Origin of the sequence: Lentzea sp. NBC_00516 (assembly GCF_036346835.1) — a bacterium.
Classification (GTDB): domain Bacteria; phylum Actinomycetota; class Actinomycetes; order Mycobacteriales; family Pseudonocardiaceae; genus Lentzea; species Lentzea sokolovensis.
The window spans coordinates 1,784,665-2,233,327 of the sequence record NZ_CP107840.1 but is presented as its reverse complement, the minus strand read 5'-3'; the positions used below and the strand labels follow the sequence as shown (position 1 = coordinate 2,233,327).

Annotated in this window: 462 protein-coding genes, 1 tRNA gene and 6 pseudogenes (2 of these 469 running past the window's edge); 252 read left to right on the top strand and 217 right to left on the bottom strand. The window is 68.6% G+C overall.

Annotation, left to right across the window (positions count from 1 at the left end; translation table 11 throughout):
* Together OG205_RS10165 and OG205_RS10160 are read left to right on the top strand one after the other, a co-directional pair.
* On the top strand, positions 1-788 hold the 3' portion of the coding sequence (locus tag OG205_RS10165; RefSeq protein ID WP_330275943.1) for a cellulase family glycosylhydrolase. 877 nt of this gene lie to the left of the window's left edge; only the last 788 of its 1,665 coding nucleotides appear in the window; its start codon lies off the left edge, out of view; the stop codon is at positions 786-788.
* 533 nt (positions 789-1,321) lie between these two features.
* A complete protein-coding gene (locus OG205_RS10160) occupies positions 1,322-2,125 on the top strand; it encodes a helix-turn-helix domain-containing protein (protein WP_330275942.1) in 804 nt (267 codons plus the stop codon).
* Here OG205_RS10160 and OG205_RS46750 read toward each other — a convergent pair.
* The gene (locus OG205_RS46750; protein ID WP_442916813.1) at positions 2,038-2,253 is read right to left on the bottom strand and encodes a hypothetical protein; all 216 of its coding nucleotides are present in this window, start codon (positions 2,251-2,253) and stop codon (positions 2,038-2,040) included. The genes OG205_RS10160 and OG205_RS46750 overlap by 88 nt on opposite strands.
* A 232-nt stretch (positions 2,254-2,485) precedes the next feature.
* Positions 2,486-3,343, bottom strand: a complete 858-nt coding sequence (locus OG205_RS10155; protein ID WP_330275941.1) for an NAD-dependent epimerase/dehydratase family protein — start codon at positions 3,341-3,343, stop codon at positions 2,486-2,488.
* A 121-nt stretch (positions 3,344-3,464) separates the two neighbouring features.
* Between OG205_RS10155 and OG205_RS10150 the strand changes: the two genes are divergently transcribed.
* From OG205_RS10150 to OG205_RS10120, 7 genes are all read left to right on the top strand, one after another.
* Complete coding sequence (locus OG205_RS10150; protein WP_330275940.1) at positions 3,465-4,355, top strand: LysR family transcriptional regulator; 891 nt, start codon at positions 3,465-3,467, stop codon at positions 4,353-4,355.
* Between the two features lie 207 nt (positions 4,356-4,562).
* Positions 4,563-5,435 carry an integrase core domain-containing protein gene (locus OG205_RS10145; protein ID WP_330275939.1) on the top strand — a complete coding sequence of 291 codons (873 nt, stop codon included), beginning with the start codon at positions 4,563-4,565 and terminating at the stop codon, positions 5,433-5,435.
* A 187-nt stretch (positions 5,436-5,622) separates the two neighbouring features.
* Positions 5,623-5,931 (top strand): hypothetical protein, encoded by a 309-nt coding sequence (locus tag OG205_RS10140; protein WP_330275938.1) that lies wholly within the window; start codon positions 5,623-5,625, stop codon positions 5,929-5,931.
* Between the two features lie 5 nt (positions 5,932-5,936).
* Positions 5,937-6,866: a WXG100 family type VII secretion target gene (locus OG205_RS10135; RefSeq protein ID WP_330275937.1), complete on the top strand. Its 930-nt coding sequence runs from the start codon at positions 5,937-5,939 to the stop codon at positions 6,864-6,866.
* Complete coding sequence (locus tag OG205_RS10130; RefSeq protein WP_330275936.1) at positions 6,863-7,114, top strand: hypothetical protein; 252 nt, start codon at positions 6,863-6,865, stop codon at positions 7,112-7,114. Before OG205_RS10135 ends, OG205_RS10130 begins: the two co-directional genes overlap by 4 nt.
* Before the next feature lie 193 nt (positions 7,115-7,307).
* The gene (locus OG205_RS10125; protein WP_330275935.1) at positions 7,308-8,378 is read left to right on the top strand and encodes an integrase core domain-containing protein; all 1,071 of its coding nucleotides are present in this window, start codon (positions 7,308-7,310) and stop codon (positions 8,376-8,378) included.
* A 43-nt stretch (positions 8,379-8,421) separates the two neighbouring features.
* Positions 8,422-9,153: a hypothetical protein gene (locus OG205_RS10120; RefSeq protein ID WP_330275934.1), complete on the top strand. Its 732-nt coding sequence runs from the start codon at positions 8,422-8,424 to the stop codon at positions 9,151-9,153.
* A gap of 48 nt (positions 9,154-9,201) precedes the next feature.
* Here OG205_RS10120 and OG205_RS10115 read toward each other — a convergent pair whose 3' ends face one another.
* Together OG205_RS10115 and OG205_RS46745 are read right to left on the bottom strand one after the other, a co-directional pair.
* The gene (locus OG205_RS10115; protein ID WP_330275933.1) at positions 9,202-9,612 is read right to left on the bottom strand and encodes a hypothetical protein; all 411 of its coding nucleotides are present in this window, start codon (positions 9,610-9,612) and stop codon (positions 9,202-9,204) included.
* Positions 9,613-9,638: 26 nt separating this feature from the next.
* Positions 9,639-10,088: pseudogene (locus OG205_RS46745) on the bottom strand (FAD-dependent monooxygenase); the annotation flags it as partial.
* A gap of 104 nt (positions 10,089-10,192) precedes the next feature.
* On the opposite strand from OG205_RS46745, the gene OG205_RS10110 reads away from it, so the two are divergent.
* Complete coding sequence (locus OG205_RS10110) at positions 10,193-10,609, top strand: SPW repeat domain-containing protein (protein WP_330275932.1); 417 nt, start codon at positions 10,193-10,195, stop codon at positions 10,607-10,609.
* 6 nt (positions 10,610-10,615) lie between these two features.
* Here OG205_RS10110 and OG205_RS10105 read toward each other — a convergent pair whose 3' ends face one another.
* From OG205_RS10105 to OG205_RS10090, 4 genes are all read right to left on the bottom strand, one after another.
* Positions 10,616-11,098 carry a MarR family winged helix-turn-helix transcriptional regulator gene (locus OG205_RS10105; RefSeq protein WP_330275931.1) on the bottom strand — a complete coding sequence of 161 codons (483 nt, stop codon included), beginning with the start codon at positions 11,096-11,098 and terminating at the stop codon, positions 10,616-10,618.
* Between the two features lie 32 nt (positions 11,099-11,130).
* Positions 11,131-11,580, bottom strand: coding sequence for an SRPBCC family protein (locus OG205_RS10100; protein WP_330275930.1), 450 nt, complete (start codon positions 11,578-11,580; stop codon positions 11,131-11,133).
* 261 nt (positions 11,581-11,841) lie between these two features.
* Positions 11,842-13,206, bottom strand: a complete 1,365-nt coding sequence (locus tag OG205_RS10095) for a sensor histidine kinase (RefSeq protein WP_330275929.1) — start codon at positions 13,204-13,206, stop codon at positions 11,842-11,844.
* Complete coding sequence (locus tag OG205_RS10090) at positions 13,206-13,889, bottom strand: response regulator transcription factor (protein WP_330275928.1); 684 nt, start codon at positions 13,887-13,889, stop codon at positions 13,206-13,208. The genes OG205_RS10095 and OG205_RS10090 overlap by 1 nt, the downstream gene beginning before the upstream one ends.
* A 546-nt stretch (positions 13,890-14,435) precedes the next feature.
* Here OG205_RS10090 and OG205_RS10085 point away from each other — a divergent pair.
* Positions 14,436-15,230 carry a DUF4142 domain-containing protein gene (locus OG205_RS10085; protein ID WP_330275927.1) on the top strand — a complete coding sequence of 265 codons (795 nt, stop codon included), beginning with the start codon at positions 14,436-14,438 and terminating at the stop codon, positions 15,228-15,230.
* A 169-nt stretch (positions 15,231-15,399) separates the two neighbouring features.
* On the top strand, positions 15,400-16,014 hold the full coding sequence (locus tag OG205_RS10080) for an NAD(P)-binding protein (RefSeq protein ID WP_330275926.1): 615 nt from the start codon (positions 15,400-15,402) through the stop codon (positions 16,012-16,014).
* A 23-nt stretch (positions 16,015-16,037) separates the two neighbouring features.
* On the opposite strand, the gene OG205_RS10075 is transcribed toward OG205_RS10080, so the two are convergent.
* Both OG205_RS10075 and OG205_RS10070 read right to left on the bottom strand, forming a co-directional pair.
* Positions 16,038-16,322, bottom strand: a complete 285-nt coding sequence (locus OG205_RS10075; protein ID WP_330275925.1) for a DUF202 domain-containing protein — start codon at positions 16,320-16,322, stop codon at positions 16,038-16,040.
* On the bottom strand, positions 16,319-16,657 hold the full coding sequence (locus tag OG205_RS10070; RefSeq protein ID WP_330275924.1) for a YidH family protein: 339 nt from the start codon (positions 16,655-16,657) through the stop codon (positions 16,319-16,321). The genes OG205_RS10075 and OG205_RS10070 overlap by 4 nt, the downstream gene beginning before the upstream one ends.
* Positions 16,658-16,770: 113 nt before the next feature.
* Here OG205_RS10070 and OG205_RS10065 point away from each other — a divergent pair, with 113 nt between their 5' ends.
* From OG205_RS10065 to OG205_RS10055, 3 genes are all read left to right on the top strand, one after another.
* Complete coding sequence (locus tag OG205_RS10065) at positions 16,771-16,950, top strand: hypothetical protein (RefSeq protein ID WP_330275923.1); 180 nt, start codon at positions 16,771-16,773, stop codon at positions 16,948-16,950.
* Between the two features lie 201 nt (positions 16,951-17,151).
* A complete protein-coding gene (locus OG205_RS10060; protein WP_330275922.1) occupies positions 17,152-17,772 on the top strand; it encodes an NAD(P)-binding protein in 621 nt (206 codons plus the stop codon).
* An 88-nt stretch (positions 17,773-17,860) separates the two neighbouring features.
* Entirely contained in the window at positions 17,861-18,199 is a 339-nt protein-coding gene (locus tag OG205_RS10055) for a DUF1330 domain-containing protein (protein WP_330275921.1), read from the top strand.
* A 392-nt stretch (positions 18,200-18,591) separates the two neighbouring features.
* On the opposite strand, the gene OG205_RS10050 is transcribed toward OG205_RS10055, so the two are convergent.
* Positions 18,592-20,421, bottom strand: a complete 1,830-nt coding sequence (locus OG205_RS10050; RefSeq protein WP_330275920.1) for a DUF1996 domain-containing protein — start codon at positions 20,419-20,421, stop codon at positions 18,592-18,594.
* Positions 20,422-20,657: 236 nt separating this feature from the next.
* On the opposite strand from OG205_RS10050, the gene OG205_RS10045 reads away from it, so the two are divergent.
* From OG205_RS10045 to OG205_RS10035, 3 genes are read left to right on the top strand one after another with little or no spacing between them, the layout of a single operon-like run.
* On the top strand, positions 20,658-21,515 hold the full coding sequence (locus OG205_RS10045; protein WP_330275919.1) for an SAM-dependent methyltransferase: 858 nt from the start codon (positions 20,658-20,660) through the stop codon (positions 21,513-21,515).
* Positions 21,512-22,420 (top strand): ABC transporter ATP-binding protein, encoded by a 909-nt coding sequence (locus OG205_RS10040; protein WP_330275918.1) that lies wholly within the window; start codon positions 21,512-21,514, stop codon positions 22,418-22,420. The genes OG205_RS10045 and OG205_RS10040 overlap by 4 nt, the downstream gene beginning before the upstream one ends.
* Positions 22,417-23,196 carry an ABC transporter permease gene (locus OG205_RS10035; protein WP_330275917.1) on the top strand — a complete coding sequence of 260 codons (780 nt, stop codon included), beginning with the start codon at positions 22,417-22,419 and terminating at the stop codon, positions 23,194-23,196. The genes OG205_RS10040 and OG205_RS10035 overlap by 4 nt, the downstream gene beginning before the upstream one ends.
* Here OG205_RS10035 and OG205_RS10030 read toward each other — a convergent pair.
* Genes OG205_RS10030 through OG205_RS10020 form a run of 3 tightly spaced genes read right to left on the bottom strand, consistent with a single transcriptional unit; the run spans position 23,184 to position 25,499 of the window.
* Complete coding sequence (locus OG205_RS10030) at positions 23,184-23,666, bottom strand: DUF6653 family protein (protein WP_330275916.1); 483 nt, start codon at positions 23,664-23,666, stop codon at positions 23,184-23,186. The genes OG205_RS10035 and OG205_RS10030 overlap by 13 nt on opposite strands.
* On the bottom strand, positions 23,653-24,894 hold the full coding sequence (locus OG205_RS10025; RefSeq protein ID WP_330275915.1) for a glycosyltransferase: 1,242 nt from the start codon (positions 24,892-24,894) through the stop codon (positions 23,653-23,655). The genes OG205_RS10030 and OG205_RS10025 overlap by 14 nt, the downstream gene beginning before the upstream one ends.
* Positions 24,891-25,499: a TetR/AcrR family transcriptional regulator gene (locus OG205_RS10020; RefSeq protein ID WP_319973812.1), complete on the bottom strand. Its 609-nt coding sequence runs from the start codon at positions 25,497-25,499 to the stop codon at positions 24,891-24,893. Before OG205_RS10020 ends, OG205_RS10025 begins: the two co-directional genes overlap by 4 nt.
* 160 nt (positions 25,500-25,659) lie before the next feature.
* On the opposite strand from OG205_RS10020, the gene OG205_RS10015 reads away from it, so the two are divergent.
* The 4 genes from OG205_RS10015 to OG205_RS10000 are packed head-to-tail and all read left to right on the top strand — an operon-like array spanning position 25,660 to position 28,022.
* On the top strand, positions 25,660-26,868 hold the full coding sequence (locus OG205_RS10015) for a cation:proton antiporter (RefSeq protein WP_319973811.1): 1,209 nt from the start codon (positions 25,660-25,662) through the stop codon (positions 26,866-26,868).
* Complete coding sequence (locus OG205_RS10010; protein WP_330275914.1) at positions 26,865-27,116, top strand: hypothetical protein; 252 nt, start codon at positions 26,865-26,867, stop codon at positions 27,114-27,116. Before OG205_RS10015 ends, OG205_RS10010 begins: the two co-directional genes overlap by 4 nt.
* On the top strand, positions 27,106-27,570 hold the full coding sequence (locus tag OG205_RS10005; protein ID WP_330275913.1) for a hypothetical protein: 465 nt from the start codon (positions 27,106-27,108) through the stop codon (positions 27,568-27,570). Before OG205_RS10010 ends, OG205_RS10005 begins: the two co-directional genes overlap by 11 nt.
* Complete coding sequence (locus tag OG205_RS10000; protein ID WP_330275912.1) at positions 27,537-28,022, top strand: hypothetical protein; 486 nt, start codon at positions 27,537-27,539, stop codon at positions 28,020-28,022. Before OG205_RS10005 ends, OG205_RS10000 begins: the two co-directional genes overlap by 34 nt.
* A 19-nt stretch (positions 28,023-28,041) precedes the next feature.
* Here OG205_RS10000 and OG205_RS09995 read toward each other — a convergent pair whose 3' ends face one another.
* A complete protein-coding gene (locus OG205_RS09995; protein ID WP_319973808.1) occupies positions 28,042-28,437 on the bottom strand; it encodes a DUF5313 domain-containing protein in 396 nt (131 codons plus the stop codon).
* Positions 28,434-28,826 (bottom strand): response regulator, encoded by a 393-nt coding sequence (locus tag OG205_RS09990; protein ID WP_319973807.1) that lies wholly within the window; start codon positions 28,824-28,826, stop codon positions 28,434-28,436. The genes OG205_RS09995 and OG205_RS09990 overlap by 4 nt, the downstream gene beginning before the upstream one ends.
* Positions 28,827-28,932: 106 nt before the next feature.
* Here OG205_RS09990 and OG205_RS09985 point away from each other — a divergent pair, with 106 nt between their 5' ends.
* From OG205_RS09985 to OG205_RS09940, 10 genes are all read left to right on the top strand, one after another.
* On the top strand, positions 28,933-29,283 hold the full coding sequence (locus tag OG205_RS09985) for an ArsR/SmtB family transcription factor (protein ID WP_319973806.1): 351 nt from the start codon (positions 28,933-28,935) through the stop codon (positions 29,281-29,283).
* Positions 29,284-29,368: 85 nt separating this feature from the next.
* Positions 29,369-29,854: an NADH-quinone oxidoreductase subunit B family protein gene (locus tag OG205_RS09980; protein ID WP_319973805.1), complete on the top strand. Its 486-nt coding sequence runs from the start codon at positions 29,369-29,371 to the stop codon at positions 29,852-29,854.
* Positions 29,851-31,848, top strand: coding sequence for a proton-conducting transporter transmembrane domain-containing protein (locus OG205_RS09975; protein ID WP_330275911.1), 1,998 nt, complete (start codon positions 29,851-29,853; stop codon positions 31,846-31,848). Before OG205_RS09980 ends, OG205_RS09975 begins: the two co-directional genes overlap by 4 nt.
* Positions 31,845-32,792 (top strand): respiratory chain complex I subunit 1 family protein, encoded by a 948-nt coding sequence (locus tag OG205_RS09970; RefSeq protein WP_319973803.1) that lies wholly within the window; start codon positions 31,845-31,847, stop codon positions 32,790-32,792. Before OG205_RS09975 ends, OG205_RS09970 begins: the two co-directional genes overlap by 4 nt.
* 12 nt (positions 32,793-32,804) lie before the next feature.
* Complete coding sequence (locus OG205_RS09965; protein WP_319973802.1) at positions 32,805-33,467, top strand: hypothetical protein; 663 nt, start codon at positions 32,805-32,807, stop codon at positions 33,465-33,467.
* Positions 33,467-34,924, top strand: coding sequence for a proton-conducting transporter transmembrane domain-containing protein (locus OG205_RS09960; protein ID WP_319973801.1), 1,458 nt, complete (start codon positions 33,467-33,469; stop codon positions 34,922-34,924). The genes OG205_RS09965 and OG205_RS09960 overlap by 1 nt, the downstream gene beginning before the upstream one ends.
* Positions 34,921-36,390: a hydrogenase large subunit gene (locus OG205_RS09955; protein WP_319973800.1), complete on the top strand. Its 1,470-nt coding sequence runs from the start codon at positions 34,921-34,923 to the stop codon at positions 36,388-36,390. The genes OG205_RS09960 and OG205_RS09955 overlap by 4 nt, the downstream gene beginning before the upstream one ends.
* 105 nt (positions 36,391-36,495) lie before the next feature.
* Entirely contained in the window at positions 36,496-36,702 is a 207-nt protein-coding gene (locus tag OG205_RS09950; protein WP_319973799.1) for a hypothetical protein, read from the top strand.
* A gap of 2 nt (positions 36,703-36,704) precedes the next feature.
* Entirely contained in the window at positions 36,705-37,463 is a 759-nt protein-coding gene (locus tag OG205_RS09945) for a hypothetical protein (RefSeq protein WP_319973798.1), read from the top strand.
* A complete protein-coding gene (locus tag OG205_RS09940; RefSeq protein WP_319973797.1) occupies positions 37,460-39,274 on the top strand; it encodes a phosphoenolpyruvate carboxykinase (GTP) in 1,815 nt (604 codons plus the stop codon). Before OG205_RS09945 ends, OG205_RS09940 begins: the two co-directional genes overlap by 4 nt.
* Positions 39,275-39,388: 114 nt before the next feature.
* Here the strand turns inward: OG205_RS09940 and OG205_RS09935 are convergent, their stop codons facing one another.
* The gene (locus OG205_RS09935; protein WP_319973796.1) at positions 39,389-40,051 is read right to left on the bottom strand and encodes a CBS domain-containing protein; all 663 of its coding nucleotides are present in this window, start codon (positions 40,049-40,051) and stop codon (positions 39,389-39,391) included.
* 155 nt (positions 40,052-40,206) lie between these two features.
* Here OG205_RS09935 and OG205_RS09930 point away from each other — a divergent pair, with 155 nt between their 5' ends.
* The 5 genes and pseudogenes from OG205_RS09930 (at position 40,207) to OG205_RS09910 (ending at position 45,343) form a co-directional block, all read left to right on the top strand.
* Entirely contained in the window at positions 40,207-40,572 is a 366-nt protein-coding gene (locus tag OG205_RS09930) for an ArsR/SmtB family transcription factor (RefSeq protein ID WP_319973795.1), read from the top strand.
* A 357-nt stretch (positions 40,573-40,929) separates the two neighbouring features.
* Positions 40,930-41,194: pseudogene (locus OG205_RS09925) on the top strand (glutamate decarboxylase); the annotation flags it as partial.
* A 156-nt stretch (positions 41,195-41,350) separates the two neighbouring features.
* Positions 41,351-44,137 (top strand): AfsR/SARP family transcriptional regulator, encoded by a 2,787-nt coding sequence (locus OG205_RS09920; RefSeq protein WP_319973794.1) that lies wholly within the window; start codon positions 41,351-41,353, stop codon positions 44,135-44,137.
* A 111-nt stretch (positions 44,138-44,248) separates the two neighbouring features.
* A complete protein-coding gene (locus OG205_RS09915) occupies positions 44,249-44,764 on the top strand; it encodes a DUF3455 domain-containing protein (protein WP_319973793.1) in 516 nt (171 codons plus the stop codon).
* Between the two features lie 93 nt (positions 44,765-44,857).
* Positions 44,858-45,343 carry an RICIN domain-containing protein gene (locus tag OG205_RS09910; protein WP_330275910.1) on the top strand — a complete coding sequence of 162 codons (486 nt, stop codon included), beginning with the start codon at positions 44,858-44,860 and terminating at the stop codon, positions 45,341-45,343.
* A 179-nt stretch (positions 45,344-45,522) separates the two neighbouring features.
* Here the strand turns inward: OG205_RS09910 and OG205_RS09905 are convergent, their stop codons facing one another.
* Both OG205_RS09905 and OG205_RS09900 read right to left on the bottom strand, forming a co-directional pair.
* Complete coding sequence (locus tag OG205_RS09905; protein WP_330275909.1) at positions 45,523-45,894, bottom strand: hypothetical protein; 372 nt, start codon at positions 45,892-45,894, stop codon at positions 45,523-45,525.
* 4 nt (positions 45,895-45,898) lie between these two features.
* On the bottom strand, positions 45,899-46,066 hold the full coding sequence (locus OG205_RS09900; RefSeq protein ID WP_406601733.1) for an alcohol dehydrogenase catalytic domain-containing protein: 168 nt from the start codon (positions 46,064-46,066) through the stop codon (positions 45,899-45,901).
* Between the two features lie 15 nt (positions 46,067-46,081).
* On the opposite strand from OG205_RS09900, the gene OG205_RS09895 reads away from it, so the two are divergent.
* Positions 46,082-46,330 carry a hypothetical protein gene (locus tag OG205_RS09895; protein ID WP_330275908.1) on the top strand — a complete coding sequence of 83 codons (249 nt, stop codon included), beginning with the start codon at positions 46,082-46,084 and terminating at the stop codon, positions 46,328-46,330.
* Positions 46,331-46,480: 150 nt separating this feature from the next.
* Here OG205_RS09895 and OG205_RS09890 read toward each other — a convergent pair whose 3' ends face one another.
* Complete coding sequence (locus OG205_RS09890) at positions 46,481-46,759, bottom strand: hypothetical protein (protein ID WP_319973789.1); 279 nt, start codon at positions 46,757-46,759, stop codon at positions 46,481-46,483.
* 441 nt (positions 46,760-47,200) lie between these two features.
* Between OG205_RS09890 and ctaD the strand changes: the two are divergent.
* A pseudogene (gene ctaD / locus OG205_RS09885) lies at positions 47,201-48,914 on the top strand (aa3-type cytochrome oxidase subunit I).
* Between the two features lie 16 nt (positions 48,915-48,930).
* Here ctaD and OG205_RS09880 read toward each other — a convergent pair.
* The 9 genes from OG205_RS09880 to OG205_RS09840 all read right to left on the bottom strand — a co-directional run bounded on the left by OG205_RS09880 (position 48,931) and on the right by OG205_RS09840 (position 60,537).
* Complete coding sequence (locus tag OG205_RS09880; RefSeq protein ID WP_330275907.1) at positions 48,931-50,154, bottom strand: wax ester/triacylglycerol synthase domain-containing protein; 1,224 nt, start codon at positions 50,152-50,154, stop codon at positions 48,931-48,933.
* Positions 50,154-50,774, bottom strand: a complete 621-nt coding sequence (locus OG205_RS09875) for an SRPBCC family protein (protein WP_330275906.1) — start codon at positions 50,772-50,774, stop codon at positions 50,154-50,156. The genes OG205_RS09880 and OG205_RS09875 overlap by 1 nt, the downstream gene beginning before the upstream one ends.
* A gap of 81 nt (positions 50,775-50,855) precedes the next feature.
* A complete protein-coding gene (locus OG205_RS09870) occupies positions 50,856-51,059 on the bottom strand; it encodes an ABC transporter permease (RefSeq protein ID WP_319973786.1) in 204 nt (67 codons plus the stop codon).
* A 412-nt stretch (positions 51,060-51,471) separates the two neighbouring features.
* Positions 51,472-52,635 carry a globin domain-containing protein gene (locus OG205_RS09865; RefSeq protein WP_319973785.1) on the bottom strand — a complete coding sequence of 388 codons (1,164 nt, stop codon included), beginning with the start codon at positions 52,633-52,635 and terminating at the stop codon, positions 51,472-51,474.
* A 187-nt stretch (positions 52,636-52,822) separates the two neighbouring features.
* The gene (gene narI, locus OG205_RS09860; RefSeq protein WP_319973784.1) at positions 52,823-53,539 is read right to left on the bottom strand and encodes a respiratory nitrate reductase subunit gamma; all 717 of its coding nucleotides are present in this window, start codon (positions 53,537-53,539) and stop codon (positions 52,823-52,825) included.
* The gene (gene narJ / locus OG205_RS09855) at positions 53,536-54,099 is read right to left on the bottom strand and encodes a nitrate reductase molybdenum cofactor assembly chaperone (protein WP_319973844.1); all 564 of its coding nucleotides are present in this window, start codon (positions 54,097-54,099) and stop codon (positions 53,536-53,538) included. Before narJ ends, narI begins: the two co-directional genes overlap by 4 nt.
* A 32-nt stretch (positions 54,100-54,131) precedes the next feature.
* A complete protein-coding gene (gene narH / locus OG205_RS09850; RefSeq protein ID WP_319973783.1) occupies positions 54,132-55,748 on the bottom strand; it encodes a nitrate reductase subunit beta in 1,617 nt (538 codons plus the stop codon).
* The gene (locus OG205_RS09845; protein WP_319973782.1) at positions 55,748-59,326 is read right to left on the bottom strand and encodes a nitrate reductase subunit alpha; all 3,579 of its coding nucleotides are present in this window, start codon (positions 59,324-59,326) and stop codon (positions 55,748-55,750) included. The genes narH and OG205_RS09845 overlap by 1 nt, the downstream gene beginning before the upstream one ends.
* The gene (locus OG205_RS09840) at positions 59,326-60,537 is read right to left on the bottom strand and encodes an MFS transporter (RefSeq protein ID WP_319973781.1); all 1,212 of its coding nucleotides are present in this window, start codon (positions 60,535-60,537) and stop codon (positions 59,326-59,328) included. The genes OG205_RS09845 and OG205_RS09840 overlap by 1 nt, the downstream gene beginning before the upstream one ends.
* 651 nt (positions 60,538-61,188) lie before the next feature.
* Between OG205_RS09840 and OG205_RS09835 the strand changes: the two genes are divergently transcribed.
* The 5 genes from OG205_RS09835 (at position 61,189) to OG205_RS09815 (ending at position 65,177) form a co-directional block, all read left to right on the top strand.
* A complete protein-coding gene (locus OG205_RS09835; RefSeq protein WP_319973780.1) occupies positions 61,189-62,094 on the top strand; it encodes a universal stress protein in 906 nt (301 codons plus the stop codon).
* A gap of 76 nt (positions 62,095-62,170) precedes the next feature.
* Positions 62,171-62,731 carry a CBS domain-containing protein gene (locus tag OG205_RS09830; RefSeq protein ID WP_319973779.1) on the top strand — a complete coding sequence of 187 codons (561 nt, stop codon included), beginning with the start codon at positions 62,171-62,173 and terminating at the stop codon, positions 62,729-62,731.
* A gap of 73 nt (positions 62,732-62,804) precedes the next feature.
* Entirely contained in the window at positions 62,805-63,239 is a 435-nt protein-coding gene (locus OG205_RS09825; protein WP_319973778.1) for a universal stress protein, read from the top strand.
* Positions 63,240-63,283: 44 nt separating this feature from the next.
* Entirely contained in the window at positions 63,284-63,781 is a 498-nt protein-coding gene (locus OG205_RS09820; RefSeq protein WP_319973843.1) for a universal stress protein, read from the top strand.
* Positions 63,782-63,791: 10 nt separating this feature from the next.
* Positions 63,792-65,177 carry a DUF4389 domain-containing protein gene (locus OG205_RS09815; protein ID WP_319973777.1) on the top strand — a complete coding sequence of 462 codons (1,386 nt, stop codon included), beginning with the start codon at positions 63,792-63,794 and terminating at the stop codon, positions 65,175-65,177.
* On the opposite strand, the gene OG205_RS09810 is transcribed toward OG205_RS09815, so the two are convergent.
* The gene (locus OG205_RS09810; protein ID WP_319973776.1) at positions 65,138-65,608 is read right to left on the bottom strand and encodes a GyrI-like domain-containing protein; all 471 of its coding nucleotides are present in this window, start codon (positions 65,606-65,608) and stop codon (positions 65,138-65,140) included. The two genes, OG205_RS09815 and OG205_RS09810, sit on opposite strands and share 40 nt — an antisense overlap.
* Positions 65,609-65,959: 351 nt before the next feature.
* Between OG205_RS09810 and OG205_RS09805 the strand changes: the two genes are divergently transcribed.
* Positions 65,960-66,169 carry a CBS domain-containing protein gene (locus OG205_RS09805; RefSeq protein WP_319973775.1) on the top strand — a complete coding sequence of 70 codons (210 nt, stop codon included), beginning with the start codon at positions 65,960-65,962 and terminating at the stop codon, positions 66,167-66,169.
* Positions 66,170-66,179: 10 nt separating this feature from the next.
* Here the strand turns inward: OG205_RS09805 and OG205_RS09800 are convergent, their stop codons facing one another.
* Together OG205_RS09800 and OG205_RS09795 are read right to left on the bottom strand one after the other, a co-directional pair.
* The gene (locus tag OG205_RS09800; RefSeq protein ID WP_319973774.1) at positions 66,180-66,893 is read right to left on the bottom strand and encodes a calcium-binding protein; all 714 of its coding nucleotides are present in this window, start codon (positions 66,891-66,893) and stop codon (positions 66,180-66,182) included.
* 71 nt (positions 66,894-66,964) lie between these two features.
* Positions 66,965-67,138, bottom strand: a complete 174-nt coding sequence (locus OG205_RS09795; RefSeq protein WP_319973773.1) for a hypothetical protein — start codon at positions 67,136-67,138, stop codon at positions 66,965-66,967.
* A gap of 164 nt (positions 67,139-67,302) precedes the next feature.
* Between OG205_RS09795 and OG205_RS09790 the strand changes: the two genes are divergently transcribed.
* Positions 67,303-67,545 carry a hypothetical protein gene (locus tag OG205_RS09790; protein ID WP_330275905.1) on the top strand — a complete coding sequence of 81 codons (243 nt, stop codon included), beginning with the start codon at positions 67,303-67,305 and terminating at the stop codon, positions 67,543-67,545.
* Positions 67,546-67,708: 163 nt separating this feature from the next.
* Here the strand turns inward: OG205_RS09790 and OG205_RS09785 are convergent, their stop codons facing one another.
* Positions 67,709-68,827 (bottom strand): carboxylate-amine ligase, encoded by a 1,119-nt coding sequence (locus OG205_RS09785; RefSeq protein WP_319973772.1) that lies wholly within the window; start codon positions 68,825-68,827, stop codon positions 67,709-67,711.
* Positions 68,828-68,885: 58 nt separating this feature from the next.
* Complete coding sequence (locus tag OG205_RS09780; RefSeq protein WP_319973771.1) at positions 68,886-70,037, bottom strand: site-2 protease family protein; 1,152 nt, start codon at positions 70,035-70,037, stop codon at positions 68,886-68,888.
* A 162-nt stretch (positions 70,038-70,199) separates the two neighbouring features.
* Between OG205_RS09780 and OG205_RS09775 the strand changes: the two genes are divergently transcribed.
* Positions 70,200-70,451: a hypothetical protein gene (locus OG205_RS09775; RefSeq protein ID WP_319973770.1), complete on the top strand. Its 252-nt coding sequence runs from the start codon at positions 70,200-70,202 to the stop codon at positions 70,449-70,451.
* Between the two features lie 309 nt (positions 70,452-70,760).
* Here OG205_RS09775 and OG205_RS09770 read toward each other — a convergent pair whose 3' ends face one another.
* Complete coding sequence (locus tag OG205_RS09770) at positions 70,761-70,922, bottom strand: hypothetical protein (protein ID WP_319973769.1); 162 nt, start codon at positions 70,920-70,922, stop codon at positions 70,761-70,763.
* A gap of 15 nt (positions 70,923-70,937) precedes the next feature.
* Here OG205_RS09770 and OG205_RS09765 point away from each other — a divergent pair, with 15 nt between their 5' ends.
* Both OG205_RS09765 and OG205_RS09760 read left to right on the top strand, forming a co-directional pair.
* On the top strand, positions 70,938-71,180 hold the full coding sequence (locus OG205_RS09765; protein ID WP_319973768.1) for a Gmad2 immunoglobulin-like domain-containing protein: 243 nt from the start codon (positions 70,938-70,940) through the stop codon (positions 71,178-71,180).
* Positions 71,181-71,300: 120 nt separating this feature from the next.
* Positions 71,301-72,320 (top strand): Vgb family protein, encoded by a 1,020-nt coding sequence (locus tag OG205_RS09760; RefSeq protein WP_319973767.1) that lies wholly within the window; start codon positions 71,301-71,303, stop codon positions 72,318-72,320.
* Positions 72,321-72,597: 277 nt separating this feature from the next.
* Here the strand turns inward: OG205_RS09760 and OG205_RS09755 are convergent, their stop codons facing one another.
* Together OG205_RS09755 and OG205_RS09750 are read right to left on the bottom strand one after the other, a co-directional pair.
* Positions 72,598-73,188, bottom strand: coding sequence for a hypothetical protein (locus OG205_RS09755; protein WP_319973766.1), 591 nt, complete (start codon positions 73,186-73,188; stop codon positions 72,598-72,600).
* 171 nt (positions 73,189-73,359) lie between these two features.
* Entirely contained in the window at positions 73,360-74,052 is a 693-nt protein-coding gene (locus OG205_RS09750) for a universal stress protein (RefSeq protein WP_319973765.1), read from the bottom strand.
* A 153-nt stretch (positions 74,053-74,205) separates the two neighbouring features.
* Here OG205_RS09750 and OG205_RS09745 point away from each other — a divergent pair, with 153 nt between their 5' ends.
* Positions 74,206-75,579, top strand: coding sequence for an MBL fold metallo-hydrolase RNA specificity domain-containing protein (locus OG205_RS09745; RefSeq protein WP_330275903.1), 1,374 nt, complete (start codon positions 74,206-74,208; stop codon positions 75,577-75,579).
* A 67-nt stretch (positions 75,580-75,646) separates the two neighbouring features.
* On the opposite strand, the gene OG205_RS09740 is transcribed toward OG205_RS09745, so the two are convergent.
* Both OG205_RS09740 and OG205_RS09735 read right to left on the bottom strand, forming a co-directional pair.
* Entirely contained in the window at positions 75,647-75,952 is a 306-nt protein-coding gene (locus OG205_RS09740; protein ID WP_319973763.1) for a hypothetical protein, read from the bottom strand.
* Between the two features lie 162 nt (positions 75,953-76,114).
* On the bottom strand, positions 76,115-77,281 hold the full coding sequence (locus tag OG205_RS09735) for a hypothetical protein (protein ID WP_319973762.1): 1,167 nt from the start codon (positions 77,279-77,281) through the stop codon (positions 76,115-76,117).
* Positions 77,282-77,574: 293 nt separating this feature from the next.
* Between OG205_RS09735 and OG205_RS09730 the strand changes: the two genes are divergently transcribed.
* Positions 77,575-78,447, top strand: a complete 873-nt coding sequence (locus tag OG205_RS09730; RefSeq protein ID WP_319973761.1) for a slipin family protein — start codon at positions 77,575-77,577, stop codon at positions 78,445-78,447.
* 96 nt (positions 78,448-78,543) lie between these two features.
* On the opposite strand, the gene OG205_RS09725 is transcribed toward OG205_RS09730, so the two are convergent.
* Positions 78,544-80,253, bottom strand: a complete 1,710-nt coding sequence (locus OG205_RS09725) for a GAF domain-containing protein (RefSeq protein WP_319973760.1) — start codon at positions 80,251-80,253, stop codon at positions 78,544-78,546.
* 212 nt (positions 80,254-80,465) lie between these two features.
* Positions 80,466-81,074: a hypothetical protein gene (locus tag OG205_RS09720; protein ID WP_330275902.1), complete on the bottom strand. Its 609-nt coding sequence runs from the start codon at positions 81,072-81,074 to the stop codon at positions 80,466-80,468.
* Between the two features lie 108 nt (positions 81,075-81,182).
* Here OG205_RS09720 and OG205_RS09715 point away from each other — a divergent pair, with 108 nt between their 5' ends.
* Positions 81,183-82,319 (top strand): lycopene cyclase family protein, encoded by a 1,137-nt coding sequence (locus OG205_RS09715; RefSeq protein WP_330275901.1) that lies wholly within the window; start codon positions 81,183-81,185, stop codon positions 82,317-82,319.
* Here OG205_RS09715 and OG205_RS09710 read toward each other — a convergent pair.
* The 3 genes from OG205_RS09710 to OG205_RS09700 all read right to left on the bottom strand — a co-directional run bounded on the left by OG205_RS09710 (position 82,267) and on the right by OG205_RS09700 (position 84,677).
* A complete protein-coding gene (locus OG205_RS09710; RefSeq protein WP_330275900.1) occupies positions 82,267-82,848 on the bottom strand; it encodes a hypothetical protein in 582 nt (193 codons plus the stop codon). The two genes, OG205_RS09715 and OG205_RS09710, sit on opposite strands and share 53 nt — an antisense overlap.
* Complete coding sequence (locus OG205_RS09705) at positions 82,796-83,488, bottom strand: universal stress protein (RefSeq protein WP_330275899.1); 693 nt, start codon at positions 83,486-83,488, stop codon at positions 82,796-82,798. Before OG205_RS09705 ends, OG205_RS09710 begins: the two co-directional genes overlap by 53 nt.
* Positions 83,489-83,678: 190 nt before the next feature.
* Positions 83,679-84,677, bottom strand: a complete 999-nt coding sequence (locus OG205_RS09700; RefSeq protein ID WP_330275898.1) for an Acg family FMN-binding oxidoreductase — start codon at positions 84,675-84,677, stop codon at positions 83,679-83,681.
* A 141-nt stretch (positions 84,678-84,818) separates the two neighbouring features.
* Here OG205_RS09700 and OG205_RS09695 point away from each other — a divergent pair, with 141 nt between their 5' ends.
* On the top strand, positions 84,819-86,492 hold the full coding sequence (locus OG205_RS09695) for a sensor histidine kinase (RefSeq protein ID WP_330275897.1): 1,674 nt from the start codon (positions 84,819-84,821) through the stop codon (positions 86,490-86,492).
* Here the strand turns inward: OG205_RS09695 and OG205_RS09690 are convergent.
* From OG205_RS09690 to OG205_RS09680, 3 genes are all read right to left on the bottom strand, one after another.
* Entirely contained in the window at positions 86,489-87,145 is a 657-nt protein-coding gene (locus OG205_RS09690; protein ID WP_330275896.1) for a response regulator transcription factor, read from the bottom strand. The genes OG205_RS09695 and OG205_RS09690 overlap by 4 nt on opposite strands.
* A 78-nt stretch (positions 87,146-87,223) precedes the next feature.
* Positions 87,224-87,454: an SHOCT domain-containing protein gene (locus tag OG205_RS09685; RefSeq protein ID WP_319973752.1), complete on the bottom strand. Its 231-nt coding sequence runs from the start codon at positions 87,452-87,454 to the stop codon at positions 87,224-87,226.
* Between the two features lie 10 nt (positions 87,455-87,464).
* A complete protein-coding gene (locus OG205_RS09680; RefSeq protein WP_319973751.1) occupies positions 87,465-87,734 on the bottom strand; it encodes a DUF1876 domain-containing protein in 270 nt (89 codons plus the stop codon).
* 124 nt (positions 87,735-87,858) lie between these two features.
* Here OG205_RS09680 and OG205_RS09675 point away from each other — a divergent pair, with 124 nt between their 5' ends.
* The 3 genes from OG205_RS09675 to OG205_RS09665 are packed head-to-tail and all read left to right on the top strand — an operon-like array spanning position 87,859 to position 90,019.
* A complete protein-coding gene (locus OG205_RS09675; protein WP_319973750.1) occupies positions 87,859-88,551 on the top strand; it encodes a hypothetical protein in 693 nt (230 codons plus the stop codon).
* Between the two features lie 26 nt (positions 88,552-88,577).
* Positions 88,578-89,144, top strand: coding sequence for a CBS domain-containing protein (locus OG205_RS09670; protein ID WP_319973749.1), 567 nt, complete (start codon positions 88,578-88,580; stop codon positions 89,142-89,144).
* On the top strand, positions 89,144-90,019 hold the full coding sequence (locus tag OG205_RS09665; protein WP_319973748.1) for a universal stress protein: 876 nt from the start codon (positions 89,144-89,146) through the stop codon (positions 90,017-90,019). Before OG205_RS09670 ends, OG205_RS09665 begins: the two co-directional genes overlap by 1 nt.
* On the opposite strand, the gene OG205_RS09660 is transcribed toward OG205_RS09665, so the two are convergent.
* Entirely contained in the window at positions 90,016-91,695 is a 1,680-nt protein-coding gene (locus OG205_RS09660; protein ID WP_319973747.1) for a TIGR04141 family sporadically distributed protein, read from the bottom strand. The two genes, OG205_RS09665 and OG205_RS09660, sit on opposite strands and share 4 nt — an antisense overlap.
* 803 nt (positions 91,696-92,498) lie before the next feature.
* A complete protein-coding gene (locus OG205_RS09655) occupies positions 92,499-92,945 on the bottom strand; it encodes a universal stress protein (protein ID WP_319973746.1) in 447 nt (148 codons plus the stop codon).
* A gap of 144 nt (positions 92,946-93,089) precedes the next feature.
* Here OG205_RS09655 and OG205_RS09650 point away from each other — a divergent pair, with 144 nt between their 5' ends.
* From OG205_RS09650 to OG205_RS09615, 8 genes are all read left to right on the top strand, one after another.
* A complete protein-coding gene (locus tag OG205_RS09650) occupies positions 93,090-93,305 on the top strand; it encodes a DUF1918 domain-containing protein (protein ID WP_319973745.1) in 216 nt (71 codons plus the stop codon).
* 4 nt (positions 93,306-93,309) lie between these two features.
* Positions 93,310-94,521, top strand: a complete 1,212-nt coding sequence (locus OG205_RS09645; protein ID WP_319973744.1) for an MgtC/SapB family protein — start codon at positions 93,310-93,312, stop codon at positions 94,519-94,521.
* Between the two features lie 77 nt (positions 94,522-94,598).
* A complete protein-coding gene (locus OG205_RS09640) occupies positions 94,599-95,102 on the top strand; it encodes a universal stress protein (RefSeq protein ID WP_319973743.1) in 504 nt (167 codons plus the stop codon).
* Complete coding sequence (locus OG205_RS09635; protein WP_330275895.1) at positions 95,099-97,678, top strand: bifunctional acetate--CoA ligase family protein/GNAT family N-acetyltransferase; 2,580 nt, start codon at positions 95,099-95,101, stop codon at positions 97,676-97,678. Before OG205_RS09640 ends, OG205_RS09635 begins: the two co-directional genes overlap by 4 nt.
* Positions 97,679-97,702: 24 nt before the next feature.
* On the top strand, positions 97,703-98,158 hold the full coding sequence (locus OG205_RS09630; protein ID WP_319973741.1) for a universal stress protein: 456 nt from the start codon (positions 97,703-97,705) through the stop codon (positions 98,156-98,158).
* Positions 98,159-98,368: 210 nt separating this feature from the next.
* The gene (locus OG205_RS09625) at positions 98,369-99,256 is read left to right on the top strand and encodes an ABC transporter ATP-binding protein (RefSeq protein ID WP_330275894.1); all 888 of its coding nucleotides are present in this window, start codon (positions 98,369-98,371) and stop codon (positions 99,254-99,256) included.
* The gene (locus OG205_RS09620; RefSeq protein ID WP_330275893.1) at positions 99,253-100,839 is read left to right on the top strand and encodes an ABC transporter permease; all 1,587 of its coding nucleotides are present in this window, start codon (positions 99,253-99,255) and stop codon (positions 100,837-100,839) included. The genes OG205_RS09625 and OG205_RS09620 overlap by 4 nt, the downstream gene beginning before the upstream one ends.
* Before the next feature lie 219 nt (positions 100,840-101,058).
* Positions 101,059-101,361: an HPF/RaiA family ribosome-associated protein gene (locus tag OG205_RS09615; RefSeq protein WP_330275892.1), complete on the top strand. Its 303-nt coding sequence runs from the start codon at positions 101,059-101,061 to the stop codon at positions 101,359-101,361.
* A gap of 5 nt (positions 101,362-101,366) precedes the next feature.
* Here OG205_RS09615 and OG205_RS09610 read toward each other — a convergent pair whose 3' ends face one another.
* Positions 101,367-101,861, bottom strand: coding sequence for a flavodoxin domain-containing protein (locus OG205_RS09610; RefSeq protein WP_319973737.1), 495 nt, complete (start codon positions 101,859-101,861; stop codon positions 101,367-101,369).
* Positions 101,862-101,982: 121 nt separating this feature from the next.
* Between OG205_RS09610 and OG205_RS09605 the strand changes: the two are divergent.
* Positions 101,983-102,639: pseudogene (locus tag OG205_RS09605) on the top strand (DUF4389 domain-containing protein); the annotation flags it as partial.
* Positions 102,640-102,767: 128 nt separating this feature from the next.
* On the opposite strand, the gene pflA reads toward OG205_RS09605, so the two are convergent.
* Both pflA and pflB read right to left on the bottom strand, forming a co-directional pair.
* The gene (gene pflA, locus OG205_RS09600; RefSeq protein WP_319973736.1) at positions 102,768-103,499 is read right to left on the bottom strand and encodes a pyruvate formate-lyase-activating protein; all 732 of its coding nucleotides are present in this window, start codon (positions 103,497-103,499) and stop codon (positions 102,768-102,770) included.
* Positions 103,496-105,745 (bottom strand): formate C-acetyltransferase, encoded by a 2,250-nt coding sequence (gene pflB / locus OG205_RS09595; RefSeq protein ID WP_330275891.1) that lies wholly within the window; start codon positions 105,743-105,745, stop codon positions 103,496-103,498. Before pflB ends, pflA begins: the two co-directional genes overlap by 4 nt.
* Before the next feature lie 257 nt (positions 105,746-106,002).
* On the opposite strand from pflB, the gene OG205_RS09590 reads away from it, so the two are divergent.
* The 4 genes from OG205_RS09590 (at position 106,003) to OG205_RS09575 (ending at position 109,157) form a co-directional block, all read left to right on the top strand.
* Positions 106,003-107,394: an MBL fold metallo-hydrolase gene (locus tag OG205_RS09590; RefSeq protein WP_330275890.1), complete on the top strand. Its 1,392-nt coding sequence runs from the start codon at positions 106,003-106,005 to the stop codon at positions 107,392-107,394.
* A complete protein-coding gene (locus OG205_RS09585; RefSeq protein ID WP_330275889.1) occupies positions 107,391-107,966 on the top strand; it encodes a rhodanese-like domain-containing protein in 576 nt (191 codons plus the stop codon). The genes OG205_RS09590 and OG205_RS09585 overlap by 4 nt, the downstream gene beginning before the upstream one ends.
* A 5-nt stretch (positions 107,967-107,971) precedes the next feature.
* Positions 107,972-108,820, top strand: coding sequence for a sulfite exporter TauE/SafE family protein (locus tag OG205_RS09580; RefSeq protein ID WP_330275888.1), 849 nt, complete (start codon positions 107,972-107,974; stop codon positions 108,818-108,820).
* A 73-nt stretch (positions 108,821-108,893) separates the two neighbouring features.
* The gene (locus OG205_RS09575; protein ID WP_319973731.1) at positions 108,894-109,157 is read left to right on the top strand and encodes a metal-sensitive transcriptional regulator; all 264 of its coding nucleotides are present in this window, start codon (positions 108,894-108,896) and stop codon (positions 109,155-109,157) included.
* Here OG205_RS09575 and OG205_RS09570 read toward each other — a convergent pair.
* Positions 109,124-110,854, bottom strand: coding sequence for an aminotransferase class V-fold PLP-dependent enzyme (locus tag OG205_RS09570; protein ID WP_330275887.1), 1,731 nt, complete (start codon positions 110,852-110,854; stop codon positions 109,124-109,126). The two genes, OG205_RS09575 and OG205_RS09570, sit on opposite strands and share 34 nt — an antisense overlap.
* Before the next feature lie 108 nt (positions 110,855-110,962).
* Here OG205_RS09570 and sqr point away from each other — a divergent pair, with 108 nt between their 5' ends.
* From sqr to OG205_RS09550, 4 genes are all read left to right on the top strand, one after another.
* Positions 110,963-112,201 (top strand): type III sulfide quinone reductase, selenoprotein subtype, encoded by a 1,239-nt coding sequence (sqr, locus tag OG205_RS09565; protein WP_330275886.1) that lies wholly within the window; start codon positions 110,963-110,965, stop codon positions 112,199-112,201.
* A 10-nt stretch (positions 112,202-112,211) separates the two neighbouring features.
* Positions 112,212-112,529, top strand: coding sequence for a TusE/DsrC/DsvC family sulfur relay protein (locus tag OG205_RS09560; protein ID WP_330275885.1), 318 nt, complete (start codon positions 112,212-112,214; stop codon positions 112,527-112,529).
* A 19-nt stretch (positions 112,530-112,548) separates the two neighbouring features.
* Positions 112,549-113,016: a DsrE/DsrF/DrsH-like family protein gene (locus OG205_RS09555; RefSeq protein ID WP_319973727.1), complete on the top strand. Its 468-nt coding sequence runs from the start codon at positions 112,549-112,551 to the stop codon at positions 113,014-113,016.
* Between the two features lie 77 nt (positions 113,017-113,093).
* Positions 113,094-114,392 (top strand): wax ester/triacylglycerol synthase family O-acyltransferase, encoded by a 1,299-nt coding sequence (locus tag OG205_RS09550; RefSeq protein ID WP_330275884.1) that lies wholly within the window; start codon positions 113,094-113,096, stop codon positions 114,390-114,392.
* A 3-nt stretch (positions 114,393-114,395) separates the two neighbouring features.
* Here OG205_RS09550 and OG205_RS09545 read toward each other — a convergent pair whose 3' ends face one another.
* From OG205_RS09545 to OG205_RS09530, 4 genes are read right to left on the bottom strand one after another with little or no spacing between them, the layout of a single operon-like run.
* Positions 114,396-115,493 (bottom strand): ABC transporter permease, encoded by a 1,098-nt coding sequence (locus OG205_RS09545; RefSeq protein WP_330275883.1) that lies wholly within the window; start codon positions 115,491-115,493, stop codon positions 114,396-114,398.
* On the bottom strand, positions 115,490-116,659 hold the full coding sequence (locus tag OG205_RS09540; RefSeq protein WP_330275882.1) for an ABC transporter permease: 1,170 nt from the start codon (positions 116,657-116,659) through the stop codon (positions 115,490-115,492). The genes OG205_RS09545 and OG205_RS09540 overlap by 4 nt, the downstream gene beginning before the upstream one ends.
* Before the next feature lie 2 nt (positions 116,660-116,661).
* Complete coding sequence (locus OG205_RS09535; RefSeq protein WP_330275881.1) at positions 116,662-117,585, bottom strand: ABC transporter ATP-binding protein; 924 nt, start codon at positions 117,583-117,585, stop codon at positions 116,662-116,664.
* On the bottom strand, positions 117,542-118,006 hold the full coding sequence (locus OG205_RS09530; protein ID WP_330275880.1) for a universal stress protein: 465 nt from the start codon (positions 118,004-118,006) through the stop codon (positions 117,542-117,544). The genes OG205_RS09535 and OG205_RS09530 overlap by 44 nt, the downstream gene beginning before the upstream one ends.
* A gap of 333 nt (positions 118,007-118,339) precedes the next feature.
* On the opposite strand from OG205_RS09530, the gene OG205_RS09525 reads away from it, so the two are divergent.
* Together OG205_RS09525 and OG205_RS09520 are read left to right on the top strand one after the other, a co-directional pair.
* A complete protein-coding gene (locus OG205_RS09525; protein ID WP_330275879.1) occupies positions 118,340-118,933 on the top strand; it encodes an Rv1733c family protein in 594 nt (197 codons plus the stop codon).
* Positions 118,934-118,964: 31 nt separating this feature from the next.
* A complete protein-coding gene (locus tag OG205_RS09520) occupies positions 118,965-119,501 on the top strand; it encodes a flavodoxin domain-containing protein (RefSeq protein WP_330275878.1) in 537 nt (178 codons plus the stop codon).
* Between the two features lie 57 nt (positions 119,502-119,558).
* Here the strand turns inward: OG205_RS09520 and OG205_RS09515 are convergent, their stop codons facing one another.
* Entirely contained in the window at positions 119,559-120,026 is a 468-nt protein-coding gene (locus tag OG205_RS09515) for a Crp/Fnr family transcriptional regulator (protein WP_330275877.1), read from the bottom strand.
* A gap of 18 nt (positions 120,027-120,044) precedes the next feature.
* On the bottom strand, positions 120,045-120,470 hold the full coding sequence (locus tag OG205_RS09510; RefSeq protein WP_330275876.1) for a hypothetical protein: 426 nt from the start codon (positions 120,468-120,470) through the stop codon (positions 120,045-120,047).
* A gap of 132 nt (positions 120,471-120,602) precedes the next feature.
* Between OG205_RS09510 and OG205_RS09505 the strand changes: the two genes are divergently transcribed.
* From OG205_RS09505 to OG205_RS09480, 6 genes are all read left to right on the top strand, one after another.
* Positions 120,603-123,182, top strand: coding sequence for a cation-translocating P-type ATPase (locus tag OG205_RS09505; protein WP_330275875.1), 2,580 nt, complete (start codon positions 120,603-120,605; stop codon positions 123,180-123,182).
* 25 nt (positions 123,183-123,207) lie between these two features.
* Entirely contained in the window at positions 123,208-123,348 is a 141-nt protein-coding gene (locus OG205_RS09500) for a hypothetical protein (RefSeq protein ID WP_330275874.1), read from the top strand.
* 98 nt (positions 123,349-123,446) lie between these two features.
* Positions 123,447-123,950 carry a universal stress protein gene (locus OG205_RS09495; protein WP_330275873.1) on the top strand — a complete coding sequence of 168 codons (504 nt, stop codon included), beginning with the start codon at positions 123,447-123,449 and terminating at the stop codon, positions 123,948-123,950.
* A complete protein-coding gene (locus OG205_RS09490) occupies positions 123,947-126,208 on the top strand; it encodes a heavy metal translocating P-type ATPase (protein WP_330275872.1) in 2,262 nt (753 codons plus the stop codon). Before OG205_RS09495 ends, OG205_RS09490 begins: the two co-directional genes overlap by 4 nt.
* Before the next feature lie 199 nt (positions 126,209-126,407).
* Positions 126,408-127,001, top strand: coding sequence for an Rv1733c family protein (locus OG205_RS09485; RefSeq protein ID WP_330275871.1), 594 nt, complete (start codon positions 126,408-126,410; stop codon positions 126,999-127,001).
* Positions 127,002-127,006: 5 nt separating this feature from the next.
* Positions 127,007-127,909, top strand: coding sequence for a universal stress protein (locus OG205_RS09480; protein ID WP_319973878.1), 903 nt, complete (start codon positions 127,007-127,009; stop codon positions 127,907-127,909).
* A gap of 51 nt (positions 127,910-127,960) precedes the next feature.
* Here OG205_RS09480 and OG205_RS09475 read toward each other — a convergent pair whose 3' ends face one another.
* The 4 genes from OG205_RS09475 to OG205_RS09460 are packed head-to-tail and all read right to left on the bottom strand — an operon-like array spanning position 127,961 to position 132,834.
* Positions 127,961-128,515, bottom strand: coding sequence for a DoxX family membrane protein (locus tag OG205_RS09475; protein WP_319973877.1), 555 nt, complete (start codon positions 128,513-128,515; stop codon positions 127,961-127,963).
* A gap of 43 nt (positions 128,516-128,558) precedes the next feature.
* Positions 128,559-129,569: a type I glyceraldehyde-3-phosphate dehydrogenase gene (gap, locus tag OG205_RS09470; RefSeq protein ID WP_330275870.1), complete on the bottom strand. Its 1,011-nt coding sequence runs from the start codon at positions 129,567-129,569 to the stop codon at positions 128,559-128,561.
* A gap of 26 nt (positions 129,570-129,595) precedes the next feature.
* Complete coding sequence (ppsA, locus tag OG205_RS09465) at positions 129,596-131,842, bottom strand: phosphoenolpyruvate synthase (RefSeq protein ID WP_330275869.1); 2,247 nt, start codon at positions 131,840-131,842, stop codon at positions 129,596-129,598.
* Positions 131,839-132,834, bottom strand: coding sequence for an Acg family FMN-binding oxidoreductase (locus OG205_RS09460; protein ID WP_330275868.1), 996 nt, complete (start codon positions 132,832-132,834; stop codon positions 131,839-131,841). The genes ppsA and OG205_RS09460 overlap by 4 nt, the downstream gene beginning before the upstream one ends.
* A 189-nt stretch (positions 132,835-133,023) precedes the next feature.
* Between OG205_RS09460 and OG205_RS09455 the strand changes: the two genes are divergently transcribed.
* From OG205_RS09455 to OG205_RS09445, 3 genes are read left to right on the top strand one after another with little or no spacing between them, the layout of a single operon-like run.
* Positions 133,024-133,710 (top strand): CBS domain-containing protein, encoded by a 687-nt coding sequence (locus OG205_RS09455; RefSeq protein ID WP_330275867.1) that lies wholly within the window; start codon positions 133,024-133,026, stop codon positions 133,708-133,710.
* A gap of 10 nt (positions 133,711-133,720) precedes the next feature.
* A complete protein-coding gene (locus OG205_RS09450) occupies positions 133,721-134,329 on the top strand; it encodes a CBS domain-containing protein (protein WP_330275866.1) in 609 nt (202 codons plus the stop codon).
* Positions 134,330-134,331: 2 nt separating this feature from the next.
* Positions 134,332-134,547, top strand: coding sequence for a PLDc N-terminal domain-containing protein (locus OG205_RS09445; protein WP_319973871.1), 216 nt, complete (start codon positions 134,332-134,334; stop codon positions 134,545-134,547).
* A 50-nt stretch (positions 134,548-134,597) separates the two neighbouring features.
* Here the strand turns inward: OG205_RS09445 and OG205_RS09440 are convergent, their stop codons facing one another.
* On the bottom strand, positions 134,598-135,635 hold the full coding sequence (locus OG205_RS09440; protein WP_319973870.1) for a zinc-dependent alcohol dehydrogenase family protein: 1,038 nt from the start codon (positions 135,633-135,635) through the stop codon (positions 134,598-134,600).
* Positions 135,636-135,823: 188 nt separating this feature from the next.
* Here OG205_RS09440 and OG205_RS09435 point away from each other — a divergent pair, with 188 nt between their 5' ends.
* The 4 genes from OG205_RS09435 to OG205_RS09420 are packed head-to-tail and all read left to right on the top strand — an operon-like array spanning position 135,824 to position 140,338.
* Entirely contained in the window at positions 135,824-137,197 is a 1,374-nt protein-coding gene (locus tag OG205_RS09435; protein ID WP_319973869.1) for an amino acid permease, read from the top strand.
* The gene (locus OG205_RS09430) at positions 137,194-138,438 is read left to right on the top strand and encodes an arginine deiminase (protein WP_319973868.1); all 1,245 of its coding nucleotides are present in this window, start codon (positions 137,194-137,196) and stop codon (positions 138,436-138,438) included. Before OG205_RS09435 ends, OG205_RS09430 begins: the two co-directional genes overlap by 4 nt.
* A gap of 11 nt (positions 138,439-138,449) precedes the next feature.
* Positions 138,450-139,442 carry an ornithine carbamoyltransferase gene (gene argF, locus OG205_RS09425; protein WP_319973867.1) on the top strand — a complete coding sequence of 331 codons (993 nt, stop codon included), beginning with the start codon at positions 138,450-138,452 and terminating at the stop codon, positions 139,440-139,442.
* Entirely contained in the window at positions 139,442-140,338 is an 897-nt protein-coding gene (locus OG205_RS09420) for a carbamate kinase (RefSeq protein ID WP_330275865.1), read from the top strand. Before argF ends, OG205_RS09420 begins: the two co-directional genes overlap by 1 nt.
* Before the next feature lie 336 nt (positions 140,339-140,674).
* On the opposite strand, the gene OG205_RS09415 is transcribed toward OG205_RS09420, so the two are convergent.
* Positions 140,675-140,947, bottom strand: a complete 273-nt coding sequence (locus tag OG205_RS09415; RefSeq protein WP_319973865.1) for a hypothetical protein — start codon at positions 140,945-140,947, stop codon at positions 140,675-140,677.
* A 1,163-nt stretch (positions 140,948-142,110) separates the two neighbouring features.
* Here OG205_RS09415 and OG205_RS09410 point away from each other — a divergent pair.
* From OG205_RS09410 to OG205_RS09400, 3 genes are read left to right on the top strand one after another with little or no spacing between them, the layout of a single operon-like run.
* Positions 142,111-144,216, top strand: coding sequence for a hypothetical protein (locus OG205_RS09410; protein ID WP_330275864.1), 2,106 nt, complete (start codon positions 142,111-142,113; stop codon positions 144,214-144,216).
* Positions 144,206-145,126 (top strand): hypothetical protein, encoded by a 921-nt coding sequence (locus OG205_RS09405; protein ID WP_330275863.1) that lies wholly within the window; start codon positions 144,206-144,208, stop codon positions 145,124-145,126. Before OG205_RS09410 ends, OG205_RS09405 begins: the two co-directional genes overlap by 11 nt.
* 18 nt (positions 145,127-145,144) lie before the next feature.
* Positions 145,145-150,634 (top strand): DEAD/DEAH box helicase, encoded by a 5,490-nt coding sequence (locus tag OG205_RS09400; RefSeq protein ID WP_330275862.1) that lies wholly within the window; start codon positions 145,145-145,147, stop codon positions 150,632-150,634.
* 725 nt (positions 150,635-151,359) lie between these two features.
* Here the strand turns inward: OG205_RS09400 and OG205_RS09395 are convergent.
* Both OG205_RS09395 and OG205_RS09390 read right to left on the bottom strand, forming a co-directional pair.
* Complete coding sequence (locus OG205_RS09395; protein ID WP_330275861.1) at positions 151,360-152,415, bottom strand: UDP-glucuronic acid decarboxylase family protein; 1,056 nt, start codon at positions 152,413-152,415, stop codon at positions 151,360-151,362.
* A gap of 352 nt (positions 152,416-152,767) precedes the next feature.
* Positions 152,768-153,280, bottom strand: coding sequence for a sulfotransferase (locus OG205_RS09390; protein ID WP_330275860.1), 513 nt, complete (start codon positions 153,278-153,280; stop codon positions 152,768-152,770).
* Positions 153,281-154,012: 732 nt separating this feature from the next.
* On the opposite strand from OG205_RS09390, the gene OG205_RS09385 reads away from it, so the two are divergent.
* From OG205_RS09385 to OG205_RS46735, 4 genes are all read left to right on the top strand, one after another.
* Positions 154,013-155,053, top strand: coding sequence for a glycosyltransferase family 4 protein (locus tag OG205_RS09385; protein ID WP_330275859.1), 1,041 nt, complete (start codon positions 154,013-154,015; stop codon positions 155,051-155,053).
* The gene (locus OG205_RS09380) at positions 155,050-156,126 is read left to right on the top strand and encodes a glycosyltransferase family 2 protein (RefSeq protein WP_330275858.1); all 1,077 of its coding nucleotides are present in this window, start codon (positions 155,050-155,052) and stop codon (positions 156,124-156,126) included. Before OG205_RS09385 ends, OG205_RS09380 begins: the two co-directional genes overlap by 4 nt.
* 8 nt (positions 156,127-156,134) lie before the next feature.
* The gene (locus tag OG205_RS46740; RefSeq protein WP_442916774.1) at positions 156,135-157,088 is read left to right on the top strand and encodes a Gfo/Idh/MocA family protein; all 954 of its coding nucleotides are present in this window, start codon (positions 156,135-156,137) and stop codon (positions 157,086-157,088) included.
* Positions 157,089-157,186: 98 nt separating this feature from the next.
* Complete coding sequence (locus OG205_RS46735) at positions 157,187-158,173, top strand: zinc-binding dehydrogenase (protein ID WP_442916812.1); 987 nt, start codon at positions 157,187-157,189, stop codon at positions 158,171-158,173.
* Here the strand turns inward: OG205_RS46735 and OG205_RS09375 are convergent.
* Complete coding sequence (locus OG205_RS09375) at positions 158,170-159,258, bottom strand: glycosyltransferase family 4 protein (RefSeq protein WP_330275857.1); 1,089 nt, start codon at positions 159,256-159,258, stop codon at positions 158,170-158,172. The genes OG205_RS46735 and OG205_RS09375 overlap by 4 nt on opposite strands.
* A 938-nt stretch (positions 159,259-160,196) precedes the next feature.
* Entirely contained in the window at positions 160,197-160,322 is a 126-nt protein-coding gene (locus OG205_RS09370; RefSeq protein ID WP_330275856.1) for a hypothetical protein, read from the bottom strand.
* 344 nt (positions 160,323-160,666) lie between these two features.
* On the opposite strand from OG205_RS09370, the gene OG205_RS09365 reads away from it, so the two are divergent.
* Together OG205_RS09365 and OG205_RS09360 are read left to right on the top strand one after the other, a co-directional pair.
* Positions 160,667-161,446, top strand: coding sequence for a class I SAM-dependent methyltransferase (locus OG205_RS09365; RefSeq protein WP_330275855.1), 780 nt, complete (start codon positions 160,667-160,669; stop codon positions 161,444-161,446).
* 417 nt (positions 161,447-161,863) lie between these two features.
* Entirely contained in the window at positions 161,864-163,543 is a 1,680-nt protein-coding gene (locus OG205_RS09360; RefSeq protein ID WP_330275854.1) for a carbamoyltransferase family protein, read from the top strand.
* Between the two features lie 45 nt (positions 163,544-163,588).
* Here the strand turns inward: OG205_RS09360 and OG205_RS46730 are convergent, their stop codons facing one another.
* The 3 genes from OG205_RS46730 to OG205_RS09350 form a co-directional block, all read right to left on the bottom strand.
* A complete protein-coding gene (locus OG205_RS46730; RefSeq protein ID WP_442916811.1) occupies positions 163,589-163,831 on the bottom strand; it encodes a hypothetical protein in 243 nt (80 codons plus the stop codon).
* Between the two features lie 324 nt (positions 163,832-164,155).
* A complete protein-coding gene (locus OG205_RS09355) occupies positions 164,156-165,259 on the bottom strand; it encodes a tetratricopeptide repeat protein (RefSeq protein ID WP_330275853.1) in 1,104 nt (367 codons plus the stop codon).
* Positions 165,260-165,787: 528 nt separating this feature from the next.
* Complete coding sequence (locus OG205_RS09350) at positions 165,788-166,189, bottom strand: hypothetical protein (RefSeq protein ID WP_330275852.1); 402 nt, start codon at positions 166,187-166,189, stop codon at positions 165,788-165,790.
* Between the two features lie 1,036 nt (positions 166,190-167,225).
* Between OG205_RS09350 and OG205_RS09345 the strand changes: the two genes are divergently transcribed.
* The 4 genes from OG205_RS09345 to OG205_RS09330 all read left to right on the top strand — a co-directional run bounded on the left by OG205_RS09345 (position 167,226) and on the right by OG205_RS09330 (position 176,120).
* Complete coding sequence (locus OG205_RS09345; protein ID WP_330275851.1) at positions 167,226-170,129, top strand: tetratricopeptide repeat protein; 2,904 nt, start codon at positions 167,226-167,228, stop codon at positions 170,127-170,129.
* Positions 170,130-170,979: 850 nt separating this feature from the next.
* Positions 170,980-171,450, top strand: coding sequence for a hypothetical protein (locus OG205_RS09340; protein WP_330275850.1), 471 nt, complete (start codon positions 170,980-170,982; stop codon positions 171,448-171,450).
* Positions 171,451-171,947: 497 nt separating this feature from the next.
* Positions 171,948-175,451 (top strand): hypothetical protein, encoded by a 3,504-nt coding sequence (locus OG205_RS09335; RefSeq protein ID WP_330275849.1) that lies wholly within the window; start codon positions 171,948-171,950, stop codon positions 175,449-175,451.
* Between the two features lie 219 nt (positions 175,452-175,670).
* Positions 175,671-176,120, top strand: coding sequence for an AbiV family abortive infection protein (locus OG205_RS09330; protein ID WP_330275848.1), 450 nt, complete (start codon positions 175,671-175,673; stop codon positions 176,118-176,120).
* Here OG205_RS09330 and OG205_RS09325 read toward each other — a convergent pair whose 3' ends face one another.
* The gene (locus tag OG205_RS09325) at positions 176,121-176,480 is read right to left on the bottom strand and encodes a hypothetical protein (protein ID WP_330275847.1); all 360 of its coding nucleotides are present in this window, start codon (positions 176,478-176,480) and stop codon (positions 176,121-176,123) included.
* Positions 176,477-177,241 carry a TIGR02391 family protein gene (locus tag OG205_RS09320; protein WP_330275846.1) on the bottom strand — a complete coding sequence of 255 codons (765 nt, stop codon included), beginning with the start codon at positions 177,239-177,241 and terminating at the stop codon, positions 176,477-176,479. The genes OG205_RS09325 and OG205_RS09320 overlap by 4 nt, the downstream gene beginning before the upstream one ends.
* Before the next feature lie 107 nt (positions 177,242-177,348).
* On the opposite strand from OG205_RS09320, the gene OG205_RS09315 reads away from it, so the two are divergent.
* A complete protein-coding gene (locus tag OG205_RS09315) occupies positions 177,349-178,032 on the top strand; it encodes a DUF6884 domain-containing protein (protein WP_330275845.1) in 684 nt (227 codons plus the stop codon).
* Here the strand turns inward: OG205_RS09315 and OG205_RS09310 are convergent.
* From OG205_RS09310 to OG205_RS09295, 4 genes are all read right to left on the bottom strand, one after another.
* Positions 177,924-178,550, bottom strand: coding sequence for a GIY-YIG nuclease family protein (locus tag OG205_RS09310; RefSeq protein WP_330278136.1), 627 nt, complete (start codon positions 178,548-178,550; stop codon positions 177,924-177,926). The genes OG205_RS09315 and OG205_RS09310 overlap by 109 nt on opposite strands.
* 61 nt (positions 178,551-178,611) lie before the next feature.
* Positions 178,612-180,036, bottom strand: a complete 1,425-nt coding sequence (locus tag OG205_RS09305) for an EVE domain-containing protein (protein WP_330275844.1) — start codon at positions 180,034-180,036, stop codon at positions 178,612-178,614.
* A gap of 43 nt (positions 180,037-180,079) precedes the next feature.
* Positions 180,080-181,951, bottom strand: coding sequence for a DNA/RNA helicase domain-containing protein (locus OG205_RS09300; RefSeq protein WP_330275843.1), 1,872 nt, complete (start codon positions 181,949-181,951; stop codon positions 180,080-180,082).
* A 295-nt stretch (positions 181,952-182,246) separates the two neighbouring features.
* Positions 182,247-182,329 (bottom strand) — tRNA-Leu (locus tag OG205_RS09295).
* Positions 182,330-182,477: 148 nt separating this feature from the next.
* On the opposite strand from OG205_RS09295, the gene OG205_RS09290 reads away from it, so the two are divergent.
* A complete protein-coding gene (locus OG205_RS09290; RefSeq protein WP_442916773.1) occupies positions 182,478-183,404 on the top strand; it encodes a squalene cyclase in 927 nt (308 codons plus the stop codon).
* Here OG205_RS09290 and OG205_RS09285 read toward each other — a convergent pair.
* The 5 genes from OG205_RS09285 to OG205_RS09265 form a co-directional block, all read right to left on the bottom strand.
* A complete protein-coding gene (locus tag OG205_RS09285) occupies positions 183,401-184,006 on the bottom strand; it encodes a response regulator transcription factor (protein ID WP_330275842.1) in 606 nt (201 codons plus the stop codon). The genes OG205_RS09290 and OG205_RS09285 overlap by 4 nt on opposite strands.
* A complete protein-coding gene (locus tag OG205_RS09280; RefSeq protein WP_330275841.1) occupies positions 184,003-185,145 on the bottom strand; it encodes a sensor histidine kinase in 1,143 nt (380 codons plus the stop codon). The genes OG205_RS09285 and OG205_RS09280 overlap by 4 nt, the downstream gene beginning before the upstream one ends.
* The gene (locus tag OG205_RS09275; RefSeq protein ID WP_330275840.1) at positions 185,142-185,849 is read right to left on the bottom strand and encodes an ABC transporter permease; all 708 of its coding nucleotides are present in this window, start codon (positions 185,847-185,849) and stop codon (positions 185,142-185,144) included. The genes OG205_RS09280 and OG205_RS09275 overlap by 4 nt, the downstream gene beginning before the upstream one ends.
* A complete protein-coding gene (locus tag OG205_RS09270; RefSeq protein WP_330275839.1) occupies positions 185,846-186,730 on the bottom strand; it encodes an ABC transporter ATP-binding protein in 885 nt (294 codons plus the stop codon). Before OG205_RS09270 ends, OG205_RS09275 begins: the two co-directional genes overlap by 4 nt.
* A gap of 68 nt (positions 186,731-186,798) precedes the next feature.
* Positions 186,799-187,674, bottom strand: coding sequence for a LysR family transcriptional regulator (locus OG205_RS09265; RefSeq protein WP_330275838.1), 876 nt, complete (start codon positions 187,672-187,674; stop codon positions 186,799-186,801).
* Between the two features lie 135 nt (positions 187,675-187,809).
* On the opposite strand from OG205_RS09265, the gene OG205_RS09260 reads away from it, so the two are divergent.
* The 9 genes from OG205_RS09260 (at position 187,810) to OG205_RS09220 (ending at position 196,074) form a co-directional block, all read left to right on the top strand.
* On the top strand, positions 187,810-188,376 hold the full coding sequence (locus OG205_RS09260) for a TetR/AcrR family transcriptional regulator (protein ID WP_330275837.1): 567 nt from the start codon (positions 187,810-187,812) through the stop codon (positions 188,374-188,376).
* The gene (locus OG205_RS09255) at positions 188,373-189,041 is read left to right on the top strand and encodes a GAP family protein (protein ID WP_330275836.1); all 669 of its coding nucleotides are present in this window, start codon (positions 188,373-188,375) and stop codon (positions 189,039-189,041) included. The genes OG205_RS09260 and OG205_RS09255 overlap by 4 nt, the downstream gene beginning before the upstream one ends.
* Before the next feature lie 58 nt (positions 189,042-189,099).
* Positions 189,100-190,257, top strand: a complete 1,158-nt coding sequence (locus OG205_RS09250) for a PucR family transcriptional regulator (protein ID WP_330275835.1) — start codon at positions 189,100-189,102, stop codon at positions 190,255-190,257.
* A 143-nt stretch (positions 190,258-190,400) separates the two neighbouring features.
* The gene (locus tag OG205_RS09245; protein WP_330275834.1) at positions 190,401-190,994 is read left to right on the top strand and encodes a DUF6801 domain-containing protein; all 594 of its coding nucleotides are present in this window, start codon (positions 190,401-190,403) and stop codon (positions 190,992-190,994) included.
* A 26-nt stretch (positions 190,995-191,020) separates the two neighbouring features.
* On the top strand, positions 191,021-191,911 hold the full coding sequence (locus OG205_RS09240) for a glutaminase (RefSeq protein WP_330275833.1): 891 nt from the start codon (positions 191,021-191,023) through the stop codon (positions 191,909-191,911).
* Positions 191,912-191,930: 19 nt separating this feature from the next.
* A complete protein-coding gene (locus tag OG205_RS09235) occupies positions 191,931-193,256 on the top strand; it encodes a M20/M25/M40 family metallo-hydrolase (RefSeq protein WP_330275832.1) in 1,326 nt (441 codons plus the stop codon).
* Positions 193,257-193,267: 11 nt separating this feature from the next.
* Positions 193,268-194,056: an SDR family NAD(P)-dependent oxidoreductase gene (locus OG205_RS09230; RefSeq protein ID WP_330275831.1), complete on the top strand. Its 789-nt coding sequence runs from the start codon at positions 193,268-193,270 to the stop codon at positions 194,054-194,056.
* Positions 194,057-194,119: 63 nt separating this feature from the next.
* The gene (locus tag OG205_RS09225; RefSeq protein WP_330275830.1) at positions 194,120-194,953 is read left to right on the top strand and encodes an alpha/beta fold hydrolase; all 834 of its coding nucleotides are present in this window, start codon (positions 194,120-194,122) and stop codon (positions 194,951-194,953) included.
* An 11-nt stretch (positions 194,954-194,964) separates the two neighbouring features.
* Positions 194,965-196,074, top strand: coding sequence for a hypothetical protein (locus tag OG205_RS09220; RefSeq protein WP_330275829.1), 1,110 nt, complete (start codon positions 194,965-194,967; stop codon positions 196,072-196,074).
* Here the strand turns inward: OG205_RS09220 and OG205_RS09215 are convergent.
* The 3 genes from OG205_RS09215 to OG205_RS09205 all read right to left on the bottom strand — a co-directional run bounded on the left by OG205_RS09215 (position 196,055) and on the right by OG205_RS09205 (position 201,094).
* Positions 196,055-196,516 carry a hypothetical protein gene (locus OG205_RS09215; RefSeq protein WP_330275828.1) on the bottom strand — a complete coding sequence of 154 codons (462 nt, stop codon included), beginning with the start codon at positions 196,514-196,516 and terminating at the stop codon, positions 196,055-196,057. The genes OG205_RS09220 and OG205_RS09215 overlap by 20 nt on opposite strands.
* A 170-nt stretch (positions 196,517-196,686) precedes the next feature.
* Positions 196,687-200,325, bottom strand: coding sequence for an nSTAND1 domain-containing NTPase (locus OG205_RS09210; RefSeq protein WP_330275827.1), 3,639 nt, complete (start codon positions 200,323-200,325; stop codon positions 196,687-196,689).
* Between the two features lie 46 nt (positions 200,326-200,371).
* Positions 200,372-201,094, bottom strand: a complete 723-nt coding sequence (locus OG205_RS09205; RefSeq protein ID WP_330275826.1) for an MmyB family transcriptional regulator — start codon at positions 201,092-201,094, stop codon at positions 200,372-200,374.
* Between the two features lie 69 nt (positions 201,095-201,163).
* Between OG205_RS09205 and OG205_RS09200 the strand changes: the two genes are divergently transcribed.
* Positions 201,164-202,096 (top strand): aldo/keto reductase, encoded by a 933-nt coding sequence (locus OG205_RS09200; RefSeq protein ID WP_330275825.1) that lies wholly within the window; start codon positions 201,164-201,166, stop codon positions 202,094-202,096.
* Here the strand turns inward: OG205_RS09200 and OG205_RS09195 are convergent.
* From OG205_RS09195 to OG205_RS09185, 3 genes are all read right to left on the bottom strand, one after another.
* A complete protein-coding gene (locus OG205_RS09195) occupies positions 202,089-202,301 on the bottom strand; it encodes a DUF5703 family protein (RefSeq protein ID WP_330275824.1) in 213 nt (70 codons plus the stop codon). The two genes, OG205_RS09200 and OG205_RS09195, sit on opposite strands and share 8 nt — an antisense overlap.
* Positions 202,298-202,954, bottom strand: a complete 657-nt coding sequence (locus OG205_RS09190; protein ID WP_319980463.1) for a YncE family protein — start codon at positions 202,952-202,954, stop codon at positions 202,298-202,300. The genes OG205_RS09195 and OG205_RS09190 overlap by 4 nt, the downstream gene beginning before the upstream one ends.
* A 201-nt stretch (positions 202,955-203,155) precedes the next feature.
* Positions 203,156-204,121 carry an aldo/keto reductase gene (locus OG205_RS09185; protein WP_330275823.1) on the bottom strand — a complete coding sequence of 322 codons (966 nt, stop codon included), beginning with the start codon at positions 204,119-204,121 and terminating at the stop codon, positions 203,156-203,158.
* Between the two features lie 72 nt (positions 204,122-204,193).
* On the opposite strand from OG205_RS09185, the gene OG205_RS09180 reads away from it, so the two are divergent.
* From OG205_RS09180 to OG205_RS09170, 3 genes are read left to right on the top strand one after another with little or no spacing between them, the layout of a single operon-like run.
* Positions 204,194-205,243, top strand: a complete 1,050-nt coding sequence (locus OG205_RS09180; protein ID WP_330275822.1) for an LLM class F420-dependent oxidoreductase — start codon at positions 204,194-204,196, stop codon at positions 205,241-205,243.
* Positions 205,240-206,067 (top strand): undecaprenyl-diphosphate phosphatase, encoded by an 828-nt coding sequence (locus OG205_RS09175; protein ID WP_319980466.1) that lies wholly within the window; start codon positions 205,240-205,242, stop codon positions 206,065-206,067. The genes OG205_RS09180 and OG205_RS09175 overlap by 4 nt, the downstream gene beginning before the upstream one ends.
* A gap of 10 nt (positions 206,068-206,077) precedes the next feature.
* Complete coding sequence (locus OG205_RS09170) at positions 206,078-206,770, top strand: histidine phosphatase family protein (protein ID WP_330275821.1); 693 nt, start codon at positions 206,078-206,080, stop codon at positions 206,768-206,770.
* On the opposite strand, the gene OG205_RS09165 is transcribed toward OG205_RS09170, so the two are convergent.
* The gene (locus OG205_RS09165; protein WP_330278134.1) at positions 206,742-207,908 is read right to left on the bottom strand and encodes an RNA polymerase sigma factor; all 1,167 of its coding nucleotides are present in this window, start codon (positions 207,906-207,908) and stop codon (positions 206,742-206,744) included. The genes OG205_RS09170 and OG205_RS09165 overlap by 29 nt on opposite strands.
* Before the next feature lie 8 nt (positions 207,909-207,916).
* On the bottom strand, positions 207,917-208,291 hold the full coding sequence (locus OG205_RS09160) for a YciI family protein (protein WP_330275820.1): 375 nt from the start codon (positions 208,289-208,291) through the stop codon (positions 207,917-207,919).
* 115 nt (positions 208,292-208,406) lie between these two features.
* Between OG205_RS09160 and OG205_RS09155 the strand changes: the two genes are divergently transcribed.
* Positions 208,407-208,856, top strand: a complete 450-nt coding sequence (locus tag OG205_RS09155) for a YybH family protein (RefSeq protein WP_330275819.1) — start codon at positions 208,407-208,409, stop codon at positions 208,854-208,856.
* Between the two features lie 73 nt (positions 208,857-208,929).
* On the opposite strand, the gene OG205_RS09150 is transcribed toward OG205_RS09155, so the two are convergent.
* From OG205_RS09150 to OG205_RS09135, 4 genes are all read right to left on the bottom strand, one after another.
* Positions 208,930-210,447: a M4 family metallopeptidase gene (locus OG205_RS09150; RefSeq protein WP_330275818.1), complete on the bottom strand. Its 1,518-nt coding sequence runs from the start codon at positions 210,445-210,447 to the stop codon at positions 208,930-208,932.
* A 365-nt stretch (positions 210,448-210,812) separates the two neighbouring features.
* Entirely contained in the window at positions 210,813-211,931 is a 1,119-nt protein-coding gene (locus tag OG205_RS09145) for a site-specific integrase (protein ID WP_330275817.1), read from the bottom strand.
* Positions 211,928-212,974 carry a threonine aldolase family protein gene (locus OG205_RS09140; RefSeq protein WP_330275816.1) on the bottom strand — a complete coding sequence of 349 codons (1,047 nt, stop codon included), beginning with the start codon at positions 212,972-212,974 and terminating at the stop codon, positions 211,928-211,930. The genes OG205_RS09145 and OG205_RS09140 overlap by 4 nt, the downstream gene beginning before the upstream one ends.
* 52 nt (positions 212,975-213,026) lie before the next feature.
* Positions 213,027-213,398 carry a DUF4180 domain-containing protein gene (locus OG205_RS09135; protein ID WP_330275815.1) on the bottom strand — a complete coding sequence of 124 codons (372 nt, stop codon included), beginning with the start codon at positions 213,396-213,398 and terminating at the stop codon, positions 213,027-213,029.
* Between the two features lie 220 nt (positions 213,399-213,618).
* On the opposite strand from OG205_RS09135, the gene OG205_RS09130 reads away from it, so the two are divergent.
* Entirely contained in the window at positions 213,619-214,326 is a 708-nt protein-coding gene (locus OG205_RS09130) for an alpha/beta hydrolase (RefSeq protein WP_330275814.1), read from the top strand.
* A 42-nt stretch (positions 214,327-214,368) separates the two neighbouring features.
* Positions 214,369-215,397, top strand: a complete 1,029-nt coding sequence (gene add, locus OG205_RS09125) for an adenosine deaminase (protein ID WP_330275813.1) — start codon at positions 214,369-214,371, stop codon at positions 215,395-215,397.
* On the opposite strand, the gene OG205_RS09120 is transcribed toward add, so the two are convergent.
* The 3 genes from OG205_RS09120 to OG205_RS09110 all read right to left on the bottom strand — a co-directional run bounded on the left by OG205_RS09120 (position 215,313) and on the right by OG205_RS09110 (position 216,929).
* The gene (locus OG205_RS09120) at positions 215,313-215,651 is read right to left on the bottom strand and encodes a hypothetical protein (protein WP_330275812.1); all 339 of its coding nucleotides are present in this window, start codon (positions 215,649-215,651) and stop codon (positions 215,313-215,315) included. The genes add and OG205_RS09120 overlap by 85 nt on opposite strands.
* Positions 215,651-216,205, bottom strand: coding sequence for a DUF4240 domain-containing protein (locus OG205_RS09115; RefSeq protein ID WP_330275811.1), 555 nt, complete (start codon positions 216,203-216,205; stop codon positions 215,651-215,653). Before OG205_RS09115 ends, OG205_RS09120 begins: the two co-directional genes overlap by 1 nt.
* Positions 216,206-216,353: 148 nt before the next feature.
* On the bottom strand, positions 216,354-216,929 hold the full coding sequence (locus OG205_RS09110; protein ID WP_330275810.1) for a DUF4240 domain-containing protein: 576 nt from the start codon (positions 216,927-216,929) through the stop codon (positions 216,354-216,356).
* 75 nt (positions 216,930-217,004) lie between these two features.
* Between OG205_RS09110 and hrpA the strand changes: the two genes are divergently transcribed.
* Positions 217,005-220,871, top strand: coding sequence for an ATP-dependent RNA helicase HrpA (gene hrpA / locus OG205_RS09105; protein WP_330275809.1), 3,867 nt, complete (start codon positions 217,005-217,007; stop codon positions 220,869-220,871).
* Positions 220,872-220,889: 18 nt separating this feature from the next.
* Positions 220,890-221,414, top strand: a complete 525-nt coding sequence (locus OG205_RS09100; RefSeq protein WP_330275808.1) for a hypothetical protein — start codon at positions 220,890-220,892, stop codon at positions 221,412-221,414.
* On the opposite strand, the gene OG205_RS09095 is transcribed toward OG205_RS09100, so the two are convergent.
* A complete protein-coding gene (locus OG205_RS09095; protein WP_330275807.1) occupies positions 221,388-221,720 on the bottom strand; it encodes a winged helix-turn-helix transcriptional regulator in 333 nt (110 codons plus the stop codon). The two genes, OG205_RS09100 and OG205_RS09095, sit on opposite strands and share 27 nt — an antisense overlap.
* A gap of 39 nt (positions 221,721-221,759) precedes the next feature.
* Here OG205_RS09095 and OG205_RS09090 point away from each other — a divergent pair, with 39 nt between their 5' ends.
* Positions 221,760-222,101, top strand: a complete 342-nt coding sequence (locus tag OG205_RS09090; protein ID WP_330275806.1) for a YybH family protein — start codon at positions 221,760-221,762, stop codon at positions 222,099-222,101.
* Here the strand turns inward: OG205_RS09090 and OG205_RS09085 are convergent.
* From OG205_RS09085 to OG205_RS09075, 3 genes are read right to left on the bottom strand one after another with little or no spacing between them, the layout of a single operon-like run.
* A complete protein-coding gene (locus OG205_RS09085; protein ID WP_330275805.1) occupies positions 222,098-222,865 on the bottom strand; it encodes an ATP-binding cassette domain-containing protein in 768 nt (255 codons plus the stop codon). The two genes, OG205_RS09090 and OG205_RS09085, sit on opposite strands and share 4 nt — an antisense overlap.
* Entirely contained in the window at positions 222,862-223,863 is a 1,002-nt protein-coding gene (locus tag OG205_RS09080) for an ABC transporter permease (RefSeq protein WP_330275804.1), read from the bottom strand. The genes OG205_RS09085 and OG205_RS09080 overlap by 4 nt, the downstream gene beginning before the upstream one ends.
* 3 nt (positions 223,864-223,866) lie before the next feature.
* Positions 223,867-224,877 carry a sugar ABC transporter substrate-binding protein gene (locus OG205_RS09075; protein ID WP_330275803.1) on the bottom strand — a complete coding sequence of 337 codons (1,011 nt, stop codon included), beginning with the start codon at positions 224,875-224,877 and terminating at the stop codon, positions 223,867-223,869.
* Between the two features lie 136 nt (positions 224,878-225,013).
* On the opposite strand from OG205_RS09075, the gene OG205_RS09070 reads away from it, so the two are divergent.
* The gene (locus OG205_RS09070) at positions 225,014-226,045 is read left to right on the top strand and encodes a LacI family DNA-binding transcriptional regulator (RefSeq protein ID WP_330275802.1); all 1,032 of its coding nucleotides are present in this window, start codon (positions 225,014-225,016) and stop codon (positions 226,043-226,045) included.
* Here the strand turns inward: OG205_RS09070 and OG205_RS09065 are convergent.
* The 9 genes from OG205_RS09065 to OG205_RS09025 form a co-directional block, all read right to left on the bottom strand.
* Positions 226,038-226,805 (bottom strand): alpha/beta hydrolase, encoded by a 768-nt coding sequence (locus OG205_RS09065; protein WP_330275801.1) that lies wholly within the window; start codon positions 226,803-226,805, stop codon positions 226,038-226,040. The two genes, OG205_RS09070 and OG205_RS09065, sit on opposite strands and share 8 nt — an antisense overlap.
* Before the next feature lie 17 nt (positions 226,806-226,822).
* Positions 226,823-227,251 carry a hypothetical protein gene (locus OG205_RS09060; protein ID WP_330275800.1) on the bottom strand — a complete coding sequence of 143 codons (429 nt, stop codon included), beginning with the start codon at positions 227,249-227,251 and terminating at the stop codon, positions 226,823-226,825.
* Positions 227,251-227,676, bottom strand: a complete 426-nt coding sequence (locus OG205_RS09055) for a hypothetical protein (protein WP_330275799.1) — start codon at positions 227,674-227,676, stop codon at positions 227,251-227,253. The genes OG205_RS09060 and OG205_RS09055 overlap by 1 nt, the downstream gene beginning before the upstream one ends.
* Before the next feature lie 38 nt (positions 227,677-227,714).
* Complete coding sequence (locus OG205_RS09050) at positions 227,715-227,966, bottom strand: hypothetical protein (protein ID WP_330275798.1); 252 nt, start codon at positions 227,964-227,966, stop codon at positions 227,715-227,717.
* A gap of 75 nt (positions 227,967-228,041) precedes the next feature.
* Positions 228,042-229,010 (bottom strand): PP2C family serine/threonine-protein phosphatase, encoded by a 969-nt coding sequence (locus tag OG205_RS09045; RefSeq protein WP_330275797.1) that lies wholly within the window; start codon positions 229,008-229,010, stop codon positions 228,042-228,044.
* Positions 229,010-231,142 carry a serine/threonine-protein kinase gene (locus OG205_RS09040; RefSeq protein WP_330275796.1) on the bottom strand — a complete coding sequence of 711 codons (2,133 nt, stop codon included), beginning with the start codon at positions 231,140-231,142 and terminating at the stop codon, positions 229,010-229,012. Before OG205_RS09040 ends, OG205_RS09045 begins: the two co-directional genes overlap by 1 nt.
* Before the next feature lie 9 nt (positions 231,143-231,151).
* Entirely contained in the window at positions 231,152-232,108 is a 957-nt protein-coding gene (locus OG205_RS09035; RefSeq protein ID WP_330275795.1) for a glutamate ABC transporter substrate-binding protein, read from the bottom strand.
* A complete protein-coding gene (locus tag OG205_RS09030) occupies positions 232,105-233,346 on the bottom strand; it encodes a hypothetical protein (RefSeq protein WP_330275794.1) in 1,242 nt (413 codons plus the stop codon). The genes OG205_RS09035 and OG205_RS09030 overlap by 4 nt, the downstream gene beginning before the upstream one ends.
* A gap of 106 nt (positions 233,347-233,452) precedes the next feature.
* Positions 233,453-234,208 (bottom strand): TetR/AcrR family transcriptional regulator, encoded by a 756-nt coding sequence (locus OG205_RS09025; RefSeq protein WP_330275793.1) that lies wholly within the window; start codon positions 234,206-234,208, stop codon positions 233,453-233,455.
* Between the two features lie 41 nt (positions 234,209-234,249).
* Here OG205_RS09025 and OG205_RS09020 point away from each other — a divergent pair, with 41 nt between their 5' ends.
* The 5 genes from OG205_RS09020 to OG205_RS09000 are packed head-to-tail and all read left to right on the top strand — an operon-like array spanning position 234,250 to position 239,226.
* The gene (locus OG205_RS09020; protein WP_330275792.1) at positions 234,250-236,571 is read left to right on the top strand and encodes a DEAD/DEAH box helicase; all 2,322 of its coding nucleotides are present in this window, start codon (positions 234,250-234,252) and stop codon (positions 236,569-236,571) included.
* Entirely contained in the window at positions 236,568-237,326 is a 759-nt protein-coding gene (locus OG205_RS09015; protein WP_330275791.1) for an SWIM zinc finger family protein, read from the top strand. Before OG205_RS09020 ends, OG205_RS09015 begins: the two co-directional genes overlap by 4 nt.
* Positions 237,323-237,862, top strand: a complete 540-nt coding sequence (locus OG205_RS09010) for a sugar O-acetyltransferase (RefSeq protein ID WP_330275790.1) — start codon at positions 237,323-237,325, stop codon at positions 237,860-237,862. Before OG205_RS09015 ends, OG205_RS09010 begins: the two co-directional genes overlap by 4 nt.
* Positions 237,852-238,469 (top strand): DUF2238 domain-containing protein, encoded by a 618-nt coding sequence (locus OG205_RS09005; protein ID WP_330275789.1) that lies wholly within the window; start codon positions 237,852-237,854, stop codon positions 238,467-238,469. Before OG205_RS09010 ends, OG205_RS09005 begins: the two co-directional genes overlap by 11 nt.
* Positions 238,459-239,226, top strand: coding sequence for a DUF3626 domain-containing protein (locus tag OG205_RS09000; RefSeq protein WP_442916772.1), 768 nt, complete (start codon positions 238,459-238,461; stop codon positions 239,224-239,226). Before OG205_RS09005 ends, OG205_RS09000 begins: the two co-directional genes overlap by 11 nt.
* On the opposite strand, the gene OG205_RS08995 is transcribed toward OG205_RS09000, so the two are convergent.
* Entirely contained in the window at positions 239,214-240,182 is a 969-nt protein-coding gene (locus OG205_RS08995; RefSeq protein WP_330275788.1) for a helix-turn-helix transcriptional regulator, read from the bottom strand. The genes OG205_RS09000 and OG205_RS08995 overlap by 13 nt on opposite strands.
* Before the next feature lie 48 nt (positions 240,183-240,230).
* Here OG205_RS08995 and OG205_RS08990 point away from each other — a divergent pair, with 48 nt between their 5' ends.
* Both OG205_RS08990 and OG205_RS08985 read left to right on the top strand, forming a co-directional pair.
* On the top strand, positions 240,231-240,707 hold the full coding sequence (locus OG205_RS08990) for a hypothetical protein (RefSeq protein WP_330275787.1): 477 nt from the start codon (positions 240,231-240,233) through the stop codon (positions 240,705-240,707).
* Between the two features lie 65 nt (positions 240,708-240,772).
* Positions 240,773-241,276, top strand: a complete 504-nt coding sequence (locus tag OG205_RS08985; protein ID WP_330275786.1) for a DUF2087 domain-containing protein — start codon at positions 240,773-240,775, stop codon at positions 241,274-241,276.
* Here OG205_RS08985 and OG205_RS08980 read toward each other — a convergent pair.
* Together OG205_RS08980 and OG205_RS08975 are read right to left on the bottom strand one after the other, a co-directional pair.
* Positions 241,258-241,989, bottom strand: coding sequence for an SDR family oxidoreductase (locus OG205_RS08980; RefSeq protein ID WP_330275785.1), 732 nt, complete (start codon positions 241,987-241,989; stop codon positions 241,258-241,260). The genes OG205_RS08985 and OG205_RS08980 overlap by 19 nt on opposite strands.
* 494 nt (positions 241,990-242,483) lie before the next feature.
* Entirely contained in the window at positions 242,484-242,777 is a 294-nt protein-coding gene (locus tag OG205_RS08975) for a hypothetical protein (RefSeq protein WP_330275784.1), read from the bottom strand.
* Between the two features lie 84 nt (positions 242,778-242,861).
* Here OG205_RS08975 and OG205_RS08970 point away from each other — a divergent pair, with 84 nt between their 5' ends.
* From OG205_RS08970 to OG205_RS08930, 9 genes and pseudogenes are all read left to right on the top strand, one after another.
* Complete coding sequence (locus OG205_RS08970; protein WP_330275783.1) at positions 242,862-243,440, top strand: RNA polymerase sigma factor; 579 nt, start codon at positions 242,862-242,864, stop codon at positions 243,438-243,440.
* The gene (locus OG205_RS08965) at positions 243,437-244,693 is read left to right on the top strand and encodes a hypothetical protein (RefSeq protein ID WP_330275782.1); all 1,257 of its coding nucleotides are present in this window, start codon (positions 243,437-243,439) and stop codon (positions 244,691-244,693) included. Before OG205_RS08970 ends, OG205_RS08965 begins: the two co-directional genes overlap by 4 nt.
* A gap of 85 nt (positions 244,694-244,778) precedes the next feature.
* Positions 244,779-244,997, top strand: a pseudogene (locus OG205_RS08960) (MFS transporter); the annotation flags it as partial.
* Between the two features lie 96 nt (positions 244,998-245,093).
* The gene (locus tag OG205_RS08955; RefSeq protein ID WP_330275781.1) at positions 245,094-246,251 is read left to right on the top strand and encodes an RNA-guided endonuclease InsQ/TnpB family protein; all 1,158 of its coding nucleotides are present in this window, start codon (positions 245,094-245,096) and stop codon (positions 246,249-246,251) included.
* A 125-nt stretch (positions 246,252-246,376) separates the two neighbouring features.
* A complete protein-coding gene (locus OG205_RS08950) occupies positions 246,377-247,753 on the top strand; it encodes an MFS transporter (protein WP_330278132.1) in 1,377 nt (458 codons plus the stop codon).
* On the top strand, positions 247,735-248,244 hold the full coding sequence (locus OG205_RS08945; RefSeq protein ID WP_330275780.1) for a GNAT family N-acetyltransferase: 510 nt from the start codon (positions 247,735-247,737) through the stop codon (positions 248,242-248,244). The genes OG205_RS08950 and OG205_RS08945 overlap by 19 nt, the downstream gene beginning before the upstream one ends.
* Positions 248,222-248,998: an arylamine N-acetyltransferase family protein gene (locus OG205_RS08940; RefSeq protein ID WP_330275779.1), complete on the top strand. Its 777-nt coding sequence runs from the start codon at positions 248,222-248,224 to the stop codon at positions 248,996-248,998. Before OG205_RS08945 ends, OG205_RS08940 begins: the two co-directional genes overlap by 23 nt.
* Positions 248,999-249,035: 37 nt before the next feature.
* Positions 249,036-249,545, top strand: coding sequence for a general stress protein (locus OG205_RS08935; RefSeq protein WP_330275778.1), 510 nt, complete (start codon positions 249,036-249,038; stop codon positions 249,543-249,545).
* Between the two features lie 87 nt (positions 249,546-249,632).
* Positions 249,633-249,788, top strand: a complete 156-nt coding sequence (locus OG205_RS08930) for a hypothetical protein (protein WP_330275777.1) — start codon at positions 249,633-249,635, stop codon at positions 249,786-249,788.
* Between the two features lie 154 nt (positions 249,789-249,942).
* Here OG205_RS08930 and OG205_RS08925 read toward each other — a convergent pair whose 3' ends face one another.
* Complete coding sequence (locus OG205_RS08925) at positions 249,943-250,509, bottom strand: TetR/AcrR family transcriptional regulator (protein WP_330275776.1); 567 nt, start codon at positions 250,507-250,509, stop codon at positions 249,943-249,945.
* 81 nt (positions 250,510-250,590) lie between these two features.
* Between OG205_RS08925 and OG205_RS08920 the strand changes: the two genes are divergently transcribed.
* From OG205_RS08920 to OG205_RS08890, 7 genes are all read left to right on the top strand, one after another.
* Positions 250,591-251,487 carry an alpha/beta fold hydrolase gene (locus tag OG205_RS08920; protein WP_330275775.1) on the top strand — a complete coding sequence of 299 codons (897 nt, stop codon included), beginning with the start codon at positions 250,591-250,593 and terminating at the stop codon, positions 251,485-251,487.
* Between the two features lie 37 nt (positions 251,488-251,524).
* Positions 251,525-252,112: a GDSL-type esterase/lipase family protein gene (locus tag OG205_RS08915; protein WP_330275774.1), complete on the top strand. Its 588-nt coding sequence runs from the start codon at positions 251,525-251,527 to the stop codon at positions 252,110-252,112.
* A gap of 66 nt (positions 252,113-252,178) precedes the next feature.
* Positions 252,179-252,934, top strand: coding sequence for a TetR/AcrR family transcriptional regulator (locus tag OG205_RS08910; RefSeq protein ID WP_330275773.1), 756 nt, complete (start codon positions 252,179-252,181; stop codon positions 252,932-252,934).
* The gene (locus OG205_RS08905; RefSeq protein ID WP_330275772.1) at positions 252,931-253,767 is read left to right on the top strand and encodes an NAD(P)H-binding protein; all 837 of its coding nucleotides are present in this window, start codon (positions 252,931-252,933) and stop codon (positions 253,765-253,767) included. Before OG205_RS08910 ends, OG205_RS08905 begins: the two co-directional genes overlap by 4 nt.
* A gap of 63 nt (positions 253,768-253,830) precedes the next feature.
* Positions 253,831-254,061 (top strand): hypothetical protein, encoded by a 231-nt coding sequence (locus OG205_RS08900; protein ID WP_330275771.1) that lies wholly within the window; start codon positions 253,831-253,833, stop codon positions 254,059-254,061.
* Positions 254,062-254,068: 7 nt separating this feature from the next.
* On the top strand, positions 254,069-255,313 hold the full coding sequence (locus OG205_RS08895; protein ID WP_330275770.1) for an RNA polymerase sigma factor: 1,245 nt from the start codon (positions 254,069-254,071) through the stop codon (positions 255,311-255,313).
* A gap of 2 nt (positions 255,314-255,315) precedes the next feature.
* A complete protein-coding gene (locus OG205_RS08890; RefSeq protein WP_330275769.1) occupies positions 255,316-256,074 on the top strand; it encodes a GNAT family N-acetyltransferase in 759 nt (252 codons plus the stop codon).
* Between the two features lie 7 nt (positions 256,075-256,081).
* Here the strand turns inward: OG205_RS08890 and OG205_RS08885 are convergent, their stop codons facing one another.
* Positions 256,082-256,672, bottom strand: coding sequence for a LysE family translocator (locus OG205_RS08885; protein WP_330275768.1), 591 nt, complete (start codon positions 256,670-256,672; stop codon positions 256,082-256,084).
* Positions 256,673-256,796: 124 nt separating this feature from the next.
* Between OG205_RS08885 and OG205_RS08880 the strand changes: the two genes are divergently transcribed.
* Entirely contained in the window at positions 256,797-257,219 is a 423-nt protein-coding gene (locus OG205_RS08880; RefSeq protein ID WP_330275767.1) for a VOC family protein, read from the top strand.
* Here OG205_RS08880 and OG205_RS08875 read toward each other — a convergent pair.
* Positions 257,212-257,982, bottom strand: coding sequence for an AraC family transcriptional regulator (locus tag OG205_RS08875; RefSeq protein WP_330275766.1), 771 nt, complete (start codon positions 257,980-257,982; stop codon positions 257,212-257,214). The two genes, OG205_RS08880 and OG205_RS08875, sit on opposite strands and share 8 nt — an antisense overlap.
* Before the next feature lie 66 nt (positions 257,983-258,048).
* On the opposite strand from OG205_RS08875, the gene OG205_RS08870 reads away from it, so the two are divergent.
* From OG205_RS08870 to OG205_RS08860, 3 genes are all read left to right on the top strand, one after another.
* Complete coding sequence (locus tag OG205_RS08870) at positions 258,049-258,603, top strand: TIGR03086 family metal-binding protein (protein ID WP_330275765.1); 555 nt, start codon at positions 258,049-258,051, stop codon at positions 258,601-258,603.
* An 8-nt stretch (positions 258,604-258,611) separates the two neighbouring features.
* A complete protein-coding gene (locus tag OG205_RS08865) occupies positions 258,612-259,304 on the top strand; it encodes an aspartate/glutamate racemase family protein (RefSeq protein ID WP_330275764.1) in 693 nt (230 codons plus the stop codon).
* A 95-nt stretch (positions 259,305-259,399) separates the two neighbouring features.
* The gene (locus OG205_RS08860) at positions 259,400-262,555 is read left to right on the top strand and encodes a S8 family serine peptidase (protein ID WP_330275763.1); all 3,156 of its coding nucleotides are present in this window, start codon (positions 259,400-259,402) and stop codon (positions 262,553-262,555) included.
* Here OG205_RS08860 and OG205_RS08855 read toward each other — a convergent pair.
* The gene (locus OG205_RS08855) at positions 262,530-264,737 is read right to left on the bottom strand and encodes an NACHT domain-containing protein (RefSeq protein WP_330275762.1); all 2,208 of its coding nucleotides are present in this window, start codon (positions 264,735-264,737) and stop codon (positions 262,530-262,532) included. The two genes, OG205_RS08860 and OG205_RS08855, sit on opposite strands and share 26 nt — an antisense overlap.
* 165 nt (positions 264,738-264,902) lie before the next feature.
* Here OG205_RS08855 and OG205_RS08850 point away from each other — a divergent pair, with 165 nt between their 5' ends.
* Entirely contained in the window at positions 264,903-265,706 is an 804-nt protein-coding gene (locus OG205_RS08850) for a hypothetical protein (protein ID WP_330275761.1), read from the top strand.
* 56 nt (positions 265,707-265,762) lie between these two features.
* On the opposite strand, the gene OG205_RS08845 is transcribed toward OG205_RS08850, so the two are convergent.
* Genes OG205_RS08845 through OG205_RS08825 form a run of 5 tightly spaced genes read right to left on the bottom strand, consistent with a single transcriptional unit; the run spans position 265,763 to position 269,036 of the window.
* The gene (locus tag OG205_RS08845) at positions 265,763-266,173 is read right to left on the bottom strand and encodes a YciI family protein (protein WP_330278131.1); all 411 of its coding nucleotides are present in this window, start codon (positions 266,171-266,173) and stop codon (positions 265,763-265,765) included.
* Between the two features lie 5 nt (positions 266,174-266,178).
* Positions 266,179-266,577 (bottom strand): VOC family protein, encoded by a 399-nt coding sequence (locus OG205_RS08840; protein WP_319980523.1) that lies wholly within the window; start codon positions 266,575-266,577, stop codon positions 266,179-266,181.
* Positions 266,578-266,622: 45 nt separating this feature from the next.
* Positions 266,623-267,189 carry a TIGR03086 family metal-binding protein gene (locus OG205_RS08835; protein ID WP_330275760.1) on the bottom strand — a complete coding sequence of 189 codons (567 nt, stop codon included), beginning with the start codon at positions 267,187-267,189 and terminating at the stop codon, positions 266,623-266,625.
* 4 nt (positions 267,190-267,193) lie between these two features.
* Entirely contained in the window at positions 267,194-267,865 is a 672-nt protein-coding gene (locus tag OG205_RS08830; protein WP_330275759.1) for an RraA family protein, read from the bottom strand.
* 10 nt (positions 267,866-267,875) lie between these two features.
* Entirely contained in the window at positions 267,876-269,036 is a 1,161-nt protein-coding gene (locus tag OG205_RS08825) for an MFS transporter (protein ID WP_330275758.1), read from the bottom strand.
* A gap of 73 nt (positions 269,037-269,109) precedes the next feature.
* On the opposite strand from OG205_RS08825, the gene OG205_RS08820 reads away from it, so the two are divergent.
* From OG205_RS08820 to OG205_RS08810, 3 genes are read left to right on the top strand one after another with little or no spacing between them, the layout of a single operon-like run.
* The gene (locus OG205_RS08820; protein WP_330275757.1) at positions 269,110-269,847 is read left to right on the top strand and encodes a DeoR/GlpR family DNA-binding transcription regulator; all 738 of its coding nucleotides are present in this window, start codon (positions 269,110-269,112) and stop codon (positions 269,845-269,847) included.
* Positions 269,844-270,389 (top strand): HAD family hydrolase, encoded by a 546-nt coding sequence (locus OG205_RS08815; protein ID WP_330275756.1) that lies wholly within the window; start codon positions 269,844-269,846, stop codon positions 270,387-270,389. Before OG205_RS08820 ends, OG205_RS08815 begins: the two co-directional genes overlap by 4 nt.
* A 54-nt stretch (positions 270,390-270,443) precedes the next feature.
* A complete protein-coding gene (locus OG205_RS08810; protein WP_330275755.1) occupies positions 270,444-272,351 on the top strand; it encodes a PIG-L family deacetylase in 1,908 nt (635 codons plus the stop codon).
* Positions 272,352-272,440: 89 nt separating this feature from the next.
* Here the strand turns inward: OG205_RS08810 and OG205_RS08805 are convergent, their stop codons facing one another.
* Positions 272,441-273,562, bottom strand: coding sequence for an ABC transporter substrate-binding protein (locus OG205_RS08805; RefSeq protein WP_330275754.1), 1,122 nt, complete (start codon positions 273,560-273,562; stop codon positions 272,441-272,443).
* Between the two features lie 145 nt (positions 273,563-273,707).
* Here OG205_RS08805 and OG205_RS08800 point away from each other — a divergent pair, with 145 nt between their 5' ends.
* Complete coding sequence (locus OG205_RS08800; RefSeq protein ID WP_330275753.1) at positions 273,708-274,220, top strand: MarR family winged helix-turn-helix transcriptional regulator; 513 nt, start codon at positions 273,708-273,710, stop codon at positions 274,218-274,220.
* Positions 274,221-274,289: 69 nt separating this feature from the next.
* On the opposite strand, the gene OG205_RS08795 is transcribed toward OG205_RS08800, so the two are convergent.
* Positions 274,290-274,877, bottom strand: a complete 588-nt coding sequence (locus OG205_RS08795; protein ID WP_330275752.1) for a helix-turn-helix domain-containing protein — start codon at positions 274,875-274,877, stop codon at positions 274,290-274,292.
* Between the two features lie 100 nt (positions 274,878-274,977).
* Between OG205_RS08795 and OG205_RS08790 the strand changes: the two genes are divergently transcribed.
* Positions 274,978-275,715, top strand: a complete 738-nt coding sequence (locus tag OG205_RS08790; protein ID WP_330275751.1) for an SDR family NAD(P)-dependent oxidoreductase — start codon at positions 274,978-274,980, stop codon at positions 275,713-275,715.
* 15 nt (positions 275,716-275,730) lie between these two features.
* Here OG205_RS08790 and OG205_RS08785 read toward each other — a convergent pair whose 3' ends face one another.
* The 3 genes from OG205_RS08785 to OG205_RS08775 are packed head-to-tail and all read right to left on the bottom strand — an operon-like array spanning position 275,731 to position 277,286.
* A complete protein-coding gene (locus OG205_RS08785) occupies positions 275,731-276,267 on the bottom strand; it encodes a vitamin K epoxide reductase family protein (RefSeq protein ID WP_330275750.1) in 537 nt (178 codons plus the stop codon).
* A complete protein-coding gene (locus OG205_RS08780; protein ID WP_330275749.1) occupies positions 276,264-276,860 on the bottom strand; it encodes a DsbA family protein in 597 nt (198 codons plus the stop codon). Before OG205_RS08780 ends, OG205_RS08785 begins: the two co-directional genes overlap by 4 nt.
* Positions 276,861-276,914: 54 nt before the next feature.
* Positions 276,915-277,286, bottom strand: a complete 372-nt coding sequence (locus tag OG205_RS08775; RefSeq protein WP_330275748.1) for a hypothetical protein — start codon at positions 277,284-277,286, stop codon at positions 276,915-276,917.
* A 39-nt stretch (positions 277,287-277,325) separates the two neighbouring features.
* On the opposite strand from OG205_RS08775, the gene OG205_RS08770 reads away from it, so the two are divergent.
* The gene (locus OG205_RS08770; protein ID WP_330275747.1) at positions 277,326-278,477 is read left to right on the top strand and encodes a hypothetical protein; all 1,152 of its coding nucleotides are present in this window, start codon (positions 277,326-277,328) and stop codon (positions 278,475-278,477) included.
* Here OG205_RS08770 and OG205_RS08765 read toward each other — a convergent pair.
* Together OG205_RS08765 and OG205_RS08760 are read right to left on the bottom strand one after the other, a co-directional pair.
* The gene (locus OG205_RS08765; protein ID WP_330275746.1) at positions 278,474-279,892 is read right to left on the bottom strand and encodes a carboxylesterase/lipase family protein; all 1,419 of its coding nucleotides are present in this window, start codon (positions 279,890-279,892) and stop codon (positions 278,474-278,476) included. The two genes, OG205_RS08770 and OG205_RS08765, sit on opposite strands and share 4 nt — an antisense overlap.
* Before the next feature lie 68 nt (positions 279,893-279,960).
* The gene (locus tag OG205_RS08760; protein WP_330275745.1) at positions 279,961-280,527 is read right to left on the bottom strand and encodes a TetR/AcrR family transcriptional regulator; all 567 of its coding nucleotides are present in this window, start codon (positions 280,525-280,527) and stop codon (positions 279,961-279,963) included.
* A gap of 527 nt (positions 280,528-281,054) precedes the next feature.
* Between OG205_RS08760 and OG205_RS08755 the strand changes: the two genes are divergently transcribed.
* Together OG205_RS08755 and OG205_RS08750 are read left to right on the top strand one after the other, a co-directional pair.
* On the top strand, positions 281,055-281,381 hold the full coding sequence (locus OG205_RS08755) for a hypothetical protein (RefSeq protein WP_330275744.1): 327 nt from the start codon (positions 281,055-281,057) through the stop codon (positions 281,379-281,381).
* 41 nt (positions 281,382-281,422) lie between these two features.
* On the top strand, positions 281,423-281,755 hold the full coding sequence (locus OG205_RS08750) for a hypothetical protein (protein WP_330275743.1): 333 nt from the start codon (positions 281,423-281,425) through the stop codon (positions 281,753-281,755).
* Positions 281,756-281,794: 39 nt separating this feature from the next.
* Here the strand turns inward: OG205_RS08750 and OG205_RS08745 are convergent, their stop codons facing one another.
* Positions 281,795-282,829 (bottom strand): NAD(P)-dependent alcohol dehydrogenase, encoded by a 1,035-nt coding sequence (locus tag OG205_RS08745; RefSeq protein ID WP_330275742.1) that lies wholly within the window; start codon positions 282,827-282,829, stop codon positions 281,795-281,797.
* A 91-nt stretch (positions 282,830-282,920) separates the two neighbouring features.
* Between OG205_RS08745 and OG205_RS08740 the strand changes: the two genes are divergently transcribed.
* Both OG205_RS08740 and OG205_RS08735 read left to right on the top strand, forming a co-directional pair.
* The gene (locus OG205_RS08740) at positions 282,921-283,508 is read left to right on the top strand and encodes a TetR family transcriptional regulator (protein WP_330275741.1); all 588 of its coding nucleotides are present in this window, start codon (positions 282,921-282,923) and stop codon (positions 283,506-283,508) included.
* A 37-nt stretch (positions 283,509-283,545) separates the two neighbouring features.
* Complete coding sequence (locus OG205_RS08735) at positions 283,546-284,421, top strand: pentapeptide repeat-containing protein (RefSeq protein WP_330275740.1); 876 nt, start codon at positions 283,546-283,548, stop codon at positions 284,419-284,421.
* Here the strand turns inward: OG205_RS08735 and OG205_RS08730 are convergent.
* The gene (locus OG205_RS08730; protein WP_330275739.1) at positions 284,396-285,061 is read right to left on the bottom strand and encodes an HAD family hydrolase; all 666 of its coding nucleotides are present in this window, start codon (positions 285,059-285,061) and stop codon (positions 284,396-284,398) included. The genes OG205_RS08735 and OG205_RS08730 overlap by 26 nt on opposite strands.
* 112 nt (positions 285,062-285,173) lie before the next feature.
* Between OG205_RS08730 and OG205_RS08725 the strand changes: the two genes are divergently transcribed.
* A complete protein-coding gene (locus tag OG205_RS08725; RefSeq protein WP_330275738.1) occupies positions 285,174-286,064 on the top strand; it encodes a helix-turn-helix domain-containing protein in 891 nt (296 codons plus the stop codon).
* A 105-nt stretch (positions 286,065-286,169) separates the two neighbouring features.
* Here OG205_RS08725 and OG205_RS08720 read toward each other — a convergent pair whose 3' ends face one another.
* Genes OG205_RS08720 through OG205_RS08700 form a run of 5 tightly spaced genes read right to left on the bottom strand, consistent with a single transcriptional unit; the run spans position 286,170 to position 289,724 of the window.
* Positions 286,170-286,520, bottom strand: coding sequence for a hypothetical protein (locus OG205_RS08720; RefSeq protein WP_330275737.1), 351 nt, complete (start codon positions 286,518-286,520; stop codon positions 286,170-286,172).
* A complete protein-coding gene (locus OG205_RS08715; RefSeq protein ID WP_330275736.1) occupies positions 286,517-287,602 on the bottom strand; it encodes a hypothetical protein in 1,086 nt (361 codons plus the stop codon). The genes OG205_RS08720 and OG205_RS08715 overlap by 4 nt, the downstream gene beginning before the upstream one ends.
* A 57-nt stretch (positions 287,603-287,659) precedes the next feature.
* Complete coding sequence (locus OG205_RS08710) at positions 287,660-288,706, bottom strand: M4 family metallopeptidase (protein ID WP_330275735.1); 1,047 nt, start codon at positions 288,704-288,706, stop codon at positions 287,660-287,662.
* Between the two features lie 59 nt (positions 288,707-288,765).
* Entirely contained in the window at positions 288,766-289,173 is a 408-nt protein-coding gene (locus OG205_RS08705) for a hypothetical protein (RefSeq protein WP_330275734.1), read from the bottom strand.
* The gene (locus tag OG205_RS08700; RefSeq protein ID WP_330275733.1) at positions 289,170-289,724 is read right to left on the bottom strand and encodes an RNA polymerase sigma factor; all 555 of its coding nucleotides are present in this window, start codon (positions 289,722-289,724) and stop codon (positions 289,170-289,172) included. The genes OG205_RS08705 and OG205_RS08700 overlap by 4 nt, the downstream gene beginning before the upstream one ends.
* A gap of 134 nt (positions 289,725-289,858) precedes the next feature.
* On the opposite strand from OG205_RS08700, the gene OG205_RS08695 reads away from it, so the two are divergent.
* Positions 289,859-290,035, top strand: a complete 177-nt coding sequence (locus OG205_RS08695; RefSeq protein ID WP_177320742.1) for a hypothetical protein — start codon at positions 289,859-289,861, stop codon at positions 290,033-290,035.
* Between the two features lie 3 nt (positions 290,036-290,038).
* Here OG205_RS08695 and OG205_RS08690 read toward each other — a convergent pair whose 3' ends face one another.
* Positions 290,039-290,530, bottom strand: a complete 492-nt coding sequence (locus tag OG205_RS08690) for an FBP domain-containing protein (protein ID WP_330275732.1) — start codon at positions 290,528-290,530, stop codon at positions 290,039-290,041.
* Positions 290,531-290,597: 67 nt separating this feature from the next.
* On the opposite strand from OG205_RS08690, the gene OG205_RS08685 reads away from it, so the two are divergent.
* The 3 genes from OG205_RS08685 to OG205_RS08675 are packed head-to-tail and all read left to right on the top strand — an operon-like array spanning position 290,598 to position 292,879.
* On the top strand, positions 290,598-291,167 hold the full coding sequence (locus tag OG205_RS08685) for a TetR/AcrR family transcriptional regulator (protein ID WP_330275731.1): 570 nt from the start codon (positions 290,598-290,600) through the stop codon (positions 291,165-291,167).
* Positions 291,168-291,209: 42 nt separating this feature from the next.
* The gene (locus OG205_RS08680; RefSeq protein ID WP_330275730.1) at positions 291,210-292,139 is read left to right on the top strand and encodes a hypothetical protein; all 930 of its coding nucleotides are present in this window, start codon (positions 291,210-291,212) and stop codon (positions 292,137-292,139) included.
* Between the two features lie 5 nt (positions 292,140-292,144).
* Positions 292,145-292,879 carry a M15 family metallopeptidase gene (locus OG205_RS08675; protein ID WP_330275729.1) on the top strand — a complete coding sequence of 245 codons (735 nt, stop codon included), beginning with the start codon at positions 292,145-292,147 and terminating at the stop codon, positions 292,877-292,879.
* Here OG205_RS08675 and OG205_RS08670 read toward each other — a convergent pair.
* Both OG205_RS08670 and OG205_RS08665 read right to left on the bottom strand, forming a co-directional pair.
* The gene (locus OG205_RS08670; RefSeq protein WP_330275728.1) at positions 292,857-294,047 is read right to left on the bottom strand and encodes an epoxide hydrolase family protein; all 1,191 of its coding nucleotides are present in this window, start codon (positions 294,045-294,047) and stop codon (positions 292,857-292,859) included. The genes OG205_RS08675 and OG205_RS08670 overlap by 23 nt on opposite strands.
* 37 nt (positions 294,048-294,084) lie before the next feature.
* Positions 294,085-295,278 (bottom strand): FAD-dependent monooxygenase, encoded by a 1,194-nt coding sequence (locus OG205_RS08665; RefSeq protein WP_330275727.1) that lies wholly within the window; start codon positions 295,276-295,278, stop codon positions 294,085-294,087.
* 58 nt (positions 295,279-295,336) lie between these two features.
* On the opposite strand from OG205_RS08665, the gene OG205_RS08660 reads away from it, so the two are divergent.
* Positions 295,337-295,831 (top strand): MarR family winged helix-turn-helix transcriptional regulator, encoded by a 495-nt coding sequence (locus tag OG205_RS08660; protein ID WP_330275726.1) that lies wholly within the window; start codon positions 295,337-295,339, stop codon positions 295,829-295,831.
* A 7-nt stretch (positions 295,832-295,838) separates the two neighbouring features.
* Here OG205_RS08660 and OG205_RS08655 read toward each other — a convergent pair whose 3' ends face one another.
* The gene (locus tag OG205_RS08655) at positions 295,839-296,276 is read right to left on the bottom strand and encodes an Lrp/AsnC family transcriptional regulator (protein ID WP_330275725.1); all 438 of its coding nucleotides are present in this window, start codon (positions 296,274-296,276) and stop codon (positions 295,839-295,841) included.
* A gap of 103 nt (positions 296,277-296,379) precedes the next feature.
* Between OG205_RS08655 and OG205_RS08650 the strand changes: the two genes are divergently transcribed.
* A complete protein-coding gene (locus OG205_RS08650) occupies positions 296,380-297,633 on the top strand; it encodes an ArgE/DapE family deacylase (protein WP_330275724.1) in 1,254 nt (417 codons plus the stop codon).
* 1 nt (position 297,634) lies between these two features.
* Here OG205_RS08650 and OG205_RS08645 read toward each other — a convergent pair whose 3' ends face one another.
* Positions 297,635-298,087: a hypothetical protein gene (locus tag OG205_RS08645; RefSeq protein WP_330275723.1), complete on the bottom strand. Its 453-nt coding sequence runs from the start codon at positions 298,085-298,087 to the stop codon at positions 297,635-297,637.
* A gap of 215 nt (positions 298,088-298,302) precedes the next feature.
* Between OG205_RS08645 and OG205_RS08640 the strand changes: the two genes are divergently transcribed.
* Complete coding sequence (locus OG205_RS08640) at positions 298,303-299,466, top strand: hypothetical protein (RefSeq protein WP_330275722.1); 1,164 nt, start codon at positions 298,303-298,305, stop codon at positions 299,464-299,466.
* On the opposite strand, the gene def is transcribed toward OG205_RS08640, so the two are convergent.
* On the bottom strand, positions 299,406-299,990 hold the full coding sequence (def, locus tag OG205_RS08635) for a peptide deformylase (protein ID WP_330275721.1): 585 nt from the start codon (positions 299,988-299,990) through the stop codon (positions 299,406-299,408). The genes OG205_RS08640 and def overlap by 61 nt on opposite strands.
* Positions 299,991-300,037: 47 nt before the next feature.
* Between def and OG205_RS08630 the strand changes: the two genes are divergently transcribed.
* The 5 genes from OG205_RS08630 (at position 300,038) to OG205_RS08610 (ending at position 303,386) form a co-directional block, all read left to right on the top strand.
* Complete coding sequence (locus OG205_RS08630; RefSeq protein WP_330275720.1) at positions 300,038-300,442, top strand: winged helix-turn-helix domain-containing protein; 405 nt, start codon at positions 300,038-300,040, stop codon at positions 300,440-300,442.
* Between the two features lie 7 nt (positions 300,443-300,449).
* The gene (locus OG205_RS08625) at positions 300,450-301,238 is read left to right on the top strand and encodes a pentapeptide repeat-containing protein (RefSeq protein ID WP_330275719.1); all 789 of its coding nucleotides are present in this window, start codon (positions 300,450-300,452) and stop codon (positions 301,236-301,238) included.
* A gap of 41 nt (positions 301,239-301,279) precedes the next feature.
* Positions 301,280-301,690: a hypothetical protein gene (locus OG205_RS08620; RefSeq protein ID WP_330275718.1), complete on the top strand. Its 411-nt coding sequence runs from the start codon at positions 301,280-301,282 to the stop codon at positions 301,688-301,690.
* Between the two features lie 66 nt (positions 301,691-301,756).
* Positions 301,757-302,827, top strand: a complete 1,071-nt coding sequence (locus OG205_RS08615; protein WP_330275717.1) for an agmatine deiminase family protein — start codon at positions 301,757-301,759, stop codon at positions 302,825-302,827.
* A gap of 13 nt (positions 302,828-302,840) precedes the next feature.
* A complete protein-coding gene (locus tag OG205_RS08610; RefSeq protein ID WP_330275716.1) occupies positions 302,841-303,386 on the top strand; it encodes a TetR/AcrR family transcriptional regulator in 546 nt (181 codons plus the stop codon).
* Here the strand turns inward: OG205_RS08610 and OG205_RS08605 are convergent.
* Both OG205_RS08605 and OG205_RS08600 read right to left on the bottom strand, forming a co-directional pair.
* A complete protein-coding gene (locus OG205_RS08605) occupies positions 303,383-304,147 on the bottom strand; it encodes an alpha/beta fold hydrolase (RefSeq protein WP_330275715.1) in 765 nt (254 codons plus the stop codon). The genes OG205_RS08610 and OG205_RS08605 overlap by 4 nt on opposite strands.
* Before the next feature lie 82 nt (positions 304,148-304,229).
* A complete protein-coding gene (locus OG205_RS08600; RefSeq protein WP_330275714.1) occupies positions 304,230-304,679 on the bottom strand; it encodes a hypothetical protein in 450 nt (149 codons plus the stop codon).
* A gap of 176 nt (positions 304,680-304,855) precedes the next feature.
* Between OG205_RS08600 and OG205_RS08595 the strand changes: the two genes are divergently transcribed.
* Positions 304,856-305,755 (top strand): sulfite exporter TauE/SafE family protein, encoded by a 900-nt coding sequence (locus OG205_RS08595; protein ID WP_330275713.1) that lies wholly within the window; start codon positions 304,856-304,858, stop codon positions 305,753-305,755.
* On the opposite strand, the gene OG205_RS08590 is transcribed toward OG205_RS08595, so the two are convergent.
* Positions 305,752-306,282 carry a TetR/AcrR family transcriptional regulator gene (locus OG205_RS08590; RefSeq protein ID WP_330275712.1) on the bottom strand — a complete coding sequence of 177 codons (531 nt, stop codon included), beginning with the start codon at positions 306,280-306,282 and terminating at the stop codon, positions 305,752-305,754. The two genes, OG205_RS08595 and OG205_RS08590, sit on opposite strands and share 4 nt — an antisense overlap.
* A gap of 86 nt (positions 306,283-306,368) precedes the next feature.
* On the opposite strand from OG205_RS08590, the gene OG205_RS08585 reads away from it, so the two are divergent.
* Positions 306,369-307,574 carry an FAD-dependent monooxygenase gene (locus OG205_RS08585; RefSeq protein ID WP_330275711.1) on the top strand — a complete coding sequence of 402 codons (1,206 nt, stop codon included), beginning with the start codon at positions 306,369-306,371 and terminating at the stop codon, positions 307,572-307,574.
* 9 nt (positions 307,575-307,583) lie between these two features.
* On the opposite strand, the gene OG205_RS08580 is transcribed toward OG205_RS08585, so the two are convergent.
* The gene (locus OG205_RS08580) at positions 307,584-309,245 is read right to left on the bottom strand and encodes a M14 family metallopeptidase (protein ID WP_330275710.1); all 1,662 of its coding nucleotides are present in this window, start codon (positions 309,243-309,245) and stop codon (positions 307,584-307,586) included.
* A 104-nt stretch (positions 309,246-309,349) separates the two neighbouring features.
* On the opposite strand from OG205_RS08580, the gene OG205_RS08575 reads away from it, so the two are divergent.
* From OG205_RS08575 to OG205_RS08565, 3 genes are read left to right on the top strand one after another with little or no spacing between them, the layout of a single operon-like run.
* Positions 309,350-310,072: a class I SAM-dependent methyltransferase gene (locus tag OG205_RS08575; protein WP_330275709.1), complete on the top strand. Its 723-nt coding sequence runs from the start codon at positions 309,350-309,352 to the stop codon at positions 310,070-310,072.
* Complete coding sequence (locus OG205_RS08570) at positions 310,062-310,676, top strand: DinB family protein (protein ID WP_330275708.1); 615 nt, start codon at positions 310,062-310,064, stop codon at positions 310,674-310,676. Before OG205_RS08575 ends, OG205_RS08570 begins: the two co-directional genes overlap by 11 nt.
* Positions 310,677-310,681: 5 nt before the next feature.
* Complete coding sequence (locus OG205_RS08565) at positions 310,682-311,260, top strand: DinB family protein (RefSeq protein WP_330275707.1); 579 nt, start codon at positions 310,682-310,684, stop codon at positions 311,258-311,260.
* A 50-nt stretch (positions 311,261-311,310) separates the two neighbouring features.
* Here OG205_RS08565 and OG205_RS08560 read toward each other — a convergent pair whose 3' ends face one another.
* Positions 311,311-312,396 carry an epoxide hydrolase family protein gene (locus tag OG205_RS08560; protein ID WP_330275706.1) on the bottom strand — a complete coding sequence of 362 codons (1,086 nt, stop codon included), beginning with the start codon at positions 312,394-312,396 and terminating at the stop codon, positions 311,311-311,313.
* A 64-nt stretch (positions 312,397-312,460) separates the two neighbouring features.
* Between OG205_RS08560 and OG205_RS08555 the strand changes: the two genes are divergently transcribed.
* The 3 genes from OG205_RS08555 to OG205_RS08545 all read left to right on the top strand — a co-directional run bounded on the left by OG205_RS08555 (position 312,461) and on the right by OG205_RS08545 (position 314,519).
* Positions 312,461-313,387, top strand: coding sequence for a helix-turn-helix transcriptional regulator (locus tag OG205_RS08555; protein ID WP_330275705.1), 927 nt, complete (start codon positions 312,461-312,463; stop codon positions 313,385-313,387).
* On the top strand, positions 313,380-313,955 hold the full coding sequence (locus tag OG205_RS08550; RefSeq protein WP_330275704.1) for a pyridoxamine 5'-phosphate oxidase family protein: 576 nt from the start codon (positions 313,380-313,382) through the stop codon (positions 313,953-313,955). Before OG205_RS08555 ends, OG205_RS08550 begins: the two co-directional genes overlap by 8 nt.
* Before the next feature lie 63 nt (positions 313,956-314,018).
* On the top strand, positions 314,019-314,519 hold the full coding sequence (locus tag OG205_RS08545) for a pyridoxamine 5'-phosphate oxidase family protein (RefSeq protein ID WP_330278130.1): 501 nt from the start codon (positions 314,019-314,021) through the stop codon (positions 314,517-314,519).
* On the opposite strand, the gene OG205_RS08540 is transcribed toward OG205_RS08545, so the two are convergent.
* Entirely contained in the window at positions 314,496-315,782 is a 1,287-nt protein-coding gene (locus OG205_RS08540; RefSeq protein ID WP_330275703.1) for a M20/M25/M40 family metallo-hydrolase, read from the bottom strand. The two genes, OG205_RS08545 and OG205_RS08540, sit on opposite strands and share 24 nt — an antisense overlap.
* 70 nt (positions 315,783-315,852) lie before the next feature.
* On the opposite strand from OG205_RS08540, the gene OG205_RS08535 reads away from it, so the two are divergent.
* Positions 315,853-317,289, top strand: coding sequence for a hypothetical protein (locus OG205_RS08535; RefSeq protein ID WP_330275702.1), 1,437 nt, complete (start codon positions 315,853-315,855; stop codon positions 317,287-317,289).
* Here the strand turns inward: OG205_RS08535 and OG205_RS08530 are convergent, their stop codons facing one another.
* Positions 317,290-318,117 carry a M55 family metallopeptidase gene (locus OG205_RS08530; protein WP_330275701.1) on the bottom strand — a complete coding sequence of 276 codons (828 nt, stop codon included), beginning with the start codon at positions 318,115-318,117 and terminating at the stop codon, positions 317,290-317,292. It lies immediately after the preceding gene.
* A gap of 125 nt (positions 318,118-318,242) precedes the next feature.
* Here OG205_RS08530 and OG205_RS08525 point away from each other — a divergent pair, with 125 nt between their 5' ends.
* The 4 genes from OG205_RS08525 to OG205_RS08510 are packed head-to-tail and all read left to right on the top strand — an operon-like array spanning position 318,243 to position 323,232.
* The gene (locus tag OG205_RS08525; RefSeq protein WP_330275700.1) at positions 318,243-319,919 is read left to right on the top strand and encodes an ABC transporter substrate-binding protein; all 1,677 of its coding nucleotides are present in this window, start codon (positions 318,243-318,245) and stop codon (positions 319,917-319,919) included.
* Between the two features lie 45 nt (positions 319,920-319,964).
* Positions 319,965-320,870 carry an ABC transporter permease gene (locus tag OG205_RS08520; protein WP_442916810.1) on the top strand — a complete coding sequence of 302 codons (906 nt, stop codon included), beginning with the start codon at positions 319,965-319,967 and terminating at the stop codon, positions 320,868-320,870.
* Positions 320,867-321,703, top strand: a complete 837-nt coding sequence (locus OG205_RS08515) for an ABC transporter permease (protein ID WP_330275698.1) — start codon at positions 320,867-320,869, stop codon at positions 321,701-321,703. Before OG205_RS08520 ends, OG205_RS08515 begins: the two co-directional genes overlap by 4 nt.
* Complete coding sequence (locus OG205_RS08510; RefSeq protein ID WP_330275697.1) at positions 321,700-323,232, top strand: ABC transporter ATP-binding protein; 1,533 nt, start codon at positions 321,700-321,702, stop codon at positions 323,230-323,232. The genes OG205_RS08515 and OG205_RS08510 overlap by 4 nt, the downstream gene beginning before the upstream one ends.
* Positions 323,233-323,916: 684 nt before the next feature.
* On the opposite strand, the gene OG205_RS08505 is transcribed toward OG205_RS08510, so the two are convergent.
* Positions 323,917-326,640, bottom strand: a complete 2,724-nt coding sequence (locus tag OG205_RS08505) for a BTAD domain-containing putative transcriptional regulator (protein WP_330275696.1) — start codon at positions 326,638-326,640, stop codon at positions 323,917-323,919.
* Between the two features lie 158 nt (positions 326,641-326,798).
* Here OG205_RS08505 and OG205_RS08500 point away from each other — a divergent pair, with 158 nt between their 5' ends.
* Positions 326,799-328,919, top strand: a complete 2,121-nt coding sequence (locus OG205_RS08500) for a choice-of-anchor P family protein (RefSeq protein WP_330275695.1) — start codon at positions 326,799-326,801, stop codon at positions 328,917-328,919.
* Between the two features lie 32 nt (positions 328,920-328,951).
* Here OG205_RS08500 and OG205_RS08495 read toward each other — a convergent pair whose 3' ends face one another.
* Complete coding sequence (locus OG205_RS08495; protein WP_330275694.1) at positions 328,952-329,341, bottom strand: cupin domain-containing protein; 390 nt, start codon at positions 329,339-329,341, stop codon at positions 328,952-328,954.
* A gap of 53 nt (positions 329,342-329,394) precedes the next feature.
* Here OG205_RS08495 and OG205_RS08490 point away from each other — a divergent pair, with 53 nt between their 5' ends.
* Complete coding sequence (locus tag OG205_RS08490; protein ID WP_330275693.1) at positions 329,395-330,366, top strand: GlxA family transcriptional regulator; 972 nt, start codon at positions 329,395-329,397, stop codon at positions 330,364-330,366.
* On the opposite strand, the gene OG205_RS08485 is transcribed toward OG205_RS08490, so the two are convergent.
* From OG205_RS08485 to OG205_RS08465, 5 genes are all read right to left on the bottom strand, one after another.
* A complete protein-coding gene (locus OG205_RS08485) occupies positions 330,344-331,381 on the bottom strand; it encodes a GrpB family protein (protein ID WP_330275692.1) in 1,038 nt (345 codons plus the stop codon). The two genes, OG205_RS08490 and OG205_RS08485, sit on opposite strands and share 23 nt — an antisense overlap.
* Before the next feature lie 33 nt (positions 331,382-331,414).
* On the bottom strand, positions 331,415-332,290 hold the full coding sequence (gene ligD, locus OG205_RS08480) for a non-homologous end-joining DNA ligase (RefSeq protein ID WP_330275691.1): 876 nt from the start codon (positions 332,288-332,290) through the stop codon (positions 331,415-331,417).
* A complete protein-coding gene (gene ligD / locus OG205_RS08475; RefSeq protein ID WP_330275690.1) occupies positions 332,277-333,722 on the bottom strand; it encodes a non-homologous end-joining DNA ligase in 1,446 nt (481 codons plus the stop codon). Before ligD (OG205_RS08475) ends, ligD (OG205_RS08480) begins: the two co-directional genes overlap by 14 nt.
* On the bottom strand, positions 333,723-334,550 hold the full coding sequence (gene ku / locus OG205_RS08470) for a non-homologous end joining protein Ku (protein WP_330275689.1): 828 nt from the start codon (positions 334,548-334,550) through the stop codon (positions 333,723-333,725).
* 123 nt (positions 334,551-334,673) lie between these two features.
* Positions 334,674-335,651 carry a tyrosine-type recombinase/integrase gene (locus OG205_RS08465; protein WP_330278129.1) on the bottom strand — a complete coding sequence of 326 codons (978 nt, stop codon included), beginning with the start codon at positions 335,649-335,651 and terminating at the stop codon, positions 334,674-334,676.
* A gap of 388 nt (positions 335,652-336,039) precedes the next feature.
* Between OG205_RS08465 and OG205_RS08460 the strand changes: the two genes are divergently transcribed.
* From OG205_RS08460 to OG205_RS08445, 4 genes are read left to right on the top strand one after another with little or no spacing between them, the layout of a single operon-like run.
* Positions 336,040-336,702 carry a hypothetical protein gene (locus OG205_RS08460; RefSeq protein WP_330275688.1) on the top strand — a complete coding sequence of 221 codons (663 nt, stop codon included), beginning with the start codon at positions 336,040-336,042 and terminating at the stop codon, positions 336,700-336,702.
* Positions 336,699-337,193: a DinB family protein gene (locus OG205_RS08455; RefSeq protein WP_330275687.1), complete on the top strand. Its 495-nt coding sequence runs from the start codon at positions 336,699-336,701 to the stop codon at positions 337,191-337,193. Before OG205_RS08460 ends, OG205_RS08455 begins: the two co-directional genes overlap by 4 nt.
* A gap of 15 nt (positions 337,194-337,208) precedes the next feature.
* A complete protein-coding gene (locus OG205_RS08450) occupies positions 337,209-338,009 on the top strand; it encodes an LLM class flavin-dependent oxidoreductase (protein ID WP_330275686.1) in 801 nt (266 codons plus the stop codon).
* 37 nt (positions 338,010-338,046) lie between these two features.
* Positions 338,047-338,844, top strand: coding sequence for an LLM class flavin-dependent oxidoreductase (locus OG205_RS08445; RefSeq protein WP_330275685.1), 798 nt, complete (start codon positions 338,047-338,049; stop codon positions 338,842-338,844).
* On the opposite strand, the gene OG205_RS08440 is transcribed toward OG205_RS08445, so the two are convergent.
* Positions 338,833-339,393 carry a TetR/AcrR family transcriptional regulator gene (locus OG205_RS08440; RefSeq protein WP_330275684.1) on the bottom strand — a complete coding sequence of 187 codons (561 nt, stop codon included), beginning with the start codon at positions 339,391-339,393 and terminating at the stop codon, positions 338,833-338,835. The two genes, OG205_RS08445 and OG205_RS08440, sit on opposite strands and share 12 nt — an antisense overlap.
* A 9-nt stretch (positions 339,394-339,402) precedes the next feature.
* Positions 339,403-340,269 carry an SDR family NAD(P)-dependent oxidoreductase gene (locus tag OG205_RS08435; protein WP_330275683.1) on the bottom strand — a complete coding sequence of 289 codons (867 nt, stop codon included), beginning with the start codon at positions 340,267-340,269 and terminating at the stop codon, positions 339,403-339,405.
* 95 nt (positions 340,270-340,364) lie between these two features.
* Between OG205_RS08435 and OG205_RS08430 the strand changes: the two genes are divergently transcribed.
* Together OG205_RS08430 and OG205_RS08425 are read left to right on the top strand one after the other, a co-directional pair.
* On the top strand, positions 340,365-340,916 hold the full coding sequence (locus OG205_RS08430; RefSeq protein WP_330278128.1) for a cadmium resistance transporter: 552 nt from the start codon (positions 340,365-340,367) through the stop codon (positions 340,914-340,916).
* A gap of 29 nt (positions 340,917-340,945) precedes the next feature.
* Positions 340,946-343,852, top strand: a complete 2,907-nt coding sequence (locus tag OG205_RS08425; RefSeq protein WP_330275682.1) for an NACHT domain-containing protein — start codon at positions 340,946-340,948, stop codon at positions 343,850-343,852.
* On the opposite strand, the gene OG205_RS08420 is transcribed toward OG205_RS08425, so the two are convergent.
* Both OG205_RS08420 and OG205_RS08415 read right to left on the bottom strand, forming a co-directional pair.
* On the bottom strand, positions 343,800-344,066 hold the full coding sequence (locus tag OG205_RS08420; RefSeq protein WP_330275681.1) for a hypothetical protein: 267 nt from the start codon (positions 344,064-344,066) through the stop codon (positions 343,800-343,802). The two genes, OG205_RS08425 and OG205_RS08420, sit on opposite strands and share 53 nt — an antisense overlap.
* Positions 344,067-344,068: 2 nt before the next feature.
* The gene (locus tag OG205_RS08415; RefSeq protein WP_330275680.1) at positions 344,069-345,013 is read right to left on the bottom strand and encodes a helix-turn-helix transcriptional regulator; all 945 of its coding nucleotides are present in this window, start codon (positions 345,011-345,013) and stop codon (positions 344,069-344,071) included.
* A gap of 52 nt (positions 345,014-345,065) precedes the next feature.
* On the opposite strand from OG205_RS08415, the gene OG205_RS08410 reads away from it, so the two are divergent.
* From OG205_RS08410 to OG205_RS08400, 3 genes are read left to right on the top strand one after another with little or no spacing between them, the layout of a single operon-like run.
* A complete protein-coding gene (locus tag OG205_RS08410; RefSeq protein WP_330275679.1) occupies positions 345,066-346,151 on the top strand; it encodes an epoxide hydrolase family protein in 1,086 nt (361 codons plus the stop codon).
* A 2-nt stretch (positions 346,152-346,153) separates the two neighbouring features.
* Positions 346,154-346,903, top strand: a complete 750-nt coding sequence (locus tag OG205_RS08405; protein ID WP_330275678.1) for a ZIP family metal transporter — start codon at positions 346,154-346,156, stop codon at positions 346,901-346,903.
* 12 nt (positions 346,904-346,915) lie between these two features.
* Positions 346,916-347,098: a hypothetical protein gene (locus tag OG205_RS08400; protein ID WP_330278127.1), complete on the top strand. Its 183-nt coding sequence runs from the start codon at positions 346,916-346,918 to the stop codon at positions 347,096-347,098.
* Here OG205_RS08400 and OG205_RS08395 read toward each other — a convergent pair.
* The gene (locus OG205_RS08395) at positions 347,095-347,724 is read right to left on the bottom strand and encodes a class I SAM-dependent methyltransferase (protein WP_330275677.1); all 630 of its coding nucleotides are present in this window, start codon (positions 347,722-347,724) and stop codon (positions 347,095-347,097) included. The genes OG205_RS08400 and OG205_RS08395 overlap by 4 nt on opposite strands.
* Positions 347,725-347,786: 62 nt before the next feature.
* Complete coding sequence (locus OG205_RS08390) at positions 347,787-348,485, bottom strand: SDR family oxidoreductase (RefSeq protein WP_330275676.1); 699 nt, start codon at positions 348,483-348,485, stop codon at positions 347,787-347,789.
* Between the two features lie 49 nt (positions 348,486-348,534).
* On the opposite strand from OG205_RS08390, the gene OG205_RS08385 reads away from it, so the two are divergent.
* Together OG205_RS08385 and OG205_RS08380 are read left to right on the top strand one after the other, a co-directional pair.
* The gene (locus tag OG205_RS08385; protein WP_330275675.1) at positions 348,535-349,122 is read left to right on the top strand and encodes a PadR family transcriptional regulator; all 588 of its coding nucleotides are present in this window, start codon (positions 348,535-348,537) and stop codon (positions 349,120-349,122) included.
* Positions 349,119-349,448, top strand: coding sequence for a hypothetical protein (locus OG205_RS08380; RefSeq protein ID WP_330275674.1), 330 nt, complete (start codon positions 349,119-349,121; stop codon positions 349,446-349,448). The genes OG205_RS08385 and OG205_RS08380 overlap by 4 nt, the downstream gene beginning before the upstream one ends.
* A gap of 6 nt (positions 349,449-349,454) precedes the next feature.
* Here the strand turns inward: OG205_RS08380 and OG205_RS08375 are convergent, their stop codons facing one another.
* Positions 349,455-349,826 carry a DoxX family protein gene (locus OG205_RS08375; RefSeq protein WP_330275673.1) on the bottom strand — a complete coding sequence of 124 codons (372 nt, stop codon included), beginning with the start codon at positions 349,824-349,826 and terminating at the stop codon, positions 349,455-349,457.
* Positions 349,827-349,937: 111 nt separating this feature from the next.
* Between OG205_RS08375 and OG205_RS08370 the strand changes: the two genes are divergently transcribed.
* Genes OG205_RS08370 through OG205_RS08360 form a run of 3 tightly spaced genes read left to right on the top strand, consistent with a single transcriptional unit; the run spans position 349,938 to position 351,964 of the window.
* The gene (locus OG205_RS08370; RefSeq protein WP_330275672.1) at positions 349,938-350,801 is read left to right on the top strand and encodes a sucrase ferredoxin; all 864 of its coding nucleotides are present in this window, start codon (positions 349,938-349,940) and stop codon (positions 350,799-350,801) included.
* A 10-nt stretch (positions 350,802-350,811) separates the two neighbouring features.
* A complete protein-coding gene (locus OG205_RS08365) occupies positions 350,812-351,327 on the top strand; it encodes an ATP-binding protein (protein WP_330275671.1) in 516 nt (171 codons plus the stop codon).
* A 4-nt stretch (positions 351,328-351,331) separates the two neighbouring features.
* Positions 351,332-351,964, top strand: coding sequence for a hypothetical protein (locus OG205_RS08360; protein ID WP_330275670.1), 633 nt, complete (start codon positions 351,332-351,334; stop codon positions 351,962-351,964).
* On the opposite strand, the gene OG205_RS08355 is transcribed toward OG205_RS08360, so the two are convergent.
* Positions 351,918-352,532, bottom strand: coding sequence for a TetR/AcrR family transcriptional regulator (locus tag OG205_RS08355; protein ID WP_330275669.1), 615 nt, complete (start codon positions 352,530-352,532; stop codon positions 351,918-351,920). The two genes, OG205_RS08360 and OG205_RS08355, sit on opposite strands and share 47 nt — an antisense overlap.
* Entirely contained in the window at positions 352,519-352,725 is a 207-nt protein-coding gene (locus OG205_RS08350; protein WP_330275668.1) for a hypothetical protein, read from the bottom strand. Before OG205_RS08350 ends, OG205_RS08355 begins: the two co-directional genes overlap by 14 nt.
* Before the next feature lie 25 nt (positions 352,726-352,750).
* Here OG205_RS08350 and OG205_RS08345 point away from each other — a divergent pair, with 25 nt between their 5' ends.
* Positions 352,751-353,251: a CGNR zinc finger domain-containing protein gene (locus OG205_RS08345; RefSeq protein WP_330275667.1), complete on the top strand. Its 501-nt coding sequence runs from the start codon at positions 352,751-352,753 to the stop codon at positions 353,249-353,251.
* On the opposite strand, the gene OG205_RS08340 is transcribed toward OG205_RS08345, so the two are convergent.
* Positions 353,239-354,102 (bottom strand): pentapeptide repeat-containing protein, encoded by an 864-nt coding sequence (locus OG205_RS08340; RefSeq protein WP_330275666.1) that lies wholly within the window; start codon positions 354,100-354,102, stop codon positions 353,239-353,241. The genes OG205_RS08345 and OG205_RS08340 overlap by 13 nt on opposite strands.
* A 106-nt stretch (positions 354,103-354,208) precedes the next feature.
* Positions 354,209-354,721 carry a hypothetical protein gene (locus tag OG205_RS08335; protein ID WP_330275665.1) on the bottom strand — a complete coding sequence of 171 codons (513 nt, stop codon included), beginning with the start codon at positions 354,719-354,721 and terminating at the stop codon, positions 354,209-354,211.
* Between the two features lie 50 nt (positions 354,722-354,771).
* On the opposite strand from OG205_RS08335, the gene OG205_RS08330 reads away from it, so the two are divergent.
* Positions 354,772-356,196 carry an amidase gene (locus OG205_RS08330; RefSeq protein WP_330275664.1) on the top strand — a complete coding sequence of 475 codons (1,425 nt, stop codon included), beginning with the start codon at positions 354,772-354,774 and terminating at the stop codon, positions 356,194-356,196.
* 36 nt (positions 356,197-356,232) lie between these two features.
* Here OG205_RS08330 and OG205_RS08325 read toward each other — a convergent pair whose 3' ends face one another.
* The 5 genes from OG205_RS08325 to OG205_RS08305 form a co-directional block, all read right to left on the bottom strand.
* Positions 356,233-357,324, bottom strand: coding sequence for a hypothetical protein (locus OG205_RS08325; RefSeq protein WP_330275663.1), 1,092 nt, complete (start codon positions 357,322-357,324; stop codon positions 356,233-356,235).
* Between the two features lie 68 nt (positions 357,325-357,392).
* Positions 357,393-358,667 carry an RNA polymerase sigma factor gene (locus tag OG205_RS08320; protein WP_330275662.1) on the bottom strand — a complete coding sequence of 425 codons (1,275 nt, stop codon included), beginning with the start codon at positions 358,665-358,667 and terminating at the stop codon, positions 357,393-357,395.
* A 25-nt stretch (positions 358,668-358,692) separates the two neighbouring features.
* On the bottom strand, positions 358,693-359,115 hold the full coding sequence (locus tag OG205_RS08315; protein ID WP_330275661.1) for a YciI family protein: 423 nt from the start codon (positions 359,113-359,115) through the stop codon (positions 358,693-358,695).
* Between the two features lie 183 nt (positions 359,116-359,298).
* Entirely contained in the window at positions 359,299-360,507 is a 1,209-nt protein-coding gene (locus OG205_RS08310) for an SPFH domain-containing protein (protein ID WP_442916763.1), read from the bottom strand.
* Between the two features lie 26 nt (positions 360,508-360,533).
* The gene (locus OG205_RS08305) at positions 360,534-360,959 is read right to left on the bottom strand and encodes an NfeD family protein (protein ID WP_093603168.1); all 426 of its coding nucleotides are present in this window, start codon (positions 360,957-360,959) and stop codon (positions 360,534-360,536) included.
* Between the two features lie 110 nt (positions 360,960-361,069).
* On the opposite strand from OG205_RS08305, the gene OG205_RS08300 reads away from it, so the two are divergent.
* Positions 361,070-361,489, top strand: a complete 420-nt coding sequence (locus tag OG205_RS08300; protein ID WP_330275660.1) for a DUF3592 domain-containing protein — start codon at positions 361,070-361,072, stop codon at positions 361,487-361,489.
* Here the strand turns inward: OG205_RS08300 and OG205_RS08295 are convergent, their stop codons facing one another.
* The 4 genes from OG205_RS08295 to OG205_RS08280 all read right to left on the bottom strand — a co-directional run bounded on the left by OG205_RS08295 (position 361,490) and on the right by OG205_RS08280 (position 364,629).
* A complete protein-coding gene (locus OG205_RS08295; RefSeq protein ID WP_330275659.1) occupies positions 361,490-362,296 on the bottom strand; it encodes a DUF3097 domain-containing protein in 807 nt (268 codons plus the stop codon).
* Positions 362,297-362,307: 11 nt separating this feature from the next.
* Positions 362,308-362,958, bottom strand: a complete 651-nt coding sequence (locus OG205_RS08290; protein WP_330275658.1) for a fructosamine kinase family protein — start codon at positions 362,956-362,958, stop codon at positions 362,308-362,310.
* A gap of 56 nt (positions 362,959-363,014) precedes the next feature.
* Positions 363,015-363,443 carry a hypothetical protein gene (locus tag OG205_RS08285; protein ID WP_330275657.1) on the bottom strand — a complete coding sequence of 143 codons (429 nt, stop codon included), beginning with the start codon at positions 363,441-363,443 and terminating at the stop codon, positions 363,015-363,017.
* Between the two features lie 151 nt (positions 363,444-363,594).
* Positions 363,595-364,629 (bottom strand): S66 family peptidase, encoded by a 1,035-nt coding sequence (locus tag OG205_RS08280; protein WP_330275656.1) that lies wholly within the window; start codon positions 364,627-364,629, stop codon positions 363,595-363,597.
* Between the two features lie 80 nt (positions 364,630-364,709).
* Between OG205_RS08280 and OG205_RS08275 the strand changes: the two genes are divergently transcribed.
* Positions 364,710-367,160, top strand: a complete 2,451-nt coding sequence (locus OG205_RS08275; protein ID WP_330275655.1) for a KAP family P-loop NTPase fold protein — start codon at positions 364,710-364,712, stop codon at positions 367,158-367,160.
* Here OG205_RS08275 and OG205_RS08270 read toward each other — a convergent pair.
* Both OG205_RS08270 and OG205_RS08265 read right to left on the bottom strand, forming a co-directional pair.
* Positions 367,157-367,942 (bottom strand): SCO1664 family protein, encoded by a 786-nt coding sequence (locus OG205_RS08270; protein ID WP_330275654.1) that lies wholly within the window; start codon positions 367,940-367,942, stop codon positions 367,157-367,159. The two genes, OG205_RS08275 and OG205_RS08270, sit on opposite strands and share 4 nt — an antisense overlap.
* 1 nt (position 367,943) lies before the next feature.
* Complete coding sequence (locus OG205_RS08265; protein WP_330275653.1) at positions 367,944-368,510, bottom strand: DUF3090 domain-containing protein; 567 nt, start codon at positions 368,508-368,510, stop codon at positions 367,944-367,946.
* 78 nt (positions 368,511-368,588) lie between these two features.
* Between OG205_RS08265 and OG205_RS08260 the strand changes: the two genes are divergently transcribed.
* The 4 genes from OG205_RS08260 to OG205_RS08245 are packed head-to-tail and all read left to right on the top strand — an operon-like array spanning position 368,589 to position 372,457.
* Entirely contained in the window at positions 368,589-370,475 is a 1,887-nt protein-coding gene (locus OG205_RS08260; RefSeq protein ID WP_330275652.1) for a prolyl oligopeptidase family serine peptidase, read from the top strand.
* Positions 370,472-371,320, top strand: coding sequence for a S66 peptidase family protein (locus OG205_RS08255; RefSeq protein WP_330275651.1), 849 nt, complete (start codon positions 370,472-370,474; stop codon positions 371,318-371,320). The genes OG205_RS08260 and OG205_RS08255 overlap by 4 nt, the downstream gene beginning before the upstream one ends.
* 60 nt (positions 371,321-371,380) lie before the next feature.
* A complete protein-coding gene (locus OG205_RS08250) occupies positions 371,381-372,094 on the top strand; it encodes a poly-gamma-glutamate hydrolase family protein (RefSeq protein ID WP_319980630.1) in 714 nt (237 codons plus the stop codon).
* Positions 372,095-372,103: 9 nt separating this feature from the next.
* Entirely contained in the window at positions 372,104-372,457 is a 354-nt protein-coding gene (locus OG205_RS08245) for a VOC family protein (RefSeq protein ID WP_330275650.1), read from the top strand.
* Here the strand turns inward: OG205_RS08245 and OG205_RS08240 are convergent.
* Genes OG205_RS08240 through OG205_RS08225 form a run of 4 tightly spaced genes read right to left on the bottom strand, consistent with a single transcriptional unit; the run spans position 372,454 to position 375,833 of the window.
* The gene (locus OG205_RS08240; RefSeq protein ID WP_330275649.1) at positions 372,454-372,960 is read right to left on the bottom strand and encodes a GNAT family N-acetyltransferase; all 507 of its coding nucleotides are present in this window, start codon (positions 372,958-372,960) and stop codon (positions 372,454-372,456) included. The two genes, OG205_RS08245 and OG205_RS08240, sit on opposite strands and share 4 nt — an antisense overlap.
* Positions 372,961-372,964: 4 nt before the next feature.
* Positions 372,965-374,176 carry an acyl-CoA dehydrogenase family protein gene (locus OG205_RS08235; protein ID WP_330275648.1) on the bottom strand — a complete coding sequence of 404 codons (1,212 nt, stop codon included), beginning with the start codon at positions 374,174-374,176 and terminating at the stop codon, positions 372,965-372,967.
* A complete protein-coding gene (locus OG205_RS08230; protein ID WP_330275647.1) occupies positions 374,176-375,180 on the bottom strand; it encodes a phosphotransferase family protein in 1,005 nt (334 codons plus the stop codon). The genes OG205_RS08235 and OG205_RS08230 overlap by 1 nt, the downstream gene beginning before the upstream one ends.
* Positions 375,177-375,833: an HAD family hydrolase gene (locus OG205_RS08225; RefSeq protein ID WP_330275646.1), complete on the bottom strand. Its 657-nt coding sequence runs from the start codon at positions 375,831-375,833 to the stop codon at positions 375,177-375,179. The genes OG205_RS08230 and OG205_RS08225 overlap by 4 nt, the downstream gene beginning before the upstream one ends.
* A 138-nt stretch (positions 375,834-375,971) precedes the next feature.
* Here OG205_RS08225 and OG205_RS08215 point away from each other — a divergent pair.
* From OG205_RS08215 to OG205_RS08205, 3 genes and pseudogenes are all read left to right on the top strand, one after another.
* Positions 375,972-377,464 (top strand): annotated as a pseudogene (locus OG205_RS08215) (carboxylesterase/lipase family protein).
* Positions 377,440-378,954 carry a carboxylesterase/lipase family protein gene (locus OG205_RS08210; protein WP_330275644.1) on the top strand — a complete coding sequence of 505 codons (1,515 nt, stop codon included), beginning with the start codon at positions 377,440-377,442 and terminating at the stop codon, positions 378,952-378,954. The pseudogene OG205_RS08215 and the gene OG205_RS08210 overlap by 25 nt, the downstream one beginning before the upstream one ends.
* 3 nt (positions 378,955-378,957) lie before the next feature.
* Positions 378,958-380,166, top strand: a complete 1,209-nt coding sequence (locus OG205_RS08205; protein WP_330275643.1) for an MFS transporter — start codon at positions 378,958-378,960, stop codon at positions 380,164-380,166.
* Between the two features lie 53 nt (positions 380,167-380,219).
* Here the strand turns inward: OG205_RS08205 and OG205_RS08200 are convergent, their stop codons facing one another.
* Positions 380,220-380,375, bottom strand: coding sequence for a hypothetical protein (locus tag OG205_RS08200; protein WP_330275642.1), 156 nt, complete (start codon positions 380,373-380,375; stop codon positions 380,220-380,222).
* A 202-nt stretch (positions 380,376-380,577) separates the two neighbouring features.
* On the opposite strand from OG205_RS08200, the gene OG205_RS08195 reads away from it, so the two are divergent.
* Together OG205_RS08195 and OG205_RS08190 are read left to right on the top strand one after the other, a co-directional pair.
* Complete coding sequence (locus tag OG205_RS08195) at positions 380,578-381,783, top strand: GGDEF domain-containing protein (RefSeq protein ID WP_330275641.1); 1,206 nt, start codon at positions 380,578-380,580, stop codon at positions 381,781-381,783.
* A gap of 106 nt (positions 381,784-381,889) precedes the next feature.
* The gene (locus OG205_RS08190) at positions 381,890-382,702 is read left to right on the top strand and encodes a DUF6159 family protein (protein ID WP_330275640.1); all 813 of its coding nucleotides are present in this window, start codon (positions 381,890-381,892) and stop codon (positions 382,700-382,702) included.
* Positions 382,703-382,747: 45 nt separating this feature from the next.
* On the opposite strand, the gene OG205_RS08185 is transcribed toward OG205_RS08190, so the two are convergent.
* Positions 382,748-383,590: an alpha/beta fold hydrolase gene (locus OG205_RS08185; protein ID WP_330275639.1), complete on the bottom strand. Its 843-nt coding sequence runs from the start codon at positions 383,588-383,590 to the stop codon at positions 382,748-382,750.
* A 10-nt stretch (positions 383,591-383,600) separates the two neighbouring features.
* Here OG205_RS08185 and OG205_RS08180 point away from each other — a divergent pair, with 10 nt between their 5' ends.
* Positions 383,601-384,065, top strand: a complete 465-nt coding sequence (locus OG205_RS08180) for a PPOX class F420-dependent oxidoreductase (protein WP_330278125.1) — start codon at positions 383,601-383,603, stop codon at positions 384,063-384,065.
* Between the two features lie 19 nt (positions 384,066-384,084).
* A complete protein-coding gene (locus OG205_RS08175) occupies positions 384,085-384,474 on the top strand; it encodes a hypothetical protein (RefSeq protein ID WP_330275638.1) in 390 nt (129 codons plus the stop codon).
* Here the strand turns inward: OG205_RS08175 and OG205_RS08170 are convergent.
* From OG205_RS08170 to OG205_RS08160, 3 genes are all read right to left on the bottom strand, one after another.
* Positions 384,467-385,102 carry a VOC family protein gene (locus tag OG205_RS08170; protein WP_330275637.1) on the bottom strand — a complete coding sequence of 212 codons (636 nt, stop codon included), beginning with the start codon at positions 385,100-385,102 and terminating at the stop codon, positions 384,467-384,469. The genes OG205_RS08175 and OG205_RS08170 overlap by 8 nt on opposite strands.
* 51 nt (positions 385,103-385,153) lie before the next feature.
* A complete protein-coding gene (locus OG205_RS08165) occupies positions 385,154-387,154 on the bottom strand; it encodes a putative bifunctional diguanylate cyclase/phosphodiesterase (RefSeq protein WP_330275636.1) in 2,001 nt (666 codons plus the stop codon).
* 72 nt (positions 387,155-387,226) lie between these two features.
* Positions 387,227-387,568, bottom strand: a complete 342-nt coding sequence (locus tag OG205_RS08160; protein ID WP_030466128.1) for a hypothetical protein — start codon at positions 387,566-387,568, stop codon at positions 387,227-387,229.
* A 252-nt stretch (positions 387,569-387,820) separates the two neighbouring features.
* Here OG205_RS08160 and OG205_RS08155 point away from each other — a divergent pair, with 252 nt between their 5' ends.
* Together OG205_RS08155 and OG205_RS08150 are read left to right on the top strand one after the other, a co-directional pair.
* The gene (locus OG205_RS08155) at positions 387,821-388,582 is read left to right on the top strand and encodes a glycerophosphodiester phosphodiesterase (RefSeq protein ID WP_330275635.1); all 762 of its coding nucleotides are present in this window, start codon (positions 387,821-387,823) and stop codon (positions 388,580-388,582) included.
* Positions 388,583-388,636: 54 nt separating this feature from the next.
* Positions 388,637-390,049, top strand: a complete 1,413-nt coding sequence (locus OG205_RS08150; protein WP_330275634.1) for an MFS transporter — start codon at positions 388,637-388,639, stop codon at positions 390,047-390,049.
* Here OG205_RS08150 and OG205_RS08145 read toward each other — a convergent pair.
* Together OG205_RS08145 and OG205_RS08140 are read right to left on the bottom strand one after the other, a co-directional pair.
* On the bottom strand, positions 390,046-390,942 hold the full coding sequence (locus OG205_RS08145) for a hypothetical protein (protein ID WP_330275633.1): 897 nt from the start codon (positions 390,940-390,942) through the stop codon (positions 390,046-390,048). The two genes, OG205_RS08150 and OG205_RS08145, sit on opposite strands and share 4 nt — an antisense overlap.
* Positions 390,939-391,286: a PadR family transcriptional regulator gene (locus OG205_RS08140; protein WP_319980647.1), complete on the bottom strand. Its 348-nt coding sequence runs from the start codon at positions 391,284-391,286 to the stop codon at positions 390,939-390,941. Before OG205_RS08140 ends, OG205_RS08145 begins: the two co-directional genes overlap by 4 nt.
* A 486-nt stretch (positions 391,287-391,772) precedes the next feature.
* Here OG205_RS08140 and OG205_RS08135 point away from each other — a divergent pair, with 486 nt between their 5' ends.
* On the top strand, positions 391,773-392,528 hold the full coding sequence (locus tag OG205_RS08135) for a thymidine kinase (protein WP_330275632.1): 756 nt from the start codon (positions 391,773-391,775) through the stop codon (positions 392,526-392,528).
* A gap of 238 nt (positions 392,529-392,766) precedes the next feature.
* Positions 392,767-393,111 carry an RNA polymerase-binding protein RbpA gene (locus OG205_RS08130; RefSeq protein WP_065919117.1) on the top strand — a complete coding sequence of 115 codons (345 nt, stop codon included), beginning with the start codon at positions 392,767-392,769 and terminating at the stop codon, positions 393,109-393,111.
* A gap of 81 nt (positions 393,112-393,192) precedes the next feature.
* On the opposite strand, the gene OG205_RS08125 is transcribed toward OG205_RS08130, so the two are convergent.
* The gene (locus tag OG205_RS08125) at positions 393,193-393,834 is read right to left on the bottom strand and encodes a TVP38/TMEM64 family protein (RefSeq protein ID WP_330275631.1); all 642 of its coding nucleotides are present in this window, start codon (positions 393,832-393,834) and stop codon (positions 393,193-393,195) included.
* A 30-nt stretch (positions 393,835-393,864) separates the two neighbouring features.
* Here OG205_RS08125 and OG205_RS08120 point away from each other — a divergent pair, with 30 nt between their 5' ends.
* The 3 genes from OG205_RS08120 to OG205_RS08110 all read left to right on the top strand — a co-directional run bounded on the left by OG205_RS08120 (position 393,865) and on the right by OG205_RS08110 (position 395,915).
* Positions 393,865-394,689: an aldo/keto reductase gene (locus OG205_RS08120; protein WP_330275630.1), complete on the top strand. Its 825-nt coding sequence runs from the start codon at positions 393,865-393,867 to the stop codon at positions 394,687-394,689.
* 8 nt (positions 394,690-394,697) lie between these two features.
* Complete coding sequence (locus tag OG205_RS08115; protein WP_330275629.1) at positions 394,698-395,285, top strand: SMI1/KNR4 family protein; 588 nt, start codon at positions 394,698-394,700, stop codon at positions 395,283-395,285.
* Positions 395,286-395,492: 207 nt separating this feature from the next.
* Positions 395,493-395,915 (top strand): MgtC/SapB family protein, encoded by a 423-nt coding sequence (locus tag OG205_RS08110; RefSeq protein WP_093603224.1) that lies wholly within the window; start codon positions 395,493-395,495, stop codon positions 395,913-395,915.
* Here the strand turns inward: OG205_RS08110 and OG205_RS08105 are convergent.
* The 4 genes from OG205_RS08105 to OG205_RS08090 form a co-directional block, all read right to left on the bottom strand.
* A complete protein-coding gene (locus tag OG205_RS08105) occupies positions 395,912-396,220 on the bottom strand; it encodes a DUF1540 domain-containing protein (protein WP_330275628.1) in 309 nt (102 codons plus the stop codon). The genes OG205_RS08110 and OG205_RS08105 overlap by 4 nt on opposite strands.
* Before the next feature lie 79 nt (positions 396,221-396,299).
* Positions 396,300-396,932 carry a nucleotidyltransferase domain-containing protein gene (locus tag OG205_RS08100; RefSeq protein ID WP_330275627.1) on the bottom strand — a complete coding sequence of 211 codons (633 nt, stop codon included), beginning with the start codon at positions 396,930-396,932 and terminating at the stop codon, positions 396,300-396,302.
* Entirely contained in the window at positions 396,929-397,696 is a 768-nt protein-coding gene (locus OG205_RS08095; protein WP_330275626.1) for an amino acid ABC transporter ATP-binding protein, read from the bottom strand. The genes OG205_RS08100 and OG205_RS08095 overlap by 4 nt, the downstream gene beginning before the upstream one ends.
* Positions 397,693-399,162, bottom strand: coding sequence for an ABC transporter substrate-binding protein/permease (locus tag OG205_RS08090; protein WP_330275625.1), 1,470 nt, complete (start codon positions 399,160-399,162; stop codon positions 397,693-397,695). The genes OG205_RS08095 and OG205_RS08090 overlap by 4 nt, the downstream gene beginning before the upstream one ends.
* Before the next feature lie 67 nt (positions 399,163-399,229).
* Here OG205_RS08090 and OG205_RS08085 point away from each other — a divergent pair, with 67 nt between their 5' ends.
* Positions 399,230-400,009, top strand: a complete 780-nt coding sequence (locus OG205_RS08085) for an alpha/beta fold hydrolase (protein WP_330275624.1) — start codon at positions 399,230-399,232, stop codon at positions 400,007-400,009.
* Here OG205_RS08085 and OG205_RS08080 read toward each other — a convergent pair.
* Positions 399,993-400,745, bottom strand: a complete 753-nt coding sequence (locus OG205_RS08080) for a class I SAM-dependent methyltransferase (RefSeq protein WP_330275623.1) — start codon at positions 400,743-400,745, stop codon at positions 399,993-399,995. The genes OG205_RS08085 and OG205_RS08080 overlap by 17 nt on opposite strands.
* Positions 400,746-400,842: 97 nt before the next feature.
* Between OG205_RS08080 and OG205_RS08075 the strand changes: the two genes are divergently transcribed.
* Both OG205_RS08075 and OG205_RS08070 read left to right on the top strand, forming a co-directional pair.
* A complete protein-coding gene (locus OG205_RS08075; protein WP_330275622.1) occupies positions 400,843-401,427 on the top strand; it encodes an NADPH-dependent F420 reductase in 585 nt (194 codons plus the stop codon).
* Entirely contained in the window at positions 401,424-402,443 is a 1,020-nt protein-coding gene (locus OG205_RS08070; RefSeq protein WP_330275621.1) for an LLM class flavin-dependent oxidoreductase, read from the top strand. Before OG205_RS08075 ends, OG205_RS08070 begins: the two co-directional genes overlap by 4 nt.
* Positions 402,444-402,476: 33 nt before the next feature.
* On the opposite strand, the gene OG205_RS08065 is transcribed toward OG205_RS08070, so the two are convergent.
* From OG205_RS08065 to OG205_RS08050, 4 genes are read right to left on the bottom strand one after another with little or no spacing between them, the layout of a single operon-like run.
* Positions 402,477-403,013, bottom strand: coding sequence for a hypothetical protein (locus OG205_RS08065; RefSeq protein ID WP_330275620.1), 537 nt, complete (start codon positions 403,011-403,013; stop codon positions 402,477-402,479).
* 17 nt (positions 403,014-403,030) lie between these two features.
* Positions 403,031-404,200: an ABC transporter permease gene (locus OG205_RS08060; RefSeq protein WP_330275619.1), complete on the bottom strand. Its 1,170-nt coding sequence runs from the start codon at positions 404,198-404,200 to the stop codon at positions 403,031-403,033.
* The gene (locus OG205_RS08055; RefSeq protein ID WP_330275618.1) at positions 404,200-404,904 is read right to left on the bottom strand and encodes an ABC transporter ATP-binding protein; all 705 of its coding nucleotides are present in this window, start codon (positions 404,902-404,904) and stop codon (positions 404,200-404,202) included. Before OG205_RS08055 ends, OG205_RS08060 begins: the two co-directional genes overlap by 1 nt.
* Complete coding sequence (locus OG205_RS08050) at positions 404,901-405,935, bottom strand: peptidoglycan-binding protein (RefSeq protein WP_330275617.1); 1,035 nt, start codon at positions 405,933-405,935, stop codon at positions 404,901-404,903. The genes OG205_RS08055 and OG205_RS08050 overlap by 4 nt, the downstream gene beginning before the upstream one ends.
* A gap of 80 nt (positions 405,936-406,015) precedes the next feature.
* Here OG205_RS08050 and OG205_RS08045 point away from each other — a divergent pair, with 80 nt between their 5' ends.
* The 5 genes from OG205_RS08045 to OG205_RS08025 all read left to right on the top strand — a co-directional run bounded on the left by OG205_RS08045 (position 406,016) and on the right by OG205_RS08025 (position 411,298).
* Complete coding sequence (locus OG205_RS08045) at positions 406,016-406,711, top strand: response regulator transcription factor (RefSeq protein ID WP_330275616.1); 696 nt, start codon at positions 406,016-406,018, stop codon at positions 406,709-406,711.
* Positions 406,701-408,398 carry a sensor histidine kinase gene (locus tag OG205_RS08040; RefSeq protein WP_330275615.1) on the top strand — a complete coding sequence of 566 codons (1,698 nt, stop codon included), beginning with the start codon at positions 406,701-406,703 and terminating at the stop codon, positions 408,396-408,398. Before OG205_RS08045 ends, OG205_RS08040 begins: the two co-directional genes overlap by 11 nt.
* Positions 408,355-409,224: a glycoside hydrolase family 20 zincin-like fold domain-containing protein gene (locus OG205_RS08035; RefSeq protein ID WP_330275614.1), complete on the top strand. Its 870-nt coding sequence runs from the start codon at positions 408,355-408,357 to the stop codon at positions 409,222-409,224. The genes OG205_RS08040 and OG205_RS08035 overlap by 44 nt, the downstream gene beginning before the upstream one ends.
* Positions 409,225-409,370: 146 nt before the next feature.
* Positions 409,371-410,060 (top strand): response regulator transcription factor, encoded by a 690-nt coding sequence (locus OG205_RS08030; protein WP_330275613.1) that lies wholly within the window; start codon positions 409,371-409,373, stop codon positions 410,058-410,060.
* Positions 410,057-411,298: a sensor histidine kinase gene (locus tag OG205_RS08025; RefSeq protein ID WP_330275612.1), complete on the top strand. Its 1,242-nt coding sequence runs from the start codon at positions 410,057-410,059 to the stop codon at positions 411,296-411,298. Before OG205_RS08030 ends, OG205_RS08025 begins: the two co-directional genes overlap by 4 nt.
* Positions 411,299-411,525: 227 nt before the next feature.
* Here the strand turns inward: OG205_RS08025 and OG205_RS08020 are convergent, their stop codons facing one another.
* The gene (locus tag OG205_RS08020) at positions 411,526-413,022 is read right to left on the bottom strand and encodes an aromatic amino acid ammonia-lyase (RefSeq protein ID WP_330275611.1); all 1,497 of its coding nucleotides are present in this window, start codon (positions 413,020-413,022) and stop codon (positions 411,526-411,528) included.
* 63 nt (positions 413,023-413,085) lie between these two features.
* On the opposite strand from OG205_RS08020, the gene OG205_RS08015 reads away from it, so the two are divergent.
* The 6 genes from OG205_RS08015 to OG205_RS07990 are packed head-to-tail and all read left to right on the top strand — an operon-like array spanning position 413,086 to position 421,135.
* Positions 413,086-414,630 (top strand): NAD(P)-binding domain-containing protein, encoded by a 1,545-nt coding sequence (locus tag OG205_RS08015; RefSeq protein ID WP_330275610.1) that lies wholly within the window; start codon positions 413,086-413,088, stop codon positions 414,628-414,630.
* Entirely contained in the window at positions 414,617-415,996 is a 1,380-nt protein-coding gene (locus tag OG205_RS08010) for a class I adenylate-forming enzyme family protein (RefSeq protein ID WP_330275609.1), read from the top strand. The genes OG205_RS08015 and OG205_RS08010 overlap by 14 nt, the downstream gene beginning before the upstream one ends.
* Before the next feature lie 11 nt (positions 415,997-416,007).
* Positions 416,008-417,552: an NAD(P)-binding domain-containing protein gene (locus OG205_RS08005; RefSeq protein WP_330275608.1), complete on the top strand. Its 1,545-nt coding sequence runs from the start codon at positions 416,008-416,010 to the stop codon at positions 417,550-417,552.
* Entirely contained in the window at positions 417,549-418,556 is a 1,008-nt protein-coding gene (locus OG205_RS08000) for an alpha-hydroxy acid oxidase (protein WP_330275607.1), read from the top strand. The genes OG205_RS08005 and OG205_RS08000 overlap by 4 nt, the downstream gene beginning before the upstream one ends.
* Positions 418,550-419,845 (top strand): cytochrome P450, encoded by a 1,296-nt coding sequence (locus tag OG205_RS07995; protein ID WP_330275606.1) that lies wholly within the window; start codon positions 418,550-418,552, stop codon positions 419,843-419,845. Before OG205_RS08000 ends, OG205_RS07995 begins: the two co-directional genes overlap by 7 nt.
* Positions 419,846-419,860: 15 nt before the next feature.
* Positions 419,861-421,135 (top strand): cation:proton antiporter, encoded by a 1,275-nt coding sequence (locus OG205_RS07990; RefSeq protein WP_330275605.1) that lies wholly within the window; start codon positions 419,861-419,863, stop codon positions 421,133-421,135.
* Here OG205_RS07990 and OG205_RS07985 read toward each other — a convergent pair.
* The 3 genes from OG205_RS07985 to OG205_RS07975 form a co-directional block, all read right to left on the bottom strand.
* Positions 421,110-422,225 carry a glycosyltransferase gene (locus tag OG205_RS07985; RefSeq protein ID WP_330275604.1) on the bottom strand — a complete coding sequence of 372 codons (1,116 nt, stop codon included), beginning with the start codon at positions 422,223-422,225 and terminating at the stop codon, positions 421,110-421,112. The two genes, OG205_RS07990 and OG205_RS07985, sit on opposite strands and share 26 nt — an antisense overlap.
* Before the next feature lie 138 nt (positions 422,226-422,363).
* Positions 422,364-423,041, bottom strand: coding sequence for a hypothetical protein (locus tag OG205_RS07980; RefSeq protein ID WP_330275603.1), 678 nt, complete (start codon positions 423,039-423,041; stop codon positions 422,364-422,366).
* A gap of 55 nt (positions 423,042-423,096) precedes the next feature.
* Entirely contained in the window at positions 423,097-425,352 is a 2,256-nt protein-coding gene (locus tag OG205_RS07975; RefSeq protein WP_330275602.1) for a hypothetical protein, read from the bottom strand.
* A gap of 142 nt (positions 425,353-425,494) precedes the next feature.
* Here OG205_RS07975 and OG205_RS07970 point away from each other — a divergent pair, with 142 nt between their 5' ends.
* The 3 genes from OG205_RS07970 (at position 425,495) to OG205_RS07960 (ending at position 427,780) form a co-directional block, all read left to right on the top strand.
* The gene (locus OG205_RS07970) at positions 425,495-425,695 is read left to right on the top strand and encodes a hypothetical protein (protein ID WP_330275601.1); all 201 of its coding nucleotides are present in this window, start codon (positions 425,495-425,497) and stop codon (positions 425,693-425,695) included.
* A 100-nt stretch (positions 425,696-425,795) separates the two neighbouring features.
* Positions 425,796-426,698 (top strand): alpha/beta fold hydrolase, encoded by a 903-nt coding sequence (locus OG205_RS07965; RefSeq protein ID WP_330275600.1) that lies wholly within the window; start codon positions 425,796-425,798, stop codon positions 426,696-426,698.
* A 113-nt stretch (positions 426,699-426,811) separates the two neighbouring features.
* On the top strand, positions 426,812-427,780 hold the full coding sequence (locus tag OG205_RS07960) for an IS481 family transposase (protein ID WP_330275599.1): 969 nt from the start codon (positions 426,812-426,814) through the stop codon (positions 427,778-427,780).
* 18 nt (positions 427,781-427,798) lie between these two features.
* Here the strand turns inward: OG205_RS07960 and OG205_RS07955 are convergent, their stop codons facing one another.
* Positions 427,799-428,509 carry a YqjF family protein gene (locus OG205_RS07955; RefSeq protein ID WP_330275598.1) on the bottom strand — a complete coding sequence of 237 codons (711 nt, stop codon included), beginning with the start codon at positions 428,507-428,509 and terminating at the stop codon, positions 427,799-427,801.
* A gap of 46 nt (positions 428,510-428,555) precedes the next feature.
* Entirely contained in the window at positions 428,556-429,044 is a 489-nt protein-coding gene (locus OG205_RS07950) for a MarR family winged helix-turn-helix transcriptional regulator (protein WP_330275597.1), read from the bottom strand.
* A gap of 112 nt (positions 429,045-429,156) precedes the next feature.
* Here OG205_RS07950 and OG205_RS07945 point away from each other — a divergent pair, with 112 nt between their 5' ends.
* Both OG205_RS07945 and OG205_RS07940 read left to right on the top strand, forming a co-directional pair.
* Positions 429,157-430,377, top strand: coding sequence for an amidohydrolase family protein (locus tag OG205_RS07945; protein ID WP_330275596.1), 1,221 nt, complete (start codon positions 429,157-429,159; stop codon positions 430,375-430,377).
* Positions 430,378-430,428: 51 nt separating this feature from the next.
* A complete protein-coding gene (locus OG205_RS07940) occupies positions 430,429-431,838 on the top strand; it encodes a DUF2867 domain-containing protein (RefSeq protein WP_330275595.1) in 1,410 nt (469 codons plus the stop codon).
* Between the two features lies 1 nt (position 431,839).
* Here OG205_RS07940 and OG205_RS07935 read toward each other — a convergent pair whose 3' ends face one another.
* Positions 431,840-432,463: a maleylpyruvate isomerase family mycothiol-dependent enzyme gene (locus OG205_RS07935; RefSeq protein WP_330275594.1), complete on the bottom strand. Its 624-nt coding sequence runs from the start codon at positions 432,461-432,463 to the stop codon at positions 431,840-431,842.
* Positions 432,464-432,539: 76 nt separating this feature from the next.
* Between OG205_RS07935 and OG205_RS07930 the strand changes: the two genes are divergently transcribed.
* Together OG205_RS07930 and OG205_RS07925 are read left to right on the top strand one after the other, a co-directional pair.
* The gene (locus OG205_RS07930; RefSeq protein WP_330275593.1) at positions 432,540-433,058 is read left to right on the top strand and encodes a MarR family winged helix-turn-helix transcriptional regulator; all 519 of its coding nucleotides are present in this window, start codon (positions 432,540-432,542) and stop codon (positions 433,056-433,058) included.
* The gene (locus OG205_RS07925; RefSeq protein ID WP_330275592.1) at positions 433,030-434,166 is read left to right on the top strand and encodes an amidohydrolase family protein; all 1,137 of its coding nucleotides are present in this window, start codon (positions 433,030-433,032) and stop codon (positions 434,164-434,166) included. Before OG205_RS07930 ends, OG205_RS07925 begins: the two co-directional genes overlap by 29 nt.
* On the opposite strand, the gene OG205_RS07920 is transcribed toward OG205_RS07925, so the two are convergent.
* The 8 genes from OG205_RS07920 to OG205_RS07885 all read right to left on the bottom strand — a co-directional run bounded on the left by OG205_RS07920 (position 434,156) and on the right by OG205_RS07885 (position 440,489).
* Complete coding sequence (locus tag OG205_RS07920) at positions 434,156-435,142, bottom strand: NAD(P)-dependent alcohol dehydrogenase (protein WP_330275591.1); 987 nt, start codon at positions 435,140-435,142, stop codon at positions 434,156-434,158. The genes OG205_RS07925 and OG205_RS07920 overlap by 11 nt on opposite strands.
* Complete coding sequence (locus OG205_RS07915; RefSeq protein WP_330275590.1) at positions 435,139-435,813, bottom strand: DUF2306 domain-containing protein; 675 nt, start codon at positions 435,811-435,813, stop codon at positions 435,139-435,141. The genes OG205_RS07920 and OG205_RS07915 overlap by 4 nt, the downstream gene beginning before the upstream one ends.
* Before the next feature lie 95 nt (positions 435,814-435,908).
* Complete coding sequence (locus OG205_RS07910; protein ID WP_330275589.1) at positions 435,909-436,580, bottom strand: response regulator transcription factor; 672 nt, start codon at positions 436,578-436,580, stop codon at positions 435,909-435,911.
* Positions 436,577-437,704, bottom strand: coding sequence for a sensor histidine kinase (locus OG205_RS07905; RefSeq protein WP_330275588.1), 1,128 nt, complete (start codon positions 437,702-437,704; stop codon positions 436,577-436,579). The genes OG205_RS07910 and OG205_RS07905 overlap by 4 nt, the downstream gene beginning before the upstream one ends.
* 165 nt (positions 437,705-437,869) lie before the next feature.
* Positions 437,870-438,160: a DUF4342 domain-containing protein gene (locus OG205_RS07900; RefSeq protein ID WP_319974046.1), complete on the bottom strand. Its 291-nt coding sequence runs from the start codon at positions 438,158-438,160 to the stop codon at positions 437,870-437,872.
* A 213-nt stretch (positions 438,161-438,373) separates the two neighbouring features.
* Positions 438,374-438,814: a hypothetical protein gene (locus tag OG205_RS07895; RefSeq protein WP_330275587.1), complete on the bottom strand. Its 441-nt coding sequence runs from the start codon at positions 438,812-438,814 to the stop codon at positions 438,374-438,376.
* A gap of 34 nt (positions 438,815-438,848) precedes the next feature.
* Positions 438,849-439,826, bottom strand: coding sequence for an NADPH:quinone reductase (locus OG205_RS07890; RefSeq protein WP_330275586.1), 978 nt, complete (start codon positions 439,824-439,826; stop codon positions 438,849-438,851).
* A 39-nt stretch (positions 439,827-439,865) separates the two neighbouring features.
* Positions 439,866-440,489 (bottom strand): NADPH-dependent F420 reductase, encoded by a 624-nt coding sequence (locus OG205_RS07885; protein ID WP_330275585.1) that lies wholly within the window; start codon positions 440,487-440,489, stop codon positions 439,866-439,868.
* Positions 440,490-440,574: 85 nt separating this feature from the next.
* On the opposite strand from OG205_RS07885, the gene OG205_RS07880 reads away from it, so the two are divergent.
* The gene (locus OG205_RS07880) at positions 440,575-441,075 is read left to right on the top strand and encodes a MarR family winged helix-turn-helix transcriptional regulator (RefSeq protein ID WP_330275584.1); all 501 of its coding nucleotides are present in this window, start codon (positions 440,575-440,577) and stop codon (positions 441,073-441,075) included.
* Between the two features lies 1 nt (position 441,076).
* Here OG205_RS07880 and OG205_RS07875 read toward each other — a convergent pair whose 3' ends face one another.
* Positions 441,077-441,973 carry a LysR substrate-binding domain-containing protein gene (locus tag OG205_RS07875; RefSeq protein ID WP_330275583.1) on the bottom strand — a complete coding sequence of 299 codons (897 nt, stop codon included), beginning with the start codon at positions 441,971-441,973 and terminating at the stop codon, positions 441,077-441,079.
* Between the two features lie 78 nt (positions 441,974-442,051).
* Here OG205_RS07875 and OG205_RS07870 point away from each other — a divergent pair, with 78 nt between their 5' ends.
* From OG205_RS07870 to OG205_RS07855, 4 genes are read left to right on the top strand one after another with little or no spacing between them, the layout of a single operon-like run.
* Positions 442,052-443,266, top strand: coding sequence for an acetyl-CoA C-acetyltransferase (locus OG205_RS07870; RefSeq protein ID WP_330275582.1), 1,215 nt, complete (start codon positions 442,052-442,054; stop codon positions 443,264-443,266).
* Positions 443,266-444,030, top strand: a complete 765-nt coding sequence (gene pcaD, locus OG205_RS07865; protein ID WP_330275581.1) for a 3-oxoadipate enol-lactonase — start codon at positions 443,266-443,268, stop codon at positions 444,028-444,030. The genes OG205_RS07870 and pcaD overlap by 1 nt, the downstream gene beginning before the upstream one ends.
* Positions 444,027-444,803 carry a CoA transferase subunit A gene (locus tag OG205_RS07860; protein WP_330275580.1) on the top strand — a complete coding sequence of 259 codons (777 nt, stop codon included), beginning with the start codon at positions 444,027-444,029 and terminating at the stop codon, positions 444,801-444,803. Before pcaD ends, OG205_RS07860 begins: the two co-directional genes overlap by 4 nt.
* 1 nt (position 444,804) lies before the next feature.
* A complete protein-coding gene (locus OG205_RS07855; protein WP_330275579.1) occupies positions 444,805-445,461 on the top strand; it encodes a CoA transferase subunit B in 657 nt (218 codons plus the stop codon).
* Here OG205_RS07855 and OG205_RS07850 read toward each other — a convergent pair.
* Entirely contained in the window at positions 445,453-448,347 is a 2,895-nt protein-coding gene (locus OG205_RS07850; RefSeq protein ID WP_330275578.1) for an AfsR/SARP family transcriptional regulator, read from the bottom strand. The genes OG205_RS07855 and OG205_RS07850 overlap by 9 nt on opposite strands.
* Positions 448,348-448,468: 121 nt before the next feature.
* Between OG205_RS07850 and OG205_RS07845 the strand changes: the two genes are divergently transcribed.
* Positions 448,469-448,663: the 5' portion of a hypothetical protein gene (locus tag OG205_RS07845; RefSeq protein ID WP_330275577.1), read on the top strand. Its footprint extends 237 nt past the window's final position; only the first 195 of its 432 coding nucleotides appear in the window; its start codon is at positions 448,469-448,471; its stop codon lies beyond the right edge, outside the window.

Genomic DNA, 448,663 nt, shown 5'->3' with positions numbered 1-448,663 from the left:
TCAAGTCCTTCGGTGCCAACACGATCCGGGTCGTGATGCAGAGCGGGCAGCGGGCGGCCGCGACGCCGGCGTCCGAGGTCTCGCGGATCATCGGGCTGTGCAAGCAGAACAAGCTGATCTGCGTGCTCGAGGTGCACGACACCACCGGATACGGCGACGAGGGCGGCGCCGCGACCCTGGACCAGGCGGCGAACTACTGGGTCGGCATCGCGAACGTCCTGAAAGGCCAGGAGAACTACGTCATCATCAACCTCGGCAACGAGCCGTTCGGCAACAACGCCTCGGTGAGCTCGCGGTGGGCCAGTTCGACAACAGGCGCGATCAGGAAGCTTCGCGGCGCCGGGTTGCAGCACCTGTTGATGGCCGACGCGCCGATGTGGGGTCAGGACTGGCAGAACATCATGCGCACCAACGCCCGTTCGGTGTTGGACTCCGATCCGCAGCGCAACACGGTGTTCTCCATCCACATGTACGGCGTCTACAACACCGCGGCGAAGATCAACGCGTACTTCGACGCGTTCCGTTCGGCGGGACTGCCGTTGGTGGTGGGCGAGTTCGGGCACAACCACAGCGACGGTGACCCGGACGAGAACACGATCATGGCGCAGGCCCAGTCTCGCGGTCTCGGGTACATCGGGTGGTCGTGGAGCGGCAACGGTGGCGGCGTCGAGTACCTCGACCTGGTCTACTCGTTCAACCCGTCGCGGCTGACGCCGTGGGGACAGCGGTTCCTGAACGGTGCCAACGGGGTTCGGCAGACCTCGAAGCAGGCCACGATCTACGGCTGAGCCCCGCCTCGTCCACGGGACTGTGGTCCGGTTTCCGGGAGTGTTCCTGGAAACCGGACCTCCTGACCGGGGTGCGTCCGGCTGGGTCCGACGGGTGTTCACGTTCGGGATCCGAGTCAGCCGGGCTGAGAGCGCCACGCCGCGCGGTTGAGCTGGAGCGCTGTGCGTGCCGAGAAATACGGCCGTGCACGTCAGCAGGCGTCGACGTGTTAGCGATCATCATCCGGCATGATCGCGGCCGTGCTGGTCCGCTTCGCCTAGCTCGCCGTCTCTCACGCCTTTGCCGCGCTGTGGCTCTTGCGCATGACCGATCGTGAGAAGGATGTCGAGATCCTCGCGCTACGCCATCAACTCGCGGTCCTGCACCGGCAACTCGGCAATCAGCGCCCACGATTGCGGCCAGAGGACAGGGCGTTACGCGCAGTCCTGCTAGTGCCTTTGGCCCTCGCGACGTTGCGTCGGCTCCGGCTGCTCGTCAGCCCGGACACGGGCTGAGGTGGCATCGCGACCTGATCAAGCGCCGCCATGCCCGCTTGAGTGTGAACCAGACGCCCGGACGTCCGCGCACGGTCGCTTCGATCCGCCGTCTCGTCTTACGCCTGGCAACCGAGAACCCCTCGTGGGGATATCGACGCATCCACGGCGAACTCGCGCTTCTCGGAGTTGCGATCGCCGCATCGACGGTGTGGGAGATTGAAACGATCACGCTGACAGGCCAGCGCCAGTACATCCTTTCCGTCATCCACCACGTCAGCCGGCGTGCATGGACAGTCGGCACCACCGCCCACCCCACCCCTGCCTGGGTCACCCAGGCCATCCGCAACCTGCTCATGGATCTTGAGGACACCGGATATGCCGCGCGGATCAGGTTCCTCATCCGCGACCGCGATGCCAAATACCCCGCGTTGATCGACGATGTCATCGGTTCTGCGGGGATTGAGACGGTGCTAACCGGTGTCCGGATGCCCCGCATGAACTCCATCATGGAACGCCGGTCCGGCCGTGGCGAACACCTCCGCGAACCGGTCGAGGCACATCCGCCTCGTAGAGCTCCAGCCCTGAGCCATCACGACGCACGGCGCCGGTCCGCCGGCCCCTCCGGCGTCGTAGAACCAGCCTCGCAGCAACGCTCCTTCGGCATCGAGCTCGATGTAGTGCCCCATCATCGCTCTCCCGGTCCCGGACGTCGTGCCCCAGACGGGGGAGACGTGCACCTCGGCGGCGGCGTGGGTATCGAGCCACCGCTCGGTCAGCCCGAGCGCGGCGGGCAGGATGACCCGGTCTTCCCGCCCGCGTCCCCATTACCCACGACGCTCAGCGCGGCGTCGCCGGGCTGAGCGTCCCGCACGACGAACCCCGCCAGGCTCACGCAGGAGGCGAACCGGTGCGGCGCACACCGCATGAGTTGATGGGCCATGGCACCACCTTGCGAAAAGCCGAGCAGGCCGATCGACGGCGCCTCGATCGTCTCCAGCCACTAGAGCACATCCGGCGCCGCTGCGTTCGCCATCTGCGGCCGCGCGTCCCCGATCGGGTTCCCCGCGCAGGGAAACCAAGCACAAAGCGGCGCGATCAGCCGGTACGGATGCGTCTCGTCGTAGCTCCAGCCGTGCAGCATCACCAGCAGCGGCCGTGACTCCGTGGGTGTTCCGCTTCGGACTGCAGCACCGTCGCGCGGTCCAGTCCCGGTTTCCGGTTCATCCGGCGGCGAACTCGGTGAGCGGGTCGATGTGCACCGGCGTCCATCCCAGCTCGCGCTGCGCCTTGACAGGGGTGAGCTGCTGGTCGAGCGCGAAGGCGTCGGCGATGGGGCCCATCTGCTCGCGGGCCTGCTCGATGCTGAGGGAGACGGTCTTACCCTCGAGCCCGGCGCCGCGGGCGCAGGCTTCGGCGACCTCCTTGGCGGTCGGGTTGGCTCCGCTCACGCCGAGGTACACCGAGCCCGTCGGGGCCGACAGCGCCGCCACGTAGAGCCGGGCGAGGTCGTCGAGGTGGATCAGGGCCCAGTGGTTGCCGCCGTCGCCGATGTACGGGATCGCGCCGTTTTCCTTGCCCGGCTGGACGAAGAAGATGTCGATCAGGCGGTTGTCTCCGCCGTGGAGCAGACCGGGGCGCACGATGACCGGCCGTCCGCCGGCGGCGGCCCTGGCCAGCACCGCGTCTTCGACGGTCTTGCGCCAGGCCACGATCAACGGCGGGTTCCACGGCGCGCACTCGTCCTGCACGCCGTCGGTGTCGCCGTAGACCCAGCTGCCGCCGGTGTGCACGTACGTGCCGCCACCGACCCCGCCCTGCATCGCGGTGGCGGCCGCCAGGTCCTCCTCTCCGCTGGTGGCTTGGGCGAGGTGGATCACGGCTTCCGCCCGCGCCGCGGCGTGGGTGAGCACGTCGAGGTCGGTCAGGGCGCCCCGGACCGCGCTCGCACCGGCCGCGGCCACGGTCGCCTCGGCGCGGTCGCTGCGGGCGAGCGCCTCGACGGTGTGCCCGGCGCGCACCAGCTCGCCGATCGTCGCGCGGCCGATGTAACCCGAGCCACCGGTGACGAAGACCCTCATGACTGTCCCTTCCTTCGCGTTCTGTTCCTCCTCCACCGTGGCCCCGGCACCCAGGGGGCGTCCAAGACCCGTTCCGCGCGCTGTGATGCCGCATCGGCATCAGCGGCCTGCGATGATGGGAGTGATCGGACCGGAAGTGGTGAGCGACGTGGACTTCGACCTGCGCAGGCTGCGGTACTTCGTCGCCGTGGCCGAAGAACTGCACTTCGGGCGGGCCGCCGCACGGCTGCACATCGCCCAGCCCGCGCTGTCGCGCCAGATCCGCGCCCTCGAGGACGCGCTGAGGACGGCGCTGTTCGTCCGTGACCGCCGGACCACGGTCCTCACCGCGGCGGGCGAACAGCTCCTCGCCGACGCCCGCGACCTGCTGGCAGCGGCAGAAGCCGCGCACCGCCGGGTCACCGCCGCGGCCGAGGCGAAGCCGGTGCTCACCGTCGGTTTCATGCCGGGCATCGTGGTCACCCCGGCGGTGCGAGTGCTGGTCCGCCACAGGCCGGACGTCTGCGTCCGGCTGCTGCGCACGAGCTGGCACGACCAGGTGGAGGTCGTCCACGACGGCCGCGTGGACGTCAGCATCGTTCGGCTGCCGGTCGACCAGCGCGGGCTGACCGTGCGGCCGCTGTTCACCGAACCCCGCGTCGTGGTGGTGCCCGCCGGTCACCGGCTGGCCGGGAAGGAGTCCGTGTCGGTCACCGAACTCGCCGACGAGCACCTGCTGCAGGACCCCGCCGCCGTCCCGGAGTGGCGGGACATCGCCCTCGAACTGCGCAAGCGGGACCGCCCCGAAGTGCCGCACGTGAACAGCGTCGAAGAGAAGCTGGAACTCGTCGCCGCCGGAGCGGGGATCAGTATTCTCCCCCTGTCGACGGCGACGTACTACACCCGCCAGGACGTCATCGGCATCCCAGTCGAGGACATCGGACCGAACCAGGTGTGCCTGGCTTGGCTCGCGACACGCCGGTCACCCCTCATCGACGCCTTCGTCGACGCCGCGGCAAGCCTGGTGCCCTGATCTCGACAAGCACGCAAGTCGGCTTGCGCGAACGCACCGCCTGGTCCCCTTGGGCGCTGCCGACCCTCGGGCCCCGAACTCAGCTCACCCGACAAGTGACTGGACGCCGCCTCTCGCCACCGTGACTACTGTCGACGGCTCTGTGCGTGCCGAGAAGTACGTCCGTGCAGGTCATCGGTATCGGCAAGTTGCCGATCGTCGTCCGGCATGATCGCGGCCGTGCTGGTCCGCTTCGCCTACCTCGCCGTCTCCCACGCCTTCGCCGCGCTATGGCTCTTGCGCATGACCGACCGTGAGAAGGACGTCGAGATCCTCGCGCTACGCCACCAACTCGCGGTCCTGCACCGGCAACTCGGCGCTCAGCGCTCACGATCCGCCGTCTCGTCCTGCGCCTGGCAACCGAGAACCCCTCGTGGGGTTATCGACGCATCCACGGCGAACTCGCGCTGCTCGGTGTCGCGATCGCCGCATCGACGGTGTGGGAGATCCTCAAGACTGCCGGCATCGATCCGGCCCCCGCGCCGGACAACCGTTACCTGGGCTGACTTCCTGCGCTCGCAGGCGGAGGCGATCCTGGCGCTGGACTTCATTGAAACGGTCACGCTGACCGGCCAGCGCCAGTACATTCTCGCCGCCATCCACCACGCCAGCCGGCGTGTATGGATCGTCGGCACGACCGCGCATCCGACCCATGCCTGGGTCACTCAGGCAATCCGCAACTTGCTCATGGACCTCGAGGACACCGGATACATCGCGCGGATCAGGTTCCTTATTCGCGACCGCGACGGCAAGTACCCGGCAGTGATCGACGAGATCCTCGGCACCGCGGGGATCGCGACGATCCTGACCGGCGTCCGGGTGCCTCGCATGAACTCCATCGTCGAACGTTGGGTGAAGACGCTTCGCGCCGAATTGCTGGACCGGACACTGATCTGGAACCGCACCCACCTACGGCACGCGCTGCGCGAGTACGAGCGGTACTACAACGAGCACCGAACCCACCGATCACTCGCCGCGGCAGCACCCCTGCGAACCCGGCCCAGCCTCTTGAGCCAGGCCAGATCGAACACCTCAACGTAGATCGACAGGACCGTCTCGGCGGAGTCATCCACGAGTATCACTATGCCGCTTAACCTGCATGGATGAGGTTTTCGACACGCACAGGCTCAACGTAGACGTTCAGGCGTGCTCTCTCGAGAGTTTGCGAAAGTACCCCTTCGGCTGGAAAGCCCAGCGGGGTCGAGGCGGCCGCTGTCATGCTGCCCTGGTGAAGTACGACAAAGACGCCATCGCCGCGTTCGCCGAGGTGTTCGACGCGGCGCGCGAGCAGGTCGAGGAGATCCGCTCGTCGATGATGAAGCCGGAGCTGACCGAGGCCGAGTTCGGCGAGTCGTGGCACGCGGAGGGCACCGAGTTCGTCCGCCAGTTCGACCGGATCGAACTTGACCTCGGCGACCTGGCGGAGGTGCTCGAGCACATGCGCACCGCCATGACCGAGTCCGCCGAGACGATGGCCGGCACGGACAACGCCCAGCGCGTGCGGATGAACGCTGTGCATCGGCCGGAACAGGGGTGACGGTTATGGACATCGCGAAGCCAGATGCCGTCGACGAGATGAAGCGAGTGCTGCTCGACACCGCAGGCACGGGGGACAGCTCCGACGAGATCGGGAAGCCACTCGACCGCGGTGTCGAGACGTTGCTGCCGGGCTACGACGAAAAGCTGGAGCTCGACCTGCAGCCGAAGCCCGGCGAGAAGCGAGCCGAGATCTCAGGCGTGGGGTGGGGCAAGGTCGAACGCGAGGGAGCCCGGCTGTCGGGCCTGGCCGCGGGCCTCGCCGATATCGCGCGCTGCGTGAAGGACGGGGCCGCGAAGATCGAGGACGCCTGGGACGGCGAGGCTGCCGAAGCCTTCCAGGGGCGTGTCACGCAACTCCTGATCGCGCTGACGGCGTACAGCTCCTCCCTCCAGAATGCGGGCAAGGCGGTCGAGGAGACGATGCGCAAGACCCGCGAGCTCTACGGCGGAAACGGCTACCGTGAGTTCTCACAAGGGCTCTTGGCGTTCGAGGGCGTGCCGAAGCCGCACGAGATCCACCGCCTCGACGGGGAGAAGATCGACCACATCCCGTTGTGCGGCATTGCCTGCCACGGCGAGGAACCGGGGCAGGGCGAGGCCTACGACATGCCGATCGGCTGGGACCCGAGCGTGAACGGGCGCAGGACCGTGGCAAGGGCGTACGCCTCCAACCACATCGCCACCGAGAAGTGGTACCGCTGGTACGGCTGGGAGTGGACCGAGGGCGTCGACCACAAGCAGGACATCAACACCGTGCTGCGCGAATCGCAGAACCAGGTCAGTGGGATCCCGACGCTCATCGGCTTCTGGTACCAAGGTACCGACTCCGTGAAGCGGACGATGTCGGAGAACTACCAGGCGATGCTCGAATTGCTGAGCAAGCACTCCGAGGCACAGACGTTCCGCAAGCTGAAGCAGGACATGGGCGCATGATCGACGACGCCGACCTGCTCCGCTTCCGAGCCCACATCGCCGACACGACCCAGCACGGCACGCGGTCCTTCGCGGCACTGCGGGACCACGCCGCAGTGCTGTCCGGCCAGGCGCGAGCAGCCGAGGTCCGCGGCGAACAGCTCAGGGCACAACGACCCTCCGTTGGCCCGGCACCGAAGACACCGCCGGCCCGGCGCCCGGCAACCGACGATGATGGCTACGACGTCCGGCTCGAAGACAGCTGGTGAAGGCGGCCGAGCCTTGGAGCCATATAACCGGCGCGCTGCCGGACGTCTCGGTGCGATGCGCGTCTGGGGAGGCGCTGAGCGGTTATAGGTAGATCGTGAGTACCTTGCAGGCCTTGTGGGGTGTCAGAACTCTGCCGCCACGCGCTAAGCCGCGGTGATCAGGTTCTGTCGTCCTGCGGGCATGATCGTGGGCGTGGCGCTGCGACTGGTGTACTTCATCGTTGTTCGGCTCGGTGGCTGGCTGGGGCTGCTCGGCCGGTCCTCGGCGGTCAAGGACGTTGAGTTGCTGGTGTTACGACACGAAGTCGCGGTGTTGCGTCGAGGTCAGCGGCGTCCGCGGTTGGATTGGGCTGATCGTGCAGTTCTGGCCGCGTTGGTGCGGCAGCTACCGAGGTGGCTGCGACAGCACCGGTTGGTGTCTCCAGGCACGGTGTTGCGGTGGCATCGGCGCTTGGTTGCGAAGAAGTGGACCTACCCGAACCGGACTGGTCGACCGCAGGTTGATGAGACCGTCGTGGCGTTGATCGAGCGTATGGCGCGGGAGAACACGGGCTGGGGTTACCGCCGTATCCAAGGTGAACTGCTCAAGCTCGGCCATCGGACGGCCGCGTCGACTGTTCGTCGTGTGCTGAAGCGGCTTCGGATTCCGCCCTCGCCGACTCGGGATACCGACATGTCGTGGCGGCGGTTTCTGCGCGTGCAGGCGGCGAGCATGCTGGCGTGCGACTTCTTCCACGTCGACTGCGTCGTCACGTTGAAACGGGTGTACGTGTTCTTCGTGATGGAGGTCGGCACCCGCTACGTTCACATACTCGGGACCACCACCAACCCTGACGGTCTGTGGACCACGCAGCAAGCTCGCAACTTCCTCATGGCGCTGGACGACCGGGCCAACGAGTTTCGATTTCTGGTCCGTGACCGGGCCGGTCAGTTCACGGCGTCGTTCGACTCGGTTCTCGCTGACGCCGGTATCGACGTCGTGAAGATCCCACCGCGGTGTCCACAAGCCAACTGTTACGCGGAACGGTTCGTCGGCACAGTCAGACGAGAGCTCACCGACCGGCTGCTCGTCATCAACGAGCGTCACCTCAACTCAGTGCTGAACCGCTATGCGTCCCACTACAACCACCGGCGACCACACCGAGCGCGACACCACACTCCACCACGACCCGATCACCCGGCCGGAGACCCAGGCTGTAGATCTGTACGTCGTCGGCGAGTGCTCGGCGGCTTGATCAACGAGTACGAACCTGCAGCGGCTTGATCCGCAGGTCAGGTCGCTGAGCCATGTTTTGGCACCCCACACGTTGTTCGACGACTTGTTGCATAGGGTCTTCGCTGAACCGCTGACCGAGCACCTCCCACACCGGGTTCTTCCACTGTCCGTTGATCCGCCGCGTGAGCTGAACATCCTGCTGGACGAGGAGTACAGCCAGATTGCGGCGCTCTTGCAGCCTGGGCGGCGAGCGGGACATGACGCCCGTGCACGGATTCGCACGCTTCTGGCGATGGAGTCCCACGTCGACCCCGAGGCTCGGGTGTCCAAGAAGGACGTCGAACGCGTCGCACGGGGTATGAGGGACGGGGAGAGCAGGAGCAGGGTGTTCCCAAGACTCGACGAGATCGCGACGGCGATCGAAGGGGCCGGGGTCACGCTGAAGGTCCACTTCACTAAGAACCAATGGGCCGCTGTTCGCTATGTGTCCGATGAGGACGTTCCTGCGGCGGCGGTGCGCGAGGTCGATCTTCAGCGCACCTTTCACAGATCGGCTTCTGAGCTGGCTCATGCCCTCGGGCTCACGATGCCCAGGGCGCGCGCGTTGAAGGATCATCTGGGGATCGACGACGATCCGGCTTGCAAGAACGACTTCGTCTTCATGTCGCAGCGGCACACCTGCTACTCGGACAAGGCGTTCGCGCGCATGCGGGCGGCGATCCAAGAGCTCGACATGGAGGCGATCTGGAACGCTCACAAGTCGTCCGGCCACACGGCTGTCAGACCTCCTTGCCCGCTGGACGGTTGTAGCAGGGCAGCGTGACGAGGTGGTCGGTTCGCACCGGCCCAGGTCTGGTTCGGCACGCGATCATCAGAGGTTCAGGGCACGCCAGAAGACGTGGCCGTCGAGGCGCATGAGCACAACTCCGTGGTCGTCTATACCGTGAAGGACTAGCAGGTCCGGGTCGGCCGTGACGTACACGGTGATCGGCATCCTGGTCGCGCGCAGGTAGGTGAGGTTGTGTCGTGCCGCGGTGCCTGAGATCAGCAGGAACCCGTCGCCGACGTGGTTGAGGACCGACTTGTTCTGGTCGAGGGCGCTGTGTGGTGCGCGGTGGCCGGGACGCGCGCTCGGTACGTACTCGGTCACCGGATGGGTGTCCGGTGGTGGTGTCCGGTCCGTGACGACCGCGGCCGAGTTGTAGTGGTGGCCCAGGACCAGGCCTTCGCTGGGGCGGGCCCGTGGTTGAGCGCCGGAGTGGTGGGCCACGGTGGCTTCCAACAATCGAAGGTGGCTTTCTCGACGGTCGCGACCGCTACCGAGCGGCGTTCGGCTTCGTAGGTTGCCAGGAGGGTGGCGCTTACCCAGCCGTGGTGCACGGCGACGAGCTTCCAGGCCAGGTTATCGTCATCAGCGATGCCGCAGTTGAGCCCCAAACCGCCGCAGGGCGTGGTCACGTGGGCGGCGTCGCCGACCAGGAAGACCCGGCCGTCCTGGAACCGGTCCGCGACCCGCGCCGAGGCCCGCCACACCTGCCTGCTCAGCAGCCAGATCGGGAGGTTGGGTAGTCCTGTGGCGGTCTGGATGAGGAAGAGGTGAAGCCACCGGTCACCCGCACGCAGGAGTTCGGCCGGCGCTTCACCCAGTGGATGGCACCCTCGTCGCGGTGGCGCATCATGCTGCGCGACTGGATGTTCCGGCTTGTAGACCGTCCGGTGGGCGGCAGCACGGATCCTCGCCTCCGCGCTGCCGCCCACCGGCAACGTGCTCGATCGTCCGCGACCAGGCCACGCCCCGCTCTGGGTTGCTGGAACCGGTCGCTCCGCCGCCGACGGCGGACGTTGCGAGCTCCCTACGATGTTTGAACTTGGCCGGTACTTCGCTTGTCGAGGGCAAAGATCGTTGTGTGCGTGAAGAAAGACGTCGGCAAGCGGAAGCCAGAGCAGGAACCCTGACGTTCCTCGCGGGTGTGTGGCTGATCGCCGCTCCTCCGCTGCTCGATTTCCAGGCCTCACAACACCTTTTCCGGCCGTACTGGATCCCGCTGGGTCTGGCCGTGGTGATCATGCTGGCAGGAATGCTGCGTGCTCTGGCGATTTTGGACGTTCCTGGGTTGCGCACCGTGAACATCGGTCTCGCTGGGACGCTCGTCGTGGCGGCGTTCGCGGTGCGTGCCGACGTCAGCTCGGTGGTCCAGATCAACCAGGTGGTGGTCGGAGCCGCCGTTGCGCTGGTGTCGCTGGTGGTCGCCGTCGATGGGGGGAGGTGGCTGGGTTGACTCCGGTCAGATCCAGCCGAGATCAGCGGTGGTCACCGTGGGCTCGCCGCCTGCTTCGGTGAAGGCGGTCAGCGCATCGACGAGTCCTCGGCGTTCATCCTCGGGCATCCTCGCGACGATCTTCCCGATCGCCGCACGACGTCGTCGGGTCACGCCGCGCACGACCCTGCGGCCCTCGTTGGTCAGTTCGGTCACGATCTCACGGCGCGTTGCCGGGTTGGGCTGGCGTGCGACCATCCCGGTCGTCACGAGGCGTTCGACCATGCGGGTCACGGTGGACGGGTTGACGTCCAGCAGTTCGGCCAACGAGCTGAGCTTCATCGCTCCCCGGCTGTCCAGGACGACTAGCATCCGGAACTGCGGCAGGGTGAGGGTCTCCTCGAAGGCCGCGAGCGAGCGCGCGGACACGGCGACCAGCAGGCGCGAGGCTGTGAGCACGGCGTCGGTGAGCGCGTCGACGTCGTTCGCGCCGACCTTGGACCGGGTCATGCGACTGTTGTACCGCAACTTCGGTGCTGTGATCACAGCACCGGTTGGTGCACTGCCTGTTTTGTACGGCATTCGTCAGCTACGACGGTTTCGAGGGCGTCGAGCGCTGATTCGACCCAGGTGTCGACCGCGCTCCGTGACGCTCCGGGCGGGCCGGTCAGGCGCACGGAGACCGCGCTACGGCCTGCGGTCAGCCGGAGGACCTGGAGGGTGCCGTTGCAGCTCGTCGTGGTTTCGCTGCCCCAGGTGATGCGCAACCGTTCCCAGTCGATGGTGACCTGCCGCTCGACGTCGACATCAGCGTGCAGGCCCGGCAACCACAGGCGGATGAGGTTGGGGCCGGACAACTCGACCTCGATGGAGTCGGGTAGCCAGGTGGTCATGTTGTCGAGATCGGACAAGACGTCGAAAACTGCGTCCGCGTTGGCGGGCATGGAACGGCTTCGGCTCAAAACGGAGTCCTTCCGGCGGATTCCGTCCATCCTGTCCGACTTCTCGGCCGCTGCGTCTGACGAGTGGCTAACGATCGCCTGTCGCGCCGGGTGACGGAGTGAGCGCTGTCGAGGCGGCGGGCGTGCTCGGGGTGGTTGAAGTGGTCGTCGGCGTCGAATGGCGCCGCTGCGTCACCACCGGCGTAGGCGCCTCTTTGTGCGTGGTCGTGGTGCTCAGCGGTTCCGGCTCATCCTGTGTGGACACTCCACACGCGGCGGTCGAAAGGCATACAGCGGCCACCAAGAAGATTCTCATGCGAGGGCCTCCGGAAGCTTCACGACGAATCGCGCTCCACCGCCAGGGCGGTCCTCGACCCACACCTTGCCGTGATGGCGGCGGACGTGTTCGGCGACGAGCGCCAGACCGAGACCGCTGCCGGTGTCGGCACCCCGGCTGCCCGCCCGGGCACCACGGGTGAAGCGTTCGAACACCTGGCTCCTCATGTCACGAGGTACGCCGGGTCCCGCATCATCGACCTCGAGCCGGACGCTGCCGTCCTGGTGGAGCACGGTCAGCCGGACGGCGCCTCCGGCGTGCTGTTCGGCGTTTTCGATGAGGTTGCCGATGACACGGTCGAGCCTGCGCCGGTCGCCGAGCACCAGTGGCGTTGGTGGCTCGACGACGATCTCAACCTCCTGGCCCAGCCGCAGACCTGCGGCGCCGTGTACGAGGGCACCGACGTCGAGCGGCTCGAAGTCCGCCTTGTCGCCGTCCTGGTCGGCGCGGCTGATCTCCATCAGGTCGACCACCATGCGGGCGAACCTGTCTACCTCGGACGTGAGCAACCCGAGTGCCTTGCCGGCCGTGCCGGGCAACTCCGCCTGCCGCCGCCGGAGCACCGCGGCGGCGTTGACCATTGTTGTGAGGGGCGAGCGGAGTTCGTGGCTGACGTCGCCCGCGAACCGGGCATCGCGCAGCACGCGTTGCTCCAACGCGTCGGCGGTCGTGTTGAACGTACTGGCCAGCGGACCGAGGTCGGGGTCGCGCTGGCTGGGTAGTCGTGCTTTCAGATCGCCGCCGGCGATGCGTGACGCGGCAGCGGTCAGTTCGGTCAAGGGTCTCAGCGCGCGTCTGCTGGCCCAGGAACCCAGTCCCACGCCGATCATGCCGCTGAGCACTATTCCGGCGATCAGCAGGCCGCTGAGGAAGCGGAAGGTGCGGTCGAGTTGGACGAGCTGGAAGAGTTCGACGTAAACGCCCTGCCCGTCGGCCAGTGACTGGGCCACCGCGATCACCGGGATGCCGTCGGCACGGAGGCGTTGCCTGGCGGGCGTGCCGTCGCGTGCCATCACGATCAGGTCAGGAGGAACGACGGCGGGGTCGACCTGTCGTCCGCTCGTCAGCACCTCGTTCCCGTGGAAGAGCATGATCGTCGAGTCCGGATTTGTGGTGAGTCCGGTCAGCAGTTCGGTCAGCCCGTCGGAGTTGGTGCGAACCGCCTCCTCGACCAGGCGCAGGTTGACCTCCGCCTGACGGGTCGTGGCCTGCACGCGCTGCCGGAGCATGTAATCCGACGCGAGGTTCCACGTCGCGATGGCCAGCAGGCTGGTGACGAGCACGGAACCGAGACCGAGCGCGGCGGCCACCCGCCAGCGCAGGGAGAGGCGGGGCACCATCACCTCGGTGGGCCGATCTTGTAACCGGAACCGCGCACCGTCAGCACGAACACCGGATCTTCGGCGTTGTGCTCGACCTTCGTGCGCAGTCTGCGGATGTGCACGTCGAGCAACCGGGTGTCGCCGTAGTAGTCGTACCCCCACACCCGTTGCAACAGCTGTTCCCTGGTGACGATGCGCCCGCCGCCCCCGGCCAGTTCGGCGAGGAGGCGGAATTCGGTGCGTGTCAACCGGATCTCCTCACCGCCGCGTTTGACGACGCCTTCGTCCGGCCAGATCTCCAGGTCCTCGATGCGGTAGGACAGGTTCTCCCTCGTGCCGCCACGACGCCGCAACAGCGCTCGGATGCGTGCGGCCAGCTCGCTCGCCACCAGGGGCTTGGTCACGTAGTCGTCCGCGCCCGCTTCCAGCCCGGCGATGACGTCGGGCGTGTCGGTGCGCGCCGTCACGATGATGATCGGCAGATCGCCCTGGGCACGCAGTCTCCTGCAGACCTGCAGACCGTCCACTCCGGGCAGCATGAGGTCGAGCAGGACGACGTCGAAGGAACTGTTGTCGAGCCGGCTCAACGCGTCTTCGCCCGAGACGGCCTCGTCCACGGAGAAGCCCTCGTCCGCGAGGGCCAGACCGAGTGCCTGGCGGATGCGCTCGTCGTCGTCCACGAGCAGCACGGAGAAATCCATGTCCCGCTTTTCTTCGTAGGTTTCTGGTGCTGCTTCTACCACGTTGTCATGGTGACCGCATCGCGGCTGGGATGTATGCCTTCGAAAGGACTTCGTAAGGTTGCACAATGCACGCGTCAGGCATGCTTGTCGCCGCGGGGGATCGCCCGTAGTGGGCGCGTGCCCGCGCGCTTCCGGGGAAGGTCAGACGTCAGCCGACGAGAGACGGCCGGCGTCTGTCTCGGGATGATGAGAGGCCCTACCAGTCGTGACAGGCATGCCCACCACCGACGAAGGCATGACAGGGACAATCCTGGTGTGCGACGGGTGCGGGCGGTCGCGCCGCACCAGCGCCACAGGTCTGTTCGCGTGGGACTTGCTGTGGCTGCAGGCCGATCAGGCGGGGTGGACGGGCTCGGACAGGCCGCTGGGGCCTCACTACTGCACGATCTGCGTCGATAACGAGTAGATAACGTTTGCACAGTGCAATAATCTTGCCGGTCCGTTTCGTCCGTATCCCTTCGTGTCGGTACACACGATCGCCGCTCTACGCGGAGGGAGATCCACGTGCTCACACGTCTCGCCCAGGTGGTGACGGCGCTCGCGATCCTTTGTTCGCTCGCGGTTCCGCAGGCGTCCGCCCAACCCGAATTCGGGCCGGAGTACACGCAGACCCAGTTCGGCCCGATGGGACCCGCGGGCAGGGACATGCTCGTCAAGGTTCGACTGGCCGGATTGTGGGAGGGGCCCGCCGGCCGACTGGGACTGGAGAAGTCCGCCAACCCGCTCATCAAGGAGGCGGGCCGGCATCTGATCGGCGGCCACGCCGAGCTGGACGCCAAGGTTCTCGAGCTCGGACGCACGCTGAACGTTCCGCTGCCCAGCGAGTCCAACGCCGACCAGAAGGGCTGGATCGCGGAGATGACCAACGCCCCGGCCGGCAGTGCCGAGTTCGACCGGGTCTTCGCCAACCGCCTCCGCGCGGCACACGGTGGTGTCTACAAGTTCCTCGCGGTTGTTCGTACCGGCACCCGCAACACGTTGATCCGGGACTTCGCCAAGCGCTGCATGGAAGTGGTGCTCGACCACATCCAAGTTCTCGAAGCGAGCGGCATGGTCGATTTCAACGACACGGAAGCTATCCCCCTCGCCGCGCTCGCCGCCGCACCGGTCAGCCCCGCGCCCGTTCCCACCGTTCCCCAGGCGGTGCCCACCGTGCCCAGGACCCAGAACATCGCTCAGGAGAACGAAAGTGGCGGCTCCGACGCGATCCTCGGTGTCCTCGTGATGGTGGCCGTCGTAGGCGGGATCTACCTGTGGACAGGTGGACGTCCGCGCCGCTCGCGCTCGTCGCGACAATGAGTTCACATCGCAAGCGCCTCGCAAGGTTGCACAGTGCGGGTCTCCATCAGAATGGCGGGGCGGACGCCACCGATCGGGGCGGGCGTCCGCGCCAGGCCACCTCGGGGAGATCCGGGTGCCGGTCGGCAGGATCGGCCGGCACCCGCCCGCGCAAGATGGGGAACGTCGGATGCGCTCACATGCCGTGCTCATCGGCTACAGCGCTCGCGGCCGTGTCGTTCTGAGCACTCTGTTCGCCGGAGGTCACGCGACGGACTTCACCATCGTCGACGCCGACCCTGAACGCGTCGTGCAGGCCGGAGTGGACGGTGTGCGCGCCGTGACGGGTGAAGGCTGGCGTCTGGACGTGTTGTGGTCGGCAGGCGTGCACACGTCGGACCACGTCGTCGTCGCCGTGACCGACGACGCTTTGGCTTTGCGCATCACCTCGGTCGTGCGCAGCCTGAACGAGGCCGCCACGATCACCACCCTGGTCCACAGCACACAACTGCAGGAGCTCATCGAGTACCTCGGCGCCGATCACGTCCTGGTCGCGGACCGGGTCGGCGAGTGGGCGCTGGAGATGGACAGCATCGTGTGCGATCAGTTGTCGGAGCTGGAGTGGTCCGTGCTGGAGCGTCCGGTCATGCAGGACGAGGTCGGCAGCTCGCCGTTGGAGTGTGGCAACGACGTGCTGGCCGTTGTGCGGGACGGTCAGCGGATCTGGATCGAGAATCCTGAGGTCGGAGAGTTGCGATGCGACGACAAACTGGTCGTGCTGAGCAGCGGACCCGTCGATGACTGACAACTCTCCAACGTCTGCGGAACTCAGTGTCCCAACACGAGCGGCAGCGCAGAGACGCACGCGAGGCTCACCAGAGCGCTGATCATGAGCAGCCCGCGCGATTGCTTCACGCTCGACTGACTATGACGGCTGAGCATGACGAGAGATGCGGATACGGCCGCCGTGCACATCGCAGGAACGATCGCCGAACTCCAGCCGTGCCGCGCCGCCGTGTTCAGCAGGAGCAGTGAGCAGGCTGCGGCGGCCAGTGCGGTGCGGTTCCACGCCAGCGCGGTGCGTTCTGGTTGCAGACCGGTGTCGCGACTCATCCAACGACCACCAGCACCGCCGCGAACAACGCCATCAACATCACTCCGGCCGCGAGAGCGACGATCATCGAGTTGCGTGGCAGGGGAGCCCCAGCGCGCATCGCTTGCTGAACGCGCCGCCACCGGGGAAAGCTGACCACTGCGACGACGAAGGCCAGCCCGACGCATCCCAGTGCAAGGCCGGTCGTGGCGCCGGGTATCGCGAACGGGGGCACGAACTGCCGGACCGCCACGCCCGCGGCGAGCAGACCCAGCGCTGTGCGGATCCAGGCGAGAAACGTGCGCTCGTTGGCCAACGAGAACCGGTAGTCGGGTTCCTGCTCGAGTGGTTCCATCGCCGTTAAGCCTCCTCGTGCGAGAGGGTACTTCGTTGCCGAGGAGCAGCAGTTGCGGTGCTGCGTGTCGGCCCGCCTGAATGTCCTTGTAGGACGTTTGCCAGGCTGTGGTGATGCGCCGATTCCTCTTCGACTCCAGCGGTGTCCTCCGTCCAGCGGTTCTGGCCGGATTGTTCGTGGTCGTGCCTGTAGCGGTACTGGCGTTGGCCTCCTGGGGCGGATGGGCGGGATTGGCCATGATCGCCGCGATCTTCGCCGTAGGTCTGGTCCTCATTGTCCGCAGCGACCGTTGATCTACGCACAGCGGTCGGTCCAGTTTGCGATCGGCTGCCGTGCCCGCGCTCGCTGCGACATACGCGATCTCATCGAAAGGACCTCGCAAGGTTGCACAGTGCAGGTTTCCGCCACAATAGGGAGGCGGACGCGAACCGGTCGTGGTGAGCGTCCGCGCCAAACTGCTCCGGGAGCACGGCTTGTCCGCCATGGGAGATTTGGTGAGTTCGCGAACCGTGCTCATCGGTTACAGCGTCCGCGGTCGAGCCGTCGTCGCGGCTCTGCGTGCAAACGGCCACGCGAACGGCTTCACGGTGGCCGACTCGGATCCCGTGCGGGCCGAGCAGGCTGTGCTGGAAGGCGTGCCGGCGGTGGTCGGACCCTGCTGGCGTCTACGCACCTTGTGGTTGGCCGGCGCACACACAGCCGATCACGTCGTTGTCGCGGTTCCGGACGACGAGACGGCCGTGCGGATCACGTCCGCCGTGCGTTCGCTCAACGAGACAGCCACGATCATCACCGTCGTCCGCAGCTCTGAAGTTCGCGAGCTGGTCGAACATGCGGGCGCCGATCACGTTGTGGACATCCGTCAGGTCTACGAGTGGGCACCCGGCGCGGTGCCGCCACAGGACGGCGGCGGTGAGTCTCCTGATCTCGAGTGGACCTTGACCGAACGCGCGGTGACGCAGGACGAGGTCGGTCGTTCGCCACTCGTCTGCGGGCATCAGGTGCTCGCCGTGATGCGGCACGGTCAGCGAATCTGGGTAGAGGATTCGAAGGTGGGGGTGCTGCGTGATGACGACAGGCTGCTCGTCGTGAGTAGCAGGTCTGTCACCACGTGAGGTCGCAGTGACGGGTGGATCGACCGATGCGGGCGGCGGCGCGGCACGGCATGCTGTGCTCATGGCCGTTGATCCACGTGGTGCTGACTTGAAGCGACTGCTGGCCGAAGACCCGGGTGGGCCGGTGGTGATGCTGAACCTGCTGCGGTTCACCGAAGGCGGTGCCGAGTCCTACCAGGAGTATGCGCGTCAGCTGCGGGAGACGTTCCTGCCCCGCTACGGCGGCGAGATCCTCTACGCCGGAACCGGCTCCACCGTGCTGGTGGCCGAGGAAGGGCAGAACTGGGACGCGGTGATCATCGTGCGCTACCCGGACCGGACCGCGTTCAGTCGCATGGTGGCCGACCCCGACTACCAGGAAGTGACGCGGTTGCGCACGGAGGCGTTGACCGAGGCGGTGCTCCAGGCCACCACCCCCTGGAGCTGATCCGACTCTGTCCGCGAAGGCGGTCGTCAGGCGGTGCAGACATGACCGTGATCTTCGGTCCAAGAAGGTGACCTCAACTGGTGTCGAACGCGTGCACGTGATCAGGCAGAGCGACTCCGCGATGCTGCCCAAGGTGTGATGTGACAGGCCGAGTTCCAGGTGGTCCGCACCGGCGGTGCAGACGGGCGAGGTGCGCTGGAGCCAGTTGTCCGCCTCGTCCCACTGTTCCCGCGTGAAGCCAACTCGTCGAGCAGGTAACAAACTGCGGCGGCAGCAGAGCGGTCACCGATGTTCTCCCGCATCACCAGAGACTCCCGGAGACGCTCCTCAGCTTGCGCGAAGTCGCCGCGGTACAGAGCGACTTCGCGCAAGCGCCTGCAACGTGCTGGCGGTCAGCCGCAGCGCCGTCCTTCGTTGACGCACTTCACGATCTGAGCCATGGTCTGGTCGGAGTTGACGTTGGCGAAGTCGTTGTGGTCGGAGAACGGGTTGTGGTTCTCCTCGGGGAACGCGTCGAGCTGGTACTGGCCCTTCTCCTGCACGTCGCGCGAGATGTCGTAGGTGATGCTGATCCGCAGCTGCGGGATCGCCTTGAAGCCCTTGGGGCACGCGCCGGTCCGCTTGTCCGCGAACGCGACGTGGTCGCGGTGATTGGCGCTGTCGGCGTTCTTGCCGTCCCAGCAACCGGCGAAGTCGTGCATGCGCATGACCTTGCTGCCGTTCGGGCAGATCACGTACTTGTCCGACAGCCGGTCCTCGAACCCGCTGCAGGTCCACGTGGCGCGGGCGTTGGCGGGGCCGCGGCTGGTCGGCTTCGCGTCACCGACGATCATCTTCAGGAACTTCGGCATGGCGGCGACCTTGCTGGTCGCGTTGCCGCGGTACTCGATCTTCACCTGGGCCGGCCGCACGATCTTGCCGACGTTGCCGACGAGTTCCAGGTTCGGCCCGGCGGGAACAGCCAGGGCCGCGTCACCGCCGCCGTTGTTGTTGCCGCCGCCGTTGTTGCTGCCCGCGTTGTCGTTGCTGAGCTTGCAGGGCGCCAGGCCCTCCAGGCCCTGCGGCTTCTGGGCGTTGCGGCCGATCGCGATGGCCATCCGGTCGATCGTGGCGACCCGCTTGTCCTTCAGCGGCCCCAGAATGGCGTTGTTGATGAAGTTCGGGCCGCCCTGGCCCTTGGTGGTCACGATCCGCTGGTTGGCCTCCGCGATCTGCTTGTCCAGCAGCGCGAGGTTGCGGTCCACCTCGGCGATCGCCTGGTCCGGCACGGCACCCAGCGCGCCGCGCACCGAAGGGCACTTCACGGTCGGGGTCGCGTCGTCACCAGAGCCGCCCGGCTGGCCGGCGAACTTGCGCGGGGCCTGGCCGTGATCGCCGTGCTCACCGTGTCCCTCGGAGCCGCCCGGCTGGCCGCTGAACTTGCGCGGGGCCTGGCCGTTGCCACCGTGTCCGGCGCCGAAGAACAGCTCGCAGTCGGCGAGCGAGGTCAGGTTCGGCTTGGGGGCGTTGCGGCCGATCGAGATCGCCATGCGGTCCAGAGTGGCCACTCGCTTGTCGCGCAGCGGGCCGAGGATCGCGTTGTTCACGAAGTTCGGGTCATTGGGGTTCTCGTTGCGCGCCACCCGGTCGTTGGCTTCCTTGAGCTGCTTGTCCAGCAGCTCGAGGTTGCGGTCCACCTCGCCGCTCGCCTGCTGCGGCACGGCGGGTAGACGGTCCTTGACCGACGGGCAGGCGATGTGGGGTGCGCCCGCCTCCTTGACCTTGTCCGGGCTGGAGCCGGACGAGTTCACGTTGGCCTTCGGGTTGATTCGCACGACCGGCCAGAAGTAGGACGACTTGTCGCCGTTCTTGCAGGTGGTCTCCGAGTCCTCGAGGCTCTCGTCGGTCGACTCGGCGCTGATCGACAGGTTGCCGACGAAGTCGTGGACGTGCTGGGCACCGTGGGGCAGCCCCGGCTGGGCCACCGGGTTGTCGGCGCTGAACTTGCCCTTCTCGTTCGTGCCGCAGTCGACCGTGAACACACCGCTGGTGCCGCCCTGCTGCACCTTCGGGTTGACGACGTTGGAGGCGACTTTCTCGATGGGCACGAACGCGCCTAGTGGCGCCGGGTCGCCGTTCCTGGCGGCCAGTGCCGCGGTGGCGGTGCCTGCTGCCACCACGGCCACCGCCGACAACGTGGCGATCAGGCGGAACTTCCGCCTGTCGGTTACGCGGTGTGTCATACGTCCTCCTCGTAGGCGCCGTGTCTGACGGGGCATACGCAGGCGGAGGCGTCGTCGACTGGACGCGAGCCGCGACGTCAGCACTCCGTAAGAACCTTCGTTCGCGCAGACGGTGGAGGACTGAGTCCTGCTGGCGAGGTTCCCGATTTCGGTGGCCGCCAGGCTGTACAGTGCTCACAGGTGAGCCGGGAAGCCTGGTCGGCGTCGTTCAACGACGTCTAGGTGCAGGAGCTTCCATGGACACGGCAGTCGCAGGCACGGCAATCGGCCCGATGGTCATCGCCGCAGCGGACCAGTACGACGCTCATCCGGTCGTCCGAGACGATTTGGCAGCACGCATTCTTCCTGCTTCCGGGCGTCTGGTCGCGGCTGCGGCTCGCTGGCGCCCGGTGCGGAGCGCACTCATCGCGGCGACGGAGAAGAAAATCCCAGGCCTGTGGGCCAGCATGTTGTGCCGCAAGCGGTACATCGACGACCGTCTCGCTGCCACCGATGCCGACGCGGTGGTCGTCCTGGGCGCCGGGTTCGACACACGCGGGTGCCGGCTCCGTCACGAGCGAGTGTTCGAGGTCGACCTTCCGGCCAACATCGAGAGCAAGCGCGGCCGGTTGCGTGCGATCTTCGGTGAGGTGCCGCCGAACCTCAGCCTCGTTCCGATCGACTTCGAAAGTCAGCACCTCGACGAGGTGCTTGCCGAGCACGGCTACGACGCCGAACTGCGGACGCTCTTCATCTGGGAAGCGGTCACCCAGTACCTCACCGAAGAGGCAGTACGTGCGACGTTTGGGTTCCTCGTCCATGCGCCTGCAGGCAGCGAGCTGGTGTTCACGTTCGTGCGCAAGGACTTCCTCGACGGCACCGCGCTGTTCGGCGGCGAGGCCGCCTACCGCGAGTTCGTCGTGAAGCGCCGTGTGTGGAAGTTCGGGCTTCTTCCCGAGGAAGTCGCAGGGTTTCTCGCGCCCTACGGGTGGGCCGAGGTCGAACAGCTGGGTCCACCTGAGTTCACCGAGCGATACATCACACCGTCAGGGCGTTCGTTGCCTGTGTCGGAGATCGAGCGCACGGTGCGGTGCGTCAAGGTCGCAGACCAGTGACGCCGGTGATCGACGCTCGTGGCCTGACCAAGCGCTACGGCGATCTCGCGGCAGTGGACGACGTCTCCTTGCACATCAACGCAGGCGAGATCTACGCGTTGCTCGGGCTCAACGGGGCGGGCAAGACGACGACGATCCGCATGCTGCTCGGCATGGTGCGACCTACCGGCGGATCCGTTGCAGTGCTGGGATCGCAGGTGCGGCCGGGCGCGCACGCCGCGTGGTCGCGCGTGGGTTATCTGGTGGAGACGCCGGCGGCGTATCCGGAGCTCACGGTCAAGGAGAACCTCGCCGTGGCGGCCCGCCTGCGCGCACTGCGCGGGCACCATCACGTCGACGAGGTCGTGGAGCGCTTGAGGTTGACCGCGTACGCCGACCAGCGGGCGGGAACGTTGTCGCTGGGCAACGCACAACGGCTCGGCCTGGCCAAAGCCCTGCTGCACCGGCCGGAACTGCTGATCCTCGACGAGCCCGCGAACGGCCTCGACCCGGCCGGTGTCGCCGAGATCCGCGACCTGCTGCACGAGTTGAGCCAGGAGCACGGCGTGAGCGTGGTGCTGTCCAGCCACATCCTCACCGAGGTCGCGCGCCTGGCAACCCGCATCGGCGTCATCCACCGCGGCCGGCTCGTCCGCGAACTCGACGCGAGCGAACTCGACGCGCACGCGCGCCGACGGCTGAGCGTCTCGGCACGGGACCGAGCCGCTGCCGAACGAGCGCTGGTCGCGGCGGGTTTCAGTCCGATAAGGACGGAACGGGACGGCCTGACCCTGACCGACGGCCGCGCGCTCGAGCAGCCTGACATGGTCGCCACCATGCTGGTGCAGGCGGGTTGCCCGCCGACCCGGCTCGTCGTGGAACAGGACGATCTCGAGACGTTCTTCCTGCGGGTGGTGGAGTCGTGATCAACGTACTGGCGACCGAGATCCTCAAGGCCCGCCGATCCCGCGTCCCGTGGATCACCGCACTCGCGTTCACCGTCGCCGCGGCGGTGGGCGGGCTGTTCATGTTCATCCTGCAGGACCAGGACCGGGCTCGTTCACTCGGGCTGATCGGCACCAAGGCCGCGCTGGTCGGCCGGGATGCGGACTGGCCGACGTACCTGGGCTTCCTGGCGCAGACGACGGCCGTCGGCGGGATGCTGGTGTTCGGCATGGTGTCGGTGTGGTTGTTCGGCCGGGAGTTCAGCCAGAACACCGTGAAGGATCTGCTGGCTCTGCCGAGTGCGCGGACCACGATCGTGTTGGCGAAGTTCGTCGTGGCGGGCGCGTGGTGCCTTGCCCTGACCGTGCAATTGGTGGTGTTCGGTCTGGTGATCGGCATGGTGCTCGGCCTGCCGGGATGGTCTGCGGACCTCGTGATGTCCAGCGTGGCGACGATCGCTGTGACCGCGGTGATGACGGTGCTGCTCACGACGCCGGTCGCTCTCGCGTCCAGTGCCGGCCGCGGCTATCTGCCTGGTGTCGGGGTGTTGATGGCCGCGATCTTCAGCGCGCAGGTCGTTGCCGCCCTTGGTTATGGCCAGTACTTCCCCTGGTCGGTACCGGCGTTGTTCAGCGGGCTGGCCGGACCGGACGCCGGATCGCCAGGCTGGCTCGGCGTGGCCCTAGTGGTTCTCGTCGGAGCGGCGGGAGTGGTCGCGACGGCGCTGTGGTGGCGCAACGCCGATCAGGACCGGTGAGCCTGATGGCGCTCCCACAGCCAGCCGAAGCGGTCGATCCGCCACAGCTGTGCCACCACGACCAGTGTCGTGCCGAAGATCGTCGGCCACACCGAGAGTGCGACCAGACCCCACACGATCAGGCCGAAGCCGACGATGCCCAGCGTGACCAGCAGGCGCAGGACCTGTCGATGATCCGGTGGCACGAGGTCGCGGTCCTCCAGCCAGGCGCGTTCGCCGTAGATGCCGCGTGCGGCCCAGCTGCGTGGTTCACGCACTGGGGGAAATGCCCTCGGGTTGACGAAGAGCCAGACGATGACGGCCGCGACGGGTACGAGGCTCCACCAGCCGATCCAGGTGCGGCTCCAGATCGCCAGCAGCATCAGGGGAATCGCGGCGAACCGCGTCCACACACTCCACGGGTTGGCGTGCCTCTGCCATGCCTCGTCGGTCATGCGAAACGTCTTGGCGACGCGATCAGCCACGTCCATTGTGGATCCTCTCCAGCTCGTACACGGCGGCGTCGACGCCGTTCTCGGCTCGTATCTGCCCTCCGACCTCTTCCGCGCGCTTTCGCAGTGCCGGGGCTTGCGTGATCGCGTCGGCCAGCGTGTCGACGGCGAGTTTCTTGTACGGCACGGGTTCTGGTGCGACACCGACCGCGTGCATCCGCTGAGCCCAGTGCGGTTGATCCGCGACGAACGGGCACACGACCTGCGGCACGCCCGCTACGAGTGCTGCTGCGGTTGTGCCTCCGCCGCCGTGATGCACCACCGCGCGCATCTGGCTGAACAACCAGTCGTGCGGCACCTGGTCGATCACCAGGAGATCGTCCGACGAGCGCGCAGCGAGTCCGCCCCATCCGGTGGCGACGATCGCGCGCACTCCGGCCGCTCTCGCGGCCTCGGCGACGATGTCACCGGTGCGTTGAGCGTCGCGTCCCGCCATGCTGCCGAACCCGATGTAGACCGGTGCCTGGCCAGTGTTCAGAAAGGCTTGCAAGGCCGCGTCCGGCGACCAGCTCGCTTCCCTTGGCAGGTACCAGAAACCGGTGGTGTGCACCGAGCGCGGCCACTCGGGATCGACCGGCGTGACGAGAGCGCTGAACGCCTGCAGAACGTGCGCCTGACGGGGGCCCTGACCGCGTGGCAGACCGAGGTCGTTGGTACGCCACGTGTTGACGATGCCGGAGTAGGCACGCAGGGTCGCCGACACGGTCAGGTAGGTCGCCCGATTGAGGAACCGGGGCAGCCGGGGGAGCGGCACCATCGGGCACGGGAACTCCGACGTCGGCACCCAACCGGGTTGCAGCGCGGCGAGGACCGCGGGAACGCCGAGCATCTCGGCCGCGTGTTGTGCGGGCACGCTCGGCGTGTGAACCACGATGTCAGCACTACTGGATCGCGCGACCGCGCCGACATCGCGCAGCACGTCGGCCATCAACGGCTTGATGCGCTTGATGGTCGACAGAGCGGTGATCTTGCCGCGGATGCCGCGATACCCGCCCTCGATCGCCTCCGTCATCAGCGGATCTTCGAGCAACCTGTTGGGGCCGTTGTCCAAGGGCGCGAAGTCGACGTCCTGCGTCAGCACGCTGGAAGCGAACGATTCCGGTGCGGCCAGCAGCGCCTTGTGACCCGCCTTCTTGAGCGCCACCGCCAACGCGAGCAGCGGCTGTACGTCTCCGCGTGTGCCATGGGCGACCAGTAAGACCTTCACGGCCGCGTCCTCTCATTGATGTCGGTGAACGCCTTCAGCCAGCGGTCATCGGCGAACAGGCCGTGAGTCAACATCTCCAGACCGGCACGGGCTCCGCGCACCGCCGTGGCGGTCTCGGCGGGGTCGCCGCCCAGCAGACGACCCACCTGGTCGCCGAGCACCAGGGGTGCCAGCAACCACGACACGTAGGTGACCGCCCGTGCCCTGGCGTCTGCTGAAGCACGCACCCAGCCTTCCTCTTCGCCGGTCGCGAGCCACGCCTCGGTGCGTTCGACGATCTCGGCGAACAGAGCACCGGCCGCGGGCGTGTCGTCGAGCAACGCCCTCGCCAAGTAACGCCGAACCGGTGTTGCCGCCTGCAGAATCTCGTCCAAGGCCTCGACAGACGCCTCGCCGCCGCTGCGGATCGAGTCGAGGACGTAGTCGTCGCACGCCTGCCGCAGTCCTTCCTTGGAACCGAAGTGATGCACGACCAGCGCCGGTGAGACCCCGGCGTCCGCAGCCACCGCGCGGACCGAGGTGCCGGCAATGCCGTCGGTGCCGAACCGGGCCAGCGCCGCGTCGCGGATGCGAGCCCGCGCAGTCAGGTCAGAGGCTGAACGCATGTTCAAAACACTAAACACATGTTCAGTTCTTGTCGAGACCTTTCGGTTTGCTTTGAGCGGACCTTTGCGGCATCTTTGCGCGCGGTGCGCCGGGAAGTCTGGTCGGCAATGCCCATCACGAGACCGTGGTGGGTGTGGCTGACGTGGACGGGGTTCGTCGATGGCGCTGGTGCTCGCATTCGGTCTGGTCCTGCTGATCAGCGTCTCGCTGTCCGGTCTCGCCGCTCGCACGATCCTGTCGACCGCGTTGATGTTTCTAGTCGCCGGAGCGTTGATCGGGCAGGGTGGTCTCGGGCTCGTCGACATTCCGTCCAACAGCGCGTTCGTCACCGTTCTGGCTGATCTCGCACTGTTCACGGTTCTGTTCACCGACGGCCAGCGAGCGGGCCTGCCCGACCTGAAACAGGGGTGGCGGCTCTCGGGCAGGGCGCTGGGCCTGGCCATGCCGCTGACCATGGTCGGCATCGCCGTGCCGACGCACTTCCTCACCGGCCTGGACTGGACGACCTCGTTCCTGATCGGCGCGATCCTCTCGCCGACCGACCCGGTGTTCGCCTCCGCCATCGTCGGCCGCACCGACGTGCCGATGCGGTTGCGGCGCCTGCTCAACGTCGAGTCCGGGCTCAACGACGGTCTGGCCCTGCCGTTCGTGCTGATCTTCCTGGCCACCGCGGCTAATAGGGACACCGACTTCCTCACCATCGGCATCGAACTGGCCGCAGGACTCGCACTGGGCGTCGTGATCCCCGCGATCGTGGTGCTGGCGTGGCGGTTGCGGATCTTCACCGCCGAACCGCGGCTGCAGGCGCTCGGCCCTTTGGCGATCGCGGTGATGCTGTACGCGACCTGCCACCTCACCCACGCCAACCCCTACCTCGCAGCGTTCGCCGCTGGATCGACCATTGCGACGCTGGACCGTGTCGCGGCAGAACACTTCGAGCACTTCGGCGACCTGCTCTCCGAGATCACCAAGTTCGCCGCCCTGCTCGTCTTCGGCGCACTGATCACGCCCGAGCGCATCTCGCACCTGAGCGTGGGGGACTGGGCGGTCGCGATCATCGCGATCCTGCTCGTACGTCCGGCGGCGATGATGCTGTCGCTGCTGCGCACGCCGCTGCCCGCACGCGAACGGTCCGTGGCCGCGTGGTTCGGCCCCAAGGGTTTCGCGTCCGTGGTCTACGGGCTCCTCGTGCTGCAAGCAGGGATACCCGCCGGCGAGCACGTGTTCGACCTGGTCGCGATCACCATCGCATTGTCGATCGTCCTGCACTCGTCGACGGACGTGCCCGTGGCGAAGGCGTTGAGCGTCGAGCCACCGGACGGACTACCCACAGGGCAGCCTGAGAGGCCTGTTCGGGAGCAACCGTGATGGAGTCGCTGAACCCGACACTGATCTGGGCAGCGCTCGTGCTGCTGTCCTTCGCAGCGATCCCGCGCCGCTACTGGTACGTGCAGCTGCCTGCGGCCCTCGGTTGGGTGCTGGTGTGGTTCGACGGCGAGTTCACCGGCCATTGGACGGACTCGCTCGGACTTGCCGTGACCGGCGTCAGCATGTTGTGGCTGTGGTTCGTCAAACCACCTAAGGACACCAAGCAGCGAGATCGCAGTGAGTCTTGACGAAGCCGCAGAAGCGGCTCTGCGCGAACGCTGGTCACGCAGTCAGCGGCACATCACCGTGTTCTCCGTCGTCCTGCCGGCGCTGCAGTTGTTGCTGTGCACGATGATCGTTGTGACGGCCGGAGACGGAAGCATCTGGCCGACGGTGATTTCGTTGGCGCCCGTGGCCATCGCAGCGGTGGTGCTGCGCCTGTGGCTCCGGCACCAGGCACCTCTTGATCCTCAGCTGTGGCGGCCCGCGGCGTTCCTCGCGGTGGGAGTGCAACTGCTGTTCGTCGCGGTTCCCGCCTACGACATCGCCACGAGCCGGACCTCCGACGCACTGACAGGACCGGCCATCCTGTTCTTCCTCAGCTGGGCGGTCGCGGTCGCGACATGCGTGTCCGCTCACCGAGCCAGCCGCGCACTACTCACACCCTTGTGGCCGAGCTGGGATCGGCAGACCTGCGTCTGACACTCCCAGTGCGCGCCGCGGCCACCGGACCCGAACTCGTCTCGGCACGGATCGTCGTCGAGCGCGACCGTGTCGAGTGGACAGTTCGGCTGCACGTGCGCCGCAGCGACAGTCCCCGGATCGATGTGTCGGTTCCGTTCCGGGAACTCCTGCAGGTCACACCGGTGACCCCGCCCGTGGTTCCCGACGAGTTCGACCGTCGGCGGAGTTCGCTCAGGGTGTCCGCGATCGAAGCGTTCGCCAAGCAGCGGCGTGACGCCGGCCGCGTCGGCGATCGGAAGATCGCTGAGGAACTCATGGACGAGTTCGTCCGCAAGCACTTCATCCAGCCTGACCTGGACTCGAACGACATGTCGTACCTGGGTCCGCGACTCAGCCTCGTGACGGTGTTCAGCCGGGGTGGCCAGCAACAGCCGTCACGCGCGGACGGCGCAGCGTCGCCCAAGCAGTAGAGGTACTTCACCTGTTGGTTCAGGAGTTGCCGCGGTAAAGCCGTTCGTAGGCGGCTTTGGCGCGCGCGTCAGTCTCAGCATGTTTGGCTCGGCGGGTCTGCTCGCCGAGGCCGCGCGGAAAGCCTTGTTTGACGAGGCGTTGCTCGGTGGTGTGCCACATGTAGGTCATCGAGTAGAAGTAGCCGACGAACATGCCGAGCAGGATCGACAGGATTCGGATGTAGAGCGGTCCGGGTAGCAGGAGCAGCAGCAGGATCGGCGACATCTGGACGAAGCCGCGAACGAAGTGCCGTACCGCCCACGTGCGGCAGGTGACGTCGTGCAGCACCCACGGGTTGCATCGTTGTGGCAGTCGTCCGCCGACCGCGTACCACAGCCACTGGGCCGGATTGGGTCTGGTTCCACGCAGTGTCATCGGTCCGCGTTCTCCTCGGCCGCTCGGTGGATGGCCGCGATGATCCTGCGGTTCGGCACGCCCTTGATGACGTACTCGACCACGCCGAGTTCTGCGAGTTCGGACTCGGACGGGGCGTCGATGAAGCCGCACAACGCGACGAGCCTGATGGCCGGCACCCGTTGATGAATGCGGCGGATGGCGTGCAAGCCGTCGCCGGACAGGTGTACGTCCACCACGGCGACGTCCGGCAGGTGCTGTTCCGCCAGCCGGATCGCGTCGTCCGCTGTTCCCGCGACCGCGACGACATCGATGTCGTCGGCGCCCTGGAGAACGTCCCGCAGCGTGTCCCGGAAGAACGGGGAGGCGTCGGCGACGAGAACTCTCAGCTGGTCGGGAGTTCCGGTCACGGTGTGGTCCTGTCGGGTTGTGCGGCCTTCAACACTTGCTAAGGTTAGCAAGTGTTGAAGCATGCGACCAGCTGTCGGGCTTCGCATGAGCAAGGAGGGTGAGCGGATGAGCAAGCCGCTGTACCAGCTCAAGGCGGAGTTCTTCAAGACACTGGGGCATCCGGCACGGATCCGGGTGCTGGAGCTGCTCGGCAGGCGTGAGCACGCGGTCGCGGAGATGGTGCCGCAGGTGGGTGTCGAGCCCGCGAACCTCTCCCAGCAGCTGGCGGTGCTGCGCCGGGCCGGCCTGGTCACCACCCGCAAAGAGGGCGCGACCGTCTACTACTCGCTGACCAGCCCGCACGTGGCCGAGCTGCTGGTCGTGGCACGGCGGATCCTCTCGGCCGTGCTGTCCGGGAAGGTCGAACTGCTCGAGGACCTCCGCACCGCCAGCCTGCCGGTGCCGCGCGGCGGTTGAGCCGTGGTCACCCCGTGCCCCTCACCGGAGGCGGGGTGGCCACACCCTCCTACGAACTACCGACTCCACCGCGGGAGCAAACAGCGTGCTGAGTTTGTGGCGCAAGATCCGCCGGACCGGGCGAGTGGCCGAACCTGCGCCGCCGCTGCCCGTGGGCGACCGACCGGCGCAGGCGGCGGTGCTGGGCGGGTCGGTGCAGATCCGGCACGTCGACGCGGGATCGTGCAACGGCTGCGAGGTCGAGATCGGATCGGCGTTCGGGCCGGTCTACGACGGTGAGCGCTATGGGGCGCGGCTGGTCGCTTCGCCTCGGCACGCGGACGCGTTGCTGGTGACCGGTGTGGTGACGCGGAACATGGCCGAGCCGCTGCGGCGTACGTTCGACGCGGTCCCAGCGCCGAAGCTGGTGGTGGCGGTGGGGGACTGTGCACGCAACTGCGGAGTGTTCGCCGGTGCCTACGGGGTGGCCGGTGCGGTGCGCGACGTGGTGCCGGTCGACCTGGAGATCGCCGGGTGTCCGCCGCGGCCGGAGGCGATCATCGAGGGACTTCGGAAGCTGACCGGCCGATGAACCTCGCCGCGACAGGTGTGGCCGCGGTGGTGGCCATCGGGCTGTTGACCGCATTGGCTGGATTCGTCGTCCCGGCGCGGACGGTCGTGTTGGGCGCGGGAACGGCGTTGACGGGTGTGGTGGCGACGGTCGCGGGAGCCGCGGCGCTGGCCGGGGAGTCGTTTTCTGTTGTGCTGCCTGGGTTGTTGCCGCTGTCCGGAGTGTCGCTGGCGCTGGATCCGCTGGGTGGGTTGTTCGTGGCGGTGACCGGTGGTGTCGCGGTGGCCGCCGGGATCTATGGGATGTCCTATGCGGACACTGCGGATCTGCGGGCACGTGGTGTGCAGATGGCGCTGCCGCTGTTCGTGGTGGTGATGGTGCTGGTGCCCGCCGCGGCGAACGTGGGCACGTTGCTGGTGTGCTGGGAACTGATGGCGCTGGCGTCGCTGGTGCTGGTGGTCGCCGAGCACCGGCGTGGCCCGCAGGTGGCCTCGGCGGGCCGGTGGTACGCGGTGATGACGCATCTGGGCTTCATGTCCGTCCTGATTGGACTGATGGTGTTCGTCGCGCACACCGGCGACGACTCGTTCACCGCGCTGCGCGAAGCAGGTCCGCGCCTCTCTCCCGCCGTGGCGGCGGTCGTGTTCGTGGCGACGCTGGCGGGATTCGCGTCCAAGGCGGGGATCGTGCCGCTGCATGCCTGGCTGCCGCGCGCACATCCGGAAGCGCCGAGCCACGTGTCGGCGTTGATGTCGGCGGCGATGGTGAACCTCGGGGTGTACGGGCTGGTGCGGGTCGGGGTGGACCTGCTCGGCGGTGGTGTGGCGTGGTGGTGGCTGCTCGTGCTCGCACTGGGCACGGTGTCGGCCGTGTACGGGATCCTGCACGCAGCGATGAGCTCGGACCTGAAGCGGCTGCTGGGGCAGTCGACGACGGAGAACATGGGCCTGGTGCTGGTCGGAGTCGGCGCGGCCGGGTTGTTCGCCTCCTCCGGGGATCGTGTTCTGGCCGGGCTCGCCCTGACCGCCGCACTGGTGCACGTGGTCGGCCACGCGGCGTTCAAGACGTTGTTGTTCCTGGCGGCGGGGTCGGTTCTGCACGCCACCGGCAGCCGGGATCTCGATGCGCTGGGCGGGTTGCGGCCGACGATGCCGGTGACCACGGCCGCGTTCGGGCTGGGGGCGCTGGCGGCGTCGGCGTTGCCGCCGGGGACGGCGTTCGTGTCGGAGTGGCTGTTGCTGCAGTCGTTGGTACACGGGTTGCCCGCAGGCGGGGTGGCGGCGGCGATCGCCGTGCCGGTCGCGGTGGCGGCCGTGGCGCTGACCGCCGGGTTGGCGGTGGCCACCTTCGTGAAGGCGTTCGGGGTGGGATTCCTGGCGAAACCGCGCAGCGAGGCCGCGGCGAACGCGCACGAGAGCCCGGCCACCATGCTCGCCGGGATGGGCATTGCGGCGCTCGCTTGTCTGGTGGTCGCCATCTGGCCTGCAGGGATCCTGCCTGCCGTGCAGGCCGCGGCAGGCAGGGACGCGGTGTCTGGCGAGGTGACGCTGCGGCTGACCGGCGTTACCGGCGCGTTGTCGCCGCTGCTGCTCGCGCTCGGGCTCGTCGCAGCGATGATCGCGGTGGCCGGCGCGGTGCGGGTGGTGGCAGTGCGGAGGGCACGCCGGGAAGCCCGGCTGTGGGACTGCGGCGGGGGTCCCATGTCAGCGCGGATGGAGTACACGGCGACGTCGTTCGCCGAGCCGTTGCAGCGGGTGTTCGACGACGTGGTGCAGCCGGAGCTGGACGTGGACGTGACTCACCACGAGGAGTCCCGGTACCTGGTGCGAGCGGTGGAATACCGCAGGACGGTGCCGGACCGGATCGAGCGGCGCCTCTATCAGCCGGTGCTGGGCCTGATCGCCTTGTGGGGCCGGGCCGGACGCGGGCTGGCATCGGGCAGCGTGCATCGCTACCTCGGCTACGGCTTCTACACGGTCTGCGGCGTGCTGATCCTCTTGGCGACGAGCCGATGAGCGCGCTCGGGGTGGTCGGCGGGGTCGTGCAGCCGGTGCTGATCGTGGCTGGATCGCCGCTGCTGGTCGGGCTGATGCGGCAGGTACGGGCCAGGATGGAGGGCCGGGCGGGCGCCGGGGTCTGGCAGCCGTGGCGTGATCTGCGCAAGCTGCTGCGCAAGGAATCGATCACTCCGCGCGGCACGAGTGAGGTGTTCCGTCTCGCCCCGCTGGTGCTGGTGGCCACGACTGTGGTGGTCGCGATCGTGGCGCCGTTCGTGACGACCGACTCAGCGCTGGATCCGGCGGCGGATCTGTTCGCGGTGGTGGCGTTGCTGGCGCTGGGCGCGGTGGCGCTCGCGCTGGCGGGACTGGACACCGGCACGGCGTTCGGCGGGATGGGCGCCAGCCGGGAGATGACCATTCTCGCGCTGGTGGAGCCGACTCTGCTGGTGGCGATCTTCGCGTTGTCGGTGCGGGTCGGGTCGACCAACCTCGCGGCGATCGTGTCCTCGACCCTGCACGAACCGGCGCGGGTGATCTCCCCGGTGAGCCTGCTGGCCGCGGTCGCCCTGATCGTGGTGATCATCGCGGAGACCGGCAGGTTGCCGGTGGACAACCCGTCGACACACCTCGAACTCACGATGGTGCACGAGGCGATGGTGCTGGAGTACGCGGGCCCTGACCTCGCACTGGTGGAACTGGCATCGGCGATGCGGCTGTCGGTGTTCCTTGGGTTGCTGGCGAACCTGTTCGCACCGTGGGGAATCGCCACCACGGCCACTCCGCCGGCGCTGTTGATCGGCGTGCTGGCCCTGGTCGTCAAGGTCGGTGTGCTCGGCGTCCTGCTCGCGGCCGGCGAGGTGTTCGTCGCGAAGTTGCGGCTGTTCCGGGTGCCCGAGCTGCTGGCCGGGTCGTTCGTGCTGGCGCTGCTGGCCGTCGCGGCCTCGTTCTTCCTGGCCTGAAGGAGAATGCCGATGAGCGAGAGCCTGTACGTGTCGCTGCTGGATCTGGCGTGCGGTGCCTTGTTGTTGACGGCCGTGCTGGTGCTGTGGCTCCGCGAGCTCGCGGTGATCATCCGGGTGTTCGCGTTGCAGGGTGCCGCACTTGCCGTCCTCGTGGGTGTGTTGGCAGCCCACGAGAACTCCGTGGAGCTGTGGGCCGTGGCGGTGGGAGTGCTGGTGCTGCGCGCGGGACTGCTGCCTTACCTGTTGCGCCGGGCCCTGGCAGGTGCGGGGGAGTCGCAGCGGGAGACGAGCCCACTGGTGAACGTGGCGTCGTCGCTGTTGGCAGCCGCTGCGCTGACGCTGCTGGCCTACGCGGTGTCGCAGCCGTTGGTGGCGTTGGCGTCCTCGGCGGCGACGCAGGCGATCCCGGTCGGGCTGACCGTGGTGCTGATCGGGTTCTTCGTGCTGGTGACCCGGCGTCGCGCACTGTCGCAGCTGGTCGGCTTTCTGTTGATGGACAACGGGATCACCGCGGTCGGGTTCCTCACCACCACCGGGGTGGGCCTCGTGGTGGAGCTCGGGGTGTCGCTGGACGTGCTGCTGGCGGTGCTGGTCCTGCAGATTCTCACCGCCCGGATGCGGGAGACCTTCGGCGACACCGACCTCGACGAACTGCGGGAGTTGCGCGACTGATGACTGTGCTAGTTCCCGTGGGAGTGCCCGTGCTCGGCGCACTCACCTACCTCTTGTTCGGCTGGCGACGCGCCACCGCGTGGATCAGCGCGCTGAGCGCGAGCGTTGTGCTGACCGCCGCGATCCTCCTGGCGGTCGCGGTGACCCGATCCGGGCCGCTGACCGCGTTGGGCGGGCTGTTGCGAGTGGACGCGCTGTCGGCGTTCATGCTGCTGGTGATCGGCTCGGTCGGGCTGATCGCCACCGCCGCGACCCCGTCGTATCTGCGGGAGGAGATCACAGCAGAACGAGCCACCGGCCGTACCGCCGCACGACACAGCATGCTCGTGCAGCTGTTCCTCGCCACCATGGCGCTGGCGGTACTCGCCGCGAATCTCGGCGTGGTGTGGGTGGCGGTCGAGGCCACCACGATCGTCACCGCGTTCCTGGTCGGGCAGCGCCGCACCCGCGCCTCCGTGGAAGCGGCGTGGAAGTACGTGGTGATCTGCTCGGCCGGTATCGCGCTCGCGTTGCTGGGCACCATCGTGCTCAACTTCGCCGCCGCCCACGCTCCCGGCACCGCCGGGCTGGATCTCACCGCGCTCGCCACCTACGCACCAGGCCTCGATCCCGGTGTCACCCGCATCGCGATCATGTTGCTGGTGCTCGGGTTCGGCACCAAGGCCGGCCTGGCCCCGCTGCACGCGTGGCTGCCGGACGCGCACTCCCAAGCACCGGCGCCGGTGTCGGCACTGATGTCCGGGGTGCTGCTGTCAGTGGCGTTCTACGCGATCCTGCGCGTCAAGGTGATCAGCGATGGTGCGCTGGGCACCGGGTTCGCCCGCACGCTGCTCGCCGTGATGGCGCTGGCGTCACTGCTGCTGGCCGCGTCGCTGCTCATCGCCCAGCGGGACTACAAGCGAATGCTGGCCTACTCCAGCATCGAGCACCTCGGCCTGGTCGCGTTCGGCGCCGCGATCGGCAGTCCGCTCGCGCTGGCCGCCGCACTGCTGCACGTCCTCGGCCACGGGCTGGTCAAGTCGGTGCTGTTCCTCGGCGCCGGCCGCGTCCTGCAGATCACCGGCACCAGCCAGGTCGACGGAGTGCGCGGCTTGCTGGCACGCCACCCGGCGCTAGCGGTGACGTTCGGTCTCGGCGTGTTCGCGCTGATCGGCCTGCCTCCGTTCAGCTTGTTCGCCAGCGAACTCGGCATTGTCCGCGCCGGCTTCACCGCCGGTCTCGGCTTGCCGACCGCTGCCGCGCTGCTGCTGGTGCTGGTGGTCGCCGCCGCCCTGATCGTCCGTACCAGCCGAATGCTCCTCGGACCGCCTCTGTTCACTCCGGACACCGCGGCGGCCTCGCCGATCCCGATCGCGCTGGCGGGCGGGTTGCTCGCGTGTGCCGTGCTCGGTGTCGCCGCGGGACCGCTGCCGGTACTGCTGGACCTGGCCACTGACACCCTGGTGGTGACTCGATGATCACGACCCTCGCCCCTGCGGAATTGCCCGAGCACGCCAGTTCCCTGTTGGCACAGGGATACCGGCTCGCGCTGGTCGCCGGCCATGACGACATAGATCGCCTGCGCGCGGTGTACCTGTTCACCGCCGCCGCGCCGGATCGGCGGCTCGAACTGCACGTCCCGCTGGATCCTGACGCGCCTGAGGTGCCGAGCCTGGCACGGCTGTCGTTCGCTGCCGGACGGTTCGAACGCGAGATGCACGACCTGTTCGGCATCGTGCCTGCTGACCACCCGCTACCGCGACGGCTGGTGCGCCACTTCCACTGGCCTCAGGGCTGGTACCCGATGCTCACCGACGCGGGCGACCCGCCGGAGTTCGGAGACCTCGACGGCCCCTACCCGTTCCGGACCGTGGAGGGACCAGGCGTCTACGAGATCCCGGTCGGGCCGGTGCACGCCGGCATGATCGGACCGGGCCACTTCCGGTTCTCCGTGGTCGGCGAGACGATCCTCAACCTCAAGGCGCGGCTCTGGTTCGTCCACAGAGGACTCGAAAAGCTGTTCCACGGTCGCATCCCGGAGGACGGGATCGAACTGGCGGAACGGGTGAGCGGTGACACCAGCGTCGGCCACACGCTCGCCTTCTGCCTCGCCGTTGAGGACGCCCACCGTCTGCCCGTGCCCGAGGACGCGCAACGCATCCGCGCGATCCTGCTCGAGCTCGAACGGCTCTACAACCACATCACCGACATCGGCGCGTTGTGCAACGACGTCGCCTACAGCGTGCTCAACGCCCATGCCCAGCGCGTTCGCGAACGCCTGCTGCGCATCAACGACGCCGTCACCGGTCACCGGCTGCTGCGCGGGGCCATCCACGTCGGCGGTGCCACGATCACCGCACTTCCTGACCCGCGTGAGCTGGCCGCGATCGGCGTCGACGTCGGTGAGATCGTCGCGCTGGCACTGTCCAACACCGTCGTGGCCGACCGGTTCACCGGCACCGCCCTGCTGAGTCAGACCCAGGCCGCTGACCTCGGCGCGCTGGGCGTCGTGGCCCGCGCCAGCGGCCTGGCCATCGACGCCCGACATGATCACCCGTTCCTGTCCTCGGAGTTCCCCCGCGCGGTCCACACTCATACGAACGGTGACGTCCTGTCCCGGTTTCTGGTGCGGGCGGAGGAAGTCGTCGCCTCGATCGCCAGGATCACCAGCCTCATCGACATGCTGGGCGGTCGAACCGCCGCGACCGCACGGACTGCCAGGAGGACTGGCCGGTCCGGTGTCGGCATCGTCGAGGGATGGCGCGGCACGATCGTGCATCGCGTCGAGTTCGCCGGCGACGGGAGGCTGAGTCGGGTGAAGGTCGTGGACCCCAGCTTCTTCAACTGGCCCGCGCTCCCGGTCGCGCTGGCCGACACGATCGTTCCCGACTTCCCGTTGACCAACAAGAGCTTCAACCTCTCCTACGCCGGCAACGACCTGTAGGGCCACCCGATCGGGTGTGTGCGGACTCGCACGCTCCAACACTTGCAAACTTGTTTAAGTGCGCAGATCATTGAGTTCTTCGGTCGAGGAGAGATGTTGAGGACGATGAGCGAGTTCGAAGCGGCGCTGCGGACCAAGGTCGCCGAAGCTGGGGAGACCCTGCGGGAAGCCCGGCAGGCCGGCCACGACTACGAAATCCACCTGCACAGCGCCCGGATCCGCGACCTGCTCGACCGAGCTGCCCAGCACGGCGTCGACACCCACGACTGGATCGACTCGGCGCTGCTGGAGAACTCCGGGCTCGGGCACTGACCATGAGCGCGCCATCGAGCGACTGCGTGGTCGCAGTGGTCGGCGGAATCGCCGCGACCACGACGGTGCTCCGTCGCTACGCCGCGGTCGTCGAAGACGAGGCGGGACTGCCGACCCGAGTCATCGCCTCCGACTACGGACTGCACGACCTGCCGCCTGACACGGGCGCCGTGCTGCTGGTCCGGGCCACACCCGAGCGCGAGCAGAGGGCCCGCGACTCCCTCGTCGGTGTCCCGGTCCTCACCGACCAGGACACCATCGCGATCGCCCTGACCGCCGCGTTGCTCACCACGCTGACGCGCGCCGGCAAAGCGCCGGAGACCAGCCGGGTCGTCATCGCGGGTGCCGGCACCATGCCGCTGCTCAACCCGGTCCTGCTGGCCGCCGGAATCCGTGACATCACCACCTGGAACCCCGTCGACGCGCTCGCGTTCCCGTTGCGCCGCATCGCCGCCGACGCCGATGCGGTGATCAACCTGGTCGGCGGGGGCGGCCGCTTCGCCTGGCCACGGCACGCCGCACCCGCGGTGATCGTGCCGGACCCGGCGCGCGACCCGTTGCTGGCCCTTCCGGGGCTGCTGCGCGCGCTCAGCCGGCGTCCGCGCGCACGCCTGACCCCGGACGTCCAGCGCGCCTGTGCGATCGCGCTGTCCGCAGCCACCCCGCCCGGCGAACAGGTGCCCCGGCGTGCCGACGAGACCCTCACCCGCCAGATCGCCGAATTCGCGACAGACGCACTGCACCGAGGAGCCGCACGATGACCGCCCCCACCGTTCCCGGCCTGAACCCGGCGCCGACCACACACCAGCGGTTGCTGGCGTGGGTGTCCGAGGTCGCGGCGCTGACCACTCCCGACGAGGTGGTGTGGTGCGACGGCTCACCGCAGGAATGGCAGCGGCTGACCGACAAGCTGGTCGAGGCGGGAACCCTCGTTCGGCTGGACCGCAAGCCCAACTCGTTCTGGTGCGCCTCGGATCCCACCGATGTGGCCAGGGTGGAGGACCGCACCTACATCTGCTCGGCTGACGAAGCCGACTCGGGTCCCACCAACAACTGGATGGACCCGGTCGACATGAAGGTCATCATGACCGAGCACTACCGGGGCAGCATGGCCGGCCGCACCATGTACGTCATCCCGTTCTGCATGGGCCCGTTGTCCGCTGACAATCCCATGCTGGGCGCGGAGATCACCGACTCCGAGTACGTGGTCATCTCGATGCACATCATGACCCGCATGGGCAGCGCCGCCCTTGCACTGTTCGGCGACGACGCGGAGTTCGTTCGTTGCCTGCACTCCGTTGGCGCACCCCTCAAGCCCGGCCAGGCCGACGTGCCGTGGCCGTGTGACCGCACGAAGTACATCACCCAGTTCCCCGAGGAACGGATGATCTGGAGCTACGGCTCCGGCTACGGGGGCAACGCCCTGCTCGGCAAGAAGTGCTACTCGCTGCGCATCGCCAGCGTGATGGCGCGCGACGAGGGCTGGCTCGCCGAGCACATGCTGATCCTCAAACTCACCTCACCACAGGGCAAGGTCCACTTCATCGCCGCCGCGTTCCCTTCGGCGTGCGGCAAGACCAACCTCGCCATGCTGGATCCCGCACTTCCGGGCTGGGAAGTCGAAACCCTCGGTGACGACATCGCCTGGATGCGGTTCGGGGACGACGGCCGCCTCTACGCGGTCAACCCCGAGAACGGCTTCTTCGGCGTCGCGCCGGGCACCGGCTGGAACACCAACCCCAACGCCATGCTCACGCTGGCCCAAGGCAACTCCATCTACACCAACGTTGCGCTCACCGACGACGGCGACGTCTGGTGGGAGGGCTGCTCCGACACCTCGCCGGACTACCTCACCTCGTGGCGGCGAGAAGACTGGACGCCCGAGTCCACCGACCCGTCCTCACACCCCAACTCCCGCTACTGCACACCGATCGCCCAGTGCCCGATCGCCGCCCCCGAGTGGGACGACCCTGACGGCGTGCCGATCTCGGCGATCTTCTTCGGCGGCCGCCGCGCCACCACCGTCCCCCTGGTCGTCGAGTCGTTCGACTGGCAGCACGGCGTTTTCATGGGCGCCACGCTCTCCTCGGAGACCACCGCCGCCGCCACCGGCCAGGTCGGCGTGGTGCGCCGCGACCCCATGGCGATGCTGCCGTTCATTGGCTATCACGCCGGCGACTACTTCCAGCACTGGATCAACACAGGCAAGAACGCCGACACCACCAAGCTCCCGAAGATCTTCTACGTCAACTGGTTCCGCCGCGGCGACGACGGCCGGTTCCTCTGGCCGGGATTCAGCGAGAACGCCCGCATCCTCAAATGGGCCGTCGACCGCGTCGAAGGTCGCGCCACCGGGTTCCAGACCCCGATCGGCTGGGTTCCCGGCCCGAGGGCTCTCGAGCTCGACGGCCTAGACGTGCCGCGCGAGGACATCAAGCAGGCGCTGAACGTCGACGACGACGAGTGGCGCGCCGAACTCCCACTGATCGAGCAGTGGTTCGCCACCATCGGGGACAAGCTCCCCACCGCGTTGCAGGACGAACTCCAGGCGCTCAAGCACCGCCTTGGTTGATGCCGTCGCCGGCCGATGGCAACCTCACTCCGCGACCTCGCCATCGGCCGGCGACACCCACCCACTCGCCGGCGTGACCGTTCGGCAGCATCTCGTGGCGTCAGGAAGCGGTGCTCACAGGCCAGTGATCATCAGGTCGTCGACGTCGAAGCTCAGCCTGTTGCGTACCGTGATCACACCCGGAACGCCGCGCGCGATCCACTCGGCCCGCTCGGTCGCGCTGTGCAGACTGAGCGTCCCGTCGAGCGTCACCACCCCACCTGACACGTGCACCGTGACCCCGTGCACCCTCGTCGAGGCGGGCAGGTGTCGTTCCAGGTCCGCGCGAATCTCGTCATCGCCACGCAGGAACAGCCGCAGCGCGTCACGACCGGTGAGCACTCCCACGAGCGTGCCCGCACCGTTCACCACGCACAGCAAGCTCGCGTGTTCACCCGCGAGCAGCCGTAGCGCAGCACACAGACTCAAGCCCTCCGTTACGGTCGCCACCGGAGTGGTCATCAGGTCAGCCGCGACCGTCGCGGACGACTTGTGCCACCGCACCCGCCTGTGGGCGCCCGCCAGCACCGGCGGATTCTCCGCACCGCCGCGGAACTCCAGCTTGGCCGCCAGGTCCTCCTCGGACACCACGCCGACCGGGTGTCCGGCCGAGTCCACCACCGGGATTGCCGTCACCTCGTGGACGATCATCAGGCCGACGAGTTCCTTGAACGGGCTGTCCAGTGCGGCGGTGACGACTCTCCGGCACATCACGTCCGCCGTCTTCGGCTCACTCATGCGCGCCCTCCCACAGCCGTGCGAGGTGACCAGGGTTGCCTACTTGGTAAGATTAGCAACTGCTGAATCCCGTTGAAATGCATCCCGAGTCGCAGCGACAGGGATCCACCAGGGAGGATCAGCACCATGACGACGGTCGGCCGGAAGGGGCTTCGATGAGCAGGCCCCTCTATCAAGTCAAGGCGGAGTTCTTCAAGACACTCGGCCACCCGGCACGCATCCGGGTGCTCGAACTGCTCAGCGAGCGCGAGCACTCCGTCGCGGAGATGTTGCCTGAGGTCGGTATCGAAGCCGCCAACCTCTCCCAGCAGCTGGCGGTGCTGCGCCGCGCCGGACTCGTGACCACTCGCAAAGAAGGCTCCAACGTCTTCTACTCGCTGACCAGCCCTCATGTCGCGGAGTTGCTCGCCGTCGCCAGGCGCATCCTCACCGGAGTCATCACCGGCCAGATGGAGCTCCTCGAAGACCTTCGCACGCCGGCCGCCGCCTCGCCCCGCAGTCGAGCCCGCAAGCAGAGCTGAACCTGCCCCGCTGTTGCAGAGCAGTCCGGCGAGACGTCCCCGACTTCGATGCGGAGACCACGGAAATCCTCGACGCGCCAGAGGCGAAGCCGACGAGGATGCCGCCGTGGTCGCAAGCCTTGCTGAGCAGTTCGGTCACGGCCAGTTGGACGTCTTCCAGTACATCTTGCGACATGTCCGCATGCTCCTCCACTCGCAGAACGCAGCCGCCGAACGCGGGACGCGGCTGTCGCGAGTGGTGTCGTAAGCAGGCAGGGTGGGCTGGCGGGTTGCCAGTGGATGGTGTTGGTTTTCGCTCGCAGGCGAAGCAGGCGCCAGGGAGGATCAACAGTCGTCCTCGCGGAGTGCCAATGCACCAGCCGCGGCGACGAGCTGCCGGTGTTCGCTTTCACCGTCTTCGACGTCTCCCGGGCGCCTGCGCTAGCTGGGTTGGCAGGTGCCCGCGTACACCTTTCCCGCCAACCGCACCGATCTCGCTGTGCTGAGGATCGTGGTGCGCAACGGCTTCGCCCATGACCTCGCTGAACTGCTACTCGCCGACCTGGGCAGGCTGCTGGCCGAGCTGCAGGCTCAGCCAGGACCGCTGCACACCGGGGGCGACGCCACCGTATTCCACCACTGACCTGTCGAGTCAAGAGAATGCTTGCGCCGCCTATGTTTCAGGCAAAGCATCCGGTCGCGCCGGATGGGCGGCTACCCTCGCGCTAAGGGCCGTGACGGCACGGGGAGCATGCCGGACCGGCCTGGTCGCACGTCAGTGGTGAGGGGAGCGCACCACGTGAGGATTCGGCTGCTCGGACCGATCGACGTCGTGGTGGACGGGACCCCTCGTGCGGTGCGCGGGTTGCGCCGCAAGGCGGTGCTCGCTGTGCTTGCGCTGCAACACGGACACATCGTCAGCGTTGCACGGCTCGTCGACAGCGTGTGGAGTGACAACGGGCATCCACCGGTCGCGAACACGTTGCAGAGCCACGTGTCGCACCTGCGTCAGGTGCTGGGGAGCCGGACGTCGATCGTGGCGCGACCGCCCGGCTACCTGCTCGACGTCGGCTCTGGCGACACCGACGTCGAGGAAGCCGAACGCCTGATCCGGCAAGGAACGCGGTCGGACGACAGTGCCGTGGCCGCAGGGCAGTTGCGCGGCGCGTTGGCGTTGTGGCGCGGCTCGGCACTGGAGGACGTCGCCGGACTGGCCTGGCTGGAAGGGCAGGCCGAGCGCCTGAACCAGTTGCGGGCGCAGGCGGTCCGGGCCCTGCTCGAGGTCCGGCTGGACCTCGGAGAGCACGCGGAGCTGGTGCGTGACCTGGAGTTGCTGGCGGTGGAGCACCCGCTCGACGAGCAGATCCACGGCCAGCTCATGCTCGCGCTGTACCGCAGCGGCAGGCAGGCGGACGCTCTGGCCGTCTTCCGCCGCCTGCGGAGTGCTCTCGTCGGCAACCTCGGCGTCGACCCGACCCTGGCGCTGCGCGAGCTCGAGGCCCAGATGCTGCGGCACGATCCCGGCCTCAGCCCGCCGCCCGCGCCGGTGACGGTGAGCCGGCCACCGCTGCCGGTCCCGGCGCAGCTGCCGTTGGAGGTGAGAGGGTTCGCCGGTCGCGAGCCCGAGCTCGCGGGTCTCGACGCGCTGCTGGCCCAGGCGAACGGGCCGACCGTGCTCGTCGTTGTGCTGTCCGGATCCGCCGGGGTGGGGAAGACAGCGCTCGCCGTGCACTGGGCGCGTCGCGTGGCGAGTGAGTTTCCGGACGGGCAGCTGTACGTGAACCTGCGCGGCTACGACCCGAGTGGCTTGGTGACGAGCTCCGCCGACGCCGTTCGGGGGTTCCTGGAGGCGCTCGGCGTGCCGCCGCATCGGATACCGGTCGGCGCGGACGCGCAGGCTGCCCAGTTCCGGAGCCTGCTCGCCGGACGGCGGATGCTGGTCGTGCTGGACAACGCCCGCGACGCCGGGCAGATCCGGCCACTGCTGCCCGGCGCGCCCGGCTGCCTGGTCGTGGTTACCAGCCGCGATGAGCTGGCCGGCCTGGTCGGCATCGAGGGCGCGCACCCGATCACCCTCGGCCTGCTCACGAACGACGAGTCGCGGCAGCTGCTGGCGTTTCGCCTCGGCGCCGATCGGATCGCGGCCGAACCACGCGCGGCGGACGAGATCAGCGCCCGGTGCGCACGGCTGCCGCTCGCGCTCGTCGTCGTGGCCGCCCGCGCCGCCACGCACCCGCTGTTCAGCCTGCGGGCGCTGGCGGAAGAACTCGGCGACAGCCGCGAACGGCTCGACGCACTCGCCGGGGGTGACCTGGTCGCGGATGTGCGAGCGGTGTTCTCGTGGTCCTACCGCACGCTCACCCCCAAGGCGGCGCGGATGTTCCGGTTGCTCGGCCTGCACCGGGGACCGGACGTCTCGGCCGCCGCGGCGGCGAGTCTCGCCGGGCTCGCGGTGCGCGAGGCGCGGCACCTGCTGAGGGAGCTTGCTCGTGCGCACCTGATCGTCGAGCACCTGCCCGACCGGTACGCGTTCCACGACCTTCTGCGTGCCTACGCCGCCGAACTCGCGGAGCACACGGACTCCGCCGAGCAGCGCGACGCGGCGATCCGCCGCGTGCTGGACCACTACCTGCACACGGCGTACCGCGCGGCCGTGGTGCTGAACCCGCACCGCGACCCGATCAAGTTGCCCGCACCGGACCACGCCACGACCCCTGAAGCCTTCACCGATCACCACGTGGCCATCGAGTGGTTCAGCACCGAACACGCCGTCCTGATTGCCGCACTGCGTCAGGCCTTGCGGCACGGCCTCGATCACCACGCCTGGGCGCTGGCGTGGTCGATGCACACCTACTTCAACCGTCGCGGACGCTGGCACGACTGGGCCGTCGTGTGGCAGGTCGGGGTGGACGCGGCCACGAGACTGGCGGACCCACTCGCCCGTGCCCACGCCCACCGCGGCCTCAGCTGGGCCTACGACAAGCTGAGCCGCCACGAGCACGCCAGGGTCCATCTGCTGCACGCCCTCGAGCTGTGGGCCGAGGCAGGCGACCCCGTCGGCCAGGCCGACGTCCACCTGGACCTGGGCAGGGGACTCGCGATCGAGGGCCGGTTCGCCGATGCCATGCATCACGCCCGCCACGCGCTCGACCTGTACAAGGAGGCCGACCACCCCGACGGGCTGGCGCTCGCGCTCAACAACATGGGCATGGCGTCAGTTGAGCTCGGCGACTACGAGCGCGGACTCGAGTGCTGCCGCGAATCCCTTGCCCTGCACCAGGAAGCCGACAACCTCGACGGTGAAGCCGGCGCCTGGGACAGCCTTGGTTACGCCTACCACCACCTGGGCGACCACGCCGCCGCCATCGACGGCTATCAGCACGCGCTCGACCTGTACCGCGACCTCGGCGACCGCTTCGAGGTCGCCGCGACCCTCGCGAACCTCGGCGACAGCAGGCACTCCGCGGGTGACGAGGCCAGGGCGCGCGAGGCGTGGCGGGAAGCACTGTCGATCCTCGACGACCTCGATCACCCCGATGCCGACCGGCTGCGCGCGAAGCTCCGCGCCGACGGGTCGCGGGCCTGAGCAATCCTCCCCACCCGCGCTGCAACGGCGCTGACCCCGTCACGTCAGCCCCGTTGCAGCACTCGATGTCACGGTGCAGGTGACAGATCGAGTTGAAGGGGGAACAAGGACATGAAGCGCATCATCCGAATCGCGGCCGGGCTCGCCGTCGCGGCGATGACGGTCGTCGGCCTCGGAGCCGTCACCGCGTCAGCGGGAGCACCGGGGCAGGTACCTGACGGGATCAAGGTGCCCGCCAGCAACAGACAGATCGCTTTCCTGCACGCGCACGGCGTCCAGACCTACCAGTGCACCAACGGTGCGTGGGGCTTCCTGCAGCCCGACGCGATCCTGGAGAGCTACGGCAGGGCAGTGGTGCTCCACAGCAGGGGTCCTGTGTGGACGTCGGTCGAGGACGGCAGCTCGGTGACCGCCACGACGGTCGCCAGCTCGCCGGTGCCGCTCGCCGTCCCCCAGTTGCTGCTGAGGGCCACCAGCAACCGCGGCCCTGGCCTGCTCGGTGCGGTCACGTTCGTCCAGCGGCTGAACACCACCGGCGGCCTCTCGCCGACCGGTGCCTGCAAGGAGGGGTCGACCGCGTCGATCCCGTACACCGCCGACTACGCGTTCTGGGTCGCCACACCCTAGTCAGAGGGCACGCGCCACCATCCCGATTCCCAGAAAGGCAACGAGGACTTGAGAATCCACAGTTTGCTCGGCCTTGCCGCGACGCTCATGGCCATGGCTGTGAGCGGGCCCGGCGTCGCCCACGCCGGTTCCGGCCAGCCGCCGGCGGTGTCCATCGCGGCGGACGACTTCCACGAGCTCGTCAACACGGCCACCGACAAGTGCGTCGACGTCGTCAAGGGCTCCAAGGAGACCGGCGCGCGCGTTCACCAGTGGGACTGCGAGCGGGACCCCAGTCAGCTGTGGGCGTCGATCGACCTCGGCAACGGCTTCGTCCAGTTCGTCAACAAGAACAGCGGCAAGTGCCTGAGCCTCGTGTGGGGCACGCTGGTCGTCGACCAGCAGTCCTGCAACGCGACCGACCAGCGCCAGTGGTGGCAGTGGGCGCCCGCGGACGTGTTCGGCAACCTCGTGCTGGTGACTCCTCCCGCCGGAGGCAGCGCGTGCCTGGCCCTGCTGCCGTTCTCCCACAGGAACGGCACCAGGATCGGAATCGCCGACTGCGCGACCACCTCGTCGCAGATCTGGCACTCCGAGTAGTGCGGGCCTGAACCAATCGCGGGATGCGCTGGTGACCTCGTGGCACCAGCGCATCCCGCCGCCCTGACGCCTGGGCTATCCCTCGCGCCTGTGGGTTGACAGAACTCTGCACTCACCGACCGTCGTGTCCGGACTTGTTGTGGCCGTACGCATGTACGAAACGCACTCGAACAGGAAACTCAGCGTGTGGCCGTCCCCAGTGGACTCCTAGTGGGCCGGTCTACCTCGACCACATTGCGACCACACCCATCGATCTTGGGGTAACGCCGAGGGCGGGGAGCCGAAGGCGGCCACGGTCGCGACGCGCGAGGCGTCGCCGACGAGGGCGACGATGTCGGCGAGCGAGCCGGAGCCGGCGGTGTCCAGCGCGGCGTCGACGCCTCCGGGGCTGCTGCGGTGACCCGCTCGGCCAGGCCTTCGCCGTAGGTGACGGGTCTCGCGCCGAGTTCGCGGAGGAAGTCGTGGTTGGCCTTGCTCGCGGTGCCGATCACCGTGGCGCCACGGGCGGCGGCGATCTGCACGGCGGCGGCGCCCTGCCCCAGACCGAACACCTGGTCACCGGACTTGACACCGGTGACGCCCCTCGCCGATCTCGTCGACGACACCGGTCGCGTCGCTCCCGGTGATGGAGGGGAACGTCGTCGGCATGATCTCGGACATGTAGCCGGCCTGGATCTTCCAGTCGATCGGGTTCATGCTCGTGGCCTGGACTTTGATCCGGATCTCTCCAGGTCCGGCGTGCGGATCCGGGGCGTTCTCGACGGTGAGGACGTGCGGGTCGCCGAACTCGTGGAAATGAACTGCACGCTGCAGGATCTGAAGGACCGCGTGCTGGACGTGGCGGACTTCCTCGCCGCTGCGGACCGGGTGGCCGCGGTGGCTCCGCGCTCGACCCGCAGGTGGTCGCGAAGTTGCTCGGTGCCCTATGCCTCGCAGCTCGCGGACGCGTTTCCGTTCGCCGTGGGGCACAACCCTGAGCCGGCATGACCGGATCGCCAGTCCGAAGGTCTGTTCGCCGAGTGAGGTCCGTCCGATTCGGAAGGCGAATTCCCCGATCGACGTCATTGCGCACTCAACGCTATGGCCGTCGACGAAGGCCTGCACGACGGCGAGACGGAAGGATCAGCGCGGTGCGGCTCACCCTCGTCCTGGCGGCGTCTGTTCGAGCAGCGCGGCGACCTCACCGGGGTGTGCGGCCGGGCTCGTGGTCCTGATCCCGTTGCTCCACCCCAGGTCCTCACGCCAGCGCAGCACAGGACCGCGTCCGGTGACGACCTGGCCGCGCATCGGACGTGTCGGGGTGAGTTCCAGCACTACCTGGGCGACGTCGATGCCTTCGCGGGCAAGGGCGGCCACGACGTTGTCGAAGTACCGGGCGAGTGCAACGGGCGTGTGTCTATCGCGGGTCTGGTGCACCGCGAGCCTCCTGTGGGCCGTGGGAACCCACAGACCTTGCGTCGCTTGGAGCAGCCGTCCCAGGGCACAAAGTCCCGATGTTGCAGGGATCTCCGGACGACCTGACCGCTCGGATCCGGATGCGGTCGCCGAGTGATCCTGCGGGATCGCAGCACTGTGGAGGGTCTCGTGCTCGGTCGGCGGTCCGACCGTGTGGCTCTGTCTCGGCCAGCGGCCTGGCGACCACGGGCGGCAGACGGGGCCGCGACTCGTCGAAATCAACAGGGCGTTCTTCCTCCTTTCCGAACAACGTTGTGCCGTAGCGCCCTGGCGGCCGGAGACCATCAGTCCACGAATCGTCACCAGCGAAGGTTCCCGTCTGGCAGGACTTCGGGCTCTGAAGGTCCGCTGCCGCGCGAACGAGGTTGGACGAGCTTCTTCCGGACGACTCAGGAGAGATTCGTGACGGTACTGGTCCCCACCCCGGTCGAGGTTCATGCCGGCGCCTCGCCTGCTCGGCCGAAAGGCTCGTTGCTGCTGGCGTTGTTCCGCACCACGGACCACAAGCAGATCGGCGTCATGTACCTGGTCGCCACGTTCGCGTTCTTCATGGTCGGGGAGCCATGGCGATGCTGATCCGGGGCGAGCTGGCGCGACCGGGACTGCAGTTCCTGTCCGCCGAGCAGTACAACCAGCTGTTCACGATGCACGGCACGGTCATGCTGCTGCTCTACGCGACCCCGAGCGTGTTCGGGTTCGCCAACTTCGTCCTGCCGCTGCAGATCGGCTCGCCCGACGTCGCCTTCCCCAGGCTGAACGCGGTGTCGTTCTGGCTGTTCGTCTTCGGCGGCCTGCTGATGCTGGGTGGGTTCGTCACGCCCGGTGGTGCCGCTGACTTCGGCTGGTTCGCCTACGTGCCCCTGTCGGGCGTGGAGCATTCACCCGGTGCCGGCGCCAACCTGTGGATCGTCGGTGTCGCCGTGGGCGGCCTGGGCACGATCCTAGGCGCGGTCAACATGGTCACGACCGTGGTCTGCCTGCGCGGTCCCGGCATGACGATGTGGCGGATGCCGATCTTCACCTGGAACGTCCTGGTGAAGAGCATCCTGGTGCTCATCGTCTTTCCGATCCTGACGGCGGCCGGATTCGGGTTGCTGGCGGACCGCCTGCTGGCGGCGCACGTGTTCGACCCGGCCAACGGCGGCGTCGTGTTGTGGCAGCACATGTTCTGGTTCTTCGGCCATCCCGAGGTGTACATCCTGGCGTTGCCGTTCTTCGGGGTCGTCTCCGAGATCATCCCGGTGTTCTCCCGCAAGCCCGTCTTCGGCTACAAAGGACTGGTCTGGGCGACGCTGTCGATCGCCGCGCTGTCGCTCGCGGTGTGGGCGCACCACATGTACGCCACCGGGGCCGTGCTGCTGCCGTTCTTCGAGTTGCTGACGTTCCTCGTCGCCATCCCGACCGGCATCAAGTTCTTCAACTGGATCGGCACGATGTGGAAGCGACAACTCACCTTCGAGTCACCCATGCTGTTCTCCGTGGGCTTCCTGGTGACCTTCCTCTTCGGAGGGTTGAGCGGTGTCCTGCTCGCCGCGCCACCACTGGACTTCCACGTCTCGGACACGTACTTCGTGGTGGCCCACTTCCACTACGTCCTCTACGGGACGATCGTGTTCGCGACGTTCGCCGGCATCTACTTCTGGTTCCCGAAGATCACCGGCAGGATGATGGACGAAGGCCTGGCGAAGCTGCACTTCTGGACGACGTTCGTCGGATTCCACACCACGTTCCTGGTGCAGCACTGGCTCGGCAACCAGGGCATGCCCCGCCGCTACGCCGACTACCTGCAGACGGACGGCTTCACCACTCTCAACACGCTGTCCACCATCGGCGCCTACGTCTTGGGCGCCTCGACGCTGCCGTTCATCTGGAACGTCGTCCGCAGCTACCGGTACGGCGAGGCCGTCACCGTCGACGATCCGTGGGGTTTCGGCAACTCGCTCGAATGGGCCACTTCGTGCCCGCCTCCGCGGCACAACTTCACCGAACTGCCCCGCATCCGCTCAACAGGCCCGCCTTCGACCTGCACCATCCCCACATGGTCGAACGCAGCCGGCGCGAGGCGCACGTCGGCTTCACCGGCAGGGAACTGCCCGGTGATCACAACATCGGCTGAGCGGTGGCCGGGGCGTTCAGGCGAGCAGGTCGAGCTCGTTCTGCAGGGCCTCGGTGAGCACGAGCAGGTCGGGCACACGATCTGGATCGGCGACCACCATGATGGTGAACGCGTCCGCATAGGACAGGGCCGCGAACGCCACCGTCACGTTGCCGGTGGTGGCCGACAGCGGGATGAGGGCGACGACCTGCGCGCCGCCCAGACGCATCGGGTGATCGGGGCCGTGCACGTTGGTCACGACGGTGTGCACCATGCGTTGGTGGTTCATGAACCAGTCCGCCATCCCGAGGACTTTCAACGTCCGGAAAATGGGCGCGACTGACGTGACTGACCTCTTGTGTGACCGGGTGATGGCGGCGATTCGCGTCAGACGGGAAAGGGGGTCGCCGCCGGTCGGCAGGGCGACGGGCATGACACCGGTGCTGTTGCCGAGGTGAGTGGCGGTGGTCGAGCGGCGCGTCGACACGGGAATCGAGACGACCAGTTCGTCGAGGTGGTCACCGCGACCGTTCAGCACCGTGCCCAACGCGCCTGTGACGACGGTGAGCAGAGCATCGTTGACCGTTCCGCCGCAGCGGTGCGCGGCAGCGTGCAGCCTGGAGACGCTGGTCCGTGTCATGGTCTGCCGCCGCCGTGATCCGGTGGGGTGGTTCAGGGAGCAGCGCGAGCCGAGTGACGGCCACCCCAGCCCGGCGAACGAGTTGCGGCCAGGCAGCCTCAGCCGGGTGGTCCAGGCGTCTTTCGCGAGTTCCCGGCGCGAAGGCGCGGGAGCGGGAAAGGGCACGATCTCGGCCTGCGGTGCGCCGTCGACCAGGTTCGCCAGCACGGCCAAGCCACCGATGCCGTCGGACAACACGTGGTGGAACACCAGGACCAGTGCTGCCTTGTCCTCTGCCAGCCCGATGACCAGCGTCGCCGACCAGAGTGGCGATGACTGGGGCAACGGACGAGTCACCAACGAGGAGGCGATGTCCAGCAGCGCCGCATCGTCGCCGGGAGCCGGGCAGACCACCCGGTGCACGTGCCTGGAGATGTCGAACCCGGCGTCGTCGACCCAGAAGGGGCGACCACAGCCGAAGGGCGCCCGGACCAGACGCCGGCGCAGCCGCGGAACGGTCCGGACGCGGTCCGCGAGCAGGGCCTCGACACCGCCGGGGTCCCGTTCCAGCACCACCACGGCGCCGACCTGCATGCCGGAGGCCAGTGACACCAGGTCGTCGGAGCTCGTCCGGTCGATCATCAGAGGTACCATTCGGCCCGCTCTTTGATGCCGCGCAACATCTTCTGCTCCATCACCAGGCTTCCCGGCTCCATCACGAGCTGGTTGAACCACCGGACGAACGGTGAAGCGTCGGGGACGGCGATGCGGTTGCGGCTGATCAGCCTGGTGGCGCCGGGGATCTCCTGCAGCACGAACGCCCAGACCCACCGGCCGTCGTCGGAGCGCAGCACGAGCGCGTGATCGGGTTCGAGAACCTCCACCAGCAGCTTCGGGCCGCCTTCGCCGACCGGCAGGACGTCGCCGAGGTGCAGGTGCTGGAACTGCGGGAGGATCTCGTCGGCGCTGTGCATGTTCAGGCCGAACAGGTTCTCGAGCCAGTCGTAGGTGTAGGCGCCGCCGCGCCCGCTGCCCATCTGCACCAGCCATGGCCAGATGCGGCTGGGAGGTGTTTCGACGGTGATCGCGCGGGTGGTCAGCAGGTCGGGCCGGAGCAGCAGGTCGTCACCGGGCAACGTGGCCTGTGCCTCCTCGTCGGTCGCGCCCCAGGTCTGGCACCACTCGCGCCACAACAGCGGGTACGACGCCACCGCCGCTGCGGTGACGCCCGCTGCCAATCCAACGATTCTGGTCGTCCTCATGAGTCCTACGGTGCTTCAGCCTGTGCGGCTTGCTCAGGGTCGTAGGACCCGACCTGGCAAGGCCCTCGCTGGGGTCGAACTTCACGTCGTCACGGCGCGGCGCAGCCGCCACGTGCCCAACGCGAACAGAGCGACCGCGAATCCCAGCCGCACACCCAAGTGCGGCAGCACCGTGAGGAGGTCGCCGCCGCGCCGGGTCAATGCTGAGAACGCGTCGTTGGCCCAGCCATGCGGGGTGGCGAACGCGACCGTCCGCAGCGCTGGGCTGAAGGACTCGATCGGCACGATGCAGCCGCGAAGAAGGTGCCGGCGAGACCCAGCGGAATGACGAAAACGAGCACGTACGTCGCCCGGTCTCGCGCCCGTGAACGCAGGTCTCATGCGGCGATCAGCAGTGCGTAGCGCGGGATCACTTCCGCAGCGTTTTCCCGGTGAGGTGCCGGAAAACCGTCTCCAAATCGGGCTCGGTCACCTCGACGGACCACACCACGACAGTTTCTGCGGGACGTATTCGACGAGTCGTTTGGCGGCGATGGCACGTGTCGACATCGGCTGCCCGGCCACGTGTACATCACCCGCGGCGGCTGCGAGGGCTCCCGTCACCTTCTCCTCGGATGATTCCCGCCGAGCGCGCTCGCGTGATCGCCTGCGATACAGGGCCTTACGTCCCGCACCGGCAGGGGCCGACTTCTTCGGATCAGTTGTCGAGCATGCCGGGGCCGAACACCTCGTATCGGATGTCGTCGGCGTGCACGCCTCGCCGGAGAAGTCCCGCGCGCATGTCGCGCATGAACGTGATCGGTCCGCACAGGTATGCGATGGCGTTGGGCGGCAAGGGGATCGTGTTCACGTCGACGAGACCCGGCTGTCCGCCGTCGCCACCGTTCTCGTACCAGGTGAGCTGCTGGAAGCCGGCGAGGCGGGCGTACTCGGCGCGATGTGCGTGCCGGTCGGGCGAGGTCTCGGCGTGCACGGCGACGACCGGGCGGGCCGGCTGCGTGGCGGCGAGCTGGTCGAGCATCGACAACATCGGGGTGATCCCGATGCCCGCGCTGATCAGCACCACGGGCCGGTCGCCAGGCTCGAGCGTGACCTCACCTGCCGGTGGCCCGACGAGCACGGTGTCGTCGGCGTGCACGTTGTCGTGCAGGAAGTTCGACACCGCGCCGTCCGGGGCGCCGTCCGCGCCGCGGACTCGTCGCACGGTGATGCGGAGCTCGCCGCGGCCGGATGACTGTGACAGGGAGTACTGGCGAGGCTGTCGGTGCCCGTCCGGCAGGTCGACGGCGATCGACACGTACTGCCCCGGCTCGAACGCCGGAACCGGTCCGCCGTCGTCGGGCAGCAAGGTGAAGGACACCGTGTCGACTGCTTCCTCGTCGCGCTTCGCGATGCGCCAGGGACGCCACACCGTGGCAGGGCTGACTCCCGCCTGCTGGTACAGGCCCGCTTCGGCGGCGATCAGCGTGACGGCGAACAGCCAGTAGACCTCGTCCCAGGCAGCCGCGACCTCGGGGGTGACGGCGTCGCCGAGCACGGTGGCCACGGCGCCGATCAGGTGCTTGCCGACGATCGGGTACTGGTCGGATCGCACGCCGAGCGAGACGTGCTTGTGGGCGATGCGTTCCGCGATCGGGCCGAACGGCGTGCCGTCGAGCAGGTGCTGGGCGTAGGCGACCACCGCGGCGGCCAGCGCGATCTGTTGCTTGCCGCTGGCCTGGTTGCCGCGGTTGAACAGGTTCAGCAGTTCCGGGTGCGCGGCGAACATCGACGGGTAGAACTCGGCGGTGATCTCGGCGGCATGGTCGCGGACCACGGGCAAGGTCGCGCGGACCACGGCAGCCGAAGCAGCTGAAAGCACAGGGGTCTCCTCGATGATGGACTTACGCGGGAGGGCGGGCAGCGAGGCGGGAGCGCCTGACTGTTCGCGTTCCGATCACATCTCGAGCTTGCGCGATCAGCATCAGTTGAATGCAGTTAGGAACGTCGCTTCCCGGTCAGGACCTTCGTCCCGGGAGTCGCGGTCTGAAGGCTCCAGAGAGAAGCGGTCAGCTTCGTTCCCAGCCACGGCGAGGTGCGCGGCTGCCGAGTTCGGTGTCACGGCTGCGGTAGACGATGTAGGGCCTCGTGAGGTAGCCGAGTGGTGCTGAGAAGACGTGCACCAGCCGGCTGAACGGCCAGAACGCCACGAGCGTCCAAGCAGAGAGCGCGTGCAGCTGGAACCCGAGCGGCGCCACCTCCATCAACTCCGGCTTCGGCTGGAAGTAGAAGATCGACCGGAACCACGGTGAGACGGTCTCGCGGTAGTCGTGCGGGTGCTCGGTGAGGTTGCCGAGCACGGTGGTGCCGAGGCCGAGCACGATGGTGCCGATCAGCAGCACGTACATGATCTTGTCGTTGCGGGTGGTGGCGGAGAACACCGGGCCGACGGTGCGGCGCCGGTAGACCAGGATCGCCGCGCCCGCGAGCGTCATCGCGCCGGCGAGAACTCCAAGTACGACGGCGAGCGCGTGGTAGACGGTCTCGCTGACTCCCACAGCTTCGGTCCAGGACTTGGGGATGAGGACGCCGCCGACGTGTCCCAGCGCCACCAGCAGGATGCCGAAGTGGAACAGCGGGCTTCCCAGGCGCAGCAACCTGTTCTCGTAGAGCTGGGAGGAACGGGTGGTCCAGCCGAACTTGTCGTAGCGGTAGCGCCAGAAGTGGCCGACGACGAAGACTGCGATCGACACGTACGGGACGACGACCCAGAACAGAGTGGTCATCGGGCACCTCCGGGCAGGAACGGGGCGAGGCCGACCTCTTCCTCGGGCGGGCCAACGGCTGCGAGGCGGGCTACGGCGTCCTCGTCACGACCTACCAGCGGGGGCAGGGTCGCGGAGACGGACTCGAGCACGTAGGCCCAGGGTGACTTGGCTTCGCGCAGCCCGAGCCGGATCAGTTCGAGCCCCGCACGGTGTTCGATCATGAGCCGTTTGCCGGCTTCGGGGTCGCCCGTGGCGGCGAACTCGAGTACGACGGAAAGGTGGTCGGGGAGTTCGTCGTCGCCGATCAACAGTCCGGCTCGGCGATAGGCGTGTTTGAATCGCAGCAGTGCCATCCCGCGTTTGCGGGTGTCGCCGTAGGCGAAGTAGGTGAGGTATGGACTGAACTTCTTGCGGTGATCGAATGTTGTGACGTAGTCCGCCGTGAGTTCGATCAACGGCGTCGCGTCCAGGTGGTCGAGGAACGCGTGCAGGGGAGCGCCGACTCGTTCGGGCAGCGCGTCCGCGGCGTTGCGCAACAGCGGCCGACGATCGAGGAGTTGCTCGTCCGGGTAGCTCATCAGCAGGGACTGCGCCTGCCACGCGATGGCGTTCACGGCTGCCTCCTCGGCGGCACCGGGTTGCCGCGGCCGTCCCAGTTGAGCAGGTTGACTTTTCCCTCGCGTTGGCGGGCTTCGAGCATGCGGAAGTTCTCCACAGCGATCGGGGAGGCGCCTCCTGAGCTCTCGCCGAACGGGCCGGATCCGCCCATACCGGGTCCGCCGTCGTAGTCGAGACTGCACTCGGTGGCGAGTTCTTCCAGCCCGTGTGCCTGTTCGGCGTGCGCGGGCGGGATGACGTAGCGGTCCTCGTACTTGGCCAGCGCGAGGAGCCGGTACATGTCGTAGATCTGCTCGCCGGTCATGCCGACCTTGGCCGGGATCGCCTCCTGTGGCTCGCGGCCGAGGTTTATGTCGCGCATGTAGGACCGCATGGCGGCCAGCTTGTGCAGTGCGTCGTTGACCGGTTCGGGGTCGCCTGCGGTGAACAGGCGGGCGAGGTACTCGACCGGGATCCGCAACGCGTCGATGGCGGCGAACAGGTTGCCGTGGTCCTCGGCGTCGTACCCGGTGTCGCGTACGACGTCGACGACCGGTGAGAGGGGCGGGATGTACCAGACCATCGGCATGGTGCGGTATTCCGGATGCAGCGGCAGCGCGACCCGGTAGGTGCTGATCAACGCGTGTACGGGGGAGCGCTGGGCGGCTTCGACCCAGTCGTGGGGGATCCCGGCCTGTTCGGCCGCCCGCACGACTTGTGGGTCGTGCGGGTCGAGGAACACCTGCCGCTGTGCTTCGAGGAGCTCGTGTTCGTCCTCGACGGACGCGGCCTCCAGGACGCGGTCGGCGTCGTACAGGACGAGACCGATGTAGCGCAGGCGGCCGACGCAGGTTTCCGCGCACACCGTGGGTAGACCGACTTCCACGCGTGGGAAGCAGAAGGTGCATTTCTCGGCCTTGCCGGTGCGGTGGTTGAAGTAGACCTTCTTGTAGGGGCAGCCGGACACGCACATGCGCCAGCCGCGGCAGCGGTCCTGGTCGACCAGCACGATGCCGTCCTCGGCTCGCTTGTAGATCGCACCGGACGGGCAGGAGGCCGCGCACGACGGGTTGAGGCAGTGTTCGCAGATGCGGGGCAGGTAGAACATGAAGGTCTGTTCGAACTCGAAGCGGACCTTGTCCTCGATGCCCTTGATCAACGGGTCCTTCGTCGCGAGTTCCGGGGCGCCCGCGAGGTTGTCGTCCCAGTTGGCCGACCACTTGATCTTCGTGTGCTTTCCGCTGATCAGTGATCGGGGCCGTGCGACCGGCGTGTGCTCCTGCAGCGGGGCGTTGGTGAGGATCTCGTAGTCGTAGGTCCAGGGTTCGTAGTAGTCGTCGATGCTGGGCAGCTTGGGGTTGCTGAAGATGGTGAGCAGCTTGCGCAACCGCCCGCCGCCTTTGAGCACCAGCCGGCCCCGCCGGTTGCGGACCCAGCCACCGAGCCATTTCTCCTGGTCCTCATAGGTGCGCGGATACCCTTGTCCCGGGCGGGTTTCCACGTTGTTGAACCAGACGTACTCGACGCCGGATCGGTTGGTCCACGCCTGCTTGCAGGTGACCGAACACGTGTGGCAGCCGATGCACTTGTCGAGGTTCATCACCATCGCCATCTGTGCCATGACGCGCATCAGTAGGTCACCTCCTGGCTGCGGCGGCGGATCATGGTGACCTCGTCGCGCTGGTTGCCGGTCGGGCCGAGGTAGTTGAAGGCGAACGACAGCTGGGCGTAGCCGCCGATGAGGTGGCTGGGTTTGATCAGAAGCCGGGTCAGCGAGTTGTGGATGCCTCCGCGCTTGCCGGAGGTCTCGCTGCGCGGCACGTCGATCAGCCGATCCTGGGCGTGGTGCATGTACACGGTGCCTTCGGGCATCCGGTGCGACACGATCGCCCGCGCGACCACGACGCCGTTGCGGTTGACCGCCTCGATCCAGTCGTTGTCCGCGACACCGATCTTCGCCGCGTCCTCTTTGGACATCCAGATGGTCTGGCCGCCGCGGGACAGGCTGAGCATGAGCAGGTTGTCCTGGTACTCGGAGTGGATGGACCACTTCGAGTGCGGCGTCAGGTACCGCACGGTGATGCCCAGCTCGCCCTGCTCACCGATCGCCGGCTCGTCGAACAACGCGGTCATGTTCAACGGAGGCCGGTAGACCGGCAGGCATTCGCCCATCTCGCTCATCCAGTCGTGGTCCAGGAAGAAGTGCTGCCGTCCGGTGAGCGTGTGCCAGGGCTTGAGGCGCTCGACGTTGATGGTGAACGGCGAGTACCTGCGCCCACCGGTCTCCGAACCGGACCACTCCGGCGACGTGATCACCGGAACCGGAGCCGCCTGGGTGTCGGCGAAGGTGATCTGCTTGCCCTCGTGCTCGGCGGCCAGATCCGCGAGCTGTGTGCCGGTGCGTTTCTCCAACGTCCGGAACCCCTGTGTCGCAAGATGGCCGTTCGTGGTCCCGGACAACGCGAGGATCGCCTCGCAGGCATGGACGTCGCGGACCAGAGATGGCCGGCCGTCAGCCGGACCGCCGCGCACCGTGCCGTTCTTGTGCTTGAGGTACTCGACTTCGCGCTCGACCCGGTAGGTGATGCCCTTGGTCGTCGCGCCGAGCTCATCGGCGAGCGGGCCGAGCGCCCCCATCTTCGCCGCGATCGCGGTGTAGTCACGTTCGACTACCGTCAGACGAGGCATGGTGACGCCGGGGATCGGCTCGCACTCGCCGGCCTTCCAGTCCAGGACGCGGCCGTGCGGCGTGGCGAGCTCGTCCGGCGTGTCGTGCAGCAGGGGAGTTGCGACGACATCCTTGCGCACGCCAAGATGCTTTTCGGCGAGCCTGCTGAACACCTCCGCTATGGCCTGGAACGCGGCCCAGTCGGTCCGCGTTTGCCACGGCGGCGCGATCGCCGGGTTGAACGAGTGCACGAACGGATGCATGTCTGTGGTGTTGAGGTCGTGCTTCTCGTACCAGGTCGCGGCGGGCAGCACGACGTCCGAGAAGATCGTGGTGCTGGTCATCCGGAAGTCCAGTGACAGCAACAGGTCCAGCTTGCCGGTCGGGGCGCCGACATCTTCCTCGCGCAGCGACGAGTCAGTGCCCAGCAGGTGCTTGAGGAAGTACTCGTTGCCCTTGGCAGACGAGCCCAGCAGGTTGGCGCGCCAGACGCTGAGGATCCGCGGGAAGTTTTCGGGCGTGTCCGGTTCTTCGCACGCGAAGTTCAGCCGGCCCGCCTTGAGTTCGTCCACGACGTAGTCCGCCGCGGGCTTGCCGGACGACGTCGCGTCGTCGGCGAGGTCGAGCGGGTTGCGGTCGAACGTGGGGTAGGAGGGCATCCAGCCCATTCGCGCTGACTGCGTGATCAGCTCATGAGTGCTCTTGCCGCCCAGCGAGGCGAACTTGTCATAGCGGAACTGGTCGGTGTGCAGGTACCAGTACGCGGTCTGGATCATTTGCCGCGGTGGCCGCGACCAGTCGAGGCCGAACGCGAGCTGTGACCACCCGGTGATGGGGCGGCATTTCTCCTGGCCGACGTAGTGCGCCCAGCCGCCGCCGTTGACGCCCTGGCAGCCGGTGAGCGTGGTGAGCGCGAGGAAGGCGCGGTAGATGGTGTCGGAGTGGAACCAGTGGTTCGTCCCAGCCCCCATGATGATCATCGAGCGGCCGCGGGACTCCTCGGCGTTGCGCGCGAACTCCCGGCCGATCCTGGCCGCGGCCTGCGCCGGCACACCGGTGATGTTCTCCTGCCACGCGGGCGTGTATGGCTCATCCGCGTCGTCGTAACCGCTGGGCCACACGCCAGGCAGTCCGGACCGGTACACGCCGTACTGCGCGAGCATCAGGTCGAACACCGTGGTGACGAGCTGGCCGTTGACGCGCTGCACGGGCACGCCCCGGCGCATCGCGCCAGGTTCGTCGAAACGCGGGAGCTCGACGACCGCGGAGTCACCGCCTTCCATCGACAGCAACGGATCCGTGACACCGAGGTCGAGGTTCCAGTGTCCAGCACCCTGCTCGCCGAAGCGGAAGCCGAGCGAGCCGTTCGGAATCACGGGCGTGCCGGTGACCGAGTCCATCACCACGGTCTTGAATGCCGCGTTCTCACCGGCGAGCGCTCCGTAGAGGTCCTCGCCGGTCAGGAACTTCCCCGGCACGTAGGCGTCGCCTCGATGCTCCAGCCTCACCAGAAACGGCAGGTCGGTGTACTTCTTGACGTAGTCGGTGAAGTACGGCACTTGCCGGTCGACGAAGAACTCACGCAGGATCACATGACCCATCGACATCGCCAGCGCACCATCGGTGCCGGGCTTCGCGGCCAGCCACTCGTCGGCGAACTTCACGTTGTCGGCGTAGTCCGGCGACACCGCGACGACCTTCTGGCCGCGGTAGCGCGCCTCCGCCATCCAGTGCGCGTCCGGCGTGCGGGTCACCGGGACGTTCGAGCCCCACATGATCAGGTACCCGGCGTCCCACCAGTCCCCGGACTCCGGTACGTCGGTCTGGTCGCCGAACACCTGCGGGGAAGCCACGGGCAGGTCGGCGTACCAGTCGTAGAACGACAACATCGACCCACCGAGCAGCGACACGAACCGCGCGCCCGAGGCGTGCGAGACCATCGACATCGCCGGGATGGGAGAGAACCCGGCGACGCGGTCCGGCCCGTACTTCTTGATCGTGTGGACGTGGGCTGCGGCGATCATCTCGGTAGCCTCGTCCCACGACGCACGCACCAGTCCGCCCTTGCCGCGCGCGGCCTTGTAGCGCCGAGCCCGCTCCGGGTCTTCCACGATCTCACCCCAGGCCAGTACCGGGTCGCCAGTGCGGGCCTTGGCTTCGCGGTACATCTCCAGAAGCAGACCGCGGACGTACGGGTAGCGGATCCGTGTGGGCGAGTAGGTGTACCAGGAGAACGCCGCGCCGCGCGGACAGCCGCGAGGCTCGTACTCCGGTCGATCGGGGCCGACGGACGGGTAGTCGGTCTGCTGGGCCTCCCAGGTGATGATCCCGTCCTTGACGTAGACCTTCCACGAGCAGGAGCCGGTGCAGTTGACGCCGTGCGTCGAACGCACGACTTTGTCGTGGCTCCACCGGTCCCGGTAGAACTCGTCGGCCTGTCTCCCGCCGATCTGGTGCAGCGTGCGGAGGTCGTCGGAGACCTCGGCACGGGTGAAGAACCGGCGGGTGCGCACCAGCGCGTCGATCAGTTCGTTGTCCACTACCTGTCGCCCTTCTCCGCACGGCGAACCACGGTCAGCGTGAAGACTGCTGCCGCGGTGGCGACGAGCGCCAGAGCCGCAAGGCCCACCGCGTAAGACGAGAACGCGCCGTACAACGCGCCCATGACCAGCGGCGGAACGAATCCGCCCAAACCTCCGGCCGCACCGACCACACCGGTGACCGAACCAACCTTCGCAGCGGGGGTCAGCAACGCGACCAACGCGAACACCGCACCGCTGCCCGCTCCGAGAGCAGCGGCCATCGACAAGAACGCGGCCGTGCCGATAGGCATCAGCGAGGGAGTGAACGCCTGAGTGAGCGCGCCGAGTGCCACGACGGCGAGAGCGACGGTCAACACTCGCACCGGGCCCACCCGATCGGACAGCCAACCGCCGATGGGTCGCATCAGGACGGCCACGAGCACGAACCCCGCCATGCGGTTGGACGCGTCGTCCTGCACCAGCCCGTAGCCGGTCTTGAGGTAAGCGGGCAGGTACACCGAGAAGGCGACGTACCCACCGAACGCGACGGCGTACAGCGCGGACGCCTGCCAGGTCACCGGTAACCGGAGCGTCGCGGCGAGCCTGCGCCCGACCGACTCCACCGGCACCGGCCGCTGCGGAGCATCGCGCAGGATCAAAGCCGCAGCGGCGGCGTACACCGCGAGCACGACGGCGGTCACGATGAACGGCGTTGCGACGCCTCCTGACCTCACCAGAGGCACTGTGGTGAGCGCGCTGATCGCGGTGCCGCCCATGCCGGCGCCGAACACGCCGATCGCCAGCCCACGACGCTCCGGCGGGAACCACGCGTTCACGAACGGCACCCCGACCGCGAACGCGGTGCCGCCGAGTCCCAGGAAGAAGCCGCCGATCAGGAGCGCGGCCAGAGACGAGTGCCCGGCCAGTCCGAGGAACAGCACCGGGATGATCGTGATCGCAGAAACGAGCGGGAACATCACGCGACCGCCGAACCGGTCCGTCAGCGCGCCCACCGGAATGCGGCCCAGCGACCCGACGACCACCGGCACCGCCACCAGCAGCGCCTGCTGGAACGAGCTCAGCCCCAACTCGTCCTTGAACATCGGACCGAGCGGGCTGAGCAGAGCCCACGCCCAGAAATTCACCGCGAATCCGGCGGTGGCCATCGCCAGCATCACCAGGCGCTGTTTGGTCGCCGCTGGTCCTTCTGCCCGCATCGTCGTGGTCATCGTCGGTCCCGACTCGTCACTGGCACTCGGTGTCCCTCACCGGCACGTTCAGACTCCGACGCGGGCCATGCCACGTCACAGGGATCAAGGGCTGCCGAGCGGAGGGACCAAAGTCCCTGATCGCCAACACCCGAGTGGCGGAACACGATCCGACGGAGCGAGAGGTAGAACGGGTGGACGGCTAACGCAGCGTGTGGGTGGCAGGACGTCCGACACCGAGATGCCGCCTGCGATCGACTCTCGGGACTGTGTCGCTCCAGCCGAAGTCCCAGAGCCGGATACCCAGGTTCGCTACCGGTTTCACTGCCAGTCGCTGCCGCGCACTGCTTGGCAATGGTCCAGGCGCGGCGTGCGAATCGTGTGCGAGTGGCATGCCGACTTCCGGCTGGAGAGCACCGAAGGCGCCTGGAAACCGTGAAGGTGTTCCTCGTCGTGCTGAGGATCTATAAGTTCCCCACACGAGCTTTATCCGCGATCACGTCTTCCAGTCCTCTGTAGAACCTGTGCTGAAGGACATGCAACGGGACACCAGGACAGCCAAGGACTGCTGCGAGAAGCTTTGGCCGTCGTGCAGACAAGGGTCCAAAGGCTTGGACGGGGCGGGCACGTCCGCTCTGCTCAGCCCCTGCCGCAGAGCGAATCGTGGACGGCATGCGAGGAACTTCGGGCAGCGACGCCACGAAACCACCGTCCGCCCCCATCGTGGTAGGCGTCGACGGCTCGGATTCCGCACTTGCTGCGGTCAGCTGGGCCGCAGCCGAATGCGCGCGGCACCACCTGGCGCTGCGGCTGGTGCACGGCTTCATGCTGCCCATGAGTGGGTATTCGGAGATGCTGATCACCGGTACCGAGGCACGCCACGCGATCGAGCAGCAGGCCCGCGGCCGGCTGACCGAGGCAGCCGCGGCCGCCCGTGCGACGGCGCCGGACGTGGAGATCTCGACCGAGGTGTTGTGTTGCGGCGCGGCGGGTCTGCTCATCGAGGAGTCGAAGAAGGCGCGGCTCGTCGTGGTCGGCTCGCGCGGGCTCGGCACGGTCACCGGCCTGCTCGTCGGCTCGACGGCGGTCGCGCTCGCTGCCCACGGCCACAGTCCGGTGGTCGTGGTGCGTGGCACGGCGGTACCCGGCGGCCCCGTCGTGGTGGGCGTGGACGGTTCACCGACGAGCGAGGCCGCGCTGGCGTTCGCGTTCGAAGCGGCCTCGGTGCGCGGCGCGGTTCTGATCGCGCTCATGACCTCGCAGGACTTCACCGTCGACAGCGCCTACAACGTCTCGCGCATCGCGATCGACTGGGGCCAGGTCGAGGAGGACGAACGCAGGCTGCTCGCGCAACGGCTCGCCGGGTGGCAGGAGAAGCTCCCCGACATCGAGGTGCGCCGGGTGGTGCTGCGTGATCGGCCGGCGCGGGTCCTGATGCGCTACGGAGCCGAGGCGCAGTTGCTGGTCGTGGGCAGTCACGGACACGGCGGCTTCGCGGGCATGCTGATCGGTTCGACCAGTCAGGCTCTCGTGCACCACGCCCCGTGCCCGCTGGCGATCGTCCGCACACCGAAGTGACTCAGGACCAACGTCACTTCGCAGGCGTGGCCTACCGCACTGCCGAAGCACCACCGCGAGGCAGACGCTCAGCACTATGAACGCAGCAGATGTGATGTCCAGTCCGGCGGTGTCGGTGAACCCGGTCACCACGGTCCGCGCGGCGGGCGCGGTGCTGGGCGACCACGGGTTTGCCGCTCTGCCGGTGGTGGACGACGAGGGCAGGCTGGTGGGCGTCGTCTCCGGTGCCGACCTGTTGCTGGCCGGAATGTCACCGGAGACCGCCAATTCGCCGGTCGCGCGAGTGATGCGCAGATCCGTGATCAGCGCACCCGTCACAGCTTCGCCCGCGGAGTTGACCGCGACCATGTTGTCGCAGCGGCTGCGATGCCTGCCGATCGTGACGGACGGGCAGGTGCTCGTCGGTGTGGTGAGCCGCAGCGATCTGTTGCGCATTCTCACGCCGGCGGACGCTGTGCTGGCGGCGCGGGTGGAAACGGCCCTGCGGGCGTACAGCGGCCGCCCGCGCTGGACGGTTTCGGTGCTGGACGGGGAAGTGAGCGTGTCAGGACCGTTCTCCGACCAGGCGGAACGCAAGGTGGTCGAAGCCCTCGTGCGCACAGTGCCCGGAGTCAGAGGGACTCAGGTGGTCTGCTGAAGGACGAAGGTCCTGAGGCGGTCAGGCCTCCGGCCACTGACCACTACGTGCTCATCCCGTGACGCTGAAGTACATGAGCGACAACGAACCTCGTCCGATCGTGGTCGGCGTCGACGGGTCCGCGGCTGGTGCGGCAGCACTTCGATGGGCCGTCACGGAGGCGCGTCAACACGACTGTCCTGTCGACGCCATCTCCGTGTGGCACATGGACTACAGCCTGATGATGGCGCCTGAGGCGACCGCTGTCGGACTGGACGCAGCGAGCATCGAGGCAGCCAACCGGTCCGTGCTCGACGCGGCCACGGCGGACGTCGGTGATGTGAACCTGCGCCGGATTCTCATCGAGGGCGATGTGAAGAAGCTGCTCGTCGAGATGTCCCAGGACGCACGGATGCTGGTGGTGGGCAACCGCGGCCACGGCGCGATGGCCGAGCTGTTTCTGGGCTCGGTGAGCGCCTACTGCGTGCATCACGCGAGCTGTCCCGTCGTGGTGGTCAAGGCGTCCTAACGGACGTTGTCGCGGCCGACCCGTTCCCGACTCGAGGACACGCTCTGGCAACCACTGGAGATCGAGATCTGTGCAGACGAGGAGCCACCACGACCATCGGGAACGCACCGATCGTCGTCGGCGTGAACGGAACGCCCGCCTCCGACGAGGCCCTGCGCTGGGCGATGGACGAGGCGACCCTCCGGAACTGCCGGCTGCACGTGGGGCACGCGTGGATCTCCGAACCGCTGGTCGACTGGAACGAGACAAGCGCGCGGAACGAGCTGAGCCTGTCGGAAACGCTGGTGGACGCTGCGGTGCGGGCCGCGCTGATCGGCCGGGTGCAGCCGCCGGAGATCGAGCCGCGCAGCCTGCGCGGTGACGCGGCCGAGGTACTGGAGGAGGCGTCCAAGGACGCGGCACTGCTGGTGGTCGCCTCGCCCACCGGACATCGACTGCGCCAGGTCGTGTTGGGCTCGACCAGCATGCACTGCGTGCGGCACTCGTCGGTGCCGGTGGTCGTGATCCCGGTGAACGAGCACTCGGCGAGCAACGAGACGTAGGGAGGCAACGATGACTACTGCCGCCACCGGCTATCCGGTGCACGTGCATGCGCGGCTCGACCCTGGACTGAGCCGGTGGTTGTGGATCGTGAAGTGGTTCCTTGCTATACCGCACTACCTGGTGCTGGCGTTCCTGTGGCTCGGGTTCGGGGTGTTCAGCCTGGTGGCGTTCTTCGGGATCCTGTTCACCGCCCGCTATCCACGCGTGCTGTTCGACTTCAACGTCGGTGTGCTGCGCTGGTCGTGGCGCGTCGCCTGTTACATCTACGGGGCGCTGGCGACCGACCGCTATCCGCCGTTCAGCCTTGGAGCGGAGCCGGACTACCCGGCGACGCTCGACATCGCTTACCCCGAGCACCTCTCTCGCGGACTGGTGCTGGTGAAGTGGTGGTTGCTCGCGATCCCGCACTACCTGATCGTCGGGTTCTTCGTCGGCGGCGGTAGCTATGTCGCTTATCAGACGGGGCAGACCGTCTACAACTCCGGCGGCGGCCTGGTCGGGTTGGTGGCGTTGTTCGCGGGCGTGGCGTTGCTGTTCACCGGCCGGTATCCGAAGGGGCTGTTCGACTTCGTGCTCGGCACGGACCGCTGGGCGTTGCGCGTGGCCGCCTACGCCGGGCTGATGACAGACACCTATCCACCGTTCCGGTTCGACTCGGGCGGCGACGAGCCGGGCACAACGACGATCGACCATGCGCCGGCCCCGCTCACTCCCGGGCATCGTGGCTGGACGCCGGGACGTGTCATCGCGGTCGTGATCGGTGCACTGCTGATGATGACCGGTGGCGCGGTCGGAGGTACTGGTGGGTTCGGGCTCTGGGCCGACTCGACACAACGCGATGCCGCCGGATTTCTGAGCACCAGCGCGGAGTCGTTCCACGGTGGGGGGTACGCGCTCGAGTTCGGCACACTGGAGCTGCGCTGGACCGACGAGGACTGGGTGCTCGCGGACGGCTGGCTCGGAGAGGTCCGGTTGAAGGCGGACGACGACGTGTTCATCGGCATCGGCAGAACGAACGACGTCATGCGCTATCTGTCCGGTGTGGAGCACGATGAGGTGAGCACGGCCGAATCGCGGGCGACGTACTCGCATCGCGACGGCGGCTCACCGGCCGATCCCGGTGTGCAGACGTTCTGGGCCGCGTCCGGTACCGGCGAGGTGACCTGGCGAGCCGAGCAGGGCAGCTGGACCGCGGTGGTGCTCAACGCCGATCGTTCACCGGTGGTCGACACCAGGCTCGCAGCGCAGGCCGAGGTGCCCGTGCTGCGACCGCTGTCGATCGGCCTGATCATCGGTGGTGGGGTGATGTTGTTGCTGGGCCTGGTGTTGATGCTGGTGGCCGCGCTGACGGCTGGTCAGTCCCGGCGCAACGGCACGACGACCTCGGTGAGGTAGTCGTCGGCGCTGGTCGCCGAGTCCGGCCCCGTGAGATAGAGCTCGCGCGGCGGACCTGCCTGGTGGAGGCCGTGCTCGTGGATCCAGGCGAACACGGCCTCGTAGGCGGCGGGGATGGTGTCGTAGCGGCCGCGGTGGAACGTCTGCGCCACCGGTCCCGGGGGCAGAACGACGACGTCGACCGGGCCGCGCGCCTCCGGCATACCCGAGATCGGCAGGTACAGGTCGAGCTCGAACTCGCCGTCGGTGAGAGGACCGGGATAGGCGAGCTGCGGTGGTCCTGCCGGTGTGACCGAGGAGGCCGTCGCGAACTCGTAGAGCTCCTCGAGACCCCGGCCGACGGTGCCGGCGATCTCGGCCGCCGCGGTGCGCACCCGCTGGTGGCAGGTGACGGTGGAGGCCAGTTCGGTGAGTGTCACTTGGTAGGTCATGAACCTGAGGATCGATCGCCGACGGCGAGCGGGGCAGAGTCCAACGTCTCCAGCAGCCGGGCCACTTGACGGGTGCGGCGGAATTGATGGGCGAAACGCCTGTGGTGAATCCAACGGAGGTGGTCAGGATGCGTGCTTTCGACGTGATGTCGTCGCCTGCGGTGACTGCGTCGCCACAGGCGACGGTCAAGGAGGCGGCAGCGCTCGTCGCGGAGCATGGCTTCGCCGCTTGCCGGTCGTCGGCGAGAACGACGAGCTGGTCGGCCTGGTGTCAGGGGAAAACCTGCTGCGCGAGCAGCTGCGGGCGAGGAGTTCGGCTAAGCGGGTCGCGGACGCGATGACCCGCGCGTTGTGGCAGTGGATGCCGACATGCCGGTCGGGGAGGTTGCCCGGCTGTTACTCGGCCACCACTACCGGTCGCTGCCCGTCGTGATGGGCGGTGCGGCCACCGTGCTGGGAACCTTCCACGACCTCGGGGAAGAACTGACCGCGACCGCCCTGGCGGCATCCGTGCCAGGGGTGCGTTCCGTCGTGGTGCAGCCGTGCGCACCCTCGGCTTGACGCGTGCCTGTCAGAAGATGATCTCGCAGTTGGACAGTGATTCGAAGCGCGAATCGCAGCGGTCGGCCTGACCTGGGCCGCCGTCGCCGACGTCCAGACCGGCCGGGTCGGTGAGCGTGTCGTTGCCCGCGTCGCCGTTGACGATGTCGTTTCCGGCGCCACCGTCGAGATCGTCGACGCCCGCCCCACCGTTGAGGCGGTCGTTGCCGTTGTTCCCGTTCATCCGGTCCGCGCCGTTCTGGCCGTTCAGCGTGTCGGCGCCGTCGCCACCACTGACGGAGTCCGCGCCCGCTCCCGCGTTGACGGTGTCGTCGCCCGCACCGGCTTCGATGTTGTCGGCCGCCGCACCGCCGTTGAGAGCGTCGTTCCCGTCACCGCCGTCGAGACGGTCGGGACCCTCACCGCCGAGGAGCGTGTCACCACCCGCTTCGCCGTTGAGGGTGTCGGCGCCCGCTTCTCCAGCGGCCCAGTCGTTTCCGTTGCCGCCGAAGAACTCGTCGGCGCCCGCTCCGAGACAGGCCGTGTCGTTTCCGCCGAGACCGAACACGACGTCGTCGCCGCCGAGCGTGACGAACACGTCCGCACCGTTCGTGCCGAACAACACGTCGTCGCCGTTCGTCCCGACCTGCGTCGCGGCCAGTCCGTTGCAGGTCTGCGGTGGCTGAGCCGTCGCGATGCCAGTCGGACAGAGCACCAGACCCGCCGTCACTAGGAGAGCGGACATCACTGATCTTCGATTGTCATTCATGTCAGCAGTCTGTTGCCGCGAAGGGTGGTGGCCCAAGGGGCCAAAACTCATCGGGTCCGGCGCAACCACGTGCTGCCCAGACTGGTGGCGAGCAGCACCGCACCTGCCACGAGGAGCAGCACGCCACCGCCCACCGCGCCGTCGGTGAGGTCCCACACCACCTCGGGCACGTCCGCGGTCGTCGCGACCACTCCCGCCACGAGCAGAATCGTCGAGCTCACAACTAAGTAGGTGACGAAGCAGATGAACGCTAGGCAGGCGGTGGGCGCGTAGCAGACCGCGGCATCGCCGCTCAACGGTTGCTGCGCACCGAACAGAGCCGTCGCGGCGCCCAACGGGGAGCGCGAGCTGCTTCGGCCTCAGGACGTCCACAAGGGACAGGAACATGCCTGCCACCCCGAGCGCGAACAACGCGGCACCACCGAGGAGCGCATTGGTGGGATCCAGCTCACCGATCCACGCGAGGACCGCGCAGATCGCCGCGGTGCCCGCGGTGAAGGTGGCCGTCACTGCGGCGAGTGAGAAAAGCGTGCTCACCGCACGCCGGCGACGCTGTGCGACGGTTCGCACGCGGGACAAGCCGCCAGCCGCCACGACGGCGGTGACCGGAACCTCCATCACGACGTGACCCTTGTCGTTCTTGATGATCAGACGCCGGACGTTGCCCTCGTGGATGAGTTACCTGGCCTTGTCGACGACCACCTCGCCGCGCAGGCGGGTCTCCGCCTTGTGTTCGATGGAAATGGTTGTCCCCCTTCCACGACCACGATGTTCCTTGGCGCGTTCACGGATCAGTGGCCTTCGGTCCCGTGCGGAAGGGTCGTCGGCCACTGCCATCCCGATGATGTCACGCTGAGATGGTCGACGACGGCGCGAAGGTCACCGCCTTCCCGCAGCACGAGGCGTTGCCTTGTCGCACCGCCACCATGTCTTCTCAGCCAGGCCAGGCGATGCTCCACGAACCCGAGATCGCCGACGTCACGCAGCGCGTCGTGCACATGCGACACCAAGCGGTCGACCAGGTCCCATCCCGTGCATGCTCGGCCCGTCACCGCGTCGAGGCACCGGCCCTCCAGCCCGACCATGGCGGCTCGGGCACACGCGGCACGAATGATCGCGTCGGGAGGGCTTTCCCTTGGCGTGAAGACCAGTGCGGTGCCAACGAGTGCTCGGGTGAGCGCCGCCTGCAGCAGCGCCTCCTCGACGGTCGTCGCGACGTCTGCGACCCGTACTTCGACTGTGGGGACGTGTTGTGATGGGCGGACGTAGTAGTAGACCATTCCGGCATCGGCGATGACGCCGGCGTCGACCAGCCGCCCGACCAGGTCGTCGTAGTGGGCCGCGCTGTGGAACCGCGGAGGCACACCGCACACCGGCCAGCGCGACCAGACGGTCGTCCGCCAGCTTGCGTGCCCGGTGTCCCTGCCGTCGAAGAACGGTGAGTTCGCTCCGAGGGCGAGAAGCGCCGGAAGCCACGGCCGGATGTGGTTACTCACTTGGACCGCGTGGTCGGCATCTGGCACGCCGACGTGCACGTGACATCCGCATACACCCTGGTCCTCCGCGAGTGCGCCATATTCCGCTGCCATGAGCTGATAGCGCTGCTTGCCGGTCACGGGGGGAGGGCCTGGCCGACCCAGCGGAGGCGTGCCGGTCGTGATCAGCAGGGCGCCGTGGTCGCGGGCAGCGCCGGCCAGCACCCGGCGGCCCCGGTCGAGTTCCTGCCCCAGTGACGCCAGGTCGGTGCACACCGGTGAGGCGAACTCGGCCTGGGCGGTAGAGAACTCGCGATGAAAGTCCACATCGGACAGCGCGCGAACCATCGCGGCGCCGACGAACTGCGGGCGCCTGCTGACGGCGTCGACGACGAGGTACTCCTCCTCGACCCCCATCGAGAGCGCGGCGATCATGCGCTGGGCCGGGCGGACGAAGTGAGGAGGCGGCCTGCCTGGGCACGATAGCCGAACCTCATGCCGTCACCTCGTGACGGCTAATCGGTACACCCCAGGCCAGTTCGAGCGCCCAAGCCACGTCATCCGGGCCGATGACGCCGGCGAGGTGCCGTTCGCGCAGTACCAGCACGACATCACGGCCCTGCCCGGGCGATGTTCTGGCGAGCACGTCGAGCAGCGGCTCGTCGGGGGACGCGACCGGTACCCCGGCCAGCGCGCGGCACACGTCGCTGACTCTGGTGGTGAGAGGGTCACGTACCCGGACGAGTTCGGCGAGGCTGATGACTCCGGCGACTGCGCCGTCGAACGACACCACCGGGAACACCTGCCTGTGCGGACCGGAAGTGAGGCTGTGCAGGAACGTCCGCACAGTCCACCACCCCGGTGCGATCGGCGGATCCGGGGTCATGACGTCACGCGCGAGCACGCTGCCGAGACGGTGCCGCACCTCGTTCGCGGACTGCTCGGTGGTACTGCTGACCACGAGATACGCGCCGAGCAGCATCAGCCAGAGGCCGGACACCGCGCCGGCGAGCACCTGCGTCAGTCCGAACGCAGCCAGTGCGACACCGAACGCGCGGCCCGCGACGGCTGCCACTTTCGTGCCGCGGTGCTCGTCGCCGGTGCGCCACCACACCGCGGCCGCCAGCAGTCGGCCGCCGTCCAGGGGCGCGGCCGGCACCGAGTTGAACGCGGCCAGCACGCCGTTGGTGATCGCCAGCCACAGGACGGGGGAGACAACGAGCGCAGGCGCATCCCATGCGGCGAGAGCGGCTCCAGTGGCACCGGCGACCACCGCGAGGCCCGCGCTGGCAGCCGGACCTGCGACGGCGATCAGGAACTCCGCCCTCGGACTGCGAGGGGAGGACGAAAGTCGCGACACGCCGCCGAGCAACCACAGATCGATGCGTTCGACACCAACACCGAGCCGTTGCGCGACCAAGGCGTGCGCGAGCTCGTGGGCCAGCAGCGACAACATGAAAATCAGCGCCGCGAGCACGCCGACGATCCAGTTGACGACCGCCGAGTGGCCCGGAGCCGCCTGCGGCAGCACGGACACCACGACGACCTGGGCGATCACCAGCACCGCGACGACCGTCGACCAGTGGGCGCCGACTCCGACCCCACGTACGCGCCCGAGCGGAATTGAAGCCAATCCGGTGTTCATATGCCCAGCGTCCCGACCTGGCCCGCTACCGAAGCAGAGACCGAGGTCCGCCGTCTCTGCGGCAATGGTCCCGGATCACTGCCCACCTTGTGTTCTGCGTCACGTCCGTGGCGAAGAACAGGCTCACCTCAGTTGCCGGAAACGCACTGGAAGGGGAGCGAAATGACCACCAAGGGTTACACGGCGCGCCACAGGGCCATGCTGCAGGCCATCGCGGACGGACGCGGCGAGCTGGCGTGCGGACGCGCTCCGAGCCTGAGCGTCGACGGCCTGTGGTGCGACTTCACCGCCACGATCGAGCTGTTCACCGGTGGTCTGTTCCGCCCGGTCCGTGAAGCGGCTGCCGGTGCACTTGCACCGGCCGTGCTCACGACGTTCGGTGCCCAGGTCCTCCGCTCGCTTTTGGCGGTGTGACATCACGAGGCGAACGAGGATCCTGAAAGGTGCGATCGTAGTGGGGCTAGTCGTCACGCCGGCCATCTTGCGCGGTGGCACCAGGACGGAACCGGCCGCGACGGCGAAGAAGCTGCAGAGCGTCCAGGTCGAGAGTTCCAGCTTCGGCAGTGCCGCGCTGGGCGGAACTCGACACCACGCTGCGGCAGATCCCGACGGTCAAGTCCACTGTGTACTCGTTCGACGGTGACGTCGCGGCGTTCTTCGAGTGGCTGCAGCATCCTCCGCCGGCACAGGGCGAACCTGAAGGCGGTGTCGCCGAGTCACCTGCTATCCGCCGAGCCCGGACGACGTCTCGAAGCCGATCACCACGTTGCCGATGATCGTGTCGTTGCGGCATGCGGGAGGCCGCTGGTCGGTCACCGGCACCCGTGCTGCGGTCGTCCAGGTGGACGTGCCGAAGTGCGATGACGTGCTGCGGTCACCGGTCACCGGTCACCGGTCACCGTGAGCGGCAGGGCGCACGTGTTCGAGGGCAACGTCACTGTACGGGTGCTCGCCTACAAGGGCGTGGCGGAGATCGGCCGTGGGTTCGTCACCGGAGGCGGTGATGAGCTGTGCGCCTTCACCGGGCAGGTCACCTTTGCTCAGCCGACCGGTGGCAGCGGCTGGGTTCTGTTCCAGGAGAGGTCCGCTGCGAACGGGGGAGGTCGTGCTCACCGCGGCGGTACGGGTGGCGTTCGCGAGTGAGGTGCAGCCGTCGGCGACGGTGCAGGGCTGGCGGCGCGCCTCAACTGCACGAGGACAGGTCATTTGTGACGTACGGAGGGTCGTTCGGTTGTAGGTACCGGTCTTGCGGAAGGGAATGAAATGTTGGCACGAAAAGGTTCCAAGGCTCTATTCGCACTTGTCTTCGCCGGCTGTCTCGCAGTCGGGGTCGCCCCCGTCGTTCACGCGGATGGCGGCGATCCGGCGACGGCTGTCCAAAGATTTAGGGTCGGTGGCTTTCCGACCGAGATCGTCAATGCCCGCGACGGTCATATTTGGTTCACGGATCCGGCCAGCAACATGATCCGCCGCATCGAATCCCGGGGCCGAGTGCAGAGCTTCGTCGTGCCGACCCCGAATTCCTACCCGCACGGCATCACCGCGGGTCCGGACGGCCGAATCTGGTTCACGGAGTTCGTGGCAGGAAAGATCGGCTCAGTCGATGCTCGCGGACACTTCCGCGAGTACGCACTTCCCCAGTCGAACAGTTCACCGAGTGGGATCACTCTCGGCCCCGATCACAACCTGTGGTTCGCCGAGAGCGACGGAAACCGGATCGGCCGGATGGACCGGTTCGGCCGCCTTCTCGCCGAGTACCCGGTGCCGACACCGGGCAGCCATCCGAGTGGAATCACGACCGGCCCTGACCGCAATCTGTGGTTCACCGAACGGTCCGGCAACAACGCAGGTCGGATCACGACCGCGGGAGAGATCACCGAGTTCCCGACCCAGAACGCACCACCCGGATCGAACGTGTCGGGGCCAGCGGACATCGTCGCCGGACCGGACGGAAACCTCTGGGTCACGCTGCAGGATTCTCCTTGGGGCTCGATCATGCGAATCACACCGGCAGGGGACACCACCGAGTTCCCGGTTCGTAACCAGCCCGGTGCGCCCATGCCGACCGGTATCTGCGTTGGGCCGGACGGAGCGCTCTGGTTCGTCGAGCAGTACTACAACGTGCTCGGGCGCATCACGACCCGCGGCGAAGTCACGGAGTTTCCGTTCGTTGACCCCGGCACGCCGGGGTCCATCACCGCCGGACCCGGTAGAAGCCTGTGGTTCACGGACCACACGAGGGGCGAGATCGGCCGGGTGCGGATCGCACCGCGTGTGGGTTGACAGGCCCAACAGGGTCCGCGGGTGCCGAGCCCACTTGATCCTTCACGATCCGGCACGTTCCCAGGCGTAGACGCAGTGTGCAACTGGCAGGGCCACGGTCGACCGGGCAGCGGATGGCAGCCGTGGCCAGGGAGCTGATGCGGCGGGTCAGCCGGTCGTGCCATGCGGTCGAGGACCAGCACAGACGCGTTGGTGCGCTTCGCTGCGTGGACGGCTCACGCCAGGGCAGACTTCGCGGTGGGTGTCAGGCCCACCGGCTGTGATGCGGGACTGGCGTTCATGAGGTCGCCTTGGTTCGCGCGGTCTTGCGCCGCCGCTTCGACTTGCGACCACCTGCGCTGGTCACAGCATGCAGCAGGCCGATGCCGGCGACGAAGCCGAAGTCGTACCAGTTACCGATGTTGCGCACCTCGTAGATGTTCACGTTGTCGGTGAACAGCGAGATGAAGAACGTGACGGGGTAGATCAGCCCGTGCCACAGGCCTTTCCAGAACCCCGCGACCTGTGCAGAGTCCACATGGGACACGACGTTCGGACCGGCAGCGCACGACGTCACGACGAGCGCCACAGCCACGAGGAACAGCCACCGCGTCAAGGTCATCGCGACTGGGCCTTCGCCCTGATGATGTGCAGCACCACGAAGAGCGCGGCGATGGCGACGGTGCCCGCGGTGACGACCAGCCAGTTCACGTCGACCACTGGCTCCCACCGGTCCTTGCCATCGCTGATCACCGTACGCGCCGGCTGGCTCGGCGTTGAGGCCGAAGCCGCCGTCTTCACCTTCCTGGCCCTTTTCGCAAGGCTCGGCGTAGACCTTCCTCGCTTCGAGCGAGTTCTTGGTCCTGGCAATCAGTTCGTCGATCTTCATCTCTGCTCCTGGGGTGTTGTTCTCCTGTCAGCGTCGGACCGGTGTGAGATGGCGAGACAGTGACAGCAGGGCTCAGCCCTCGCCGAATCGGTCGGTGGAAGCAGGGTCGTGCACCGCCCTGCACGTCAGTCGGGATTGGCCTCCACCAGGACGTGCTCGGCGTGGCTGGACTCACACCGTGGTGCGAACTGGCCGGCGAGGAGCGGGAAGGGAAAGGACGCCTCGGTGTTCCACCTGAACGGGTCGATGCGCCACGAGTACGGGGCAAGGCGCGTGGTGGAGTGCGGCCCTGGTCACCGCACCACACGAGCGGGTCTCGCCGGGCCCGACGACGATCAGGTCGGTGTCGGTGCAACGGCTGATCGCCTCGTGCGGCTGTCTGCGCACGAGGACGGCGGTGTGCGGGAACCCGGCGAGCAACTCGGCAGAGCGCTCCAGGACCCAGCTGTGGTCCTCGTCCAAGTCTTCGCGCACCACGGACATCGGCGCGGCGTGCAGCACTCGTAGGGTGGCGCCTCGGCTCTGGGCGAAGACCACGGCACGAGCGAGGACACCCGCGTCGTCCGGGCCTCCACTGACCAGCGCGGTAACGCGTCCGTGCATTCCGTGCCGCGCGTCCGGCGTGCCGCGCACCACCACCGCGTCGCAATCCGCGGCGCACACGACGTACAGGACGTGGTTGCCGAGGCCGAGCGGAGAGCCGGTCCTGCCTTGATAACCGACCACCACGAGTTGGGCGTGGAAGGCGTCCTCCGGCCAATGCGTCTCAACCTCGGCTTCGACGAGCTTCGCGTGGGAGGCGGCCCACTGCACGGCCTCCGCGGTCCACGGGGAGCCGTCTGCGATCACCACGACAGGTTCCATACGTCCACGGTCGCCCTGTACGGCTGCGGTACCCAGAGCGAAGGGTGACCACCTGAGCGGGACGAAAGTCCTGCAACTACTGGGCCTCGTGCCGCTGTGCCCGCTGGTGACCGGAGAAGGACGGTGTGGTCTCCAGCACGAGGAGGCTGAACGATGAGCACGCTGACTTTCCTCGGTGGCACCGGCACGGTCACCGGAAGCAAGTTCCTGTTCGACACCGGCAGCTCGCAGGTGTTGGTGGACTGCGGTCTGTTCCAGGGGCTGGCACCGTTGCGGCGGCGGAACTGGCAGCGGCCTCCGCTCGATCTGGACCGGCTGGACGCGGTCGTGCTCACCCACGCGCACTTGGACCACTGCGGTTACTTGCCGGTGCTGGTGCGGCACGGATGGCGCGGGCCGGTGTTCACCACCGAGGGCACCGCGAACCTGGCCGGGATCGTGCTGACCGACAGCGCGCACCTGATGATGGAGGAGGCCAGTCAGGCCAACGAGTCGGGCTGGTCCAAACACCGGCCCGCCCTGCCGCTGTACGACACGGACGACGCGGAGCGCACCATCAGGCTGTTCCGTCCGATCGACTTCGAGGTGGCACGCTCCATCGCTGATGGCGTCGACCTCGAACTCGGCCGTGCCGGGCACATTCTCGGCTCGGCATGGGCGCACTTGACGCTCGGCGACCGCAGCGTCGTCGTGAGCGGTGATCTGGGCAGGCCGGCGCACCGGGTGCTGCTACCTCCCCAGCCGAGGCCCGCTTGCGACGCGTTGCTGATCGAGTCGGCCTACGGCGACCGCCCGCACGACGATGCCGCAGCCACCGCGCTGTTCGCCGATACCATCCGGCGCACGGCCGCGCGGGGCGGCAGCGTGCTGGTCCCCGCGTTCGCGGTGGATCGCACCGAGGTGATCCTGGTCGAACTGGCCAAGCTGGTGCGCGCGGGTGAGATTCCCGACCTCCCCGTGTTCGTCGACAGCCCGATGGCGCTGGCGTCACTGCGGGTCTACCGGCAGGCGGTCGCCAAGAGCTGGCCGGAAATCCGCCCCGAACTCGTGAACGGCGAGGACGCGTTCGACCCAGGTCACCTGGCGGAGCTCCACACGGCCTCCCAATCGATGCAGGCCAACGATCCCAGGAAGCCGTCGATCATCATCTCCGCGTCCGGCATGGCCACCGGCGGCCGGGTTCTGCACCACCTGAAGCACATGCTGCCCAACCAGAAGCACACGATCCTCATCGTCGGCTACGCGGCGGTGGGCACACGGGCTCGCTCGCTCGTCGACGGAGCCCGCGAGATCAAGATCCACGGCCGGTACGTACCGGTGAAGGCCGAGGTGCAGGTGCTCGACGCGTTCAGCGCCCATGCAGACGCCGGCGAACTGCTGGCGTGGGCGGCCACTGGACCTGCTCCGGCCACGACCTATGTCGTACACGGTGAACCGGAGAGTGCCACGACCCTGGCAGACCGGCTGAACGCCGAGCACGGGTGGACCGCCGTGGTGCCGAGGGACGGCGAGCGAGTCCTGGTGTGATCCTTATCAAGGAAGATCAAGGCAATGATCGGCTGCGCAGCCGCGCTGTGTCGGCCAGAGCTCGCAGTCAGCTCGGCGAAATCGCGGAGTGGTCGTCCGGTGGCGGCAAGGGCCGGAACCACTCGGTGCGGTGCTCCAGGTTGGCTTGGGCGACGTTGTTCCCGGTCGTCCTTTCGGCGGTGCCGGCTGTGACGACGTTGCCGCGTTCGGCGGCGGGCAGTTTGAACCAGCCAGAGCATCCGTTGACACAGGGGTGATTCATCTCGGTCAGGGCGAGCGCGCCATCCGGACCTGGCAGGGGTTGTTGCCAGGTCATCAAGCCGGTTCCGTCGCACAGATCGCAGGGATGTTCGCGCGCCACATGAGAGAGCATTCATCAAGGGTCGGCAGTGCCCGAATCACGTCACCGGAACGGGTGAAGGTTTGAACGGTTCCTGGTCCGTGTTGAGTAGGTAGGTGGGGCAACGTCTTACCGCGGTGCACGTTGACACGCTGCGGTTCGCCGAGCACCGGGATGTTCCGATTGCAAGGGTGGCTACGGACGCGGTGACCGCCACAACACGGCGTGCGAGATGCTGTCGTCGATGTTAGACACGCCAACGACAACGCCTGTTGCGTTGATCGCGTAGGCCGAACTCGAGTTGCCACCGAGGGTACCGAGATCGGTGATCCTTCCGTGCCGGTCCCATCGAACGGCATTGGTGCCGCTGTTCGTCGTCGCGGAGCCGATCACGATGCCCGCGTCGTTGATCGCTGTCGCTTGGCTGCTGGGCGGGTACGGCCCTGGGTTGCCGCCGAGGGTCTCGAGGTCGGTGATCTTGCCGTGCCGGTCCCACCGCACCGCGTGGCGGGCGGCGATCTCCGCATCCGCGGTGCCGGCGACCGTTCCGGCGTTGTTGATGCCGACCGCCATGCAGTTGCTTCGTTCTGACAGGGAATCGAGATCGGTTAGGTCGCCGTGCCGGTTCCAGCGCACGGCGTGGAACGTTCCGTCGGACAGACCCACGACGCCGGCCACCATGCCTGCTTCATTGATCCCTGCATTGGCACTGGCGAGGCCACCACCGTGCTCCACCTTGGTGATCCGGCCCTTGCGATCCCAGATCACAGGCTCGCCGCTGGACGAGTCACCGGCTGCCAGGCCCGCGTCGTTGATCGCATAGGCTCGGCTCTCGTAACCGAGATCAGTGATCTGGCCGCTGCTGTCCCAGCGAACGCCCTGCGAGTTGGAGCGAACGTTGACGGCCGAACGCCCGATGATCTCGCCTGCCTGGTTGATCTCGATGGCCATGCTACGAGCGTGACCGGGTAACGCTTCTAGATCACTGATGACCCCTTGGCTGTCCCAGCGCACCGCGTGGAGATCTCCGTTGGCCGCGTTGGCCTGGCCCACGACCACCCCCGCGTTGTTGACCGCGAAAGCCATGCTGCTGCCGCCGCCTGGAAGTGTGCCGAGGTCGACGATCCTTCCTGGCGGAAACCAGCGCACGGCGTGTGTGCGGCCATCCGCGGCATCTGACCAACCCACTGCGGCTCCGGCGTCGTTGATCGCGAACGCGGTGCTGTAACTGCCGCCTGGCAGCGTTCCGAGATCGACGATCGTCGGAGCCGCGTAGGCGGGTGTGGCCGTGGTGCCCAAGGCGGCGCATGCGGCAGCGCTGATCGCGAGCCAGGTCCGCCGCTTGTTTCCCAACCACGTCATCGGGACACACCTCCGTCATGAGTTGAACATTTTTGATCAGCGTCCGCCGTCCTCGGCTTCGTTCGCAGAGCCGAAGGTGTTCTGGACGAGAGGGCTGCCGACTCTGTTGAGCGGGAGGGAAATGCCCGGCAGAGCGAATCATCCAGACTGAGTCATGCCGCGGCCGGGCCGATCGGCGCAGAAGGGCGAGGACCTTCGGCTGCGGTGCCGCCGTTGCGGTGGGCGCATCGTGAGGAGGCGCGAGATCGACGTGTCGGTAGCCGTTCTCGTTCGATTCCGGATGGAGCGTCGTCATGAGCGTGTGGATCATTGTCACCGCTGCCCTGGTCCTGCTGTTGCTGGGCATGTCGGTGAAGGTCGTCAAGCAGTACGAGCAGGGCGTGTTGTTCCGGCTGGGGCGAGTGCGCGGGGCGATGAAACCGGGGCTGCGGCTGATCATTCCGGTGGTGGACGTGATGCGCCGGGTGTCGTTGCGGATCATCACGTTGCCGATCCAGTCGCAGGGGATCATCACGCGGGACAACGTCAGCGTCGACGTCTCGGCGGTGGCGTACTTCAGGGTCGTGGATTCGGTGAAGTCCGTTGTCGCGATCGAGAACGTGTACGCCGCGATCGACCAGATCGCCCAGACCACCCTGCGGAAGGTGGTCGGTCAGCACACCCTCGATCAGACCCTGTCGGAGACCGACCAGATCAACGTCGACATCCGCAAGATCCTCGACATCACCACGGTCGAATGGGGTGTCGAGGTGACTCTGGTGGAGCTGAAGGACATCCAGCTGCCCGACAGCATGAAGCGCGCGATGGCCAGGCAGGCCGAGGCCGAGAGGGAGAAGCGTGCCAAGATCATCAACGCGGAGGGCGAGTCGCTGGCCGCAGCCGCGCTCGGTGACGCGTCGGACACGATGATGGCCCACCCGCTCGCCTTGCAACTGCGCAACCTGCAGACCCTGGTCGAACTCGGAGTGGACAAGAACACCACCGTCGTGTTCCCCGCACCGCTGATGAGCACCATCGGTGAACTGGGCACGTTCCTGGCTCGCGAGACCGCCGCGGCCGCCTCGCCGACCGACGTCACGCTCACCGCGATCCCGACGCAGCCGAACGGTGGGCTGCAAGCACCGGAAGCGACGGCGAACGGCGAGCCGCTCATCGCTCCACGATAGGAGTCGGTTGAACGTGTCCTGCCTGTTTCATTCAGGCAGGACACGTTTCGGCTTGGCGTGGAAGAACCCCTTAATCCACAGTGGAGAGTTGTGCTGTCAGTGGCCTGCGCCAGTGCGGGCTTCAAGTGAGGCCGGGAGGTGAGTGGTCCAGGTCAGGCACGTATCGCCGTCAGGCGTGACGCTCTGCTTCAGGTTGCCGGTGGGATCGGGTGTCGAGGGACTCGCGCCGTCGTCGATGTTCTCGACGGTGATCACATCGCCGTTGATGCTGACGCGGAGCTCGGTGCGAGTGGCGTCGGCGTGACCGGCGACGGTCGCGAGCGCGAAACGGACAGCGGCGACCACCTCGTCCACGGAACCAGCGGGGATGGCGCGTCTGAGCTTGCCGGTGAAGGTGGTCGCCACGGGGAAACCGAGTGGGGGCGTGTACTCCTCGATGGTGTCGAGGATTCGTTGCTGGAGACTGGAACCATGCGAGTCGGGGGCGACGTCGACGTTGTAGACGGCGGCGCGGATGTGGCTGATCATGGCGTCGAGGATGCCGATGTACCCGTTGACGCGATCCCGGTAGGCGGGGTGTTTGTCGGCTGTGGCGAGGCCTTGCAGCCCTAGGCTGACCGCGAAGAGTTTCTGGATCACGTGCTCGTTCAGCGCGAGGCCGATGCGGTCGTGGTCCTCGGTGAGGTGCTGGATCTGCTGTTCGGCGTGCAAGCGGTCGAGTTCCATCGCCACGCCCGCATGGCCGGCGAATCCGGCGAGATGCTTCATGTCGGCGTCGGTGAACGACCGCTGCCCGGCCAGCCGACCCACGCTGAGAGTGCCCATGATCCTGTCGCCGGCCAGCACCGGCACCACGACGACGGATCCGATCGGGGAGGTCTGCTCGGTGCCGGCTGCGTCCGAGGGGGCTGGGATGAGCAGGGGAGTGCCGCACCGGGCGACCTGTTCGGCTACGGCGAGATCTGCGTCCATGCCCGTTCGACCATGCTGGCCGCCGCTGGTGGCGGTGATCTGCAACCGCCCTGTCTCGGTGACCAGTGCCAGGGTGGCGACGTCGGCGGACGCGGTCTGCTGGGCGGTCCGCAGGACCAGGTCCAGGGGGTTCTCGTCCTGCCGGGCGAACAGCCGCTGGGTGACCTCGGTCGAGGCGGTCAGCCAGCGGTGGCGTTGTTCGGACTCCTGGTAGAGCCGGGCGTTGTCGATCGCGACCCCCGCGGTCGCGGCGAGCGCGACGGCAAGCTGTTCGTCCTCGGCGCTGAACTGGCCGTTCGCGCTGCCGGTGAGGTAGAGGTTGCCGAAGACGCGATCGCGGATGCGGATCGGCACGCCCAGAAAGCTGTCCATGGCGGGGTGATCGGGCGGAAACCCGGCGGAGGCGGGATGCGCGGCGAGGTCGGTCAGCCGGACGGGAGCCGGCTCACTGATCAGCAGGCCCAGGATCCCTCGGCCGTGCGGCAGTTCCCCGATGCGCTCGACGATGTTCTCGTCCATGCCGACGTGGACGAACTCGTCGAGCATGCCGTTGGCGCCGATCACACCCAACGCGGCGTAGCGCGCATCGACCAGCTCTCGTGCCGAGGTCACGATGTGTTGCAGCACCGCCTGCAGACTGAGTTCGCTGGCGACGACCGCGTGCGCGTGCAGCAGGTGTCGCAGTCGACCCTGGGTCGCGAGTACGTCCTGCGCTCGCCCTGACACCTCGTCGAGCAGCTTTTCCAGCTCTGTGCGGGGGAGATCGGCGAACGGCAGACGGAACTCACCCTGCGGCAGGCGGTCCGAAGCGTCAGTGCCGGAGGTTTTCGGCATGGGTTCACGTCCCGTCAACCCTCACGCGCGTCAGCGGGGGCCAGGCCAACGTGACTACACCCGATGAGGCCGGGAGAGTGCCCGGCCACACCGCAAAGCTACTCCGAACATGCCGACGGCGATATGGCCGTTTTCGCGAAACCGGTTACCGTCGGTGTCCACGGAACGACGCGCTCAGCAGCACGGCGGTCACTTGCGACTTCGGGCTCACATCAGCCTCTCTTCACGAGGTGGACGAGCGCGGCACCGGTGATCGCGGCCATCGTGGCGGCCATCAGCAGGCCGGCGAACGCGCCGATGAGCGCGATGAGAGCGGGCGGTTGACCGGCTTGCCACAAGGGCGTGGCGACTGCGAAGAAGACGCCGAGGCCGACGCTCCAGGCCAGCGCGTTGGCCAACACCCAGATGTGTGATCGATGGACGTGGACGCGCAGGACGAACCACTGCGCGACGCCGATCGACAGCAGCACGCCCGTGCCCGCGACCGCGGCGAGAGGGAGCAGCACCACCAGTGGAAGCGAGTTGAGCCGTTCCCCGTTGTGCACCGCGATCATCGCGACGGCCCAGGCGAAACCGGCCGCGATGGCGGTGGCACCGATCCAGTCCCACGACTGAGGTGCGCGCAACACCCGGCGAAGCACGGCAGCCTGAGCCGCGCCGAGCACGGCGCCCTCGACGACTCCGGCGAGGACGAGCAGCTCCGCCGACGAGGTGAGTGCGCCGACTAGCGCCGGAGCCAGGAAGCCCGCGAACTCGCCTGCCGTCGTCCAGCGGAACCAGGACTGCCAGATGCCGCGCGTGGCCAGTTCGGTGGTGGTCATCCGTCAACGTTGCGCCTCGGATTGTTTTGAGCGCAGGGACGAACGTCCTCATCTGGATGGTGCGCAATGCCGTGTTCGACAGAGGCCTGCCAGGCCAGTGTGGTGGCCATGACGCGCATTGTGATCGCTGGTGGAGGGGTGAGCGGGCTCAGTCTCGCCGCGCAACTCGCGGTGACAGATCACCGGCATCCAGTGGTCGTGGTCGACGACGGCAGCCGTCCGCTCAGCGCCATGGCCTGGGCGTCCTGGAGCGACCGGCCAGGGCTGCTGGATGCCGCCGCGTCGCGGTGGTTCGACCGCGTCAGGGTGCATGTCGGCGGGCGGACGACGGTGTTGCCACTGGGGCACTACCGGTACCGGGTAGTCCGGGGAGACGACCTGCTGACCGTGGTCCGGAGATTCACCGATCCGTTGCCGCACTTCACCTTCCATCGTGGACACGTGGACCGCGTCGAGGACGGCGGTGTGATCGTCGACGGGCAGCACATGCGGGCGAGGTGGGTGTTCGACAGCGTGGTCGGAACCGCGGAGCCGGCACCTGAGGATGCGCGTTTGATCTTCCGGGGCTGGCACGTGCGCAGCGAACGCGCCGCGTTCGACGCGGAGACGCCGATGTTGTTCGACTTCCGCACATCACAGGTCAACGGCGCGAGTTTCGTCTACGTGCTGCCCGTCGACGCACATCACGCCTTGGTCGAGCACACCTCGTTCACGGTGCCAGGCGCGGAGCAAGACCCAGCAGCGCAAGAAGAAGCGCTCGCTGAGTATCTCGCCGAGGTCGTCGGAACCGGTGGCCATGAGATCGAGCGAGACGAGCAGGCCACCCTTCCACTGTGTTCCAGGCAGGTACCGCGAAGGCATGGTGGCGTGCTGACGATCGGCGCCGAGGCGGGGTTGCTCAAGGCTTCCACGGGCTACGCCTATCAGCGGATCCAGCGGGACAGCGAGGCGATCGCCGAGTCCCTGCGCCGCAACGGACATCCGTTCGATCTACCGGTGTCGCCCGCGCGGTTCCGGATGTTCGACGGCGTCTTGCTGGATGTGATCACGAAGGAACCCGCTCAGCTGGAGCGCGCCTTCGGCGCTCTGTTCCGCTTTCGCACCGCGGAGCCGGCGTTGCGCTTCCTCGACGAGGCGACGACGCCGGCACAGGAGTTGCGGTTGTTCGCCGGTATGCCCGCGACGACGTACCTCAGAGCCGCTCGGCGTCGTTCTTGGCCGTCCGCAGCACCGAACGTGCGATGAGGGCGATCGCGGGTGTGCTGATCCGCCAGTAGCGGCGGAAACTCAGCCACGCGCGCGGGTCGGTCAGCGTCACGCGGATCTCGGAGGAGAACAAGGTGCGGCGGTCGCCATAGGGGAGTGCGGTGAACGACCACACGACCTTGCCGTAGCCGGGTTCGGCGAAGTCCGGGAAGTCACGAGGCTCACACGGCATCCACTTCACCACCGGCCGCCAGAACTTGCCGACCGCGCCGAGAACGATCTCCTGACCGGGATTCTCGCCGAGGATCATCCAGTCGGTGCCGGCGTCCAGGTCGTTCCACGTCAGCCTGGTGGGGGTGCGGGCCGGACGCCCGCGCACCCGTTCGGGGGCATCGCGTACCCAGACTGCCAACGCCGCGAGGCCACCGCGTAGTTCGGTGAGATCGAGGCCGCGCAACGACTTCCAGGCGGTCGCAGGGTCGGCGTCGACGACGATCAGATCGGTGCGGCCGAACTCAGGCCTCGGTGCGAACCGATCGGCGAGGAGCGGGGATGGCGTCGTGACCATGAACTTCCTCCAGAACAGGCTGGTGTACGACCAGAACCGGGCACGGCGCGTGGTGCAACGCCGCCCTTGTCACGGCACCGTTCTCGTGTGACTCGCCGGAGCCGACGACGATCAGGTCGGTGTCGATGCAGTGGGCGATCGCTTCGTGCGGTTGCACGCGGACAAGTACCGCGCTGTGTGGCATCCCGCCGAGCGCTGCCGTTGCGCGAGCGAGCACGTCGGAGTGGTCCACCTCTGTCCCGGTACCGACCGGGGGCACCGGTGCGGCGTGCAGGACCCGCAGAGACGTGCCCAGTCGCCGGGCGAAGTCGACGGCGCGCTGCAGCACGTGGTCGTCACCGGTGCCGCCGCTCACCAGCACGGTGATGCGGCGGTGCTCGGCGCCGACGGCGGAAGGCGTGCCGCGCACGACGACCGTGTCGCAACGGGCCTTGGCCAGCAGCGGCAGCACGTGGTCTCCCAGACCGAGCGGCGAGTTCGAGTGGCCTCGGTAGCCGACGACCACGAGCTGCGCCCGGAAGTCGTCGTGCGGGCTGTGGATCTCCAGGCCGGTGTCGATGAGCTGAGCGTAGGTTGTGGCCCACCTCAGCGCGTCGGTGTCTCGTCCGGTGCCGTCTTCGATGACCACGACTGGTTCCATGCCTCGACGATCGCGTACCGCGGTCACGCGGGACAGGGCGGAGGGGAGTCGAGTCGCGCAGGACCAAAGTCCCGCGGCTCCAGGGCCCGCTGCCCGCTGCGGGGGTGCTCCTTCGGCAGCGCCGTCGCGGCGGCTGGAGCCCGAGCACGGTGGATCGCCGTGGACCCACTGGCGGCGAGCGCGTGCAGGTCTAGCGTTCGGCGTGTTCGTTCGGCTTCACCAGCAGTTCGGACAGCGGGCGTCGCGGTGTGGGCGGGACCGGTGTGCTGAACCCGAGCCGCAGCACCGTCTGGGGCACGAGCAGGCCACCCAGTGCACGCCGCAGGTCCTCGCGGACGGCGCGCACCTCCACCGGCTGGGACAGGAACGACGCGGACAGCCCGAGCGTGGTGGCCGTGAGCAGGACGCGCTGCATCGCCTGGCCGGCTTGCAGTTCGCCGAGCGAGCCCTCGTAGTGCGAGCAGAGGACCACGACGAGCGGGTCGGACTCGTAGTCCTTGCCGGGATGGCGTTCGCCGCCCTGGAAGTCGCGGAACGTCCATTCGTCCTGCGGTTCTGGGCGCGTGCCTGCTGACGTCGGTGGGATGCCGTCCACAGCGTCGGGCCGGTGACCGGTGAACGCCGCGAGCTCCGCCTGCACGCCCTCGTCGGACAGCTGGATCTGGTGTGCCTGCTGGACGAACTTCCTGAGCCGGGAGCGTTCTTCTGGCGTGGTGATGACGTGCAGCCACGAGCGTTCCAACTCGGCCGCTCTGACCAGTGCGTGGCGTTGCCCGGGGTCGACAGCGGCTTCGAGGAACGGCCGGCGGTTGGTGCGGCGGCGTGGCACCGCGTCGAGCAGGGCGCGGTTCTCCTGGTCGTTCTTGATCGTGCCGCCCCGGCGGATGATCGCGAGTGCTCCTGGCGCGTCCTGACCGGGCAGCATCGACACGAGCGGGCGCACGCCGAGACCCTGCAACGCAAGTCTCAGGTTGAACAGCGCCGCACCGCACGACAGACGCAGTTCGCGGTCATCCGGATCGGTGGCTGCCAGCCTGCGCTCGGGATCGGGGTGCAGCTCTATGCGATCGGGTCGTACGCGGAAACGCCAGGGCTGGGTGTTGTGCACGGACGGTGCGAGCGAAGCGGTCCTGAGCACCTGTTCGATTTGTTCATGCCCCAGTCCCAGTGCTGCGGTCACCTCGGCCATTGCCTTTCACCCCATCGTGTTGCTCACCAGAACGTGTTGTCGTTCCACCTTGTGAGCCGTGGCAGGGAGGTCCCACCGTCGAAGGTCCCGAACTCACCGGGATCACTTGGCGTTGCCCGGTGCGCGTGGAAGTCTTGATCCATGCCGGATCCCGTGGACAGACCGTCGCAGAGCCTCCTCGGTGGGCTGCGCCTGGACGACCTGCTCGACGAGATGCGCGAGCGGCTTGCCGAGATCGGCTCGACCAGGGACAAGATGCAGAGCCTGCTCGACGCGGTGCTCGCCGTCGGCGCGGGCCTGGAGCTGGACTCCACGCTGCAGCGCATCGTGCAGGCCGCGGTGGAGCTCGTGGGAGCCCGCTACGGCGCGCTGGGTGTGCTTGGTTCGCGGCACAACCTGTCGCAGTTCGTCCACGTCGGCATCGATCCCGAGACCCGAGCCCACATGGGACACCTGCCGGAGGGCAAGGGTCTGCTCGGGCTGCTCATCAAGGACCCCAGAACCATCCGGCTGCACGACCTGAGCGAGCACGTGGCGTCGGTCGGCTTCCCGGCCAATCATCCGCCGATGCACAGCTTCCTCGGTGCTCCGGTGCGGGTGCGCGACGAAGTGTTCGGCAACCTGTACATGACGGAGAAGATCGGCGGCGGCAATTTCACCGCCGACGACGAGGTCGTGCTGGAGGCGCTGGCCGCCGCGGCCGGTGTCGCGGTGGAGAACGCCCGCCTGTTCGAACGGTCGCGGATGCGTGAGCGGTGGCTCGAGGCGACCGCGGAGATCAACGCTCAGCTCCTCGGCGGGGCGTCGGCGGAGGACGCGGTCCAGCTCATCGTCCAGAGGTCCGTCGAACTCGCGTCGGCCACGTGGGCGTCAGTGCTGCTGGCCGGCGGAGGTGGACTCGTCAAGTTCGCTCAGGCGGGCGACCAGTCGGCTCCCCTGGAGTTCCCGGCTGACGCTCCGCTGCTCGTGCAGGTGCTGGAGACCGGCGCGCCGTCGATGATCGAAAGCGTCGACGGGCAGTTCGGGGAACTGTCCACGCAGGTGGGGCCTGCGGTCGCGCTCCCGCTGCGCGCGGGCACCACTGTGACAGGGGTGCTGCTGGCTACTCGAGACAAGGACTCCGCCCCGTTCGGCGCGGACCTGATGCCGCTGCTGGCCTCGTTCGCCGACCAGGCGGTGGTCGCGATCGAGTTCGCGGAGAACCAGAGCGCCAAGCGCCTGGTGGACGTGCTGGAGGACCGCGACCGGATCGCCCGCGACCTGCACGATCACGTGATCCAGCGGTTGTTCGCCACCGGCATGAGCCTGCAGGGCGCGCTGACGTGGGTGACTCACCCGGAGGCGCGTCGGCGGGTGACGAAGGCGGTGGACCAGCTCGACCAGACCGTGCTCGAGATCCGCACGTCGATCTTCGACCTGCAGGCGGACTCCGGTGACACCGGTCTGCGGCGCAGACTGCTCAACGTCGTCGCCGAGCTCACCGAGGACGGCGAACTGAGTCCGGCGGTGCGGATGTCGGGCACCATCGACAGCCTCGTGCCCGGCTACATCGGGGACCACGCCGAGGCGGTGGTGCGCGAGACCGTGAGCAACGCGCTGCGCCACGCACACGCCACGGAACTGACGCTCACCATCGAGGCGGGCGACACGTTGGTCATCTCGATGGTCGACAACGGCCTGGGCATGCCGCCTGATGTCGCCCGCAGCGGTCTGCGCAATCTCGAGCAGCGCGCGGTCGAGCTGAACGGCGCGCTCACCGTCGGCGAGGAGCCCGGTGGTGGTACGCGGGTGACGTGGCGGGTCCCGCTGGACTAGCCGGTTTCGTGGTCACGGGTGGGTTTGCGCAGCTGTGAGGCCAGTACGGCGGCCTGGGTGCGGCGTTCGAGGCCGAGTTTGGCGAGCAGGTGCGAGACGTAGTTCTTCACGGTCTTCTCCGCGAGGAACATCTTGTCCGCGATCTGCCGGTTCGTCAGGCCGTCGCCGATGTGGTCGAACACGGTCCGTTCCTGCTCGGTGAGCGCGCGCACGGGGTCGCCCTGCTCTCGTTCGCGGCGGATGCGGTTGAGCAGCGCGGCCGTCGATCGGGCGTCCAAAAGGGACTGTCCGGCCGCGACGGTCTTCACCGCCGCGGTGAGGTCGGTGCCGAGGATGCGCTTGAGCACGAACCCGGACGCGCCGGCCATGATCGCGTCGAACAGCGCCTCGTCGTCGGTGAACGACGTGAGCATCAGGCACTTGAGGTCCGGCATCCGGGACATCAGCTCGCGGCACAGCTCGATGCCGTTGCCGTCGGGCAGCCGCACGTCCAGCACCGCCACGTCCGGGTCCACGGCGGGCACCATCGTCAACGCCTCGGTGACGGAACCCGCCTCGCCCACGACCTCCAGGTCGGGCGAGGCGCTGAGCAGCTCCCTGATGCCGACGCGGACCACCTCGTGGTCGTCCACCAGGAAGACTCTCGCGACCACCGCGCCCACCTCTCGTCGATTTGCTCAGGTGAACCATCCTCCGGCCGGATGGCCTAGCGCAAGGTCCGAAGACTCTGATCAACGAGCGAGCATGGTCTTGCGGACGCGATCGAACTCCTCGGTGTCGATCTCACCCTTGGCCAGCCGCTCCTGCAGGATGCGCAGTGCGGAGCCGTCGTGGCGTGCCGCCTCGGCCCTGCGCAGCAGCACGATGGCGACCACGCCCAGCGTGCTCCAGAACACGATCATGCCCAGCGTCATCATCACGATGCCGCCCCAGCCCATCGACCCTCCGTAGTACGGGTACATGGCTTCCTCCTCACTCGGTCAGTTGTGCAGGCGTGTGCGTGACGCCTTCGAGGTCGCTCGCGGCCGCGTCGAGCAGTTGGTGCGCGAGGTCCGTCAGCGCACGTGACGCGGCGAGTTCGTCGCCGATCTCCGGGATGTCGGTGTCCTTCGGGTTGAGCCGCGCGTAGCCGACGCCGACGAGGTGCGTCGGGTCCGCGGTGTGCAGACGGGCTTCCGCACGGGTCTTGGCCTCGTGCTCGTCGATGTGGATCTCGATGGTCCACTTCTTGGCGGTGCTCATCGCGCCTCCTTCAGAGACTCCAGGTTGGTACGCCTCGCCCGCCCGGACGCAGAGTCCAAGGGCCCGAGCGTGGCGAGCACCTCCGCTCTGTCCGAGGCGGTGCCGTGGGCTGGATCGTCGGGGTATGAGGTGGAGCAACGCAGAGTCGGCGGAAATCGTGGATACAGCGCGGGAAGCGCCCGTCTACAGCCCTGGTCGCCCCTGGGTGCTGGAGCTGCACGGCCGTTCGGTCTACCTCTACGAGGTGGCGCACAAGTCGTCGCACGACCCGCTCGGCATGGACCGACTGCTCACCTGCGGCGCCGCACTCGAGCACGTCGTGCTCGCCGGCCGGATGCTCGGCTGGCACATGAAGGTCGTGTTCCCCTCCGACCACGCGAACCCGGACCTGATCGCGATCGTCAAGGCGGACCGCAGGCAACCACCGACGCAGAAGGAGATCGACTCTCATCGCGCCGTCCGCGCTGCCGCGGCCCACGGTGACGGCCTGGCCCGCGACCTGGTGGCGGCCAACCACTGGGCCGGCACCGAGTTGCATCCGGTCTCCGACCGCACGCTGGTCGTGGTCACGGTCGGCGACCGGCGTCAGGACCACGTGCGGGGTGGAGCGGCGTTGCAGGCGGCTGTGCTGGAGGGCCGTTCGGCCGGCGTGCGGGTTCGTCCGGTCGTGCACCTGTTGCACCGGCCCGAGTGGCGTGCGGGTCTGATCGAGAATCACGAGCTCGCGGGTTTCCCGCAGGCCCTGTTGCTGGTGGGTGCCAAGGACCCGGACGGTGCGGGACCTGTGGCCGCGTCCGCCGGTGTGACCAGCTCCTAGCTTCGAGTGAGGAAGGGAGGCGCGCCATGCGTGCTCGCGACATCATGACCAGTCCGGCCATCACGGTGAAGCCGGAGGTGCCCGTGCGCGGGGCCGCGGCTTTGCTCGTGTCGCACGGGTTCACCGCGTTGCCGGTGGTCGACGACGACAAGCGGCTCGTCGGCATCGTCACGGAGGCGGACCTGCTGCGCAACGGGTACGTCGACGAGTCCCGTGGCAGCAAGGTGGCCGAGGTGATGACCGCGCCCGCGTTCGCGCTGGACGTCGATGCTTGGGCCGAGGTGATCGCGCGGGTGATGCTCGACGAGCGAGTGCGGTGCGTTCCGATCCTGGACGGCTCGCAGGTCGCCGGTGTGGTGACACGGCGCGACCTCGTGCGCGTTCTCGCTCGAGCGGACACCACCGTGTCGGCCGAGGTGCAGCGCGTGCTCGACCTCTACGGCGGCGGTCGCAAGTGGACAGTCGTCGTTCGCGACGGCGAGGCCGTCATCGGCGCGGAGAAACCCGACGAGGACACCGAACGCGTGCTCACCGCCCTCGCCGGCTCGGTTGCCGGCGTGCTCCGTGTGCGTGTGCTGACAGGAGGAAAGTGATGAAGGGTCCTGCTGCCCCGGTCGTGGTCGGTGTCGACGGTTCTTCGTCGGCGCTGTTCGCGGTGAAGTGGGCCGCTGCCGAATGCGCCCGCCACCACGCGCCGCTGCGCCTGGTGCACGCGTACTCCCTGCCACTGCGCGGTTATCCGGAGATCATCTTGACAGGCCAGGAGATCCGGCGCGCGATTGAGGAACAGGCCGGGGGATGGCTGAGCGACGCCGCTGCGGTGGCCAGGGGCGTGGCGTCCGAGGTTGAGATCACGACTGAGCTGCGTTGCGACGGTGTGATCACCATGCTGATCGAGGAGTCGCGCAACGCGCGGTTGATGGTGCTCGGCTCCCAGGGTCTCGGCAACATCACGGGCCTGTTGGTTGGTTCTACTGCGATCGCCATGGCATCGCACGGCAAGTGCCCGCTGGTCGTCGTGCGCGGGACTGAGTTCCCCACCGGACCTGTCGTGGTCGGTGTCGACGGCTCGCCGACGAGCGAAGCCGCCCTCGCATTCGCCTTCGAGACCGCATCGATGCGCGATGCCCCGCTCACCGTGGTCATGTGCTGGCACGACTTCATGATCGAGAGCGCCTACACCGCCTCCCGGTTCACCGTGGACTGGGGCCAGGTGGAGGAGGCGGAGCAGCGACTGCTCGCCGAGCGACTTGCCGGGTTCCAGGACAAGTACCCGGATGTGCAGGTGCACCGGGTCGTAGTCCGGGACCGGCCGGTGCGGGCGTTGATGCGGTACGGCTCTGAGGCGCAGCTTCTGGTGGTGGGCAGCCACGGGCACGGCGGGTTCGCCGGGATGTTGCTCGGCTCGACGAGTCAGGCACTCGTCTACAACTCGCCGTGCCCGTTGGCCATCGTGCGCCCAGACTAGGCTGCGTTGCCCGCCGACCTCCCCTTCTGCTTCGGCACGAAGGGGATGTCGGCGAACTGCAGCTCCACGCCGAGGTTGCGCAGTTCCTGACTCAGCCGCAGCAAGCTCACCTGCGACAGCGAGAACAGCTCGTCCACGTGCCACTGCCGTCCGGCGATGGCGAGAACGACGACCTTCGGCCGGTCGGTGATCACCCGGTTCGGATCGATCACGCGGACCTTGTCCTGGAGCTGCTGCATGGCTTCCGGCTCGAACCGCTGAGCCCACGCCGAGGCCTGCGCCTGCGTGTACAGGTGGCTCGCGGCCGTGGCACGGGCTAGCCACTTGATGTGCACGATCTCGTCACCCGGCCCGATGACGTCGGCGAGCTCGAACCGTGGGTGCATGGGCGTGCGGGCGAAGTTGCTGTCCAGGCACAGATAACCGGGCTGCTTCGCCACCTCCTTCGCGGCGTAGTCGTGCTCGTCCGTCTGCTTCCCGGACGGCCGCCAGAGCGGGAACGAGAGCGCGCTCTTGTTCTGCAGCAGTTCGGCGACCTGGGCGCGGACGCGGTCGACCGCCTCCTTGCCGATCTCGTACCACTTGCCCTGGTGCAGGCAGTACGTCCTGCCGTTGACCGGTGTCTCGAAGGCGATCCACTTGATCATCGGGATCGACCGGGTGAGCGGATCCGTGCCCAATTCGTCCGCGCACGGTGTGAGTTCCGCGTCGCGCAGGCAGGTGACGCGTTCGCCCGTGTTGAGGTGCGCGAACGGTTCCACCAGTTCCTCGACCTCGAACGCGGGGTCGAGCACGCGCACGTCGATCCTGCCGATGCGACTGGTGACGTATGAGTTCGCCTGGCCGATCTCACCCAGCGCCGACGAGGGCCAGCACAGGCCCAGCGGCCCGTGCTGCGGGTCGCCGCCCAGCGCGGCGGCGAGCCGGGACTCCAGTTCGGACATCATCGCGTCGTTGTCGCTGACCGGGCGGACCTCGGCCATGCGCCGCAAGGGCGCACCGCTGACGTCCTCGTCGGCGATGGCGCAGATGATGCGCAGATCGGCGATGAAGTCCTCGGGCGACCGGCCCAGCTGGATGCTCAACGACCGACCCGCCCTGATCTGCCAGGACTTGCCGTCGGTGGCGGTCGCGTAGGTCAGGCCGGTCATGTCCGCCGGCCCCTCGATACCGCTGACCAGCTCGCCCGCGGGCTCGAGCGGGAACCCCGACAGCGCGCTGCCGGACGGAAAGCTGATCTCCATGCCGCGCGCCGACACGTCGAGCAGGTTGCTCCGCACGAGCTTGAGCTTCGCGGGATCGATGCGCCGGATGCCGAAGTCGAGACCGAAGTCGTCATCGAGCAGCAGGTCGTCGAGCAGGTGTCTGCCCGACGTGCCCCACGTGACCGCGCAGACCCACTTCTCGTCGATCTCGACGACGATGAGCGCGAACGGAGATGTGGAGGTCAGGTCGACGTCCAGGCTGGTGACCTGAGTGAAGTGCCTGACCCAGTGGGGATCTTCGTTCTCCCGCACGCCGGCGACGACGTAGGTGCGCGTGCCCGCGACCGTCAGTTCGCCGTCGACCTTCAGCTCGACGCCCTCGACCTTCTTCAGGTAGTCGTTGAGGCGCTGCTGGCTCGCGGGGAAGCGGTAGACCGTGGTCACCGCGGTGGGATTTGGCTGCCTTGCCAAGGGAAGAACGTCCAATCGTCCATGGACGACGAGCAGGTGGTGACAGCGGATGCATCGTCGTCGCGCCGAATCTGGCTGTGCGCCGGGGGAACGCACGCCGACGGACGCTCGTGCGGCAGGCCTGCAACGGTCCTCTGTGGACAACAGGAGACGTCGAACGTTTGAGCGGCAACGTCACCTGATCGTGATTAGGTCTGCGCACACGCGAAGCCCTAGACTCAGCGCGCGCTCCTCCGACTGTTTCTGGTTGTCAGGCCAGGGTCTTGCCGGTGGAACTTCACGCGGCCTCCTGCTCCAACAGGGGGTCGCGTTTGTGTGTCACGGGGCTGTGCGCCTCGTGACCCGATCAAGCATGACTGAGTCCAACGGATGCTCTTGACCATTGGATCGCCTCTGTCCGGTGAGCGGTTTGAAATGGGCGCCGAGCGGTCAGGCGATTGAGCGCGACGGTATGCCGGGACTATCGGTCCATTGTCGGTCGGAAAGAAAAGCGAACGCTTATACGGCTTGCTTCGACAACCTTGTCCGGGCTGGGGAATGGACAAGTAGTGGCCAATTTGAGTATGAAATTCGCGGCGAATGGACATAAAGTCACTCTGGGTGAGCAACTGGCTCCGGCTTGGAGTGTCCCCGGTCTCCGGATGGGCGACCGTTCACCGCAGGTGAGGGCAACCCTGCGATCCAGCTGATGTCGTTCGCATCGGCTCAGGCGTTACCGCATGTCATCCCAGCGCGCTCTGCTTGTGTTCGGCCTGAATGGTCCAGGCCAAACTGCGGCCGTCTGATCTCGTCTGGTCGGGCCTCTAGCTGCGCCTCTTCGACGGAATCACGACAACGGGGCAAGTCGCGTGGCGGACACAATCCGCGGTAACGCCAGTCGAAACGAATTCCGCCACTCTTCCGCGACCCCGATTTCCGATCACGATCAGTTCAGCGTGCTTGGACGCGGCGGCCAAGTGGTCCGCCGCGTCACCCACCACGACGGTTTCAGTGACGTCCGGGGCGTCGGGCATGGTCGCGCGGACGTGCTGCACGGCGTCGTGGAGTTCGCGGGCCGGATGCCGCTGCGGCATCTCGCCGTGCGGGTTGAAGCCCATCGACGTGGCCGGCACGAACGCGGGCTCCTGCTGGTGAACCAGCATCGCCTCCACTCGGGCCCCGCGGTGCGGTGCTTCTTCCAGCGCCCACCGCAAAGCCGCGCGCGACTCGGGGGAACCGTCGACGCCCACCAGGATCACAGGTGTCCTCATCGCTACCTCCATCACTCGTGACGAGCGTCGCGCGAGGAGCGGGCTGCCGGCAGGGACGAACGTCACGAGCCGGCCGAGACCATTCGCACTGCTCACCCCGGCTTCCCGGAGGAACGCTGGGGCACCGAGCGGAAGGGCGATGCCATGAAGGCGAAGGTGAACGACTGGCTGGTCGTGAAAGGCGCGGTCGTCGACCGCGGTGGGCGGCGTGGGCAGATCGTGGCGTTGCGGCACGAGGACGGCACACCGCCGTACGTGGTGCGGTGGCTGGACACCGGGCACGAGGGCCTGGTGTTTCCCGGGCCGGACGCGCACGTGATCACGGCTGAGGACGAGGCCGCCCGCCTGCGTGCCGGGTGACCAGGTGGACACCACCACCGCACTGATCCATCTCGCGACCGCGCTCGCCATCGGGCTGCTGCTGGGTGTGGAGCGTGAGCACGACAACGCGGAGGACTCGATCCGGCCCGCAGGCTCGCGGACGTTTCCACTGATCGCGCTGGCCGGAGCGGTGAGTGCCGCGTTGTCGCCGATGGCGATGGGCGTCGCGCTCGGAGCGGTGGCCGCGCTCGTGATCGCCTGGTATCTCCGCACCGCCGAACCCGGCGCGACGACGGAGATCGCCGCGGTGATCGCGTTCCTGCTGGGCGCGCTCGCGTGGCAACGACCTGAACTGGCGGTGCCCGCCGGTGTCGTCGTGGCGGTGCTTCTTGCCGCGAAACGGCCGCTGCACCGGTTCGCCCGCAAGGTGGTCAGCGACCAGGACGTGCGTGACGCGATGGTCCTGTTCGTGGTGGCGTTCGTCGTGCTTCCGTTGCTGCCCAACAGGCCGCTCGGGCCGTACGGGGTGCTGAACCCGGCGCGGGTGTGGTGGCTGGTCGTCGCGGTCACGGTGATCGGCTGGGCCGGTTACGTCGCCGCGCGGGCGTTCGGAGAGCGTTGGGGGCTGCTGGTCGCCGGGTTCGCCGGCGGTTTCGTGTCGGGCTCGGCGACCACGGCGGTGATGGGACGCAAGTACCGCGCTGTCGGTGCGGAGGTGTTTCCCGGCGCGGTGGCGGTGAACCTCGCGACTCTCGTGCAGATCGTCGCCGTCACCACCATCGCGAGCCCGCCGGTCGCTCTGAGGTTGCTGCCCGCTGTGGGCGCGGGTGCCGCTGTGCTCGCCATCGAGGTGGCCTGGTTGGTGTGGCGCACCAGACCGGGCCCGGCCGAGGAGGAGCTCGACGCGGGCAGGCCCATGTCGTTGCGGGCAGCGGTCGCACTCGCGGCGATCCTCGTGCTGTTCCTCGTCGCCACCCGCGCGGCCGCGGACTGGCTTGGTGGCGGGGGAGTGGTCGCGGCCGGCGCACTTGGTGGACTCGCGGATGCGCACGCCGCCGCGATCGCGGCAGCTTCTCTTGCCCCGCAGTCGATTCCGCTGCACATCGCCGTGCTGGCGGTTGGTGCCGCGCTGGCCACGAACACCGTCGTGAAGCTCATCGTGGCCGCGGTGACCGGCGGGCCGCGGTTCGCGCTGCGGCTCGGTGCGTGGCTGGCACCAGTCGTCGCCGTGGTGGCGCTTGGCATGGCCTGGTAGGGCGAGGACGAAAGTCCCACGCCGTGCGGGACCGCAGCCACTCACTGGTCACCGCGTGGTTGGCGAGGCTGAAGTGCATGAGCGAGAACGAGTCCCGGCCCATCGCGGTCGGCGTGGACGGGTCACCTGCTGCACGAGCCGCGCTGCGATGGGCGGTGGGTGAAGCACAACGGCGTGGTTGCCGGGTCGACGCGATCGCTGTGTGGCGGTCGGACAGCGGCATCGTCATCGGTGCGCTGACCGCCGAGGTGGGCATGCAGCTCACCCGCGAGGCGATTCAGGCAGGCCACGACGCCATGCTCGAAGAGGCTGTCAACGGGCTGGAAGGCGCGGAGATCCGCCGGGTGCTCGTCGAGGGCGACCCGAGGACCGTGCTCACGGAGGCGTCCCAGGAGGCCGACCTGCTCGTCGTCGGCAACCGGGGGCACGGGCTGATCGCCGAGGCGATCCTGGGCTCGGTCAGCGCGTACTGCGTGCGCCACGCGTCATGTCCGGTGGTCGTGATCCGCGAGGCGAAGGCCGAGCCGGAGCCTTCGTCGATCAAGCCGGTCGTGCCGCTCACTCCGGGACCACTGCTGTGAACAGCCGATCCCTGCTCATCGATGGCACGGTCGTCACCGTCCGCGAGCTGGGGCCCTCGGACGTGTCGGAGTTGCTGCGGTTGCACCACTCGCTGCCGATCGAGGACCAGTACCTGAGGTTCTTCAGCACGTCGCCACGGCAGCTCGAGGACTTCGTGCAGCGGATGGTGTCACCGGACGAGCCGCAGCACGTCGTGATCGGCGCGCTGCACGGCGATCGGTTGATCGGTGCGGCGAGCTACGTCGTGGTCGACGACCCGAGGAGTGCCGAGGTCGCGCTGGTCGTGTCCCACACCGAGCAGGCCTACGGTGTCGGCACCCTGCTGCTCGAACACCTGTCCTCGCTGGCCCGCAGACAAGGCGTGCACGTGTTCACCGCGGAAGTGCTCACGATGAACTTCCGGATGTTGCGAGTGTTCACGAGCATGGGATTCGTCTGGACGGTCACGCCTGATGGCGACGTCGTTCACGTCGAGCTCGGACTCGATCCCGGCGAGTACTACCTCGACGCCGTGGCGGAACGGGAGACAGCCGCCGATGTCGCGAGCCTGACCCACGTGCTGCGCCCTGGTTCGATCGCGGTCGTCGGCGCCGGCCGCTCGCCGGACTCGGTGGGCAACGCCCTGCTGCGCAACCTGGTGGCGGCGAACTTCACCGGCGACCTGTACGCGGTGAACCCGCATGCGAAGTCGGTCGCGAACGTCGACTGCTACGCGTCGGTGAGCGAACTGCCGGAAGTGCCCGAGCTCGCCGTGCTGTGCGTGCCGGCGAAGGCCGTTCCCACAGTCGCAGAGGAGTGCGGCCGTCGGGGTGTTCGCGCGCTGGTCGTCATCTCGTCAGGCGTGGACGCCGAAGAACTCATGAACGCCGTACGGGCCCATGACATGCGGCTGGTCGGCCCGAACTGTCTCGGCGTGTCGACGAGTTCGCCCGGTGTGCGAATGAACGCGACGTTCTCCGCCCACAGCACCCTCGCCGGCGACATCGGGCTGGTCACGCAGTCCGGCGGGATCGCGATCGGCGTGCAGGAGGAGCTGCGGCGGCTCGGTCTCGGGCTGTCGAACCTGGTCTCGACCGGCGACAAGCTCGACATCAGCAGCAACGACCTGCTGATGTGGTGGGAGCAGGACCCGCAGACCCGCATCGTGGTGCTGTACCTGGAGTCCTTCGGCAACCCGCACAAGTTCTCCCGCCTGGCCCGCCGAGTCGCCCGGCACAAGCCGGTGCTCGCGATCCGGTCCGCCACCAGCGAGGCCGGGCAACGCGCCGCCGCGTCGCACACCGCCTCGACCGCCACACCGTCGGTGACCAGGGACGCGTTGTTCCGTCAGGCCGGCGTGATCGCGGTCGACAGCGTCCCGGAACTGACCGACGCGGTGATGGCGCTGAGCTGGCAACCGGTCCCGAGCGGACGGTCGGTCGCTGTGCTGAGCAACGCGGGCGGCCTGGGCGTACTGGCCGCGGATGCCTGCGAGCGCGAAGGGCTGAAGATGGCGGAACTCTCCGCTGACACGGTCGAGGCGCTGCGGACGTTGGTGCCAGTGACCGCGAGCGTGCACAACCCGGTCGACACCACCGCCGTCGTGGACGAGGCGACGTTCGCTCGTTGCCTGGACGTGATCGCCGTCGACCCGGCGGTCGACGCGGTGATCACGGTGACGGTGCCGACCGCGCTCGGTGACCCGACAGCAGGTGTACACCGCCTCAACGGCAAGCCGATCCTCGCCGTGCGCACAGGTCAGACGGAACGGCTCGCGGACAATGTGCCCTGCTATGCCGAACCCGCGCGGGCCGCAGCGGCTCTGGCGCGGCTCGCTGAGCGTGCGGACTGGCTGGCGCGGCCGAGAGAGTTCCCCGAACTCGACCGAATCGATCTGCCTGCGGCGCAGGCGATCGTAGGCGGGAGAGAGGACGGTTGGCTCGCCCCGGACGAGGTGGTGAAGCTGCTCAAGGCGTTCGGACTGCCCGTGCTCGGCGGGACGCTGGCCACGAACGCCGAGCACGCCATCGCGGCACAACAGGCTTACGACAGTCCGGTGGCGCTCAAGGCGGTGGCCGACGATCTGCTGCACAAGAGCAAGGGCGGCGGCGTCGAGTTGGGGATCGCTGATGCAGGCGGGGTAGCGGCGGCCTTCCGCGCGTTCCAGCAGCGATTCGGAGACCGTTTGCGCGGCGTGTTCGTACAGCCGATGGCCTCTGGCGGCCGCGAGTTGCTGGTGGGTGTCGCGGCCGACGAGAAGTTCGGGCCGCTCGTGGTCACCGGGCTCGGCGGCGTGGACACCGACCTGGTCAACGACCGCGCGGCCGCGCTCGCCCCGTTGTCCACAGTGGACGCCGACGATCTGTTGCACGGCTTCCGCGCGGCAGGTTCCGCCCTGGCGGGTACGAACGAGCCGGCCGTGCGTGAAGTGTTGCTGCGCGTCGCGGAACTCGCCGCCTCCTTGCCAGAGGTCGTCGAACTCGACATCAACCCGCTGCTCGTCTCGGACACGGGCTGCGTGGTCGTGGACGCACGGGTGCGCGTCACCCCGGCCTCACACAACGATCCATTCCTGCGGCAGTTGCGGACCAGCTGACAACCGACACGAGGAGACAGGGCCATGAGCACGACAACGAAGCCGATCGTGGTGGGCATCGACGGGACACCGGCATCGAGCCGGGCTCTTCATTGGGCGTTGGACGAGGCTGTGGTGCGTGGTTGCCCGTTGCACGTCGTGAACGCCTGGGCCCACGAGGCGCTCGCCGACTGGACGGAGACGACCGCACAGCAGGCGCAGGCCGAGTCGGAGGCGCTCGTCGAGTACGCGGTGCAGACCGCTTCGGCGGGACGCGCGGAATTGCCTGTGATCGTCCGGGAGAGCAGGCGGGGCAATGCGGCCGAGGTGCTGGAGCGGGTGTCGGAGGGCGCCGCGATGCTCGTGGTCGCGTCGCACACAGGGCACCGGCTGCGTCAGATCGTGCTCGGCTCGACCAGCATGCACTGCGTCCGCCACGCGCACGCTCCGATCGTCGTGATCCCGGTCGACGACCGTGAGCACGCGGAGCCCGCCCGATGAAGGCGGCGTGGTGAGCGCCGACGAACCAGGCGTTCTTGGCCAGCTTGAGCAGCCGAGTCCACAACACCACGAGAGTCTTGCTTCATCATCACTCCCCGGCTCGGCGTCAGCTTCTGCCGAACAGCTTGGAGCGGACAGGGACCTTGGATCGCGCGCGGTGGTGTCGCAAGCCCCTCTACCGCGGCGCAACGCATGCCTAGCTTCAGAATCATGACTACAGCCATCGCCATGTCCGGCGTGTGCAAGGCGTTCGGCCGGACCACCGCATTGGACGGACTGGACCTGACCGTGCGCGCCGGGGAGGTGCATGGGCTGCTCGGGCCCAACGGCGCGGGCAAGACGACAGCTCTGCGGGTGTTGCTGGGCCTGCTTCGCACAGACGGCGGGGAGGTCGAGCTGCTCGGCGGGGATCCGTGGCGCGACCTGGCCACCCTGCACCGGCGGCTGGCCTACGTGCCGGGCGACGTCACCTTGTGGCCCAACCTGACCGGCGGCGAGGTCATCGACCTGCTCGGCAGGTTGCGGGGCGGGATCGACGTCGGGCGCAAGCGCGCGCTGATCGAACGGTTCGAGTTCGATCCCACGAAGAAGAGCCGCGCCTACTCGTCGGGCAACCGTCAGAAGGTCGCGTTGATCGCCGCGCTCGCTGGCGACGCCGAGTTGTTGTTGCTCGACGAACCGACCGCAGGCCTGGATCCCTTGATGCAGGCTGTGTTCGAGAACTGCGTCGAGGAGGTGCGCGCCGAGGGACGCACGGTGCTGCTGAGCAGCCATGTGCTCGCCGAGGTGGAGAAGGTCTGCGACCGGGTCAGCATCATCCGCAACGGCAAGCTCGTCGAGAGCGGGTCGCTGGTGGAGCTGAGGCACCTCACCCGGACGTCCATCGACGTCGATCTCGTGAGCCCGCCGAACGGCCTGGTGTCGATGCCGGGCGTGCACGAGCCGGAGGTCACCGGCACGCGCCTGCGCTGTCAGGTCGACGCCGAACAGCTCGATGCCGTGCTCCGCGCGTTCAGCGTGCTCGGTGTGCGCACGCTGGAGTGCCGGCCGCCGACGCTCGAGCAGCTGTTCCTGCGCCAGTACGAGGTGAAGCGATGAACGCGCTCACGGGCACCGGGGTGTTGGTGCGGCTTGCGTTGCGACGCGACCGCGTGCTGCTGCCAGTGTGGATCACGGCGTTCTTGATGATGGCCGTGACGTCGGCGGCTGCGACGAAGGACCTGTTCCCGACGGTCGCGTCGATCGTGCAGGCGGCGTCGCTGATGAACGGCACGCCGGCGCTGGTCGCGGTGTACGGCCGGATCTTCGACCCGACGTCGCTCGGCGCCTTGGCGATGCTCAAGGCGATGGGAAGCGGTTCGGTTCTCGTCGCGATCTTCTCGATCATCGTGGTGGTCCGGCACACGCGCGCCGAGGAGGACGCGGGCAGGCTCGAACTCGTGGGATCCGGCGTGGTCGGCCGGTGGGCGCCGCTGACGGCCGCGCTGTCGGTCGCGATCGGGGCGGACGTGGTGCTGGGGCTCGTGACCGGGATCGCCGTGGCGTTGGCCGGACTGCCTGTTGCGGGCTCGCTGGCGTTCGGACTGGCCTGGGTGTGCGTCGGGCTCGTGTTCGCGTGCGTTGCTGCCGTGACGGTGCAGTTGGTGGCGAGCAAGCGCGCGGCGACCGGACTCGCGCTGGCCGTGCTGGGCCTTGCCTTCCTGCTGCGCGCGGTGGGGGACGTGACCGGCCCGAGGTGGCTGTCCTGGCTCTCGCCGCTCGCCTGGGCGCAGCAGCTTCGGCCGTACGAGGGTGATCGGTGGTGGATCGCAGGGATCGCGCTGGCGCTCGCGGCGGTCGTCGCCGCGGTGGCGTATCTCTTGGTCGCGCGGCGCGACCACGGCGCGGGCATGTTGCCCGACCGGCTCGGGCCCGCCGGCGCCTCGCGGTGGCTGCGAGGTCCGTTCTCGTTGGCTTGGCGGCTGCAGCGAGGTTCCTTGATCGGCTGGACGATCGGGTTCGTGCTGTACGGCCTGCTGGTGGGCAGCGTGGCGGGCAGCATCGGAGACATGGTCGGCAGCGCCGAGTCCCAGGAGATGTTCCGTGCGCTCGGCGGTGTCGAGGGTCTGACGGACGCGGTGTTCGCTGCCATGTTCGGGTTGCTGGGCGTGGTCGCGGCCGGCTACGGAGTGCAGGCGGCGATGCGGCTGCACGCCGAGGAGTCCGACCACCGAGCGGATCCCGTGCTCGTGGCGGGTGTGAGCCGGGCCCGCTGGGTGATGAGCCACGTCAGCGTCGCGCTCACCGGAACCGCGCTCCTGCTGGTCGGTGCCGGGCTGGCCGCCGGTGTGGTGCACGCGGTGCGGACAGGTGACGCGACGCAGGTCGGCCGGGTCTTCGCCGGCGCGGTGGTGGAAGTGCCCGCCGCGTGGGTGCTGACCGGCGTGGCGGTCGTGTTGTTCGGTGCCGCGCGGGCACTCGCGGGGGCGGGGTGGGCTGTGCTGGCGGTGTTCCTGCTGCTCGGAGACCTCGGTCCGGTGCTGAAGCTCGACCAGTGGCTGATGGACCTCTCACCGTTCACGCACGTGCCACATCTGCCAGGTGGAACCTTCGCCGCGATGCCGATGGCCTGGCTTGCGGTGAGCACGCTCCTGCTCACCGGCGCAGGGCTGATGGCGCTGCGGCGCAGAGACGTCGGCTGAACATCGAACTGAAGGCCACGGCCAGCGACGGGTCGGGGTGCATCGTGTCCCGCTCCTCTGCTCGGGGTTATACCTCCACGGTGCTCAGCGGATCGATCACGAACCAGGGCCGTGCGCGTACCGGAACCGGGCCACAGGTCCCGCTTCGCCGCGCTCTTTCGGCCCTGCCCGGCTGTGATCACTTCGAGCGAGAGTGCGTGCAGACTTCCAGGAGGACAGATGAAGCACGCCGGAGCAACGGAAATCGCCAACGTCGTCATCGACGCCGACGACCAGACACCGCAGGACGCCAGGCAGTACGCGCACGACAAGATCGCGTCGCTCGGCCGGTTCGCACCTGAACAGACCGCCTACGCACATGTCCGGGTCTCGCACTCGAGCCCGCGCACGGTGGCCGTGCACGCGAACCTCGACGTGAACGGCACATCAGTGGTCGCGCAGGCCGAGGCGGGCACGGCGACCGAGGCGATCGACGGGGTCCGCGATCACCTGCACCGCCAGTTGCTCAAGATGCACAACTGACGCCGTCAGCGCGCCGCGACCAACCGCTCGGCGATCATGTTCGCCCAGAGGGCGATCTTGTCCCAGTCGCGGAAGTCACCGGCCATCTCGCCGCGCGCCATCTTCTTGGCGATGAAGCCGACCGCGGTCTCGGGGGTGAGCCTGCCACCGAACGTGACGGGCTCGTCCGCGCCGATGCGGGCGGCGAGTTCCCGCACCACCTTTGGCGCCCTCTGCGGGGTCAGTTCCGCGCCGAGCGGACCGCTGTGGAACAGCCACACCGGTCGCCTGGAGAGCAGCTCCTCGTTGCGCTTCAGCAGCTTCACAGCTTCCCGGTGCCACCGTCCGGCGTAGAGGGCGCTGCCCACCACTATCGCCTTGTAGGGCGCGACCGACTGGACCAATGCGGCCTCCTGGACGGTCACCTCGTGGGCGGCCGAGCGGATGCGCTCAGCGATCGCCTCGGCGATTTCCCTGGTGGAACCCATCTTGGTCGCGTACGCGACGAGAATCTCTTCCATACCAACACGATCTAGCCGGATGCTCGGTCTCGACAGGGCACTTGTGCTCATCGGCGCAGGGCCGCGGGGTACTGACGGTGCTCGCGTGCGCGCGTGAGGGTGGACGTTGAAGGAGGCAACGATGACTACCGCTACCGCCGGTTATCCGGTGCACGTGCATGCGCGGCTCGAACCAGATCTGAGTCGCTGGCTATGGCTGCTGAAGTGGTTCCTCGCGATCCCGCACTACGTGGTGCTCGCGTTCCTGTGGCTGGGGTTCGTGGTGGTGAGCGTGATCGCGTTCTTCGCGATCCTGTTCACCGGCCGCTATCCCCGCATCCTGTTCGACTTCAACCTCGGCGTGCTGCGCTGGACGTGGCGTGTCTCCTGCTACAGCTACGGTGCGCTGGCCACAGACCGGTATCCGCCGTTCAGCCTCGGCGCTGAACCGGACTACCCGGCGACGCTCGACATCGCCTACCCCGAGCACCTGTCGCGCGGGCTGGTGCTGGTGAAGTGGTGGCTGCTCGCCATCCCGCACTACCTGATCGTCGCCGTGTTCGTCGGCGGGGGCAGCTATGTCGTGCACGAGTCGGTGCGGAACTCCACCGGCGGGCTCATCGGCCTGATGGTGCTCGTGGCGGGGATCGCGCTGTTGTTCACCGGCCGCTATCCCAAGGGGCTCTTCGACTTCGTGCTGGGCATGAACCGCTGGGCTCTGCGTGTGGGTGCCTATGCGGCGTTGATGACCGACGACTACCCGCCGTTCCGCTTCGACGCGGGTGGCGATGAGCCGAGCGCGGAATCATGAGGGTTCCGGCGAGGAGCGAGATCATCGCCGAAGCGCTCGCGGACGTCGAGGCGTCGAGCCGTTGACCGAGCCGGGCACCGCGTCGTGCGGTGCCCGGCATGCGCCGCCGAGTCGTGTCAGTGAACGGGAGCACCGCAGTCGGCGAACTGCTCGCGGACTCGCTGCACCAGTTCGGCATCCGGCGTGGGGACGTCCGCCAACGGGAACGGGATGCCGAGTGCCGTGTACTTCGAGGCGCCGAGTTTGTGGAACGGCAGCACTTCCACGCGTTCGACCGCGTCCAGGGTGCTGACGAAGGACGCGACGCCCGCGACGTTGTCCTCGGCGTCGGTGTGGCCGGGCACGAGGACGAACCTGATCCACATCGGCTTGCGCATCGCGGACAGCCGGCGGGCGAACTGCAGTGTCGGTGTGACCTCGCCGCCGGTGACGTGCCGGTAGGTGGCCGGATCCCAGGACTTGATGTCCAGCAGGACCAGATCGGTGTCGGCGAGGAGTTCCTCGGACGCCCGCGCGCCGAGGAAACCGGACGTGTCGAGCGCGGTGTGCAGGCTGAGTTGCTTGGCGCGATGGAACACGGCGGCGGTGAAGGCGGGTTGCAGCAGCGGTTCTCCGCCGGTGATGGTCAGTCCGCCGCCGGCGACCTCGATGAACCGCCGGTACTTCGCGACCTCCGTCATGACCTCGTCGACGGTCATGCGGTGGCCGTCGCGCATGTGCCAGGTGTCCGGGTTCTCGCAGTACAGGCAGCGCAGCGGGCACCCGCTCAGGAAGAGCACGAAGCGGGTGCCCGGGCCGTCGACCGCGGTCGAGACGTCCCACGAGTGGACTGAGCCGGTGATGGTCACAGCGACTCGTGGAACGTGCGGTTGATGACGTCGCGCTGCTGCTCGGGCGTGAGCCGGACGAAGTTCACCGCGTAACCGGAGACGCGGATGGTCAGCTGCGGGTGGTCTTCCGGGTGTGCCATGGCGTCGAGCAGGGTCTCGCGGTTGAGCACGTTGGCGTTGAGGTGGAACCCGCCCGCGTCGGTGTAGGCGTCCAGGACACCCGCAAGGTTGGTCACCTGCTCGTCCTCGGTGCGCCCCAGACCCGTCGGGGTGATGCTCGCGGTCAACGAGATTCCGTCCTGTGCCTGGTCGTAGGGCAGTTTCGCCACCGACAACGCCGCGGCGACGAGCCCGTGTTTGTCTCGCCCGTTCATCGGGTTCGCGCCGGGTGCGAACGGTTCGCCCGCGCGGCGGCCGTCCGGGGTGTTGCCGGTGTGCTTGCCGTAGACGACGTTCGAGGTGATGGTGAGCACCGACTGGGAGTGCACGGCGCCGCGGTGCGCGGGATACTGCCGCACCTTGCGCATGAAGTCCTCCACCAGTTCGACGGCGATCGCGTCGGCGCGGTCGTCGTTGTTGCCGTACTTCGGGAAGTCACCCTCGACGACGTAGTCGACCGCGAGGCCGGTCTCGTCGCGGATCACGCGCACGCGGGCGTACCTGATCGCCGACAGGCTGTCCGCCACCACCGACAAACCGGCGATGCCGCAGCCCAGCAGCCGCTGGACCGGGTGGTTGTGCAGCGCCATCTCGATGCGCTCGTAGGCGTACTTGTCGTGCATGTAGTGGATGACGTTGAGCGCTTCGACGTAGGTCTTCGCGAGCCAGTCGGTCATCCGGTCGAACGCCGCCCGCACCTCCTCGTGGTCGAGGTACTCCGAAGTGATCGGCGGGAACTCCGGCGCCACCTGCACGCCGCTGACCTCGTCGCGACCGCCGTTGATCGCGTAGAGCAGCGCCTTGGCGAGGTTGACCCGTGCACCGAACAGCTGCATCTGCTCGCCGACCCGCATGGCCGACACGCAGCACGCGATCGCGGTGTCGTCGCTGAACCTCGGCCGGATCAGATCGTCGTTCTCGTACTGGATCGAGCTGGTGTCGATGGACACCTTGGCGCAGAAACGCTTGAACCCGTCCGGCAGACGCGGTGACCACAGCACGGTGAGGTTTGGTTCCGGCGCTGGGCCGAGGGTGTAGAGGGTCTGCAGGAACCGGAAGCTCGTCCGCGTGACCAGCGGCCGTCCGTCGTCGCCCATGCCGCCGATGGATTCCGTGACCCAGGTCGGATCACCGGAGAACAGCTGGTCGTACTCCGGGGTGCGCAGGAACCGCACGATCCGCAGCTTGATGACCAGGTCGTCGACGAGCTCCTGCGCCTCGCGTTCGGTCAGCCGGCCCTCGTCGAGGTCGCGCTGCAGGTACACGTCCAGGAAGGTGGACGTGCGGCCCAACGACATCGCGGCGCCGTTCTGCTCCTTCACCGCGGCGAGGTAGGCGAAGTACAGCCACTGCACAGCTTCACGGCCTGTGGTGGCCGGGCCGGAGATGTCGTAGCCGTAGGACGCGGCCATGACCCGCAGTTCGTTGAGCGCCCGGATCTGCTCAGCCAGTTCTTCCCGGTCCCTGATGATGTCCTCTGTGGACACCATCTCGTCCAGCACCGCGCGTTCGGCCTTCTTCGCCGCGATCAGGCGGTCGACGCCGTAGAGCGGCACTCGGCGGTAGTCGCCGATGATCCGGCCACGCCCGTAGGCGTCCGGCAAACCGGTGATGATCCCCGCCTTACGAGCACGCAGGATCTCTGCGGTGTAGGCGTCGAACACGCCGTCGTTGTGAGTCTTGCGGTACTTGGTGAAGATCTCCTTGACGTGCGGGTCGAGCTCGTAGCCGTAGGTCGCAAGACTGGTCTCAACGATCCGCAGGCCGCCGGTGGGCATGATGGCGCGCTTGAGCGGTGCGTCGGTCTGCAGCCCGACGACCAGCTCCTGGTCGCGGTCGATGTAGCCCGGCGCATGTGCCGTGATCGACGACGGGGTGTTGGGATCGACGTCGTAGATCCCGCGAGCACGCTCGTCGACGAACATCTCCGTCAACCGATGCCACAACGCGGTCGTGCGTGGCGTTGGGCCGGACAGGAACGACGAATCGTCCTCGTACGGCGTGTAGTTGGCCTGGATGAAGCCGCGTACGTCGATCTCATCGCACCACGGCCCTTCGTCGAACCCGCGCCAGGCGGTGGTCAGGCGCTCCGCAGTAGCGGTCATCGCGCTCCTCCTCATCGGGTCGTCGATTCAAGGCTTCTCGGATCAGAGGTTGCGATGCAGAGCCTGCGGTCCCCGGCATCCAGGACCGAAGGTCCCTGGTTCGCGGGCGCCGCGCAGGTTCCACCGGCATACCCCCGGGGGTAGTGGTCGGAGAGTGGGAGGGCGACGTATGGTGGAGGCACAGGTACCCCCGGGGGTATGTGTCACCGATGGGGATTCCATTGGTTCTCAGATGAATGCGGCAGAAACGGATGATCATGACGACAGAAGTTGAGGTCGTGGCCACCTCGTCGTTGGGCGACCGGAGCTACCTGGCACACGACGGGCGGGTGGCGGTGGCGATCGATCCACAGCGCGACATCGACCGGGTGCTGGCTCTGGCGGGCCGGCTCGGGGTGCGGATCACGCACGTCGTGGAGACCCATCTGCACAACGACTACGTGTCCGGCGGACTGGCGCTGGCGAAGCTGACCGGCGCGGTGTACGCGGTGGCGGCGGCGGATGACGTCAGGTTCGACCGGTTACCGGTAAGCGATGGGGATGAGATCGTGCTGTCCGACCAGATGCGGCTGACCGTGGTGGCCACGCCAGGGCACACGTTCCATCACGTGTCGTACGTGCTGCACGGTGCGGACGGGCCGGTGGGGGTGTTCACCGGTGGTTCGCTGTTGTTCGGTACTACCGGCCGGACGGACCTGCTCGGCAAGCAGCACGCCGACACGCTGGCGCACCACCAGCATGCCTCTGTGCGCCGGCTCGCCGACCTGTTGCCGGACGGAGCGCAGGTGTGGCCGACCCATGGGTTCGGGAGCTTCTGCTCGGCCACCCAGTCGGACGCGCCCTCGTCGACGGTCGGCAGGGAGAAGAGGGCGAATCCCGCGCTGCGCCTCGAAGCCGGAGACTTCGTCGCCCAGATGCTGGCAGGGCTGGACGCCTATCCCGCGTACTACGCCCACATGGGCGTGCGCAATGCGGAGGGGGCTGAGCTGGCCGACCTCACGCCGGTACGGATCGCGGATCCCGCGGAGCTGCGCGGCCGGATCGATGCCCAGGAGTGGGTGGTGGATCTGCGCTCGCGCAAGGCTTTCGCCCACCGGCATCTGACCGGCACCCTGAGCTTCGGCCTCGACGGACCGATGTCCACCTGGCTGGGCTGGATGGCACCGTGGGGTGCGCCCATCACGCTTCTGGGCGAGTCCGCCGAGCAGGTGGCCGAGGCACAACGCGAGCTGGCACGAATCGGGATCGACCGGCCCGCTGCCGCGGCGACCGGTGCCCCGGAGCAGTGGGCGGACGAGGAGAGCAGGTTGGACGAGCTTGCCGTGGCGACGTTCGCGGACCTCGCCGCGGCACGGGCCGGGCAGTTGCCGCACGGGTTGCCTCCCGCCGACGTGCTGCTGGACGTCCGGATGGGCGGTGAATGGCAGCGGGGTCACCTGGACGGTGCGCTGCACATCCCGTTGCCCGACCTGCCGGAGCGGGTGGGTGACGTGCCCGCCGGTGTTGTGTGGGTGCACTGCCAGTCCGGCTATCGGGCGTCCATCGCGGCGAGTGTTCTCGCCCGCGCGGGTCGCGCGGTGGTGCACCTCGATGACGACTTCGACACCGCGCGCAGCGCCGGCCTGGTCGTGGCGGGAGAGCAGCGGTGAGCGCTCCGGTGACGCTGGACGTCGCGGAACTCCGGCAGTTGGTCGCGTCTGGAACCGGCCCACGGCTCATCGACGTGCGCACGCCCGGTGAGTTCGAGGTCGCGCACATTCCAGGCGCCTACAACGTGCCGCTGGACCTGCTGCAGGAGCACCGCGACGAGCTGCGCCACCACCTGGACGAACAGGTGGTGCTGATCTGCCGGTCCGGGCAACGGGCTGGACAGGCCGAGCAGGCGCTGTCCGCCGCCGGGCTGCCCAACCTCCGCCTGCTGGCCGGAGGGATGACCGCGTGGCAGGCCGAGGGCGGCCCGGTGCGAAACGGGAAGCCGCGCTGGGACCTCGAACGCCAGGTCCGGCTGGTGGCGGGCGCGATCGTGCTCGCTGCGGTGCTGGTGGGGTGGTTCGCCCCGCCAGTCACGTGGCTCGCGGGCCTGGTCGGTGCCGGGCTGGTCGTGGCCGCGCTGAGCAACACCTGTGCGCTGGGCATGCTGCTCGCGAAGTTGCCTTACAACCGCGGTCCTCGCACGACCGTCGGGGCCGTGGTCTCCGCGCTGGGCGACGGGAGAGGGTGAGCGGGATGATCGTGCTCACGCTGCTCGCCGCGGTGCTCGTCGGGCTCGCTCTGGCGGTGCTCGGTGGCGGAGGCTCGATCCTGACCGTGCCGATCCTGGTCTATCTCGCCGGGCAGGATCCCAAGCAGGCGATCGCCATGTCGTTGTTCGTCGTGGGCGTGACCAGCGCGGTGGGCGCTGTGTCGCACGCAAGGGCAGGGCGGGTGCGCTGGCGCACAGGACTGGTGTTCGGCGCCGCGGGTATGGCCGGGGCGTACGGCGGCGGCCGGCTCGCGCAGTTCATCCCCGGCACGTGGCTGCTGATGGGCTTCGCGGTGATGATGATCGCGACCGCCGTGGCGATGATCCGCGGACGCCGCGACAGCGCACAGGCGAAGCCCCGCGGTGAACTGCCGGTCGGGCGCGTGGTCGCCGAGGGCGTCGTGGTCGGCGCGGTCACCGGTCTGGTCGGGGCGGGCGGCGGTTTCCTCGTGGTACCCGCGCTGGCGTTGCTGGGCGGACTGCCCATGGCGGTCGCGGTCGGCACGTCGCTCGTGGTGATCGCGATGAAGTCCTTCGCGGGACTCGCGGGCTACCTGGCGACCGTCCACATCGACTGGACGCTCGCCGCGCTGGTCACCGCGGCGGCGGTGGCGGGCAGCCTGGCAGGCGGCAGACTCGCGGGCCGCATCCCGGAGACGTTGTTGCGCAAGGGTTTTGGCTGGTTCGTCCTGGTGATGGGTGGCTTCGTGCTTGCTCAGCAGCTGCCCGTCATGTACGGGGTCGTCGCGGCCTGGCTCATCGCCGTGGGTGGTGGCGCGTGGCTGGCGCAGCGCAAGCGTCGTGAGATGAGAACGGGAAGCCGCCCCAGATAGGGACGCCCCCTCGCTGCACCGTCGGAGAGGCGCGTCGCACAGGTACCCTAGGGGGTACTGAAGGAGGTATGGGGTGGAGTTGAACGAAGAAGTCCTCTCCGACGTGGTCAAGCGGCTGCGGCGCGTACAGGGGCAGGTGGGCGGGCTCGTCCAGATGATCGAGTCCGGACGCGACTGCAAGGACGTGATCACGCAGCTGGCCGCGGCGTCGCGTGCCCTGGACCGGGCCGGCTTCAAGCTGATCGCGAGCGGGCTGGAGCAGTGCATCGCCGACGGCTCCGAGCAGTCGGTGGCAGACCGCGCTCAGCTGGAGAAGTTGTTCCTCGCACTGGCCTGACCCAGCAGGCAGACCGGAGGCAGGACGAACCAGCGCAATGCCTCGAAGTCCTCCGGCAGCCCGGTGGGACCGTCGTCGAGCAGGTCCGCGCGAGCGGCCAGCAGGCACCGGGCTTCGTCCAGTTGCGTGGCCAGGACGCCGTCGTCAGCGTGATCTGACGGTCCGGCTGGGGGAGCACCCGGAGTCGCGACAGAGCGCAGACCAGGCAGTCCCAGTGGAATGGTTGCGGTGGCGCGGTGCTGCCACAGCCCGGTGTGCGGGTCGAAGGCGTAGTCGGTCAGGAGCCGATGGCCGTACCTGGCAACCAGCCGCACTGCGTCGACGAGGTAGTCGCGGACAGCATCGGTGATGAAGTAGTTGAAGTTGAGCCGCACCCAGCCCGGCTTGACCCCGTCGCAGCCGAGGGCAACCTCGTGGTCGTAGCCGTGGGAGTGCGCGGTGTCGATGGCGAGCAGCCGGTGTCCGTACGGTCCGGCGCAGGAGCAGCCGCCGCGGGTCTGGATGCCGAACAGGTCGTTGAGCAGGGCGACCACGAAGTTGTGGTGCAGGAACAGTTCGCCGGCGCGGATGCGGAGTGACACGATGGACAGCCGTGCCGCGTCGTGGTTGCCGAGGATCTCTATGCCGGGTTCGTCCTCCCATTCGGTGAGGGCGTGCCGCCACAGGCGTTCCTCGCGTGCCTGGATCAGCCGGGTGCCGACGGCGTCCTTGAGTGCGAACACCAGCCCGGCGCGGATCGATTCGACGATCGCGGGCGTGCCGCCTTCCTCACGGGCGACCGGGTCGTCGAGGTAGCGGTGACCAAGGGGGTGGACGAACGCCACCGTGCCGCCACCTGGGACTGTGGGCACCGCGTTGGTGACCAGTTCCCGGCGGACCACGAGAACACCAGGGGTCTGCGGACCGCCCACGAACTTGTGCGGTGACAGGAAGATCGCGTCCTTGTGATCGCCGCGACCCGGTGCGCTCTCCCGTACGCGGATGGGCACGTACGGGGCGGCGGCCGCGTAGTCCCAGAAGGACAGTGCACCGTGTTCGTGCAGCAGCGCGGCGATGCTGTCGGTGTTGGTGAGCACGCCGGTGACGTTGGAGGCGGCGGAGAAGCTGCCGATTCTCAGCGGGCGGCCGGCGTACCGGACCAGTTGGTGGCGTAGCTCGGCGACGTCGATGTGACCGTGGGCGTCTTCGCCGATGACCACGACGTCCGCGATGGACTCGCGCCACGGCAGCTCGTTGGAGTGGTGCTCGTACGGGCCGACGAACACCACCGGGCGCTGGTTCGCGGGGATCTGATCCAGCAACGAGTACTTCTCGTTCAGTCCAGCCGGGAGTCGCAGTTCGAGGATGGCGACCAGCTTCGCGATCGCGGCGGTCGCACCGGATCCGCAGAAGATGACCAGATCGTCATCAGTACCGCCGACGGAGTCGCGGATGAGCTGACGAGCCTGTTCGCGCAACCTCGTCGTGTACCGCCCCGTGCCGGAGCTCTCGGTGTGGGTGTTGGCGTAGTGGGGGAGCGCGTGCGCGCGGACGAAGTCCTCGACGAAGTCCAGCGCCCTGCCGGACGCGGTGTAGTCCGCGTAGATGATCCTTCGGGGGCCGTAAGGTCCGTCGAGAACCTCGTCGTCGCCGATGAGGCCCTGCCGGATGCGGTTCAGCAGCGGTGAGGCCTCCGCGTCGAGAACGTTGCCCATCATCGATCCATCGTGGATCTGCCAGCCACAGCGGGACGCGGTCCATGGGCCCGTGTGGGCGAGGACCAAGGCCACTGGGGACCGGCCGTGCCGCGTCGAAGACTGGCGGGCATGACCAAGCGGATCGTGATCCTCGGCGGTGGCACCGGCGGCACCCTTGCCGCCAACAGGCTGCGTCGCGCCCTGGGCGCCGAGTGCGAGATCACCGTGGTCGACCGCGACGACGACCACGTCTACCAGCCGGGCCTGCTGTTCGTGCCGTTCGGGCTCGCCCACGCGGACGACCTCGTCCGGTCCCGGCGCCGCCAGTTGCACGACGGCGTCGCCTACCGCGACAGCGGAGTCCTCCACGTCGACGTGGAGGCCAACCAGGTCCACCTCGATGACGGCGGCGTGCTCGCATACGACGTCCTGATCATCGCGACCGGTGCCCGACTGGTGCCGGAGGAGACTGACGGCCTGACGGGTCCGGGCTGGATGACCAAGGTGTTCAGCTTCTACGACCTGGCGGGTGCGACCGCGCTGGCACGGGCGTTGCGGGACTTCGACGGCGGCCGGCTGGTCGTCAACGTCGTCGACCTGCCGATCAAGTGCCCGGTCGCCCCGCTCGAGTTCTGTTTCCTGGCGGACTGGTACTTCCAGGAACGCGGCATCCGCGACCGGGTCCGGCTGACCTACGTCACGCCGCTGGACGCGGCGTTCACCAAGCCCGTCGCCGCCCGTGCACTCGCCGGGATGCTGCAGGAGAAGGGCATCGAGCTGGTGACCGAGTTCAACACCGGCGAGGTCGACGGTGAGGCGGGGAAGCTGATCTCGTACGACGAGCGCGTGGTCGAGTTCGACCTGGCGGTCGTCGTGCCCGTGCACGGGGGAGCCGAATGCGTCGAACGTTCTCAGGGATTGGGCGACGCGCTCGGCTTCGTTCCCGCCGACGACCACACCCTGCAGTCCAAGGTGCGGGAGAACGTCTTCGTCATCGGCGACGCCGCAGCGGTCCCCACTTCGAAGGCGGGATCGGTCACCCACTTCGAGGGCGAGGTGCTGACCCGCAACGTGGCCCGGTTCCTCGCGGGTGAGGAGCTCGACGCGAGTTTCGACGGCCATACCAACTGCTTCATCGAGAGCGGGTTCGGCAAGGCCCTGCTGATCGACTTCAACTACGGCACAGAGCCGTTGCCCGGCCACTACCCGTCGGCGGTGGGACTGCCGCTGCTCAAGGAGTCGAGGCTCAACCACCTCGGCAAGCTGATGTTCGCCTGGCTGTACTGGCACAGCCTCCTGCCCGGCAGGGACCTGCCCGGCGTGTCCGCCGCGATGCCCCTCGCGGGCAAGCGCCTCGAAGCCCGGTGAGGGAGATCGAATGTCCACGAAGGTGTACGCGGGAACCGAGGTGTCGCTCAACGACGAGGGGTTCTTCCTCGACCCCGGCCAGTGGAGCGAGGACATGGCTTCCGACATCGCCCACGAGGTGGGCGTCGGCGCCCTGACCGATCGGCACTGGCAGGTCATCAGCTTCATGCGCGCGGAGTTCGCGGAGAAGGGCACTGGTCCCACTGTGCGCGCCCTCGGCAAGACCTCGGGCGTCAGCGTGAAGGAGCTCTACCAGCTGTTCCCGAAGGGACCGGCCAAGCTCGCAGCCCGTATCGCGGGCATCCCCAAGCCCCGCGGCTGCATCTGAATCGAAAGGACCGCCTGCGATGTCGGACAAGATCGAGAAGATCTCCATCATCATCTCCAAGGGCTCCCTGGAGGGGATCTACCCCGCGCTGATCATGGCCAACGGCGCACGTGCGGAAGGCATCGACGCCAACCTGTTCTTCACCTTCTTCGGACTCGACGCCGTGCACAAGGCACGTCACGAGCACATCAAGCTCGCCACCGTCGGCAACCCCGGCCTGCACCTGGCGACCTGGGCGGGCGGCCTGCCCGGCGTGTCCTCGGTGATGACGCGCTACCTGTCGCACAAGATGGAAGAGCTGGACATCCCGCCGATCCCCGAGTTCGTCGAGATGATCGCGGACACCGGTGCGGGCCTGTACGCGTGCCAGGCGTCCGTCGACCTGTTCGGCCTGTCCAAAGAGGACTTCATCGACCAGGTCCAGGACATCATCACGGTCGGCGAGTTCTACGAACTCGCGGCGGGCGGCCAGATCATCTTCACGTGATCGCAGGGCCGAAGGACTCGTGCGGAGCGGGACGCTGGACCGTGTGCGGCAGGCACTCCTGATGCTGCACTGGATGGATGGATGACCTCAGCCCGTTGGACGCCGCGTTCCTCGAAGTCGAGGACGCGGACCCGCACGCCTCGCTCGCCATCGCCTCGGTCGCGGTCGTCGAAGGACCAGCTCCGAGCCAGGACGAGTTCCTCGCACTGATGCGGACGAAGCTGCCGGTGCTGCCTCGCGCCCGGCAGAGGGTCGTGCGCACCCCGCTGGACCTCAGCACGCCCACGTGGCAGGACGACCCGTCGTTCGACCTCGCCTATCACGTGCGGCGCACCGCGCTGCCCGCACCGGGCGGCGACGCGGAACTGTGCGCGCTCATCGCGCGGATCATGGGCCAGCGCCTGGACCGGGACCGTCCGTTGTGGGAGTACTGGGTCGTCGAAGGTCTCGAAGGTGGCCGGTGGGCGGTGCTCGCCAAGGTGCACCACTGCATGGCTGACGGCGTGAGCGGCACGATGCTCTACGACGTTCTGTACGGCGAAGGTCCCGCACCGGAACTCGGGGGCGAGGAACGTGGCGTGAGCCTGTTGTCGTTGCTGGGCAATCTGGTGCGGGCACCGCTGGCCATCGCCGGTGGACTCGTGCAGCTCGCGTGGTCGCTGCTGCCGGTGCGTGACTCGTCGCTGGTCGGGCCACTGGGCGCGCCTCGGCTCTACCGAGTGGTGCGGGCTTCGTTGCCGGAGGTGAAGGAGGTGGCCCACGCGTTCGGCGTCACGGTGAACGACGTGGTGCTGGCCGTGGTTACCTGCGCCTACCGGGCGATGATGCTGAAGCGTGGCGAAGAACCTGCGCCGAACAGCGTCCGGACGATGGTGCCGGTGTCGGTGCGAGGCGATCGACGCCTGGACAACCAGGTCAGCCTGCGGCTGGTGTTCCTGCCGGTCGAGGCGGTCAGCGCGACCGAGGCACTGCACCTGGTGCATGGCCGGTTCACCGCGCTCAAGGAAGGGCACGAGGCGGAGAGCGGGCAGGCACTGACCGAACTCGCCCGCTACGAGCCGTTCGCGCCGCTCGCCTGGAGCATCCGGCTCGGCGCCTCGCTGCCGCAGCGCAGCATCGTCACGGTGACCACGAACGTGCCCGGACCGAGGAAACCGTTGCGGGTGCTCGGCCGGCGGATCGTCGAGATCCTCCCGTACGTCCCCATCGCCGTCCGGATCAGGACGGGGATCGCCGTGCTGTCCTACACCGACCGGCTGTCGTTCGGCATCACCGCCGACCGTGACAGCACCCCCGACGTGGACGTGCTCGTGTCCGCGTTGCAGGAGGCAATGGACGCCTTGGTCGCCGCGGCGCGGGAGCCGGTCTCCGGCTGAACGTCATGCTGTCACCGCGCGCCGGAGCCGCCAGGAACCGAGCGCGAACAGCACTGCCGCGAAACCCAGCAGCACGCCCAGGTGCGGCGCCACGGTGAGTAGATCGCCGCCGCGCCGGGTGAGCGCGGTGAACCCGTCGTTGGCCCAGCCGTGCGGAGTGGCGAACGCGACCGTGCGCAACGTGGAGCTGAAGAACTCGATCGGCACCATGCACCCGCCCAATGCGGCGAGGCCCAGCCCGAGCAGGATGCCGGCTCCGGTGGTCTGCTGCTGCGTGCGGCACATAGCGCCGAGCAGGAGTCCCGCACCGCCGGACACGAGTGCGAACGCGCACAGCAGCGCCGCCGCACCGAGTGGATCGCCCCAGCGCACACCGAACAGCAGCGCCGAGCCGACGACGACTATCAGCCCCTGCAGCAGGGCGATCGCCACTCGGCCGAGCGCCTCGCCGGCGATGATCACGCGTGCGGGTGTGGGGGTGGCGAGCATCCGCCGTGTGACGCCGAAGGCGCGAGTCTCGACCAGCGCCGCCGCCGTGGTGAGCGAGTTGAGGAACGTGAACACGATCAACTGGCTAGCCGCGCCGAGATCGAAGCCCGAGAAGCCTTCGGGGAACAGGGCTTCGCCTGCCGTGGTCGTGCGCACCTCGACCGGTTCCACCGAGGTCGAGTCCACAACGGACAGGGCGGCCGCGGTGTCGAGCCCGGTGTGCGAGGCGACGAACTCGCCCGCGGCGAGGCGGTTCGCCTCCTGGGTGAGCGCCGTGGTGACGAGCATCCGCAGCTGCTGACCGGTTCGATCAGGTCGTACGAGCAGCCTGGGTGTGTCCCCTGCGACGCGGATGAGTCCGGCGCTCGCCTCACCGTGTTCCACCGCGGCGCGCAGAGCTGACTCGTCGGAGAAGTCCCGGACCCGCAGCGCGGACTCCGCGCGCAACACACCGGCGTCACCCACCACGCCGAGCACCGGCGTGCCCGCACTGCCGAACGCCGCACCGATGATGAACACCAGCATCAAGGGCAGCGCCACGAGGAAGAACAGGCCGGTGCGATCGCGGAGAGCGCGACGAACGTTGATCCAGCCGATCGAGAGAACCTTCACGCCTGCACCACCTTTCGGAACAGCAGCAGCGCCGCCGTGCAGGTCACCGCGGCGAACGCGGCCATGGCGGCGACCGAGGGCAACACAGCGGCAACGTCACCACCCGCCAGATCGGCGAGCCCGCGCAGGAACCACCGGTGCGGCGCGGCCAGGCTGAGCACCTCCAGCACCCCGCCCGCCTGTGCCACCGGGAAGAACGCGCCGCCGAGTGAGCCGAGCACGATCGCGATGACCGCCTGCCAGCCGCCCGCCTGGTCCGGGGTCTTCGCGAGAGCGGCGACCACCGCCATCGCACCTGTGGCGGCGAGCACCCCGGAGAGCACGAGCATCGCGACCCCCAGGGGATTTCCCCATCGCGCGCCCATCAGCAGCGAACTGGCCACGACCAGCACGGTCATGCTCAGCACGCCGATGATGACGCTGGTCAGCAGCTTGCCCGCGAGGATCGACGACCGGCGCACCGGCGCGGCGAGCAGTCGCGCCATCGTGCCGGTGCGGCGCTCCTCCAGCAGGCCGGTCACGCCCAGCTGTACGGCGAAGAACAGGAAGAACACGGCCATTCCCGCGGCGTACTGGGTTTTCGCGTCGAGCTGTCTGCTGGTGGTGGTGTCCTCGGCCACCGTCACCCTGGGAAGTGCGGCGGCGGCCTCGGCGGCGAGTTCGGCGGGCGAGGTGGTCAGTCCGGAGTGGATGGTCGCGGCGACCGCCTGGCGCACCGCGGTGAGCCGGTCGGTGTAGGACTGGGCGAGCGACCGGGCCACCTGTGTGCCGGTCGGGGCGTCTACGTCGCCGACGACCTCGATCCGCGCGGCGCGGCCGGCGAGCACGTCCTCCGTCAACCCCGCCGGCAACAGGAACGCCGCCGTCGCCTCGCCCTTGTCCACCAGCGTGCGTGCCTCCTGCTCGGTGGCCGCGGGCCGGATCTCGATGGCACCGGAACTCGCGGCACCGCGCAGGACCTCGTCGGTGAAGGTCCTGGCGATGGCGCCGCGGTCGGAGTCCACGACGGCGTAGCGGAAGAGCTGGCTGTCGCCGCCGACGTTGCCGAGGATGAGCGTGAAGATGCCGGCGAGCCCCAGCGGCAGCACGAGCGCGAGCACGTAGGCGGTCCGGTCGCGGGCGCGTTCGCGCAGGTCGCGCGCGGCGATCAACAAGGCGTGGCGCATGGTCACTCCCGCAGTGCTTTGCCGGTGAGGTGCAGGAAGACGGTCTCCAGGTTGGGTTCGGCGACCTCGACCGACCGCACCACCACACCGTCGGCGGAGATCGCCGACAGCACCAGCGGCAGGGTTTCCCGCGCGTCGTCCACGACCAGTTCGAGCCCCTGTCCGTGCGCGGCCATGCCGTGCACGTTCCGGATCGAGCCGAGCACCGAGGCCGCGTGCGTGACGTCGCCGTCCAGCAACAACGAGATCCGGTCCCGTTCGCCGAGCCGTTCGACGAGCTCGCGGCGCGTGCCCTCGGCGATCAGGCGGCCGGAGTCGATGACTCCGACGCGGTCGCAGAGCCGCTCGGCCTCTTCCATGTAGTGCGTGGTGTAGAGGATCGCCATGCCTTCGGCGGCAAGCGCCCGGACGTTGTCCATGATCTGGTTGCGGCTCTGCGGGTCGACGCCCGCCGTGGGCTCGTCGAGCACCAGCAACTTCGGTTCGTGCAGCAGCCCGATCGCCACGTTGAGCCGTCGCTTCATCCCGCCCGAGTACTCCCGCGCCAGGTCTCCGGCGCGGTCCGCCAGGCCGACCACGTCGAGCACGTGGTCGACACGACTCCTCGGAGCTCCGTACAAGCTCGCGAAGAACCTCAGGTTCTCTCGCCCGGTGAGGTCCGGGTAGAGCGCGAGCTCCTGCGGCACGTACCCGACCAGGCGTTTGGCGGCGATGGCGTTCGTGGACATCGGTTCGCCTGCCACGAGCACCTCGCCCGCGTCGGGTGCGAGCACGCCGGTGATCATCGAGATCGTGGTGGTCTTGCCCGCGCCGTTCGGGCCGAGCAGACCGTACGTCTCACCTTCGGAGATGGTGAACGAGACGTCGTCCACCGCCAGCACATCACCGAACCGGCGTCTCAGGCCGGAGCATGAGAGGACCGTCATGGCGCGCTCCTTCCGCTGGAACGACCACGACGGGGCAGCGGGCGTGCCGCAGGCAGTAGCTCGTGACCGAGCTCATCACCAGCACGCCCGACCTGTGGTCGCCGTGCCCGCCGACCACCAGGAAGTCAGCGCCGGCGGCCCGTTCGACGAGCACCGGTCCGGGTGTGCCGAGCGGGATGTCCTGGTCGATGCGCACGCCGTTGCCGGCCGCGCCGAGGGCGTCCACAGCGGCACGGAGATTGCGCAGATGCCCTTCGGCGAACGGATCGGCTTCGTTGTCGGCCGAGGGCTTGAAGTGGCAGACCGACAGCGCGAGCACGGACGCGTTCGTGCGCTTGGCCTCCGCGACGGCCCAGGCGAGCGCGGCCTTCGCGGCGGGCGAACCGTCGACACCGACGACGATGCGGGACTCGGAGTTCATGAGGGGCTCCTCGCGTGGATTCGCCACTCAGCGTGCTCGCAGGCGCGGCCTTTGGCGCAGGGGCTTTCGTCCCGCCTGATCAGTGCACAACTTCTCGCGCCATCCAGGGAATCGCATGCGTCGAAGCCAGGGACGCCGACGCGCAGGTGTTCGACTGTGACATCTGCGTCCGGCGCGCCGACGCCGGTCTCAGCCTTCCCACCGAACCGTCGGCACGCCAGAGACTTCTGCCTCCTAAGCGGTGTCCGGTGACCAATGGTCGTGCCGGTGACGGGACCAAGGGCACTGGGGAGGGGCAACTCGCGCGCGCAGCCTTGACCACGGAGGTGGACCATGGACGCGACAATGCTGGCCCGAGCCGCCCGCCAGGCCTTTCCCGGCCGCAATCAGCTCGCCACCGCGGGCGACCGTCTCGAGGGCGCCGTACTCGTCGCGGCTGTGTGCGTCGCGCTGCTGGCAGTACCCGTCGCGGGTGCCGTCGGCTCGGAGGTCTATGCCTCCCAAATGGTCCAGTCGGTGAGCGAGCAGCGCACGCGGCAGCAGGTAGACGCAGTGCTGATCGAAGACGCGCCACCGGTGAACGGGTTCGTGGACCCGGACGGTCCCGTGGAGTCCGGACCCGTGCGGGCGACGTGGCGCGGGCCGGACGGAAAAGAGCGGCAGGGCACCGTCCAGGCCGCTCATGGCCGCAAGAGCGGTGGGGTCGTGCCGATCTGGGTGGACGGCGATGGAGCTCTGACGCGGTCACCGCTGACCACCGAAGGCGCGGCGATCGAGGCGATGGCGCTGGCAGTTCTGCTGTGGGCAGGGACGTCAGCCGCGATGGCGCTGTCTTACCTGATGGTGCGCTTCGTGCGCCAGCGGATGCGCATTCGCCGATGGGCGGCGGAGTGGGAACGGATCGCTGCTGACTGGACCGCACGCTGACAAGGCCGTTCGAGGACAGGGAGCAACTGTCATGAAGGTGCTGGTCGGATATGCGACGGCCGCGGGATCAACTGAAGGAATCGCGCGCTGGATCGCGGACAGGCTGAGTGGCCGGAGCTACGACGTCGTGACCCACGTGATGGAGGAAGGAATGAGCACGACTGGCTACGACGCTTACGTGCTCGGCAGCGCGGTGCACGACCAGGCGTGGCTACCGGCCGGCACGACATTCCTGCGGCACCAGCGGAAGTTGTTGAAGGGCAAGCCTGTGTGGTTGTTCAGTGTCGGCTTGCCCGGTGCGCTGCGAGGACCGCTGCGGCGCTGGGCCGGCATGGAGGCTGCGACGATCCTGGGGGAACTGGTGGACGACGTCACGCCTGTCGAGCACCAGCTGTTCACCGGTGTCGTGAGCAAAGGAGCGTTCGGCAGGTTCGGGGCGCTGGCGTTTCGCGCGGTGGGCGGCCGCTTCGGCGACTTTCGCGACCAGGCCGCGGTAGAGACGTGGGCCGATGGCATCGCGGACTCGCTCGACACCGTCAAGGCCTCCACCATCCACCGTCCATATTGAACACAGTGGTGCTGCTCGCCATGACGGCGAGCAGCACTACACGTTCTCGTCTGGTCCTCACAACGGGTTCCTGGACAGGTCGAGCATCCGGATCCTGGTGGCCTGCAAGCGGTTCAGCAGAGCGTCGATCAGGATCAGGGCCAGCTGGTAGCCGAACGACGGGTCTTCGTCCGCGAGGTCGCGCAGCGCCGCGGTGTCCACCACCACCGCCCGTGTGGGCGACACGACCGTCGCGCCGAAGTGCCACCGGTACGGCGGCACCAGCCACGACCATCCGACGAGCTCACCCGGCCCGATGCTCTGCACTCCGACCCGATCGCGCCCCGACCCCGGCGCGACGGCGTCCACCACGATGCATCCGGACACCACCACCCAGCACCGGTCGGCCAGTCCGCCCTCGTCGAACAGCCGGGTCTCCGGCGGGTAGGTCACGACCCGGCTCACGCCCGCGATCGCCGCGCGTTGGGTGTGCGACAGCGCCGCGAACAGCGGAACTGAATCGAGCTCGGTCATCGGCTTTGTCATCACCGCTCACCTCTGCTTCTACGTCGTCGAATACGGCTCGTGGTGCTCGATGGACTGCGACACCTCGGGTGGGTGGGTGTGGCCGCGACGCTGTTCGGTCAGTTCCTCGGCGAACTGTTCCTGTCGCTCCTCCCCGCGATAACGGGCGAGGAGGCTCATCGTGATCGCGTGTGCCACCGCCAGCAGGAGCAGCACGAGGCCGAGCTTGGTCACGAGCTTCTGCAACTCGCCGTCGACCGGCAGGTCGACCGTGGAGACCAGGGCGACGAGGCCGAGCACGATCAGGATGAACAACGTGGTGGTCAGCCAGCTCGCGGCCACGCTCATGCCGCGGTTCGCCGTGTTGCCGAGGTACTTGCGGCCGCTGATGGTGATGATCGCGGAGTCGACGACGACCAGCAGCGTGCTGATGAGGAGGAAGGCGATGTAGCTGTCGTTGTCCATACCGTCCAGCGTCGAGGCGGCACGACTGCGGGAACAGGGTCGTGTGCCCGGTCGGGGACGGTGCGCAACGGTCCCGGCCCGGCGGGACGTCGTGCCCTGTCTGCTGCTCGTCAACCGCGCTGGGATGCACTTATGACTGTTGCGACAACGGGACTTTCCTCGGCCGAAGCGGCGAGGCGACTGCATGACGACGGGCCGAACGAGTTGCCGCGGGCACGTCGGCGGCACCCGCTGTTGTTGCTGGTCGAGCAGCTGGTGCACTTCTTCGCGCTGATGTTGTGGGCAGCCGCGGTGCTGGCGTTCGTCGCGGGCATGCCGGCATTGGCTGTGGCGATCGCGGTGGTGGTCGTGCTCAACGGCGCCTTCGCGTTCGCGCAGGAATACCGGGCCGACCGCGCTGCCCAGCGCCTGCGCGACCTGATGCCGCTGCGCGCAACCGTGCGGCGGGACGGCCACCTTCGCCAGATCGACGCCTCCGAGCTGGTCGCCGGTGACGAGCTGCTGCTGGAACCCGGCGCACGGGTCTGTGCCGACGGCGAGGTGCTGACCGCGGCGGGGCTGGCCATCGACGAGTCGATGCTGACCGGTGAGAGCGTGCCGACGAGGCCTGTTGCCGGACAACAGGTCTACGCGGGCACCTACGTCACGGAGGGCGAGGCGGCGGTGCTGGTGACCGCGACCGGCGGGCACACGAAGCTCGCGGGCATCGCGGCGCTGACCCAGGAGGCCAAGCCGCCGCGCAGCCCCCTCGCGACCCAGCTGCACAAGGTCGTGGTGGTCGTCGCGGTACTCGCTGTCGTGATGGGCGCGGTCTTCTTCGGCGTCGCTGTCCTGCTCGGGCTCCCGCTCGCGGAAGGGTTCCTGTTTGCGATCGGCGTCACGGTGGCGCTCGTGCCGGAAGGGCTGCTGCCGACCGTCACGTTGTCGCTGGCCCGTGCGGCGCAGAACATGGCGGCTCGCAACGCGCTGGTGCGCAAGCTCGACGCGGTGGAGACGCTGGGAGCGACGACGTTCATCTGCACCGACAAGACCGGCACGTTGACCCGCAACGAGATGTCGGTCGTGCACGTGTGGACGCCCTGCGGCGAGGTGACCGTGCACGGCACCGGCTACGAGCCGACCGCCACCGTGAACGGAGTTCCGCAGGCGATCGAGCAGGTGCGTGATCTGGCCTCCAGCGCGAAACGCTGTTCGCCGGTCGCCCACGTGCTCCACCAGGACGACAGGTGGCTCCCGGTCGGCGACCCGATGGAGGTCGCCCTGCACGTGCTCGCCGCACGTGTGGGCGTGGACAACGCGGCGACGGATTCCGCGCGGTTCCCGTTCGACCCCAGGCGCCGCCGATCGTCCGTGGTGGACCCCGACGGCGTGCATGTGACCGGTGCGCCGGAAACGGTGTTGCCGTTGTGCGTGTCGGCGCAGGGTGCTGAGGACGCCATCGCGGCACTGGCTCAGCGCGGGTTGCGCGTGCTCGCGGTGGCGCGCAGGCCGGCGCGGCCAGGTGACGAGGAGTCCTGGCAGCACGCCGAACAGGGCCTCGAGCTCCTTGGCTTGGTCGGCCTGCAGGACCCGCCGCGCGATGACGTGGAGGAGGCGATCGCGTCGTGCCGGTCCGCAGGCATCCGCATCGCCATGATCACCGGTGACCACCCGGCCACCGCCCGAGCCATCGCCGAACAGGTGGGCCTGCTCGGTCCCGACCGGCTGGTGGTGGAAGGCTCGGCGCTGCCGGCCGACCCGGACGAGCTGGGCGCGTTGCTGGACCACGACGGCGTCGTGGTCGCCCGCGTCACGCCGGCTGACAAGCTGCGCATCGCGATGGCGCTGCAGCGCAGAGGACACGTGGTCGCGATGACCGGCGACGGCGTGAACGACGGTCCTGCGCTGCGCGCCGCCGACGTCGGAATCGCCATGGGTTCGTCGGGCACCGATGTGGCCCGTGAGGCGGCCGATCTAGTGCTGCTGGACGACCACTTCGGCACGATCGTCGCCGCGGTCGAGCAGGGCCGCGCCACGTTCGCGAACATCCGCCGCTTCCTCACCTACCACCTGACCGACAACGTCGCCGAGCTCACTCCCTTCGTGGTGTGGGCGTTGTCCGGCGGTTCGATCCCGCTGGCGATCACCGTGCTCCAGGTGCTGGCGCTGGACATCGGCACCGACCTGCTGCCCGCGCTCGCACTGGGCGCCGAGCCGCCGAACAAGAACACCATGCACGGCAAGCTGCGCACCGGCTCACTCGTCGACGGATCCCTGCTGCGCCGGGCTTTCGGCGTGCTCGGTCCCGCCGAGGCCCTGATGTCGATGCTCGCCTTCCTGGTCGTGCTGGTCGCCGGCGGCTGGCGGCTCGGAGAGGCACCAGCCGCCGCACTGCTCGCGACCGCTTCGGGCACCGCGTTCGCCGCCATCGTGCTCGGCCAGCTGGCGAACGCCTACGCGTGCCGCAGCGTGAGCCGACCCGTGTGGCGAACAGGCTTGCGCGGCAACAGGTTGCTGCTGTGGGCGGTCGCGTTCGAGCTCGCCGTGCTCGTGGTGTTCCTGTTCGTGCCACCGCTGCCGGAACTGCTCGGCGGGCACGGCCCGTCGGCGCTCGGCTGGGCACTCGCCGCCGCGACGGTGCCGGTCGTGGTGCTGGCCGATGCCGCCGTGAAGGCGATCCTCGCACGGCGGGTGAGCTCCGTGCAGCGGGCTCAGCGGCCCCTTACACAGTGAGGACGGATGCCACAGAGTGGCTGACATGACGAGTACGCCGATCTTCGATGCGCTCGCCGCCGAACTGCGGGCCGCGGGGACGAGCTCCGACGAGTCCTGCGCACCGCAGGACCAGGCGGCCGATCCCTCTGGCCAGGAAGCAGGGCTCAGCGGACGTCTGGAGTGAGTCACGCGGTGCGAGGCGGCGGGCGGGGACGAAAGTCCTGATCTGAGCGGGACTGCGGGCACTCACCGGTCGCGGAGCAGACCGCGAGGCTGAAGTACATGAGCGAGAGCGAGTCCCGGCCCGTCGTGGTCGGCGTGGACGGATCAGCCGCCGCGCAGGCGGCACTGCGATGGGCCGTGGAGGACGCGCGGCGGCGTGGATGCCGGGTGGACGCGATCTCGGCCTGGCACTCGGACCGAGGCATGGTGATCGGGCCGATGCCCGCGGAGGTGGGCATGCGGTTGTCGCCGGAGAACCTGCGCGCCGAGCAGCAAAGCATGCTCGACCAGGCGGTCGAGGAGTTCGACGGCGTGGAGATCCGCCGGATCCTCTTCGAGGGTGACCCTAGGACGGCGCTCGCCGAGGCGTCCACGTCCGCCGAACTGCTCGTCGTGGGCAACCGCGGACACGGGCCGATCATCGAGGCGATCCTCGGTTCGGTCAGTTCGCACTGCGTGCATCACGCCTCGTGCCCGGTCGTCGTGATCAGGGAGGCAAAGGCAGCACACGACGATCCCTTGCCCGAGCCGGCCGTACCGCTGACGCCCGGGCCACTGTTGTGAAACCGCGTTTCGACCATCTGTTCCTGATCGCGGTGGTGCTCGTCGCTGGCGCTGGCGGTGTCGTGTGGCTCCGGGATCCGCACACCGCGCGGATTCTGTGGGCCGTTGCCACGGCGACAGCTGTGGTTCCCGCTGTGCGGTGGGTGGTGGACGACCTACGGGCCAGAAGGTTCGGCGCCGACGTGCTCGCGGTGCTCGCCCTGGTCGGAACGCTCGCGGTGGGGGAGTACCTCGCGGGCGCGGTCGTCGCGGTGATGGTGGGCACCGGCCACGCCCTGGACGCCTACGCCCGTCGCCGGGCGCGGCGTGACCTGAGCGCGTTGCTCGACCGCGCGCCCAGGGAGACGCATCTGCGGGAGCACGACGGGCTGCGCCGGGTCGAAGTGGACGCGGTCGAACCCGGCGACCAGGTGGTGGTGCGGCCCGGTGAGGTGGTGCCGGTGGACGGGGTTCTGCTCGGGGACGCGACCTTCGACGAGTCCGCTCTCACCGGCGAACCGGAACCAGTGACGCGGCTGCGCGGCGAACGGGTGCGTAGCGGTGTCGTGGCGACAGGGGCTGTCGTCGACGTGAGAGCTACTGCGACAGCGCAGGAGAGCACCTACGCCGGGCTGGTGCGACTGGCCCAGGAAGCATCGGCCACGGGTGCGCCGATCGTCCGGGTCGCCGATCGGATCGCGGCGGTGTTCCTGCCTGTGGCCGTCGCGATGGCAGGCGCCGCCGCCGTGGTGACCGGCGAACTGACGAGAGCGGTCGCCGTGCTCGTGACCGCGACCCCCTGCCCACTACTTCTGGCGGTGCCCGTCGCGATCACCGCCGGGATGTCGCGTGCGGCCAGAGCCGGTGTTGTGCTGCGCGACGGCCAAGCGCTGGAGACGCTGGGCGGCGCGCAGATCGCGGTGCTCGACAAGACCGGCACCGTCACCGTTGGGCGACCAGCTGTGGTCGACGTGATTCCCGCACGTGGGTGGACGGCTCCAGGCGTGCTGGCCGTCGCTGCCTCGGTGGAACAACTTTCCACACACGCCCTGGCGTCGGCGGTGGTGGGGGCCGCACGGGCAGCGGGACTGCACTTGGAGCCGGCGCGCGAGGTGCATGAACAGCCTGGCCACGGAGCCTGGGGTCACGTCGAAGGTGTTCGGGTCTTCGTGGGCAGTCGCGATGAGGAGCTGACCGAGAACTGGGAACGGGCTGCCGCCGGGAAGGCACGGCTGGACGCGGCGACGACGGTGTGGGTGAAAGCCGACGAGAAGTTCGTCGGTGCGCTGCTGCTGCGCGACCCGGTGCGCCGGGAGGCGGCCAGAACCATGCGGCGGCTGCGCGCGGCGGGGCTCCGCCGGCTGGTCATGCTGACCGGGGACCGGCAGCAGGCCGCCGAGGAGGTCGCGGGACTGCTGGGACTGGACGAGGTGGTGGCGCAGTGCGCGCCTGAGGACAAGGTCGCGCGGGTCCGCGCCGAACAGACCGGCGGCATCACGGTGATGGTCGGAGACGGCATCAACGACGCACCGGCACTCGCCGCCGCCGACGTGGGTGTCGCCCTGGGGAACCGCGGTAGCGCGGCGGCGGCACAAGCGGCGGACGCGATCATTCTGGACGATCGGATCGACCGGCTCGCGGACGGCGTGGAGATCGCGGCACGGGCCAGGCGGATCGCCGTGCAGAGTGCGGCATCGGGCATGGGCCTCGCGCTGGTGGCGATGGGCTTCGCCGCATTCGGCTTGCTGCCTGCGGTAGGAGGCGCGGTGGTCCAGGAGGCCATCGACGTCGCGGTGATCCTCTACGCGTTGCGCGCGCTTCTTCCGTTGCGGCACGGAAGTATGCGGGCAGACACGACCAGGTTGCTGGAGCGGTTCGACGCTGAGCACGCCGAACTGAGTGACGCGCGAGAGGCGGTGCGTGTGGCCGCGGACGCACTGCGCTCCGGCATGACGACCGAGGCGGCGCACACGGTGCGGCGCGCTCACCAGCTTGTCACCGAGCGGTTGCTGCCGCACGAGCGCGCCGAGGAGACCGAGCTTTATCCGGCGTTGTCAGCGGAGTTCGGCGACCAGAACGCCACGGTGACGATGAGCCGCGGCCACGCCGAGATCGAACGGCTGGTGCGCCGACTGGGCAGGCATCTCGCCGAGCCCTCCGGCATGACCGGTGACCAGGTCGACGACCTGCGCGCCACCCTCTACGGACTGGACGCGGTGCTGCGCCTGCATTTCGCGCAGGAGGAAGAAGGCTACTTCGTGCTCGCCCAGCCACGCTGAGAAAGAACCGACATGGACGTGAAGTGGCGTGGTCACCGCGTCCGCCTGGTGTGGCTGTGTCCAGGCTGCTTTCGCGCAATCGTCGCGAACACGGCAGGGGGACTCCACTTCCGTTGAGTCCGCGGGCCCGTCGGCGACCGGACGAAGGACCCTGGGGTCCACCGCGCGGACCCGGAAATCTTGGGGGCGGAGGTGGACCATGACCGTCAAGCCGGTGTCCAGACTTGTTCATCACGTCTTTCCAGGTCGCAACCCACTCGCCACGGCGGGCGACCGCATCGAGGGGGCGGTGCTCGCGCTGGCGATCGCGGTGACGTTGCTCGCCATCCCGATCGCCGGTGCGGCGGCCTCTGAGAGCTATGCGACGCGCCGGGCGCAGATCCCGGTTCACCAGGCCGCCAGGCACGAGGTCGACGCTGTTCTGGTCGAAGACGCGCCGCCGACGATCGGATCCACCGAACGTGGCGGAGTGGTGGAGTCGACTCCCGTGCTCGCGCGGTGGCGGCTACCCGACGGCTCAGCCCGGCAAGGCGTGGTGCAGGCGCACTACGACGCGGAGGCCGGCGCCGTCGTACCGATCTGGATCGACCAGGACGGCGCCATGACCGAAGCCCCGACCACGGAGGAAGGCGCCGCTTTCAACGCGATTCTCCTCGCCCTCCTGTTGTGGAGCGCGGTCGCCGGCACGGCGGCTCTGCTGTACCTGGCGGCGAGGTTCACGCATCAGAGGATCCGCATGGGCCGCTGGGCGGACGAATGGGCGCGAATCGCTCCCGAGTGGACTGGGAGGTGAGCCGGATGACCGTCCCGATCGGACATTCGAACGTGGTGGTGGCCGGCGTGGACGGCTCCGAGTCCGCGCAGCGGGCGGTCCGCTGGGCCGCCCGCGAAGCTGCCAGGAGAGAGGCACAGCTGCGTTTGGTGCATGCGGAACTGCCGCTGCCCGCCGACGCACTGGACATGACGGGCATGGCGCGCAGCGCGTTGCACGACGAGGCGATGGGGTGGGTGCGCGAGGCCTTCGCGGCTGCGAAGGAGATCGCGCCCGGCATCGACATCCAGGTGCGCGTCGAGGTGAACACTCCGGCCTGGTTGCTCGAGCAGGAGTCACGGACCGCCGCACTCGTCGTGGTCGGATCACGCGGTCTCGGGGGTTTTACGGGACTGCTGCTCGGCTCGATCGCTCTCGCGTTGTCGTGCCACGCCATGTGCCCGGTGTTCGTGGTCAGGGGAGGAGAGTCGGATTCTGACGGTCCGGTGGTCGTGGGAGTGAACGGTGCCCCGGAGAACTGGCTGGTCCTGGACCGCGCGTTCGAGGAGGCCGAGGCCCGCGGCACCGCATTGGTGGCCGTGCACGCCTGGCACCCGCCGTTGGGGACCGAGGAGATCGCGGCCGCCGTCGGCATCGCGTGGCCGGAGCTCGACGCCGCTCGTGAGGCACGCGTGGAGCAGCGGCTGGCCTCCTGTGCGGGACGGCATCCCGGTGTGCGGGTCGAGCGGCACGTGGTGCACGGTTCCGCCGCCCACCGGCTCCTGGAGTTCGCCGCAGGCGCCTCTCTGCTCGTGGTGGGCTCGCGCGGCACGGGAGGGCTTCGGGGGATGGTGCTCGGCTCGACGAGCCAGGCGGTCATTCGGCACGCTCCGTGCCCCGTCCTGCTCGTGAGGCCTGGTCTGGCCGAGCAGATGGAAGAAACAGGATGAGCCGGAACGAAATGGGGCGCCGCGATCGCGGCGCCCCATTTCCCTGTCGTTTCAACGCAGCCAGGAGTTGTGCTGCACGAGTGGCAGACCCGACCACCAGCGGGCCAGACCCCAGGCGGTGCCGGAGGCCGTGGCCGCCAGTGCGATCAGCACCAACGCGTACACGACGTGGTAGTCGATGAGCGGGTTGGTCGACATCGTCGCCTCGCCTGCCGCGTTGTGCTGTGCGGGCGGCCATTCCGCGGCCCACATCAGCAGCATCATGACCGTGCCTGCGGCGGCGGCGATGCGCAGGCCGATGCCGAGCACCAGCGCGACGCCGATCGCCAGTAGTCCCAGCATGAAGAGCGTGTCGGCCCACCAGGTGCCGGCCATGGCGTGGAACGCCGACTGGAACGGGCCCACGTCGACCCGGCCCAGGAAGCCCTTGGTGGGCGAGCCTCCGCTGAACCACGCGTTCTTGCTCTGCGTGGCGTAACCGAGCCCGAAGGCCTTGTCGAAGAACGCCCACAGGAACAGCAGGCCCGTCGCGATGCGGAGCACCGCGAGTGAGATGGCACCCGCGTCCGCACGGGTGCGGGCAGGGGTGTGCACAGCAGCAGACATCGTTGCCTCCCAATAGTTTCTGATGAAGCGAAGCGGGTGAGGATCAGGGCAGCGCCCGCGCGATGCGGTCGGTGAGATCGAGCGTGCGGTTGGCGTAACCCCATTCGTTGTCGTACCAACCCATCACCTTCACGACGTGGCCCTGCGCTTTGGTGAGCGAGGCGTCGAAGACGCACGACGCCGGATCGCCGATGATGTCCCGCGACACGACAGGGTCCGTGGTATAGCGCAGGATTCCTTTCAGCTGCCGCTCGGCTGCCTCCGCGAACGCGCGGTTGACCTGGTCGGCCGTCGCCGGCTCGGCGAGCCGGACGGTGAGGTCGGTGAGGGAACCGTCCTCGACGGGCACGCGCACGGCGAGGCCGTCGAGCTTGCCGTCCAGCGAGGGAATCACCTGCCCGATGGCCTTGGCGGCTCCGGTGGACGTCGGGATGATGTTCACCGCCGCGGAGCGCGCTCGCCGCAGGTCCTTGTGCGGGCGGTCGAGCAGTGCCTGATCGCCGGTGTAGCTGTGGATCGTCGTCATCAGGCCCTCGACGATCCCGAACGCCTCGTTCAACACCGCGGCCATCGGTGCCGCGCAGTTGGTCGTGCACGATGCGTTCGAGATGACGTGATGCTTGCCCGGGTCGTACGTGTCGTCGTTGACACCCATGACGATGGTGGCGTCGACGTCCTTGCCCGGAGCGGTGATGAGCACCTTCCTGGCGCCGCGTTCGAGATGGATTCCCGCCGCCTCACGGGTGCGGAACCGGCCGGTCGCCTCGATGACGATGTCCACGCCCAGCAATCCCCAGTTGAGATCGCTGGGATCGGCGTGGCTCGACACGAGGATGCTGCGGTCGTCCACGGTGATCGTCTCGTGCTCCGTCGTGATGCTCCTGCGCCACGGCCCGTAGGTGGAGTCGAAGGCGAGCAGGTGCGCCAAGGTTTCCGCGTCGGTGACGTCGTTGACGGCCACGATCTCGAACGCGGCGTCCTGGCGGTCGAAGGCGGCACGCAGTACGTCGCGGCCGATGCGGCCGAAGCCGTTGATTCCTACCCGTACAGCCATGGTGGTTCTCCCTGATGAGTGCGGTGTCAGTGGGCGTGGCGCAGCAGCAGGCGTCGTTCGGCGGAGCCGATGGCGGCGCGGGCGGCAGGAACGGCGTCCGGGTTGACCGAGATGGAGGTGATGCCGAACTCGACGAGCTTCTCGGCGAACTCCGGTTTGTTGGACGGTGCCTGTCCGCACAGCGACGAGGTGATGCCAGCGTCGCGGGCGGCGCCGACGATGCGGCCGATCATGTCGAGCACGGCGGGGTCGGACTCGTCGAACAGGTCCGCGCACAGTTCGGAGTCGCGGTCGACGCCGAGCATCAGCTGCGTGAGGTCATTACTGCCGATGGAGACCCCGTCGATGCCGGACCGCGCGTACTCGGGGATCCAGTACGCCACCGAGGGAACCTCGGCCATGACCCACCGGTGCAGGCCGCGGTGGCGACCGAGTGGGCTGCGGTCAATCTGTTCCAGGCAGGCTTCGAGTTCCCACTTGGTGCGCACGAAGGGAATCATGAGATGCAGGTTTGGCGTCTGCTCTCGGACGCGTGCCAGAGCCTCGAGTTCGAGACCGAACAGCATCGGGTCGTCGACGTACCGGTAACAGCCGCGGTAACCGATCATCGGGTTGTGCTCGTGCTTCTCGAACTCGTCGCCACCCTTGAGTTCGCGGAACTCGTTGGTGCGGAAGTCCATCGTCCGGTAAACGACCGGACGCGGCGCGAACGCGTGAGTGATCTGCAGCAACGCGGACGCCATGGCGTTGAGGAAGTCTTCGGTGCCGTGCTGCGCGAGGAACCTGCGCGGGTGTTCCGCGCCGAGTGCTTCGGTGAGCATGAACTCCGCCCGCAACAGGCCCACACCGTCCACCGGCATGGCGGCCACTTCGGCGGCGTGCTCGGGGAGTGCCAGGTTGACGTACACGCGGGTGCCGAGTGCCTCGGTCGACGGTGCGGAAGGCGCGACGATGCGCTGCGCGGTGGTGATCGCCGCGGCACCAGCGCGCACCTCTCCAGCACTACCGTCGACAGTGACCTGCTGGCCTTCCTTCAACACCGTGGTGGCCGAACCGGTTCCCACGACGCACGGCACGCGCAGTTCGCGGGCCACGATGGCGGCGTGGCAGGTGATGCCGCCGCCGTCGGTGACGACCGCGGACGCCCGGCGCATCGTCGGCACCCAGTCGGGATTGGTCATCTCCGCGACCAGCACCTCGCCGTCACGCAACCGGCCACCCTCATCCGGGGAACGCAGCACGCGCACCCGGCCGGAGGAAATGCCCGGCGACGCACCCAATCCGGACACCAGGGGGCCGCTCGACGGTGTTTCCTGCGCGGGCAGAGTGGTGATGGGGCGGGACTGCACCAACCAGGTCTTGCCGTCGGCGATCGCCCACTCGGTGTCCTGCGGCTCGCCGTAGTGCCGTTGCACCCGCACGCCTAACTGCCCGATCGCGATTGCTTCGGACTCCGTCAACACCTGCGCGTGCGACTGCTCGGTGGTGAGGTCGATCCGCTCGTCGGCTCCGTCCGCGCCACGCACGATCTTGTGCGTCTTGCGGCCGACACGAGTGTCCACAAGGGAGACCGCGTCACCGTTGCGACGCAACACGTACGTGTCCGGCTCGACCGATCCGCTCACCACCACCTCGCCCAGCCCGAACGACGCTTCGACGACGAGCTTGTCCCGGTCACCGGTGGACGGATCGGCGGTGAACATGACACCGGAGCGTTCGGAGTTCACCATCCTCTGCACCACCACGGCGATCGCGGGTTCGCCGGTGATGCCCTGCTCGGCGCGGTAGGCGATCGACCGCGTGCCGAACAACGACACCCAGCAGTCCAGCAGCCGGTCCAGCACGCCGTGCGCGCCTCGGGTATTGGTGAACGTGCTGTTCATCCCCGCGAACGACGAACCGGCGGTGTCCTCGGAGGTGGCGGAGGACCGGACCGCCACGGACTCGTCCTGGCCGAGGCCGCGGTACGCCTGCAGCACCGCGTGCCGCACATCGTCGGAAACACCCGCCTTGCGCACCAGCTCCCGCATCCGCTCGGCCGACTCCTCCAGCGCCTGCGGTGTCGCAGAGCGGTCGAGCGCGATCGCGAGCTCTGTGGCGAGGTCGCTGCGAACCTGGCTCATCGAGGTGAGGAACGCCTCTGCGGTCACCACGAAGCCGTGGGGCACAGGCAGTCCCGCGCGGGTCAGTTCGCCGAGGTTGGCCCCTTTGCCGCCGGCGACGTCGGTGTCGTTCTTGCCGAGTGTGCTGAAGTCGCGGATGTACGTGGTCACGGCTGCTCCTGGTGGCTGAGAACATCGATGACGGGACGGCGGGGCGTTGCGGGCAGCGGGTCGGCGTTGAACGCCGCCCAGCCGACGCGGATGACGAGTTGCGGGCAGGTCGAGCCGCCGAGCACCTGGTCGCGGACCAGTTCCCTGGTCTCCACGACCTCCAGCGGCTGGCTGATCGGACAGGTCGCGAGGCCCGCCGCGGTGGCTTCCAGCAGCACCGCGCTCGTCGCCTCCCCGGCGCGCAGGCGCGACAGCTCGTCGTCCGACGAGGTGTTCAGCACCAGCAGCGACCCGGCGTCCTCACTGAGGAGCTTCTGACCGGACTGCAGGAGCTCGCCTGGCGCGAACTCACGCATGCGGAGGTCTCCGTACTGCCGCGACCCGGCCGGGATGTTCGCTGCGGGCACACCCGCGGAAGCACCGGGATAGACGCCACTCCACTCGCGGATCTCGGCCCGGTACTGCGGATCGGCCTCCTGTGCGGCGGCGGCCTTGCCGATCGCCATCAGCAGCTCGTCGCGTGCCCGGCCCGTGACGACCCGAGCGTCCACTCCCTCGTCACGCGCGCACGCCACGAGCTGATCAAGAATGCCGTCAGGCACTGACCACGACGAGAACGCCCGACGATCCGTGCGCCTGCGCGGAATCGCCGCCGCGTGAGCCACCTGCGACTCCGTGGGCTCGCGCGCTTCGAACTCGATCGCGGCGAGGTGGTCGGGCAGCCCGGGATTCGGTAGGCGGTGCACGACGGCGCGCCAGCCGAGTGCCGCGAGTCCCACGCGCAGGTGGTGCAGGGCCGCTCCGCAGCTGACCGTCAGGTCCGCGCCCAGCGGGTCCACCGCCGGCAGGTTGCGCGCTCGATCGGCGTACAGGTGCAAGCTGTGCTCACCGAGTTCCCAGCGCCACGGCTGGGAGTTGTGCACTGACGGCGCGCGACACGCGAGTGCCACCGCTGCCCTCAGCGTGTTCTCGTCCGGCCGACCGCGGTCCATCCGGCTCACCTCCAGGTAGAAGTCCCCAGGTCGAACCTCGCAGCCACGGCGACCGGACGTGAGGGGCCTAGGTCCCCGGCGTGCCGGGACAGCTGTCCTCGCCCGGTGGCGCCTTAGGGAGGTGTCCGGCGGAACGGCTCGCTAGAACGCTGGAGGGGACGAACCACGGATCACCGGAGGGTGTGTGTCATGCGTGAACCGACAGTTGCCTCGCTGATGACGCGTGAGGTGATCAGCGCCGACGTCGACAGCCCGTTCAAGGACCTCGTACGTCTGCTGGAGGACAACGGGATCAGTGCGGTACCTGTGCTCGACGGCGGCTATCCGGTCGGCGTCGTGTCGGAAGCCGACCTGTTGCCCAAGGAGGAATTCCGGGGCGGCACCGAGGAGGCTCCAGGCGTCTTCGCACGAAGCGCCGTGAAACACAGGTGGGAACAGGCGAGCGGACTGACCGCTCGCGACATCATGACCACGCCGGTGAAGAGCGTGGCTCCGGACCTCGCGGCCAGTGCGGCGGCACGGGAACTTGCCGCGGCCGGTGTGCGCAGGCTTTTCGTGATGGACGACGACGGCGCGCTCGTCGGCGTGCTGTCCCGGCGGGACCTGCTGAAGCTCTTCCTGCGCGAGGACGACGAACTGAAGACGGTCATCCGCGACGAGATCTTCGGCCGGATGCTGTGGGTGGACCCGTTCAGCGTCGAGGTCGAGGTGTCCGAAGGCGTGGTGACCATGCGGGGACAGCTCGAGCGCCAGAGCGAGGTCGAGATCGCCGGGCACCTTGTGCGCGCACTGCCGGGCGTGGTCGATGTACTCAACGAGTTGCGGCCGGAGTGGAACGACACCACGCACACCCGTCAGACCACGATCCTCGGCTGAAGGAGCACCCATGAGGACCCGAGATGTGATGACGACGGACGTCGTGGTGGTCAGCCCGAAGACGGCAGCGCGCGATGCGGCGAGGTTGCTCGCGGAACACGGCTTCACCGCGTTGCCGGTGGTCGACGACTCGGGTGAGCTCGTCGGCATCGTCAGCGAGACCGAACTGCTGAAGGACAGGCTGCCGCAGGACCCGCGGTCGCTGGTGCACGGGGAACCTGTGGAAGCCAGGAAGGCTCCCGCCGACCTGGTCAGCCAGGTGATGCGGGCACCCGCCACGGTCACCCCGAACACCGACCTCGCCGAAGTCGCCGATCTGATGCTCGAACGCGGCGTGCGCAGCGTGCCGGTCGTGTACGAAGGCCACCTCGCGGGCATCGTGACCCGCCGGGACCTGTTGCGGTCCATCAGCCGCGCGGACTGGATCATCGAAGCGGAGATCCGCCACCGGCTCGCGATCGTGGGTGACGCGCACCGGTGGACGGTCGAGGTCAGCGGCGGCAGAGCGTCCATTGTGGACGAGATGGACAACGACACCGACCGGCACGTGGCGGAGGTGCTCGCCCGCGCTGTCGCCGGCGTGACCGACGTGCGCGTCGCCGCGCCAGAACGGATCTGAACATGGCGAAGAAGAAGTGGAGCGACCTGACCGCGGCACAGCACAAAGGCCTGATAGCGGCAGGTGTCGTGCAGTTGCTGCTCGCCGGTGCGGCATGGACCGATCTGGCGATGCGGCCGGACGAGTTCGTCCGGGGCCGCAAACTCTGGTGGGCGCTCGCGATCCTGGTGAGCTTCGCCGGCCCGCTGACCTACTTCCGCTGGGGCAGGAAGATCTGACCACGCGAAAGCCGCCGGGGGATCCACCCCGGCGGCTTTCGCGTGTCCGGTCAGGCCTGCAGGACGACCTTCAACGCCCCGCTGTCACCCGCGTTCTCGAACACCTCGTACGCCTGCTTCATCTCGCCGAGCGCGAACCTGTGCGTGATGAACCGCTCGCCGTCGATCCGGCCGGCCGCGACCATCCGCAGCAGTGTCGGCGTGGAGACCGTGTCGACCAAGCCCGTGGTGATGGTGACGTTGCGGATCCACAGGTCCTCCAGGTGCAACGTCACGGGCTTGCCGTGCACGCCGACGTTCGCCACGTGCCCGCCCGGCCGCACCAGCTTCGTGCACAGTTCGAACGTCGCCGGCACCCCGACCGCCTCGATCGCGACATCGGCGCCGAGCCCGTTCGTGAGCTCCCGCACCACCCGCTCGGCTTCCTCGGCACTCGCCACCGTGACGTCGGCGCCGAACTGCTTCGCGGCGTCGAGCCGCGACTGCGCGAGATCCACCGCGACGATGTGACTGGGGCTGTAGAGCTGCGCGGTCAGGATCGCCGCCAGCCCGATCGGCCCGGCGCCGACGATGACCACGGTGTCCGCGGGCTTGACCTGCCCGTTGAGCACACCGACCTCGTACGCAGTGGGCAGGATGTCCGCGAGCACCACCGCGGCGGTGTCGCTGACCTCGGCGGGCAGCAGGTGCGTCGAGGTGTCGGCGAAAGGCACCCGCACGTACTCGGCCTGCACCCCGTCGACCGTGTGCCCGAGAATCCAGCCACCCCCGCCGAGGCACTGCCCGTAGCTGCCGGTGCGGCAGTACTGGCAACGCCCGCACGTGGTGATGCACGAGATCAGCACTCGGTCGCCGGCCTTCAGTCCGGTGACCGACGCACCGACCTCCTCGACAACGCCGACCGCTTCGTGACCGAGGATCCGCCCAGGCTCGACCTCGGGCACATCGCCTTTGAGGATGTGCAGATCGGTGCCGCAGATCGTGACCGCGGTGACGCGCACGATCGCGTCCGTCGGCTCGTTGACCTCGGGCTTGGGCACTTCTTCCCACGCGCGTCGACCAGGACCGTGGTACACCAGCGCCTTCATCGGGCCTCCTCTGTCGAGTCGTCCGTTCCAGGCTGCTCTGCGCGCTGGCCAGCGCGCAGAGACCGGGGTCCCGCACGACTGGGGACCTAGTGCCCGGTGCTCGCGAGACCTGGGGAGGTGGGGGATCTTCTTCGCCTGGCGCAGGCTTCTCAGTGCTGAACAGTCCACATCGGAGTGAGGAGTGCGCCGTGAGCACAGAGACCGCCGGACCGGAGGCCACCGCGCCTCCAGGACCGGGCAGCGACCAGCCGCGACCGTCCAGATTCGGCCTGCCCACCGCGACCGCGCTGGTGGTCGGATCCGTGATCGGCACCGGAGTGTTCGGTCTGCCCACGGCACTCGCGGCGTTCGGCCCGATCAGCCTCGTCGCGTTCGTGCTCGTCAGCATCGGGGCGCTGGCACTCGCGCTGACGTTCGGCGCGCTGTCGAAACGCATCAGCGGTTCCGGCGGCCCTTACGTCTACGCGCGCGACGCGTTCGGCGACTTCGCCGGCTTCCTCAACGCCTGGTGCTACTGGATCACCGCCTGGGCGGGAAACGCGGCGATCGTCGTCGCGCTGGTCGGATACGTCGAAGTGTTCGTCAACACCGACCACGAGGTGGTCTGGTCGATCGCGATCGCCTTGGCGGGCCTCTGGATTCCGGCACTCATCAACCTGTCCGGCCTGCGGAACATGGCCGTCACGCAGATCCTCTCCGTCGTGCTGAAGATCGTTCCGTTGCTGTTCATGGCGACCGTCGGCCTGGTCTTCGTGAAGTCCGCGAACTTCGGTCCATTCAACGCGAGCGGCACCTCGGTGTGGGGCGCCATCTCGGCCGCCGGCGCGATCGCGTTGTTCAGCTACATCGGCATCGAGACCGCCTCGGTCGCCGCCGGCCGGGTGCGTGATCCCGAGCGCAACGTCAGCCGCGCCACGGTGTTCGGCACGATCGGCTGCGCGGTCGTCTACATCCTCGGCACGCTCACCGTCTTCGGCACCGTGCCGAACGCGGCGCTGCGCGACACCAAGGCCCCGTTCACCGACGCCGCCAACGCCATCTTCGGCGGCCAGTGGGCCGGGCAGACCATCGCGATCGCCGCCGTCGTCTCCGGCCTCGGCTGCCTCATCGGCTGGACCCTCATCATCGGCGAGATGCCGATGGCCGCCGCGAAGGACAACCTGTTCCCCAAAGCGTTCCTGCGCACCCGCCGCGACATCCCGAGCTTCGGCATCATCAGTTCCACCGTGCTCGCCTCAGCCCTGGTGATCGTCAGCTACACCAACTTCGAGCAGGTCTTCACCACGCTCGTGCTGCTGTCGGTGTTCACCGCCGTCGTCCCGTACCTGTTCAGCGCCGCCGCACAGCTGTACTGGCTGCTGGTCCGCGGCCGCCGCGCCGAATGGCCGCACCTCGTGCGTGACTGCACGGTCTCGGTTCTGGCCCTGGTGTTCGCGTTCTGGGCGCTGGCCGGCAGTGGCTACCAGGCCGTGTACTACGGCGTCATCTGCCTGCTGCTGGGCGTGCCGCTCTACATCTGGCTCAAGGTCAGCCGTGACGAGTACGGCGAGGTGAGGTTGTGAACCTCGGCGTCGGATCGGAGGTCGGCACGCTCCGGCAGGTGATCGTGCATCGCCCAGGTCTCGAGCTGAGCAGGCTCACCCCGCGCAACTGCGACGAGCTGCTGTTCGACGACGTGCTGTGGGCCGCCAAGGCTCAGGAAGAACACGACGTCTTCGCCTCGGTGCTGCGCGGCCGCGGGATCGCCGTGCACCACACCGGCACGCTGCTCGCCGAGACACTGGCCCTGCCGGAAGCACGGGCTTTCGTCCTGGACCGCGTCTGCACGCCGGAGTTGCTCGGACCCACGCTGGCCGTGCCCGTCCGCGAGTTCGCGGAGAAGGTTGACGCCCCGCAACTCGCCGAACTGCTCGTCGGCGGTGTCACGCGCGCTGACCTGTCGCCGCTCAGCGTGCCGAGCCTGCGCTGGAACAGCCTCGGCCTGGACGACTTCGTCCTGCCACCGCTGCCCAACACGCTCTTCCCGCGCGACAGCTCCGCGTGGATCTACGGCGGTGTCACGATCAACCCGATGGCGAAGGCCGCCCGCCGCCGCGAATCCCTGCACTGCCAGGCCATCTACCGCTTCCACCCGCTGTTCGCCAACGCCACGTTCCCGATCTACTACGGCGCCGACGACGCCAACCACCAGCCCGCCACGTTGGAAGGCGGCGACATCCTCGTCCTGGGCCGCGGCACCGTGCTGATCGGCATGGGGGAGCGGACCACCCCGATGGGCGTGGAAATCCTGGCCCGCGAACTGTTCCGCACGGGCCAGGCGAGTTCCGTGATCGCCGTGCAGTTGCCCCGCTCGCACGCGCTCATGCACCTCGACACCGTCATGACGATGCTCGACCTGGACACGTTCATCCGCTATCCCGGCCTCGATCCCGAGTCCCTCAGAACGTGGGTCATCACCCCTGCCGACGCGGAAGAGGTCATCGAGCGCAGCTCGGCCGGCCTGCGCGTGCAGGAGCGGACTTCGCTGTTCGCCACGATCGCCGACCTGCTCGGCGTCGACCAGCTGCGCGTGCTGTGCGCGGACGAAGATGCCCGCGCTGCCGAACGTGAACAGTGGGACGACGCCAACAACTTCCTCGCACTCGCACCCGGCGTCGTCGTCGGCTACGAACGCAACACCGTCACCAACACCATGCTCGCCGACCACGGCATCGAGGTCATCTCCATCCCCGGCAACGAACTCGGCCGCGGCCGAGGCGGCGCCCGCTGCATGACCTGCCCGATCCAGCGCGACGGAATCTGAAAGGACATCTGATGCGCCACCCCGGCTCGTTGCTCAAGGAACTCGACCTCACCAAGGAGAAGTTCCTCGACCTCGTCTCCCATGCCCGCGGACTGAAGCGCGCCAAGGCATCCCACACCGAGCACCCGCTGCTGACGGGCAAGAACATCGCCCTCGTCTTCGAGAAGAGCTCGACCCGCACCCGCTGCGCGTTCGAAGTCGCCGCCCACGACCAGGGCGCCCACGTCACCTACCTCGACCCGACCGGCTCCCACATGGGCCGCGAGGAGTCCGTCTCGGACACCGCCAAAGTGCTGGGCCGCATGTTCGACGCCATCGAGTTCCGCGGTTTCGCCCAGGACACCGTCGAAACGCTCGCGGAGCATGCCGGCGTGCCCGTGTGGAACGGCCTGACCGACTCCTGGCATCCCACCCAGATGCTCGCCGACATCCTCACCATGACCGAGAACTTCGACGGCCAGATCGAGGACATCAGCTTCGCGTTCGTCGGCGACGGCCACAACAACGTCGCCCGCTCCCTGCTCATCACCGGCGCCCTGCTCGGCATGGACGTTCGCATCGCCGCCCCCTCCACGTTGCAGCCGCCCGCCGGCGTGATCGCCAAGGCCCAGGAACTGGCCGCGACGAGCGGCGCCCGCGTGCTCGTCACCGGCGACCCCGAACAGGCCGTGGCCGGCGTCGACTTCATCTACACCGACGTCTGGGTCAGCATGGGCGACTCACCCGAAGCCTGGGACGACCGCGTGCCTCTGCTGACGCCCTACCGCGTCACCGCCGAGCTGATGAAGGCCACCGGCAAGCCCACCACGAAGTTCCTGCACTGCCTGCCGTCCATCCACGACCGCACCACGATCGTTGGCCGCCGGGTCCACGACCAGTACGGCCTCGACGGCGCCGAAGTCACCGACGAGGTGTTCTCGTCTCCCGCTTCGGTCGTCTTCGACCAGGCCGAGAACCGCCTCCACACCATCAAGGCGGTCATCGTCGCCGGACTGGCCTCCTGATGCGCATCGTCGTCGCACTCGGAGGCAACGCCCTGCTCATGCGCGGCGAACACGCTGACGCCTCCGTCCAGCTCCACCACGTCGAAGCAGCGGCGCGAGCACTCGCGCCGCTGGCCGCCGAACACGAACTCGTGGTGTGCCACGGCAACGGCCCCCAGATCGGCCTACTCGCACTCGAAAGCGAAGCAGACCCGTCGTTGAGCCGCCCGTACCCGCTCGACACCCTCGGCGCCGAAACTCAGGGCATGATCGGCTACTGGCTTGCCCAGTCCCTGCGCAACGCCGGCGTGCGCAAACCGGTGCTCGCCGTCGTGACGCAGACGGTGGTCGATGCCTCCGACCCGGCGTTCGCCGCGCCGACCAAGTTCATCGGCCCGATCTACGACCGCGTCCAGGCCGCCCGGCTGTCCGAGCAGAACGGCTGGACCGTCGCGGCAGACGGCTCCCACTGGCGCCGCGTCGTGCCCTCGCCGGAGCCGCTCCGGCTGGTCGAACAGGACTCCATCGAGCAGCTCGTGAGGGGCGGGACCATCGTGGTCTGTGCTGGAGGGGGAGGAGCACCCGTGGTCGACGACGGTCGGCTGCACGGTGTCGAGGCGGTCGTCGACAAGGATCTCACCTCGGCCGAGCTCGCGATCGCGCTGAACGCCGACCGCCTGCTCCTGCTGACCGACGTACCCGCTGTGATGACCGACTTCGGCATGCCTGACGCCGTGCCGCTGCGGCGCTTGGAGTTGGCGGAGCTGGAGGAGCTGACGTTCCCCGCCGGATCGATGGGACCGAAGATAGAGGCCTGTCGCCGGTTCGTGAAGGCAACAGGGGCGGTGGCAGCCATCGGCGCACTCACAGAGGCGGGGGCGATCCTGGAGGGCTCAGCAGGCACGACGGTTTGCTGACTACTTCTCAGACCTAGCTATCACCGCTGGATGCGGCGTGCGGCCGTCATGAAGTATCGCCCGAACGGATGAACCAACCGTAATCCGTTAACGCGTTCGGAGGTGCCCTCGACGGATGTAGCACATCGTCCTAGCCGGCCGGCGGAGGTAGCCATGCGACTGAACCGAGATCAAGGAGCTGCTGACCGAGAGCTACCGCGAGCTCGCCCCGGCGAAGCTCGCGCGCCTCCTCCCGTGAGCAGCGGTCGAAGTCTCCCAGCTGCCAGGCACACCCTCGCCGCCGCAGCACCCTTGCGAGCCCGACTTCAACCCCTTGAGACTGAACGGATCGAACGCCTAGCGGTACTCAGCGGGACCGTCTCGGTGGAGTCCTTCATGAGTACCGGCATGCCGCTTGACCTGTGCGGACGTAATTTTCGGCACGCGCAGGGCGTCTGCCGGCAGCCGGAGGTAGCCCTCCTTGGTGAGCTTGAAGACGCCATGTGGGTCGGCGGTCACGACCAGGAGGCCGTCGTGTTCGCGGATGCTCAGACGGGTGGCTGCGTCCCACGCCAGTGCGGCCGTGATGTGACGGTCCGCGACTCGGCCGCGGTGGTCGACGGCGGCCATCCGGTACAGAACGTTCGTCTGCCGGGCCGGTCGTGACGCCGGGACGACGATAAGCGGGAGCGGCTGGCCAATGGCACGGGCTGACGCGCCCGGTGCATTCCCTGGTGCGGTGTCAGGGACGATGGGGCGGATGTACGAAAGCGTCATCGAACGCCACCCGCAGGTAGCACCGAAACGCAAAACAGGTGCTCAAGTGGACTTGAGCACCTGCCACGTAGACGTCGCAAATTTGCGACATTTTCGTGTCCGAGGACGAAGTCGCACACTATTCACCCACCTAACCCTTCCTGGCCCTGGGTAGGCCACCTGGCCCGTTCTGTGCAGGAGGCCCGTCCCGCGGTGATCACGCGGGACGGGCCTCCTGCGTTGTGCTTCTCGGCCGCGAGCTGCAGATATACGCGTCTTAAGGCGTGGGACAGCTCGATCCATACACGTCCCGGCGTGGAGTCGCGCGTCTTGGAGGCGGATGGACGAGGCGCGTTGCGGGACAGCTGACTCTGTTTGAGGGCTCGTTGGCGAACATGGCGGGCGTGCTCTGCTGGCAACACGAGACCGGACACTGCCCTACGGCTGCGCCGTTAGGGGATGCTGAGCCACCGGCGAGATCACCACACAGCTGAAGGACTTGGCAGTGTTGTGTGCCAACTGCCACCGCATGATCCACCGTGGCACTGACTGGCTCACTCCGTCCGAACTGCGCGACATCGTTCAAGCGCGGCGGGCAGTCACGTCGTAATGGGTGAACGGCAGGAAGCTGGTGGCCTCGCAGTAGGTGGGGTGCCGTTGCGGCAGCCGCTGCGGAGGTCACCTGTGGCATGGAGAGTGCGCGTTGTAACGCGCGAACAGTGATCGCCGAAAGTCAGCGCAAGAGGCTCGTAAGTGAATCCACACGCTCAATCGTGCACCGCGCATGGACGGGGGTTCGGTGTGCAGTTTGTGAGGTCGTGACTACAGACAGCGACCGTCAATCGTATTGCGTTGGATGAGTGTGCACACCCGTTCGGCGGTGGCGTTCGGAAGGTGTTAGCGCATACCACAGCGGTCACGAGCTGTTCTTACGGACAGCCGAGCCGCCGGCGCTGCAGCCGTGTCGGTCGGCTATCGGAGATTTTGAGCGCCGTGGCGGTAGCACGCGGAATTGGGCATGGGGAGGTCATCGCGAGGTGCTGTCGCTGGAGACGCCCGGCATCGGGGCACGAGTGAAGACGGCGGATTACGGGTTTTGGCAGCAGCTGCTCGCCGAGACGTTCCTTAGCCGCCCGATGGTGCCTGTTGTCTTATTCATCGATGACGACGAGCTTGCACGTATCGCGCCGGCCGAGCTGCATCCAGCCGCCTCGCTCGCCGCTGCCGTCGGTGAGCTGCTATTTCTCAGCGGTGGACGTAACACCTTCGGCCGTGTGCGCCATATGCAGAAGGTCTGGCAACAGGGTGATCAGACGCTGCCGCCGCCCACGCTTCCAGTTTTGGCGTTGAGTGTTCTTGCCGCGTCTCGGATGCACCGCGACTCCGAAGTAGCTGCGAACAACTTCTATACCCGCCTGGCTCAGGCCCTTGTCCCGCATGCTGATCAAGAGGTGACGGCGAACGTCCGGGCTGCGCTGAGAGAGGCAGGCGCGTTCGCCGATGTGGCCGACATGTGGCGGGTGCTCGACCGCTGGCTGAAGAGTCTCGGTGGTGCCCGCGGCGTCTCGACTATCCGCGATCACCCAGGCTTGACCCGCATTGGCTACCCGCTCTCGCAGGCGGTGCTGAGAAGTTCTGATCGTGCCCGGCTGACCAGGTTCTTCGCGAAGCTCGACGTGAGGACCGTTGGCGTACCTAGTGCCAGCGTTCTTCTGTCCTACCTGAAAATGTGGATGTCAGCACCACGTGGTCTCAGTCCGGCCTTCCAGCAGCTGGTCAGCGATCCGCTGCAAGTGGAACTGGTGGGTCAGCTGCTCGTCGGCCTCGCAGAAGACTGGGATGGGCGTGTCATCACCGCGGATGGTCTGCGCCGCCTGGACATGAAGGTTGCCCTAGACGTCAAACGCCAGCGGGTCAGTTGGGTGATCACGGCAGCAGACGGCGTAGACGAGGATGTGTTGCGGGGTGAGATCGCAGCCGAGCAGTGTGAAGTGGCGATCTTCCGGGACCCTTACAGCTCTCTGTACGCGCTGGACCGGGACCTGCCGGCAACTACTCAGGACCTGACGCGAGGGCTCCGCTTGGTGGGGCAGCAGTGTTCAGCGCGGTTCTCGCCTGCGGATGTCGTTGTCTTTGCTGAAGATCCTGACGCGGGTTGCTGGCTTTCCTGCCCTTCGATCAACCCACACGAGGAACACCTGATCGCTGCACGGGACGACGTCGTTGCCGCATTGGAGCGCGTGTTCGTTGAAGCTGCGGAACCTGGTTGGCGGCGTGTCGGCCGGGTAGGCGCAAGTCAGCTGTTGCCGGGCTGGAAGCTGTACAGGTCCGTGGTGTTCGCGGACGCGGGACGCCTAGATGCCGCGCTGAGCCGGACGCCAGTGCTGCGGATGAGCCCGGTGCGTCCAGACCTGGTCGTCCGGCCGCAGCTCACGAACGGATTGCGGCTAGCACGTCACGTCACGCGCTTTGCCTATCTAAGCGGCGGCGAACCCGACCTGCTTCTTCCTTCCGGGCAACAGGCCCGCACGGTGGAGGCCGCGCTCGACGGCGTGGCGCAGCAACCATCGTTCGTCGCGTCGGGCTTCCCGATTTCCTTGCGGCGCATAGGCCCGCTGACCGCAGGTAGACACGAGCTGCGTGTCGACGGAGAAGTACTGGTCTTCCACGTGATCGACGCAGAGCCCAGGGGCGGTGGACTCAATCGGGGCGAGCTCGGCTGGAACAGCAATGCCTTCCTTTGTGACGACGAGGATCGCGTCGAAATCTGCGGAGCCGACGTTCACGGACCTCCTGACAACGAGCCCGTACTCGCTCGCCGAGGTCAAGATGAGACCTGGCTGTTGCGCGAGGACGGCATCTGTTCGCAGATAGAAGAGCCAGAGCCTGCTGAGGTGCTGGCGCGGGTCTGCGGAGTCACGCCCTACTACTTCGAGGTGACCGCCACTCCGTCAGCGGCGTGGCTCGCGCAGCGACGTGGCAACGCCTGGCAGGTTCGGTTGCTGCAGCCGAACCTGCCCGCTTTCGGATACTTAGATGCCGTGTCCGCGTCGCTGTGGGCTCGTATATCTGGCCATGGACAGTCCACAGAACCGTTGTGGGCCAAGTATCTGCAGCAGTGGGAGCGTCACTGTGGACGCTGAGTTGATGTTGCGCTGGATGAGCGAAACAGGCGCGGGCAGCATCCGCGACCTCGGCGACAAGCTGCGGTGGCTGGCACGCACGTCGGATCTGAGCTTCCACTCGTTTGCTGGCGAGCAATGGCTGCGTGACGCGTCCATGCTGGCGCATGCCGAGGTGCGGTGGGACGCGGACCGTTGGGCCATCGCACCAACCGTGATCACCAGGCTTCCCGCTGCTGACGGCTCGGCAGTCGTGGTCGGCGCGAGACCAGCGAGTCTGCGTGAGAGGTTGGAGGACAGCAACGTCTCATTCCTTGCCTTCGCGGCTGAGCGCGTAGCTGACCATCTGCCCTCGCCGGAGACGTGGATCATCCAGTTCGACGATGTCGCGACGCTGCAGAAGATCGCGGAGGAGGCCGGAGCCGTATACGGAGGCTGTGCCGCCGTGCGGCTGTCCAACCGCCTGCCCGCGCTTGCGCTGGGCAGTCCCGCTGCGCCGCCGTCGGCGGTCGCAGCGGACCTGGACCAGCTGCAGCCGAACGGCCAATTTAGCTCTGTGGAACCGAATCCGACCCGTGACGGCCTGTACCGCATGCGCGTGAACAACCGGCGGGTACATCTGTACCGACGCGACGGCGACTGGTACCACTGCGATCGCTCGACGGGTATCTACTCGTATCTCGCACGGCGCGGAACGTCTGTGCTCCGGTGGCGTCGTGACAAAGGTCGCGGACGCGAGACAACCGGCACTCTCTTCGTGGACCGGAGAGCCCCTCTGCCCGTTTTGCACGCGCGAGCCGCCACGTTGTGCAGCGGATTTACGCCTCGGCTCAACCAGGCCGCGCAGACCTTCAGCTACGGCAACGTACCTCGCACAGTGGCAGGTCAGATTGCAGCATCGCTAAGCCAGAACCTCGAAGAGGTTAGATGAACGGGAAGCGAGCAGCGAGTGAGCTCTCCGCACGATGAACCTCAGCGCCACCTTGGCGCGCTGGCAACCTTCCAGCGCCTTCGGGATGCGTACTTGAGGTACTATGACACGCCCTTCGGGCTCGCCGACCGCCGACTGGAAAAGGAGCGGCGCGACCTGCTGAACCGCGATGGGGGCATCTACCGCCTTCCGCTGCTCGAACTACGGCAGGAGTACGTGACCGCGCAGCGGTCACTCGCAGAATCCGCCGTAGCCGCCGGAGCGCCACCCGAGCTCGCAGACTTCGCGAACGCAGGCCTCATCCCAGTGGGGCGCCCGCTCTATCAGCATCAGGAAGAGGCCCTCACCGCAGGCCTGACGCGTGGTCAGAACATGGTGATCACCGCCGGCACGGGGTCGGGCAAGACGGAGTCGTTCCTTCTGCCCCTGCTGGCGACGCTCTTGGAAGAGTCCAAGCAGTGGCAGGGCGGGCTGGCCGAACCCGCGAAGCCCTGGTGGCGCTCGGACACGACACCGTTCACCGAGCAGCGCAGCGGCGAAACCGGGCGTTCCGCAGCCGTTCGCGGCTTGATCCTCTATCCGATGAACGCGTTGGTCGACGACCAGCTCACCAGGTTGCGCAAAGCGCTCGACAGCGACACCGCGAGACAGTGGCTGGACGCGAACCGCCGCGGCCACCGGTTCTACTTCGGCCGCTACACCGGCGCGACGCCAGTGACCGGCAGTCCGGCCAACTCACTCGCAGTGAAAGACCTGCGTACCTACCTGCGCGAAACCGAAAAGCGTGGCATACAAGCGCGCGCGGAGTCCCGCGAGTCGGGGCGCGAGGAGATCCAGTACTTCGTGCCGCGCCTCGACGGCGCTGAAATGCGCTCGCGGTGGGACATGTCGGCAGCACCGCCCGACATCCTCATCACCAACTACTCAATGCTCAACGTCATGCTGCTGCGCGAGCGTGACGGGCACTTCTTCGAATCGACGCGCAAGTGGCTCGACGAGAGCGTGGACAACCGGTTCACGCTCGTCGTGGACGAGCTCCACATGTACCGCGGTACCGCTGGAACTGAAGTCGCCTACTTGATCCGCACGCTGAAGAGCCGCCTGGGACTAGACCAGCGGCCCGGACAGCTGCGTGTGCTGGCGGCGAGCGCCTCGTTGGATCCACATCGCGACAGGGCATACCTGCAGGAGTTCTTCGGCGTGGATGCCAGCACCTTCCGATTCATTGCTGGCGACACGGTGAGGCCCGCCGATGGGGCCGGCGGGACACCGGCGGACGCGGTGAAGATCGCAGCCGCGGCGCCCGGTCACGCCGCGCCGCTGGCACGCGAGCTCGGCGTTGTCGATGCCCTGCGCCGTGCGTTCTACGACCCGGCTGGCGAAACCGGTACGACCGCGGTCGCCAAACCTGCAGCGGCCCTGGCCAGGCGGCTGTTTCCCGACGGCCAGACGGACATCGCCGAGTCAGCTCTAGAGCGGATGCTCGACGAACTTGCACGAAACTCGGAACCTGGCGACCCGCGATTGCGAGCACATCTGTTCTTCCGCAACGTGCCTGGCATGTGGGCATGCACCGACTCGCGCTGCCCCGACGTACCTGGAGGTGCTTACCCAGATCGCACTGTAGGCAAGCTCTACCCCGAACCAGTCTCGCGCTGCAGCTGCAGTGCGAGAGTGCTCGAGCTGTTGTACTGCCAGAACTGCGGCGACGTATTGCTAGGCGGGTTTGCGCCCTCAGGAGCCACACAACGCTCCAGCGTGGACACCATGCTCTTGGCCGACATCCCCGAGCTGTCCAAACTGCCAGACCAGGTCAAGCTCGACCGCACCGCTGCGAACTACCTCGTCTACTGGCCTCGTGCCGCGGCCACACTGGCCCAGCTTGACGACATCAAGTGGACCGCCGACAAGAACGCAGTGAGCTACGCGTTCCGCCGCAGTGTCCTCGACCCGCACAAGGGTGAACTGCGCAACGATCCGGACGGGTTCACCGGCTGGAGTTTCCACGTTACCGCCAGCCGGAATAAGGCCGGCAGCGCCCGGATCAACCCGGAGGCGCTCAGCCCGTATCCCACCCGTTGTCCCTCGTGCGGAGACGATTGGGAGATCAAGTACGGTCCCGGGCCGCTCCCACTGACTGATCGGAGGCGCCAGCGCTCGCCCATCCGTGGGATGCGCACCGGTTTCGAAAAGATCAATCAGGTGCTCACGACTGAACTGGCTGCCGACCTCGTCGAGGACGAGCGCAAGGTCATCGTGTTCACCGACAGTCGCCAGGATGCAGCGAAGCTCTCAGCTGGCCTGGGACTGCGCCACTATCAGGACCTGCTGCGGCTGCTCCTCTACACACAGCTGCGCCAAGGCGCCACTTCCGCTGAAGATGTGGCCCTGGCGCGCGAACATGTTGTCAACGGCGTTCGCAGCGAAGCCTCGTTCCTGGCGTTGCGCCGCTTGCGTGAACGCGACAACGCTGCCTTCAACGCTCTGCGTGATGTCTGGGAGGGGGCACCAGGCACCACTCTGGAGCAGGAACGATCACTCGCCGCGCAGATGGCACGGCCGCTCACGCTCGCGGAGTTGTCCGGCGCCCTAGCCGGTGACCTGTTGTCGATGGGAATCAACCCCGGTGGTCCCCAAGCCAGCTTGCAAAAACGGGGGTGGGGCGCCACCTTAGTGCGGTGGACCAGTTTGTACGACTGGGAATCGAAGCCGCCGAGGCCTCGAGGAAACCTGAGTTCTGAGCAAGACGCCCTGCTGTCCTCGATTCAGGATTCCTTACAGACAGAGATGCTCCAAGGTCTGTTCTCGGGAAGCGGCAGGGACTTCGAGTCACTTGGACTGGGATGGTTGTCCGTCGACGACGACCAGGACCCTGCAGACTCGTCTCCAGACACGCCAACTGCATACACCAGAGCTGCGTTGCGAGTCCTGGCTGACCAGCGGCGCTTCAACGGGTTACGCGACGGAAGGCCCGAACCCACCACCAGGCTGCGTGACCTGTGGAAAGAGATCGAACACCGCGGCGGGCCAGCTATGGACGACATGCGCGACATGGTCATCGCCAGGTGGGGCGATGCAGTGCGCGACTACGTCATCGATCCCCGCAAGGTGACGCTGCGAGCAGCAACTGGACAAGCTTGGACGTGCACCTCTTGCCAGCGGCAACATCTCAACGTCGGGTGCGGCAGATGCACAAAATGTCATGCCCCTTTGCCGACAGAACCTTCCGCGTCGCAGACCGAAGACGACTACTACGCGTGGAAGGCCATCAGCGGGGACGGGCGCTTCAGGCTCAACTGCGCTGAGCTCACGGGACAGACCGATCGCATCGACGCACAGTCGCGGCAGTCACGATTCCAAGGGGTCTTTCTCGAACGGGACGAGTACGAGCTGCCCGATGCGGTTGACCTCCTCTCGGTCACCACCACGATGGAGGCAGGTGTTGATATCGGAGCGTTGTCGGCGGTGGTGCTAGGCAACATGCCCCCTACGAGGTTCAACTACCAGCAACGTGTCGGACGCGCTGGACGCCGGGACACACCGGTAGCCGTCGCACTGACCGTGTGTCGTGGCCGCAGTCATGACGAGTACTACTTCGACCGCCCGGAAGCGATCACGAACGAGCCGACGCCCAAGCCGTACCTGACGCTGGACCGGAACGAGATCTACACCCGGTCACTGCGCAGTGAGGTGCTGCGTCTTGCCATGGCGGACATCTCTGCCGACATCATCGGAAACGGTGAGGCGCTGGACTTCACGACGAATGTCCACGGCCAGTTCGGGCTGGTGTCCGATTGGCCCAGACTGCGTGTTGAGCTGGACAACTGGCTACGCAACAACATCGAGGTTGTGGAGCGTGCGGCAGCAGCGCTGGCAGGACACACCCCGTTCGCCGGCAGCTCTGCAGAAGTAGCACGCGCGTGTAGCGAGCGCCTTGTATCGGTCATCGATGAGGCTGTGGACGCGCCAGCTGGGCATCATGAACTGAGCCAGCGGCTCGCCGGCCACGGAGTGCTGCCGATGTTCGGATTCCCGTCCAGCGTCCGCTACCTGCATTTGCAACGCCCGAAGAAGGCGTACCCATGGCCACCGCCTGGCGTGATCGACCGTGACCTGGCCATGGCTGTGGGACAGTTCGCGCCCCCGAGCGAAGTCGTTCGCGACGGCGAAGTCCATCCAGTAGTCGGCATAACCGCATTCAAGCCCATACGCCCCACCCCGAAGCCGGAAGCCGAGCCACTGGGACCGCAGCGGCAGATCAGCGTCTGCCGCTCCTGTTCCTACCTCACGGAGGCGCCACCCAGCGCTGACGACCTGGTGGACGCGGCTGATTGCCCGCAATGCGGCGCACCACCCGGCACCTATAGCACGATGCCGCTGAGGGAGCCGCTCGGATTCCGCGCGGGCAAGGCTCGTGACTTCGACGGCAACTTCTCATGGTCGCCCAAGTCCATCTCGTCGCGCGCGCACACTAACCTCGCTGCCCTCACTCAGGTTCAGCAGAAGGCCGCGGTCGTCTACTCCGGACCTGGCCGCCGATTCGTGATCAATGACAACAGCGGCCAGCTGTTCGCCCTTAGCGCTGTCTCAGACGACAAGTTCGACTGGGGCGGGTACGTCTCGCTCGACGCGATCGAGAAGGGCCTGCTGCACCCGAACGCCGCTGGTGGCGATCCTTTCCACGTCGCCCTCGGCGCAGTGCAACCAACAGACTTCCTGTTCCTCGGGCCACAGCGTTCAACCTCGGACCACGGGATGAGGCTTGACCTGTCGGTCGGTCGGCGACAGCCTTCAGGCGCGCGAGACTTGGCCGACGGACGGCGTGGAGCGTGGTACTCCCTAGCGTTCTTGCTGCGAACCACGGCGGCAGCCCTCCTAGACGTGGAGCCGCGGGAGCTGAACGCCGGAATCTACGCTGGGAACATCAATGGCACGCCAGTCCCGTTCGCGTTCATCGCGGACACCCTGGAGAACGGCGCCGGCTTCAGCAGCCACCTTGGCAGCGAAGCGGTGCTACCCGATCTCCTGAGCCGCATCGACGTCTACCTGGAAGAACTGTCTGGGGCTGTCCACGCCACGGAGTGTGATTCTTCGTGCTACAGGTGTCTCCGCGACTACGGCAACATGGCCTACCATGCACTGCTCGACTGGAGGCTGGCGTCTGACCTGTTCGGCGTACTCATGGGCCGAGGTCTGCGCATTCGAGTCGCCGAGGAGTCCAAGGCGCTAGAACGATGGGCGAAGGCGTACAGCGCAACGATGCTCGAGGGCACGCCGGCAGCAGCGGCCCTGTACGACGATCCCTACGTTGGTAAGTGTGTGGTGATTGCTCGCCACCCGTTCGAAGCATCCGATCGCGGCCTCGTGGCGCCACGCCTTGCTGACACCCTTGCGGTTGCGAAGGCTCGGCATGCCGAGGCTGTGATCGTCTTCATCGACACGTTCACCCTTGATCGGGATCCTGGGCGAGTAGCCGAGATGTGCGAGGAGACAGTCAACACTCATTGACGGAAATGCTTTCAATGCAGACTCTCAGAATTGACGAGCAGAATCCTGATTGCCTATAGGAAAGAGGTCGACTGTTCGTCGGCCTCTTTCCTATGTCTTTCTCGATTTCCGAGGGCGAAGCCGCACACTATTCACCCACATAGCCCTTCCTTGCCTTGAGTAGTAGTCCTACCTGTCTCATTCCGGGCGTGAGGCCCGCCCTGCAGCCGTCACGCGGGATGGCTCCTAAGGCCGGGCACTCAGTTCACGTAGTAGGAATCCATGACCGGGATGCGGGACGGGCACCAACCAGGCCGTCCCGCAGTACTGTTAGACCTGCTGCGCACGTGCAGTTTTATTATCTACGAGGACGGAAAAAGTTCGCGCGCCAGCTCGATTATGTCCAGCGAATAACTCTGCGCGAACAAATACTCCGTTCGTAAACTAGGCGACAGTACCTTGCCGCTCTCGACCGCGCGCAAGCCCATGCGTGATACAAGCTGTGCACGCCGAGTCCGCTTGACTTGGCGGACCGCTCGCGCGCTTTGCTACGCACGAGGAGGAGTCGGCAAACGAAGATGATCTCAGCCGCCCTTCATTGGATTCTCGACAAATCTTAATGGCAATCAAGTCATCCGTTCCAGAACATCGGATGATCGTCATCGGAATAACGTGTGCGCCAACTGCGCTCTCGGTGCTGGAAGAGTCTCAGCAGAGGTGGACGCGGAGATCGCCATCTATCGCGACTACGGCTTCCAGGTGGGCGTGGCTGGTCCGCTGGACGGGCGCTGAGAAGCGTGAATATCGCCATTTCTTCCATTGCGACATTCGGCTATGTCTAGACGGCGGAACCAGTCAATTGTCCTATTTAGTCCATCGTTTAAGTTGACTATTGGCGTCCATCCTAGAAGTTCGCTGGCCAAAGATATGTCGGGCCGTCGGATCGCGGGGTCGTCGACCGGCCTTGAGATGAATCTGATGGTGGATTCGGAACTTGCAATAGTTCGGATCCTATTTGCGAGCTCAAGAATTGAAAGTTCCTCAGGATTTCCAAGGTTGACCGGCCCGCTTATGTCGGCGTCCACCATTCGGGTTACCGCGTTCACAAGATCATCGACGTAGCAGGCTGATCGTGTTTGGCTACCGTCTCCAGTTACAGTCAGTGGGCGCCCCTTCAAGGCTTGCCAGATGAATGTCGGAATAGCTCTGCCGTCGTTTACGCTCATCCCGGGTCCATATGTGTTAAAAATGCGAACGATGCCCGTGTTGACCTGGTAGGTGCGACGGTAGGCCATCGTTAGCGCTTCCGCGTATCGTTTTGCTTCATCGTATACGCTGCGGGGTCCGATTGGGTTGACGTTGCCCCAGTATTCTTCGTTTTGAGGATGAATTTGTGGGTCACCGTAGACCTCGGAGGTCGACGCGAGAATATATCGAGCCGTCTTTTCTCTTGCGAGGTCAAGTGTGTGCTGCGTGCCAATGGCGCCAGCCCTGAGTGTTTGAATAGGCAGGCGGAGATAGTCGATCGGTGACGCCGGCGAAGCAAAATTTAGAACCACGTCAACATCGTGAGAGATTTCGACTGAATCAGTAATGTCGCAACGCAACGTAGTGAACGGCCCTAGTTCGGTCAGGTGTGTGACGTTCTCCGGATTGCCGGTTAGGTAGTTGTCAACGCAAATCACCTCGAGGCCGTCCAGTAGCATACGCTCGCACAGGTGCGAGCCGAGGAAACCTGCGCCCCCGACTATTACTACGCGTTTACGTCTCAAAATATGCTCCTCGCTAGTCCTATATTCCATAGGTTGCACTTCTTAAGGACTGTATCGGACGGGTTGCAGGAACGACCTAAGAGATTAGGGATATGGTGGTACTCGGTGAGGTTTGGGTGAGTTGAAAGCTGGATGCTAGGCCTCGATCCCGTACCGGCCGTGATGCGGCCTGTGACGGCCGGGTAGGGCAGATATCTGGAAATCCGCCGGCGTGCAGAACTATCAGTCGCTCGCAGCCGTATGACAACTCGCGCGCTGTGGCAGAAGCCGGCAATCGGCCCGCAGACACCCATGTGTGATCGCTGTGTCGACCGAAAGCGAGCTTCCCGGCAGACTGTGGTGTGCACCTTCGGAGCATTGCCGCGCGTGCGCTTCCACGCTATTACCAGGGCTGCTCGACCCCAGGTGGTCGTGTGTTGGGGTCCCCCCATTGGGTTCTCTGTAGCTGATCGATGAGTTCGTCGTAGCCGACGATCACGTCAGACGGAGAGCGGGTCTCCTGACGCCGCAAGACCGATGCAAACTCGGAGTGTGGCGGCACTTCGAGAAACCGGCATATGCCAGTCAAGGTGTCCGCACTGCGATCGCATAGATCCTCGTAGGTCACCTCGTGGATGCGGCTGGAAAAAGCCACGCGAACATCGGCGATGAACGTTGTTACGGCGCTGAAGTAGCGGAGGCACTCGTCCAGTTCAAGGCGCACGACAGGTGCAGGTTGTGGTTCGCTGACGGTCATAACGACTTGCCACACACCTGTCGTTTCGGCCTGGCGCTTGGACCGCAGCGAGTGGAGCATCTTGGGCCGACGAAGGAGAACGATCTTCAAGTCGGGAATGCTTACGAGGTGTTCCCAAAGGCCTGGGTTGGCGAGAAACTGTTCGTCAAGGATCTTCACGCCGCGGGCGGCGGTAGAGCCCTTCGATCCCCGTCCGGGCGCCTCCCGTAAAGCCCAGTCGACTACGTCGCATGCCGTGCTCCCCATAGGCCGAGCGTCTGCAGGCCAACTTGTGTCGTCGGAATTAAGGATCTCGCCGTTGCTGACGATGTTAGGATGGTTATTGAGTAGCTCGACGAGATGCCATGAGCCGGACCGGGCAGTGGCTAGGACTGCGAAGGGCGTTGCTCTCACCATGATCTCCTTAACTGTGCCAGGACTTGAAGGTGGGTGATCACGACGTCGGCAGACTCTGGTGACAGCAGGGTCCAGGTGCGAGCTGCAGTGCGGCGTTACGGGAGCCATGCTGCCCTCTACCTCGTTGGCCTTGCCAGTGATCATCTCGACCCCCTGAACCTTGTCATCGACGGCACGATTCATCCAGTTCGTGTTCTAATTCCACCTCATCGCATAGAAGGTCTCAACAGCGACGCGGCGGTATTTGGATTCCGCAGTGCTGTTAGCGTCGATCCCTCTGCGACCGTAGTGCGAGCAAGCCTCATCGGTCCAGATCGTGGTGATCCTCTTGTGCACGACTTGGGATGGCTACACGTGCAGCAGGTCCCGCCTCGCGTTCTCGGTGTGCCGGAGTCAGCAGTCACCCGAAAGCCCGTCCTGCGAGGCGGTCGTCATATCATCCTTTTAGCGCCCCACGCGGAGGGGGCAGGTGGCGCCCAGTGGTGGCTTGGCGAAGTGTCGGACGCTCTCAAGCGGACCGACTGGGCTGATGTGGACGTTTTACCACCCGCACGTGCCGGCGATATCTCTCTTGGCCTGGCTGTTGCTCGGGACGACGAAGCATTCGAGGATGCAGTAGCCCGGAGTGTCGGTGAACTCGTTGTTCGGCGGCCCGATGTCGTTCTGGTCAATACTGTCGAGGGCCTAGCGACAGCCGAAGCGTCCCGGCGACTGGGAGTGCCGTTCTGCTGGGCCATCCATGAGAGTTATACGCCAGCCGTGCTATGGGCTTCGGTATTCGAGTTCGGTGCGCCATCAGCTCTGGCTATCGATGCGTTCGAGCGGTGTCTCGCGGCAGCGGATGCAGTTTTGTCCGTCTCCCAGGAGACTCAAGATCTGTTCGCGTTGCATGTCCATTCCTCTCGCAGCCGAGTGATCCCATTTCGGGCTTCCATGAGGGCTGAGTGGCGCAAGCCATCACATCGAGACCGGCGCTGGTGGCAGATCCCGGAGGATGCATTCCTCGTCGTGTCTGTCAGCACGCTTGAAGAACGCAAGAATCCTGGCCTGTTGGTCGCAGCCGCGGCGCGTGCTCGCCGTCTTGTACCCAACCTGCACCTTCTCCTTGCCGGCCCTGGAACTTCGACCTACGGTGCGTGGCTTGCGTCGCTTGCTGAGGATGAGAAGTTCTCAGACGCGTTCACCCATGTCCGCAGCGAGGTTGATGTCAGTGAGCTGCTTCCTTTGGCGGACCTGTACATTTCGGCATCCGACATCGAGTCTCGTCCGGTTGTTCTACTTGAGGCGATGGAAGCCGGCGTGCCTATCGTGGCCACTCGTGCCTGCGGCGTGGCCGAACTGGTTGATGACGGCATTAACGGATTGCTCTGTCCTCTAGGTGATCGCGGGGCACTGGCGGATGCGATCGTTACCCTTGCAGGTGCGCCGCATCGGCGGGCCGAACTTGCGCGCCGGGCTTCAATGATGGTTGATTCGCTTCCCGCCAACTGGGCAGACGCTGTGGTTGTCGCCATGGCTTCAGTAGTGCTGGCATGACTCGTCGTGAAGGCAAGCACTCGTGGCGAGCGCGGATCCGGCATCGCGTTCGCCAGTTTCAGTTATGGCTGCGGGTGGTCATTGTCGCGCTCCGCGTGCGAGCGGTGCGACATCGTCAGCCCGTCGATAGGCGATCAGGTGTCGGGGTTGGAGTTATCGTCCGAGACGGTGGGCCCTTCGTCGACGTCTTCCTGCGGCACTACCTGGCGCTGGGTGTAGATCGGATCACTGTCCTCGATAATGGGTCGCGCGACGACACTATTCAGCGGGCCTTGGACTTCGGGACGCGCGTCGAGGTCCTAAAATGTGGTTTGGCGTTCCCCCGCTGGGAGACCGCGATGAAATCCTATCTTGTCCGACGTGCTGGCACAGGACGCCGGTGGGCCCTCCTAGTCGATATTGACGAGATGTTCGACTTTCCGGGCAGTGACGTTGTGTCGCTCGCTGAACTGGTCGCCCACCTCAAATCCCTGGGGGTGTCCGGGATGGTGGCGCACCTTCTTGACGTATTCCCGCCCATTCTTGATCCGAAGGATAATTGTTTCGACCCCGCCGCACACGATCGTTTCGAGCTTGACCACGTGGTGTCGGCCAACTACACCGACTTCGCAACGCAACACGAAGTTCAGGTCGACACGTCGAATGCTGCGGGGATGGTATTCCAGCTCAATGGGTTCCGGCACCACCTCTTGGGATTCGAGCGCCCGCTGTGGATCACGAAGCATGCTCTCCTGCATCCGTGCGCTGGGGTGTGGCTGAGTCACCCCCATCTAGTCCAGGGCGCGATCCTCGCTCCTACCAGCGCGATCCTTGTTCACCACAGCCTCACGGGGAGCACGGTCGCGAAAGCTCGAGTTGCAGTGGCTGAGCGACGTTATGGATGGAGTGCGCAGGATGAGTACTCGCGCTACGCGTCCAAGCTTGAAGGTGACTGTCCAATCCGCCTTGCGGGTCCCCGAACGCTTCGGTACCACGGTCCCGATCAGTTGTTGGCGCTCGGCTTCCTGCAAGTTGGCCGCAGCCTTTCCGAGGTAATCGCAGAGCGGCGCAATGCGTCCGCTGGAACTCAGTAGGAAGTGTCATGCCCAATGTTGGGTTCATCGGAGCCGGGTTCATCGCTAGTCGACATGCCGCTGCGGTTACCGCTGCCGGCGCTCGGATCGTCGCCGTGCACGACGTAGACCATGCGAAGGCTTTTGCCTTCGCCGAGTGCAATCGAGCGATAGCGTCAAACTCTCTCTCAGACTTGCTTGCAACCGAGTCAATTGATGCTGTGTTCGTTTGTGTGCCGCCGGACGCCCATGGAGCGGTCGAGCAGGCGCTCGTTGATCGGCGTGTTCCGTTCTTCGTAGAGAAGCCGCTCCCTCCCAACCTTGACATGGCGAGGGCGATCTCCGCTTCCATTGACAGAGCAGGGCTAATGACGTCGGTGGGATACCATTGGCGCCACCTCGACCGGCTTGAGGACGTACGGTTGATGCTTGCAGAGAGTCCCGCCCACATGGCAGTTGCCCAGTGGCATGACGGCTTTCCCACAGTGCCATGGTGGGGATGCCAAGCGCGGTCCGGTGGTCAGGTTGTTGAACAAGCGACGCACCTGATTGACCTCTGTCGACTACTCCTCGGCGAAGTAGTTGGGATTAGAGCTTTGAGCTCGCGGTCCGTTCCTACCGCTGGCCGCGCCACTGGCGCAGACGTCGCCAGCTCTTCCGCCGCCCTGGTGGAGTTCGCTACGGGAAGTATTGCGGTCCTTGCCAGCTCCTGCACCTTACCGCGACGCCATACTGTCGCCCTCGAACTTATATGCGAGGGACGGGCCATTACCCTCACGGAAGATGTAATGACCGTCGTTGATGGAGCACGAACTGTGCGCCTGATGTGCGATCGCGATCCCTTCGCCGCCCAGGCCGAAACCTTTCTGCGGGCTCTCGAAGGTGGGCCTTCCGACTCTCTTGTGTCCTACACCGATGCCCTCCTGTCCCATGAGGTCGCGGTGGCGATAGCCGATACCGCGCGTGGCGCGCGAAAGTTGTGAGACTCGAGACTCACGCCCTCGTCGTGGAAGGGCCGGGCCGAGTTGGGCTGCGCACGGTTGAGGTGGACGTGCCCGACACTGCAGTCGTCGTGGAGACGATGCTCAGCGCCATCTCACTAGGGACTGAGCTAGCGATTGTCGCAGGGAAGCATCCTGCTCATATCAGAGGCTTCGACTGGCGTCGCGGGCTGTTTCGAGCCTCCGATCAGCGTGCCCTATACCCGATCACATCACTCGGTTACATGCAGACCGGCGTCGTTATCCAACCTGGATTGAGTCACCTTTCGGTCGGTACCCGGGTAGCGATGGCAGCGGGTCATCGAACTATTCATATCGCTGCCGATGCCTCTAGTTTGATACCGCTGCCCAACGATCTACCCGATGAGGCAGGGGTATTCGTCTCCACCCTAGGACCTGTGGCGGCCAACGCCCTGCTACATGCCGCCGTAGTTGAAGCAGGACGTGGGGTAGACAGCCTCAGAGCTGGAGTTGACCAAAGACAAGTTGTTGTCTTGGGAGGGGGAGCGGTAGGCCTTCTAGTTGCTGTGCTCGCTTTCGAGTGCGGCGCCGAATCTGTCCTTGTCGTCGAGCGGGACCCATGGCGACGCTCTGTCGCCGAGTCGCTTGGACTAGAGACCTTTGATGATTCACTGCACGACGCCGGGGTTCATTTCCGGTCGCGATGGGCGATCGGGCCTGAGATAGCCGGCGGGGCCGACGTAGCATTCCAGACCCGGCCTACCGCAGCGGGAGTGGCAGACGCACTACGGTCGGTTCGGCCCGGCGGCGTCGTGGTCGATCTGGCGTTCCATACGGCCCCAGCGACGGAACTGTTCCTTGGCGACGAGTTTCATCATGGTTCGCTGTGGCTAGTCGCCGCTCAGGTGGATCGGCTGCCACTTGGTACCGAAACCCTGTGGTCCCGCAGTCGCCTCTCCGATGAGACTATCCGCAAGCTTAGAGGCCGACCCGACGTTCCGGCCATGCTCGTAACAGATCGTGTGCCGTTCGCTGAAGCTCCAGAGTATTTTGGGCGGTTGGCGTCGAGCTCTCGACGCCAACTCACACCGGTATTGACATTCTAAATGCTGCGCTTTATGGCCGACCAAAGTCCGCTGATCATGCCCTCTGCGGTGTAGGCGGTGCTCACTCGACTGTGAGCGAGAAGTGCACGCCGTCGAGCTTCCTCGGGACGGGCCAGGACATCATCGATATGGGCAGCCTGAAGGTCGGGGCGCTTAGCAGGGTGGATCCACCCTTCACTGCCGTGCCGAACTAGCTCTGGGTTGCTGGCCGCGCTTGACGCAACAATTGGCCGTGCGGCGGCCATCGCCTCCAGTAGGGCGAAACTCGCACCTTCGGCCAGCGTGGGGTGTAGGACCACGTCAGCGCGCGCCATCAACTCGTCCACATCGTCACGCATGCCCAGAAACTTGACGCTGTCGCTGACGTTGAGTTCGTGAGCTAGGTCAGCCAGGCGTTCGCGGTCATACCCCTCGCCCACCAGCCATAAGGTGGCAGGACGAGTCATATAGGTCAAGGCCCGAATCGAGTCCTCCTGCGCTTTCCACCGGACGAGACGCCCGACTTGGAGAAGGATTGGCACCCCCGGCGAGGAGACACCCATTTGGAGGATCTGGCATGCCGGCGGTGTAGATGTTCCGTTTGGCACCAGTGAGACAAGATCGACCGGAACGAGAAACGATGACGCCAACGCTGATCGGTTCTGCGCTGAAACCGCTATCCACCGCTGATCGGTGCTGGTCAGAAGGCGATGAGCACGCCTTCGGTCGCTTGGTGGAAGGAGATCGGGCAAATGTGCCAACTGGAATACGACAGTGGTGGCGCAGAGTGCGGCCGCGGCATCGAGGAGGTCGAGCGGATCAGGGCCACCAGGCTCCGCGACCGGCAAGGGCAGCACTGCGACGATGTGGTCGGGCTGCAGCGACGCCAGTTCGAGGCGGAAGCGATTAATCGGGTCGGGCGTTCCCGACACGATGTCAAGTGAGTGCCGGCGTGTACTACCGAGCAGGTTCGTCATCGCCTCACTGATGACGGCTTGGTGGACCACGACCACGTCGGCGACCTGGCCCAATTGGCCAGCGATAGTAGCGACATAACGTTCACATCCGCCGACGCCCAGCGACGGCACTACGAGCACAATACGCACCAAGTGACCGTAGCAGGATGCTATTTTCCTGTGGGCGGAGACGTTCCGGCGATGCTGGATCCTTTCAAGCTGCACGCAGGAGGGGAAAGTTGAGGATGCGGAATGGTGTACATCGCGGCGTAGATGATTCGGTATGGATGGAACCTCTCGTTCTCGTTGAGCCGAACCTGGACCTCGACAACGGACACTGGGGCGATAGCGTCATGATGCTCGCGGCAGCAGCAGCAGCGAAGCGAGGCCGTAAGGTGGTCGTAGTCGGAGCGCGACCACCAAGCGAGACCGTCCATCGGTCCATGGCCAAGCTGGGTGTGTCGGTAGCTGATGCTGCGCGCGTTGGTCTCCTTTCCAAGGGACTTGGACGAATCGGGTCGTGGCTTGGAGTTCGCGAGGCGCGACGTCGAGAGCGAGGAGACTACGGTGGGGCTAGTGACATCTGGCTGCTGCGCGTCCTAATCGACGAAGTCGTCTCGCTGTGGGTAGCTCGGCGCGTGGCTCCAGCTGACGCTCGAGTCGTGCTACTCACGGGCAGCAGTTCGTACATAGGCTTGTCGGTCGCGCTGTCCCGTTGTAGGCATATCCGGGTTGTCCACGACGTGCAGAAGCCGGTTGGTCGGTTTGCCGCCAAGGTCGCCCTTCTCGGCTTCGGAGTAGCAAAAAGAGTTAGCCTTGTTTGCCCCACTGCAGGGGTGGCCGATGCTTTATCGGGACTATGGCGAGGCAGCATTCACGTTCGTCCGTTTGCCTTGCGAGATCGGCGGCTCTACATCAATCCGAAGGAACGAGCAGCAGGGAGGCGCCGACGGGGGATCGAAGCGGGCGATTTCGTCGTCGCTGTCGTGGGTGGCTGGTGGCCTGCGAAGGACGTGGCGACTATTCTCTCGGCGTTAACTTTGGTGGGCCCTGGGGTGCGTGCTATCGTGGCTGGCTACCCCATCGACTCAAGCCGCCTCCGGTCGGTCGCCCTTCATCTCCAGGGCCGTCTCGTCGTTGTCGAGCAGCCGCTGAGTCGGGATGACCTGCGTGGCATATATGCCGTCGCCGACGCCTGCGTCGTCAGTCGACACCCTGGAATTGTTAAGGAAAGCGGTCTATTCTTCGATGGTTTGCGGTACGGCGTACATATTGTCGTAAGCGACCACGACCCGTCAGTGAGTGCGCAGATAGAAGGATTCGACTACGTCAGTCTGTTTCGTGCTTGTGACTCTGCAGATTTGGCAAACACTATTGATCGTCTTCATCGCTGTGGTGTGGCCCGGCCTGGGCCAACGGCGGCTGAGGAGTTCGGGCTACTTTCGGCGGATGAGGCCCTCGATGAATATTCGTCATCGGTGCACTCAGCCGCATCGCGTCCCCATCGTAGGGCCAGATTATTGGGTGCGCGTCAGTCTGTAGTGAATGTAGTTTTAAAATGATCGCTGACTTGTATGACGACGCCTACGCCTCGTTCGCATGCTCGCCCACGGCGCGTCATTTATTCGGGCCAGTGCTGGACAGCGCGTTACCTGCTGGACTGGAGCCATATTCGTTCGTCACCAGTGAAATGCTTGCATTAGTACGAACAGCTTTGCGCGAGATCCATGTAGATATGCTCGTCGATCTGGGTTGCGGCCGCGGTGGTCCGGGTTTGTGGCTCGCTCGAGAGTTGAGCTGTGCTCTAGTTGGAGTTGATCGATCACGGGTCGCCGCCGTCGAGGCAAACTCTCGCCGCAGTCTCTTTCCCTCACCTGCTGGTCTTGGCTCCTTTGTCCAGGCCGACATGCAGGCACTTCCGATTCGCTCCGCTTCCGTCGACGCCGTTGTGTCGATAGACGCGCTTCAGACATCTGAGACAGCTGAGCTCACGATGGGTGAGATCTCCCGGATTCTGCGGCCAGGCGGACGATTCGTGGCGACGACCTGGCAGGCGGTCGACCTTACCGACCACCGTGTAGCTCCCCGTCTGCGCGTCGACTTTCAGCGATCGGCAACGGCCGTGGGATTTGATAAGGTGAGGATAAGAGAAGTGCAAACTGCTCACGAAGCTGAGATGGAACTTGCTCGCACTGCAGTTGCGTTGGACCCACGTCTCGTCGGTGAAGAGTTGATCCTTCAGCGGATCGTGAGTGAGGCAGTTGAGACGCTAACCCATGCAGGATTGACGCGACGGATCATTCTTGCGGCCAGTAAGCCGAAATGCTGTTCCAGATGATAACAGGTGGAGGAGGAAGCCTTTGTTGCGCTCAATTTAGTTCGGGTCGACGGCTAGATCAATCTTTGTTGATCTGTGAATCTGTGTCGCCATAATTGGTCGCCTCACTTCCAGGGAGCTATCGAGACCTATATTGACTTGTAATGCGTCTGCCAAGCAGATGTACACGTCAAGCCGCGCGCACCGCAGCGGTGGCACATTCGACCGCATCGAAGACAAACTGCCACCCTCGCCAAGTCTCGCAGATTTGACTCGGCGAGGAACTCGCTTCAATGGAGATGATTGCTAGATTGCCGAGCGGGTCGAACGCCGTCTGCTCATATCGTGCACAACGTCCGCGCCTTCGTGGCAGCCTGACATCGGCACAGCTAGAAGTCCCTAGCGGCAAGTCTCCGCAGTACGACGGGAGAGTCAAATATGTTGATCGTGGGAGTTAATACTGGTGAGCACGACGGTGCTGCAGCCGCAGTGCTTGACGGTCAGGTAGTCGCTTTTGCTGAGCAGGAGAGATTTTCACGCCGTAAGCACGCAGTTGGAGAACTGCCTCGAAACTCGTTCGATTACGTTCTGGCTGCTATAGGCGCCACCGTGGATGATGTTGATTGCTTCGTCGTACCCTGGGTGGACAATTCTGAGTATAGGCGTCTTATGCCTGGGCTGGACCCTGAGGTTACATTTTCGGCGCGTTTAGATGTCCCATTGGCGAACTGTCCTCGACTGGACGCGGTTCTAGCGGGTAGGTATCGACGTCGGCCGCGTGTCGCATGCGTTTCTCATCACCTGGCGCATGCGAGTAGCGCGTTCTATCCAAGTGGCCTAGATGAAGCGGCGGTGCTTGTTGTTGATGGTTGGGGAGATCGTGTGTCCGTGTCGATTGCTCATGGCGTCGAACGTCAGCTGAACCTGCTGCGACAGGCGCCGCTGGTGGATTCGCTAGGTTACTTCTATGCGGCTGCTTCGGATCATTTGGGCATGGGGGTATTTGGTGAAGGTAAAGCAATGGGGTTGGCCGCCTACGGTGAAGATGATCTCGGCTTTGATGAGATGTTTTCCTTTGATGAAGACATAGTTCGGCTTGTATCGCGTCCTTCTGGTGATGTTTGGGATCCAACCGACGTCTCGCCAGAGCGAGTATATGGACATTGGAGAGAAATCTTCAGCCGTTTTAGATTGGGCCCCTCGTGGGACCGTGGGGACGGTCTCCCTCCAGGGGTGAACTTCGCTGCGAGCGTTCAGGGAACCCTGGAGCGCTCTGTGCTTCGCCTTGCTGATATCGCTCTTAGGGTAAGTGAATCCCGTAATCTCTGTGTCGGGGGCGGTGTTGCTCTCAACTGTTCCGCCAATGGGAAGTTGAGTCGCTTCTCCGGGCTCGCGAATCTGTTCGTACAACCCATCGCGCACGATGCAGGGAACGCTATCGGATCGGCTTTGCATATTGCTGCCCTGTTGGGTGAGCCGAGGTGTGGGAAGATGCGAACTACTGCCTTAGGTCCGGAATTCTCGGATGCTGTATTGGCTGCGACCTTAAGAGAATATGGCTTTGTGCCGAGCGCTCTTGATGATCCAGCTGAAGTCGTTGCTTCTCTATTGGCTGCCGGTCGGATGGTGGGCTACTTCCAGGGGCGAATGGAGGGTGGTCCCCGAGCTTTGGGGCAAAGGAGCATACTTGGCTCGGCTGGCAGTGTTTCAGAACGAGACAAGATGAACCTTGTTAAACGTCGAGCGTTCTGGCGCCCTATCGCGCCAATGTTGCGAGAAGAGACTGCGGAGATAGTATTGGAGAATTTAAGGTGCGCTCCATTTATGGTGGTCGCTGACAAAGTTACAGCCTTCGCGGCTGAGTTTGTGCCAGCGGTGGTCCATGTCGATGGTACTGCTCGCCCTCAAATAGTTTCGGCCACGACACAACCTATGCTCTGGGCGATCTTAGATCGACTGGAGAAGCTTGGTGGTGGAGTTGCTGTGATGAACACAAGTTTTAATGATGAGCTAGAGCCAATCGTGTGTACACCTGCCGAAGCAATGCGTACTTTTATGGGTACATCAATGGATGCCTTGGCCATAGGGCCCTTTGTCGTCGAGAAGAGTCGAAGTTAGAGGGGGAGCGGGCAACGTTTAAGGTCTGTCGCTATTGATGTGATCTCAACGAGTTTCAGGTGAGTCGGCCGTGCTCGAAATGCGTGAGTACGAGTGCGGCTTTGACGATGTGGCCGATCTTGCAGGGCTGGTGGTGAAGTGCCGCAGGGCGCGCCAGCGCCCGGTGAGCAGAGCGAAGCCACGTTCGCCGAGGCAGCGCAGGCCGCGCAACAGCACGTTGTAGGTGCGGGTGTCCGGGTCGAGCATCTGGCCGTCGGCGGGCTGTTTGACTGGGGTGAATACACCGATGCCCGCACCGTCGTAGCCGTTGTCGGCCAGCCTGGTCAGGTCGAGTTAGGAGTAGGCCCAGTACAGGGCGCCGAGGACGTGTTCGCGGGGCTGCCGGGTAGCAGCGGGACGACTTGGTCGGCGGAGGCGGCGTTGTCCAGCACGATCAGCATCCGCCGACCTGCGACCATGCCGTGTGCTCACCCTGTTCACCGGCGAGGCCGGCGCCTGGACGACTCCGGCCGCCTCGGACATTCCGGGTGGCGAGAACCTACAGCTCGAGATCCCAGCCTTACTTCGGGTTGGGCACGGCAACCAGCCGCAGGCTCACCGATGTGAGCTGCTTTAACCAGAGTCAATTGACGGTTCGGCTTCCCAAGGTGGCCGGACAGCTTCAGACAGCTGGCCGAGGTCGTCGAGTCGACGTCGTACGCGCTCGGCGTCGATGTCACGGCCTTGTGCCCGGTACAGCTCCAGCGCCGCCTGCCACACCTGGCGGGCCTGGTCGTGTTGACCGAGGGCGGTGTGGGGGTGGCCGAGGTTGTCGAGGGTGTCCGCGACCGCGTAGGCGACGCCGAGGGCGCGGAACAGGGTGAGGGCCTGGTGGTAATGGTCGATGGCCTGCTGGTGGTCGCCGGTGCGGTGGGCGATGAATCCGAGGCTGTCGAGGGTGTTCGCCTCGCCGTCGGGGTTGTAGTGGTGCCGGTGCAGGGCGAGGGCGTCGTGGCAGTGGTCGCGGGCGGTGTCGAAGTCGCCCAGGCGCGCGGCGAACCAGCCGACCTGGTTGAACGCGATGGCTTCCCACACCGGATGGTCGAGGGTGCGGTAAAAGTCCAGGGCGTGTCGAGCGTGATCCAGGGCCTGCCGGTAGTCCCCCCGTTCTCCCCAGGTTGTCGCGAGTGACCGGTGGGTGTGTGCCTGTTCGGTGGGGTTGTGGTGACGTACGGCCAGAGCGAGCGCCCGGTCCAGGTGCCCCATGGCATCCTCGTGCAGGCCCAACAGGGAAAAGGCGTGTCCGAGGTATCGGTAGGTGCGGCTTCGGGCGATGGGGTCGGGCAGGTGGGCGGCGGCATCCACCGCGACCCACCACATGGCGAGCGCGTCGCGCCGGTGCCCCCGCCGGAAGTGGAAGGTGCCCAGTGCCTGGGCGAGGTGCCAGACGACGTGGTGGCGGCCGAGAGCGGCGGCGGTGCGCTGCGAGGCCAGAAGGGGCGCGTGCTCGGCTTGCAGCCAGGTCATCGCGGCCGGGGCGTCGGGCAGCGGATGCGGGTGGACACCGGGTGCGGGCGGGTCGGGTTGCAGGGGTTGGCGGGTGGGGTCCAGGAGGCGGTCGGCGGCGAAAGCGGTGTGCAGGTGGAAGTCCATCAGCCGTACCAGGGCCGCTCCCCGTACGTCGTCGGGCCGATCGTGCGCGGTGGTGGCGGCGTAGGCGCGGACCAGATCGTGCATCGCGTACCGGCCGCCTGGCCCGCCGTTCGACCAGGGAGGCTTCTTCCAGCACGGACAGGGCTTTGCGTGCGCGAGCACGGGGCAGGGCGGTGAGGACGGCCACCGCGGGCAGGGTGGTGTCGGAGCCGGGCGCAATGCCGAGCAGCCCGAACACGGTGCGCTGTTCGTCGGTGAGGCGATGCAGGGACCACGAGAGGACGGAGGGCAGGCTGGCGGCGTGGCGGGCGGTGATCGACAGGGCCAATGGGTAGCCCCCGCACAACGCGACCAGCTCGTCAACGGCGTCGGCCTCGGCCACGACACGGTCCGCCCCCAGACGTGCGGCCAGCAGGGCACGCGCCTCGTCCCGGGTTAGAACGTCCAGGGTCAGGTGACGTGCACCGTGCCGGTCGATCAGGAAGCGAGCCTGGTGTGACCGGTAACCAGAACGGTGCAGGTAGGGCTACCCGGCAGCAGCGGGACAACCTGCTCGGAGGTGGCGGCGTTGTCCAGCACGATCAGCATTCGTCGCTCGGCGACCAGGCTGCGCTACAGCGCGGCTTGTGCGTCCAGGTCGGTCGGGATGCGGCCGGGGTCGACCTCCAAGGCATCGAGGAACCCGCGCACTGCGGCCCCAGGTGCCATCGGCTCTTCCATCGGGCTGAAGCCGTGCAGATTCACGAACAGTTGCCTGTCGGGGAACCGGTCCAGGTGGGGGTGTGCCCACGCCAGAGCTAGCCAGGTCTTACCGATCCCGCCAGCCCCGCCGATCGCCGAGACCACCACCGTTGTGCCCGTGACGGGCAGGTTTGCGGAGCCGGTGCGTGTCGGCCCTGGTGCGGTCGGATCTCGCCCGCCTGGCATGGTGGCGGCCAGTGTCCGGTCCAGCCCTGCCAGTTCCGCCTCCCGGCCCGCGAACAGCGCCGGCGCGGCGGGTAGCTTCCGTGGCACCACCAGCGAAGGCGGCGGAGGCGGTGAGTGCAGATGCACGTCGCCATGCACCACCCCGGCCTGACTACTGCGCCCACGACACCGGAAACGGTGTTGTGCACACCAAAGCCGTCCCTGTCGGTGGGTTCGGTGTCGGTGTCGTTGGGCGGTTTCCGCTCGGGTGTCACGAACGAAGAACACCTCCCGGTCCGGTCAGTGACTGGTGGATCCCAGCGTTCCACCACGCCACCGCAACACCGGCCGGTGCCGACAGAATTCACCCGACCGCCAGAATCCTGCCCCGCAGACAGGCAGATCCACAGCGCACCATCCACAGCCCGTGTCGTGGCTGCGCATTGAAACCAACCTGAGGTAGTGCCACTGGAACTGAGACTGATCATGGTGGCATCGCCGTGAGGCACGAGGAGATCCGCAGGTCACACAAGATCGACATGCTAACCGCGGTGAGACCCTACACTTGTAGGGTCCCAAATTCGATGACACTATCCCAAAGACCTTGTCACTGATGGCACCAGTGACATCGAAAACGGGATTGATCATTTTTCCAAAACTGCTGAGCCGTTCGAGTGGCAGCGCGCGACGCGCCGTCGGTGATCAGGTCGTGGCTCTGTTTTGAGGTGTAGCCCTAACGTCGCAGGGCAGCTCACCTGCGGCAGGGGAGCATCATGAGGGCTGCGACGAACGGTCTGTACCGCACCGACCACCTGAGGTCGTGGGCGCTGCCGTGCTACACCTGTTGTGGCACCAGCACTTCCTGGTTGACCTCGCCCGGCCGCTGTGTCCGACGACGGTGCTGCCGGTCGCACCATGACCGGCGGCGTACGGATCGGCGTGGGCACCCGATTCCAGTACGACAGCGAGATGATCACCGCCGTCAAGCTGATCACCACACTGGCCTAGAACGAAGTCGTCCTGCAGAACTCGGCGGACACGCTGGCCGCGCGCATCGCGCTGCGGGAGCTGCTGACCTCGGACCGTGCCACGCTCGACCCGGACAACATCGGCGCCGACGACGAGCAGGCTTAGGCTGATGTTCGTGGATGTCGCGACAGGACGTGCAGACGACGCCGAGACGCTCGTGTTCATCAACTACCGCAGCAGTGACGCCGCCTCGTCCGCCGTGTTCCTGCACGCGGAACTGTCCGCCAAGTTCGGCGCAGAAGCGGTCTTCCTGGACTACGAGTCGATTCCCCTCGGCCGCGACTTCCCGACCGTGCTCAGGGATCGGGTTGCGCGCAGCGCGGTGCTGCTGGCGGTCGTCGGGGAACGGTGGCTGGCCGGCGAGATCGGCACGCGCCGGATCGACGATCCGGAGGACTGGGTGCGTAAGGAGATCCTGATCGCACTGGCACACGATGTACAGGTGGTTCCGGTGCTGTTCGGCGATGCCGAGCTCGACCCAGAGCTGCTTCCGGAGGAGCTTGCGGTACTGGCGGAACTCCAGGGGTTCGCCGTGCGACACCGACGGCAGCGGACGGACATCGCCCAGCTCGCGGACAGGCTGGCCCGCGATGTTCCGCGGCTGCGCGGCTGCACCGGACGCCAGGTGCGGACGGTGGCGGAGTTCCAGGAGCCCGTCACGCTGGGCGTGCACCCGGCGATGGAGTACGCCGACGGCGTGGTCCCGCCCTACGTTCCCCGCCAGGTGGATGAATTCGTGCGCGGCGCGTTGCGGGAACGCCGGCACGTGCTGCTGGTCGGGGACTCCACCGCGGGGAAGTCCCGCACCGCCTACGAGGCCATGCGGGCGGAGCTGCCCGACCACCGCCTTCTCGCGCCCGCCGATGCGAAAGAGCTGACCGCGGTGCTGGAGACCTTGGCGCGAACGCGGACGTCGCAGGTCCTGTGGCTGGACGATCTGCACCGCTACCTGGGCGCGGACAATTTCACTGCGCGGTCGATCGACGAGCTGTCGGACGCGGTGGTGGTGATCGCCACGATCGGGGCATCCCACCACACGCTGTACACCACGAACCTGGAACGCGAGGCGGTGCTGAACCCGGACCACTGGCGCGACCTGGTGTCGGCGATGAAGGTGCTGGAGCTGTTCACGAAGGTGCGGGTGGAACGCCGGTGGTCGCAGCAGGAGTTGCGGCTTGCCGCGGAGCTGGACGACCCGCGGCTGCGGCGGGCGGCGGGGCATGGCGACCGGTACGGCGTTGCCGAGTACATCGCCGCGGGGCCGCAACTGGTGCAGAAGTGGCGAGACGGGTGGTCACCGGGCCTCGCACCCAGAGGAGCCGCGATGGTCACGGCAGCGATCGATCTGTTCCGGGCGGGGATGACGGCGGCGGTGCCCGTGAACGTGCTCGTCGGTCTGCACGAGGTGTACCTCCAGGCGCGCGGCGGCGCACAGCTGCGGCCGGAGGAGATCGACGAGGCGCTGGTGTGGGCAACGACGCTGGAGTACGGCGCCACCAGCTTGCTGATCAAGGACGCCGGAGATCGGTATCGTCCCTTCGACTACCTGGTGGACGCAGTCGGCCGGGACGGCGACGCAAAGCCCATCCCTACGGAGGTGTGGGAGGCTGTCCTGGCTTGTGCGGACGACTCCAACCTGATGTCAGTCATCCTGCGGGCGTCGGCGCACAATCAGATGGACATCTCACTGCGTGGGCTCGCCCGGCTGGAAAACGGAGAAGGAAGCGGTGGGCTGCACAAGGTCCCGCTTGGGAAGGATGCCCGGCTCGCCCTGCGCCGCCTGATGGCGATCGGGCAGGAGCAGATATTCTATGTTGGCCTCGACGATGTCACCCTGGCTCTGCAGAGAGCGCGGCCTGGGACCGTCGAGTGGGATTACGCGATGTGGGGCCACCATCGGGAAGAAGGCGACCTCGATCAGGCTGAGGTGTTCCTGCGCCGTGCCGCCGAAGCAGGGCACCCGCCGGCAATCGCCGACCTCGGCGCCATGCTGATCAAGCAGTCGCGAGACGACGAGGCTCGGAGCTGGTTGGAAACGGCGGTCGCGGCGGGGATTCGCGAAGCCCGGCTCAACCTCGGGATCCTGCACCTCCAGGACGGTGATCCAGGCCCAGCCGCGGACCTAATGGAGCCTGTCGCGGACCTCGTCGTCGACGACCTCGCTACTGACCTCGCCCGCAATCTGGGGAACGGTGGCGACCACGAACGCGCTCGTCACTGGCTTCGGCGCGCTCACGACCACGGCAACACGCGTGCCACGCTGTACATGGGTGAGTCTCACCTCGCGACGGGTGACGTGACCGCTGCCGAGCACTGGCTGCGCCTGGCGTGGGAGCAGGGGAATGTCGCCGCCGCCCACTACCTGGGAGAGATCTACTTCCATCGTCGTGATTGGGACGAGGCAGAACCCTTCCTCCGCGTGGAGGCGGAAGCCGGGCGCGCCACCGCAGCCACCTTGCTGGGCACGTTGCACTACCAACGAGACGAGTTCGACGACGCCGCGCACTGGCTGCGGAAGGCCGTGTCCGCAGGTGATGACGCGGCCCGGTTGGCACTCGGGATAGTGCTGGTCGACAAGGGCGAATTGGACGAGGCGGAGTCTCTGCTGCTGGACAGCCTGAGCATGCACGAGGCCGAGGCGGCGTCCTACCTCGCCCAGATCCAGCACCGACGTGGCGACCCGGCCGAGGCGGAGCGGTGGGGGCGACGGTCGCTCACCGCCCGATACGACAGCGAGCCCGCACTGCTACTCAGCGCGATCCTGATCGGCCAGGGACGGCACGACGAGGCGATGGAGGTGCTGCTGCCCGGCCACGAAGCCGGCAATCCGGCGATGACGCACAACCTCGGCATCGCCAGCGTTCTCAAAGGAGACGTCGACGCCGCGATCCGGTTCTTCACCCAGGCCAAGCAGGCCGGTGTCGCCGAAGCCAGTGCCAACCTTATCGCGATCTTCCAGGGCATTGCGGAGGACGAGGCGCGCAAACAGCGGCGTCCCTGGTGGCGAAGACGTTCGTGAGAGGGTGACGCGCGGTTCAGCCCACCTGGCCCGTCCCCGCAGTTGACATGCGGGGGGCCTCTTAGGTCTGATCTGAGCCGTCCTACCAGCACGGACCGATCTTTGGGACGGGAGGACCGGGGCAGAGGTGCACGTTCCTTCTTGTCCCTGGAGACCACGAAGCAGCTGGTTCAAGCGGGGCTTGCAGGGACAGGACACTGCGGGTTGGGCAGCGTAGGCAGGTACGCCCTCGTTGTCCGCGGGTGACAGCGGTGTAAGCGGCACTGCATCGGATCGAGAACACTTAGTGCTGCAGGGCGCATCCCACGAGGAGCGGCGCTGGCACTCTGGTAAGACGACCAGATGGACGTTGCCGCAGGGTTCGTGACAGCCGCCGGCGTTGGTGATGCGCTCGATGAAGATTTGCATGCGCCCCCTCGGCTGCTGCCGTCCAGCGCCGTTTCGTCCGCGCTTATTGGTAAGCGTGACGACGTGGCCCAGCTAATCACCGGCAGGTTTGTGCCGGCTCGACATGAGGTTATTGCAGTAAGCAAGGCTCGTCATGGTGTCAGGCCGGTTGCCGTTTGGGATCTGCCGAGCGGGCTTCTGTACCGAATCTTGACTCAGCGTATCGCCCCTTTGCTACCAGTTCCTGAACGTACGAGGCAAGCGTGGAAAGATTTTGAACGAAGTCCTTTGAGTTCACCCACGAAATACGTGGTCGCCGCAGACATTGCATCGTGTTATCAGCTGATCGATCACGAACTGCTCGCGCAAGAACTCTTGGTGCAAACTGGCGACAGTGAGACCGTAAATCACGTATTAACGCTTTTGCGTCTAGTGAGCGGTGTGCGTGCCGAAAAGTACGTCCGTGCAGTTCGCAGGTCTTGGCGCGTGGCTGGCGGTCGTCGGGGATGACGGGCCGGACCAGGTCGCCGACGAACCCTCGCAGGAACGCCTGCGGGGTACCAGAACTCTGCACACATGCGTTGAGCTGCGTGGTCGGGCACCGCGTTCGGTCGGCATGATCGTGGGCGTGGTGCTGCGACTGCTGTACCTCGTCTTTGTCCGGCTGGGTGGTTGGCTGGTTCTGCTCGGCCGGTCGTCGGCGGCTAAGGACGTCGAGTTGTTGGTGTTGCGGCATGAGGTGGCGGTGTTGTGTCGAGGTCAGCGTCGTCCGCGGTTGGATTGGGCTGATCGTGCGGTGCTGGGCGCGTTGGTGCGGCAGTTGCCGGTGGCTGCGAGAGCATCGGTTGGTGTCTCCGGGCACGGTGTTGCGGTGGTATCGGCTGATCGTGAAGAAGTGGACTTACCCGAACCAGAGTGGTCGGCCGAGGGTTAGTGAGGCCGTGGTGGCGTTGATCGAGCGGATGTCGCGGGAGAACACGGGCTGGGGTTACCGCCGTATCCAAGGTGAGCTGCTCGAGCTCGGCCACCGGACGGCCGCGTCGACTGTTCGCCGGGTGCTGAAACGGCTTCGGATTCCGCCGTCGCCTACTGGGAACTCCGACACGTCGTGGCGGCGGTTCCTGCGTGCTCAGGCGGCGACTATGGTGGCGTGCGACTTCGTTCACGTCGACGCGTTGTCACGGACAGATCTCGAGCGACGACCCGGATGAGCGGCGCGACAAGAGTTGCTCGACAGGCAGCGGTGAAGCATCGACGACGCCATGAACGCTGGCCGCGCTACGGCTGTGCTGGACCAGGTGGGTGTGCTGTGACTCCAGGGCCAGCTAAGGGCTTAGGTCTGGGCTGGTTCTCGGACTGGCGCCCTCCGGTGGCGCACTGACCACGACGTCTCGTTATCAACGAAGCCGGTCTTCCGCCTACCCTTGTGGGGTGGATCTCATCGCCCGGATCGAACAAGCGCTGGATGACCCGCGGATGTCACCGGGCGAGTTCGAGCGCGTGGCATGTGCTCTGCTGCAGCCGCTTTATCCAGGGCTGTCCGCGGTCGAGGGCGGGCACGACTTCGGCAGGGATGGTGACATTTACTTCCCGCTTCCTGGTTCCGGCCCTGACGCTCGCGGCCGTCTGATGGTGACTACCGGAGATCCGGTGGACAACATGCGGGGTGGTCTTCGGCGACTGGTGGAGGAAGAGCAGCGGGTAGACCTCGTCGTGATGATCTGTTCCAGAGCTGTCAGCGCTCGAACCAGAAGATCGCTTGCAAAGCTGTGTCAGGAAAGGGATCTGCCTGATCCTCATGTCTTCGCACGTAGCTGGCTGGTCATCGCGTTGGTGAACAGTCCGCTGTGGAGGGAGCGGTTGACTGGCGTTGCTGGACGTCTTGAGTCGCTTCTAGACAGCCCGCTCGTGGGTAGCGCGTCTGAAGGGATCGGCTCGGCGGAGATTTTCGGACGTGATGCGGAGCGACAGCAGGCTCAGCAGTTCATAGACGACGCTGTGGACTTCGTGGTGACCGGGCAGCCGGGGGTGGGCAAGACTCGGCTTGTTCAAGAGTTGGCTCGTGAGGTGAAGTTCTTGATGTCCGCAGAGCAGGGGCAGGTGCTTGACGACTTGCTCTCGGCCCGGCCGGCTGCGGTCGTCGTGGACGATGCTCAAATGAGGTTGCCGGAGCTCGGGTTGTTGAGACGAGCGCGGCAACAGGAAGATCTGTCGTTCTCGATTGTGGCTACGACGTGGCCGGACAAGCTGCAGGAGGTTGCCGAGTATCTCCCCGGCGCGAGTGAGCTGATGGTGCCGCCGTTGGTCCGTGCTGATGTGGACGCACTGTTGCAGGCGGTTGGCGTCACGGGACATCGTGCTCGGTTGTCGATCCTGGATCAGGCGCGCGGACGCCCAGGATGGGCACTCGCCTTGTGTGACCTGTTGCTCAACGGTGACGGTTTCCAGGTGGCGACCGGCAGTGCGCTCGTTGCGAACGTGGAGCGATTCTTGCTCGCGTCCACGGGTTCCGAGACCTCGGTCGATGCGCTCGCCTGTGTCGCGGCGATCGGCCACGCGACGACGAAAGATGTGCAGCGACTGGCGCCACTGGTCGGTATCGCACCCGCCGATCTCAGCGGCTTGTTCTACCGGCTTGCGCACAACGGTTTGCTCAGCCAGGCCACTGGGGCGTGGAGCTTGCAGCCTTCCTTGCTCGGGCCGTTGATCGCGCGGTGGTTTTTCGTGAGTCCCGCACGCAGAGACATGTCCACCGTGGTCGACGTTTTCCCTGAGCGGACAACAAGGATTGACGACGGTGTGTTGCTCGCCGCGCAGACTGGCTCGGAGCCCGCGCAACGCGCGGCCGACGTGTGGGCCGCCGAGGTGATTTCACGTGGAACGCTGACTGCCGCGGTTCTCGACAATCTGGTGACCTATTCGACGCTGAGCGAACGCGCAGCGCGTGTCGCGATTCAAGCGGTTGCTCCTGCGATACAACGGAATCCGCACGACACGTCGCCATATTCGGTGGTGCATGCGGTCGTTCAGTGCTGGGCGTTGCCAGAAGCCGTGGCGATCCTCTTGGACTCGGCGATCGGAGATGGTCGCGCTCGCCATCAGACACCCGAGCACCCGCTGCGAGTTCTCGCTGAGACAGCGGCGAGGGTCGAACCTGATGTACCGCCAGACATCCGCCTGCGCGAGCGAATTCTCGACGCGACGCTCGACTGGCTCGTGCGGGGATCGACGCCAGAGCGATGGCTGGTGGCGGCGGAGGCGGTTGCTGGGGCTCTGTCGCCAACTCTGGAGGGGCTTTGGCCCTCGGTGAACACCGTGGACGGTTTCGTCATCGCACGTGCGGTGCCGCCGGCCGTCGTTCTGCGGCGGCTCGCTGTCTTGTGGGGACGAGTGCTAGAACCTTTCGGCCTCACACCGATCGGCACGGAGGAGCGATGTCCTGTCGAGGCTGCGCGATTACTGGTTGGTCTTGCCGGCGAATGGGTCTGGCTGGCACGCGAGATTGCCAGCTCAGGCCGTAAGTTGAGCCCCGAGCAGATCTCGGCCGCCTCTGAGGGGGCGCGCTTGATCATCGAGTCGCTCCGTGTCGTGTGTGAACGGCACCCCGGCCTCGGGCACATGGCGAACTCGTTCCTCGACGGGGCTGACCCGGTCGTGGCGTCGTCGTTCACCTTGGACGTGGATCTTCAAGGGTTCATCGGGATGAGCCGGCCGCCTAGCCTTGAACCTGAAGACCTTCAACGCCACCTGGATGGTCAAGCGGCGTCGTCCCGAGAGCTGGCGGAGAAGCTGGTCAACCTCGGAGTAGCCGCTGGGGTGGCGCGGTTCGCGCAACTGGCCGAGCAAGCGAAGCTCGCCGGTCATCTGTATGTCGGGCACGAGGTAGCCAGGTTGATGGCGCCGCAGTTGGTCGATCCGGGGGAGTGGTACCTGGCAGCTCGCGATGCCCAGCTGCAGGACCTGGCGTCGGTCGCCCTGACTGAGTCGTATTTGAGGGACTCCGCAAGGCTTCCCGCCAGCGTTGTGCGACAGGAACTGCGGAAGCCCGATCGACGGCCTTTGATGATCAGAAGCGCGTTGAGGAGCACTGTGCTGAACGACAGCGTCGCGCTGGTCATCGAGGACCTTCAAGGGCAGGACGCATTCCTGTTGGCCCATACTCTCGTACGGGACGAGGTCGACGACGTTCTGCACCGGCTGCTCGTGCACCCCGTGCCGGAGATCGCTGCCGCGGCCGCGCTCCAGTTCGACCTCGGCGAGGCAGGCAGGCCGACACTGCCGGACAGCTGGCGCGACGCATGGAACAAAGCCTTCGTCAACGCGCGCGGTGATTCTGACGATCACGCGTGGCCACTCGGCCGCATCCTCCGCCACCTGGTCACCCATGATCCAGACCTGGCTGAAGAGTGGTTCAAGGCCCGACTGAGCGAGCTTTCTGCAGGCCCTTACCCACAACGCCTCAGCCCACGTGACTGCGAAACCTATCTCGCCGGCCTGCCGGCCGCGCATCGCGGTCGGCTCGCTCGCCACTACCTCGCGCTTGGTCGTGTCTGGAACGGGCGACGACTGCTCGCCCATCTCGTGGGACGCGATGTCTCTCTGGCGGAGAGCCTGCTGGATGAAGGACTGATGTCGATCGACCATGTCCTCGGAGCCATCGGCGGTGGAGAGGGCGTCGTTGATCACCTCGGCCCGCTCGCGCTGCGACGTGGCGTTGCGCCCGCTCTGATCGCCGAAGCCGCCTGTCCCAGTCCCGATGACATCTGGGACGAGGTTCAAGAGGCCAACAGCAACCTGGACTACTACCGGAGCCTGGCGCAACGTGTTCCCGAGTTGGTCGATGTGTCCGCCGTCGGGATTGCTGAACAGCAGACGCGCCTGCGCGAAGCAGAAGAACGCCAGAACCGTGCGCGTCTTCGTGGTGAGCATTCGTGACTCCGAGGCAGTCTCCATGATCGCCTTGCTGACGCACCAGGGGCGAGCACGTCGAGGAGCAGGGGTTGACGGCGCAGTGCGCGCAACAGTTCGCGAGCCTGCCAGCCGCGGCGGCGGGGCCGGGGGAGTCGCTGGAGCTCAAGCCGACGCGTACGGATCGTCGGCACCACCGCACACCCCACCCACGCATGGGTAACTCAGGCCATCCGCAACCTGCTCATGGACCTCGAGAGCTGGCCACGTGCCTTCGCGCTGGCCGCTCTTGCGGCTGAGGAGGTCGGCAAGTACGGAACCTGTTGCCTGGCGATCAGTAGTCCGCCAGGCGATGAGGCCGCTTGGAAGACCTTCTGGAATGACCTTCGGAACCACCGGCCGAAGATCGCCAGCATGTCCGGCCCCCTGATGGACTCGATCGCTGTGTTCTACCCAGCTCAAGGCCCTGAAGGCCGCGATCACTGGGCGCAAGTGCGCGCCACACTCACCGATCGCGACAGCAGCCTGGCTAAGGCGATCGACCAGACCAAGATGGCGGCACTCTACGTCGATTTCGACGACGACATTGTGCGGGTGCCGAACGAGCTGGTGGACCGAATCCTGGCGCAGAACATGATCAATGCGGTCACTCGTGCTATCGCGTACCCGCCTCAACCTGCACCTGCCGGGGCGTGATCATCTAGCGGCGAGAAGTAGGTGATCTTCTTCCGCGTCGAGCCGTGCGTTCGGTACACGACTGGGGTCGTGGATCGTCTTAGCGAGGGTGCTCCAGTGGTTCTGATCGAGATAGATCGACGTTCGGCCGCCCAACGGCGCTTGGTCGTCTGGTCGAGGCAACTCGACTGAGATGTCGTGTCCTCGAATTGTCTTCAATTGCAGGTGGTGCACGGCGGGGAAGTAGATCGACGAGTCGATCATGCTCGTGGTGCAGAAGCCTGGCTTGCCGAGGCTGGCGGAAACGCTGGAGCCGTCCGCGAAAACGAGGGTCATCGTCCCGTCACGAGCGAGGCGCATGGCGACCGGCCACTGTGTCATGGCGACTCCACGGTCTGTGCCTTTTGGACGAGATGGGCTACATAGCTGAGCACCGCGAGCATCTCCAGTGCCTCGTGCGGGGCCGGGTCAGGCCAGCCTGGGTGGGACACGAGGTTGCGCACCGCCATGAAAGCACCACGGACGAGCGCCGCCGAGCCCTCATGCGCCGAACGCCAGGTCTTCGCGGTGGGATCGACGTCGCGGAACCGCAGTCGCGGAGATCCGGTCGTCGGATCGCCCGTCGAGAACAGGACGGCAAGGTTCTCACCCGAGACGGCCTGGCCGGCGATGGTCTGCAGGAGGCCTTCGAGCGCTGTTGCTGCGGTCTGCACTGCTGCGCGGTGGTGGCCGCCGTCCCACAGGGCGGCTGCAGCGCCCCAGACAGTCGGGTGAAGTTGCGACGCCGACAGTCGAGGGCCGACTGGGCCGACGACTTCCGCCAGCTCCTCCCGCTGGGTGAGGATGGCGATCGCTTCGACGATCGCGAGGCGGGCCTGGGTGAAGGGATGCCCGCCGTACGGACCCTCCTCATGCTCAACGACTTTGTCCGCGAGCTCAGATTTGTCCATCGCGCGAACGATTTCTTGTGCCAGCCACGTCCGGGTGCGGACCTGGTCGATAAGGCCGGCCACCTGACTGGCCAGTCCTTCGTTCTCCTGGTAGGGCGCTTGGTTGCCCCAGCGCCGGTCGTAGAGATCGCCCCAGCGGTCGATGAGTTCCAGGACCTCCACGAGTCTGTCGTGCGCGAGTTCGAGATTCACGTTGCTGACGATAACTGGCAGACCTGGCTCCTGATCAGCCATTTTGGATGGCCAGCCCGCCGTCACACACGAGCTCAGGGGCAGGTCCGATGTGTGGGGAAGAGGTTGTGGAAGAAGGTTTCACCATCGGCCGCGTTTCGGTGATGACAGCGGTTGCCACAGGGGAGGCTGGTACCGATGGCCTGTGCGTGGTCAGCGCGCGCCCATGGCCGTACCCTCCGAATCCGACTCGAAGAGGACTTGAGATCGGCGGATTCGTGGCGAGGATCGTCTTCGTTATCCCGTGTGGCGGTGCGAAACTGTTCCATCAGGCGCCCGCTCGTGAGCTATATACGGGCTCGATGTTCCGGTTCTGCCTTGCTGTAGCAGTCGAGGAGGCTGATCTCGCTGCCGCGGCCGGGCACGACGCCGCCGTGAGGATCTTGTCGGCCAAGCACGGCCTGCTTGAACTGGATACGCTCGTTGCCCCGTACGACGTCGTGATTAGCAGCCATTACGCAGTCGCGGCAACGGTGGTCGCAGAGCAGCTGATGGACGTGACGCAGACTGGGCGAGCCGAGATCTACACGTTCCTCCCACAGGCGTACCTGGCCCGGTTGTGCCAGGCAAGTGAGCTCGCGGGGCAGCGCGGCGGTCGGATCTCGGTCAACGACCTCTACTGGGGTTCGCGTGGAATTGGTGATCAGCGGCGTGTGCTGTCGGAGCTTCGCCGGTCCCGATCGTCGAGCGTGCCGCAACCTCTGTGGCGACGTCGGTCCACCCGTGACAGACCGGGCAATGGGGCAGGCTGAACGACTAGGCAATCGGCAGGTCGCGTGCTCGGCGTTTGTGTTCCGCGCGAAGGGCTGTGTGCGATGTTGGCGATGTTGAGTGGAAGTACCTCGTTGCTGATGAGCTCGTCTTCCAGCTTCCACGGTTCGTCGTCGAGTACATACGTCACGCGTGCGTGGGCCGCCATCCACTCGGACAGGAGAGCTTCGCCTGACTTGGTGAAAGTCAGCCGATCGCCGCGGCTGCCGACACGGCGGAGTTCGATCCCCAGCTGCCCGGCCAGATGGCATCCCAAGGTCAAGCGGAGCGTGGAGCCGTAGGCGTTGCCTCGGAAGTGGTACCTGACGCGTTGGCGGAGGTGCTGCCGGCTCGGAGGCCGGCCGTTCGACGGCGGGAGCTTCGGTGCGATTCCGACGTAGAGCAGCGTGCCGAACGCGCCGACAATGCAGCCCTGAGCGGGGACACCCGGTGGCAGTTCGTCGAAGTACCACGCGTAGGCCCCAGGCCTGGCTGGGATGGCTGAATCGCGCGCCAGCACCTCGTCCCTCGAGTGCACCTGGCCTGGACTCAGCAACGGTCTCGCGCGCTCGCGGTAGGCGTCATCGTTCAACTGGAGCTCCTTGAGCGGTCAGCGGCGCTCGGGTCGAGTGGAAGGTTCCGTCCTCGCAATAGATCAGCTCCATCCCCGTGGCCTTCAGAAGGTCGATCAGGCTCGGCGCTGGCCGGGCGGGAAGAAGAACCGCGAGACTCGCGTCGGGTCGCAGGTGGTGTTGGTAGTCGAGGAGTTGGCCGATGGCCATGCGGACGTCCTGCCTGCTGGTGGACGCCTTGGCCTCGATGATCATCGTCTGCCGGTCATCGAAGACGTCGCAGACGAGTTCCTCGCCCGTGGGCAGCCTGCCCACGAGACAGCGCAACTCCCGGCCCAGGAACTCGCTGTACTGCTTGATCAGCCTCGCCTCGGGGTAGGTGACGGTGCGCGGTCCGCCGTTGTTGCTCGACGTGGTGTCCTCGGGAACGTCACCGACCGGCCGGGAGGTCAGCACGGTCTCGGAGCGGCGCGGGCGGTTCGTCCGGCTGTGGGCCGCGCTCGCTTCGAGCACGTGCCATTCGGCCGGAGTGAGCGGGAACGGGTTGGCGCCGCCGGGCATCCGCAGGATCCTCGCCCGCGCGAAGTCCGGGTCGGACTGGAGGCGCTCCTTGGTGATCGGTGCGTCGAACAGGTAGCGGTCGAACCGCAGGTCGACAACGTCCGCCTCCGACGGCGGTTGCTCCTTCCAGTAGGAGTCGAAGTTGGTCGCGCGGTGGACCGCTGAAGTGATCTCGCCCAGTCCGTAGACGCCAGCAGCCGCGCCGGAGATCCAGAACGCGAAACGGTCGCCTGGCCGCAGGTCCTGGTGGTGAATGGCGACCGTCCACCGGTCGAGCTCCATCGTGTTGTCCTGCCACCAGGCCCAGACGTCCCACACGGCCGGATTGCACTGCAGGAGCCAATACCGCGGCGAGGCCTGTTCGGCGTGGAGGTCACCGAGGCGTGCGTGCCGGTCGGCGGGAATCAGCGTGATGCTGCGCAGCGGCGCGGACAGGCCCAGCGGCGTCAGCACGCTGTCGGCCGGGATCGGTGACTCGTACTCCTGGACGTCGCCCAGCGCGACGATGTGCTCCCAGGTCGCGCCTTCCTCGTCCGCGCCCCACACGGCCCTCGCGACGTCCGCGTTGCGGAACACGTGCAGGATGGTGGCTTCGGCGAAGAAACCCATGTCGGCGTAGAAGAGGATCCGGTCGCCCGCTCGCCGGTCCCGCAGTGCGACGGCCTTGGCATTGCCGGTCGATGCGGTGGGGGTGGAGCCCCACAGCCTGGCTGTCCCGTCTGGGAACAGCCGGCTCAGGGCCGGGAGGTCGTCGCCGAGCTCGGAGGCGATGTCGGCGATTCGCACCCCGCGGCGGACGGACCGCTCGAAGTTCTGCGGCCCGTTGTGCCGCGAGCCGCCGCGGGGCTGCAGGACGAGCTGGGCGTTGGTCATGATCACGAGGATAGGGACGGGCACCGACAATTTCCGGCGCGCGTCACCGGCCGAGCATTGCGCGCAGGTAGGCCTGGGTGTCGTCGTCGGTGGAGTACAGGCGGCACCCTCTGGCTCCGCGGCTGGCCAGGACCCAGTAGGTGTTCGCCGCGAGCTGGACGTACTCGTCAGGACTCACGTCCTTCATCGCAGGATCGTGGCTGTACTCCGGGCGAGCCACCCAGCGGTCGCCACGGCGAACGAAATCCGGTCCCATGATCACGCCGGCGTAGTCGTACTCGAGTCCCAGACACGTGTAGATGCAGCCGACCTGGTTCTCGCCGCCGGCATCTGTGGCCCAGTACTCCTTGCGCGGCGCGAGAACCATCGCGCCGTCGCGGTGCGTGTCGAACGCGTTCCACGGCCGGACCCAGCTGCGCTGCACGCCGGCCGGATCAGTCCAGCTGATCGATACGTCTGGAATCAGTGAGCGGCCGCGTGGTTTCTTCGTCCATGGCCAGCAGAAGCCTGCGGTGATCCGCGCGCTGTGGCCGCCGCGGGCGTGCTCGTCGGCCCAGCGCGCCAGCTCGCTTGGGTCGGCCGCGATGCCGAGGTCGTAGTCGGTGCCGTGCCACTGGGGATGCGTCTGGTCGAACAGCAGCTCTTCGAGCCAGCGGAGGTAGGGCTGCGAGCCGCCGCACCGGAACTGGCTGGTCAGGTCGAACGAGGTGAATCGCGTGCCCAGGTGGTGAGCCTGCTGCTTCAGTTCTTCGACGGTGAAGCCCTCACCGGGGTTGACGATCTGCCGTTCGTCGAGGAACAACACGACCACCGAGGTGCGGTCCAGCAGCCCTTCGACACACCGGTTTCCGCGCTTCATGCGCTGTGCCTCGTCGACAAGCAGAACTTCCCTCACCGTGGGCCGCTGCTTGCCCAGGTAGGTCTGCAGGTTGCCGAACAGGCCCTTGGCTGCGGGGTCAGCGGCTGCCCGTTCCAGTTGCCACCGCAAGGTTCCTGACGGCGTGAGGTAGCGGGCTTCGACCTCGCGGAACATTCTCGGGATGTCGGCGAGCAGCCGTGCGGCGATGACTGTCTTACCCGTACCCGACCCTCCCCGGACCACGATGAGATGCGATGTCTTGCGGTCGTCGCGCACAGCCTTGCCGATCCTGCCGAGCACGTGCAGCTGTGCGTCCTGCTGGGCCCCGACGAGAGTGAAGGACGGCTGGCCCGCCAGCATTGCCGCTAGCCGGTCGAACACGCGTCCTGAGGGTGAATGCGGCGCCGCCAGAAACCGCACGACCGCCTCGTCGCTCGGTGCGGCCAGGTCGTTCGACAGGAGTGCCTTCGCCAACGTTGTGGGGCTGGCGGTCTCCTCGACATCGGCTTGCCCGAGCAACGCCACATTGCGGCTGCCCTCGCTCGTACGTACCGCGTCGCGGAGTTGTTCGACGGTCGTGGGTGGTGCGTTGTGCAACAGGGCAACGGCACGGAACTCGAGACCGAGCGCCCTGTGGTCCAGCCAGTCAACGAAGTAGGCGACGTACCCGGCAGCCTGGCGGCACGGGTGCGTGTACTCACGTCCCCTGACGGTTACCAGCAGCGCGTCGGCCCACTCGCAGCTGTCCCACTGCTTCAGTTCGACGACGATTGCGGCAAGCCCGCCGTCCTCGCGCGCGCCCAGCAGCAGGGCGTCCACGCGTTGACCGGTCCTAGGCAACTCGTACTCGAGGAACAGGCGCAAGTCGCCGAGCCCAGCCCGAGTTAGCGCGCCGAGCAGCTCGGGCCAGCTGTTGCGCCAACTCGCCTTCTCCGACTCGCTGAGCTCCTCGGCTCTTGTACGCTCGAACTCCGCGACACAACCGTCGATGAAGCCATCAAGTGACTCCTGCATGGCGGTACGTGCGCCGCTGACCGTTCCCCCGAAGACGTACACGATCTAGAGCTACCAGATCACTACAGTTCAAGCTCCGGCGGGACGGCCGAAGGATCCTGTGCATGCGCGCCCAGTGAGCCGGCCGTCCGGGAGTCGGCTTCGGCCTGATTCATGGCTGGTTTGTAGTTGCTCTTCAGCGGGCTCAGATAGCGAGCTGACGCTGACCGAAATGATGTGGAACCCGCATTGCGTCGAGAGGTGTGCTCGATAGCGGGTCCACGCGCCCAGCGGTTGACGCCATGAATGAAAAAGCGGGTGAGGATTGAAGAATCCTCATCCGCTTGATCAACTCCGATGTCCGAGGGGGGACTTGAACCCCCACCCCCTTTCGGGGACTAGCACCTCAAGCTAGCGCGTCTGCCATTCCGCCACCCGGACGTATTTAGTTCTGCCTCGGCTCGCGCCGTGGTGTGTCCATAGGTTACATGATCGTCGGTGCACGCCAAAATCGGGGCTTGGTGGGTGTGTTTGTGCTGGTCGGGGCTTGATCGGTGGTGGTGTCGGTGAGTGGGGTTAGGGTCGGGGTGTGCGTGAAGTGACTGGGTGGTTGCTTGAGTCTGACCCTGCGTTGCGGTGGCAGGTTCAGCGGGATCTGGTGGGGGCGCTGGAGGAGGTTTGGCTTGCCACGCGGGCGCTTGTGGGGGTTGAGGGGTTTGGGGCTCGGTTGCTTGCCGCGCAGGGGAGCGATGGCATGTGGGCCGGTGGGGCCTTCTTTCCCGCTGGGTTCGACGGGAAGGAGGAAGGGCAGCCGTGGACGGCTACCACCTGGTCGTTGACCTCGTTGCGGGAGTGGGGGGTTGAGGCCGCTTTGCTTGAGGGGACCGCTGAGCTGCTTGCGGCTGGGTGTCGGTGGGACTACGAGGGGCTGCCCTACTGGGGTGGGGAGGTCGACTGCTGCATCAACTCGTGGACCTTGGCCAACGGGGTGTGGCTTGGGGTTGATGTTCGGGGGATTGCCGACTGGTTTGTCGAGCATCAGCTTGAGGACGGTGGGTGGAACTGCGAGTGGGTTGAGGGGTCCAAGCGGTCGTCGTTTCACTCGACGCTCAACTCGTTGAAAGGGTTGCTGGCCTACGAGGTGGCTACCGGAGGGACGGCGGAGACGAAGGCCGCTCGGGTGCGGGGTGAGGAGTATTTGCTTGCTCGGCGGCTTTGTCGGCGGTTGTCCACTCAGGAGGTTGTGGGGGAGTGGGTCGGGCGGTTCAGGTCGCCGTTTCGCTGGGGGTACAGCGTGTTGAACGCGATGGACTACTTCCGGGAGGCCGGGCGGAAGGATCCTCGGATGGCTGAGGCCGTCGAGATGATCAGGATGGCGCGGCAGGCGGACGGGACCTGGTTGCAGGGTGGGCGGCATCCTGGGCGGGTGTGGTTCGAGGTTGATGTTGACGAAGGTCAGCCGTCGAAGTGGCTCACGTTTTACGCGCTGCGGGTGCTGGAGTGGTGGGAGAACTAGATCCAGCCCTTTGCCCTGGCGAAGCGGGCTGCCTCGTGGCGGTTCGAGGCTGCGGTTTTGCCTACGGCTGAGGAGAGGTAGTTGCGGACCGTGCCTGGGGAGAGGGAGGCGCGGCGGGCTATTTCTTCGATCGGGGCGCCTTCGAGTGCTAGTTCCAGGACGTCTGCCTCGCGTGGAGTCAGTGGGCTGTCGCCGGCGCTGATTGCTTCGGCTGCCAGGGACGGGTCCACGTAGCGGCCTCCTGTGTGGACGGTTCTGACCACTGTGGCCAGGACGTCCGAGGAGACGGTTTTCGGGAGGAATCCCCTTACGCCTGCGGCCAGTGCGCGTTTGAGGTGGCCTGGGCGGCCGTGGCTGGTGACGATCATCGTGGAGCACGTGGGGAGTTCCAGGGCAAGGGACTGGGCTACCGAGACGCCGTCCAGGTCTGGCATTTGCAGATCGATCACGGCCACGTCTGGGCGGACCACTCGGGCGGTGGCCAGGGCTTCGGCGCCGGTGGCGGCCTGGGCGACCACTTCCAGGTCGTCCTCCAAGGACAGCAGGGCGGCCATGGCGCCGCGGATCAGGTGCTCGTCGTCGGCCAGGAGGATGCGGATCACGGGAGCTCCACTGTGAGGACGAAGCGGTTGGGGGCTTCCGGGGCCGCTGTCACGGTGCCGCCCAGGGCCGCTATGCGTTCGTGGAGGCCGGTGAGGCCGCTGCCGAAGCGGAACGTCGTCAGGGAGACGCCGTCATTTGACATGGTGAGGATCTTGCCGCGCAACGTGATCGTGCACGTGTGGGCCTCGCTGTGGCGCAGGACGTTGGTGACGCCCTCGCGGACTGCCCAGCCCAGGGCGCCGGCCGGTTCGCCGTCGAACGTCACGTCGCCGATCACGCGGCAGTCGATGCCCGCGGAGGCCAGGAGTGAGCGGGCTCCTGCCAGTTCCACGGAGAGGTCGGCGGTGCGGTAGCCGCTGACCACGGCGCGGAGTTCGTCCAGGGAGTCCTGGGCGATCTGGCGGACCTCGAGCATCTCGTCGATGGCCGGTTCGGTGCGGCCGCGACGTGCCAGCTGGGCCGCGAGGTCGGCTTTCAGGGCAACGGCGGAGAGATTGCGGCCCACGACGTCGTGCAGGTCGCGGGCGAAGCGGAGGCGTTCTTCCGCCACGGCCAGGTTCGCGCGGACTTCGCGGGAGCGGTCCAGTTCCCAGACGATGCGCAGCATCCACAGCGTCGAGCGGAACGCGGCCACCAGGAGCTGCAGCATGATGGTCATGAAGAACGCGTTGCCCGGCGGTGCGACGAGGTACATCCAGGCCCCGCCCGCCGCGGCCACCAGCACGAGGGTGCGCGGGCGGGCCACGGCGGACAGGGTCGTGATCATCAGGACCAGGAAGATGATCGCGATGCCGTCGCCGGGGCTGTCGGGCTTGCCGGGCAACGGATCCGGGTAGGTGAGTTCCGCCGTGGCCAGCGCGGTGCAGGTGGCGACGACGTAGATCGTCAGCAGGCGCCGCGGATAGCGGGACTTGCCGAGGTGGTGCTCGATGCCGAAGTGGACGAGCCGGACGCCCATGACCACGTGGGCCAGCACCGCCGTCACGAGCACGACGAGGGCGACGGTGCTGATCTCCGCGGTCAGGCTGATGATCAGCAACGGCGGCAGGAACACGTAGCTCAAGTAGAACGTGTAGCGCACGAAGAGGTCGAACCGCGCCGCGCTGCCACGGGACCGCCACCAGCCGAGCAAGTTCACCTCCGGGGATCCCACCTGAACCACCGCTGCACAGCGTAGGTCCCCAGGGCGATCCACACCGCCAGGACGATCACCGGCTTGAGCACGGGTCCGTCCGCCCAGCCGGCGCGCAGCAGTTCGAGCACCGGCGTCAGCGGCAGGTACCTGAGGACCGCGGCGAGGCCGTCGGGCAGGACTGAGAGCGGGAACATCAGGCCGGACCCGAACAGGCACGCCATCAGGATCGGCAGCGACGTCACCTGCGCCATCTCGACGGTCCGCGTGAACGCCGAGGACACCGCCGCCAGCAGCACGAAGACCGCGATGCCACCCGCCACGCCGAGCACGATGAACCACGGCCGCGACGGCAGCGGCACGCCCGTGATCACGCCGGCGACCACCGTGAACAGCACCATCTGCCCGAACGCCACCACGACGGACGGCAGGGACGCGCCGAGCAGGATCTCCGGATCGGTGAGCTCGCCGACGCGCAGGCGCTTCAGAACCAGCTCCTCGCGCCGGGCGACGAACGTGGTGACGAGGTTGTAGTACACCGCCATCAGCAGCGCGAACCCGACCAACCCGACGACCAGCGGAACGCCGTCCGCGTCCACCGAGATCAGCACCGGCACCAGCAGCAACGGCAGCAGCAGTGAGTTGAACAGCGCGGTCCGGTTGCGCCAGAACAACTTCAGCTCGGCCTGTCCCACAGCCACGGCCCTCATGCCGCCTCCTCCGCGATCGCCAGGAACGCCTCTTCGAGCGACGCCGACCGGGCGTCCAAACCGGACAGTTCCACGTTGTTCTGGTGAGCCCACGCCAGGAGCTCGTGCAGGGTCGACTGCAGTTCGTTCGTCCGCACGGTCACCCGGCCCGACGACTCCACCTCGGCCACGACAGGCAGCGGGACACCGGCCGGCGGCACGAACGAGATGCGGGACGGGTACGCGTCCACGACCTCGGACACCGTTCCCTGCGCCACGATCCGGCCGCGGTGCATGATCGCCAGCCGATCGGCCAACGCCTGCGCCTCCTCCAGATAATGCGTGGTCAGCAGCACGGTCACGCCCTCACGCAGCAGCGAGCGAATCAGCTCCCACGTGTTGCGCCGGCTCTCCGGGTCGAGTCCGGTGGTCGGCTCGTCGAGGAACAGCACCTCCGGCTTGCCCAGCAACGCGAGCGCCAGGTCCAGCCGCCGCCGTTCCCCGCCGGACAGCTGCTTCACCCGCACCGACGCCCGATGCGCCAGATCGACGAGCGACAACGCCTCGTCCACCGGCCGCGGCGACGTCAGGGTCCCCGCCCACATCTTCGCGGCCTCGGTCACCGTCAGGTCAGGCGGGAAACCGCCTTCCTGCAGCATCACGCCCATCCGCGGCCGCACGGCGGCGCGTTCGCTGAACGGGTCGTGGCCGAGCACGCGCACGGACCCCTCCGCCGGACGTGAGAGCCCTTCCACCACCTCCACGGTCGAGGTCTTTCCCGCGCCGTTCGTGCCGAGCAGGGCGAACATCTCGCCCCGCTCCACGTCAAAGGAAACGCCCCGCACAGCCTCGAACCCTCCGCTGTACCGGCGAGTCAGCCCCCGCACCTCGATCGCTGTCATGAACCAACGATCTCGGGAAACACAGGCAACCGGCAGTGCCGTCCCACATCAGTTCCCCATGACAGATGTCATGCGCGCAGCACTAGTGCGTCCACCACCACGGACGCCGGTTCGGACAGATTCAGCCACGCGACAACGATGCGCTGACGCTCTCTTGAGCGCACCCGTATGACCTGCACGCCGTGCGGGACCAACGCGGCCAACGGCTCGGGCAACGTCGTGATGCCCGCACCGGACGCCACGAGCTGAAGCTTCGCCAGCCAGTCCCGCGCGACATGGGCGACGGTCACCCTTTCGTCCAGCCCAGGCCAGACCCCGAAACCCGGCGGGCCCGCAATCCACGCCCACCCGCGCAGGTCGCCCACGTCGATGAAGTCCTTGTGTGCCAGCGGATGCGTCGACGGCACAGCCAGCAGCAACTCGCGTTCGTCCAGCACCTTGGTCCGCAACGCCGGCGTCTCGTCGTCCAGCGGAGGGAACGGCGGCTCGGACGCGAGCACCGCGACGTCGACCGTGCGGGCTCGCAAGGCGCGAACCAAGGACGCGGTGGTGCCGTCGCGCGTGGTCACCGTCAACGCCGGATGGCTTCGCCGCAACGACGCCAGCGCGGACGGGACCAGCATGCCGCCCGCGCTGGTGAACCACCCGAGCCGGACCGTGCCCGCGGTCGCCGGCAGCCCGGACAGCTCACGGCTGGCCGCGTCGAGCTGAGCGAGAACCAGCCCTGCGTGCCGCAGCAGCACGTGCCCGGTGTCGGTCAGGTGCACGCCGTCGCGCTGCCTGTCGAACAACGGCGCGCGCACGACCCGTTCCAGCGCGGCGATCTGCCGGGACACCGCCGACTGCGTGTAGCCCAGCGCGGCGGCCGCGGCGCTCAGCGAGCCCCGCTCGGCCACCTCCTGGAACACCCGCAACGCCACCAGCGGAACCGCAGTCAGGTCCATGAACCAGATGTATACGGACTACGGGTGGTATCGCCCCTGAATCTCGGTGATGACCGCGACGTCCGTGGTGTCCGGCAACGCCGTTGCGGGCGCCCAGGCTTGCCATGATCAGATCAAGGTCGTAATCTTACGGTCGTGCCAAAACACGCGGATCCCGTCGAACGGCGTCAGCAGGTGGTCGCCGCCCTCTACCGGGTGGTCGACGCCGAGGGGCTGGACGCGGCGAGCCTGCCCAGGATCGCCAGGGAGCTGAACGCCACCACCGGCCTGCTGCAGAAGTACTTCCGCAGCAAGGACGAGCTGCTGCTGTTCGCGCAGGACCAGCTCGTGGAGGAGCTCACCGCACGCGTGCAGGAGGTCCTGAACCAGGAGGGGAGCCTTCAAGACCGTCTGCACAACGCCCTGTGTGCCATCGGGCTCGTGGACGACGCGGCACGCGCACGGGTGTGGCTGGCGTTCGCGGCTCGTGCGGCGGCGAATCCTGTGCTGCTGCAACGGCACGTGGAGGGCGCGCAGGCGATCAGGGATCTGTGCTGGCACGTGCTGGAGGTCGCGGGCTTGGACGGCGGGGAGGCCGTCGGACTCGCGGCATTGGTCGACGGGGTGACGGCGCAAAGAGCGCTCGAACCGGACGTGATGACGGAGGAGGTGGCGCGGCAGGTGATCGCGCGCCAACTCGAACGATTGTGGGGGAGTACGTGACATTAGGACTGGTGGCGGCGCTGGCGGGACTGGCGCTGCTCGACTCGACGAGCATCGGGACGTTGTTCATCCCGATCTGGCTGATGCTCACGCCGGGGCGGCTGAAGCTGAGCAGGTTCGCCGTCTACCTCGGCACGATCACCGTCTTCTACTTCGCCGTCGGCATCGTGATCGTGCTCGGCGCCTCGCAGCTGGCAGGCCACCTCGACAACCAGGTCGCTCTCTGGATCCAGCTGGTGATCGGCGTGTTCCTGTTCGCGATCAGCTTCCGCTTCGACAGCAAGAAGAAGCCGAACACCGGCAAGTGGCGAAGCCGCCTCGACGCCAACGGGTCCGCGATGGCGCTCGCCGGTGTCGCGGTGCTGGCGGGCGTGGTCGAGCTCGCGACGATGCTGCCGTACCTCGGCGCGATCGGGATGATGAGCGCCGCCGACCTGCGACCTGCCCAGATCGGGCTGCTGCTCGCCGGATACTGCCTGGTCATGATCGTGCCGGCGCTCCTGCTGCTCGGCGGGCGGCTCGCGCTGCGGGCAAGGATCGACCCGTTCCTCACGAGGATCAGCGACTGGTTCGCCGCGAAAGGGGCGAGTGCCACGGGCTGGATTCTCGGCATCGCCGGGTTCCTGGTCGCGCGCGATGCCGTCGCCCGGCTGTTCCTCATGTGAACCATTTGGTCCAGTTGGCTGAACGACCCGGTTCCGTTTTCCTCCTACACTCGCCAGGATGACTGGGCCGGCCGATCCGAGAAGATCGGTCCCGCGCGAACTGGCGCCGTTGCTCCGAATGGAAGTGGCGCCCGTCGCGGTGGGCATTTTCGAGGCGATCGAGAAATCCATTCCGGAATACAGCAGGTTCCGGGAGAACGTGGTCGACGGAATCCGGCAGGCGCTGGTGAAGTTCGTCGACCGCATCGCCTCGCCGGATTCCGAGCCCGATCCGCACGACGACATCCACCGCAAGCTCGGCGCGTGGGAGTTCAAGTCCGGCCGCAGCCTCGACAGCCTCCAGGCCGCCTACCGGATCGGCGCGCGGGTGGCGTGGCGGCACATCTGCGGGTTCGCCGAACGGCGTGAGCTGTCGCTGCGCCTCATGTCGGTGCTGGGCGAGGCGATGATCGCCCACGTCGACGAGCTGGTCAGCCTGTCGGTCGAGGGGTACGCCGCCGCGCAGGCGAGTGCGGCGGGCACGCTGGAACGCAAGCGGCGCAAGCTGATGGAGCTGCTCGTCGGCGATCCCGCGACCAACTGGCAAGCCGTGCTCGACGCGGCGAGGGCGGCGTCCTGGCCGATGCCCGACCGGCTCGTGGCCGTCGCGCTGGAGCCGTCCGCCGCGCCCGCGGACGACCTGCCCGCCGACGTCCTGGTCAACTTCGAGGACGCCACGCCGTACCTGCTGGTACCGAACCCGGCCGCGGTGCCGCGCTGGTTGCGCGGAGCCTTGCCGGGGTGGCGGGCCGCGGTCGGCCTGCCGGTGACGCCGCAGGAGACGCGCAGGTCACTGGCCTGCGCCCGCCGGGTGCTCGCCCTCGCCCGCGAGAAGGTGCTGCCCGACAAGCCGGTGCTGGACTGCGCCGACCACATCGTCGAACTGACCGTGCTCGCGGACGAGTTCCTGGCCAGGCAGCTCGCGGAACGGGCGCTGGCGCCGCTGGCCCCGCTCACCGACCTGCAACGCACCAAGCTCGCCGAGACGCTGCTGGTGTGGCTGTCGGCACGGGGTGGCGCGCCGGAGGTCGCCGCACGGCTGAAGGTGCATCCGCAGACCGTTCGGTACCGCGTGAACCAATTGGACGAACTGTTCGGCGACCGAATGCACGACGCCGAGGAGAGGTTCACGCTCGAACTGGCCCTGCGCGCGCACTATTTGTTGCTGCGCGACTGACAAACAACGGGAAGTCATTTCGTACGCGGGTGACAAAAGACGATTTTCGCTTGCTTTGCGGAATCAAAGCTGGCTACTTTACTGGCGAGTAAAGCAACACCGCCTTTCTGCAGTTCAATGACGTACTCAGGAGGTCCCTGCAGATGAAGACCGGACTTTTCACGCGCGCCGCCGCCGTCGTTCTGGTCGCCGGAGCGCTGAGCGTGGCGACGGCCGGCACCAGTTCCGCCGCGACCGCCTCGCTGAACATCACCTACGTGTGCGAGTTCTCGATCACCGGCACCCATGACGTCCCGACCGTGGTCACGTCGCCCAACGTGCCGGACTCCGCCGCCGTCGGTGTGCCGACCGCGGTCGCCGACACGACGGTGTCCGCCACCGTGTCGGACGACATCCGCAACACCCTGTGGTGGATCGGAGGCCGGTCCGTCGACGGCACGATGACCACGAACGTAGTGGTGGACAACGCGGGCACGGTCCAGAACCTGACGGCGACGTCGACGATCCCGAGCACCCAGGTTCCCTCGTCGGGCACGTTCCAGGTCGTGGCCACGGGCACGCTGCCGTCGCTGACGCTCGCCAACGCCGGTACCACCACGATCTCCCTGGGCAACGCGACGCTCGCGCTGACGCCGCGTTACGCCAACGGCGACCCGACGTGGATCGGTACCGTCAACTCGCCTTGCACGGTCAAGGCCGGTCAGGCCACGAAGTTCCACGAGTTCACGGTGGCGTGACGCTCATCCCGTGATGGGATGAGCGCATGGAGCTGCAGCAGCTGGTGGACCGCATCGCATCCGAGGTCACGCCAGGTGGTGCCGTAGCCGACTACATCCCGGCACTGGCCAGGATCGACCCGCACGCCTTCGGCCTCGCCGTCGCCACACTGGACGGCGAGGTCTTCGGCGCGGGGGACTACGACCGGCCGTTCTCGATCCAGAGCATCTCCAAGGCGTTCATGCTCGCTCTGGCCCTCGCCGAGAACGACGACGTGTGGACCCGAGTCGGCCGCGAGCCGTCCGGGTCGCCGTTCAACTCGCTGGTCCAGCTGGAGACCGAGCAGGGCATCCCGCGCAACCCGTTCATCAACGCGGGCGCCGTCGTCGTCACCGACCACCTCGGCCTCGGCGCCGCCGACCGGCTGCTCGGCTTCCTTCGGCAGGAGAGCGGCAACCCGGCGATCGACGTGGACCCCGAGGTCGCCAAGTCCGAGCTGGACCACGGCGACCGCAACCGCGCCCTCGCGCACTTCATGGCCTCCTACGGCAACATGCGCAACCCCGTCGACACCGTGGTGCATGAGTACGTGCGGCAGTGCTCGATCGCGATGAGCTGCGCTGATCTTGCCCGCGCCACCCTCTTCCTCGCCCGCCACGGCGTCCGCAACGACGGCACCAGGCTCCTCGGCGTCAGCGGCGCGAAACGCGTCAACGCCGTCATGCTCACGTGCGGCACCTACGACGCCGCCGGCCAGTTCGCCTATCGCGTCGGCCTGCCCGGCAAGAGCGGCGTCGGCGGCGGGATCATCGCCGTGGTCCCCGGGAAATGCGCGATCTGCGTCTGGAGTCCAGCATTGGACGCGCGCGGCAACTCCGTGGCGGGTGTCGACGCGCTGGACCGTTTCACCACTCTCACAGGCTGGTCCGTGTTCTGACTGATGGTAGGAAGACGGGGTGAGCACAACGGGGAACGCACTGGCACTGGCGGAGGACGAGGTCGTCACCCTCGTCAGTGAGCTGATCAGGATCGACACCACGAACACGGGTGATCCCGCGACGGTCGTGGGGGAGCGCAAGGCCGCCGAGTGGGTGGCCGAGAAGCTGTCCGAGGTCGGATACGAGACGACCTACGTGGAGTCCGGGGCCAAAGGCCGCGGCAACGTCGTCGCGCGCCTGCAGGGCGCGGATCCCAGCCGTGGCGCGCTTCTGGTCCACGGACACCTCGACGTCGTGCCCGCCGACGCCTCCGAGTGGTCGGTGCACCCGTTCTCCGGGGCCGTGCAGGACGGGTACGTGTGGGGCCGCGGCGCCGTCGACATGAAGGACATGGTCGGCATGACGCTGGCCCTGGCCCGGCACTTCAAGCGCAACGACATCGTGCCGCCGCGCGACATCGTGTTCGCGTTCCTCGCCGACGAGGAGGCAGGCGGCCTGTTCGGCGCGAAGTGGCTGGTGGAGAACCGGCCCGAGCTGTTCGAGGGCGTTACGGAGGCGATCAGCGAGGTCGGCGGCTTCTCGATCACGCTCAAGGACGACGTCCGCGCGTACCTCGTCGAGACGGCCGAGAAGGGCATCCGCTGGCTCAAGCTGCGGGTCAAGGGCACCGCCGGGCACGGCAGCATGATCCACCGCGACAACGCGGTCGCGAAGCTCGCCGCCGCCGTCACCAAGCTCGACCAGCACCAGTGGCCGCTGATCATCCGCCCGTCCGTGCGCGAGTTCCTCGACGGCGTCACCGAGATCACCGGCCTCGAGTTCCCCGACGACGACATCGAGGGCTCGATCGGCAAGCTCGGCGCGCTGTCGCGGATGATCGGCGCGACGCTGCGCGACACCGCGAACCCGACCATGCTCTCCGCCGGCTACAAGGCGAACGTCATCCCGTCGACCGCCGAGGCCACTGTGGACTGCCGGATCCTGCCGGGCCGCGAGGAGGCGTTCGACCGCGAGCTCGCCGAACTGCTCGGCCCGGACGTGGAACGCGAGTGGGTCGGCCTGCCGCCGGTGGAGACGACGTTCGACGGCGCCCTGGTGGACGCGATGACGGCGTCGCTGCTCGCCGAGGACCCCGGCGCCCGCGTGCTGCCGTACATGCTCTCCGGTGGCACCGACGCCAAGTCGTTCCAGACCCTCGGCATCCGCAACTTCGGCTTCTCGCCGCTGAAGCTGCCCGCCGACCTCGACTTCTCCGGGCTCTTCCACGGCGTGGACGAGCGCGTGCCGGTGGACGCACTGAAGTTCGGCGTCCGGGTTCTCGACCGATTCCTGCGCAACAGCTGAGGAGTGGTGTCGTGTCCACTGTGGACTTGACCGGTAAGGTCGCGCTGGTCACCGGCGGAGCGCGAGGCATCGGCTCCGCCGTCGTGCACCGGCTCGCGAAGCTCGGCGCGCGGGTGGCGGTGCTCGACCTCGACGCCGCCGGCGCGCACCGGGTCGCGTCCGCGGTGGGCGGCATCGCCATAGTCGGTGACGTCTCCGATCCCGCGACCATGCCCGCGGTCGTGGAGCAGGTCGAGAAGGAGTTCGGCCGCCTCGACGTCGTGCTCCTCAACGCCGGGATCGGGGGCGGGCAGACCGGAGTGGACGACGCGCTGGACGTCGCCCGCTACCGCAAGCTGGTCGGCGTCAACGTCGACCACGTCGTGTACGGGCTCTGCGCCGCCGTCCCCGCGCTGCGGCGGCAGGGCGGCGGGAAGATCGTGATCACCGCGTCGCTGGCCGGGCTGACGGCGATGCCCGCCGATCCGCTGTACACGCTGACCAAGCACGCGGTCGTCGGGTACGTGCGGGCGGCGGGCAAAGCGTTGGCCGGGGACGACATCACGGTCTCCGCGCTGTGTCCCGGGTTCGTCGACACGTTGCTGCTGGGCGCGGCGAAGGAGGAGTTCAACTCCGTCGCGTTCCCGTTGCTGACGCCGTCCGACGTTGCCGAGGCGCTGCAGACCGTGCTGGCGCAGGGGGAGCCGGGGGAGGCCTGGATCATCCAGCCCGGCGGGAAGGTGACGGCCTACGACTTCCGCGGCGTGCCGGGCGTCGGCGGCGGGAAGATGCCACCCGAAGTGGTGCTGGGCCGCATTTAGGGCGTGTCCTGGAACCGGGTTGTCTCGTTAGGACGAACAGACGACACGGCGAAAGGACAGCGCATGGTGCGGCTGGAGGACGGGACCGAGCTCAACGTGATGCGCGCGGGGGATCCCGAGGCACCCGTGACGGTCGTGCTCGCGCACGGCTACGCGCTCGACCACCGCAGCTGGCACAAGGTGGTGGAGCTGCTGAGCCAGGACTTCCAGGTCATCGCCTACGACCACCGCGGCCACGGCAAGTCCGGCGGCGCGTCCAAGGAGACCGCCACGATCGACCAGCTCGGGGAGGACCTGGGCGAACTGATCGAACGCGCGGTGCCGCAGGGCCACGTCGTGATCGCCGGGCACTCGATGGGCGGCATGGCGGCGCTCGCGATGGCCGAACGGCGGCCGCGGCTGTTCCGGCAGCGGGTGCTGGGCAACGTGTTCGTGTCCACGGCGGCGAGCGGCATGTCCGAGACGACGCTCGCGTGGCCCAAGGCGGTCGGCAAGCTCGTGCGGGAGCTGGAACGGGCGTTCGGGCCGATCGTGCGCGCGGTGCGGGAGAAGATCGAGCCGACCAAGACCGCCGGGCTGCGGTGGTGGTTGTTCGGCGACCAGCCGGCGGCCGAGGACGTGGAACTGACCGCGGACATGGTGTGGGCGCACTGGCCTGAGACCGTCGCGTTGTTCCGGCCCGCCGTGGACCGCTACGACCGCGAGGCCGGGCTGATGGTGGCGAAGGAGAAGGCCGTGGTCGCCGTCGTGGGCGACGAGGACCGGCTGGTGCCCGAGTCGGACGCCGTGAAGTTCGGGGGAACGTCGGTCGTGCTGGCCGACGCCGGACATATGCTTCCGCTGGAACGACCGGCGGAGCTCGCGAACCTGATCCGCGAGGTGGCCGCGAAGGCATAGCTGGGGGGTTGGTGCTGCAGTACCTCGAACCGCGCACGGACGTGCCGGCGAAGGATGACTGGTCGACCGGTCTGATCCTGCAGGACCTGCGCTGGGGCGCCACGACGCTGGGCGGCATCGCCGTCGTGACGGGCGCCTTCGGCGTGGCGTGCCTGTTCCTGGCCACGACCCCCGGCAACGTCGGCGCGATGGTCGTGTTGTTCCTGGTCACGTTCCTGTTCGGGCTGGGCCCGCTGATGTACCGGTCGGAGACCAGGGCACTGCGGCGCGGCCTGCTGGAGCAGCCGTGGCGGCGGGTCCCGGCCACGGTCGCGGAGAGGCAGCACGACGACGTGCACGACCGCCTGCTGCTCGGGGACGGCACCGTGCTGCAGGGCTGGTTCCAGGACCTGCCGGACATGGTGCTGGAACGGCAGGAGGTCTTCGTCTGCGGGCCCGACGCGTCCGGCAGGGCGGTCGTCAGGGCCGCCGGGTTCGCCAAGATGGAGAACGCCAAGGCCGGCAAGAAGTCCGACGCCGAGACCCACCCGGCACGGGAACGCGTGGAACGGCCGTTGGGCAGGCCACTCGACGACGCGGCCACTTTGAAGGCCTACAAGGGCATGCGGTGGGGCGTTCGGTCATGGCTGTGGTCGGCCGTGCCCGCGGGACTCGGGGGAGTGCTGGTCCTGCTCAGCCTGTTCCCGCTCGCACCGGCCGGGCTGGTCGTCGGCGGCCTCATGACGGCGCTGGGGCTGCTGGGCGTCCCGACGGCGATCGAGATCAGCCGCTGGTACCGCGACGCCGTGAAGACCGTCGAGAACTCGGCGCAGTGGACACCCGTGGCGATCACGCTGTTCCCGTGGAAGCCCAACCAGAACGTCGCCGGCCTCGCGCAGATGCCGGGTGGACTCGCGCTGGTCCAGTTCGTGATCCCGGACCTGAACGTGGTGGCGAACATCGCCGACACGGGCGTCATGTGGATCGCCGGGACGCACGGGGACGTGATCGCGGTGGGCGTGCCGAGGGTGCCGGTGCTGACGTTCGCCGCGGTCCAGCCGGATCGGGACACTCCGAAGGAGGACCCGATCCCCTGGATCCAGCGGTTCCACCAACCTGACTTCAGCGGCCTGCCGCGCTAGACCTGCGCCTTCCCGGCGGACGGCCGAAGAGCCGGACGTGCTCGTCGACCAGCCAGTCCTTCAGCGGTGCCCACTCCGGGTGGTGGTTGAGCACCAGCAGGCGGTGCATCCACCAGTTCGGGTCGTCGTGGCGGGGGAACGCGGCGAGCCACGCGGCCCGCCCCTCCGCCGTCAGTCCCCACAGATGCGCCAGCTGGCCCTCGGCGTCCGAGTCGAGCCGGGCGGTGACCCGGCCGTCCTCGGTGTGCCATTCCGCGCGGAGTTCACGCAGAACGGCGAGGGCGCGCTCGTCACCTTCCTCGGCGGTGACGACCACTGTGTGCAGGCCCTGCGCCGCGGCTTGCGCGAGCAGGGCACGGGCGGACGTTTCGTCGTGCGGCAGTGCGCTGTGAGCGACCCCGACTTCGTGCGGCACGAGCTCCATGACCCAGAATCTGATCACATCCACAACCACTTCGGTGTATTTTATTGCTTCAGTGTTGACTGAAGGCTCACCTTCCCGCAGTTGGTCACCTCGGTTGCACAAACGTTGTTGTAAAGCTCAGACGCATCGACACCACACAACGTTTTCGCACTACAAATAGGGCGAGAGGGAAGGGTGAGCGGTGTTGTTCAGCAAAGAGGTCTCGGCTCGACGCCGGGGAAGTAGTGCTCCCAGTGCCGACTGGACAGGTGCGCCGTCGTAGTGGTGCACACGCGGGCCGCGGTGGCTTCGACGTCGATGTCCCAGACGCGGATCGTGCGATCGGTGCCGGTGGTCGTGAGCGTGCGGTTGTCCGGCGAGAAGGCCACGCCCCAGATCCGTTCCGTGTGACCGTGCAGCACTGCCCGCACCTGGGGGTTGCGGGGATCGCGCACGTCCCACACGCGGACCACGTCGTCGGTCGTCCCGGCCGCGACGAGAGTGCCGTCGGGGGAGAAGGCGAGGCGTTGCAGCGGCCCGCCGTCGTTGGGCAGGGAACTCAGCTTGCGCGGCTGTGCGGGATCGCTGATGTCGTACAGCACGCCACTGCTGCCCATGTTCGCGAACGCCATGACGGTGCCGTGGATGGCGACGGTCATGACCTCCTCACGGCCAGCCTGCCCGCCACGGCGGATCGGGTCGGGGTTCGTGTCGGTGCGCAGCACGGGGTAGGAGCGGGGCGTGGCGGGGTCGCTCACGTTCCAGAGCTGCAGTTCGCGGCTGCCGTTGGCGATGACGAGCGTGCGGTCGTCCTGGGAGAACTCGATCTCCCACACGGTGTCGGCCTTGAGAGCGGCGAAGCCACCGGTCTTCACCGGGTTCGCCGGGTCGGTGATGTTCCAGAGCCCGATCGCGCCGCTGTCCTCGGACACGGCGAGCGTTCTGCCGTCGTTGCTGAAGGCGGCGGAGACGAGCGGCCCTCCTCCGGCGACGACCTTGGTGATCTCCCGCGGCCTGGCGGGATCGCTGACGTCCCACAGGGCGCTGTCCGCGTAGGTGGAGCCGAACACGAGCTTGCCGCCGGGGTGGACGACGGCGGTGGCCGCCTCGGCGCCGGCGGTGAGCCTCGGCAGGGCCGAGACCTGCTCGACGTGCCGGTCCACCTGCCGCCACAGCTTGATGTCGCCGTCGGTCGAGACCGTCGTGAAGAACGAGCCGTCCTTGGCGTAGCTGAGCTTCCACACCGTCCACTTGTGCCGGGGGTAGCTCAGGTCGGCCACGTCGAGCACGCGGACCTCGGCATCGGTGGTGGCGGTGACCATCTGGGCGGAGTCGGAGCTGAACGCGACGGACCAGACGGTGTCGGTGTGACCTGCGAGTGTCGCTGCGGGGCGGATGTCACGCGGGTCGGTGACGTCGAAGATCCGCGTGGACTTGTCCCCGCCGCCGGTGGCGAGGAACCGGCCGTCGGGGGAGAAGGCCAGCGTGTGGATGGAGAACTGGTGCCCGGTGGCGGAGCCGAGCAGCACCGGCTCTCGCGGGTTCTTGACGTCCCACACCCGCACGTCGCCGCTGTCGGCGCCGGTGGCGAGCAGATCGCCGGAGGAGAAGGCGATGGCGTCCGAGGAGAAGCTGGTGGGCGCGGTGGGGATGCTGGCGAGCTGCTCGCCGGTCGCGAGGTCCCAGAGCTTGGCGGTGCCGTCCCAGGACGAGGACGCGATCGTCGTGCCGGTCCGGTTGAGCGAGATGCCGTGCACGTTGTCGTTGTGGGCTTGGATGGTGCGCACGAGTGTGGCGGTGCGGGAGATGTCCCAGACCCGGATGGTCTTGTCGCTGCCGCTGCTGACGAGCGTGGCGCCGTCCGGGGTGAACTGGACCGCCTGCACCTGGCCGTCGTGGCCGGTGATGCGCGCCTTCTCGACGGGCTTGCGCGGATCGGTGAGGTCGACCAGGCGGATGAGGCCGTCCCAGCCCGCGGTGGCCAGGGTGCGGCTGTCCGGGCTGAACGCCATGCCGTGGATCGCGTCGTCGCCGGCGTGCGTGCGACTGATCTCGGCCGGGTGGTGCCGGTCGGTCATGTCCCAGATGATCAGCTGCTTGTCGTCGGCGGTCGTGGCCATGAGCTTGGTGTCCGGGCTGAACAGCGCGAACGACGTCGCGTCGGTGTGGCCCCTGGCGATCGCGACCTGGGGTCCGGCGAACGTGCTGAGCAGGCTGTCGCGGGCCGTGGGCAGGCCGGTCAGCCGGTAGGCGGCGAGGCGCAGCTGGCTCGCCAGGCCGGGGTCGCGGTCCTGGAGGCCGTTGGCCTCGGCGATGGCCTTCTGTGCGAGCGCGATGGTGCGTTGCTCGGTGGTCTGTCGTTGGGCACGCACGGCGAACACGGTCGCGGTGGTGGCGACGAGCAGCAGTGCGGCGAGCAGGGCGACCGCGCGGCGCAGGGTGGTGGTGCGGCGTTTCTCGGTGGCGAGGCCGTGTTCGACCGCGGCTTTGCTGGCGTCGAGGAACGCCTGCTCCTCGGCGTTGAGGGCGCCGGGTTCGCGGTGCGACCAGTCGGAGGCCTGGGTGAGCGGCACGCCCCGGTAGAGCGAGCCGGGGTCGCGCTGGTGCGCCTCCCAGTCGGCGGCCGCGGCGGTGAGCCTGCGGTGCACGCGCAGGTCGTCGCGTGCTTCGGTGATCCAGTCGCGCAGGCGTGGCCAGCTGCGGATGACGGCTTCGTGGCTGATCTCGACGCTGTCGCCGTGGACGGTGAGGATGCGTGCTTCGGCGAGGTGTTCGACCACCTCGTCCGCTCCGAGCTCGGAGCGTTTGACGTGGCGTTTGGTGTCCTCGGTGCCTTCGCCGGGGGTGATCAGGCGCAGGAGGACCTGCCGGGCCTGGGCGCGTTGCTGCTCGTCGAGGCCCGTGTAGGCGTTCTCGGCGGTGTTGGCGATGGCGCGGGCGATGCCGCCGCTCTCGTGGTAGCTGGTGAGCGTGAGGGTGTTGCCGCGCTTGCGTTGCCACGTCTCGAGCAGCGCGTGGCTGACGTGGGGGAGGACGCCGGGTTCGCCGGTGGCGTCGGCGATGAGGCGGGCGACGAGTCCGGTCTCGAGCGCACAGCCGACCTCGACGGCGGGCTGGGTGATGGCCTTGCGCAGCTCGTCGGTGCTCATCGGGCCGACCAGGACCTGGGCGTCCTCGACGGCGTCGACGAGGGCCGGGTACCGGGCGCAGTGGCCGTAGAAGTCGGCGCGCAGGCCGATGACGGTCTGGCCGCGGCGTTCGGTGAGCGCGGCGATGAACTCGTCGTGGCAGGGGAGCGCGAAGATCTCCTCGAACTGGTCGACGACCAGCAGTCCGTCGGTCTCCGGGAGCGTCTCGCAGGTGCTCGGGGTGATCAGCTCGCCCGGCCTGCGGGCCAGTAGACCTGCTCTGAGCAGCGACGACTTGCCCGATCCGGACGCGCCGATGACCAGCACGGTGTCGTGGTGCTCGAGTTTGCCCAGCAGCTTGCCGACGAGCCGTTCCCGCCCGAAGAAGCGGTCGGCGTCGTGCTCGGTGAACGCCTTGAGGCCGACGTAGGGGGAGTCGGCCTCCGGCTGGATCGGCTCGGATTCGCCGATCTCACGCCAGCGCTGTTCCCACGTCTCCTCGTCGCCGCCGCAGGCCCGGACGAACGCGAGGGTGACGGCGAGGCTCGGCAGCCGCTGGCCGCGGGCGGCGTCGGCGAGGGTGCTGGCGGAGTAGTGGCTGAGCTTGCCGAGTTCGCGGTAGCCGGGGGAGCCGGCCTTCTCGCGGAGCTTGCGCAGGTCGAACGCGAACTGTTCGACGGGCCCGGCGAACGGGTCGAGCGGTTTCTCCGGGCGGGGCATGACGGTGATTCTTTCATTCGTCTTCGTCTCGTCATGCTCTATTACTTCAGTGTTGACTGAAGTAGATCATCAACCGGTGTTCGCCTTCGCCTGACAGGTACAGCGACTCGAACACCAGGAGGTGACGGCCCCAGCGTTCGGTGCCGGTGGCCGCTGGCAGGGACGACGCGGTGTCGTAGCGGTCGGTGAAGGCGGCGCCCGCGGTGATGGAGAGCTCGAACGCGAGCGCTGCCGCCGCGTGGTCGCCCAGGTCGGCGGCAGCGCGGAGGGCGGCGGCCCGGTCGTTCGCGACCTCGTCCCAGTCGGGGTAGTGGGCCTTCGACTCGGGACTGAAGGCGAAGCGGACGAGATTCTGCTCGTCGTTCAGGCCGGAGATCTCGCGGAATCGTGTGGTGCTCGCGAGGACGTCGCCGGCGGGGGACAGCACAGCGGCCGCGGTGGGCTCGAGGGCGTCGAGGGTGGCCCGCACGGTCGGCCGCAGCGGCGGTGGCGGGGGAGGGGAGCAGGTCGTGTCGGCCTTGATCAGCCGGTACAGGTGGACGCGCTCGTCGGCGGTCATGGCCAGCGCGTCGGCGAGGCCGGCCAGGACCTGGCCGGAGGGGGAGCGGTCGGTGCCGCGTTCGAGGCGGGTGAGGTACTCGACGCTGATGCGGGCGCGGTCGGCGAGTTCGCCGCGGCGCAGTCCTGGGGTGCGGCGGCGTTCGGTGCTCGGTGCAGTGGTGGCTTCGCGGCGGGCGCGCAGGAAGCGGCCCAGTGCGTTGTCGGCCATGACCGCTGAGCTTAGAGGGGCCCTGAGCCGGTCTCCCTGCGTTCACTGTCCGCGGTGATGCTGTGGATCATGCGATATCGACTGTTCGGCCGGACCGGCCTGCGCGTCTCGGAGTTGTTGCTGGGCACGATGACGTTGCGGTCCGAGGACGTGGCGCGGCGGGTGATTGACGTCTACGCCGACGCGGGTGGCAACTTCCTGGACACCGCTTCGGCCTATGGCGAGAGCGAGGAGGTGCTCGGCGCGGTGCTGGGGCGGCGGGACCGGTTCGTGGTGGCGACGAAGTACACGTTGTCTCGGGACGCGGAGGATCCGAACGCGGGCGGGAACCACCGCAAGAACCTGGTGCTGTCGCTGGAGCAGTCGTTGCGGCGGTTGCGCACGGACTACGTGGACGTGCTGTGGGTGCATCTGTGGGACCGGCACACGCCGGTCGAGGAGACGATGCGGGCGCTGGACGACGTGGTGCGGGCGGGGAAGGTGCTCTACGTCGGGGTGTCGGACGCGCCGGCGTGGTTCGTGGCGCGGGCGAACACGCTGGCGGAGTGGCGTGACTGGACGGCGTTCTCGGGGTTGCAGGTGCCGTACAACCTGCTGCGGCGCGATGTTGAGAGGGAGTTGCTGCCGATGGCCTCGGCGCTGGGGCTGAGCGTGGCGGCGTGGGCGCCGTTGGCGGCGGGGAAGTTGTCCGGCGGCACGCAACGTTCTGGGGTGCTGACCGAACGGGAACAGCGCGCGGCGTGGGCGGTGCGGTCCGTGGCGGAGGAGTTGGGTGCGACGCCGGCTCAGGTGGCGTTGGCGTGGCTGCGTGCGTCCGGGGCGCTGCCGCTGGTGGGCGCGCGGACTCCGGAGCAGGTGCTGGACTGCCTGGGCGAGGTGGTGCTGCCGCCGGAAGCGGTCGCGCGCCTGGAGGCGTCGGCCCCGTTCGAGCGGGGCTTTCCGGCGGACTTCCTCGCGGAGTGCGAGGCGGGTGCGTTCGGCTCTGCCGTCGTCGTCAGGTGATGAGTCCTGGCAGCAACGCGGGCTGGCGCTTGCGGCGCAGCCACATCTTGCGGGAGCCGTCGCTGTAGAGCAGCGTGCGGGACAGTTCCCAGCCGGCGAACTCGGCCTGGATGGCCAGCTGCGTGGTCGCGGTGCGGCGGGAGACGCCGGGCGGCAGACGCAGCGGCCGGTATTCCCAGTCTCCGTCGATCACCCCTTCGTTCATGGTGCGATCACCTGTATCCCTCCGTTGTCGCCGGACGTCACGGTGACGCGTCCGGATTCCTGGTCGACGCTGACGGTGTTGGGCTGGCGCACGGTGGGGAACCGGTACTTCTCGGATGGTTCTCCCGCGGCGACGTTGAGTCCTACGACCTCGTTGCGGTCGGTGAGCGTGATCCACGCGATGTCGCGCTTGCCGTCGTAGGCGATGCCGTACGGGGTGCCGGGCATGGGGTAGCGCTGGCGCATGATCAGCGGGTTGATCGAGAACGCGATGAACTCCCCGCCGCGGGTGTCGACCACGAGCAGCCGGCCGAAGCGGTCGGGGACGCCGTTGGTGGCGCCGTCGCCCGCCCGCAGGCCCGCGCCCCTGGTCTCGGCGCCCTTGTCGTCGGTGGTCATCTCGAACACGGCGCTGCGCAGCCTGTCGAGTTCGACGTCACGGCCGTTGACCTGGAACTTCAGCGTGGTGCCGGTCTCGGTGAACGTGCCGCCGGGCGTGATCTCGCCGGGCGGGGTGGCGTTCTGGGCGGGGGAGTGGGCCGGCTTGGCGGCTTCGAGGGTCTCCGCGACCTGCAGGGGATCCTGTGACCCTTCGCTCTGGCCGCACGCTGCCAGCGTGGCGGTGGTCAGGAGCAGAGCAGCGAGCCGGCGCAAGATCGGGTTCCCTTCGCGGAAGTCGTCCTCTCCAGCATCCCTGACGGGCGGTCATAGGTCACGCAAGGGGTGGGGTGAAACCCGTTCGGCCGCTCTGTTCGGTAGTTATCTCTATTATTTCAGTGTGGAACAAAACTAATGTCCATCGGTTCACCAGTCCCAGATCAGGTCCGAACCACGAACAAGCCTAGAAAGAACAGGTCAGGGCATGGGGCGTTCGGGGTAGCCGAGTTCGATGGCGCTGACGTCGTCCAGTGCGGCCCTGATCGCCGGCGGCAGGGTGAGCTGTTCGGCTTCGAGTGAGGCGATGAGCTGGTTCGTGTCGCGGGCGCCGACCACGGGGGAGATCACGCCGGGCCGGTCGCGGACCCAGGCCAGGGCAACGCACAGTGCGGAGGTGCCGAGGCCTTCGGCGGCGGTGGAGACGGCCTGCACGATCCGGGCGGCGCGTTCGTTGCGGTGTTGCTCGACGTAGCCCGCGAAGTGCGCGGACGCGCCGCGGGAGTCGGGCGGCGTGCCGTTGCGGTACTTGCCGGTGAGGACTCCGCGGCCGAGGGGTGCCCATGGCAGAAGGCCGAGTCCGTGGTGCCGGGCGGCGGGGGCGACTTCGCGTTCGATGCCGCGTTCGAGCAGGGAGTACTCGACCTGGGTGGAGATCAGCGGGAACGTGGTGGGTGTGAGGGCGGCGGTGGCGAGTTGCCAGCCGCTGTAGTTGGAGATGCCGGCGTAGCGGACCTTGCCGGAGGAGATGGCGTGGTCGAGGGCGGACAGTGATTCCTCGATGGGGACGCCGGCGTCCCAAGCGTGGAGTTGCCAGAGGTCGATGTGGTCGACGCCGATGCGGCGCAGGGAGCCGTCGAGGGCGGAGAGGAGTGCGCCGCGGGAGGCGCCTCCGCCGAAGGGGCCTTCGGTGCGGCGGGCGACGGCTTTGGTGGCGAGGACGAGTTCGTCGCGGGGGACGACTTCGTCGAGGAGGGTGCCGAGGAGGCGTTCGGCTTCGCCTTCTGAGTAGACGTCGGCGGTGTCGACGAGGGTGCCGCCGGCGTCGGCGAAGGCCATGAGCTGGGTGGCGGCCTCGTCCGCGTCGGTGTCGCGGCCCCACGTCATCGTGCCCAGTGCGGTCCTGGAGACGCGGAGGCCGCTGCGGCCGAGGTATCGCTGTTCCACGTTCGCGATGCTAAGGGGTGATCATCGGCTGAGCCTGGCAATCGGTGTTACTGACCGGTAGGGTCTCGCCGTGTGAAGCTCGGACTGAACCTCGGATACTGGGGCGCCGGCAACGACGCCGCGAACCTTGAGCTGGCCAAAGAGGCCGACCGACTCGGTTTTTCGGTGGTGTGGGCCGCGGAGGCCTACGGCTCCGACGCGCCGACGGTGCTCGCGTGGGTGGCCGCGCAGACCGAACGCATCGACGTCGGTAGCGCGATCTTCCAGATTCCGGCGCGGACGCCGGCGATGGCCGCGATGACCGGGGCCACTTTGGACACTTTGTCCGGTGGGCGGTTCCGGATGGGTCTTGGCGTGTCGGGTCCGCAGGTGTCGGAGGGTTGGCACGGTGTGCGGTTCGACAAGCCGTTGGCGCGCACGCGTGAGTACGTGGAGATCGTGAAGAAGGCGCTGTCTCGCGAGAAGCTGCGCTATGAGGGTGAGCACTACACCCTCCCGCTTCCTGATGGTCCCGGTAAGGCGCTGCAGCTGACCGTCCACCCGGTACGGGAGAAGATTCCGATCTATCTCGCGGCTGTCGGTCCGAAGAACCTGGAGCTGACGGGTGAGATCGCGGACGGGTGGCTGGCGATCTTCTTCTCGCCGGAGTACTCGGCGGAGTCGCTGGCGTCGGTGAAGGCGGGCCGGGAGAAGGCCGGGCTGACGATGGACGGCTTCGACGTCGTTCCGACCGTCCCCCTGATCGTCGGTGAGGACTGGAAGGCCTGTGCGGACCCGGTTCGCGCGTACACGGCGTTGTACGTGGGCGGTATGGGTTCGCGTAAGCAGAACTTCTACAACAACCTGATGGTGCGCATGGGTTTCCCGGCTGAGGCCGAGGAGATCCAGGAGAAGTACCTGGCTCGTGACTACGCGGGGGCGATGGCGGCGATTCCGCTGGAGTTCCTGGACGCGACGTCGTTGCTGGGCCCGAAGGAGCGCATAGCAGACAAGATGAAGGCTCTCGCTGCCGCGGGGGTCACCACGCTGTCCGTTTCGCCGATGCTGCAAGATCTGGAGCAGGGGATCGCGGGTCTTCGGACCGCGGCCGAGGCTTTGGATCTGGCAGGAGTGGGTAGTTGAGCTGGTTGCAGGCTCTGGTCCTCGGACTGGTCCAAGGACTGACGGAATTCCTGCCGATTTCCAGCAGTGCGCACCTGCGCATCACGTCGACGCTGTTCTTCGGCAACGACGCGGGCGCTTCGTTCACCGCGGTGATCCAGTTGGGTACCGAGGTGGCGGTGTTGATCTACTTCGCCAAGGACATCGGGCGCTTCATCAGCGCCTGGTTCCGCGGTCTTTTCTCCGCGGAGGCGCGCAAGGAGAAGGACTACCGGCTCGCCTGGTACGTGATCATCGGTTCCGTGCCGATCTCGGTTCTCGGTTACCTGCTCAAGGACGAGATCCGGACGTCGGCGCGGAACCTGTGGATCACGGCGACGATGCTGGTGGTGTTCGGTCTGCTGCTGGGGTTGGCGGATCACATGGCCAAGCAGCAGCGGGACGAGTTGCGGATGAAGGACGCGATCGGGATGGGGCTGGCGCAGGCGCTGGCGCTCATCCCGGGCGTTTCTCGTTCGGGTGGCACGTTGACGGCGGGTCTGTTCCTGGGGCTGACGCGGGAGGCGGCGGCGCGGTACTCGTTCCTGCTGGCGATTCCGGCGGTGTTCGGGGCGGGGTTGTTCTCCATTCCGGACGTTCTGGAGCGTTCGGGTGAGGGCGTGCAGGCGTCGGTTCCGCAGATGATCGTGGCGACGTTGATCGCGTTCGTGGTGGGGTACGCGACGATCGCGTGGTTGTTGAAGTACGTGTCGAAGCATTCGTACTCGGCTTTCGTCTGGTACCGGTTGATGCTGGGGCTCGTGCTGATGGGGCTGCTGTCGATGGGGTTGCTGCAGCCGATCTAAGGTGGGTGCCGTGGCCACGGTGATCCTGCTTCGACATGCTCGTTCGACCGCCAACGGTTCCGGTGTGCTCGCCGGGCGTTCGGTGGGTGTGGGTTTGGACGAGCGCGGGCAGGCTCAGGCCGTGGCGTTGGTCGGCCGGTTGAAGGACGTTCCGGTGAGTGCGGTCGTGTCGTCTCCTCTGCAGCGGTGCGAGGAGACGCTGGCGCCGTTGCTGGCGGACCGCTCTCTGGAGGCGGTCACGGAGCCGGATCTGTCCGAAGTGGATTACGGGGCGTGGACCGGTAAGGCGTTGAAGGATCTGCTGAACGAGCCGCTGTGGGCGGTGGTGCAGCAGCATCCGTCCGCCGCGGTGTTCCCCGAGGGTGAGGGGCTCGCGCACGTTCAGGCTCGCGCTGTCGCGGCTGTGCGTGCGCATGATGCGCGGATCACCGAGGAGCATGGTCCTGGTGCGGTGTGGGTGTTGTGCTCGCACGGTGACGTGATCAAGTCGATTCTCGCGGACGCTCTGGGCGTGCACCTGGACGGGTTCCAGCGGATCGTGGTGGATCCGTGTTCGATCTCGGTGGTGCAGTACACGACGACGCGGCCGTTCGTGTTGCGGTCCAACGACAACGGCGGGGACCTGAAGGGTGTGGTGCCGGTGGCGCCGCCGCAGGAGGAGCCGTCGTCGGACGCTACCGTGGGTGGCGGGACCGGGACCTGAGGTAGCGCTGTTCGGGTGCGCTCAGAGTCAGTTTGGCGGCCTTCTCGTACTCCTGCCGGGCCTGGTCGTGTTCTCCTTGCAGGTCAAGGAGATGCGCTTTGACGGCGTGGACGCGGTAGTGGTCGAGGTCCAGTGTGGACAGTTCGTCGAGTGCCTGCTGCGGGCCGTGGACCATGGCGGCGGCGACGATGCGGTTGAGTGAGACCATCGGGCCGGGTGCGGTGACGGTGAGCAGGTCGTACAACCCGAGGATCTCGTGCCAGTCGGTGTCGTCCGCGGTCTTGGCGTCGGCGTGGACGGCCGCGATGGCCGCCTGCAGCTGGTAGGGACCGATCTGCGCGGTCGTGAGCGCGGTGCTGATCAGCTGACTGCCTTCGGTGATGGCTGTGGTGTCCCACTTGGAGCGGTCCTGTTCCGCCAGCGGGATCAGGGTGCCGTGGGCGTTGGTGCGGGCGGGGCGGCGTGCGTCGGTGAGCAGCATCAGCGCGAGCAGGCCGGTGAGTTCGCCGTCGTCGGGCCTTCTGCGGTGGAGTTGCCTGGTCAGGCGGATGGCTTCGGCGGTGAGGTCGACGCGGACGAGGTCGTCGCCGGAGCTGGCGGTGGAGCCTTCGGTGAAGATCAGGTAGAGCACGTGCAGGACGGCGGTGAGGTCCTGGGGTGGCCGGAACTTCGCTCCCGACTGTTTGATCTTCTGCTTGGCGCGGCTGATGCGCTGCGCGACCGTCGCCTCCGGCACGAGGAACGCCCGCGCGATCTCCGCCGTCGTGAGACCACCGACCGCTCTCAGCGTCAATGCGATCTGGGAGGCCGTGGTGAGTGACTCGTGGCAGCACAGCGCGAGGAGCGTGAGCGTGTCGTCCTGGGCGGGCACCGGGTCCGGTGGTGCGGGCGTGAGGGCGACGACCTTGTCCTCGCGCTGACGGCGCGCGGTGTCGGAGCGGTACTGCTCGATCCACCGTCTCGAGGCCGCGGTGATGAGCCAGCCCTTGGGGTTGTCGGGGATGCCGTCGGCCGGCCATTGCTGGGCGGCGCCGAGCAATGCTTCCTGCACGGCGTCCTCGCAGACGTCGAACTGGCCGTGGCGGCGTACGAGGACGCCGAGGACCTGCGGCGCGAGTGTGCGCAGCAGGCCCTCCATCTCTCGGTTCACATGCCGTCCAGCATCGAGGGGTCCCAGACGGGCCGGATCTCGATGCCGTCGTTGTGGGCGTCGGGCAGGGTGACGGCGTGGGCGATGACCTGCTCGATGTCGTCCGCTTCGACGAGGTAGAAGCCGGCGAGGTATTCCTTGGCCTCGGCGAACGGTCCGTCGGTGACGACGACCTCGCCGTTTCGGATGCTCACGCCCTTGCCGGTCTCGGGTCCGGGGAGGCCTTCGCTGACGATGAGCTCACCGGAGGCGCGGAGTTTGTCGGACAGGTCGTAGTGGTCCTGGCCGAACTTCATCTGCTGCTCTTCGGTGAGCTTGTCCCACGCTGCCCGGGACTTGGGGTTGCTGTAGATCAGGATCAGGTACTTCACGTGCGGCCTCCCGGCTCGTGGCTGGCTGGCGGAAAAATCTTCTCACCGCCATGTCGAGACCGCGGGCTGTGTCTCGACACCGGTGTGTCAGCCACTTTCGACGGAGGAGTTCGAGATGACTCACACGCTGGTGCAGGACGAGGTAGCGATCCTCGCGGTGTTCACCGAGCACGAGGAGGGTATGCGGCTGCGTGATCCCGCGCGGATCGTGGCGCGGTACGCGGTGGACGCGGTGACGTGCACGTTGGCGCCGCCGTTGCGCAACACGGGTCTGGATGCTCGTGATCCGGAGGCGTTGGCGGGGTGGATGGCCGGGTTCAGCGGGCCGATCACGATCGAGCACCGGGATCTGGAGGTCGCGGTGGCCGGTGACGTGGCGTTCGTGCACGGGCTGGCGCGGATGGCGGCGGTGCCGGTCGGTTACCCGGAGGGGTTCTCGATGTGGATGCGCACGACCGTGGGGTTGCGGCGCCGCGACGGGCGGTGGCTGGTGACGCACGAGCACCAGTCGGTGCCGTTCCACATGGACGGGTCGTTCCTGGCGGCGACCGATCTGGAGCCCTGAGACGGGCCTTGCCGAGGCCCGGACCGTGCAGGGGGTCGGTCCGGACCTCGGCGCTTCTCGCGGGGTGGGTCTGCTACTTGACGTTCACCGCGGCCCAGGCCCGGTTGACCGCCGCGTACTCGGGCGACGAGGCGCCGTAGAGGTCGGCGGTGGCCGCGAGGGTGCCCGTGCGGGCGGCGGCGTACTTGGTGCTGGAGGTGAATTTGGTGGTCAGCGCGCGGTACCAGATCTTCTCGGCCTTGTCGCGGCCGATGCCGGTGACGGGCTGGCCGTCGGTGGTGGGGGAGTCGTAGGCGACGCCGTTGATGGTCTTCTGGCCGCTGCCCTCGGACAGCAGGTAGAAGAAGTGGTTGGCGATGCCCGAGGAGTAGTGCACGTCGACGTTGCCCGCGGTGGAGGACCAGTAGTCGAGGCTCTTGCCGTCCTTGGAGGGCTTGTCCATGTAGCGCAGCGGCTTGCCGTCACCGCGGATGTTGATCTTCTCGCCGATCAGGTAGTCGCCGGCGTCGGTGGTGTTGGCGGCGTAGAACTCCGTGGTGGAGCCGAAGATGTCGCTGGTGGCCTCGTTGAGGCCGCCGGACTCACCGGAGTAGACCAGGCCCGCGGTCGAGGCGGTGACGCCGTGCGACATCTCGTGGGCGGCGACGTCGATCGAGGTCAGCGGGTTGCGGTTCTGGGCGCCGTCGCCGTAGGTCATGCAGAAGCAGGAGTCCGACCAGAAGGCGTTGCTGTAGTTGTTGCCGTAGTGGACCTTGCTCAGCGCGCCCTGGCCGTTGTTCTTGATGCCGCTGCGGCCGTGGACGTTCTTGTAGTAGTCCCAGGTCTTCGCGGCGCCGAACGCGGCGTCGACGCCCGCGGTGGCCTTGTCGGTGTAGGTGCCGTTGCCCCACTTGTTGTCGGTGTCGGTGAACAGGGTGCCGGTGCCCGTGCCGTTGTTGAGGTTGTTGACGGCCTGGTTGCCGCGGGCCGGGTCCTTGAGCTGGAACGTGGAGCCGGACTGGGCGGTGTTGAGGGCGACGGTGCCGGTGTAGGTGGACTGGCCGGTGCCCTCGGCGTGGTGCACGCCGTCGTAGGTCAGCAGCGTCTGGCCGGTCTTGGCGTCGGTGAAGGTGTGCAGTTCGCTGGGCGTCTGGTCTTGTTTGACGCTGTGCGTGACCGTCTCCCACGCGAGCACGGGGGCGTGGTCCAGGGCGAACACGACCAGCGTGCCGCCGGCGGCCGCGGTGGCGGGCGCGGAGGTGTCGAGGCCTGCGAGGGCGGCCTCCGACGCCTTGGTCACGCCCGTGACCTGGCCGGACTTCTGGGCGACGACGAGGTCGCCGCCGATGACCTTCAGGCCGTTGAGAGTGCGGTCGAAGCGGAGGTGGTGCGTGCCGTCGGCGTCGCGCACGACGTCACGGGGCACGAGCTGCTCGCCGCCGGCCAGGCCGAGGGCGGAGGAGATCGTCCCCGCCTGCTCGGCCGCGGCGTGCAGAGCTTCCTGTTGTGTGAGGCTCGGCTGCGGTGCAGCGTTGGCTCCCAGCGTGCCCGTGGCGGCCAGGGCCGCTCCGGCCACCAGGGCGGTGGTGATGCCCAGGGTTTTGCGCTTCATGAACGCTCCTTGTTCCGGTGCAGGGAGTGATCGCTCCGGCGTTACAGGGGTGCCGGGTCGATCACCGTGGAACATCCCGGCCGTCGTCGATGACCGGGCGTGGTGATCGTATTGCTCTCAGTGCATACGACCAGCCGCTCCCAGAATGCGAGATCGGTTCATGAATTGAGCTGATTCGCTGGTCAGGACGCCGGGATTTGTCCGAATGGCGGGACAAAAGAGCAGCTCAAACGGCGTGGAAACACGACGGAAACTTCACGGCACGTCCATGCCGATGGAGTAGCGCGCTGCTCTGTTCGGTGCAGCCCTACCGGAGGGGATCTTGTTTACAGTTAACTACACACAGTGAGACCTGGGTCACAAATTCACAGGCCGAGGCGGGTCACGGCGTTGTCCTCAAGAGGGTTCGCCGTGCGGATGTAGCGGTGCACCGTCCGCGGATTGGTCCACCGGCCCTGCCGCATGATCTCCCGGTCACTCGCCCCGCCCAGCGCCGCCTGCGTCGCGAACCCGGCCCGCAGCGAATGCCCGCCGAACAACGCCGGATCCAGCCCCGCCCGCACCGCGTACCGCTTCACGAGCTCCGCCACCGCACGCCCCGACATCGCCTTCTCCGCGATGCCGCCGTGCCGGTTGATGATCGGGAACACCGCACCGCGGCGCCCGCTCGCCTGGTAGCCGTGGCAGCGGTGCAGCCCGGTTTCGGTGATCTCGCGGCCGTCGAGCACGTCGGCCCAGTCCGCGAACGCGCACACCGGGCACGTCGGGCGCCTGCTGCCGCGCGGCAGCACCACCGACTGCTGGTGCTTGCCCGTCTGGTCGGTCTTCGTCGTCCCCAGCCGGATCAGCAGCAACGGCTCGTGCGTGCGCGGATCCACGTCCACCGTGACGTCCTCGAACTCGATCGCCGCCAGCTCACTGCGCCGTAGCGCCCCCGCGAACCCCACCAGCAGCAGCAACGCGTCCCTCGCGCGCGCCGGCCCGTCCTGGGGCCGTTCTTCGAGCAGCGCTTCGAGCGTCTCGAGCAACACCGGCCGTTTACGCCGTGGCTGTGTTTTGCGGGTGCGCCGGATACCGCGCAGTGTCAGCCGCACGACGTCACTGCGCGTGGGACTGGGCAGCCCGTTGGCCGCGTGCACCGCCGCGATCGCCGCCGACTTGCGCTCCAGCGTCGACGCGCCGAACGCCGGTGATCCGTCCGGTTTCACCGTGTCCGCCGCGACCGCCAGGTAGACCGCCACGTCCAGCGGGTCCGCGGGCAACGCCTGACGGCCCTCCGCCTGACACCAGCCGGCCCACGCGATCCAGTCCGACCGGTAGGCGCGCACGGTGTTCGGTGACTGCGCGCTGCGCAGATAGCCGCTCAGCGAGGCCGCCTGCTCGTCGTCGAACCGTTCGCGCACCCTCACGAGCGCGTCGGCGTCGATCAGCACCGAGTGCGAGACCCTGACCAGCGCGTGCTGGACGGGTTCGGGCAGGCTCACACCCGCGATGGTAGTCCTCTGATCAACTCCGCGACCTCGCGCGGCGTGAAGTCCAGCCCACTGATTCCGACGCTCACCTCGAAGGCGCACCGGCGCGGGTCCGGATTCGACCGCGCGTACAGGAACAGCTTGATCCCCGTCTCCTCCAGCAGGTTCTGCGCCGCCCGTTGCGCGTCCTGGCGTGACATCGGCAGGTGGACGTGGAACAGGGGAGTGGCCGGCACGTCCGGGGTGGTGTGCGCGAACCCGTCGGCGTTGATCGCCTCGGCCACAGCCCGCGCGTGGTCGCGGAACTGCGCCATCCTTGGCAGGTTCTCGTCCATCCCCATCAACGCGATCGCCGCCAGCGGCCACGCGTCCGCGATCGCCCCGCCCATCCGCCGCCGCCACACCGCCGCGTGCTCGATCGTCTCGGCGTCCCCGGCCAGCACCGCGCCCCGCACGCCTTCAAGTCCTTTGTAGAGCGACACGTACACCGTGTCGAACAACGCGCCGATCTCCGCGAACGTGGCGTCGTACCCGGTCTGCGCCTCCCACAACCGCGCGCCGTCGCAGTGCGCGGCCGCACCGGTCCGCCTCACCCACGCCGTCTGCGCCGCCAGATCCCCGAACGCGGGCAGCACGCCGCCGATGTCACGTTGCGGCAGCTCGAACACCACTGCCGCGAGCGGTTCGTGCACCGCGTGCAGATCATCGAGACCGAACAGCTCGTTGCGGTCACCCACGGGGTGAAACCGCAAGCCGTGCAGCGCGTTGTAGCCCTGGTTCTCCCACACGTGCAGATGCGTCTGCGGATGACCCGCGAACGCCCGCCGGCCCGAACGTTCCGCGTGCACCCGCAGCGCCACCTGCTGCGCCATCGTCCCCGACGGGAAGAACAACGCCTGCGGCTTGCCCAGCAGCTCCGCGACCCGGTGCTCCAGCTCCCGCACCGGATCCTCCGGCAGCGTGTCCGCCGTGACGCGCTCGGCCAGGCGGCGCACGAGCTCGAACGGCGACTTGCGCGGACCACTGTGCTGCGACAGCGAACGACGGATCTCCATGACCCGACGGTACCTATTGCAAGTTAATGGCAGCAGACCCCGTTTGCTGTGATCAGGCCGCCGAGCTCAGGCGTACGTCCAGCTCGGCCTCGTCCGCCACGAACCACAACTGCCGGCCCCGATTCGACTCGTAGACGAAGTCCCGCAACGCCGTGCTCGCCGCCACCTGCTCGGTGATGTCCCCGACCACCACGACCTTGAACCCGTACTGCTGGAACTTCTGCACCACCGCACCCGCCACCCGTGTGCGCAACACGAGGAAGTCCGGTGACAACCGCGCCACCGGCAACACCAGCCACTGCACGTCCTGCCCCCACAACGTGCCGATCAGGTCCACAGCGGACTGTTCGTCGGTGATAGCGGGACCATCGGCGGCGCACATCAGCACCGTCGCGCCGTGGCGCGTCTGCACAACATCAGGCATGGCACCGGAACCTAGTCGCGGCCCACGTCCGATGTCGCGCCGAATATCGCGCGCGACCGGTGATCACCTCTTGCTAGGGTCACCGCACGCGATCGGCCCGAGGAGGTGAGTCCCATCAACGCGGTCACCCCAGATGGGCGTTCCCTCCCGGTTTCGGCCTGACGCCGTCCGCGCGTCGCCACGGGAACGCTCCAGCAGCCATCCCGAAAGGCCCGCAGCCATGCGCTTCATCTCCGAATCGACCTCCGCCGACGGCACCACCGAACGCGACTTCGTCCACGACGGCGTTCCCGGCGTGCTCTGGACCCCCGCCGGCACCCCCAGCGGCCTCGTGCTCAGCGCACACGGCGGCGGCCAGCACAAACGAGCCCCCGGCATCACCGCCCGCGCGGAACGGTGCGCCGCCGCCGGACTCGCCGTCGTCACCCTCGACGCACCAGGCCACGGCGACCGGCCCCGCACCACCGACGACGACCGGTTCGCCACCGCGATCCGCTCCCGCATCACCTCAGGACGCGACGCCGGCGCACTCGTCGCCGAGTACAACGCCCTGCAAGCGGCGCGGGCGATCCCGGAATGGCGATCCGTGCTCGACGCCCTGCCCGCCACCGGCGAGTCCGTCGGGTTCTGGGGCGTGTCCATGGGCGCCGCCATCGGCATCCCGCTCGTCGCCGCCGAACCCCGCATCCGCGCCGCCGTGTTCGGACTCATCGGCGCCACCGAACCCCTGACCGCAGCGGCGGCGACGATCACCGCGTCCGTGCGGTTCCTGCTGCAGTGGGACGACCAGCTCATCGCCCGCGACGCCGGCCTCGCGCTGTTCGACGCCTTCGCCACCCGCCAGAAGTCCCTGCACGCCAACCCCGGAGGCCACGGCGAGGTCCCCGAGCACGAACTCGCCGGCGCGGTCACGTTCCTCGCCGGATAAATCCCGGGCGCCCGCGGGTGGGTCTGGGTAGCGTCGCGCCACATGCGTGATCTCGCGACGTTGCCCAAGGCCCACCTGCACGTGCACCTGGAAAGCACCGTGCGCCCGGACACCCTCGCCGAACTCGCCGAGCACCACGGCGTCGACGTGCCCGCCGTGCAGGCCGGATCGTTCGACGGCTTCACGCAGTTCGCCGCGCACAACGGGGCAGTACGGGACTGCCTGCGGCGAGCCGAGGACTTCCACCGGATCGCGTACGAGTTCTGCGCCGAGGAAGCAGCGCAGGGGACCCGGTACGCCGAGGTCACGTTCACCGCGGCAGCGCACGGAGAACGGCTCGGTGATCCGGACATGCCGCTCGAAGCGGTGTTGTCCGGGCTCGCCGCAGGACAGGCCGTCCACGGCATCGAATGCCGTGTGATCGTGGACCACCCCAGAAAACGGTCAGTAGCGCGGTTTCAGGACTCGTTGCGGCTCGCGACCACGCACCCGCGGGTCGTCGCGATCGGGATGGCCGGAGCGGAAGACCACCCGCTCACCCCGTTCACGGCCGTGTTCCGCGCCGCTCGCGAAGCCGGGATCGGGCTCGTGCACCACGCCGGCGAGTGCTGCGGAGCACCCAGCGTCGCCGAAGCCGTCACCGTCGGGCTCGCCGACCGGATCGGCCACGGGTTCCGCGCACTCGACGACCCGGACGTCGTCGCGCTGCTGCGGGACCGTGCCATACCGCTCGAAGCCTGCCCGTCGTCCAACGTCGCACTGGGACTGGTCGGCTCGCTCTCCTCTCATCCGCTGCCACTGCTCATCGACGCCGGCCTGACCGTCACGCTCAGCACCGACATCCCCGCCTCCACCGGCACCACGCTCACCGACGAATACCGGGCGCTGCGCGAGCACCTCGGCTTCGACGACGACGCCCTCGCGCGCATCGCCACCAACGCCGTCGACGCCTCCTTCGCACCCGCCGGAACGAAGACCGCGCTGCGTCAGGACATCGCCGCCTGGCGGGCAGGCTCGAAACACACCAGCCCGTGGCGCGACGCCAGCAACGCCACCAGATCCAGCACCTGACGCTGCCCCGGCCACACCACGTGCACGATCACCGCGTCCACCCCCACCGTCAGCGCCTCGTCCCACGACACGGGGGAGGCGGGATCAGGCGAGGTCTTCCGCAACTCCCGCACGAACGCCGCCACAGAGGGCTCGAACGCGCCCAGCGGCGAGGACCGCAACTCCGCATACCGGGCCGCCGCCTCCGGGAAGGACGCCGGACCAGGAGCCCGCCACACCACCACGTCGACTGGCACCTCGACCGGCACGGCCATCACGCCACCTTCCCGAACAACGCACCCAACCGCGGAATCCGCGCGGAGATCTCCGCCGGATCAGCGAAATCCCACTGCTCACCTGCCGGATCCGGGGACACCAGCAACCCACGCGAGGCCACCACCGCCTCCAGATCACCGTCGAACGCCTCGGCCGCCACGTAGTCGAGACCCTCCCAGTCCGGCCAGTCCTCATCCGCCCACGCGTGCACGCCGCCACGCGACGCCAGCAACCGCACGTGCGGCAGATCGGCCAGCGCGTCCGGCGAGGCGGCCACCGCCTCGAACACCGCCCGCCCCTGACCCACCAGCCACGCCTGGAAGTAGAAGAACCCGTCGTCGGAACACAGCCCGCCGCAGATCACGTCCGCCGCGTGCCAGTGCGCCCACGTGTCCACCCGGCGACGCACCTCGTCGAGCCGCACCGCGAACTCCACCACCTCGCCCGCAGGCAGCCCGGCCAGCGCGGCCGTGAGCCGCTCCAGCCGATCATCCTGGTCCGAGGCCCCCACAGCGGAGGACTCCACCAGGCCCCAGAACGCGTTGAGGTCCATGCCCGAAACGCTAGCGAGAGGGTCTGACAATTTTTGAAGCCCCGCCATCCGCCCAGGTCAGAAGCCATGAAAGGCCATGCCGGCAGGGCGGAGCGGCCAGGGGGAGCGGCATCCCGGACGGCGTTGAGGGACCGGCGGGCTCCCAGGGCTATCGAGCCGCTTTCCCGAACAACGCCCACAGCCGCGGAATCCGGCGCGCGATGTCCGCCGGATCCTCCATCTCCACGTCCTCCCCGCCCGGCGACACGTCGAACGCCCGCGCCTGCCCGCGCGAGGCCAGCAGGTCGTCCAGGTCTCCGGCGTACACGGCCTCGAACGCCGCGTCCGGCACCCGGTACAGCGCCTCCCAGTCCGGCCAGTCCTCATCGGACCAGCCGTCCACGGATCCCAGCGCCGCCAGCCGCCGCACCTGCGCAACGTCGGCCAGCGCGTCCGCCGACGCTGCCACCGACGAGAACACCTCGCGGCCCTGGCCGATCAGCCACGCCTGGAAGTAGAAGAACGAGTCCATCCCGCACAGCCCGGAACAGATCAGTGTGGCCGCCTGCCAGTGCGCCCACGTGTCCACTCGGCGACGCACCTCGTCGAGCCGCACGGCGAAGTCGGCGATCTCACCCGCCGGCAGCAACGCCAGCCGCCCGGACAGCCACTCCCGCCGTTGTTCCAGGTCAGCGGTAGCGGCAACGGCGTGATCGACCAGCTTCCAGAAGCCCCCTGCGTCCATGCGGCAACGCTAGCGGCGGGGTCTGACAGTTATTGACGCGAGCGAATCGGAGCTCCCCACTATCCTTGACGCCAAATGGACACCCCGCACGCTGAACTGCACAAACGCCTGCCCGAGCTCATGCCGCGTGATCAACGCCGGCTCGCCAGGCGCCTCGACGGCGCACGCAAGGTCAAAGACCCGCTGGCGCGCCGCAAGATGACCGAGGAGATCGCCGCCCAGATAGACGAGGCCGCGCTCAAGGTCGCGCTGCGCCGGGAGTCCGTTCCCAAGCTCAGCTATCCGGCCGAACTGCCGGTCAGCCAGCACAAGGACGAGATCAAAGAGCTGATCGCGAACCACCAGGTCGTGATCGTCGCGGGCGAGACCGGGTCCGGTAAGACCACGCAGCTGCCCAAGATCTGCCTGGAACTGGGCCGCGGTGTCATCGGCCAGATCGGCCACACCCAGCCCAGAAGGATCGCCGCCCGCACCGTCGCCGAACGCGTCGCCGAGGAGCTCGGCACCAAGCTCGGCGACACCATCGGCTACAAGGTCCGCTTCACCGACCAGTCCGGCGACGACACGCTGGTCAAGCTCATGACCGACGGCATCCTGCTCGCCGAGATCCAGACCGACAGAACGCTGAGCAGGTACGACACGATCATCATCGACGAGGCCCACGAACGCAGCCTCAACGTCGACTTCCTGCTCGGCTACCTCAAGCAACTCCTGCCGCAGCGCCCCGACCTCAAGGTCGTCATCACCTCCGCGACCATCGACCCGCAACGCTTCAGCGCGCACTTCGAGAACGCCCCGGTCATCGAGGTCTCCGGCCGCACCTACCCCGTCGAGACCCGCTACCGGCCGCTGGAGGAGGACGACGACCAGACCCAGGGCATCCTCAACGCCGTCCGCGAACTGCAGGCAGAAGGCCCCGGCGACGTCCTGGTGTTCCTGTCCGGCGAACGCGAGATCCGCGACACCGCCGAAGCCCTCAAACAGGAAGACCTCCGCAACACCGAGATCCTCCCGCTCTACGCCCGCCTCTCAGTGGGCGAGCAGCACCGCGTGTTCCAACGCCACACCGGCCGCCGCGTCGTGCTCGCCACCAACGTCGCCGAGACCAGCCTCACCGTGCCCGGCATCAAGTACGTCGTCGACCCCGGCAACGCCCGCATCTCCCGCTACAGCCACCGCCTCAAGGTCCAGCGCCTGCCGATCGAACCCATCAGCCAGGCGTCGGCCAACCAGCGCAAGGGCCGCTGCGGCCGCGTCAGCGAAGGCATCTGCATCCGCCTGTACTCCGAAGAGGACTTCGAGGCACGCCCCGAGTTCACCGACGCGGAGATCCTGCGCACCAACCTCGCCAGCGTCATCCTGCAGATGACCAACATCGGCCTCGGCGACGTCGCCGCGTTCCCGTTCATCGACCCGCCCGACTCCCGCAACATCAACGACGGCATCGGCCTGCTGCAGGAACTCGGCGCCATCAACGCCGCCGAGAAGAAGCTCACCCCGACCGGCCGCAAACTCGCCGCCCTGCCCGTCGACCCGCGCCTGGGCCGCATGGTCCTCGAGGCCGACACCACCGGCTGCCTCAAAGAGGTCATGATCATCGCCGCGGCACTGTCCATCCAGGACCCGCGCGAACGACCCGCCGACCAGCAGGAAGCCGCCACCCAGCAGCACGCGAGGTTCGTCGACAAGGAATCCGACTTCACGACGTTCCTCAACCTGTGGGAGTACCTCAAGGAACAGCAGAAGGAACTGAGCGGCAACCAGTTCCGCAAGCGCTGCAAGGCCGAGTTCCTCAACTACCTGCGCGTGCGCGAGTGGCAGGACATCTACCTGCAGCTGCGGCAGGTCGCCAAGCAGATCGGCATGCACGTCAACGACCAGCCCGGCGACCCGCGCAACATCCACATCGCGCTGCTGTCCGGACTGCTCAGCCACATCGGTGTCAAGGACATCCTCAAAAAGCAGGCGCCAGGCGAGAAACGGCGTCCGCTCACGGAGTTCCTCGGCGCCCGCAACGCCAAGTTCGCGATCTTCCCCGGCTCCGCGCTGGCCAAGAAACCACCGCAGTGGGTGATGGCCGCCGAACTCGTCGAGACCAGCCGCCTGTGGGGCCGCATCGTCGCCAAGATCGAACCCGAATGGGCCGAACGTCTCGGCGAGCACGTGGTCAAACGCCAGTACTCCGAACCGCACTGGGAGACCAAACGGGGATCGGTCGTCGCGCTGGAGAAGGTCACGCTGTACGGGGTGCCGATCGTCGCCGGCCGCAAGGTCAGCTACGGCCGAATCGACCCCGAACTCTCCCGTGAGCTGTTCATCCGCCACGCTCTCGTGCAGGGGGAGTGGACCACGCACCACCGGTTCTTCCACACCAACCGCGCGATGCTCGAGGAAGTCGGCGAGCTGGAGAACCGCGCTCGGCGCCGCGACATCGTCGTGGACGAGGAGACGCTGTACGAGTTCTACGACAAGCGCGTCGCCCCGGAGGTCGTGTCCGCGCGGCACTTCGACTCGTGGTGGAAGAAGCAGAAGGACAAGAACCTGCTGACCTTCACCAAGGACATGCTGGTCAACGACCGTGCCGACGTCACCCCCGACGCCTACCCCGACCAGTGGCGCCAGGGCGAGCTCACGCTGCCGTTGAGCTACCACTTCGAGCCGGGAACCAAGAACGACGGCGTCACCGTCCAGCTTCCGCTGCCCGCGCTCACCGCCCTGGACGACGACGCGTTCTCCTGGCAGATCCCCGGCCTGCGCCACGACCTCGTCGTCGCGCTCATCCGGTCGCTGCCCAAGCCGATCCGCCGCAACTTCGTGCCCGTCCCCGACGTCGCCACCGCCGTCCTCGCGCGCATCAACCCCAAGGACACCAGCCTGCTCAGCGGCGTCGAACGGGAGCTGCGGGCGTTGACCGGCGTGACCGTGCAGCGCGAGGACTGGCAGTTCGACGCCGTCCCCGACCACCTCAAGCTCACCTTCCAGGTCGTCGACGACCAGAACCGCACCCTCGCCGAAGGCAAGGACATCGCGGCACTGAAGGAGAAACTGCGCGACGAGGTCCGCGAATCACTGAGCCAGGCCGTCGGCCACCTCGAACGCACCGGCCTGACCACGTGGGACTTCGACGCCCTGCCCCAGAGCATCGAGCAACGGCAGTCCGGCATCACCGTCACCGCCTACCCGTCGCTGCTCGACCAGGGCGAGACCGTCGCGATCAAGGTCCTCGACACCCCCGGCCGGCAGGCCTACGCCCACCGCCGCGGCGTGCGCAGACTCCTGCTGCTCGGCGTCAACTCGCCCGTCAAACACCTGCAGCGCCACCTCGACAACGCCGCCAAACTCGCGCTGACCCGCAACCCCCACGGCAGCGTCGCCGCGCTGCTGTCGGACTGCATCATGGCCGCCGTCGACCGGCTCATGGGCGACCCGGCCTGGAACGCCAAGTCCTATGCGGCGCAACTGAAGAAGGTCCAGGCCGCGCTCAACGACACCACCTGGGTCGTCGTGCAGGAGGTCCGCAAGGTCCTCGAAGCCGCCCACCAGGCCGAACTGGCACTGACCGGACTCAAGGGCGCCCCCGACTCCGCCGCGGACATCCGCGCACACCTCAACTCGCTGGTGTACAAGGGATTCGTCACCCACACCGGCTACGACCGGCTGCCCGACCTCGTCCGCTACCTCAAGGGCATCGCGCGGCGCATCGAGAAACTGCCCGAGAACCCGCGCCGCGACCTCGACTGGACCGGCAAGATCCACCAGGTCCACGCCGAGTACCGGGAACTGCGCGCGCAGACCCCCGCCGACGAACCCGCGCCCGAACTCGACGAGATCCGCTGGATGATCGAGGAACTGCGCCTGTCGTACTTCGCCCAGACCATCCCGACCCGGTACAGCGTCAGCGACAAGCGCATCTACAAGGCGCTCGACGCCGTGCCGTTGTAGACCTCGCTACCGTGGAACATGCACTTTCCTGGGGATTCCACGTGGCGGGTGTCCAGCGGCCGCGGTGACACGTTCACGCTGTACGTCCGCGACGCGCTCGGCATCAGCACACCCACCGCCGACTCCATTCCGCCGCTGACCCCACCCGTCCCGCGCCTGCCCGGCGTGACGCTGCCGGACACGTTCGGTGCGGCGTGGGACCGGTGGTGGGCGCAGTCGGTGTCCGCCGGCGCCGAGGACGTCCCCGGCCGCTGGCCCGTCGGCCTGCCGCAGCAACTGCGCCCCGCCTACGACGAGTGGGTGACCCACAAGGACTATGACGGCAGGACGAACCTCTCCGAGGTGCTTCAGGAGATCGTCGCGCAGCTCAGCGGAGAACTCGGCCACGTACCGGTCTTCGACCTCGAGATCGTCGAGGTCCCCGTCCAGGGTCAGTTCTGGCGGCGCCTGAGCACGAACTCGGTGATGGTCTCCGAGGAACTCATGGCCTCGCGCAACCTCATCGCGCCGCTGGAATCAGTGCTGCGCGAGCTCGCCCGCTAGCGCCTCACCCGTGCGGTACAGCTCCACCAGCAGTGGCCGCAGCAACAAACCGGCCGGCGTCAGCGCGTACGACGTCCGGACCGGGAAGCCGGGGGAGCGGGAACACGACACCAGACCCTGCGCCACCAACGAGTCCAGCCGCTCGGTCAGCACCTTCGCGCTCAGCGACGGCAACCCCGACCGCAACTGCGAGAACGATCGGGGCCCGTGCATCAGATCCCGCAGCACCAGCGTCGCCCACCGGCCGCTGATCGCCGCGAGCGCCACCTCCACCGGGCAGTCCGCGGACGGCCGGTCCCAGGTCACCGTTTGGTGACCCACAGAAGCGAACGCGACGCTGTCGGCATGTCCATCCACCCCGCCAGTGTCGCCCACGACTTCGCCGCCGCGTTCAACTCCCGCGACGCGGCCGCCGTCGACGCCGTCTACGAACCGGGCGGCCTGTTCGTCCCCGAACCCGGCCAGACCGTCACCGCGGCCGCGCGCCGGCAGGCCAACCAGCGGTTCCTCGACCTCGGCCTGCCCATCGACGTCCGGCCACGCCACGTCTACGAACACGACGGCATCGCGCTGCTCATCGTCGACTGGACCATCGGCGACGTGCACGGCACCGCCACCGACGTCGCTCGCCGCAGCGAGGACGGCCGGTGGCGGTACGTGATCGACAACCCCTTCGGCACTGCCTAGGCCTCGGGCGGCTCCATGGCCCCGGTCATGATCGCCACCGCGTCCGACATCGAGATGGACTTCGGATCCACCACCGCCTTGCGCCGGCCCAGGCGCTGGATGTGGATGCGGTCGGCCACCTCGAACACGTGCGGCATGTTGTGGCTGATCAGGATCACCGGCAGGCCCCGATCGCGGACCTGCAGGATCAGGTCCAGCACCGCACGGGACTCCCGCACGCCCAGCGCCGCCGTCGGCTCGTCCATGATCACGACACGGCTGCCGAACGCCGCCGCCCGTGCCACCGCCACGGCCTGACGCTGCCCGCCGGAGAGGGTCTCCACGGCCTGGCCGGGGTTCTGGATCGTCATGATCCCCAGCGCGTCGAGCTGACGGCGGGCCTCGTCGCGCATGCCGTTGCGGTCGAGCATCCGGAACACCGAGCCGAGCACGCCCTTGCGGCGCAGTTCACGGCCCAGGAACAGGTTCGCCGCGATGTCGAGCGACGGCGACACGGCCAGCGACTGGTGCACCGTCTCGATGCCGGCGTTGCGCGCGTCCAGAGGCGTGGAGAACGAGACGGGGGAGCCGTCGAGGAACACCTCGCCCTCGTCGGGCACCACCGCGCCGGACAGGGCCTTGATCAGCGACGACTTGCCCGCACCGTTGTCGCCGATCACCGCGAGGATCTCGCCCGGCAGCAGCTCCAGGTCCGAACCCGCCAGCGCCGTCACCCTGCCGTACCGCTTGACCAGGCCCGTTGCCTGCAGGATCGGGGTGGTCATGCCTTCACCTTCCTGATCCACTGGTCCAGCGACACCGCCACGATGATCAGCACACCGACCGCCATCGTCTGCCACAGCACGTCCACCCCGGCCAAAGCCAGGCCGTTGCGGAACACACCGACGATCAACGCTCCGATCAGCGACCCCACCACCGCGCCGCGGCCACCGAACAGCGACGTCCCGCCGATCACCACCGCGGTGATCGAGTCCAGGTTGTCGGTCTGACCCGCCTGCGGTGAAGCCGAGGCGATCCGGCCGATCAACGTCCACGCCGCCACCGCGTAGATCAGCCCCGCCGTCGCGTACACGGACAGCAGCACCCGAGCCGTGCGGATGCCTGAGAGGCGCGAGGCCTCCAGGTCGTCACCGGTCGAGTAGACGTGCCGGCCCCACGCGGTGTTCTTCAGCACGAACGCCATCGCCGCCACCAGCAGCACCAGCATGATCGAGCCGTAGGTGATGCGCGTGCCGCCCACGGTGAACGTCTGCCCGGTGAACAGCAGCAACGACGGCATGTCCGAGCCACGGATCGTGGCACTGCCCGAATACCAGAGGTTCAACGCGAAGAACACGTTCAACGTGCCCAGCGTGACGATGAACGGCGGCAGCTTCAGCCGCGTCACCAGCATGCCGTTGAGCAACCCGCACACCGTGCCCACCAGGAAACCGAGCAGCAACGCCGGCAACCCCGGCAGGCCGGTCTCCGACGCCACCTTCGCCATCACGATCGAGGTCAGCACCATGATCGCGCCGCACGACAGGTCGATCCCGGCGGTCAGGATCACGATCGTCTGCCCGACCGCGAGCGTGCCCACCACCGCGACCTGCTGCAGGATCAGCGAGATGTTGCCCGGCGTCAGGAACCGGTCCGAGAGCAACGCGAACACGATCACCGACACCAGCAGCACCACCGCCGGTCCGATCGTGGCCTGCGCGTGCAGCAGGTGCTGCACGCGCGTCAGCACGGAACGATCCCGTTCCTCCACCACCGCGGTCATCGCTTAGCCCCAGCAGTTCTGCAGGCCGAACGCCGAGTCCTTCGACTCCACGCCGTCCGCGGGCTGGTCGGTGATCAACGTGACGCCGGTGTCGGTGTTCTGCGGCTTCGAGCCGTCCTTCGCGAACTTCGACACCGCCTCCACGCCGAGCTGCGCCATCTTCAGCGGGTACTGCTGCGAGGTCGCCCCGATCACCCCGGACTTGACGTTGTTCACGCCAGGACAGCCGCCGTCGACCGACACGATCACGACGTCCTTCTCCTTGCCCGCCGCCTTCAACGCCTCAAAGGCACCGGCCGCGGCGGGCTCGTTGATCGTGTAGACCAGGTTGACGCCGGGGTCCTTCTGCAGCAGGTTCTCCATCGCCGTGCGGCCACCGGACGGGTCACCGTTGGTCACGTCGTGGCCCACGATCCGCGGATCGGACTCGTCACCGATGCGGGCCTTGTCCTTCACGTCGACGCCGAAGCCCTCCAGGAACCCCTGGTCGCGCTGCACGTCCACCGACACCTGGTTCGGGTTGAGGTCCAGCAACGCGATCTTGGCCTGCTTGCCCTCCTTCGCGAACTTCGACTTCGCCCACTGCCCGATCAGCAACCCGGCCTTGTAGTTGTCGGTCGCGAACGTCGCGTCCGCGGCACTGGCCGGCTCCAGCGGCGTGTCCAGCGCGATCACCAGCAGCCCCGCCGCCCGCGCCTTGTCCACCGACGGCACGATCGCCTTCGAGTCGCTCGGCGTGATCAGGATGCCCTTCGCGCCCGACGCGATCAGGTTCTCGATCGCGTCGACCTGCGTCTGGTTGTCGCCGTCCTGCTTGCCCGCGAACGACTGCACCGTCGCGCCCGCGGAGGAGGCCGCCTGCTGCGCGCCCTCCTTCATCTTCACGAAGAACGGGTTCGTGTCCGTCTTCGTCACCAGGCCCACCAGCGTCGTGCCGCTGGAGGACCCACCGCCTCCGCACGCGGTGAGCAAGGTGAGCAACGCCGCCGCGGTGACCCCGACAGTTCTACGCATGTCAACTCCTACGTCAACGTTGACGTAACCACCCGTCCGAGGTCTCTGAGATCGTGAACGGAAGAGCGGCTACGCGAGCTGTGCAAACGGGTATACCGTTGCGTCATCGTTGACGCAAGAGTCGTAGGACGTGGACATGGACCGAGCAGCCGACAGACGTGAACCCACGATGCGCGACGTCGCCGCGCTGGCGAAGGTCAGCACCAAGACCGTGTCCCGCGTGATCAACGGCCTGCCCGGCGCCGGCGCCGAGGTCGTCGACCGCGTCCGTGAGGCGGCGCGCAGCCTGGGCTATCGCCCGAACCTGACCGCGAGCAGCCTGCGCCGCTCCGACCGGCGCAGCGCCACGATCGGCGTGCTGTTCGAAGACCTGTCCAACCCCTTCGACGCCGCCCTGCTGCGTGCCGTCGAGGACCGCGCCCGCCACGCCGGGGTTCTCGTGCTCGCCGGCAGCAGCGAGGACGACCACACCCTGCAACGCGAACTGCTCGTGTCGCTGTCCACGCGCCGTGTCGACGGCGTCGTCGTCATGGCCGTGGGCGGGCATCAGGACGCCCTGCAGCAGGAACGCGACCGCGGCACCCCGATGGTGCTCGTGGACCGGCCTCCCACCTTCGGCGGCACCGACTGCGTCACCACCACCAACCGCGACAGCTCCCGCGACGCCGTGCTGCACCTGGCCGCCCTGGGCCACCGAGACATCGCGTTCCTCGGCGACCGCCGCACCCTGTGGACCAGCCAGGAGCGCTACACCGGCTACCTCGAAGGCCTCGCCCAGGCGGGTCTGACCCTGCGGGACGCGCTCGTGCGCACCGACCTGCACGGCGCCGACCTCGCCGAAGCCGCCACCGGCGCGCTGTTCGACCTCGATCGGCCGCCCACCGCGTTGTTCACCGCCCAGAACCTCGTCACCGTGGGCGCCATGCGGCTGCTGCGCGCCCGTGACCTGCACCGGCGCGTCGCGCTCATCGGGTTCGACGACTTCCCGCTCGCCGACATGCTCGACCCCGGCATCACCGTCGTGCGCCAGGACGTGCCCGGCATCGGCCGCAAGGCCGCCGAGCTCATCTTCGCCCGCATCGACGGCGACACCTCACCGCCCGTGCACGCCGTCGTCCCCGCCTCGCTCGTGCGCCGCGGGTCCGGCGAGATCGCGCCGGTCAGCTGACCGACAGCACCGCGTCGATCACCTGCGGGCCCGACACCAGCACCTCGTCGTTGTGGTCCGCGCCGTCGATCTCGACGAGCTTCGCGCGGGCCGCCGTCGCCACCTCACGGCTCTGCGCGGGCGGCACCACCGAGTCCTTCGTGCCCAGCAGCACCACGGTCGGAACGTCCACCCCGGACACCCGCTCCGTCACGGGGAACTTGTCCTGCAACAACGCCTTCACCGGCAGCCACGGGTAGTGGTGCGACCCCACCGCCGCGAGCGAGGTGAACGGCGAGCGCAGCACCATGCCCTTGGGCGCGCGGAACGTCGCGAGTTCCGCCGCCACGGCCGCGCCCAGCGACTCGCCGAAGTAGACGACCGGCCCGTCGATCAGGTCCAGCGCCGCCCGCGCGTCGAACGTCAGGCCCTCCTCCGTCGGCTTGCCGGGGTTGTCGCCGTAGCCGCGGTAGTCGAACAACAGCACCGACAACCCGCGCGCGGTCAGCTCCCGCGCCAGCGACACCCGCCCGGACCGGTTGCCCGCGTTGCCCGGGAACACGATCACCGTGGCGGTCGCGTCGGGCAGTTCGAAGTGCCAGCCGTCGAGCAGCAGACCGTCCGCCGTCACCAGACGGACGTCGTGCCCACCGGGCAGCACCTCCTCGGCCGCGGGCACCGGGCCGGGGGAGGGGAAGTACACGAGCTTGCGCTGGAAGGTGAAGACCACGGCGACGATGGTGACAACCACCGCCACCGCGATCAACACCGCCCTCCTCATAACCCCATGATGAACGCTCAGCAGCGCTTGTCGGTGAACTCCTGGTAGCCGTAGCTCGGGTCGCCGACCAGGTCGACGAACGTGCCCGACGCACGCGTGCACTGCGACAGCGTGTTCGTGCCCTTCGACCAGTTCTCCTGCTTGTTGCGCTGCCGCACCCCGCCGGCCGGGTTGGCGCCGTCCGGATAGATCGCCGTGAGGATCTCGAAGGACCGGCCCTTGCTGATGTACTGGTCCCACACGTACACGTACGCCCAGTTCTTCCCGCAGCCCTTGAACTGCTTCACCGAGGCCACGATCGAACTCGAGCTCGTACCGGTCTGGATGTAGGCCGTGCTCCCGATCTGCGTCACCGGACCACAGCCCGGCGCCGACTCCGCGTGCGCCATCCCCGGCGACAACACCGACAACGTCAGGGCCGCGGCCACCATCAGCGCGCGCTTCATCAGCACCTCTCCTCAGTCTTGGTGGTGTGCCAGTACGTCTCGCTGGACACGAAGTCGACCATCTGCCCGATCGCACGCGTGCACTGCGACAGGGTGTTCGTGCCCTCCGACCAGTTCTCCTGGCGGTTGCGCGGATACGTCCTGAGCCCGGCCTTCTGGCCGTCCGCCTCGACGTACACCTTCACCTGGAAGTCACCGACCCGGTCGACGAACGAGTCCCACACGTACACGTAGGCCCAGTTCTTGTTGCAGCCCTTGAACTGCTTCACCGACGCCCACGCCGACGAGGCGTTGCCACCGATGTAGGCGGTCTTGCCGATCTGCGTCACCGGACCGCAGCCCGGTGCGGACTCGGCGTGCGCCACCCCGGACGACAGCCCGGTCAGCGCCAGTGCGGCCACCGCCGCGACAGAAACGAATCTCACGCCCCGACGGTGCCCACCCCCGGTTAGTCAGCGGTAAATCACTCGAAGGTGTGGACTTCGGTCGACCACACCTGACGCACCGCCCGACCGATCAACCCGGCCAGATCCGGCGTCGTCGCCTCCAGCCGCCCACCCGCGACATCGGCGAACAACGACGCCACATCGCCCGCGAACGCCTCGGGTACACCCAGCGCGACCAGGCGTTTCGCGAACTCGTCCACAGGAAGGTCGACGTAGCGGATCTCCCGCCGGGCCACCGCCGACAGCCGTGCAGGCGTCGCGATCGGCACGCTTTACGGGCACTTCCCGAACCGACGGCACCGCGGGTCAGGCCGACCGGCTCGTCGACCTGACCGTGCGGGGCTTCAGTCCGCCGGAGCGAACGGCACCAGCACCACGGTGATGTTGTCGTGGCCGCCCGCGTCCAGGGCGACCTTCACGAACTCCTCGGGCCCGCACGGCAGCAGCGGCTGCAGGTCCTCGGGCTCCGGCCGGTAGTTGTGCAGGCCGTCCGAGCACAGCAGGAACACGCCCGGCGAGGTCGGCTTCAGCGTCACGACCTGCGGTTCCACCCGGCCCGCGTCCGCGCCGATCCACCGCGACAACACGTGCGCGCGACGGTCCGTGCGGGCCTGCTCCTCGGTCAGCACACCTTCCGCGACGAGCTGCGCGGCCCAGGTGTCGTCCGTGGTGAGCTGCTTGGAGCCCTCGTCGGACAGCCAGTAGGCGCGCGAGTCGCCGACCCAGCCGATCGTCACCGAGTTCTCCGTGACCAGCGCGGAGACGAACGTGCACGACGGCGCGACACCCCGGCCGCCCGCCTCCATCGGCTCCAGCTCGACCAGGTGCTCCACCGCGGAGCACGACGCGGCAACGGCATCGACCATGGCCTGCTCGGCGTCCGCGGTGTCGATCAGGGCGTTGAGCAGCACGTCCACCGCAGCGTCCGCAGCGGCCTGCGAGGCCTGCTCGGCGCGTTCGGAGGAGGCCACACCGTCGCAGACGACGGCGGCGACACCCTTGCCCGCGACGTGGCCGAACGCCATCGAGTCCTCGTTGCGCGCCCGCCGCTTGCCGCGGTCCGACACACCGGACACCGCGCCCAGCGCGTACTCGACCCGATCGCGCGCCGAGGGCTGGTGACGGCCGCACTGGGTGCAGTAGTCCTCGTCGTCGATGTCGGGCGACCCGCACAGGATGCACGAGGCCTGCGCGGGACCGGTCGGTCCGCCCAGCGGCGTGCGGCGGACCAGCAGGTTGCGTCCGCACGCCTCGCAGAACCGGTCCTCCGCCGCGACGGGCGCGAAGCACTCCGGGCACTTCAGGGTGTCCATCAAACCAACGTCCTAGGCCTTACCGCGTTCGCGCGGTCCACCAATGCGATCCGTTCCTCCGGCGTGGCCGCGAACCGGGCCAGCGTGCGATAGCGCGCCTCTAGACCCAGCCGAAGCTCGTGTTCGGAGAGTGCACAGTCCAGCACCTTGCCCTCGGCGGCCTGATTGCGGGTCACGTAGTCGTACGCCGCCTCCAGCACCTCGGCCGACAGCTGCGTGTGCGAATGGACGTCGATGTCCAAGGCGTGCAACCGTTCCCCGGCCGCGACCAGGTCCTCCGCGGCGCAGTCGCCGAGCTGCGCGCGCACCGCCGCGATCTGCGCCGCCAGATGTTGGGACGACGTGTCCGGCACCGACAACAGCACCTCGACCGCCCGTGCGCGGTCCCCGCACGCCAGCAGCACCCGCGCCAGCCCGAACGCCGCTGACACGTACGAGTGATCCGTGCGCCACACCAGCTCGTACCAGCCCGCCGCCGCCTTCAGCTCCCCGGTGGCCTCCGCGCACACGCCCAGCGCCAGCTTCGGGGCCGCCTCGCCCGGCACCGCCGAGCACACCGCGTCGAAGAACCCCAGCGCGTCGGAGGCCCGCCCGTCGGTGAGCGCCGCGAGGCCCCGGTACCAGTCCGGGCGCCAGTCCTCGGCCGGGTCGAGCTCCGGCTCGTCGAACATCGACGGCCCTGTGAGCGACTCCAGCTCCCGCATCGCCGCCTCGGTGTCACCGGACTCGATGAGCACTCGCACGATCCGCAGCCGCACCTCCACCGTGAACTCCGGCGCCTTGCGCAGCCCCTCCGGATCCGACGTCGTCGCCGTCGCCAGCCACGAGGCGGCCGCGTCGGAGGTGCTCACGCTCGGCGCCGGCAACGCCAGCGCCACCTCGGGCAGGTCGAGCGAGCCCTCCACGCCGAACCGGCGGCGTTCCGGCGTGAACTGCCGCGACAGGCCCGGCCTCGGCACGCCGTCCTCGATCGCCAGCACCTCGCGCAGCACGCCCGTGAGCTGCTCGGCCATGTCCTCGGCGGAGGAGAACCGCAGCTCGGGGTTCGGGTTCGTGGCGCGCAGCAGCAGCCGGTGGAACGACTCGAACCGGCCCAGCAGCGGCTCCTCGTCCACCGTCGGCAGCCGGTCCTTGCAGCGGCCGCGGAAGTCGAACGGGAAGCTCATCACCGCCAGCGCTCGCCCGACCGTGTAGATGTCGGAGAACACCGACGGGCCGATCGTGCCGATCTCGGGCGCCTGGTAGCCGATCGTGCCGTAGATGGGGGAGTGGTGGTCGTCGATGCGCCGCACCGCCCCGAGGTCGATCAGCTTGAGCTGCTCCTCGGTGTGGATCATGTTGTCCGGCTTGAAGTCGCAGTACAGCAGCCCCACGCCGTGCAGGTAGCCGACCGCGGGCAGGATCTCCAGGACGTAGGCGATGGCCTGCGCCAGGGGTAGCGCCTCGTCCCCGCGGCCCTCCCGGCGCCGGCGCGTGATCATGTCCTTGATGGACTCGCCGCCGACGTACTCCATCACGATGTACTCGACGCGCTTGTCGCTGTCGCGGCTCTCGTGCCGGATGAAGTTGTGGATCTTCACGATGTTCGGGTGCTCGACCTCGGCCAGGAACCGGCGTTCGGCCAGCGCCGCCGCCATCGCGTCCGCGTCACCGGAGTCGAGCAGGCCCTTGAGCACCACCCACCGGTCGCTCACCGCGTGGTCGAGCGCCAGGTACAGCCAGCCCAGGCCGCCGTGCGCCAGGCACCCCAGCACCTCGTACTGGTCGTGCAGCACCTCGCCGGGCGCGAGCTTGGGCGTGAACGAGTAGGCGTGCCCGCACTGCGGGCAGAACCCCTCCACCCGGCCCTGCTTGCCGTCCTTGCGCCGGCCGACCTTCTTGCCGCACTTCGAGCAGAACCGCTTCGCCTCCGGCACCTCCGGCTGCTCCAGCACGGCGGTCTTCGGATCCCGGTACGGCACCCGCGGCACCTCGACCAGCCCGGCACCCAGCCGGCCGCGGCTCATCGACCGCGCGCTGCCCCGCCGCGTGCGGCCGGAGTTCGACCGCGACACCTCCTGCGACGACGACCAGGGCGCGGTCCCCGGCGCCGTCGACGGCCCTGTCTCGGGCAGCTCAAGCTCGTCACTCATCCCGGCCCCCTAGTCCCGATAACGCGCGACGGGCGGCGTCGGTGCCGGACCCAGCGGCGTCAGCCACCGCCGGTAGATCCCGCCCCACGTGCCGTCGGCGCGCATCCGTTCCAGCACGCCGTTGACGAACCGGACCAGATCCTCCTGCCCCTTCGGCACGCCCACGCCGTACGACTCGTCGGTGAACCGCGACCCCACGACCTCGGTGTACGGGTCCTGCGCCGCCAGCCCCGCGAGGATCGTGTCATCGGTCGAGATCGCGTCGGCCTGCCCCTGCTGCAGCATCACCAGGCAGTCCGTCCAGTTCGGCACGCTCACCGTCGTCTTCACCCGGTTCACCACGTTGCCCAGCGACGTCGACCCCGACGCCACGCACACCCGCTTGTCCGCGAGGCCCTCCACGCCGGTGATGCCGGAGTTGCGGCGCACCAGCACCCGCTGTCCCGCCTGGTAGTAGACCTGCGAGAAGTCCACGTCCTTGAGCCGGTCGCAGGTGATCGTCATCGTGCGCACCACGACGTCGACCGCGCCGCTCTGCAGCATCGGGATCCGCTCGGCCGCCGTGACGACCTTGAACTGGACCTTCTTCTCGTCACCGAACACGGCCTTCGCGATCTGCCGCGCCACGTCGACGTCGAAGCCCTCGATCTCGCCGGTGAACGAGTTGCGGAACCCCATCAGGTACGAGTTCTGGTCCACCCCGGCGATCAACCGGCCGCGCTGCGCGATCTTCGCCATCGTCGAACCCGACGGCATCTGCCCGGCCGCGGGCAACGCGCCAGGTCGCAGGCTCGCCGTCGCGTCACACGACGGCGGCGGGTTCGCCGAACTGCTCGGCGCCGCGGAGACCGTGCTCGCGTTCGCCGGTTGCGGTGCCTCGGCGCTGCGCGGCACGACCTCGCTCGGCGGCGGACCCGCCGAACACGCTCCGAGCAGCATCAGCGCCGCCAACGCCAGTCGCCTCACCTGTACTCCTTGAGCCGCTGCCACAACCCCATCGCCGACCCCGCCGCGCCGATCAGCGCCAGCACCAGCACCCCGACCGCCGTGCCCGCCAATGACGCCCGCGCCACCGCCACCTCGTCGCTGAAGTCCTGCCGCGCCTCGCCGATCGCGCGCACCAGGGACTGGTCCAGCGAGTCGAAGTACGGGTTGCCGATCAACGCCACCGCGTCGCTGTACTGCCCGGCGTCGTCGGCCTCGCGGATGCGTTGATGGACCTGCTGCCACTGCCGGAACTGCCGCATCGCCTCGTCGACGGCCCCGGTGTTGCCCAGGCGCGCGGCCTGGTCGAGCAGCCCTTCGAGCCGTTCGGAGACCTCGACGAAGTTCTTCTCGTAGGTCTGACCCGCACCCCGTGCGACCAGCGTCAGCGTCTCCTCGCCGCGTGCGGTCAGGGTCGCGATCCGCGCCTGCGCCAGCACGTCGACCTTCTGCGAGGCCGCCCGCGAGTCGGACACGTTGTTCATGACCAGCACCGACACCGTCGTCACCCACAGCAGCGACACCACCGCCGCGCCCGTGGCCACCAGCAGGCCGACGTTGAGCAGCCGGTTCGTCCGGCGGGTCAGATACCGCTGGGTCAGCACGAGCGCGATCACGAACGCCAGCGCCACCCCGACCGAGCCCCAGGGGAAGTTCGCCTCGTCCTGCGCGCGCGACACCCGGTCCGTCTCCGCCCGGTACAGCTCCTGCGCCGCCGGCAGCAGTTGCGTGCGCATCAGCCCTGACGCCTCACGCAGATACGCCGCGCCTACGGGGAATCCCTGCCGGTTGTTCGTGCGCGCCGTCTCGATGAGTCCGGTGTAGACCGGCAGCTGCGCCGCGAGCGTCGCCGTCAGGTCGGGGGAGGAGGCCGTCGCCACCGACAGCGCCGCCTGTGCCTGCGCGATGTCCTTCTCGTAGCGTTCGCGCAGCTGGGAAGGCTCCAGCCCGCCAGACAGGAACGCGCTCGCCGCTGTCGCGTCCGCGTCCTGCAACGCCCGGTAGACCTCCTGTGCCGCGTGTGCGAGAGGCTCGGACCTGGTCGCCAGGTCCTCCAGCGCGCGCTCTTGGCGGTTCACGCTCCACGTCGACAGCCAGCCGCTCGCCAGGCTCGCCACCACCAGCACGACGACGATCAGGCTCAGGCGCCCCGGAGTCGACCGCGCCAGACCGGTGAAGCGGCGCACCAGCGCCTGCCGGGGCTGCGAGTCGATCACCACGAACGGGCCTCCCAGCGGTGAAGTTGATCGGCGTGGCGTAACTGTAGGCACCCAAGTGACACCGTGTGGGAATTAACGACGCATCCCGCAAGGTGTCACTCAGCAGTTACAGCCGACGCGACTCGATCAGCCGATTGACGCCGTCGAGGATCATCTCCAGACCGAACTCGAACGAGTGCTCCGGGCTGAACGCGCTCTGATGCACCTCGCCCACGGCGGCGCCCACGCGTGCCGCCACCGGGAAGCGGGCCGGGTCGAACACGGTCATCAGGACCGGCGCCGCCGCGTCCCACCACTGCTGATCGGTCAGGCCGGTCTCCTTCTCGGTCACCGCGGCCGCCGTCAGACCGCGCGCCGCGTTCTGCACGTGCCCGAGCACGAGGTTGAGCACCGAGTCCATCTCCACGTCCGACAGACCCACGCCCTCCAGGCCGCGCAGCTCGAAGTCGTACTTGGCCGCGACCTGCGGGCCCAGCACCGTGCGGGACGGCGCGACCTGCAACAACCACGGATGCCGCTGATAGAGCGCCAGGTTCTCCCGCGCCACGTACGCGAGGTGCTCCCGCCAGCCCTGGGCCGTCTCGCGCCCGGTCGCGGCCTGCACGGTGTCGACCATGACGTCGATCAGCTCGCCCTTGCCCGGCACGTAGGTGTAGAGCGACATCGTCCCCACGCCCAGCGACTCGGCGACGCGCCGCATCGACAGCGCCTTGAGCCCGTCCGCGTCGGCCAGCGCGATGCCCGCCTGCACGATCCGGTCCACGCTCAGGTCGGGCTTGCCCTTGCGCGACACGCGTTCCTGGGTGCGCCACAGCAACGCCAGCGTCCGCGCCGGGTCACCGCTGCCCGTGTGTTCGATCACGAACGCGACCCTACCGTACCGTATGGTGTACGGTACAGGGTATGTTCGTGCCTGCCGACCCGCCCAGATTCGGCCAGCTCCACGGAAGACCCCTGCTCGAAGCCCTACCGGACGTGCTGCACGACGACGGTTACTGGGGAGTGGCCGCCGCGACCGCGCTGGCCCTGGTCGCTCGCGGCCGGATCGTGCCCGGCGTGACGGCCGGGGGTCACGACACCTGGCGCGTCGGGCCGCTCGACCACGCCGACGAGCTCCACCTGCGTCAGCTCGCCGCGCACGGCGACTACGACGAACTCCGCGGGTTCCTCGACGCCGTCGCCGACACGCTGCCCCGCACCGGCGAGGGACCGTTCGCCGGCACCGAACCGCACGACGTCCCCGAGCTCAAGGCGTGGGCCGACGAACAGATCAAGATCTCCCTGCGCATCGAGACCACCGACGACCTGCGGTTCCGCGCGATCGTGCAGGTCCGCGCCATCACCGACCCCTACCCGCGGGACGTGCGCGGCTCCGGCCGCGAGCTCGACGCCATCAGGGCGATGGCCCGCGTCGACTGGCCGCCGCTGCAACGCCTGCTCGACCAGGCCGACCTCACCGACGGCGAGGTCACCGAACTCCTCGGCACCGACATCGAGGTCCACTGGCCCCGCGACCTCGCCACGACCCTGTCCGCCAGGGCCGTCATCGGCGACGCCGGCGGCCGGTTCCAGGCGGGCGACCTGCTCACGTTCGACTGGCGGCTCGCGCTCGGCGGCGAGGAACTGACCCAGGCCGAGATGGACCTCGTCGCCGAGGCGTCCCGGCCGATCGTGAAGCTGCGCGACCAGTGGGTGCTGGTCGACCCGAAGCTCAAGAAGAAGGCCCGCCAGCAACTCAAGCCGATCACCGCCGCTCAGGCCGTCACCGCCGCCCTCACCGGCGTGGCGATCATCGACGGGGAGCACGTCGAGGTCGCCCCGCACAGCCTCACCACGGCCATCGCGACGGTTCCGGAGTTCCCCCAGCCCGCGGCCCTGCAGGCGCAACTGCGCGACTACCAGTTGCACGGCCTGCGCTGGCTCGCCCACATGACCGGACTCGGACTGGGCGCGTGTCTCGCCGACGACATGGGCCTCGGCAAGACCATCACGCTCATCGCGCTGCACATTCACCGCGACCACGAACACCCGACGCTGGTCGTCTGCCCGGCGTCGTTGCTCGGCAACTGGGAACGCGAGATCCACCGCTTCGCTCCAGGGGTTTCCGTCACCCGCTACCACGGTCCACAGCGGACGCTAGCCACGCGCGGCGTCGTGCTCACCACCTACGGCACCATGCGCCTGGACGCCGAGGTGCTGCGCGAGCACGAGTGGGGCATGGTCGTCGCCGACGAGGCCCAGCACGTCAAGAACCCGCACTCCGGCACCGCCAAGGCACTGCGCTCGATCCCGGCCGCCACGCGCGTCGCGTTGTCCGGCACGCCCGTGGAGAACTCGCTGTCCGAACTCTGGGCCGTCCTGGACTGGACGACACCGGGACTGCTCGGCACGCACCGCGCGTTCCGCACCCGCTGGCCAGAACCCGACGACACCCTCGCCAAGGTCGTGCGGCCGTTCCTGCTGCGCCGCCGCAAGTCCGACCCCGGCGTCGCCCCCGAACTGCCCGCCAAGACCGAGACCGACCGGTACGTGTCGCTCAGCGTGGAGCAGGCGGCGCTGTACGAGGCGCTGACCAGGGAGACCCTCGACCAGATCGGCAACTCTGACGGCATGGCCCGGCGCGGTCTCGTGCTCAAGCTGCTGACGGGGCTCAAGCAGATCTGCAACCACCCGTCGCACTACCTCGGCCACGCCACGATGCAGGGCACCTCCGGCAAGCTCGACCTGCTCGACGAACTGCTGGACACGATCGTCGCTGAGGACGGCTCCGCGCTGATCTTCACCCAGTACGTCGGCATGGCCCGGCTGCTGGAGCAGCACATCAAGCAGCCGACCCTGTTCCTGCACGGCGGCACGCCCGTGCCCCAGCGCGAACAGATGGTCGACGACTTCCAGAACGGCCGCGCGCCCGTCTTCCTGCTGTCGTTGAAGGCCGCGGGCACCGGCCTCAACCTCACCCGCGCCGACCACGTCATCCACTTCGACCGCTGGTGGAACCCCGCCGTCGAGGACCAGGCCACCGACCGCGCCTACCGCATCGGCCAGACCCGGCCCGTCCAGGTGCACAAGCTCGTCACCGAAGGCACCGTGGAGGAACGCATCGCCGCGCTCCTGCAGGACAAACGCGACCTCGCCGACGCCGTCCTGCACGGGGGAGAGTCCGCGTTCACCGAACTCACCGACGCCGAACTCGCCGAACTCGTCCAGCTCAGGAGCGCCCAGTGACCGCCCGCGGATTCGCCGCGTTCCCCAAGGTGAAACGCCGCGTCGCCACCACGTGGTGGGGCAAGGCCTGGGTGAAGGCCCTCGAGGACACCGCGCTCAACACCACCCTGATCCGCCTCGGCCGCCGCTACGCCCACGCCGGCGTCGTCGGCCCCATCACCGTCAGCCCCGGCCGCCTGCACGCCCAAGTGCACGACGACGACACCGTCTACAGCACGACGGTCAGCGTCCCGGCGTTGTCCGAAGTCCAATGGGGACGGTTCCTCGACCGCGTCGCCGAACACTCCGGCCACATCGCCGCCCTGCTGGACAACGACATGCCCCGCGACCTCGTCCTCGCCGCCGAAGAGTCCGGTGTGGACCTGCTGCCCGGCATCGGCGACCTCGAACCCGACTGCGACTGCGACAGCTGGGAACTCACCTGCCGTCACGCCGCCGCGCTGGCGTTCCAGGTCGGCTGGCTGCTCGACGCCGACCCGTTCGTGCTCCTGCTGCTCAAGGGAAAACCGGAACAGGAACTCCTCGACGCACTCCGCGAGCGCGTCGCCGGTCCCGTCGGCACCAGAACACCTGTGGTGGTTTCCGCTGAAGTTGCAGGTCAGCTGCCCGCTCGTCCGTTGGTTCCCGCCACCACACCTGTGGTGCTCGCGGTCGAACCGCCACCCGGCTTCGAGGCCGCGGAACTCGTGGCACTGATGGAGATCGCCGCATCCAGGGCACGCGCGCTGCTGCGTTCGGGCACTCTCGAAGGGTGATCACCGAGAAGCAGAAGATGACGACCGGACTGCTGTACAAGGACTCCGACCCCGAACTGGTGGCGGAACGCCTTGCCGCGCAGCAGTTGGTGGACGAGTTCAACGCCACCCGCTCCGGTTCGGTCATCTCTCGGCTCTTCGGCTCCATCGGTGAGGGCTCGTGGGTCATGCCGCGGTTCCAGTGCGACTACGGCTACCAGATCCACATGGGCTCCAACAGCTTCCTCAACTACGACGCCATCCTCATGGACTGCGCCACCATCACCATCGGCGACGACGTCTCCATCGGCCCCCGCGCCCAGTTGCTGACCGCCCTGCACCCCATCGAGGACCACGAGGCCCGCCGCCGGCGCTTCGAGTCCGCCGCACCGATCACCATCGGCGACAACGTGTGGCTCGGCGGCGGCGTCATCGTCTGCGCCGGTGTCACGATCGGCGCGGACGCCGTCATCGGAGCCGGTAGCGTCGTCACGCGCGACATCCCGCCGCGCGTGCTCGCCGTCGGCAATCCCTGCAAGGTGATCCGTGAGCTATGACAAGCGCACCACCGAGCCGTTGGTCCTGCTCGGCCTGACCGTCGCCGCCCTGATCGCGTCGGGCATCGGCCCGTACGACCGCGCGACCTGGTACCTCGAAGTGGCACCCGTCGTGATCGGTGGCGGTGTGCTGATCGCGACCTACCGGCGCTTCCCGTTGACGCCGCTGCTGTACCGGCTGATCTTCCTGCACGCGCTGGTCCTGATCCTGGGCGGCCACTACACCTACGCGCGGGTGCCGGTCGGGTTCTGGGTGCAGGACCTGCTCGACCTGGCGCGCAACCACTACGACCGGTTCGCCCACTTCGTGCAGGGGTTCGTGCCGGCCGTGCTCGCGCGCGAGATCCTGCTGCGGAGGACTCCGCTCCGGCCTGGCGGATGGTTGTTCTTCCTCGTTGTGTGCGTGTGTCTGGCGTTCAGCGCTACCTATGAGTTGGGGGAGTGGCTGGCGGCGGTTCTGGGCGGGTCGGCGGCGGATGAGTTCCTCGGGACTCAGGGCGACGTGTGGGACACGCAGTGGGACATGTTCATGGCTCTACTGGGGGCTTTGACCGCGCAGTTGGCGTTGGGGCGGGTGCACGACCGGGAACTGGCTCGTGTCCGCTGAGCAGGCCATCGCGCACGTCGCCGCCCGCTCGTCCGGCGGATCGATGCCGCGCGACCTGCGCGTGACGCTCAACTTCCACCCAGGTCGCGGCGTCCTGGCGAAGCTCGCGCAGGAGGGCGTCTACCGCTCCCAGTTCGAGACCGGCACCAGCAACGGCGGCCTCACCGCCCACCCCGGCGGCGCCCGCTGGGACTGGGAGAGCCGCCTCTTCGGCGGCGCCTACGACCACGCGAACCCCGCCGACCGGCCCAAGTACGGCGCGCTCGACCACCGGAAATCGCCGTTCGGTGGCGCACCGCGGTTCGGCTCCGCCCACCTGCGCCTCAGGGAAGACGTGCTCGACCGCACGACGTTCTGCTACCCGGACAGCGTCTTCGACCCGGTCCACTTCGGAACCGCGCAACGCTTCGCCCTGATCGAACGCGCAGACGCCGACGACCGCGACACCCTCGACAACTACATCGAGGCCCACGTCCACGGCCCCGTCACGCTCGACGACGTCGAAGCACTCGTGCTGGACCCGACCTTCCCCGAAGTCGACCTGCCCTGCCCGGTCGAACGGCACCCCGGGTTCCGGCTGTCCACCCAGGACCTGGTGCGCCACGCGAACTACCGCACGCCCGAGTCCGTCGCACTAGGACTGGAAATCGCGCAGGACGGGTTCATCGACCCGCACGTCCTGGAAGCCGCCGAGGCGCCACCGCAGGTCGTGAAGCACCTGTGGCACCACCTCGCGAGGTTCGGTCACCCCAGGTAGATCGACGCCAACGCGCGCACCGCCGCCGTGACCTGCTCGCGCAGCTCCTCCGGCTCCAGCACCTCGACCTCGCCGCCCATCCGCAGCAACATCCCCGTCGCGTGCCCGAGGGACTCGATCGGGATCGTCACCCGGACGCCCTCGCCGTCGTCCACAGCGGACTCCTCGGCCGCCCGCGCCACCACCGGCAGCACGTTCGACGAGAACGACTCCCAGCCCCGCGCCGACAGCCTGATGACCGCCGAACCCGTGTACTGCCGCGATTGGAACTCCTCCAACGACGCCACCCAGTGCACCGCGAGATCGAACCCGGCCGGCCGCTCGAACGACTCGTCCAGCACGGCGGCCGCCTGGATCTGCGACACCCGGTACGTGGAGATCCGCGTGCTGCCCTGCGCGACCAGGTACCAGCGGCCCGCCTTCAGCACGAGACCCAACGGCCGCAGCACGCGCGTGACGTCCTCCGGCGCGCGCCACCGCCGATAACTGACCTCCAGCAGCCGCTCGCGCCACACCGCGTCCGCCACCAGCCCCAGGAACGGCGAACGCTCAGGGTCGTAGTACCAGGCAGGCGCGTCGAGGTGGAACCGCGTAGCCATGTGGGAGGCCCGGTCGCGCATCGACGACGGCAACGCCGCCATCAGCTTGAGCTGCGCCGCCGACACCGCGTCCCCGAGCCCCAGGTCCGCCGCCGCACCCGGCAGCCCGGCCAGGAACAGCGACTCCGCCTCCTGCGCGGTCAGCCCGGTCAGCCGCGTGCGGTAGCCGTCGAGCAACTGGTAGCCGCCGGACGGGCCCGCGTCGCCGTACAGCGGCACCCCGGCCGCGTGCAGCGACTCCACGTCGCGGTAGATCGTGCGGACCGACACCTCCAGCTCGTCGGCCAGCGCCTGCGCCGTCATCCGGCCCTTGGCCTGCAGAAGGAGCAGCACGGACACCAACCGGCTCGCACGCACGCGGATACACTGACACACCCTGTCAGGGTTAGCTCATACGTTCGACCTATGGCTTTCTACGAGAAGGAGCTGGCGGTCAGGGAACCGCTGGTCGTCGCGGGCAGGCACGTCAAGCGCTACGAGGTGGTCACTCCCGGACTGGAGATCACCGACGACATCCGCGCGGCCGCCTACGCGTTCCTGCCCAAGATCTACCCGGACTTCGATGACCCGACCCCGCCCGCCACGGTCACCGTCCTGCACCGCAGCTCCGCCGGCATGTACCTCAACGCCTACAACTGGGTCTGGGACAACGTCCTGCACTGCCGCACCGCCGTGTCCGGCGACCAGCCGTTCCTCGGCTCGACCGACCCGGACCTCACGCACTTCACGGTCATCCCGAAGGACCTCATCGGCTGCGTCTGGGAGCTTCCGCCGCTGGCCCACGAGCGCACCGCGTGGGTGCGGCACGTGCTGGAACCGGACACGCCCGACTTCGAGGGCTACCTCGCCGACGTGATGGCCGAGGGCCTGGTGGGCCGATGAGGCAGGACTGGCAGGGGGCGCCTTCCCGCTGAAAACGGGTGGACGGCGGCGTTAGGTTCGCAGGCATGACCACTCCGGAATCCGTTGTGCGCGCGTTGGCCGAACCCACGAGGCTGCGGGCGTTCGCCGCCGTCGTCCTCGGCGCGGGCACGCTGGCCGACATCGCCGCCGCCTCCGGACTGAAGGTCAAGGACGCCGGCACCGCGCTCATCAAGCTCCGCGAGGCCGGGCTGGTCGAAGGGGAACCGGCCCGGCCCGCCGATCTCAAACCGCTCGCGGCCACGCTCACCGAGGCGATGCCCGCGGACGGGCTCGCGCCGTTCGTCAGAGGCGACAAGCTCGTCTCGTTGCCCGTGGCCCACGAACGGCGCCGCAAGATCCTCGAGCACGTCGCCTCGCACGCCTTCACCGCGCGGACCTACTACGAGGAGAAGGAGATCAACGAGCGGCTGAAAGCCTGGTGCGACGGGGGAGAGCTCGACCACGTCACAATCCGCCGCTATCTGGTCGACTTCGGTCTGCTGGAACGCGGAGGCGGCATGTACCAGGCTCAACCCCTCCCAATGTAGGGCATCGCCGTCGCCATCACGGTCATGAACTGCACGTTGGCGTTGAGCGGCAACTGAGCCTGGTAGAGCACGGCATCGGCCACGTGCTGCACGTCGAACGTCGGCTCGGGCTTCACCTCGAAGTTCGCCTGCAGCACGCCGGCGCCCATCCGCTCGGTCATCTCCGTCGCGGCGTTGCCGATGTCGATCTGCCCGCACGCGATGCCACAAGCGCGGCCTTCCAGCGACAACGACTTGGTCAGCCCGGTCATCGCGTGCTTGGTCGCGTTGTAGGCCACCGCGTGCGGGCGTGGCACCGACGCCGAGATCGAGCCGTTGTTGATGATCCGGCCGCCGCCGTGGGTCTTCATCACCCTGAACGCCTCGCGGGCGCACAGGAAAGCGCCCGTCAGGTTCACGCCGACGACCTTCTCCCACGCACTCAACGAGAACTCCTCGATCGGCGTCGCGCGCACGTTCATCCCTGCGTTGTTGAACAGCACGTCCACGCGGCCGAAGCGCGCGACCACCGCCTGGAACAACGCGACGACCGAGTCCTCTTGCGACACATCGGTGGGCACGACGAGAGCGGAACCGGGAAAGCCCTCTCCGGTCTCGACCAACGCGTCCTCGCGCCTGCCTGCAAGGGCGACCTGGAATCCCGCCGCCAGCAGGGTTCGCGCCGCCGCGCGCCCCACCCCGGAACCCGCTCCCGTCACGACCGCGACTGCCATCGGTGATCTCCCCTCGATCCAGCGATTGCCCGAAGTGTCCCCTGTGGAGTACTTACAGGTGTGGAGTGTGAAGAGGACACCTGCCTGCTGTGCGCAGGGTCCGGAACGATGTCGTGGCAACAACCCGTTCCCGGTCCGGAAGGCCTTGTGCTGCACGAGATGTCGCACCCGTGCCCGCGCGGGTGCTCCGGCTGGTGGAGGCTTCCGCACGGGGAAAGCAGAGGCATCGTCGCAGGCAATGTCGCACGCGCCAACGAGATTCCGGCCGGACCGTCCACCCAGGCTTGATCACCGAGCGTGAACGGTGGGGGTCACCCATTATTGCCGGGAGGGTCCCTGCTTGGCGGCTGCCCCCACTCGGAGTAGAAGCGGACACTGTTCTTCTGTGAAGGAGTGCAGCCGTTGCCTTGGTTCTGGACTCAACGAGGACCGGACCGCCTGCCGGGTCTGCGGGGGACTGGGACAGGTCCCCGACAGATAGGTGTCGCTGAGCCCTATTTCTTCGTCATCAAGGTCGGGCCGAGGATCCGGCGGGCCAACCGCCGGGTCCGCGACTTGGACTGACGATCCTGCGCCGCGGTGGTCGCCGCCGGTGCGGGGGCCGGCGGAGCGACCGCCGCGGGAGCGGGTGTCACCGGAGCGGGCGTCACCGGGGAAACTCCGGGAATCGTCGCCGCGTCCTGCACGGGGATCGTGATCTTCGCGAACACCTGGGTCTCCGCCTCGACATTGCCGGGCTGCTTCTGCTCGATCGGCACGGCGAAGATCTTGCCATCGGTGTCATTCACGCCTCGAATGAGGGGCGGCTCCCCGGCGTCGAGTGACGCGCGTCACGCAGCACACTGGGCCGTGACGGCCCCAGGCGGAGTGTGATGACTGAGACGACCGAGCGTGCGAACGTCGGGCCGCCCGACACGCGCCTCTGGGAGCAGATCGCGAAAGGCGACCACGCCGCGTTCACCGAGCTCTTCGAACGCCACGCCGAAGCGGTCTGGAACTACGCCTACCGGCTGACGGCCTCCTGGTCGCAGGCCGAGGACCTGCTCTCCGCGACGTTCCTGACCGCGTGGCGCAAACGCGGCGACGCCCAGCTGGTGCGCGACTCTGCGCTGCCGTGGCTCTACACGGTGACCGCGAACCGGGCCCGCACCGAGTGGCGGGCCTCGCGCAGAGCCCTGCGGCTGGTCACGAAGCTGACGCCGCAGGACGAACGCGACCACGCCGACGACGTCGCCGCCCGCACCGACGCCCAACGCCGCCTCGCCGCCGTGGTGGCCGCGATCGCGAAGCTGCCGGCCTCCGAACGCGAGATCGCCCAGCTCTGCCTGCTGGGCGACATGTCCACCGCCGACGCCGCCGCGCTCCTCGGCATCACCGAGTCGAGCGTCCGCGCCCGCGTCTCCCGCACCCGCGCCCGGCTGCGCGACCTGACCCCCGAGGACACCCCGTGATCGACCAGCTGCCCGAACACCGCGCACTGCCCGACGACGTCCGCATGCGCGCCCGTCAGCGTCTCTCCGAAGGCATGCACCCCGCCGCCCGCAACGGCAGGCCGATCCTGATCGCCGCGGGCGTGAGCATGCTCGCCGCCGGCGCCGTCTTCGCCAGCCAGACACTGCTCGGCAGCTCAGCCGACGTCGCCGAACCGCCCGTGCAGCACAACGGCGAGTTCGTCGGCAAGGACCGCGGGATCGTCAACCACGTCGAACGCGACAAGGTCGACCCCGACGTGCTGGCCCGCTGCGCCGCGGCGGCCACGGCCCACACGCCCGCCTCCGAATGGACGCCGATGGCGACCAGCCACAAGAACGGCACGGTGCTCACCGCGTTCCGCACGGCGGCCGGCGTCTTCTTCTGCGCGAACACCGCGACCACGACGACGATCTCCGCGCCGAACCCCGCCGTGCCCGAGGGGCGGCGCCAGGTGGAGATCCTCTTCATCACGCCGACCGGCGCCATGGCGGGCATCGTCTCGGGCGACGTGAAGTTCCTGAGCCTGTCCCGGATCGCCGCCTCCGGCGAGAACAACACGCTGCCCGCCCTCGTGGACGGCCTGTTCCTCGCGCCCAGCGGCTTCCAGAGGGCGGAAACCGGCACGAAAGCACTGGTCAACGGCGAGGAGTTCGCCGTGCGGGGAGTTCCGAAGCCCACCGCGTCCGTCGTGGACCGCCCACTGCCGCCGGTGGCACGCGACACGGCGGAGGCCCAGCGGTTCGGCGCCTGCCTGAAGGACAGGGCGGTCCCGGACCCCGGCCAGTTCGCGCACGGCCTCACGGCCAAGGTCAGCGCCACCGACACGATGATCACCGGCCGGTTCGGCGACCTGCTGTTCTACTGCCGTGACGCCGACAACGACCCGTCGCCCGGCACGGTGTTCGACCTGGACGACCTGACCGAGTACCGCGGCCAGACCATCGCGGGGATGACGGCGTTCTACGACTTCAAGCCGTACAAGGTGAACGAACAGGGGGAGTACTACGACGGCGGCAGCACCAGCGCCGCGGCCATCGGCCTGGTCCTCGACCCTCGGGTCGCCTCGATCACCTACACGAGTCCCGGCGCGGCCGACGTGCCCGCGACGCTGGGCAACGGCACGTTCGTGCTGGCCGCGAAGCTGCTCGACCGCCATCCGGAGGCCCGCGTGGTCGTGCGCGACGCCGCCGGGAACGTACTCGAGACGATCACGCCGCAGAACCCGTCGTAGACAGGTTGGTTAGCATGGCGAAGTGACTGTGCAGGCGGCTCCGGCCGGGTACAAGTGGATCGCGCTGTCCAACACCACGCTGGGCATGCTCATCGCCACGATCAACTCCTCCATCGTGCTGATCGCGTTGCCCGACATCTTCAAGGGCATCGCGATCAACCCGCTCGACCCGGCCAACACCGGCTACCTGCTGTGGATGATCATGGGTTTCCTGGTCGTCACGGCGGTGCTGGTGGTCAGCTTCGGGCGGCTGGGGGACATGTACGGCCGGGCCCGCATGTACAACCTGGGGTTCGCGATCTTCATCTAATGGTTTGTCGGCGGAATCCCGGCCATTCACGGCCGGGAGGAAGTCGATGCTCCGACGCCGACCGAACACGCGTTCGATAGGGTCGTCTGTGTGAAGCTGGTGGTGCAGGTGAAGCTGCTGCCGACGCCCGTCCAGGCGGCGGCGCTGGCGGCGACCCTGCATGCCTGCAACGAGGCTGCGGACTACACATCGAGGGTGGCGTTCGAGCGGAACGTGAAGTCCCGTAACGAGTTGCAGAAGCTCTGCTACCACGACGTCAAGGATCGGTTCGGTCTGTCGGCACAGCCTGCGGTGCGGGTGGTGAAGAAAGTCGTCGATGCCTACGCCACCCTGCAGGCCGCGATCAGGGCTGGAAACCTCGGCGGAGAGAAGTCCCGGCGCCGCGTCAAGGCCGGGTCGAAGCCGATCTCGTTTCGCCGGTGGGCGGCGCAGCCGTTCGACGACCGCTGCCTGTCGTGGCAGCTGGACGCGCGAACGGTCAGCATCTGGACGGCCATGGGCAGGGTGAAGGACCTCCGGTTCGCCTGCTCGCCGGACCAGCTGATGACACTGCGTGCTCACCGTCAGGGCGAGTCGGACCTGCTGTTCCGCGACGGCATGTGGTTTCTGATCGCCACCTGCGAGGTGCCCGAGCCGGAGGTGTTCGAGCCCGCCGACTGGATCGGTGTCGACCGGGGTATCACCAACCTGGCCACCACCTCGGACCTGGACAACTTCCAGGGCCGCCGCCTGCAGCGGTACCGCCGCTGGCACGCCCGCAAACGCGCCGAGTTGCAGGCCAGGCGCACCAAGTCCGCCCACCGTCGCCTGAAGAAGCGAGCCCGCAAAGAGGCTCGGCACGCGACGCACGTCAACCACCGTATCGCCAAGGACATCGTGGCTGTTGCCGAACGCACTGGCCGTGGTATCGCCCTGGAGGAACTCCACGGCATCCGCGACCGGGTACGGCTGCACCGGCACCAGCGAGCCACCCAGTCCTCGTGGCCGTTCCACCAGCTCGAACAGCACATCACCTACAAAGCCCGCCGGTCCGGTGTGCCGGTGCTGCTGGTGGACGCCCGCTACACCTCGCAAATGTGCCCCAGGTGCAAGCACACGTCCCGTTCGAACCGGCCCACCAGGGACCGGTTCTCGTGTCGCCGGTGCGGTCTCGCTGGACCCGCCGACGTCGTCGCCGCCGTGAACATCCGTGATCGGGCACGGCGCGCGTGGGTACTTGTCAACGTGCCCTTACCCGCTGCCGCCTGAGCAGTTGCAGGTAGATGCGGCCCGCACACCACAACCAGTGGCGGACGAGGAACGCGACTCGGCTTGAAGAAACCGGGCGCAAGCTCGGCCCCTTCAGAGGCGAGAAGTTGACGTTCTCCTCGGTGATGCTCGCGATCACCTGGTTCGGCGGTGACGCCGCCGCGCTGTGGCTGATCGGCTGGCGGATCGTGCAGGGCGTCGGCGGGGCGTTCCTGATGGCGAACTCCTCGGCGATCCTGGCCGACGCCTTCCCGGTCACCCAGCGCGGCATGGCCCTGGGCATCAACGGCGTGGCGGCGATCGCGGGGTCGTTCCTCGGCCTCGTGGTCGGCGGCCTGCTGGCGCCGGTCAACTGGAACCTGATCTTCATCGTGTCCGTGCCGTTCGGCCTGTTCGGCACGGTCTGGGCGTACCTGAAGCTGCACGACACCGGCGAACGCCGTCACGCCGAGATGGACTGGTGGGGCAACATCACCTTCGGCGTCGGCCTGATCGTGCTGCTGGTCGGGATCACCTACGGCATCCAGCCGCACGGCACCTCCCAGACCGGCTGGACCAGCCCGTTCGTGCTGACCTGCCTCATCGGCGGGCTCGCGGTGCTGGCGGCGTTCGTCGTGATCGAGCACCGCGTGCCCAACCCGCTGTTCGACCTGCGCCTGTTCCGGCTGCCGTCCTTCACGTGGGGCAACATCGCGAACTTCGCCTCGGCGCTCGGACGCGGCGGGCTGCAGTTCATCCTGATCATCTGGCTGCAGGGCATCTGGCTGCCGCTGCACGGCTACTCCTACGAGGAGACGCCGCTGTGGGCCGGCATCTACATGCTGCCGATGACCGTCGGGTTCCTGCTCGCCGCGCCCACCGCCGGCATCCTGTCCGACCGCCTGGGCAGCAGGGCGCTCGCGTTCGCGGGCAACGTGCTCACCGCGGTGACGTTCGCGCTGCTCATCGCCCTGCCCGTCGACTTCCCGTACTGGGAGTTCGCGCTGATCCTGGTGTTCACCGGCATCGGCATGGGCATGTTCTCCTCGCCCAACCGCGCAGAGGTCATGAACTCGTTGCCCGCCAACGCCCGCGGCTCGGGCAGCGGCATGATGACCACCTTCCAGAACACCGCGATGGTGCTGTCGATCGGGTTCTTCTTCAGCCTGATCATCGTCGGGTTCTCCCAGTCCCTGCCCGGCGCGATGCGCACCGGCCTGGTCGAGCACGGCGTCGCTCCGGCCGCCGCGGCCCAGGTCGCGGCACTGCCCGCGGTGGCCGTGCTGTTCGCGGCGTTCCTCGGCTACAACCCCATCCAGCAGCTGCTCGGCGACCAGCTCGCGACGCTGCCGCCGGACCAGGCCGCGTTCCTCACCGGACGCGGGTTCTTCCCGAGCCTGATCTCCGGGCCGTTCGCCCAGGGCCTCGCGATCGCGTTCGGCTTCGCCATCGTGCTGTGCCTGCTGGCCGCGATCGCCTCGCTCAAGTGCGGCACGATCTCCTCGTGGAAACGCAACGACTGACGCTGCGCCCGCTCGCCGAGTCCGACGTGGACTCACTGCGCGCGCTGCACGCCGACCCCGAGGTCATGCGGTACCTCGATCCGGCCCCGGTCGAGCACTACCTCGGCGACAGCTTCCTCGCGGCCCGCGAGAAGGACAGCGGTCGGTTCGTCGGCTGGTTCGAGTTCAAGGGAACCGACGAGGTCGAGCTCGGCTACCGGCTGCACCGCGAGTTCTGGGGCCTCGGCTACGCCACCGAGGGCGGGAAGGCCCTGATCGAACGCGGGTTCGCCACGGGCGGAGTGCGGCGCGTCGTCGCCACCACGATGTTCGTCAACGCCGGATCGCGGCGCGTGATGGAGAAGTGCGGGCTGCGGCACGTCCGCACGTTCCACGTCGACTTCCCCGATCCGTTGCCCGGCGCGGAATACGGAGAGGTCGAGTACGCGCTGACAAAAGAAGAGTGGCAACGAGTTCAGGGGGAAGGCCATGTGGCAGACGGAATTGCTTGATTTGGACGCGTACTTCGCGCGCACGGGGACCTCGGCGTCGAGTTCGCTGACGGAGTTGCACGAAGCGCACGTGCGCGCCATTCCGTTCGAGAACATCGACGTGTTACTCGGCCATGTGCCGTCACTCGACCTCGGCGACATCCAGGACAAGATGGTCCGACGCCGCCGCGGCGGCTACTGCTTCGAACACCAGCTGCTGTTCACGGCCGTGCTGGAGCGTCTCGGGCACACCGTCGGCAGGCAGATGAGCCGCGTGAAGACCGGCCCGCGCACGCACTTCATGTCCATCGTCGACGACCAGCTCATCGACGTCGGGTTCGGCGCCGGAATGCTGCACCCGATGCCGCTGGTCGACGGCGCGATCGTGGACCAGGCCGGATGGCCGCACCGGCTGCGCCGCGAGGACAACCGCTGGGTGCTGGAGAAGCAGACGGCGGACGGCTGGGAGCGGCAGCACGCGTTCGAGACCGACGTCGAACAGCTGCCCGTCGACTACATGGCCTCCAACTACTACGTCGCCACGCACGAGCGGTCGCCGTTCAGCCGCCAGCTCGTCGTCATGCGTCTCGAACCGGGCCTGAGCCGCCGTCTGGTCGGAATGACGCTCACCGTCGAGCACGCCGGTGAGAAACCTGAGAATTCTCAGGTAGACGACCTCGGAAAAACACTGGAATCGCTGGACATCACGCTTACCGACAGGGAGCTGAGTCACATCAGCTCAACTCTGGGAACAACCGAGGGGCCGCGTTCGTAATACCAGGTGTAGGGATCGCAATTCGGAGGTGTTGGAAATGACCACCGCGACTCCGTTCGCCACGGGAGCAAATTCCACGGGCGTCAACGCACTGCCCACTCCGCCCACCGGCTGGCCCATTGGTTCCTACGGGACCTACGAAGAGGCCCAGCGGGCCGTGGACCACCTGGCGGACAACGACTTCCCGGTCGCGGACGTCACCATCGTCGGCGTCGAGCCGATGATCGTCGAACGCGTGACCGGCCGCCTGACCTGGGGCCGCGTCCTCGGCGCGGGCGCCGCGTCGGGTGCCTGGTTCGGTCTGTTCGTGGGTCTGCTGCTCGGTTTCTTCTCGACCGGCGGCGCCCTCGCCCCGATCATCGCGGGTCTCGTCTTCGGTACGGTCTTCGGCCTCGCGAGCGCGGCCGTGCGCTACAAGGCGACCGGCGGCCGTCGCGACTTCGCCTCGGTCACCCAGCTCGTAGGTGGCCGCTACGACGTGCTCAGCGCCCCGCGCAGCGCCGAACGCGGCAAGGAAATGCTCGCGACGCTGGCCTGGCGTTCCTGACCACCCGCCTGGCAGCCTGACATCCGTTCCCGCCACGAGGAAACGCCGTCCCGAAGATCGGGGCGGCGTTTCCGCTTTACTGGCGGCATGTCCACCCTGGGGGAGATCGTCGCGCGGCCCTCGGAAGTCGGGGTGTACTGGCTCTACCCGGTGATCGCGGCGGTCGTGTGCCGGCGCCGTCCGGGCTGCGCGTCGCCGAAGGCAGTGGCTACTGCGGTTCCGGCAACTGCTCGCGCGAGGTGACCGCGATCGGGGACCGCGCTCCTGACGTGATGCGCGAGCACCTGGAGTCGCGCGGGTTCCGGGTTCGGACGCCGGAGCGGCTGTGCCGGGCCACTGGGCTCGTGTTTACGCGCGAGGTGTACTCGGAGCCGAAGATCTCCTCCGACGCGGTCTCTCAGGGGACACGGGCGGCGGCCGCGGCGACGGTTGCCAGCTCTTCGTCCGAGAAGCCGGCGCGGCTCAGCACCGCCAGGGACTTGTTCGTCGCCAGCGTGCACAACGCCAGTTCCGCCGCCTCCTGCTCATCGGCTCCCGCTGCTAGCAACGCCTGCTCCAGCATCGCCCGCACACCGTCGATCATGGCGCGGACCACCGCCTGGCCCTCCGCGTCGAGGGCCGGGATCTGCGTTGCCGACACCGTGAGCAGGCAGCCGTCCGGGACCGCCGGGTCGGCGATGCGGTTCAGCGTGACCTGCAGGTAGGCGGCCACGACGGCGCTCGGGCTCGGGTGCGGGCCGGACAGCGCCTGGTCGTACAGCGGGTGGTAGGTCTGCGCGTACCGTTCGAGGCTTTTCCGGAAGAGGGCGCTCTTGTCGCCGAAGGTGCTGTAGAGCGAGCTCCTGCCCAGGCCGGTGCCCTCGGTGAGGCGGTCGATCGAGGCCTCCGAATAGCCCCAGCGCCAGAAGACGTGCATCGCGCGTCGTAGCGCCTCGTCCACGTCGAACTGCTTGCGGCCCACCATGGTTCATCAGCCTACACATCTTGCACCGATCGTTCCAATATGCGTAGGGTCGCCGCCATGACAAGTTGTACCGATCGTTCCATGTTGAGTTCGCTGCGGCTGCCCGACGGGTTCACCGACGTCTTCGTCAGCCAGTTCGTGCAGCTGGACGGACTGCGGCTGCACGCGGTCACCGGCGGGAACGGCCCGCCGCTGCTGCTGGTCGGCGGGTGGCCGCAGACCTGGTACGCCTGGAGGGAAGTGATGCCCGCGCTCGCCCGCGAGCACACCGTCGTCGCCGTCGACTCGCGCGGGGCCGGGCTCTCCGACAAACCCGACGACGGTTACGACGCCGGCACGCTGGCCGCCGATCTGGTCGCGCTGATGGCCGCGCTCGGGCACGACCGGTTCGACGTGGTCGGCCACGACATCGGCATGTGGACCGGATACGCCCTCGCCGCCGACCACCCCGAACGGGTGGGCAGGCTCGCCGTCGTCGACGCCGTCATCCCCGGTCTCACGCCGATTCCGTCGGTCTTCAGTCCAGCCGCGGTCAACCAGCGGCTCTGGCACTTCGGCTTCAACCGGCTCACCGGCCTCAACGAGGAGCTGGTCCGGGGGCGGGAGCATCTCTTCTTCGGCCACCAGTTCGCCACGAAGGCCGCCATGCCGATTCCCGCGTACGCCGTCGATGTCTACGTCGACGCGATCGTCGCGGATCCTCGCGGGCTGCGGGCGAGCTTCGCGTACTACCGGGCACTGGACGAGACGATCGCGCAGAACGAGCAGCGGAAGGAGACCCGGCTGACGCTGCCGGTGCTCGCCGTCGGCGGCGCGCGGTACAGCGGCGCGTTGGTCGCCGAGACGATGCGGCTGGCTGCCGACGACGTCACCGAGGTGGTCATCGACGACTGCGGCCATTACGTGGCCGAGGAGCAGCCGGAGCGGTTCACCGAGATCCTGCGGGACTTCCTCGCCAGCGGGCTGCCAGCGCGGTGAGCGGCGTCTGCCAGGGAGCCTCGTCAGGGTCTGCGGTGTGACGATCACTCTCAACCCCGCGAGCACCGTGATGTTCACCGGCGACTCGATCACCGGCCTCTGGCGCCAGGACGGCGACGACCGGGCCGCCTACCCGCTGCAGGTGGCGGGCCGGTGGGCCTTCGAGCACCCCGACCGGCCCCTGACCTGGCTGAACACCGGCTACCGCGGCGACACGACGGCCGACCTCGAAGCCCGCTGGCAGGCCAACGTGCTCGACGCACGCCCCGACGTCCTCTCGATCCTCGCCGCGACCTACCGCCGCCTGCTCACGCCCCTCGCCGACGCCGGCACGCGGCTGATCCTCATCGAGCCTTTCCTCCTGGCGGTCGACGGCGTGGTCGAGGCCGGTGGGATGCGGATCGGTGAGCAGGAGCGCAAGCAGTGGCGTGAAGACCTGGAGCCGAAGATCGGGGTCGTGCGCGCGCTCGCCCGCGAGTACGGCGCGGAGCTGCTGGAGGCCGACCGCATGTTCACCGAACTGTCCGCGCGCAGGCCGCCAGAGCACTGGGCTGAGGACGGCGTGCATCCGACAGCCGCAGGTCACAGCGCTCTCGCGGAGGCGTGGCTGGAGCTCGTCGCCTAAACCGGACCTATTTCCGTAGGGCGTACGGTATTGTTTCCGTATGGCCTACGGAAATGGGGTGGACGGATGGCCGCCGAACGCAGCGGCGGGGGAGACCCTGCCAGGACGCTCGCGCTGCTCTGGCGCACACCGGCGGAGCCGAAGCCGGTCGGCAGGAAGCCCAAGGTGAGCGTCGACCAGATCGTCACCGCGGCGATCGCGGTGGCCGACCGCGAGGGGCTCGGCGCGATGTCGATGGCTCGTGTGGCGCAGGAACTGGCCGTCGGCACGATGTCGCTCTACACGCACGTGCCCGGCAAGGGCGAGTTGATCGACCTCATGGCCGACGCGGTGTTGCAGGAGCGCGACCTCGCGGCCGAGGGCACGTGGCGTGAACGCGTCAAGCACTACGCCGACCGCACGCGTGCGGTCTACCAGGCACATCCGTGGATGCGGGACGTGTCGATGGTGCGGCCGCCGCTCGGGCCGGGACTGATGGACGGGCAGGAGTTCGTGCTGGCCGCGCTCGCCGACTCCGGACTGGAACCGAGGCAGGTCACCGTCGCGCACGTTGCGGTCGAGGGGTTCGTGCACGGCGCGGCGGCGTCCGAAGTGGACGATCAGCAGCTCGCCGCGGTGACCGGTGAGTCCGGTGACTCGTGGTGGGGCGCACGGCAGGTGTTCTGGGACGACTACTTCGACGTCGAGCGCTACCCGGCGATGACGGCGCTGTGGAACGCCGGCGCCTACGACACCGCGGGCACGCTCGCGGACAACATGCGCAGCTCGTTCGACTACGGGCTCGACAAACTGCTGGACGGCATCGAAGGGGGCATGCGATGACGACGCTGGTGACCGGCGCGACGGGCAACGTCGGGCGGTTGGTGGTGCGAGGGCTCACCGGTCCGGTGCGGGCGATCACCCGGGATCCGGCCAAGGCGGACTTCCCTGCCCACGTCGACGTGGTGAAGGCCGACCTCGACGACCCGGACAGCATTCCGTTCGACGGCGTGGAGAAGCTGTACCTGTTCGTGCACCCGCCGACCGCGCAGGCCGTGGTCGACCGCGCGGTGCGGGCAGGCGTGCGCAAGATCGTGACGCTGTCGTCGGGCGCGGTGACCTACGGCTACGACACCAGCCACCACCTGCCGGTCGAGCAGGCCGTGGAGGCGTCCGGCGTCGAGTGGACGCACCTGCGGCCCGGCGAGTTCGCGGCCAACAAGATCGACCTCTGGGGTCCGTCGATCCGTGCGGACGGCACGATCGTGCACCCCGAGCCGGACGGGTTCGGCCAGCCGATCCACGAGGCCGACATCGCCGACGCCGCGATCAGGGTGCTGCAGGAGGACGGTCACGCGGGCAGGGCCTACGACCTGTCCGGACCGCCGCAACTCACCCAGCGGGACATGGCCCGCGACATCGGCGCCGCGATCGGCCGGGAACTGACGTTCCAGGACGTCACCGCCGACGAGGCGCTCGCCTACTACGTGAGCGTCGGCTGGCCCGAGGAGATCGCCCGCTACATCCTCGGCCTCGGCGGCTACGAGGGTGGCGAGGCCGACGACTTCTCCGACTACGAGTTCGTCGTGTCGCCGGACTACGAGAAGCTCACCGGCAAGCCGTACCGGACGTTCGAGCAGTGGGCGCGCGATCACGCGGCCGACTTCCGGGGCTGATCATCGGGTCGATTCCGCACCTCCTCGTTCGACGTACCGGTAGACGGCGAACGAGGAGGCCCGGTGCGGTTCATGGTGTTCGTCAGGAGCCCGAGACCGTTGGCGGCACGGCACGGGGACGCGCTCGTGCGCGCGGGCGTCCTGCTCGACGCCGGAGACCTCGTGCCCGGCGCGTACGGGGTGTCGGGGTACTGGCTGATCGACGTCCGCGACCAGGAGGAAGCGGTCGAACGGATCCGGCGCATCTGCCTTCCGGCGTGCGTCGTGGAAATACGTCAGGTGGCTGTGGTCTGATGCCCCCATGGGGGCTACCTCGGTGCATCGCACCATCGACGCGGTCTGGCGAATGGAGTCGGCGAAGGTCATCGCCGCGCTGGCCCGGTACACCCGCGACGTCGGACTCGCCGAGGAGATGGCCCAGGACGCGCTGGTCGCGGCCCTGGAACAGTGGCCGGCGGAAGGCGTGCCGAAGAATCCCGGCGCCTGGCTGACCACGACGGCGAAGCGGCGTGCGATCGACCAGATCCGCCGGCGCGAGAACTTCAACCGCAAGGTCGAGGAGATCGGCCGCGACGTCCAGGAGGCCACGCCCGATGCCGGTGACGGCATCGAGGACGAGATCGGCGACGACCTCCTGAGCCTGATGTTCACCGCCTGCCACCCGGTCCTGGGCACCGAGGCGCGGGTCGCGCTCACGCTGAAGATGCTGGGCGGTCTCAAGACCGAGGAGATCGCCCGCGCGTTCCTGGTCAGCGACGCGACCGTCGCCCAGCGCATCGTGCGCGCCAAGAAGGCCCTGGCCGACGCCGGGGTGCCGTTCGAGGTGCCCGAAGGCCCCGAACTCGCCACCAGGCTCGCGTCGGTGCTCGAAGTCATCTACCTGATCTTCAACGAGGGCTACTCCGCCACCCAGGGCGACGACTGGCTGCGTCCCGAACTGTGCGCCGAAGCGCTCAGGCTCGGCCGCGTGCTCGCCGAACTCGCGCCGAAGGAGGCCGAGGTCCACGGCCTGGTGGCGCTGATGGAGATCCAGGCCTCCCGCTCCAAGGCCCGCACCGGCCCCGGCGGCGAACCCGTGCTGCTGCTCGAACAGGACCGCGGCCGCTGGGACTGGCTGCTCATCGGCCGCGGCCTCAAGGCCCTCGAACGCGCCGAAGCCCTCAACCAACCGCCCGGCCCCTACTACGTGCAGGCCGCTCTCGCCGCGTGTCACGGCCGTGCGCGCAAGGCCGAGGACACCGACTGGCAGCGCATCGCCACCCTCTACCAGGTGCTCGCGGGGATCTCGCCGTCCCCGATCGTCGAGCTCAACCGTGCGGTGGCGTTGTCGATGGCCTTCGGGCCCGCCGCCGGCCTCGCGCTGGTCGACGAGATCGCGGGCGAGAAGGCGTTGCAGGGCTACCACCTGCTGCCCAGCGTGCGCGGCGACTTCCTGGCGAAGCTCGGGCGCAACGCGGAGGCGAAGGTGGAGTTCGAGAAGGCCGCCTCGCTCACCCGCAACGAACGTGAGCGGACGTTCTTGCTCGAACGCGCCGCCGCCTGCTAGCCGTGTCGTCGGAGGTGAGCAGGGCGGTGCGCGCGTTGCATCGCCGCGCGGGGTGGGCCTGCGACGCCGCGTCGGAGGCCGGTGTGCCGGGCCGATTTCGCGTGTGGGAGCAGGCGGGGGCGATGGCCGTGCTGGCCACGGATCCCGCGCTGGGATTTCTCTCGACGGTGTCGGGCGAGACGGTGCCCGCCGCGATCGACCTGGTCGACGCAGCAGACTGGCGAGGCGTCAAGCCGACGCTGGTGGTGCCGGCTGAGCCGGCAGTGGCGGCGGAGAACGCGCTGGTGACGGCGGGGTTCGCACGCATGGCCGACCGTCTGGTGGCGGTCAACCGGCTGACCGTTCAGCCCAGCCCCGAGGAAGGTGCCGGCCTCGACGTGGTCGCAGCGCGTGCGGCCGACGCGTTCGTGGAGGTGCTGCTGGCCGGATACGAGGTCGGCGGGCCGGTCGCGGCGTTCATCCGGGCCGAACATCGGCTGCCGATGATGCGGCGGTTCCTGGCCGTGGCGGGAGGAACGCCGATCGCCGCTGCCGCCATGACGATCCACGGCGATGTCGCCGTGCTGGGAGGCGCCTCGACCTTGCCCGCGTGCCGGGGCCGGGGCGCGCAGTCGCTGTTGTTGCGCCACCGCCTCCGTGTGGCCGCCGAGGCGGGTTGCGTGCTGGCGGTGGCAACGGCTCGTCCCGAGTCGGTGAGCGCCGCGAATCTGCAGAGGGCGGGGTTCCGTCTGGAGCGACGCGCGGCGTGGGCGAGGTCCTGATTCGGCGTCAGCTGAGCGCCAGCTTCAGGCCCAGCGCCGCGAACGACGCCGCGAAGAACCGGCGCAGCCACACCATCACGCGCGGCCGGGCCAGCACCCGGTCGCGCATCGACGCCGCGAACACCCCGTAGACGGCGAAGACCACGAACGTCAGCGCCATAAACACCGCGCTCAGCGTCACCATCTGCCCGAAGCCGGTCGCGAACTGCGGCAGGAACGCCACGAAGAAGATCGTCAGCTTCGGGTTGAGCAGGTTGATCAGCACCGCCGACACCACGACCTTGCGCGCCGACGCCGGTGCCGCCTCGGTGTCCACGACGAGGTCGCTCTTGTCCCGCAACGTCGCCCACGCCAGGTAGACCAGGTACGCGACACCGAGGTACTTCACGATCTCGAACGCCAGCGCGCTCGCGTGCAGCAGCGCCGCCAGCCCGGTGACCGTGGCCAGCACGTGCGGCACGATCCCCAGCGTGCAGCCGAACGCGGCGACCACGCTCGCCTTGCGGCCGTGCGCGAGACCGGCGGACAGCGTGTACAGCACGCCGGTGCCGGGTGTGGCGACCGCGATCAACGTCGTGATCAGGAATGCGAGGCTCATGCCGGTGAACTCTGCCGTCAAAGCGGTCCAGGCAGGAGAGCCAAAAACTCGCCGTGAAGTTGGACCACTTTCGATGTCGAGGATCGGTCGTGGGCTCCGTCCCAGGGACATGAGCATCAAGAGCATGCACCACGTGGGAATGACCGTCACCGACCTCGCGGCCGCCGTCGCGTTCTTCGAGGCGCTCGGCATGGAGCTGGAGGGCAAGGCGCACATGGAGGGCGAGTTCGTCGACGGCGTCATCGGGCTCGACGGCTCCAACAGCGACATCGCCATGATGAAGACGCCGGACGACCAGTACCGGATCGAGTTCAGCCAGTTCCAGACCCCTGAGAGCATCGACGGCAGCTCGCACGCGCCGATCAACGCTCTCGGGCTGCGGCACATCGCCTTCGTCATCGACGACCTCGACGACACCCTCGCCCGCCTGAAGCCGCACGGCGCCGAGCTGGTCAGGAACGTCGAGACGTACGAGAACATGCTCCGGACCTGCTACGTCCGCGGCCCCGAGGGAATCCTCGTCGAGCTGTGCCAGTACTTCAATTGAGCGCCCGCGCGTACGCCGTAGGGGAGACACCCACGGTCTGCGTGAAGTCCCGGACGAGGTGGGCCTGGTCGCTGTACCCGAGGTCAGCGGCCAGGTGCGCCCATTCCACGTCCGACTCGGCGCGTTCCAGCGCCTCGTGGATGCGGTACCGCAGGATGACCCACTTCGGGCTCACCCCGACGTAGTCCGCGAACAGCCGTTGCATCGTGCGCACCGCGACACCGCAGTCCCGCGCGAAGTCCGAGACCCGCCGGATCTCGCGGTCGTCCCGGATCCTTTGCACCAGTTCCATCGCCAGCGTCGCCTGCGGATCGGGCACGGGCCCCATCGACAGCAGGAACGCGTCGAGCGCGGCCACCCGCTCGTCTTCGTCCTCCACGTCCAGCACCAGCGACGATGGAGCGTCGAGCCGCACGTGCCGCCCGGTCCACTCCGACACCGGCTCGGCGCGGAACGGCCGGAACCCTCCCGGCCGGAACTGCACGCCCGCCACCCGGATCCGCCCGTCCAGCACACGGCTGAACAGCCCCAGCCCCACGCCGGCGATCTCCGGCTGGGCGAAGCCGCGCTCGAAGACGACGTTCACCGACGGGTGCGGCACGACGTGCGAGGTGTACGGCGCGTCCAGCTGACCGTCGATCAGCCAGTAGTGCTCCAGGTACGGCTGCAACTCGACGCACGGCATGCGGCGGCGAAACCGCACGCGGGCGAAAAGCTCGCGCGCGTCGATGATCCCCCGTGTGTCCCGGCGTGGCCCCTGCACAGCCCAGATCCTAGGTTGGCGCGTTTCTTCAAGAACGGCGAGACGCACGAAAATAGGCTCGCGACCATGAAGCTCAGCGTTCTGCTCGACCGAGCCCGCGACCACGCACTGCCCGTCATCGCGAACATCACCGACGACGACCTGACCAAGCCCACCCCGTGCGCCGACTACGACGTCCGCGCCCTGCTCGACCACCTGCTGCACGTCGTCGTGGAGTTCCAGAAACTCGCCGCGAAGCAGGACGCCGACTTCAGCCACACGCCGTCCTACCCGGACTGGCGCGAGCAGTACCCCGCCGAGTCCGCGAAGCTCGTCGAGGCCTGGGGTCAGCCCGGCGCGACCGAGGGCATCGCCGGCAACATGCAGATGCCCGCGCAGACGGTCGGCGGCCTGGTCCTGCTCGACCTCACCGTCCACGTCTCCGACCTCGCCCAGGCCACCGGCCAGCGCTTCGAGCCCGACCCCGAGGTGTTCACCGAGGTCGAAGGCCTGGTGAAGCAGATGGGCCCGATGGCCATCGAGATGAACGTGTTCAAGGCACCCGTCGAGGCACCGGCGGACGCGTCGCCGTTCGAGCAGCTCCTGGCCACCACCGGCCGCGACCCGCGCTGGAGTGCTTGACTGGTCGCATGCTGACGATCGGGATGCTGGGCGGAATGAGCTGGGAAAGCAGCGCGGAGTACTACCGGCTCGCGAACGTACTCGTACGCGAACGGCTCGGCGGCCTGCACTCCGCGAAGATCGTGCTGCACTCGGTCGACTTCGCCGAGATCGAACGCATGCAGGCCGAGGGCCGCTGGGACGACGCGGGCAAGGCGCTCGCCGAAGCCGCCGCGCAGGTGCAGGCAGGCGGCGCCGACTTCCTGCTGATCTGCACCAACACCATGCACAAGGTGTTCGACCAGGTCCAGGCCGCCGTCGACATCCCGGTGGTCCACCTCGGCGACACGACGGCGCAGGCCATCGGGCAGGCCGGCTTCGGCACGGTCGGCCTGCTCGGCACCGGCTTCACCATGGACCAGCCGTTCTACCGCGAACGCCTGGAGTCGCACGGCCTGAAGGTCCTGGTGCCCTCGGCCGAGGACCAGGCGACCGTGCACCGGATCATCTACGACGAGTTGTGCCTCGGCATCGTCCGCGAGCAGTCCCGGCGCGCCTATCAAGACGTGATCGCACGGTTCGAAGGGGCGGAGGGCGTCATCCTCGGCTGCACCGAGATCGAACTGCTGCTCTCCCAGGCTGACGTGCCGATTCCGGTGTTCCCGACCACCCGCCTGCACGTCGAGGCGGCCGTCGAACGGGCAATCCAGGCAAATCTGTGAACATGTGATGCGGAACACCCAGCAACGCCGCAACCGTGCGGAGTGTCTTAGTCACTGAGGGCTATTCCCTCCTCGGTGAACTAAGGGGAGTTCGCTTGAAACGATCACATCTCGCTGCCGGGCTGACGGCTGTCGTGGTTGCCGCCACGGCAGCCGTTCCTGTTTCGGCGGCGCCACAGGAACAAGAGGTACGCGCCGACGGGCTGACCACCAAGGTCACCCTCATCACCGGTGACGAGGTCACCGTCTCCAACGGCAAGGTCCACGCCAGAGCGGCACAGGGCAGGGAGACCGTCGGGTTCCGCAGCTTCAAGGACCCGCGCGGCGACCTGCACGTCGTCCCGCTCGACGCCCAGCACAGACTCAACACGGGCGAACTGGACGCACGGCTGTTCGACGTCTCGCTGCTGGCCAGATCCGGCTACGACGACGCGTCCAGCAAGACGCTTCCGCTGATCGTGCAGGGGCAGGGGATCAGCGCGGCGAACGCCGAGTCGTTGCCGAGCATCGACGCTCGGGCGATCGAGGTCGGCAAGAACGGCTCGTTCTGGGCCGGTGTCCGGGCGGCGGGCACCGGCAGGATCTGGCTCGACGGCAAGGTCACCGCGTCACTGGATCGCAGCGCCGCGCAGGTCGGCGCACCCCAGGCGTGGGAGAAGGGCTTCACCGGCAAGGACGTCACCGTCGCGATCCTCGACACCGGCGTCGACGAGACCCACCCTGATCTCGCGGGCGCCGTCGTGGAGTCGAAGAACTTCAGCGACAGCGACAGCACCGACGACCGCCTCGGCCACGGCACGCACGTCGCGTCGACCGTCACGGGCGACGGCAAGTACAAGGGCATCGCGCCCGACGCGAAGCTCATCAACGGCAAGGTGCTCGGCGACTACGGCGGCGGCCGGGAGAGCGACATCATCGCCGGCATGGAGTGGGCCGCGGCCAAGGCCAAGGTCGTCAACATGAGCCTCGGCAGCTCGTGGCCCGACGAGGGCACCGACCCGATGTCGCTGGCGCTCAACCAGATCACCGCGCAGACCGGCGCGTTGTTCGTCGTCGCCGCCGGCAACTCCGGTGGCGCCATCGGCTCGCCGGGATCCGCCGACGCGGCCCTCACCGTCGGCGCCGTGAACCGCGACGACACGCTCGCCGAGTTCTCCTCGCGCGGCCCGCGCTGGGTGAACAACGCCGTGAAGCCCGACATCACCGCGCCGGGCGTCGACATCGTGGCCGCCAAGGCCAAGAACGGCCAGATCGGCACGCCCGTCGACGAAGGACACGTCTCGATGTCCGGCACGTCGATGGCCACCCCGCACGTGGCGGGTGCCGCGGCGATCCTCGCCTCGAAGAACCCGGCGTGGAAGGCGGAGGACATCAAGGCCGCGCTGATGAACAGCGCCAAGCCCAACCCGTCGCTGAGCATCTACGAGCAGGGCGCCGGACGTCTCGACGTCGGCCGTGCCGTGTCCGCCGGGGTCTCCACGAACCACGGCAGCTTCTCGCTGGGCACCGCGGTGTGGCCGCACGACGACGACAAGCCCATCACGCAGAAGCTGACCTACCGCAACAACGGCGCGTCCGACGTGACGGTCGATCTCAGCGTCGCCGAGGTGAAGCCCGCCGGAGCCGGCCTGTTCAGCGTCTCGCCGGCGAAGCTGACGATCCCCGCCGGTGGAACGGCCGACGCCACGGTCACCGCCGACACGAAGGCCGCCGTCGCGGACGGCGTCTACGGCGCGGTGGTCCTGTCCTCCGACGGCGTGCGGGTGCCGATCGGCGTGGTGAAGGAGGTCGAGAGCTACGACGTGAAGCTCACGTTCCTCGACCACAACGGCAAGCCGACACCGAGCTACGACTACCGGTTCGTCAGCCTCGACCAGCCGCAGGCGTACTTCCGCTTCGACCCGTCCGGCACGCTCGTGCAGCGCCTGCCCAAGGGCAAGTTCTTCCTCGACGGCACGATCAACACCCGTGACCCCGACCCGACCAAGGGCGGCCTGACCACCACGCTGACCGAACCGGCGCTGGAGGTCACCGGCAACACCGAGGTCGTGTTCGACGCACGGCAGGGCACCCAGCCGGTGATCGCGGTCGAGCAGAAGGACGCCAAGGCCGCGCAGGCGGGTCTCGGGTTCCTGATGCAGGCCAACTGGGGCGCGACCGGCGGCACCTGGTACCTCAACTCGTTCGACTCGATCCGCGTCCGCCCGTCGAAGACGTCGTGGCCGAAGTTCGAGTTCTACGCCGAGACCGTGCAGGCAAAGCCGGACGCCAACGGCAAGTTCGACGGCAGCCCGTACCAGTACCACGTGCGGATCAGCGAGAAGACCCGCGTGCCGGAGAACCTGCAGCGCTCCGTCAAGGACCGTGAACTGGCCAAGGTCGACTCCATCACGCACGCCCGTGTGCCGGGTTCGATCGGCCAGCGCGACAACGGTGCCTCCGGCCCGCTGCCGTTGCGGCTCAAGGAGTTCTACACGCCGGGCGTCGACTGGTCCGGCGGGCTGACCGAGTTCACGAAGCTCGGCGAGTGGCCCGCTCTCGGCTCGCAGTACTCGGTCGCACCGCGGGTGTTCAAGCTCGGCCGCACCACGACCGAGCACTGGAACAGCGCCGTCTACGGGCCCGGTGTACCGCACGCCCCGGGGACCGTGCGCTTCGCCGGACGCGTGGGCAACCTGCTGCGCCTCGACCTGCCCGTGCACGGCTCGCAGGGCATGTACGGGTACTCCTCGCCGACCACCGGCCGCACCACCATCACGCTGGACGGCAAGGTCATCTCCGACCAGCCGGAGGCCGGGTACGGCAACGTCCCGGACGCGCCGGCGGAGAAGAAGCGCTACACCGTCCACACCGAGGCGACCCGCGACTCGTTCTCGTCGAAGGTGACCGCGGACTGGTCGTTCTACTCCGAGTTCGTCGCCGGTGACATGTACAAGTCGGTGCCGCTGCTCGCGGTCCGGTTCGCGCCGCAGCTCGACGCGAACAACCGCGCCGGACGCGTCGTCACCGTGCCGATCACGGTGGAGCGCAACGGAACGGGCCCCGTCACGAACATCAAGGACCCCGCTGTGCAGGTGTCCTACGACGAGGGCAAGACCTGGAAGCCGGTGCCACTGCGCAAGACGCGCGCCGGCTGGCAGGTCACGCTGATCCACCCGCACGGCGCCAAGAACGTGTCGTTCAAGGCTCGGGCGGCGGACGCGGGCGGTGACGTCCAGCAGACGATCATCCGCGCGTACGACCTGAAGTGACCGCGTGAGGGGCCGGGTCCGCCCGGCCCCTCACCGGCTCGGCGAGGTGTCGCTGCAGCCGTTCGTGCCGGAACTCCCAGACAGGCCCGGACTGCCGCAGCACGCCTCGGTCGTAGGCGTCGTCGAGGAACGTGCGCAGCCGCCACGGCAGCCTGCCGGTGAGCGGGAGCCACAGCCTGGCGATGATCAGCCAGTGACCCCACGCGGACACGGTCACCAGGTAGACCAGTGAGCCGGTGATCCAGTTGATCGCGCCTACGCCGAGCGCGTAGTTCAGCGCCGTGTACCTGCCGGAGCCGGCGAAGTCGATGATCACGTCACCGAACACGTAGGAACCCAGCCCCGCCGTCAGCCCGAACACCAGGCCTCCCAGCACCATCTGGGTGAGCGCCGACTCGCGGTTGGCCTTGAGCGAGTCACCCGGGCTCGCCGCCGCGTCGGCGTCGGCGGGTGCCTCGAACCACGCCAGAGTGCCGATGGCGGCCGCGGCGGCGGTGCCGAAGACGACGGCGAACACCGCACCGAGCACGACGCCGGCGCGCAGGGTGGTCGTGCCGGACAGCGCGGTCAGCAAGCCGCCCGCGGCACCGAAACCAGATCCGCCGACGAACGCGGTGACCACCCTCGAACGCACCTGGGCGAGCGGGATCGCGCCGGCCCTGCCGAGCCTCGGCCGGAGGCGGGACGGACTCGGGGCGATCAGCCGGAAGTGCCGGATGAGGCCGTGCGCCACGCCGAGCACCGGACCGGCGACGGCACCGTTGAACAGGCCGCCGGAGAGCTGCCGGCGCAGGCCCTCCGGATAGGTCACGCCGTACAGCAACACGGTCAGCGGAGCGCCGACCACGATGTAGATCACCGTGATCGCCAACGTCGACACGAGTGCGACCACGACGGCTTGGGACCACAGCGACGTGCCGAGTCCCCACCACGCGATGCCGGGCTCGCCGTGCCGCGCGAGGTGCCCCAGCCAGCGCCGCACCTGGTCGAGACGCCAGCGCCCGCCCGGCTCGTCGTACCGGCTGGGCAGGTAGCTGCCGAGCAGGTGCTCCTCGACGTCGCTGATGGCGGGGAACTGGCCGGTGTCCAGCAGTTCCGCCGGGTCGCGGCCGGAGGTGTCGCGGTAGATCGACCTGGCGAGGGAGACCATCAGCGGTGTGCGCAGCGCGGCGGCGACGATGTCCGAGGTGTCCAGTTTCGCGAGCACCGGACGCCACCTCGCCGCGGCGAGGCCGGAGGGCGTGGCGCGCGGCAGGTATTCGGCCAGGTCCGCCGGGGTCAGCACGTCCAGCCGGATGACGGCGGCGCGGGTGAGGACGTCGGCGGTGACCGCGTTCTCGTACTCGGCGGGCCTGCTCGTCAGCACCAGCGGGAGATCCGTGCGGCTGAGCTGCTGCAACGCCAGGCCGCGCAGGCTCGCCGCCATCTCGTCGAAGCCGTCGAGCACCGGCAGGATCAGGTCGGTGCCGACGAGTTCGGCGGCCAGCGTCAGCGATCCGGTCGCGGTGGCCGCCAGGTCCGGGTAGTCGCGGACGAGCAGTTCGGACAGCCATGCGCGGAACTCGATCCGGCGGGGGTCCCACATGGCGATGCCGACGAGCACAGGCACGGGCCTGCCGGGTTCGCGGTCGCGCAGCAGGTCCAGCGTCAACCGGGTGGCCAGCACCGTCTTGCCCGAACCGGCGGCGCCCAGCACCACCAGCCTGCCGGTCGGCACACGCCGGTAGACCGCGGCGATCTCCCCGAACCCGCCGTCGAGCGGCTGGGCGTCGATGTTCTCCGCGTGGTCGCTCAGCTCACCGAACACGTGCTCCCAGCGCACCGGCAACGGAAAAGGATCGTGGACCTGTTCGTGTTCGTATTCCCGGCGCAATCGAATTCGCACGTGCGTCGCGAGTTCATCGGCTGCCTGGTCCTGCCGAGTCGACTGCATGGGCACGCGAACCTGTTCCGGTTTCTGTCCGGTCGCCAGCGCGAAGAACGCTTTCCGCTCGGCCTCGGACAACGGTAAGGCGTCTGCCAGCTGTTTCACGGTCGACGCCTGCGGATTGGCGCGCTCACCGCTCTCGTAACGGCGAATCGTGCGGACGGCGACTTCCGAACGACCGGCGAGTCCTTCCTGGGTCAGCAATGCGCGGACCCGGAACTCGCTCAACGCCTCTCCGAACGTGCGTGCCACCATCGGCCCCCTCTTTCTGATTTCCACTCCCCGCCGCGGACCTTATCGGCAGCGTCGGCACAGATGGCCGGTCCGCGGCATGGAGATGTCCGGTGCCCGATCGACACTGTGATCGGCATGGACGTATCCGCGCTGGCAGGCCGCGCAGTTGAGTTGGTCGCAAACGAGATGATCACCACAGAATCACCCGATGGGGCGAACCGTGAGGAGGTCGCCGGGCTGTGGCGACTGGTCGCGCACCGCCTCGGAGCGTCAGAGCTGGGCGGCACCCTGCTCGGGCGCCTGCGGGAACAGCCCGATGACCAGGGAAGACGTGCCATGGCCTCGTCCGCTTTGGCGCAGTCGGCCGCCGCGGACCCGGCCTTCCTGGCCACGCTGCACCAGGCCGTGCACGGCACCCCCGTGCCGCAGAGCACGATCAGCCACCAGGCCAACGTCAGCGTCGGCGGGGCCAACTCGGGCGACATCGCCGGCGGCAGCATCGACAAGTCCACCCACCGCAAGACCCGGATCAGCACCGGTGGCTGGATCGTGGCCGGACTGGTCGCGCTCACCGTCGGCGGCACCACCGTCGTGGCCGCGACGAGTGGGCAGACGGATCCGAGTGAAATCGGCATGGAAAGAACCGAAGAGGGAGTGCGCGAGGCCACGACCGGCTACATCGAGGCGTTCCTCGCCAAGGACGCTGATCGAACCTGCGCTTTCATCAAGAGCTCCAAGAGGAGAGGAACCCTCGCTGAAACCTGCGTCGAGTACCTCGACAACCGGGTGTTCAGCGCGATCTCGGCCGACTGGTTCGACAGGATGGACGAGGTCGCGGTGAGCGAAGTCGAGTTCTTCCGGAATCTCGCCAGGGCCGATGCTCATTTGAAGGTGGGCACGGAGAAGGTCACGCCCCCAGTTCATCTCGAATACGAGAGCGGCCGCTGGTTCATCGACGTCGACATCACCAGGCTGGGCGATCTCGACTGATTTGCCACGTCCTTGCGAGGGCTGGTGACGTGAACACGTCACCAGCCCTTCCGCCGCTACTTCTCGTACGGTGCCAGGGTTTCCGGGTCCACGTCGGGCGCGCTCATGATCGGGTGCACCTCGATCGGCTGGTTCAGGATCTTCCCGCCCGGACCGGGGCACGCCGAGGCCTTGCGGGCGATCTCCAGCAGCCGTTCCCGGCTGTCGACCTCGACCACCCAGTACCCGGCGATGACCTCCTTGGACTCGGCGAACGGCCCGTCGACCACGACCGGCCCGTCGTCTCCGCCGCGCACCACGAACGCCCGCGCCGGGCCGCTCAGTCCCTCGGACTGCAGCAGCTCACCGGACGCGCGCAGCTCGGCGTCCAGGTCGCGCATGTAGGCGATCATGCGGTGCATGTCCTCGTCGGACCAGGCGGCCAGGCCTTCCCAGTCCTCCTGGCTGCCGCCGTAGCTGACCAGCATGTACTTCACTTCCACTCCCCACCGGTAGCGCGAGCCTTGATCTCCTGCACGGCCCAGCTGTTGCCGTCCGGGTCGTCGAAGAAGATGAACGACCCTCCGTCCGCCTCGTTCATCCGCACGATCTCGCCGACCTCGACACCGCGTTCGACGAGCTGCGCACGGGCCTTCTCCAGGTCCGACACGACGAGCTGCACGCCCTTGAGCGTCCCCGGCTCGCCCTTGACGATGCCTTTGCCCATGACGATCGAGCAGCCGGAGCCGGGCGGGGTGAGCTGCAGGACCCGTGTGTCCTCGTTGAACGTCGTGTCGTGATCGACCTTGAATCCGAGCTGCTCGGAGTAGAACTGCTTCGACCGGTCGAGATCCGACACCGGTACGACGATCACTTCCAGGGTCCAGTCCATGTTCGTTCCTCTCAGCGGCTGCCCTACACGGACCCGTCGAAGTGCTCAGAGATTTTTCGACATGGGGTCCCGGCCCACATACCCGAGCAGCCTGTCCTGCAGCGGAGCGTCTGGCGGCACCTTCACCTCGGCGCCGTAGACCTCGATGCCGGGACCGAACGCGCCGGGTGTGCGGAAGCGTTCCATCAGGTCGGCGGGCACGGCCGTCGCGGTGGCCCAGAGCCGTTCCACGTCGGTCGCGGGGATGGTCTCGTCCTGGCCGGTGGCGCGGGCGAGGTCCCAGCCGTGCAACACCAGGTCGTCGCTCACGACCTGGTCGACGTGGTCTTCCAGCGTCATCGGGCCCGCGGGCGTGGAGACCTCGCTGCGCGCCCGGTCCGACTCCAGCGCTTCCTGGACCTGGCGGCGTGCCTCGCGGAAGTCCGTGAGCGGGTCCTCTGTGCGTGGGATCGGTTGGCCGAGCATCACGCCGTGCATGTCGATGACGTGGTCCACGACCTCAAGCGCGGTCCACTGTGCACACGGCGACTGGTTGCCCCACTGCTCCGAGCGCACGTTCGCGACCTTCGTCTCGAACGCCTCCGCACGAGCCCTGTATCTCTCCGCGATCATGGCCTCACTCCTCGACTGCGCCGCCGATCTCGCGCAGGTGTTCGCGGAACGTGCGTCCGCTCGCCAGGTACTCGCCGAACCGCAGCTGGCTGCGCAGGGACTCACCCTGCCGCACGCGGTCCGCCTGCGCTCGTTCGACGTCCCGGATGCCGCGTGCCTTCACGATGAGCGCCTCCGCGTCCGAGGCCGGCACGAACAGCACACCGTCGTCGTCACCGAACACGATGTCGTCGGACGTGACGGTCCACTGGTCGATCGCGGCCGTCGAGAGAGCCTCGGGCGCACGGTCACGCAGGCTCAACGGTCCCGTGGGGTTCGCGCCGAGGCTGAACACCGGCAGTCCGATCGTGCGAATGTCCTGCGTGTCGCGGTGCAGCCCCCAGATGACCACGCCCGCGAGCCCGGCCTGCTGCGCCTCGAGGGCGATCAGGTCGCCCACGCAGGCCTCGTCGGCGCGGCCGTCGTTGTCGACGACCAGCACGTCGCCGGGCTCGCTGCGCTCGATGGCCTCCAGGAAGATGTCGACGCTGCCCGCGTGCCGGGCGGGCAGCACGCGGCCGCAGGTCCTGGCGCCGGGGATGACCGGCGTCAGGGTGACGGTGCGGACCGGGATGTTCGCCCGGATGCAGGCGTCGGCCAGATGTGCGGTGGTGAGATCCAGTTCGGCAAGATCCATGGGCGCATTCTTACGCCGAGACCTTCTCCTCGGCGGAATCGGTGCGAAGAACGTTCGCTGAGACCGCTGCGACCAGGCACAACGCCACCGGCAGCAGGAACGCGATATTGAGCGGCACGATGTGGGTCAGCCAGCCGATCACCGCCGGTCCGGCGAGTACGCCGAGGTAGCCGAGCCCGGCCACGCGCGAGACGTTGGCGCCCGCCGCACCGGGTTCCGCGTGCCCGGCGGCGCTGAAGAGCTGCGGCACCGTGCCCGACAGGCCGATGCCGGCGACCGCCCAGCCCACCAGCGCGAGCCAGATCGACGGCGAGAGCGCCGCGGTCGCGATGCCCGCCGCGCCGATCACCGAACCCCAGCGCAGCACCGCCACGGGACCGACCTTCGCGGTGATCCGGTCCGCGAGCAGCCGTCCGACGGTCATCGTCGTGGCGAACGCGCCGTAGGCCAGGGCCGCGATCTGCGGCGGGGCGTCGAGGACGTCCTGCAGGTGCAGCACGCTCCAGTCGTTGGCCGCGCCCTCGCTCAGCATCACCAGAAGGGCGAGCACGGCCATGATCCAGATCCGGCGCGGCACCTTGCGCTTGCCGGTCTGCGCGGCGGCGTGCTGCTCCTCCTTCTCGTCGAGCAGCAGCCTCGCGGTCACCAGGCTGACGACGACGCCGAGCACGGCGGCGGCACCGAGGGTGGTGGCGGGGGAGAGTTCCCAGCTCAGCGTCCGTGCGCCGGTCAATGCGGCGGCGACACCGCCGAGGGACCACGTCGCGTGGAACGCCGACATGACGGGACGCTTGTAGTGCCGTTCCACCACCACGGCGTGCGCGTTCATGCTGACGTCGATCAGGCCGTTGCCGATGCCGAAGATGAGCAGTGCCGCACCGAGCGTCCACTGGTTGACGGCCACACCGGGCAGGAAGGCCGTGACGCTGCAGAACACACCCGCGGCGGGCACGACCAGCTTCACGCCCACACGGTCGGTGAACTTGCCACCGAGCCGCATGCCGATGAACGCGCCCAGACCGAGCAGGAGCAGCAACCGGCCGAGTTCGGCGTGGTTGATGCCCGTGCGGTCCTCGACCGTCGGGATGTGCACGAGCCACAGACCGAGCAGGAACCCGTTGAGCCCGAAGTACGTGAAGGTGGCCACCCGCGCGGCCCTGAGAGCGTTCACATGCACAAGCTAACGAACGGTTCGTCTGTTCGAAAGATTGAGTTTCGAACATCACTCGTGTTCAATCACGGCCGTGTCCCGACTGAAGCAGATCACCGAGGCGGTCCGCGACGCCGGCTCCCTCGGCGTGGCGGACCTGGCGACGATGACCGGCGCCTCCGAGATGACCATCCGCCGCGACCTGGAGGTCCTCGCAGCTCAGGGTGTTCTCGAACGCTATCGCGGCGGGGCCAGGAGCCTGTTGCTGCGTGGTGAGGAACCGCCGTTCGCGCTGCGCTCGGACGAGAACATGGACGCCAAGCGCCGCATCGCCGCCGCCGTGGCCGGTCTGATCGCGGACGGTGAGTCCGTCGTGCTGGACAGCGGCACGACCTGCCTCGAGGTGGCGCGCCTGCTGCACGACCGGCGCGTGACCGTCATGCCGTTGTCGCTGCACGCCGTGAACGCGCTGTCTTCGTCGTCGACGCTCACGCTGCTCGTGCCCGGCGGCCGACCGCGCCCCGGCGAACTCGCCCTGACCGGCCCGCTGACCTTGGCCTCGCTCCAAGCACTGCGCTTCGACACCGCCGTGATCGGCTGCTGCGGGCTGTCCGCGGCACACGGCATGACCGCTTTCGACCTGGAGGACGCCTCGGTGAAACGAGCCGCCATCACCTCGGCCCGGCGCGTGATCGCCGCCGTCGACGCCTCGAAACTGACCCGCACCGCCCTCGCCCACGTCGCCCCGGTGTCCGCACTGCACGCCGTGGTCACCGACGCGGACGGCGACGACGGCCTGACCGCCGCCGGCGTCACGGTGGTGACCGCATGATCATCCTGTTCGACATGTTCGGCGTGATCGCCCGCGACCAGTCGCCCGAGGTCATGGCCACGATGAGCACCGACGCGGACTTCTGGGACGCCTACTGGGCGCACCGGCCCGGCTACGACCGCGGCGACGTGACGGCGGAGGAGTACTGGGCGCTCGTCGGCCACCCGCCGCTCGTGGAGAAGGACGTCGCGAGCTGGAGCCGCGTCGACTACGAGATGGTCGCGCTGCTGCACGAACTGCACAACGCGGGTCAGCGCATCGCGTTGCTGTCCAACATCCCCGAGGACCACGCACAGAACTTCGAACGCACCTACGCGTGGCTGGACCTGTTCGAAGTGCGCGCGTTCTCGTGCCGCATCGGCCACGCCAAGCCGGAACGCGCGGCCTTCGAGTGGTGCCGTGACGCGCTGGGCGACGACGAGATCCTGTTCGTGGACGACCGGCTGGAGAACGTGCGGGCCGCCGAACTGACCGGGATGCGCGGACACCACTTCACCGGCATCGATGGACTGCGCGAATTGCTTCGCACGACGCACGTGTAACAAAGATTCATTGGCGACCGAAGTCCGGGCATCGGTACACCGGGAGGTCGTCCAATGCCCAAGATCAGCAGACGTACGGTTCTGAAGGCCAGTGGTGCCGCGGCCGCGTTGACGGCGGTCGGGGTCAACACCGGCACGGCGCACGCCGCCGCGCCAACGGGTGCGAGCTTCGTGAACATCATCGCGCACTCCGACGACGACCTGCTGTTCATCAACCCGGACATCCAGCCCGCCATCCTGTCGGGGTGTCCGGTGAGGACGGTCATCCTCACCGCCGACGAGTTCAACGGCACCGACGACCTCACCCGCGAGCAGCTGTCCGCGGAGTTGCACAAGGGCCAGCGCAACGCCTACGCGTCGCTGGCAGGGGTGGCGAGCCAGTGGACGCGCACCGCGCTGGTCGTCGCGGGCAAGACGGTCGAGGTCAACACCCTCGACGGCAAGCCGACCGTGCAGCTGATCTACCTGAACCTGCCCGACGGCGGCGACGACCTGCACGAGGACGCGACCAAGAACCTCTGGACCAACACCTCGTACAGCACCAGCACGATCGTCCCCACCGGCAGCCCCGCCAACCGCGTGCAGACCTACAAGCACGCCGACGTGGTGAACGTCCTGGTAGGACTCCTGCAGCAGTTCCAGGCGACGGTCGTGCGCTGCCAGGACCCGTTCCCCGACGACGTCCGCTACGCCAACGGCATGCCGGACCACCTCGACCACATCCACACGGCGAAGTTCGCGCAGAAGGCCGTGAAGTCCTACATGGGCCCGACCGGACGCCCGTACGCGCTGCTGGTCCGCTACCGCTGCTACAACACCCGCCAGGCTCCGGCGAACGTGCCGAGCGCGCTGCGCACCCCGAAGACCGCCGCGTACAACAAGTACAAGGCGCAGGACCCGTTGAGCGGCGACGTGTTCGACGTGAACCTGTCCCGCTCCTACGAACGCTGGCCCGTCGCACCACAGTGGTCCACGATGGACAGTGCGGGCACCGTCCACGCGTTCGTCGTCGCGGGCGACTCGCTGATGTGGTGGCGACAGCCCAACGGCGGCGCGTGGGTCGGCCCCACCACACTGTTGAACGGCTCGTTCGCGCCGGGCGTCGCGGTGGCCATGCGCGGCGACAACCGCCTGCAGCTCGCGGTCCTCGACCTGGACACGGCCGCGATCCGCACGTGCACGCAGACCGCGGCCGGCGCGCAGAGCTTCGGCGCCTGGACCTCGCTCGGCAACCCCAACAACTCCTCGCCCGCCTACCAGACACCGGTGCTGGCCGTGTCGAACGGCCTGCTGGAACTGTTCGTGGTCAACAGAACCGGCACGCTCGGCAACAAGTGGCAGGAAGGCACCGGCTTCAACAGCACGTGGGCCACCGCGACAGGCGGCAACAACAAGGCGATGTCCCAGCTCTCCGCCATCACCGCACCGGGCGGCCGCATGCACGTCTTCGGCGACGGCAACGGCCGGACGTTCCACTGGTACCAGAACGCCGGCGGCTCCACGATCTACCAGGCCCTGACGACCGGAGCGGAAAGCTCCGCCTCCGTCGGCGTCGCGCTGGACGCCAGCCGGGTCCGGGTCTTCAGCCGCCGCACCAACGACGGCTCCGTCGGCACGCTGCGCGAACAGACGCCCAACGGCACCTGGGAGACGACGCAGAAGAACATCGGCGGCATGGGCGGCCTCGGCCCGATCGCCGCCGTGACCTCCGGCGGCCGGACGCTCGCCTTCGCGCGCAACAACGACTACGGCCTGAGCGTCGTGCGTCAGGACTCGGCCGGGAACTTCACGCCGTGGACCGACCTCGGCGGTTACGTCGAAGTCGGCCCATCAGCCGTGGTGGACGCACAGGGACTCGTGCGCGTGTTCGTCCTCGGGGCCGACATGCGTCTGCATTACCGCGTGCAGACGGCGGTCGGCCCGGACGCGCCGTTCGGCGACTGGGTCGTGGCGGGCAGCTAGAGCCTGTCCTGCAAGCAGTTGATCAGGGCGCCTGGTGTTTCTGTGCGGTGGTGGGTCGCGGTGGCGTGACCTGCCCGAACGGTATGGGCTCACCGGCCGGGATGCAGGCCCAGCCATCCGGGGGACGGCGCACCCTGGACCTCGCCGACGTGCAAGGTCAGCTGCTGGCGGAAGCTCTCGACGAGACGGCGGTCGTTCATGAACCGCTCGAAGCCGTCGAAGTTGGCGTTGCGGTACTCCCAGATCGGGCGATAACCCCGGGGTGGCGCGACATCGGTGCGCACCGACCACATGTAGAAGCCGGCCTGGGTGGGCTTCGACAGCCACCAGTTCAGATACAGCTTGGCCGCCGCGGGGTGCCGGGCGCCGGTCAGGATGGCGGCGCGCTGGGCCCAGGCCATGAACGGGTCGTGCGCGGGCACGACGAAGCGGGTCTTGGTGTCAGCGCCGGGAACGAGCGCTCCGTCGGTGCCCAGTGCGACCGCCGCGGTGCCCGCCTCGACCCGGTCGGCGGGTTCCTGCGTGCCGCGCACCCAGGCCACGTCCTGCGCCACGAACCTGGCCAGCCAGTCCCAGCCGTACCTGTCGACGATGAGCTTGTACAGGTACAACACCGCGTCGTCATCGTTGGGGAAGGTCGAGACGATCCGGCCCTTCCACCTGGCGTCGAGCAGGCTCTCTGCGGTCAAGGGCGGGTTCGGTCCGGCTTCACCGACGTTGTAGATGGTCGAGAAGGCGTCGACGAAGATCCCGGTCCAGGCACCGTCGGAGTCCTTGAAAGCGGGGTGGATCCAGGAGAACCCGGCCGGTTTGTAGGGCAGCAGCGCGCCTGCGGCCTTCCAGCGGGGAAAGTCCTGGAGCGTCTGCAGCTGGACCACGTCGGGCACGAGGGTGCGGGTGGCCAGCTGGGTGTCGACGCGCGCGTCGTGGAACTTGCTGTAGTCCACGACCATCTTCACCGTGATGCCGGGAAACGTCTTCTCGAAGGCCGCCTTGTTGCCGTCCTGCTGGGTCGCGGTGTCGCCGCCCGCGTAGACGGTCAGGGTGCCGCCTTCGGCCTTCGCCTCCCGGTAGAGCTGCTCCAGGCTCTTGGACTCCTCAGGCACCGCGGCACCGGGCCGTGGCGCCGCCTGCCCGGTCGTGCCTCCCGTCAGCACTCCCGCGGCCGCGAGTGCGCCGCCTGCCAGTACCCGACGTCGGCCGATCGTCATGCCCACTCCTTCCAACAGGGTTCATTTCCACCGCCAAACTAGCTGACTGTGCAGCTATTTGTAGCTGTCAAGCAGCTGTCAAAACTCGCCTGTAGTGCATATATCCTGCTCAGCGGAGAGGAAAGATTGCTGTACAGTAAGGGTTATGGTGGACGACAGGGCGGGCTCTGCGGAGCACCTCGAGAACGAGGCGGTCGTGCTGTACGGCGACATCCTGCGGTTGACCGACTCGGTGGGTGGACGAGCCGAGCAGCTCATCCGGGAAGCCTCGGGACTCGGCGGATCCGAGTTCGACGTCCTGCTGCGACTGGCCCGCCATCCGGACGGCCGTACCACCAGCGCCCGTCTCGCCGAGGACCTGGTCTTCACCTCCGGCGGCCTGACCCGCCTGATCGCCCGCATGGAAGAGGTCGGGCTGCTCGCCAGGCATCCGCACCCCGGCGACCGTCGGGCCGTGCTGCTGGAACCGACCGCTCAGGGCCACGAGGCGTTGCGGCGAGCACTCGAGGCACACGTGCCTCAGATCACCGCGGCCCTGTTCGACCCGCTCACCACGGTCGAGCGCCTGATCCTGCGGGAACTGGTGACGAAGCTGCTGGCCCACTCTCCCCGCGGCCTGGTGCGGGACAACGCACATCCCAACGGAGAACACCAGTGAAGATCGGCGCCACCGAGGCGCTGCGCCGCGACCCACCACCGCACAGATCAGCTGCTTGCAGGACAGGGCCTAGTCACGCGGCAGGGTCCGGGCCCGCAGGTGGGCCCGCTCTCCCTGCCGGCCCAGCAGGCTCAGGAGCTCGACGGGGTGCTCGTCGGCGTTGCCGAACCAGTGAGGGGTCCGGGTGTCGAACTCCGCCGCCTCACCGGGCCCCAGGACCAGGTCGTTGTCGCCCAGGAGCAGCCGCAGGCGCCCGTCGAGCACGTAGATCCACTCGTAGCCCTCGTGACTGGACCGCTCAGGCTCGGGGGAGCGCGTCCTCGGCGAAAAGATCAGCTTGTAGGCCTGCGGGCTGCCCGCGCGCCGGGCGAGGGGCAGCATCGTCATGCCGTGCCGGGTGACGGGTGTGAGGCGCACGCGGGGGTCACCGGTCGGGGGCGCTCCGATCAGTTCGCCGATGTCCACGCGCAGCACGCGCGCGAGCGGGAGCAGCAGTTCCAGGGTAGGGCGGCGGTGGCCCGACTCCAGGCGGGAGAGCGTGCTCAGGGAGATACCCGACGTCTGCGCGAGCGTGGTCAGCGAGAGACCGCGCTGAGTGCGAAGCCCCTTCAGGCGGGGTCCGACTGCCGCCATCGTCGACGAGGTCTCGTCATCCATGCTCCCAACCTTGCCACCGCGGCAAGATTCTTCGCGGATCCGGGCGAACGGCCTGAAGCTGCTGTCAGGCCCACGGCACCACGGAGAAAGAAGCACGAACATGAGCAAGGACCTCGCCCGGCAGACCGCTCTGGTCACCGGCGCCACGGCGGGCATCGGCCGCGCCACCGCACTCGCGCTGGCCGGCCGCGGCGCCGACGTCATCGTGCACGGCCGCGACCGGGAACGTGCCGCCCGCGTCCTCGAGCAGATCGAAGCCCTCGGCGTCCGCGTCCGCTTCGAGCCCGCCGACCTGTCCGACCCCACCGAGGTGACCGCGCTGGCCGAACGCGCCGGAGACGTCGACGTCCTGGTCAACAACGCCGGCATCTTCCGCTTCGCCCGCACCGCCGACACCGACCAGGCCACCTTCGACGCACACGTCGCCGTCAACCTCCGCGCCCCCTATCTCCTCGTCCAGGCGCTCGCGCCCGGCATGGTCGAACGCGGCCGCGGAGCGATCGTCAACATCAGCAGCGGCGCCGCCACGACCCCCGGTGCGGGCAGCGGCGTGTACGGCGCCACCAAAGCGGCACTCGAATCCCTCACCCGAGTCTGGGCAGCCGAGTTCGGGCCCGCCGGTGTCCGGGTCAACGCCGTCGCCGCCGGCCCCACCCGCACCGAGGGCACGGCCGGCTTCGGCGAGGCGTTCGAGTCCGTCGGACAGTCCGTCGCGCTCAAACGCCTCGCCGACCCCGAGGAGATCGCCGCGGCTGTCGCCTTCATGGCTTCCCAGCAGGCCAGCTACGTCAACGGCACCGTTCTCAGCGCCGTGGGCGGGCTTCCCGCCCACGGCTGACGTTTCCGGTACTTCTCAGAACAGAGACGACCAGTAGAACCAGAACGCCTGCAACACTCCGGCCGCGATCACCAGGTACCACAGGATCAGCACGACGCTGTGGAACTGGAACGCAGGCCGGATGTTGCGGAGCGTCGTGTACCAGAAGATCGGGATCATCACCGCCCACACGACCATGCAGTACGGGCACAGCGCGCCGATCTCGTACAGCGACTGGAACATCAGCCAGTGCACGAACAGCACGCCGAACGTGACCCCGACCTGCAACCCGATCCACACCCACGACGGCAGCGACACCCCGGCGACCAGCAGCACGCCGAGCGTCGTCACCACCGCGAAGCCCGCGACGCCGATCAACGGATTGGGGAACCCGAACACCTCGGCCTGCGCGGTCTTCATGATCGAGCCGCAGCTCAGCACCGGGTTGATGCTGCACGTCGGCACGTAGAACGGGTCCTTGAGCAGCGCGATCTTCTCGATCGTGAGCACGAACGACGCGACGAGTCCTACGAACCCGCCGACCGCCAGCACCCAGGCGACGATCCGGTTCACGAACGCACCTTCTCGATCGCTGCCTTGAGGCCGTCGTAGGTGGGAGCGCCGGTGAACTTGGTGCCGTTGATGAAGAACGTCGGCGTGCCGGTCACGCCGGCCTTGCTGCCTTCGGTGCGCTGGGCGAGGACGCGGTCGCGCAGTGCCTGGTCGTCGAGCGCCTTCTCGAACGCGGCCGAGTCGAGCCCGAGCTGCTGGGCGAACCCGCTGAACACCGCGCGCTGCGACGTCTGCTGCCCGCCCCACTCCTGCTGCGAGTCGAACATCAGCCGGAACATGTCGTCCCGCTTGCCCTGCGCCCCCGCCGCCTCGACCGCGACGGCCGCGAGCTCGGCGTTGCGGTGACTGGGAATCGGGAAGTGCCGCACGTCGAACGTCACGCGGTCGCCGTACTCGGTCTTCAACCTCTCCACCCCGGGGTAGGCGGCCCGGCACGACGGGCACTCGAGGTCGAGGTACTCGACGACGGTCACCTTCCCGTCGGCGGACTGCGGCGCCGCGGTCGTGTCGTTGTGGCTGAAGAGGAGGAAACCGGCGACCACGACCGCCACGACGGCGACGATGATCAGGGACAGACGAGCGTTCTTGGACATGACGAAGAAACCTCCACGAAGGCGGGATGGACCGAACCGGCGAACGGGTTCGGTCTAGGCGCGCAGCACGCAGAGCTGCGCCAGCCGCACTTCCAGCCGACGTGAAGGGGGAGAAAGAACAGAAGGCAGGCGCACCAGCAGCACCCGGAACGAACCGGACCGCCGCGTCACGGCGAACCCGATCAGCACGGCGAGCGCCACCACCAGGCACGCGCCCGCGACGAGGATGCCCTCGATCAGCCCGCCGTCGTCGGCCTGGCCGGAGTGGACGACCGCGTGCGTGCTCGATGTGGAGCACTGCGCGGTCCAGGCGAACTCCGTCTCGCACGGGGTGCCTTGCATCATCGCGACCCCGGCCACCAGCGCCAGCACGGCGAGAACCCGCGCGAGATACGCGCGGGTTCGTGAGCTGGGGATGCCGGGCACGTGATCCAGAGTAGCGATTCCCGTCCTAGGCTCGTGCGCATGGGGGAGAAGTTGCACGAATCAGACAGACTGGTGATCGCCGGACAGCCACTGCCGGAGGAGCTGGCGCCGCGCGATCACGAGGCGGGTGAAGCGGTCGCGTCGCTCGTGCGGGACTACCTCACGTGGGGACCAGATCAGCAGGCCGAGATCCTCGCGCTCGTCAGGACGCTGCGGGAGTACACCCCGCGCACACCACCGCAGCTCGCGCCCAGCGTCCGGTTCTACGCTCAGACCGGCGAACCCGGCCCGGTGATCCTGCGCCTGCTGGGCAACAGGAACCTGACTCAAGCCACCCTCGCCAGGCTGCTTCCCGCGGTGACCGACGGTCGCAGGGACTGGCCGTCGTCGTCCTACAGCCAGGTGGGCATGGGCACCAGGGAACTCACCCCTGACCTGCTCGGCGACCTGGCCGCCCTGCTGGACTTCTCCGACGCCGACCTCGGGGAGCTCACCGGCATCGCCCCGGCCCCTCGCCCGGCCGACGTCGGCGACCTCGTCTGGGAGTGCCGGCGCCTCTCCAAGTTCGACATCGGACGCGTCCGCGAGTTCGCCGCCGACTGGCCGCGGCTCGTGACGCTGGGGGAGAACCTGCACGAGTCGGACAGGCTCGCGATCGCCTCCCGCCCGATGCCACACGAGCTGCTGCCGCTCGCACCTCATGCCAGCGGTTCGGTGGACACCCTGCTCAGACACTTCCTTCCGTTGTCGCCGGAGCAGCGGGCCGAGGTGCTCACTCTCGCGAAATCGCTGCCGTCGCAGGACCGCACCGAGAACGCCTCGATGCCGTTCCTCTACACCCTCTGTCTCAACAACGCGGGCCCGGGCGGCGTCGTGATGCGCCTGCTCGCGAACCGGAACTTGACACCCTCAGCAATAGCGAAGATGACCTACCGGGTGACGAACGGAGGCCGCTACTGGTCAGCGTCCACCTACATAGGCGTGAGCACAGGGCGCACCAAACTCACCCCTGAGCTGCTCGGCGAGCTGGCCGTCCTGCTGAACATCCCGGCCGTCGAACTGGAAGCCCTCACCGGCATCACTCCGGTGGGGACGCCGGACCCCGAGGTCGGTGACCTCGTCTGGGAGTGCCGGCGCCTCACCGGTGATCAGATCTGGCAGCTCCGCGAGTTCGCCGAATCGCTCGGCTAGCGCCAGAACGCCAGCCTGTGCTCGGCCGCGTAGTCGACCGGCCCGATCGCGCCCGGAGCCAGCGACTGCACGTACTGCCCCTCCGAGAACCGCGGCCACCCAGGCGTTCCGGTGCGGGCGAAGTCCGTCCACGCTTGGATCATGTGGTCGGACAAGCTGCGGTCCTTGGCGAAGTCCGCGTCGGGGAACAGGTAGTCGATGTCGGACGAGTGGTTCGCGCCGTGCAGTTCGGGTGGCATCGACGGGTCCGTGGCCGCGTTGCGGTCGGCGAACTCGAACGCGTAGACGGGCGCCTTCTTCGCGTACAGCGTGTTCTGGCGGAAGGTCGCCCGTGCCCACATGCGGTCCGTCAGCAGTGTCGCCCACGCCTGTTTCGGTGATGCGAACGCGCTGACCGGGTACTCGCGCTCGATCTCGGCCGCGCGGTCGGGGAACGCCTCCCGCACCAGCCGCGAGTAGTCCTCAGTGGACATCGGGTCCGGCCGGAACAGGCCGACGAAGCTGTTGTGCTCGTCGCGGGTCGCGCCGGCCAGGATCGGCACGTCGGCGAACTCGCCCGCTTCCAGCGACTCGCCCGGTAGCCGGGGGAGCAGCGTGCCGCCGTAGCCGACGGACTGGAAGATGTTCATGATCTGCGGGTAGTCCAGCAGCTTCTCCACCGGCAGCCGGCGCAGGCACTCGACGTCCGCGCAGCCCAGTTCGCCGCTGATCATCGCGCCGATCTCCTGGATCTCCGGTACCGGCCGCCACGCGAGCGACGGCAACGCCTCCAGGTCCGGGAACCAGGCGCCGCGAGGCACGTCCACGAGCGTGAACGAGCTGTGCATGATCGCCTTGTGGAAAAGCGGCTTCTGCCCGATGAGGTGCGCGCTCACGGCCGTTGCCCCGAACGAGACGCCGAACAGCGTCACGTTGCCCGGATCCCCGCCGAAGCCGGAGATGTTGCGTTGGACCCACTCCAACGCCGCGCGCTGGTCGAGCAGCCCGAACTCACCGGAGTGCTCGAGGCCCGGCAGGCCGAAGCCGCCGAACACGCCCATCCGGTAGTTGAACGTCACCACGACGACGTCCCCTTGCCGCGCAAGGCGTTCCGCGTCGAAGAAGTGCCCGGCCCCGATCGCGCCGTCGCCGTGCACCCACACCAGCACCGGCTTGCGGCCGGCCACCGAAGGCGTCGTGACGTTGGCGAACAGGCAGTCCTCGTCCGTGCTCTTCGTCTCGGAGTAGCTGGACCCGACCTGCGGGCACGGACTGCCGGGCTTGAACGCGTCCCGCACCCCGTTCCACGCCGCCGCGCGCACCGGCGGCTCCCAGCGAGCCGCGCGGGCGTACGGAACCCCCTGGAACCGCAGATGCCCGTCCCGCACCTCACCCCGAACCTGCCCGGTATCGGTGGTGACGACGTCCGACGGCATGGCCTCCCCCTTCCCACACGTGCTGAGCAGCAGTAATGCGGCAACTAGCAACGTCCCCCGACGCATGGCTAACCCCTTGTCGCTAGGTCGACGGCCGCGACCAACTCCTGTTCGCAGACGTCGAGATCGAGTGACCCGGACCGCTGCACGACGCTGTTGCGCAGCGCGAGGATGAACATGGCCATCACGTCCGGGGCGAACACGCGGAACTCGCCGGTCTCCTGCCCCTGTCGCAGTAGGTCGGCGAGCGCCACGTGATCGGAGTCGGCGATGCCCCCGTCCGTCACCGCCGCGTGGGCCTTGATCCGCAGGAACGCCACCATGTCCGCGCGGTGCTCGCGCAGGAACGCGATGTTGGCGACCAGGAACGCCCGCAGTTCCTCACGAGCGCTCGCCTGGTTCATCCGTGCGCTCACGAACCCTTGGAAGCGCTCCAAGATGTCCGCGAACACGACGTCCACGAGCTCCTGCTTGTTCTTGAAGTGGTACGAGATCAGGCCCGTGCTGCTCAGTCCGGCCCGCGCCGCGATCGCCTTGAACGACGTCTCCGCGTAATCCAGCTCCGCGATCGTGGCGATCGCCGCCGCCACGATCTGCGCCCGCCGGGCCTGCTCGGTCACGGACTTTGCTCGCATGAGCAAAACTTAGCACGCCTGAGCAAACCCAGTGGCGTAGCTTCCTGGGCTATTGCAACAGCTACGGCGAGAACGAGTCCTGTCGAGTGTCAGGTGGTCTGGTCAGTCTCAGTGTTCATGTCCTGACCTGCGCGAATTGCCCGATTGCGTCTCAGGGATGCTGCCGGTCCGCGACAGAAGAACCTATCGCCCTAATCGCACATATGTTCGATCACGTAGTGCGGCGGTTCCTCGATGAGTGGCCGTCCGATCGGACTCGCCGCGAGGGCGACGCTCGACTGATGCATCGCTTGATTGGTGGTGTTCGGATGCGGACGCCTCAGTAGGCTGGCCGAGCGAGAGGAAGATCGATTGATGATCAATTTGGGGGAGGGATCGGTGTGATCAGGACGATCGCGCGTTTCGGAGCTGTTCTGGGGGTCGTGGTAGCGCTGACGGCGGTGGCGGGAGGGGCGGCCTCGGCAGCCCCGTCGAAGTTCGCGGCCCTAGCGGTGCACGGTGGAGGCACGGGCGCTACGGGAGCATCCGTGACCGGGAATCTGAGCTGGACGTCGTCGTTGAAGACCGTCACGCTCTCGAACGTCAGGACGTTCTACAAAGCAGGCGAATGTGCCACCTTGCGGATCGGTGGCTACCAGGGATCCAACCTCGTGACAGAGGAGTTCGGGTTCCAGTTGAGGTGCGCTTCGACGTCCGGCGACGTCACTGAGACGTTCAGCCCGTTCGGCCTGACGTCGGGGCCGCCGGGAGGCGTTCAGTGGGTCAAGATCGAGATCACTGACGACAATCACGAGATCACCGGCTATGCCTACTGCTACCAGTCCAAGTCGACCTGTCAGACCGGCCAGCGCTGACACACCAGCATGCGAACACTCAGCGGGCGGCGCCTTGAGAGGTGCCGCCCGCTCGGGCTCAGAGGTCTGTTGCGGCCTCGGCGATCAGTTCTGTCGACAAGAACTCCCGCAAGAACATCCCCAGGAACAAGCGCAACAACGTCCGTGCGGACCGGCGCCGTGAGCACCTGGTGCTCGCCCAGGCCCAGCCCGACGACGTCGAGTCCGAGCTGAAGCGCCGACGCACCAAGAAGTCGTACTGGCGCAAGTGGAGCGACTCGCCGCTCGCCGAGATCGTTGCCCGCACGCTGCGGCGCCGGGCCCGCGCGGGCATCATCGACTCCGAACAGGCCGAGGCGAAGATCGCCAAGCTGCCTCGTGTCCGCCGTAGCTGACTCTGGAGCTCATCGAGCCTGCACCTGTCGTGGTCACCGTCAGTCGAGGTCGGACAGGTCCAGGACGAAGCGGTAGCGGACGTCGCCGCGTTCGAGCCGGTCGAGGGCCTCGGTCACACGGGCCGACGGGAGGGTCTCGACGTCGGCGACGATGCCGTGGGCGGCGCAGAACTCCAGCATGGCGGTGGTGGCGGGAAGCCCGCCGCTGCCACCGGAGCTCAGCTTCTTGCGGCCGATGAGCAGGTCCATCGTCTCCACGGTGACGGCGCCGAGGTAGCCGACCTGGCTCAGCGTCCCGTCCACGGCCACCATCCTGAGGTAGGGGGCGAGGTCGTGGGCCACGGGGATGGTGTCGATCAGCACGTCGAACCGGTCGCGGGACGCCGCCGCGCTGTCCGGGTCGGTGGAGACGACGACGTCACGGGCACCCAGCCGGATCGCGTCGCTCGCGCGGTCCGCGGACCGGCTCACGACCGACACCTCGGCGCCCAGTGCCGCGGCGAACTTGACCGCGAGGTGGCCAAGACCGCCCAGGCCGGCCACCGCGACGCGCGTCCCCGGACCGACACCCAGGGCGCGCAGCGGTTCCCACACGGTGATCCCGGCGCACAGCAGCGGCGCCGCGGCGGCCGGATCCAGCCCGGATGGCAGGGGATGGGCGAACCGGTCGCGGACGACGTACTCGCGGGAGAAGCCGCCCAACGTCGTCGTCCCGTCGTGGCGATCGGCGCCGCCGTAGGTGAGCGTGGGGAACTCACGGCAGAAGTTCTCCTGACCCGCCGTGCACATCGCGCACACGCCGCAGGAGTCGACGATGTTGCCGACGGCGACGGAATCGCCGACCTGGAACGCCGTCACGTCCGGACCGGTCTCGATCACCACGCCGGTGAACTCGTGACCCGGCACGAGCACGACCTCGCCGTTGTGCCCGCGCACGGCGTGCAGGTCTGTGTGGCAGACACCGCAGAAGTCCACCCGTACCGCGATGTCGTCGCGCCGCAGGTCACGCCGCGAGATCGGCACCTCGTGCAGCTTGCCGGGTCCGTCGGCCTGCCAGCCGGTGGTGCTGCGCATGACTCTCCTTAAACAGACTGTTCGGTCTATTTCAAGCTACCCCCAGAAGGTCGACAAAGTAAACCGACTGTTCTGTCGATACAGTTCGTTCATGTCCGACCAGCAGCTGACCGCCCGTGGCGCGGCCACGCGGCAACGCATCATCGACGTGGCCACCCGCGAGTTCGCCGAGCACGGCATCGCCGGAGCCCGCATCGAACGCGTCGTCGCCGCGGCGCGCACCAACAAGGCCCAGCTCTACGCCTACTTCGGCAACAAGGAAGGTCTGTTCGACGCGATCTTCTTCGGCTCGCTGGAGCGGATCGTCAACGTCGTGCCCATCGACGCCGCCGACCTGGCGGACTGGGCCGTGCGCCTCTACGACGAGTACCTCGAGCGCCCCGATCTCATCCGGCTCGCGACCTGGGCCCGCCTGGAACGACGCCCTGCCGGTTACCTGGTCGCCGACGCCGATCGCATGGACCAGAACAAGCTCCGCGCGATCACCGAGGCGCAGCAGGCAGGACTGATCCGGGACGGCGATCCGTTCGACCTGATGGCCATGGTCATCGCGATGTCGATGGCGTGGTCCCCGGTCAGCAACGTCTACGCGGCCACGAGCGACGAGCCCGCCGAGACCCACGACCGCCGCCGGGACCTCCTGCGGGACAGTGTCCGCCGCGCCGTCGCGCCGAACTAGGCCACGATCGGCGGCCGGCAGGCCAAAATCGACTTCCATGACCACCAGGCAGCAGCAGGCCCTGCGACCGCTTCGCCGATGGGTGATCGTGGTGTGTGGCGTGCTGGCCGTCGTCGTGACCGCCGCGGTGCTCGTCTGGCTGCTCGCCGAGGCGGGCAGTGACCCCGGCCGCCGCATCGAGGCGATCAAGACCGGCTTCACCGTCGGACTGGCCGGTGGCGGCAGCATCGTGCTGTTCCTGGCGGTGCGCCGGCAGTGGCACCAGGAGGTCGTCGCCGTCATCACCACACGCGACGCCGACGAACGGCGCCTCACCGACCTCTACGTCAAAGCCACCGAGCACCTCGGCTCACCGCTGGCCCAGGTCCGCATCGCCGGCCTCTACGCGCTGGAACGCCTCGCCCAGGAGAACCCGCACCAGCGCCAGGTCGTCACCGATGTCATCAGCGCCTACCTGCGCATGCCGTTCGCGGACGGCGACGACGACCTGGAGACCCAGCAGGAACTGCACGTCCGCCGCTCCGCGGGCACGATCCTCACGACCCACCTGCGCGAACCGGAGTTCTGGGGCGTCACGGTCGACCTCAGCCGCGCGGTGCTGGTCGACTTCAACGCCCGCGGCTGCGTGTTCACCGGCGGCCTGAACTGCGAGAAGGTCGTCTTCATCGGCGTCGCCCGCTTCACCGACGCCCGTTTCGCCGGTGTCGCCAGGTTCGTCGACGCCGACTTCCGCGACACCAGCCGGTTCACCGGCGTGACCTTCGAGGACGACGTCCTGTTCAGCGGAGTCCGCTCCCGCGACTCGCGCTGGTTCCTCGGCGCCAGGCTCACGAACCACAAGGCCGTGCTGGAGATCCCCGGATTCCACGTCGAACCCGACGGCACCATCAAGCCGGACGCACCAGCCCGATGAGGTGATCGACGGCCGCACCCAGGTCAGCGGGCCCGTCGACGGCGATGCCGGAGCCACCGAGCCGCTGCAACGGGGCGATGTCGATGTCCACCCGGTCCCCGACGCTCCACGTCTGCTCCGCCGGCACCCCGAGGCGGTCGAGCACCACCTGGAACGCGCCGGGATCGGGCTTGGGCGTGTCGCGCGAGTCCTCGGAGCTGAACACCTCCGTGAACCCCTCCGTCCCGATGCCGACCTTGCCCAGGATGGCCTCCATGGATCCCCTGGTGTTGTTGGTGAGCAACACGATCGGCACCACCTCGCGCAGCCTGCCGAGCTCCCGGACGACACCGTCGTCGCGGCGCAGTCCGTCCGCGATGGACAGATGCGTCTCGCGGTACTCCAGCCACTGCGCGACGTCGAACCCGTTGGCCCGCACGAACGACGTCGTCGACGTGCCGGACCAGTTCGTCCGCATCGCCTCCCGCAGTTCGGCCACCTTCGCCTCCGCGTGCGCCTCGGAAGCGCCCTGCAACTCCACGAACATCCGGCCGATCACGGCGAGCACCTGCTCCGCGTACGCCTCCTTCGGATACAGGGTTCCGTCGAGGTCGAACACGACGAGACGGGGTGCGGATCCGTTGCCGAGAACGTCGATCATGCGCCTACCCAACCACGCCCATGACTTTGGAAGATGTCCAAACAGCATGCTTTCAGGTTGACCTGCGGCGAATGGGTGGAGCCAAACGGAACGCCGCCTCTACCGTCCCTGCATGCCTTTGCGGAGATCAACGGTGCGCGGCCGCGAGTTCGGTGACGCGATCCGGGCGCTGCTGCGCGTTGCCAATCTGACGAACCGAGCTGCAGCTGAATTGCTGGGCTGGCAGGAAGCCAAGCTCTCCGACCTCGTCAACGGCAAGGGCGGCACAACCGAAATCGAACTGGCCCAACTGCTCGGCTTGTGCCGGACGCCGCCGACCGAGTTCGCCCATCTCATGGCGCTGTACCACGAGACCAACGAGAAGGACTGGCTGCAGCACAAGCCGTCCAACGCTCTCTGGAACCAGCGCACCCTCGGCGAGCAGGAGAAGCTCGCGGACGAGGTCATCTACCTGTCGCTGAACGTCATTCACGGCCAGTTGCAGATTCCCGAGTACATCCGGCACCTCGTCCCCGCTTCGGGAACTCCTGCTGATCAGACCGAGGCTGTGATCGAGCACCGGAAACAGCGCCAGGAAGTGCTGTCCTGGCATCCAAAGCTCACGTTCTTCATGCAGGAACACGCGCTGCGGCTGCCGGTCGGCGGCGACGAGGTCATGTCGCGCCAGTTGCATCACCTGCTGCGGCTGGCGGTGCGGCCGAGCATCACGTTGCGCATCATTCCCACCCCGATCGGTTGCCACCCCGGGATCACCGGCGACTTCTCCCTGCTGAAGTTCGAGAAGCCCGTCGAGAACATCGTCTTCCTTGAGAGCGTCGGGGTGAAGGTGATTCTCGAAGACAAGGCTACTGTCGGCCACTACGAGACGATTGCCACCTCGCTCGAGCGGCTGGCGCTGTCCGCGGAGGCAAGTCGTGAGCTGATCACTGACATCATCGACGAGACCTGTCTCCCGCTGCCCAGTTGCGCGGAGTTGTCCACAGATCGCCGAGCGGTCGGTTGACACCGCGTTTTCGCAGCTAAATTGCTTGTGCGGCGGGTCGGGTGGTCAGCCCCCTTGGGAGGGCGGGGCCCTGCCCACCGCGCGATTTCGCCGTCCGTCGCTTCGTCAGGACTCGTCCCACGGCGAGGTGACGGAGTCGTCCCACTCGTCCTCGAAGGCGGGTCGTGGTCGCACCGGCTCCGGCAGCACGGGCGGGTCGAGCAGGGTCGCCGCGACGGCGAGCGTCTGCTCGGCCTCGGCGAGTTCCGCGGGTGACACCGTCTGCAGGAGCTGGGGTGCCTCGGCGGCCGCGGTGGCGAACAGGTCGCGGTAGGCGAGGCTTCCCGCTGCCGCGCTCATGGTCATCCGGCCGGACAGCACCTCCTGCGCCATCTCGCTCACCGGCTGGCCCGGTGCCGACCGGACGAGGTGGCGCAGCATCGCCTCTCGCAGCCGTGGCCCGTCGACGTCGCTCACAGCGGTGATCCCGGGGAGAGCAGCATCCTGGGCGGTTTGACGTCGCGCAGGCGGCCGAACTCGACGGCGTGGACCAGGCCGACGATCCCCGCCGCGCGGTCCTTGGCCTTGCCCCACAGCGACATGGCCTCGGTGACGAGTTCGAGGATCTGGGTGGCGTAGTAGGCGATGAGCGCGATGGTGGCGCCGCGCTGGAAGCCTCGGCTGAGCCGCAACGACATGGTGGCGCCCAGCCACAGGCCGGCGGCTTCGGTCAGTGAGGCGGCCACGGCGGCGAGTGCCTCGTTGAACTTCTGCGCCGCCTGGACGCCGGCCTCGTAGTGCTCGGTGAGTTTCGCGCAGATCGGGACGAAGCCGCTGACGGAGCGGGCGAGTTCGGCGAGGTACTGCTGGGCCTCGTCGGAGGCGTTGCCGCGCCACACGGAATCGGTTTCGGCGCCCGCGCGGCCGATGTTGGCGCCGATCTGTTCGCAGGCCGCGCCCACCTGCTTCCACACCGTGACGCAGCGGTGATAGGCGACCCAGTCGCCGCTGAGCCAGCGCACCATCGCCTCGAACGGGTCACTGCCCGCCGCCGTGACGCAGACGCCGCGGAGTGCGGCGACCGGGCTGAAGAGGTCCGACGAGGGGTCGTACTTGAAGAGCGGTCCGTCGTCGGCGGGGCGGTCGGGTTGCTTGAAGTGGTCGGACGGTTCGGCGACGTCGCTGAACGGCGGGCCGCGCATGGCTTTCTCGTAGCGGCTGAAGTCCGGCCGGGACATGGACGGGTCAAGGCCGCGGAACAGCTTGTCCAGCCGTTCGCGCGCTGCCTCGTCCTCGCGCATGTAGGTGTCGACGGTCTGGGTGATGGCTTTCGCGACGTACCCGCTGCGCACCGAGATCGCCTCCATCGCGCCGCGCACGAGTGCGTAGGCGTGTTCGTGGGAGGCCATCGTGTCGAGCAGGACGCCTTCTTCGGGCAGCGTGAGGTTCGCGTACTTCTCTACGTGGCGTTGCCCTGCCGCACCGTCGTCACCGGCGCGCTGCAGTTGGTCGGCGAGTTTCCCCAGTGATGCCGGTGATTCCAGGAAGAATGCGGCCACTCACCCAGTGGACCAGTGCTGGACCGGCGCGGCGATCACGCAGGCGGCGTAACCGGTTCAGCGCACGCCGACGTCGTTCCACGCCTCCCGTACGACGTTCGCCACGTCGCTGCCGTACAACGCCTGCGCGCTCGCTGTGGTGGCCGCCGCGGCGTCGGTGAAGTCCGAGTTCACGCGGAGTTTCGTGGCGAGCGCGTCGTACCAGACCTTGCCCGCGCAGTCCCAGGCGTTGCCGCCGAGGCGAGTCGCCGTGAGGTGGAACGCCTTGTTGGGGATGCCGGAGTTGATGTGCACGCCGCCGTTGTCGTTGCGCGGGTTGCCGTCGTCGGGCAGGTCGACGTAGGAGCGCATGTGGGCGGGCTGGCGGTCGAGTTGGTGCGCGCGACCGGGGTCCTTCATGGACCGCAGTGCGACGCCCTGGAGCTGGGTGCCGAGGATGCCCGCGCCGATGAGCCAGTCGGCCTGGTCGGCGGAGTGTCCCAGCGCGTGCTGCTTGACCAGGGAACCGAAGACGTCGGCCATCGACTCGTTGAGGGCGCCGGGCTGCTTCCGGTAGCGCAGGCCGGCCGTGTACTGCACGACGCCGTGCGTGATCTCGTGGCCCACGACGGTGATGTCACGGGCGAGGGCGCCGGGCTGGAAGACCTTGCCGCTGCCGTCGCCGTAGACCATCTGGGTGCCGTCCCAGAAGGCGTTGTCGAAGTCGCGTCCGAAGTGGACGGAGGAGACGAGCTTGAGGCCGTTGCCGTCGACGCTGTGGCGGCCCAGGACGTCGCGGTAGAAGTCGTAGGTCCGGTCGGCGTTGTCGAACGCGTCGTTGACGGCGGCGTCGTTGATGAGGCCGTCGCCCTCCTTGCGGCGCAGGACGCCGGGCAGGGTGCGTTCGTCGCCGCCCTGGACGTCGTGCACGGCCTTGAACTCACCGGCCGGGCCGCGCAACTGGGCGGCGTTGAGGTCGAGGAACTGCACGGCCTCGGTGAGCGTGGCGCGCTGGGCGCGCAACGTGGCGGAGGCGAGCAGGGTTCTGATGGAGTCGCGGATGTCGACGTTGCTGGTCTCCGCGAGTTCGATCTGCAGGTGTGCGGGCAGGATGAAGCAGGTCATGGGCGTGTTCCCCTCTTTCCGTACTTGGGAGGAGGGAGCGCGTCGAGCGGAAATACAGATCAGCCGCGGGCCCACTGCGTGACGACCGCCGTGCCGTCGAGCGCCGTCACCCGGATGCGGACCAGGCCCGGCGGCACCTCGGTCACCATGAACCAGCCGTCGGTGATCGGCACCGCCCGGCGCGATCGGGGCGTCTCCACCACCGCCTCGCCCTCGGCGCCGGTGACGAACCCGCGCACCACGTCGTCGATGATCTCCAGGCTGACCGTGACCCGGTCGGACTCGAACGCGAGCGACAGCGGTCCGTCGCCGCGCACCAGTGCCTCGGACTCGACCAGCTCGGCGAGTTCGGCGTCCAGCGTCCGCAACGCCAGGGCGGCGCTGCCGTCGCGCAGCACGCCCGCGGGGACCGGATCGAACTCGTCGGCGGCGGCGCGCAGGACGTCGAGGAAGTCGTCGTCGTTCATGACCGGCCCTCCAGCAGCTCGTTGCCCCTGACCAGCACTTTCAAGCGTCCCAGGCAGCGCTGGCGGATCGGCCCGATGCTGCCGACCGGCATGTCCAGCGCCAGCGCGACCTCGGTGTACGCGGGTGGCGGCGAGGCCATCAACACCCGCAGCAGGCGGCGGCAGCGGTCAGGCAGTTGCTCGAAGACCTGCCAGAGCGCGGCGTTGCGTTCGCCAGCGAGCAGAGCGTGGTCGACGTCCGGCGCGGGGTCGGGGGAGTCGGCGATCTCCTCGGCGGGTTCGGGCAGGCGCCCGGCGCGCCGCAGCAACTGCAGGCACTCGTGCCTCGCGGTCGTGGACAGCCACCCGGCGAGTCGTTCGGGCTCGGCGATGCGGTCGAGGTGTTCGACGAGCTTGATCCACGTGCACTGCACGGCGTCCGCCGCGTCGGCGTCGTTGAGCCGGTAGGCGCGGGCGATCGACCACAGCAGGCCGCTGAACTGCCTGACCAGGGCGTCCCACGCCGTCTGGTCACCACGCCCGGCCGCGGCCAGCGACGCCGATATGTCCATGCGGACATGATGCTCCTCGAGGCCGCTCAGATTCGTCGTTCGAATCCGTTCGTCGTGTTTCGCGAAATTGCCGCCCGTGAGCGCCATCACAGGTGCATGCTGTGTCCACCAGCTCAACCCGAGGACTGATGAACATGACGAGTGCGACCGCGGGCTCCCGCCACAACTGGGACTCCGACCTGGAGCGCTACCGAACGAGGGCGGTCCAGGTGCTCGACACGCACCTGCCCGCCACGACCGGCTGCACCGAATGCGGCGACCCGTGGCCCTGTGCCCGCGCCTGCAGTGCGGAGCTCGTCCTCGAGCTCTGACACCTACGAGTTCACTCGATCGAGGAACGCGCGGACCCCGGACACCATCCGTTCGACCTGTTCGTCGACCGTGATCGACTCCTTGAACCGCGAGCCGGGCCCCGCGCTCTTCTTCCCGCGCAGGTACAGCGAACACCGCAGGTCGGCGCAGATGTAGACGCCGACCGTGTTGCCCATTTGCCCGGACTTGCCGGCCTTGCGCGCGGACATCAGCGACACGCCGTCACCGGAATGCGTGGTCAGGCACCACGAGCACATCGTCTTGCGCGCCCGCCCGGCCTGCTGCGCCCGCCGCAGCGCGATGCCCATGAGCCGCCCGTCCAGCTCGATCACCAGATACGAGCGGTCGGGCGCGGCCGGGTCGGTCCACCCCAGAAAGTCCAGGTCGTCCCACGGCCGCTCGCCCAGATCCCTGGGTACGTGCATGCGCTTCGCCTCGCCCTTGGTGGAATTGACGAAGGACGCGCGGATGTCATGTTCGGTCAGCGTCTTCATGACCAGGGACGCTAGGCTTACCTAGAGGTCCTAGGCAAATTATTAAGGACCCTAGGAAGGGTGACGGATGGCACATGCGGGGCTCACGGCCGACCGCCTCACGCAGGCGGCGGCAGACCTGGCGGACGAGGTCGGCTTCGAGAACGTGACGGTGTCCGCCCTGGCCCGCCACTTCGGCGTCAAAGACGCCTCGCTCTACTCGCACATCCGCAACGCCCAGGACCTGCGCGTCCGCCTGGCCGTCCTGGCACTGGCCGAACTCGCCGACCAGGTCGCCGAGTCGATCGCGGGCCGTTCGGGCAAGGACGCCCTGGTCGCGTTCGCCAACGCCTACCGCCGCTACGCCCACGAGCACCCCGGCCGCTACTCGGCGACGCAGATGGCGCTGGACCCGGACATCGCCGCGGACAGCGCGGCCGGCAAGCACTCCGAGATGACCCGCGCGATCCTGCGCGGCTACGACCTGTGGGAACCCGACCAGACCGACGCCATCCGGCTGCTGCACAGCACGTTCCACGGGTACGTGTCGCTGGAACGCGCCGGGGCGTTCCACAGCCATCCGCGCGGGGTCGAGGCGTCGTGGCTGCGCACGCTGGACGCGCTTGATTCGTTGCTCAGGGCGTGGCCGCTGGGCTAGCCTCACGCCCATGATCGACAGAATCGAGTCCCGCGTCCGCGCATGAGCGGATCCCTGTACGAGCACGCGCTCGCGTTGCACCGCGAATTCCCCGATGAACCGCTGCCCAGAGACGGGTACCCGTTCCCGGACGAGGACCGCCACCGCGCCACCTCCCGCCGCCTTCGCAAGCGTGGCTACAGCCAGCGCAAGATCGGCGTGGACGTCGCATCAGCGCTGGACGACCACTTCTCGGCGAAGAAGTCCTCGCCCGCCCGGCTCGCCAAGACGTTGGCAGGCCTGGACGTCCCGATTCACCGCAACGACCACATCGCCGCCGCGGCACTGCGCGCCAGACGATCCGAGGTACGGCGAACCGGCCGATGGCTCGTACGGCACAGCGACAACCGGCGCGCCGCCGCTGTCGGACTGGCCCTGCTCGCGGCCGACTACGACGAACGAGACAGCCCGCTGATCCAGACCATCGGGCTGCTCTCGAACCACTTCGGCCCACTCGCCGCCGACGCTCTGGCTCGCCGCCAGGGTGGCATCGAGGCGTTGACGTGGCTGGGCGACCGGATCTCCGGCTGGGGCCGGGTCTACGTCGTCGAGACGTTGTGCAAGAGCAGCCTTGCTCGTGAGTGGCTGCTTCGCCGCGCGTGCGACGGCGATTTCCTCAACGCCTACTTCGCGGCGCAGGTAGCCACCGCCTCCCACCTGCTCCTGGCCATCAGCGCGGACGACGCCGCCGAGGAGATCGTCGACCACACCGGGCAACTGCTGGGCATCCTGACCTGGTGCGAAGGGATGGGCTCCGACCTGTGGCACTACCCGCCCGCCGCGGCGCTGGTCGAGGCCTACACCCGGCAAGTCACTCGGCTACCTCCCACCGACGTCCGCCTGCACCACCGCACTCAGCTCGCCGAAGCCCTGCAGAAGGTTCCGTTGGCAGGTCTCGACACTTCAGCTGTGGTCAGCGCACTGCTTGGATGAACTCCATGCGAGCCCTGCTGCTCTCCCTGCTGCTGACCATCGCCGTCGCGACGCCCGCCCACGCCACCAGCGGGTTCGTCGTCCTGCGCGACGTCGACCCGACCATCCAGCACGACATCCGCTACTACACCGCGCACAACTTCGTCGGCACCCGAATCGACGGCTACCGCGCGCCCCTGTGCATCCTCACGAAGCAGGCCGCGAAGGCGTTGCGGACCGTGCAGCGCGGGATGCTCAAACAGGGCTACACGCTCAAGGTCTACGACTGCTACCGCCCGCAACGCGCCGTCGACCACTTCGTGCGGTGGGCCCGCGACCTCGCTGACCAGCGCATGAAGCCCGAGTTCTACCCGCGCGTCGACAAGACGCGGTTGTTCGAGGACGGCTACATCGCCGAGAAGTCAGGCCACAGCCGCGGGTCGACGCTCGACCTGACGATCGTGAAGCTTCCCCCGCGGCACCAGCGCCCGTACGTGCCCGGCGAGCGGCTCGTGGACTGCGCGTCACCGAACCGGTTCCCCGACAACACCGTCGACATGGCAACCGGGTACGACTGCTTCGACACGCTCTCGCACACCGACGACCCGCGCGTGACCGGGCAGGCGCGCGAGAACCGGCAGTTGCTGAAGTCGGCGATGGTCGGTGCCGGGTTCCGCAACCTGGCCGAGGAGTGGTGGCACTTCACGCTCAACGACGAACCGTTCCCCGACACCTACTTCAACTTCCCCGTAGCGCGCTGAACGTGCGGCGCAGGTCGCTCACCCACGCGTCCGGGTTCTCCCACGGGATGAAGTGGCCGCCACGCTCGTGGGCATTCACGTTGACGTGGTTGAAGTAGGCGGCCAGCGGTCCGGACTTGAACGCCTGGACGCGCTCGTCGGCGGTGTGGATGCCGGGCGGGTTCTCGTAGGTGACGAAGGTGAGGCCGGTCGGGGCCTGCACGACCGGCATGCGGTCGTGCGACGGCGTCCACGGGTAGCGGTTGGCGTTGGCGTAGTAGCGCATGGACGTGGCGATGGAGTTGTTCGCCCAGAAGATCGTGGCGTGGGTGAGCAGGTCGTCCTTGCTGAAGACCGACTCGACGTCGCCGCCGTTGTCGCTCCACGAGGTCCAGCGTTCCAGCAGCCAGGCGAGCAGTCCGGCGGGTGAGTCGCTCAGGCCGTGGGCGAGGGTGGCGCCGTCGAGCATGTGCGCGGTGAGGTGGGGCGCCCAACGGTGGTCGAGTTCGATGGTGCGGGCTCGGGCGGCCGGGTCGTCAGGCAGCGGGCGGTTGCGGGCGAAGTCCCAGGCGCGGTCGCCGGTGAAGAAGTCCAGGGGCAGGCCCGAGCCGATGTGGATGCCGTGCAGCGAGTCGGCGTACTTGTGGCCGAGCTGGCTGGAGATGATCCCGCCGATGTCGCAGCCGCCGGCCGCGTACTTCTCGTGGCCGAGGGTCTCAGTCATCAGGGTGTGCCAGAGGTCGGCGACCTTCCAGAAGTTGACGTCCGGGAAGCCGGTGAGCGGGCCGGGGAAACCGAAGCCCGGCAACGACGGCACGATGACGTCGAAGTCGTCGGCGAGCGGGTCGATCACCTTCGACCAGTGCCAGAACGTCCACGGCCAGCCGTGGGTCAGGATCAACGGGATCGGGCGCGCGCTGCGGCTGGGCTTGCGCATGAAGTGGATCGGGACGCCGGCGACCGTCACCTCGTAGTGCTCGTAGGTGTTGATGGCGGCCTCGGCCCTGCGCCAGTCGAAGCCGTCACGCCAGTGGTCGACCAGTTCGCGCAGGTAGCTCGCCGGGACGCCGTAGGACCAGTCCTCGTTGCCCTCGTCCAGCGGTGAACGGGTCAGTGCCAGGCGGGCGCGCAGGTCGTCGAGGACCTCGTCGGACACGTGGATCGGCGTGGGTTCCAGTGGGAAGAGCACGCTTCAACGATAGTGATCACACGTGTCCGGCCGAGTCCTAGGAGTGCGCCGCCCCGATGGGCGGAAGAGCCCTGGTCGTGTCGGCGACCTGGGTGAACTTCGCGGTCAGGGGGGACAGCAGCGACGAGGTCATGGCCTTGTCGGCCAGGCGGCGCAGGGCCAGCCCGAGCCGGGTGCGGGGGTAGGCGATCGGCACGATCCAGCGCGGGAGGTCCTGGACGTCGTCGACGAGCGGCCGCATCCACTTCTCGTAGGCCGCGAGCCCTTCCTCGAACCGGTCTCCCGAGGTCGACAGGCACGCTGCCAGGACGTATCCGCTCACGAGCGCGAGCGAGGCACCGCCGCCGCCCATCGGGGTCACGCACCAGGCAGCGTCGCCGGCGAGGCACACCCGCCCGCGGTGCCACACGGGCATGCGGATCTGGGTGAGGTGGTCGACGTAGACGTCGGCGGAGGTGTCGAACCCGTCGAGCACGCGACGGGCCTCCCAGCCCGCGCCGGCGAAGTGGTGCCGGAACTCGGCCAGTGCGTCCGCGCGATCGAGCCGGGTGACGTCGGCGGCCCTGGCGTGGGCGAGCATGGCACGGGTGGTGCCGTGGTTGTCGGGGCGCAGGTGGACCTGACGTCCACCCGTGGTGGTGTACCAGCGCCACCGGCTGTCGTCGGAGGCCGTGCGGGGGATCGTGCCGAAGACCATGGAGATGCCGAGGTCGCGGCGATCGACCAGGTCTCCGAAGAGCCGGTCGCGGGTGGCCGAGCGGACTCCCTCGGCGAGAACCAGCAGGTCAGCGCTCAGGACGCGGCCAGAGGCGGTGGTGACGGTGACCGCGTCGGTGTCGTCGGCGACCTCGGTGATGACGTCGCCGTAGGTGATCTCGACTCCTTCCGGCAGGTGCTCCAGGATCGTGCGGGCGAAGTCGCCGCGAAGGACCTCGAACTCGGCGGTGGCGCCGTCCGGGCCGTTCGAGGGCAGCTCGGCGAGCACGCGGCCGTCGGTGTCGACGAAGACCGTGCCCGTCTCGGTGGTGTTCTGCGCCTTCACGGCCTCGGCCAGCCCCATCCGGGCGAGGACCTCGCGTCCGACGCCGCGGACGTCGACGTTCTGCCCGCCGTCGCGGAACGCCTCGGCGCGTTCCAGCACGATCACCTGCCATCCCGTGCGCCGCAGCCAGAACGCGGCCGAGAGGCCCGCGATGCTCGCACCGGAGATCACCGCGTGTCGTGCAGCCATCCGAAACTCCCCTGTCAGTAGCTTTGCCACAAAGCTACTTTGGAGCTAAGGCGTGTGCATGATGGAGAGCGACCCACTGACCGCGGACTGGACGACGGCGCAGATCGCGGTGATGCACCGCCTGCGCGACTGGGTGATCGACTTCGGCGAGCTCAACCAGCACCTCGCCACCTGGATGCGACTGCCGGGAGCCGACGCCAACGCGCTGAGCCAGATCATCTGGGCGGCCGAGACGGGCACCCCGCTCTCCCCGGTGCAGCTGTCCCGGCAGATCGGCATGACGACGGGCGCGACCACCATCCTGCTGAACCGGCTCGAAGCCGCGGGCCACGTCCACCGCACGCGAGAGAGCACCGACCGCCGCCGCGTCACCCTGCGCCCCACGCCGGCTTCTCGGCAGCGCGCCCGCGAGTTCCTCGGCCTCGCCGGCACCGAGATCGCGAACGTCCTCCACACGACACCGGCGGCCGAACTCCGCACCGTCGCGACGTTCCTGGCGAGGATGTCCGCGGCCGCGGACGAGGCGAACCTGCGTCTTGGCCGGAGCGACTGAACGTTCGCTACAGCCGTGGCCGGGTCAGCAGTCGCGACAGCACGATCGCGCTCTCGGTCCGGTCCACCGGTGCGGTCGAGCGCACGCGCTGGATGGCCTGTTCCAAGTGCGGGATGTCCCTGGCGAGCATGTAGAGCATCGCGTCGGCGGCGCCGGAGACGGTGCACGCCTCGATGACCTCGGGAATGTCGTGCAGCGCCTTGGTCAGTTCGGCCGGGGTCGGGTTGCCCTTGCAGTAGACCTCCACGAACGCCTCGGTGTGCCAGGCCATCGCCTGCGGATCCACCAACGCGCTGAAGCCGCGGATCGCACCGGTGGCGACCAGGCGGTCGAGACGTCTCTTGGCGGCGGACGGCGACAGGCCGGCCTCCTTGCCGATCTCGGCGTAGGTGGCGCGGGCGTCGCGCAGCACGCACCGGATGATCGCTTCGTCGATGTCGTCCATGCGCAAAGAATTGACACAGAGCCCCGTTCTTTGCAAAGGATGTACCGCTGATCGCCGCTTCTGGCGATTGTTTGCGCAGGTGAGCGACCCTAACCTCCGGCCTGTGACCATCAACGATGTCGAGGCGGCCGCACTGGCGGCGGTGGACGAGGCGGCGATCGGCCGGCTCCTGCTGGACCTCCTCGCGGTGCCGAGCGTGACGGGCAGCGCCGCGGAGTCCGAGTTGCAGCACGTGCTGGCCGGGCACCTGGAACGGCTGGACCTGGACGTCGACCTGTGGCCGATGAACCTGCCCGAACTGCGCGCGCACGCCGACTTCCCCGGCGGCGAAGCACCGCGCACGGAGGCGTGGGGCCTGGTCGGCGGCACCCGGAAGAACGACGGTCCGACGCTGATCCTGCAGGGACACGTCGACGTCGTCCCGCCCGGCGACCTCGCTCAGTGGGACGGAGATCCGTTCCGCCCGCGGGTGGTCGGCGACGTCGTGCACGGTCGCGGCGCGTGCGACATGAAAGCGGGCGTGGTCGCCATCCTCGCCGCGATGTCCGCGATCCGGGCGACCCGGCTGCGCGGCCAGGTCGCCGTGCACTTCGTGGTCAGCGAGGAGGACGGCGGTCTCGGAGCGTTCGGCACGCTCCAGCGCGGTCACACCGGCGACGCGTGCATCATCACCGAACCGACCGGCGGCGCGCTGATGGTCGCCAACGGCGGCGCGCTCACGTTCCGCATCGAGGTGCCCGGCCAGGCCACGCACGGCAGCACCCGGTACGCCGGGGTCAGTGCCCTCGACGCCTACCTGCCGATCCACGCCGCACTCGCCCGGTTGGAGGCGCGCCGCAACGTCGACGTCGACCCGCTGATGTCGGCCTACCCGATCCCGTACCCGCTGTCGGTCGGCACGGTGCAGGCAGGCGACTGGGCGAGCAGCGTGCCGGACCTGCTGGTCGCCGAGGGGCGGCTGGGTGTGGCGCTGGGGGAGGACCCCGCCCAGGCCCGCGCCGAACTCGAGGCGTGCGTGGCCGAGGCTTGTGCCGATGACCCGTGGTTGCGGGCGCACCCCGCCGTGGTGACGTGGCCAGGTGGACAGTTCGCCAGCGGCCGGTTGCCGGTGGGACATCCCCTCGCCGGCCTGGTCGGTGCCGCGCACGCTGACGTCAGCGGGAATTCACGCCCTGCGGAAAAGGGAGCCCCGTACGGCAGCGATCTGCGGTTGTACGCGGGGGCGGGGGTGCCCACTTTGCAGTACGGGCCCGGTGACGTCCGGCTGGCCCACGGTCCCCAGGAGCAGGTTCCGATGAGTGAGGTCGTCACCGTCACCCGCGCCCTGGTTCTCGCGACCCTGCGCACCGCCGGCTGATCTATGCGGGCGAGATCCGCAGCACGGCCGAGGTGCCCACCACAGCGACGACCACCACGGACACCTTGTTGAACGTCATCTTCGCTCCGACGCGGACCGTCGCCACGTTGCCCTGACCTCCCTCGACCAGCGTGAGCCTGTTGGAGCAGGCGTCGAGAGGATCGCAGTCGGTCGAGAAGTTCGTAGCTGTCGGCGCGAACGCCATGGTCACGGAGGCGTTGCCGACCGACGCCAGGGAGAGTGCGGCTTCAGCGGTCTGCGGGAGCCCGATGGGACCGGGGGCGGAGACCTGCACCTCGCACGTGCCGTCCGCACACGTTGCCAGGTCGGTTCCGTCGGCGGCTGCGGGCAACGCGGTCGGTGACGGCGACTGGGCAGACGTGCTGGAGGCCGTCGTAGTGGCCGGGGCAGTGGTGGGAGTGGCCTGGTCTTGGGGCGATGAGCATGCGGTCATCGCGAGCAGGGTGACCCCACAAGCGGCACCTACCAGTTTTTTCACGGGTAGATCAGATCGCGAGGCGGACGGGACCGGTCCCGTCCGCGACCCAATCCATCCAGATCCTGACCGCCGATAACGTTCACTTATCGGCGGTCAGACTTTTCGAGCCTAATTGAGTAGCGTTGCGTTGGATAACGTAACTGCACACGTAATTCTGCTACGATATTGCCGTGGAGACGAGCTGTAACTTCCCCGGCTGCGACCGCCCCGTTTTCCGAGGTGGAGGACCCGGCAGGCCCTCGGAGTACTGCGACCTGCCGGAGCACACGCGCTGGAGGGCGTGGAGGGAGCGGCAGCGGCTGGCGGAAACCCCCGAGCAAAACCTGGAGGTCGTCACCGTGACGAATCTCCCCAGGGTCTCCGGTACCGCCAAGATCAGAGCTGAAGAGCTTCTCGACCGGTTCCGGGTGCTGTCGGAGCAGATGACGCAGACCCTCGGACGAGCCGTCGGCGAGCTGAACGCGATGGCGGACCCCAGCGTCGCCGAGAGTCAGATCCAGGCAGCCGAAGCCGAGGCCGCGCGACGGGTCGCGGAGGCGCAGTCCGAACTGGCCTCCGCCGAACGGCGCCGGCACGACGCCGAGAAGGCGCGCAAGGTGGCTGAGGAGACCACTGAGCAGGCGGTGCGGGCGGCGGAGGAAGCCGACGACGCCGTGGACACGGCGGTGACGGAACGGAACGAGGCACGGGAGGCCGCGCGGGCTGCCGGTGAGCGGGCCGAGGCCGAGATCGCCGAGGTCCGGGTGCAGGCGGCGGCGCTGATCGAGGAGATCAGGGGCGAGGCGGAGCAGGCCAAGGCAGATGCGGTGAAGCACGCCGAGCAGGCTCGGCGGCAGGCCGCCAAGGAGATCGAACAGGCTCGCGCCGAAGCCCAGGCCGACATCGCGCGGGTCCGTGCCGAGGCGCAGGCCGAGATCGACCGGGCTCGTGCGGAAGCGCAGACGGTGGCCGAGCGAGCCCAGGCCGAGGTGGCGGCAGCCGAGCAGGTTCGCAGTGATTCGGCGGCGCAGGTGGAGAAGGCGCGCGCCGAGGCCGCGGAGACGATCAGCCGGGCTGCCAAGGCTCGTGACCAGGCGGTGGTGCGCGCGGAACGGGCCGAGCAGGCCGCAGCGGATGCCCGTGCCGAGCTGGAGCGGTCACGCGCGGAGTTCGAGACGCGGTTCGCGCAGGTCAGGCAGGAGAGCGCTGACCAGGTCGCGGCGGTGCGGCAGACGCTCGCCGTGGTGGAGGACGCGCGCGCTCAGACGTTGACGCGGGCCGAACGGGCCGAGCGTCAGCTGGACGAGGCGGCGGAGGAGCTTCGGGCGGCGCGGCGGGCGAAGACCTCGTCCTGAGAGGCGGCCATCTCGCGGAGTGCGGACTTGCGTTCGCGCTGGGTGAGGCGGTCCAGGTAGAGCCTGCCGTGCAGGTGGTCGGTCTCGTGTTGCAGGCAGCGGGCGAAGTAGCCCCTGCCCTTGACGACGATCGGGTTGCCGTCCTGGTCCTGGCCGCGCACGACGGCGCGGTCGGGGCGGGCGACCACGCGGTACGGGCCCGGCACGGACAGGCAGCCTTCGGGTTCCTCGAGCAGCGTGCGCTGGTCGGCGGGGAGGTCGTCCAGCACGGGGTTGAGGATGTGGCCGATGTGGTGGGTGCCCCGTTCGTCGCGCATGTCCCACACGAACAGCTGCAGGTCGACGCCGACCTGGTTCGCGGCGATGGCGGCGCCCTCGGCGACGTGGTTGGTGGCGAACATGTCCTCGATCAGCCGGGTGAGCTCGGGTGTGCCGAACTCGGTGGCCTCGCGGCAGCGGCGGGTCAGGATCTCTTCGCCGACGACGGTGATGCGGCGCGGTGCGCCTCGGTGGAGCTCGGACATGCTTTGCAAAGTAGCAGTCTTTGCAAAGTTATCGGTAGGGTGCGTCCATGTCTCGACGGCCGCTTCCGGACCATCCCGTGCGCATCGCGTTGCTGGACCTGCTGGCCGAGCACGGCACGCTGACCTCCACCCAGGCCGCCGCGCGGCTCGGGCAGAGCTCGGGGTTGTGCTCGTTCCACCTGCGCCGGCTCGCCGAGCTGGGGTTGATCGAGGAGGCGCCGCACCAGGGTGGCAAGGCGCGTCCGTGGCAGCTGAGGTGGGAGACCGAGGACGAGCCGGCGCCGGAGGAGACGTTCAGCGCCCTCATCCACGTGACGCCGCAGGAGATGGCGGAGATCGGCGCGTCGATCCGGCGGCTGCTGTTCCGCTACCGCGACCGGGGCACGCGCCCGGCGGACGCGGTGGCCGTCACCGCGGAGGTCCGGCTGCTCAACGGCGACCCAGTAGGCTGACCCGGCGATGGAAGAACTGAAAGGCGACTGCGCCAACTGCTTCGGGTTGTGCTGCGTCGCGCTGCCGTTCGCGAAGTCGGCGGACTTCGCGGCCACCAAGGACGCGGGCACGCCGTGCCGGAACCTGCTGGCCGATCACCAGTGCGGCATCCACGACCAGTTGCGGCCCAAGGGGTACGCCGGCTGCACGGTCTACGACTGCTTCGGCGCGGGTCAGCGGGTGTCGCAGACGGTGTTCGACGGCGTCGACTGGCGCATCGCCGAACGAGAGAAGATGTTCGCGGTGTTCCCCGTGGTCCGGCAGCTGCACGAACTGCTCTGGTACCTCGCCGAGGCCGGCCGCCTCGACCCGCACGACGACCTGGCCGCCGCGTTCGCCGAGGTCGAACGGCACACCGTCGCCGCGCCGGACGCCATCCTGGCGCTCGATGTCGCGGAGATCCGGGCCAAGGTGAACGTCCTGCTGCTGCGCACCAGCGAACGGCTGCGGTCCAGTGCCAAGTCGTACCGGGGCGCGGACCTGATCGGCGCGCGACTGCGGAACAAGAACCTGAGCAGCGCGGACTTCCGCGGCACGTACCTGATCGGCGCTGATCTGACGAACTCCGACCTGTCGCGGGCGGACATGATCGGCGCCGACCTGCGGGGCGCGGACCTGTCGGGTGCGGACCTCAGCACGTGCCTGTTCCTGACCCAGCTGCAGGTCAACGCCGCGCGCGGCAACGCCAGGACGAAGCTGCCGGACGCGCTCACGAGGCCCGCGCACTGGACTGCGAAGCCCTCCCGGCGCCGCTGACTGTCAGGGCGGTGTCAGCGCCCGCTGCGAACGTGCCGTTCATGAAGAAGGCATTGCTGATCATCGCGGCCGCCGTCGCGGGCCTGCTCGCGCCCGGAGTCGCGCACGCCGAGACGCCACCGGGGTGTGCGTCGGCCCAGCAGATCGGGTCGACCGCGTACGTGAAGATGGGCGGGCAGACCGCCGCGTCGGTCAAGCAGTTCGCGGGCTGCGGCAAGAACTGGGGCTACGTCTTCGTGTGGGCCGACTGGGCCGCGAAGTACGACCTCTTCCACGTCACGGCCGCGGTCACGACCGACGACGGCACGAACCACGGCAAGGTGATCGGCCGGATCGACCAGCGCGAGGTGTGGTCCAAGGCCACCGCCACGATCGCCAGTTGCACCCGTGCGCTCGGCGTCGTCTCGCTCGGGGAGGACGGCTGGAGCGCCTACTCGAGCCGTCGTTGCTGACCTCGACAAGGAGCTGACCTGTCCGAACACTTTGACTGAAATTTCAGTCAGGGTTACCGTAAGGGTATGAACAGGCGCAACTTCGTGCAGTCGGCGGCAGCGGCCATCAGCGGTCTGTTCGCCGGCTGCACGAGCGAGTCCAGCGGTGCCAGTGACAGGTCGTGGGTGATGCCCGAGGAGGGGCAACCGCACCGGCGGACGTGGATGGCGTTCGCGGCCAGTGAGCGGATCTGGGGCCGGGATCTGCTGCCTCAGGTACGTCGTGACCAGGCCACGATCGCGACCACGATCGCCCGGTTCGAGCCGGTGTCGATGCTGGTGCGCGCCGAGGACCTCGATCTCGCCCGGTCACTGCTGCCGGGGGTCGAGCTGGTGGTCTCGGAGCTGGACGACCTGTGGATGCGCGACACCGGTCCGGTGTTCGTGCGCGACGGTGGCGCGGTCGACTTCAACTTCAACGGCTGGGGCGGCAAGCAGGAGCACCGTCGCGACGCGAAGGTCGCGGGGTTCGTCGCTGGTCAGGCCGGTGCGCAGCGGGTGCGCACGGATCTGGTGCTGGAGGGCGGCGCGCTCGAGGTCGACGGTGAGGGCACGGCGATCATCACCGAGAGCTGCGTGCTCAACGGCAACCGCAACCGGGGCTGGACGAAGAGCGACGTCGAGCAGGAACTCGCGCACCTGCTCGGGGTCAGGAAGGTGATCTGGCTGCCGGGCATCGCCGGGCAGGACATCACCGACGGCCACACGGACTTCTACGCGCGCTTCGCCGGTCCCGGCGTGGTGGTGGCGGGGCTGGACAACGACCCCGAGTCGTTCGACTACGACGTGACGCGCCGCCACCTGGAGATCCTGCGCGCCGCGACCGACGCCGCGGGCAGGCCGTTGCGGGTCGAGGTGCTGGAGGGGCCGGAGACGGTGCGGGTGCGCGATGAGGACTTCGCGGCCGGGTACGTCAACTTCTACGTCTGCAACGGCGCGGTGGTCGGGCCGGAGTTCGGCGACCAGCGGGCAGACGCCGCCGCGAAGGCGACGCTGGAGCGACTGTTCCCCGGACGTACGGTGGTGCAGATCAACATCGACGGCATCGCGTCGGGCGGTGGTGGCATCCACTGCACCACGCAGCAGGAACCCCGCTAGGAAGGACATCGTCTTGTCGGAGCGCAGGACCGGGATGCTCGAGGCCGCGGTGCGGGTGATCGCGCAGGACGGCGTGCGCGGGTTGCGCGTCGAGAAGCTCGCGGCCGAGGCCGGGGTGTCCACGGCGTTGATCTACTACCACTTCAAGGATCGCGCCGGGATTCTGCGGGCGGCGCTGGAACACGTGAACGACCGGGCGCGGTCCTACACCGGCGGCGCGGAGTCCGGCGATCCGCGCACCCAGGTCGAGCGGATGCTCCTGGACGAGTTGCAGGACGACGCGCACGTGCGGGAGACGAGCGTCGCGTGGGGTGAACTGCGGGCCAGCGCGGCGTTCCACGAGGAGCTGCGCGCGACGTTGCGCACGGCCACCGAGGCGTGGAACTCCGACGTCGAAACCCTGCTGCGCCAAGCGAATCCCGGTCTCGACGCGGCGGCGGCCGCCGAACGGCTGACCGCGCTCGTCGAGGGCCTGAGCGAGCGCTGGCACAGCGGCTCGCTGACCCTGGAGCGAGCGCGGGAACTGCTGTCTGGCGCGATCGCCCGTGAGCTGAGCTAGACCGACAGCCGTTGCTGGGCGACGGCGCGCGCGAAGCCCTCGACGTTGTCGATCATGATGTTGTGGCCGGTGTTCGGCACGGAGACGAGCTGGACACCGGACGCGGCGAGCTCGCGGCCGCCGCTGGGCGGTGCGTCCTCGGGGTGCAGGAAGACGCGCGGGATCTCCAGTTCCAGCAACAACTTGCGCATCGTCGGCGAGGTGCCGCGGACGAGGTCGACGGCGCTGCGGTAGAGGGCTTCGCGGCCGGCCATGCGCATGGTGGCGGCCCAGTGCGGGCCGACGTCGCGCAGCACGCGGTCGAAGCCGTGGGCCAGGAAGTCGGCCTCACCGTAGGCGGCGATGCCCCGGCTGCCGGGCGCGCCGAGCGACGGGGTGTGCGGGTCGATGTGGGGGTCGACGAGCACGAGGGAGCGCACCATCTCGGGGTGGCGCGCGGCGAGCACGATGGCGACGGCGCCGCCCATGCTGTGGCCGATGATCTCGCTGCGGCGCAGCCCGATCTTGGCCAGTGCCACCGCGAGGGCGTCGGCGTGGCCCTCCAGTGAGTAGGCGAAGCCGCTGGGCCGGTCGCTGATGCCGAACCCGAGCAGGTCCATCATCAGGCTGCGGCGCCCGGCCAGCAGCGGGTGCGCGACGGCTTCTGCGTAGTACGGAGCCGACGAGGCGCCCAGTCCGTGCAGGTAGACGCGTGCGGGCGAGGCGCCCGGCACTTCGACCCAGCGGATCCGGACCCCAGGTCTGATCTCGACGGCGCGCATGTCTCTCCCGGCGGTTAATCGGTGTCCGGACCCTACCCCGCGCTCAGCCGAGCCAAGAGCGGTTTCGAGAGTCCGTTCTCATCTAGTCAACGAGCCGCGCGGACACCACTGCGAGCAGCAGCGTCACGGCGGTGAAAACGAAGGTGTAGCCGAATCCTATGGCGGCGTGCAGGGGACGTGATCGCGCTCCCTCGCACAGCTGCAACTGCCAGTACCCCGCACCGAGGCCGAAGACCAGCCAGGGCAGGACGACCAACGCGGTCGCCGGCTCGCCCAGCAGGCCGCTGACCGCGAACGGCGTGGCGGCGGTGAGCAGGCCGGTGCCGATGGCCATCGCCCACGGTCGTTCGGTGGGGTCACCGGAGACGCGTCCGGCGGCGGCCGCGATCACGGCCGCGAGAACGAGGGCGCCGGTCGGGACGAGGAGCATCCAGGCGTCGTGCTCGCCGGTGATCGGGACGAGGGCGAGCGCGATCAGCAGTACGACAGCGATGGGTGTCAGCGGGAGCACCCATGCGCGGCGAAGGGCCATCGCGTGATGTTCGTCCACCTGAACGCTGGCCGACAGCGACCGAACGGCGTCTTTTAACCGCGTCGGGGCGAATTGGCAACCTCTTGGCCACCAAGGGTTCCGGCATGTGGGCACCGTTGGTCGATCTCGTTCTGGTCCGGATCATGGCTGTCACACCGACGGATTGGACGGCCGGCATGCGACAACTGATCCTCCTCGCGCTGGTGGGCCTCGGCGCGCAGCTCGTCGACGGCAGCCTCGGCATGGCGTACGGCGTGACCTCGACGACCCTGTTGCTCGCGATCGGCACCAACCCCGCCGCGGCGTCGGCGACGGTGCACCTGGCCGAGATCGGCACGACGCTGGCGTCCGGGTTCTCGCACTGGCGGTTCGGCAACGTGGACTGGAAGGTCGTCGCGAAGATCGGCATCCCGGGTGCCGTGGGCGCGTTCGCCGGTGCGACGTTCCTGTCGAGCCTGTCCACCGAGGTCGCCGCGCCGGTCATGTCGCTGGTGCTGCTGGCGCTGGGGCTGTACGTGCTGATCCGGTTCACGACGTTCGGCCTGCCGCGCACGAACCTGGGCAAGCCGCTGCGCAAGAGGTTCCTGGCCCCGCTGGGCCTGGTCGCCGGGTTCGTGGACTCGACCGGTGGCGGTGGCTGGGGACCGGTGGGCACGCCCGCGATCCTCGCGAGCGGCCGGTTGGAGCCGCGCAAGACGATCGGGTCGATCGACACCAGCGAGTTCCTCGTCGCGGTGGCCGCGAGCGTCGGTTTCTTCGTGGGCATCGGCAACGAGGGCGTCAACTTCACCTGGGTGCTCGCGCTGCTGGCCGGTGGCCTGATCGCCGCGCCGGTAGCGGCCTGGCTGGTGCGGCACATCCCGCCGCGCGTGCTGGGGTCGGCGGTCGGTGGCGTGATCATCCTGACCAACGTCCGCACGTTGCTGCGCAGCGACTGGATCGACGCGAGCGACGCGGTGAAGTGGCCGATCTACGGCCTGATCTACGTGGTGTGGGGCGCCGCGCTGGCGTACTCGATCCAGCAGTACCGCGCGAACCGCGACGAGGAACGCGAGGTCGTGGGCGAGAAGGTCTAGACGCCCAGGGCCGCGCGCGCGGCCGTGACGGTCGCCGCGCGCAGCTCGTCTACCGGGGTGTCGGGGAACTGCATGGTGCAGTCCTGCATGCCGCCGAACGCCAGCACCGCCCTGGTCTGCTGTTCCAGCGTCGCGTCCGGCCCGAACACGAGGCAGGTGAGGCGGGCGCGCCAGGACAGCACGACGTCGATCAGGCCCAGCTCCGCGAGCGTGGTCAGCTCGGTGAGCAGCAGCAGCATGTCCTTGCGGTGGCGGTGGTGGAAGTCGAAGAAGCCCTCCACCAGTTCCAGCGGCGCTACCTCGGCGCGTTCCTCCATGCGTGCGAGGAACCCCTCGCCGTCGTCGAGCAGCGGGGTGACGATGCTGCGGACCAGGTCTTCGCGTGAGGCGAAGTGGTAGTAGAGCGCGGGTTTGGTGATGCCGAGGCGGTCGGCGATCTCCTGCAGGCTGGTCTGCTGCACGCCCTGGGAGGCGAACAGCTCCCGTGCGGTCTGCAGGATCCGCTGCTTGGTGTCGGACTTGGCCACGCGCCGAATCTTACTTAACGATCGGTAAGTCGCGGGTGTAGGCTCGCGGCAGTGCACTTACTAACCGTTAAGTAAGGAGGTGTGACGTGCGAGTTCTCGTTTCCGGGGCCAGCGTCGCCGGTCCGGTGCTGGCCTACTGGCTCACGCGGTACGGGCACGAGGTGACGGTGGTCGAGCGGTCGCCGGTGCTGCGCAAGACCGGCGGGCACGCGGTGGACCTGTTCAAGCCGGCGATGGACATCTCCGAACGCATGGGCGTGCTGCCGCGCATAGAGGCGCTGGCGACCGGGACCACGCGGCTGACGTACCTGCGGGAAGGCACGCGCAAGCCGATCAGCGCCGACGTGACGAAGCTGTTCGCGGCCGCGTCGGACCGGCACGTCGAGGTCATGCGCGACGACCTGAGCGAGATCTACTACGACGCCACGCACGCCGACGTCGAGTACGTGTTCGGCGACTCGATCACGTCCATCGGTGACGAGGTGAGCTTCGAAACCGGTGCGCCGCAACGGTTCGACCTGGTCATCGGCGCGGACGGGCTGCACTCGAACGTGCGGCGCCTCGTGTTCGGTGAGGTCGACAAGACGTTCGTGGGTGCGTATCTGGCCGTGTTGTCCGTGCCGAAGGACCTGGGTGTGCCGGGTGAGATGGCCGGGCACATCGGACCTGGGCGCACGGCGGCGGTGTACGGCGCACGGCACCTGGACGACGCACGCGCGGTGTTCCTGTTCCGCTCGCCCGAGCTCTCCTACCACCACCGGGACGTGGCGCGGCAGAAGGAACTGCTGCGCGAGGCGTTCACCTCACTGCATCCCGAGGTCGACTCGTGGCTGGAACACCTGGACGGCGACGGGGCGTTCTACTTCGACTCGATCACCCAGCTGCGCGAGGACACGTGGTCACGCGGGCGGGTGACGCTGGTCGGCGACGCGGCCTACTGCCCCGGCCCGGCGATCGGCGGCAGCACGAGCCTCGCCGTACTGGGCGCGTACGTGCTGGCGGGCGAACTCTCAACAGGCTCGGACCACGAGGCGGCGTTCGCGCGGTACGAGCACGAGATGCGCGACATCGTGCACCGCAGCAGGGCGTTCGCGCTCGGTGTGGCGAACACGTTGATCCCGTCCACACGGCTGGGTGTGTCGGCGCTCGTGCGAGGCGCGCAGCTGCTGACGTCGCTGCCGTCGTGGGTGGTGCGGCCGCTGGCGAAGCTGAACTCGAAGGGCGTGCGGATGCACGACTCGATGCACGTGAAGGACTACGAGCGTCAGGGCGCCGGCGTACCGGCGCCCTGACTCACCGAACTAGAACTGCAGGCTCCACTTGTCGAGGAACCCGGTGTCCTGGTTGGCGTTGTCGTTGACCCGCAGCTGCCAGGTGCCGTTGGCGACCTCGCTGGAGGCGTTGACGGTGTAGGTGGTGTTGATGTTGTCCGTGCCGCCGCCCGCGCGGTTGTGCAGGACGTAGACGGTGCCGTCCGGCGCCACCAGGTCCACCTTCAGGTCGCCCTGGTAGGTGTGCTTGATGTCCACCGCGACCTTGAGGGTCGACGGCGCGTTGCCGGTCACCTCGGCCACCGTGATCGGGGAGTTGATCGTGGTGTTGTCCCTGATCTGGAAGTCCGCGGCGTTCTCGAAGAACTTGCCACCGGGGTCGGGCGGGGTGACGCCGCAGTACTGCGCTTCCTTGCCGATGGCCTCGTACGGGCAGTCGGCGCGTTCCAGCAGCTGCAGCACGGCCTCCTTGTTGCGGGAGGTCTGCGCCGGGATCACCTCGTCGGGCGGGTAGAAGCCGCCACCGCCGGCGCTGCCGGGGTACATCTCGAAGGTGTAGGCGAAGATGCCCTGCGTGCCCCACAGCCAGTCAGGGATCGACCCGTCGGTGATGTACAGGTCGCTGGACTGCTCGGGCGTGTAGTTGTTGCTGGCCGCCATGGACTGACCGATGGTGGCGAACGTGTCGCGCTGGTCCTGGGTCAGGCCGGGCGCGACGTCGTCGTAGGTCCAGCCCCACGGCCACAGGATGAGCTCGCTGTAGGTGTGGAAGTCGATGGACGCGCCGATCTGCTGCTTGCCACCGACGTTGCGGCCACGCACGAAGTCGGACACGACCTTGACCTCGGGCGCGGACGCCGCGCTCGGGCCGCGGTAGGTCTCGGAACCGGTGCTGCCGCTGGAACCGCCGCAGCAGCCCCACTTGTAGTCCCAGTTGCGGTTGAGGTCGGTGCCGACGTTGGCCGAACCGGCGTTGGGCTGCCGGTTCTTGCGCCACGACCGGTAGCTGCCGGTCGCGATGTCGTACTCGCCGCCGTCGGGGTTGACGTCCGGGATGATCCAGATCTCGCGGGTGTCCACGAGGCCCTTGATGCGCGCGTCGGACGCGTACTGGGTCGTGAACTGGTTGACCAGGTACAGCGCCATCTCGACGGTGAGGTGCTCACGGGCGTGCTGGTGGTGCGTGAACAGCACCTCCGGCTCGTTCTCGTCGACGCCGACGTTGTCGCTGATCTTGAGGGCGACGATGTCGCGGTTCTCGTAGGACTTGCCGATGACCTGCTTGCTGATCAGGTTCGGGTACGCCGCGACGGCGTTGTTGATCTCCGTCGTCATCTCGGCGTAGTTGTGGTAGTTCGAGTCCGCCGCGGGGAAGTCGAACGGCCCGACCGCCGCGTTCGCCTCCATCCGCTTGGGCAGCTCGGTGACCTCGAACCCCTGTGCCTTCAGGTTCTTCGCCTCGCGCGCGGTCGCGGTGATCACGACGATGCCGTGCTCCTCGACCGAGTCGATCGCGGCACCGGACTTGGCGAGCTTGCTGCGCTGCTCAGCGCTGCGAACGTTGCTGACCTGGTAGTTCGTCGACGTTTCCTCGGCACCGGGGGCCGCGCCGGTGGGCACGCCTCCCATGGCGAACACGACGCTCGCGGCGACGGTGACCCCGATCAGGGGTCTGAGATGGCTCTTTCGCATGCAGGGCAACCCTTTCGTACCACGGCAGGGACATGGCTCCGCAATGTGTAGTGCGTGTGAAGGCTCGCTGTCATCCCGCCATCCGTATGGCGTTACCTGGTGGGATGACGCGCTACGACGCAGTGGAGGCCGGCTCGTACCGGGTGGCACGCGAGATTTCGATCGAGGGGTTGTCGTCGTGGCGGGACGCGGTGGCACCGTATTTCGTGCCGGGACGCACGGTGCTGGACCTGGGGGCGGGGACGGGGTTGTTCGTGCGGGCGTTCACGGAGTGGTTCCCGGACGTGTCCGTGGTCGCGGTGGAGCCGTCCGCCGACATGCGCTCGGCGTCGGGTCTGCCGATGCTCACCGGGGACGCGTGCGCGATTCCGGTGCCGGACGCGTCGGTGGACGTGGTGTGGATGTCGACGGTCGTGCATCACGTCCGCGATCTGGCCGCGGCCGGGGAGGAGTTGCGGCGGGTGCTGCGTCCGGGCGGTGTGGTGGTGCTGCGCTCGCTGTTCCGGGAACGGCACGGCGGGATCGGCCTGTTCCGGTTCTTCCCCGAGGCGGTGCGGGCGCTGTCCGGGTTCCCGACGGTCACCGAGGTGGCGGACGGCATGGGGTTCGCGGTGCGGCGGCTGGAGGCGGTCCCGCAGGTGACGGCGGTGTCGTTGGCGGACAAGGCGTCGACGTTGCGGCAGGAGGCGGACACTTTGCTGCGGTCGCTGTCGGCCGAGGAGTTCGAACGAGGCCGGGAGCGGTTGCTGACCGCGGCCGCGGTCGAGACGGGGCCCGTCGTGGATCACCTGGATCTGCTGGTGCTCAGAACTGTCGGTGCCGTCTGAGACGCTGCTCGGTGTGGACGAGAAAGCACTGCTGCACCGGTATCTGACCGCGGCGCGCGACGCGTTGCTGTGGAAGCTCGACGGCCTTTCGGAGTACGACGCGCGGCGGCCGCTGACACCGACGGGCACGAACCTGCTGGGCCTGGTGAAGCACGCGGCCGGCGTGGAGCTCAACTACTTCGGGCGCGTGTTCGACCGGCCGTTCCCCGATCCACCGCTCTGGTCGACGGCGGAGGCCTTGCCGGCCTCGGACATGTTCGCCGACGCCGACGAGTCGCGGGAGTCGGTCGTCGCCTTCTACGGCCGGGTGCGGGAGTTCGCCGACGCGACGATCGCCGCGCTGCCGCTGGACGCGCCGGGCCGTGTGTCGTGGTGGTCGGAGGGGCGGCGCGAGGTGACGTTGCGGCAGGTCCTGGTGCAGGTGTCGATCGAGCTGCACCGGCACGCCGGGCACGCGGACGTGGTGCGGGAGCTGATCGACGGCGCGACGGGCATGCAGGACGGCAACACGAACATGCCGTCGGTGCCCGCCGGGTGGTGGGTGGAGCACCGTGCCAGGCTGGAGGAAATCGCCGCCACCGCGGACCGGGTTCTGCCAGGGTGACGGGCATGGCCTCTGATCCGAAAGCCGACCTGCACCGCTATCTGAAGGTCGCCCGCGAGGCGTTGCTGTGGAAGCTCGACGGCCTGTCGGAGTACGACGTGCGCCGCCCGTTGACGCCGACGGGCACGAACCTGCTGGGACTGGTCAAGCACCTGGCCGGGGTCGAGGCGGGCTACTTCGGCGACTGCCTGGGCCGGCCGTTCCCCGAGAAGCTGCCGTTCGACGTCGACGCCGATCCGAACTCGGACATGTTCGCCACCGCGGAGGAGTCCCGTGAGGACGTGCTGGGGTTGTTCGCGCGGGCGACTGCCTTCGCCGACACCAGCATCGAGGAGCTGCCGCTGGACGCGCCCGGTGTGGTGCCGTGGTGGCCGGAGGAGCGCAAGTACGTGACGCTGCACCTGCTGCTCGTCCACGAGATCGCCGAGGTGAACCGGCACGCCGGGCACGCGGACATCCTGCGCGAGGGACTCGACGGGGTCGCCGGGCTGCGCGCCAACAACTCGAACCTGCCGCAGCAGGACTGGCAGGCCCACTGGGACCGCGTGGAACTGGAAGCGCGCAAGGCCTCGGGCCAGGCGTGATCGTGTGCCGGGGACACACCCCCAGGAGCGTCCCCGGCACACTCGCGCGGTCAGTGGAATTCGGCCTGCTGGTAGGCGGAGAAGTACTTGCGGACGTCGGCCACGTAGAGGTCGGGCACCTCCGACGCCGGGAAGTGGCCGCCGCGGTCGTACTCGGTCCAGTGCTCGACCTCGTGGTCGGGGTCGAGCAGCGAGCGGATGCCGTTGTCGGCGCCGAAGGTCGCGAACCCTGTGGGCGCGGTCGCGGCCGCCCAGGTGCCGGGCGAGTTCATGGACTCGTAGACGAACTCGGCCGAGGTGGCGCCGGTGCCGGTGAACCAGTGGATCGACACGGCGGTGAGCAGGGCGTCGCGGTCCACCTCCGTGCTCCAGGCGTGGAACTTCTCGAAGATCCACGCCAGCAGGCCGGCCGGTGAGTCGGTCAGGGAGAAGCCGATCGTCCAGGGCTTGGTGGACATGAGCTGCAGGTAGCCCAGGCCGGTGGCGACGGCGTCGTTGAACCGTCCGGCGCGCACGAGTTCGACGCCGGTCAGGCCGTCGAGCGGCAGCGGGCCTCCGAACGGGTGTGAGCTGGGGCCGTTGACGTGCAGCGCGGCCACGGCCGGGGTCAGCCGGCTCATGGCGCCGGCGATGCCCGCGCCGACGTCGCCTGCCTGGATGCCGTAGCGGCTGTGGCCGAGGGTGTCCATGAGGGTGACGAACGCGGCGGCGGTGCGGGAGACGTCCCAGGCGCCGGTGACCGGGGTGGAGAAGCCGAAGCCGGGGATGGACGGCACGACGACGTGGTGGTCGCGGGCGAGTTCGGAGATCACGGCGGCGAAGTCGGCGAACGTCGAGGGCCAGCCGTGGATGAACAGCAACGGCAGGGCGTCCTCACGGGCGGCGCGGACGTGGACGAAGTGGATCGGCTGGCCGTCGATCTCGGTGACGAACTGCGGGAACGCGTTGAGGCGGGCTTCTGCGCCACGCCAGTCGAAGCCGTCGGCCCAGTAGGCGGCCAGGGACCGCAGTTCGGCGACGGGAACGCCCCTGGTCCAGCCGCCGGTGCCGGACTGGGCGGGCCAGCGCGTGGCGGTGAGGCGGTGGCGCAGGTCGGCGAGGTCGGCGTCGGGGATGTCCACGCGGAATGGGTTCATGGGATGCCACGCTAGGAACGATCGCGGAACGGTTCGTTCCGCGATCGCGGCGAGGATGGTGCTCATGCTGGAGACGTCGGCCCGGTTGCTGAAGCTGCTGTCGTTGTTGCAGGCCTCGCGCGACTGCACGGGCCCGGGGCTGGCGCAACGGCTCGGCGTGACGACACGGACCGTGCGCAACGACGTGGAGCGGCTGCGCAACCTGGGCTATCCGGTGCACGCGACGTCCGGTGTGGCGGGCGGGTACCGGTTGGGCGCGGGGGCGAAGCTGCCGCCGTTGCTGCTCGATGACGACGAGGCGGTGGCGGTCGCGCTGAGTCTGAGCACGCAGGAGTCCGAGACGGCCGACCGGGCGCTGCGCAAGCTGGAACAGGTGCTGCCGAGCAGGCTGCGACACCGGGTCAGCGCGTTGCAGGAGTACACGGTCGGCACGACCGCGGAGCTCGACCCCGAGGTGACGGTGCAGATCGTCAACGCCTGCCGGGCGCACGAGCGGCTGCGGTTCGACTACGTGAAGTTCGACGGCGAGCAGGACCGCCGCGAGGTGGAGCCGTACCGGCTCGTGCACATCCGCGGCCGCTGGTACCTGGTCGGATGGGACGTCGGCCGGCAGGACTGGCGCACGTTCCGGGCCGATCGCGTCCGGCCGCGGGTGCCGACCGGGCCGAGGTTCACCCCGCGCGATCTGCCGGATCTGGAGGCGCACCTGGCGAAGGGGCTGGCGACGGCGGCGTGGCGGTTCCGGGCCACGGTGACGGTGCACGCACCGGCCGCGGAGGTGGCGGCGAAGATCCCTGCGGCGCTGGTGGAGGCGACGGGCGAGTCGTCGTGCCGGTTGACTGCCGGGGCGGACACGGTCGAGATGCTGGCCGTGTACCTGGGCATGCTGGGGTGCGGGTTCTCCGTCGACGGGCCGCCGGAGCTCGTTCACCACCTGGGAAAGGTGGCTGACAGGTTCCGCGAGGCGATCGATACTGCTTCGCATGGGTAAGGAATACGAGCGGATCGAGCCGCGGCTGCAGGAGTTCATCGAGAGCCAGAAGGTGTTCTTCGTGGCCAGCGCCCCGTTGGCGGGTGACGGGCACATCAACCTCTCGCCCAAGGGCCGGCAGGGGACGTTGCGGATACTCGACGACCGCACGGTGGCCTACCTCGACTTCGGTGGCAGCCACGCCGAGACGGTCGCGCATCTGCGGGAGAACGGCCGGGTCACGCTGATGTGGTGTGCGTTCGAGGGGCCGCCGAACATCGTGCGCGTGCACGGCCGGGGTGAGCCGGTGTTCCGCGACGACCCGCGCTTCGCCGAGCTGGTGGCCGGGTTCGGAGAGGCGGACGGGCCGGCGCTGCGGGCGGTGATCGTGGTGACGGCGGAGCTGGTCAGCGACACCTGCGGGTTCGCGGTGCCGTTCATGGACTACCGCTCGGAGCGGGATCTGCACGCGGACTACTTCGGCCGCAAGAGCGACGAGGAGTTCCGCGAGTACACGAACAAGAAGCCCTACAACAACGCGAGCATCGACGGCCTGCCCGCCATGGAGCTGCCGCTGCCACCCCGTTAGAAGAAATCTTGGTCGGCGATGTCGAGAACGTCGTCGCGGCTCCGTCCCCTGGGCATGACGACGATGACGCAGAGCGAGATCACCGAGGTGCTGAACCGGCCGTACAGCAAGGAGCTGCTGCACCGCGACATGCTGCGGATGGCGTACGTGGCCAAGGACGGCACGCCGCGCGCGGTTCCGATCGCGCACACCTGGAACGGCGAGCACATCGTGCTGTGCACCTCGACGAACGCGCCGAAGCTGCACGCGCTGCGGGCGAACCCGACCGTGGCGCTGACGATCGACACCGAGGTGCACCCGCCGAAGATCCTGCTGATCCGCGGCACGGTCGAGCTGGACGAGGTCGAGGGCATCCCGCACGAGTACCTGCAGATGAACGGCAGCTACGACATGTCACCCGAGCAGCGGGTGGAGTGGGAGCGCGAGGTGCGGTCGCTCTACGACGGCATGGTGCGGATCGTGGTGACGCCGACGTGGGCGAAGCTGATCGACTTCGAGACGACCCTGCCCAGCGCGGTGCAGGAGCTCATCGAGCGGCGGTCAGCTCGACAGGAATCGGTCTAGGACGCGCACCCCGAACTCCAGGCCCGCGACGGGAACGCGTTCGTCGACTCCGTGCGCCATCGCGCGGTAGTCGAAGCCCACGGGCAGTTGCAGCGGCGAGAAGCCGTAGCAGTGGATGCCGAGCTGGCTGAACGCCTTGGCGTCGGTGCCGCCGCCCAGGCAGTACGGCACGACGGCCGCGGCGGGGTCCTCGCCGCGCAGGGCGTCGGCCATGGCGGTGAACCACGCCGTGTCGACGGGTGCCTCGACGGGCGGCTGGTCCTCGAGGACCTCGCGGGTCACGCCGGGCGAGAGCAGCGAGTCGATGGTGGCGGCGAGTTCGTCGACGGTGCCGGGCAGCGTGCGGACGTCGAGCTGCGCGGTGGCGGTGCCGGGGATGACGTTGACCTTGTACCCGGCCTGCAGCATCGTCGGGGTGGCCGAGCAGCGCACGGTGTTCTCGGCCAGTTTCGCGGCGGGGCCGAGGCGGGTGAGGGTGCCGTCGACGTCGTCCAGGTCGACCTCCACCCCCAGCGCCTTGCCGGCGCCCACGAGGAACGCCTCGACGGTCGGGGTGAGCCGCACGGGGTGTTCGAACGCCGCGATCCGCGCCAGTGACGTGACCAGCGCGGTCACCGCGTTCTGGTCGTTGCGCCGCGACCCGTGCCCGGCGCGGCCGGTGGCGGTGAGCTTCATGTGCGACGTGCCGCGCTCGGCGGTGCCGATCGGGTACAGCCGCACGCCGTCGACGTCGTAGGAGAACGCGCCGGACTCGCTGATCGCCGCCTCGACACCCGCGAAGTGGGCGGCGTGGTGCTCCACGAGCCAATGCGCCCCGTAGGCGCCCTGGGCCTCCTCGTCGGCCACGAACGCCAGCACCACGTCACGGCGCGGACGGCGCCCCTCTTCGTGCCAGCGGTGGATCACGGCGAGCGTCATGGCGGCCATGTCCTTCATGTCCACCGCGCCCCGGCCGTGCACGAACCCGTCGCGGATCTCCCCGGCGAACGGGTCGAAGCTCCACTCGGCGGGATCGGCGGGCACGACGTCGAGGTGCGACTGGACCAGCACGGCGGGCAGCGACGGGTCGGTGCCGTGGACGCGGGCGAGGACGTTGGTGCGCCGCGGGGCCGGTTCGAGCAGCGTCGGCCGCACGCCGCTGTCCTGCAGCAGCGCGGCGACGTGCTCGGCGGCCTCCCGCTCACCGGCGGAGTCACCGCCACCGCGGTTGGTGGTGTCGAAGCGGATCAGCTGTGCGCACACCTGCGCGACGTCCAGCGGCATGAAAGCCACGGTAACCGGACCCCTGACGTGGAATTGTTGCAGCCCTGTGCCGATCGATGGGGGAACTCCGGTGCACCTGCAGATGGCCCTGGAGGGGCTCGCGCTCAACCCGGCGCTGCCCGAGGGCATGATCCGCCGCCTGATCGCCCACCGCCGGGGACCGGACGAGGCCGGGAAGCGGCCGGACCTCACGGCCGAACTGATCGACGAGATGATCGCCGCGGACCGGCCGGGGCTGCTGCGCTCGCTGGCACTCAACGACGGCCTGCCCGACTCGGCCCGGCTCCGGCTGGCACGCCATCCCGACGCCTCCGTGCGGGCCGGGGTCGCGATGGGCTGCGATCAGGGTGCCTCGCGCGAGGTGTTCGAGCTACTGCTGGCCGCCCCCGAGCCGACGACCCGCGCGTACCTCGCCGAGAACGCCGCCGTGCCGGTCGACCTGCGGGCACGTCTCGCGACCGACCCGAGCGACGAGGTGAGGGTGGCGCTGGCCCGTTACTGGCCCGCCGCACCCGAGCACGTGCGGCGCACCTTGCTGACCGACCTGGAGGACGAGGTCCGCGAGGCGGCGTGCTCGGCCCACGACCCCCGCCTGCCTCACCCGGTGCCACCGCCCGACCTGATCCCCGCCCTGCTCGCCGATCCGGTCACCAGGGCAGGGGTGATCCGGCACCTCACCCTCGACGAACAGACGGCGCGCAGGCTCTCCCAGGACCCCGACGCGGACGTGCGGGTGGAGGTGGCCAAGCACCCGCGGTTGCCGTCCGCGCTGCACGACGCGCTCAGCACGGATCCGAACGCGTGGGTCAGGCTCGCGGTCTTCGGGCGGGAGGACACCCCCGGACCGCTGCGGTCGGCCATCCACGCACAACTTCTCGCCGGGCCCCACTCGCTGGGCTTCGCCGGCGAGGACGGAGCGCGGATCGAACGGATGCTGGTGCTCGGCGAGCTGCGGATGCTGCGCCTTCCCTGGGTGTGCGCCGACCCGTTGCCGCACGTCGACTCCCCGTACCCCTGCTTTCGGGTCTCGGCGGCCTCCAGCGGGCAGCCACTGCCTCCGGAGGTGGTCGCCCGGCTGCTCGCCGACGACGAGTACGACGTGCGCTCGACGATGGCCCGGCGCGCCCCGCATCTGGTGGACGTGGCGACGGCGGAGCGCATCGACCGCGAGTTCAGTCCCTCGACCGCGAAGTACACGCCGTGGCGGCCTGCGGACGAGCTGACGTTTCCCGCGGAGGTGTTGCGCCGGTTCGCCACCGACCCCGACCCGCGGATGCGGTGCCTGGCGCCGCGCGACCCGGATCTGCCCGCCGCGATCGCCGCGCGGCTGGCCGCCGATCCCGACGCCGAGGTGCGGCACGCGGTCGCCGGCCACCGCACCCTGCCGGTGGAGTCGCTGATCGCGCTGCTCGACGACACCGACGAGCGGACCGTGCACGCGGCGGCGGCCTCACCGCGGCTGCCCGAGGCGCGGATGGAACGGCTGCTCGCTCTCGCCGGCCTGTGATCAGCCGTAGACGTCCTCGATCGCCGCTCCCGCGATGTGGGTGACGACCTTGAACGCCTTCATCGCCTCGGTCATGGACGTGGCGTCGAACCCGACGCGGCGCACGCCGATCAGGTCCACGGTCGGCACGACGGCGGCGGCCTCGGCCAGGTGCGAGGCGTCGAACTCGACCTCGATGCGGTGCGGCGCCACGACAGCGTCCGAACGCCCGGCCGAAGCCATCGCGGCGGTGGCGGCTTCTGTGATCTGTGAAGAAGTCACGGCGGGTGGCAGGCACACGGCCGCGTAGCGCGACACGCACTCCTTGACCGCCACCGTCCACGCCCCGGCCGCGTAGGAGGTGGCGTCTTCACAGGTCAGGTCGTCACCGGTCACGAGCAGCACGGGAACGCCGTACTCGGCGGCCAGTGCGGCGTTGAGGCGTCCTTCGGAGGCGAGGACGCCGTCGAGCCACACGCCGGTGATGGAGTTCTCCATGTAGGTGTGGGCGAGCACGCCGCGTGAGCCCGCACCCGTGTGGTAGCCGAGAAAGACCACTCCGTCCACATCGGAGTCGATACCTTGCATCATCGACAGCGGCTTGTGCCGGCCGGTGAGCATCCGCGCCTGGTCGTGGAGGTCTTCGAGCAGGAGGTTGCGTTGCGAGGAATGCGCCTCGTTGACGATCACCTGCTGTGCCCCGCCCGCGACCAGGCCGCTGACGCAGGCGTTGACGTCTGCTGTGAACAGGCGCCGGAACCGTTGCCACTGCTCGGTACCGGGAGTGACGTCCCCGGTCCAGGTGACTCCGGTGGCGCCTTCCATGTCCGCCGAGATCATGATCCGCACATCTCGGTAAGTTAGCGGTGGGCTGCTGGGGAAGAGGGGTTTTCGTGCGGGTGAGGTTGTGCGCGTTGCTTGCGATAGCAACGACTGTGGGGCTTTCGGCACCTCCTGCGACAGCGCAGGCACCAGTGATCTTGAAGGTCGCGATCGTGCAGCAGATCGACTCGATGAACCCGTTCCTCGCGGTGTTCCAGTCGAGCACGGAGATCGGCCGGTTGATGTACGACTACCTGACCGCCTACACCGCGGCGGACCAGACGGTGACCGAGGGCCTGGCGAACAGGTGGGAGCCCTCGCCCGACAAGCTCACCTGGACCTTCACGGTCCCCGAGGGCAAGAAGTGGTCCGACGGCGAGCCGATCACCGCCCGCGACGTCGCGTTCACCTACAACCTGATGCTGACCGACTCGGTCGCCAGGACCGCGAACGGCAGCTTCGTCACCAACTTCCAGGACGTCACCGCGACCGATGACCGCACGGTCGTCATCCGGACGAAGACGCCGCAGGTGACGATGCTCGCGCTGGACGTCCCGATCGTGCCCAAGCACGTGTGGGAGAAGGTCTCCGGCATCAAGGACTACGCCAACGACCAGACGCCGGTCGTGGGTTCCGGCCCGTTCGTGCTCACCGAGCACGTGGCGGGGCAGTTCATCAAGCTCAAGGCCAACAAGAACTACTGGCGCGGCGCGGCGAAGTTCGACGAGCTGCACTTCGTGTACTTCCAGAACTCCGACGCCGCGGTGCAGGCGCTGGGCAAGGGCGAGGTCGACCTGGTCAACCGGATGGCGCCGGCCCAGTTCGACTCGCTCGAAGGCAAGGCGGGCGTGAGCCGCAACAAGGCGCAGGGCCGCCGCTTCACCGAGCTCATGATCAACCCCGGTGCGCAGACCCGCACCGGTGAGCCGATCGGCGACGGCAACCCGGCGCTCAAGGACGTGCGGGTGCGGCGGGCGATCGCACAGGCCCTGGACCTCGACGCCCTCGTTCAGCGCGTCAACCTCGGGTACGCGGAGAAGGGCTCGGGACTCGTGCCGCCGGTGTTCGGCAAGTGGCACTGGCAGCCCAGCGAACAGGAGCAGCGCAAGTTCGACCCGGCCGCGGCCAACGCGGCACTCGACGCCGCCGGTTTCGCGCGCAAGGCCGACGGCACCCGCTTCCCGCTCAGGCTGATCGGACGCGCGGGGCGGGCCTACGACGAGCAGGCGTCGGAGTACCTCAAGCGGTCGATGAGCGACATCGGCATCCCATTGGACGTGCGGCTGGTGTCGGACAACCAGCTCAACGAGGCCACCACCGCCGCCACCTACGACCTGGCGTTCTCCGGCTGGGCCACGAACATCGACCCGGACTTCGTCCTGAGCCTGCACACCTGCGCGCAACGGCCGGGCGCGGACGGCAAGGGCGGCACGACCGACACGTACTTCTGCGACGAGACCTACGACAAGCTCTACGCCCAGCAGCTCTCGGAGTTCGACGAGGGCAAGCGCGTCGAGATCGTGAAGCAGATGCAGGCCCGTTTCTACGACCAGGTGCCCGCGGTGGTGCTGGCGTACGAGAACGCGCTGGAGGGCTACCGCGCCGATCACTTCGCGAAGTTCACGACGCAGCCCGCGCAGGGCGGCGTGATCATGGCGCAGAACGGCATGTGGGGCTACTACGGCGCCGAACCCGCGCAGCGGGCCGTGCAGGCCCAGAGCAGCAGGTGGGTCGGGCTGGCGCTGGGCGGTGCGCTGATCGCCGTGCTGGTGGCGGTGGTGGTCGTGATGGCCCGGCGGCGCAACGCCACGGCAGGGGAGCGCGAGTAGGTGCGTCTGGCCGGTCGGTTCGGTGGTGCCGCGCTCAGCCTGGTGATGGTGGCGGTGCTGGGTTTCTTCCTGTTCCGGGTGGTGCCCGGCGACCCCGTGGTCTCGATGACGCGCGGCCGTCCGACCACGGCGGCGATGCAGGCCGAACTGCGCGCGCAGTTCGGCCTGGACCGTCCGTTGCACGAGCAGTTCTGGAACTACCTCACCTCGCTGCTGCACGGTGATCTGGGGACGTCGTTCACGTTCCGCCGGCCGGTCTCCGACGTGATCGGAGAGCGTCTGGGGCCGACGTTGCTGCTGGTCGGCACGGCGACGCTGATCGCGGTCGGGCTGGGGCTGTGGCTCGGGGTGCGGGCGGCGTGGCGTCGTGACTCGGGCTTCGACCGGGTCACGACGGGGGTGTCGCTGACGTTGTGGGCGGTGCCGACGTTCTGGCTCGGCATGCTGCTGATGATGGTGACGGGGGATCTGTTCCCGTCGCGGGGCATGCGTGACACCGACACGGCGCCGGACTTCGTGTCGCAGGCGCTCGACGTCGGCCATCACCTGGTGCTGCCGTCGATCACGCTGGTCGCGGTGGTGTGCGCGGAGTACATGCTGGTGATGCGGTCGTCGTTGCTGGAGGAGATGCACGCCCCCTACCTGACGACTGCCCGTGCGAAGGGCCTGCGGGACGACCTGGTACGGCGCCGTCATGCCGTGCCGAACGCGGTGCTGCCGGCGATCACTCTGGTGTTCCTGCGGTTCGGGCTGGTGGTGGCCGGGGCGATCACGACGGAGACGGTGTTCTCCTGGCCCGGTCTGGGGTTGTTGTTCTACGACGCGCTGACCGGTCCGGACTACCTGCTGCTGCAGGGGTTGCTGGTGGTGACGGCGGGCGCGGTCGTGGTGATGAACCTGCTCGCGGATCTGCTGCACGGGGTCCTGGATCCACGGGTGAGGGTCGTATGAGGAAAGCCGACTCGGGGTTCCTGGCCCAGCGCACCGGGGTGGCCGGTGCGGCGGTCCTGGCCGTGGCCGCGCTGATCGCCCTGCTCGCGCCGCTGCTGATCCCCGCAGACGCCCTCGACGTCACCCGCGTGACGGACGGCGCGTGGCAGCCGCCGGGCTCGGGGCACTGGCTGGGCACCGACCACACCGGACGCTCGGTGGCGTTGCTGATGGCGCAGGGCACGGGGACGTCGTTGTTCGTCGGGCTGACGGCGGCGGTGCTCTCCGTCGGCATCGGCACGCTCGCCGGCATCGTGAGCGGCCATTTCGGCGGTCTGCTGGCGGGGGCGTTGCTGCGGGTCACGGACTTCTTCCTGGTGCTGCCCGCGTTGGTGCTGGCGATCGCGTTGTCGACGGTGCTGCCGCGCGGCATCGGCACGATCATCCTGGCGATCGGGCTGACGAGCTGGCCGGCGACGGCACGGATGGTGCGGGCGCAGACGCTGACGATCGAGGCCCGTCCGTTCGTGGAACGTGCACGAGCGCTCGGCGGCGGCCACACGCATGTGATCGGACGGCACGTGCTGCCGTCGGTCGTGCCTTTGGTGCTGGTCAACGCGACGCTGGCGGTGGCGTCGGCGATCGTGGCGGAGTCGACGCTGGCGTTTCTGGGACTGGGTGATCCGACGCGGATCTCGTGGGGCGCGATGCTGCACCAGGCGCAGCTGCACGGGGCGGTGCCGCAGCGGGCGTGGTGGTTCCTGCTGCCGCCGGGTCTCGCGATCGTGGTGGTGGTGCTGGCGTTCACGCTCGTCGGGCGCGCCCTCGAAGCCGTCGTGACGCCGAAGAGGTGAACCCGTTGCTGGAGTTGAAGAACCTCACCGTCCACTACGGACCGAAATGCGTCGTCAACGACGTGAACCTCGCCCTGGCGCCCGGCCGGACGCTCGGGCTCGCGGGTGAGTCGGGGTCGGGCAAGTCGACGGTGGCGATGTCGGTGCTGCGGCTGCTGCCCAGGGCGGCGAACGTGACCGGCGAGATCCTGCTCGACGGCGACGACGTGGCGACGATGTCGTGGGGCCGGTTGCGGGCGGTGCGGTGGGCGGCGGCGTCGATCGTGTTCCAGGGCGCGATGCACTCGCTCAACCCCGTGCAGCGCGTCGGTGACCAGATCGCCGAACCGATGCGCCTGCACGGCGTCGACGGCAGCGCGCTCGATCTGCTGGAGCAGGTCGAGCTGCCGCGGGAGAAGGCGCGGGCGTATCCGCACGAGCTCTCGGGCGGGCAGAAGCAGCGGGTCATGATCGCGATGGCGCTGGCGTGCGGGCCGCGGCTGGTCGTCGCGGACGAGCCGACCACGGCGCTCGACGTCGTGGTGCAGGCCCAGGTGCTGGCGTTGATGACACGGCTGGTCCGCGAGCAGGACCTCGGGTTGCTGATGATCAGCCACGACCTGTCGGTGCTCGCGCAGACGTGCGACGACCTCGCGGTGATGCATCGCGGCGAGCTGGTCGAACGCGGCCGCACCCGTGAGGTGATCGCGAACCCGCGGCATCCGCACACCGCGGCGTTGACGGCGGCGTTCCCGGTGATCGGCGACCCGGCGCACCGCTGGGCCGAGCCCGCGCCGCCGCCGGAGCCGTTGCTGGAGGTGCGGGATCTGGTCGTGGACTACGGACGGACACGCGCGGTCGACGGGGTGGACCTGACGATCGGGCGGGGCGAGATCGTGGCGCTGGTCGGGCAGTCCGGATCAGGCAAAACGACACTGGCTCGTACCATAATGGGGCTGCGAAAGCCGTCCTCCGGTCGGGTGATCTTCGACGGCGCCGAGGTGGGTCGCGGTGGCAAGGCGCTCAAGGCCTTCCGCCGCCAGGTGCAGCTCGTGCTTCAAGATCCTTCCAGCGCCCTCAACCCCCGTCACAGGATCTTCGACGCGGTGGCGGAGGGACTGCGCGTGCACGGCATTCGCGGCGATGAGGAATCCCTGGTCACGGCCGCTGTGGAACGGGCTGAGCTGCGACCGGCGAGCCTGTATCTGGAGTCGCTCCCGCACGAGCTGTCCGGGGGTCAGCAGCAGCGGGTGGTGATCGCCGGGGCGCTGGTGCTGGAGCCCCGTCTGCTGGTGGCCGACGAGCCCGTCGCGTCCCTGGACGCCTCGGTGCGCGGGGAGATCGTGGCGCTGCTGCTCCGGTTGCGCCGGGAACTGGGCCTTGCTTCATTGATCATCACGCACGACCTAGGGCTGGCGTGGCAGATCGCCGACCGGGTCGCGGTGATGCATCAGGGGAAAATCGTGGAACAAGGCTCGGTCGAAGAAGTCCTGCTCACCCCGTCTCACGACTACACGCGTGCGTTGCTGCGCGCGGTGCCGCAGGTCTGAGAGTGATCCCGATCGAACACGCCCGGCAACGGGCCTCGCTGACGCCTGCCGAGATCGGGCGGGGCGGGGCGGACGGCTGGGTGGACGTCGACGAGGTGCCGGCGCTGGCTCTGCTGGCGTGGCACGACCTGGGCTGCCCGCCCGGTGTGCTGGGCGAGCTCGCGCAGGCCAGCGAACCCGGGCACGTGCGGGAGCTGTGCCGGATCCTGGCCTCGACCTCGCGTGCCGACACCGCCGCGGTGTGGCGGTACCTGGCCGCGGACTGGGAACGCACCGGCGAGCGTTCCGACGGCAGGCAGCGGTTCCTGCTGGACCGGGCGATGCGAGGTGAGGGCGTGAACTGGCACGACTACACCGCGCTGATGGGCATCGGCCGCCCCGAGGAGGTCGACGCGGCGTTCGACCGCGGCGAGGACATGGTCGGCGTGGCGGTGATCGGCCTGGCGATGTCGTATCCGGACCCGTTGGTCGCCTTGCTGCGGGTGGCTCGAGCGTTGGACCACAACCGCATCGAGGTCCGCAGGCAGGGTGCGACGGCGCTGGCGCACGTGGCCCGGATCCACGGGGTGGTGTCGCGGGAGTGCCTGGAGGTGCTGCGCCGACATCCGGACGAGGTGGCCGAGGACGACCTGTGGACGTTCATCGAGCATCGCCGGCTGCCGGCGTGGTTGTGGTGGCGGCGGCTCAGGGCACGGCCAGGGCGGCGAGTTCCGCGCGGACGGCGGTCTCGGTTACGAGGTTGCGCTGCCCCACGGCCCGGCGCAGTGCCTCCTCGAAGTGCCGGCGGGCCTTCCCGGGTTCGCCTTCGGCCTTCGCGACGCGGCCGCGTTCCACGGCGATGTGGCAGCGCATCTGATCAGGCCCGTACCAGCCGCCGGGGCAGCGTTCCCACGCCTGGTCGCACTCCAGGTAGGCGGTCGCGTAGTCGCCGGTGACGCGGGCGAGTTCGGCCAGGCCGAGGTGGGCGCCCGCCTGCACGACGAGCGCTCCGGCGCGACGGGACAGTGACAGGGCCAGGACGAAGTCGGCTCGGGCGCCGTCGAGGTCGCCGGTCATCAGGGTGGCCTGGGCGCGGGCGATGACGGCTTCGGCGGTGTCCTCGGTGGCGCCGAGCTCGTCGAGCAGGCCGCGGCCGCGTTCGATGTGGATCAGGGCGTGCGCGGCGTCGCCCTGGTCGAGGGCGATCTCGCCGAGCTGGTTGAACGCGAGTGCCGCGCCCCACCGGTCGCCGACCTGCGTGAACGCCGCCGCGGCTCGGTGCAGCAGCTCGGTGCCCGTCGCCGGGTCACCGCCCATGCGGGCCACGAGGCCGTCGCCGACCAGTGCGAGGGCCGCGCTCCACGGGTCCTGGCCGAGCAGCCTGTGGCGGCGGTGCCACACCTGCGAGTCGTCCTCGGGCGCGCCGAGCGCCATGCCCCACATCATGGTCATGATCGGGTAGCGCGGCGGGTCGAGGAGCTTGTCCATCAACGCGTCGGCCTGCCGGATGCGGGCGCTCTGGTCACCGGTCGCGACCGGCCACGCGATCAGCAGGCACAGCGCGTACTCCTGCTCACGGCACTGTGGCGGGGTTTCGCCGCACGCGTGCAGGACGGCGTCGGCTTGTTGGGCGGCTTCGGTGCGCAGGCCGCGGAACCAGTAGTAGGTGGCGAGCGCGGCGACGAGTTCCAGTGCTAGCCCGAGGTCGTGGGCGGTGGCCCAGGTGACGGCGGCGACGAGGTTGTCGTGGTCGGCGGCGAGCCGGGCGAGCCACTGGATCTGGTCGTGGGAGCGCAGGTGCGGTTCGGCCTGCTGGGTGTGGTCGAGGAACCATCGCGCGTGCTCGCGTTGGAGGTCGGGTGCGTGGGTGGCGCAGAACGCGCGGATGGTGTCGAGCATGCGGTAGCGGTCGTCGGCGACCTCGACGAGTGACTTGTCCACCAGCGACGTCAGAGTGTCCACGTCGGACTGGCACACGGCGGTGACGGTGTCGAGGGCGGCGCCGCCGCTGAACACGGTGAAGCGGGCGGCGAGGTCGCGTTCGGCGTCGGTGAGCAGGTCCCAGCTCCACTCGACGACGGCGTGCAGCGTGCGGTGGCGGGGTGCGGCGGTGCGGCTGCCCTTGGACAGCAACCGGAACCGGTCGTCGAGCCGGGCCGCGATCTCCGTGAGGGGAAGGGACCGGACGCGGGCGGCGGCGAGTTCGATGGCGAGCGCGATGCCGTCCAGTCGCCGGCAGACCTCGGCGATGACGGCCGGGTCGGCGTGGAATCCCGGCTTGACCGCCTGGGCCCGGTCGAGGAACAGGCGGGTGGCGGCCTCGTCGTCCAGGGCGGTGACCGGGCTCAGGGTCTCGCCGGTGATGCCGAGCGGTTCGCGGCTGGTCGCGAGCACCCGTACGTCCGGGCAGGTGGTGAGGATGCCGCCGAGCACGCGGGCGGCGTCGTCGATGACGTGTTCGCAGTTGTCCACGACCAGCACGACGTCCCGTGCCGCCAACGCGGCCCGCAGCCGGTCCTCGACGCTGAGCGGCCCGGCCGACAGGAGTCCGGCCTCGCGGATCCCGAGACCGTCGAGCAACGCGCGGGCGACGTCGGCGGTGGCACTGAGGTCGACGAACGCCACCTCGCCCGCCTCCCGATGGGCGACCTCGACGGCGAGCCGCGTCTTGCCCGTACCGCCGGGGCCGATCAGCGTGACCAGCCGGTTGTCGCGCAGCCACTTCGACACGCGCCGCAGGTCCTCGTCGCGGCCGACGAAGCTGGTGAGCTGCGCGGGCACACCTCGATGCGGCGCTTGGGCCCGCAGCACCTGCAGGTGCGCGGAAGCGAGCACGGGGGAGGGATCGACACCCAGCTCGTCGGCCAGTAGCTCCCGGCCCTGCGCGAACACGTCCAGGGCCTCGGTCTGGCGGCCGTCACGGTGCAGCGACCGCATCAACGCCGCCCGCACGTCCTCGCGCAACGGATGCTCCGCCACCAGGCCGCGCAGCTGGTCGCTCGTCCCGCCGGACAGCGTGCAGCGGATGAGGACCTCGGTCAGGCGCTGCCTCGCCGCCTGTGCGAACGGCGCGTCGACGTCGGCCAGCGCCGGTCCGCGCCACAACGCCAGCGCGTCGGCCGCCCGTCCGGCTTCCAGCAGTTCGGCGCACCGCAGGTGATCCACCTCAAGCGGCTCGGCGACGAGCCGGTAACCGGCCGGATGATGTTCGATCACCAGTCCCGGCACGGCCCGGCGCAACCGCGAGACCTGCGACTGCAGCGCGTTGGCCGCACCGGCGGGCGGGTCGGCGTACAAGCCGCCGATCAGCTGGTCGTGTCCCACGATCCGCCCAGCGTCGAGCACGAGCATCGCCAGCAGGGCGCGCTGCCGTGGCGCCGCGACCTCCACGCCGTCGACCAGCACCGGACCGAGCACCCCGAACTTCACCGGCCTGATTCTTCCCGAGTCACAAGATCCACGAGACCGGAACCCGCACTGCTCCGAATAGGTCGACTATGAATGCATCCCGGTGACACCTCGTATCAACTCCGCCACGTGCGGTCTCCTTCCGTTCGGTCGGGGACGAACCAATCGAGCGGAGAACCATGAGACCCAGCATCACGGTCGGCGCCGCACTAGCGGCCACCGTGGCACTCGCCCTGCCTGCGCACGCCGCCACCGGCAACCTGCCCGGCGGCACGAGCATCGGCGTGACCATCACGAGCCCGGCGAACAACGCCGTCGTCGTACCCGGTCCGGTCACCGTGACCGGCAAGGCGTCGATCGGCACCGGCGCCGCGGTCGTCGACACCGCCCTGACCTACGTGCTCGACGTGTCCGGTTCCACCGGCGCCACCGTGACAGCGGGCTGCGGCGGCGACCAGAACGGCGACGGCAACCCCGCGACGATCCTCGACTGCGAGATCGCCGCCGCCCGCTCCCTCAACGCCAAGGCCGCGGTCCCCAACACCGTCGTCGGCAGCGTCGGTGCCGCCGTGTTCGGCTCGGACAGCGCGACCGTCGACGTCAGCCCGGCGGCAGGTGACCAGAAGGTCGCCGCGCCCACTGCCGACGCCAACGGCAACGGCACCCCCGACATCTCCGAAGCGCTGGGCAGCGCGCACATCGGCAACGTGCAGCTCTTCACGCCCCACAGCTTCGCCTCCGGCACCAACTACACCGCGGGCCTGACCGCCGGCCTCGCCTCGGCCACCGCCGCGCCGCAACAGCGCAAGCTGATGATCTTCCTGTCCGACGGTGCCGGCTCCGGTGCCGTCGACGCCCTGCTGCAGCAGGCCAACGACGCCGGCATCAAGATCTTCACCTTCGCCGTGTCCAACGGCGTCGCCTGCGGCCAGGCGAACGCCCCGAACTCGTTGCGCAAGATCGCCGAGACCACCGGCGGCACCTGCACCGAGGTCCCGGACGTCTCCCAGCTGCCCGACGTCGTGCCCGGCGTCATCGCCTCCAAGCTCACGCAGCTGACGCTGAAGGTCGACGGCGGCGCGGACCTCCCGATCACCTCGATCACCCCGGGCCTGCCGCAGGACGGGCCCGCGACGGTCGACTACACGGTCAACACCCCGGCGCTGGCCGCGGGCACGCACGAGCTGTGCGTCACCGCCCGCGGCACCGATGGCGGCGGAGCCGGTGGCGTGACCGAGTGCGTCACCGTCAAGGTCAACGCCCCGCCCGTGGTCAAACCCGGCGGCCCGTACTCCGGCCAGGAAGGCACCAACGTCAGCCTCGCCGGCCTGGTGACCGACCCGGACGGCCCGTCACTGACCACGGCGTGGACCGCGGCCCCGCAGTCCGGGGTGGACGCGGGCGCGACCTGCTCGTTCGGCAACGCCGCCGCCCAGACCACGACGGTCAAGTGCACCGATGACGGCGTGTGGCAGCTGACGCTGACCGGCAACGACGGCCTCAACCCGCCCGTCGCCGTGTCCACGACGCTGACGCTGGCCAACGTCGCCCCGCAGGTCACCCTGAACGCCGACAAGACGCTCGTCACCCGTGGCACCGCCGTGAACTTCTCCGCGCCGTTCACCGACATCGCCACCAACGACAAGCACACCTGCACCCTGGACTTCGACGACGGCAGCCCGGTGGTCAACGGCACCGTCGCCCAGGGAGCCGGTAGCGGCACCTGCACCGCCTCGCGCACGTTCACCGCGCTCGGCGCGCACAACGTCCTGGTGAAGGTGACCGACGACGACGGCGCCTCCGCCACGGCGGTCGTGAAGGTCGTCGTCTATCTGCGCGGTGAGGCGTGGGCGCTCAACGCGACCGGCCTGATCACCGTCGCCAAGACGCCGCACGCCCAGTGCCCGCCCAACGAGGACAAGACCGTCGCCGCGGTCAACGTCCTGGGCCTGGCGTCGGTGAACGCCCTGCACGCCGACTGCACCCTCGACGCGAACACCGGCCGCACCGTCGCGTCGGCACGGGTGGAGGGAGCCTCCCTGCTCGGTGGCCTGATCACGCTCAACGCCATCGAGGCCAAGTGCGAGAGTGACGCCAACGGCGTCGTCGGCTCGTCGAAGGTCGGCACGCTCAACGGCCAGGCCATCGGCACCGGTCCGCTCACCCTCACCATCGGCATCGCGACCGTCCGTCTCAACGAGACAGCGACAGGGCCGAACGGCCAGCTGATCCAGAACGCCGTCCGAGTCACCACGATCCTCGGCCAGGAGATCATCCTGTCGGCCTGCCGCCTGGGCTGACCCGGCCGCTGGGCTGACGCTACTTCGCGGCGTCAGCCCAGCTCGTGTCCGGTCGTCACGTCCACGTGCGCCGGGACCTCCTCGTGCCGATCGCCCACGGTCAGCGTTCCGCTCGGCTCGAACAGCAGGATCCGCGCACCGTGCGGGGCCACCGGCTTGTGGAACGTGCCGCGCGGCACGGTGAACACCTCGCCCTTGCCGAGCACGACCGTGCGTTCGCCGTCGGGTTCACGCAGCCCGATGTGCAGTTCGCCGTCCAGCACGAGGAAGAACTCGTCGGTGTCGTCGTGCACGTGCCAGACGTGCTCACCCTCGACCTTCGCGACGCGCACGTCGTAGTCGTTGACGCGGGTGACGATCCGAGGGCTCCACAGGGCGTCGAAGGAGGCCAGAGCCTTGTTCAGGGCGATGGGTTCGTTCATGCCGTCGAGCCTGGTCGTTGGCGAGCCCCCTGCGTGAGTGCTAGGAATCGCACATGTCGCAAGAATCCTCGCACCGCGTCGTCGTCATCGTGGACGAGAACTCCAACCCGTTCGAACTCGGCTGCGCCACCGAGGTCTTCGGCCTGCACCGTCCCGAGATCGGCGGCCACCTCTACGACTTCCGCCTGTGCTCACCGCAACCGCACACGGCGATGCGCGACGGCTTCTTCACCCTCACCGGCGTGCACAGCCTTCAGGCCGCAGAGCACGCCGACACCCTCATCGTCCCCAACCGCCCCAACGTCGAGGTACCCCGACGCCCTGAGGTCCTCGACGCCATCCGCCGAGCCCACGCCCGGGGCGCCCGCCTCGTCGGCTTCTGCAGCGGCGCCTTCACCCTCGCCGAAGCAGGAGTCCTCGACGGCCGCCGCGCCACCGCCCACTGGCAGTGGGCCGACGACTTCCGCACCCGCTTCCCGGCCGTGCACCTCGAACCCGACGTCCTGTTCGTCGACGACGGCGACATCCTCACCTCCGCCGGCAGCGCCGCCGCCCTCGACCTCGGCCTGCACCTGGTGCGCCGCGACCACGGCGCCGAGATCGCCAACTCCGTCAGCCGCCGCCTCGTCTTCGCCGCCCACCGCGACGGCGGCCAGCGACAGTTCGTCGAACGCCCCGTACCCGACCTGCCCGACGAGTCACTCGCCCCCGTCCTGGCCTGGGCCCAGCACCACCTCGACACCCCGCTCACCGTCACCTCGCTGGCCGCCCGCGCCGCCGTCAGCCCGGCCACGCTGCACCGCCGCTTCCAGGCCCAGCTCGGCACGACACCGCTGGCGTGGCTCACCGGGGAACGCGTCACCCTCGCGTGCCGGCTGATCGAGCTAGGGGAGCGGCGCTTCGACGTCGTCGCCCGCCGCACGGGCCTGGGCACCGCCGCCAACCTGCGCGCCCTGATGCGCCGCGAAACCGGCCTCACCCCGTCGGACTACCGGCGCCGCTTCAGCTCAGCGCCCGCAGAATGATCCGCTCGACCACCCGCGTCTTCGCGTCGGCGTAGTCCTGCACCCGCTTCCAGGTCCGGCCCGCCAACTCCCGCTTCGTGCGCTCGTACTCCTCCCGATCCTCCGGATAGGCGCGCAGCCGGTCGCGGAACGCCAGCATCCGATCCAGCTCCTCGCACCTGGGGGAGTAGACGTGCAGGTTCACGTTCGGCTCCGTGCCCTTGAGCAACCGGTGCTCGTGCCACGTCCGCTCCCGCAACCGCAGGTAGTAGCCCGCCGCCACCAACGCCGGCACGTAGGCGTCCTCGTCGGCCGAGTCCGGCACGATCAGCAGGACGTCGATCAGCGGCTTCGCCGCCAGCCCCGGCACCGACGTCGACCCGACGTGCTCCAGCCTGACGATCTGCTCGCCCAGCGCCGCCCGGATCTTCGCCTCCTCGGCGGCGTACCACTGCGGCCAGGCCGGGTTGTAGTCCTCCAGCACCACCGGGGCGTTGTGCGGCGGCGTCTCCGTCACGAACTCCACCTCGCCCGGCTCCACCGGCCGCGCGAGATAGGCGCGTTCGAGAACGTCCAGCACGACCTCGGTCTTCGCGGCCGCGTAGTCCTGCACCCGCTCCCACTCCCGCCCCGCCAGCGCCCGCTTGGCCGACGCGTACAACTCGCGGTCCTCGGCGTTGTCACGCAGCCAGTCGCGGAAGAGCAGATGCCGCCGCACCTGAGCACACCCACGCGGGAACACGTGCAGATTGATGTTCGTGTCCGGGCCCTTGAGGATCCGGTGGTCGTGCCAGTCGTCCTCCCGCACCGTCACCCGATACCCCGCGGCCTCCAACGCCGGCACGTACGACACCTCGTCGCGCGGATCGTCCGCCACCAGCATCAGATCGATCACCGGCTTCGCACACAACCCCGGCACCGACGTCGACCCCACGTGCTCCAACTCGGCACCTGGCAGCGCGGCCAGCACCCGTGCGCGTTCCCGCTCGTACAGACCAGGCCAGGAGACGTCGTACTCGGCGAGCTCGATGTTCACGGCAAACCCCCACATAGGCAGTCGGCCAGAATATCAACTCCCGAACAGGTCACCCGCCGACTCGACCCGCGCCAGCACCTCGTCCGCCGTGAACACCAGATCCTCCACGACCTCGCAGTCCTCGACCTCGTCCCACGTGATCGGCGTCGACACCGCCGGCCGCTCCCTGGCCCGCAACGAGTACGGCACGATCGTCGTCTTCGCCGGGTTGTTCTGCGACCAGTCGATGAACACCTTCCCCGGCCGCTGCGCCTTCGCCATCGTCGACACGACCAGCTTCGGATGCTCCTGCGCCAGCCGCTGCGCCACCGCCTTCGCGTACTCCGACGTGTCCTTCGCCGGGGCGTACGCGTACACCTGCATGCCCTTGTTGCCCGACGTCTTCGCCCACGAGTCCACGCCGTCGTCGTCCAGCACCATCCGCACCTGCTCCGCGACCCGGCAACACTCCACGATCGTCGCCGGCGCACCCGGATCCAGGTCGAACACCAGCAGGTCAGGATCCCGCTTGCCCCCACGCGGCCCCACCGTCCACTGCGGCACGTGCAACTCCAGCGCCGCCAGGTTCGCCAGCCACACCAGCGTCGCCAGCTCGTCCACCATCACGTAGTTGACGGTCTCGTTGCCCTTCGAGCTGCCCGGCGAGTCCAGCCGCATCGTCCGCACCCACTCCGGACGGTGCTCCGGCGCGTTCTTCTCGAAGAACCACTTCCCGTCCACCCCGTTGGGGTAGCGCTTCAACGTCACCGGACGGTCCTTGAGATGGGGGAGCAGCACCGGCGCGATCCGGGTGTAGTAATCGATCACCTCACCCTTGGTGAACCCGAACTCCGGATACAACAGCTTGTCCAGGTTCGTCAGCTTCAACACCCGGTCCTCGACCCGCACAGTCGCGTCACTGCTGCTCAACCCGACGCACCTCCTCCGGCGTCTTGTCCGGCCGCAACCCGCGCCACGCCGGAAACCGCATCCGCCCGTCCGGCGTCCACTGCCGGAACACCACCTCGGCCACCAGCTCCGGCTCCACCCACTTCGCGCCCTTCGCCCGTTCCCGCGGCATCTCCGTCACGAACGGCGAACCCTTGCGCGCCAACGCCTTCAACCGCGGCGTCAACACCGCCAGCTCCGCGTCGTTGAACCCGGTGCCCACCGAACCCGCGAACGTCAGCCCGCCGTCCTGGGGGATACCCAGCAACAGCGCCCCCACCACACCCGAACGCTTGCCCTCACCCATCCGCCAGCCGCCGATCACCACCTCCTGCGCCAGCAGGTCCGTGATCTTGCGCCACACCGGGCTGCGCGTCCCCGGCTGATAGACCGAATCCAGCCGCTTCGCCACCACACCCTCCAGGCCCTGCTCACGGCTCGCCGCCAGCACCGAAGCGCCGTCCTCGTCGTAGGACGGGGGAGTCAGCCAGTTCGGGCCCTTCAACTCCAGACCCCTGAGCAGCTCACGCCGTTGCCGGAAGGGGAGCTGCATCGTGGAACTGCCATCCAGGTGCAGCAGGTCGAACAGCAGCAACGTGGCCGGATACTGCCTCCCGGCCCGGCGCGCGGCCTCCGACCTCGTCACGTGCATCCGGTTCTGCAACGCGCTGAAACTCGGCCGACCGTTCTGCAACGCGACGATCTCCCCGTCGAGCAACGCCTCCGTCGACCCCAGCTGCTCACCCACACCCTGCAGCTCCGGATAGGCGACCGTGATGTCGTTGCCCAGCCGCGACCACGCCTGCACACGCCCGCCCTCGACCCTCAGGATCGCCCGGACGCCGTCCCACTTGAACTCGTAAGCCCAAAGATCATCATCGTCCTGGGGGAGGGGACCGGGAACAGCGAGCATCGGCTTCAGCTGCTCCGGCAACGTCTTCCAGTCCGGACGCGCCGGAGCGTGCCGGCGCTTCATCATCCAGTTCTTCTCGTCCTTGCCCGACCGGAAGAACACGAACTGACCCTGCACACGATGACCGTGCAGAACGACGTCGACCTCACGGTCCGACCACTTCACCGTCTCATAGCGGCCACGATCCCAGATGACCATCTCGCCGCCGCCGTACTCACCCTTCGGAATCTCCCCGGAGAACTGCGCGTACTCCAGCGGATGGTCCTCGGTGTGCACAGCCAGACGCACCACATCAGTCGTGGACGGCAAACCCTTCGGCACCGCCCACGACACCAGAACACCATCACGCTCCAACCGCACATCCCAATGCAGGCTGCTCGCGTGATGCTCCTGAATCACGAACGTGTCGTCATTGCCCTTCGGCAACTCGTCCGCGCTCGGAACGGGCTCCGGCGTCCTGGCCGGATCCCTCTTGCGCCGGTACTCGCCGAGCCCGGCCATCTACGCCGACGAGGCCTTCTTCTTCGGCGGCGCCTTCTTCTCGCTCTTCCGCCCGGCCTTCGCCTTCTCCACACTGCGCTCCAGCGCCGTCATCAGATCGATGACATCGCCCTTCTCCTCGGCCTCCGGCTGCTCAGGCAACTCCGCACCCTCCGCCTTCGCCGCGATCACCTTCTCCAGCGCGTCCCGATAGTCATCGGTGAACGTGTCCGGATCGAAGTCACCCGCCATCGACTCCACCAGCGACGTCGCCATCTTCAACTCCTGCGGCCGCACCTCGACGTCCTGGTCCAGGAAGTCGAACTCCGCCTTGCGAATCTCGTCCGGCCACAACATCGTGTGCATCACCAGCACGTCATCACGCGCCCGGATCGTCGCCAGCGTCTCCTTCTGCCGGATCGTGATCTTCACGACCGCCAGCTGACCTGTCTTGACGAGAGCGTCCCTGAGCAGCACGTACGGTCGTGCGGCGGCCTTGTCCGGCTCCAGGTAGTACGTCTTCTGGAAGTAGATCGGATCAATCTCCTCCGCCGGCACGAACTCCAGCACGTCGATCGACTTGTCGGTCTTCACCGGCAACTTGTCGAAGTCCTCGTTCTCCATGATCACCATGCGGCCGTCGTCCAACTCATAGCCCTTGGTGATCTCCGAATACTCGACCTCTTCACCGCACACCGAACAGACGCGCTTGTACTTGATGCGCCCGCCGTCCTCCCGGTGCACCTGGTTGAAACGGAAGTCGTGCTCCTCGACAGCCGTGTAGAGGCGCACGGCGATCGTCACCAACCCGAAGGAGATGGCCCCACGCCACACGGATCTCATTCTCATTGGGTACCCCTGAAATGCGGTTTTCGCACTATCAGATCACCCACTTGGCCTAACGATCCGGCAACTGAGCGACCCCCGGCCCACGCGTCACAACCGAGAGTCCCGCATCCCACTGGAACACCGCTAGATGTCCTTGAGCGCCCGGTACGTCCTGTTGCTCGCCACCGCGGCTCGTCTCTCGCGCGCCGTCGCCTCGATGTAGTTCTGACTCGTCGCCAAACTCGCATGCCCCAGCAGCGCCATGATCTCGCTCGCGTTCGCCCCGTCCTCGGCCAGCCGCGTCGCGAACGTGTGCCGCAGAGCATGCAAACTCGCCCCCGTCGGCACCCGGTCGTTCAACCCCGCCCACCGAAAACACGACTTCACCAGGTACTCCAGCCCACCCCGCCCGATCGGCTCACCATGCCGGTCCCTGAGCAACGCCGACTCACGATCAAAACGCCCCTGCGGAAAACGCTGCTTACAACTCTTCAGGTACGCCTCCACGATGCGCTCCATCGGAGGCTCGATGGGGACGGACCTGTCCCGGTTGCCCTTGCCCTTCACGTGCAGCCGCTGATCACCCTCACGCCCGACCACGCTCGCCAATGTGAGGGTCCGCATCTCAGCACTTCGGAGGCCTGCGACCAGCCCCAGCGCGATGACCAGCACGTCCCGTTCAGGCCACGGATCACGCCCCTTTGTCGCACCCTCCGCCGCGGCCGAGAGCAACTGCTCGGGGGTGTCCTCACCACGCAGGGGCTTGGGCACGAGCGGAGGCGTCTTGGGGCGGGCGATGGCACCCATCGGGTTGCCGGCGATGAGGTCCTCGGCCACGCAGAACGTCAGGAACTGGTTCCACGTAGACCAGGCGCGCAGCACGGAGCTCTTGGCGTGGGTGTCCGCGAACAACCCGAAAGCCTGACGGAGGTTCGCCCCGGTGAGCTGGCCCATGGTGAGTTCCTCGACGGGGGAGAGGAGGGCCTCGGCCAGGAGTGTGTTCACGCCGGAGAGATCCCGCTGGTAGGCCGCCGTCGTGTGCGGCGAGTCCTTGCGAGTCCGGCGGGCGAGGAAGAAGGCGTCCTGGGCGGCGAGCACGTGCATATGGATCTTGTACCGCACACCACCGACAATTCCGCGCACTGTGCTGGATAATGGCGATTATGCATGATATGTCCGTTTCGCCGGGATTCGACGTGGCGGAGGAAGCCGCTGGACCAGGTGGCGTCACTTGTCGGGGATCGCGAACGTAATGGCACCCCGCCACGTACGTCTCACTGACGACACGTCGGTGTCGACCGCGCTCCGACATCGCCGTGGATCTGATGTTGTGGCGTCTGCAAGCGCAGCCGGCCTGCCCGTTGGCTGCGTCTTGCAGACGCGGCGACACGGGCGTTTCAGCCCCTTCTGAGACGATCTTCGCAGGTCGTCGTTTTGCCGATAATCTACATTATGTCAAGTAACGTGGATCCGGCGCTGGTGGCGGGCCTCTCCTGCCATGCTCGGCGGCGTGTCTGACTGGGATCGGTTCCTGGAGTGCGTGCCGTGGTTCGTGGAGCCGGGCTCCGCGGTCGTCGTCGGCCCGGTTTCCTCTTGGGCTCGCGGGCCGTTGCCCGGGTTTTCGGAGTTGTCGGCTCTGCTGGCGTCCGCGACCGTCACGCCGGTGTCCGTGGCGGGCCGTCCTTATGAACTTCTGGCGTGGGGTCGTTCTGACGACCGCCGCGGCTGGCTCTGTCAGCCGCCTTCTCGAGTCGCCGGCTCTCCGGCGTTCCTGGAACGCCTCTGGGCGGTGTTCGGCGGGATCGTTGAGCAGTTCGGTGGTCCGTCGACGCTGTGGCTGAACCAGAACGAGGTGTTGACGGTGTCGGCGTCGCGGACGTCGTTCGCTGATGTCGTCGGTCAGTACGACTGGTTGTGGACGGACGAGAAGCTGCCCCTTCCGGGCGAGGAGTTGCTGCCTTTCGTCACCGTGGCGATAGAAGCCAACGGGAACCTGACGGCGGCGCACGGCGAGACGGGCCGTCTTGTGCTGTTCGCGCCTGACCATTCGTTCGACAGCGTCACGCCGTTGCCGGGATGCCCGCGGTTCTCCTTGTACTCATTCGACGCGATGCCGGATGTCTGGTCGTGGGTGGAGTCGGTCGCGCGTGACTGGCAGGCTCCGCGTTCATGATCGATGAGTTCGCGAAGAAGTACCTGCACGACGATTTGCGTGAGTTGCGCGAGGTGTTGGTGTGGAAGCTCGACGGGTTGGCCGAGGCGGACGTGCGGCGGCCGTTGGTGGGGTCGGGGACGAATCTGCTGGGTTTGGTGAAGCATCTGACGTTGACGGAGTCGCGGTACTTCGGTGAGGTGTTCGGGCGGCCGTTTCCTGAGCCGATGCCTCGGTGGGACGACTTGGCGGCGCGTGGGTCGGACATGCGGGCGGACGAGTCGGAGTCGCGTGAGGACATCGTTGAGCGCTATCGGCGTGCGTGTGCGCACTCGGATGCGACGATCGCGGCGCTTGCGGTGGACTCCCCTGGTCATGTGCCGTGGTGGCCGCGTCCGGACGTGATGTTGTTCAACGTGTTGGTGCATGTGACGACGGAGACCGCGCGGCATGCGGGGCACGCTGACATCTTGCGGGAGCAGCTCGACGGCGCGACCGGTGAGGGGCGTTGAGGCAGACTCCCCCGCATGCGTTTTGCGATCTACGTGCCTTGTTATGGCGAGACCTATGGCGATCCGGCGGTGCTGTGTTCGTTGGCCGTTGAGGCCGAGGCGGCCGGCTGGGACGGGTTCTTCATGTGGGATCACCTGGTGGCGGAGCCGTTGGTGGCTGATCCGTGGGTGACGTTGGGGGCGGTGGCGGCGCGGACGTCGCGAATCGTGCTGGGGCCGATGATCACGCCTGTCCCCCGGCGTCGTCCGTGGAAGCTGGCTGTGGAGGCGTCGACCTTGCAGCGGTTGTCGGGTGGGCGGTTGGTGCTCGGGGTGGGGATGGGTGTGCCTCGGGATTACACGTCGTTCGGTGAGGTGTCGGATGCGCGGTCGCGTGCGGCGCGGTTGACCGAGGGTGTGGAGTTGGTGCAGGAGTTGCTCTCGGGTGATCCGGTGGAGCATCGGGGTGCTGTGTTCGAGGCGTCCGGGGTGCGGTTCGCTCCGGTGGACGTGCCGGTGTGGACGTCGGGGATCTGGCCGCGGAAGGTGCCGTTCCTGGCGGCGGCGCGGGCGTCGGGGTTGTTTCCGATCATTCAGGACGGGTCGGGTGGGTTCGCGGTGGCGTCTCCTGCGCAGGCGGCGTCGATGAAGGCGGAGTTCGTGGCTGCGGGTGGGCCTGTGGACGGGGATTTGGCGATCTGGGGTGGTGGGGCGCGGCCGTCTGTGGCGCAGGTGTCGGAGTTCGCGGACGCCGGTGCGACGTGGTTGTTGCTGGACGGGTGGAAGGCGTCGTTTCCGGAGCTGCGTTCCTACATTTCTGCTGGTCCGCCGCGTTAGAACGATCTTGTCGGGGGTGCTTGCCACACTGAGGGGCATGGAATACGCGATCTATGTTCCTTCGTTCGGTTCGTCGCTGGGTGATCCGTCGGTCCTGGTGTCGCTCGCGGTGGCGGCGGAGGAGGCGGGGTGGGACGGGTTTTTCCTGTGGGATCACGTGGTGGTGCCGGAGGAGCCTGTTGTCGCTGATGTCTGGGTGACGTTGGGGGCGGTGGCGGCGCGGACGTCGAGGCTGCGGCTGGGGCCGTTGGTGACGTCGCTGGGGCGTCGGCGGCCGTGGAAGGTGGCGTTGGAGGCGTCGACCCTGCAGCGGTTGTCCGGTGGGCGGCTGGTGCTCGGGGTGGGTGCGGGTGTGCCGCAGGACTACTCCCCCTTCGGCGAGCGTGCGTCGCGTGCTGGGGCGATGTCGGAGGGCGTCGAGCTGTTGCGGGCGTTGTTGTCCGGCGCCGAGGTCGAGCACCGGGGTGCGTTGTTCGAGGTGTCCGGTGTGCGGTTCGCGCCGGTGGAGGTGCCGATCTGGGTCGGCGGGAACTGGCCGCGGTCGTCGCCGTTCCGTGCGGCGGAGCATGCGGCGGGTGTGGTGCCGGCGACGTTCGGCCCTGACGGGTTGGTGGTGCTCTCCCCCGAGGATGCGGCTCGCTTGAAGGCGGACTTCGTGGCGTCGGGCGGGCCTGATGACGGTGATGTCGTGATGTGGGGTGGCGGCGTGTTGCCGGAGGAGGTGAAGGAGTACGAGGCCGCGGGCGTGACGTGGATGCTGACCGACGGTGGCGCGCAGGAGCTGGACGAGCTGCGGGCGTTCGTGGCGGCGGGTCCGCCGCGGTCAGGCGTGTAGGCCGCGGAGCAGGGTCGCGAGGTAGCGGCGGGCGGTGGTGAGCCGGTCGGCGGGGCTCGCGCTGTGCACGTAGGTGGCGTAGGAGATGCCGCACATGAGCGGGACGAGGTCGTCGTCGTGCACGTCGGGGCGGACGGTTCCGGCGTCGCGGGCGCGGGCGAGCAGTTTGGCGCCGGTGGCGAGGATCTGCGCTTTGAGTTCGGTGGTGCGCGGCAGCACGTCCTGGGTCGTGGCGGCGACCTTGACGAGTGCGGCGTCGGTGACCTGGCCTTCGACGAGCCTGGTGAGGAAGTCGGCGAAGGCTTTCCACGGGTCGTCGTGGGTGAGGGCTTGTTCGCCGTGGCCGGCGAGTGCTTCGAGGCAGGGCGTGGCGACGGTCTCGAGGAGCGCTTCGGTGGTCGGGAAGTGCCGGTAGACCGTGCCGACGCCCAGTCCTGCGCGGCGGGCGACGTCGTTGAGTTGCAGCGGGGTGCCTTCGTCGACGAGTTCTCTGGCGACGGTGAGGATGTGCTCCCAGTTGCGGGCGGCGTCCTTTCGCTGCGGCGTCATGCCTCCAGCTTAATTGGATACGCCATCCGGAACGTGGACGAGTGGCGCGTGCCTCTCGCTGAGCCTGCGCACGGCCTGCTGGACGCGTGGGTCCGTGGCCGTGCGGTTCGGTGACACGGGAACGGCACGGCGCCCGATGACGGTGCCCGAGGCCAGCGTCGTGTCGGTCGCCGCCAGGATCGAGGGCCGGGCGGCCGCGGAGACGGGTCCGGAAGTAGCCCGTTCGAACGTGCGGCGGACCAGCGGCCACAGCAGCCGCAGCCCAGGCGACACGATCTTGGACGTGCGCATGGTGCCGTCGGTCATGTCGGTGTCCGCGCCACCGGGGTCGGCCGCGAGCACCGCCACCTTCGTCTGCCGCTGGGCGAGGTCGAGGGTGTAGGCGAGGTTCGCGAGCTTGGCGCGCCCGTACCAGTGGAACCCGTAGTAGCCACCGGGCGGCTCGACCTCGTCGAACACCTTCTTCGCGACCACCACGGAGCCGGACGTCACGTTCACGACCCGGCCGGTCAGCACCGGGAGCAGCAGCTCGGTGAGCAGGTAGGGCGAGAGGTGGTTGACGACGAACGAGGCTTCGACGCCGTCGAACTCGGCACGATCGGCGAACATGGCGCCGACGTTGTTGACCAGCACCTCCAACTCCCCTTCGGCGGCGATCCGCTCGGCGAGCGCACGCACCTCGTCGAGTGAGGCGAGGTCGGCCTGCAGGAATCTCGCGGGCTCTACTCCCCCGGCGTTGATCCTCTCGACGGCTCGCGCCCCACGTTCGGCATTGCGCCCCACGACCGTGACGGCAAACCCTGCCTGAGCGAGCCCCAGTGCCGTCTCCAGCCCGATGCCGCCGGTCCCCGCGGTGACCACTGCCTTGCGCGCCATGACGCTCCCCAATCCGGATAGCTGATCCGCTTGAGATCGACGCTAGCACACATACGGATGAGCTATCCGTTTCAAGGGTGAGCGAGAATGCGGCCGTGGATCTTGGGGTGATCGGCCAGGCGACAGGCATGTTCGCGGTGACGAACGTCGACGACCTGGTGCTCCTCGCGCTGTTCTTCGCGCGGGCGAAGTCGGCCTGGCAGGTCGTGACGGCCCAGTACCTGGGCTTCACCGCGATCCTGACGCTGGCCGTCGTCGGCGCGCTGGGCGCCTCCCTGCTCCCCGACCAGTTCCGCCCGTGGCTGGGCCTGATCCCCCTGGCCCTCGGCCTCAAAGCCGCCTGGTCCCTGTGGCGAGGCTCCGACGACGATGACGAACCGGACGCCGCTCCCGGCATCCTCGCGATGGCCGGCGTGACCCTGGCCAACGGCGGCGACAACATCGGCGTCTACGTCCCGGTCTTCGCCGTGGCGGACTCGCTGTGGGTCTACGTCGTGGTGTTCCTGCTGCTGGTAGGTGTCTGGTGCCTGGCGGGCTGGTTCCTGGCCTCCCGCCAGCTGGTGGCACGAGCCCTGGCCAAGTGGGGCCACATCGCTCTGCCGGTCGTACTGATCGCCATTGGTCTTTTGGTGTTGTTCTCCGGATGAGCGAGCGGATCGTCAGGTAGACATTTCGGGTGCGAAAGACCTACAGCTACAACGAGGCCGTCAAGATCCTCGGCGGCAAGGAGCACCCGGTCGTCGCTGCCATGGACAAGGTCATGGGCGGCGCGCTTCTGGCCGGCTCGTTGGGGCTGTGGGAGGTGCTCGACCTCTTCGACGCCAAGCCGGACTTCATCCGCCTGAGCAACGAGTTGATCTCCAAGGCCTCCGCGAAGCGCCGGGGCGTGAGTCGATACACCCGCACCCAGCAACTGCACGCCGCGCACGCGGTCCTGGTGATGACTGCGTTCTTCGAGGCGTTCGAAGGGCAGCAGGTCCACGTGAAGCTCACCAAGGAAGACCGCGAGCTCGTCGCGAAGTTCCGCCCGTGGGAGCTGGAACTGCCGCTTCCGTCGGTGGGGCGTTCCTACGAGGAGAACCTGACTGTTCTGACGCTGGCCTACGACGAGCTCGCCACCAATCTGTACGCCATGCTGACGGATCTGGCGTGCTGGGACGGTCTCAACGAGACCGAACGGGGGCGAGTGCACAACGCGGTCCGAAGCACCGTGACACGCGCGCTGGAGCGGTACCAGGAGCTCTTGGGTCAGCTTGCCGCCGAGTACCCGGAGATCAGGTTCTGGTGCGCGATCGAGGACGGCCGATCGGTACGCAAGGCGTTGGCACGACTGGAGGACGTGCTCAGCGAGACCACGACCGACCTGACACCTGAGGTACGGCTGGCCGAGCTGGCGGGTGCCTACCGGGGCGCGTTGCGGCGGCCGTTGGTGAAGTCGACCGAGGTGCCGGACGGCGTGCGGATCCCGAGCCTGGCCGACGCCTACGTCGACCCCAGGTTCCAGGTCGTGACCGACACGGACCGCGCTCTGGCGCCGTCTTTGCTCGCGTGGTGGGACGACGTTCCCGTCCGTGACGATCTCTACGCCTACCTGGCGGGGTATCTGACGTCACCGGAGGCGTTGGCGGCTCCTCTGCTGGTGCTGGGCGATCCGGGTTCGGGCAAGTCGGTGCTGACCGAGATGCTCGCCGCGCGGTTGCCGGCGTCGGACTTCGCCGTCGTGCGGGTGGAGCTGCGCTGCACGCCCTCGGACGCCGATCTGGTGCATCAGATCGAACGCGGCCTGCACACCCTGTTGCAGGAGCCGGTCAGCTGGGCGGACCTCTCCCGCAACACCGGCGGGGCTTTGCCCTTGGTCGTGCTGGACGGCTTTGACGAACTGCTGCAGGCCACCGGCGTGAGCCAGACCCGGTACCTGACGATCATCGCCGAGTTCCAGCAGCGCCTCGAGGACATGGGCAGGCCGGCTGTGTTCGTCGTGACAAGCCGGTTGAGCGTGTGCGCGGGCCTGGAGATGCCGCTGGGCACGCAGGTCGTGCGGCTGCTGCCGTTCGACGACGACCAGGTGCGGTCCTGGCTGGAAGTGTGGAACGCGGTCAACCGCCCGCTGCCTGCCGACACCGCCCTGCGCTACCCGGATCTGGCTTCGCAGCCGTTGTTGTTGCTGATGCTGGCGTTGTACGACGCGGTCGATGACTCGTTCCAGCTCGACCACCTCAGTCTGAGCCGCGGGCAACTGTACAAGCGCCTGCTCGACCTGTTCGCCCGGCGCGAGGTGACCAAGAGCGGTACGTCCCGGTCCAATGCCGATCTAGATCGGGACATCGAGTTCGAGCTCGACCGGTTGTCGGTGGTGGCGCTCGCGATGTTCAACCGCGGCGTGCAGTGGATCGCCGAGCAGGAGATGACGGCGGACCTCGTCCAGCTACTCGCTCTCGACTCCCCGGACCGGCTGGTCGGAACCCACACCCGCCTGTCGGCCGGCGAGACGGTGCTGGGGCGGTTCTTCTTCGTGCAGAAGACGGAGGCCGTACGTGCGGACTCCACCACGCTGCGGACCTACGAGTTCCTGCACGCCACCTTCGGTGAGTACCTCGTGGCGCGGTTCGTGTGGAACAGGCTCACGGAACTGCGAGAGGAGGACCGTGCCCGGTCGAAGCGCAAGTCCTCGGCGGACGACACCGAGCTCTACGCCGTGCTGTCCTATATGGCGCTGATGACGAGCAAACCGGTGCTGGACTTCCTTCGGGAGTTCGCGGCGAAGTCCGACCGGGACGGGCTGCTCGACCTGGTGTCGAGGTTGTTCGCGGCGCGGGACGAGACGAGGAAGTCGCGTGGTGACTACAGGCCGGTGCCGGTGCCCGACTCGGTTCGGGACGCGAAGTACTCGCTCAACCTGGTGGTGCTGGCGTTGGCGCTACGGGACAGGATCTTTGCCGACGAGTTGGGCGTGAGCGTGGACGACTGGCGGCGGCTGGCCTTGTTCTGGAAGTCGCGGCTGTCGTCGAGCGAGTGGGCGAACGTCGTGCTGTGGTTCTGGGTGGAGCGCGACGCCGACCGGCACTTCGCGGTGAGCCTCAGCAACCGCGACCGGGAGGTCCACAACGAGTGGTTGCTGATGTCGGAGCCGTACGTGACGTTGGACGAGGTCAGCGTGACGTTGCGAGACGCGCTGACGCCGCTGGTGTCCCAGTACGGCATCGCCGTGACGGCGGCGCTGATCAACTTGATGGTGACCCCGGTCGAGAGGTGTGTCCCTGCGCTCCACCGGCTGTACAAGGCCGACAAGGGTGCTGAGGGTGAGGTGTTCTCGCGTGAGTTCTTCGCAAGGCTCGGTACCGGTGGCGACGATGCAGAACTGCTGGAGCAATTCGCGCGGCGGGAGTATGCCGTGCACACCGAGGACATGCTGGGCGGCCTGCTCAGGTTGCACGATCTCGGGGTGGACGCAAGCGCCTTCAGCCCCAGCCTCGTGAGGGTGCTGGACTCACTCGACCAGGAAATCGTCCGTGACCTTCGGCCTGACGTGGTCAAGCGGGCCAGGCAGGCGGCGGCGGAGCTGGGTGTTGAGTTGACCTGGTGAGTTCGGCGGCCAGCGCCTCGAGCTCCTGCTCGCTGATGTCGCGCTCCCCCACCCGCCGCAGCAACTCGCGACGCGAGCACACGACGATCGCCCCAGGCCGCTGCCCGAGGTCGGCGGCGGCCACGATCTCCACCGCTCCGTCCTGCAGGACCAGGATCGGGTCGGGCGTCTCGGTGTAGAGCAGGTGCTCGATGTCCCGTCCGGTGATGGCCATGGTCAGTCTTGTACGGCGCGGGCGTAGCGGGCCGCAAGAGTGCGAACGTGTGCCACCAGCTCCGGTGGTGAGGTGACTTCGAAGTCGAAGTCGAGCATGCCGATCCACACGGCGAGCGTTTCGACGGAGTCGGAGCCGGTCACGAGCACGCAGGACGCGTCGTCCACGGCTTCGACGGTGCCGATGGCGGCGTTGATGCGGGCGGCGACGGCGTCGGCCGGGGCGTGGACGAGGACTCGGGCCTGGAAGCGCCAGGCGGCTTGGGTCACGCGGGAGGCGACGTAGGTGGTGGCGTCGAAGTCCCGTGGAGCGAAGCGCGGGCCGTGAGGGGGTTGGGGTGGGGTGATGCGGTCTACGCGGAAGCTGCGCCAGTCCTGTTTGTCGGCGTCCCAGGCTACGAGGTACCAGCGGCGGCCCCAGTTGACGAGGCGGTGGGGTTCCACTCGGCGGCGGGTTGGGGTGCCGTCGTGGGCGTTGTAGTCGAAGCGGAGGGTGTCGCTGTCTCGGCAGGCCGCGGCGAGGACCGTCAGCAACTCCGGGTCGAGGGCGGGGGCCGGGGAGTCGCGCGGGACGGATTCGACCTGTTCCAGGGCGGAGACTCGGTGGCGCAGGCGGGACGGGAGGACCTGTTCCAGCTTCAGCAGCGCGCGCAGGGACACCTCTTCCAGGCCCGTGACGGCGTTGGTGCGCAGGGCGGCCGCTACCGCGACGGCCTCGCTGTCGTCGAGCAGCAGGGGTGGGAGTTCGGCGCCGGCGCCGAGGCGGTAGCCGCCGAACGAACCTGTGGTGGCGTTGACCGGGTAGCCGAGTTCGCGCAGGCGGTCGACGTCGCGGCGGACGGTGCGGGGGCTGATCCGCAGTTCGCCGGCCAGTTCGCTGCCCTGCCAGTCGCGGCGTGACTGCAGCAGGGCGAGCAGACGCAGCAGGCGCGCCGATGTTTCCAACATGGACGGACACTTTAGGACAGAGGCTGGCCGCAAGCGTCGTTAGCCTTGGGTTATGACGGAGATCAGGGAATTCCACATCGCGATCGACGACGCCGACATCGACGAGTTGCGGCTTCGTCTGACGCGGACGCGGTGGACCGACCAGGTGCCGGGGGCCGGCTCGCTCTACGGGGACGACGTCGCGGACGTCAAGGAGATGGCGCGGTACTGGGCCGGGGAGTTCGACTGGCGGGCCGTGGAGGCCCGGCTCAACTCCTTCCCGCAGTTCGTCACCGAGATCGACGGCACGAACGTTCACTTCCTGCACGTCACGAGCCCGAACCCGGACGCGTTGCCGCTCATGCTGATCCACGGCTGGCCCGGCTCGGTCATGGAGTTCGTGGACGTCGTGGAGCACCTGCGTCAGGACCACCACCTGGTCATCCCCTCGATCCCCGGCTTCGGGTTCTCCGGGCCGACCACTGACACGGGCTGGCACTCCGGGCGGATCGCGAAGGCGTTCGCGGAGCTGATGGCACGGCTGGGCTACCAGCGCTACGGCGTGCACGGCAACGACGCGGGAGCGATCATCGCGCCGCAGCTCGGGCAGGTCGACCCGGAACACGTGGTGGGCGTGCACGTGACGCAGATCTTCTCGTTCCCCTCGGGTGACCCGGCCGAGATGGAGGGCCTGACCGAGGACGACTACCGCCGGCTCGGGGTGCTGCAGAACTTCTGGGAGACGATGTCCGGGTACGCGAAGCTGCAGCAGGCGCGGCCGCAGAACGTGGCGTTCGCGCTCGCGGACTCCCCCGTCGGGCAGCTCGCCTGGACGATGCAGCTCATGGGCGAACCGGCCGTCACGAAGGACTTCCTGCTCGCGAACGTGGCGATCTACTGGTTCACCGCGACCGCCGGTTCGAGTGCGCGGCTGTACTTCGAGGACGCGCATCGCGAGGACCAGCCCACCGAACCGACGACGGTGCCGATGGGCGTCGCGATCTTCTCCGACGACTTCCAGACCATCCGCCGCTTCGCCGAGCGCGATCACCGCAACCTGGTGCACTGGTCGGAGTTCGAGCGGGGCGGGCACTACTCCGGGCACGACTCGCCGGAGCTGCTGGCGGGCGACCTGAAGGTGTTCTTCGCCAAGATGTAGTGGTGCCGCAGTGGGTGGAAGCAGGGATCTGGGGACTGGCAGGCGGCGGGGCGCTCGTGGCGGGCGCGCTCGTCGCCTGGTTCCTGCGCGTGCCCCGCGACGTCGTGGCCGTGGTGATGGCGTTCGGTGCGGGCGTGCTGACCGCCGCGGCGGCGTTCGAGCTGATGGATGAGGCGGAGAAGACCGGCGGGCTGCTCGCCACCTCCGCCGGGTTCCTCGGCGGCGCGGTCGGGTACGTGCTGGCGAACCTGCTGCTCGCCCGGCACGGGGCACGGCACCGCAAGCGCAGCAGCAACCAGCCCACCGAGACCGACCAGGCCGGCAGCGGCACCGCGATCGCCGTGGGCGCGTTGCTCGACGGCATCCCCGAGTCGGTCGTGCTGGGCGTGTCCCTGCTCAGTGGCGGCGGGGTCGGGGTGGCGATGCTCGCGGCCGTGGTCATCTCGAACGTCCCCGAGGGGCTGTCCAGCGTCGCCGGCATGAAGCAGGCCGGGCGCGGACCCGGTTACGTGTTCGGGGTGTGGGGTGCGATCGCGGTCGCGAGCGGGCTGTCCGCGGCGGCGGGCAACCTGCTGCTCGACGGCGCGTCACCGCAGCTCATCGCCGTGATCACGGCTGTCGCGGCGGGAGCGATCCTGGCGATGATCGCGGACACCATGATCCCCGAGGCCTACGAACGCGCCCGCCTCTACACCGGGCTGTGCACCACCGCCGGGTTCCTGACGGCGTTCGTGGTAGAACGCCTGGGCTAGTCGGGAGGCGAGATCGTCGACACCGACGACGAGTGGGCCACCCTCATCACCTCGAACGGCCGGCGCGTGTCGTTCCAGCGCGTCGATGACTACTCGCCGCCAAGCTGGCCCGGTCAGGAGCACCCGCAGCAGATGCACCTCGACGTCACGGTCACCGACCCCGCCGGGCATCCGTTCTGCCTGGTCACGAACTAGGCGCGCCAAACCGTGGCGCTGCGGGTCTCGGTGCTCTCCAGCGTCAACGGCACCGGCACCTCGTAGCGGGCCTGCGCGGTGAACAGGTCGCGTGGCAGGTGCGCGCGGTCCGGGTCGCCGAGCAGCACGAGCGCGCCGCGTGCGGCGGCCCTGGTCAGGAACGGCAGCACGAGCGCGGTGATCTCCGCGTCGTAGAAGACGTCTCCGGCCAGCACCACGTCGGCGCCGTGGGCGTCGCTGTCGAGCTGGTCACCGCCCAGGGTGCTGACCGTGACGACGTTGGCCACGGCGTTGAGTTCCACCGCCGCCAGCGCCAGGGGGTCGATGTCGTTCGCGGTCACCGACTCCGCCCCGGCCAGTGCGGCGGCGATCGCGACCAGCCCGGAGCCCGAGGCAAGGTCGAACACCTTCCTGTCGCGCACCAGCCCTGAGTTGTCGAGCAGGTGCCGCGCCAGGGCCTGGCCGCCCGCCCACGGGAACGCCCAGAACGGCGGCTGGTCGTGATGGGTCAGTTCCCACAGGTCCATCGCCTCGGCCGCGCTGTGCAGCAGCACCTCGGGCACCAGCGGCACCGGGGCCAGCGTCGTGTTGGCGAGCACGAAGTCGGTGAGCGTCGGCGCGGACATGACGGAGAAGCTTAGGGGCAGCGCGAACACCGCCCGCAGAGGCGAAAGGCCACACCTGGAGGTCACATGCCGCCGGCGACCCGCAGGATCGTGCCCGTCGTGTACGAGGCCTCCTCCGAGAGCAGCCACGCGATGGCGTTCGCGATCTCGTCGGCCTCACCGGGGCGGCCCAGCGGAATGCGGGAGGCGACGCGATCGGGACGGTCGGGCTGGCCGGAGAGCCGGTGGATGTCGGTGCGGATCGTGCCGGGCTGCACGCAGTTGACCCGGATCCCGCGCGGCGCGAGCTCCTTGCCCAGGCCGATCGTGAGCGCGTCGACGGCGGCCTTGGTGGCGGCGTAGTGCACGTACTCCCCCGGACTGCCCAGCGTCGCCGCCCCCGAGGACACGTTCACGATCGAGCCGCTCGTCATCCGCCGCGCCGCCTCCCGTGCGACGAAGAACGCGCCGATGACGTTGACGTCCACCACGCGGCGCAGGTCCTCGGTGCGCAACTCGGCCAGCGGGCCGGACGGGGAGGTGATGCCCGCGTTGTTGACCACGCCGGTGATGTCGTCACCGGCCGCGTCGAACAGGCGCGCCACGTCGTTCTCGTCGGCGGTGTCGGCCCGCACGGCGAGCACGCCGAGTTCCTCCTGCAGCGCACGCGCCTCCTCGGCAGCTTGGCGGTAGCTGATCACGACCCGGTGCCCGTCGCGCACGAGCCTGCGTGCGGTCGCGGCACCGATACCCCGGCTTCCCCCGGTGATCACCGTTGTCATGTCACCCACCCTAACCCGTATACTCGGCACCGGATATACGGGAGCGGATATGACGTTCAAGCGCACGAACCCCCTGGCCCTCGCGGTGCTGGCGCTGCTGTCGGAGCGGCCCATGCACCCCTACGAGATGGCGCAGACCATGCGGGAACGCCACCAGGAGGAGGTCATCAAGCTCAACTACGGCTCGCTCTACACCGTCGTGGAGTCACTGACCCGCCACGAGCTGATCACCGCCGCGGCCGTGCAGAAGGCGGGCAACCGGCCCGAACGCACCGTCTACGCCGTCACCGACACGGGCACGGCCGAGCTGCACGACTGGCTGCGCGCGCTGATCGCCGAACCCGCCAAGGAGTACCCGCGGTTCGAGGCAGGGATCTCGATGGTCGGCCTGCTATCCCCGGCCGACGCGTTGCAGGTCGTGAGTCGGCGCGAGGCCGCCGTGACCGAACAGCTCACCGCGCTGGCCGTGCTGCTGGAGAGGCTCGCGGGCATGGGACTGCCGCAGCTCGCGTGGATCGAACTCGACTACCGGATGGCCATGCTGCGCGCCGAACGCGCCTGGCTGTCCTGGTTCGCCACCGCCACCCGCGAAGGCACCGTCGGCGGGTACGACACCTGGGAGGACAGACACCGATGAGACTGCTCTTCGAAGTGACCGGCATCGTGCACGCGCCGTTGGAGGACGTGCGCGCACGGATGTTCGCCGACGCCGGCGAGTCCGGGTCGCATCGGCTCGTGGACCGCGACCAGGGCGTGATCGCCTACTGGGGCGACTGGTGGTACCGCGGCGAGGACTCGCTGCACCCCCATCCCGAGGGTGCGCTGGTGCGGCACCGCGTCTACAACATCGCCAAGCAGGGCAACTGGGCTCCCTACCTGGCGAACAAGCTGTTCCTCGGCTACCGCGCCAAACTCGAAGCGTCGATGCGCGACCGAGTGCGGCTGCTCGAAGGGCAGAGCTAGCCGGGATCAGAGTTGGCCGAAGCGCACGCCGGCGACGAACACCGCGAGCGCGCACAGCACGAGGTTGATCGGCACCGTGGCGCCCTCGCCGCGGCGGATGTGCGTGATCGCGGCACCCACCTGCACCAGCGCAAGGCCGATGGCCGCGATCGGGGTGAGGATCGGCGCGATGCCGGTCAGCCACGGCAGCACCAGCCCGATCGCGCCCGCGACCTCGACGGCGCCGATGCCCTTGACCTGTCCCTCGGTGAAATCCCCTGCCCACGACATGCGCGGCTCGGCCTGCAGGTCCTGTTTGGTCTTGGCCAGCTTGGTGAAGCCCGCCATGAGATAGAGGGCCGCCAGCACTCCCGAGACGATCCACACCGCGAGGTTCATGAACGAAAACCTAGACCCCCGCTCAGGGGGACGACCACTGATGTTCGAGGTCACACAGATTAAGTAAGGGTGTCCTTAGTCATCACCCGAACGGCCGTATAGGGTGTGCAGATGAGGTGCTCGATTCTCTCCGACTTCGCGGGCGAACCGCTGGCCGGCACGGCCGCGACCGCGACGGCGTGGCTGTGCCTGGAACAGCCGGGCCCCTGGGGCCGCGACGCCCTGCTGGAGAGCCACCTCGACCCCGAACTGGGCGCCGAACTGCAGCGCCGCGCCGCCGGCACCGGTGTGCGCATCCTGCTGATCCGCCGGCCCGGCAAGCACGCCGACACCCACACCCCCTCGACGCGGCGCCTGTACCTGGCCTCGACGAAGCCCGGCGCCTCGTGGCTGGAACAGGCCGACCTGACCGCCCCCGAGGAAGCCCTCGAACTCGACTTCGAGGCCCTGGGCGCGGGCCGCTCCACCGCCTTCGGCACCCCGGTCGCCGACCCGTTGCTGCTGATCTGCACCAACAGCAAACGCGACGTCTGCTGCGCCCTGTACGGCCGCCCGATCGCCACCGCGCTCAACCTCTGGGAGTGCACCCACACCGGCGGGCACCGCTTCGCCCCCACCGGAGTGCTGCTGCCCACCGGTCACCTGTACGGACGAATCGACCACCAGTTGGCCCACCGCGTCGTCACCGAGGGCATCGTCGCCGACCGCTGCCGGGGCCGCTCCTGCTTCACCCCGCGGGGTCAGGTGGCCGAGGTCGCCGTCCGCGAGCAGATCGGCGAGACCCGCGACGTGCTCACCGTCGTCGCCGAGACCGCCGACTCCGCGACCGTGCGGCACGACGACGGCCGGGAGTGGCGGGTGGCGCTGACCAAGCAGCCGGTGCCGCCGCGGCCCGCCAGTTGCGGGAAGTCGCCGGACATCGCGATCGCGCTGGTGGCCACGGCGATCGACCAGCTGGTGAAGGTCTACCGCTAGCCTCGATCGAGTGCCTCGGCTGATCCACCTCAACGGCCCCACCGGCGTCGGCAAGTCCACGCTCGCCGCCCGCTACGCCGCCGCCCACCCGAAGACCCTCAACCTCGACGCCGACGAGATCGTCCGGCTCGTCGGCGGCTGGCGCGAGGACTTCCACGGCGCGGTCGAGCTCGTCCGGCCGCTCGCGCTCACCATGGCCGCCACCCACCTGGCCTCCGGCAACGACGTCGTGATGCCGCAGCTGATCATGCGTCACGGCGAACGCGACAGGTTCGCCGCCGTGGCCGAATCCGCGGGCGCGGACTACCTCGAGTTCGTGCTGCTCGCCCCACCCGAGACCGCGATCAGCCGCTACCGGCGACGCGAGCACCACATCGACCACGTCGTCGAAGCGCTCGGCGGGCCACAGGTCATCCGGCACAGCCACGACCGCATCACCGCCTACCTCACCCCCGCCGCGACCGTCATCGACGCCGCCGGGGACGTCGACCTGACGTACAGAGCATTGATCACCGAACTAGATTGATCGAATGGGTCCCCTGCAGAGCACGCACGCCGTCCCCACCGACCGAAGACGCGTCCTCGGCCGCGTCGCGCTGATCATCGCGGTCGTGAGCGCCGCGCTGCTGGCCCTGAGCTTCGTGATCGACCTCGACGGCGCCGAGCGCGGGCTGATCTTCGCCGTCATCCCGCTGGTGCCGGCCGTTGCGGCCGCGGTGGTCCTGCTGCTCAAGGCGGGACCGTCCGAGGTGATCGAGCTCTACGAGGACGGCATCGCCCACGTCTTCGGCGGTGTGCGTCGGTCCTGGGCGTGGGACCAGGTGCAGGCGATCGACGTCGCCGAGCGCGTCGGGTACACCGAGGCCGACTGCACGGTCCGGTTCACCGACGGCAACCTGCTGTACTTCAGCGGATCCACCGAGAACAGCCGCGTGATCATCGGCGTCCTGACCAGGCACTGCGTCGACGCCGGCCGTGAGCCGCTGCGCGCGAGGCACAAGGGACGCACGGCGGCGTTCCTGGGCGGTGTCACGCTGATCAGCGGCGGTGTCGCCGCCTGGGGGTACCTCGACGGGCCGACCGTGTTCACGGTGGCGTGCGCGGTGCCGGCGGTGCTCAGCCTGATTCTGCTGATCTCCGTTCTGGTGACCGGCCGGCGTTAGGCACGGTCGCGGAGAACACGCCGATGCCCAGCGCGTACGGGTCGTTGAGGCCGACGGTCTCGAGGGTCTCGCTGGGCAGGGCGAGCAGGGAGATCGCCACGCCCAGGAAGTAGGCGTCGAGCAGGCCCGTGTCGCGGACCGTGGACGGCAGGCCCGCCGCCTGTTGCAGGGCGGCTCCGGCTTGGGCGTTGGCGAGGACCATGCCCGAGAGCGCCTCGCGCACGCCGGGGCGGCGGACGGCCTCCAGGTAGAGCTCGACCATCGCGAGCATCTGCGTCGGGTCGTCGGCGACCGCGCGGCGCAGCAGCGCCGGGTAGAGCTCGGCGACGTCGGTGGCGGTGATGTCGGGCGGGGTGGTCTCGCGCAGGCGTTGCACGGCGGCTTGGTGCAGTGACGTCATGCGGGCGGCGCACGCGGTGAGGATGGACTCGCGGGTCGGGAAGTAGTTCTTGGTGGTGCCGATGGGGACGCCGGCCTCGCGGTCGATCGCGCGGTGGGTCAGGCCCCGGCCGCCTTCCACCGCGAGGATCTGGATCGCGGTGTCGCACAGGAGATCACGACGGCTCACGGTCCGGGACACTAGCAAGATCACCACGGCTGTGGTGAATCGGGGCGAACGTGCTGGTCCCGGCGGTCGCGGTGACCACACCTCGTTCGACGACGAGGAACAGGCCGCAGACGCAGCGCACGTAGGCGACCGGGCCGTGCGAGGACAGGGCGGAGGCGCAGGGCCAGTGGCAGGCGGGGCAGGTGGCGATCATGAGCCAAGCCTGATGTCATGGTCTAGTGCATTTCAACCCTTACGGCGGGGCGGCCGCCGAGCTCGCCGCGAAGCTGGTCAACGCCGATCCGGCGGATCCCCTGCTCGACGTGCTGAAATCCTCCGACTACAAGCCGCTGGGCTCGCTCGACGCCCGGCAGGAACGTGACGTACGAGACTGGATCGAACGGCTGCGGCAGGTGTTCCGGGAGCCGGCGGTGGAGCTGCTCAACGAGCTGTTGGCCCGGTCGTCGACCACGCACTACATCTCCACGCACGACGGACGCGCCCCGCACCTGCACTACGCCCGTGAGGACGCGCCGACCGACGTGCGCCTGAAGGCCTACACGGCGGCGGGCATGGCGGCGTTGTTCTGCGAGGACGCCGGGCGCATCGGCTGGTGCGGCCGCGAGGGCTGCGACACGGTGTTCGTCGACACCAGCCGCAACGGCACGAGGCGGTTCTGCTCGACCAAGTGCGCGAACCGCGTCGCCGTGGCGAACCACAGGAGCCGTCAGTCGGCGTGAACGCGGTGCCCGAACCGGGTGTTCTCGAACGACGACTCGCCCCCGAACACGGCGTCCACGAAGTCCTCGCGGCCACGGAACCACGCGCCCGCGAACGACGAGGCACCCGCGAACCAGGCACGGCGGAACACCGCCCGCCCAGCGAACCGCACCCGTGAGCAGTCCAGTTCCGAACCGAACCGCGAGCAGGTGAAGTCCGCACGGCCGGAGAACCGCACCCCGCGCAGCACGGCCGGTCCGGCGACGTGGATGTGCGACAGCTCGCCGTTGCCGCACACCGTCGAGCCGTGCAGCCCGAGGCCACGGGCGAACACCGACCGCGTGAGCAGCACGTGCCGCCCGAAGAACGCGCCGCGCGCCTGGAACGCCCCGAGGAACGTCGACTGGTCGAACCGCGCGTCACCGAGGAACCGGGTGCCGTCGAACCGGGCGGCGCGCAGCCGGCACTCCGACAGGTCGAAGTCGACCAGCGTGGTGTGCCGCAGGTCCACGTCGCTGCCCAGCCAGAACCCGGGACCGGGCCGCAGGCGCGCGGCCAGCGAGGCCTGCAGCACGCTGCGCCACCGCTGGTCGGCCTCGGTTCCCGGCCACGGCAGCTCCCGCAGCGCCTCGCACAGCACGTCCAGCGCGGGCTGCCGGTTCTCGACACGGCTCTCGCCGTACTCGACCCAGTCGCGCAGCCCGCCCAGGCGCACGTCGGACTCGGCGGTGAGCAGCCGGGCGCGGATGTCCTGCAGCGGCGACGGGCTCACCGGCACCGGGCCGGATGTCCGGCGACGCCTTGCCCACGTCACCACCGCCACGGTCAGGACACCGGAGGTCGCTGTGAGCCAGCGCGAGAGAAGGGACATGACTCGATGATGTGACCTGGGTCATCGCGCCGGACAGTGGCGGAGTTCAACCCGGTGTTCACCGCGGAGCCCACCGGCCGCGACAGCCGACGGGCATCGCCGCGTCTCAGTCGATCACGTTGAACAGCCGCCGCGGCCAGTAGTTGTCGGCCTGGGAGAGCCCGTAGCGCAGGACGCGGTAGGTCGTGCCGTGGACGCCGCGCTGTTCGTAGGCGTGGTAGGCGGTCCGGTAGGGGTCGGCCCACTTCTCGAAGATCACGACGTGGCGGCCGTCGGCGGTGTCGCCGACCGTGTTGACGATGATGTCGCCCCACCGCAGCTCGGCCAGGGAGATCGGCTTGGAGTGCAGGCGGTCGGCGAGGTCGGTGGTGATCTTGCCGGGCTGGTCGATCTTCGCGGCCATCGAGACGTAGCCGGAGCAGTCCTGGCGGTAGCCCTCGAACCTCGACTGCTGGCTGTAGGGCACCGGGCCGTGGTTCGGACCGGCGGTCAGCCACGACCTGGCCCGGTTGATCATGTCGGCGCGGGTGACGTCCGGGTAGGCGTGCGCGGGCAGCGCCGACACCAGCGTTGTGTTCACGGCGACGAGGACCGCGGCGGCCATCGCGAGGACTCTCATGCGTGCTACTCCCATTCCGTAGATCACCTGTGGGCGCTTAGGGTCGGTTCATGGAGCTGACGGAGCTGTGTTTCGCCGGGGCGGCCAGGCAGGCGCACGCCGTGCGGTCCGGCGAGGTGAGCGCGCGTGACCTGGTCGCCGAGCACCTGCGGCGCATCGAGCGGATCGATCCGCGGCTCAACGCGTTCCGGCTGGTCTTCGCCGAGCAGGCCCTGGCGGAGGCCACCCGTGCGGACGAACGCAGGGCCGCGGGCGAGGACCTGCCGCTGCTGGGCGTGCCGATCGCGGTCAAGGAGGACATCGCGCTGCAGGGCCTGCCCACGACCAAGGGCACGAACGCCGCCCGCACCCCGCAACCGGCTGACTCCGCGATCGTCACGCGGCTGCGCGAGGCCGGGGCGGTGATCATCGGCCGCACCCGCATGCCGGAACTGGGCCTGTGGCCCTACACCGAGAGCTCCTGGGCCGGGCCGACGCGCAACCCGTGGTCGCTGACGCACTCGCCCGGCGGTTCCAGCGGCGGTTCGGCCGCAGCGGTGGCTGCGGGACTGGCGGCGGCCGCGATCGGCACCGACGGCGCCGGCTCGATCCGCATCCCCTCCGCGGTGACGGGCCTGTTCGGCCTCAAGCCCCAGCGCGGCCGCGTCTCGCTGTCGCCGGAACCGGAGATGTGGGGCGGTCTCGTCGTGGCGGGCCCGATCACCCGCACAGTGGCGGACTGGGCATTGGTCGCCGACCAGATCCACGGCGCCATGCCCGGCGACGCGCACGTCGCCCATCCGCCGCGCACGAGCTTCACGCAGGCCGCGCGCACCGATCCGGGCCGGCTGCGGATCGGCGTGTCGCTGCGGCCGTGGGGTCCGGGCATCGGAATCGCCGACGAGGTCCGCGACGCCGTGCAGGACACCGCCGCGCTGCTCACCGACCTCGGCCACGACGTGGTGCGCCTGGACCCGCCGATGCGCGACGTCACCGCCTCCACGCAGTTCGCCGCCCGCTACCTCCACAACGCCTACCTCGCGCGCACCGGCATGGAGTTCCCCGATCTCGTCGAGGCCCGCACCCGCGCGGTCGGTGAGCTGGGCCGCCGCATCCCGCGCGGCGCCGTGCGCTGGGCGAGCAAGGACGACGCGACGCTCACCGCGTTCGCGAACCGGGTGTTCACCTCGGTGGACGTGCTGCTCACCCCGGCGTTGACCCGTCCGCCGATCCGCGTGGGCGAGTGGGACGGCCGCAACGTCGTCGCGGCGCTGCTCGCGGCGTCGCACTACACGACGTTCCTGCCGCTGTGGAACATCGTCGGCAACCCGGCCGCCTGCGTGCCCGCCGGCCGCACGTCGGCGGGACTGCCGCTCGCGGTGCAGCTCGTGGGCCGCCAGCACGACGAGTGCACACTGCTGTCGGTGTCCGCCCAGCTGGAGCGTGCCCGGCCGTGGGCGGACCGGATCCCCTCCGGCCTCGATCATGCGAAATAGAATAGTACGAGTACGGACTATCCGAATCGGTATTGGTCAGAATCCGCGCTTGGACAACTCGTCGAGCAGTTCCCGGTCCGCCACGTGCCGCGACTTGATGTGGTCCAGGTAGTCGGCGAACGCGTCGGGCTGCAGGCCGCGTAGTTGTTCGAGCAGTTCGACGACCAGGTCCTGCTCCTCGATGCCGCGCCGGGCGAGCTCCACCTCGACGATGCGCCGGTAGACCTCGACCGCGAGGCGGCTGCCGTCCTGCACGAGGTGGTTCACCAGTTCCGCGCGCAACGGCGGCCACTCGTCGGTGTGCACGACCAGCGCGCGGATCTTGAGGTAGACGTCGAGGTTCGGGCGGGCGAAGAACGCCTCCCGGCACACCTGCACCGCCCGCTCCGGTACACCCCGGCGCAGGTGCTCCTCCACGGCGAGGTCGATCAGCCGCAGTGCCGCGCCTCGTCCGCCGACCGCGCGCAACCCGCGTTCGACCCAGTCCAGGGCCTCGCCGGAGCGGCCGTTGTCGCGCAGCACGGTCGCGACCTGCAGGTAGTGCCAGCCCGAGGACAGGTCCTTGGACAGCACGAGCAGCTGCAGGTCGACGTCCTCGGTGTACTCGGCGAGCTCCTCCATGACGCGCAGCAACGCCCAGCGGGCACGGTCGTAGCGGCCGGTCTCGCCGAACCCGATCACCGCCAGGGGCTCGAACAACGCCACCGCACGCTCCCGGTAGCGGGCGAGGCCGTCGTCGTCGAGCGCGTCGACATAGGCGGCCAGGCTGACCTCGGGCGCGTCGGGGTGCTGCAGCTGCAGGTCGAGCAGCCAGTCGGCCAGGCGCAGCGGGTCGGGCCGGGTCTCGGCGCACGCGCGGGCGTGGGTGGTCAGGACGCGATGGGCCAGTTCGGCGAGTTCGACGCGGTGCCGCCTGCTGCCGGCGACGCCGTCGGCCAGCTGGGTGACGATCCGCTCGATCAGCGCGACCAGCTCGGGCCCGGGGTCGGTCACCAGCAGCGACTGCAGCTCGACGGACACGGCGGTGAGAGCCTGCCACTGCACCGGCCAGTTCGCGCCCTCGCCGTCGGCCTCGGCAAGCGCGGAGGCCACGGTGACGGGCAGCGAGTCCATCACAACATCATTCACGCGTCACCCGGTCGAGTGCCACCGATGTCGCCCTAAGGATTTAAGGTTCACCCTCAGTGGCGAGACGGCTACAGCTCGGCCAGCTTGCGGGTCAGCACGGCACGTTCGCGTTCGTTGCCGCAGAGACGAATGGCCTGCTCCAGCTCGGTGCGGGCCTCCTGCATCCGGCCGAGCCTGCGCAGTAACTCTCCGCGCACGCCCGGTAGCTGGTGCGAGTCCTTGAACGCGTCGCTCGACGCGAGGGAGTCGACGATCGGCAGGGCCGCGGCGGGTCCCTGGGCCATCGACACGGCGACCGCGCGGTTGAGGTCCACGACCGGCGACGGCGCGAGGCTGCCCAGCCCCTCGTACAGGGCGACGATGCGGCCCCAGTTCGTCTCCTCGACCGAGGACGCCAGCGCGTGGCACTCGGCGATCGCGGCCTGCAGCCCGTAGTAGCCGTACCCGCGACCGGCGTCGGCGGCCTTGGCCAGCGCGGCCCGGCCCCGCGCGATCGCGGAGCGGTCCCAGCGACGCCGGTCCTGCTCCTCCAGCAACACGGTCTCGCCGTCGGGACCGCGGCGGGCGGGGAACCGGGCGGCGGTGAGTTCCAGCAGGGCCAGCAGGCTGTGGACCTCGGGTTCCTCTGGCATCAGCCGCGACAGGATCCTGGCCAGCCGCTGCGCCTCCCCTGCCAGGTCGAAGCGGATGACCTCGTCACCGGAACTGGCCGACGAGCCCTCGGTGAAGATCAGGTAGACCACGCTCAGGACCTGGGCCAGCCGCGCGGGACGTTCCCCGACCGGCGGCACCTCGAACGGCACCCCGGCGGCGCCGAGGGTCTTCTTGGCGCGGGTGATGCGGGCCTGCACGGTCGCCGTGGGCACCAGGAACGCGCGCGCGATCTCGTCGCTGGTCAGACCGCCGATCACGCGCAACGTCAGCGCCACCCCGGACTCGCGCGAGAGCACCGGGTGGCACGAGGTGAACATCAGGGCGAGGGTGTCGTCGTCGATCTGGTCCGGGTCCCACAGCACGTCGTCCGCCGCGGGGCCGGGCTCGGCTCCGGTCAATGCGCCGCCCTCGGGCAGGTGGTGGGCCATCGCGGCGTACTTCTCGTCACGGGCGCTGCGGCGCCGGAACGCGTCGATCGCGCGGCGCCGGCCGACGGTGAGCAGCCAGCCCGCCGGGTTGTTCGGCACGCCCTCGCGCGGCCAGGTCACCAGCGCCTCGGCCAGTGCCTCCTGCGCGAGGTCCTCGGCCAGCGCGAAGTCTCCGGTGTAGCGGGTGAGCGCACCGATGATCCTCGCGGAGTCGATGCGCCACACCGCCGCCACGGCCTTGCGTCCGGTGGGGTCGCTCATGGCGTTAGATCAAACCAAACGCCGTTCAGAGCTGACCGGTGGACTCGCGCCACGCGCGTTCCTTCTTGATCCACTCGTTGTCCTGCGGGAACTCGTCGATCGTCGGCACGCGGCGGATCTCGGTCTTGAACCCGGCGGCGGTCATCGGGGTGCGCTTGGCCCACTCGATCGCGTCCTGGATGGTGGGGACGTTGATCAGGTAGAAGCCGTTGAACAGCTCCTTGGTCTCCCCGTACGGGCCGTCGGTGACGACGGGCGGTTCGGAGGAGAAGTCGACGACCACGCCTTCCTCGGCGGGAGCGAGACCTTCGGCGGCGATCAGCACGCCGGCCTCGATGAGCTCCTCGTTGAACTTGCCGACGGTCTCGATCATCTGGTCGAAGTCGATCTCACCGAGGTTGGCCCACGCCTCGTCGGAGGCCACTCGCCAGATCAGCATGAACTTCATGATGTGCTCTCCCAGTGGGTTCGTGCGGGTCCGTTGTGGACCCTTTCACGCCAAGGTCGAACGGGCCGGGCGTTCGATCGACACACTCCCCGGATTTTCTTGAACTTTTCTGTTTTCGCTGGTCACACGACAGAGCGGCCCACCCCGGAGATCGGGATGGGCCGCTCTGCGTGTCGGTTTCGGTCAGACCTGCTCGTCGGGCTGGTGCAGCGAACGAGGCTGCTCCGCCTGCAGTTCCGGCAGCGGCGAGGAACCGGCGACCGGACGCGGCACGGCGCCGAGCGGACCGGGCACCTCCTGGCGTGCCACCGCCTCCGCGGCGGCGACGGCCTCGGCGACCTTCGGGTCGGACTTGAGGTCGAACCAGGCGGCGACCGACTCGTCCTCGTCCTCCGGGCGCGAGGTCTCACCCGGCTCGGTGGCCGGGGGCTCGTAGCGGAACACGCCGTCGTCACCGGGTGCGCCCAGCATGCGGGCGAACCCTTCGAGGGCCTTGCCGAAGTCGGACGGGATCATCCAGACCTTGTTCGCGTCGCCCTGCGCCATCTGCGGCAGCGTCTGCAGGTACTGGTAGGCCAGCACCTCCGGCGTGGGCTTGCCCGCCTTGATCGCGGAGAAGACCTTCTCGATGGCCTTGGCCTGACCCTGCGCCTGCAGGTAACGCGCGGCACGTTCACCCTGCGCCCGCAGGATCTGCGACTGCCGCTCACCCTCCGCGGTCAGGATCGACGCCTGCTTGCCGCCCTCGGCCGCGAGGATCTGCGACTGCTTCTGGCCCTCGGCGGTCTTGATCGACGACTCCCGCTGGCCCTCGGCGGTGAGGATCATGGCGCGCTTCTCGCGGTCGGCGCGCATCTGCTTCTCCATCGAGTCCTGAATGGACGGAGGAGGGTCGATGGACTTCAGCTCGACGCGGGCCACGCGCAGGCCCCACCGGCCGGTCGCCTCGTCGAGGACGCCGCGCAGCTGACCGTTGATGTGGTCACGCGAGGTGAGCGTCTCCTCCAGGCTCATGCCACCGACGAGGTTGCGCAGCGTGGTGATGGTGAGCTGCTCGACACCGACGATGTAGTTGGAGATCTCGTACACCGCGGAGCGCGGCTCGGTGACCTGGAAGTACACGACGGTGTCGATGGACACCGTGAGGTTGTCCTGGGTGATCACCGGCTGCGGCGGGAACGACACGACCTGCTCGCGCAGGTCGATGCGGGCCCGCACCTTGTCGATGAACGGCACGATGATGTTCAGGCCGGGTGCCGCGGTGTTGCGGTAGCGGCCGAGGCGTTCGATGACGGCGGCCTGCGCCTGCGGGATGACCAGCACCGACTTGACGGCGATGGTCAGCACGAAGATCGCGATTACGGCCACGACCACAGCGGTGATCGGGTCCAACTCGGTTCACACCCTTCTGCGGGCACTCACACCGCGGCTATCACCACGGCGACGGCGCCCGAGATCTCGACAACGGTGACGGCTTCTCCTGCTTCGACCACGGACCCGTCGAGGGTGCGCGCGCTCCAGGTGTCGCCGCCGATCTTCACCTGCCCGCCGTGCTCGTCCACCTTGGACAACGCGATGGCCCTGCCGCCCAGCAGCGCCTCGTGGTGCATCCGGATCCCGGAGCCCAGTTGCAGCCGCTTCTTGAGCAGCGGCCGGGCCCCGACGATCAGGCCCACCGACGAGGCCGCGAAGACGAGCACGCTCACCAGGTCGGCGGCACCCAGTGCGGACACGCCGGCCGCGGCAAGCGCGGCGGCGCCGAGCATGACCAGCACGAAGTCACCGGAGAGAACCTCGGCGACGACGAGCAGTATCCCGACGATCAGCCAGATCAGCGCGGCCATGAGCCCATACATACACCAACGGGGGGCACCGGGCTCCGAGATTCACCGTGCTGAGCCCCGGACCGTAACGAAATCGATCAACGGGAGATGATTCCGGGCGAGGAGGCGTGATGGCGAAGGCGTTGAAGGTGCGCTCGAGGTCGGGGCGGGTGATCTCCGGACTCATGCTCGCGTGCGCGGTCGTGGGCATGGTGGTCGTGCTGCGGTCCGCCGCCGAGCAGCAGTCGTGGGCCAGCGCCGAGGGCACGGTCACGGAGCGGTACAAGCGCAAGAGCGCGTCGGTGAAGGTCGAGTACTCGCTGCCCGATGGCCGCGTGCAGGTGGCGACGTTGTCGGAGAACGGGCCGATCCGCGAACCCGGCTCGCGGGTGACCGTGCGCTACGACCTGCGCGACGGCCAGGTCGTCGACGCCGCACTCGCGGACAACGACGAGGGTTTCTGGGTCATGGGCGTCATGCTGGGCGTGCTGATCGTCGGCTCGCTCGGCATGAACCTGTACGCCTGGACTCCCGCGCGGCGGGCCGAGTGATCAGTCCTGGGGGACGGTGACGAAGTCGATGAGCCGTTCGACGGCGCCGAGCAGGTCGGACTCGATGTCGCGGTAGCTGCTCACGGAGTTCAGCACGCGCTGCCAGCCTTCCCACGTCTCGCCCCAGCCCAGCTGGGTGCACACGCCGGTCTTCCAGTCGACGCCGCGCGGGATCTGGGGCCATGCCTTGATCCTGACGGCCGCCGGCTTCACGGCCTGCCAGATGTCGACGTACGGGTGGCCGGTGACCAGCACGTTGTCGTCGCGGATCTTCTCGACGATGCGCTGTTCCTTGGAGTTCGCGACGAGGTGGTCGACCAGGACGCCCAGGCGGCGGTGGGGTGCGGTGCCGAACTCCCCGATGAGCTGCGGGAGCTCGTCGACGCCGTTGAGCGGTTCCACGACGATGCCCTCGACGCGCAGGTCGTGGCCCCAGACGCGTTCGACGAGCTCGGCGTCGTGCTTGCCCTCGACCCAGATGCGGCTGGCCTTCGCCGTCTGCGCCCGCAGACCCTCGACCTTGACCGAACCGGACGCGGTGATCCTCGTCTGCTGCGGCTTCGGCATGGGTTTGACGAGCGTGACGGGCTTGCCGTCGACGAGGAAGCCCGCGGGGTTGAGCGCGAACAGCCGACGCCGGCCGTGGCGGTCCTCCAGGACGACCTGGCCGTACTCGAACTTCACGACGGCCCCGCAGAAGCCGCTGGCGGGGTCCTCGACGACGAGGCCGGGTTCGGCCGTGATCTCGGGGACCTTCTTGCGCTTCGGGGTCGACAGGATGTCGCGGCCGTAGTCGTGGGAACGCACGACTCGAAAGGTTAGCCGTAGAAGGGTTTGAAGGCGGTGAGCCACTCGTGGACGCGGTCGAGGTCGACGTCGGCGCCGTGCAGGTCGTAGCCGCTGTGCACGAAGTCCATCCAGTCGACGGCCGGGTCGCCGACGCAGGCACGCGGGTCGATCGCGACCGGTCCCGCGGGGCCTTGCAGGACGTTGCCGGGGTGCATGTCGCCGTGCAGGAGCACGGGTTTGACGTTGTCCTCGGCGAGTTTGCGGGCGCGGTGGTGTTCGGTGGCGTAGTAGGTGCCGGTGCGGCGGGTGAGCAGGGTTTCGAAGAGGAAGTCGACGCGGGCCTTGAGCGGCGGGAAGCCTTTCGCGCCGGCCTCGTGCAGGTGCGGGACGACCTTCGCTGGGTCTGTCGCCGGGCCGCCGGGCTGGATTCTGCCGAGCAGCAGTGCGCCGCGGGCGAGGTCGGCGTCGAGGAGATCGACCATCGCGGGTGTGTCGGACCAGGCTGCGAGTGCTCTGGCCTCGTGCACGGCGATGTCGTGGTCCGGGGTGAGTTTGAGGACCGCGCTGGTGCACAGGAACGTGGCGCCGGTGCCGCCGGGCATGTGTTCGACGAGGGTGAGGCCCCAGCGGGCGGTGAGCGTGGCGACGAGGTCGGGCAGCGCGTCGATCCACCCGGTCACGCCGGTGCCGAAACGTCGGATTAGCCGGGCTCTGGCGGCGTCATCGATCACTCAACTCAGATTAGCGAGTTCGCTCCCGACTCGCGGCGGAACTGGTAGTCGGCCAGCGCCGGGCGCCACAGCCCGTTGGCGTCGAAGCACGTCGAGAGCAGCCGCAGATCGGCGCCGTCCCCGGCGATGGCGACCTTGCCGTCGACGACCCACCGGTTGACCGGCAGCAACGGCACGGGCCACCCGGCCACGACGAGCCGGTCGCACACCAGCCGCTGCAGCCGGCCGCCGTCGTTGTCGACGATGACCGCGGGCGTGTCCAGGTCGAGTTCGCGGACGGTGGCGTGCGGGTAGTGCCGGACCCCGATGCCGGTCAGCGTCTCAGCGCCGGGTCCGATCAGGTGAACGGGCCCGAACCGCCGCGCGAGGCACGCGGCCGCCCACACGCCGAGTTCGGCGGCGCCCACCACGACAATCCGTTCGAAATAGTTCATCTCCACCGGGTCCCGCATTCACAATCGAATGTTCACGCAGGTCAGAACGCCTCCAGAAGATAGGGCCACGATCATCCGCGCGTCAAACCCGCACTATCTCAATAGGGATGGATCAATGGGCAAGGAATAGATCGCGGATGGCCGCCACCGGTCAGTAGGTGACGGTGATCGTGCGGTCCGGTCCGTTGACCTCGATCGTGCCGCCCACCGGGATGATGACCTGCGGGTCGGTGTGGCCGAGGTCGACGTCGAACACGATCATCGTGCTGGGCGCGTACTGCGCGAAGGCCTTGAGGACCGCTTCGCGTTGTTCGGCGGTGTGGGTGGCGCGGTCGGTGTCCTGGTCGGTGAAGAACCAGGCCTTGGCCCGTCCGACGAGCACGGCCGCGAACCGTTCGAGGAGGCCGCGTTCGCCCATGTTGCGCAGGATCCGGTAGACCTCGGTCGCGGACGGCATCTCCTCACTGGTCTCGAAGAACAGGACCTTGCCGTCGTAGTGCTCGGGGGCGTTGACCTCGCGGCCGGCCATCATCAGCCACGACAGGATCTCCAGGTTCCCGCCCCACGACGGCGCTTTGACCGTGGTGTGCGGCTGGTGCCAGATCCAGCCGCCGCTGGGTTCGAGCTCCGGTTCCGTCTCGAACGTCGCGGGGTCCTCCCAGGGGCTGTCCTTGTCGCCGTAGGCGGTGCTTTCTTCGAGCCGGTACTCCCCCGGCGTGAACAGCGCGGCCCGCAGCGAGTCGGCGGTGGCCGGGTGCATGGCGCCGGGCCGGCCGAACTGGACCATGACGCTGCCGCCGTAGAAGCCGACCATGCCGCGGTTCGCCAGCCACGTCAGCAGGTTGGTGTTGTCGCTGTGGCCGAAGAACGGCTTGGGGTTGGCCTTGATCAGGTCCTCGTCCAGGTGCGGCAGGACGGTGATCTGGTCGTCCCCGCCGATGGTGGCGATGACCGCCTTGATGGACGGGTCGGCGAACGCGGCGTGCAGATCTTGTGCGCGTTCCTGCGGGGTGGAGCCGAGCTTGCGGGTCGCCGGGTACTCGACCGGGACCAGGCCGAACTCCGTCTTCAGGCGCTGCAGGCCCAGTTCGTGCGGGAGGGGGAACAGGCCCGGCAGACCCGCGGCCGGGGAGACGATCGCCACGCGGTCACCGGGCTGGGGCTTGGGCGGGTTGATCAACGACATGGTCGCTGAGCGTAGTAACGCGCGGGGGTGGGGGTGCGACCTTTACCGGTGCCTGGCGCCGATCACCGTGGAGATCACACATGACGCACGCACAAGGTGATCGCATCGAGGTCGTGCTGCTCACGTCGTCAGGAATCGCCTACGCCGAGCTGCGCGGATTTCTCACCGAACCCCGGCCGGTCACCGATCCCGACGGCGCTCGCTTCGAGACGGGCACGGTCCACGGCACCAACGCCCAGGTCGCGATCGGCCTCAGCGGTTCGGGACCCCGGTTGTTCGGGGAACTCGTCACGCGAGCAGTCCTCCTGTTCTATCCGGTGGCCGTGCTCGGCGTGGCTCCCGCCACGCCGCTGGCAGGTCCTGACGATGGCGTGGTCGTTCCCCTGCGCACCTACAGCGATCGCCGCCTCCGGGTGTCTCCTCTCCTGCAGCCCGCGCAGGAACTGGCCCGAAACCGATGGTGGGAACGACTGCCCGGCGACGCCACGTCCCGGCGAGCGGCCGACGTCCACTTCGGTGACGCGGTCAGCGATTTCACAGACCCGGCCCTGATGTCGGAACAGCCGGGTGTGGTCGTCATAGACCACGGTGAAGCCGACGCGCTCGACATGGCCGAGCCGCAGAGCCTGGTGATCTACGGCATCGACGTCCCCGGCAGCGCCTCAGTCTCGACGTCGGCGTCGCTCGTCTCCGCGGCCAGGTTCGCGATGACCTTGGCGATCGGCCTCGACTCTTCCCACGTCGTGTTGCGGCAGCTCAAGACGATGGGGCACGGTGACCGGGTCGCTCGCACCGATCTTCTGGCGCGCCGGGCGTTCGTCGAGTCGCTGGCCGAGCTTCTGGCGCACTCGGCGCCGCCTGACGGCGACCAGGATCTGGCAGGGCCGACGGTGATCGCCATCGAGGGTGCATGGGGTTCGGGCAAGAGCACGCTCATGGACATGACCCGCGCTCAGCTCGACTCCGCAGGGCTGATGGAAGCCCAGCAGAGTTCCTGGGAGAAGCTCGTGGGGCGGTGGCGGCAGCGCAAGCTGCGTGCGTGGGACGCCGACCTCACGTTGAGCGGCTGGTTCACGAAGTCGAAGCGCGAGGACGTCGCGGCTCCTCGGGTGCTGACGGCGATGTTCAACCCGTGGAGCTATCAGACCGGGGAACACGTCTGGGCCGGGTTGAACGACTGCATCGTCGGGACGGGCGCACCGGTGATCGCGACCAACTCGAGTTCGTCGTTGCAGCGGTTCTGGTTCGCGCACAACGTGGAGCGGCTGGACCGCAGCCATGTTCAGCGGACGCTGCGCAAGCGGATCTTGTCGCCTTTGCTTCGGTTGGGTGTGTTCGCGTTGCCGGTGCCGTTGCTGGCTCAGCTGGTGCGCGCGCCCGCCCCGTTCCGGGTGTTCGGGTTCGACGTGGCACCGGTGGACCTGACGCTGTGGGTGGTCGGAGTGCTGCTCGGCATCGGCCTGGCGCACACCGCCTTCCGGTACCTGTGCCGGGCGGCGGACACGCTGCTGCCCGCCGAGTTGTTCGGGCCGTCCGGAGCGATGGGTGCCTACTCGTCGGCAGTGGGAACGGATGATCCGTTGCGTGATCCGCAGCGGCGTGCCCGCAAGGGGCAGTTGCAGAGCGCGCAGGAGGACGTTCACCGGCTGATCCGCGACCTCGGCGAGCAGGGCACTCAACTGGTGGTGTTCATCGACGACCTGGACCGGTGCTCGCCCAGGACGACGGCGGACGTGTTCGAGGCGATCAACGGGTTCCTGAGCGGGTCGTTCCCGACGATCCGGTTCGTGCTCGGCATCGATGCGGCGGCGACGGCGGCCCATCTGGATGCCGCCTATTCCGCGCTGGTGGTCGCGGACGCGGGAAGGGACTCGGCTGATCCCAGTCCGGGGTGGACGTTCCTGCGCAAGCTCATCCAGCTGCCGCTGCCGTTGCCGCGGGTGGCTCAGACTCAGGTCGAGCCGCTGCTCACGGGTCTGCTGGGCAGGCCGGCCTCCGAGCCCGTCTTCGTGCCGGAGGAGTTCGAGCGGTTGACGGCGTTCGAACCGGTCGAGGCGACGGCCGAGGTCGCCGAGCCGGAGGTCGTTCCCACGGCACCTGAGGTGCTGGTGCTGGAGCACGACGAGCGGGTGAAGGAACGGTTCGCGGAACGGCTTCGGGCCCAGCCGGATCTGTCGGTGCGGGAGGCGAAGCGGATCGTCACCGTGTGGATGTTCTACGTGCGTGTCCTGGAGCGGATCAGCCCGGAGGAAGGGCTGACGGCGGTGCACAGGGCGTGTCATCTGGTGTTGCTGGCGGAGATCGTCGCGCGCTGGCCCGCCTCGCAACGGTCGCTACACAGGCGAATCGACGGAGTGCACGGACTCAAAGCACTGGCCGAGGCCGTGGACGACAACGTGCAGTGGGAGATCGAGGTGCAGAAGTACGAGCTCACCGGTGACCGGCACAAGTCGTTTCGCAAGGGTGTGCTGAAGATCCTGAGCGACTACGACGGTGCGGAGATCGCGAAGCTGGCTGAGCAGCTGACCTAGAACGCGGGCCAGGGGATGGCGGGCCAGTCGCCGGACGGTTCGGGGTAGACGCCCGCGGCCAGCAGCTTGTCGGTGCGCTCCCCCACGGCCCGGACCTCGGCGCGGGTCAGGTGGTCGTGCAGCGATTCGCCGAGGGCGCCGTCCAGTTCGGATCTCAGGCGGCGCAACGACTCCATGACGTGCTCGGGGAGGGGTTCGCGGGCCCAGCCCCACAGGACGGTGCGGAGTTTGGGTTCGGTGTGCAGGCAGATGCCGTGGTCGACGCCGTAGACCGAGCCGTCGAGGGCGTGCAGGACGTGGCCGCCTTTGCGGTCGGCGTTGTTGACGACGACGTCGAAGGCGGACATCTCGGCGATGCGGGGGTGGTCGGCGTGGACCAGGACGGCGGGGTCGCCGAAGCGGTCGTGGGCGTGGAAGACGGGGATCCAGCCGGGTTTGACGTCGTCGACGCCGATGATGTCGACGAGTTCGTCTTCCTCGCGGGTCTCGACCCAGAGCTGGACCATGCCGCTGCCGAACGGGCCGGGGCGCAGCACGGTGGGAGGTACGACGCCGAAGGAGGCGGCGGAGATCAGGTAGGTGGCCACCTCGCGGCCGGCGAGCGTGCCGTCGGGGAAGTCCCAGAGCGGCCGTTCGCCTCGCACGGGTTTGTAGACGCAGTGGGCGTCGACGCCGTCCAGCGAGATCTTGCAGAACAAGGTGGCGTTGGAGGCGTCGACCAGGCGTCCTTCGACCTCGATGCGGCCGTGTTCGAGCAACTGCAGGGCCGCGGAGGTGTCCACGTCAGTCTTCTTCGGTGCGGCGGTAACCGTTTTGCCGCGGGCAGATGTGGCCGTCCGCGTCGAGCGGTTCGGCGCACAGGGGGCAGGGTTTGCGGCCGGCGTTGATGACGCGGTCGGCGCGTTCGGCGAAGGCGCGGGCGGCGGACGGCGACAGGAAGACCCGCACGGCGTCGGGGCCTTCCTCGGTGTCGTCGAGCACGACGGCCTCGTCGACCTCCTCCTCGGAGATCGCGAGGAGTTCGATCACGACCGCCTTGGACTCGGCGTCCCAGCCGAGGCCCATGGTGCCGACCCGGAACTCCTCCTCGACGGGCACGTCGAGGGGCTGGGTGTCGAGGTCGTCGGGCGGCGCGTCGTCGGGGACGTCGGCGCCGAAGCGGCGGTGCACCTCCTCGAGCAACGAGCCGATGCGTTCGGCGAGGACCTGGACCTGCTGCTTTTCCAGGGCGACGCTGATCAACCTGCTCTGCTCTGAGGCCTGCAGGTAGAAGGAGCGGTCGCCGGGCTGCCCGACGGTTCCTGCGATGAAACGGTCGGGTGCGCGGAATACGTGAATGACACGAGCCATGGCAGATACGACCCTAGGCCACGCGGAGAACGTCGGCAGGTCCTCCCCCACCAAACACTCCGCGTATAGGGTCGGGTTGTGGTGAAGATCGCTTCGTACGGGACCTGGACCTCGCCGATCAGCGCCGGCGACACCTCCAAACCGGGGGGTGGGTTCCAGTGGGCCGACCTGCACGGTGAGCAGGTGTGGTGGGCGGAGAGCCGGGCGGCTCAGGGCGGCAGAGTGGCGCTGGTGCGCGACGGCGTCGAGGTGCTGCCCGCGCCGTGGAACGCCCGCAACCGGGTGCACGAGTACGGCGGACGGCCGTTCGTGGTGCTGGAGGACGACAGGGTGGCGTTCACGCACTGGAACGACCAGCGCGTGTACGTGTTCAACCCCGACGCTCCCGAGCCCGCGCCGCTGACGCCCGAGCCGGAACAGCACCACGGGGTGCGCTACTCGGATCTGTCGGCGGGTCCGGACGGCGAGGTGTGGTGTGTGCGGGAGTCCGTCACGGGTGAGGCGCGCACCGATGTGCGCCGCGATCTGGTGGCGATCACCCGCTCAGGTGAGATCCGGGTTCTCGGTGCCTCGCACCACTTCATGACCGGCCCGAAGATCAGCCCGGACGGCACGAGGTTCGCGTGGATCGGCTGGGACCACCCGCAGATGCCGTGGGACGGCACCGAACTGTGCGTCGCCGAGATCGGCTCCTCCGAACACCAAGTCGTGGCCGGCTCGCGGACCGAGGCGGTGTGCCAGTTCGAGTGGGAGGGCGACTCCCTGCTGGCGCTGACCGACCCGGACGGCTGGTGGAACCTGTTCCGCGTCTCCCCCGACGGCACGCGCAAGAACCTGGCGCCGTGCGAGGAGGAGCTGGGCGGTCCGATGTGGAGGCTGGGCAACCGCTGGTTCGCCACGTTGTCGCCGGGCCGGTACCTGGTGGTGCGCTCAGGGCAGCTGGCGGTGCTCGACGAGCGTTCCGCGACGGTGACCGACGTGCAGACCGATCTGCCGACGTGGGCGGCTGAGCTGTCGGTGCGCGACGGCGTGGTGATCTGCGGTGCGGCGGGGCCGACCTCGGATTACGCCGTGGTGCGCCTGGACCTGTCCAACGGCGAGCTCACCTATCTGACCGGTGGCGAGGAGTCGCCGGAGTCGGCGTATCTACCGGTGCCGGTGGAGCGGATGTTCGGCGAGATCCCCGCGTACGTGTACGCGCCGTCGAACCCGGACTTCGCCGGGCCCGAGGGGGAACTGCCGCCGTACGTGGTGCACGTGCACGGCGGGCCCACGGGGCGTGCGTTGCCGAAGCTCGACACGGACATCGCGTACTTCACCAGCCGTGGCATCGGTGTGGTGGCGGTCAACTACGGCGGTTCGACGGGCTACGGGCGGGCGTTCCGGGAGCGGCTGCGCGAGCAGTGGGGTGTCGTGGACGTGGAGGACTGCGCGTTCGTGGCCCAGGAGCTCGCGAAGGAGGGCACGGCGGATCCGCAGCGCCTCGGGATCCGGGGCGGTTCGGCGGGTGGCTGGACGTCGGCGGCGTCGCTGACCTCGACCGACGTGTACCGCTGCGGGATGGTGGCGTTCCCGATCCTGGATCTGGCGGGGTGGACGTCGGAGGGCGGCGAGACGCACGACTTCGAGTCGCGTTACGTCGAGGGCCTGGTCGGCACGCTGCCGGAGGCCGCGGACCGCTATCGGGACCGTTCGCCGTCGACGAAGGCGCGGTCGGTGTCGGGGCCGGTGTTGTTGTTGCAGGGCCTGGAGGACGAGATCTGCCCGCCGGAGCAGGCGGACCGGTTCGCCGCGGATCTGGCCGGGTCCGGGATCCCGCACGCGTACATCACGTTCGAGGGTGAGCAGCACGGTTTCCGGATGGCCGAGAACATCAAGACGGCCCTGGAAGCGGAGCTGTCGTTCTACGGGCAGGCGTTCGGGTTCACCCCGCCGGGTGTGCCGGTGCTGGAACTGTCCGAGTGAGTCTGCTGTCCGCCGGGGATCGGGTCGCGCTGGTGTCCCCGGCCGGCCCGGCTCTGGCTTCGAAGATCGACGCGGGCGCTGACGTGCTGCGGTCGTGGGGCCTGCAGGTCACGGCGCCGGTGGTGGCGCCGTGGTCGTTGCCGTATCTGGCCGGGTCGGACGAGGCGCGGGCTGCCGAGTTCGTGGCGGCGTGGCGTTCGGACGTGGCGGCGGTGTTCTGCGTGCGGGGCGGGTACGGGTGTCTGCGGATGACGGACCTCGTGCCGTGGAAGGACTTGCCGCCGCGGGTGTTCGTGGGCTCGTCGGACGTGACGGTGCTGCACGCCGAACTCAACGCCGTCGGTCAGCCGACGGTGTTCGGGCCGATGCCGGGCACCGCTGATTTCGTCGGCGACCCACTGGCCCAGTCACGGCTGCGCGAACTGCTGTTCTCCGGCACACGGTCGTGGACGGCGGGCACGACCGTGGTGCCGGGTACGGCGCGTGGGGTGCTCACGGGTGGCAACGCGGCGTTGCTGGCGGCGTCGGTGGGCGGGCCCCGCTGGGAGCCGCCTGCCGCGGGGGCGATCGCGTTGCTGGAGGACATCGGCGAGGAGCCGTACCGGCTGGACCGGATCCTGACGCAGTTGCTGCGGGCGGGCTGGTTCGAGCCGGTGTCGGGGATCGTGCTGGGGTCGTGGACGGACTGCGGTGACGTCTCGGCGGTGCTGGCCGACCGGTTGTCGGGGCTGGGGGTGCCGATCCTGGGTGAGGCCGGGTTCGGGCACTGCGCGGGGTCGTGGTCGTTGCCGCTGGGGGTGCGGGCGGAGCTCGACGCGGGCGCGGGGACGTTGACGCTGGTGTGAGAGGGGGTCACCCGGTGGGCGGCGGCCGTCCGGGTGACGCCGGGTAGGCTTCCGGCCGCCATGAGACCCCAGCCTCAGTGGGCGGCGTTAGACGTCTACGCGTCCAACTCCGACCTCTACGCCGATCCCCGACTGGTGGAACGGGTGGACTACCGGCGTCGCTTCAAGCGGCACCGGCCCCGTACGCCGTCGGTCGTCCTCGCCCCGCACGGCGGCGGCATCGAGGTCGGAACGTCCGAGTTGTGCCTCGCGGTCGCGGGTTTCCACCCCGGCACACGGGTGCCGATCGGTCAGACGCACGACTACTGGATGTTCGAGGGGCTGCGCACGGCCTCGAACGACGAGCTGCACGTGACGTCGTCCAACTGCGACGACCGGGTGGCCCGCACGCTGGTGTCGGGCGCCTCGCACGCGTTGGGACTGCACGGCTGCACGGCGGCCGCGGCGGGTCTGGAGGACCACGACCGGGCGGTGCTGGTCGGCGGGCGTGACGCGTTGCTGCGGCTGGAGCTGTTGACGCGGCTGCGGAGGGCGGGGTTCCACACGGTCGACGCGGTGGACCACCCGATCCTGGGCGGCTTCGACCGGGCGAACATCGCGAACCGCACCCGGTCGCGGCAGGGCGCTCAGCTGGAGCTGACGACTCCCCTGCGCACGGCGATGTTCGAGGAGAACTCGCGTCCCGGCCGCCGGCACACGACGACCGAGGTGTTCTGGGACTTCGTGCATGCCTGCCGTGCGGCCGTGGCGGCGCGTGAGGCCCTCAACAACTAGCGTCGAGACGTGCGTCTTACAGCGGTCACGGTCGGTACGTCACAACCTCGCGAGCTCGCCGCGTTCTACGCCCGGCTGCTCGACGCGTCCGTGGGGACGGCGGAGGACGACTGGGCCCAGGTGCGGGTGCCCGGCGGGTTCACGCTGAACTTCGAACGCGAGGAGCGTTTCCGCAGGCCGGTGTGGCCGGCTGTGGAGGGCGGGCAGACGGCGTCGCAGCACCTGGACATCGAGGTCGGCGACCTGGACTCGGCGGTCGAGCACGCGCTGGCGTGCGGTGCGGTGCTCGCGGAGGTGCAGCCGCAGGAGAACGTGCGGGTGCTGATCGATCCGGACGGGCACCCGTTCTGCCTGTTCCTTTAGACGCGCAGGGCGAGCACGCGGCCGGGCCAGGTGCCGTCGCGTGCGGTGAAGGCCGAGACCGAGGTGAAGCCCTGCTGCTCGTAGTAGGCGACGAGGCGGTGGTCGTCGCTGTCGTAGCAGTCGACGCGGATCAGGCCGATTCCGGCGGCGTGGGCTTCGGCGCGGGCGTGGGCCAGCAGTGCGGCGCCGACACCGTTGCCGGCATACGCGCGTGCGGTGACCAGCAGCGTCACGTAGTGCTCGGGTTCGTCGGCGGGCGGCACGTAGTCGTGGGGCGCGGTGGAGGTGATGATCGCGCCCGCGGGCTGGTCGTCGATCACGCCCAGCCACACGGTGCCGGTGGTGGCGAGCCGCGTGATCCGTTCGACGCCGGCCGGGGCAGCGGACCAGTGGTCGGTTCCCCACTGTCCGCTGCGGCCCTGCGAGGCGAGCCAGTCCTGAGCGTCATCCAGCATCGCCATGATCGCCGGTACGTCGGCCGGCCCGCCTCGCGTGACATCCATGCGTCTACAGGTACTTCTTGAGCTCCCGCTTGGCCAGCGACATGCGGTGGACCTCGTCGGGGCCGTCCGCGAGGCGCAGGGTGCGGGTGGCGGCCCAGAGTTCGGCGAGCGGGAAGTCCTGGCTGACGCCGGCGCCGCCGTGGGCCTGGATGGCCTTGTCGAGGACCCATTCGGTCATCGACGGGGTGCCGATCTTGATGGCCTGGATCTCGGTGTGGGCGCCCTTGTTGCCGACGGTGTCCATCAGCCACGCGGTCTTGAGGACCAGGAGCCGGGCCTGTTCGATGCGGACGCGGGACTCGGCGATCCACTCGTGCACGACGCCCTGGGCGGCGATGGGCTTGCCGAACGCGACGCGCGACGAGGCGCGGCGGCACATCAACTCGAGGGCGCGTTCGGCCATGCCGATCAGGCGCATGCAGTGGTGGATGCGGCCGGGGCCCAGGCGGGCCTGCGCGATGGCGAAGCCCTCGCCCTCACCGGAGATGAGGTTCGAGGCGGGGACGCGGACGTCGACGAACTCGATCTCGGCGTGGCCGCCGTGGGCGTGGTCGCCGTAGCCGAAGACGTGCATGGCGCGTTTGACGGTGACACCGACGGCGTCGCGCGGGACGAGGATCATGGCCTGCTGGCGGTGACGTTCGGCGTCGGGGTCGGTCTTGCCCATGACGATGAAGATCGCGCAGTTCGGGTTCATCGCGCCCGAGGACCACCACTTGCGGCCGTTGATGACGTAGTCGTCGCCGTCGCGTTCGATGCGGGTGGCGATGTTGGTGGCGTCGGAGGAGGCGACCTCGGGTTCGGTCATGCAGAACGCGGAGCGGATCTCGCCGTCGAGCAGGGGCTGCAGCCACTGCTTCTTCTGCTCGTCGGTGCCGAACATGGAGAGCACCTCCATGTTGCCGGTGTCGGGGGCGGCGCAGTTCAACGCCTCCGGCGCGAGGTGCGGGCTGCGGCCGGTGATCTCGGCGAGCGGCGCGTACTGCAGGTTCGTCAGGCCCGCGCCGTGCTCGGGGTCGGGCAGGAAGAGGTTCCACAGGCCCTGGCGGCGGGCCTCGGCCTTGAGCTCTTCGAGGACGGGCTGGCGTTCCCACGGGTCGGCGGCGTCGTGCAGCTGCTGCTCGAGGACCGCTTCGGCCGGGTAGACGTGCTCGTCCATGAACGTGAGGAGCTTGGTGCGCAGTTCCTCGGTCTTGGCGTCGTAGGCGAAGTCCATTAGAGCTCCTTGTGGGCGGCGGCGAGTCCCTGCCGCACGAGGGGAACGGTGAACGCGCCGAGCTTTTCGAAGCCGGCGCCGACGGTCTTGCCGCTGGCGAAGCGGAAGTGGATGCCTTCGACGATGACGGCGAGCTTGAAGTAGCCGAAGGCGATGTACCAGCCCAGGCCGGAGGTGTCGGTGCCGGTGCGGGCGGTGTAGCGGGCGACGAGCTGGTCGGCGGACAGGAAGCCGGGCAACGAGGTGACGCCGCCGGTGATGGGGTCGTTGTCCGCGCCGAGGCCGGCCCAGTAGACGTAGAGCAGGCCGAGGTCGGCGAGGGGGTCGCCGAGGGTGGCCATCTCCCAGTCCAGCACCGCGCTGATCCGCAGTGGTGACTCGGTCACCAGCGCGTTGTCGAGGCGGTAGTCGCCGTGGATGATCGCCACGCGCTTCGAGTCCGGGACGGTGTCGGCGAGCTTGTCGCGCAGTTCGTCGACACCGGGCAGGTCGCGGCTGCGGGACGCGTCGAGCTGCTTGCCCCACCGCTTGACCTGCCGGGCGAGGAACCCCTCCGGGCGCCCGAAGTCGCTCAAGCCCACCGAGTCGGGGTCGACGGAATGCAGGTCGGCGAGCACGTCGACCAGCTTGCGCGACAGCACGGTGGCCTTCTCGGAGTTGAGCCACGGGCACTGCGACCGCTCACGCAGCGCCACACCGGGCATCTCCTCCATCAGGTAGAACGGCGCGCCGATGACGGAGGGGTCCTCGACGAGCTTGTGCGCGCCGGGCACGGGGACGTCGGTGTCGGCGAGCGCGGAGATGACGCGGAACTCGCGGGCCATGTCGTGGGCGGTGGCGAGCACGTGGCCCAGGGGCGGGCGGCGCAGCACCCACGTCTGGCTGCCGTCGCTGACGCGGTAGGTGAGGTTGGAGCGGCCGCCGCGGAACAGCTCGCCGGTCAGCGGGCCCGTGCCCAGGTGTGCGGCCAGTGCCTGCAGGTCGAGGCCGGGAAGGTCGGTCACAGGTTCACTCCGAGGGTGGCGAGGTGGGCGCGGGTGCTCTCAGCGCTCGTGTGGCGCAACGCGTGCATGCCGACCGACTGGGCGGCCTCGACGTTGATCGGCGCGTCGTCGAAGAACACCGCGCGCCCGGCAGGGACACCGACCCGCTCGAGGGTGTGACGGTAGATGCGCTCGTCGGGTTTGCGCAGGCCGACACGGCCGCTGATCACGACGGTGTCGAACAGCTCGACGAGCAGGTCCTTCGGATAGCCCTCGCCCCAGCTGTTGGACAGCAGCGCGGTGTGCAGGCCGGCGGCGCGGGCCTTGCGGACGAGTTCGACCATCGCCGGGTCGGGCGTCGCACCGCCGAACATGCGCTTGAGCAGCCCGTTCTCGTCGATCTTGGCGCCGGTGGTGGTGATCAGCTCGGCGGCCAGCAGCCGTTCGAACTCGGGCACCGTCAGCTCGCCGGTCTCCAGGCGGAACACGGGGTTGTCCGGGAGCGCCTCGCGGCTGAGCCACTCGCGCATGATGCGGCCGTAGACGTCGCGGTCGATGGCCTCGGCGTGCAGCCAGGCGCCGACGAACTCGGGCACGGAGACCGTCAGGACGCCGCCCCAGTCGAAGATCAGAGCGTCGACCAGTGGCTGTGCCGGAAGCGTTGTGTCACCCACGACTCGGAGGGTACCGACCGGTCGGTATGTCGGCAACCGGGGAGTGCGGCATCGACTTTCGGAGGATGGGACAAGTTCTCTTTATGCGGTTTCCGGGCCCCTCGCACCCCGATACGTTCGAGCCCGAAGGGGGTCCACATGGCCAGGACTGTGACGGTGGCTTTGGCCGCCGCGATGACGCTCGCTCTCACCCAGGTCCCCGCCGCCCAGGCGGACGGCGCACAGATCGTCAGGACCGACAAGGGTGCGGTCGCCGGCACGGTGACCAGCACGTATCGCACGTTCGGCACCATCCCGTTCGCTGCCGCGCCGGTCGGCGAGAACCGGTGGCGGGATCCGCGGCCGGTGACTCCGTGGCAGGGGTGCGGGACGCGACGACCCCCGCGCCGAGGTGCGCGCAGGGCGCGGGGCTGGGGCAGCCGCCCTCGCAGACGGAGGACTGCCTCTATCTGAACGTCACCACTCCGGCGGGGAACTCGGCGCGGCCGCGGCCGGTGATGGTGTGGATCCACGGCGGGTCGTTCACCAGCGGCGGTGCGTCGATGTACGACGCGCGGTGGCTGGCGACCAGGAACGACGCCGTGGTCGTGACGGTGAACTACCGGCTCGGGGTGTTCGGGTTCTTCGGCTACCCCGGACTCGCCGGCTCCGGGACGTTCGGGATCGCGGACCAGCAGGCGGCGCTGAAGTGGGTGCAGCGCAACGCCCGTGCGTTCGGCGGTGACGCGCGCAACGTCACGGTGTTCGGGGAGTCGGCGGGCGCGTTGAGCGTGTGCGCGCAGCTGGCGTCACCGCGTGCGGCCGGGCTGTTCGCGAAGGCGATCATCCAGTCCGGGCCGTGCGGGGTCGACGCGCCTTCGCCCGCGGAGCCCGGGAAGTTCGAGCACCTGTGGAAGCCACGCGCCGAGGTGGAGAAGTCGGGTGTGGGCACGGTGGGCTGTGCCGACCTCGCGTGCCTGCGGGCGCAGCCGGTCGAGAAGCTGCTGACGGTGCACGACCAGTTCACCTCCCCCGCCTACGACACGGCGGTGTTGCCGATCGATCCGATCCTCGCCCAACGCACCGGTCGGATGCACCGGGTGCCGACGCTGGTGGGCACGACGCACGACGAGATGACGTTGTTCGTGCCGGAGGCCTTCCCTCAGCCCGTACCCGAAGCGGCGTATGGAGCGACGTTGGGCGCGTTGTTCGGTGCGGACGCGGACAAGGTGGCGGCGCGGTATCCGGTCAACGGCAACGGGGACGCGCGGGATGAGATCGCGCGGCTGCTGACGGACAAGTCGTGGTCGTGCGCGTCGGCGGTGACGCGCACGGAGCTGGACCGGCACGCGCGGGTGTCGGGCTATGAGTTCGCGGATCAGAACGTGCCGGTGTTCTTTCCCGGGCTGCCGCCGTTTCCCGGTGGCTACAAGGCTTTTCACGCCTCCGAGCTGCCGTTCCTGTTCGACTTCGGGGTGCCGTTGACGGCGGGTCAGCGGGAGCTGTCGGACTACATGATCGCGGCGTGGGGCCGGTTCGCGCGGACCGGTGATCCGGGCTGGCGGGCCGGGGTGCAGTCGCTGGCCGCGGGTGCGGTCGGGCCGGCGGACTTCTCGAAGGATCACAAGTGCGAGTTCTGGGGGTCGTTGTGAGGACGATGGTGCCGGCGGTCGTGGCCGCCGTGATGGCGTGTGCGGTGATCGTGAGTCCTGCCGCCGCGGACAGTGGTGCGGTGGTGCGCACGGACAAGGGTGCTGTGCGGGGCACGGTGACCGAGGCCGTGCGGACGTTCGGGAACATCCCGTTCGCCGCTGCGCCGGTCGGTGCGAACCGGTGGCGTGATCCGCAACCGGCCGCGCGGTGGCAGGGCGTGCGGGACGCGACGACGCCCGCGCCGTTCTGCGCGCAGAACTCCCAGCTGGGGCAGCCGTCGTCGGAGACCGAGGACTGTCTCTACCTGAACGTCACGACTCCGGCGGGGAGTTCGGCGCGGCCGCGGCCGGTGATGGTGTGGATCCACGGCGGCGGGTTCACGTCCGGTGCGGCGTCGATGTACGACGCGACGTGGCTGGCGAGCAAGAACGACGCCGTCGTGGTCACCGTGAACTACCGGCTCGGCGTGTTCGGGTTCTTCGGCCATCCGGGTCTGGCCGGGTCGGGTGCGTTCGGGCTGGCCGACCAGCAGGCGGCGCTGCGGTGGGTGCAGCGCAACGCCCGTGCGTTCGGTGGCGACGCGCGCAACGTCACGGTGTTCGGCGAGTCCGCCGGTGGGCTGAGCGTGTGCGCGCAGCTGGCGTCGCCGCGTGCGGCGGGGTTGTTCGCGAAGGCGATCATCCAGTCCGGGCCGTGCGGGCTGCACTTGCCGGCGTTGACGGCGCCGGGCGAGTTCACCGGCGTGTGGCGTGCTCGGACCGACACGGAGAAGGCGGGCGTCGGGGCGCTGGGGTGCGCGGACGTGGCGTGTCTGCGGGCGCAGCCGGTGTCGAAGCTGCTCACGGTGCACGAGCAGTTCGCCTCGCCGTCGTACGACACGGCGGTGTTGCCGATCGATCCGAGGGTCGCACAGCGCACAGGCCGGATGCACCGTGTGCCGACACTGGTGGGGTCTACGCACGACGAGATGACGTTGTTCGCGCCGTTGTTCTGGCCGCAGCCGGTGCCCGAGACGTCCTACCAGGAGCAGCTGGTCTGGTTGTTCGGTGCGGGAGACGCGGAGAAGGTCGCGGCGCGGTATCCGGTCAACGGCAACGGGGACGCGCGCGACGAGATCGCCGAGTTGCTGACCGACAAGGGGTGGGCGTGCCCGTCACAGACGGCGCGCGACGAGCTGGGACGGCGTGCCCGTGTGTCGGGGTACGAGTTCGCCGACCCGGACGTGCCGATGATCTTCCCGGACTTTCCGCCGTTCCCGGAGTACGGGGCGTATCACGGCTCTGAGCTGCTGATGCTGTTCGACATGGGTCAGACGTTGACGCCGCGGCAGCGCAAGGTCTCGGACTACATGATCGCGGCGTGGGGCCGGTTCGCGCGCACCGGTGATCCGGGCTGGCGGGCCGGGGTGCAGTCGCTGGCTCCCGGAGCGATCGGCGGCACCGATTTCGCCCTGGATCACCAGTGCGGGTTCTGGTCGTCCATTCTGTAGCTCATGCCCGGTTACCGCGGACTCGCCCGCGATCGCGAGTTCCGCGCCCTGTTCATGGCGCACGTGGTGTCGGTGGCCGGGGATCAGTTCGCCAGGGTCGCGCTGACGGTGCACGTCTACGACCGCACCGCCAGCGCGGGCCTCACGGCGCTGACGTACGCGTTGACGTTCCTGCCGGACCTGCTCGGCGGGCCTCTGCTCTCGGGGCTCGCCGACCGGTTCGCCCGCAAGAAGGTCATGGTGGCCGCGGATCTTGTGCGCGCGGCCCTGCTGCTGGTGATGGCGGTGCCGGGGCTGCCGTTGTGGGTGCTGGCGGCACTGCTGGTGACGGTGCAGCTCGCGGGGGCGCCGCACGGGGCCGCGCGGGCGGCGTTGCTGCCCAACATCCTTCCTGACGAGCGGTATCCGCTGGCCCAGGCCGTGCTGAGCACCGTCACGCAGGCCGCGCAGGTGGCCGGGTTCCTCGGCGGCGGCGTGCTCGTGGCGTCGCTGGGGCCGGGGCCGGTGTTGCTCGCGGACGGGGTGACGTTCGCGGTGTCGGCGTTGCTGGTGGCGGTGTTCCTGCTCGACCGGCCCGCGCCGGGCCACCCGCACGTGCGGGCGTGGCCGGCCGATCTGCTCGGCGGGGCGCGGCTGGTGTGGGGTGATCGGCGGCTGCGGGCGCTGGTCGCGCTCGCCTGCGTGTCCGGGTTCTACATTCCCGCCGAGGCGCTCGCCGCGCCGCTGGCGTCCCAGCTCGGCGCGGGTCCCGCGGCGGTGGGGGCGATCTTCGGCGTGGTGTCGGCCGGGACCGCGCTGGGCATGGTGGTGCTCGCGCGCGTGCCGTCCGGGCGTGGGCTGCGGTGGATGCCGTTGCTGTCGGTCGTGTCGTGCGCGGTGCTGCTGCCGATGGCGTTGTCTCCGGGGCTGGCGTGGACGTTGGTGCTGCTCGGGCTGTCGGGTGCGGCGAGCGGGTATCAGCTGCTCGCCAACGCGACGTTCGTGCGGTCGGTGCCCGACGCGACGCGCGGGCAGGCGTTCGGCCTGGCCGTCACGGCGTTGCGGGTGTCGCAGGGACTCGGGATCGCGGCGGCAGGGGCGGCGGCGCACTGGTGGCCGGTACCGCACGTCGTCGCGGTCATCGCGGGGTTCGGGGTGCTGGCGGCGGCGGGTGCGGCGTGGGAGTGGAAACAGGCCTGCGTTCAGGCCGGACAACCACAAACGTCACCGTGACGGTGGAGGGTGCCGGCGAGCACCCTCCTGCGCCACCACGATCTCACAAGGGCTCAGACGGTCCAGTCGGTCGACGCGAACGTCCAATCCGTCGATGCCGCGAACGTCCAGTCGGTCGAACCGGAGCTGAAAGTCCAGTCCGTCGACTTCGCGAAGGTCCAGTCAGTGGAGGTGAAAGTCCAGTCGGTGGACAGCGCGCGGTTCATCATGACCGTCTCCTTGTGGGAATGCGGGGTGTGCAATGAGGGGTGAAAACACGAGGACTGCTCGGGGGTGAGGTCCCCCACATGGAGCCACGACTTCGCGTGACCCGGTAGCTACAGTGGTTTGTTCCTGATGGTTTTCGGTGGGGGTGGCAGCGTGCCTAGGCTCGACCCGCGCCGGTGGAAGTTATGGTCCCTTCCTCCTGTCGTGCTGACCTACGTCGTGACGATTGCCGTGCTCGCGGCACTCGTCACGCTCGCGACCGCACGGCTTACCCCTGTCGAGGTGCGCCACTGGGCCTGGTTCGCGGCCCTCACCGCGGCAGCGCTCATTCATCTGGAAGCGGCGCGCGGAATCGAACGCATCCGCGAAATCTCCTCTGAGGGCGTCCCTCACGCGCAGATGCAATCGGTGTGGCAATTCGCGGGCGTGCTCGTTCTCCCGATGCCACTGGTCGTCCTGATGGTCGTGACCATCTACCTGCACGCGTGGCTGCGGGTGTACGGCCGCAGGGCCGTTCTCTACCGGAAACTGTTCTCCGCGGCCACTGTCGTACTTGGCTGTGCCGCAGCGCAATGGGTCCTGGCCATGTTCTCCGCCTCAACCCCGTCCGAACTGGACGGACCACGCGGCCTCATAGCACTCGTGATCGCGGGATTCCTCTACTGGTTCGTCAACTACGCCCTGGTCGTGGGCGCGATCATCATGACCAACCCGGCGAACCCGCTCAAGACAGCACTCGGCCACGCCTCCGACGTCCTCATCGTGACCGCGTCGGTCGGCCTCGGCTCCGGCATCGCCATCATCGCCACCGCCCGCCCGTGGCTCTCGCCGATCCTGCTGCTCACCGTCCTGGCCCTGCACATGGGCCTGCTGCTGCCGCAGTTCCGCGTCGCCGCCCGCACCGACAGCAAGACCGGCCTGGTCGACGCCACCTTCTGGCACGACGTCGCCGAACGCGAGATCGCCCGCGCCCGCCGCCTGGTCTCCACCGTCGGCGTGCTGATACTGGACCTCGACCACTTCAAGCAGATCAACGACACCTACGGCCACCTCGCCGGCGACCGGGTGCTGCGCGCCGTCGCCGACGCCCTCAGACACGCCGTGCGCTCCTACGACCTCGTCGGCCGCTTCGGCGGCGAGGAGTTCGCGGTCCTGCTGCCCGGCGTCGGCACCACCGAGGTCCGCGCCACCGCCGAACGCATCCGCTTCGACATCGCCCGCCTCGAGATCGAGGTCATCGACCGCCTCGGCAACCCCCGCGTCATCACCGGCATGACCGGCTCCGTGGGCGCCGCGGTGTTCCCCGACATCGCCAGCGAGCTCAGCCCGCTGCTGCTGGCCGCCGACGAGGCCCTCTACCAGGCCAAGAACAACGGCCGCGACCGCGTCGCCACCGCCGCCGCCCGCTAGCCCGTGTCCCTCGGTTCCCCTCGGTCAGTCCCAAAACCCCTGGTCCACGAAGGCGCCGCGGCCGGCTGAAGTTAGTCTTCCCCCTCGATCGATCCTGGGGGATTGCATGGGCTACTGGGCCACGACTTTCATGATGTTCAAAGCTTCCTGGCGGGTGCTGCGCGCGCAACCGCGCATCTCCGCCTTCCCGATCTTGTCCGGGTTGACGGTGCTGCTCGTCGCCACAGCCTTCCTGAGCCCGGTGCTCTTCACCGCGCACCGACCCGGCGCCGCGACCTGGGTGCTGCTCTTCGCCGGATGCCTCCTCGTGGTCACGATGGTCACCACGTTCTTCAAGGCCGCGCTCATCTCCCAGGCCCACACGGCGCTGTGCGGCGAGCGCGCCGGCATCGGCGCCGGACTGGTGGCGGCAGGACGCCGCTGGCCACGACTGCTGACCTGGTCGGTGCTGACGCTCACCGTGTCCGCCGTGCTGCGCGCGATCGAAGGGCACGCGGATTTCGCCCTGCGGTTCCTCGGCGTGCTCGGCGAAATCGGCTGGAACCTGATCGCCTACCTCGTGCTCCCGGTGCTCACGCTCGAAGACGTGACACTGCGCGACGCGCCGAAGCGCTCCGCCGACCTGCTGCGCCGGACATGGGGCGAGAACATCGCGGGCTACGCGGGCCTGAGCGTGCTCGGGGTGATCGCGTCCGCGGCGGGTGTCGCCGCGGTGATCGGGCTGGGCTCGCTGGTCGGCGGCGACACGGCGCTCTACGTCTGCGTCCTGCTGTCGCTGGCGTGGGTGCTGCTGGTGACCGTCGTGCTGGCCACCCTCAACGGGATCTACCAGACCGCGCTGTACCGGTTCGCCGCGGAGGCAACGGTGTCCCCCGCGCTCGGCGACCTCGATCTTCGTGAGTCCTTCGCGCACGCCTGAGCACGGCTCCGAGGTCTCGGCCGCGACCATCGCGGCCGAGACCTGCTAACCCGCCAGGAACTCCTCGATCCGCGCCGACACCGTGTCCGGGTCCTCCACCCACGGGTAGTGCCCCACACCCTCGTGCACGAACAGCGTCGCGTCCGGGAACAGCGCCGCCAGCTCGACGCAGCGCCGCACCGGCGAGATCGGGTCCACCTCGGACGCGTACACCAGCACCGGATGGCCGAAGTCCGCGATGGCCCGCCGCAGCACACCCGGCACGAACGCCCCCTCGGCGTTGTAACCCAGCGCGACCTCGTACTTCCACTGACCCAGCTCCGCGTCCGCGTGGGCCCGGGTCCGCTCGTCCCACCGCGCGTACAGCAACGGCGACGCGGCCACCCGGTTCTGCACCGAGTCGTCACCGGCGGCGTTGCGTCCCAGGGCCGCCGTCGCCGTCTCGAACCACGGCTGATCAGCACGGGTGGCCAGGAACGTGTCCCAGTCACTCTGCTCCGGCGACAACCCGACGCTGCGCAACGCCGGGGTGAGCAGCACCAGCTTCCCGACACGATCCGGGTAGTCCGCCGCATACCCCATCGCGATGCCGGCACCAGCGGAGTGACCGAGCACGTCCACCACGTCCAAGCCCAGGTGACGGCGCAGCATCTCCACGTCCCGCACCAGCATGTCCCGCCGATAGGTGAACGGATCCGCCGGCTCGTCCGACGCCCCCGTGCCCCGGTTGTCCAGCACGACCAGCCGCCGCGACGCGTCCAGCCCGCCGAGCGTCTCCAGGTACTCCGACGCCCGCCCGGGACCACCCGCCAGCACCACCAGCGGGACGCCGTCCCCTGCTTCTCGATAGGCGAGTTCCGTGCCGTCGAACGAGGTGAAGCGTGCCATGCTGCACATCATGCCGAAGATCGCCACGGCCGACCTCGTCGACCGGCCGCAGCTGCTCGAGTTCCTCGCCACCCGCCACCACGGCGTCCTCATCACCCACCGAACCAGCACCGACGGACTGCAGGTCTCGCCCGTCTCCTGCGGCGTCGACACGCAGGGCCGCATCGTCGTCGCGACCTACCCGCAACGCGCCAAGGTCCGCAACGCCCGCCGCAACCCCAACGTCACCATCTGCGTGCTCTCCGAAGACTGGAACGACGCCTACGTCCAGATCGACGGCACCGCCGAGGTCCTCGACCTGCCAGAAGCGCTGGAGGACTTCGTCGAGTACTACCGCTGCATCGCCGGCGAACACCCCGACTGGGACGAGTACCGCGCCGCCATGCTCCGCCAGGGCAAGTCCCTCATCCGGATCACCATCGACCGCTGGGGCCCCATCGCCACCGGCGGCTTCCCGCCCGAACTGGACGCCTGAGCACGCCGTGAAGCTCTGGATGAAGATCGTCCTGTGGGTCTACATCGCCTTCAACCTGCTCCAGGCCGTCGTGCTCACCTTCAACCCCGAGCTCACCGACCGCGCCTACCTCGGCGGCGAGATGACCCCCACCCGCCACTTCCAGTGGTACTCCGTCGCCGGCTACCACGTCCTCATCATCGCGATCACGATCATCGCCATGGGACTGAGCCGCGCGGCCGACCGGCGCAAGCTCATCGTCCTCAACGCGCTCATGTACCTGTTCTGGGACGCGGGCTCACAACTCGCCTACTGGGGCCGCGAGATCGGCATGGCCACCTCCGACCTGCTGATCAACACCGGCGTCAGCATCGCCACCGGCCTCATCCTGCTCGCCGTCGCCTGGTTCGACCGCGAACCCGCTAGCTAGACCCCAGTTTCGAAGACCACTGCCCACCCCACCCTGCGGGCTGCTCCAGCAGCCCGCAGGATCCGCCGTGCGGACCCTCGATCGACGCGACCAACCCGATCGGCAACCGCGACGGCTTCAACCGCACCTCACCGTCCAACTCGGACACCCGCGCGCACACCGACTCGATGTCGTCGACCGCGAAATAGACGCTCCACATGGACTCCACCCCCAGGCTGGAGTGCATGGTGCCCGCGACCGGACGCGGATCACCGTGCCGCGACGACGTGTACAGATCGAAACCCCGATCCCCGTCCGCGGTCTCCCAGCCCAGCTCACGCTTCCAGAACTCGTCGCTCTCGTCCGGCGTGCTCGTCAGCAACTCCACCCAGCACGGCTCACCCTGCCGAGGCGGCGGCGCCCACGGACCATGAAGAACACGACCGGTGTCCACAGAGGAGTCCTGCGTCAGCTCACGCGCCCCGTCACCACCGAAGACCACGCGCCAACCCTGTTCCCCCGCAACGACCTGAGCGGCGAGTCTGTCCCCCACCCACCCCGAGAACGACCCACCAGGCTCCGCGATCACCGTCCACCCGAGAACACCGGCGAAGAAATCCACCGACAACTCGGGCTCGGCAACGCTCAACTCAAGACGACGAAGACCACAAGACGACACGGGCATCCCATCGGGCGCGGATCAGGAGCGGGCCCCATCCTCTGCTCCGACCACCTGAGACGACAATGCGCCATTCGGCGGCATGCGCTCCGCACTCACCACGTCACGCAACGGGATCGGCCTGCCGAGGTGGAAACCCTGCCCCACCCGCACGCCCAGCCGCTTCAAAGCGTCCACCTGCGACGGACGCTCCACCCACTCCGCGACCGCCGACAGCCCCAGCCCGTTGGCGATCTGCACGATCCCCGACACCAGCACCGCGTCGGCCTCGTTCGTCTCGATGCCCTTCACGAACTCGCCGTCGATCTTGATGCCCGTGATCGGCAGATGCTTCAGATGCACGAACGACCCGAACCCCGAACCGAAGTCATCGAGGGTGATCCGGCACCCGAAACTGCGCAGCTGCGTCGCCAGCGTCACCGCGGCGTCCAGATTGGTCACCGCCGCCGTCTCCGTGATCTCCAGCCCCAGCCTGCCCGGCGCCACCCCCGCCGAACCCAGCTTGTCCAGCACGAAGTTCCCGAAGTCAGGGTCTTCGAGGGTCCGGCCGGAGACGTTGACGTTGAACCGCAACCGCGGATCCGGCTGCGCCACCAGCGCGTCGATCGCCGTCGTCAGCACCCACCGGTCCACCTCGAGGATCAGATTCGACCGCTCCGCCACCGGCAGGAAGTCCGCCGGACCCAGATACGGCTCCTGCTGATCCTCCAGCCGCAACAACAACTCGTGACCGAGCACCTGACCCGTCGTCAGCTCCACCATCGGCATGCCGTACAGCGCCAGACCGTTGCCCGCCAGCGCCGCCCGCAACCGGTCCAGCACACTGACCCGCTTCACCGTGTCCGCGTAGTGGTTCGGCTCGTACACCGTCACCCGGTCCCGGCCCGCCGCCTTCGACGCGTACAACGCCAGATCCGCGTTCGCCAGCACCAGCTCCCACGAGTCACCCGGACCGAACTCCGCCAGCCCCGTGCTCACCGTGATCCGCGCCGGCGTCCCGATCCCCGCCAGCGGGAACCCCGCCACCGCGTCCCGCAACCCATCGGCCACCTCGGACGCGTCCTTCGGCGACGCCCCCGGCAACACCACCGCGAACTCATCACCACCCAGACGAGCGATCAACCTGTCACCCAAACGGGACTGCAACGCCGACGCCAGCATCCGCATCACCCGGTCACCCACCGCGTGCCCGCGCAGATCGTTGACGTCCTTGAAGTTGTCCAGGTCCAGCACCAGAAGCGCACCCGAACCGTTGTTCGCCAGCTCCTGCTCCAAAGCACGCGTGAGCGCCCTGCGGTTCGGCAGACCCGTCAACGGATCCTGCTCGGCCATCCTCACGAGCTCGTCATGCACCCGCGACGACTGCGTCACGTCGTGCGCCGTACCCAACGCCCGCAACGGAGTCCCGTCATCACCGACGACGACCTCACCGAAGCACTCGAACACCCGCTCCTTGCCGTCCGGCCGCAACATCCGGTGCGTGTACGTGAACACCGAACCCGTCTTCAGCGCCGCGTCCAGCGTCTCCTCGATCATCGGCAGATCGTCCGGATGCACCAGCTGCGAATACAGCTCGAAGTCGAACGCCGTCCCCGCCGCGAACCCGAACATCTCCAGCAAAGTGTCCGACCACGTCACCCGATCCTCGCGGATCGACCACTCCCACGTCCCCATGCGCCCCAGAGCCTGAGCCCGGCGCAACGCGTCCGCCTCCTGCGTCACCGTCAACTCACGATCACGCCACGCCGACACGTCCACGACCTCGTACATCAGGTCGTCACCCAGCCGCGAGCACCGCACCTCGAGCCACTTCGGACCCGGTACCAGCACCTCACGAACAGGCGCCGGCACCTCGGGCACCCCCGGAAGCAACGCGGGCAACGACCGGCCGTACGCCTGCTCGACCGGAACCCCCAGCACAGCACCCAACGCGCGGTTGCACCACAACAGGTTCCCGCGCGAATCCGTCACGGCATAGCCGACACCCGCTCGGTCCAGCACCGTGCGGCAGTAGGAGGTCACGCGCGTCATGATCGTCCGATCACCGGACGTAAGCAACCCGCTACGCCGGTCAGTTCGCTGATGTACGAACGGCTATCTCAGCCGCTCCAAACCCTTCGCCGACTCCACCAGCTCCGCGGCCAGCTTCCTCAGCTCGTCGTTCTCGGCCCCGTCCTGCGCCGCCGTCACCACATCCTCCGCGGCGCACCGCAGCTGGAACAACCTGTCCTGCAGATCCGCCAGCTCGGCGGTGCTCAGCACCACCGCGTCCTCCGGCAGACCACCCCGCTGCAACGCCGCCCTGCGCTCGTAAGCGCGCTGACGGCACGGCTGCGCGCAGTACCTCCGCGGCCGGCCGATCCTCCCACTCCCCGGCAACCGCCTCCCGCACCACGCACAGTGCCTGGGCTCATCCGCCTCCATGGAGCGCTCCATGGCGCGCGACGGTAGCGAATAGCGGTGTGCGGTCTCCAGCGACGCGCCAGAAAGCCCGACCTTCGTAGGGAACCGGACACTACCCGCATGGTCGTTGGTGCTCGTTTTTGGAGGGGTTTGATCAACTTCCGTTGTTTCGACCACCGAGAAATCTGATTTCAGTTCACACTGAAGCAATAGAGACAAAGAAGAAAGTGTGTCGCCACCCACCGTCCACCCCCGAGCCACCGCCGGAAGGCACACTCACCTCCCGTGACACATCCCTACCTCGCAGGCCAACGCCCCCGAGCCTTCGCCCACCGCGGCTGGCACGTCGACGACCTCACCGGCATGGAGAACTCGCTGAGCTCTTTCCGCCGGGCCGTGCAGGAGGGCTACCGCTACATCGAGACCGACGTCCACGCCACGTCGGACGGTGTCGTCGTCGTGCACCACGACCACACCCTCGACCGCACCACCGACGCCCACGGCATCGTCTCCGAACTCCCGTGGACCGAGGTCCAGCACGCCCGCGTCGGCGGCCGCGAACCCATCGCCCGCCTCGCCGACGTCCTCGAAGAACTCCCCGACACGTTCTTCAACATCGACGTCAAGTCCGAAAGCGCCGTCGAACCGATCATCGCCCTGCTGCGCAAAGCCAAGTCACTGCACCGCGTCTGCCTCGCGAGCTTCTCCGACAACCGCCTCGCCCGCCTGCGCAAGATCGCCGGACCACAACTGCTCACCTCCATGGGACCCCGCTCCGCCGGCGCGCTCTGGGCAGCCGGCCGCATCCCACTGGCAGGACTCGCCGTCCGCGGCCAGGTCGCCCAGGTCCCCGTCAACCAGGGACGCCTGCACATCGTCGACCGCAAGTTCGTCCAGGCAGCCCACCGCAGGGCACTCGAAGTGCACGTCTGGACCATCGACGACGAAGCCGACATGCGCGCCCTGCTCGACCTCGGCGTCGACGGACTCGTCACCGACAGGCCCGACGTCCTGCGCGAAGTTCTCCGGTCCCGCAACAGCTGGTAACAGCTTGGACAGTCGATCATCGGCCGTGTCGGCGGACAAGTACAGTCCGCCGACATGAAGAGCAAGGGCGACGACGCCGCCGACGCCGACAACGCCGGGCGCCGCAAGAAAGAACAACGCGGCTGGGTCTGGTACGACGTGGCGAACTCCGTGTTCCCCACGTCCGTGATCACCGTCTTCCTCTCGCTGTACCTCACGAGCATCGCGACCAACGCGGCCAAGGCGGACAGCGCGCTCAACGGGGCCAACCCGTGCGCGAACGACAACGCCTTCGACCACTGCGACGTCACGATCCTCGGCCTGCAGTTCCCCTCCGGCTCGCTCTGGGGCTACCTGCTCTCCATCGCCACCGTGGTCCAGGTCCTCGTGCTGCCCGTCATGGGCGCCATCGCCGACCGCACCCAGAACAAGAAGAAGATGCTCGGCTTCTTCGCCTTCACCGGCTCCGCGGCCACCATCGCGCTCGCCACCGTCGAAGGCACCAACTGGAAGCTCGGCATCGGCCTCTTCATCATCGCCAACATCTGCTACGGCGCCAGCGTCGTCGTCTACTACGCCTTCCTGCCCGAGATCGCGACCCCCGACGAACGCGACGCCGTCTCCAGCCGCGGCTGGGCCTTCGGCTACCTCGGCGGCGGCGTCGCCCTCGCGATCCAGCTCGGCATCACGCTCTCCGCCGACTCCCTCGGCATCACCTCCGGAGACGCCGCGCGCATCGCGTTCGTCATCTCCGGCATCTGGTGGGCGGCCTTCACGATCATCCCGCTGCGCGCCCTCACCGAACACCAGCGGCCGCACGGCGGCGAGCAGGGCGTCTCGGTGATCTCCGCCGGCTTCAAGGAACTCGGCACGACCCTCAGGCAGGCCAAGGCCTTCCCGCTCACGCTCGCGTTCCTCGGCACCTACCTGATCTACACCGACGGCATCGCCACCGTCGCCAACGTCTCCGCCCAGTACGGCAGCGTCGAGCTCAAGTTCGAACAGCAGACGCTGATCACCGTGATCCTCATCGTCCAGTTCGTCGCGTTCATCGGCGGCGTCCTGCACGGCTTCGTCGCCAAACGCGTCGGCGCCAAGAAGACGATCCTCGGCTCACTGGTCGTGTGGATCGTCGTGATCACCGCCGCGTTCTTCGTCAAGGCGGGCGACGAGACGTCGTTCTACCTCGTCGCAGCCGGCATCGGCATCGTGCTCGGCGGCACGAACGCCCTGTCCCGCAGCCTCTTCAGCCAGATGGTGCCGCCCGGCCGCGAAGCCCAGTACTTCTCGCTATACGAGGTCGGCGAACGCTCCACCAGCTGGCTCGGCCCACTGGTCTTCGCCGGCGTCGGCCAGGCCACCGGCAGCCTGCGACCCGCCATCCTGGCACTGATCATCTTCTTCGTCGCCGGCTTCGTCCTGCTGATCTTCGTGCCCGTCCGCCGCGCCATCAAGGCCGTCGGCAACAACGAACCCGCACTCGTCTAACCGATCCGCGGCGCCGCTTTCGAGCGGCGCCGCACCGGCGCCACCGCGACGAGGACCAGCAGCGCGGCCAGCCCACCGGCCAGCACGAAGACCCCGGCGTCCGCGAAGACCAGGAACACCAGGAACACCAGCGGAACCAGTTGCAGCACGGCGAACAACGACAGCGCACGGCCCAGCACCGCGTCACCACGCACGAACGCAACCACCCGCACGACCACGGTGATCAACCCGATCGCGATCAGCCCCACGCCCGTGGCGACTCCACCGAGTACCCCGAGAGCCACCGCTCCCCCACCCCACCACGCCAGCCTGCGCACCGGCGGCGTCGGCGCCTCCCGGTGGAAACCCAGGCACAGACACGCGAGCGTCACGAACGAAGGCAGCTGGAACAACCCCCACAGCAGCGGGTTGTGCGGCAACGTCATCGACACCACCGCCACCAGCACCGGCCCGGCGGCCGCGATCTTGGCCAGCGTCCGCCGCCCGCTCAGCAACGCGCCGAACGCCACGAACGGCCCCAGTTCCAGCACCCGCCACAACGCGAACTCGAGCGGGTACTCGCCGTCCGACCGCGCAACGAGGTTCACGACCGCCGCCGTGGCGTAGAACATCCCGAGCAACAACCCGAGCATCCCCAGCGCCCGCACGACCTCCCCGCGCCACATCACCTTCGCGGGCACGCTGCCCAGCCCCGCGCCCGCGGCCAGGTGCGTGCGCACCGCGAGCCCCAGGATTGCCCACGTCTCCCCCCACCCCGGCCAGCTGTGCTCCAGATCGAGGTCGTCGTCCCGCTCGGCCAGGAAGATCCCGACCATCTCCTCCTCGCGGTCCTGCCGGTACCACCGGGGCAACACCCTCAGCAGCAACCGGTAGCGCCGCTCCAGATTGCTCACGCCCGACCCGCCCATGCCTGGAGCCCCCTCCCCCTCAGCACCGCGCTCGCCGCCCGCACGTTCGCGCTCAGCCTCGCGACCTCCGCCTGCAACGCCCGCACACCGGAGTCGGTGAGCTTGTAGTAGCGCCGCAGCCGCCCCTGGTGCACCTCTTCGCGGTCGCGCTCGGCGAGCCCGTCCGCCACCAACCGGTCCAGCACCCCGTACAGCGTGCCGACCCGCAACACCATCCGCCCTTCGGACAACTGCTCCACCGCCTGCACGATCGCGTAACCGTGCAACGCCTCCTCCGCCAGCGCGGTGAGGACGAGGAACGTCTGCTCGGACATGACCCGACCACTCATGTCGCTGAATATATCGCGGCACGAGCTATATCGGGAAGCGGAACGACCAGCGAGAGCTGATTTCAGGCAACACTGAAGCAATAGAAGCTGTCGAGGACGGTGGCTGCACGATCAGCCGGCTCACGGACGCACTTGCCGCCTCCCCTCCCCGATGTCGTCAAGCCGGCCGCCAGCGCCACCTCTCCCCCCGCCGATGAGCCCTCGGCGGTTCTTCGCCTACGTCGGCGCCGGGCACGCCGATTCCCCACCCCTCTCCCCTGCCGATGCGCACTTGTTCGTCCGGCGCGGCGAGGGACCCCTCGAGAGGTTGGGCGTCAGTCAACACTGAAGCTATCGAGTGATCCGAGCCGAGATGAGGTTTGGAACCGCCGAAAAGCGGCTATGCCGTCCCGAAATGGCAGGTCGCACTCGAACGACCCGGCGTGAGGGAGGGATGAACCGTGGGGATTCCTCATGATCGGGATCCAGGCACTAGGGTGACCCGCCGTGGACGCCCTTCCCGATCCGACAGACGCCCTCTCCGCTGTACCTGTCGCTGGTTCCCGGCGCTCGACGCCGGTGGTGGGGCACCTCAAGTTCTTCTTCGGTCCCATGGACTGCGGCAAGTCGACGCTCGCGTTGCAGATCGACCACAACAACTCGCGTCAGGGCAGGCGCGGCCTGCTGCTGGTGCGCCACGACCGATCGGGCAAGCCGCAGATCTCCAGTCGCATCGGCATCACGCGCGAGGCCGCGGAGATCCGCGACGACGACCTCCGCGCACTGGTGAGGTCGGAGTGGGCCGAGGGCCGGCGAGTGGACTACCTGATCGTCGACGAGGCTCAGTTCCTCTCCCCCGCCCAGGTCGGGCAGCTGGCGGAGCTCGCGGACGACGTCCAGGTCGACGTGTACTGCTTCGGACTCGCCACGGACTTCCGCGGCGAGATGTTCCCCGGTTCGCAGCGGCTGTTCGAACTGGCAGACGAGCTCAAGGCGATCCAGGTCGAGGTGTTGTGCTGGTGCGGGGTGCCGGGGCGGTTCAACGCGCGGGTGCGGGCCGGGCAGGTGATCCGCGCCGGAGACACGGTTCTGGTCGCCGACACGGCTTCGGACACGGAACAGCACCGATCGGGTACAGAGAGCAACAGTGTTACCGAGGCCACGGAAACTACTATCCGTTACCAGGTGCTCTGTAGGCGTCACTTTAGGTTGGGCGACCTAGGCCCTGACGTCGCACAAAGTGGTCAACTTCGGTTGGCGTAGGCGACTACCCACAGGCCCCACTGGGCCATTAGAGTGATGCATGAGCGCAGGAGCTTGATAACGCGTCACGATCCTGTGGCGATCGCATCCATTAGTAGGAAGCCTTCGTTGACGAGTGAAAGACGTCACTGTGGGCGACCATGAGAGCGAACCGGAAACAAACGGAGCAATCCGGGCGTTGCACACGGTGAGCAAGAAGCCTGGGCCCCGGCCCTGAGCCGAGCGAAAGGACACCGCCATGGCCGACCGCGTTTTGCGTGGAAGCCGGCTCGGAGCAGTCAGCTACGAGACCGACCGCAACCACGATCTCGCTCCGCGCCGGGCAGCGCGGTACGCCTGCCCGAAGGGACACGACTTCGAGGTCCCCTTCTCCGACGACGCCGAGTTGCCGCCGACCTGGGAATGCCGTCTCCACGGCACCGAGTCGAAGATCATCGACGGCGTCGAGCCGGAGGTCAAGAAGATCAAGCCGCCGCGCACGCACTGGGACATGCTCCTGGAGCGCCGGTCGATCCCCGAGCTCGAGGAGCTGCTCGACGAGCGGCTCGAAGAGCTTCGCGGACGCCGTACCCGCACGGCCTGATCCAGACCAGCTAGGTCGCAGACGCTTCAAGCCGTCCCGGTCTCCCGCCGGGGCGGCTTTTTGCGTGCCGCTTCCGGGCGCCTAGGAGGCCCGTACGGCCGCTGTGATCAAGTTCCGGCCCCACCACACGCCCACGGCCGCCAGCACGGCCCAGATCGACAACGCGACGATCGAGCGCGGCGAGCCGAGATCGCTCAGCGCGTCCCCCAGCACGGCGGCGAGCACGGTCGAGGGCACCAGGCCCAGCGCCGTGCCGAGCGCGAAGTCCCGGCCTCTGACCGACGTGACGCCCGCGCCGTAGTTCGCCAGTGCGAACGGCAGGATCGGCAACAATCTGATCACGAGCGTCGCCTCCACTCCCCTGCGCGCGAAGACCCGTTCGAGCACCTGCAGCCGCTCTCCCAGCCAGCCCTTGACCGTGTCGCGGCCGAGTCCGCGGGCGATCGTGAACGCGATCATCGCGCCCGCCGTGAACCCCGCGATCGCCAGCGCGCTCCCCCACCCCACCCCGAACAGCAGCCCCGCCGCCGTCGCGAGGACCGGTTTCGGGAAGAACACCGCCGTGCCGAGCGCGCACACCGCGACGAACACGACCGGAGCCGCGCTCCCCGCGCCGTCGACCAGTGCGCGAAGCCGTGTGCCGTCGGGCAGGTCCACGAGTTGCGCCGCGACCGCCAGCGCGACGACGAGCAGCACCAGGAGGATCAGGCCCGCACGTCGCATCAGCCCAACGTACCCGGCAAGCTGGAGCACATGACCGTGCTGCTCCCCTCCGGCGAGACCGTCCCCGCGCTCGGCATGGGCACCTGGATGATGGCCGAGGATCCCTCCCGGCGCGCTGCCGAGATCGACGCGCTGCGGACCGGCCTGGACCTCGGGCTGAGCCTGGTCGACACGGCTGAGATGTACGGCTCCGGCGCGTCCGAGGCGCTCGTGGGCGAGGCGCTGGCCGGTCGGCGCGACGAGGTGTTCCTCGTGTCGAAGGTGCTGCCGTCCAACGCCTCTGTGTCCGGGACCGTGCGCGCGTGTGAAGCTTCACTGCGCCGCCTCGGCACCGACCGGCTCGACCTGTACCTGCTGCACTGGCGCGGCAGCGTGCCGCTGGCCCAGACCCTGGACGGGTTCGCGGCGCTGCTGGACGCGGGCAAGATCCGGCACTGGGGCGTGAGCAACCTCGACCTGGACGACATGCGCGAGCTCACGGCGTTGCCGGGCTTCTGCCAGACCAACCAGATCCTCTACAACCTCACCCGCCGCGGCCCCGAGCACGACCTGCTGCCGTGGCACGCCTCCGCCGGCATCCCGATCATGGCCTACTCCCCCGTCGAACAGGGCAGGCTGCTCGACTCCCCCGCGCTCGCGGCGGTCGCCCGGCGACACGACGCCACTGCTGCCCAGGTCGCACTGGCGTGGGTGCTCCGGCTGCCTCAGGTCTGCGCGATCCCGAAGGCCGGTTCGGCCGCGCACGTGCGGGAGAACGTGCGTGCGCTGGAACTCCGTCTCACGCCTGAGGATCTCGCCGACCTGGACCGGGCCTTCCCTCCCCCTGCCGGGCCGTCGCCGCTCGCCATGCTTTAGTTCCGGCCGTGAGCTGGACCGACATCGAGACCTGGATCGGCGAGAACTCCCCGGCGCTGTACGCCGTGTTGCTGCCGTCGTCGTCCGCTGTGGACATCGCGGACGCGGAGGAGAGCATCGGCTACGCACTGCCCGCCGAACTCGTCGGTTGGTGGCGGCAGTTCGGTGGCATCGGCGAGACGTACGCGCGCTGGGCGCTCGTCCCTCCGATGTGGCAGCCGCACGGCCTCGACAACGCGCTGCGCCTGCGCACGATGATGATGCAGGCGATCAGCGGCATCGCGTTCCGCACGCTCGGCGAGGAGAAGGACTACGAGGCGACCGCGCTGCGCGAACCGGCCGGCACGCCGTGCGTGGACATCTGGCTGCCCGCGTGGCTTCCGGTCGCCGCGGACGGGTCCGGGCACGAGCTGTTCGTGGACCTGCGCGACGGGGATCTGCACGGGTGCGTGATGGAGTGGGACAAGTACAGCGGCGCGGACCGCGATCCGTTGTGGCCCAACGTCACCGCGATGCTCGACGACGCGTTGCGCGCGCTGCGCGGCGAGACCGGCCACCGCCTGGTGTTCGAGCGCAACGACTTCCGCTGGGAATGAGACGCGCGTCCCACTCTCACCCCGGGCTCACGTCCGGTTCGGTAGCGTGACTCCCCGGTCTTACCAACCAGACACGAGGAAGCGAGGTGAGCGACACATGCCAGGCGACAGTAGCCAGCGCGGGTCACTTCACCTCGCTGAACCCTTCCGGGCACGCTTCAGTTCTGGCGTGTGACGCACACCCCTGCACACAAGGGGAGTCACACGATGCACGTCTTCGACATGACACTGCGCATTGCCGAGAGCATGGGCCTCGGCGCGTTGATCGGTTTCGAGCGGCAGTACCGCTCTCGCATGGCAGGCCTGCGGACCAACGCTCTCGTGGCGGTGGGCGCAGCGCTGTTCGTTCTGCTGTCCGCACAAGGCTTCGACGGCCAAGGCGACCCCACGCGCGTCGCCGCACAGGTGGTGTCCGGCATCGGGTTCCTCGGCGCGGGCGTGATCCTGCGCGACGGCCTGTCCGTGCGGGGACTCAACACCGCGGCCACGCTGTGGTGCGCGGCCGCGGTGGGGTCACTGGCGGGCGCCGGCCTGCACGTCGTCGCGGCGGCCGGCACGGTGGCGATCATCGCGGTCAACGTCGGCCTGCGGGAACTGGGCCGCGCCGTCGACCGCAAGGAAGAGGACTAGCGCGGCTGGTACGTCAGGCAGTTCGCGAGATGGTCGCCTGCTCCTGCGCCGACGCGCACGCTCTCCGCCGTGCATTCGAGCGAGGCGTTGTGCGTGCAGTCGGTGCGGGAACAGGCACCTACCTGCGCGACGACCTTGTCCAGGCCGCCCTTCGTGCCCAGCGGGATGAACGTGCCGCAGTCGGCGGCGCCGTTGTCACCGCGCACGGTGATCGCGAAGGCGTGACAGCCGTCGTGGTTGTAGGAGCAGTCGCTCACGGTGCAATCGTGGACTGCGGGCATCGCCGGGTTCTCGAGGGTGGTCATGTCCGCTCCTGCCGCGGTGGGAAAGGTTCGGTGATTCGGACGATGCCACCACGGCAGAAGGCCCGCAATTCGAAAGGAATTAGGCGAGCCTATCCTTTCGGGATTCCGCCGCGCCTATTTCCGTCAGTCGCTCCAGCCACGGATGCGTGTCCTGGCCGAGCCTGATCGCGTCGGCCAGCCACCGTCGTTGCTCCACGCTGAGCTGCGGCAACGCTGCGTCGAAGTCGGCCTCGTCCTTCGGGCGCGGCGAATTCGCCTTGTAGAACAACTGGATCTCCGGCGCCAGGTACGGGATGACCGCCGAGCTGATGCGGGTGAGCGTGCCGATGGGCCTGCGCACGCGTGGATCGCGCCGGGAAACCCAGTCTTCGCCCGCGGATTCGTCCAGCATCAGCTGGACCCGCCATTGTTCGGACCCGGCCGGACGGCACCAGATGTCGTGCACATCGGAGGGAAGGATCTCGCCGGGTCGCCACGGGCGCAGCGTTCCTGGCGGGTCGGCCGCCCACCACTCCCAGCCCGCGAGTGCGCGTTGCGCCGCGAGCTGGTCGCGGCGCAACAGCAGCACGTCGATGTCGGAGTGCGGACGCAGCGGACGGCCGACCGCCAGTTCGATGGCGTGGCCGCCCGCGATCCACCACGGAGCCTCGGTGAACAGCCCGGCGACCTCGGCCGGGCTCAGCGGCGCCCACGGAAGCTCCGTCAGGTTCACCCGTGGTCGAGAACGCGACGCAGGAACCGTTGCGTGCGTTCCTCCTGCGGCTCCGCGATCACCTGCGCGGGCGGCCCGCTCTCCACGATCACGCCGCCGTCCAGGAACAGCACCTGGTCCGCGACCTTCTCGGCGAACCGGATCTCGTGCGTCACGATGACCGTCGTCCACCCCTGCGACGCCAGGTCCTTGATGACCCCCAGCACCTCCCCCACCAGTTCGGGGTCGAGCGCGGACGTCGGCTCGTCGAACAGCACGACGCGTGGCTTCAACGCCAGCGCACGGGCGATGCCGACGCGCTGCTGCTGGCCGCCGGAGAGCTGGTACGGGTACGAGTCGGCCTTGTCCGCCAGTCCTACCTGGTCCAGCAGGACGCGGGCCTCCGCCACCACCTCGTCCACCGGGCGTTTCTGGGCGACGACCGGGCCTTCGGTGAGGTTCTCCAGGACGGTGCGGTGCGGGAACAGATTGTGCGACTGGAACACCATGCCGCTCTGGGCGCGCAGCCGTTGGCCCTCGGCTCGGCCTGCCTTGCCTGGGGGCAGTGTCGAGAAGTCGACCGACACGTCGTCGATGCGGACGACGCCGGCGTCCGGGGTGTCGAGGACGTTCAGCGAGCGCAGCAGGGTGGTCTTGCCGGAACCGGACGGTCCCAGCAGGACGGTGGAGGTGCCACGCGGGGTGGCGAAGTCGATGCCGCGCAGGACGTTCAGGTCGCCGAAGGACTTCTTCAGCCCGGTGACCTCGATGCGGATGTCGGTCATGCGATCACGTACCTGTTCAGCCTGGTCTCCAGTCGTTTCTGCCCTGCGGACAACGCCACGCAGATCACCCAGTAGTAGAGCCCCGCGAACGCGTAGAGGGCGAGGAACTCGTTGCTCTCGGCCGCGGCCAGCTGGGACTCGCGGAACAGCTCGGTCAGCAGCACGACCGAGCCGAGCGACGTGTCCTTCAGCAACGACAACAGCGTGTTGGACAGCGGCGGCACGGCGGTCCTGGCCGCCTGAGGTAGCACGATGCGGCGCAGGGTCTGCGCGTAGCCGAAGCCGATCGTGGACGCCGCCTCGAACTGGCCGCGCGGCACGGACAGGATCGCCGAGCGGACCACTTCGGCCGCGTAGCCGGCGACGTTCAGCGAGAAGGCGACCACGGCGGCGGTGAAGGGCGGGAACTTCAGGCCTATCTGCGGCAGGCCGTAGAAGACGATGAACAGCTGCAGCAGCAGCGGGGTGCCGCGGATGACCGAGATGAACGCCCGCGCCAGCCCGGACAGCGCGCGGTACGGCGAGATCCGGGCCAGAGCCACCAGCAAAGCGAGCGCGAGACCGATGGCGAACGACAGGGCGGTCAGCGGGATGGTGACCTTGACCAGGCCCACGAACATCGGCCACGCCGTCGAGCGCAGGATGTCCCACGTGCCGCGCGGGCCGCGTCCCTCCGAGAGGTCCGCGGAGCCACCGTCTTCAACGGACACGTCGGCCTTGAAGTACTTCTGGGAGATGCCGCGCAACGTGCCGTCGGCCTTCAGGGCGTCGATCGCGGTGTTCGCCTGGGTCAGCAACGCCGAGTCGGCCTGCCGCAGCGCCAGGACCTGTTCGCTGCCCGCCTGGCCGGCGTCGCCGACGATCTCGACGTCCTTCGAGCCGGTGGTGGCGAGGTAGTCGAGGACGGCGATGTTGTCGTTGACGATCGCATCGACGCGGCCCTGCTGGAGCAGCGCCGCGGCCTGGGCGAAGCCTTCGACCGCTTCGACGCGGGCACCGGCGTCACGGGCGACCTTGGCCCAGTTGCTGGTGCTGGACTGGGCGGTGGTCTTGCCGCTGAGGTCCGCGATGGACTTGATCCGGTCGTCGCCGGTGCGGCGGACGATCACGCCCCGCGAGTAGGTGTAGGTGTTCGACAGGCCGTACTTGGCGGCGCGTTCGGGGTTGCGCGACACCTGGTTCGCGATGAGGTCGATCCGGCCGGCGTCGAGCGCGGGGAAGATCGCGTCCCACTGCGTCTCGACGAACTCCAGCCGCCAGCCGGCCTTCGCGCCGATCGCCTTGACGACCTCGATGTCGTAGCCGGTCAGCTCCTGGGTCTGCGGGTCGTGGAACGAGAACGGCGGGTAGGTGCCCTCCGTGCCGACGCGGACCAGCGGTGGTTGCTCTTGTTGCGCGTACGCCGGTGCGGGGACGACGATCAACAGCAGCAGGAGCAGCACCGCGCCCCTGAACACTTGTCGCATCCGGGCAGGGTAGAGCGAACAGGGCGACCGGCGCTGAAGATCCACTATGCGGGACGAGGTGTACGGCATGGCAACGGTGACCACCGCCGAAGGACAGCGGGTGTCCTATGTGGACCACGGCGGTGACGGCCCGGCGGTCGTGCTGCTGCACAGCTTCCTGATGGACGCGACGATGTGGGCGCCGCAGGTCAAGGCCCTCGGCGACCGCCATCGGCTGATCGCGATCGACGAGCGCGGCCACGGTGACACGCCCGCCGACGCGCCGTTCGACCACTGGGACGTCGCCCGCGACACGCTCGCCGTGCTCGACGAGCTGAAGATCGGCCGCGCGGCCGTGATCGGCACCAGTCAGGGCGGGTTCGTGGCGCTGCGGATGGCGTTGCTGGCGCCGGGACGGGTGACGGCGCTCGCGCTGCTGGGCACGTCCGGTGAGCCCGAGGACGAGCAGGTCTCCGACGCCTACCAGCAGCTCGCCGAGGTGTGGATCGCGCAGGGACCGGGGTCGGTGATCGAGGCGGTCGCGAAGATCTGTCTGGGCGACTACGACCCGTCCGAGTGGACGCCGAAGTGGAGCGAGGTCGAGCCCGAACGGCTGCGGCTGATCATGAACGCCCTGGTCGGCCGTGAAGGCGTGCTGGACCAGGCCGGACAGATCGACGTGCCCGCGCTCGTGCTGCACGGCGCCGCCGACCTCGCCTACCCCGTCGGCAAGGCGGAAGCCCTGGTGGCGGCGCTGCCCAAGGCCGAGCCGCTGGTCCTCGTCGAGGGTGGCGCGCACTTCCTGAGCCTCACGCACGCGGCCGACGTGAACCCGCACCTGGAGCGGTTCCTCAGCGCGAACCTCTGACGGCCCAGGCCTTGGCGGTCAGTTCGATCGGGCCTTCCCCGGGCAGACGGGAACGGAGCAGGTCGCGCACGGCGTCGAGTTGCTCCGGCGGCAGCGTCGCGGCGTAGGCGGGTGCCGCGCCCGTACCGCCCAGGAACGGTTCCCAGAAGTCCGCGAAGTCGCGGAACACCGTGGGCACGACGATGCCGGTCACCTCGACGTCGCGCAGACCGGCGCCGGACCACAACGCCCGCAACGGGTCGGCGCCGCTCACGTCGCTGAACCGCTGGCCCTCGTCGTGCGAGGCGGCGGCGGGGTCGACGTCCTTCGCGGCGTCCCAGAACAGCCGCATCATCTGCATACCGCTCGTGTAGTCCCACAGGTACGAGCCGACGTACGACCCGGCGCGGGCGAACTCCCCCACCGCCTGGGCCGCGTCGGGCACGAACGTGAGGACGAGTCCGCTGACCACGACGTCGGCGGTGCGTCCGCCCAGGTCGGTGGCGTTGCCGACCTCGAACGTCGCGCCGGGGACGCGCTGCCGGGCGCGGTCGAGGAAGCCTTCCGACGGGTCGACGCCGGTGATCGCGGCCGGTCGGGCGTGTGCCAGCACGGCCTCGGTCAGCGCGCCCGTGCCGCAGCCGACGTCGAGCCACGTCCGGCCGGGCGGCACGTCCAGCCAGCGCAGGAACTCCACCGCGACGGGCCAGCTCCACCGGCCGACGTACCGCTCGTAGGCGTCACCGAAACCCCACACGCGTCGACGGTAGCCCCGCCGGCAAGACCCGGAGGAATAACCGGGGGCTGGTCCGGTTAGTATGGGTGATACGTCAACTAGCGAGGTCGGGTGTGCTGTGAAGATCGCTGTTCTCGGTGCGGGCCACGTCGGTCCCGTCCTCGCGCGCCTGGCCCTGGCCGCGGGCTACGAGGTGGGCATCGCGGGGTCCGGTGACCCCGCGCGGATCGAGATGATCACCGAGTTCCTCGCGCCGGGCGCCGTCGCGCAGACCGCCTCCGACGCCGTCGCGGACGCGGACCTCGTCGTGCTGGCGATCCCGTGGCACCGGTTCCCGACGCTCGATCCGCGGATGTTCGCGGGCAAGGTCGTCATCGACTCGATGAACCACTGGCCGCCCGCCGCGGAGCCGCTGGGCACGAGCGAAGAGGTCGCGCAACGGCTCCTGGGCGCGCAGGTCGTCAAGACCCTCAACCACGTCGCCTACCAGGACATGGAACCCGCCGGGGGCCGCGCCGTCGGCCTGGCCGGTGACTCGCCGGCCGCGCTGGAGGCCGTGGCGGCGTTCCTGGAGCGCATCGGGTTCGACCCGGTGCCGGTGGGGTCCCTGGCCGCGGGACGGCTGCTGGAACCCGGCGGCCCGGTGTTCGGCGTCGCGGCCCGCAGGCAGGAATTCGAGAACTTCATCAAGGAGCAGTCATGACCACGTTCGGACTCGACACGTTCGGCGACGTCACCCACGACGCGTCCGGCACCCCGCTGTCGCACGCCCAGACCATTCGCAACCTGGTCGAGCAGGGCGTGCTGGCCGACCAGGTCGGCCTCGACTTCTTCGGCATCGGCGAGCACCACACCCCCGACATGCCGCTGTCCGCGGCCGACGTGGTGCTGGCCGCAATCGCCGCCCGCACCTCGAAGATCCACCTCGGCTCGGCCGTGACGGTGCTCAGCTCGGACGACCCGGTGCGCGTGTACCAGCGGTTCTCGACGCTCAACGCCCTGTCGGACGGCCGCGCGGAGGTCATCCTGGGCCGCGGGTCCAGTGTGGACTCGTTCCCGCTGTTCGGCTACGACCTCGCGGACTACGAGGACCTGTTCGAGGAGAAGACGCACCTGTTCGCCGAGCTGCTCAAGGGCGGCCCGATCACCTGGCAGGGCAAGACGCGGGCGACACTGCACGAGCAGGACGTCGTGCCGTTCACCGAGCCGTTCCCGACGTGGATCGGCGTCGGCGGCAGCCCGCAGTCCGTCGTGCGGGCGGCGACGTACGGGTTCTCGCTGATGCTCGCGATCATCGGTGGCCACCCCGCCCGGTTCGCGCCGTTCTCGGAGCTCTACCTGCACGCGCTGGAGAAGTTCGGCCGCGACCCGTTGCCGATCGGGATCCACTCCCCCGGCCACGTCGCGCCGACCGACGAGCAGGCACGGGAGGAGTTCTGGCCGCACTACCTCGACGTGATCGGCCGGCTCGGCAAGACGCGCGGGTTCTCCACGCCGACGCCGGAGTCGTACGCGCACGAGGTGGGGCCGCACGGCGCGCTGTTCGTCGGGTCGCCGGAGACCGTCGCGACGAAGATGGCGGCCACCATGAAGAAGCTGGACGCGAGCCGGTTCGACCTGAAGTACGGGATCGGCGGGCTGTCGCACGAGTCGCTGACGCGGACGATCGAGCTGTACGGAACGAAAGTCGTGCCACTCGTGCGGGACATGCTCGCGTGAGGTGAAGGGGCTGGGGTTGCCAGCCCCCTCGTGTCACTTCTTGGACGAGGCGATCTCGCACTCCTTGGCGTGCTCCAGGCCGAGTGAGATCGACGCGGCGTCGTTGTTCGGGCCGCCGAGCGCGTAGCTGATGATCTCCGAGCCCGGTTCGTTGTGCACCTCGACGTAGCGGACTCCCTTGCCGCGCAGGCACTGCACGACGCGGTTGGCGAAGTCGACGGCCTCCGGGTTGGAGGTGTCCTTCTCCCACGGGGGCAGCGGCGACTTCGGCTCGCACGTCTGCAGCGCCTTGTCGAGCTCCTCCTTCGTGGGTTCCGTGCGGCCGCTCCCCTCGGCCGCACGTCCCTTCTTGTCCAGGCCGAGGCCCGCCAGGCACTGGTCGTACGGGGCATTCAGCGCTTCGAAGTCCTCCGGGGTCATGTCGAGGCGTTCACGGGGCCGTTGCTCCTGCGCGGCCGACGACGGGGCCGCACTGCTGGGCGGCGTCGAGATCGAGGCGACCTGGGGCTGGGCCTCGGGCTTTGCGCACGCGGCCAGCAACAGCAGCAGGGCCAGGGTGGCCTTCTTCATCGCGGGGTTTCCTTTCGTCACGCGGCGAGCGCCTGCGTCGGGGTGAGCCGGGCGGCGCGGATGGAGGGGTAGAGGCCGGCGGCGGCGCCCACGACGAACGCGGCGAGCACACCGGAGGCCAGGACTTCGAGGGGGATGACGAGCGGCCAGCGGTGCAGGGTCGCGTAGCCCGCGACCCCGAGCGCTCCCAAGGCGGTGCCCGCCAGTCCTCCCAGGCCGGAGAGCAGGACGGCTTCGGTGAGGAACTGCGCGCGGATGTGGCCGCGGGTGGCGCCGAGCGCACGGCGCAGGCCGATCTCGCTGCGGCGTTCGAGCACGGAGATCACCATCGTGTTCGCCACGCCGACGCCGCCGACCAGCAGCGCGACGCCCGCGAGCCCCAGGAACAACGCGCTGTAGGAGTTCTGGGTGGCACGTTTGGCCGCCAGCGCGTCGGACGGGCGGCTCACCTGCACCAGGCCGGGGATCTCGCCGTGGAGCGTGGCCGGCAGGATCGCGCGAACGTCCTCAATGGACTCCTCGCGGGCCTTGACGTAGACGACGGTGGGGTGGCCGTCGAACCCCAGTTGCGTGCGGGCGGCGTCCCAGCCGACCAGCACCGAGCGTTCGATGTCGGGTGCGAGCGGCATGGGGCCCAGGACTCCTGTCACCGTGAACCACTTCTCCCCCACGAACACCGCGGGGTGTTCGCCCACGTCCGGGATGCCGAGCCGGTGGGCGGCGACGTTGCCGAGCACGACGCTCGGGAAGTCCGGGCTTGGCAGGAAGTCTCCGCTTTGGACGTGGCCGTTCACGGTGTCCAGGAGGTTCGGCGTGGCGGCGAGCACCGTGATGTCGGAGCTGTGGCCGGGGTCGAGCAGGTCGTTGCGGCGGACTCGGGTGTGGGTGTTGGCGACGGCCGCGGCGGCCGTGACCGGGCCGATGCGCCGGACCATCGCCACCGAGTACTCCGGGAACAGCACCGGGTCGTCCTGACGTGGGGCGGGCTGGGCGCGCAGGAGGTTGGTGCCGAGGGCGGTCAGTTCGTCGAGCAGGGCCTGCTGGCTGGAGGCCGGAATGCCGGTGACGACCACGACGGTGGCGATGCCCAGGGCGATGCCGAGTGCGGACAGGGCGGCTCGCAGGCGGCGGGTGCGCATGCCGAGCGAGCCGAGCGCCAGGAGGTCGACGGGAGTGAGACGGCTCATCACTCGACCCTCGAAAACTGAACGGTGGCCCGGTCTCCCGTGTCCGCGATGATCCGCCCGTCCCGCAATTCCACCCGACGTGGCAACGAGGCGGCGATGTCCCGGTCGTGCGTGATCAGCGCGATGGTCGTCCCCTGCCGGTTCAGGTCCCGCAGCAACTCCAGCACCGCGAGCCCGTTCGCGGTGTCCAGGGCCCCGGTCGGCTCGTCGGCCAGCACCAGGGCCGGGTTGTTCACGACGGCGCGGGCGATGGCGACGCGCTGGCGTTCGCCGCCGGAGAGTTCGGACGGCCGGTGGTCGGTGCGGTGGCCGAGGCCGACGCGGTTCAGCGCCTCCACCGCGAGCGGGCGGCGGTCCTTGCGGCGCACGCCCGCGTAGAGCAGGCCGGTGGCCACGTTCTCCGTGGCGGTCAAGCCGTCGGAGAGGTGGAACTGCTGGAACACGAACCCCAGCCGGCTGCCGCGCAGTGCGGACAGGCGGCGGTCCGGGAGGCGGGAGACGTCCTGGCCGTCGATCTCGACGGTGCCGGACGAGGGCAGGTCCAGGGTGCCGACGAGGTGCAGCAGCGTGGACTTGCCGGAGCCGGACGGGCCCACGATCGCGAGCAGCTCACCCGCGTCGACCTGCAGCGACACGTCGTCGAGGGCCGTGACACCGCCCGGATAGCGCTTGGTCACCGAGCGCAGGGCGAGGACGGGGGTCATTGGGCGGTCACCACTTCCAGGCCGTCGGTGACGCCGTCGCCGGAGATCTCGACCTCGTCCTGCGAGTAGAGGCCGGTTTGGACGGCCTTCAAACCGCCGGAGGGCAGCTGGATCGCGTAGCCGCCCTCCTTCAGCGCCACCAGGGCCGCCAGCGGGACGGTCAGCACGCCGGTGCGGCTCTCGGTCGTGACCGTGAGGCGGACGGGGGCGGTGTCCAGGTCCTCGACGTCCGCCGGGTTGTCGGGGGTGACCACGACGTCGGCTTTCGGGCCGCCACCGTTGTCGGCGGGGGCGGCCACCTGCGTCACCGAGGTGACCTTGGCGGGGACGGCCCGGTTGTCCGGGCGCACGATCGTGACCGGCAGGTCCGCCTTCAGCACGCCCGCCTCGGAGACCGCCACCTGCAACGAGACCAGGCGCGTCGTGGGCGTGAGTTCGAAGAGTTCCTCCGTGGCGGGCTCACCGAGCTGGGCCTTCACGGTGCCGACGCGCATCGGGCGGTCCAGGACGAGCACGCGGCCGGGGGCCAGGACGCCGGTCTGCTCGGCGCCGAGCGCCTTCTGCCACTTCTTCAGGGTTTCGACCACGCGCGGGGTGAGCTCGGCCTTCGTGGCGTCCTTGGGACGGGTGCCGACCGAGTAACCGAGGGCGGCAAGGTTGTCCATCACCACGGCCACGTCCGAGCCTTTGACGCCGGGGGTGTCCAGGGCGCGGAACAACGGGGTGGCGCCGAAGAACACGACGACGGGCTGGTCGTCGACGCGGTAGAGCTCCTTGCCCAGTTCGGTGGTCTGGCCGGTGGCCGGGAGCTTCGTGACGGTGCCCGCAGCGCCCTTGACCGGGCGGGCGGTGCCGAAGCCGAGCTGGGCCTGGAGCGTGCGGGTGTTCGTGAGGTCTCCCTTTCGCACGGTCGTGGTCTTCACCGCTGGTGGAGGGGCCGCCGCGGGCTCGGGTGGCCGGGCACGCACCACCAGCACCACGGCGACGACGACCACGACGAGCGCTGTGGCCGCGATGACTGTCCTGCGCATGCCGTGGATCCTCGGAGGCACTTGTGAGGATCCTGTGTGGAACCGGTGATCGCCGTGAGGGCGTCCCTATGATCGGCCGGGTGAGCGCTCTCATCCTGGTCGCGGAGGACGACGAGAACCAGGCCGAGCTGGTGCGCCGGTACCTGGAGCAGGACCATCATCGCGTGCTCGTCGTCCACGACGGACGGGACGCGCTCGACGTGGCCCGTGATCAAAAGCCCGCGCTGGTGGTGCTCGACCTGATGCTGCCGGGACTCGGCGGGCTGGACGTGTGCCGGGCGTTGCGGGCCGGTTCGGACGTGCTGGTCCTGATGCTGACCGCGCGGTCCACTGAGGACGATCTGCTGCACGGGCTCGGGATCGGCGCGGACGACTACATGACCAAGCCGTTCAGCCCACGCGAACTGGTGGCGCGGGTGCGGACGTTGCTGCGCCGGGTGCCCGCGAACAAGCCGGAGCCGGTGCTGGAGGTCGGGCCGATCGTGGTCGACCAGCTGCGGCACGAGGTGCGGGTGCGCGGCGGGCTGGTCGAGTGCACGCCGGGCGAGTTCGGGTTGCTGGAGGTGCTGGCGTCCGAAGTGGACAGGGTGTTCAGCCGCGAGCAGTTGCTGGAGCGGATGCACGGCATCGACAGCTTCCTGACCACGCGCACGGTCGACACGCACGTGAAGAACCTGCGCCGCAAGATCGAGACCGACCCGCGCCTGCCCGCTCACCTCGTCACCGTCTACGGCATCGGCTACAAGCTCACGGCCGGACGCGCCGATGCGCCGTAGCGTCTTCACACGGCTGCTCGTGGTCGTGGTGCTGATCGCGGTCTGTTCGATCGCCGCGACGGCGTGGCTGGCGACGCAGCTGACCCAGGCGTCGATAGCTCGTGAGCAGGGCCGTGAGCTCGCTTCCGACAACAGGATCTACACGACGTTGCTCGCCTACGCGGCCGAGCACCGCGACTGGTCCGAAGTGGACGGTTACGTCGACTCGCTGATGACCGAGCACCCCGGCCGGCGGCTCGTGCTGGTCACCAAGGACGGCCGCACGGTCGCGGATCGCGGCGGGGACGGCGGTGAGCTGCCGGCCAGGGCGGCGGCCGTGGTGGATCCGCTGGCGGTCGACCCGGTGCTGGTGCCGGGCGCGCCCGCGGACCGGATCGACAAGCGCGTGCTCGGGCCGTTCCGCACGCCGATCGACTTCCGCGACCGCGAGGACCCCACGGGCTCGCTGTTCTGCCTGCGGCTGGTCAAGAAGGAACAGGCGCGCCTGGACTGCCGGGAGCGCGACCTGCCGTTCGACACCGCGGCCGACTTCTCCGCGTTGCTGGAGCTGGAGGACCTGGTCGACGCCTGCCTGGCGCGCCGGTCGCTGCCGCCGGTGGAACTCGATCCCGACTTCACTCCGGCGGTCAAGCAGTCCACGGGTGCGCCGCCGCCGGACGAGCCCGCCGTCGCCGCCTGCGTGGCCGCCTCCCGCAAAGAGCAGCTCACGCCGTACGTGGCGGCGCCGGTCCTGCTGTACCTGACGAACCCCACGGGCACGCCGACCACCGCGATCTCGTTGTCGGGCAACGGCTGGCAGGTCGTGGGGGCCGCGGCGGCGGTGCTGCTGGCGGCGATCGGGGTGGCGGCGTTCGCGGGGGCGCGGATCACCCGGCCGTTGCGGGCGTTGACCGCGGCCGCCCAGCACATGTCCGGTGGGAGCGAGATCCCGCCGGTGCCCGTGCGCGGGCAGGACGAGATCGCGGGGCTGACCAGGGCGTTCAACACGATGGCCGCGACCAGGGCGCAGGTCGAGCAGGCGCGCAAGGCGATGGTCAGCGACGTCGCGCATGAACTGCGGACGCCGTTGAGCAACATCCGGGGCTGGTTGGAGGCGGCCGAGGACGGGGTGAGTGACCTCGATCCGGCGCTGATCAGGTTGCTGCTCAAGGAGGCGCTGGTCCTGCAGCACGTCGTGGACGACCTGCAGGATCTCGCCGTGGCCGACGCGGGCTCGCTGCGCCTGACGCTCGAACGGGTGAACGTCGCGAGCGCGTTGGAACAGGTCCAAGCTGCGCACGACGTTCGTGCCACGCAGGCCGGCGTCACGCTGGCGGTGTCCGCGGACCCCTCGCTCACCGTGCGGGCCGACGCCCTGCGGTTGCGGCAGATCCTCGACAACCTCGTCGCGAACGCGCTGCGCTACGTGCCCGCCGGCGGCTCGGTGACGGTCGAGGCCGCGGCAGGGGACGGCGGGGTCGTGTTCACGGTGACCGACACCGGTTCGGGCATCTCCGAGGACGATCTGCCGCACGTGTTCGACCGGTTCTGGCGCGCGGACAAGTCGCGCAGCCGCACCACGGGCGGCAGCGGGCTGGGCCTCGCGATCGTCCGCAAGCTCGCCGAGGCGCACGGCGGTACGGTCGATGTGACCAGCACGACAGGTGTCGGAACCACGTTCCGCGTCCGTTTGCCGGAACTCAGCTGATACACCCAGCGTTAGTTCGCTGGAGAGGAAACCGGTGATTGTTCCCATGCCCACGAGCGCGCCCCGTCGCACGGGCTCGTTCGTACTGACCGAAGACGTGACCGTCCGGGTGACCGGGCAGGCGCGCACCGCGGCCGCGATGCTGCGCGAGCACATCTTCCGGGAGACCGGCTACCTGCTGGCGGAGTCGCCAGACGGCATGCTGATGGTGTCGCACGACCCGGCGATGCGCGGGCTCGGCCCGGAGGGGTACGCGCTGCTGGTCAGCAACGACGCGGTGATGCTGCGCGCGGGCACCCAGGCAGGGCTGCGGCACGGCGTGCAGTCGTTCCGGCAGCTGATGACGCGGGACGCGACGGTCCGCGCGGCCGATCTGCGCGACTCCCCCGCGTTCGCGTGGCGCGGTGTGTCGAGCGCGCTGCTGCCGCCGGCCGAGATGCGCAAGGCCATCGACCGGATGGCCGCCTACAAGCTCAACGTCCTGCACGTCTTCCCCGACGGTGATCCGGACGCGCTGCGCGAGCTCGTCGAGTACGGCCGCGATCACGGCATCATCGTCGTACCGGAACTGAGTCCGGCGACGATCGAGTTGCTGGAGCTGTTCCCGAGCCGCTGGGTGCACATCGGTACCGCCAAGCTGACGACCAAGTTCGCCGGTTTGCTGGAACGCCACGGGAAACTGCCGGTGCGCTGGCACGACGGCAGCACGGACGTTCTCGGCCCGCACGGCAAACTCGCCGAAGGCGACGACGGACTGCGTGCCGTCGCGACGGCGGGCTGGGTCGGCGGTCTGCGCACGACCTCCGCCGTGGCGCCTGCCTGGTAGCCGTTCACAGTGGTGGTGTGACCGCAGGTCAGGTGAGGCCCGCGGTTCACATGTTTATCTTTGATCAGCGGTGAACATGTCCATTCGCTGTTGTCGCACCACGATCACCTGGTTCCGCGCTGTGATCACGTGCGATCGTGGTCGCTGTGCGGGCCTCTTCGAAGTTCCGGCCGATCCATCCGTTCCGGCTTCTGCTCATCGACGACGACCGGGAACTGGTGGAACTGCTCGCCGCGGTCCTGCGCGGCGAGGGGTATGACGTCGACGTCGCGTTCGACGGGCAGCGCGGACTGCATCTCGCGCTCACCCGGCCCTACGACGTGGTGGTGATCGACCGCGCCCTGCCGGTGCTCGACGGCCTGGACCTGTTGTCCCGGTTGCGTTCCCGGTCCGTGCGGACGCAGGCGCTGATGCTCACCGCGATGGGTTCGGTGCACGACCGGATCGACGGCCTCGACGCTGGCGCCGATGACTACCTGGCCAAGCCGTTCGACCTGCGCGAGCTGACCGCGCGACTGCGGGCGCTGTGCCGGCGGGCCGCGGAACTGGCCGCGGTGCTGCGCATCGGCGCCGGCCGCCTGGAGCTCGAACAACACCAGGTCGTGCTGCCCGACGGCGAGAAAGTACCGCTCACCACCAGGGAGTTCGCGCTGCTGCGGGTGCTCGCCACGCATCCCGAGACCGTGCACACGCGGGCGGCGTTGCGGCGCACGGTGTTCTGCGACGCACCCTCCCAGTCCATTGTGGACACCTACGTGCACTACCTGCGTTCGAAGGTAGGACGTTCGGTCGTGCAGACGGTTCAGGGCATCGGCTACCGGTTGGGGGCACTGTGAGGTCGTCGTGGGCCGAGACGGAACGCACGGAGGTCCGGCACGCGCGGCTGCGGGTCAGCGTGCTGGTGGGCCTGGCGATCACGCTGATGATCGCGTTCGTCGGCGTGATCGCGTACGTCGTGATGGCGCACGCGCAGGAAACCCAGGTGTCGCGCGAACTCCGCTACAACGCCCAGTACGGCGTGCCGGGCGTCGCTCCCCGATGCGCGTGGGTGTTCGTGCTGGAGGACGGCGTGCTGCACCTCGGTCCGCTGGAAGTGCCGGGCGGATTCCCGTTGCGCTCTGACATCGATGCCGTGCACGCGTCCGGCACGTCCGTCTCCCGTGACGTGATCGCCAACGACACCGAGTACATGGTGCTCACCTCTCCCGGCGCGAACGGCACCACGGTGCAGTCGGTGTTCGACCTGCGCTACCAGCTCTCCGACCGCTCGCACCTGGTGCAGGCACTGGCGATCGCCCTGGTGGCCGGCCTGCTGGTGGCGGCGCTGATCGGCCTGGGCGTCAGCCGCCGCACCGTGGGCCCGTGGGCGGAGGCGCTGGCGAGGCAACGCCGGTTCGTCACCGACGCGAGCCACGAACTGCGCACCCCGATCGCCCGCGCCTACCTGCGCGCCCAACTGCTCGCGGCCGCCGCCGATCTGCCAGACGACCAGCGCACCAACCTCGACGCGCTGGCCAGGTCGATCCGCGGCCTCGCCGACGTGGTGGACGACCTGCTGGCGTCCGCGCAGCTCCACCAGCGGCTCGACGGCAGACCGATCGACCTGGCCGACGTCGCGGAGGCCGCGGTGGTGGGCGAGACCGAACGGGCCGCCGAACGGCGGATCACCCTGTCGCTGGACCATCCCGGGCATCCGGTGGTGGTCAGCGGGATCGAGACCGGGCTGCGGCGGGCCGTCGACGAACTGCTGGCCAACGCCGTCCGGCACACGCCGGAAGGCGGGCGGATCGCGGTGCGCGTGGGGGTGGTCGCCGGGCAGGTGGAGCTGGTGGTGGAGGACAACGGTGAGGGGTTCGAACCCGGTGAGGCGTCCCGGTTGTTCGACCGGTTCCACCGAGGGGTCGGTGAGGGGCGGTTCGGGCTGGGACTGTCGCTGGTGCGGGAGATCGTGACCGGGCACGGCGGGACGGTGGAGGCGGTGGGGCGGCCTGGGACGGGGGCCCGGTTCACGCTGCGGATTCCGGCGGTGGAGAGGGTGGCGGTGCGGGAACGGATCACCAGCGCCCGCCCGTGAGAGAGCGCTCCCAGAGAAGGGCCGCGTAGCGGCGAGGGGGCAGCTGGGGGCAGCTGGGGGCGAGGGGGCAGCCAGCGGTGTGGCTGGTGGCGAGGGGGCAGCCAGCGGTGTGGCTGGTGGCGAGGGGGCAGCCAGCGATGTGGCTGGTGGCGTGGCCGTGGCTCCCGCCCACTGTCGGCTGGCGGGAGCCACCACCCCGGCCGGGCGTCACCACCGTCCGCGCCCCCTCACCACTGGCCGGCGACCACCACCTCCGCCGCGACCCGGACGTCGACGTCCAGCGGGCGGTCCGGGTCCACCGGCTCGATGGCCGACGCCAGGGCGTCCAGCAGGGCGGCGCACCGAGGCGCGGTCGGGCGGCGTCCTCCCACGTGCACGGCTTGGCGCAGCCCCAACGCCAGCGAGCCGCACAGCAACCGCAACAACTCCGCGAGGTCGTAGGCGCGCAGGGCGGCTTGGGTGCCGAACGGGACCACGTCCTGGTTGTGGAGGTTGGTGGGCAGGCTCTGGGTGCTGGCGGGCAGGACTCCGCGCCGGATCTCGGCGATGAACGCGGTCGTGGCCAGCTGGACGCCCTGCAGTCCGTGCTGCTGGCCGGGTCCGGCGGCGAGCATCGGCGGGAGGCCGGTGTTGCGGGCCGGGTCGACGAGGAGGTCGAGCTGGCGTTCGGCCAGGTTGCCCAGGGATGCGGTGACCATGGCCAGGACGTCGGCGGCGAAGGCGGCGGGCTGGCCGAAGAAGTTGCCGCCGTGGGCCACCAGGTCGTCGCCGGGGAAGAACAGCGGGTTGTCGCTGACGCCGCCCAGGTCCGCCGACACGACGCCGTCCACGTAGCGCAGGGCATCCTCGGCGGCGCCGAGGAGTTGGGGTGAGCAGCGGATGCTGTACGGCTCCTGCAACGCGCGCAGACCCGTGGGTGTGGTGCCGTCCAGCATGGAGCGCATCCACGACGCCACCGTCACCGCGCCGGTGTGGCCGAAGGCGGAGATCAGGCGCGGGTCGGTGAAGCCCGGATCGGCGCCGAGAACGTCCACCAGCAGACAGGTCAGGTCGGCCAGGGCCCGGTGCGACGAGCGGACCGACGTCTGGGCCAGTGCCAGGGCGGCGGTGGTGACGGAGGTGCCGTTCACGAGAGCCAGCGCGTCGCGGCCGTCCAGTTCCAACGCCGTCAGGCCCGCTGAGGCCAGTGCTTCGGCGGCGGGCAGACGCACGCCGTCCAGGTAGGCGTGGCCACGGCCGCGGAGAGCCTGGGCGGCGTAGGCGAGCGGGATGAGGTCTCCGCTGGCGCCGACGGAGCCGTAGCGCGGGATGGCCGGGACGAACGTCGTCGCGAACATCTCCGACAGACCCGAGACGACGTGTGCGGACACCCCCGACAGGCCCTGGGCCAGCGACCAGGTCCGCACGAGCAGCGCGGCCCTGGCGATGTCCAGGGGCAGGTCGGGGCCTTGGCCCGCGCCCAGGTGTGCGAGGGTGTTGTCGCACTGGTCGGCCTCCGAGGACCGGCCCGCGAAGCCCACCAGGGCGCCGAAGCCGGTCTTGGCGCCGTACACCGGGCGTTCGTCGTCGGCCAGCACCGTGCGCAGGTAGGCGCGGCCGCGGTCCACCCGGTCGCGGACGTCGGTTCCGGCGAGCACGTCCAGTGGCGCGGACGAGCGCAGCAGGTGCGCTGGAGTCAGGGGCGAACCCAGGTCCACGGACGTGTCTGAAGCGATCGTGGTCACCGCACGGACGGTAGGCAGCCGATCTCAGAAAGTTCTGAGATCGCGTGGGTAGCTTCCCCGTCCATGGCTCACGACTACCTGATCATCGGCGCGGGACCGGCCGGTTTGCAGCTCGCCGCACTGCTCGAGCGGGACGGTCGCGACTACGCGGTCCTCGAACGCGGCAGCGGGGCCGGCACGTTCTTCACCCGGTACCCGCGGCACCGCAAGCTCATCTCCATCAACAAGGTCCACACCGGGTTCACCGACCCGGAGCAGCGGATGCGGATGGACTGGAACTCGCTGCTGCTCGACGACCCCGAGCTGCTGTTCACCCGCTACACGCCCCGGTACTTCCCGGACGCCGACGACATCGTCCGCTACTTCCAGGACTGCGCCGCCGGGCTCAACGTGCACTACGACATCGATGTCACGCGCATCTCCCGCGACGACAACGGTTTCACCGTCGCCGACCACAGTGGACAGACGTGGCACGCGAAGAACCTCGTGATGGCCACCGGGGTCTCCCAGCTGCACGTGCCGCCGATCCCCGGCATCGAGCACGCCGAGCGCTACGACACCTTCGACACGGACCCCGAGTCGTTCACCGACCAGCGGGTGCTCGTGATCGGCAAGGGCAACTCGGGCTTCGAGACCGCCGACGCGCTGGTCGAGACCGCGGCCGTCATCCACGTCGCCGGGCCGCACTCGGTGAAACTCGCGTGGCAGACGCACTACGTCGGACACCTGCGGGCGGTGAACAACAACTTCCTCGACACCTACCAGCTCAAGAGCGAGAACGCGGTCATCGACGGCTCCATCGAACGCATCGAGCCCAGGCCGGAAGGCGGTTTCCGGATCCAGTTCCGGTACGCGCGCACGGTCGAGAAAGTGCGGGAACTGGAGTACGACCGGATCATCGCGTGCACCGGGTTCCGGTTCGACGCCTCGGTCTTCGCCGACGACTGCCGGCCCGCGCTGATCATCAAGGACCGGTTCCCGCAGCTGACCTCGGCGTTCGAGTCGACGACCGTGCCCGGCCTGTACTTCGCGGGCACGATCACGCAGTCGCGTGACTTCAAGAAGTCGACCAGCGGGTTCATCCACGGTTTCCGGTACGGCGCCCGCGCGCTGCACCGCGTCCTGAGCGCCCGCAACCACGGCACCCCCTGGCAGGGCACGGACCTGGAGCTCTCGCCGGAGGCCATCAGCGACGCGGTCATCGCCAGGGTGAACACGTCTTCCTGTCTGTGGCAGCAGTTCGCGGTCATGGGCGACGTCGTCACGGTCGACGACACCACCGCGCGGTACGCCGAGGAGGTGCCGGTCGCGTACGTGGCGGACGGCGGCCTGGGACCGGCCGAGCACCGGTTCGTCGCGACGCTCGAGTACGGGCCCGACCACGACACCGTGGACCCGTTCGACATCACCATCCCGCGCGTCGCCGAGAACGACCCCGTCAACGCGGCCGACGCGAGCTACCTGCACCCGGTGGTCCGCTACTACCGGCACGGCGTGCTCGCCGCGACCCACCACCTGGCCGAGAACCTCGAGAACCACTGGGACATGCCGGAGGTGCACCAGCAGCCGCTGGTGGTGTTCGTGAAGGAATGCCTTGCCGGCGCGTGACGAGCCGTTCCCGCGCGCCGTGCTCGACGTGCTCGGCGCCGCCGCGGACCGGCCGGTGTTCGAGCACGGCACCCGCGTGGTGACCGGTTCCGAGATGCTCGACCTGATCGCCCGGATCGCGACCGGGTTGCGCGCCGGCGGGATCGGGCCCGGTGACGGGCTCGCGCTCGTGCAGGGCGTGCACCCGGAGGCCTTCGCGACGATCCTCGCGGGCCACGTGGTCGGCGCGCGGGTCGTCGGCGTGCGGCCAGGTCTGACCGAGGCCCAGGTCGAGCACCTGCTCGGCCTGGACATCAAGCTGGTCGTGCGCGACACCGACGATCTCACCGGGCATCCCGCCGAACCCCTGCGGTGCGAGGGCAGGCCAGACGACATCGCGCGGCTGATCCACACCAGCGGCAGCACCGGCGCGCCCAAGGCGTGCGCGCAGACCTACGCGTCGATGACCAACGCCTGGACCGCCCGGCCCGACGCCTGGCCTCCCGCGGTCCGGGAACTGGCGACGAGACTCGACCGCTACCTCGTGTTCGGATCGCTGTCGAGCCAGGTGATGTTCGAGTACGCGGTGCTGACCCTGACCGCGGGAGGCACGATCGTCGTCGCCGGCGACCCGGCCGACGCGATCACCCGTCTGAAGGCCACCGCGCGCGTGATCACCGTGCCAGGACTGGCCAAGCTCGTCGCCGCGCAGAAACGCGAGCCCGCCGACCTGTCGACGTTGAAAGCACTGCTGGTGTCGGGCTCTCCCCTGACGCCCGAACGGCATCGCGACGCCCTGGACACGCTGGGGCCGGTGCTCTTCCACGGCTACGGCCAGACCGAGACCGGCATGATCTCGATGGCCACGCCGGCCGATCCTCCCGGCACGGTGGGAAAACCGCCGGTGGACGTGGAGATCCGCGACGGCGAGCTCTTCGTCCGCACGCCGGGACAGGCCTGCGGCTACTGGGGCAACGCCGGGGAGTCCGCCGAGGTGTTCGTGGACGGCTGGGTCCGCACACGCGACCTCGGCCGGTTCGACGCCTTCGGCTACCTGCGCCTGACCGGCCGGGTCCGCGACGTCGTGATCATCAACGCGAACCTGCACTACATCGGCCCGATCGAGCAGGTGATCGCCCTGCATCCGGACGTCGCCGAGGCCTACGTCGTCGCGGTGCCGGACGACGAGACCGGCGAGGCCGTGCACGCCTTCGTGGTCCCCAAGGCCGATCGCGTTCCCGAACTCGACGAACTGCGCGAGCTCGTGACCCAACGACTGGGCACGGCCTGCGCCCCTGTGCGCGTCACCGCCATCACCGAACCCCCTGTCGCTCCCAGCGGCAAGCCCGACAAGCGTCAGTTAGCCAAAAAGATCAACTCCGCGTGAAGGAGAACGTCGTGTCCAGCGAGGTTTCGACCGAGTATCTCGTGATCGGCGCCGGTCCGGCGGGCCTGCAGGCGTCCTACCTGCTCAAACAGGCCGGACGCGAGCACCTGGTGCTGGAGGCCGGTGAGGCGGCGGGGACGTTCTTCACCCGTTTCCCCCGGCACCGGCAGCTGATCTCCATCAACAAGGTCTACACGGGCTGGGACGACCCGGAGCTGAACCTGCGCGTCGACTGGAACTCGTTGCTGTCCGACGATCCGGCGCTGCTGTTCACCGGCTACACCCCGCGCTACTTCCCCAACGCCGACGACATGGTCCGCTATCTCGGGGACTTCGCGGTCAAGAACGACCTGCCCGTCCGCTACGACACCAGGGCCGTGTCGGTGAATCGGCCGGACGACTTCGTGGTGCGCGACCAGCACGGCGTCACCTACCGGGCGAAGCGGATCATCGTCGCGACCGGTGTCTCGCAGCAGTACGTGCCGGACATCGACGGCGTGGAGCACGCCGAGCACTACTACGACGTCTCCGTTGAGCCACAGGACTTCGTGAACAAGAAGGTGCTGATCATCGGGCGTGGCAACTCCGCGTTCGAGACCGCCGACGCGCTGGTCGAGACCGCCTCGGTGATCCACGTCGCCGGGCCCGGCTCGCTGAAGCTGGCGTGGCAGACGCACTTCGTCGGCCACCTGCGGGCCGTCAACAACAACTTCCTCGACACCTACCAGCTCAAGTCGCAGAACGCCGTGCTGGACGGGCACATCGCGGGCATCCGCCGCGACGGCGACGACTACCTGGTGAAGGTCAGCTTCCAGCGGGTCAACGAGGTGATCAAGGAGATCCGCTACGACCGGGTGATCCTCGCGACCGGGTTCCGGTTCGACGCCTCGATCTTCGCGCCGGAGTGCCGGCCGCAGCTCACGATCAAGTCGCGGTTCCCGGACCAGACGGCGGCGTGGGAGTCGGTGAACGTGCCGGACCTGTTCTTCGCGGGCACGATCACCCAGGCCAGGGACTTCAAGAAGTCGACCAGCGGGTTCATCCACGGCTTCCGCTACGGCGTGCGCGCGCTGCACCGGATCGTCGAACAGCGCTACCACGGCGTGGACTGGCCCAGCCGTTCCATCGCTCCCGAGGACGTCACCGAGGCGATCATCGAGCGGGTCAACCGGACCTCCGCGCTGTGGCAGCTGTTCGCGTTCATGGCGGACGCGGTGCTGACGTTGCGTGACGGCACGGTCCGGTACGTCGAGGAGGTACCGGTCGCGCACCTGCACGAAGCGGTGGAACGCGGGGAGTTCGGCGAGGTCGAGTCGTACCTGACGGTCACGCTGGAGTACGGCGCGGACCACGACAAGATCAACCCGTTCGACATCACGGCCGGCCGCAACTCCCAGGACGACACCAGCGGGCTCGACGGCCGCTACCTGCACCCGGTCGTGCGGCGGTTCCGCTCCGGCGAACTGCTCGACGAGCACCACATCACCGAGAACCTCGAGAACGAGTGGGACAGCGAGACCGTCCACAAGGCACCGTTGCGGGAGTACCTGCGGTGAACCCGGTGCTCGCGGAACTGCACGACAAGGCACGCGCGGTGCTCGACCCCGTCCACTACGACTTCTTCGCGGGCGGGGTCGGGGACGAGGTCGTGCTCGCGGAGAACGAGGCCGCGTTCGGGCGCCTCGCCCTGCTGCCCAGGGTGTTGCGGGGCAAGGAGATCAGCACCGTTTGCCCGCTGATGATCTCGCCGACCGCGTTCCACCGGCTCGCCCATCCCGACGGCGAACTGGCGACGGCACGGGCGCTGTCCGGGACGACGCTGGTGTCGAGCATGGCCTCGACCGTGCCGATCGCCGACGTCGTGGCGGCCGCGACCGGACCGGTCTGGTTCCAGCTGTACGTCCAGCCGGACATGGACGTCACGGAAGAGCTGGTGCGGCGGGCGGAACGGGCGGGGTGCGCGGCGCTGGTCGTGACGGTCGACTCCCCCGTGTTCGGACGGCATCGGCGCGACATCGCGCACGGCTTCCACGACCTGCCCGCCGGGCTGACGGCCGAGAACATGCGTGATCTGGCAGGAGAGGCTCTGCGGAACATCGAGATGTCGACGGCGATCTCGTGGAGGCACGTCGACCGGATTCGGGAGATGACCGCGCTTCCGTTGTGGGTCAAGGGGGTTCTGCACCCGAAGGACGCTGTGATCGCGTTGGAGCACGGGGTGGCGGGGATCGTCGTGTCCAACCACGGCGGCCGTCAGCTCGACCTCGTGCCGGCGGCGCTCGACGCGTTGCCCGCCGTCGTCGAGGCGGTGGCCGGGCGGGTGCCGGTCGTGCTCGACGGCGGTGTCCGGGGCGGAGGGGACATCGCGCTGGCACTGGCACTGGGCGCGTCGGCGGCCGGGATCGGCAGGCCCGTGCTGTGGGGGCTCGCGGCGGACGGCGAACAGGGCGTGCGGCGGGTGCTCGACGTGCTGCGCGACGAGTTCCTGCACGTCCTGGCGCTGTGCGGTGGCGAACTGACCCGGGACATGGTCGTGGTCCGAGGGGTGGCCGGATGCTGAACTGGTTGCCCGCACGGGTGGTCGCGTTGCGCGCCAAGGTGTTCGAGAAGGTCAACGGGGACAACGCCATCACGTTCCCGAACGCCCAGGTCGGCCCCGACCGCTTCCAGGAGCTCTACAGCCATCCCGCCGCGAACGGCCGCAGCCGGGGCGCCGGGCTGTCGGACCTGTTCTGGTACTGGCTCTCCCCCGGCCCCGAGGTGCACCAGGAGCACCTGGAGGCCGGACCGCGCTACGACGACGTGGCCCGCGCGACCCGCACCTTCCTCGCCGGCCCGAGCAACGCGCTGTCGGCGACGGCGACGCGCTGCACGGCGAAGGTGCTGGACGAGGTGCTCCGCGGCCGCGTCACCGCCGTGCGGTTGCGCGACCTGATGATGCCGGTGTGGGCCGAGTACTTCTACGAGCTGGTGTTCGCCGAACCGTGTCCCCGGCTCGCGCGTGACCTGATCGTCGGACACGCCACCGACGTCGTGAACTCGTTGAAGTGCATCAGCTTGCGCCACCCCGCTCGCCGCGACCGCCTCACCCGCTACCTCAAGGTGCGGCTCGCGGACGTCCGGCATCCGCTGCCCGAGACGTTGTCCGAGTCCGAACAGGTGCACTACCTGCAGGGCACCTACTTCAACACCGCCGTCGTGCAGATGGCCGAGGCGATGGCGCACCTGCTCCTCGCGCTGGCACAGCATCCCGAAGCGGCGCGCCGAATCGACGACGACAGGTACTTCGCCCACGTGCTGGACGAGACCTTCCGCCTCTACCCGTTGTTCGGCATCGCCCACCGCATCACGACCGCGGACATCGAACTGGACGAGCACACGTCGTTCCCGGCGGGTTCGGTGCTGTGCTTCAACTACCCCGCCTACCACGCCACCGGCTACGAGAACCCGCAGGAGTTCGACCCCGGCCGTTGGGAGAACACCGCGGCACGCAACGAGCACCACATCCCGTTCGGCATCGCCGCCAACCGCCCCTGCCCGGCCTGGCGGCTCTCCCCCATCGCGATGCGCGCAGCAGCTCGGGAAGTGCTGCGCCGCGTCTCGCTGCACTCCTCGGTGACGCACACGCGGTCGTTGCCCAGCCGAGGGCCGTGCCTGCTCGTCCGCGACGGCCAGGTGCCACGACGGCGCCTGGTCCTGATGCGGGTGCGCGACCGCTGGGAGGACGTCTGGCGCAGCGTCGTCCAGCTCGTGCTCGGCACCGCGATGGTGCTGCACGCCCACCGGCTCCGGCCGGCCGGGCGTTATTTCGACACGCACGACACGCAGGGTTGCCCGGTCCGGCACTGACCACAGGAGATCCCGGTGAACCAGATCCACTTCGCGTTGCAGGTCTTCGGCGCGCTGGCGCTCGTGCTCGCCGCGACCACGCTGTGCGGGCGGCTCGCCATGCTGATCAAACAACCCAGGGTCGTCGGCGAGATGGTCGCCGGCGTACTGCTGGGCCCCGCGCTGTTCGGCGCCGTCGCGCCCGGCGTGCAGGCCCAGATCTTCCCCGCCGACGTCAAGAGCACCCTGTACGTGCTCAGCACGATCGGGCTCACGTTCTACATGTTCCTCGTCGGGTCCTCTTTGGACCACGGCCTCACCACGGGTGCCAACGCGCGCAAGGCATCGATCCTCGCCATCTCCGGCATCGTGCCCACGTTCCTGCTCGGCGCGGGCGCGGCGTTGCTCTTCTTCGACACGCTGAGCCCCGAGGGAACGCAGCTCTGGGTGTTCATGCTGTTCATCGGCGGCGCCCTGTCGATCACCGCCTTCCCCATGCTCGCCAGAATCCTGCAGGAACGCGGCATCGCGAACACCCCGATCGGCGGTCTCACCCTGGTCGCCGCCGCGATCGACGACGCGGTGGCGTGGGGCTTCCTCGCGCTGATCATCGCGGTCGGCACGTCCGGCAGCCCGTCCGGCGCGCTGCGCACGATCCTGGGCGCGGCGATCTTCGCGGGCCTCATGCTCACGCTGGGCCGCAAGTGGCTCGCCAAGCTCGGGGAACGCGCCGAACGCGACGGCAAGCTCAGCCGCGACATGGTGGCCGTGATCCTGCTGATCGTGCTGCTGGCGGGCTGGTACACCGACCTCATCGGCGTGTTCTCGGTGTTCGGCGGATTCATCACCGGCCTCGCGATGCCCAACTCCAAGGTCGTGCGCCACGAACTCGAGACCAAGCTCTCCGACCTGAACTCGATCCTGCTGCTGCCGGTGTTCTTCGCGTTCAGCGGCCTCAACACCCGGCTGGACGGCTTCGGCTCCGGTGGCGCGCTCTGGTTCCCGCTCGCGGTGATCATGCTGGCCGCGTTCGCCGGCAAGTACCTGGGCTGCGGGCTCGTGGTGCGTGCCCAGGGCTACTCGTGGCGCTACGCCTCCGCGGTGGGCGGCCTGATGAACGCCCGAGGCCTGATGATCCTGATCTTCATCAACATCGGCCTGGCCTACGACCTGGTGACACCCGAGATGTTCGCGATCCTCGTCGCCGTCGCGATCGTCACCACCGCCGCGGCCATGCCGATCTACCGCGCGTCCCTGCCCGACCACCTGGAGGCACAGGCCGACGTCAAGACCCCCGCACCAGTTCGGTGAGCCGCGCGACCACGGCGGCCGGGGCCGGCATGTCCGCGATCTCGGCCGCCGTGGTCTCGGCGATCTCCCGCGCGGCCGGGTCATCGAGCAGATGGCCCGCCGCGGCGGTGATCGCGTCTGCGGTGATCTCCTCGCCCACGAGCTTCGCCCCCGCACCGGTCTCGGCGAGCACGTCGGCGTTCACGAACTGATCAGCGCCCTGCGGCAGCACCAGTTGCGGCAAACCGGCCGCCAGCGCGCCGAGGACCGTGCCCGTTCCGCCGTGGTGCACCACGAGATCAGCCTGCTGGAGCACCTTCGCCTGCGGCACGAACCCGGCGACGCGCACGTTCGCCGGCACGTCGCCCAGCAGCGCGGGATCGCCGGGCCCGACCGCCACCAGAACGGTGACCGGCAGCCGGGCCAGGCCGTCGATCGCCTGCCGCAGCACGGCCGTCGCACTGAACGACACCGTGCCGAGCGTCAGGTACACCAACGGTTTCGTCGTGACGATCTCCGGCATCGGCACGTCGAGGTCGAACGCCGTCGGCCGCTGCCGCAGCACCGTGGGCAGCGCCGCGACGACCGGATCGCGGACGGTGTCCGGCCACAGGTCGATCGCGACGTCCCCCATCATCAGGTCGGCGGGCGCGGCGCCGTCCCACATCCACGCCATCTCCCCCGCCGCCATCTGCTGGATCGCGGGCGGCATGGACCGGCCGATCACGTGCGAGACGAACGGGATCCCGGCGTCGAGAGCGGCCTTCGCGGCACCGGTGTCGCTCTGCTCGTAGACCACCAGATCCGGCTTGATCCGCGGCAGGAGTCCGCCGAGATCCTTGACGGTCGCCCGTGGCAGCACGTCCGCGAACATCGTGATCAGCAGCCGCGGCACCTCCGCGTCGCCGTGCCGCCTGCGGGCCTCGGTCTCGGCCTCCCCGATCGAGATGCCCGACGCGTGCGCCTCGAAACCCAGCTCACGCGCCTTCTCCACGAAGCCCGGGCCGATCGCGAACACGACCTCGTGCCCGGCCTGCTGCGCCGCGCGGGCCAGCGGGACCAGCGGAAACAGATGGCCGTAGGCGGGACGGCACGAGAACAGGATGCGCACTCCGTCAAGCCTAGTGATCTTTCAGTGTTGGCAGTTCTTGCAGAGGGCGTTCACCTCGTCCTGGTTCGCCGCGGCGGCCTGACTTCAGTTTACACTGAAGCTATAGAGATGTTCATCACGTCGTGTCGTGGTCACGCCCTAGACGTCTCCGCACCCGGACTCGCCTGGCAGCAACGGCCGGAACACGACGATGAACGACGACGCACCGACGCGGAACCGCGTCCCCTTCGCCACGTCGCGCGCGAACCCCTCCACCTGTGCGGCGTCCAGCACCACGCAAGTACCGGCGTCGACCTTCGTTTCCGGCGCCGCGAACGGCCACGGGCGTGCGTCCTGCGACGAGCTGTGCGCCCACGCCACGGCGGCGATCTTCGTCGGCCGGTAGGGCGTCGCCGTGCCGTCCACGTGCAGCGTCGAGTGGAACGCGGCCAGTTCGCCCTCCGGGTTCGCGGCCCTGGTGACGAACCGGTGACCGCCGGAGTTCAGCACGAACACCTGCGTGTACCCGTCGATCACCGAGTCGTTGCGGATGTCCTGGTCCCGGTCGAGTCCTGCGTCGTGGGCGTCCTCGTAGAAGTCCACCGACCTCTCGTGTCCTATGTGGACCGTCTCGGCGGTCTGCAACGCGCCTGCCGCCGGGCCCGGCCGGATCACCGTGCCGTCGCCGTAGAGGCTGAACTCCGGCAGCTCCGCGGGCCGGGGGCTGGGCATGCCGACCAGTTGCCTCGCCTGGAGCGCAAGCCCGTCCGGCAACGCCGGAGCGTCCACCCCGCAGCCGGCCAGCACGATCGCACACGTCACCAAGAACCAGCGCATCACGTTCCCCCTGTCCGGGGTTGCCCCAGGACGGGCCTGGAGCAACCCCTCGTGGTCAGGAGACGGAAAGCGTGTACGTTCCGTTGCCCGCCTTGTTCACCAGCACCACGCTGTAGCAGTCCAGTGCGGGTCCGGGCGCGGTGTACTCGATCTGTTCCGCCTCACCGAGCCCGTGGCCGGTCGACGACGCGGCTGCCTGAGCCCGTGACGCGACGACCGGACGACCGCCGTCGGACGACATGACGAACAGCTGGGCGTCCTGGCTCGCGGTGTCCGGCGTCGCGGTGACGGTGAACTTCGTACCCGCTTCGACGCAGTGGTCACGGACGACCACCACGTTGTCGTCGCCCATCGCGAACTTCTCCTCCGGGCGCAACTGGTTCGTGCCGTTCGCGAACTGGATCCGGTAGTCGCCGGTCCCGCTCACGTGGGTCACCTCGGGGTAGAAGTCCCCGGCGGGGCGGCCTCCCTGGTTCGTGTCGATCGCGATGAAGTCCACCTCGCCCTGGCCCGCCACGCTCGCGGCCAGCTGCTGGCGCAGCTGGGGGTCGTCGTAGAGACGCAGGTCGTAGTCGGCGTTGGCCGGCGGCCGCAGCGCGACGACCGACCAGAACGCGACCGACGTGTCGACCCGGTACCGGTGCGGCTGGTTCGGTCCCGGCGCGGGACGGGTTCGCGTCTGGTAGTCGCCCAGCGGCTCGCGGAACCCGTAGTCGATCGTGTTCTGGTACAGCGCGGCCAGCGGACCAGGGCCGACGTCGAATCCCGCCTGACCGCGCTGGCGCCAGAACTCGGCGAGGTTGGACGACCGGTAGCGCAGGAACGTCTGCCAGATCTCGGTGTACGGGTTCTCGGTCCGCGAGTCCCAGTGAGGTTCGTTGTTCGGGTCCGCGAGGTCGAGCAACGCCCCCGCGACGCGGCCTTCGACGCCGTCGCCGTTGTCCCAGTTCGGATCGCCCCAGGTCACGTTCTCCAGCTCGACGGTGAAGCCGTCGCCGCGGTACTCGTGGTCGTTGAACACCGCGGCCTGGTACCAGTCCGGGAAGCCCTCGGTCCACGCGCAGTTCGCACCGCTCTCCCTGGTGACGAAGTGCGGGGACGGGCAGTTGGAGGTCGGGAAGTTGTCGTTGTACACGTCGTCCATCACGGCGTGCCCGAGCTCGTGCACCACGATGCTGCGGAAGTCCGGCGCGTTGGCTCGCAGGTGGACCTCGTCGTCATCGCGGTCGTAGTGGTTGTTCGCCGGGTTGTAGTCCCAGCGCCAGTTGAAGTCGACACGCCGGCAGTCGTGGTCGTCCGCGTCCCAGCAGTCGCTCGGAGTCCAGTCGGACGCCGAGTTGATCTCGTCGAACGCCTCCACGGCCCGCATGTACCGCGGGTCGGTCGGCTGCTGGGCACCGAACGCCAGGGTGCGCCCGTCACCGACGTCGTTCATCGTCGCGGTGCGGAAGTTGTACGGGTCGTCGTCGAACTCGACACCCCAGGAACCGTTCTGCGCCACGAACTTCAGGTACACGTCGGCGCCACCGGAGAAGTCGTCGTTCGGGAAGCACAGCCGGAACGCGCCGTTCCCGTCGGTGAGCGCGGTGCCGAGCAGGTCGTCGGGACCGTTGTCGTCGTCCCACGCCTCGACCAGGAAGTTCGCCGCGGTGCGGAACGTCCCGGTGTGATCCCGGTAGTTCCAGCTGCCCGTCGCGCACACCGGTGCGGCCTGCGCCCGTGGCGGGTCGTCGCTGTGCGGCTTCGACGACCGCGCCACCGCGGCAGCCGGCGTCAGCCACGGCGTGGCCCGCTTCGACACCGCTCCGGCGGGAATCTGTTCGGTGGCACCGGTTTCCGCACGGGAGCCCAGGTAGGACGACTTCCCGTCGGCACCGATCGTGGCGGCCGCGACGAACGTGTCCGAGTTCAGCTCGGGATTCACCGGCGCGATCGCACGCACGGTGACCAGCAACGTTCCGGCGCTCACGGCCTTGATCGCACCCTTGAACCGCACCGTCCGCCCCGCGGAGAGGTCCATCGTCGTGGTGGCGCGACCGACCTTGCCGAAGTCAGTCGGAACGGACGAGCCGACGTCGCTCACCGACAACCCGTCAGGAACCGCGCTCCAGCCGGCGATTCCCGGCACGTCGGCGTCGATCCGGACGCCTTTCAAGTCCACATCGGACGTGATTTCGAAGCTGACCTGCGCGGTCTCACCGACGCCGGGTGCCCGGTCGAGCTCCGCTTTCGCGTGCACACAACGTGTCTCACACTTCGCCGGTGCGGCGACGGCCTGCGTCGCCATCACCCCGGCACCCACCAGAATCATTGCAGCACAAAGAGAACTTGCTAATCGCACGAATCCCCCTACAGCAACCGCACCAGCGGTCTACGCCGAACTCCCCCGAGTTCCCCAGGGCGTGCCCCGGTGCGTTCCCACCATAGCGCGCATCAAGGGGGATGATGGGGACATGACTGAACCGGACTACACCGAAGACGGCGTGCCGACGTTCGACTACGTCCGCGACAAGATCGAAGGCCGGAACCTCACCAGTGAGGCCGCCACCGAACTGGCCGGCGATCCGCAGAACACCCAGGACCAGTTCGACCGGCGCGAGGAGGCCGGCCGCGACCGGCTGGAGGAGATCCGCAAGTCGTTGCGCCCCGAGTGACCGGGGGGCCTCCCCCAGCGTCGAGGTGTGGCCCGCACCAGCGGGGATCCGCCGGGTGGCCCGATCGTCGTGCGGCCGGGAGATTCCTAGGGTTCTCGTCATGGTCAACCACCTGAATCCCTTGCGTCGCAAGGCGATCGCTCTCGGCTCCGGAGTTCTCGTCACCGCCTCGCTCCTGGCGTGCTCGGCACCGAACGCGGCGAGCAGCCCGACGTCCGCGGCGAGCAGCCCGGCACCCGCGGCGTCCAGGACGCACAAGGTGACGAACGCCGAGCACGAACTGGTCTTCCACGTCGTGGACGGCAAACTGCCCGCCCTGGTCCTGGACGCGGGCGGCGGGCTGAGCTCGTCGTACTGGAAGGAAATGGCGCCGCGGCTGGCGAAGGCCACCGGGTCGAAGGTCGTCACCTACGACCGGGCGGGTGAGGGCGAGAGCGCCGAGGTCTCGGGGCCGTGGCGGGTGGAGAACGCGGTGTCCGACCTGGAGGCCGGACTCAGGCAACTGGGACTGACGAAGGACGTGGTGCTGGTCTCGCACTCGATCGCGGGCGAGGTCGCCACGAACTTCGTGAACAAGAACCCGGGCTGGGTGTCGGGTGCGGTGCTCGTCGACGCGAACGTGCCCGACTTCTTCACCGACGAGATGCTGACGGCGTTCGAACCGGTCATCGAGCAGCAGCGGACCGCCCTGCTCACGCAGCCCTCGACCAAGAAGAACCGCCAACTGCTCGCCGTGATGGTCGACTACGCCCCCGTCCACCGCGTCTTCCACAAGCTCACCTGGCCGAAGGACGTGCCGGTGACCGCGATCGTCGCGTCCGGGACCCCGTTCGCCGACTCCCCCGACGCGGCGAAGATGTGGCGGGACGCCCAGGTCCGCTTCGCGCAGGGACCGAACCGGAAGCACGTGCTCGCCGAGAACACGACGCACGAAGGAATCGTGACCGAACGCCCGGAGATCATCGCCGGTGCCGTCGACGACGTGCTGAAGGCCGTCCGCTAGCTGTAGTGATCACGGACGTTGTTGACGGCGTGTCCGGCATGTCGCCTTGATCATGAGGAAGACCTCCGTGTGTGGTGGAGGTGTCTAGGTCTTCACCGCACACGGAGGTCTTCGTGTACCACCGTAATGCCCGGCTCACCGTGCATGGACGGCGGCTGCTCGTCGAGCGTGTCGCCGCCGGGCGCCCGGTCGCCCACGTCGCCGCGGAGATGGGAATCTCCCGGGCGACAGCCCACAAATGGGTCCGCCGCTACCGGCACGAAGGCGACGCCGGCCTGGCCGACCGGTTCAGCCGGCCGCACCACTCACCCCGCCGCACCGCCGCCTCGATCGAGTCCCAGATCCTCGGGCTGCGCCGGACCCGACGACTCGGACCTGCCCGCATCGCCGGAATTCTCGGACTGCACGCCTCGACCACACACCGCGTCCTGTCACGCCACCGCGAACCCAAACTCGCCTGGCTCGACCGCCCGACCGGGCAGGTGATCCGCCGCTACGAGCGAGCCCGTCCCGGCGAACTGGTCCACGTCGACGTCAAGAAACTCGGCCGGCTGCGCGACGGAGGCGGCTGGCGCGTCCACGGCCGCGACAGCGCTCAGCACAACGCTTCCCGCACCGCACCCCGCGTCGGCTACGAGTTCGTGCACTGCGCCATCGACGACCACACCCGCCTGGCCTACGCCGAGATCCACCCCGACGAGACCGCCACCACCTGCGCCGCCTTCCTCCGCCGCGCAGCACAAGTTCTTGCCACACAAGGAATCCCGGTCATCGAACAGGTCATGACCGACAACGCCATGGCCTACCGCCGATCACACGCCTTCCGGGAAGCGATGACCGACATCGGCGCCAGCCACCGCCTCACCCGCTCCTACCGGCCCCAGACCAACGGCAAAGCCGAACGCTTCAACCGCACCCTCGCCGAGGAATGGGCCTACGCCCAGACCTTCACCAGCGGCCAGCAACGCGCCGACGCCCTGCCCGAGTTCCTGCACCGCTACAACCACCACCGAGCCCACACCGCACTCGGAGGACAGCCACCCATCAGCCGCGTCGACAATGTCTCAGGGCACTACAGCTAGCTGTACCGGTCGCGGAGATCAGGACGCCGCGCACGACGGGACGCCGAACCTGGCCCGCACTCCGGGTGAGTACAGAACGCTCATCGGCTCGCCGGAGACCGGAATCTCCGCCGATGCCACCAGATCGTCGTCGCAGCGAACGATCGTGGCGCGGCGGAGGTCCCAGGGCGCGTGGTGGTTCGGCAGGTACGTGGTCCGGCCGAGCCAGGACGTGTGCAGGCCCCACCTGGCCGTCAGGAACTCCTCCAGCGGGCTCGGCCGGGCGATCCGCTCCCCCGCCCGCACCGTGAACGTGCTCGTCGCGTCCGGACGATGAGGCCACTTGCGCCGGCAGGTGTAGGTGACCTCGTCGCCGTCACGGCGCACCGTTGTGTCCGACCACATGTACGGCAGTCCCGCGAGAGCTCGTGCGCTCAGCACGAACGGCAGGTTCGCGGCGTCCATCGAGAGGAACACGACGCCACGCCTGCCCTGCCCGTCGATCGTGTACAGGCGGACGTTGGTCTCCGGGAAGCTCCAGCGGTCCGTCAGCGCGGGCCAGCCCAGCGGGCACAGGCGGAACGCGATGAGCCCGACGAACGTGTCGCCGTCGACCACGTCCGGCCGCGTGCCCGCGGGCAGCAGATGTCGCACCGCCGCAGGGGGAACTCGCCAGTGCAGGAACGTCACGTCGGTCCACCACTGCGTCAGCACCGAACGGTCGATGCGCCGCGGTGAACCGAAGGTCATGGACACGATTCAAACGCAGCACACCTGAGAGTCCGGGCCGAGTTCCTCAAGATCCAGTGGCCGCGGAGCCGTCGGGCCGGCCCTTGCGGGTTTGCCGGCGTGACCAGTCCGAACTGTCCTGGCTGTAGCGGACCAGGAACCGGGCGAACTGGTCGCGCTCGGCGGCCGTCCACCCGGCCGTGATGAACTCGAAGGCTTCGCGCTGCTCGGAGGCGAAGCGGCCGCGTTCGGCCTCGCCCGCCTCGGTGAGTTCGAGGACCGTGCGGCGGCCGTCCGCCTGTGAGACGGCGCGCCGGAGCAGGCCGTCCGCGATGCAGGCGGCCACGGTTCGGCTGGCGACGGGCTGGGCGACCCCCATCTCGGCGGCGACCCCGCCCACCGTCATCTCGCCAGGATCGTCGTGGACGACGTTCAGGACGAGGTTGCGGGTGAGGTCCCCGCGTCCGCCGGAGGTCCGGCGGCGCAGCCGGGACAGGGCGGGCCCGACCTGGTCGAGCAGGCCTTCGTCGTCCCCTGGCCGAGGCGAGTCGCTCATCCCGTCACTCTAGCAACTACGAAGCAGAAGGCATCTACATACCTTCCGATATTTACATGACTGAAGGTATATGATTCAGTGAAGGAGTCACCCACCACGACCAAGGCAGGCCATGACCACGACCACCATCACCGGCGCCAGGGTCTTCGACGGCGAGAAGAACCTGGGCGTCACCACCGTGTCCATCGAGGACGGAAAGATCGTCCAGGTCGGCGGGGAGGTGCCCGCCGGAGCCGACGTGGTCGACGGGACCGGCGCGACACTGCTGCCGGGCCTGATCGACGCGCACGTCCACACCGCACCGGAAGCCCTCGCGCTGGCGCTGCGCTTCGGCGTGACCACCGAACTGGAGATGCAGGGCCTCAACACGCGCGACCGGCGGGCCGCCATCAGCGACGACGACACGGTCGCGGACGTGCGCTCGGCGGGCTTCGGCCTCACGCCGCCCGGCGGGCATCCCGCCGAGCTGTTCCCGCCGGGCTTCACTCCCGGCGGCGGCGGAGATCAGACCGGCGAGCCGCCGTTCCAGCCGGACGCCACGAGCCCGGAGGGCGCCGCGGCGTCGATCCCCCGGCTGCTCGCCCACGGCTCGGACTACGTCAAGTTCATGATCGACGACGGCAGCGTCGAGGGGCACCCCGGGCTTCCGATGATCGATCAGGCCACCCTGAACGCGGGCGTGGCCGAGGCCAAGAGGTACGGCGTCCTCACCGTCGCCCACACGCTGACCATCGACGCCACCAGAATGGCTCTGGAGGCCGGAATCGACGGCCTGGCGCACCTGTTCGTCGAACCCCACGACGACGAGATCATCGCCCTGATCAAGGACTCCGGCATGTTCGTCGTGCCCTGCGCGGTCCTCAACGCCTCGCTCATGGGCATCACCGGTGGCGAACTCGCCGACGACCCGCGGGTGTCCTCCCGGCTGGACGAGGACTGGGACAGGACCCTGCGCTCCAGCTTCGGCTGCTACCCGCAGGGCGAGATCAAGGACGTCCTGGCCACCATCAAGGCGCTCAGCGACGCCGGCGTCGACGTCCTGGTGGGCACCGACGCCTCCGTTCCGGTGCCGTTCCTCGGCGGCCTCGCCCATGGCGCGAGCGTCCACCACGAACTGCAGTACCTCGTGCAGGCCGGACTCACCCCGCAGCAGGCACTGCGCGCCGCGACCGCCACGACGGCCCGGCGGTTCGCGCTGTCCGACCGCGGCCGCATCGCCGAGGGGCTGCGCGCCGACCTCCTCCTCGTCGACGGGGACCCCACCACCACGATCTCGGACACCCTCAACACGCGTGCCGTCTGGCGCCGAGGTGCTCTCGTCCAGCGGCGCTGACGCGGCATTCGTACGTGCGGACGATTGCGCTCGGCCGAAAGTGGGCACGTCATGCGGGTGACGATCGATCAGGAAGACCCGCCGCTGAGGTGTCTCGTGATGGGCGCGACCGGGCACCTAGGTTCGCACCTCGTGCCGGAGCTGCTCGCGCACGGGCACGAGGTGGCTGTGCTGGTTCGCGACCGCGGCCAGGCGGCACAGTTCCCCACGAGGGTGATGGTGCACGTCGGCGACGCCACGGACGCGCGGGCGGTCCGGGGAGCGTTGGCGAACAGCGACCTCGTGTACTTCCTGATGCACTCACTGGATCAGCCGGACTTCGCCGGCATCGACCGCGAGGCCGCCTCCGTGCTGGCGACGGCGGCGGCGGACGCGGAGGTGCGGCAGATCGTCTACGTCGGTGGGCCGCGTCCCGACTCCCCCGGCCTGTCCGCGCACCTCGCCTCCCGGGCCGAGGTCGGTGACGTCCTGACCGCGGGACGGGTGCCCGCGCTCGTGCTGCAGGCGTCGATGATCATCGGCGCAGGGTCGGCGAGTTTCGAGCTGTTGCGATCGTCCGCCCGGCTCACGCCGTGGGTGCCGGTGCCGTCGTGGATGCACAACACCAGCAGGCCGGTGGCGCTCGCCGACGTCGTGCACCTCCTGGTAGCCGCCGCGGACGTCCCGGAACCGGTCGGCGGCGTGTTCGACGTACCAGGCCCGGAGCGGCTCAGCTATCTGGAACTGGTGCAGCGGTGTGCGCGGGTGCTGCGGCTCCCGGTCCGGCTGCCGGTGCCCGCGCCGTTGTGGTCGCACAAGCTCGCCGCGCAGGTCGCCGGGCTCGTGACGCCGGTGTCCGCGGCGGTCGCGGAGCCGTTGTTCGCGTCACTCGACCACGATCTCGCGGCCGACGGTCCGCCGATCACCGACGTGCTGCCCGCTCCGCCCGGTGGCATGACCAGCGTCGACAACGCCATCCGCGCCGCGACCACTCCGGAGGCCGAGAAGACCGGCGGCGAGGTGTTCACCGAGGAGCGGACGGTGCTCACCGAGGCGTCACCCGAGGACGTGTGGCGCACGGTGAACACGTTGGGCGGCCAGGACGGCTGGCACACGGTCCCTCTCGTGTGGACGGTCCGGGGCGCGATCGACCACCTGTTCGGCGGCATCGGGCTGTACCGCGGCCGGGCACCCGAGGTCGGTGACGGGGACGTGGTCGACTTCTGGACCGTCGTGCGCCGCGACGACGAGGCGAGGCAGCTGGTGTTGCGGGCCGACATGAAGATGCCCGGCCGCACGGTGCTCGACATGCGCGTCGATCGCGAGGGCGACCGCACGCGCTACCGGCAGAAGATCACGTTCACCGCCGACGGGCTGCTCGGCCAGCTCTACTGGATGGCGCAGAAACCGTTGCACGACATCGTGTTCGCCACGATGGCACGCGGGATCGTCAAAAAGGCGGCTGCGGCACAGGACGCGTGACTCAGGAGGCCAGTCGCCGGCTCAGTTCGGGGACTCCGTCGCCGCCGAGGTCGGCGAGGAACGCGGCACGCCCGGCCATCACCATGACCAGCGACAGCAACGGCCCGCGAACCTCGGGCCCACCGCCCGCCTGGAAGTCCGCGTCGGTCGCCCGCAGCGCCAGACCCTTGACCAGGGTCTTGCTGTTGACCGCGAAGTCCTTCGCGGCGAAGAAACGGGCCACGGCGAGCAGGCCGTCGGCATCGGGGGTGTGCCGCAGTCCGAGCGGCCTGCGGATGTCCTCGCCGTGGACGATCACCTCGCCCAGCCCGGCCGGGGACGACTTCACCGGCAACGCGATCGTCCCGACGTGCCGGAACCGTTCGAGCGTCTCCCGCGGGGTGGCGCCGCGGAACTCCTCGAGGCGCCGCCGGTTGTGCAGGTCGGCGTTGAACCGGGCACCGGCCATGCTGCGGATCCAGCCCACCAGGTTGAGCCTGGTGGCCGCGCCGAGGTGGGCGAGGGCCTCCTCGACGTCCCAGTCACCGCACAACGTGGCCGTGCGCCACTGCGACGGGTCGAGCGCGCTCAGGTCGTCGGCCAACGCGGCGAGTTCGCGCTTTTGGATCTCCGTCAGGTCGGGCATGGCGCGACGATAGCCGTGGTCACTCCGGTCACCAGATGCCTTTGCATAAAGCTATCCACAAAGATAGATTGCCGTCGTGGCAGAGCGCGGCGAGACTGACCTGGTCGGCGGGGTGGTGGCGTGGTGGGCACGGCACGCCCCCGAACTGCCGGTGCGGACGATCGAGTTCACCAAGCGCGTCGCACGGATGCACGCCCTGACCGACCGCGTCACGGTCGCCGTGCTGACGGGCTTCGGCCTGAGCCGTGCCGAGTACGACGTTCTCGGCACGCTGCTGACGGCGGGCGACGCGCACCTGAAGCCGTCGGAGCTGTCATCCCGGCTGCTGCTCACGACCGGCGGGCTGAGCAACGTGCTCCGGTCATTGGAGCGCCGCGGTCTCACCTCGCAGACGTCGGACGCGTCGGACGGGCGCAGCAGGCGCGTGGCCCTGACAGCCGAGGGGAAGGACGTGGCCGAGCGAGTGGTCCGCGAGGTCGTCGCCGCTCAGCACGACCTGCTGGGCAAGGCCGGTGACGCGGACGTCGAGGCCGCCGTGACGGCACTTGCCGCCGTGCTCGATCCGCTTGATCGCCGCGCGTCCCCGGAGGTGTGACATCTCGAGGTTCACGCTCACCAACGTCCACCTGTTCACCCCAGAGCACACGTTCGGGCCGCTCACCTCGCTCGGCGTCGAGAACGGCGTGATCACCGGCGGCACCGATGGCGAGGTCGTCGACGGACGGGGCGGCTACCTGCTTCCCGGGCTCATCGACACCCACGTCCACATCGGACATGCCGACGAACTCGCCGCCGGGTTGCGGTGGGGCGTGACGACGATGCTCGACATGGCCTCGACCCGGTGGGACGAGCTCCGCGCGTTGCGGGACAACGAGTCCGACGACCGCTCCGACGTCCGCGGTGTCTCCTACCCGGCGTGCGCAGTGCGCGGCCGAGCTGTGCGCAAGATGGGTTTCCCGGCCTCCACGGCGGTCAGCGGCCCCGCCGACGCCGCGCGGTGGGTGGCCGAGCGGCTGCGCCAGGAACCCGACTTCCTCAAGATCGTGCTGGAGGACAAGGTGCTGCCGTTCCAGCCCCGGCCCCTGAGCCCCGCCACGGTCGCCGCCCTCGTGACCGAAGCGCACCGGGCGGGGAAGAAAGTGGTCGTCCACGCCGCGTCACCGCAGGCCTACGCCACCGCGCTCGACGCGGGCGCCGACGTCATCACCCACGCGCCCATCAGCGCGACACTGTCCGCCGACCTGGCCGGCCGGGTCGCCTCCTCGGGTACCGCCGTGTCCCCCACCCTGGTGATGATGCGCGGTGTCCTGGAGAACCTGCGTCTGCCGTTCAGGCCGAAGTCGCTGCACTTCGGCCAGACCCTCGCCTCGACCGCGGCGCTGAACGACGCGGGCGCGACGATCGTCCTCGGCACCGACGCGAACTCCGACGTGACCTCGCCTTCCCGCGTCGCCCACGGCAGCGCCGTCCACGAGGAACTCGCCCTGCTCGTGGACGCCGGACTCAGCCCCGCCGACGCGCTCGCCGCGGCGACGTCCCGTGCCGCGGCGGTGTTCGGGCTGCACGACCGCGGCGTCCTCGCCACGGGCACACGCGCGGATCTCCTCCTGCTCAACCGGAACCCGCTCCAGGACATCACCGCCAGCCGCGACATCGCCGGCGTGTGGAAGCGCGGGGTCGCCGCGCCGGGCATCACGCGGTGATGACGACCTTCGCGCGGGCGTGTTCCGTCTCGACGTAACGGACCGCGTCGGGCACCTCGTCCAGCGAGTAGGTGCGGTCAACGACCGGCCTGAAGCCTCCTGACTCGGCGAGGCGCCGCAGCGCCGCGAGGATCTCCCCGTCCGGCGTCGTGGTGAGCACGAGCAGCCGGTCGCGGACGAACGGCGCCTGCAGCTTCGCCCTGATCATGAGCCACATCGGCCCGGCGAGACTGCCGCCGCGGAACACTCCCCCGCCGGACAGCACGATCGTCCCGCCGGGGGCGAGCACGCGCCGCAGCCCGGTCAGCGAGTGGTTGCCGACCAGGTCGAAGACGAGGTCGTAGTGCCCGCCGTTCCCGGTGAAGTCGCCTTCGGTGTAGTCGACGACGTGGTCGGCGCCGAGCGACCGCACCAGTTCGACGTTCCTCGTGCGGCACACGCCGGTCACCGTGGCGCCCATGGACTTCGCGATCTGCACCGCGAACGTGCCGACGCCTCCGGACGCCCCGTTGATCAGGACGTGCTGTCCCGCCTGGAGCTTTCCGGTGTCGCGCAGTCCCTTCAGCGCGGTGAGGCCGGCCAGCGGCACCGCGGCGGCCTGCTCGAACGTCAGGTTGGCAGGCTTGGTCTCCACCAGGTCCTCCGGCGCGCACACGTACTCGGCGAACGCCCCGTCGGCAGTGCCCAGGTCGCCGTACACCTCGTCACCGGGCCGGAAGCGCCGCACGCCCCGGCCGACCGCCTCCACCGTGCCGGCGAAGTCGCGGCCGCGGATCCTCCTGCCGGGACCGGTCAGTCCGATCCCCGTGAGCCTTGCCAGGTAAGGATCTCCGCGCATGACGTGCCAGTCGTAGGCGTTGACCGAGGCCGCGTGCACGCGCACGAGCACCTCGTTGCCCGAGGCCGCGGGCGGCTCCACGTCGCGGAACTCCAGCACGTCCGGTGATCCGTACCGGTCCTGCACGATCGCCTTCATCGGGTCTCCCTGAGCGTGGCGCCGACCTGGGCGGTCGCGCGAGAGGGCTTCACCTGGCGGCGGATGATCCACTCCGCGACGGCGAGGTTGACGAGCCAGGCGGCGAGCATCAGCGCCGCCTTGGCGAGCCGGTCGGGCGTGCCGACGGCCACCAGCCACAGGGTCAGCGTCACCGCCTGGGTGCCGGCGCCGAGCCCGATCGCGAAACCGCGGATCATCCAGGCGCGGTGCCCGGCGACGTCCCGGCGGCGGATGGCGGCGAACCCGAGCACGATGAACACGAACCAGGCCGTGCCGAACACCAGCCGGATGCCTGTGAGCAGCACGCCCACGTCGGCGGGTTTGGGGTAGAACACGGTCATCCACAGACCTGACAACGCTCCCAGGAGTCCACAAAGGACCAGAACGCGTCCTGCCGCCCTGTGCCACGCCGGTCTGCGGCGCCGGAAGCCGGGAGCGAACTGGAAGGCCCCGAGGACGCAGTACACGCTGACGGTGATCGCGTGCAGCACCACGGGAACGGGTGAGGCGAAGAACCTCGCGTTGTCCGGTGTGATCTCCGCGCCGCCGCCGAGCTCGCCCAGCCGGAGAGCGCCGCCGAGCACCGGGATCACGCTGAACAGGATGATCGCGGCCGGGATGAGCCTGTCCCACTTGGTCGAGGAGGTCATGCACCGAATCGTGTCGCGAGTGGGGGTGTCACCTCATCGGCAGAAGGGCCTCGATCGACCTGGCCGATGGTGCGGTGCACTCGTCGTACTTTCGGCTACTGCTGCCGGAATCCACTCCGGACCCGCTTGGTCTCGTAGGCCCAGATGGCCATCTCGACCCGGTTCCTGACGCCGATCTTGGCCATCAGGCTGGCGATGTGGGACTTCACGGTGCTGAGCGTGATGTACAGCTCCTGGGCGACCTCGCTGTTGGTGCGCCCACCCGCGACGGCGGCGAGGACCTGCTCCTCCCGTTCGGTGAGCGGCTCGATCGGCTGCACGACGCGGCCGGCGGGCTCGACGTCCGTGAACGCCTCGATCAGCCGGGCGGTGACGCTGGGGGCGATCAGGGCGTCGCCGGAGGCAGCGGCGTGGACCGCCTGGGCGAGCAGGGCGGGGCCGGCGTCCTTGAGCAGGAAACCCCTGGCACCCGCACGGAGCGCGGCGTAGACGTACTCGTCGAGGTCGAACGTGGTGATCACGACGACGGCGAGCGGGTCGGCGACTCCTGGCCCGGCGAGCAGGCGGGTGGCCTCGATGCCGTCGGTCCCGGGCATCCGGATGTCGAACAGGCACACGTCGGGCCGCAGGCGCCGGGCCAGTTCCACGGCCTGCCGTCCGTCCGGCGCCGCACCGACGACCTCGATGCCCGGCTGGGCGTCGAGGATCATCGAGAGTCCGGTGCGGACGATCTCCTGGTCGTCGGCGACGATCACCCGGACGCTCATCCCCGCGCCCCGGTGAGCGGCAGGACAGCCGTCACGGTCCAGCCGCGTCCGGAGTTCGGGCCTGCCTCACAGCTGCCGCCGAGCAGGTCGGCGCGCTCCATCATGCCGATCAACCCGTGACCGGGCACCGCGGTGGTGGCGGTGTCGCCGTCGTCGCTCACCCGCAGACGCACCGACGAGGCGCCGACGACCACCGACACCTCGATGCGCGTGGCGTGCCGGGCATGCCTGCGCGCGTTGGTGACCGACTCCTGGGTGAGCCGGTAGATCGCGGTTCCGACGGACTTCGGGAGGTCGTCGACGGCCCCGTCGATCCGCACGTCCACCTCAGGACCCGGCCTGCCGGGGCTCGCGAGCAGTGCGACGTCGGCGACCGTCGGGCTGGGCGCCAGGTCCGCGGACTCGTTGCGCCGCAACGCTCGCACCATCGTGCGCATCTCGGCGAGCGCCCGCGACGCCTCCGACTCGATCAGGCCGAGTGCCTCGGTGGCCGCCTCCGGCCGCGACGCCGCCGTCGCGAGCCCCGCCTGGGCCCGGATCGCCATCGCCGACACGTGGTGCGCCACCGTGTCGTGCAGATCCCGCGCCAGCCGCTCGCGTTCCAGCAGTTTCACCTGTTCCAGCTCCCGTGCCCGCGCCCGTCCCCGATACCGCACGGCGGCTCCGACGGCGCACGCCGTGCCCAGCACGGCGCTCCCGCTCCCGGCCTCGCCCACGCTGATGAACCCGAGCACCGCCGACAGCCCGACCTTGCCGAGCATGATCGCCAGCCCGATCACCGCCTCGCGCCCGGAACCCCACCGGAACAACGAGAACGGGAAGAGCAGCATGAACACCATCACGTTGAGCTCGGACTCGCCCCCGAACACCAGCGAGGCGACCGCGGCCACTCCGAACGCGACGGCGACCGCGAAGAGCGGCCTGCTCCGGCGCAGCAACAGCAACGGCAGCAGCACCACCGCCACGGCCAGCGAACCGGCCCGCGAGTTCAGGTCCGGCCGCAGCAGTGTCTCGAGCACCGCGACCAACAGGAGGACGGCGACCAGCGCCCAGTCCCACCACAGTCGTGCCGCCCCGCGCACAGGCCGGGGCTCGTCCCACACCGACCGCGGATAGGCGAACACGAGGTCATCGTACGAGAGCAAGAGTCATGGCAGATCAGTCCAAAGCACGAGACCTGGGCCCTGAAGCCGGATGCCGCAACGCGGGCCGGCGCCGTCACCCCCTGGTGACGGCGCCGGCCCACTGCGTCCCCTACATCCCCCGCCGCGACGAATCGCGGCCACTGACTACGCCTGCTCGGCCTCGACCGTCGTCGCGGGCTCGCTGCCAGGCTTCCGACGGTCCTCCAGCGAGATTCCGCACTTGCCGACCAGCGCGACACCGGCACCGATCGTCGTGGCCACCGGAGCGGCGAACGCCGCCACGAACCCGAGAGCCAGCGGCACCTCGAGCACCACGTCGTCCTTGCTGTCCCGCACGACGACACGACGGTTGATGCCCTCGCTGACCAGTCCGCGCACGGCGTCGACCACCGAGTCGACGGGGTTGCGGGTGGGCTCGGACTTGGATTCGCTCATGTCTCTCCTCGAACTGGGACATCCCCTTGACGACTTCCAGCGTGCCCGTGATCAGGTGCCGTGCCATCAGGGTTTTCCCCTGACCTCCGCCTGATTTCCCCCTCAGGTCGAGAAACCCGTTCCCACCTTCAGCGATAGGTGATCCGCATCACGCGGTCACCCGACCAGGAATGCGCATCGGGAGATTCCGGGAATTGTCTTCCGAGGAAACGCTCAACGACGTCCGGTGGCCAGGACGACGAGGAACTGGCCGCCGCCAGCCTCTACGGTGGCGGTCACCGGCAGCCCCGGCACCAGCCGGGAGAACCGGTCCGCCAGCCAGTCCGCGGCCTCGTGGGCGTCCTGCTTCGTCGGGCACCGGGCCACCATCTCGCGGCCGCCCTTGCGCTCCAGCCGCCCGGCCACGGTGATCAGCGGCGCGGGTTCGGCCACGTGCAGGCGGTCCGGCCACTCGATGACGACCTTGACCGCGCCCTTGCGGCTGTTGCACCCGCGGTGCGCGAGGCGTTCGGCGATCTTCGCCTTCCGGTCGGCGGTCCGGCTGTCGACGCTCGGTCCTCGCGCGTCGTTCACCGACATGCCGGGGTCGACCGGCTCGTCGCACACCCAGCATCGCCAGCCGTCGCGTTCGGCCACGTCATCGAGGAGACTCACCGGGGCAAACTAGCCTGTCGGGCGGCCGAACCGTTCACGGGACGGTGACGAGCACGCGGCCGCGACCGCCCGCGTCGACCCGCTCGTGGGCCGCCGCGATCTCGGCGAGCGGGAACAGCTGCCCGACCTTCACCCGCAGTGCGTCCATGGCGGCCGCGGCGGTGAGGTCGCGGGCCGCGGCTCGTTTCGCGGCGGCGGGGAAGTCGTCGCTGCCGAAGAGCCGGACCGTGGCGTTGGCGAACAGCAGTGGCCAGAACGGCAGTTCCGTGCGGTCGGTCCGGGTGCCGTAGGCGGCGATGACGCCGTCGTTCGCGATGACGGCGACGTCGAGGTCCGCGTTGTCGGACAACGACACCTCGATGATGCGGTGCACGCCGTCCGGCGCGTTGGCGCGAATCTCGTCGGCCGCGCCGGGGGTGTCGAGGGCTACCGCGTGCGAGACGAACTCGGGGTCGACGAGGCCGAGGTCGCTGGTCCTGGTCACGGTTCCCAGGACGGTGGCACCGCCCCAGCGCGCCAGTTGCGCGGCAAGGGAACCGACACCGCCGAGCACGCCCTGCACCAGCACGGTCCGTCCGTCGACCGGTCCGTCGGCGAACACCGTGCGGTGGGCCGTGATGCCGGGGATGCCCAGGCTCGCGGCCAGTTCGTCGGTCACGTGATCGGGCAGCGGCACGGCCATGTGCTCGGGCACGACCACGTACTGCGCGGCTGTGCCGAACGCACGGTAGGACTGCGCGCCGTAGACCCACACGCGCCGTCCCAGCCGGTTCTTGTCGACGCCGTCGCCGACCGCGTCCACCACTCCGGCGGCGTCGCTGTGCGGGACGACCCTCGGGAACGGCATCGAGGAACCCAGCCAGCCACGCCGTTTCTTGGTGTCGCCGGGGTTCACCCCGGACAGTCGCACCTCGACCCGCACCTCACCGGGGCCGGGCTCGGGATCGGGCAGCTCGCCGACGCGCAGGACCTCGGCGGCGGAACCCTGCTGGTCGTACCAGGACGCGAACATGGTTCTCCTTCAGCCGGAACGGGAAGCGGGCCGTCCTTTTCAGACGGTCGGGCCGGTGAGGCGCCACCCACTCTGCCAGGTCCAGCCGTTGCGCGCGTTGAGGGTGATGTTCAGGAAGGCCAGTTCCTCCAGCGAACGGGCCATCCGCAGGCCGCCCGCGTCGATCGGGCGGAAACCCAGCGAGGTCAGCAGGTCCGCCACGACCTGCTTCGCCGCGGCGTCGTCGCCGGCGTAGTAGCCGTCGAGCGGCTGACCGCCCTCGGTCGCGTCACCCAGCCGGGAGGCGAAGACGGTGTTGAACGCCTTGACGAGCTTCACTCCCGGCGCGGCGGAGGCCAGTTGCTCGGCGTGACTCGTGCCGCCGGTCGTCAGATCGCTGTAGGTCTCGTTGATCGGGTTGGTGGCGTCCACGACGACCGCGCCGGTGCCCTTGATCTCGTCCAGCACGTCGGCCGCTGCGCCGGCGGGCACCGCCAGCACGATCACGTCCGCGCCCTGGGAGGCGTCTGCCACGGACGCCGCGGACGTTCCGCCCACCTGCTCGGCGACCTTGACCGCGTTCTCCTCGTGGGCGGCGGCAACGGTGACCTGGTGTCCCGCGGCGGCAGCAGCGCCGGCGAGTCCGGATCCGACGTTGCCCGCACCGATGATCGCGACGCGCATGACAGCCTCCAAAAATAGTTCAACTTTGAACTTTCTGTCTCCGAGGCTACGAGCGATTGGTTCAAGCGTCAAGTAAATTGGGGGTGTGACCCCGGACTCGAAGGACCCGCGCTGGCTGACGGCGGAGCAACGGCTGGCCTGGCTCGACATGGTGCGCGTGCTGACCCGGCTGCCCGCGACCCTCGGCGCCCAGCTGGAGCGCGACGCCGGGCTGACCTTCTTCGAGTACCACGTGCTGTCGATGCTCTCCGAGATCCCCGGCCACGCCCTGCGCCTGAGCCGCCTCGCGCAGCTCACCAGTTCCTCGCTGTCACGCCTCTCGAACGTCGTGAAGCGCCTGGAGGCTCGCGACCTGCTGCGCCGCGAGCCCGACCCCGGCGACGGCCGGGCCAGCCGCGCGGTCCTCACCGACGCGGGCATGGCCGCCGTCGAGCAGGCCGCACCTGGTCACGTCACATTGGTCCGCGAACTGGTCGTGGACCCCTTGGACGCCAAACAACTGAGCCGGCTGCACGCCGCCCACGAACGCATCCTCGACCGGCTCGACCCCGCCTCGTCCACCCGGCCGGAGTGGCTGGAGACCTGAGTCAGCGCGCTGTGGTCTGTTCCTGCCACCGCGCCAGCAACCCGAGCGCCCTCGCGAGCACCGGCGAGTCGTCGTCGGCGCGTACGGCGGCCACGAGGTCGATTGCCTGCTTTCCTGCCAGCGGGCGGTAGGTCGTGCCGGGCACGCCGAGTTCCGCCACCGGTTCGGGGACGACGGCCACGCCGAGTCCGGACGCGACGAAGGTGACGAGGGTCGAGGTCTCCGCCACCTCGTGGCGGATCCGCGGCTCGAACCCCGCCGAGCGGCACAGGTCCGTGACGATCCCGTGCATGACCGAACGGCCGTGGGACGCGTGCACGATCAGGTCTTCCTCGCGCAGGTCCTCGATCTTCAGCCGCTTGCGCCGGGCGAGGCGGTGGTCCTCGGGCAACGCGACGATGAGCCGGTCGCGGCGCACCGTGGTCACCCGCAGCCCGGAGTGCTCGACCGGCGGGCGCAGCAGGGCGAGGTCGATGCGGCGGGCGAGCAGGGATTCGAGCTGGTCCGGTGCCAGCATCTCGCCGCGGAACACGAAGTCGACGGCCGGCAGTTCGTCCCGCAGGGCCCTGGCGAACGCGGGCAGCAGGCTGTAGGTGGCCGAGCCGACGCACCCGACGACCAGCCGGCCCTGCACGCCCTCGGCCACCCGTCGCGCCTCTGCCGACGCTTCGTCCACAGCGGACAGCACCGCTCGCACGCGGTCCAGGTAGACCAGTCCGGCGTCGGTGAGGTCGACCTTGCGGGTGGTGCGGTGCAGCAACGTCACCCCGAGCTCGGTCTCCAGCTGCTGGATCTGCTGCGAGAGCGGTGGTTGCGCCATGTGCAGGCGTTCGGCGGCGCGCCCGAAGTGCCGTTCCTCGGCGACCGCCACGAAGTACCGCAGATGACGAAGTTCCACTGATTGATACTCGCAGAGTCTCAGCCACCGTTAAATGAGTATTTCTGAATATCACCGGACGGCCCTAGGGTCGAGGGCATGACCGACGTCGTGATCTGCGAGCCCCTCCGGACCCCGGTCGGACGGTTCGGCGGGGCTCTGGCCTCGCTCAGTGCCGCCGACCTCGCCACCACCGTGCTCACGGAACTGGTGCGCCGCACGGGACTGCGGGAGGGCGATGTCGACGACGTCGTGCTCGGGCAGAGCTACGCGAACGGCGAGTCACCGGCGATCGGCCGGATCGCGGCGCTCGACGCGGGTCTCGGTGTCGGCGTGCCCGGCCTCCAGATCGACCGGCGCTGCGGTTCCGGGCTGCAGGCCGTGCTCTACGCGGCGGGTCAGGTCGCGACCGGTGCGGCGAAGGTCGTCGTGGCGGGTGGCGCGGAGTCGATGTCGCAGGTAGAGCACTACGCGCTGGGGTTGCGCACCGGTGTTCGCAGCGGCGGGATCCAGCTCGTCGACCGGCTCGACCGGGCCAGGGAGACGGCCGGTGGCCGGTTCCACCCGGTGTCCGGCGGCATGCTGGAGACGGCCGAGAACCTCCGTCGCGAGTACGGCATCTCGCGCGCCGAGCAGGACGAGTTCGCGCTGCGGTCGCAGCAGCGCTGGGGTGCCGCCGACCAGGCGGGCAGGTTCGCCGACGAGCTCGTGCCGGTGATCGTCCCCGGCCGCCGCGGCAAGCCTGACCTGACCGTCGGCCGCGACGAGCACCCCCGCCCGGACACGACGCTCGACGACCTCGCCGCGCTGCGACCGGTCCGGCTGAAGCTCGACCCCGAGTCCACGGTCACGGCGGGCAACGCGAGCGGTCAGAACGACGGTGCCGCGCTGTGCGTGGTCACCACCCGCGACGAAGCCGAGAAGCGCGGGCTGCGGCCCGTGCTCGCGCTCAGGTCGTGGGCCGTCGCCGGGGTCGGACCCGAGGTGATGGGCATCGGACCGGTGCCCGCCTCGGCCGCCGCGCTCGACCGGGCCGGGCTCACCCTCGACGACATGGACGTGATCGAGCTCAACGAGGCGTTCGCCGCCCAGGTGCTCGCCTGCCTGCGCGAGTGGAAGGTCGACGCCGGCGACGAGCGGCTCAACCCCAACGGGTCCGGCATCTCGCTCGGCCACCCGGTCGGCGCGACCGGGGCGCGGATCCTGGCGACGCTCGCGCACGAGATGCGCCGCCGCGGCAGCCGCTACAGCCTGGAGACGATGTGCATCGGCGGCGGTCAGGGTCTCGCCGCCGTCTTCGAGGCGGTGCGCTGATGAGCGTCGCCGAGGTCCACCACGTCGTCACGGGCAGGCCGGACGGGCCGGTCGTCGTGCTGTCCAACTCGCTCGGGTCGACGCTGGAGATGTGGGACGCCAACGTCGCCGCGCTCGAAGAGCACTTCCGGGTGGTCCGCTACGACACCCGCGGTCACGGCCGTTCCCCCGTCGTGCCCGGTCCGCACACCATCGACGCGCTCGCCGGTGACCTCGTCGTGCTGCTCAACCGGCTGGACGTGGAGAAGGCGCACCTGGTCGGGCTGTCGCTGGGCGGCATGACCGCACTGCGCGTCGCCGCCCGCAACCCCGAACGCGTGGACCGGCTCGCGGTCCTGTGCACCAGCGCGTGCCTCGGGCCGGCGGCGAACTGGACCGACCGCGCCGCCCTCGTTCGCGCACGGGGAACGGGCGCGGTCGCCGAGGCCGTCGTCCAGCGCTGGTTCACCCCCGCCTACCAGGACCGCGCGCGGTGGGAGGCGATGGTCTCGGCCACTCCGGCGGAGGGGTACGCGGGCTGCTGCGAGGCGATCGCCGTCATGGACCAGCGCGCGGACCTCGCCGGGATCAGCGCGCCGACGCTCGCGATCGCGGGAGCGGACGACCCGGCGACACCGCCCCACCACCTCGAGGAGATCGCCACCTCGGTCCAGGACGGCCGGCTTCTCGTCGTCCCGGGCGCCGCCCACCTCGCCAACGTCGAGCAGCCGGACGTCGTCACGGCGGCACTCATCGACCACCTCACCAAGGAGAGCCGTTCATGAGTCTGGGCAAGGTGGCCGCCGGACCGGCCGAAGCCGTGGCCGGCATCCGGTCCGGCGCGAGCGTCGCGGTCGGGGGGTTCGGGCTCGCGGGCATCCCGTGGTTCCTCATCGAGGCCCTGCTGGAGCAGGGCGCCGACGACCTCACGATCGTCTCGAACAACTGCGGTGTCGACGGTGCCGGTCTCGGACTGCTGCTCGAACACCGCCGCATCAGCCGGGTCGTCGCGTCCTACGTCGGCGAGAACAAGGAGTTCGCCCGGCAGTACCTGACGGGTGAGCTGACCGTGGAGCTCACTCCACAAGGGACACTCGCGGAACGGCTGCGCGCGGGCGGTTCGGGAGTGGGCGCCTTCTACACGCCGACCGGTGTCGGCACGCTCGTGTCCGAGGGCGGGCTGCCGTGGCGGTACCACCCGGACGGCACCGTCGCACTCTCCTCCCCTGCCAAGGAGGTCCGCACGTTCCACGGCAAGGAGATGGTGCTGGAGGAGTCGATCGTCACCGACGTGGCACTCGTGCGCGCCGCGATCGCCGACCGCGCGGGCAACTGCGTCTTCCACGCCGCCGCCCGCAACTTCAACCCGGCCGCCGCGATGGCGGGCCGGTTCACCGTCGTCGAGGCCGAACGCGTCGTCGAGGTCGGCGAGATCGAGCCGGATCACGTGCACCTGCCCGGTGTGTTCGTGCAGAGCGTCGTCGCGCTCACCCCGGACCAGGCCGCCCGCAAGGACATCGAGAAGCGCACCACCCGCGCCCGCCAGGAGGCGAACTGACATGGCCTGGACCCGTGATGAGATGGCCGCCCGCGCCGCGCTCGAACTGCGCGACGGCGAGTACGTCAACCTCGGCATCGGCCTGCCCACCCTGATCCCCGACCACCTGCCGGCGAACTCCACGGTGACGCTGCACGCGGAGAACGGCATCCTCGGCGTAGGCCCGTTCCCCTACGACGACGAGGTCGACCCCGACCTCATCAACGCGGGCAAGCAGACCGTCAGCGTGCTGCCGGGAGCCTCGTTCTTCGACTCCCCCACCAGCTTCGCGATGATCCGCGGCGGCCACATCGACACCGCCGTGCTCGGCGGCATGCAGGTCTCCGCGCACGGCGACCTCGCGAACTGGATGGTGCCGGGCGCGATGGTCAAGGGCATGGGCGGCGCGATGGACCTCGTCAGCGGCGCCCGCCGGATCATCGTCCTGATGGACCACGTGTCGCGCGCCGGCGACCCGAAGCTGGTCTCCGCCTGCACCCTGCCGCTGACCGGACGCCGGGTCGTCTCCCGCGTCATCACCGATCTGGCCGTGCTCGACGTCGCGGACGGGGCGTTCCGGCTGGTCGAGCTCGCGCCCGGCAGCACGGTCGAGGACGTGGTGGCGAGGACGGGCGCGCCGGTGCTCGACACGAACTCGGTGACGCCGGCATCAAGGTGACTCCGCCTGTGAAGCACCCTTCCGGCAGCCACTCGCCACACTCGCGGCCGTCGCGTCGAGGCGCCGGGCGCTGATCGGGTCGGGCGCCAGGAGATGGAGCTCGCGGGCCGAGTCGAACGCCCGCCGTGCCGCATCGAAGTCGCCCGTCTCGACGCGCACGCCGCTCAGGTCCAGATAGGCGGCGACGGCGAGGTGCACGTCATCCGTGTCGTGGTAGAGCTTTGCGGCCAGCGCGAACTCGTCGGCCGCGGCGGCGCTGTCGCCGAGAACGCGCAGGCTGTGGCCGAACTCGCTGTGGGCGAGGGCTTCCGTCATCTTGTTGCCGGCTTCCACGACCGGCGGCAACGCGGAACGGAAGATCCGGACCGCGTCGCGGTGCCGTTGCACTCGTGCGTGCGCTTGGCCGAGGGACAGCAGGGAATCCCCTTGCTGGCCGACGAGATCGTCCTCGCGGGCGATGGCCAGGGAACGTTCGTGATGCTCGACCGCGCCGGCGAAGTCACCGAGCAACGACTTCGCGTCGCCGATGTTCTGCAGCACGATCGCCATGTAGCCGCGGTCGTCCAGGGCCGCGAACAGCGCGAACGCCGCCTCGTACGAAGCGAGCGCGGCGGCGGTGTCGCCTTGTTCGTGGTGCATCCAGCCGAGGTTGTTCAGCGTTGCCGCTTGCCGTCGCGTGTTGCCGGCCTCCCTCGCGATGGCGAGACACCGTTGCTGTTCCCGCACGGCCTCAGGGACGCGTCCGGCGTGGACCAGAGCGATCGAGAACTGCGCTCTGGTCCGGCATTCGAGGTCGAGGTCGTCGAACTCCGTCACGGCGTCGACCGCGGACCGCAGCAGGCGGACGCCGAGCAGCCACGTGCCGCGGTGCTCGAAGTAGCCGCTCAGCAGGAACGGGATCTGCCACGCCACCTCGTGCCGCCGCGTCGACACGGCGTGATGGACCAACGCGGAGAGGTTGGACCTCTCGTCGTCCAGCCACGCCAACGCGTCCAGCGCGGTGCCGAACGGCGCCGTCGGGTCGGCTCCGACGCCGGACGGGCGGTAGGGCACGAGCAACCGGTCCGCCGCGGCCAGCCTGCCGACGTACCAGGCGCAGAGCCGGTCGAGCGCCGCCTCGCGGGCCGGCCGATCCTCCTCCGCCTCGGCGAGTTCCCTGGCGTACAACCCGATCAGGTCGTGGAAGGAGTAGCGGCCGGGTGTCCGGCGGTCCAGCAGATGAGCGTCGTACAGCACCTCCAGCAGGCGCGTGCCGCCCACGCCGTCGAGTGCGTCGGCGGCCTCGGGTGTGAAGTCGACGTCCGGCACCAGGCCGAGCCGCCGGAACACCCTGCGCGCCGCCGGCTCGAGGCGCTCGTACGACAGCGCGAACACCGACCGCACGGCCGCTTGGTCGTCGTCGGAGACCGTGAGCGTGCTCAGCCGGTTGCGGGCCAGGTCGGCGACGAAGTCGGCGAGCCGGCGGCGCGGCTGGTCCAGGAGGTTCGCGGCGGCGATCCGCAGTGCCAGTGGCAGGTGGCCACAGGCATGGGCGACCTCGGCCGCGGCGTCCGGTTCGGCATCGATCCGTTCACCGCCAAGTAGAGCCACGAGCAGTTCGTGTGACTCCTGTGGGCGCAACGGAGCCAGCAACAGGCGCCGTGCGCCGTTGATCGCGACCAGGCCGGCGAGACGGCTTCGTGAGGTCACCAGGGTCACGGTCGCGGACGTGCCGGGCAACAGCGGCCGGACCTGGTTCACGTCGTGCGCGTTGTCCAGCAGCACGAGGACCCTGCGGTCGGCCACCAGCGACCGGTAGAGCCCGGCGGCGCTGTCGAGCTCCTGAGGAACGTGTTCGGCAGGAACGCCCAGCGCTCGCAGGAACTCGCCCAGCGCGTGTGCCGCGTCGACCGGGTTCGCCGTGGCCGCTCCACGCAGGTCGACGTACAGCTGGCCGTCGGGAAAGTCGTCCCGCCGCTGATGCGCCCACTGCAGGGCCAGCGCGGTCTTGCCGACCCCGGCGGCGCCCGCGATCGCCGAGATCGTCACCAGTCCCGCTCCGCCGGCCACCACGGCGTCCAGCTCCCTCAACTCGTCCACCCGTCCGCTGAAGTCACGTGGCGCGGCGGGCAGTTGTGCCGGCCGGGGACGGCTCGGCCGTGCCGGGAGGTCGAGCGCCGGATCGGCCCGCAGCACCTCCTGGTACCGGGTGCACAGGGCATCGGACGGATCGACTCCCAGCTCGTCGCAGAGTGCCGCTCTCGCCTGGTGGTAGGTAGCCAGAGCGTCCGCCTGCCGGCCGCACCGGTAGAGGGCCAGCATCAGCTGAGCCCGGAACCGTTCGTGCAACGGGTGCCGCGCCACCACCTCGGTCAGTTCCGCAACGAGATCGTCGTGCCGGCCGAGCTCCAGATCGACGTCGACGCGCTCCCCCAGCAGCGCGAGCCACCGGTCGGTCAACGCGTCCGACATCGTCAGCACGGCGGGCACGTCGACGAGGTCGGCGAGCGGAATCCCGCGCCACAACGCCAACGCGTCGCGCAGCAACGCGGCACGCCTGCCCCGATCAACGGTCGCGTGGGCGTCCGCGACCAGCCGTCGCAGCTCGTCCGCATCGAGCTCGCCCGGTTCCACGACGAGCCGATAACCGGCGGGTCCGTGCGTTATCCGCGCCGGATCGCGGAGTTTCTTTCGCAGCCGATGCACGTACAGCTGAAGGGTTTTCCTCGCGGACGCGGGCGGTTTCGTCTCCCACAGCGCGTCCGCGAGCGCCTCGGCGGACACCGGCGAGTTGGCGTCGCAGAGCAACAGCGCCAGCAAACGGCGGAGCATCGGTTGATCCAGATCGACGTCTTCCCCCTCCACTGCGACGCGAAGTGGACCGAGCACGCCGAACTCCGTCTTCATGGTCGCCTCCCGCCGCACGACGGTGGCACCGCACCCGATGAAACCGCCGTGAAACCGGCCGGGTTCACGGTGTTGGCGTAACCGCGGGAACGCGGGACAACGGACCAGGAGGGGGAATTACATGCGAACGGGGAAAGTCGCACACAAACTCAGGACCGCCGGCGTGGTCGTGGCCGCGCTGGGCTCCGTACTGACGGCGGGACAGCCGGCTACCGCGGATCCGGGCGCGATGCTCGTCAGGTCGTGCACCGTCACCACCCAGTGGACGTGCGTGACGGCGCCACTGTGGATCAGCAGCGGCGCGAACCCTCACGTC

Excerpts from the sequence above, each read along its gene's own strand:
- OG205_RS07955 (WP_330275598.1), bottom strand. The coding sequence starts at position 428,509 with ATGACCTTCGGTTCACCGCGGCGCATCGACCGTTCGGTGCTGACGCAG.
- OG205_RS09675 (WP_319973750.1), top strand. The coding sequence starts at position 87,859 with ATGAGGTGGAGCAACGCAGAGTCGGCGGAAATCGTGGATACAGCGCGG.
- OG205_RS08415 (WP_330275680.1), bottom strand. The coding sequence starts at position 345,013 with ATGTTGGAAACATCGGCGCGCCTGCTGCGTCTGCTCGCCCTGCTGCAG.
- OG205_RS09760 (WP_319973767.1), top strand. The coding sequence starts at position 71,301 with ATGTTGGCACGAAAAGGTTCCAAGGCTCTATTCGCACTTGTCTTCGCC.
- narH (WP_319973783.1), bottom strand. The coding sequence starts at position 55,748 with ATGCGCGTCATGGCACAGATGGCGATGGTGATGAACCTCGACAAGTGC.
- narI (WP_319973784.1), bottom strand. The coding sequence starts at position 53,539 with ATGACCACTCTGTTCTGGGTCGTCGTCCCGTACGTGTCGATCGCAGTC.
- OG205_RS10130 (WP_330275936.1), top strand. The coding sequence starts at position 6,863 with ATGATCGACGACGCCGACCTGCTCCGCTTCCGAGCCCACATCGCCGAC.
- OG205_RS08340 (WP_330275666.1), bottom strand. The coding sequence starts at position 354,102 with ATGTCCCTTCTCTCGCGCTGGCTCACAGCGACCTCCGGTGTCCTGACC.
- OG205_RS08395 (WP_330275677.1), bottom strand. The coding sequence starts at position 347,724 with ATGTCCGCGCCGACGCTCACCGACTTCGTGCTCGCCAACACGACGCTG.
- OG205_RS09930 (WP_319973795.1), top strand. The coding sequence starts at position 40,207 with ATGAGCAGGCCCCTCTATCAAGTCAAGGCGGAGTTCTTCAAGACACTC.
- sqr (WP_330275886.1), top strand. The coding sequence starts at position 110,963 with ATGACCAAGCGGATCGTGATCCTCGGCGGTGGCACCGGCGGCACCCTT.
- OG205_RS09090 (WP_330275806.1), top strand. The coding sequence starts at position 221,760 with ATGTCCATCCACCCCGCCAGTGTCGCCCACGACTTCGCCGCCGCGTTC.
- OG205_RS08380 (WP_330275674.1), top strand. The coding sequence starts at position 349,119 with ATGAGACTGCTCTTCGAAGTGACCGGCATCGTGCACGCGCCGTTGGAG.
- OG205_RS09755 (WP_319973766.1), bottom strand. The coding sequence starts at position 73,188 with ATGAAGATCGACGAACTGATTGCCAGGACCAAGAACTCGCTCGAAGCG.
- OG205_RS09020 (WP_330275792.1), top strand. The coding sequence starts at position 234,250 with ATGTTCGTGCCTGCCGACCCGCCCAGATTCGGCCAGCTCCACGGAAGA.
- OG205_RS09365 (WP_330275855.1), top strand. The coding sequence starts at position 160,667 with ATGATCGCTGACTTGTATGACGACGCCTACGCCTCGTTCGCATGCTCG.
- gap (WP_330275870.1), bottom strand. The coding sequence starts at position 129,569 with ATGGCTGTACGGGTAGGAATCAACGGCTTCGGCCGCATCGGCCGCGAC.
- OG205_RS08540 (WP_330275703.1), bottom strand. The coding sequence starts at position 315,782 with ATGCCGCTGGACGTCGCGCAGGTGTGCGCACAGCTGATCCGCTTCGAC.
- OG205_RS09480 (WP_319973878.1), top strand. The coding sequence starts at position 127,007 with ATGACCGTCCCGATCGGACATTCGAACGTGGTGGTGGCCGGCGTGGAC.
- OG205_RS08280 (WP_330275656.1), bottom strand. The coding sequence starts at position 364,629 with ATGTCGTTGATCAACCCGCCCAAGCCCCAGCCCGGTGACCGCGTGGCG.
- ligD (WP_330275690.1), bottom strand. The coding sequence starts at position 333,722 with ATGGCCGGGCTCGGCGAGTACCGGCGCAAGAGGGATCCGGCCAGGACG.
- OG205_RS08950 (WP_330278132.1), top strand. The coding sequence starts at position 246,377 with ATGCTCGCGATCACCTGGTTCGGCGGTGACGCCGCCGCGCTGTGGCTG.
- OG205_RS09910 (WP_330275910.1), top strand. The coding sequence starts at position 44,858 with ATGGCTGTGAGCGGGCCCGGCGTCGCCCACGCCGGTTCCGGCCAGCCG.
- OG205_RS07855 (WP_330275579.1), top strand. The coding sequence starts at position 444,805 with ATGGCCTGGACCCGTGATGAGATGGCCGCCCGCGCCGCGCTCGAACTG.
- OG205_RS46740 (WP_442916774.1), top strand. The coding sequence starts at position 156,135 with ATGCCCAATGTTGGGTTCATCGGAGCCGGGTTCATCGCTAGTCGACAT.
- OG205_RS09415 (WP_319973865.1), bottom strand. The coding sequence starts at position 140,947 with ATGGCCGCCGTCGACCACCGCGGCCGAGTCGCGGACCGTCACATCACG.
- OG205_RS09120 (WP_330275812.1), bottom strand. The coding sequence starts at position 215,651 with ATGGCCGTGCCGGTCGAGGTGCCAGTCGACGTGGTGGTGTGGCGGGCT.
- OG205_RS09355 (WP_330275853.1), bottom strand. The coding sequence starts at position 165,259 with ATGCACGATCTGGTCCGCGCCTACGCCGCCACCACCGCGCACGATCGG.
- OG205_RS08110 (WP_093603224.1), top strand. The coding sequence starts at position 395,493 with ATGCACGTCTTCGACATGACACTGCGCATTGCCGAGAGCATGGGCCTC.
- OG205_RS09740 (WP_319973763.1), bottom strand. The coding sequence starts at position 75,952 with ATGCTCTCTCATGTGGCGCGCGAACATCCCTGCGATCTGTGCGACGGA.
- OG205_RS09155 (WP_330275819.1), top strand. The coding sequence starts at position 208,407 with ATGACTCACACGCTGGTGCAGGACGAGGTAGCGATCCTCGCGGTGTTC.
- OG205_RS08070 (WP_330275621.1), top strand. The coding sequence starts at position 401,424 with ATGACCACGTTCGGACTCGACACGTTCGGCGACGTCACCCACGACGCG.
- OG205_RS09950 (WP_319973799.1), top strand. The coding sequence starts at position 36,496 with ATGAGCGAGTTCGAAGCGGCGCTGCGGACCAAGGTCGCCGAAGCTGGG.
- OG205_RS08175 (WP_330275638.1), top strand. The coding sequence starts at position 384,085 with ATGAAGATCGTCCTGTGGGTCTACATCGCCTTCAACCTGCTCCAGGCC.
- OG205_RS08130 (WP_065919117.1), top strand. The coding sequence starts at position 392,767 with ATGGCCGACCGCGTTTTGCGTGGAAGCCGGCTCGGAGCAGTCAGCTAC.
- OG205_RS08055 (WP_330275618.1), bottom strand. The coding sequence starts at position 404,904 with ATGACCCCCGTCCTCGCCCTGCGCTCGGTGACCAAGCGCTATCCGGGC.
- OG205_RS08985 (WP_330275786.1), top strand. The coding sequence starts at position 240,773 with ATGACCACTCCGGAATCCGTTGTGCGCGCGTTGGCCGAACCCACGAGG.
- OG205_RS09265 (WP_330275838.1), bottom strand. The coding sequence starts at position 187,674 with ATGGACCTGACTGCGGTTCCGCTGGTGGCGTTGCGGGTGTTCCAGGAG.
- OG205_RS09540 (WP_330275882.1), bottom strand. The coding sequence starts at position 116,659 with ATGCGCCACGCCTTGTTGATCGCCGCGCGCGACCTGCGCGAACGCGCC.
- OG205_RS08385 (WP_330275675.1), top strand. The coding sequence starts at position 348,535 with ATGACGTTCAAGCGCACGAACCCCCTGGCCCTCGCGGTGCTGGCGCTG.
- OG205_RS09695 (WP_330275897.1), top strand. The coding sequence starts at position 84,819 with ATGCCGGATCCCGTGGACAGACCGTCGCAGAGCCTCCTCGGTGGGCTG.
- OG205_RS09205 (WP_330275826.1), bottom strand. The coding sequence starts at position 201,094 with ATGGCCGACAACGCACTGGGCCGCTTCCTGCGCGCCCGCCGCGAAGCC.
- OG205_RS08390 (WP_330275676.1), bottom strand. The coding sequence starts at position 348,485 with ATGACAACGGTGATCACCGGGGGAAGCCGGGGTATCGGTGCCGCGACC.
- OG205_RS09535 (WP_330275881.1), bottom strand. The coding sequence starts at position 117,585 with ATGACGGTCCTCTCATGCTCCGGCCTGAGACGCCGGTTCGGTGATGTG.
- OG205_RS09940 (WP_319973797.1), top strand. The coding sequence starts at position 37,460 with ATGACCGCCCCCACCGTTCCCGGCCTGAACCCGGCGCCGACCACACAC.
- OG205_RS09705 (WP_330275899.1), bottom strand. The coding sequence starts at position 83,488 with ATGGAACCAGTCGTGGTCATCGAAGACGGCACCGGACGAGACACCGAC.
- OG205_RS07900 (WP_319974046.1), bottom strand. The coding sequence starts at position 438,160 with ATGAGCGAATCCAAGTCCGAGCCCACCCGCAACCCCGTCGACTCGGTG.
- OG205_RS08990 (WP_330275787.1), top strand. The coding sequence starts at position 240,231 with ATGGCTTTCTACGAGAAGGAGCTGGCGGTCAGGGAACCGCTGGTCGTC.
- OG205_RS08040 (WP_330275615.1), top strand. The coding sequence starts at position 406,701 with ATGCGCCGTAGCGTCTTCACACGGCTGCTCGTGGTCGTGGTGCTGATC.
- OG205_RS08940 (WP_330275779.1), top strand. The coding sequence starts at position 248,222 with ATGTGGCAGACGGAATTGCTTGATTTGGACGCGTACTTCGCGCGCACG.
- OG205_RS08690 (WP_330275732.1), bottom strand. The coding sequence starts at position 290,530 with ATGAAGACGCTGACCGAACATGACATCCGCGCGTCCTTCGTCAATTCC.
- OG205_RS08655 (WP_330275725.1), bottom strand. The coding sequence starts at position 296,276 with ATGGACGACATCGACGAAGCGATCATCCGGTGCGTGCTGCGCGACGCC.
- OG205_RS09150 (WP_330275818.1), bottom strand. The coding sequence starts at position 210,447 with ATGAAGCGCAAAACCCTGGGCATCACCACCGCCCTGGTGGCCGGAGCG.
- OG205_RS09665 (WP_319973748.1), top strand. The coding sequence starts at position 89,144 with ATGAAGGGTCCTGCTGCCCCGGTCGTGGTCGGTGTCGACGGTTCTTCG.
- OG205_RS07890 (WP_330275586.1), bottom strand. The coding sequence starts at position 439,826 with ATGTTCGCGTCCTGGTACGACCAGCAGGGTTCCGCCGCCGAGGTCCTG.
- OG205_RS08605 (WP_330275715.1), bottom strand. The coding sequence starts at position 304,147 with ATGCGCGCCGTCGAGATCAGACCTGGGGTCCGGATCCGCTGGGTCGAA.
- OG205_RS08375 (WP_330275673.1), bottom strand. The coding sequence starts at position 349,826 with ATGAACCTCGCGGTGTGGATCGTCTCGGGAGTGCTGGCGGCCCTCTAT.
- OG205_RS09700 (WP_330275898.1), bottom strand. The coding sequence starts at position 84,677 with ATGGCCGAGGTGACCGCAGCACTGGGACTGGGGCATGAACAAATCGAA.
- OG205_RS09825 (WP_319973778.1), top strand. The coding sequence starts at position 62,805 with ATGAGCGACAACGAACCTCGTCCGATCGTGGTCGGCGTCGACGGGTCC.
- OG205_RS08685 (WP_330275731.1), top strand. The coding sequence starts at position 290,598 with ATGGCACATGCGGGGCTCACGGCCGACCGCCTCACGCAGGCGGCGGCA.
- OG205_RS09505 (WP_330275875.1), top strand. The coding sequence starts at position 120,603 with ATGACTGTTGCGACAACGGGACTTTCCTCGGCCGAAGCGGCGAGGCGA.
- OG205_RS08500 (WP_330275695.1), top strand. The coding sequence starts at position 326,799 with ATGAGACCCAGCATCACGGTCGGCGCCGCACTAGCGGCCACCGTGGCA.
- OG205_RS09195 (WP_330275824.1), bottom strand. The coding sequence starts at position 202,301 with ATGAACGAAGGGGTGATCGACGGAGACTGGGAATACCGGCCGCTGCGT.
- OG205_RS10070 (WP_330275924.1), bottom strand. The coding sequence starts at position 16,657 with ATGGAACCACTCGAGCAGGAACCCGACTACCGGTTCTCGTTGGCCAAC.
- OG205_RS09225 (WP_330275830.1), top strand. The coding sequence starts at position 194,120 with ATGGTGCGGCTGGAGGACGGGACCGAGCTCAACGTGATGCGCGCGGGG.
- OG205_RS08370 (WP_330275672.1), top strand. The coding sequence starts at position 349,938 with ATGAGGTGCTCGATTCTCTCCGACTTCGCGGGCGAACCGCTGGCCGGC.
- OG205_RS08595 (WP_330275713.1), top strand. The coding sequence starts at position 304,856 with ATGCGACAACTGATCCTCCTCGCGCTGGTGGGCCTCGGCGCGCAGCTC.
- OG205_RS07870 (WP_330275582.1), top strand. The coding sequence starts at position 442,052 with ATGACCGACGTCGTGATCTGCGAGCCCCTCCGGACCCCGGTCGGACGG.
- OG205_RS09615 (WP_330275892.1), top strand. The coding sequence starts at position 101,059 with ATGAAGCACGCCGGAGCAACGGAAATCGCCAACGTCGTCATCGACGCC.
- argF (WP_319973867.1), top strand. The coding sequence starts at position 138,450 with ATGCGCCACCCCGGCTCGTTGCTCAAGGAACTCGACCTCACCAAGGAG.
- OG205_RS09115 (WP_330275811.1), bottom strand. The coding sequence starts at position 216,205 with ATGGACCTCAACGCGTTCTGGGGCCTGGTGGAGTCCTCCGCTGTGGGG.
- OG205_RS10145 (WP_330275939.1), top strand. The coding sequence starts at position 4,563 with ATGATCGCGGCCGTGCTGGTCCGCTTCGCCTACCTCGCCGTCTCCCAC.
- OG205_RS08160 (WP_030466128.1), bottom strand. The coding sequence starts at position 387,568 with ATGGAGCGCTCCATGGAGGCGGATGAGCCCAGGCACTGTGCGTGGTGC.
- OG205_RS09715 (WP_330275901.1), top strand. The coding sequence starts at position 81,183 with ATGACGCGCATTGTGATCGCTGGTGGAGGGGTGAGCGGGCTCAGTCTC.
- OG205_RS09580 (WP_330275888.1), top strand. The coding sequence starts at position 107,972 with ATGATCGTGCTCACGCTGCTCGCCGCGGTGCTCGTCGGGCTCGCTCTG.
- OG205_RS08125 (WP_330275631.1), bottom strand. The coding sequence starts at position 393,834 with ATGCGACGTGCGGGCCTGATCCTCCTGGTGCTGCTCGTCGTCGCGCTG.
- OG205_RS09135 (WP_330275815.1), bottom strand. The coding sequence starts at position 213,398 with ATGCCTGATGTTGTGCAGACGCGCCACGGCGCGACGGTGCTGATGTGC.
- narJ (WP_319973844.1), bottom strand. The coding sequence starts at position 54,099 with ATGAGCTACCCGGACGAGCAACTCCTCGATCGTCGGCCGCTGTTGCGC.
- OG205_RS09495 (WP_330275873.1), top strand. The coding sequence starts at position 123,447 with ATGAGCGAGAGCGAGTCCCGGCCCGTCGTGGTCGGCGTGGACGGATCA.
- OG205_RS10080 (WP_330275926.1), top strand. The coding sequence starts at position 15,400 with ATGCGCTCACATGCCGTGCTCATCGGCTACAGCGCTCGCGGCCGTGTC.
- OG205_RS09875 (WP_330275906.1), bottom strand. The coding sequence starts at position 50,774 with ATGAGGACGACCAGAATCGTTGGATTGGCAGCGGGCGTCACCGCAGCG.
- OG205_RS08740 (WP_330275741.1), top strand. The coding sequence starts at position 282,921 with ATGTCCGACCAGCAGCTGACCGCCCGTGGCGCGGCCACGCGGCAACGC.
- OG205_RS09510 (WP_330275876.1), bottom strand. The coding sequence starts at position 120,470 with ATGGACAACGACAGCTACATCGCCTTCCTCCTCATCAGCACGCTGCTG.
- OG205_RS09070 (WP_330275802.1), top strand. The coding sequence starts at position 225,014 with ATGGACCGAGCAGCCGACAGACGTGAACCCACGATGCGCGACGTCGCC.
- OG205_RS09625 (WP_330275894.1), top strand. The coding sequence starts at position 98,369 with ATGACTACAGCCATCGCCATGTCCGGCGTGTGCAAGGCGTTCGGCCGG.
- OG205_RS08545 (WP_330278130.1), top strand. The coding sequence starts at position 314,019 with ATGACGCAGAGCGAGATCACCGAGGTGCTGAACCGGCCGTACAGCAAG.
- OG205_RS07950 (WP_330275597.1), bottom strand. The coding sequence starts at position 429,044 with ATGAGCGACTCGCCTCGGCCAGGGGACGACGAAGGCCTGCTCGACCAG.
- OG205_RS08265 (WP_330275653.1), bottom strand. The coding sequence starts at position 368,510 with ATGGCTCGTGTCATTCACGTATTCCGCGCACCCGACCGTTTCATCGCA.
- OG205_RS09520 (WP_330275878.1), top strand. The coding sequence starts at position 118,965 with ATGAAGGTGCTGGTCGGATATGCGACGGCCGCGGGATCAACTGAAGGA.
- OG205_RS08725 (WP_330275738.1), top strand. The coding sequence starts at position 285,174 with ATGCCTTTGCGGAGATCAACGGTGCGCGGCCGCGAGTTCGGTGACGCG.
- OG205_RS08630 (WP_330275720.1), top strand. The coding sequence starts at position 300,038 with ATGTCTCGACGGCCGCTTCCGGACCATCCCGTGCGCATCGCGTTGCTG.
- OG205_RS09750 (WP_319973765.1), bottom strand. The coding sequence starts at position 74,052 with ATGGAACCTGTCGTGGTGATCGCAGACGGCTCCCCGTGGACCGCGGAG.
- OG205_RS08970 (WP_330275783.1), top strand. The coding sequence starts at position 242,862 with ATGACTGAGACGACCGAGCGTGCGAACGTCGGGCCGCCCGACACGCGC.
- OG205_RS08665 (WP_330275727.1), bottom strand. The coding sequence starts at position 295,278 with ATGGCTGCACGACACGCGGTGATCTCCGGTGCGAGCATCGCGGGCCTC.
- OG205_RS09245 (WP_330275834.1), top strand. The coding sequence starts at position 190,401 with ATGAAGACCGGACTTTTCACGCGCGCCGCCGCCGTCGTTCTGGTCGCC.
- OG205_RS08140 (WP_319980647.1), bottom strand. The coding sequence starts at position 391,286 with ATGAGTGGTCGGGTCATGTCCGAGCAGACGTTCCTCGTCCTCACCGCG.
- OG205_RS08330 (WP_330275664.1), top strand. The coding sequence starts at position 354,772 with ATGGAGCTGACGGAGCTGTGTTTCGCCGGGGCGGCCAGGCAGGCGCAC.
- OG205_RS09725 (WP_319973760.1), bottom strand. The coding sequence starts at position 80,253 with ATGCCGAAAACCTCCGGCACTGACGCTTCGGACCGCCTGCCGCAGGGT.
- OG205_RS08065 (WP_330275620.1), bottom strand. The coding sequence starts at position 403,013 with ATGAAGAAGGCCACCCTGGCCCTGCTGCTGTTGCTGGCCGCGTGCGCA.
- OG205_RS08490 (WP_330275693.1), top strand. The coding sequence starts at position 329,395 with ATGTCGCAAGAATCCTCGCACCGCGTCGTCGTCATCGTGGACGAGAAC.
- OG205_RS09270 (WP_330275839.1), bottom strand. The coding sequence starts at position 186,730 with ATGACAGCGATCGAGGTGCGGGGGCTGACTCGCCGGTACAGCGGAGGG.
- OG205_RS08440 (WP_330275684.1), bottom strand. The coding sequence starts at position 339,393 with ATGACGCCGCAGCGAAAGGACGCCGCCCGCAACTGGGAGCACATCCTC.
- OG205_RS08800 (WP_330275753.1), top strand. The coding sequence starts at position 273,708 with ATGGTGGACGACAGGGCGGGCTCTGCGGAGCACCTCGAGAACGAGGCG.
- OG205_RS09810 (WP_319973776.1), bottom strand. The coding sequence starts at position 65,608 with ATGACCTACCAAGTGACACTCACCGAACTGGCCTCCACCGTCACCTGC.
- OG205_RS46735 (WP_442916812.1), top strand. The coding sequence starts at position 157,187 with ATGCTCAGCGCCATCTCACTAGGGACTGAGCTAGCGATTGTCGCAGGG.
- OG205_RS08445 (WP_330275685.1), top strand. The coding sequence starts at position 338,047 with ATGGAATACGCGATCTATGTTCCTTCGTTCGGTTCGTCGCTGGGTGAT.
- OG205_RS09240 (WP_330275833.1), top strand. The coding sequence starts at position 191,021 with ATGGAGCTGCAGCAGCTGGTGGACCGCATCGCATCCGAGGTCACGCCA.
- OG205_RS08660 (WP_330275726.1), top strand. The coding sequence starts at position 295,337 with ATGATGGAGAGCGACCCACTGACCGCGGACTGGACGACGGCGCAGATC.
- OG205_RS08930 (WP_330275777.1), top strand. The coding sequence starts at position 249,633 with ATGTCCACCCTGGGGGAGATCGTCGCGCGGCCCTCGGAAGTCGGGGTG.
- OG205_RS10100 (WP_330275930.1), bottom strand. The coding sequence starts at position 11,580 with ATGGACGGAATCCGCCGGAAGGACTCCGTTTTGAGCCGAAGCCGTTCC.
- OG205_RS09075 (WP_330275803.1), bottom strand. The coding sequence starts at position 224,877 with ATGCGTAGAACTGTCGGGGTCACCGCGGCGGCGTTGCTCACCTTGCTC.
- OG205_RS09330 (WP_330275848.1), top strand. The coding sequence starts at position 175,671 with ATGGACCTCGAGAGCTGGCCACGTGCCTTCGCGCTGGCCGCTCTTGCG.
- OG205_RS08185 (WP_330275639.1), bottom strand. The coding sequence starts at position 383,590 with ATGGCACGCTTCACCTCGTTCGACGGCACGGAACTCGCCTATCGAGAA.
- OG205_RS09745 (WP_330275903.1), top strand. The coding sequence starts at position 74,206 with ATGAGCACGCTGACTTTCCTCGGTGGCACCGGCACGGTCACCGGAAGC.
- OG205_RS09065 (WP_330275801.1), bottom strand. The coding sequence starts at position 226,805 with ATGAGGAGGGCGGTGTTGATCGCGGTGGCGGTGGTTGTCACCATCGTC.
- OG205_RS07975 (WP_330275602.1), bottom strand. The coding sequence starts at position 425,352 with ATGATTCTGGTGGGTGCCGGGGTGATGGCGACGCAGGCCGTCGCCGCA.
- OG205_RS10045 (WP_330275919.1), top strand. The coding sequence starts at position 20,658 with ATGGACACGGCAGTCGCAGGCACGGCAATCGGCCCGATGGTCATCGCC.
- OG205_RS08515 (WP_330275698.1), top strand. The coding sequence starts at position 320,867 with ATGAGGAAAGCCGACTCGGGGTTCCTGGCCCAGCGCACCGGGGTGGCC.
- OG205_RS08120 (WP_330275630.1), top strand. The coding sequence starts at position 393,865 with ATGACCGTGCTGCTCCCCTCCGGCGAGACCGTCCCCGCGCTCGGCATG.
- OG205_RS08925 (WP_330275776.1), bottom strand. The coding sequence starts at position 250,509 with ATGGTGGGCCGCAAGCAGTTCGACGTGGACGAGGCGCTACGACGCGCG.
- OG205_RS07920 (WP_330275591.1), bottom strand. The coding sequence starts at position 435,142 with ATGAAGGCGATCGTGCAGGACCGGTACGGATCACCGGACGTGCTGGAG.
- OG205_RS10105 (WP_330275931.1), bottom strand. The coding sequence starts at position 11,098 with ATGACCCGGTCCAAGGTCGGCGCGAACGACGTCGACGCGCTCACCGAC.
- OG205_RS07850 (WP_330275578.1), bottom strand. The coding sequence starts at position 448,347 with ATGAAGACGGAGTTCGGCGTGCTCGGTCCACTTCGCGTCGCAGTGGAG.
- OG205_RS07940 (WP_330275595.1), top strand. The coding sequence starts at position 430,429 with ATGCGGGTGACGATCGATCAGGAAGACCCGCCGCTGAGGTGTCTCGTG.
- pflB (WP_330275891.1), bottom strand. The coding sequence starts at position 105,745 with ATGACCGCTACTGCGGAGCGCCTGACCACCGCCTGGCGCGGGTTCGAC.
- OG205_RS08320 (WP_330275662.1), bottom strand. The coding sequence starts at position 358,667 with ATGAGCGACCCCACCGGACGCAAGGCCGTGGCGGCGGTGTGGCGCATC.
- OG205_RS09305 (WP_330275844.1), bottom strand. The coding sequence starts at position 180,036 with ATGACCAACGCCCAGCTCGTCCTGCAGCCCCGCGGCGGCTCGCGGCAC.
- OG205_RS08275 (WP_330275655.1), top strand. The coding sequence starts at position 364,710 with ATGACGCACGCACAAGGTGATCGCATCGAGGTCGTGCTGCTCACGTCG.
- OG205_RS09640 (WP_319973743.1), top strand. The coding sequence starts at position 94,599 with ATGAGCGAGAACGAGTCCCGGCCCATCGCGGTCGGCGTGGACGGGTCA.
- OG205_RS08580 (WP_330275710.1), bottom strand. The coding sequence starts at position 309,245 with ATGCGAAAGAGCCATCTCAGACCCCTGATCGGGGTCACCGTCGCCGCG.
- OG205_RS10135 (WP_330275937.1), top strand. The coding sequence starts at position 5,937 with ATGGACATCGCGAAGCCAGATGCCGTCGACGAGATGAAGCGAGTGCTG.
- OG205_RS08105 (WP_330275628.1), bottom strand. The coding sequence starts at position 396,220 with ATGACCACCCTCGAGAACCCGGCGATGCCCGCAGTCCACGATTGCACC.
- OG205_RS10050 (WP_330275920.1), bottom strand. The coding sequence starts at position 20,421 with ATGACACACCGCGTAACCGACAGGCGGAAGTTCCGCCTGATCGCCACG.
- OG205_RS07965 (WP_330275600.1), top strand. The coding sequence starts at position 425,796 with ATGGTCAACCACCTGAATCCCTTGCGTCGCAAGGCGATCGCTCTCGGC.
- OG205_RS08790 (WP_330275751.1), top strand. The coding sequence starts at position 274,978 with ATGAGCAAGGACCTCGCCCGGCAGACCGCTCTGGTCACCGGCGCCACG.
- OG205_RS08190 (WP_330275640.1), top strand. The coding sequence starts at position 381,890 with ATGGGCTACTGGGCCACGACTTTCATGATGTTCAAAGCTTCCTGGCGG.
- OG205_RS08625 (WP_330275719.1), top strand. The coding sequence starts at position 300,450 with ATGGAAGAACTGAAAGGCGACTGCGCCAACTGCTTCGGGTTGTGCTGC.
- OG205_RS09720 (WP_330275902.1), bottom strand. The coding sequence starts at position 81,074 with ATGACCACCACCGAACTGGCCACGCGCGGCATCTGGCAGTCCTGGTTC.
- OG205_RS08410 (WP_330275679.1), top strand. The coding sequence starts at position 345,066 with ATGACGGAGATCAGGGAATTCCACATCGCGATCGACGACGCCGACATC.
- OG205_RS09590 (WP_330275890.1), top strand. The coding sequence starts at position 106,003 with ATGACGACAGAAGTTGAGGTCGTGGCCACCTCGTCGTTGGGCGACCGG.
- OG205_RS08805 (WP_330275754.1), bottom strand. The coding sequence starts at position 273,562 with ATGACGATCGGCCGACGTCGGGTACTGGCAGGCGGCGCACTCGCGGCC.
- OG205_RS08555 (WP_330275705.1), top strand. The coding sequence starts at position 312,461 with ATGCTGGAGACGTCGGCCCGGTTGCTGAAGCTGCTGTCGTTGTTGCAG.
- OG205_RS09110 (WP_330275810.1), bottom strand. The coding sequence starts at position 216,929 with ATGGACGCAGGGGGCTTCTGGAAGCTGGTCGATCACGCCGTTGCCGCT.
- OG205_RS08240 (WP_330275649.1), bottom strand. The coding sequence starts at position 372,960 with ATGGATGTCACGCGAGGCGGGCCGGCCGACGTACCGGCGATCATGGCG.
- OG205_RS08745 (WP_330275742.1), bottom strand. The coding sequence starts at position 282,829 with ATGCGCAGCACCACCGGCTGGCAGGCCGACGGACCCGGCAAGCTGCAC.
- OG205_RS07935 (WP_330275594.1), bottom strand. The coding sequence starts at position 432,463 with ATGCCCGACCTGACGGAGATCCAAAAGCGCGAACTCGCCGCGTTGGCC.
- OG205_RS10015 (WP_319973811.1), top strand. The coding sequence starts at position 25,660 with ATGGCGCTGGTGCTCGCATTCGGTCTGGTCCTGCTGATCAGCGTCTCG.
- OG205_RS08285 (WP_330275657.1), bottom strand. The coding sequence starts at position 363,443 with ATGAACTATTTCGAACGGATTGTCGTGGTGGGCGCCGCCGAACTCGGC.
- OG205_RS08205 (WP_330275643.1), top strand. The coding sequence starts at position 378,958 with ATGCCCGGTTACCGCGGACTCGCCCGCGATCGCGAGTTCCGCGCCCTG.
- OG205_RS08450 (WP_330275686.1), top strand. The coding sequence starts at position 337,209 with ATGCGTTTTGCGATCTACGTGCCTTGTTATGGCGAGACCTATGGCGAT.
- OG205_RS09555 (WP_319973727.1), top strand. The coding sequence starts at position 112,549 with ATGTCGGACAAGATCGAGAAGATCTCCATCATCATCTCCAAGGGCTCC.
- OG205_RS08680 (WP_330275730.1), top strand. The coding sequence starts at position 291,210 with ATGAGCGGATCCCTGTACGAGCACGCGCTCGCGTTGCACCGCGAATTC.
- OG205_RS10030 (WP_330275916.1), bottom strand. The coding sequence starts at position 23,666 with ATGGACGTGGCTGATCGCGTCGCCAAGACGTTTCGCATGACCGACGAG.
- OG205_RS08350 (WP_330275668.1), bottom strand. The coding sequence starts at position 352,725 with ATGATCGCCACCTGCCCCGCCTGCCACTGGCCCTGCGCCTCCGCCCTG.
- OG205_RS08675 (WP_330275729.1), top strand. The coding sequence starts at position 292,145 with ATGCGAGCCCTGCTGCTCTCCCTGCTGCTGACCATCGCCGTCGCGACG.
- OG205_RS08980 (WP_330275785.1), bottom strand. The coding sequence starts at position 241,989 with ATGGCAGTCGCGGTCGTGACGGGAGCGGGTTCCGGGGTGGGGCGCGCG.
- OG205_RS08815 (WP_330275756.1), top strand. The coding sequence starts at position 269,844 with ATGATCATCCTGTTCGACATGTTCGGCGTGATCGCCCGCGACCAGTCG.
- OG205_RS08435 (WP_330275683.1), bottom strand. The coding sequence starts at position 340,269 with ATGGCGCGCAAGGCAGTGGTCACCGCGGGGACCGGCGGCATCGGGCTG.
- OG205_RS09450 (WP_330275866.1), top strand. The coding sequence starts at position 133,721 with ATGAGGACCCGAGATGTGATGACGACGGACGTCGTGGTGGTCAGCCCG.
- OG205_RS08455 (WP_330275687.1), top strand. The coding sequence starts at position 336,699 with ATGATCGATGAGTTCGCGAAGAAGTACCTGCACGACGATTTGCGTGAG.
- OG205_RS08015 (WP_330275610.1), top strand. The coding sequence starts at position 413,086 with ATGGCTCACGACTACCTGATCATCGGCGCGGGACCGGCCGGTTTGCAG.
- OG205_RS08730 (WP_330275739.1), bottom strand. The coding sequence starts at position 285,061 with ATGATCGACGTTCTCGGCAACGGATCCGCACCCCGTCTCGTCGTGTTC.
- OG205_RS08870 (WP_330275765.1), top strand. The coding sequence starts at position 258,049 with ATGAAGCTCAGCGTTCTGCTCGACCGAGCCCGCGACCACGCACTGCCC.
- OG205_RS09785 (WP_319973772.1), bottom strand. The coding sequence starts at position 68,827 with ATGATCGCCGCGCTCTCGATGGGGGTCGAGGAGGAGTACCTCGTCGTC.
- OG205_RS09040 (WP_330275796.1), bottom strand. The coding sequence starts at position 231,142 with ATGAGTGACGAGCTTGAGCTGCCCGAGACAGGGCCGTCGACGGCGCCG.
- OG205_RS08360 (WP_330275670.1), top strand. The coding sequence starts at position 351,332 with ATGGGTCCCCTGCAGAGCACGCACGCCGTCCCCACCGACCGAAGACGC.
- ku (WP_330275689.1), bottom strand. The coding sequence starts at position 334,550 with ATGAGAATGAGATCCGTGTGGCGTGGGGCCATCTCCTTCGGGTTGGTG.
- OG205_RS09830 (WP_319973779.1), top strand. The coding sequence starts at position 62,171 with ATGAACGCAGCAGATGTGATGTCCAGTCCGGCGGTGTCGGTGAACCCG.
- OG205_RS09560 (WP_330275885.1), top strand. The coding sequence starts at position 112,212 with ATGTCCACGAAGGTGTACGCGGGAACCGAGGTGTCGCTCAACGACGAG.
- OG205_RS08420 (WP_330275681.1), bottom strand. The coding sequence starts at position 344,066 with ATGGCCATCACCGGACGGGACATCGAGCACCTGCTCTACACCGAGACG.
- OG205_RS07945 (WP_330275596.1), top strand. The coding sequence starts at position 429,157 with ATGACCACGACCACCATCACCGGCGCCAGGGTCTTCGACGGCGAGAAG.
- OG205_RS08695 (WP_177320742.1), top strand. The coding sequence starts at position 289,859 with ATGACGAGTGCGACCGCGGGCTCCCGCCACAACTGGGACTCCGACCTG.
- OG205_RS09570 (WP_330275887.1), bottom strand. The coding sequence starts at position 110,854 with ATGATGGGCAACGTTCTCGACGCGGAGGCCTCACCGCTGCTGAACCGC.
- OG205_RS07980 (WP_330275603.1), bottom strand. The coding sequence starts at position 423,041 with ATGCGCTGGTTCTTGGTGACGTGTGCGATCGTGCTGGCCGGCTGCGGG.
- OG205_RS09445 (WP_319973871.1), top strand. The coding sequence starts at position 134,332 with ATGGCGAAGAAGAAGTGGAGCGACCTGACCGCGGCACAGCACAAAGGC.
- OG205_RS07995 (WP_330275606.1), top strand. The coding sequence starts at position 418,550 with ATGCTGAACTGGTTGCCCGCACGGGTGGTCGCGTTGCGCGCCAAGGTG.
- OG205_RS10075 (WP_330275925.1), bottom strand. The coding sequence starts at position 16,322 with ATGAGTCGCGACACCGGTCTGCAACCAGAACGCACCGCGCTGGCGTGG.
- OG205_RS08615 (WP_330275717.1), top strand. The coding sequence starts at position 301,757 with ATGAACAGGCGCAACTTCGTGCAGTCGGCGGCAGCGGCCATCAGCGGT.
- OG205_RS09630 (WP_319973741.1), top strand. The coding sequence starts at position 97,703 with ATGAGCACGACAACGAAGCCGATCGTGGTGGGCATCGACGGGACACCG.
- OG205_RS07910 (WP_330275589.1), bottom strand. The coding sequence starts at position 436,580 with ATGAGCGTCCGGGTGATCGTCGCCGACGACCAGGAGATCGTCCGCACC.
- OG205_RS08600 (WP_330275714.1), bottom strand. The coding sequence starts at position 304,679 with ATGGCCCTTCGCCGCGCATGGGTGCTCCCGCTGACACCCATCGCTGTC.
- OG205_RS08085 (WP_330275624.1), top strand. The coding sequence starts at position 399,230 with ATGGCAACGGTGACCACCGCCGAAGGACAGCGGGTGTCCTATGTGGAC.
- OG205_RS08760 (WP_330275745.1), bottom strand. The coding sequence starts at position 280,527 with ATGCGAGCAAAGTCCGTGACCGAGCAGGCCCGGCGGGCGCAGATCGTG.
- OG205_RS08810 (WP_330275755.1), top strand. The coding sequence starts at position 270,444 with ATGCCCAAGATCAGCAGACGTACGGTTCTGAAGGCCAGTGGTGCCGCG.
- OG205_RS09685 (WP_319973752.1), bottom strand. The coding sequence starts at position 87,454 with ATGTACCCGTACTACGGAGGGTCGATGGGCTGGGGCGGCATCGTGATG.
- OG205_RS09395 (WP_330275861.1), bottom strand. The coding sequence starts at position 152,415 with ATGGAATATAGGACTAGCGAGGAGCATATTTTGAGACGTAAACGCGTA.
- OG205_RS08735 (WP_330275740.1), top strand. The coding sequence starts at position 283,546 with ATGACCACCAGGCAGCAGCAGGCCCTGCGACCGCTTCGCCGATGGGTG.
- OG205_RS10065 (WP_330275923.1), top strand. The coding sequence starts at position 16,771 with ATGCGCCGATTCCTCTTCGACTCCAGCGGTGTCCTCCGTCCAGCGGTT.
- OG205_RS09100 (WP_330275808.1), top strand. The coding sequence starts at position 220,890 with ATGCACTTTCCTGGGGATTCCACGTGGCGGGTGTCCAGCGGCCGCGGT.
- OG205_RS09500 (WP_330275874.1), top strand. The coding sequence starts at position 123,208 with ATGACGAGTACGCCGATCTTCGATGCGCTCGCCGCCGAACTGCGGGCC.
- OG205_RS08905 (WP_330275772.1), top strand. The coding sequence starts at position 252,931 with ATGACGACGCTGGTGACCGGCGCGACGGGCAACGTCGGGCGGTTGGTG.
- OG205_RS09945 (WP_319973798.1), top strand. The coding sequence starts at position 36,705 with ATGAGCGCGCCATCGAGCGACTGCGTGGTCGCAGTGGTCGGCGGAATC.
- OG205_RS09045 (WP_330275797.1), bottom strand. The coding sequence starts at position 229,010 with ATGGACACCCTGAAGTGCCCGGAGTGCTTCGCGCCCGTCGCGGCGGAG.
- OG205_RS08305 (WP_093603168.1), bottom strand. The coding sequence starts at position 360,959 with ATGGCCGCGCTGATCTGGCTGATCGTCGGGATACTGCTCGTCGTCGCC.
- OG205_RS09380 (WP_330275858.1), top strand. The coding sequence starts at position 155,050 with ATGACTCGTCGTGAAGGCAAGCACTCGTGGCGAGCGCGGATCCGGCAT.
- OG205_RS09440 (WP_319973870.1), bottom strand. The coding sequence starts at position 135,635 with ATGAAGGCGCTGGTGTACCACGGTCCTGGTCGACGCGCGTGGGAAGAA.
- OG205_RS09975 (WP_330275911.1), top strand. The coding sequence starts at position 29,851 with ATGAACCTCGCCGCGACAGGTGTGGCCGCGGTGGTGGCCATCGGGCTG.
- OG205_RS08335 (WP_330275665.1), bottom strand. The coding sequence starts at position 354,721 with ATGAGAGTCCTCGCGATGGCCGCCGCGGTCCTCGTCGCCGTGAACACA.
- OG205_RS08645 (WP_330275723.1), bottom strand. The coding sequence starts at position 298,087 with ATGACCGCATGCTCATCGCCCCAAGACCAGGCCACTCCCACCACTGCC.
- OG205_RS10155 (WP_330275941.1), bottom strand. The coding sequence starts at position 3,343 with ATGAGGGTCTTCGTCACCGGTGGCTCGGGTTACATCGGCCGCGCGACG.
- OG205_RS09360 (WP_330275854.1), top strand. The coding sequence starts at position 161,864 with ATGTTGATCGTGGGAGTTAATACTGGTGAGCACGACGGTGCTGCAGCC.
- OG205_RS09485 (WP_330275871.1), top strand. The coding sequence starts at position 126,408 with ATGACCGTCAAGCCGGTGTCCAGACTTGTTCATCACGTCTTTCCAGGT.
- OG205_RS09935 (WP_319973796.1), bottom strand. The coding sequence starts at position 40,051 with ATGAGTGAGCCGAAGACGGCGGACGTGATGTGCCGGAGAGTCGTCACC.
- OG205_RS08895 (WP_330275770.1), top strand. The coding sequence starts at position 254,069 with ATGGGGGCTACCTCGGTGCATCGCACCATCGACGCGGTCTGGCGAATG.
- OG205_RS09965 (WP_319973802.1), top strand. The coding sequence starts at position 32,805 with ATGAGCGAGAGCCTGTACGTGTCGCTGCTGGATCTGGCGTGCGGTGCC.
- OG205_RS08705 (WP_330275734.1), bottom strand. The coding sequence starts at position 289,173 with ATGAACGACGACGACTTCCTCGACGTCCTGCGCGCCGCCGCCGACGAG.
- OG205_RS09970 (WP_319973803.1), top strand. The coding sequence starts at position 31,845 with ATGAGCGCGCTCGGGGTGGTCGGCGGGGTCGTGCAGCCGGTGCTGATC.
- OG205_RS09735 (WP_319973762.1), bottom strand. The coding sequence starts at position 77,281 with ATGACGTGGTTGGGAAACAAGCGGCGGACCTGGCTCGCGATCAGCGCT.
- OG205_RS08620 (WP_330275718.1), top strand. The coding sequence starts at position 301,280 with ATGAAGAAGGCATTGCTGATCATCGCGGCCGCCGTCGCGGGCCTGCTC.
- OG205_RS09655 (WP_319973746.1), bottom strand. The coding sequence starts at position 92,945 with ATGAGGACACCTGTGATCCTGGTGGGCGTCGACGGTTCCCCCGAGTCG.
- OG205_RS09800 (WP_319973774.1), bottom strand. The coding sequence starts at position 66,893 with ATGTCCGCTCTCCTAGTGACGGCGGGTCTGGTGCTCTGTCCGACTGGC.
- OG205_RS07915 (WP_330275590.1), bottom strand. The coding sequence starts at position 435,813 with ATGACCTCCTCGACCAAGTGGGACAGGCTCATCCCGGCCGCGATCATC.
- OG205_RS08150 (WP_330275634.1), top strand. The coding sequence starts at position 388,637 with ATGAAGAGCAAGGGCGACGACGCCGCCGACGCCGACAACGCCGGGCGC.
- OG205_RS07860 (WP_330275580.1), top strand. The coding sequence starts at position 444,027 with ATGAGTCTGGGCAAGGTGGCCGCCGGACCGGCCGAAGCCGTGGCCGGC.
- OG205_RS07970 (WP_330275601.1), top strand. The coding sequence starts at position 425,495 with ATGACTGAACCGGACTACACCGAAGACGGCGTGCCGACGTTCGACTAC.
- OG205_RS08565 (WP_330275707.1), top strand. The coding sequence starts at position 310,682 with ATGGCCTCTGATCCGAAAGCCGACCTGCACCGCTATCTGAAGGTCGCC.
- OG205_RS09420 (WP_330275865.1), top strand. The coding sequence starts at position 139,442 with ATGCGCATCGTCGTCGCACTCGGAGGCAACGCCCTGCTCATGCGCGGC.
- OG205_RS09610 (WP_319973737.1), bottom strand. The coding sequence starts at position 101,861 with ATGGAAGAGATTCTCGTCGCGTACGCGACCAAGATGGGTTCCACCAGG.
- OG205_RS09775 (WP_319973770.1), top strand. The coding sequence starts at position 70,200 with ATGACCACCAAGGGTTACACGGCGCGCCACAGGGCCATGCTGCAGGCC.
- OG205_RS09085 (WP_330275805.1), bottom strand. The coding sequence starts at position 222,865 with ATGACCACCCCGATCCTGCAGGCAACGGGCCTGGTCAAGCGGTACGGC.
- OG205_RS10090 (WP_330275928.1), bottom strand. The coding sequence starts at position 13,889 with ATGGATTTCTCCGTGCTGCTCGTGGACGACGACGAGCGCATCCGCCAG.
- OG205_RS08520 (WP_442916810.1), top strand. The coding sequence starts at position 319,965 with ATGGTGGCGGTGCTGGGTTTCTTCCTGTTCCGGGTGGTGCCCGGCGAC.
- OG205_RS09460 (WP_330275868.1), bottom strand. The coding sequence starts at position 132,834 with ATGGACCGCGGTCGGCCGGACGAGAACACGCTGAGGGCAGCGGTGGCA.
- OG205_RS09550 (WP_330275884.1), top strand. The coding sequence starts at position 113,094 with ATGGATGACCTCAGCCCGTTGGACGCCGCGTTCCTCGAAGTCGAGGAC.
- OG205_RS08200 (WP_330275642.1), bottom strand. The coding sequence starts at position 380,375 with ATGATGAACCGCGCGCTGTCCACCGACTGGACTTTCACCTCCACTGAC.
- OG205_RS08180 (WP_330278125.1), top strand. The coding sequence starts at position 383,601 with ATGCCGAAGATCGCCACGGCCGACCTCGTCGACCGGCCGCAGCTGCTC.
- OG205_RS08765 (WP_330275746.1), bottom strand. The coding sequence starts at position 279,892 with ATGCCGTCGGACGTCGTCACCACCGATACCGGGCAGGTTCGGGGTGAG.
- OG205_RS09210 (WP_330275827.1), bottom strand. The coding sequence starts at position 200,325 with ATGCCCCGCCCGGAGAAACCGCTCGACCCGTTCGCCGGGCCCGTCGAA.
- OG205_RS09780 (WP_319973771.1), bottom strand. The coding sequence starts at position 70,037 with ATGAACACCGGATTGGCTTCAATTCCGCTCGGGCGCGTACGTGGGGTC.
- OG205_RS09250 (WP_330275835.1), top strand. The coding sequence starts at position 189,100 with ATGACTGGGCCGGCCGATCCGAGAAGATCGGTCCCGCGCGAACTGGCG.
- OG205_RS08935 (WP_330275778.1), top strand. The coding sequence starts at position 249,036 with ATGACCACCGCGACTCCGTTCGCCACGGGAGCAAATTCCACGGGCGTC.
- OG205_RS09455 (WP_330275867.1), top strand. The coding sequence starts at position 133,024 with ATGCGTGAACCGACAGTTGCCTCGCTGATGACGCGTGAGGTGATCAGC.
- OG205_RS08495 (WP_330275694.1), bottom strand. The coding sequence starts at position 329,341 with ATGAACGAACCCATCGCCCTGAACAAGGCTCTGGCCTCCTTCGACGCC.
- OG205_RS09680 (WP_319973751.1), bottom strand. The coding sequence starts at position 87,734 with ATGAGCACCGCCAAGAAGTGGACCATCGAGATCCACATCGACGAGCAC.
- OG205_RS10020 (WP_319973812.1), bottom strand. The coding sequence starts at position 25,499 with ATGCGTTCAGCCTCTGACCTGACTGCGCGGGCTCGCATCCGCGACGCG.
- OG205_RS08560 (WP_330275706.1), bottom strand. The coding sequence starts at position 312,396 with ATGAACCCATTCCGCGTGGACATCCCCGACGCCGACCTCGCCGACCTG.
- OG205_RS10095 (WP_330275929.1), bottom strand. The coding sequence starts at position 13,206 with ATGGTGCCCCGCCTCTCCCTGCGCTGGCGGGTGGCCGCCGCGCTCGGT.
- OG205_RS09955 (WP_319973800.1), top strand. The coding sequence starts at position 34,921 with ATGATCACGACCCTCGCCCCTGCGGAATTGCCCGAGCACGCCAGTTCC.
- OG205_RS09650 (WP_319973745.1), top strand. The coding sequence starts at position 93,090 with ATGAAGGCGAAGGTGAACGACTGGCTGGTCGTGAAAGGCGCGGTCGTC.
- OG205_RS09325 (WP_330275847.1), bottom strand. The coding sequence starts at position 176,480 with ATGACACAGTGGCCGGTCGCCATGCGCCTCGCTCGTGACGGGACGATG.
- OG205_RS09060 (WP_330275800.1), bottom strand. The coding sequence starts at position 227,251 with ATGAAGCGCGCGCTGATGGTGGCCGCGGCCCTGACGTTGTCGGTGTTG.
- OG205_RS09525 (WP_330275879.1), top strand. The coding sequence starts at position 118,340 with ATGGACGCGACAATGCTGGCCCGAGCCGCCCGCCAGGCCTTTCCCGGC.
- OG205_RS08880 (WP_330275767.1), top strand. The coding sequence starts at position 256,797 with ATGCACCACGTGGGAATGACCGTCACCGACCTCGCGGCCGCCGTCGCG.
- OG205_RS09815 (WP_319973777.1), top strand. The coding sequence starts at position 63,792 with ATGACTACTGCCGCCACCGGCTATCCGGTGCACGTGCATGCGCGGCTC.
- OG205_RS08060 (WP_330275619.1), bottom strand. The coding sequence starts at position 404,200 with ATGAGCCGTCTCACTCCCGTCGACCTCCTGGCGCTCGGCTCGCTCGGC.
- OG205_RS09840 (WP_319973781.1), bottom strand. The coding sequence starts at position 60,537 with ATGACCACGACGATGCGGGCAGAAGGACCAGCGGCGACCAAACAGCGC.
- OG205_RS09880 (WP_330275907.1), bottom strand. The coding sequence starts at position 50,154 with ATGATCGACCGGACGAGCTCCGACGACCTGGTGTCACTGGCCTCCGGC.
- def (WP_330275721.1), bottom strand. The coding sequence starts at position 299,990 with ATGTCCGAGCTCCACCGAGGCGCACCGCGCCGCATCACCGTCGTCGGC.
- OG205_RS09730 (WP_319973761.1), top strand. The coding sequence starts at position 77,575 with ATGAGCGTGTGGATCATTGTCACCGCTGCCCTGGTCCTGCTGTTGCTG.
- OG205_RS09530 (WP_330275880.1), bottom strand. The coding sequence starts at position 118,006 with ATGAACTCCGAGTCCCGCATCGTCGTCGGTGTCGACGGTTCGCCCGCC.
- OG205_RS09165 (WP_330278134.1), bottom strand. The coding sequence starts at position 207,908 with ATGGAGGGCCTGCTGCGCACACTCGCGCCGCAGGTCCTCGGCGTCCTC.
- OG205_RS09835 (WP_319973780.1), top strand. The coding sequence starts at position 61,189 with ATGCGAGGAACTTCGGGCAGCGACGCCACGAAACCACCGTCCGCCCCC.
- OG205_RS09995 (WP_319973808.1), bottom strand. The coding sequence starts at position 28,437 with ATGACACTGCGTGGAACCAGACCCAATCCGGCCCAGTGGCTGTGGTAC.
- OG205_RS09985 (WP_319973806.1), top strand. The coding sequence starts at position 28,933 with ATGAGCAAGCCGCTGTACCAGCTCAAGGCGGAGTTCTTCAAGACACTG.
- OG205_RS09670 (WP_319973749.1), top strand. The coding sequence starts at position 88,578 with ATGCGTGCTCGCGACATCATGACCAGTCCGGCCATCACGGTGAAGCCG.
- OG205_RS08850 (WP_330275761.1), top strand. The coding sequence starts at position 264,903 with ATGATCACCACAGAATCACCCGATGGGGCGAACCGTGAGGAGGTCGCC.
- OG205_RS08770 (WP_330275747.1), top strand. The coding sequence starts at position 277,326 with ATGGGGGAGAAGTTGCACGAATCAGACAGACTGGTGATCGCCGGACAG.
- OG205_RS08090 (WP_330275625.1), bottom strand. The coding sequence starts at position 399,162 with ATGCGACAAGTGTTCAGGGGCGCGGTGCTGCTCCTGCTGCTGTTGATC.
- OG205_RS09200 (WP_330275825.1), top strand. The coding sequence starts at position 201,164 with ATGCGATATCGACTGTTCGGCCGGACCGGCCTGCGCGTCTCGGAGTTG.
- OG205_RS08795 (WP_330275752.1), bottom strand. The coding sequence starts at position 274,877 with ATGGATGACGAGACCTCGTCGACGATGGCGGCAGTCGGACCCCGCCTG.
- OG205_RS08710 (WP_330275735.1), bottom strand. The coding sequence starts at position 288,706 with ATGACCTGCTTCATCCTGCCCGCACACCTGCAGATCGAACTCGCGGAG.
- OG205_RS08920 (WP_330275775.1), top strand. The coding sequence starts at position 250,591 with ATGTTGAGTTCGCTGCGGCTGCCCGACGGGTTCACCGACGTCTTCGTC.
- OG205_RS08865 (WP_330275764.1), top strand. The coding sequence starts at position 258,612 with ATGCTGACGATCGGGATGCTGGGCGGAATGAGCTGGGAAAGCAGCGCG.
- OG205_RS09515 (WP_330275877.1), bottom strand. The coding sequence starts at position 120,026 with ATGACAAAGCCGATGACCGAGCTCGATTCAGTTCCGCTGTTCGCGGCG.
- add (WP_330275813.1), top strand. The coding sequence starts at position 214,369 with ATGCGTGATCTCGCGACGTTGCCCAAGGCCCACCTGCACGTGCACCTG.
- OG205_RS08300 (WP_330275660.1), top strand. The coding sequence starts at position 361,070 with ATGGCGAAGGCGTTGAAGGTGCGCTCGAGGTCGGGGCGGGTGATCTCC.
- OG205_RS08830 (WP_330275759.1), bottom strand. The coding sequence starts at position 267,865 with ATGGATCTTGCCGAACTGGATCTCACCACCGCACATCTGGCCGACGCC.
- OG205_RS08885 (WP_330275768.1), bottom strand. The coding sequence starts at position 256,672 with ATGAGCCTCGCATTCCTGATCACGACGTTGATCGCGGTCGCCACACCC.
- OG205_RS09140 (WP_330275816.1), bottom strand. The coding sequence starts at position 212,974 with ATGGAGATCCGTCGTTCGCTGTCGCAGCACAGTGGTCCGCGCAAGTCG.
- OG205_RS09475 (WP_319973877.1), bottom strand. The coding sequence starts at position 128,515 with ATGTCTGCTGCTGTGCACACCCCTGCCCGCACCCGTGCGGACGCGGGT.
- OG205_RS09915 (WP_319973793.1), top strand. The coding sequence starts at position 44,249 with ATGAAGCGCATCATCCGAATCGCGGCCGGGCTCGCCGTCGCGGCGATG.
- hrpA (WP_330275809.1), top strand. The coding sequence starts at position 217,005 with ATGGACACCCCGCACGCTGAACTGCACAAACGCCTGCCCGAGCTCATG.
- OG205_RS09960 (WP_319973801.1), top strand. The coding sequence starts at position 33,467 with ATGACTGTGCTAGTTCCCGTGGGAGTGCCCGTGCTCGGCGCACTCACC.
- OG205_RS08845 (WP_330278131.1), bottom strand. The coding sequence starts at position 266,173 with ATGCTGGTCAGCTACGGCGGCAGCCAGGAGGACTGGGAAGGCCTGGCC.
- OG205_RS09130 (WP_330275814.1), top strand. The coding sequence starts at position 213,619 with ATGCGCTTCATCTCCGAATCGACCTCCGCCGACGGCACCACCGAACGC.
- OG205_RS07885 (WP_330275585.1), bottom strand. The coding sequence starts at position 440,489 with ATGCGCGTCGCGATCATCGGTGCGGGCAACGTCGGATCCGGACTCGCC.
- OG205_RS08910 (WP_330275773.1), top strand. The coding sequence starts at position 252,179 with ATGGCCGCCGAACGCAGCGGCGGGGGAGACCCTGCCAGGACGCTCGCG.
- OG205_RS08575 (WP_330275709.1), top strand. The coding sequence starts at position 309,350 with ATGACGCGCTACGACGCAGTGGAGGCCGGCTCGTACCGGGTGGCACGC.
- OG205_RS08050 (WP_330275617.1), bottom strand. The coding sequence starts at position 405,935 with ATGCGCAGGACAGTCATCGCGGCCACAGCGCTCGTCGTGGTCGTCGTC.
- OG205_RS09790 (WP_330275905.1), top strand. The coding sequence starts at position 67,303 with ATGCCTGCCACCCCGAGCGCGAACAACGCGGCACCACCGAGGAGCGCA.
- OG205_RS08315 (WP_330275661.1), bottom strand. The coding sequence starts at position 359,115 with ATGAAGTTCATGCTGATCTGGCGAGTGGCCTCCGACGAGGCGTGGGCC.
- OG205_RS09275 (WP_330275840.1), bottom strand. The coding sequence starts at position 185,849 with ATGAGGGCCGTGGCTGTGGGACAGGCCGAGCTGAAGTTGTTCTGGCGC.
- OG205_RS08550 (WP_330275704.1), top strand. The coding sequence starts at position 313,380 with ATGGGTAAGGAATACGAGCGGATCGAGCCGCGGCTGCAGGAGTTCATC.
- OG205_RS08700 (WP_330275733.1), bottom strand. The coding sequence starts at position 289,724 with ATGGACATATCGGCGTCGCTGGCCGCGGCCGGGCGTGGTGACCAGACG.
- OG205_RS08250 (WP_319980630.1), top strand. The coding sequence starts at position 371,381 with ATGAGACCCCAGCCTCAGTGGGCGGCGTTAGACGTCTACGCGTCCAAC.
- OG205_RS08235 (WP_330275648.1), bottom strand. The coding sequence starts at position 374,176 with ATGGACTTCGCCTACGACGCCAAGACCGAGGAACTGCGCACCAAGCTC.
- OG205_RS09080 (WP_330275804.1), bottom strand. The coding sequence starts at position 223,863 with ATGACCGCGGTGGTGGAGGAACGGGATCGTTCCGTGCTGACGCGCGTG.
- pcaD (WP_330275581.1), top strand. The coding sequence starts at position 443,266 with ATGAGCGTCGCCGAGGTCCACCACGTCGTCACGGGCAGGCCGGACGGG.
- OG205_RS08855 (WP_330275762.1), bottom strand. The coding sequence starts at position 264,737 with ATGGTGGCACGCACGTTCGGAGAGGCGTTGAGCGAGTTCCGGGTCCGC.
- OG205_RS09710 (WP_330275900.1), bottom strand. The coding sequence starts at position 82,848 with ATGGTCACGACGCCATCCCCGCTCCTCGCCGATCGGTTCGCACCGAGG.
- OG205_RS08780 (WP_330275749.1), bottom strand. The coding sequence starts at position 276,860 with ATGTCCAAGAACGCTCGTCTGTCCCTGATCATCGTCGCCGTCGTGGCG.
- OG205_RS08840 (WP_319980523.1), bottom strand. The coding sequence starts at position 266,577 with ATGGACTGGACCCTGGAAGTGATCGTCGTACCGGTGTCGGATCTCGAC.
- OG205_RS08095 (WP_330275626.1), bottom strand. The coding sequence starts at position 397,696 with ATGACCGACATCCGCATCGAGGTCACCGGGCTGAAGAAGTCCTTCGGC.
- OG205_RS09620 (WP_330275893.1), top strand. The coding sequence starts at position 99,253 with ATGAACGCGCTCACGGGCACCGGGGTGTTGGTGCGGCTTGCGTTGCGA.
- OG205_RS08835 (WP_330275760.1), bottom strand. The coding sequence starts at position 267,189 with ATGATCGCGGAGAGATACAGGGCTCGTGCGGAGGCGTTCGAGACGAAG.